Genomic DNA, 461,373 nt, shown 5'->3' on the forward strand with positions numbered 1-461,373 from the left:
CCTGTTAATTCTAGATGTGGAAATGCCTTACACAAATGGTATAGAACTATGCCAAGTCGTTAGAAATGACAGCCAATGGAGCGAATTACCCATACTGTTCCTCACAGTCCACAACGATAGAGAAATTGTTAATCAAGTATTTAGTGTGGGTGCAGACGACTTTGTAAGCAAACCCATCGTCGGCCCTGAACTAGTAACCCGAATCATCAATCGATTAGAACGGGTAAAATTGCGGCGGAAAGTAAGTGAAAGTAGGAGTACAGGGGTACAGGTGTATAAGGGTGTAGGAGAAATCACCTCTCCCCCATCTCCCCCTACCCCCTCCACTCCCTCCTTCACCGACTGGCGCACCATTTTCAATGCAGAACCAGAATGTATCAAAATTGTCGCGGCTGATGGTACTTTATTGGATATGAATCCAGCCGGGTTGGCAACTATAGAAGCCGATAGTGCTGATGCAGTGATTGGGAAGTCAGTATATTCGTTGATTGTGCCTGAATATAGACAGGCGTTTCGTCAATTCAACGAAAGTGTTTGTCAAGGACAAGCAGGAAAGCTGGAATTTGAAATTATTACTTATAAAGGTAATCGTCGTTGGATGGCGACTCATGCTGTACCAGTGTGTAACGAAACAGATGGTAACTTGGTGCAGTTGGCAATTACACGGGATATCACACAATATAAACAAACAGAAGCAGAAATTAAACGCATCAATCGCACACTGCAAACATTAAGTGATTGTAACCAGTTGCTAGTGCGTACTCAAGACGAGAGCGAATTATTACATAAGGTCTGCCAAATTCTAGTGGATGTGGGTAACTATCGCATGGCTTGGGTGGCTTTTGGTGAAAATGATGCGCAGAAAAGTATCCGTCCAGTGGCTCAAGCTGGTTATGAACAAGGATATCTGCAATCTCTAAATCTTACCTGGGCAGATACGATTCGCGGTCAAGGGCCGACGGGAACGGCAATTCGTACAGGAAAAACCGCTATTATTCAGAATATTGAGACTGATTCCAGATATGAAATTTGGCGCTGTCAAGCTAGTAAGCGAGGTTACGCATCATCAATTGCTTTACCTTTAATAGATAATGGTCAAGTTTTTGGTGCGTTGAATATCTATGCTGCTGAAGCCAATGCTTTTGATGCAGATGAGGTCAAGCTGTTGGAAGAACTAACGGCAGATGTGGCTTATGGCATAGTAGCATTACGCAATCAGCATAATGGTCAACTAGCCGAAGCAGCACTTAGAGAAAGTGAGGAACGTTTATCCCTAACTCTGGAAGCAGTTAACTTAGGCATTTGGGACTGGAATCTAGTTACTAACAAAATTATCTGGTCTGAAGGTCACGCCCGATTATTTGGTATAGAACCAGAAGAATTTGATGGCTCTTATCAAGCCTTTCAAGGTTTTACTCATCCTGAAGATCGGGGAGATTTAGAGCAAGTAATTAACTATGCGCGTCAGCACAAAACTGACTATAACCATGAGTTTCGCATCATCTGGCCAGACGGTAGTATTCACTGGATTGAGGGAACAGGCAAACTCTACTACAACGATACAGGCGAAGCGGTGCGGATGTTAGGTATAGTCAGAGATATCACTTCCCGCAAGCAAATAGAAGCTACTCTACAAAAAGTCAATAACGAACTAGAGTTGAGAGTGGCAGAACGGACGGCTGAGTTAGTCAATGTTAATCGCCAGTTGCACTCACAACTTGATCAACGCCGACAAATTGAGGAAGCACTACGCATCTCGCAAGTAAGACTGGCGCGAATTTTAGATATCGCCGATGATGCGATCATTTCTATTGATGGTACTCAACGTATCACCCTATTTAATCAAGGTGCAGAGAAAATTTTTGGTTATTCCGCCGAAGAAATTATCGGACAGCGCCTAGATACACTCATACCCCAGCGTTTTGCTCAGGCGCATCGTCAGCACGTTGGCGAATTTGGACAAGCTCCCAGCTTGGCGCGGCGGATGGGAGAACGGCGGGAAATCTTCGGTTGTCGCAAGGATGGGACGGAATTTCCGGCTGAGGCTTCTATTTCTAAATTCAAATTAGATCAAGAAATATTTTATACGGTAATCCTGCGTGATGTAACTGAGCGCAAACAAATTGAGCGAATGAAAGATGAGTTTGTCTCTGTTGTCAGCCATGAGTTGCGTACACCGTTAACCTCAATTCATGGTTCCTTGGGGATGCTCACCAGTGGATTATTACCAGCAGACTCAGAGCAGGGAAAAAGGTTGCTACAAATTGCTACTGATAGTACGGAACGCTTAGTCAGGCTGATTAACGATATTCTGGATATTGAACGCATCGAGTCTGGTAGGGTAAAAATGGAGCGGGAAACCTGCGACCTTACCGACTTAATTGAATCGGCGGTTAGTATTATGCAGCCTTTGGCGAATAAAGCAGGGGTACAGTTATCAATTTCTAGCCCATCGATTCAATTATGGGTCGATCCTGACCGAATTGTGCAGACTTTAACTAATCTGCTGAGTAATGCGATTAAATTCTCGACTCCTGAGAAAACAGTCTGGCTAGTAGCGCAACAATACGGTGATGAACTATTGCTGACGGTGAGAGATAACGGCCGGGGTATTCCCACCGACAAACTTGATAGTATTTTTGAGCGCTTTCAACAGGTGGATTCTTCCGACTCACGTAATCATGACGGTACTGGGTTGGGTTTGGCTATTTGTCAAAGTATTGTACAGCAGCACGGCGGACGCATCTGGGCGGAAAGTATCTTAGGGGAAGGTAGCACATTCTACCTCACCTTACCAATATTGCCTATACCCCAAAATCCAGAAATTCCCGAACTTACCCACTCCCCACTCCCCACTCCCCACTCCCCTTTAGTTTTAGTCTGTGATGATGATCCTGTGATCCGTATAGAACTCCAGACGCTCCTAGAGCAAGGGGGATATCGAGTAGTAACTGTAGCCACAGGACAAGAAGCGATCGCCTTAGCGTCAACTCAACAACCAGACGTAATTGTACTAGATTTGCTCATGCCAGGGCTGAATGGCTGGGAAACAATGGCAATACTCAAAGAAAGCACCCAAACCAAACATATCCCCATAGTGATTTGCAGCGTCTACAAACCCACAGACAATACTCCACCCACTAGCGATTTTGTCGATTGGGTAAGTAAACCAGTGCAAGAAAGCTATCTGTTACAATCTTTGCGACAAGCAATTGCTAAATCTTCCAGGCGAGTCCGTATAATGATTGTGGAAGACGACGCAGATTTAGCTGAACTATTCGTGACGTTATTTGAAAGACACGATATTGAAACCTTCTTAGCTAAAACCGGACGAGAAGCCATTCACCTCAGCCAAGAAGTCAATCCCGACTTACTCATTCTTGATTTAATCTTGCCAGAAACCGATGGCTTTGCAGTGGTAGATTGGTTACAAAAACACAATCGTCTATGCAAAGTTCCCGTAGTAGTTTACTCAGCGAAAGATTTGGAGGAATCAGAACGTAAGCGTTTAAAGTTAGGACACACAGAATTTTTAACCAAAGGAAGGGTGACAACCCAAGAGTTTGAGCAACGAGTTATTGAGTTACTTCAACGAATTACCCGTGTGAGGGAGTAGGGAGTAGGGAGTGGGGAGTGGGGAGTGGGGGGAGATGAGGGAGATGAGGGAGAATAGCTTTTGACTGTGGACTGTTGACTATGGACTAATGACTAATGACAACTGACAACTAACTAATAACTATGAATAAACGGATTCTAGTAGTTGATAACGAGCAGTATATCCAAGAAGTTGCGAAGATTTGCTTGGAAACTGTGGCGGGTTGGCAAGTTGTGACAGCCAGTTCAGGACAGGAAGGTATAAATAAAGCCGAGAGTGATCAACCAGATGCAATTTTATTAGATGTAATGATGCCAGATATGGATGGTATCGCTACCTTTGAGAAACTGCAAGCTAATCCTGTCACTAAAGATATACCTGTAATATTATTAACAGCTAAAATTCAAGCTTCAGACCGCCGCCGCTACTCAAAATTAGGAATGGTTACTGCGATCGCTAAACCTTTTAACCCCCTAGAACTCGCTGGACAAGTGGCTACAGCCCTCGGTTGGAGTTTGGAAAGTGGGGGGAGATGAGGAAGATGTAGCTTTAGCTTCCCGTAGGGTGGGAGTGGGGGGAGAGAAGCTTAAACAAAGATTTTCTTTTCTCCTGTAGTTCCCAGTTCCCAATCCCCAGTTCCCGCCCAAAGATAAAATAAAGTTATTGACCAGTATAAATTCCAGCATGATTAAGCTCGACCAATTTTTGAAATTAATAGGTATAGCCCCGACTGGTGGACAAGCCAAGCTGATGATTCTTGATGGTGATGTCAAAGTTAACGGTGCAGTCGAAACTCGACGCGGACGCAAATTAGTATCAACCGATCAAGTGACCATAGCAGGGCAAACTTTTGAGGTTGGGGATGTCATATCATTGACGGATGAATAATGATATGGTTGTATTTCTTTTATTACAAAATAGATGAGGACAGGAATGAATCTCAAACCCTGAATAAAATCAATTTTCAGCCTGTCACCTATCCCCCAAAAGCATTTGGGCTTTCTCTAAGCAAAGCTGAAATTTCTGAGCCAGCACCTTGACAAAAGGTTCAGAAAGTAGGGAAACGTGAGAACCTGGAATATAATCAACATCTAAATTTTCTACTAAATCACCCCAGCCAAATTGCGGATCGTATTTTATTCCCACAGCGCTCTTGCGGTTTTGATCTTCAGTCCTAAACAAAGTGACATTACCTGAATACTTTTGAAAACTGTAGTTCTTTAGGGCTTCGGCGTTAGCATCCATAATGTTTAAGTGCTTGTCGGTTTCTGGGGCATCTACAGCAGTATTTAATACTTGGCGTAAAATGTTTGAGTAATGCTTATATACTTCGTGTAATTGGTATTTATATACCTCACTTAAACCTACAGCTTTGTGCCAGATGTAATGTGGCCCCTGCTGAATTATATTCTCTAAATGTATGAGAACTCGCTGCGAAAATGATGACCTTTGGCTGTAACCAGGACGAAAGGTGTCAATCATCGCAACCAACGCTACTTTTTGCCCTTGTTTGTGGAGTTGTTGCGCCATCTCAAAAGCCACTACACCACCAAAAGAATATCCTCCTAAAAAGTACGGCCCCTGTGGTTGAACAGTCTGGATTTCTTTAATGTAATATACAGCCATATTTTCAACTCGGACAAATGGCTGTTGTTTTCCGTCTAATCCTCGCGGTTGCAAGCCATAAACAGGTTGTTCTGCGCCTAGATAATTTGCTAGGTTATGATAACAAAGAACTTCTCCTCCCAAGGAATGAATCAAAAATAAAGGTGGCTTGGAACCATGAGGTTGAATTTTGACAAGTGAAGACCAATCAGGCTTTGATTGATCTTGTTTTTCCCGGATAATTTGGGCGATCGCTTCTACAGTAGCAGATGGAAATAAAGCAGCTAATGGTAGTTGATAACCAAATTTTTGCTCTATCTGTGCAAATATCCGTACAGCTAATAGAGAATCTCCGCCTAATTCAAAGAAGTTGTCTTGCACGCCAATAGGTTGAACGCCTAAAATGGTTTCCCAAATCTCTATTAATTGACGTTCTAAATCATCACGCGCAGATACAGAATTTTCCAGCGAAAAATTAGGTGCTGGTAAAGCCAGACGGTCTACTTTACCATTAGGTGTTAATGGTAATCTGTCCAAAAATACGAATGCGCTCGGAATCATGTATTCAGGTAATGTAGCTTGCAAATAATCCCGGAGTTTTTTAGTAGTAGGTTTTATTTGCTCTTGGGAAACAATGTAAGCTACCAATTTTTTCTCATGGGGAATATCTTCACGAGCTACCACGACCACTTCTTTTAGTTTACCAGTTTTAAAAAGTGCCATTTCAATTTCCGCAACCTCAACGCGGAAGCCTCTGATTTTCACCTGGAAATCTTTTCTACCCATGTGTATAAGGCAACCATTAGGCTCAAAGCGTCCTAAATCTCCAGTACGATAAATCCTTTCTTGTGTGTTTTCAGCAGCAGATAAAAATACTGTTTTCGTTTTTTCTGGTTTGCACCAATAACCAAGAGCTAAATATTTACTTTTGACCGCAATTTCTCCAATATCACCATCATCAACTTCTGCACCAGCATCATTTAGCAGCAAAATTTCCATATCTGCAACTGGGTAGCCGATAGGTACAGCACTAGTAGTAATTTCGCTATCTTTGTCAACAATAAAATTACAAAATGTTCCTGTTTCTGTAGCTCCCAAACTGGCATATAAAACACTATTAGCAGAAAAATATTTTCTATAGTTTTCTACATCCCTTTGTAATGTGGCTTCGCCTCCTAATTTTACTAAGCGAATCTTGGGAAATTGTTCTGTACCTGTGAAACTGTCAACAAAATGCCGAAATAGTGTAGCGAAGGAATGATAAATCGTAATTTCTTCTTCAATCAGCCAAGTAACTAGATTGGTAAATCCATCTTCTTTGACATTAAATAAATATAAAGATGCTCCGTTGAGTAAGGTGTAAAAAAGACATAAAATACCACCTAATGCCCCACAAGAGTAGAGAAATATTACTCTGTCTGCTGCACTAATGAGTAAAGTATTGGTGTCATTCATGCAATAATGCAAGCTATGACGATGATTATGAATAACTCCTTTGGGTTTTCCAGTAGAACCGCTTGTGTAAATTAAATATGCTGGTGTATCAGGGTCAATTTCTCTGCCTGGATTTTGACTAGAAACCTCTGGAGATATATCATCAATATTAAATATTTGGCAGCCATTACCAGCTAACTGATTTGCTAAAGGTAAATTAAGATTATTAGTAATAATTAAATTAACTTGTGCATCCTCTAAAATATAGGCTAGTCTTTCTTGAGGAAAGCCTACATCTAGAGGAATAAATATTTTCCCTGTTTTTAATACACCAAAAATACCAACAAAAAAATTCGTTCCCTTTTCTAATAGTAACGTTACAACTTCTTTCTTCTCTCCATGCTGAGAGAGAATACTATTAGCTAAACGGTTCGCCCTGTTATTTAATTCTTCATAAGTTAGTAATTCTGTCTTGCTTTTAACAGCGATCGCCTGGGGATATTTCTTGACTATTGTCTCAAAACGGCTGCTAATAGACTGATGTATCTCTGTTTTCAGAAATTTAATAAAGCCTTGAGGTATGTTTAGCCAACGGTTACAAACAAATGCTTGATTTAAATAAATTTTGGGTAAAAATTTTGTGCTGTTAATCATGTAATTGAAAAGGAATAATTTTTGACAAAACCTAAGTAAATTGAAACTAAAGATGAATTTAAAATATCTTGCTTTGCAAATTCTTCCGGTTTAGTTTCTTGATGTTGCTAGGTGATGGAAATTTACCAAGACAGAAAAATATTCCAGTGATAATTTATATGAAGATACACCAGAGAATGGCTAAAAGCCGAAATTTATATTGTTCACCCTGTTCTCAACAATTACACCCAGATGTTTGAGACTTATAACTAATCAGGTAGAGATTAACAAACAAAGTCTATTGCTTTCACTCCAGCAATATTACTTGTATGCTTGATAAGCATAGATAGTATAACTATTTAACAAAAACTGCCAAGTCTAATGTCTCTTGTTTTACTAAATCTTTATTTATACTTTATAAACAAACTTTGAGATTACGAGGACTTATATCAAGTCTGGCTAATTTTTATCTAATTTGCCTCTATCTGTATTATGCTTAGGCGATTAGCCTAAAATTTGACACTCACAACTTTTCAAACACCCTTTTACCAGGCCACTAGATGACTATCTTTGATTGCAACTCCTGATAGGTGGGTATCTGCGGAAGTTGGCGATTGCTAAAATTACGATATTTACTATCAACCTGATGAGCTTTTTTCGCCAACTGGTCATATGAGAGATGAGCCTGCTTGAATCCCTGAAAAATTCGCTGAGGGTCAAATAGATGAGTTTGTGGTAATTTTTCCCCCATTTCTTGGAAAACTAAACCCAGAGGTACATTAATTTCGTCTTGGAGTTGGAGATAACGCGCGAAAAGGGGGCCATAAGCAGCAATTAGCGATCCTACTCCGCCTCGTGGCTGGAACCAACCGATAAAATATATCCCTTTGTAATCATCTAAAAACGAACCTCCATAACATTTGACTACTGACCCTTCGACACGCTGAAGTTCAGGGGGGAGGAAAGGATAGGACACATAATAACCAGTTCCACAAACAATGAGGTCAAAGGCTTCTCGACTCCCATCAACAAATTCTACTTCTTCACCATCTAACCGACTCACGCCAGGTTTAGGGATGATGCGTCCGTGTTTGATATAGTAGGGAACCTCACTATTGACAGTTGGGTGTTTCTCAAAAATCCGATGCTGGGGTTTAGGTAAACCATAATCTTCGTGCTTACCAAAGCTGAGACGGATCAACAGATGCGTCATTAATCTTTGATACCATATTGGCGACACTCCTGTAGTGCGATCGCTAACTGGTACTCCACCAAAAGTTTTAGGGATGAACCACACCGATTCGCGCATACTTAAAACGGATTTAGCTGCTACACGCGCTGCTTCTGCGGCTACATCACAAGCTGAGTTTCCGCCACCAATCACCAAAACTCGTTTACCACGTAATTGATCAGGGTGTTTGTAATCCTTGGTATGGATAATCTCGCCGTTAAATTGTCCCTCAAATTTAGGAAAACGTTTACACCAATGATGACCATTGCAGACTAACACGCCTTTATAGATGCGTTTTTCTCCATTGGTAAATGTGGCTTCCCAAAGATTGTTTTCGATGGGACGTAAATAACTGACTGTTTTGTTCAGTTCAATATGCGGACGCAAATCAAAATGGTCAGCGAAAGAGTTTAAGTAATCCCGCATGTTTTGAGCGCTAGGGAAGTCGGGATAACTCTCCGGCATGGGAAAATGAGTAAACTGGGTGACTTTGCGTGAGGAAATGATATGTGCGGTTTCATAAACGCCATGATACCAATTTCCACCAATATCATCACTGGCATCTACTTGGTCGTAGGGGATATCAGCCGCCTTCAGTGCTTGCGCCATTCCTAATCCCACAAAACCAGCACCGATAATTAAATGCTTTTGAGTTGTACTCAATTTGTTTTGTTCTTTACTATAGTTAATCGTTTCTATCATTTTTTATACTCCTACCCATACGACTATTGATCCAATTAACTAACGGCGGAAAATAGCGTTGGAGAAGATGCAGCCTGTTAGCAGTTGAATCGGGAAATACATGAAGTTGATTTTTAACAATTCCTTGAATTGTGGCACGCATGACATCAGCTGGCTCAGTAATCAAATGTTCTGGTAAACCTGCAAAAGTCTTAGCTAAAGTTCCAAAACGTTCCGACTGCAAAATCGGAGTCCGGCTAAAGAAAGGATAAACAGCTGTTACTTTTACATTGTAGTCTTTTACTTCATTGAACAGCCCTTCACTGAAACCACGTAAACCAAACTTACTAGCACTATAATGAGCCATGCCTGCGATCGCGCACCACCCCGCCAAGGAGGAAATATTCACAATATGTCCCTGTTGGCGCTCAATCATATCAGCTACAAATAAGGAACTTAACCGCATCGGTGTCAGGAGATTAACCTGCATTAAATATTCCCATTTTTCTGGAGGAATTTCGTCCATTCTTCCGAATAAGCCGACACCAGCATTGTTAATTAAAATATCGATAGGGGTAGCGAATGCTTTCACCTGATGATAGAGGGTGTCACATCCTTGAGCATGAGAAAGGTCGCTACCTAGACAGGCTAAGACTTCACCTGTTTTCACTTCGCTTTGAATTGCTGCAACTCGCTCACGCAAAACCGCTTCATTGATATCCGTTAAAATTAGTCGGCTACCAGCCGCTAACAATTGTCGGGTTAGTTCCTGTCCAAACCCACCAGATGCACCAGTAATTAAAACAACTGCTTTGTTTAGGTTAGTCATTAGTCATTAGTCCATAGTCAACAGTTAATAGTGAGATAGTGCGTTCCTGTCGCCTTGCGTCGGAAAGCAACTATTGAACCCGTAAGGGTCAACAGTTAACAAATTTAGATTTTTGGTGATTTTAATATAGTTAGTAACAAAATTGACCAAGGGAGTTTTAGGTCGGGTATGAGCCAAGAGTATTTTTTCAAGGCAGGTAGTGCTAATGGTAGTAGGAAACGTAGAGAGCGCAGGGATGCGGGTAAGTTACCATCTTTATCTACAAGACCATATTGTTTAGCTAGTTCCGCAACAATTTGGATACGCCCTGTACGATTGATCACATCTTTTTCGGCAGCTAGTCTAGCTATTACTCTCCCTGTGAGTAAAGGTGTTTCCCAGTTGTAACGGTCAGCAAAGAATGAGTTTTTCTGGTCGGTTGTTTCCTGACTACCTGCGTTTGAGGCTAAACGCGAAAAGAGTTCAGTCCCAACAATGCCTGGCCAAATTCCCACAGATGTAACATTATAGGGTTGTAATTCTACCGCCATATCAGCAGCTAGGCGATCGCATCCCGACTTACCTGCGCCATAAGCTGAACCAAATAAGTAAGCCATCCCACCCCAGGAGGAAATTGTACAAATTAGTCCCTGCTGGCGTTTGGTCATCATTTGTGCGGCATAGACACTGGCAATATAGTGACTACGCAAACCAACGTTGTTACAAGCATCCCAAAGACTTGGGTCATTATCCCAAAAAGGTTTTCCCTGAGCATCGGTGAGCGCTTGAACTCCGGCGTAAACATTGTTAACGAGTAAGTCAAGCTGTCCATTTTGCTCATTTTGAATGCGTTCAAAAAGTAACCGTACTTGCTCGTCGTTACTGTGGTCTACTTGCACAGGAATACAAATACCACCAGCCTCTTCCACAGCTATTTTCGTGTCATTAAGACTACCTGCAACATCATCACTAGAACCTGAGCTATTATCCAACCTACGCCCGGTAATATAGACAGTTGCACCCGCTTCACCAAGGGCGATCGCAATTCCTTTACCTAGACCTCTTGTTGCACCCGTGACTAATGCGACTTTTCCTTCAAGGATTTTAATCATTAGAAGATTTTGATTAGTAATTATTAATAGCTATATTGATAGCTCATGCTCAACATCAGATTTTATCAGCCTAAAAGCAGATGTAATATCTGCCCAACCGTAGGCTACTTCCACTAATGCTACACCGCCAAATTCCTCTAATTTTTCTCTGAGATACACACCACCCAAACGCTCATAAAATTGATAACTGGGATTCTTCGCTAAAACCCAGACCAACATAGAATTTATATTAGCTTGGCTAAGTTTTGTTGCTATCTGAGAAATTAAACATTTTCCTAAGCCTTGACCCTGATAATCTGGCAAAATATAAACGGCATACAATTCGCCTTGATAAATGCGATCACCTACGGTGGGGCGTAGCCCATCGCCTGTCCGTTCTCGACCACCACTAGCGAAACCTACTATTTTTTTGTTATAGTCTTCGACAACGTAAGTAAAATTTTCTGTTGAGGAATTTCTCAGAATATCTATCCATTGATTCTTGCGCCGTTCATAAGATATGTTTGCCAGAAAATCGGCAGGCATCAACTGTTTATAAGTTTCCTGCCAAGCTTTTATGTGTACTTCAGCAATGCTTGCTACATCAGCTAAATTGGCTTCTCTAATTAACAAGGAATAAAACTCACATAAAAATACCAATACAAAAATTTTACCTAACGGGTGCTTTTTGTGGCTCTAGTTACTGAATACGATTTAGTAACTTTTGGAAGCCTACTTTGATTACTTCCCCAAGCGATCGCCTCTCGAAATTTTTGCCAGATCATCACCCCAAAATTATTAGTGGCTGTACCAGAAGAATTTACTTTACCAGAAGGTAAGTTTGGACAGGTTTGACGATAAGGTTCTTTACCAAAAGCTTCTTGCCACTCTTTCAGAGTTAAGTTGCGTCCTGCTGTGCGACAAGCAATATTGATTAAGTCATCATTATTGAAAGACACTCGCCACAGACGAACATCACTATCAGAACCACTCACAAGCCAACGACTATCAGTGCTAAAGGCTAAAGGGCTAACAACGCTATCATGTCCACGTAGTACAACAGGTGCAGAGGTTATGTCTGTGGGATTCCACAAGCGGATGGTAAGGTCACCACTGGAACTTGCTAACCATTGGCTATCGGGGCTGAATTTTAGACCAAAAACACCCCCGCGATGTCCGGCTAGCAAATCCGGTTTTTTGGCAAGATTATTCATATTCTGTAACTGAACTTGATAATTCCAAGAACCAGCAGCCAACCAGCGACCATCTGGACTAAACGCAACTTGAGAAACGCGACTATTAAATGGAATAATCTTTGGATTCGCTGAGGGGTTACTAGCAGTAATATCCCACAGTATAGCTTTACCATCCCAACCTGCTGTTGCTACCCAACGATTATTAGGGCTGAATGCTACGTCTGCAACTACATCGCAGTGACCAAATAGAGAAATGGGTTTGCCATTGGGGTTTTGGTTGGTTAAATCCCAAACCAAGGTACTTCTGTCACTGCAACCAGTGTTACCACCAGTAACCAACCAATGCTCATCTGGGCTAAAGGCAAGCGATCGCACTCCACCATTCTGAGTATTTCTCACAAAGCTCGGCTTAGTTGGTAAACTGGCTTGTTTCATGTCCCATACCCGGATACTCCCATCGTAGCTGCCAGCAGCTAACCACCTACCACTAGAACTGAATGCCATATTCCAGAAACCCGGCCCATTGAGGACATGTGGTTTTTTAGCAGGATTGGTCATATCCCACAACCGGACAGTTCCATCGAGGCTACTTGAAGCTAACCATTTTCCATTGGGGCTGAAAGCTAGACTGTAGATAATATTTGTGTGTTCAGTTAGTAGGATCGGTGGACGCATTAGATCACTTGTGTTCCATAGTCTGATGATGTTGTCGTTACTATTAGATGCTATCCATTTGCGATCGGGACTAATTGCAACTGCCCGTACAAAATCAATACCCGACAAAACAATTAGGTCATTCAAAACGTTGGGAACTTTCCATAATCGGGCTTGATTGTCTTCACTAGCAGTTGCTAACCATTGCCCTGTTGCGTCAAAAGTCAGGGTATTGACCCATCCTTCATGTCCTTGAAGAACGATAGGTGATATTGAGAGGTCAGTGATATGCCACAACCTAGCTGTTCCATCTTGACTGGCTGTTGCTATCAGCTTTCCATCAGGGCTGAAATTTACTCCAATAATAGCAGCGCTATGTCCTCGCAAAATAAAGCGACAAACCGAATAATTTGTGTCAGTCTCACAGTTTGAGGATTTGGGTTGGGAAAAATTTAAACTCTGCATATCCCACAACTTTAAGTCATTGCTAACTGTTGCTAACCAACGACTATCAGGACTAAAGGCAATGGAGTTAATCCACCCGTCATTTTTACCTATGATCGTGGCTGGGGTAGTAGCTAAGTTTTTAGAAGTTAAATCCCAAACTTGAGCAGAGTAAGACATGGCGGCTGCTAGTCGTTTTTCATCAGGACTGAAGGCAAATCCCCGAATATGATTCTCAGTAAATTTTTGAGTCTTGAGGATTATGGGTGTAGCAGAGGAACTAATCGCTGTCATATTCCACAGCCGTACATCAATATCAACTCCTTCACCTGTAATGTCATTTGATTCACCTGTAGCTAACCATTGCCCAGAAGGACTAAAAACAACTTGGCGAACCTCTGATTTATAACCTCTCAATGGAATCATTTTCGAGCTAGGCACTTTAGCTGTCATATCCCATAGCCCGACAATGGCATCTTGCCCAGATGTTGCTAACCATTTGTTATCAGGACTAAAAGACAGGGCATTAATTGGCTTGGTATGTCCTCGAAGAATTGTTGGTGTGGTGTTGACGTTCGGTGTACTGATATTCCAGAGGCGAATGTAGTTGTCATTACCAATTGTTGCTAACCATTTGCCATCATGACTAATAGCAACAGCCTTCACTTCACCTGTATTTCCTCGTAAAACAATCGCGGGTTTATCTGGATTGAGCTTATCCCACAGCCGAACTGTGCCATCTTTACTGCCTGTAGCTAACCAGTTTCCTTTCGGACTAAAGGCCACAGTAACCACTGGTTTCTCATGTCCAATTAAGGGAATACCACCAATTTCACCTAGCAAACGCCGTAATAACGCCCCTGCTTCTGTAGGTCGTAAAATATTCGTCCCTCTGTTAAGAGATTCTACTGCAAATAAAAGGCTGCGTTGCGGAAATACGTCACGCAATGCCAAAGCTTGTCCTGCTAAGGTTTGAACTAATTTTGCTGTTTCTGCTATTTGGCGTTGCTTTGCTTCCGCTTTTTGTGCTGTTTCTGCAATTCGGCGTTGTTCGGCTTCGGCTTTTTGGGCTTTTTCTGCATCCTGCCGACGATCATCCGCAAGTTTTCTGGCTGTTTCCGCTTTATTTTTTAACTGTTCGGCAATTTGGCGTTGTTTGTTCGCTTCTTCCCGTTGTGCTTCTGCAATTTGACGTTGTTTTTCTTCAGCCTTTCGGGCTGTTTCTGCTTGTTGGCGACGTTGTTCGGCTAACTTCTGGGCTGCTTCGGCTTTTATTTTTTGCTGTTCAGCGATCGTCCTTTGTTTATCTGCAATTTGACGTTGCTGATCTGCTTCTCGTGCTTTTTGTACAGCGATCGCTTTTTGTCTATTTGCCTGTTGAGCCTGCCACAAACCAAATGCTGCTAAAGGTACTGACAAAAACAAAATCAATCCAATCAATCCCACAGCCGCACGTTGTAGCCGCTTGGCCCAGTTAACGGGTAAATGAGTGTTAATCCAGGTATTATTAAATACTTGTCTGTAGATATTATTGCGAACTTTGAGGATTTTGCCTTCGCGCTTGACTACGCCAGAAAGCTTGAGGTGTGATTTTATAAGGGATTGTTCCTCATCAATAACAGGACGGCGATGCCTGCGGCGGCCTTCGCCTACGCGCCACACTTGCTGATATACAGTTAAAACATTAATGATGTCAGGCGCACGCTTAGTAAGCATATCCCTCACGAATTGCAAGTTATTGTCTTGCTCACTGGCATTGCCAAAAAAGGTACTATCTACAACACGATCAACCTCAGCCTCAGACCAATCTGCTTGATTGCGATCAGCAAGAATGCGACAAAGACGCTGAGTTAAATTTGGGTGTCCTCCAGTCCATTTCAAAACCCACTGCAATACTTGTTGGGCATTCTCAATGGGTAGTCCTAAGCCTGCTGCTAAAGGCAATGCTTCTTCAAAGGTAAAATCTGTTAAATCTACTCGTTGTCCAATATTAAAGGGTGTACGCTTTGGGTCACGAATTAAATCGCCTGGTGTGGCAACACCAATCAAAACAAAGGAAAGGCGACGAAATTCGGGATTTGTGGCACGGGCAACGTAAAAGTAACGAACGGCTGCGTAAAAATCATCAGTGAAATCTAGGCTAAGAGTAGTATCAATTTCATCAACAAAAATTACTATGGGTGTCGCTATTTCAATCAGTAATACATTCTTAAAAAACAAAGTTAGCCGTTGAGTAATGCCTAAATTGTTATGCTCCTCCCACCACTGATTTGTATTAGTATCCAGGATAAGTTGACTGGCTATTGAATAAAGCAACCCTTTGTACCATTGTTCAGCAGTTAACAGCTTACCTAATTCACCACTGATATCAACGATCGCACATTGAATCCCTTCTTCAATCAACTGTTCTGCCGTCCGAACCATCAGGCTAGATTTTCCTACTTGGCGGGGAGCAAGGACATAAGCAAACTCAGCAGTACGGCACAGTTTGAGTAACTCTTGATCTGCTTGTCGAGAAATGTACAACTTTTGGTTATACGTTTCGATAGTACCGCTAACGGTATAAATGTTTGGATTACCCATATAGATGCTCCCGGAAATAGTCAGCGTATAGTTGACACCGCGCCACAACCATTTGACCCTCACGTCGAATCAAACCTGCTGCATTGAGTAATCGGTAAATACGCTGGTCTGGACAAGTATTGTTGCGAATTACTTGGAGTAAGCTTTGTACTAAGTCTTTCCTTTTATCAATGCGGAATAAATGATACCGCAGATGATCACCAAAGGGGCCGCGATCGCTAGTTGCTTGAGCAAACAGTTCTGTTACTGAAAACTGCTGGTTAGCAACCACATACAACGCACGTCGTACCAAATAAGGATGACCATTCAATAATGTCATCAGTTGGTTTTCTTGCAACTGCGTCAGAGGGGAACCGTGCCTTTGATTCAGATCGGCAATTTGTTCTAGTGTAAAATCCCTAAACTCAATCACTTCACCCACATTAAACGGAGATTGATTAAGGTTGGCAATAAGATAATAAGGTTCGGTAGCAGTCACTAAAGCTAAGTCGAACTGTCTCCAAATCCGCATAGTAGGTAAAGGTGAAGCACGATTATTGTGCCAACTACGCAACATCCCAAAATAGTCTGACTGAAACTCAGTATCAAAAATTCGATCTACTTCATCCATCACTAAAACAAATGAAGCACCGAGTTCTTTGAGCAGATAGGATTGCATATAGCGGGTACAACGCTGATTGTTACCTGCACCTTGCTGCCAAAATTCTTCTACTCGATTGGGCATTCCCAATTGTTCAGTTAAAATCGCGCAGAACTGTTGATAAAAAATCTCTGCATTGGTGAGGGCTTCTTGGTCAAATGAGGATTGAAAATCTATAAATGCCACCTTTTTACCGATTTTAATTGCTGCATCAATCACTCGCATCAGCAAGGAACTTTTACCAATTTGACGTGGCCCCTTAATTGTTAAAGTGGCTCCTTGGCGCTGGATTGTGGCGATCGCGATCGCATCTTGGGGACGTTCGATGTAAAATCGAGACTCTGAGTCCATTGTCCCTTCTGGCATTTCTAGGAGTATTGGTTGAGCAGAAGGAGATGGAGGCGGTAAAGGTGGTTGTGGCGAAGTTTGCAGCAAGTCGGCTTTGGACTGTTCTGTATTGATAGAAAGAGTATCGCCTGCGATCGCTTGTTGTAACTCTTGAATTAACTTGGGTGTGTCTTCATTTCCCCGCCATAACGCCCAGTTGATACCGTTGAGATAAGCACTCAGGGGGTACTGAAATGGTTCTAAATAGTTGAGACGCACTGGTAAAATTACAGGATGTCCCTGCTCTTTGGTCAGACGGTGTGCTGTTTCAATCTCAGCTTCCACCATCTCACTGTGAACAGACCGTTCCGATAGAAACACAATCAAAAATTCTGCCCGTCGCAATTCAGCTTCAATTCTTTCTGCCCAAGGCGTACCTACCAGCATCGTTTGATCAATAAACACCTGATGCTGTTCCCTGAGTACCTGAAACACCTGCATGGCAACTTTTTCATCAGTTTCTGTGTTACGTTTATAGCTGATAAAAATGCGCCTTTTGGGAGTTGGCGAGACTTTCTGCACAGATGATGGTCGTTGCTTGAGTTTTGGTGTTGCGTACTCTGGAATACCTTCTAAGTTGATCGCATTACAACCAAATTTAAAAGCTTCTTCTAGTGATTTTCCTGCACCTAGACCATCATAAAACCCAACAGCAAAATCAATAGCAGCGTGATCGCCAATTGCCTGATTCATCCCAACTACACAATCAATGTGTTGAAAAATAGCTTCTGCTTGCACCTCGCTGTAACAGGCATTCAATAACACACACTCAACATTTTCTTGACACAGTTCAAATAGCCCCGATAAAGCTTGAGAACTGACTAGCTGTATCTCACCTACGTCGTTTTCTAAAACTAATCCTTGAGTACCTGCCCCGTGTCCTGAAAAATGCACAATTTGCGGTTCGACATCCAACAACGCCCGCCGCAAATCTCTAGGGCGCAACGCCCACCGTGATATAATTTCAAAATCATCTCGTCTGCGCGATCGCATTAACCCTTCTGTGATATCTCGTACCTCTTGATCAAGACGTAAACTATTTGTGTGTTGAGGATTAGCTGTGAGAATCAGAATTTTTTTCACGGGGCTAGCTTGCGAATATAACCGTAGTTTTGAGAATATCCTGAAATTTTGTCAATATAAATAAAAATTAATAGTATTTTACAGCTTGTAGAATTAAGTATTGAAACATTTATTTTTCTCTGAAAATATTTAATATTGCAGTAGCGATCGTCATTTCTCAAATACGCTGATTACAAACTTTTAGTTGAGATTATTCATGGTGTGGCTAGGAGTCGATTAGTTAAAACGATTTTCCTAAAAATCCCTAACTCAGTTTACTCAAACAGCACCTAATCTCAATTAAAATTTTTATTATCGATTAATTACAATTAAAAAAAATAAAATATGTCAAAAAAATTGTTATTGCTGAGTAATTCCACAAATATAGGTGAAGCATATTTAGCTTACCCACAGCAAGAAGTTAATAATTTTTTAGGAATCTCTATCAAAAAAATAGTATTTATACCTTTCGCATCTGTGACAGCAACTTATGATCAGTATGCCGAAAGAGTTGATAGAGTATTTCAAAAGCTAGGTTATGTAGTTGATACTATTCATTTGGCTGAAAATCCTCATGAATTAATTAAAAATGCAGAAGCCATAGTAATTGGCGGTGGAAATACTTTTCATTTATTGCATTGCTTACAAAAGCATAATCTGATTGAAGTTATAAGAGACAAAGTTAATCAAGGAACTCCTTATATTGGCTGGAGTGCTGGTTCTAATGTTGCTTGTCCTACAATTAAAACCAGTAATGATATGCCAATAATCGAACCTATAAATTTTCAAGCATTAGATTTAGTGCCTTTTCAAATCAACCCCCACTATACAGATGCCGTAATCCCAAATCATAATGGGGAAACAAGAGAACAAAGACTCAAAGAATTTTTAGTTTTAAATCCAGATATTTACGTTGTAGGCTTGCAAGAAGGCACAATGTTAAAAATTGCAGACTCATCAATCAAATTGATTGGTGATAAGAAGATGTATGTATTCAAGTTTGGAGAAGAGAAAAAAGAATATACCAACAGTGATGATTTAAGTTTTCTTCTTTGAGGCTAGATTCTGTATAATTTGGATTCAAAGTATCTTAGTAATACATTTACAACAGTTTCGCTATTTGTGAAATACTGTAGAGACGTTGCATGTAACGTCTCTACAGGGTTTTGGGTACGGCTATAAATCTCTTAAGTAGCAGCATTCATCTAATAATTCTGTGAGGAAAGTAGCTATGATAAATCAATTCTTTACCTGAAAATTGATTCCTCTTTTTTACACTTCTTCATCTGCTGGTAAGGGAAATATCTCCCCGGCTAAGTAAGCTTGAAAGTGCTTTTGGAAGTATAGCCAAGAAGTCATATCTTCACCTTCAGAAAAGGCTTTTGGCGCTTGTTTATATAAAGGAACGCGATGATTAATTTCATCTTGCAGTAGTTGGGGTAATTCGGTTAAACCACCGACTTTACTGCCAAAAGCACTATAGATTAGATTACCTGGGCGATCGCCCATTTTCATCCAAGGCAACCACTGTCCAATTCTATCCCAGCTAAGTCTTAGTTGAGACACTGTAGGTAGGTCTGCGTTAAATAAATCTGCGGTTGGGACTGTGAGTTTAAATAATTCCGCCGCCTGATAAGTTTGATAAGGACTATATTCGGCAAATTTGGGGTCTTCGGCCAGGGGGTTGGGGTATGTCGGAAAGATATCAAAAACAAAGGTTGTTGTTTCTCCTTCCACTTGAGCCGGAAATTTGCCTTGAAAATGGCCTTGTACGGGGTCATTGGCAACATGAAGAACTGGTACAGTCTCACCAGTCCAAGGGTTTTCCCATTTACGCAAAATCTCGTCATTTTCTGGGTTCAAGTAATAGGTTAGTTCCCTAGAGGTAAAGTCCCAACTTCCTTCACCTGTGGGTAAACATCTACTAATACTGACTCCCACCATTTTAAAAAGAAGCTTTCTTTTCTCCCCTGGAATCAAAGCATAAATCTTTCCTGTCCATGTTAGGAATGTAGATTGGCTAGGGTCAAGAGAAGAGCGAGTTTTTACCCAATGCTGGGCATCTAATTCTTGGATTTGGGCAACCATTGACTTATTCAACTACTAAGTTTACTCGTCTAACAAACTCATCAATGCTTGGAATTGTTGGTCTGGTGGTTCTGACAATTGCGATCGCAACTCTAATAACTGTGCCTCCAATGCTTCAGCTACATAGAGCATATTAGATTCATGGGCGATCTTAAGTTGAGTTTCCTTAACCTTGATTTGTCGCAGCAGTTGATTTACAGCAAAAGTTGAGTCGCTATCATGAAAAATCATAACTTTGCGTCTACTAAAAATTTAAAATCAAATTTTTAGTACACAGTATAGATGGGAAATGGTCATTAGTCATTAGTCATTAGTCATTAGTCATTAGTCAGTTGTTTTTTCTCCCTCATCCTCCCCCACTCCCTCTACTCCCTCATCTCTCCCCACTCCCCACTCCCCATCCCATCAAGACGGCGGAATAAAAACAGCCAAAGTGGTAAAGAACTGTTAATGGCAATCAACCTGATTAAGTGACCTACTGTGACGACTTCTACATTGTGATGTAACGCCAGAGAAACTAAAATCATCTCTGCTGATCCTCCTGGTGCTGTGACTAACAAACAAGTCAACCAGTCCCAAGAGGTTAATTGTGTGGCAATAATAGCAGCGATCGCACCTGCAACCAAGGTCATGGCTACGGACATTAAAGCATAACCTACTGTTCTTTTACCAAAGGTGGGTTTTTCTCCCCAATATTCACCAATGGTAATACCTAACAGCATTTGACCAATAATGTTAACCAACAGTGGTGGATAGAATTGAATATCGCTGGCAAAAGGTAAATAATGTAATAGAGAATTAAATGTTGCCCCTAAGACTAATGCACCAAAAAAGTCACCAGCCGGAATATTCAGCGTTATGGCTAGATAAACTATAATCCCTGTAAATAGCAAAACTACTGCCAGTAATTCTAGTTGTAATGGTGCAAAATCGATTAGCACCCCTTGAGGTGGAACTGGTGGAGGATTCCCAGAATTACCAACAGATGTCCTAGCGATAAAGGGAATGAGTAGAACTACAGAAGTAACGCGAATCGCTTGCACTAGCGCTACTAGCGTGACATTGCGATTATAGTCGGCGGCGATAGATGACATCACACCCACACCACCGGGAACTGTAGCCAACATTGCTGTTAATATGTTGGTTTTACTTAAGCGTGAGTAAATATAGCCAATCCCCACACCACATAACAACAAAAATAAGGTAAGAAAAATAAATATAGGAAACCCAGAAGCAAGGCTCATGATGTTACTATTGGCATTTGATGCCCCAACAGTCAAGCCAACTAATCCCATACCTACTTTTCTGGCAGTGCGGTTAGGTTTGGGCGAATAGTTATAGAATACTCGACAACATTGTAAAATTGCTGTTCCTGCGACAATTCCGCCAAATATCCAAGAAATTCCCCCAAAATGCAGCTTTGTCAATGCCCAACCCACAGGCAAGGCAACTAGCATTTCTAAACAGAGGATAATAAGTTGTTTAATAATTAATTGTGATCTAGTAACTATAGGATTTGTGTTAGTTGGTGGATTTTGGGAAGAAGCAATACTTAAACTGTGATTCATTGACAAAGGTTTCTAGAATTATTTTAACTAAGTAACTAAAAATATTGCAATAGACGTATTAACACTTAGAACAAAAAGCTGTTTGTCCTAATATACATAGACAAACTCTACACACCAAAGATAAAATATGTATTTTACGACACAACAATATATTCAGAAGAGTCCGCCTTATTATTCATTAACATTAGTTTATATATCTCTAGATAAATAATCCTGTATCTGATAGGGAGTATTGATAGAAATCATGCGATTCACAAGTTAGAATTAATTTTTCCTCACATCAAACTGTTGACTATGAAACTAGGGACACAGCTATTGTGTCCCTGTGCCAGTATATATTGCTGTCACGAACTTTACTCAAAGTTTAATCTTCATCCAAAGCCGGAAAAATTTCTTCAAATTTCCATAATTGGTCTTTATGGTTGATAAACCAAGTCCGAGTTTCTGGTGTCAATTGACTCCAAATGATATCACTAGCAATACTGGGTGAGTCGTAGCGATATTTCTTGCCAAGTGATCTGAGATTTTCCGCTACATTATGAGGAATACCTAATTGTTGCCAGTCTACATTTATGTATCTTCCTGATACTCCTCCAGCCGGATCAAAAACCAATTGTGCAGTTCTAATTAAATCAGCAAAATGTGTTGGTTTAAGATTGGCTAATTGCTGAATCTGAATTAATTCGTCATGTTCTTGAGACATGGTGTCTGGAGTAAACAAAGGTTTTGAACTTTAGAACTTACTACCAGAGATTTTGATTACACTCGTCACTTGTTGGTGGTTTATAACTTTAGTTCCATTCACCCACAAGTCGATAGAGTTTTTATCCCCATATCTTTAGTTTAGCGCAGAGCCACATTTTGAAGATTGATTTTTATTAATTAAGTGAATCTTGCTATTAGTTAAGGGTAATAATTTGGATATAGTATCTTTACCAAAACAACTGACAAAAAGAAATTGTTGTTTGGAGGCGATCGCCATGTTAGGAATACTCTGGATTACAGGTTTTTGCTTTATTTGGCTGATTGGTTTTAGTCTGCTGGCGGAACTCTGGTTCTTTGAAGAAGAACAAGAATCATAAATTGGTCAATAGTTCATAGTCCATAGTCCATAGTTATTTTCCCCCAGTTCGTTTTAACGTAACTGTGCAATCATCTGTGCAGGACTCCAATAGGCGCGAGTCGTTTGAATTTTACCTTCGGCGTTAATCTCGAAAATTGTAATTCCTTCAAATTTCACGGACTTACCAGTTTTGCTAACTCCTGCCATTGTCCATTTAACGGCTGCTTCATTAGCAGCAATGAATATATGCTCACTTGTCGCTTCCAGTTTCTCAAACACCGCCTGTAACTGACCGATAAACTGACGATATCCCTCATGCACTTTCGCTGGTGGTTCCCCAACCGGATCGTGACTAACAGCATCTTCAGCAAAATTATCAATCCAGCCTTCTGGATTCATAGCGGCAATATTAGCAAAGTAAGCAGCAACAACTTGTTTAATAGCTTCTTGTGACATAGAAGTGAGCGAACAAAGGACAATAAATTTTGACTATGGACTGTTGACTATGGACTATTGACTAATCACTAGTTTCTACTAAAACAGTTACCGATGCGATCGCCACTAACATCTCGTCATTTTTATCATTGAGTTCAGCAATAGCACGCCCCTGAACTACCATACCCCCAGATTCTACCTGCAAACTCTTACGCCCAAAAGGTAAAACAGCTAACACTTCTTCCTCTCTTACTTGTTCTGGATAGGGTACTGCAATCTGGACTTCGACAACCATATCATTGGGATGACTTAAACCCGCAACTTCCCAAACACCAGGTAAAGCATTGTGTGCGATCGCATTACGTACCGCTCTTGCTGCTGCTACTGTTGGCTCCTGCCCATGTTGATCTACACCCATTCCCATCTCAATAATCAAGCGTTTTAGAGCCACAGCTATTTCCTGAAATCATTATTTTCACTGTATCGCTATCTGGATGACATAAAACCAAAATAATTGAATGATTTATTAGGCATCTTCGGGAATACGATGTAATATTTTCTTTCCCATTACAGCGTGTCTTGGGTGATCAATCAATCCCGTATCTAGCAACATTACGCCAAAAAGTATTGCCCAGCCTAGAGCGCGTTGTCGTGTTGCCTCTGAAATATTTGCATATTCTGCCAGCACTTGTTCGCGTGTATTGCGCTCAGAAAAAAGCATCCAGATAGAAGCCAAGTCTGTGGCAATATCACCTGATGTTATGTCACCCCAATCAATGATGCCTGTAATCACACCATTCTCGACCAAGATATTGCGTGGATGCAAGTCTCCATGTAGCCATTTTGGTTCAACATCAATAGGAGCATTTAAAGCTGTATTCCAGGTGTCTATCACCTTTTGCGTAATCAGATTAGTTTTTCTCTGGAGTCTTTGCATCCGTTCTTCCACAGCAGCCTGACGCTGACGAAGTGGTACACCACGGACTGTATTTAAGGGTGCATTGGCTGGTGCAGGTATATGTAATGAGCGTAGGAATGATGCAAAGATTTTGGCTTGATTTGCATGGGGTTCTGCTTGATCCGCCGCTACACCAGATATCCACGGTACTATACTCCATTGCCAAGGGTAGTCGTTTGCTGGCTTACCTATTCTGTATGGATTGGGAACTGGTAGAGTTAGTTGATTTGCCAGTAATGGCAGCCAACTTTGCTCGTTTTCGATGAGTTTTGCTGCTATTGTTCTACGTGGGAGCCTCACAGATAAGCGATCGCCCAGGCGAAACATCACATTATCCCAACCAGTATCAACCAGACGAATCGTTAAGTGTGCCAAATCTGGGTGCTGATCTGACAACAAACTATATACAAGGTTTGTATCTATTTCTATCTCTGATACTGGCGTTCCCATTGAATGCAAGTGTGCCTCTGATTCCATATTTGCCTCGCCTAATTTGTTATATCTCTAAGCAGCAAATTTTTGATATACACTACTAAATCTTTGCTATGCAGTAAAATTCTGCCAATTGCTAACTTTGTACTCGTTTTCAATCAAGTATTGCCAGCTTCTCATAAATTCATTTATATTCTAGGCGATCGCATTACTCTTTCTCAGCCCTGACTGGAGATTTGCTCAAATATATTTAACGACACTGTTTAAAAGTTGAAAAATTTCCCCTGAGAATACCAAGTGCGAAGTTGCGCTGGTTTTATCCCTAGTAAGTAAGCAATAATCACAATTTGATTAATTAGAGTAGTTTTGAAAACTCCCTTTTGTAACCATCTCCGGGCTGAAGTTACCACTGGTACAGAGAGAATAGTAATTCTTCCCAGACGCTTTAAACGGCGTATGATTTCAAAGTCTTCCATTATAGGTAATTCAGGAAAGCCACCAACTTGCTGAAATACTGCCTTCGTCATAAAAATTGCTTGATCACCATAAGGCATTTGTAAAAAGCGCGATCGCCAATATACCCCTTTTTCTACCAAACGCAAACTCGCCAAGTCTGCATTAATTCGCAAAGCAAACGCGCCAGCTACTACCCCAGGCTGTTGTAATGCTGCAATAATCATCTCATCAAACCCAACGGGTAGGAGGGTATCTGCATGGAGAAATAACAGCATATCGCCAGATGCTAACGCTGCACCCGCATTCATTTGCATTGCACGCCCTGGAGATGATGAGATAACTTTTACACCTAAAGACATGGCGATCGCCACCGTATCATCTTGTGAACCACCATCTACCACAATTACTTCTATATTTGCACTTGGTTGAGTAGTGGCGATCGTTTGTTTAATATTGCCAGCTTCATTTATCGTAGGGATAATAATAGAGATTTTTCTACGTTGAATATTTTTGCTCATTATTAGCTTTTTAAACAGTGTATTCCGGCTAATTAGCCATCAAACATTATTAACACAGATAAATAATCTTAAGGATTTTGGGTGATAAATCAGTTGAGCCAGCCGGGAACAATATTCATAAGTTAAGTTTTATCAGCACAGGCACAAGTCATGAAAATTGTAGCCACAACCGCTAGTAGGTTAGAAATGAAGCATTTTCCGATTAACAATTGGTGTTCGGGAAGCTTATTAATTATCGGTAGTCTATCTTTTTTGATTTATCTGATATTTTTTATGGCTTTTGCAGCTAGCCTCAAATGCCAGCGCATCGCCAAACTTGGAATCAATTGTGAGTTGAGCCACTATTATTTAGTCGAAAAACCCCAAAACCAAAAAATATTTGACGTTCAAGAAGCAAAAATAAAGACTATAGTTAGTAGTAAGGGTAGCAGAAGTTATCAAGTTATCATTTCTACTCCTTTTGGCAACTACGACTTATTATCAGCAAGTAGTAACTATGACGAAAATGAGCGAATTGCTACACAAATTAATGATTTCTTGTACTCAACAGAAAGCTACTTATCAGTAAGACAAAACCGATGGCACAACTATTTCTTTTATATAATTATCATAAGTGGTTTCGCAATTACTGGAGTTTTTTTATGTGCATCTCCTGTTGTGAATTGTACTTTTTATAAAAGTTTGAATAAAGTAGTTATCGAGTACAAAGGCTTAGGTGGAGTTACAATTGAAGAATATCCTTTAGAAAATATTCTCAGAATTGATAGTCAAGAACGAGAAACTCGGTCTGGTAAATCTTATCGTCTTGTATTAGTATTTCGTTCGCCCAAGGTGGGAGGTATTACATCACCCGATAGTATACCCATTCACAATGACTATACCAACGCACACAGCACTAACAATATTGTTTACAGCGTAAATAGTTTTCTCTGGTCTTAAAGAGTAAATTATCAACTTTGTTGATTACGAATCACCTGTTGAAATTCTGTCACAGCATCATATTGATCAGGCATAGCAATATACGGTAGTAGCAAAGCTGGGTCTAAATTAGGAAAAAATCCACTTCTATTTACTTCCTCATACTCACCACTATCGTTAAGACGGAATATTTTGATTGAATTAGATTTCCAAAACCAAACTTCTGGCACTTTTTTGGGCTTGTATAATTCTTTCCTATTGATAGTTCCACTAGTGACAATAACCTCAATCACAATATCGGGAACTTCTTTTTTTACACCAATGCTGTAAGATTCATCTGGTGTGCCAGAAGCATACCCAGGTTTTTCAAGAGTGAAACCACCACGGGCATAAAAGCGAATGCCTAATTCTCTCATGTAAGTTTCCAGCAACAATCCGAGAGTCCTTTTCACTTCTTCATGTTTATCGCCTACGGGTGACACAATTTCCAACACTCCTGATAAATAAGTTAGTTTAACGCTGTGGTTGTCCTGAAGATGTCCCTCAATACCCTTGAATTGCTCCCAAGATACATCCTTGAGTATTACTAACTTTTCTTCTGTGGGCTGGTCTACAAGTGGGATGCTCATAACAACGCTGCCTTAAAAAGAGTCGTGCTTACTAATTCTACTGCTAGTTTAAGAAGGGAAGTGAGGGGGATGTGGTTCTCTGCGAGACGCTCCGCGTTGGCGCAGCCTCTCGTAGAGAACGGCTACGCTCACCAACCGGGAGATGAGGAGATACAACTTTACTTAGTCCTAAGCAGTTCTGCAATTTTGAATTTTGAATTTTGAATTAGTATAAGCTGTTTTATCTAGGCAGTTTTTCAACTTCATTATGGCAACGATTAACGACAACTATCTCAAACTGAAAGCAGGCTACCTATTTCCTGAAATTGCGCGGCGGGTAAATGCTTTTGCAGAAGCTAACCCGGATGCGAAGATTATTCGCTTGGGTATTGGTGATGTGACAGAACCATTGCCAGAAGCTTGTCGCACGGCAATGATTAAAGCAGTGGAGGAAATGGGCGATCGCGCTTCTTTTAAAGGTTATGGCCCAGAACAAGGTTATGCTTGGTTAAGGGAAAAAATCGCCACTCAAGATTTCCAAGCGCGGGGTGCAGAGGTAGACGCTTCCGAAATCTTCATTTCTGACGGTTCTAAGTGCGATACAGGCAATATTCTCGATATTTTTGGCGATAACAATATTATTGCTGTCACAGACCCAGTTTATCCTGTATATGTAGACACTAATGTCATGGCAGGACACACTGGGGCTACTAACGACAAAGGCGAGTTTGAGGGTTTAGTTTATCTACCTGTCACCGCCGAGAATAACTTCACGGCGGAAATCCCTACCGAGAAAGTAGACTTAATTTATCTCTGCTTTCCTAATAACCCCACAGGTGCAACTGCTACCAAAGAACATCTCAAGGCATGGGTTGATTATGCCAAAGCTAATAATTCGATTATTTTCTTTGATGCTGCCTACGAATCATACATCACCGACCCGTCCCTACCCCATTCTATCTACGAAATTGAAGGGGCGCGAGATGTGGCGATCGAATTTCGTTCTTTCTCCAAAAATGCAGGCTTCACCGGAACTCGTTGCGCCTTAACTGTTGTTCCCAAAACCTTAACAGCCAAAGCTGCTGATGGTTCTGATGTGGAACTGTGGAAATTGTGGAACCGCCGCCAGTCTACCAAGTTTAATGGTGTATCTTACATTGTCCAACGGGGGGCGGAAGCTGTGTACTCAGAGGAGGGACAAGCACAAGTTAAAGATTTGGTGAGCTTCTACTTGGAAAACGCCAAAATCATCCGCGAGAAACTCACAGCCGCAGGTTTATCAGTATACGGTGGTGTAAATGCGCCCTATGTCTGGGTGAAAACTCCCAATGGACTTTCCAGTTGGGATTTCTTTGATAAGTTATTGCAAACCGTCAACGTAGTTGGAACTCCCGGTTCTGGCTTTGGTGCGGCTGGTGAAGGTTACTTCCGCATTTCTGCATTTAACAGCCGCGAGAATGTAGAGGAAGCAATGAAGCGAATTACCGAAAAGTTTAAAGTTTAATTATTTAGTCATTAGTCATTAGTCCATAGTCATTAGTCAACGGTCATTAGTGATTTTCCCTTGTTCCACCCTCTCCCTTGTCTTTTTTCAATCTGTCAAACTTCTAAGAAATAAACTTAATAGGGGGAGCAGAAGAGTAAAGGAGAAAAACTAATAACTGTGGACTGTGGACTATTGACATTTAATAGGGAAAAAGACTTGGTTTCTAACCAAGCCTTAAGTAGAAGTAGAATCTATCTGCATAATTTAACTCTTTTAGCTTATTAGTTCATCACTCTCTAGATAGTATTTAAGTCTGGGACGATGTGATAAAAAAATCCCTCAGTATTTCTGAGGGAAATTAGAGAAGGAATATTTGTCGATGAGAAAACTATGCAGGGTTGGGTTGAGTGCGATTTTGCAATAGCTGAATAATCGCGGCTTTCTCTAGGATTCCTACTAATACACCATTGTCACGAATTACGGGGAGGGTGGACAATTTTTGTTGTTCTAGTAGTTGCACTACTTCTAATAATGGTTGATTTGAGTTGATGGTAGTCGATTGAGTTGGACGCATGACTTGTTGAATCTGAGTTTCTGTCCACAATGCAGTGGGAATGTTTCGCAAGTCATCAAGATTGATTGCACCTACTAATTGTCCTTCGTTGTTGGTGACTAAAAATCGTCGCCAGTTCTGCCCTTGCACAATTTGTTCATCGGCGAATTGTCTTAAGCTGAGATCGGCGGAAACAACCGGACTATCGGTAGTAACTACATCTGCGGCTGTTAAGCCTGTAAGTTTTTCTTGTACTCTGGCAAATTGGGCTGTATTACCAGCATTTTGTAGTAAGAAGAAGCCGATTAATAAGTTCCAGATATTGGCGAAGCTACCAAAATATAGTATGGGAATTATACCAGAGGCGATCGCAATCCAACCAAAGATTTGTCCCACGCGGCTGGCAAAGGCTACACCTTTATATGGATTACCTGTAACCTTCCAAACGATAGCTTTGAGGATATTTCCACCATCCAAGGGTAAGCCAGGAATGAGGTTAAACAATGCCAATGCTAAGTTTACAGAAGCCAAAACTCCTAAAATCGCTGCCAATGGCCCGCTAACTGGGGTAGTGAAACCAATCACAGTGACGATACCACATAATAATAGACTGACTAAAGGCCCGGCGATCGCTACCCAAAAAGCTTCAGCCGGGGTTTTCGACTCTTGTTTTAAACTAGCCAAACCACCAAATATAAATAACGTAATCGAATCAACGTTAATTCCTTGGCGGATGGCGACAAAGCTATGTCCTAATTCATGGGCGACGACAGAAGCAAACAACAATAACGCCGTCGTCAATCCCAGTATCAAAGCCAACCCCCCAGATAGTTGGGGAAATTGGGCTGAGAGTCCACCGCTATAACTCCAGGTAATTAAACCCAGAACCAAAAACCATGACGGGTGGATATAAAAAGGAATACCGAAGAGATTCCCAACGCGAATTGTGCCATTCATGTCGTTCACCTTATTGCAACTGCGAGTGTTGTCTTTACTCGCTGTTATTAGTGTAACGAAGTGTTAAATCAATCTCATATTTCCTACAGTAGAGGTGTCCGTCCCTTTTAGGTGTGGTTTATAGGACAGGAAAGTTGCTCGATTCTCATCTTAATGATTCAATCAGATGAGAAGAAATTGCTTACTTGCTGCCGTTCGCGTAGCGTCCTGTAGGGAGGGTGGGAACGTATGTCACAGCCATTAATCGCTTCTTTGTTCGCACGTATTGCCATGTTGGAGCAAGAGAATAATGGCTTGAAGTTGCAGATTGCCCACTTGCAACAGTCTGAGGCTAACATACAGACGCATCAGTTAATCGCCCCAGTTGCCAAGATGTATGATTATGAGAAAACCGAAGACTTGGTTAGATTAATACCAAATGGGTTTCATGAGCCGATTTGGCTTGAGACGCAAGCGCCAGAACTCGAACTTACACAAGCGATCGCTCTATTACAAACCCAAGTTGCAGAACTGGCAAAAACTAATCAAACTTTGAAAAACTCGTTTGCTCGTCTGGCTGCTAACCCCAATCTCAACTCATTTTTGGGTTACGTACTACTCGAAATTACCCAACAATTAAACCTAGATTTCGCCAGCCTGAGACTGTATGACTCTACTACTCAAACTCTACCGATTGAGATAGAAATTGTCCAAGGTCAGATAAACCTGAAGCATCAAATACAAGCACCTGAAGCTTATTTGCGTCCATCTACACTCAGCACCCCCGTTTGGAACATTCTGCTGCAAACAAAACAACCCGTGGTGGTGAACCACGAAAATGCACCAGCATATTGCTTTCAAAACACCTACGAATATCAAGCTCATCAGTTAAATCTACAAATTGCTGCTAATCTTTTGCTGACACTAGGCGATGAACCCATTGGCATGTTAGCGTTAGCATCCACTCAACCCCACAACTTCACCCCGGAAAAACTCAAACTGGCCCAAGCCCTTGCTCAACATGCAACTCTAGCAATTCAACTCACCCGCTTGGCAGACGAAGCCAAACAAACTGCTCTGCTTGAAGAACGCAACCGTATGGCCAGCGAAATTCACGATACCCTGGCTCAAACCTTCATCGGCATTTCCATTCAGGTGGGTATGGCACAAAGACTCGTCACCACCAACCCCAGCGATACCCAACAGATTCTAGAGCGTGTACTCAAGCTGGCACAAACCGGACTGGCAGAGGCTCGGCGTTCTGTATGGGAACTACATCCAACTGCTGACGAATACACTGACCTTGTTCACAACCTGCAAACCTGCATAGATCACCTCACAAATGGCTTACCGATGCAGGTGGAATTGCAAATAAGCGGAACTCCCTGTTTAGTACCTGCAATCATCGGTCAAAATCTGTTGCGAATTGCTCAAGAAGCGATCAACAATACGATTTCTCACACTCAAGCTACACAACTTTGGGTCAGATTGAATTGGCAACTTAACATGCTAGAGTTAAGCATTCAAGACAATGGGGATGGTTTTGACCCTAAAAGCGAAAACGGTGGCTTTGGTTTAGTGAGCATGTCCGAACGTGCCTCCCGTCTAAATGGACATTTTACCTTATGTAGTCAACCCAGTTATGGGACGGAAATTCGTGTGAAAGTACCGATAAAATAAGATTCAGCGCTGATACCAAGTTGCAATCAAAGATAGTATCTTAGGCTGGGAGTAGGGAGTGGGGAGTAGGAATACTGTTTCTAAACGCAATTTAGTATGAGATTGTTTTTTTTGAGGGGATAAACTTACGATCTGTCATGGCTGACTCGATTAGCGTTCTTGTTGTAGATGATCATCCTGTAGTGCGAAACGGACTTACACTTATGGTGCAGCATGAACCAGGAATGACTCCAATTGCCGAAGCTGGCAATGGTCAGGAAGCGATCGCACTTTTTGGGCAACATCAACCCGATGTTACACTAATGGATTTACGCCTCCCCGACATCACCGGAGTCGAAGTGATCACCACCATTCGGCAAAGCTATCCTGAAGCCCGCATCATCATCTTAACCACTTACGACAGCGATGAAGATATCTATCGCGGCTTAAAGGCAGGCGCAAGAGGATATATGCTCAAAGATGCTCCACTCGATGAAATAGCACGGGCAATTGGCACGGTTCATATAGGGAAGAAATACATCCCGCCGGAAGTGGGAGCAAAGTTGCTAGATCGCATCAATAGATCACAGTTGAGCGATCGCGAATGTGACGTGCTACGCCTTGTCGCTAAAGGTAGAAGTAATCGTGAAATTGGCGAAATTTTGAACGTCACAGAAGCTACAGTAAAGATGCACCTAAATCATATTTTGCATAAATTGCCAGCGAGCGATCGTACTCAAGCTGTAGTCGTGGCCATCAAAAGGGGAATCATTCAGATTTAGTTACTTTTGGTCATTAGATGACCACGGCCATTATTGCTAAAGTTGCTTTTAGATGTCTGCACCCTAACTTTCGATCAGGTACAGCATTAACCAATTGTTGGGAGCTAAAATTAAGCGATCGGCTAGGTGACATAAAACCTGAGCTTATTTATAGTGTGAACAGTGACAAAAAGGGATTTCTAGTATCAGGTTCGCTAAAACACTTATCAACTAAGGCAAACATATTTACAAGTAATACTGATTCAAAAAATCTTTGCAACACTTCATTATTTGTTGGAGTGCAAGGTCTTGCACCCCCACCCAGAATATTTGTCGCATTCTTTTTCAAATTGGTATGATTAGCTGGACTTGGTATTATCTCTTGCAAGCGCATAAGTGTATATATAAGATATTCAGGCCTAAGTAGAATCTTATCGGGGTTTGTTAGTAATAGTAATTTTCCAAAATTAAGCAACAGATGTAGCACAAAAAAATCTCGCTACATCTGAGTTTTTTCATTATATGGGCGTAAGCCTAGCCGGAGGCTATGACGAATTACGAATTGGTTTGACTATGTAATTCATTGTGCTTTCTGTACAGTGACCAATTAGGTCAGCAACAAACGAGGTTTGTCAACAAAGTAAGGAATTTTGTATGGATGCGTCAAATTCTTCTCGTCCTCTACCTGATCAAGACGAGCAAAACTCTCATCATCTCTCAGGCTCACCAATTATACTGACACAAAAAGTTGCAGTAACTACCCCATCTTCCCTAGTAGACGAGCCTCCCATTGTGCCACCAGAGAAAAAACCCAGCCGTAAATCACTCCGTAAATGGCTGTTGCTAGGTTTGCTGGGTATCGCTGGCATTGCAGGTAGTATGTATGGCTACCGTTGGTGGCAATTTGCTAGTACTCATCAAGAAACTGATGATGCTTACGTTACGGCAGATATTCATCCCGTCAATGCTCGGATTAATGGAACTGTTGCTGAAGTGGCAGTTCAGGATAATCAGTCTGTCAAATTGGGGACAATCTTAGTTAAACTTGATCCCCATGATGATCAAGTAGCACTCCAACAAGCACAAGCTGCACTGGATGTTGCCAAGCAACAAGCGGCTGTGGCTCAAGCAAATATTAACGTTACTTCCACCAACGCTCAAGGACAAACTACCCAAGCACAGGGTAATATTGATGCTGCTACCGCCAGCATTTCCACAGCACAAGCATCGTTAAGCGAGGCACAAGCAGGTGTCCCGGTTGCTAAGGCACAGTTAGCGCAAGTAGAGGCTAATCTGATTAAAGCCAAACTAGATTACGATCGCTACAATCAACTAGCCGCAGAAGGCGCTGTTCCTCGCGCTCAGTTTGATGCCACTAAAGCAGCTTATGATGCGCTACTTGCACAACGCAAAGCTACACAAGAACAGATAGAACAAGCACAGGCGCGTGTGACTCAAGCACTAGAAAATCTCAACAATGCCAAAGCCAAACTTGCATCAACCAAAGGCACTTTACAACAGGCAAATTCCGTTAGTCAACAAACCATCGTAAATCGGCGGCAATATCAGGCAGCACTGGCAGCAATTGAACAGGCACAGACCCAGGTGACAAATGCCCAACTACAGTTGTCTTATACCACGATCGCAGCTGCGAATGTGGGAACAGTGGGTAATAAAACCGTAGAGGTAGGGCAGCGCGTCCAGCCAGGGCAAACGTTGATGTCGGTGGTGAGTGATAATCCTTGGGTAGTAGCAAACTTCAAAGAAACCCAGTTAGTAAAAATGCTGCCAGGTCAAAAGGTCGAGGTGAAAATTGACTCTTTCCCCGATCACATTTTCATCGGCAAAGTCGATAGTGTTTCCCCAGCATCAGGGGCGAGATTCTCACTTTTACCCCCCGATAACGCCACAGGTAACTTTACCAAAATTGTCCAACGCATTCCCATCAAGATTGTCTTTGATCCACAAAGTATCAAGGGCTATGAGACAAGAATTTCGCCAGGAATGTCTGTAGTTGCAACTGTGGAAACCCATTGAGAGTGATGTTAGCGGTAGCGGCGCGTTTAGCGCGTGCTGTTAGCGGTAGCGGGGCGTTCAGCCCGTGTTGAGTAATTTTGAATTTTGAATTGGTATCAGCACTTTCATCTCCCAGAATTAACCATTCTCAAAGGCAAGAAAAGTATGGCAATTGCGACTCATGAACCTGTGGAATCACCCAGTCCAAAGGTTTCACTAAAAAACTGGATTGGTGTATCTGCGGCGCTGTTGGGGGCGTTTATGGCAGTGTTAGATATTCAAATTACCAATGCCTCCCTCAACGATATTACCGGAGCATTGGGGGCATCGTTAGATGAAGGAGCTTGGATTTCTACTGCCTATCTAGTTGCAGAAATTGTCGTGATTCCTTTGACTGGTTGGCTTTCTCAAGTATTTTCAGTACGGCTTTATCTGCTCGTTAACACAGCACTCTTTATTGTTTTTTCTATCGCCTGTGCTTTTGCCACTAACCTACCACAGATGATTTTTTTTCGCGCAGGACAAGGCTTTACAGGCGGAGTGCTAATTCCTATGGCATTCACGATAATTTTAACAAATTTGCCTCCTGCTAAACATGCTGTGGGGTTAGCTATGTTTGGCTTATCTGCCACCTTAGCGCCTTCACTGGGGCCTACGGTGGGCGGTTGGCTGACAGATAGCTATGGTTGGCAGTACATTTTCTACCTCAACTTGATTCCTGGTTTGCTGCTGTTGGTAGGAGTTTGGTATGCTCTACCCCAGCTACCCATGCAGTTAGATTTAATTAAACACGGTGACTGGTTCGGAATTGCCACAATGGCGATTGGGTTGGCTTCGTTAGAATTTTTTCTAGAGGAAGGTAATCGCAAAGACTGGTTTGGCTCGGCAGAAATTCAACGAGCAGCACTATTAGCAGGTATTGTTTTACCTATTTTTATCATCTGGCAGTTTGTTAAAAAACAACCGTTACTAAATCTGCGATTATTGGTACGACGTAACTTTTTGATTGCCATTCTCACAACTACAGGTTTGGGTGTGGGATTGTATGGCTCAACTTTTATTCTGCCGATGTATCTGGCACAAATCCAGGGTTATAACGCCATGCAAATTGGCGAAACGATTATGTGGGCAGGGATGCCTCAGTTATTGATTACACCGTTTATACCTAAGTTGATGCAGCGTTTTGATTTGCGGCTATTAGTTGCGATTGGTTTTACGTTCTTTGGGGTGAGTTGTTTTATGAATACCACCATGAGCCATGATACGGCTATTTTGCAACTGATTCCAGCGCAAATTATCCGCGCACTTGGTCAACCTCTGGTGATGACTCCACTTTCTAGCTTTGCTACTGCGGGGATTGAACCTAAGCAAATTGGTTCAGCCTCAGCGATTTATAATATGGCACGTAACATAGGTGGCTCCTTTGGTATAGCGACTTTGGGAACTTTGCAATCAGTACGAGAGCGATTTCATTCTAATCGTCTAGTCGATGCGGTTTCCTTGTCAAATCCATTGACACGCGATCGCCTTGACCAACTTACCCAGATGTTTCTTCAGCACACATCTGACCCTACAACGGCACAAAACCAAGCTCTAGCTCTAATTGATCGAACAGTACGCCGTGAAGCCAATATAATGGCGTTTAACGATTGCTTTTACTTTATGGGCTGTGTACTGTTGTTAAGTGCCTTTTTAGTATTGTTCTTCAAAAAAATTAAACCTGTGGGGGGTGGTGCTGTACATTAATCGCAATGACACTTGCATCGAGACTGTCTATCGAACTCACGCTATATTGGAATTTGTGATTTCAGGAGTCTCAGCCTTGCCATTTGTCCGCGTCCGTCAGCACGTCAACCCACTAGCCAAAAAATATAGTCAACCAGCCAATCCTCTGGAATGGGAGAAAATTTATGGCACTCCCCACCAACCGCTACACCTGGATATTGGTTGTGCTAGAGGTAGATTTGTGTTGCAAATGGCGCAGGTAGAACCCAAGTGGAATTTTTTGGGTTTAGAAATTAGAGAACCTTTGGTAGTCGAGGCGAATCAATTACGTTCTCAGTTGGGTTTAACTAATCTCCATTATTTGTATTGCAACGCCAATAACTCACTACAACCGTTACTATCTTCTTTACCTACAGGGATTTTACAGCGTGTAAGTATTCAATTCCCCGACCCTTGGTTTAAAACTCGTCACGCCAAACGCCGTGTAGTCCAACCAGAATTAGTTGCAGATATAGCTAATTATTTGGCTGTTGGTGGTGTTGTCTTTCTGCAATCAGATATGGAATTTGTGGCTGTGGAAATGCGCGATCGCTTTGCCGCAAATCCAGCTTTTAGTAGAGTGGGAACGGGAGAATGGTTATCCGAAAACCCCCTACCCGTACCAACCGAAAGAGAAATTTCCACGCAAAGTAGAGGCGAACCAGTTTATCGTGCTTTGTTTGAGAGACTGTAAAGATTTGGCGCACTGCTAAAAAGAAATTATTTTGCGATCGCGCACAAATTTACCGCTTATGTTACGTGGAGCCTCTGTTGCTAACCAGACGGCTGTGTCTGCCCCCTTTTCGGGCGATCGCGGTGCAGATGCGCCACCCATATCTGTTCTCACCCATCCCGGACACACGGCATTAATAACAATGTTTTTTGCTGGCAAGGCTTGTGCCAACATAATTGTTGCACCATTTAAGGCTAATTTCGATAGACAGTAACTTGGCACATCAGCTGATAAGTCTTCTATTGCTCCATAGCCACTAGAAAGATTAATTACTCTAGCATCGGCAGATTTTTCTAGTAGGGGTAGAAATGCTTGCACCATCCGAATGGGGCCAAAGGTGTTGGCATTCATCGCCGAATCGAGCAGTTCACGGGAAATTGTCAGAATATTTACACCTTCGTCTGGATACACGCCAGCATTATTGATTAACACATCTAAGCGATCAATTTGTGGGCGCAAAGTTTCTACAGATTGGTTAATAGAGCGCTCATCGCTCACATCCAACTCGATGGGGATCACGTTTGATTGCAGTTTTTGGGCGGCTTTTTGGGCATTTTCAAGCGAGCGAGAAGTAATTATGACTTCATAACCTTTGCCTACTAGAGTTTGGGCGATCGCAAATCCAATTCCTCGGTTAGCACCTGTAATCAATGCTCGTCTATGTTGTGTGGAGTTCATTTTCAGTTCTACCTGGTTGAAGTAAATATTGAAGATAATTATGGTTTATTTGCCTTCATCCTCAAGATAGAAATAATAAAATTACTCTGCTCAAGTTAAATAAATAGCTGCATCTTGATATAAATATTTATTAATTTTTACAAAATATTTATGAGATTCATTTTGATCACATAATACTTCTATATTTTCGGATTCTAGTTGGCTTTTTTGATTGGGTGCATATTTAATTAAATAACCTTGAGAGTCTAATATTCTATGAATGGGGTAATTTTGGGCAGATGTCTTTTTAAGATATGTAGGAATTGCCCTCATATAGCTTTTATCTACGCCAATTACTTCTAATATATGTTTGTATGTAACTACTTTACCTGCTGGTACTTTTACTATAAAATCGAGAAACCGCTCATAAGGGTTTTCAAACAAAATTGGGAACTTCTCAGGTTGAATATTAACCTTATCACCTATACGAACTATGCCTGAATTGATAACTACACCTAACAAGCCTCTTTTATATTGAATAGTCTTTAATGAATCAACTAAATGTTCTATGCGTTTACATGGTTCACAATGAAAAGTTAAACGAATAGCAGCACCACTATCAAAACTTATCAGAGAACCAGAAGTAAAATCTTCAGATGTTATCCCGGTGATGACAAGATTTTCTCTTAATTCTCCTGGTGGAATTGCCAAATCTATACTCTCTTCATATCTGAGAACTAAAACTTGTCTAGGGCTGAAGGGATTAGCATTAACATCTCCTTCAATACCATAACCTCTTGTGAAGCTGAGTTCGTTAACTTCTTTCATTTCTGAACCATGCTGCTGTTTAATAAAAAGGTGTAAAATAGAAGCGTTATAAATACACATATGTGAATAATTAATTTACAAATGGATAGTAAACGTATATCTATAAAAAATATCAAATTACAACAAGATATTATATTACAAGAAATTTTTAAATTAGCATCTAACCTTAATGATGACTCACAGCAGATCAAACAATTACATAAAAGTTTAATTACAAAGGCGACAATCATTGAAAAAATATGTGTTGAACAGCAAATAACACCAGCAAACCTAACTGAACAATCTCGTAAAATATATTCATGGATAAAATTTCTTACAGATGAGGATTATCTAAAACTCCATATACAAAATACTGGTTATCTATGGGAAACTGCTAAAAATATTTTGAATAGGCGTGGGCAAAAACAACTACAATTAATGATTGCGATCGCTAATTTAGCTGGGTTATATAAAGGTAGAGTTTCTGCTAGTGCAGCTAGTATTATAGTTAGTGAAGGTTTTATCAATGCACCAAATACAGTGTTACAAGCTTTGGTAGAATCTGCGCTTATAGGTAAGAGTCGCACTCATACACAAATTATTAGACAATTCGCTAGTACAGAAGAATATAGTAGCGTTTTGTTAGAGCTTGATTTGATTGCTGATGTGCTAGCAGACAACACACAAGGTAAAGTTTATAATCTTGATGAGTTGTTTGATAAAGTTAATCACGAATATTTTTCTTCTAGCCTTGCTAAACCCCGTCTAACATGGAGTCGAATCAACACTTACCGAAAATTAGGACACTATGAATCAGCTAGAGATAGAGTTGTGATCAGCCTAACTCTTGATGATGCTAAAGTACCTGAGTTTGTAGTTGAATTTGTGTTATATCACGAATTATTGCATAAATATCACGGGACAAAATGGGTTCAGGGAAAAAGAATGGTGCATACTAAAGAGTTTCGTGATAGTGAAAGCAAGTTTAAGTTTTACAATGAAGCATCAAGATGGTTAAAAAAGTCAGCATCTCAATAATATTTTATTTATAAAATAAATTTTACTAGAAATGATTAATAAAAATCAATCTGAACGGATTCAAATTAATTTAGAATTGTCATCAGAATTGTATGCAGTTATAAACAATTTAAAACAAGAGATGAATGGAGATACTGCTGAAGTGTTGCTAAAGGGAATCACCCTTTTAGAAATTTCTATAGAAGCCAAAAAGCAGGGTAAGCAAGTTTGGATTACGGATGATAAGCAAAACCTGGAAACCGAAATTGTAGGAATATAATAAATGACAGATGTAATAGATATATCAGAGATAATAGCTACCAAAGGTAAAAATCATCTAATTGTTTTAACAGAAAACAAACAGTCTCCAGAAAATGTAAGGCTTGAGAGAAGACTGCAAGAACTCAAGTTTAAACAAGAACTAAGGAAAGATTGGATTTTATTTATAGTTAGAGATGTAGTGATATATTCGGCAATTATCCTTTTCATTCTGATGGCTAGTGGTTACTCCTTATTTATGCACATTTATCGATAAAACTGGTATTTACATGAGAGCGATCGCACTACAGAGAGATGGGGAGAAAGTAATTTTTCTGCATCATCAACTAAGTAAATCTTAGTAAATCCTTTGAGGCAGGAGTATTGTCATTAATGAAAGATTCTCAACACACTCAAGCGCCTCTGTGGATTGGAGTTGCGATCGCTTTTTATGCCTTTATTGCCATCGGCATTGCAGAAGCTGGGTTAGGCGTGCTTTTACCCTCGATAGTATCTACTTATGAACTGAGTTCAGCAACCGTCACCCTACTCTTTATCAGCCAAATAAGCGGCTATATTCTCGCCGCCTTTACCAGCAGTCTGGTGAGTAACCGTTTGGGACTAGGGAAAATGCTATTAATTGCGGCGGTGGCGCTGACAATGGCGCTCGTAATTTATGCTACTTCGCCCTATTGGTTGTTGATGGTTGCGGCTGGAACAGTTTTGGGATTGGGTATTGGGTTAATTGATGCAGGCATTAACACTTACATTGTGCAAGACTCGCGCAGTGCCAGTTTAATTGGTATACTACACGGCTTCTATGGTATTGGTGCATTCTGTGGCCCCACAATCGCTACTACATTGCTAGTATTGGGACTGAACTGGCGACAGGTTTATTGGGTTTTAGCCTGGATTGTTAGCTTATTAATCGTCAGTGTCTTGGGTGTGATCATGTACCGCTACACACCAATGACACAGCAGGTATCAACATCGAATGCAACGGCAGTGAAAAATTTAGGGCGATCGCTCCAATCTCCGGTAGTATTGATAACAGGACTACTACTAGCGGTTTATGTTGGCATAGAAGCTTGTATTGGTAGCTGGGCGTATACTGTACAATTCGTTGGTCGTCATACTCCCCGACTTATCGCTGGTTATAGTGTCAGTGCCTACTGGTTAGGCTTAACTGTAGGACGTTTTATTTTAGGTTATTTCCTGCAACGACTTGGCGCAGTCCGCACCATCAGTATGTCGCTGACTCTTGTGATAATTGGCTTACTTGCTTGGTGGCAACTACCACATCAATGGGTTAGCTTACCCTTAATTGGCTTTGGCTTGGCAGCAATTTTTCCCGCCACCATCTGGTTAATACCTCAAAGATTACCAGAAACCCTTGTGCCTGCGGCTGTCAGCTTCGCCACCAGCATTGCTAGTTTTGGTGCAGCACTTATACCCACTGGTGCAGGTTGGGCAGCAAGTTGGGCAAGTTTAGAAATTATTCCTATATTAATGCTACCATTGGCGCTTTTAATTGTGGGTTTACATTGTTGGTTAGTGCAGCATTCGGTGAAAGACATTAATAGTAATTCGTAATTAGTATATAATTTCTTTACTTTTACAGTGAAATTGAAGTGAAAATACAGTTTCCTCTTAGGATAATAACTTTTACATTAGTTGCGGCTCTCACACCTACTATACTAACCGCTCAAACTCCTTCGGATGAAATGCCAGGTAAACTTCACACTTGTCCATCGAGAACAGAGCCAACAACAGGAGCGCCTAGTGTTGAACAGGTCAAGACATACTTTCAATGCGATACAGAAAAAGAAGTAGACATTGGTGATGGCTATTTAAAGTGGATCACAAATCTCACCATTGAAGTTGCCCCTGTCTCTCGACCTTTTAATGAGCGAACTGACGGAAGATATTTAAGTATTGATATAAAAGAACCTGTGTATGATATTCGAGGGACTTATATTAATCATTTTTGCAACAAGCGCAACGGCTACTGTGATATCGATCAATACTACGGCAGCGCTGGAATCTGTTACCGGAATACTTTTAGGGATTGGCATTGTCATATGACAGGCCCAGCAAAAAGGATTAGAAACTAATTACCGTAGTCTTTTTTCTCTCAACTTGCGTATTTTAAAACCTTTATATAGTAAGGCTTTAAGAAGTATCAGAAAAATGTGCTTGTTTTATATTTTGCGGGAGCGTTAATCACGCCTGTGGGAGGCTCATATCTTGCACCTGAAAATCTGAATGTCAAACCCAGAACTACGTGTAAGATGAGTAAGGCGTTCAATATCAAGTAAAAAAGGTTATACAACTACATGATCAAAAATAGACTCAAGGGCGGTTTGTGCAGCCTGACCCCAATCAGGTGGTGAATATTTTTATAATCACCTATTTACTAAGCTACAAACTGAATTACTCCCCATTGACCATTTGTTAACCAATGAGGGTCTGATTTGGTTAATTCTTCAACAACTTCAGGTTTTAAACCTACTGCTACTTCTGATTTGAGGGTGCGTAAGGTTACCATTGGTGTTGGTAAATAGCAAATTATATCTGCAATGTTAGTAGTAAAATCCCAATGGCGATCGCCTAATAAGCGGCGATAATTTGCGTCGCCTTTAACTATAAGCAAACCTGTATTAGCTAACTCATCTTTGATATGTTTAGGCATTTCCCAAAATGCTAAAGGTGATGTCCAAAAATAATCTTCAGACAATACTAAACACCCTGATGAAATGTGATGTTGCCATCTTTGAGCTAGAGATATGGCTTGTTTGTTGCTAGTAGCTAATAAATAACTTATTGTACCATGTACATCCTTAATCATAGCATCAGAAACGAAAGTTGGATGCGGTTTTAAATGTAGATAAACTTGATTAACTAACTTGCTACTTAATAAAAAATCTACTAAACATAAATCACAAATAAGTTCAAAACCAGCATTATCGACTATAAAATCGACACGTTGCACTTGCGGATTAGTTAATAACTCACTAATTTTATCAGTATCATTTACTAAAATGTTAGCTAATTGGCTTTGCACATCAAATTGACTGCGATCGCCTTCAAATGCTGACCACAAACTTAGGTCAACTCTATTCCCCCATAAAGCAAAATATAAAAGTGTAGTTAAAGCCGTTTGATTTGCTTTTGCCTCATTTTGAGAATCATTCAACCATTGATTTACCTGCTCACATAAAAGGATAGTTGAATCGATTGAAGCTTCTAGACCTTGAGATTTTTGTAGTTGAAAGGGGTCAATACCTTGCCATCTACCAAGAGGAAAATATTGAGTAATTTCTAGAATTAGTCGATAGAAATAAGTTTCCACAAAAAACCAAGGAATATCTAGCCAACGCTGACCTTTGTAAGATTGGAGATATGTATCCCAAGCAGAATAATCTACGGTGGAATCATTTTCAAGCGGGAATAAACACCCTATAGGCAACTCTGTAGCTAAATTTTCTAATTTGGCATTAATTTCAGATGAAAAATTATTTTCTACCACAACTCGACGGGCGATCGCAGGCATTCTTTGAGTAACTGTATACTCGGTAAAAGAACCGACTTCCGAGCCTACAAGTGCTGGCGGTAAAGGTAATTTTGGTATTTGAGAGTAATTGTTCACAATTTTTCTTACCCTTGTTGATTGATAAACTGTAAAATATGTTGAGATGTCGTTTGTGGCTGTTCAATTTGGGGCGCGTGACCACAATTTTTGAGTTTAATTAGCGCAGAATTAGTAATATCTCGGTGAAACTTTTCAGCATCTCCAGATGGGAGCATATTATCATCTTCTCCCCATAAAATTAGTGTTTGTTTGTCAACCTGGGTAATTCTATTCGCCAAGTCTCTATAACCACCAGTTTTGACATAAGCAATCATAGCATCATGCCAACCAGACATTTCTTGATGTAGCATGGCACATTGAATAGCCGAAATGATTTTTATATCTATATTAGGTAAAATACTAGCTATATTTAACGCTATAATTTGGCGCTGGCGTAGATATTCCACAGCAACAAAGTCAAAGGGAGGAAACAAGTATTGGCTAAAAGTAGGTGCAGAAGTATAACCCAAACTATTAATCAGTACTAAGGATTTTACAGCTTTGGGATAAGTAAGAGTAAAGTCAATTGCCGTAGCACCTCCCATTGATGCACCTACCAGTACAATAGGTTGATTAATTAAATTTTTCCAAAATTCGTAAAGGTGAATTTTGATAGTATCTGGACTGTATTTTATTGCTTTTTGCCTTTGTGTAAAGCCAAAACCTAACAAATCTACTGCCCATGTTTCATTTTGAGTAGCAAGTAATGGCAATAGAAGCCGAAACTCCAAGATAGAACTGTCAAAGCCGTGTAGTAACAGAATTGGGGTTCCTCCCCTACCTTGGTGTATGTATGTTGTGAGGATTGGTTGCTGACTAAGGGACGTTGCAAGGGGAATCCTCTCTATATTTTCCACAAAAGCGATCGCCTCTGCGTCTTTGAGTTGATTAACTTGTGATGGCAAAAAACTGGGAAACATTTGATAAATGCCTCAACTCACAATTTCCCCTTACGGGGGCTAAAACTAGAATGACGGTATTTTTACTTAATTTAACCGTTTGCTAGGCATTTCTTAATCTAACTGGGATAGCGTGAAACACTGAATCAACTGTTGATATAACAGTGCCTTAGCGATCGCTCAAACTGTGGGGTATATCTTTGCAGTTGAAATTTTCATGCCAAACCGCAAGAAGATAATGCGATCGCCTATTGCTTCCAAACATACAGAGCTGAGATTTTAAGTTTAGCCGCAATTTATGGTAACTACTAATTCTGTTCGCTTTTCTCAGTTTAACGCCTCCCTCAATCGCAACGCTGAGGGTAAGTTAATCACTGATCTATCTACCCCCGATAATGCTCAAGCAAAAGCTGTAGCTGAGATTATCCAACGCAATAACCCGGATGTCTTACTAATTAACGAGTTTGACTACGTTCAGGAAAACCCACTACAAGCAGTCCAACTATTTCAGCAGAACTACCTGAAAGTCAGCCAAAATGGTGCGACTCCTGTTGAATATCCTTATATATATATAGCTCCTTCTAACACTGGTATAGCTTCTGGGTTTGATTTAGACAACAATGGGCAAATTGTTACTACCCCAGGCGCACCAGGATATGGTAATGATGCCTTCGGATTTGGAGATTTTCCTGGTCAATATGGGATGCTATTACTTTCCAAATATCCCATTGACACTGCCAACGTTCGCACCTTCCACAACTTTCTGTGGAAGGATATGCCAGATTCTTTGTTAAGTACTATTAGTAGCCCTGGCAGTAACGAATCTTGGTACTCAGAAGCAGAAAAAAATGTCCTCCGTCTCTCATCTAAAAGTCACTGGGATGTCCCCATCAAAATCAACGGTGAGACAATTCATGTTTTAGTTAGCCATCCCACACCGCCAACCTTTGATACTGCTGAAGACCGCAACGGTAAGCGCAACCATGATGAAATCCGCTTTTGGGCAGATTATATTACCCCAGGTAAAGGTAATTACATCTATGACGATGGGGGTAAAACAGGTGGTTTAGCGGCTGGGTCACGCTTTGTTATTATGGGGGATCAAAATGCTGATCCTTTAGATGGTGATAGCTTTGATAATGCTATTCGACAACTCTTGCAAAATCCCAATATCAATACGAATGTCGTTCCTACAAGCCCAGGCGGGCCGCAACAAGCTGTTTTACAAGGCGGCGCTAACAACAGCCAACAAGGCAACCCTGCCTTTGATACCGCAGATTTTGCTGACACAGCCCCAGGTAATTTACGCACAGATTACGTCTTACCTTCAGCCGATTTACAAATCATTGACTCTAAAGTATTTTGGCCTCTCAATACTAACCCACAATTTACGCCTGTAGGTACTTTCCCTTTTCCCAGTTCTGACCATCGCCTAGTTTATGCAGATGTACAAGTAGGGGCGACAGTCGCAGGTAAAACGGTGACAAATGCTGGATTTATAGGACAGCAAATTTTCCCCACAGGCTTTATTCCCAATGGCGCAGCCGGAACGGTTAATGGTAATGCAACCCCAGTTGGAGGCTTATCTGGTGTTGCTTACGATGCCGCTAACAATCGTTACTACGCCATCTCAGACGATCGCTCACAAAATGGCCCTGCTCGGTTCTATACTTTTACTGGCAATCCCTCTACAGGCATAACTTTTACCAACGTAACGCCGCTTAAAGACACTAATGGTAACTTTTTTGCACCGTTGAGTTTAGACCCTGAAGATATTGCCCTGACTAACAAAGGTACTGTTTTTATTACCTCGGAAGGCGAAGTAAATATCAATGCTGGTCGGGTAACAAATCCGTTTATCAAAGAGTTTTCCTTAACGACTGGTCAGGAATTGCGATCGCTATCCGTTCCGACAAAATTCTTGCCTGTAGTCGAAGATACAAATGGTGACGGTATTATCAACAATGGTGATACACAGAAATCTGGCGTGCGTAATAACTTAGCGTTTGAAAGTCTCACCATCACACCAGACCAAAAAACCTTATACACCGCCACCGAAAACGCCCTATTCCAAGACGGGCCGACTACTACCACTACTACAGGTACTCGTTCTCGGATTATTCAATACAACTTGGTTTCAGGACAACCTGAAAAAGAATACCTCTACATCACTGACCCAGCCGTCACACCAAACCCAGCTACAGGCTTTAGAGATAATGGTTTGGTAGATTTACTCGCCATTGATAATCGTGGCACGTTATTGGCATTAGAACGTTCTTTTGCTGAAGGTGTAGGAAACACCATCAAAATCTACGAAATCAGTCTGCAAGGGGCGACTGATATTAGTACCATCAACTCACTAGATTTGAGTCCAGAACAGTTAGCAGCAATTCAACCAGCGCAAAAACGTTTGGTATTGAATCTAAATGATTTGAATCTATCGACAGGGTTGGACAATATTGAAGGTCTAGATTTTGGCCCCAAACTACCCGATGGTCGTCAATCAATTGTGCTGGTGAGTGATAATAACTTCAGCCAGACTCAATTTACCCAAATCCTGACTTTAGGTGCAGATTTAATTCCTACAGTTGCCCCCAGAGTCGAAACCCGTCCTGATTTGTTGGATGATGATATTCAAAATGCTGATGCTGATGACCCAGCAATTTATGTCAACGCCAACAATTCAGCCGACAGCTTAGTCTTAACATCTGTCAAAAATGGTGGGTTGCGGGTTTATAACTTATCTGGCGAATTGTTGCAGACAGTTAATCCTGGAAATATCCGCTACAACAATATAGATTTGCAATACGGCTTTAAGCTGGGTAATCAAACAATCGATATTGCCGTAGCCAGCGATCGCCAAAATGATAAACTGGCAATCTTCAAGATTAACCCCAACAACCCCGGTCAATATTTAGAAGAAATCACCGACAGCAGTATCGGGGCTATCTTCCAAGCATCACCCTTTGACCCTCCCTATTCCTCCTCCTCTCGCAGTGCTTATGGTGTTACCCTATACCGTAGCCCTGTTACCAATGATTACTACGTCTTCGTTAACCGTCGGCAAACTGGCGATGTAGCGCAGTTTAAGCTAATCGACAAAAGTAACGGCAAGATTGATGCGGAGAGAGTACGGCAATTTACTATACCAACAATATCAGAGCGATCGCCCCAAACTGAGGGTATGGTAGCCGACCAAGAAACAGGCTTTTTATACATCGGTCAGGAGGATGTGGGGATTTGGAAATTCGATGCAGAACCAGACCGCAGTAGTTCAGGCACATTGATAGATAAAGTCCGGGCTTTGGGTGGTACTCGTCTTACCGATGATGTAGAAGGTTTAACTATTTACTACGGCAAAGATGGTCAAGGCTACCTATTAGCATCCAGTCAGGGAGATAACACATTTGTTGCTTACGACCGCCAAGGCAATAACAGCTATTTAGGTAGCTTTGCCGTAGGTAACAACGGGTCTATTGATAGTGTGCAAGAGTCTGATGGGGCAGATGTAGTCAACGTCTCCTTAGGCCCCAACTTCCCCAATGGATTATTCATCACTCAAGACGGTTCTAACGACCCCGCAACCATAGTTGATGGCGAAAACATCAGCAGCAACTTTAAATTTGTGCCTTGGGAAAACATCGCCAATGCCTTCCCCAACCCTTTAACCATAGACACCGCTAGTTACAATCCTCGCAATCCTCAATCTATGATTCCCCCCAAAGTCACCCTCAAAGGTTTTGCAGTCCTCCCAGCTGATAGCTTTGCTGAAGGCCCACCATCTGGTAGCGCCATTACAGGTACAAATGGCCGGAATGTACCCTTTGCTAAACAACCAATACAAGGGTTTAGTGCTGTACAAAAGGCTAGTGATAATAGCTTCTATTTCTTATCTGACAACGGTTATGGCAGCAAAGACAATAGTGCTGATTTCCTCCTGCGGATTCAGCGTCTAGACCCTAGTTTCCGTGGTTTAGAAGTTGGGGGTAATGGTAGCGTTAAGACATTGGGTTTTATCCAACTATCTGACCCTGATAAGAAAGTTCCTTTCAAGATTGTTAATGAAAATACTACTGAACGCCTCCTCACTGGTGCAGACTTCGATGTCGAATCTTTAGTCATCGCCGAAGATGGTACATTTTGGATTGGGGATGAGTTCGGCCCTTACCTACTCCACTTTGATGCTACAGGTAAGCTTTTAGATACGCCTATTCCCACACCAAATATCACCAATCTCAACACCTTAGATGGTCAACCCCCAATTGTCATTGGACACCGAGGCGCAAGTGGTGAACGGCCAGAACACACCCTTGGTTCATACATGCTGGCAATTGAACGCGGTGCAGACTTCATCGAACCCGATTTAGTCGTTACTAAAGATGGTGTACTTATAGCCCGTCACGAACCGAATCTCATCAACACCACCGATGTAGCCGACCGTCCAGAGTTTGCCAACCGCAGAACTACAAAACTTGTTGATGGCGTAGCCGAAGAAGGCTTCTTTGCTGAAGACTTTACCCTAGCGGAAATCAAAACCCTCCGGGCAAGAATCCAGCCTAGTTTCCGCCCTCAAGTGTTTAACGATTTGTATGAAATTCCTACCTTCCAAGAAATCATCGATTTGGTGAAGCAGGTAGAAAGAGATACAGGTAAAAAGATTGGCATTTATCCAGAAACCAAGCACCCAACATACTTTAGCGATCAAGGTTTCAATATTAGCCAAAAGCTAATTGATGTCTTAGTTGCTAATAATTTTACTGACCCCTCACGGGTATTTATTCAGTCTTTTGAGGTGGGGAATCTCAAGGAACTGAATAATGTGATCATGCCCGCAGCTGGTATTGATATACCATTGGTGCAATTATTAGATGCGATAGATGTCAATTTGGATGGTTCACTACAAGAGGCCAAACCTTATGATTTCGTTGTTAGTGGCGACTCCCGCACCTATGGAGATTTAAGAACCCCCGCAGGTTTACAAGAAATTGCCACCTACGCCGAAGGGATTGGGCCTTGGAAACGGATGATTGTTTCCGTCAAAGGCGTTGATAACAATGGTGATGGGCAAGCAGATGATGTCAACGGCGATGGCTTAGTTAACGATGCCGATAAAACCCTGACTACACCTACTTCCTTGGTGCAAGATGCCCACAATGCAGGGTTATTAGTCCACCCCTACACCTTCCGCAACGAAGGACGATATCTAGCCGCAGATTATAACGGTAATCCGCAAGCAGAATTTAGCCAATACATCCAGTTAGGTGTAGATGGTTACTTTACAGACTTCCCCGGTACTGGTGATTTTGTCCGTGACCAGTTAACAGGGCAGTTTGTCAGGTCGCCGCAAAACCCCGATGTGTTGAATCAGCGAGAGTTTGACACTTTAACTGGAAAAGCACCTTTGGTAATTGGTCATCGTGGCGCAAGTGGATCGCGTCCTGAACATACCTTAGAATCGTATAAATTAGCGATCGCTCAAGGTGCAGATTTTATCGAACCCGATTTAGTCGCTACTAAAGATGGCAGATTAATTGCCCGTCACGAAAATGCTTTGGCAATTCTCAATGCCGATGGTACAGTTAATTTAACAGACACCAGCACCGATATTTACCTCCGTCGTGAGTTTGCTGACCGCCTCACCACTAAAGTTATTGATGGACGCACAATTAGGGGTTGGTTTACAGAAGACCTGACCCTAGCAGAAATCAAAACCCTCAATGCCATTGAACGGCTACCCAATCTGCGGGGAACCAGATTTAATAATGATGGGCTGAAAGTGCCTACCTTAGAAGAAATTATTGATTTGGTGAAGCAGGTAGAAGCTGAAACAGGTCGGAAAATTGGTATTTATCCTGAAACTAAGCACCCCACCTATTTCGCCTCACAAGGTAGACGCATTGATGGAACACCCATCAATACCAGTCTGGGCAAATTACTCGTTGATACCCTAGTAGCGAAAAACTTTACTGACCCCTCACGGATATTTATTCAATCCTTCGAGGTAGGCAATCTCAAGGAATTAAAACAGAACTTAATGCCAGCTGCGGGTATTAACATTCCTTTGATACAACTATTTGGCGGCACTACTCAACAACCCTATGATTTCGTTGTTAGCGGTGATACTCGCACCTATGGAGATTTAACTAAACCCACAGAACTGGCAGCTATTGCCACCTATGCCGCAGGTATCGGCCCCAGCAAACGCTCAATTGTTCCCGCCACTACAGTAGACCGGAATGGCGATGGTAAACCAGATGACCTCAATGGTGATGGTCTGATTAACGATGCTGATACGGTTTTAGGTACACCCACAACGCTGGTAAAAGATGCCCACTCTGTAGGCTTACAGGTACATCCCTATACCTTCCGCAACGAAGGCATATTCTTGGCATCAGATTACAATGGCAATCCAATAAAAGAATATGAACAATTCATCAATTTAGGTGTTGATGCCTTCTTTACAGACTTCCCTGGAACTGGCGATTTAGTCCGCGACCAATTTGTAGGACAACCAGCCGTTGCTAACCTTGGTGGTTCTAAAGGTTTTGAAGGTTTAGCCATCAGTCCCGATCAAAAAACTTTGTACCCATTACTCGAAGGTACGGTGGCTGGTGATCCTCCAGGTTCACTGCGGATTTATAAATTTGATGTAGCATCCAAGCAATATCAAGGTTTAGTTGGTTATTACAAATTAGACAACCCCAGCTATGCTATTGGTGACTTCACTGTAGTTAATGACAATGAATATCTAGTAATTGAACGCGACAATAATCAAGGTAGTGCAGCCCAGTTCAAGAAAATCTTCAAAGTTGACTTCTCCAAAAAAGATGCCAATGGCTTTGTTGAGAAGGAAGAAATCGTAGACTTGTTGAATATTCAAGACCCCAACGACTTGAATAAAGATGGCAGCACTAAATTTACCTTCCCCTTTACCACCATTGAAGATGTCTTAGTCTTAGATGCCAACACAATCTTAGTTGCTAACGACAATAATTATCCTTTCTCTAGAGGTAGAGCAGGGGATATTGACAACAACGAAATCATCATTTTGGATCTAGATAAGCCCCTCAACGTTGAGCATTCCTTAGTCAAGAATGTCGAAAATGATATTTTTACGATCAAAAGCATTGGTCAAGCCAGACTGCAAGTAGACCTCACCGGACGCACAACTAACCGCACCAACGAATTAGGTGTGTTTACTGTAGACGATGCCCAAGGCAGAATCAACGGTATCGCACCAGGACAAGCAGGTTATACTCAAGCTGCTTTAGCAAGGGCGAAAACAATTTTCTCCGTACTGAATCGAGGTTTGAATAACGTCAATGTCTCTCGCAGCTTGGAATTTGATTCAGGCGATCGCCTACGCTTCTTTGTAGTAAAAGATGGTACAACTGACGGTGTACTGGCTGGAAATATCCCTCTTGCCAACGTTGTCTTTGCTAGTAACACAACCCAAAAAGTTACCGACTTGGGTAATGATAATTTTTCTCTAGCTTGGGAAATTCAACCAAATAACGGTCAGAACTTCCAAGATTTAGTAGTCAAGATTCAATCAATCAGCCAAGATTTACCCATCGGTACAGATGTGCAAGGCGAGTCCCAAGCAGAACTCATCGACTTACGCACTCTCACAGGTTCGGTTAAAGTTGATTTTGTCGTCAACAAAGATGCTTCTTATAGAAACTACGTCAGCTTCTATCGAGTTACCGATGTTAACGGTGGTATCGACATCAATAACGATGGTAATGCAGATATCTTACCCGGACAGGCTGGTTATACTGAAGCTGCTGTAAGAGCGCGTGTTGCAGGCATTAACCTCACAGCCAACCAAGGCACAGCCAATTACACTGCTAACCTCCAAGCAGGTTACATTTATGCACCATTTATCATTGCCAATGGTACACCAGAAGCAATATTGGATAGTAACCCTAACAATAATTCCCCAGTTTACTTCTCATTCTTAGGTGCTAATCCCAGAAACACAGACCAAATTACCTTGTTAGGCAATAACATCTTTGGCTTTGAAGACTTACCCAGAGGAGGAGACAGAGATTTCAACGATATGATTGTCCGCGTTAATTTATCCGTTGCTTAGTTACTGACGATATTGTTGGTTTAGGCGTTAATTGGTAATGGTTTTCTCCCATTACCAATTATCAATTAAGATTTCTTCACCCCAAACCACTTATCATAAAGCACTTGATATGTTCCATTCTCCTTTAATTCCAACAAGGCGCGATTGATAGATTTGCGGTAGGGACTGTTATTAGGTAAAACAATGCCATAGTTTTCTTCCCGAAAGACACTACCTACAACTTCTACTTTTCCTTGACCTTGATTAGCAGCATAAAATAGAAGTACAGGAGCATCAAACACCACAGCATCAGCTTTTTTCTTATCTAAAGCATCGTAAGCCTGCTCAATTTTGGCGACTTCTAAAATGGGGATTTTATTTTCCTTTAAGTATGCCGCAGCTGTGCTACCAGTTGTGGTTGCTACTAATTTACCGGGTAAATCATTCACACTTTGAATATCAGCTTGTAACTGTTGCACAGTTAATGAAGTGGTAGCCGCAGCCGTAAAGTAAGCAACAAACACAACGCCAGCAAACATCCACATCACAGCTAACACCCGACTGATGATTCCTTTGGGCATTTCATCTGCTTGGGTAGCTAAGGTAGCAGCAGCCCACCAACAGGCTTTAAAAATTCCGGGAAAGTAGGATTTGTCAACAATGCTTTCTTTGTGATGACGTTCAGATAACCAAATGATGTGAGCTGCTATCACAGTCAGTAATACAGCCAAGCCTATTACTTGCAAGAGCGTCACTGAGAACAATAATGACAAAATATCTGGTGCGCCACCACTATTAATTTTGGAGTTGCGTACCAAAATTTGTAATCCCCCACTAAACATAGGTAAGGAAAAATCAAACTTTTGCTGACGTTCAGCCGTAATAGAAATAGCGGCAATGCCTGCGTTGGCTTTACCATTCTCAACAGCTGAGAGTAGGTCAGCTACGTTGGCATACTCCTCAAATTTAAACTTTGCACCAATTTCGCTGGCAATGCTGCGCCAAAGGTCTATACTAAAGCCGGATAGTTTACCTTTGTCATCAAAAACAAAGGGGGGAATGGCTCTAGTAGCTACAACTAACGATTGTTGAGATTGTTGAGTAGTTGGTTGTTGCGATCGCGCCGGATATGCTATCAGCAAGAATACCAAAATTCCACATCCCAGTCCCAACCATATATTTTTATCTCTAGCCTTGAGAAACCGAGAAAATTTCTGTGCAAGCCCATTAAGCATAATATTTCTGAGAATAATAGGTAATATCTATCATTCCCAACGCATAACGAATATCACATACGCAGAAAAACAAAAAATCCAGGGTTTAGACAAGAAAGGATATTACGAAGTAGGTATTCAACACCCTCCTCACTAATTACCAACCACTACTATATGACACCTATGTAATAATACTGGAGGTTTTGAGTCAAAATATCTATCTAGAACAAGTGATACAAACATCGAAAAAAATAATCAAGCCCTCAGTCTCAAAGGTAATTGTGATTGGAGGCGGAATTGGTGGGTTAACTTTAGCTCGTGCCTGCTTAGATGCAAACATTGAAGTAGAAGTATACGAGAAACGTCCACTGAATACAATGCTTTCTGGGCCAGGCGGTATTTTTATTCAACGAAATGCCATACGAATTTACCAACTTCTTGACTCAGGAAAGATTTACCAACGTTTTTACTCACAGGGTGGCAAAATTCTCAAGGGTGGTTTTTCTAGTAAAGATGGCGCTCCCTTGTATATTAACTCTCCAGAATTTGCTGGTGAAAAAGACTTAGGTATATGTCTTTCTAGAGGAGAGTTGCAACAAATTTTGTATGAAGCTTTACCACCAAACACGGTACGTAATGGGATGACTTTTGAGAAATTTGCGGCAACTGAAGATGGTGTACAAGTGTACTTTCAAGATGGCAGCACCACAACAGGCGATATATTAGTAGGTGCGGATGGTCTTTATTCACGAGTACGTGCCAGCATGTCTGGACAAAAAAGATTAGAGGAGCCAATTTACAGTGGAACTTGTTGCTGGAGAGGTGTATTCAATGGCTCAAACCTTCCCTTGAATCAAGAATATAGTTGGATGGAATATTGGGGTCAAGGAAATCGCTTTGGATATTTTGATATAGGTAAAGGGCTGTTCTCATTTTATGCGTTCAGTAATACAGAAAAAGGGGGGAATGATGACTCAGTTGGCGGTTCCTTAAATGCCTTGAAGTTAACATTTTCAGATTATGCTGAACCTGTACCGTCAATCCTCAAAGTTTTAGAAGACCAAATAATTTACCGAGATGATATTTTTGATCGTCAACCTTTAGGTAATTGTTGGGGTAAGGAGAGAGTAACGTTAATCGGGGATGCAGCGCACCCTGTTCAACCAAATCTGGGTCAAGGGGGTTGTATGGCTGTAGAAGATGCCTTTGAACTAGTTAAGTTGCTGACTAGAGGCGCAAGTTCTGATCATGTTTCACTGTTGCGTCAATTTGAGTATAGCCGTAGTCAACGAGTAACTCGTGTATTTACTACTTCTCGACAAGTTGGTCAGCTTGGACAAACTAACTCTGCAATAGGCTGTCTTCTGCGTAATTGGATTTACAAACTGACTCCTACTTGGTTAGCAGACTTGCAGTTTAAATGGTTGTTTGATTACCAACCTTCCTGGGAAGATTAACTTTCGGTTTAGACAAATTTGGAGGAGTCAAAGAAAAAACTTGCACATTATGACAACTATCTGAGAAAATGAGAAGAATATGAAAACCATCTAGAAAAAAAATTACTACCTGTGAAACTTGACGCTGTACCTTTTACCAGTTCTAGCCTAACTCAGACTCTTAGCGAGTCAGCTTTACAAGAGAATACTGAATCCCATCTATCTACTGTAATTGTTGAGCAAGTTAAGGAGTGTCCAAAAAAACAAGGGTCAGCAATAGGTGTATTTGCTACCACCTTTGTAACTATATTTTTGGCGGAAATCGGTGATAAAACCCAACTATCAACCTTATTAATGAGTGCAGAGTCGCACTCACCCTGGATAGTATTTCTAGGTTCGGGAGCAGCATTAATCACTACAAGTTTAATAGGTGTACTTTTAGGTAGCTGGGTATCTAAACGCTTAAACCCCAAAACCTTGGATAGATCAACCGGATTCATGCTTCTGTTTATCTCCCTTACTCTATTTTGGGATGTATTTCACGGTTAATCACAAATCACCATTACCTTAAATATTATGGATTGGCATCTTTTAGGCATCAGTTTTATTACAGTTTTTTTATCAGAATTAGGTGATAAAAGTCAGTTAGCTGCGATCGCACTTTCTGGTCGTGGTCAGTCTGTGAAGGCTGTATTTTTTGGCTCTGCTGGCGCACTCCTATTAACTAGCTTATTAGGTGCATTGGCAGGAGGAGCAGTATCAGAATTATTACCAACACATATATTAAAAGCGATCGCGGCTGTAGGATTTGCAGTTCTCGCCGCTCGTTTATTGTTATTTAAACAAGAAGAAACAGCAGAATAACAATTCAAAATTCAAAATTCAAAATGCGCCTGTGTAGTTAGTTACTTTAACTACACAGGTATAGATATTATGATAGGAAACCCCTACCTTTACAAGAGTAGAAGCCGCCTCATTTCTACTGAAAAGACTTTAGAATAGAAGTAAGTTGATCAGAGCGATACATTAACTAAGTTTTGAAAAATTAATTGCAGACATCAGCCAGATAAATAACAAGGGAAGATGTTAGTGAATATAGTTGAAGAACGTGTGTCTACAAAAGCCGCTAGGTTGTGGATGCCTGAACGGGTAATATTTACACCTGCTGCGTTGAATGAGCCTTGGGGACAAAAGATTAAGGCGCGTGTGGAGTCCCTCGGACTACCAATAGAAGAGTTACCACGGAACAGACTGACAGGCTTACGTGGTGAAAGCGATCGCCAGACTTATGATATTTCCAAGCGGACTCTCGCAGTTGTGACTGCACCACCAAGCCAGTTTAAACTTAGTCCTATTCCCCCCTCTGCTGATTGGCAATTTCATCTAGCTGAGGGTTGTTCTGCACATTGCCAATACTGTTACTTGGCTGGGAGTTTGTCCGGGCCACCAGTGATTCGTGCCTATGCCAATCTACCGCAAATATTAGAGAATTTAGCCAATTACGAGCAACCAGGAAAGATGACGACTTATGAGGTAAGTTGTTACACTGACCCTCTAGGAATTGAGCATCTGACTGGTAGCCTAGCCGAGTGCATCCGTTATTTTGGTACTCGTAGCGATGCACATCTACGCTGGGTATCTAAGTTTGATGCCGTTGATGGTTTACTCGACCTACCCCATAATGGTCATACTCGTTGCCGTGCGAGTGTAAATGCTGCACCGATTTCTGGCAAATTTGAAGGGGGTACAGCGTCGGTAGCATCGAGACTGGCCGCATTGCGTAAGTTAGCTTTACCGCGAGATCAAGGCGGTGGTGGCTATCCTGTAGGCTTAGTGATTGCGCCAATTATGCCTATAGATGATTGGCAGATGCACTACAGCCGCTTGTTTGATATGATTAGCGCCGCACTGGATATGGACTGTGACTTGACTTTTGAGCTAATTTCCCACCGCTTTACACCAGGGTCAAAAGAAGTTTTGCAGACTTGGTATCCCCAGTCAAAACTAGACATGGATGAGGAGAAACGCACCATCAAGCGTAATAAGTTTGGTGGGGTCAAATATGTTTACGATAATGACACCATGAAGACAATGAAGCGCTTTTTTGAAAGTGAGATTCAACAGCGCTTTCCCAAGGCGAAGATTTTGTATTGGACGTAAATCAGTGAACGGTTGACAGTTTACCCTGAGCGAAGTCGTTCGCGTTAGCGTCTCCGTAGGAGAAGGGTAAACTGTCAAATTAACGAGTGGACAGCGCAAAATTCCCGGACAACTTCACTAAATTGCTGATTCTGTTCCATCAATGCCATGTGTCCGCCTGGCTTGATGGATACTCTTTGGGAGTCGGGTAATTCTGCGTTTATGCGATCGCTTGCTTGGGGTAGAGTAGCAATATCAGCTACACCAGAAACCACCAACACAGGTATATTAATCGTTTCCAGTGTTCTAGTTTCGTCGTAGTGAAACATTCCTAGTGTGCCACGAGCGAGAACGCCAGGAGAAGCAAATGCAGATAATAAGGCGGAGAAATCAAGTTGTCCTCTTGTTTCCGTACCTGTAAAACCCGATAGTTCTACACTGATGTAAAGTAAGCCGTTGAGGTAAGACAGCCAAGTCATCAACCACAAAAGCGGTGATAACACGACACTCAAGTATAGTAGAGGTTCTAGTAACGGCTTCTGCAATTTGCGTAACAAGCGGTTGAAGATGCAGGTTTTCAGAGGATTGGTATAGGTAGTATCGACAAGAATTAAACTAGCTACCCGACTTGTTAAATATTCGGGGAACAGTCGGCAAAATGTGAGGTTAATCATACCCCCCATACTGTGACCTAATAAAATTACTGGTTTATTACCCGCAATGTCAATCACAGCTTGCAAATCACGGGCATACTTTTCAATAGAATAATCATTATTTTTCGGACGCGCCGATTTTCCCAATCCTGGTAAATCCCAAACGATGACACGAAAGCGATCGCTCAACTGTTTTTTGGCATAATACCAGACTGTACTGTTAGGCCCCCAGCCATGAGATAAGATAATCGGCTGTGCATCTTCCGGGCCGTAAAACTCTACTTGCAATACACTTCCATCATCCCTTGGCAAACGTTTTACTGTTTTGCTACGCATGAGTTTAGGTTCATCAACTCCACGGCGACGTAAAAGCGGTAAGCTGATAAACCTCCCGCCAAAAGTCCACAAAACCATTACCAGTCCGCCAACTAAATAACCTATTCCGGTGAGTTCCCCTTCATACCACTCATACAGAATATAAAGTCCTCCACCTAGTACCCCTGGCGAAATCAGTTGCAATAGCCATACAAGTAGAAAACCTGGAGGCATGAAGAGCATGGCAAGAAACCTTTGAATATTTTGCTTGTTATCTTCTAGGTTCATAACATGGTAAAAAGTCATTCTCTTTCAATCCAGAGAATGATTATTGATGAACCGCAAGATATGCCTTTATTAAAGCGTCCCAGCGATATAAAAATATTGTGAAAAATTGGCATTATTTTTGAGGCGATGGTTTTCGGCTAACCAGAGGCGATCGCATCCTAAATGTGATGAACTGAAAATGTAGCTTAAATAAGCTAGCAAATTTACCTTCAAGACACTCACATGAAAAAAATTATTTTAACTACTGCCTTAACTGGCTTATTTTCCTTCTCATTTACACTTACAGCTAACCAAGGCTTAATTTTAGCTCAGTCTTCACAAGTAGCACAGGCGCAAATTACAGTCATACCTGTGGCAAAAATAGGACTAGGAAAAATTTGTCCCGGTATGTCTGAACAAGAAGTACGTAGGATTTTGGGAAAACCTACTAGTAGTAAAACCGAATATAGCCAAGGTGTTGGTGATAATATCCGCACACTTCAATATCCAAACATTTCTTTATCTCTAGTTCCCCATGTAAATAAGCCGAACAAATTTTTTGTTTACCAATTTGTTACCCGCAGTCGTCAATTTTCAACCCCAACTGGTATTAAAGTTGGCGATACACAAGCTCAGGTAATCAAGGTTTACGGAAAACCTTACATATCGCAAGAAGGCACAGTTACCTTTTTAGGATATACGGTTGGGAATAAAGATAGCGCTACAACATTTAGGTTTCGTATCGAAGCTGGCAAGGTAACAGAAATTCTGTATAGCGAACAGCTAGTCTAATTTCTGTACAGAAATTAGAAATATAAATCTGTTTTATTAGTCACTTCTTCGCTAATTCCTTAATGATAATTTGGGCTTGATGGCGAGAGCCTTCACCTAAAGCTAATATAATAAGGAACTAGCGAAAATCTTATGTGGATAAATGCCATAGTCTCGTATTTGCATTATTTAAGCTTCATGTTGTGTTTTGGCGCTCTGGTATTAGAAGCACATACCCTTAAAAAAGAATTAAGTTTAAGCGAAGCTTGGAGAATCGTAATATCTGATGCAGTCTATGGTATATCAGCCACTATTGTTTTAATCACAGGTATTTTACGTATTATCTACTTTAGTAAAGGAACAGATTACTATTTAAGTAACTGGGTTTTCTACATCAAAGTAGCAGCTTTTCTGGTTGTAGGTTTAGCATCTCTCTATCCCACTATTAGTTTCATTACTTGGTTAACTGACTTGCAACAAGGACAAACTCCAAAACTAGAATTAGCAACACTGAAGCGTCTAAAATGGTTGCTCAAAATTGAATTAGTAGGTTTAATTCTCATTCCTCTATTAGCAACAGTTATGGCAAGGGGAATAGGTGCTATCTAGGCTTAACTAATAAAACTGATTTTACAGGTCGCTTGATGAAATTACCTTGTAAATCGAACTTTCCGTAAATAGCTTTACCTTTGTAGTAAAGCGAAGATGAACTACCACCATCCAAGTTCATCGCTTCAGATGCACCAAGGGTTTTCATTAATTGGGCTAATTGTACTAGAGATATTCCAGAATTATTTGGTTGTGAAGGTTTTTGTGCAACCATTACTAAAATGACACTACCATCACGAGTAATACCTACAGCCGTTCTCGCGTTAGGTTGTTCAGTTCCTAACGCATCGCGTCCTTTAGTCTTATCCACAAAACCCTCTTGTTCTGATGTCAATTGTGGTAATAGTCGAGGGCCTGCGCCAATGGCATCAACTAGGCTACAATCTTTTGGGAGTGATTCGTTATGTAAAGCGATCGCATAAGTGGTAATCTGACCACAGAGATAGCGACGAAATTCGCTGCGATTGAAAATTTGATTTAGGTAAGGCTTTAACTGCGGGTTGTTCACTAACCGCTCATTATCTTTGGGATTAGCTATCTGCCGTCCAGCAACAACCACATAAGATGTAGATTTTTGGTTGGCTGGGTCAAAAAAGCCTGCATTGAAAATGGCAGTGGCTTGATGTTTTTGAGCAAATTCCTCTACATTATTTACTGTAGGTGATAATGCCCCTGTCACGACAAATGGACTATTGGCGGGAATTAACAAAATGTGAGCTATACCTTGAGGTAAACTACGCTCAATGTAACGGATGGTTGTTGCTGGTGATGGTTGCGCCTTTGGGACTACAGAAGATGTCGGCTGTAGTAAGAACGTACACGTAACCATAACAGTTTGGAAGATGATGCTGCTGACTTTTGCCCGCCTTGTATTTTTATATATCCATTGGTCTGGGAACAAGTTAACTTTCACTATTCAAAATAAAACTGTTGTAAAGTCAAAATGGCTATGGATAAACATTTGCGAGTTATATCGTAGTTTAGCACCTAACTGGTTTGGATTCTATCAAGCGATCGCCAAACTACTTCTCATTAGTTTACTCGCTGTTTTACTATGTTCAAAATTCTGCCTAGTTAATGGCTTGGTCGTTCTCATCTTTAAGTTTCAAGTTCTGACAAAGTTAGAGGGGTTTTGATCTAGTCGGTGTTTAGTGGGAATAGGTTCTGGCTGCCCATCACCCACAAGGGCTGCGGTTCTCTCCAAAGATTCCCTCAATCGCTTGGCTGCGTAGATGGACATATCTCGCGGTACATTAATGCGATCGCGCAGATATCTTAGGGCGACATCAGATCCCGATGGAGGTACACAGTCAACGCCTGTCATCATGTGTGTTAAAGCACAACGTAGAGCTTGATCAAACAATTTATCATCTAAGGGGTTGACGCGGATAATATTGATCCGGTGTTCAATAGTTCTTTGAAGTGCTTCCATGCGGGAGTTTTCGGGTTCTGGATAAGTCACATCTGGTAGACCGAACCAGGGGCCGTGATCTACCCGCGCTTTATTGATCAGCATCTGGGGTTCGCCATTTTCCCAACAGCCCCCCATTTGGGGCGGCAAATCATGTACGTGGGTGTGAAAGTCACTCTGTGTACCGCAGTAGGTCGGTCGGGTTTCCATTGCCGCAAACCATGCGTTTAAGCGAGGGTTTTCCTCCCGCAGTGAGTAGCCCTTGTAGTAGTAAAGACTCGCATTCATTCGTTCTACATAAGGCGTAAAAATGACATCAACGATGCCAAAGCTTTCTAGAAAATAAGGGCTTGGGGTGCGACCTAGTGCCTCCTCGACCTTAGCTACCACTGTGACAAATTGTTCTCTATTGCGTTTTTCTTGTTGAGGGGAAATTGCTGGATAGCACAGCCAAGCGCACCAAGCTCTAAATAAAAGTCGTTCTAATTGACGTAGAGGGATTACCGTGGGGTCTTCCATCCCTTGGCTCAACGCTCCAAAAACCTTTTCCAAAGCGATCAAAATGTCATCGCTTTCCTTAATAATCCGTCCATCTAGCTCAATCGCCGGGAGCATACCTGATGGAACCTTACGTTTGTACCAACTTTCTTTCTCCCCGTAGCAGAACATTGTCACTTTTTCGATGCGGTAGGGGATCTGTTTTTCCTCTAGCCATAACCAAACTTTTTGACAGTAAGGACACCAGGCATGGTTATCGCGGTACAGCGTTACCCGTACCTCAGATTCGGGCTGACCAAACAAGCGCAACCGGGCTTTAGCGTTGGTAAGACCATTAACAGTATCTATTTGATAGTTCGTGAGGGTTTCTAGTTCTTGCCAGCTTAAGGGTGCGGTAGTCATAGGGTGATTTGCATAGGACTATTCTTAGGACTTTTCTTGACTCTACAATATTTTGAACGTACCACCAATTATAGCCGCAGGCTTAGTTGGGGATTCATGTGCTAAAAAGCTATAAGACTTCTCAACCCGTCGGTCACAAGCTTTAGGGAAACCAGCTAAATGGATAATATTCAGTATGGTTTTACCTTTTTTGAATTGGAGCATTCGCGTAGCGTCTCCGTTCGCAGAGCGTCCCGTAGGGAAGGAGAAGCGACTTGACGTAAAATTGTTTTTCTCACCGATTTACTTATGATTGATTTTGAAATTTGGGATCAGCTTTTGCGTCAATATGTTGATGCACAGGGTAGAGTTAATTATCAGGCATGGAAAACAGAACAACCTCATGCACTTAATCAATGGTTACAGCATTACCAAAATCGGCAGATTGAATCTAACCTAAATAATTTAGAACAGTTAGCATTATGGATTAACCTCTACAATGCTTTTACTATTTCCACAATTTTAGAACGATATCCTCTAGATTCAATTTTACCTCGATTTCTGGGTATTCCTAATTGGCTCGGTTTCTTATGGTTCTTTCAAAGGAAGGCTTATTACATTTTTGGAGAGCATTACAGTTTAGGACAAATTGAGCATCAAATTCTTAGAGATAAATTACAGGAACCTCGAATCCATTTTGCGATTGTTTGTGCTTCTGTTGGTTGTCCTTTACTGCGTGCAGGTGCTTATTTCCCTAAGCAAGTTATCCAGCAATTAGATGAAGATGCTAGTAGATTTATCAATAATCCTGAAAAAGTGCGTTATGATTTTTCTACCCAAACACTATACTGTAATAAAATTATCAAGTGGTATCGCCAAGACTTTTTAAAGGTTGCACCTTCACTACCAGAATATATTGCTACCTACTTAAAAATAGATGTCAATTTGATCTCTACAACTCCAATATTTTATCTTAATTACGACTGGAGTTTAAATCAGGGGAAATGCACCTTATTTCCTAACAAAAACTAATAAGGATTTCAAAATCATCTATATAAGTGCAAAACTTGACAAAAATATAAACAAAATAAATCGATTTTTTTACAATCGCATAAATTAACTTATCTTTAATAAAAAACTCTTGTTTAAGGATAAATTAGCTAACTATTTAGCCATGAATAAGTAAATTTATCCTTGAAAATAAGCAACAATCTTAACTAAATTATTGACAAGTTAGTTTCCGCTAAAGCTAATACTTTTTCTAAATAGTTATTGTCCATTGCTGCCAAAAACTGTTTATTTTTGATTCCCCGTTTCACACGCTTCTCTTTACCTAAAAGATTTACTGCTATCTGCCGCATTACTGCAAAATTTTGTGGAGCATTATCTTTTCTAATGCGACAGTCATCTTCTTTGAAAGCCACATCTAATACCCAATGCAATGAATTTTCTATCCCCCAGTGACTCCGAACAGAATTAGCAAATTGTTTGGCATTATCCTCAAGGCTACTAATAAAATAACGAGTCTCCACTGTTGTTTCACCACCTACTTGCCGGACGGATTCTACCATCCCAATACTATTAAAGTTTGACCAAACTGAATCAGGGTCAAGCCGAGATTGAATTCCTGTTAACATCGCGTAGTTGCGGATTTCATGACGGCCATGCCCATGTTCTTCTGTTTTGTATGTGCTATGTTGAAAATCTTGAAAACCCTTGCCTATCTCTGCTTTAAATAGTTGCTCTACTTCATCATACAGATTACCTTGATTCTTTTTGAGGGTAATTACATAATCTGCGTTTTGTTGGCTAATTAACTTCACAATCTCCTTCTGGCAACCGATGGCATCAATTGTCACAATACAACCAGATAGTTCTAATACTTTTATTAATTCGGGAATTGCTGTAATTTCATTTGATTTCTCATCCACCTTTACCTGCCCTAACACTAACTTATTTGTAGTTGCCCACGCACTTACCATTTGTATTGCACTTTGGTTACTGCTTCTATCATGGGAGCCACATAAAGTTTTGCCGTCAATTACTACTACCTCACCATCCGTCCTGATCTGTATTGACTTTATCCAATTTAAGAAACATGACTGAAATTGCTGTGAATCCAATTGTGCAAAGACTCGTGCAAATGTATCGTGTGTTCGCGTAGCGTCTCCGTCAGGAGATGGTATTCCATTTGGTAGCTCCAAAAACGTTTTCAACCACTCATATTTTGTGCAGCCATACAATTCAATTGCCACCCAACTGTCCGCTCCACATATCACTGCACATAAAGCAATGGTGAGAATGTCAATTAACTTGTGCCGTTTTGTCCGATCTACTCTTGGATCTTCCATCTGTGCAAAGTGTTCAGTAATCGTGATTTTGGGCTTGAGCTTCATGAAGAGAGTGGTACGGTAGTTCTTCTTTTTTTCTCGCACTCTTGAATTTACTACAAAAACGAACCCACATTGCCCTGGCAGCCTACGGTTGTCACAAACCTCACCCCCCCCTCAAAACGATTATCATTATTATTTGCTTACTTCTGACAGTCAGGAAAAAGCGTCCTTCTGCGTAGGCGCAGCCCGCCACAGGCATCGCTATGCAAAAAAACTTTTTGGTTTACTCTAGATAACACAACTCTTTTCTTGGTTAGTGAGTCAGGCAAATTATGCAACTACATCGATTCGACGACATTCAGGAGTTCTGGCACTCCACTTAGGCTTACTTACTCCAGCATCAGATAGAAAACAATGTTTTGCTCAGTATTTCGCATACCTTGTTGCATAACCCAGAACGTTATCTAGGCAAGCCTTATTTAGCAATTGTCCAAACAAGTGGTGAGATTCTGGCTGTTGCCATCCGCACCCCACCCCAAAAATTGATCCTATCCAAAGCCCAAAATATGGATGCCTTGCGGTTGATTGCTCAAGATTTGCGTCAACAGCAACTGCCAGGAAGTATGGGACTGGCAACTGAAGCAGAAATATTCTCGCAGACTTGGCAAGCCCTGACAGGACAATTCTATCAACGGTCGGTGGTAATGAAAATTTACCAATTAACGGCAGTGCAAACAGTCTCAACGGCCAGAGGATATCTTAGATTGGCAACTGAAGGCGATCGCTCTATTTTGATTAAGTGGCTTTCTGCATTTTTATCTGAGATCGATGAGGCGGTGAGCGAAGATGTCGAACACCAGGTAGATAATCGGTTGAAACAGCAGAATACTTATTTTTGGGTTGATAGCACTCCAGTTTCCGTTGCGTCTAGTAAACAAGTGTTACCTACAATTGGTCGGATCAATTTAGCTTATACACCACCAGAGTATCGTCGTAAAGGATATGCCACTACCTGTGTCGCTGCATTAAGCCAAAAACTGCTAGACCAGGGATGCCGCCATTGTTTCCTCATAGCAGATTTAGCCAATTCCACAGCCAATCATATTTATCAAGCGATTGGGTATCGCCCCATTCGCGATTGGCACGAATACTCATTCACCTCCAAGCAGTAAGCATAATAAAGCAATCGCTTCCAGGCTTGGGAAATAAATCAAACCAGAAATATTAATTTTTTCATCAGTTCTTAACCTTGTTTGCCATTGAGAGTACTTTAGATGCGTTCGCCCTGGAGTTTAAATGATATTAGTCATTAGCAACTGACAATTTAACGAATATCTTGATAAAACTTTTTGAGATAATTAGCATCAACACCAATTCCCCATAAAACTCCGATGTAGAGATAGATGGCGGTTGCTTTCCAGCTACCCCAATGCGCTACACGGCGATCAGAACTTTGGACGATGCGGTTTACCAAAGCAATGCGTCCTTTATGTACCAATTTAAGACATAAATCACCGTCTTCCATAATTGGTAATTCTTCATTAAATCCGCCGCACTCTAAGAAGTCAGTGCGACGACAGAACATTACTTGATCCCCAAATAATAGGCGCAATCCTCGGAAAAATAAATGAGGTCTAAATAATAAAGGTGCATAGTAGGTTTTGAGGTAATTGTGTAGGGAAATACCCCAGCGCGTGGTTTGAGTCCCTGTCATCAGGGAAATAAATCCGCCACAAGTAACTTTTGGTTCTGCTAGAGTATTCTGGATGACAGCAACTAAGTCATCGGGAACCGAAGTATCTGCGTGAAGAAAGCACAGAATGTCTCCTGTAGCAAATGATGCTCCGTAGTTCATCTGGATAGAACGTCCACAGCGCTGAGAGAAGATAACTTGTGTATCTGTGACTGGGTGAAATAACTCAAAGTGTTGTTTGGCGATCGCTATTGTCTCATCTTCGCTACCACCATCTACTACTATTACTTCCTTTGCGGGGGGGTTAAGTAAAGTTAGTTGGCGCAGAGTCCGTCCTAAACTCACTGCTTCATTTAAGGTAGGAATGACAATCGAAACTTGAGACATACACTTCAATGAATATTATTTAATTTGTTACGGTATTGAGATTTGAGTAGATTTCCCCATATTGCGTCATAGGGGTGAACCAAGGTTGCTGGTGTTGTATCATCTTGAAAAATAGGTCGCCCTTCATTTGTCCACTGGAAAAGACCACCACTCAAATTAAAAACCTGGGGAAATCCTAGATTTTTTAATTGTTGGGCTATCTTGGCGCTACGATAACCAACTGAACAATATACAACTATTGGCCTATTGTGTGAAACTGATAATAATGCTGTGAAATCTGGTGCAATGGGATCAACACGTACTGCTGTTTTGATATGACTGACATCATATTCTACTTGACTACGTGCATCTAATATCAACGGCTGCGGTTTTATAGAATCTAATAGCCACTTAGCAAATTCTGCTGTAGTAATTTGACTTATATTTCCAAACTTACTACTAATCAAGTATTGAATTAAACTTAGCGCTATATTTCTCAATCCATCAACAGAGCGTTTAAGAAGCTTCAATTTGTTGCTTTGTATCTTGTTTTAAAGTTTTTACCTTCTTATACTACCGCGAGAGTAACTTATGTCTAGACCATTACAAGCATCCCAATTTATCATCCATACTTAGCTATAACTGGTTTATATAACTTTATATAACAGTTGAGTATAACTATCAGGTAATAAGTGCTGGTTATGTCATAGTGGTAGGTGAAAGTTAATTCGGCGACCGCGTTTGTTTTTAGTATTGACGGGCTTTTTCCTTTTGGTATTTACAGACTTTTCTCCGAAATTTAAATTTCTACAACCTTATAATTTCGGAGACAATTTATGTCAGTGTATGTAGGCAATCTTTCTTATGAAGCTACAGAAGACACTTTGAATGCAGTTTTTGCAGAATATGGCTCTGTAAAGCGTGTTCAGTTACCTACTGACCGTGAAACAGGTCGTGTACGCGGTTTTGGTTTTGTGGAAATGGGTACAGATGCAGAAGAAACAGCTGCAATCGAAGCACTAGATGGTGCTGAATGGATGGGACGTGACCTTAAAGTTAATAAGGCTAAACCTAAAGAAGATAGAAATTCATTTGGTGGTGGTCGGGGAAGCTTCGGCGGACGTAACCGTTACTAAGATTTATTGATTTAGCTCTTAAAGCTAACGCATTAACCTAGCACATTAATTGCATTCACTATAAGTTTAGGCAGAAATGCTTGAGCTTTTTTAATACAGAATCTGAACTGGACAGAGAAAGAAAACTCAACCTTTCTCTGCCAAAACCTAATATCTGGAGTTTTCTATGTCAGACTCAGGCACTACCCTAGAACCTGCTGTTTTAATCACTATCATTGGTGAAACAGTCTTAAAAGACCGTATTGTTAAACTACTAAAAAGCCATAATGTAAGCGGCTATACCATTAGTCAAGTGCAAGGTGAAGGTGGACACGGAAGACGATTGGCAGATTTAGCAGGCTACAACACTAATATTCAAATCAAGACAGTAGTGTCATTGGAAGTATCTGATGAGATCCTTTGTGCGCTAAAAGAGGATCATGGTAAGCACGCTTTAATCGCTTTTCGACACAATATAGAAGGTTTTTATTAATTAATTTTTCCTTCTACAGCAGTTTTTAACTGCTATGTAATTGAAAAATTTAATCTGACTCGCTTTAATATCAGGTAGCTAAAGTGACATAATTAGCAACATTACACGATAATGCTTGTCCTAATAACAGATTGCTAAGTGTATCAAGAATGAAAACTAGTTCAAATATAATTCCATAATTTGAAAAATTATTTAGACAAAAATTTTAACTAAATAATAGTTAGTTAAAAAAAGCGAGCGATCCGCCCCTATACTAATTCTTGGGTAAGTAGTCTCAGAATAAGAACTATGATCACTGCCCAAAAATTAGTATTTTTTATCAAATAAAATCAACCTGTAGATGTCGTCAGATATTTAAATTCACCCTTTAGAAACAAAAAATATTCTAGTTTAATTTATAAATATCATCCTTAAGTAGCATGACTTAAATCCTGAATATGCCCCAAGATAGAAGAGTAATGTATTGAGTATGATACAAAAATTGCCTTGAAGGCTCTCCAATTATCAACGAAGCTCATATTTAAAAAAGCTTTATAATGAGCTAAATCAAAGTTGAAACTACAAGTATCTAGCTAAAATTTCAATTTTTACACGCTTTTTAATTAATCCAAAATTTTAAGTCCATATTTAATTCAGGTGTTTGCCAGTAAATATATAGCTACGGTTGCTTGAGGAGGTAATTATGTTTAACATAAGTCTAAATCAACTACAAAATAACCTAAAAACTCTTAGTTATCCACTCAGCAAGAAATCATTAATTAAGTACGCTGAGGAAAAAGGTGTTGATGAGCAAGTCCTGAGATTTTTGAAATTGTTGCCTTCAAGACAGTATGAATCGTTAGGTGATGTCAGCAATTATATTGATGAACTGACTATAACTAAAGTTAATCCAGCGCAGTTACGGAAGAACTTGCAACGAGTTAATTATCCCCTGAGCAAAAAAGAATTGATTAAGTACGCTGAGGAAAAAGGTGTTGATGAGCATATTTTAAGAGCTTTAAGGTCTTTACCATCGAAAGAGTATCAAACAGTAGATGAGGTGAACGAAGCTATCAACACATGAGCCAGTTAACTATCTATTTGGATAAAAATGAATGTAGATGCACACTGTTACTGGTTCATGTTTCTTCCACTTTGCTTCTAAATAAAGTCGAGTTAACCAGGTAATCGGTACATCATAACTTTTCCTTTGGCGTTCTCTTCCACAAAGACTAAATATTCACCATTGGAACGACGAAAGGCGCGAATGCCGTAGGGTACATCTATCCAGCCGCTTTCACCTCCTACTTCTGCACCGGGTTTTAAAACTTGAACTTGCTCTCCTGTGCTGGCTTTGTAAACGTAAACCCCTGCTTTTTTACTATCAACGGCAAAAACTCTATCTCCGACAATATCCATTGATTTAATATGCAGTTTGGGGTTAGATTTAGTCTCGTAGGGAAGAGCTATTCGCCATCTAATCTTTTTGTTTTTGCTCCAATTGTCGTAGCGGATAATTTCTGTGCCAACTAACCCCCAGTCACCATCAAGATTTGGGCGATCGCTAGTATAACCCCCCAGATACATCACATCTTGTTTGGGAAAATATTTAATTCTTGTTAAAGTCTTAAAAGGCGCTGGCATGGGTATTTTTCCGCCAGTCTTTCCATAAACTGGACAGCCATGAGTATCTAATTTTTGATAGGGATAACGTTTAATATAGCCAGCTTCGGCGGCTTGCCAAATATCTCCTTTGCTGTCTATTTCCCAACCCCAAACCGAACCATCTTCTTCGCCTAAAATTTTGTATTCGTTGCTTTGAATTGCACCATCACCATTTGTATCGTGCCATAACCAACTAGCATTTTCTGGCTGGTTAGCAGGCCAACTAAGATGGTTTTTACCAAAAATACCGCAAGGAACAGCTATCTCTCCATCAAAACGATAAATTAACAATCGTTCTGACATCATTTCTGAGGATAGATATAGTAAGCGTTTTCCACCTAAGCGACGGACGAAGGCGGCTGTAGGTGTGGCGTGGAGTCGTCCATCATCTGGATAGCGGAACTTGTCTAAGGTAAATGCTTTATATGTCCATTCTTTGCCGTTGTTTTTGCTGTAGTCCATGACGAAGTGTTCATCTTTTGTGAACACATCTCTACCATCAGTGTCAGGATCAGCATCGGCGCTATCTAAGAATTGCAAACCAAGTAAACGCCACTGGAGTTTTCCTGATGACGAAAACTTTCTTAAGTCAGCACCACTGTTACTAAATCCGTTATTAGTAATGTAAATATTGCCGCTTTTATCTGTACCTACTCCGGTAATTCCATTGAGTTTCAAATCTTGGACTTCACCAGGAATACCTGCATAGATACCGCCTTTTTTCCCAAAAGTACCTACCTGTTCTGGCTTATCGGTGATTTTATAGATGAGTATCTGTTGACGCTTACCGTTGTCAGCTACTAAAAGTCTACCTTGAGAATCAAAGGCGATCGCAGTTGGGTTAGCAACATCGGTGATTTGTTGCGGTAATTGTTTACCTTGCGGCGAATAACAGGCAACTTTTTTGTTCTGCACAATCCATAGGTTATTCTGGTTATCGATAGCGATCGCACCAGGATTAGTCACCTTAAAGCTGCGTAGCTCCTGCATGGTGTCGGTATGATAAACAAGGATGCGATCGTTAGCAGGATCACTCACAAATAGTTCATTACCTCTAGTTGCTAACCCTGTAACTTCTTTTTTAGTATTGACTATTACCATACTTTTATCCCAACCACGCCCACCAGGAAAAGGTGCAGGTTTTCCAGATAAGTCATAGCGTCTGACGTTGTACCAAGTGGTTCCCTCTGGCGGGTAATCTTCGTCTGGTTTACCTTCTTTTGCTTGCTGCATAGCTATATACAGGTACTTTTGATTGCCAGTAATAGCTATTCCTCCCAGTCTTCCCCAGCCATGTAAATCGTCAAACTTACCAATTACATCACCGTCTTTATAAATACCTACTTCTCTCCCAGCTTCATCCCAATGGCTGGTAACATATGCTGTGCCATTTGGGGCAACATACATCCCCGCCATTTGGATTTGCACCCACTTTTTACCACCAAAAGTATTTCCTATCCAAGAGGTTTTATAGGCTGGTTTATTCGAGGTTTTATTTGACTCTTTAGCAGTTAGTTGTGCAGATGTATTGCGAGTAATTGTTTCCGTGGTTGTTGGTAAAATATTTGCAATCCAGGGCAGATAATGACCTATAGGATTAATAATTATTACCATCACCACAGAGAGAATTAGCAGATATATTTTCAACCCTCGGAAGTTGCGATTACGAGTTAGTTTTTTGATATACTGAATACAGTTTTGGTAAAAATTGTGCAACTGCGGAGCTAATCTTTTTTCCATAAAAATATTTTCATGATTAATTGGTATGTCAAGACGGCTATATTGCAATAGGTTGAGACAAAATTAACCGCCAATAATTGCAGATGAACACTGATAATTAATAATGTTAAATTTTAGCTATGTAGATTTCTAGTTGTGGTTAATAACCACACCCACCCCACTAGATGTTAATGAACATCTATATAAATGATTTTTACTAGCAGCTTAATGTTATATCAGTAAAATATAAATATTTTTATGGTAATTAGTAAATAATCTTTGTTTATGTATACCAATCCTTATTTCTGAGTCGTTTAACTCTATCACTGGTAAATTAGTAGATACGTAGTAACGCACCTACCACCAAGGCCTTTGGTGCGTTATGGCTTACGCCTAACACACCCTACATATACTTAGCTTTTTATGGCTACGCTCCCGTAAGGGATACAGAAATCAAATCGGATTCCTATAATCCACTACGTATATTACATAAGTTAAATTTGAATCCTATAATTTAGTTATAAAACTGTCTCTGATATGAAAATCAGCTTCTTTACCTTGATGAACTAAAGCCCAGTAAGTTATGTCACTATCTTTTTGCTTAATAACGGTAGTAATTCCTACATCAATTAGTTGTTCTGAAGAAATAATTTTTCCTAAGTCTACATTTAAAGAAATAATTAAACTATCTGAATGATGTTCGACGTAAAAAGGAAGCACATTAAAAGCTGTTTCTTCCTGCATTCCTTGGCGATAGCTATCAAATCGATAAATATTCCAATGTCCAGCCGGGGAAAGATTAAATTCCCAATAGCGTTGAGAGTTATTAATACCAAGGAAGAACTCAAAACAAGTATCTTTCCATAGTTCATCCTGGCGTTTTGGTGTATCTGCGGCAGCAATTACAATTGCTTGTAAGTTCCCGACAAGTTGATAATTAATAGTCAGTTGATTATGATCTCGGCTGATAGTTCCTGTAATTTGCACAGGTGGAATCTCAGCCGAGGGGAAAGGTTGTAAAGAGAAAGTTTGTTGACTCATATGAGGTTTGCTTAAACACTTATCATCTCTTGGTGGTTGGTAATGGGTAATTGGTAATGATAGATAAAAATTACCGATTTGCTATTGCACAAAGTCTGAGCGGAGGTTTCCTCCGCTCAGAACTTTGTAAGAGAACCTATTACCAATTAAAAGAACTATATCTTAAGTAATTAGTCAGACTTGATATCATTTCATATCTTGAATAATTTTCTGAATCTTGATAGCTTGAGACTCAATACTTTCTGTGAGTTTAAATTGCACAAGCGCCCTGACTAAATTATGTTCTGGGTATTTAATCTTAAAATAAACATTCCCGGCTAGATAGTCAGCGAAGAATCTTAATCCTAATTCAAAGGCGATGAGGCGTATAGCATCATACATATATGCGTAATCATTCTCAGTAAGAAATGCCTTTGCTACCGACAGATAACCCTGTAAGATTCCTTGACATAAATCTGTATCGAAATAAACGCTTTGCCAGTGTTCCGTTTCTTCTCCAGCCGGATTGCAACCCGATCGCAAACAATCACCAATGTCATAATGTACTAAACCGGGTTTAACTGTATCTAGGTCGATGACGCTCACAGCTTGGTGGGTTACAGTGTCAAACATGATATTGTTAATTTTTGGATCACCGTGCATTAAGCGTAACGGCAATTTACCCTCAGTTTTAGCGTCTTCTAGGATATGTGCGTAAGTTTGGCGATCGCTGACAAATTTTAAGCAATAATCTAATTCTGGGGATGGTTGCTGTGTGCTTGTAGGTAGTACTTGTTCGTAGTGGCGCAGATAAAGTGGTGTAATGTGGAAACCCGCCAGGGTATCCGCCATTGTTTCTGGTGGTAAGTCGCTGATTAAGTTGTGAAACATCCCCAAAGCATAGCCAATTTCTTGAGCTTGGGCTAAGTTCTGCATGGTGTCGAAAGATTGCGACTTGTCGATAAAACTAATCGCCCGCCAAAAATCACCGTTAACATCAGTACAATAGTCATGATGATCTTTGGTGGGGAGTACGCGCGGTACTTCCCACCGACGGTTAAGAGGTGTCTGTTGGAGACGTTTTTGAACATGATCACTGTATATCCGCATATTCTGCATGATCAGTTCAGGCTGGCGAAATACTTGGGTGTTGATACGTTGTAGTATAAAAGGCTTTTCCTCTAAAGAATCAACAGTTACCAAAAAAGTATCGTTAATATTACCACTGCCAAAGTTCTGCACATTGGTCACTTTACCCTGAAACGTAAATCTATTGGCAATATCAGCTAAATTAACTACAGACTGTGTACTTGTAACTTCTGTCATAGCTTATGTTCTACTACTCCCCACAATAACTGCACAATGGCAATAGGAGACATAGTAACTCAAGTTTTACGCCGTGTCTGTGTAAAAGTGTTGCAATACCATCAGCAACAGGCGCTTAAGTTTTTTAACGTTGCTAAATCCAAGTATGAATGATGCGATCGCTTCACACAGACGAATCTCCCACAACTGTATATTTCCAAATTCCGCAGATTTAATTAGTAAAACCATATAGTTTACTACGTCATAAATTAGTATAATCACAGACAATGATTCTTAGTTTTATACAGGATTTAGAATGAATTTTGCCCTTTAACTTCTGACTCTTCAATTCTGTTTGATAAGTAGCAAATGTGTCATTTGTCTCCAGCCAATAATTTTATAGTTAAAGCTCAAAGTTTGGAGAACATAAATGCTGCCAAAAAATCAAGGTGTAGTTGTGATTACAGGAGCATCAACAGGAATTGGTGAAGCCTGCGCTTTGCTTTTAGACAAACTAGGATTTTGTGTCTTTGCTGGAGTACGTAAAGAGGTTGATGCTCAAAAACTTCAACAGAAAGCCTCTCAAAGACTCATGCCTATTTTTTTGGATGTGACCGATGCTGATTCAATTGCATTTGCAGTTGAGACAGTAAAAAATACCGTTGGTGATGAAATTTTCGGTTTAGTAAATAATGCTGGTATTGCGATTCCTGGCCCACTAGAATTATTACCTATTGCTGAATTTCAACAACAAATACAAGTTAATCTGGTTGGACAATTAGCAGTCACACAAGCATTTCTTGGTTTATTGCGGCAAGGTCGAGGACGAATTGTCAATATGGGTTCTGTTAGTGGTAGAAGTGCTGCTCCATTTCTTGGTGCTTACAATGCTTCCAAATTTGCCCTTGAAGCGCTCACCGATGTAATGCGTATGGAATTACGACCTTGGGGGATTTCAGTTTCAATTATTGAACCAGGTGCGATTTCTACCCCTATTTGGGAAAAATCTTTTACTCAAGCCGATATAGCAAAGCAAAATTTGTCACCATCTGCCGAACATCTCTACGGTTCCGCTATGACTGCTGTACGTAAACAAACGGGAATCATAGCATCTAAAGGCATTTCACCGGATATTGTAGCTAAGGCTGTTATTCATGCACTCACGGCAAAAAAACCAAAGACACGCTATCTCATCGGTCAAGACGCAAAATTGGCAGTGATACTCAAGTATCTTTTGCCTGATAGATTGTATGATCGGGTGATTTTATATTCAATGGGTTTATAGATATTGAGCAATCTTTACTAGCAAATAAACCAAAATATTAACTAAGATAAAATTTCTGCATTTCACTTTAATGATTATTTTTCTAAGCTTTTAATGGCAAATAAATGGTGAAAGTTGCCCCTTGATTATCAACGCTACTAGCTATAATACTTCCTTGATGAGCTTCGATAATTCTTTTAGTGATTGTTACCCACAGCTACTGGTCTGGACTTTTTCATTGTTATGAAATTGAAGATTTTCCTAGAACTAATAATGACTTAGAACACGCTTTTGGTATGCTACGTCATCATCAACGTCTTTGTACTGGTCGTAAGGTTGCCCCCTCATCCCTTGTTATTCGTGGCTCTGTCAAACTTGCCTGTGCCATTGCTACTAAACTTCATTCTTTTACCGCATCTGATTTAGCACAAGTTGATATTGTTACTTGGCTCGAATTACGCTCTCAATTGCAAAAACACCACAAAGCAAGAATTGAACAATATCGATTTCGCCGAGACCCAAAGGCTTACTTAGCTAATCTAGAGAGTCGTCTTCTCTAGTGAGTTTTACCACACTAGAGATAAACTACTATGGTGTATAGGTTATAGATGTTTGCATTGGTGCGAAGTTTATCTGAAAGCTGCAATATTTTACAGATTTACCCTTACAACACTTTTACAGTTATCTCTCGAATTTCATCCTAATTTCATCTTGACGTGGAAAACTTGGAATAGAAAGCTTTTTCACTCTCACAAGCTAAATAATGACAGTATTGCATTTGTTAGCTATGGTTCCCAGACATAAGAGTGTGTGAAGCACGAAGCGCAACCCCAAACCCCAAGTATCGCCCAAATTAAGCTGAAACTTAAGGACTATTGAAGCGTGATGCAAAATTCCCATTCCCAAGCTGCAAAAACCATCCGTTGTATTTCTGGAACAATCCTCAATCTTTTATTACTGGCTTACAGTGTACCTGTTTTAGCCGGTGGCGGTCACAGCCACGGTAGCGGCTCAGAATTTGGTAGCGGTTCATCAACGACTTCGCAACAAGTCTCAGTAGATGCTAAAACTGCTCAACGGTTAGGAGTTAAAGTTGAACCAGCTAAACGTCAGCGTCTAGCAGTCGCCATTAAAACCACCGGACAAATAGAGACTCTACCTAACCAAAAAGTAGAAGTAACTACTCCCATTTCTGGGGCGAAAGTGGTTGAGTTGTTAGTAGAACCCGGTGCAAGTGTTAAAAAAGGTCAACCTGTTGCAGTTCTATCCAGTCTTGATTTAGTGACACTGCGGGTTGAATCTCAGGAAAAACTCGCTCAAGGTCAGGCAGATTTGCAGCAAGCGCAAGCTGACTTGAAACTGGCTCAACAAAACTACCAACGATATCAGCAGATAGCCGCAGCTGAAATAGCCGAAGCCCAAAGTCAAATATCTTTTGCTCAAGAAAGGTATAGCAAGGATAAAGAGTTAGCAGATGCCGGTGCTTTACCACGGCGTAATGCTTTGGAATCCCAAACCAAATTAGCAGAAGCCAAAGCCTTACTTTCTAGAGCTAATAACCGTCGGGATGTCATCGAGGCTGAAAATCAACTCAAACGCGCTCAAGCAGCAGTAAGTGTAGCAAAGTCAAGAATCAATCTCAGTAGTGATATTTACCAAACTCGGTTATCCCAACTGGGAACCCGTGCCAACGGTAAAGGATTGGTGACAGTAACAGCTCCGATTTCTGGTAAAGTTGCTGACAGGGAAGTGACGCTCGGACAATCATTCGAGGATACAGGTGGCAAGCTGATGACGATTGTTAATGACAGTCGGATTTTTGCTACAGCTAACATTTATGAAAAAGATTTAAATAGAATTCGCCAGGGTCAGCGGGTAAGTTTGAAAGTAGCTTCTGTACCTGAGCGCACTTTCACGGGACGAATTGCGGTGATTGGGTCAGCAGTATCAGGGGAGACACGGGTAGTATCTGTGCAAGCCGAAATCGACAACCCAGGAGGAGTATTAAAACCAGGGATGTTTGCTGAACTGGAAGTCTTGACTGACCAAACATCTTCTCCGATAGTGGCAATTCCCGCTTCCGCAGTGGTTGAGGCGAATGGGAAAAAACTGGTGTATGTGCAGAATGGTAATGTTTACCAAGGCATTGATGTCACCTTGGGACAAACTTCTGGGGATATGGTTGAGGTTAAAACTGGCTTATTTGAGGAAGATATAATTGTTACCCAGCTTGCACCACAGCTTTATGCTCAGTCTTTACTGGGTGGTAATCAAGCTAAGGATGATGGTCATGACGAAGCAGCACATACACAAAAGGCGACGTTGGCAAGTACAAATGGACTGAACTTACCCTGGTGGTTAATTTTAGCTGCTGGGGGTGTGATCGCCACGGGCACTTTTTGGACGGGTACTGTCTGGGCAAATCGTCGTACTCAGCCTCGCATGGCAACGGTGGGTAGTTCTGACTCGGATACTCCAATGTATCAATATGAAGTGGAAACCTATCTCGACCACAATTCTAAAAACTCATCCCTTGTTGATTCTCATCATCCTGTGAATAAACAAGAAGACAATCATTAGAAATCCCAAGCATTTGATTCATTTTTCAACGCAAAGGGGCGCGGAGCTTAACGCAAGGTGTCGCTGAGGTTTCATGCGTGCTATTTGTGTTGTTTAGAAAAAATAAATAGGGTTTTCTTGATGAGTGCCTTTTAATTTTTACATTTAGTCAAACTGTCATTAATAGAATCTAATAATGCTAACTGCCATCATTAAGTGGGCTATAGCCCGTCGTTGGTTAGTCATCCTTGGTACAATTATTGCCATGATTTGGATATTTCGTACCATTATCCAAATGCCCTTGGATGTCTTTCCCAGTTTTGCACCACCCCAAGTTGAAATTCAAACAGAAGCACCAGGGCTAGCACCAGAAGAAGTTGAATCTTTAGTATCTTTACCAATTGAAAGTGCAATCAATGGTACGCCGGGAGTCTCGGTAGTCCGTTCTTCCAGTGCATCGGGAGTCTCTGTTGTCAAAGTTGTTTTTAACTGGGGAACAGATATTTATCAAGCCAGACAGTTAATAACAGAGCGATTGCAACAAGCGCAAAGTAAACTTCCACAAGGACTGGAAACACCGCAAGTTTCTCCCAACCGTTCTGTCATCGCCATTGTCTTACAATATGCCTTCACTTCCGAAACTACTCCTTTAATGGAAGTACGTCGGATTGTAGATTGGCAAGTAACAAACCGCCTTTTAGCTGTTCCTGGGGTTTCTCAGGTAGTGGCTTATGGCGGTGATGTTCGCCAATATCAAGTATTAGTTAATCCAGATAAATTAAACGCTTTTAATCTCACCTTAGAAGATGTAGTACAAGCCACATCTGCTGCTAATCTTAACGCTCCTGGTGGTTATTTAATTACTGGCGATCGCGAAAAGCTAATTCGCGGGATTGGACGCATTGAATCTATCGAAGAATTACAACAATCTGTAATTACTTCCCGCAATGGTACACCTGTGAAAATTGCTGATGTTGCTGATGTCCAAATCGGTGCAGCTATTAAACGAGGCGATGGCAGTTTCAACGGTAAAAAGGCGATTATTGTCATGATTAATAAACAGCCTCAAGCCGATACTCCCACTGTCACCCGTGCCATTGAAGCGGCGATGGAGGAAATTAAAGTAGGCTTGCCCAAAGATATCAAAGTTACTGCTACTTTCCGTCAAGAAAACTATATAGATTCTTCAATTGAAAATGTTAGAGAAGCTTTAATTGAAGGTGGTATTATCGTTGCGCTAATCCTCATCCCATTTTTGATGAATTGGCGGAATTTAGCAATTTGTTTAACTGCCCTTCCGTTGTCTTTATTAGTAGGAGTAATGCTCCTAAATTTGTTAGGACAAGGTTTAAATACTATGACGCTGGGAGGCTTGGCAGTAGCAATTGGTTCAGCTGTTGATGATGCCATTGTTGATGCGGAAAATGTTTACCGTTGCTTGCGCGAAAATAAATATTCTCCCAATCCACGTCCGGTTTTAGATGTAGTATTTGATGGTTGTCAGGAAGTACGAGACTCTGTATTTGGAGCGACAATTATTACTATAGTTGTCTTCTCACCAATTTTTGTTTTGAGTGGCGTAGAAGGGAGTATTTTTATTCCAATGGGGTTAGGTTATATGGCAGCTGTGATTGCTTCCAGCATAACAGCTTTAACAGTAACTCCAGCGTTATGTGCTATTTTATTACCTCATGGTCACTTACCAGAAAACGAACCTTGGGTAGCAAGATTTTTTAAGCGGTTTTATTCTCCTTGGTTAAATTTTTCCTTCCGCCGTTCAGGAATTATTTTAGCTGTGGCTACTGCAAGTTTAGTAGCTGCATTTGTAATTTTAGGCTCTTTCGGGAGAATATTTTTACCTGAGTTTCAGGAACAAACTTTAGTTAATTCCTTGACGCTATATCCGGGTGTATCTTTAGAAGTAGCTAATAACGCAGGTTTAGCTATTCAAGATGCACTTAAAGACGATCCCAGATTTCCTTATGTGCAGATGCGTTCAGGACGTGCGCCTGGTGACGAGGATGCGGCGGCGGTGAACTTCGGACACTTGGATGTTGAAATTAGCGATGAGGGAATGAAAGATAGGAAAGCGACGATCGCCAAGCTAAGGGAGGAATTTAGTAAATTACCAGGGGTAGCACCGAATATTGGTGGTTTTATTTCCCACCGCATGGATGAAGTTTTATCTGGGGTGAGAAGTGCGATCGCTGTCAAAATTTTCGGCCCCGACTTAGAGCAACTCCGCACTGTTGGGAGTCAAGTAAATGAAGTGATGAAAACCGTTAATGGAATTGTAGATTTACAACTTGAACCCCAAATACCCATCGAACAAATTCAAATTAAATTTAACCGTCTTGCTGCTGCTCGCTACGGTTTGACTGTCGGAAAACTTTCTGAAATTATTGAAACTGCTCTCAATGGTAAAACTGTTTCACAAGTTTTGGAAAAGCAACAAACTTTTGATTTAGTTGTCTGGTTAAATGCCGATTATCGTCAAAACCTGGATAGAATTCGCAATTTATTAGTTGATACTCCTGATGGTCAAAAGATTCCTTTAGCACAAGTTGCCACAATTGATAATGGTACTGGCCCCAACACTATTAATAGAGAAAACGTCTCTCGTTTAATTGTGGTTTCTGCGAATGCTAGTGGTAGAGATGTCCGAGCTATTGTCAATGAAATTCAGGATAAAGTTCAGCAACAAGTACAAATACCTGCTAATTACTATATCCAATACGCAGGTCAATTTGAAGCAGAAGAAAGAGCTACTCAAAATATCTTGATTTTCAGTGTCGTAGCTGTTGTTGTTGTTACGGTAATTATGTATCTTTCAGTCAAATCTATTCCCTCTACCGTCATGATTATGATTAACTTACCATTGGCATTAGTAGGAGGAGTATTTTCAGTAGCTTTAAGTGGCGGCGTAATTTCTATCGCTTCTTTAGTAGGGTTTGTAACTTTATTTGGGGTGGCAACTCGTAACGGTTTGTTGCTAGTAGATAATTACAACACCAAATATGCTGAAGGTATGCCATTGAAAGAAGTTTTAATTAAAGGTTCAATGGAAAGACTAAACGCAATTTTGATGACGGCTTTTACCTCAGCTTTAGGATTAGCACCATTGGTGATTGAAAGCGGCCCGGGAAAGGAAATTTTACAACCGCTTTCAATAGTTGTTTTGGGTGGTCTGGTTACTTCTACGGCGTTGACTTTAGTAGTTTTACCTGCGTTATATGCTAAATTCGGTAAGTTTTTACTACCCAAAAGAAGTTTGTCAATTGTGGATAATGGCAAAGTACCTGAAGGAGTATTGGAAAATTGATGTTATCTACATGAGCATTTTGTGTAACAAATTTGTGTTGATTTTTAACTATTTTGGATGAGGAGTAAATGTATGAAATCACTACAATCAGGATTAGTTATTCTAGGAAGTGCAGGACTACTTTTTTTAGGTGCTTGTAGTAATGGAACTCAAGCAAACAATTCGACAGTTAGCACTGAAGCAGCCTCGCCTGTAGCAACTACTGCAAAAACAGATACGGCTAAATCAGAGGCTGTTAAATCGGAGGACAAAACTCACAATGAATCCCATGAAGCAGGTAAAGAACATTCTCATGGTGGTCAAGTTATTGACGTAGGCCAGTACCATTTAGAGTTATTAGCTGATAAACACGATCAAGAAATCCATTTCGATTTCTTTTTAGAAAAAGGAGAAAAACACGAGAAGATTGCCAATGCTAAAGTAACTGCTCAAGTTCAGCTACCTGATGGAACTCAGAAAACCTTAGATTTAAAACATGATGCGAAGGGTCAACGCTATACAGCTTTGCTTCCTGGAACTGCTGCGGGTCAATATCAAGTAAGAGTTACTGCGGATATAGGAGGCGAAAAAGTGAACGGTCGGTTTACCGTTAATCAATAATCTCTCTAGTTTGCATAGCTGGAAAGGCAGCCACTTCCTACAGTTACAGTAGTGGTAATTACGAATAATAGTTATCTAAGTACCGTGTCCCAATTATTATAGTATGGCTGGAACACGGTTTTTAGGCTGATGCTCAACTTCTGACCACCTCTTCGGGAAAGCAGCAGAAACTAGGGGCTAATGGTGAAAGTGCAATGTTAATAATTATACTAGATGCTTTGTGTCACCCCTAGAGGAAAGGGAAATAACCAGGGCAATGCCTATAGCGGGCTATGCCTACGTCAGAAAAAGTAAACATTGCTGTTGTTGATTTCATCCTGATTTCATTGTCTCAACTTAAAGTGATATTTGGCGGGTCTGTCTTTGACTCGATACTTAAACTGAGAAAACATTATGAATCGCTTGATTGCTGCGATCGCAGTCTTTACATAACTAAATTTCCCAAACCTGGTAAGTATAAACTTTGGGGTCAGTTCAATCGCAATGGTAAAATCGTCACTGCCGATTTTTGGGTGAACGTGCAATAGCCTTGCCGGAATTTAATTGAAAAATTTTTTGTCTCAACTAGTCAAAATTTCATCTTGATTTCATAGTGACCTGTCAAGCTAGTTAAAGAGAGATTTATTTACCAACGATGAATCTGCAATCTAGTTAAAACAGATTACTACTTCAATAGCCAAGATGAACAGAATTTTAATTTACGTTACTGCATTCGTTATGGCTAGTGCAGCTTTAATTCACACTGATAGTGTAACTGCCAAAACTGGTGATGATACAGGTAACAAAATTGATAATTCTTTGCAGTTACCTTCTATTAATTGGCGCATTGTTAAACACACTTTCCAATTGCGCGTTCCCAAAAATGGCAAGCCCCTTTCCCAACTAATTATCGATGCTCCTACCACCGTAGCAGTGAGTAATGACATTACTGTGTTTGATGACCAGGATCAAGAAATTAACATTAATGTTTCTGTAGATAATAGAAGAATCATTATAGATTTTCCTGAAGCAGTTACTTCTAACATTAATAAACTCTTGATTGCCCTAAACAAAGTGCAACAACCAATTAACGGTGCTGATTCTGTTTATAACTTTTCAGCTAAAGTTGTTGGTAGCGATACAGAAATTCCCGTCGGTCAAGCTCAATTTAACACCTTTTAATCTTTAAATTTAGATAAGAAATAAAAAACACTCAGCTTTATTTCATCAATAACTGTGAAATGGAACAACATAGCATAATTCCACAAATGAGTAAGTTAAAATTAATTAATATTTGGATTTTTTCTAATTATATAGATGATTGATAAGATGGTTAATTTAAATTTTTTCAAGTGATAAAGCATCGATATAAAAATAGATTCATTCTTTTTAATGAACCTAGAATTTTGTTGGCATACTTGATTAAGTGAGGAGTAAATATGAAAAAATCGCTGATTTATGCTGCTATATTCACTTTGACTACCGCACTGTTAATTCCTACGAACTATGCTATTGCCCATGATGATAATGCTTCTTTTCCCCATATTGATGGTAACTCTGATTTTCCTCCTACGCACTGGGAACGTGTCAGACATACTTTTCGGATACACATTCCCCAAAAAAGCAAAGCTGTTTCTCATCTAATTATTCAGCTTCCAAATGTTGTAAATGTCAGTGAAAATAATGAAATTGAGATTATAGGTAATAAGGGGCAGAAAATTAACACTAATGTTTCTGTCAATGACAAAACTATACTAATAGCATTTCCAGAAACAGTTGCTCCCAACACCAACTTGGAAATTAACATTAAAAATTTGAAACGACCTACTGGTGGTAACGGGCCTGTTTACTGGTTCTCGGTCAAATTTATTGATAGTGACACAGAAATTCCTATAGGTGCAGCTAGATTTCGTATGAATTTATAGACCTATAGCAATCCTAAATGATTTGTGATAATTACTTCTTTTGAAGTGGACATACTGCAGCTTTCTGCAAAGCATCAGATAGACACAAAAAATAGGATCTTCCTATGCGGAAGTTACTACCGGTTTGTTTTACTTCTTTAGAGAAGTAAGCTACGTGTCACATCTTCTCAAAAAAGGAAAGTGTCCGTCTCAAAGAAACGATAAATAAAAAAGTTCACAAATTATTTAGGACTGCTATATTTTTGACTACTCGATAAAGATAAAGAACTCAGTAATTAATGTTTTATGAAGTGTTAAATACTTTTTCATTGGTCACAGAATTCCGCAATTAAGTAAATATATAAAATTACTAACTTACTATTAATAATTTCATCTTATTTTTATCTTGATCTGTCATTATTAATATTAGTTTCTTATATGCTTCTTGCAAGCCAGTTATAAAAGACTGGCTTTTTTGTTAAAAAATCTTTATCTAAGTTATATAGTGCAATTTTTGTAAGTTTTAATAATAAAAAATATTAGTTTAGTCTAGTTTTTCATCCTGATTTCATTTGTATTTGGCAAGATAAGTAAAAGGACAAAAAGTTAGTTTCATTTTGAAATAGCTATTGGAGTAAAAATGTTGATTGATAATTGCAAAATAACTTGGCTGCTTTCTTTTCTGATTTCATCTATACCTGCACTCAAAAGCCAAGATACCAAATATGCCTATATTAGTCAGGGTAATGCAATTCCCAATGCAGTTTTATGTGGTGCGATCCATAGGTTTGAAATTCATGTTCAAAGTCAAGCTCTTTCTGAACTAGTGATTAAATTACCAGTTGGTGTAACATTTCGCAAAGGAATTGAGGTGAAGAATAAATTAGGTCAAAAATTTGCTGCTAAGACTTTTATTAATGATAGAAAGACAAAAATTGTTTTCTGCCAACCAGTACCTCCTCAAACCAGGTTGGAAATATCTATGAAAGACTTTGATACTATTGTTTATAGTCGGATTTGGATGTATCGGCTCTATGGCAAAATAGTCAGTATGGCAACGGAAATCCCACTTGGTTCAGTTTGGGTTCAAACTGATGATAAATAAACGCTTCTGTGTTTTGATAAAATTTTACATTTTTATTGATGAGCAAAATCTGGCTACGGCAAATCTCCTATTCTAAAATTTACTGTGAAGGTGAGGTTTTTAATCATCACAGTCAACATATCTTAAAAATACTTAGGTTCTGAAATTTCATCTCAATTTCATCAAGTTCTGTCAATCTATTCTTAGGGCGAACCCGTAACCTATGATGCTTATTTCACAACATGACAACCAAACTTTAACGACTCAAGATGATTGTATGAGATTGTTACTTGTAGAAGATGAGCCAGATTTAGGAGTTGCAATTAAACGAACTCTGAATCAGCAAAAATATTTAGTTGACTGGGTGATGGATGGTACTGACGCATGGGCTTATCTGGAAAATAGTTGGACACAATACACCTTAGCGATTGTTGATTGGATGCTGCCAGGTATTTCAGGATTAGAGTTATGTCAACGGCTACGTAAGCAGAGCAATCCTCTGCCTGTGTTGATGCTAACAGCAAAAGACCGAGTAGAAGATAGAGTTGCAGGGCTGGATGCAGGTGCGGATGACTACTTGGTGAAGCCATTTAGCATGATGGAATTACTGGCGCGGGTGCGAGCTTTACAACGTCGTCCTGCCAATTTCCAATCTCAACAATTAAGTGTAGGAAATTTTACTTTAGATTACAGTAACAGTACAGTCGTTAGTACAGATGCTGTAGGGAGAAAACAGGAGATTTCCTTAACGACCAAGGAATTTCAGCTACTAGAATACTTTATGAAGCACCCAAATCAAATTATTACTACACAACAAATTCGCAATCAGTTGTGGGAAGTAAGTATAGAATCCAGTAGTAATGTGGTGGCGGCTCAAGTGCGGCTGTTGCGACGCAAACTAGTTAACAGTGGTTGTGCCAACCCAATTGAGACTTTACATAGCATGGGATATCGTCTAAATCTCACCGATGAATCAAAATAAACTATTTAACAGTACTCGTTGGCGACTGGCTTTCTCCTATGCTGGAGTCATGGCTGTAATTCTGAGCATATCTGGAATTGCTGTGTATCGAGCAATGTCCTATTTCCATTGGAAAGCCCTAGACCGGGAATTGGAGTCTGTGGTAGGGACATTGCATGACAATCTGGAAATGAAACTACAGCAGCCTGGACGTTTAGAGCCAATTGCACAGAAGCTGTTGTCAAATTTATGTATTGTTGGGTCTAATTGTATTCAAGAGCAATCTTTGTTCAAACGCCATGTTTTGGGAAAGATTAATCAGAGCAACTACTATGTGCGTTTTTTTGATAATTCAGGACGACTGATTGGTACAACAGGTGATTATCCTGAGAAAATCTCCAAAATCTCTGAAAATGAAATCTGGCAAACCCTTAAAGACAGTAAAGGTTTCCTTTACTACCAAGTTTCCCTAGCACTGCATACCCAAGATAATCGCAATTGGGGGTATATGCACGTGGGGCGAAGTCTTGAGGATTTTGAAAGCGAACTGGCTACTCTCAGATGGATTTTGGGGTTAGGATTACCGATGGTAATGGGTTTGGTTAGCGTTGCCAGTTGGCAGTTAGCAGGGTTAGCCATGAAGCCGATTTACCAATCCTATGAACAGATACAACAGTTTACGGCGGATGCGGCACACGAGTTGCGAACTCCTTTGGCTGCGGCACAAGCAACAGTGGAATCAGCACTTTTAATGCCGCAACTGGATGAGGCTGAAACACGAAATATTCTACAAACGTTACAGCGTCAAAATCACAGACTCACGACTCTAGTTGCAGATTTGCTGTTGCTGGCTCGTATAGATAAACAATCCCAAGCAGTACAACGGGAACTTTGTTGTCTAAACGATATTATCAGTGATTTAATAGAAGAGTTTTCCGCAATGGCATTTACGTCTGGGGTGACACTGAAATATTGCGGACAAGTAGAAAATCTTATTAATGTTGTGGGTGATTCTGATAAGCTTTATCGCTTGGTTTCTAATTTAATTGTCAATGCGATTCAATATACGCCCAAGGGAGGACAGGTAACTGTTTTCTTAAACCGCAATGACAATCATGCTGTGATTCAGGTTCAAGATACGGGTATTGGCATTGCCCCAAAAGAGCAAACACGGATTTTTGACCGCTTTTATCGGGTGAGTGGCGATCGCTCTCGTAGCACTGGCGGTTCTGGATTAGGATTGGCGATCGCCTTTGCAATTGTTCAAGCACATCAAGGCAAATTGAATGTGCAAAGTGATCTAGGTAAAGGTAGCACTTTTACAGTTCAATTACCTTTGGATGTTACGCCAGTAAAAAGCGATCGCCCAACTCATAACAATATAGCTGGATTTCAAAAGAATTAATCTTAAAACACCCTTCCTCGCAAGGGTGTTTTCCTGTATTTTACTCTTTAGTTTCAACTCAAAATTTAAAATTAACAAAGCGATCGCCTTTGATATCAAGTCTGGTTAATTTGTAACAGGTTCTCTTACAAAGTCTGAGCGGAGGTTTCCTCCGCTCAGACTTTGCGCAATAGCAAATGGGTAATTGTTTTCTCCCATTACCCATTACCAGCCACCAAGACATGATAAGTGTTTCAACAAACACAATATAATTTGACGATGTACAAGAATAGACAAGACTCACCTAATAAGATGCTGTAAACTTTTGTGGGTGGTGTCGCAATTGTAAAGAAATGAGAGTGATTGGTCAATTACTTGTTATATCTGTGTGGTGTTGGTGTCTCATTTCCCATACTAGCTACGCACTGGCTCAACCCTCACCAAGTATTGATGCTGAAAGCGAAGAACTAACTTTACCCCAAATAACCCCAGTCAACCAACTACAAGATGTACAACCCCAAGATTGGGCTTTTGTAGCGCTGCAATCTTTGGCAGAGCGTTATGGCGTAAAGCTTGGTTATCCCAACGGCACTTTTCAGGGAAACCGCGCCATGAGTCGTTACGAATTTGCTGTTGGTGTAAATGCAGTCTTAGAGCAGGTTGACGAATTAATTAGTTTAGGTAAGGAAAATTTAATCACAACCCAAGACCTTGAGACATTAAAAAGACTTCAGGAAGCATTTGCTACAGAGTTGGCAGTAATACTTACAAAAGTTGATACTCTCGAAGCACAAACAGCCAGACTAGAAGCCAATCAATTTTCCACTACAACCAAGTTAATAGGTCAAGCAATATTTGCCATCAATGCTGGCAGTTTTGCTGGTGACAGAATAATTGCACCTAGAGGCAGAGTAATTACTGAAGATAATCCTAACGCTACGTTTATTTATCGAGCTAGCCTAGATTTAAACACCAGTTTTTATGGTACAGACCTACTAAAAATTCGTTTGGTAACTGGGAGCGATGGGGCCAATGATAATGCAGGCGGCTTTCTAGAACCAAATTTAGGAAGTACCTTAGATTTTTCTATTCCTGGTAGAGATGGACAATTTAGCGTAGCGCGTTTATATTACACTTTTACTCCGCTTCCAGATTTACAGGTAACAGTTGGCCCAGCAATTGTCGCTGGCGATTTTGTAGATAAAAATCGCTACGCCAACAACAGCTTTTTGGATTTTTCCACACAAGCTTTTATTAATAATTACATATTACTTCCCAGACCTGCGGGAGCGGGTGCTTTTGTTGAGTGGCAGCCAAAAGCCATTCCATTAAAGTTACGAGGATTGTATGTTTCTGGAGATGCTACCAATTCATTACCAGAAAATGAAGGGTTACTTGGTGGTGGCACACCTGAAGATATTCGTTTATTCCCAATAGCTGGAGGCGGTGCTGAAGGTGGTTTATTTGGTGATCCCTACCAAGGTTTTATCGAACTTGAATATGCTCCTAATCGTGCTTTTGCTGTGCGCCTACAATACAGTGGTGGTAGGTTATTTGGTAGCAGTTTTCAGGGTTTGGGAGTTAATTTTGACTTAGCCTTAAATAATCGTGTAGGTCTGTTTGGTCGTTATGGTTATGCCAGTTATCCAAATACTTCATTAGGTGACATTGAGCCGAATTATTGGATGGCTGGGGTAGGGTTTCGAGACTTATTTGTAAATAGAGCGATCGCCGGAATCGCAGTCGGTCAACCTTTCGTTGAAAGTTCTTTGGGTAACGCAACACAAACAAATTTTGAAGCGTTCTATAACTTTCCTGTTAATGATAATATTCGAGTTACTCCCTTACTCCAAGTAATTACTCATCCCAGTAATCAAAATAGCAATAGCACAATTATTACGGGTACATTACGCACAGTTTTTTCTTTTTAGAAATAGAGATTTTTTACTTATAAATGTACTCACATATATTAGCTATTAACTTCAAAGTGTGAGTATTGAGTGCTGAATGAGGAGTAAAAGTTACTATTCTCTTGCCTCCTACCTTCTACTATTAGGTAAAATTCAATGACCTCAACCAACGAACCGGAACAATTTGAGCGCAATAAACCAGTTTTCCAAGAGCTAAACTTTCAAATTATCTGTGCAGTTACGTTAATTGCTGTAATTGGAGTTTCTAGTGTAACTCCGGCTTTTCCTGGATTAGCTAAAGCCTTAGAGGTAGAACCTAAAAACCTGGGTTTACTTGTGACAGTGTTTACATTTCCGGCTGTAATTTTAGGCCCTATTATTGGTGTCTTAGCTGATAGATTAGGCAGGAAAAAAATTATCGTTCCTTCCCTATTCTTATTTGGCATTGCTGGTACAGCTTGCGCTTTTGCCCGTGATTTCAATTTATTGCTGTGGTTACGTTTGCTCCAAGGAATTGGTGCAGCTTCTTTACTATCTCTCAGTATTACCTTGATTGGTGATTTGTATACGGGAAATAGACGGACTGCGGCAATGGGTTTCAATGCTAGTGTTAGTAGTATTGGTACAGCGAGTTATCCTACAATTGGCGGAGCATTGGCAACACTAGGCTGGTATTATCCCTTTATGTTGCCCATAGTCGCTATACCGATTGGGTTGTTGGTAATATTTGGATTAAATAATCCAGAACCAAAAGGCGATCGCAATCTCAAAAAATATTTAACTAATGCCGGAAAAGTATTAAAAAACCGTCGATTATTTGGGCTTTTTATTGCCAGTGCCGCTAATTTTGCCCTTCTCTACGGTGCTTATATTACTTACCTACCACAGCTAATTAGTGATGTATTTAAACAACCACCTGCTACAATTGGCATACTATTATCTAGTGTTTCTGTAGCTATTACAATTACATCTTCCCAATTAGGTAGGTTAGCAAGAAAATATAACCCCACAACTTTAATTAGAGCATCTTTTCTTTTGTATGCCTTAGCTCTATTTATTGTCCCGTTTATGCCCAGTATTTGGTTTTTACTAATCCCTACTACAATTTTTGGCATTGGTTTAGGTGTTGGTTTTCCCAGTATTCAAACACTATTAGCCGATTTAGCACCAAGAGAATATTTAGCAACTATTCTCTCCGTCAACGGCACATTTCTCGGTCTAGGACAGACATTAGGTCCGCTTTTGATGGGTATAGCTTTTGGCTTGGGTGGAATTAATAGTGTGTTTTATGCAGGTGTAGGGTTTTCGATTTTTATCTTCTTCGTTTTCAGATATTGCACTTGTATATGAGTGCTGTTAGCAGTAGCGGCGCGTTTAGCGCATGATGAGTACTAAGTACTGAGTGAGTATATCAGTGAAAGGTTAGCAGTCACAAGTGAACGTCATCTGATAACTGATTGAGTCTGTCTCCTGCGTCATCTCAACTAGAGATATTAACATCTTTCTAATCAATATTTATTACGGCAGTTAACATTACCGTTATGCTGCCGTTTTTTTTGGGAAGACTAGCTTTGACAGTAAATTCCTATATTTTTAAATTTTATGGCAGTCATCAATGTGTCGATTGGCTGTATGCCAATCGACCATCACCTTTAGATGGGGTGTTTTATGTCCGTTCTGAACCTCAAAAAAATTCTTAACAAAAAAGAGTTACTGACTCTGATTGAAAATTTAGTTAACCAACTCAACATAGCTGTAAGTGTGGAACTGGTAGATGGTACGCAAATAATCAACATTGGCAAGCAAATTATCAAAAATCGCCACCCCATTGAGGTATCGGGAGAAACTATAGGCTGGGTAGTAGGCGAAGAAGGCGCAAGCGTAGTGGCTGATTTGCTCTCTGTTTTGGGAAAACAAGAAGCTGAAAAGAAAGTACTTGCGAAAGAACTACTGGAGCGATATCAGGAAATTGATTTATTTGAGGATATTTCCACACAATTGACTAGAAGTTTAAATACTAGACAGATTGCTCAACTTGTCATTGAAGAATTGCATCAACTAATTGAATCATCTGCGGGAATGATTTTACTCCTGAGTGCTGATGGAGGCGGCTTTGAGGTAATAGCGGAATTTGGCAGTTTTTTTCCATCCCATCAACCGCAACCAAATCAAGGAATTATTGGTCACATTGTGCAAACTGGTAGGGCGGAACTGATTAACAACGTACAAATTGATCAACGAATAAAGAACGAAAAAAACGTCAACGCCTTAATTTGTGTGCCATTGAGAGCAAAAGAGCGGATACTAGGAGCGATCGCTATCGGTACAACTAGAACCGAAGCCTACAAAGCCGAACACCTCAAACTTGTCAGTATCTTCGCCTCACAAACTGCGATCGCCATTGAAAAAGCCCAACTCTACGAACAAAGCATTCAAGCAGCCTCGCAAGCCAAAGCCCAAACAGAAAAATTACAAAAAGCTCTACACGAGTTGCAATTAGCTCAAACCAAATTAATCCAAAGTGAGAAAATGTCCAGTTTGGGACAGATGATGGCTGGAGTTGCCCATGAAATCAACAACCCAGTTAGCTTTATTTGCGGCAATTTAAAATATGTTGCCGACTACTCTAACGACTTGTTACATCTGCTGCACGATTATCAGCAATTACTCCCAGTGGTTCCACCGGAGTTAGAAGTCAAATTAAACACCATTGATTTGGAATTTATTCAAGAGGATTTACCCAAACTATTGGATTCAATGAAGATTGGTAGCGATCGCATTGTCGAAATCGTCAAATCCTTAAAAAACTTCTCCCGCCATGATGAAGCAGAAATGAAAACCGTCAACATTCACGACGGGATCGATGGCACACTAATGATTCTTCGCCATCGCCTCAAACCTAACCCTCATCATCCGGGAATTGAAATTATTAAAGAGTACGCAGACATTCCTTTAGTTGAATGCTACCCCGGACAGTTGAATCAGGTGTTTATGAACATCTTGGCAAATGCCATTGATGCTTTAGAAGAGGGAATAGGGAGTAGGGAATGGGGAATAGGAAAAGAGTCAGGAGTAGCACAGAGTGATAAAGTCAGTCCTTTCTCCCCCATCTCTTCATCTCCCCCCACTCCCAACTCCCAACTCCCAACTCCCCAAATCTCAATTCGTACCGAAGCCCTAAACAACCAATGGGTAGTAATTCGCATTGCTGACAACGGCCCAGGCATCAAGCCAGAGATTATTGAACACATTTATGATCCCTTCTTCACTACCAAAGAAGTAGGCAAAGGAACTGGGTTAGGTATGGCAATTAGCCACCAAATTGTCGTAGAACGACACCAGGGCATTCTCCAATGTCGTTCTCAACCAGGACAAGGCACAGAATTTTGGATTCAAATTCCTGTGCAGTGTTCAGTTATGGATGTAGCTAAAAAACCTTACTCGTTTTCTAACCTGAAGAACACAACCCCATCATATAAAGACTTAGAAGGTTTTATTCCTTCAAAAATTCCCACTCTGCAACCAAAAGAATTACTAAGCCGCCATGCCCAAGTCATCCGGCGACTTGCACAACGTAATTCCGCCTTGGACACTGCATCATCTGAGGAAATTTACCAAATTCTTCAACGTAACCCCATTTCGTTGAAGCTTTACGCCACCTTGTTGTCCTGCTTCTGCAATACTCATCCCGCTCACAGTTCTGGTTACACAGATTAGTCATTAGTCAACAATTATTTTCCCTATCCCTACCCCACCACTAAGGACACCGAAGCAATGTCTAGCCAACTTGATGAATATAATCACCTCCTCTGGGAAAAATGTCCCGTTGGGCTGGTATTGTGGAATCCACATGGTCAGCTAATTAATGTTAATCCTGCTTATGCTGCTATGTTGGGGCGTACTGTACCTGAAACCCTGAACCTCAACTATTGGCAAATTACTGCTGACACCCAGATCGCCGCCGAGCGAGTCATGCTAGAAAAGTTGGAACAAACTGGGCGTTACGGCCCCTACGAAAAGGAATACATACACCAAAATGGAAACTTGGTTCCAGTCAGAGTTTCCAGTGTGATGATTGAGCGGGGTGGGGAGCGGCTGATTTGGTCGAGTGTGGAGGATATTAGCGACCTGAAACAAGCTGAACAAGAACGCCAGCAGAAAGAAAAAATCTTAAAACAGAGCGAAGCCAGATACCGTTCTTTAGTTAAAACTAATACGCAAATTATTTGGGTTAGTACGCCGCAGGGGATTTGCTTTGAGCTAGAAGACTGGATTGGATATACAGGACAAACGTTAGCTGAAGCGGAAAACGGCGGCTGGATTGATGCCGTCCATCCCGATGATCGTGGTTACACAGGAGAAGCTTGGGGTATTGCCGTAGCCAACCTCAGTCAATATCAAATTGAGTACCGTATTCGTGGCAAGGATGGTAACTATCGTTACTTTTGGGTCTGGGGCGCTCCTGTCATTGAAGATGATGGCAGTGTGCAGGAGTGGATTGGTACTTGTACAGATATTCACGATCGCAAATTAGCAGAAGCCGAAAATCAGCGTCTCAAGGAGCGATATCGTACCTTAGTCACTGCTACTTCTCAAATTGTTTGGGGAGCTACGGCGGAAGGTTTAGGAATCAGTAGTCAAATGCTCACTTGGATAGATTATACAGGGCAGACGGAAGCAGAAGTTGAGGGTTGGGGATGGCTTGAGCCGATTCATCCTGATGACCGCGCCCGTTCCAGCAATGAGTGGAGTCAGGCTGTGGCGAACCGCAGTATTTACCAAACTGAATATCGGTTGCGTGGTAAGGATGGTATTTACCGCTACTTCTCAGTATGTGGCGCTCCTGTCTTAAAAGCAGACGGTAGCATTCAGGAATGGATTGGTACTTGCACTAATATTCATGCTCGTAAGCTAACAGAAGCGGAAAATCAACGTTTATTAGATATGCTGAATCATTCCAGTGATGCCATTATTGTCCGTGACATGAGTGACAAAACTTTGTACTGGAATCAAGGCGCAGAAAGGCTCTATCATTGGACGCGGGAGGAAGTCATAGACCAATATATTTACACGTTTCTCAAAAAAATCTTTCCTCAACCCAAAGAAGAAATTACAACCGAGTTATTACAACACGGCAACTGGGAAGGAGAGGTAGAACACCTTACCCATGATGGCAAACTGATTACCGTCCAAAGCCGATGGACTTTGCAACGAGATACCGATGGTCAGCCTTGCGCGGTGTTGGAAATTAATACTGATGTGACTGCTCGTAAACAAGCTGAAATTGCTTTGCGGCAACTCAATCAAGAATTGGAAGCCAGAGTTGCAGAACGGACTGCGGCACTACAAGATACCTTAGCGGAAGCCCAAGGCTTAAATGCTATTTTGGATAACTTAGCAGATGGTTTGTTAGTGGTTGATACCGCAGGGCAAATTACTCATTTCAATCCTGCCTTTTTAGCCATGCACGAGTTAACAGCTAATACCCTCAAAGGACATTGCCGGGATTTGCCCATATTTGGTTTAGCAGATTTGGTGGAAAGAACCCAGTCCCAACCAGGTGAAGTATTTGCGGCGGAGTTGGATCTGGCAAAAGAACGCATTGGTCAAGCTGTCGCCACTGCCATATTTAAGCGGACAGCCGACAATGAACTCACCACCTGTTTTGGTTCAGCGTTGTTGATTCGGGATGTAACGGTAGAAAAAGAAATCGACCAAATGAAAACAGATTTTATCTCTACAGTTTCCCATGAGTTGAGGACACCACTAACTTCTGTCTTAGGTTTCGCCTCCATCATTCAAGAAAAACTACAAACTGATGTCTTCCCCATGCTGTCTGCCGAAGACCGCAAGTTACAAAAAACCATCAAGCGCGTAGCTGACAACTTAAATATTATTGTGTCGGAAGCAGAACGCCTCACATCTTTAATTAATGATGTTTTAGATATTGCCAAGATGGAAGCTGGCAAGGTGGAATGGCAAATGCAGCCTATAAATCTGAGTGAATTACTCGATTGGGCAACCACAGCCACAGCCGCCCTATTTGAAACCAATGGTTTGCAACTAATTACCGAAATTGATTCCTCAGTACCGCAGATAATAGGCGATCGCAATCGTCTATTGCAAGTTCTGATTAACCTCATTTCCAATGCCGTTAAGTTTACCCAATCTGGTTCTGTTACCTGTCAGGTTAAACAGGAAAGAGATGGTGTGTGCATTAGCATTATCGATACAGGTATCGGCATTGCACCAGAAGACCAGCCGAAAGTATTTGAAAAATTCCGCCAAGTCGGCGACACCCTCACCGACAAACCCAAAGGTACGGGGTTAGGCTTACCCATATGCAAACAAATCATCGACCATCACGGCGGTAGAATCTGGGTAGAGAGTGAAATCGGTAAAGGTAGCACCTTCTCATTCCTCATCCCCGTCTATGCTAACAACCCCAAAACAAATACTAATCTGAATCTTGATGCTCTAGTTAAGCAACTCAAAGAACACGTCATTACTACAAATACCGTAGCGAACCAAAAACGCAAAACTATTTTAGTTGTTGATGATGATGCCCACATTCGAGAATTACTACATCAACAACTGGAAAATGAAGGTTATAACGTCCGGGAAGCTAAAGATGGAGTAGATGCAATTCAACAAATCAAAATCATCCGTCCCGATTTAATTATCCTGGATGTAATGATGCCGCAAATCAACGGTTTTGATGTGGCAGCCGTCCTCAAAAATGACCCCCAAACCGCAGATATTCCAATCATCATCTTGTCAATTGTTGAAAATAAAGAACGAGGCTATCACATTGGCATAGATCGTTATCTCACCAAACCCATCAATACAGAACAACTCCTCAATGAAATTGGCTCACTGCTGAATCAGGTTACATCTAGTAAAAAGGTCTTGGTTGTTGATCAAAATGAATCTACTTTAAAGACCATTTCTAATGTATTACAAGCTCAAGGTTACAGTGTCATTGAAGCCTCAGACCCTCAAGAATGTATTAATAAAGCTCTGTCAGTTAAACCTGACATGATCATCATTGATTCTATCTTCTCTCAAGAATCCGAGTTAGTAAAAACCCTGAGATTTGAAAAAGAATTAGAAAATGTCTTATTCATTTGGGGATTAGGTATGGGAGATGAAGGAGATGGGGTAAGAATAAACTAATATCTCATCGTTAAAAGTTTTTGAATTTTGAATTGATGTGTCCCAATCTGAAAATTATGAGCCAGAAAATTTTGATTGTTGACGATGAACCTAACATTGTAATTTTAATGGAACAAGCCCTAGAGTCTTTGGAAGATGAGGGCGTAGAACTTTTAACTGCTAGAAATGGCGTAGAAGCCCTCGAAACCATTAAAACCGAAAAACCAAACCTTGTATTTCTTGATGTAATGATGCCTAAAATGAGTGGTTTGGAAGTTTGTGAAGTTGTTAAACATGAACTTCAAATGACTGATGTCTACATTATTATGTTGACAGCAAAAGGACAAGAATTTGATAAACAAAAGGGAATGGATGTGGGCGCTGATTTATATTTAACTAAACCATTCCGCCCAAAAGAAGTATTAGAGAAATCTATGCAGGTATTGGGTTTTTGAGAGAATTTTTACCTTCATGAATTAGCGGCTGTAGGAGCGTACAGATGTACGTTCCTACCAATATATTTGGATTAGGTAATACCATAAAATGGTATTAATTAGGACGACCATAATGAGCTTTACCTTTACCATCAAGTGTTTCTAGTACCAAAACTTCTTGACCATAATCATTTCTTTCTATAGACCAGCTATAGGTTTCTACTTTAGCTGTATTGCGGCGTTCATAGGTGTTTGAGGCGCTACATTGTTGACCTTTGACAAAGCTATTGCTAGGCTCAAAGATAAATTTCTGACCGTCTATTTTAACTTTGCCCTTTTCTTGAATAAATAAGTAAGAAGCGCAACCATAAGTGTTAATTTGGAGTAATCTGGCACGCTCATAGTTACCGTTGGGTGTTACTTTAAAGCGATCGCTAGAACCATTAGGTTGTGCTGATGTGCCTGTATAGCGGTCTTGATATTGAATCGAAGATATCCGACCATAAGACCATTCACCCTGTATTTGACTAGGTATCCCATCTGCACGACTGATATGAGGAATGGAAACAAGGCTGGCTGCAAGGGTTAAGTTGAGAGTTCCTCTGGCAAATTTGCGAACAAGGGAAGTTGCAGAAGTTTGTGCCTGGTTGTTAAAGTGTGTACGCATAACCGTTTAGTTCTTTTGTTGAATAGCTTTGTTGGTAGAAAAATTGCTCTGTTAAGACATCAGCTATAACTTGGGAACTTATGCAGGGAAAATTAAGTTAAATGCCACACTGATGTTTTAGGCTGCTATAGCTAGATAAGCGTAGCTATACTCAGAAAAAATAGATATTGATAAGTTTTAAACAATTTTATGGGCATAACAGGCAGAATAAAGCAAATATCTTCTTTAACACTGGATTTGTTTATACAAGACCCTTTTCTTGTTGATGCTTTCTTTGATGCTCAATGGTTGCCAGAATCTCCTTATTGGCAAGGAAGGTCGAATACAAGAGAATTTGAACAAATGAAACAAGATGCTAGAAAAAGATTTGGCAAACTACCTGAAAGAAAAGGTTTAAGCAGGTTCATCTTTAAAAATCGTCAAAAGTGGAAGTATACTTACGACTGGCAAGCACTAGAAGAACAGTTTCTTGCTGAATGGGCAACCCCCGAATTAGATTTAGGTAAATCTTGGCAGGAAATAACATTTTTACTAGCTGGTTATATTGCAGCATACTATAGTATGCCTCAAGGCAAAATCCCAGAGTTGAGAGTAGAAAAAGGATATAAAAAAGATTTTTTACCGTTTATAGTAATTCAAAACTCTCAGTGGGATGGTAAGCCATTAGTTAATGCTTTTGGTGCTGGTAAAGAAATTGGTTATGAAACAGGATATGGGCCAGTTCGTTATCTTTTAGCAGGTGAAGAAGTTGGACAAATTCTCGATGGTTTGTTAGAACTTTCTAAGGAAGGTTTTAAAAACCGTTTTATATACGAATCGCAAAAACAAAATCCTATACATTGGCTTGATTGGTCGGATGAAGACCTGCTTGAGTGTATGGTCGATTACTACACCGAAATTTTTGATTATTACAAATCTGCTGTTAGCAATCAAAAGGCATTATTGCTATATTTAATATAATTTTAGGTTGATACTGAGTTTTTTACACAAAAGCAAAGCAATATATAAAGTTAAAAATTGTCGTCCATAGCTTATCAAGTTAAAGGAATTTGAACAATGGTTATAAGCCAAAACGCCTTAAAAAACTTATTAACACAACATCATATTAACGCCGATACTCTAGAATTACTTTGGCAAGTCGATGGTGAAAATATTTATGGATTAACCGTTAATGGTGCTGATGCCATACAACATTGGCAGCAACTACGACAAATTACAGATGAGACGCAACATTATCCTTTGTTATTGGGTAATGAAGCTGAAAGTCAATCTTACATCGAATCCGTTCATTCCTATAGTGACTATTTATCAGAAGAACAACCTACAACTGTTCAGGAAATTATCCAACAAGGCAATCAACTAAATGCTAATGATTGGTTAAATACCACAGCAGAACAGCAAAGACAAGAAAGAGCTAATTACATAAATATATCGACATTACAAAATGATGTTGATGAATTTACACTAGCAGAAATCGGCGAGTGGAATGATATGATTTATCCTACTAACCGCTATACAATTCCCCGTGATATTTTAACTCGTTTACCACATCCAAACGTAATAATTGCATTAGTTCCTACTACATTTAGCTGGCAAGTTCCCGCTTTCCTGAAGTTTGGCAATTGGAATGATTGTCCAGCCCCGGAAGTGCAGGTTTGCCTTATGAAATATTGGCAAGAAAAATATGGTGCAGAGGTAGTAGGTATCACCCATGATGTAGTGGAAATGGTTGTTCATAAACCACCACAAGACAAAGAAAGCGCATTTCAACTAGCTCAAGAACAGTATATTTATTGCTACGATATTGTAGACCAAGGGGTACAAACTCTTAGTAATCTAGCTGCTAACTTATTAGGAGGAAAAGTCTGGTATTTTTGGTGGGATTAATTCTTGTTAATCAAAATAATATTTTTAAGCCACTCCATATCCTGTATATGGTCGCTTATAAGGTGGGTGTAAACCTAAAATAATATCTTCCTTGGGTACACCCATATCTACTAATTCCTGAGCAATATCTACCTCAGTCATATTACGTTGAATCCATATCTTACCATCTTTAATATCTAAATGAATAAAACAATTGTAAACTCGCTTTAATTCCTCCCAGCCTACATCCAAGAGCTGATAATGGTCGTTTACTGTGTCACAAATTATCTGAGATTCAATATCTGAATTAGTATTTTCAAAATCAGCGTGAGATTTTAAAAATTTTTGAATGATTTCTCGATAATCTTCTATTCTGTCCATACAATAATCTCCTCTTTAAACGGATTATAAATTATTAGCTTAACTTGATAAAGCTTGACAGCCTCTTGAACAAAGCGTTCTTGAAAGAAAGATTCAAACGTATCAACAGGAACCGCAAGATACAAGATTCTATCTGGTTCAGTTATTTGTAATGCAAGACGGTAGTTCAAAAATTGACCTAGTGCTAAGTGAAAATCAGTGATAAGCTGACACGCATCTAAATTTGATAATTTAGTGCCTGAACCCGTTTGCTGCATTAGGTTGTCTTGTAAAACTAGATGCCGAACAGCTTAACAGAAGTACTGATAAAACTTTTAATTTCAACGGCTATTTTTTGTCCTGCTTTATCGGCTGCCAAAAACTTATCAGCTGCTAAGTCAACTTCAAACTTGACACGCTCAATTTTAATTTTAAGCGGATCTGCGGTAATTACCCATTGTTCCTTTAGAAGTGCCTGTTTGACAGCTTCATGAAATAAGTCTTTGGCTGCCATTTTTCCTCACACATCCCCTAATCTAATTTTAAATAAACTATTGCAGAATGTAATAGTTTGTTAACTAACTACTGCGACTAAAAAATACAGCCGCCGCCACAATTAAAGCCAGAAGCGCCAAAGGAACCCAAAGATTAGGTAAATCCGCTAAACTCATCACATAGCTATTTTCAGGGATAATCCTTTTATACAGCAAACAGCCGACGCGGAGAAACCAGGATGACATCTCCAGATACAGTTATATGGCTACAAGAGCGGACAACTTTAGGTATTCTCTCATCTGCGGCGCTGGATGCGATCGCCCAAGTGATAGAACCGCAAACCATACCAAAGGGAAGTACCCTAGTTGCAGAAGCCACCCCCCCAACCGCACTTTACATCATCCGAGATGGACAGTTAGAAAGCGAGACTAGTAATCAAAATAGTTCAGTTTTAGCCCGTGGTTTCTTACCCGGTGCAGTAATTAACCTGCAAGAATTACTTTTAGATCAATTAATACCCTATAAAATCGTTACTCTCACAGAATCTCATGTCTGGGCTATACCTGCGGCTAAATTTCGGGAATTAATTAATCAACACCCAGAAATTACTCAAGCTTTTTCTCGTCAGTTGGCGCAGGAACTAGCGCAGGTAACATCCGCGTTAACCTATGAACAGGAACGTTCTGTAGCGTTGCGTCCTTATTTAGTTACCAAAGCGCAACGGGGAATTGTCGGGACAAGTCGCTACGCTGTACGTCTGCGAGAACAAATTCGTGAATCGACGGCTGATAGGAAGTCTGTAGAAATATTTGGTGAACCAGGGTTAGAGAAGGATAATATTGCCGCTTTGATCCATTTTAGTTCGCCCCAGCGACGCGAACCGATTATTAAAGTCAATTGTGGCATTTTACAAACTAGCGGTGCTGATTTATTTGGTCGCGCTGGTGGGAAGCCTGGACTGTTGGAATGGTTGGGGGAAGGTAGTATTATTCTCAATAACTTGCAAGAATTACCGCCAGAGTTATTACAACCTGTAGCACAGCTATTAACCACAAATACATATACCCCCGTGACGCGACAAGGGGAACCCACGGCGGAACCACGTAATAGTAAAGCGCGAATTTTCATTGTTTCGGAAAAAACCGAGTCAAAGATAGAACGCTGTGTGGGACATATTATCAAAGTCCCGCCGTTACGAGTGCGGAAAACTGACATTAAAGCACAGGTTGAATACTACACCAGTTTGTATGTGCGATCGCGCGGAGTAAACAAACCCCACGTTACCCCAGAAGCCTTACGCCGTCTTCAGTCATACGATTTTCCTGGAAACCTCAAAGAGTTGAAAAACCTTGTAGAACGGGCTATTGTCCAAGCTGGGGAACGCCGCGAATTAACAGAGGAAATATTCTGGGCGGCGGAAACGAAGAAAAAACAATTTCGTGTCAACCTTTTAAATTTATATCCAGGGTTACGGCAATTTTTGCGGAGTTCTTGGTGGCCTGACAAAATTAATTATGGTTTTACTGTGGCGGCTTTTGCGTTTATTGTAGGTGTGTTGTTTGTGGGGCCGCAAACACGCGATCGCAATTTTGCCTTAAATTTATTTTGGGCTTGGTGGTGGCCTATCATCCTATTTATTTTCCCCTTCTTAGGGCGGGTATGGTGTGCTGTCTGTCCCTTCATGATTTACGGCGAAATCACCCAAAAATTATCTCTGTGGTTATTCCCGCGCAAACTCAAACGCTGGCCCAGAGAAAAAGCTGAAAAATGGGGCGGATGGTTTTTATTTGGTTTATTTACCTTAATTTTCCTTTGGGAAGAACTCTGGCATTTAGAAAATACCGCCTATCTTTCTGCTTGTTTACTGTTATTAATTACTGCCGGGGCAATGATATTTTCTGCCCTATTCGAGCGGCGTTTTTGGTGTCGCTATCTTTGTCCCATCGGGGGAATGAATGGTTTATTTGCTAAACTTTCTATGACAGAACTGCGGGCGCAACAAGGCATTTGTTCTGCTACTTGTACCACCTATCAATGTTATAAAGGTGGCCCCGAAAAAGGCGAAGGGATGGAAACAGATGGTTGTCCCTTATATTCTCATCCTGCACAGTTGGAAGATAACCGTGATTGTGTTTTGTGCATGACTTGTCTCAAAGCCTGTCCTCATCGTTCCGTTGAGTTTAACCTGCGTCCTCCTGGGATTGAACTGTGGACGACTCATGTAGCACGTAACTATGAAGTCGCATTATTGTTATTACTGTTTGGGGGAGTTTATCTACATCGTTTACCAGAAATAATTGCTTGGTTGGGTTTACAACTTGATTTAACGCAATTTTGGCTACATTTAGGAATCTCAATTGTAGCTTTATTAATTCCCACGGTTGTTGTCTTATTAGCCTATGGCTTGATTAAACTATTTAATACTCGCCGTAAACCTCGACGCTTTATTGAACTTGCCTATGGTTATTTACCACTAGTATTAGGGGGAAATTTAGCTCATTATCTGCGCCTGGGTTTAGGCGAAGGCGGAAAAATTCTTCCCGTAACATTTGCAACTTTTGGATTAAGTGGTGAGCAATTACCCATATTAGTAGCACACCCAGCAGTCATTGCCTTTTTACAAGGTGCAACTCTCATCTTTTCAGTGCTGTTGACAATAGTATTAACTCAAAAAATTGCTCGGCAACCATTAACTACTATGCTTTGGCAACATATAACAGCCATTGTTTTGGGTGTCAGTATGTGGGCAATTATTATCAATTGATAATTACTTAATAGTATGGTTGTTAGGGTCGGTAATGGTTAATCATAAAACATTATGACCTATGCGCCATTACCTATTACCAAGCCATTAAGCTAGATGCGGTGGAATGGTATGAGGCGATCGCACCAAAGATCATCTAAACTCAAGGTGAGAACGATTATTCACACTGCCTGTTATGTCTTCTAGTTTAGATTCTTTACCACCTGCACTAGCCAAAATTGTCCAGCGCTTTCAACGTGCTACCGACCAAAAAAGACGTACCGAACAGTTAATTGCTTACGGTAACAAGGTCAAGGATTTCCCAGAGGAGGACAAATTACCGGAAAATAAGGTTCCAGGCTGTGTTTCTCAGGTTTATATCACCGCCAAACTCGAAGATGGTAAGGTAGTATTCCGGGCTGATTCCGATGCCTTCATTAGTAAAGGCATGGTTGGTCTGCTAATTGAAGGCATGAATGGACTGACTCCCACGGAAATCTTAGAATTGACCCCAGATTTTATCCAAGCCACAGGTTTAAACGTCAGCTTGACCCCTTCCCGCGCTAACGGATTTTACAACATATTTAAAACCATGCAAAAAAAGGCGCTGGAATGTAAGTTAGAAGCATCGGGCTGATGATAAAAAATTATGTCTACCAATTTGCTATCCACCTCTAACCCTACTGGATTTGGTGGAGTAATTAAGGAATTTCTCTGGCAGTGGGAAAATCAACCAATACGAGTGGTGTATGAAACCCTTGGTCAAGGTTCACCACTTTTACTATTACCAGCTTTTAGCAGTGTATCTACCCGCTTGGAAATGGCAGAAATGGCTAGGTTATTAGCGCCCCATTTTCAGGTTGTAGCGGTAGACTGGCCGGGGTTTGGCGAATCTTCCCGTCCCAGCCTAGACTACCGACCAGAAATTTATCAACAATTTCTCGCAGATTTTGTGCAAGCGGTTTTTTCTACCCCCATTACGGTATTAGCGGCTGGCCATGCAGCTAGTTATGTGTTGCTACTGGCGCAAAAACAACCGGATACTTTTGCCAAAATTGTCTTAGTCGCACCCACTTGGCGCGGCCCCTTACCAACTATGGGGGCAAATCTACAAGTGGCTGGGATTGTGAGAGGATTAGTGCGATCGCCTATTGTGGGACAAGTCCTCTACAAACTCAATACCACACCTTCATTTTTACGTTTTATGTACCGCCGTCATGTATTCACTGATACCGACAGGCTGACACCTAATTTTATCGAGAAGAAGTGGCAAACAACCCAACAACCAGGAGCGAGATTTGCTTCGGCGGCCTTTGTCACTGGTAATATCGACGCTATACACAATCAAGCTGATTTTTTGGCGCTAGTCCAGTCATTATCTGTACCCCTGATGGTAGTCATTAGTGAATCAAGTCCACCTAAATCAAGGGAAGAAATGAATGCTGTAGCCGCTATACCCGGAGTGCAAAGTGTAATAATTCCTGGTTCTTTGGGAGTACATGAGGAATACCCAGCTGCTATTTTTAGCGCCATTGAGGATTTCTTATTCTCACCGCAAAGTTAGGTATGTGGGGGATGAAAGAGAAGATGTGATTTATCACTCAGTTTCTACTCTCTACTCCCTTCTTCACCTGAGACAACCCAAAAGTTAATCAGCCTAGTAGTTCTAAATTTATTGTGGTTGAAGGTTCTGGTATTTGTTCAACTCGGAAATCAAACCTAAATGTACCAAATTCTAGTAGAGGAGTGCGATCGGCAAATCTTATCAGGCTTATTATCATATTTTGGGATTATCCGAAAATAGGTTTATTTTACTGACATACACATAGTGCTAAAGCCAAAGCCCGATGAAATCTATCTCCAGCCATGAGTATGACATATTCCGGCGCTGTATGATTGCTGCTCGCAAGGAAGCACAACTTACTCAGGAATCTCTTGCTAAATCTCTTCAAAAACCGCAATCTTTTGTTGCTAAATATGAGAATGGGGAGCGGCGCTTAGATGTCGTTGAGTTTCTCATGGTTACTCGCATAATTGGTGTAGACCCTTGTACTATTATAAGGAAGGTTGACGAGCAATTATCTGAAGCGTCTTGTGAACAAAAACTATGAATACAGCAGATGTAATCAGACTTGCATCTGAGTATTTAGTTAATTTATCGGGGCATACGTTTGATGTTTTAGACGTGTCTAAACCTGTGACTGTGAATGCAGCAGTAAATTTAGCTAAAGTTATCTCAAAGCTTTCACCATTACTTGGAAATCTAATCGAATTTAACACTGTTGAGTTTCTAAATAAGCAAGATGATTTTGCTGAGTTTGGAACATGGCAGAGGCAAGATCCAGGATTTCCAGACGCTATTTTTGTGGGCAACGTTCAACCAACACCTGGATTAGAGATTAAAGCATGGTTTCCATTGGCGACAGAAATAACCGCGAGATTCAAAGATAGTCAAAATCACTTTCAGTTTGATCAAACTCATGTTGCAATCTTGGCATGGCTACCTGAGAAGATTATTTACGGAAAACCTCGTATTTTAGATGTGTGCGTTGTATCTGGTTTGTCAGTAGCTCTAGCTAGAGACACTCATTATCATAATCCGCCAGATTATCTTGTTTTGGAGCCAGAGGATACCACCCAAAGGACAGCAAATTTACAGCAAACGAACACTAGCGGCTATAAGTTTCAAGGTTCTGCCAGTGAGTTTTTAGAAGCCCAGAAAATAGTTGAATCATGGGGGGCTGAATCTAAAATTTACAAGCCTACTAGGGAATATCAGCACCTTTTACGGGAGTTATTAATACGATATAAATACAGATTAGACACTAACTTTGCAAAAATAGACAGAATTGTGCATCCCGGCATTGAGCAATTCAAGAAACGTGTTTACAACGTTAAAGTTTGTGGTATGTCAGTTGGACAATGGAACAAAATTCTATCAAGCCGCCGAGAAGACACCATAACAAAATCATTACAGGAGTATTTAGAGATTAGAGAAGAGAGCATTAATGAACTTCTTGATTAAATCGCTGGACTCCATAATAAAAATAATCTGGATCGATCTCACATGAGTAAGCTTTGCGTTTGAGTGTTTGGGATGCTAAAGACGCACTAAATAGTCCTCCAAAGGGTTCCCAGACTACATCATATTCATCACTTGATGTTTCAATAATCATGGTCATCAAATCAAGAGGCTTTTGGTTAAGATGCAACGCTTTGCCAGATTTTGTTTTAACTCTTTCATCACCTCGTAGCGCTTGGCGTTCCCATACATTGGTAAAACCATGAGGACATCTAAACTTTGACCGCATTTTACTCCATTCTGCCCCTGTTAAGGGTTGATTGCCATCTAGAGAAAAATAAGGTTTTCCTTCAGGACTACCATGCTCATTTGCATAATTTACTAGCCTTTCAAACATCTCTGGAGGTGGAAAGTACCATAAATGCCCTTGATCAAAATATTTCCTAGTGGCGGCATCTACCACACCACACGCATCGTTTGCTCGTCGTAATGGTAATCTAGACCGTTTCCATTCTTTCAGTAACCAGGCTTTTAAGGTAAGTTCGTTAATTCTAACTTCTCTTACATATTGGACACAAACTTCTGTAACTACTGGAAATCTGCGAATTTTTTCTGTGTTAACATTCCCTGCAATGTGACCTTTGCCTTTATTCCAAACATTGCAGTTAACATACCGCCAACCATACTTTTCTAAAATCGGATGTACCACAGCCCAGCCAATTTCTGAGTTCCAAAACCAGAGTGTTGTGGATGGCATCGCTGCTTTTGACCACTCCTCAATATGAGGCTGATACCAATTGGGTAAATCAATATGATCGGATGTGTCTCCTTCAAAACCAAGAATACCATAAGCCCCATCTGAAACGATTACAGTAGGCTGCTCCCAATTTTTATAAAATTCAAGGCTATTACCTAAAGATAAAGCAACGTATTCATCTCTCCATTCAGAAAAGTTAAGTTTGGTGTTTAGGCTAACGACTTTTCCGCGACCAACTGTGCTGGTAGCTTTACTTTTCAAGGTTACTGTAGAACTAGCTTCTGAATGAGGTCGACTCATTGATCTTTCTGGCTCTTCAAATAATGATATATGCTAATTTATCCTATTTTGGGATATCAACCTAGTGTGAGACACTAAAATAGGAATTACGCATGAAAACGAGAAATCAAGGGCTTTAGCAAGGGTATAGGGGTATAGCGTTGAAATAGACGATCGCAATATCACTCCCTAAATATTTAGTATGTATCATGTGTAACTAAACTACCTCTTAACTGTCAACAAAATTTTGCTAGTCAAGCCGATTTTAGCGATCGCTAGTTACACTGATGAGGGTGGTGTGTCGTTTCATCTTTTAGGACTGTGTTTGATAACTTAAAAATGTAAATCGTCTATGAAGCTACGTCCATATATGCTGATAGGTTTTGTCCTCAGCCTGTTGTTGAGTGTTTTGCCCATTGCTGGCAATTTTACTTATGCTGCTACACCTGCATTTAATGTTGCGCCTGTTTCTGGCTTATCCTTTACCAAAGGTGTGCAGAAAACCGTATTAGATAACGGTCTGACAGTTCTGACTAAAGAAGTGCATACTGCACCAGTGGTAAGTGTGCAGGTATGGTATAGAGTTGGTTCACGCAATGAGCAGAAGGGAGAAAATGGTATCTCCCATCAACTTGAGCATTTAATGTTCAAGGGTACTACTAGCCGTCCAGTGCAGTTCGGACGGTTATTTAGTGCTTTAGGTAGTCAATTTAATGCTTTCACCAGCTACGATGAAACGGCTTACTTCGGCACAGTGCAGAAAGACAAACTCAAAGCACTGCTGACTCTAGAAGCAGACCGCATGGAGAATGCGTTAATTGGTACAGAAGAATTGACTAGTGAAAAACGGGTAGTCATTTCGGAATTGCAAGGGTATGAAAACTCCCCTAGTTATCGCTTAAGTCGGGCAGTGATGCGGGCTGCTTTTCCTAACCGCGCTTATGGTTTGCCTGTGGGTGGAACTAAAGCCGATGTCGAACAATTTACAGTAGAACAAGTACGGAACTATTATCAAACTTATTACAGCCCAGATAACGCCACCTTGGTCATTACGGGAGACTTTGACACAGATTCTACGCTCAAAACTGTTAAGGAAACCTTTAGCAAATTACCAAAAAGAGCGCCAGGGAATAGAAAAACCACAGCAGCGAACAAGACTCCTGTTTCTACATCTGCTGCAAAAGCGCCAATTGTGCTGAAGGAACCGGGAAGTGTATCCTTTTTACAAGCTGTGTATCCTCTACCAGATGTCAAACATCCTGATGTACCAGCAATTGATGTGATGGATGCTATTCTCACGGGGGGGCGTAGTTCTAGACTATATCAAGCTTTGGTAGAATCTGGTTTAGCTAGTTCTGTCAGTGGTAGCGCAGGGGAATTAGTTGAGCCTGGTTGGTACGAGATTAATGCAACAGCCGCTCAAGGGCAAGAGTTAACCAAAATTAACCAAGTACTGCAAGCATCTTTGTTAGAAATACAACAAAAGCCTGTTTCCCCAGAAGAATTAAATCGGGCGAAGACACAGCTACAAGCCTCCTTTGTTTTAGGAAATCAGGATATTACAAGCCAAGCCACCCAATTGGCATATAACCAAACTGTAGCAGGTGATTATCACTACATTGAACAGTATTTAGCAGGGATCGCCAAGGTCACACCAGATGATATTCAACGGGTAGCCAAAACCTACCTCAACCCTCAAAAAGAAACCATCGGCTATTTTGAACCAACCCAAGTCAACGGTCAAGCAGGAAACTCTGCTGCTGGTGAAAGCCGCACTGCGGAAAACTTCAGCCCTGGTAAGCCTGTAGACCCCGCAGAATTAGCTAAATACTTACCTCCCGCCACATCAAACACAGATACAAGTAAACAATCTTTACCTCAACAATTTTCCTTAACTAACGGTTTACGTGTCCTCTTATTACCCGATCATAGTGTGCCTACCGTTAACCTCAGTGGACAAATTAACGCCGGGAATGAGTTTGATAGTAATCAAAAAGCTGGGCTGGCCAGTCTAACGGCTGCTAATTTATTGAATGGAACTAAGACGAAAAATGCTCTAGCGTTAGCACAGGTTTTAGAAGATAGAGGAGCCAGTTTAGATTTTGCTGCTGCTCGTGAAGGTGTGAGTGTTAGCGGTGAAGGCTTATCAGCCAACTTGCCTATATTAGTGCAGACATTGGCAGATGTATTACAGAATGCTTCTTTTCCCCAAGAACAGCTAGAATTGAGCCGCCAACGGGCATTAATTGGTCTTAAAGCTCAGTTAGATGACCCTGGAAGCTTAGGAAGACGGGTATTTCAACAAGCAATTTACCCAGAGAATCATCCTTTTTACACCTTCCCCACGGAAGCAAGTTTAAAGAGTATTAGCCGGGAAGATGTTGTGCGTTTCTACCGTCAATATTACCGACCAGATACGACTACCATCGCCTTAGTTGGTGATTTTGACCCAGACAAGGTTAAAAAATTACTCAATCAATCTTTTGGTAAATGGCAAGCAATTGGTCAACCGCCAACGCTGAAGGTATCTAATGTAGCATTACCCAAAACTTTAACAAGGATGAACAAAGTGATTCCTGGTAAAGCCGAGGCTGTGACATATATTGGTTACAGTGCCATCTCCCGGAAAGACCCGCGTTATTATGCCGCATTAATACTGAATCAAATTTTGGGCGGTGATACCTTATCCAGTCGATTGGGAACAGAAGTACGCGATCGCCTGGGTTTGACTTATGGTATTTATAGTGGGTTTGCGGCTGGCATAAATCCTGGCCCCTTCCTGATTTCCATGCAGACAGCCCCCACAGATGCAGATAAAGCGATCGCTAGTACAATAGCTTTACTCAAACAATTACGCGAACAGGGCGTAACTGAAGCCGAAGTCAACACAGCCAAACGCACAATTACTAATAGTTACCCTGTAGATTTGGCTAATCCAAGTAATGTATCTAGCATCATCTTGGATAATTCTGTGTATGGGTTATCAACCTCAGAACTCCGCGATTTTCCCCAACAAATCCAAGCTGTAACTATGGCTGATGTGCAACAAGCAATTCAAGATTTAATCAAGCCAGAAAATCTAGTAATTGTCACAGCCGGGCCAGGAACAATTCAAAATTCTAAATCCCCTACGGGTAGCTAAAGCCACAAAATTTACGCATTAACAAATCTGAGTTTTCTATCAAGTCCGGCTAAAGACTTAGGATATTAAACCAGTATCTTCAGCTAAAAAGTCCTGTATGAACGGACTTTTTAGCTATTTTTATGTTTTGCATAAGATAGGCACACTAAAGCTGAAACGAATCTCTTAATTACGAATTAAAAAAATCCTGCGTACCTCTTGACTCTCCAGTTCACTGGAGCATTCAAGATAAAAACAGTCGTTAGTACCTGTTGGTAATTGGAGGACTCAAATGGATAACGCCACCTTAAAATTGCGTGGTATGAGTTGTGCTTCCTGCGCCAAAAACGTTGAGGATGCTATTCTTTCCGTCCCTGGTGTGCAGGAATGTAACGTCAACTTTGGTGCAGAACAAGCAACAATTAAGTATGATTCCCGCGCCACTGATTTACAAATAATTCAAGATGCAGTGAGTGCAGCCGGTTATTCTGCAATTCCCCTCCAAGAACAGAATTTGATGCTAGGTGAAGACGATGCTGAGAAACAGTATCGTCTGCAAGAATCTCGTAATTTACAGCGAAAGGTAGCGATAGGCGGCATTATTAGCATTGTGCTATTTATCGGTTCCTTATCGATGATGAGTGGGTTACAATTGCCCTTCATTCCTACATGGCTGCATAATCCTTGGTGGCAATTATTATTAACCACTCCTATACAATTTTGGTGCGGTTATTCCTTCTATACCAATAGTTGGAAAGCCTTCAAACGCCATAGCGCCACTATGGATACTTTGATTGCTTTAGGTACAAGTGCAGCATATTTCTATTCCCTATTCGTGACAATATCCCCCGACTTTTTCATCAGTCAGGGTTTGGGTGCAGATGTGTATTATGAAACTGCGGCGATTGTTATTACCTTAATTTTATTAGGTAGATTATTTGAAAGCCGCGCCAAAGGGCAAACCTCAGACGCTATCCGTAAGCTTATTGGCTTACAAGCAAAAACTGCACGCTTAATTCGTCAAGGAAAAGAGGTAGATGTACCCATTGCAGAAGTGCAAATTGGCGATGTCGTGTTGGTACGTCCTGGGGAAAAAATACCTGTAGATGGGGAAATTATTAGCGGCACATCCACTATTGATGAGGCGATGGTGACAGGGGAAAGTGTCCCTACTAAAAAGCAGCCAGGGGATGAGGTAATTGGTGCAACTATTAATAAAACTGGCAGCTTCACATTCCAAGCGACACGGGTAGGTAAGGATACCGTACTGGCGCAGATTGTGCAATTAGTGCAGCAGGCTCAAGGTTCTAAAGCACCTATACAGAGATTAGCAGACCAAATCACAGGTTGGTTCGTGCCTGTGGTGATTGCGATCGCCATTCTCACTTTTATCATCTGGTTCAATATCATGGGTAACTTTACCCTAGCATTAATCACGACAATAGAAGTATTAATTATTGCCTGTCCTTGTGCTTTGGGTTTAGCCACACCAACATCTGTCATGGTGGGAACAGGTAAAGGCGCAGAGAACGGGATTTTGATTAAAGGAGCCGAAAGCCTAGAACTAGCGCACAAAATTCAAACCATTGTATTAGACAAAACAGGCACAATTACTGAAGGTAAACCCACAGTTACAGATTTTCTCACAGTTCACGGTACAGCCAACAGTAACGAAATCAATCTAATAAAATTAGCTGCATCTGTGGAACGTAATTCAGAACATCCTTTAGCAGAGGCATTTGTCAGATATGCTCAATCTCAAGAAGTCAAATTAGTAGATAGCCGAGATTTCGCCGCAATTCCCGGTAGTGGCGTACAAGGAATAGTTGACAACCATTTAGTAAGAATTGGCACACAACGCTGGATGACAGAATTGGCAATAGATACCACAGCCCTAGCACAAGAGAAAGAGCGCTTAGAGTATCTAGGGAAAACAGCCGTTTGGTTGGCAATTGATAACGAAATTCAAGGCTTGATAGGTATCGCCGATGCTATTAAACCAACCTCCCTACAAGCCGTGAAAGCCCTACAACAACTTGGTTTAGAAGTTGTCATGCTCACAGGCGACAACCGCCGCACCGCCGAAACCATCGCCCGTGAAGCAGGCATTGAGCGCGTCTTAGCAGAAGTCCGTCCAGAGCAGAAGGCGGAGGTGGTTAGGCAGTTGCAAGAGAGGCAGGGGGCAGGGGGCAGGAAGCAAGGGAGAATTTTATCTCCAAAATCCAAAATCCAAAATCTAAAATCTAAAATTGTGGCGATGGTTGGTGATGGCATTAATGACGCTCCAGCTTTGGCACAAGCTGATGTGGGGTTTGCTATTGGGACTGGTACAGATGTGGCGATCGCTGCTAGTGACATTACCCTAATATCTGGTGATTTGCAAGGTATTGTCACAGCAATTCAACTCAGTCGCGCCACCATGAATAATATTCGTCAAAACCTATTCTTTGCCTTCATCTACAACGTTGCAGGTATTCCCATCGCCGCCGGAGTTCTCTTTCCTATCTTTGGTTGGTTACTCAATCCTATTATCGCGGGTGCAGCAATGGCATTTAGTTCAGTTTCTGTTGTTACTAACGCTCTACGCCTACGTAAGTTTCAGCCAAAAGTAATTATCTAGGAGTGCCAATGTTCAGTAAAAAGGTAATTCTCGCAAGTATGGTTTGGGGATTGATGTTTGGTTTGGGTACGAATGCAGCCATTGCCAACGTTAACCATGATTCGTCAACAACTCAATTCCATCCTATGGAACAACCACTTGTCATAAAGGCTGCGGTTACGGCTGGAGGTTTGACATTAGTTTGTTTAGAGATATGGTGGTTTCTCCTGAGCAAACGTAAGTTGTAGGGTGGGAGTGGGGGGAGATGAGGGAGATAATAATTCACTCCTGCCTCCTGTTCCCTGACTTTTGACTTTTGACTATGGACTAATGACTAATGACTAATGACCAATATTTAGGGCTTGCTGAAAAAGTCATTTCAAAGGAAGAGAAAAATTGATTAAGTAGTCAGTCCAGAAAAAAGATAAGTTTTTGTTGTTTAAGGTTTAATGAAATATCAGTTTCGATAATAGAAGAAGTAAAAAAAGACTCAGTTTTGAAAAATAGGCAAAAAAATACACAAAAAAGCCGTAATAGCAGAGTAGAAAGATTCATAACTAAAAAAGTTATGGCAATAGCGGTGAAAGAAGTATGAGGAAGTTTAGCCATAACTCTACCAAGGCTAAATCTTCGTTTACCTTGTCCAAACTTGCCCTCAATACAATTACGAATCCTTTCGTCATAAGCGGCTTGTTTCTTCTTTTCAGGGCTGACATTTTGGGGGGGTCTACCTAGTGGTGGGCCACTAATTCTAATTCCCCTTTCTTGACACCAAGCTCGATTCTCCCTCGTCCGATAAATCTTATCAACATGAACTGATTCAGGATAATATCCGGTGTAGTTTTTGTATGCTTCTACTTGTGATTTTAAGTCTCCTGATTCGTTAAAGTTGTCCCAACTAATATGGTCTAAAAATACATAGCCATCATAGTAACTAGCTGAAAACTTAGCCCCAAACTCTACTGTTCTCCCGGCTTTACCTCGGATAATCGGACGAATGTGTGGTTGGTTTAAACTGACAATGCGGTCTTGTATACTAATTTTTTGATTTTCATATAACCATAACTGTTGACGATAAACTTCTGCTACTACTAGCAACATCTTATATTGACTGTTGCTCAGTTTTAATAGTGACGCACCTAAATTTATTAGCTGCTGAATATGAGTTAAATTTCTGTTGATATATTGCAGTTGCTTTCTGATAGCTTTCCTTCTTTCTTTAACTGTTGGTTTTCTTTTCTTGGCTACTGCTAAATAATCCTTTCTTGCTTTGTTTCTGTAGGTTCTTGGTTTGTTGATATTTCTTACTAATAAGGACTTATATAATGTATCTATGATTGTTTCTGTTTGCTTTCTGGCTTGATTTAATAATCCTAAATCTGTCGGATAACTTATGTCTGCTGGCGCACAACTAGCATCTAATATTAATTTTCCTCTATTGGCTGGCTTACTTTTTGAATCCTCGACCTCTGGCTTTTTTGCTCTTACTTCTACCTCCTGTTTATTTTCTAACATCTTCCTGACTATTTCTTGATTGATTTTATTGACTAATTCTATATCTATCCTTTCTCTAAAATGAACTAGCATTGACGGGTCAAATGCAGATTCATTACTATATGCTGACATTCCTATAAAGTATTGCAGATACGGGTTCTCCCGAATTTGTTCTACTGTCTCTCTGTCACTTATTCCTAATTTTTCTTTAATTATTAATGCTCCCAACGCCATTCTAAATGTTTTGGCTGGCGCTCCCATTCTTGCTGAAAATATTTCTGCGTACTCTGCTTCAAATTTTGACCAAGGTATCATGTTCGCCATGATTACCCATCGGTTATCTGACGCTAGTTTTCCCCCAAAGGGTAGTTCAAAGTTTTCTGCTGCTTTTTCTTGCTTTTGCGCTCTTCGATACATTTTAACGCAACTTGCTACAAGGATTTTTACTTATCTTACCCTTTTTCTTTTCACCTTATTTTTCTTTCCTGACCCTGAAACTCTTCATTCTGCTATCTTTCGCCCTTATTCAGCCAGCCCTATTTAAAAAACTGCCAAAATGGCAACTCAAATAAGTATGACTAAGTTATCTTTATCAAAGATAAATGGCTTCCAAGGTGTTGTTATCAGGGGCTACTAATAATATTCAAAATTCAAAAAATGTGACATTTGCTGCATTAGGAATCATCTATTTGTATAGGCGTTGTCGTTAACCTGCACACCAGCCCCCCCAAATAAGAGGTAACGCCTTTACATGTTCCTGAACGCTACAGTAGCAAATGTCAGAGTGGGAGATAAAAGCGCTTGGTATGCTTTCTCCCACTTTTTTTTATTAGTCATTAGTCAACAGTCATTAGTCAACAGTCCACAGTTATTCTCCCTTGTCTTCCCCCACTCCCACCCTACAGGAAGCAAGCTACATCTCCCCCCTCTTCTAACTCCGATTATCAATTTGGGCGCGTTGTAAATTACCAGAAAAGTCTACATAAACGCTTTTCCATTCTGTGAAGACATCTAAGGCTGTGGTTCCGGCTTCGCGGTGTCCGTTACCTGTCTGTTTGACACCGCCGAAAGGTAGATGTACTTCTGCGCCAATGGTGGGGCCGTTGATGTAAGTGATGCCGGCTTCGATGTCGCGCATGGCGGCAAAGGCGCGGTTGATATCGCGGGTGTAAATTGAGGAGGATAGACCGTATTTGGTATCGTTGAGGATGGCGATCGCTTCCTCGAAGGTGCTAACCTCAATCAGTGCCACTACTGGCCCAAATATCTCCTCACGGGCAACTCGCATATCGGGTGTAACGTTATCTAAAATCGTTGGCTTAAAGAAGTAACCATGTTGTAACTGCCCATCGCTGGCAATTTCCCCACCTATTAAAATCTTGGCTCCTTCCTCACGGGCAATGTTCATATATTCGCGCACCCGGTGCAATTGACGATTATTAATTATCGGCCCGATATCTGTGTTAGCTTCTGTACCAGCACCCAAGCGTAATTTTTGAGTACGTTCTAGGAGCATGGCGGTAAATTTTTCTTTAATGTCACGATGCAAAATTAGGCGGCTGGTGGCTGTACACCTTTGTCCAGTTGTGCCGAAAGCTCCCCAAAGTGCGCCATCTAAAGCTAGTTCTAAGTCTGCATCTTCCATCACCACTTGAGCATTTTTCCCACCCATTTCTAAACAGACGCGCTTGTGAGTCCTGCCGCAAGTCGCGCCGACATAAGCACCAGTTTCGGAAGAACCTGTAAATGAGACTAAATCAATATCTGGATGTTCGACTAAAGCCTTACCCGCTTCTTCCCCGACTCCATGCACTAGGTTAATTACTCCTGGTGGTAAACCTGCGGCGGCGAAAATCTCAATTAATTTCGTTGCACAGCCGGGAGTATCTTCGGCTGGTTTGAGGATAACTGTATTACCACAAACTAAAGCTGGCATGGCTTTCCAACAAGGAATAGCCACAGGAAAGTTCCAGGGAGTAATTAAAGCACAGACTCCAATGGGCATTCGCACAGTCATGGCGAATTTGTTGGGCATTTCCGAGGGTGTGGTTTGCCCAAACATCCGTCGCCCTTCACCCGCACTATAAAAAGCACAGTCAATACCTTCTTGTATATCGCCCCTAGCTTCAGTTAAAGGTTTACCCATTTCCCGGCTGATTAATTGGGCGAGTTCTTCCTTATGCTGGAGTAATAATTCCCCAACACGAAAGATGTACTCAGCTCTCGCTGGGGCTGGGACTTTGCGCCAACTCTTATAAGCTTCACGAGCGGCGGCTACAGCCCTATCAACATCATCAGCTTGGGAACGGGGGAAAGTAGCAACAACTTCACTCTTATCAGCCGGGTTGTGACTGTTGAGAACAGTTTCGGCGGCGGCGTTTATCCATTCACCGTTGATGTAATTTTGGCAGTTTAAAGGAGTCATATTAATTCAAAATAAAATAATTTCTTACTCAGCAGTCAACAGTTAACAGTCACTACTAATTTAAGGTACTAATGCTAAAACTCCCACTGGCGAACCTGAGCCACCGCGTAGTCTGAGGATGGAAATTGCTAGATTAGTACCTTTTGCTGGTAGTTGATGCAGGTTTGTCAAGTTTTCTAACACGATACCTTGTTGTGCCAATACTAAGCGGTTGGTGCTGAAGTTGGTATCTTGTCCAGAGTCTACGCCGTGTGTATCTATGCCTACGCCTGCAATTTGTCGCTCATTTAGTAAAAACTGCGTTGCTTCACTGCCAAAACCTGGAAAGTGCATGATTCCGTTGGCATCTTGGTTGAGAAAAGCGTTTTTATCAGACCATTTATTCTGCCAACCCGTATGTAATAAGACTACATGACCAATGGGAATTTCACTGTGTTGTGCTTCCCAAGTGCGGATGTCGTCAATGGTGAGTTGATAATCTGCGTTGGCTGCTGCGGCTGCTTGGATATCTATGACTACAGCCGGGACAACCAACGACTGCGCCGGGTATTGGTCAATTCCCATACCTGATTGATAAAAACTATTGGGAGCGTTGATATGAGTGGCGCTGTGTTCCCCCATTGAGAAGCGACGCAGGTAATAGCCATCATCTGGTAGTTGGGCAACGGTGGTAAATTCGACGTTCGGATCACCGGGCCATTGGGGAATATCTGGGTCAATTATATGACTAAGATGAATAACGCGGGAGTATGCGATCGTTTTTAGGTTGGACATGATAATTAGAAATTACTTATAAAGTAAAAATAAAATTACTGTAGGGTGTGTTAGGCGCACATTTCGATATGATGTCTCACGAACAAAACTTAAGTGCCTAACGCAACGCTAAATAACAAGGTGCGTTAAGCTAACGCTTTAACACACCCTACTCAAGATTTACTTATTTATTAAAATTACGAATTACGAATTACGAATTAATAATTACGAATTATTTTATAGCTAACTCTTTGGCTTTCGCCTCTGGATCAAAATTTAAACCCTTATCCCACTGCTGTGCTTGGCGGAACTTAGCCACCGCGCCCTGAATATCACCAACTCGCGCCAACTTCTCACCTTGGATGACTAACACCGTTGCCCCTGGCACTAACAGCGCTGGTGTTTGGCATGATGGTAATTCTGCTAACACCTCTGGATGGGCAATGAGGTAATTATGCAGCAGGTCGCAACCAGTGGGTACTAAATTATCTAAGTCCAAATTCCATAAAATGATGGTGTTGTCACTACTAGCAGAAGCTAAGTGTTTGCCATCGGGGCTGTAGGCGACACTATTGACTACATCGCTATGACCAAAGAGAGTTTTAACGCTTCTAGCTGTGCTGATGTCCCAGATTTTGATGGTCTTGTCCCAACTAGCGGAAGCTAAGTATTTGCCACCGAGGCTGTAGGCAACGCTATTGACATAACTGGTATGACCAGAGAGTGTTTTGACGCTTTTACCTGTGCTGATATCCCAGATTTTTATGGTTTTGTCACCACTGGCGGAAGCTAAGTATTTACCATCGGGACTGTAGACAACATTATAAACCCAACTACTATGACCAGAGAGTGTTTTGACGCTTTTACCTGTGCTGATATCCCAGATTTTTATGGTTTTGTCACTACTGGCAGAAGCTAAGTATTTACCATCAGGGCTGTAGACGACGCTATCTATTCCACTACTATGGCCGCTATTAAACAATAAGAATTTCCAACTGAGGATTTTTAACAGTTTACCTGTACTTATGTCCCAAATTCTGATAGTTTTGTCTTCACTGGCAGAAGCTAACTGTTTACTATCGGGACTATAAACAACGCCATAGATCGAATCGTTATGACCAGAGAGTGTTTTAGTAGCTCTACCTGTACTTATATCCCAAATTTTGATGGTCTTGTCTTTACTAGCGGAAGCTAAGTGTTTACCATCGAAACTATAGGCAACGCTATTGACCTCATCAGCATGACCAGAGAGTGTTTTAGTAGCTCTACCTGTACTTGTATCCCAAATTTTGATGGTCTTGTCTTTACTAGCGGAAGCTAAGTGTTTACCATCGAAGCTATAGGCAATGCTATTGACCTCATCAGCATGACCAGAGAGTGTTTTAGTGGCTCTACCTATACCTATGTCCCAAATTTCGATGGTGTTCTCCCAATTGGCGGAAGCTAAATGTTGCCCATCGGGACTGTAGATAATAGCAGAACTGCCATGACTAGAGAGGGTTTTGACGGGTTCACCTGTGCTGATATCCCAGATTTTGATGGTGCTATCACGACCGGCGGAAGCTAAATATTTGCCATCGGGGCTGTAGGTGACGCTATAAACTGAACCGAAATGACCACCAAAGAGAGTTGTGAGAGCTTTACCTGTGCTGATATCCCAGACTTTGATGGCTGCATTATCACTGGAGGAAGCTAAGTATTTGCCATCGGGACTGTAGGCAACGCTCCAGACCAGACTGTTATGACCAGAGAGTGTTTTAATAGCTCTACCTGTACTTATGTCCCAAATTTTGATAGTTTTGTCACTACTGGCAGAAGCTAAGTATTTACCATCGGGACTGTATGCGACGTTCATGACCTCATCATCATGACCAGAGAGTGTTTTAATAGCTCTACCTGTACTTATGTCCCAAATTTTGATAGTTTTGTCACTACTGGCGGAAGCTAAGTATTTACCATCGGGGCTGTAGGTGACGCTATAAACCCCATCATTATGACCAAAGAGAGTGTTAACGGCTCTACCTGTACTTATGTTCCAAATTTTGATAGTCTTGTCAAAACTAGCGGAAGCTAAGTATTTACCATCGGGGCTGTAGGCGATACTCCTGACCTCACTGTTATGACCAGAGAGAGTGTTAAGAGTTTTACCTGTGCTTATGTCCCAGATTTTGATGGTCTTGTCCCTACTAGCAGATGCTAATTGCCTACCATTGGGGCTGTAGGCAACGCTATAGACCTGATTGCTATGACCTTCTAATATGTTTACCTGAATAGCGCGATTTTCTTTTGCCTCGTATGGTTTTAAATAAACTGCTTGCTGTAATGTAGCTATAGTTTGCATCCTAATATCGTCTCTTTTCTTCTCCAAAACTATGTGTTTGAGTTTGTCAGATGCTTTTAATGCTTCTATCAAAGCATCTGGATATTGATTAGAGAGTAAAAACGCTTCTGAGGAATTATTTAAGGACTGAATTTCGTTAATTTCAGCCTGTTTTTTCTGTACTTGTGCTAATTCTTTTTGACTTTTCGCCTCATAAGCCGATCGCACTGCTAAAGTAGTCACAATCGCTAGTCCTATACCTGCGGCTACTGAACCAAACAAGGCGCTTTTCAGGAAGCGGTTGAGTTTAGCTTCACCTTGCTTTCTTTGTTCTCGCTCTTTTTCCAGTTCCGCCATTACCTGTTTTAACTTCGGTTCCTGTTGCTGGCGGATAAAGTTAGCTAAATAGTCATGTACTAGTTGATAACGGTCGGCTGGGTTTTCTGGTAGCAAAACCACTAAGCCTGATTTGACAACAATCTCTAAAACTAAATCGAGCGACGTTAAACCCAACGTCTCCATAGGCAATATCTTTACATCCAAACTCTGCAAATCTTGTTCTAATTCCAGGCGCGTTTTTAACGGGCGAGTTCCTTTTTCATCAGTCAGCAAAAACAGCACAAATTCAGCCAACTGCTGATTTTCCGCACCGCAGTCATAGACAACTTCATTGAGATAATGCTGCACCAAGTCTTGTTTAGTACCAAACTGCCGATATTTCTCTAAAGTCGTGATATTCTCAACTTGTAATTGCGCCCCCACAACTTGTAACTCAATTGGTCGCACTTCACCCAATTCTCCTGCTAAGTCGTCTACCAGTGCATCAACTAAAGCTGGTTCTAAGCGAAAGCTAGTATTTGCCGTTAAACCTTGAATAATTGATTTTGCATCGTTGGGGGAGAAGTTTCCCAATTTGTAAAGCACGCGATGACTGAGAATGTCGTTACCAATAATTCCAAAGCTGGGCAAATCATTACATTCAAGTAAGTAATGGATGTAATCAACCCGCAAGGATAAGATAACTTTCGCTGAGAGAACTTCTAAACACGACCCCAAAAACTCAAAGAACTGCTTACGTTGTGCAGGTTCAGTGTAAACAAAGAAAAATTCCTCAAATTGATCAAAAACTAGCACTGTGCGGAGGTTGCGTTGTTCGTTTTCGCGCAATGCAAGGAGGAGGGTGTGAGGGTTTAGGGATGTGGGGGTGGTGGTTCGACTAGCGGTAATCGAGCGGAGTCGAGATTCACCAACCGGGTGTAGGGGTGTAGGGGAAAGAGGGGAGTTTGAGGCAGATGATTCTGGTTTTGAACTAGAACGTTCAGGTTCTAAGTCGGAAGTTTCTGGTTTTGAACTAGAACGTTTCGGTTCTAAGTCGGAAGTTTCTGGTTTTAAACTAGAACGTTTCGGTTCTAAGTCGGAAGTTTCTGGTTTTAAACTAAAACGTTTCGGTTCTAAGTCGGAAGTTTCTGGTTTTAAACTAGAACGTTTCGGTTCTAAGTCGGAAGTTTCTAGTTTCAAACTAGAACGTTTCGGTTCTAAGTCGGAAGTTTCTGGTTTTGAACTAGAAACTTCAACATCCCCACTCCTCACTTCCCACTCCCCACTCCCCGATTTTCCTAACAACCTTCCCAACTCCTCCACCCAGTTGGTATAAACCCGCATGACGATGACTAAGTTATCTTTGGCGCGAATTGATTGTTGTTGCAAGGCGGGGACTAAACCTGCGTTAACTAGGGAACTTTTACCCACTCCCGATTGCCCATGAATAACTATCAATTTATAATCATCATTGTTGAGGCGTTCCAGTAATCTTTCTACATCTAATTGCCGACCAGAGGCGGAAATTTCTGGGGCAATGTAAGATGTGGTCTGTGTTGGGTAGGGTGTTGTGTGTATTTCTGCAAATGTTTGTCGGCTGGCTTCTATTCTCCCTGCGCCAACGAAAGCCCTTAAGCCAAATTGTTGTTCTATAGAGCGTCGTTGCTGTTTGATGTTGTAAGCTTTGAGATATTGCTTTTGGGCAGAATAAAACTGCTGTAACTGATTGAGAATATCAATATAAAGTCTGACATCTTCTTGAGGATTTGCCCCGTCTTTGGCAGTTTCTAAGTTACGTACTGCATCTCCAGTGTTACCCAAACTATATTGAGCGCGACTCAAGATAAATTTATATAGATTTAAGTCGTAAGTTTGTATAGACTTTGCCAATCTATTATCTAAATACTGGCTATTAATTGTAGGAATAATGTCTAATGCTTGTTTAATTAAATATATTGCTTGCTTCCAGTCTTTTTCGGATAAAGCCACCTCAGCTAAAAAACTATAATCTCTGGCTAACTCTCTTTGCTGGTTGTTATTGGTATGAAAAGATAAAGATTGTTGAGCAAAATTTTTTAATTGTTGCCATAATTTTAAATCTTTGAGAATATTACCTACTTTTTCCAAGGAATTAGCAATGATATCTGGACGGTTAATGTGAGTGATTAGTTGGAGATATTCTGAAATATAGTTACGAGTATTCTGCCAAGCTGGATGTTGATTATCTTGTTGTTTAATTGCTTGCAGATAAGCACAAAAAGCCATCTCATACAGAATTTTTGCCTGCCATTCTGAGTTATTGCTGTGTCGCCACAGGTTTAAAGCTGTTTGATAATGTTGAATTGCCTCTGCTTGTTTATTATTAATCTGTTTGGTTAATCCTAATAATGATTCTATAAAGGCATTAATTTCTAAATTAGGGTTTTGTTCTATATTTTGGTTGTGAGAATTATCGGTTGATTGACCTAACCCCCTAACCCCCTTCCCTATTAGGGAAGGGGGAACAGGAAAGGGGTTTTCTAAATCTGGGGGAGGGTTTAATATATCAGTTATTAACTCTTTTTCTGCGGCGGCTAATTCAGTTTCCAGTTTTAAATATTCATAAAAACTTAAATTAAGTTGATTATGTAACCATTGATTGGCAGTTGTAATAATGAAATCTGTTAATTCTTGTCTGTTAATCTCAAAACTTTTAGTAATTGCCCAACTTTCTAAATCTGGTGCAACCTGTATGAATTGTTGATAGATTTCATCATCAATCCATACTACTAAAGGAAAGTTAAAATGCTCTCGAAACTCTTCTCTTACCTGATTAGTAGCGGTTAACATCTGCGCTAAATTCTGCACAGCCTCCAAACCGACAACCATGACACAGCCAGAGATGTTTTCCCCATATGTTTCCTGAATGGCTGTGTAAAGCGTCCTGTGGGACTGCTGGACAACTAAAACTCGAATTTCAACTTGGCAGATTTCCTGCAATTTGGTGATTAAGCGATCGCGCAATTTGGCATAATTACACCGTGCTAATATCAGCTTGAACTGTCCTACGCTATTTTCAATAGCCCAAGCTAATTGTGTGATAGAGCGATCGCTATTTTCTAAGTCATTGGTCATTAGTCAACAGTCAATAGTCCATAGTCAATAGTTAACACCTTACACCCCTAACTAGCCAACTCTCTCGCTTCCGCCAAAATAGGATTAACATCAAACCACGACTCGCCGCTTTCTCGGTATTCAAAGACGAAGCGACTGCGGATTAATTTTTGATATCCGTCATCATCGTTAACTTGCTTTGTCCGCTTAACATCCTTTAATAATTGCCATTCTGACTCGGAAATGGGTAGCTTCATTTCATTCCGGCGAGAACGAATGACTTGTTCTAAGACGTTATGAGTCAGGGGGAGTGACATTTCTTCCATAATCCAGGTATTCAAGAGCCTGAGCAAGTCCCGCACATGACCACCACTAGCAATACATAAACGCTCTAGGCTGCTAACATTATCAAAAATCTCGGTAATCTTTTCTAGGCGTGCTGCTGGTTCTAAGTCAGGGAAGGCTCTAGCTAATACCATCTGCTGCATTAATGCCATGCCCTGTTGATGGATACTACCATCAGGATATTGTACAGACACCATTGGTAAGACTTTGGGGTCGTCATGAAATCTTTGGGTGAGTGTGCCGTAATCATTGGAGAATTTAAGTGATAGCGGCATGGTGTAGATGAGATGACAACTCAGCTTGGTAAGATATTCACCTTGATCTACAAATAAATATTCTTGTTGCGGTCTTCCCCACGGCTTAGGACTATTATCTATGCGGTCGAGGTTATCGACAATGACAACTAGTCCTTGTTTACCTTGCTGCTTGAGTTTAGTAATTGCCGGCTGCAATAATTCTTGATTGATGGCTTCTAATAACTGAATCTTCTGCGGTGCAAGATACTGGTTGATTTTCTCTCGCAGTCGGGGATCACTTTTAATCTTGGTAGTGATTTCACCAATACCTACCGACAGCGATAGTTTTTCTTTCTCTGCACTAAAACCAACATCACCCACCCCAGGAACTTTAGCTTTTACCCCCGTTACCTCGGAGTTGAGCAATTGCAACGCACCTTGCAGCAAAGCATTAAACTTGTTGGTATCTTCCAAGTTAATTTTATCGAGACTTTGACTGATACGCCGAGCGATCGCCAGCAACACATCGGCAATACCTACATCAGTAATTTCTAAGTCATCAGTAGACTCAAAATACACTACATGAAAACCTAAGCTTTCTAATTCTGCCTGTAGTCTAATCAGTTCCGTAGATTTACCACAGCCTATGTGTCCAGTAAATAGGGTGCAGGTAGGTTCATCTGGCTGAAAAAAGGTAATTCTTTTCTTGAGTGTTTGGATAATATCCCCACCGCGCACCGAAGAAAAATCAATATAAAACTTACTATCTAAACTATTATTAATAAACAGAGTCCTGCTAGGATCTGTTGCTTTAAAAAATCCACGTAAATCTATAGCCATAAGTCTAGTAATCTAGTTTTCCCTGCAACCCCATACAACCGTGATTACAAGGATAAGATACTTACGGACTGATATATCGCAAATTATGGTTTTTCTTTACCACATACCCAAATCCCCGGTTTCTTGAAGAAATCGGGGTTCTTCACTCAACTGAAGGTCTTGGGTAATACCAATTCTTCAAAATTTTGTAGAACTTAGCCTAGCCGTAGGCTATGAATAGATTTTGAATTGATACTATGCTACTAATCCAGAACGCAAAGCACGCACAGCAGCTTGGGTACGGTCATCAGCGCAGAGTTTATTGAGAATATTCCGAACGTGGGTTTTGACTGTACCAACGGTAATGTAGAGTTTTTCGGCAATTTGCCCGTTACTACAACCTGCAACAATCAACTCTAGGATTTCTAACTCCCGTTGGGTGAGGGGGTATGTTTCCAGAACTTGTTCGTATTCTGAAGGTAGGGCTTCAATTTTGACGGTTTTTGGTTTATCGGATGATTGATTTTCGCCGGGGATGCCTTGACGCATCTTCTGTAATACTACATTAGCGATCGCCGGATCAATCCAGGAGTTACCGCCGAAGGTGGCTTGAATTGCTTCTGTGAGTCTGCTAATGCTGGTTTCCTTCATGTAGTAGGAGTCAGCACCAGCCGCAAAAGCAGCCAGTACAGCATCTTCGGTATGATCCATTGTCAGGATGAGAATTTTGGTGTGGGTTTGCCCACTCTCTGTTTGATAGCGTCTAAACTTGCGAGTGAGTTCAATTCCATCCATATCGGGTAAGCCAATATCTACCACTGCTACGTCTGGCTTCGCCGTTTCCAAAAGTTTCAACCCTTGAGTAGCGTTAGCAGCCTCACCAATTACCTTGATCCCGGTGTTAGCCTGCAACGCAGCTCTTAGCCCCATTCTAGTCAAATCATGATCTTCAATTAAAATAATGCTTATTTCGCTCATCTTTACACTCGCTCTTCTTTAATTGCTTCTTGCCGAAATAGGATTTTTTGACTCTTCGATGATTTTCCCAAACCAAAGATAGATGATATCTTGTTGTGCCTGCATCCACCGATAGAAATAATAAATCAATATTTTTTGGGTTTAGATAGAGATGAAAATACAACTGTAGATATATCGCTATTTTAGAGGAAAATATAAAATACTGGGACAAACTCGCGTTATTGATTGTTTTGTAATTCTTACTTAGGAGGTAAATTTCTAATTTGATTCATCCGTTACTTAAGACATAGAAGTAGTTTAACATATATTAATTTTAATAAAAATTAGTATTTTAAAGGTAGATTTTTTTAATTAAACATTTTGCCCAAGCTGATGCCCAGAATCAGATAGTAACGAATGTATTTTTCAAAAATCAGATTATCAGAAAATTTATAGCCGATTTTACTGGTTATAAGCTTAATAGTAGGATTTTTAGTAGTTTCATTAGAGGTCTTGTGTGGTATCAGCAACATATGAAATACTTTCTAAAAGCGATCGCCGCTCTGCGGTACTAGCTCAAAAGGCTCCTGTGGGTATATTTCGTACGTCAGAACCATGTAACTACCTTTATGTCAACGAGCGTTGGTGTGAAATTTCTGGAATTTCTCTAAAACAGTCTTTGGGTAAAGGTTGGCGAGTCGCTGTTCATCCAGAGGATTTACCTCTCATTGAGGCACAAGTCCAAAAAACTCTATCCAATAAAAAATCATTTAAAACGGAATTTAGCTGGCAAAATCCCCAAGGGAAAATCTCAAAATCAGTAGTAGATACTAGCGATGTCTTCGACGAGCTTCGCTTACGCAAACAAGCAGAAATTACACTGCAACAACGCGCAAAAGAACTTACCCGCGTTAATAATACCATCCAGGCAAAAACTACCACCCTCTTACACCAACGTAATCAAGAATTATACCAGTTTGCTTACGTAGCCTCCCACGAGTTGAAAGCACCTTTACGAGCGATCGCGTTCCGCTCACCGTTGGCGATCGCTAATTTGTCAGAATGGTTATGGGAATATTCCCGTATTGGTCGCATCCACACAGAATTAAGCGTAGTGAATGTAGATTACTTACTCCCACAAGTTATCGACTCGCTGCAACCACCGCCAAATTTTCAGATGGAAATCCAGCCGGGGATACCTACGTTTGTCACAAAGAAAGCGGATCACAATGAGATTTTTGTGATCTTCCCAACTCTCGAAGCACGCAATCGCAAAGAAAATACTGGTATAAGACTGGCGATCGTGAAAAAGATTGTAGAAACAGAAGGAGGTGCAATTACTTTCAAGCCAGTTTCAGGGACAGGAAGTAGATTGCGCTTTACTTGGTTAAAGCGATCTCTGGAATAAATCGCCTCAAGCTTATGGTACACAATCATTTTATTCAACTCCCACCTATGGGTGAGGACTTGTGTGAAGAAGCTCTTTTACAATTGGGATGAAGCTTAATTAAGTATTTTATTTTACTTATCAAAAGCTTAGTCCGCTCAGGCAGACAGCAATTGTAGTTTACTAATTAATAATTTATGAACAACAGTTCATTGATTATCTAATATTTAGTAAAAAATGTATTTTAAATACAAAAAATGTTAGGGACAATGATTAACATACTATTAGTCGAGGGTGATGAAGTTGATATAATCAATCTCAATGATGGTAGCGCTCAATCAGTATTAAACATTATGTAAAATGCCTTAATTTAACTAATACTCAGTTTGGCACAATAAAAGTTATGTAAGTTAGGAGATTGATAAACAGGCACGATTATATTAGGTATAATCATTAATTTAACTCTTATTTAAAAACTCAAATTCTTAGTTACATAATTTGAAACCAGAAATGTTAAAAATTACCCTGCATTTTGCAGCGAAGATAAAAACCGATGGACGAGAAGCTGAAGATTTTGGTTGTAGACGATGATGAAGTAGAACGCATGGCTATACGTCGTGCCTTAGATAATTCTGGGGTACGGATGGAACTTTCAGAAGTAAATAATGGACATAGTGCTATTTCTGCTTTACGAAATAATAAATTTGATTGTGCTTTTATCGATTATCGTCTACCAGATCAAGACACTTTAACCTTAATTAAAACACTATATTCCTTAAATATTAAAATTCCTTTAGTCGTGTTAACTTCTCAAGGCGATGAACAAGTTGCTGTGGAGTTAATGAAAGTTGGTGCAGTAGATTATCTCTCTAAATCTAGAGTTTCTGCGGAAACTTTAGCTCAGGTTCTACGCCATGCAATTCGTGTTCATCGTGCGGAAATGCAGGCAGCTATTGCCTATCAACAGTTAAGAGAAAGTCACGAACAATTAATCCGCAAAAATCAGGAATTAGAAAGGCAAAGGCAACAGATACAAATTCAAAATTTGAAGTTATTAGAAGCATCACGGCTGAAATCTCAGTTTCTTGCCACCATGTCTCATGAGTTGCGAACCCCAATGAATGCGATTATTGGTTTTTCGCAAATATTACTACGTCCTAAGTTTGGTAGCCTCACAGGTCAGCAAACTGACATGGTAGAAAGAATCCTAAATAATGGCAAGCATTTATTGATGCTAGTTAATGAAGTTCTCGATTTCTCTCGATTGGAAGAGGGACAATTAGAACTCAAGCCAGAGTTAGTAGATTTAGCCAAAATAATTAATACCGTTGTTGGTGAAATGAGTTCTCTAGCAGAAGCAAAAAAGCTGTCTTTGATTATAAATTTTAACTTACAAAATCCATTGATAGTCAATGATCCCAGCAGAATTAAGCAAATTTTAATAAATTTATTATCTAATGCTATTAAGTTCACAGAATCTGGTAGTATTTGGGTTGAGGCTAAAGACTTGCCAGGTAATCGAGTGGCGATCGCAGTCAAAGATACGGGTATTGGTATAGCATCTAAAGATTTTAAACATATCTTTGAAGCTTTCCGGCAAGTTGATCAAAGCATCACTCGTAAATATCCGGGTACAGGTTTAGGGTTAGCCATCATTGAGTCACTTGTACAAATGATGAATGGCAAAATTTTTTTAGAAAGTGAATTAGGAGTAGGTTCAATATTTACAATCGAATTACCAAAACAAATATCATCATCAAACTCATCTGTACCAAAATCATCCGTACAGATGGAAAATCAGCAAATGATTAATTCGACTCAAAGATTACACCAATCTCCGCCTAAATCCAACCAATCCTCAAACAAGTATCAGAAGCTCAAACGATAATTCACTATTAATTAAATTTATTATGTCTGTTGTGGAAAACGCTAAAATTGATCGGATTCTGGCTGTAGATGATACTAGAGATAATCTCATTTTGGTGCAAACAATCTTAGAAAGCGAAGGTTATGAGATTGATTTAGTTAGTGATGGTATTTCAGCCTTACATAAAGTAGAAGAGTCTCTACCAGATTTAATTTTATTAGATGTCATGATGCCGGGAATGGACGGTTATGAAGTAACACGCCGCATCCGTAATAACCCAGCAATTAATTATATTCCTATTTTGTTAATTACAGCCTTCCACGAATCGAGTGTAGTGGAAGGTTTAGATGCAGGTGCAGACGACTTTATCCGCAAACCATTTGATACAGATGAACTACTAGCGAGAGTGCGATCGCTCCTCCGCCTCAAGCACAGCTTAGACGAACAACGCAAGATGGCCAGGCAAAGGGAAGACTTTGTTTCCCGCCTGACTCACGACTTACGCACACCCTTAGTTGCAGCCGATAGGATGTTGGACTTATTCCAACAAGAAGCCTTTTGCAAAATTTCCCCAGAAATGAAACAGGCGATTTCTGTAATGATTCGCAGCAATCAGAACTTAATGCAAATGGTTAACACCTTGCTAGAAGTTTATCGCTTTGAAGCAGGGAAGAAAACATTAAACTATGAAGCCTGTAACTTAAAGCAAATAGCTCAAGAAGTAGTGAGTGAACTCACAGCTTTAACAGATGAAAAAGGCATAACCCTTAAACTAGATACTAATAATATAGATAATTTAGGAGACAAAGCTGGTGTAGTTATGGGTGATGCCCTAGAACTACGTCGGGTGATATATAACTTAGTAGCCAATGCGATCAAATTTACCGACACTGGCGGTATTGAAATTCGCTTTTTTGAACCTAATCCCCATTGGCTCATCATAGAAATTCAAGATACAGGTTATGGTATCGCACCCGAAGACCAAGTAAGCATTTTTGAGCGCTTCCGTCAGGGGAGAAATAAACGTTCAGGTAGTGGCTTAGGACTGCATTTATCCAGCCGTATCGTTGAAGCTCACGAAGGTACAATTAGTCTAACTTCTGAAGTAGGTAAAGGTAGTATATTCACAGTTAAATTACCAAAGAATACTTAATACTGTTTGACTATTGACTGGGTGAGAGCCTTTGATGAACGCACCGTTTACCTTAACAAAACAATAGACGAAGTACAAGAACAACTGCTTGAGGAACAGCCTACAGAAGCATAAATATAATATCAATTCAAATTTTGAATTTGCTGAATAGATGTAGGAATTTTTAGACAAATTTTATTATATTTATTCAGCAATTATTTTTAGTAGGGTGGGCAATTCTCACCCTACGTATATTTTAAAAATATAGTATGAATCTTATGTTATGTAATATCAAGTATTAAGATAATTTATAGTAAGCGATCGCCTCTAATTTTCACGCATATTTCTAAATCTGGAAATCAAAAATTATTAGTAAATATTGTCAATTTTTACAAAATATCAGGAGAATAAAAAATGGCGTGGGTATACCTATTGATCGCCGGATTATTAGAAATTGCATGGGCAATTGGGCTGAAATATTCACAAGGTTTTACTAAGCTCGCTTTTGGTATTCCTACAGTTATTGGTATGATATTGAGCTTTGTCTTTTTATCAATAGCACTACGTACACTACCAATAGGTACAGCTTATGCTGTTTGGACTGGGATAGGAGCAATGGGTACGGCTTTGTTAGGAGTAATTCTATTTGGGGAGCCTGCTTCTATGAAACGTTTTATTTGTATTGGGTTGATTTTGGCTGGTGTGTTGGGACTCAGGTTGGGAGCAACCCATTAATTTTGTCAGTACGGTGAAACTAAATCACTGCCGTAAAAAGAATACAACATAATATGTAGTAAAGGCGTACAAATATACGCCCTTACGGTTAATGAATGTGTTTAATTTAAGTATCAGCAGGTTCAGCCGATTTCATCCTTTCTTCACCAACTTCAGCTTTCGCCTCAGCGATGATATCTTCCCAATTTTCTCGCAATTCTCCGATAGTTCCTTTGTTATTTTCATAAAAAGCAATTCCACTTTTAACAATTGCTTTAGCTATTGGTCTACCAACACCACTTATTACTGGCAATAAAACTGGTATCAGAATTATCCCTACAATACCTGTGACTCCTAGCCCTTCTGCTAAATCTCCCAAGTCTGGTAAAATTTTTAATGACATAGTGCTTTCTCATCCTATGTATGACTTAATCTTAATTTAACTCTTTTGTTCAACATACACATACAAACATCACGCAATATAATGTTACTTTTTTTAACGTGTGTGCTGTTAATCGATTAATTAAGTGTAAGAGGACAATACAAACCTTTTGAGTTTTTTTCAATGATGATTTTGATTTTTAACTTTTGCCTGCGGAATTTTCTGATCAGGATTCATCCAAACTTCTAAACGACTAAAAAATTGAGAGGCTAAAAGTGTCAAACATAAGTAAAGTATGGCAACAGTAGCGTAAATTTCAAAGGCACGGTAGTTTTCTGCGACAATCAATTGCCCTTTACGAAATAATTCTTCAAACCCAATAATAGCAACTAAGCTTGTATCTTTTAACAAACTAATAAACTCATTACCTAATGGTGGTAACATTCGCCGGAAGGCTTGGGGAAAAATCACCAAACGCATGGTTAGTAAAGGACTCAAACCCAGTGATTTGGCCGCTTCTGTCTGTCCTATTTCAATAGATTGAATCCCGGCGCGGACAGTTTCAGCAATGTAAGCGGCTACATTTAGACTTAGAGCAATTACTGCTGCAACAAAACGATCAAAGTTAAATGTAAAGCCGAGTTCTTGAGCCAGTGCTGGTAAGCCAAAATAAATCATAAAAATTTGCACTATCAAAGGCGTTCCCCGGAAAAAATCTACATAAGCTCTAGCTAACCAACGTCCAGGAATCAAGCGAGAAAGGCGGAGCAGGGCTGTTATAGTACCAATTATTAAACCGAACACCGCAGAGAAAATTGTTAGTTCTATAGTAACTAATACACCTTGTAATAATATTGGGAGGAATGGCAAAATGAAGTTAGTTGAATTAGATTCACTAGAATTAGTTTGATTATCGTATGGTGATTTTGCTGGTAATGAAGATGGTGGCTCTGCTTTAAACCATTTTTGATAAATTTGCGAATAGGAACCATTTGCCAAAATACGATTCAAACCATCGTTAATTAGTTGTAAATTGGGTGAATTTTTGGCTGTGGCAATACCATAATATTCTTCTGTAAGTAATTTTTCGACAACTTTAATTCCTTGTAGATTACCTGTATTAATGGCGTACAAAGTTACAGGTGCATCATTAATGACTGCATCTACATTACCGTTGGCTAGTTCTTGCAAAGCTAGGGGTGCAGAATCAAAAGAGCGAATTTGCGCTCCGGGAATAGCTTTAGCTTTTTCTGCGCCAGTTGTGCCAATTTGAACGGCGATTTTCTTATTTTTGAGGCTGTCAAAACCTATAATATTTTGGTTGTCTGAGCGAATAGCGATCGCTAATCCCGCTTTAAAATAGGGACGGGAAAAAGATACTGTTTTTGAGCGTTCGGCGGTGATGGTGATAGAACTAATCGCCGCATCTACGGTTTTGCTTTGTAAAGCTGGGATAATCCCATCAAAAGGTATACTTTGAAAATCAACTTTAAAACTAGCAGCATGAGCGATCGCATTCATTAAGTCAATAGAAAAACCCTGTAAACCACCACCCTGTCCTGTAAACTCAAAAGGTGGAAAAGCTGGTTCTGTTGCTACTCGCAGAGTTTTACTCTGATTTAAACTACCACTACAAGCTGTAAGTAACAAACAACTTAAGCCAATTACCACACACCAGCGTAGCCAACTTCCAAAAACCCATTTAGTCATCTCATCTTCCCCTTGTAATTACAATTAACTTTAAAGGTTAACTGTTGACTGCTGACAGTTGACTATCATTAGTTGAATATGTAACAGGTTATAACAATGGGAATAGTTAATTTTCTTAATGGGATATGTCAGTTAACAGACATTGGTGTTGGGAATTTGAGTCATCAGGATATGGCCCTGATTGGTTCTGTAACATAGAAATTACACCGGAAAGCGTAGCGCACCTTGAGGCTTTAATTACTCAACTATCGCTACCATTCTTTACACCTATGCCTATTTATGAAAAGTATTGCTACCGTCACCAAAAGTTATGCAGCTATCATATATTTGTTAATGAATCTAATACTGACCTTTTTAGGGCCAATTTAGCAGTCACAGACATGGTAAATATCTGGATTTACCACTTGATAGAAATTCATAATGAAACTATCACAATTGAATGTGGATATGGAGGCTATCCACAAAGCGAGTACCACACTATTGAAACATCTTTTTTACTTGATTTGTGTGACAATCCCAATATAGCGATCGCTCAATGGCATTTATACGCTGGTGGTATGGGTTACGACAGCGTTACAGTCACAGAAGGTAAAACTTCTGCGGAACTCAAACAACACATAACAGGTTAAAGATACTCGCGCAAGAAATCAAAGGGATCATCTTCCCAGCAAGGTTCGGGTATCATTAAACGTAAATTGCTGTCGATGTCCGCTTCGAGTTCATCAACATCTTCTCTGTCAAACAATTCCATTAAAGCTTTCCAGTCTCGTTCTTTGAGAGAAGTAAATACTGGCGCGTATATCTGTGGATTGATCGGATAATTCACAGGCTAATTTAAGTTAACGAATGCAGACAATGGGTTTGAGACTGGCAAACATTCCTATTTTAGCCTGAACTCAAAAATTCTCAAATGTGCAGTTGTCATTAGTCATTAGTCCATAGTCATTAGTCATTAGTCAAGCAAGGTGTACATTAGGCTAATGACAACTGACAACTGTCAACTGTCAACTGTCAACTGTCAACACGCCAAACACCTCTGCAAAGGCTTGGATGACATGAACTCGCACTTCTTGAGTGGTGATGTTTGGTATCCATTGGGCTAAACTACCTACTGGCTTATCGGCAATACCACAGGGGACAATTCGCTCGAACCCTGTCATGTCGGGACAGACATTTAAAGCGAACCCGTGCATAGTTACCCAACGGCTAACTTTAATGCCGATCGCTGCAACTTTTCGTCCTTCTAACCACACTCCAGTTAAAGGTGGTGTGCGATCGCCTTTTAACCCATAAACTGCAAGTACCCGAATTATAACTTCTTCTAATTGCCGCAAGTACCAATGTAAATCTTTGCAATGGCGATGCAGATTTAAAATCGGATACCCTACCAATTGGCCAGGACAGTGATAAGTAACTTCACCGCCGCGTTCGATTCTATGTATCTCAAATTCACTTTGGTTAGGGTCAAATTTCAGAAAGTCCAAACTGCTGCCTTGGCCTAAAGTATAGACCGGAGGATGTTCCAATAAGATAAGTACATCATTTAGATTAGGGTTATCGATGCGTTCACGCAAGAGCGATCGCTGCAATGCGTGCGCCTCTATGTATGGCATCAATCCTTTGTTATATACCAAACAACTATTCACCGGGGATTCATTACTACGGATCATGCCAAAAATCAACTGGGTTAACAACTAAAATATATTTCAACTAACAAATTTAAGAGAAAAAATTGTCAAGCTTTGCAAAGGATTTTAAAGGAACATAAAGGGAACCAGCCATAAGAAATACAAAGTGCTAGTTTGAATATATAACCACATCAGGTGTTGGGAGGACTTCTCTACAATAAGCATCACGCCAAGTTCAGGGGAACAGATACACTGGCTGATGAATCTAAAATGAGTTATTTGCATCTACGGAACTTGTGTAATTCTTTAATGATGAGCAACACCTTTTTTAACAAACGATAAGTAACTGCTAACAGTTATATAAAGTTTGCTCTGATGAAGAAGGAAGTCAAAACAGTTATTGCTCACACTACCTTAATTGAAAAAAATATGCGCTCATTCAATTGTCTAGCGAACAGTTGAGAGCAACGTAAATTAGGTAGAACTATCACAAGCAGGATGTAAAAAGCTTAAAGAAAACAAGCTAGCAGTACATAAAAAAAGTTCAAAAGATGGTGTTGGTGCAATAAATATAACTTACCGCAATCTCTTTTCATACATAAACAACATCAAATATTGTGCTATTGAGCGGGAGAGTTTACATGAAGCTTGTCATCCACGGCAAAAATATAGAAATTACCGATGCGATTCGAGAATATGTGCATCAAAAAATTGAAAAGGCAGTTAGTCACTTTCAGAACATCACAAACGAAGTGGATGTCCATTTAAGCGTAGCTCGCAATCCCCGAATTAACCCCAGACAAGCGGCGGAAGTCACCATCTTTGCAAATGGTAGCGTAATCCGCGCGGAGGAGAGCAGCGAAAATTTATACGCAAGTATTGACCTAGTAGCAGACAAGATTTCCCGACAATTACGTAAATACAAAGAAAGAAGAATAGATAAGAAAACTCAAGCCCAACCAACTACCGACGTTGTTGTACCAGAACCAGTAGTTGCAGATTTAATAGGCGATCGCACTCCCGAACTCCCTCAAGAAGTCGTCCGCACCAAATACTTTTCCATGCCCCCAATGACAGTTGCCGAAGCCCTAGAGCAATTACAATTAGTGGGGCATGATTTTTATATGTTCCACAACGCCGAAACAGGAGAGATTAACGTTATTTACGAACGCAACCACGGCGGCTACGGTGTGATTCAACCCCGCAATAACAACGGACACACCAATGGTCATACAAACGGCAAAAACGGCAAAACTCATCATGTCGTGATGCCAGAAAAATCTCATAGTAAGTAAGGAACTGGGGATGAGGAAGATGAGGAAGCAGTTATTCTTTGTCTTCCCCACTCCCTACTCCCCACTCCCCACTCCCTTAGTTAACCGTCAACTGTTGCAGAGTCTTCAACGCTTCCTCCACATGTCCTTGGAAGTTGAACATTGAATCAAAAACGTACTGCACAACTCCTTGTTGGTCAATGACGTAAGTCACCCGACCAGGAAACAAACCAAATGCGGCTGTTGCACCGTAGAGTTTGCGTACTTGGTCGCCTTTGTCGCTCAACAGTGTAAAAGGTAAATTGTATTTAGTAGCGAATCGCTGATGAGATTCGTTAGAGTCACCACTGACACCAATAATCTCAGCACCAGCCGTCTGAAAAACTTCATAGCGATCGCGGAAAGCACAAGATTCTGCTGTACATCCTGGTGTATCATCTTTGGGATAAAAGTACAGCACCACAGCTTTTTTGCCACGAAAATCACTCAGGCTCACCGATGAGCCATTTTGTGCGGGTAAGGTAAAATCAGGCGCAGTGTCTCCAACTTTTACTGGCATATAAAATTAAAAAATTATACATTTCTTTATATTCTATAGTTATTAGTCATTAGTCATTGGTCATTAGTCAAAAGCATTCTCCCTCATCTCCCGGTTGGTGAGCGTAGCCGTTCTCTACGTTCGCGGAGCGTGTCGTAGACAGAGGCTGCGCCAACGCGGAGCGTCTCGCAGAGAACCACATCTCCCCACTCCCCACTCCCTACTCCCCACTCCCCAACTTTCTCTCAACTTCTTGGTCGAGTAGGTCATTTTCAGTGGAATAGATTAAATCTTCATTGCTGATGACTTTTTCTTGAGCAAATTGGCTGGCGTAGAGGATTTTTTGATGTAATGCTGCATCGGGACTTGCAAGTATTCTGGCGCGATTTAGGCGATCGCGGTTACGTGCAGCAATTTTTCTATTGCGCCATTTAATCCAAAGGTGACGTATTAGAGGAACGCCTAAAAAACCGATTCCATAAGCCAATAATACCCAGTAAATCCCTTGCACAAAAGCGACAAAGCTACCAGCTCTTGCCACAACTGTACCATCTGCCAACAAACCACCCAATATCACAGCACCAACTAGATTTACCACACCTAAACCAGCACTGAGCATAACTTGCCCAGAACTAGCAGCACTAAAACGCCAAGGAAATTCTTCTAAATAAACTGAGGCTGGTTGCAGTTGTTTTTTGCTGGCTCTTACCTGCAACTCTGGGAAGTAATAGACAATTTGTCCTTCAGGACTAACGCTTGGTTGCCCGTTGAATCGCAACAACACAGGCAACATATAATCTTCGTATTCTTGCTGATAAACTTCACCTATATCATTCAGGTATGGGGCAATTTGTTCTGCTACCACTGCACCACGGTTACTCCGAATCACAGTAGCGATTTCCTGCCAACGGCGTTCTTCTAAATTGGCGTTAGGGTTGCCATCACCAAATAAGAAAGAAAATATAGCTTCAAAGAAATTCATCTCGCTGCTATCATGCCTACTACGGCGACGTTGTGGCGCAGAATAACCATAGTTGGGGCTGAAGTACCAAAATAAATCAGGGAAGTAGAAAAATCCCCAACTACCACTAGAATTACTGCTGCGATCGTTATTGTTATTACTTGAGTTCATCGCCGTGATGATGAGGATGATAGCAATAGTAATCAAAGCGATAGAAGCGATGAGATAAATTCCAAAGGAAATGCGAATCAGGTAAAACAGAATCCCCCATATCTTCTGCCACCGTGCTTGCAATCGCAATTTTAAGTATTTATTTCGTAAAATATCTCGAAAATTTCGTGGAAACAGATAAACTACATCACCGGTTTCTGCCACCTGCAAATGTCCACCCGCATCACTGGCTAGAGCTAACAACCCTTGCCCAGCCTCCGCTAAATTCAATCCAGACTGAGTTGCCACATCACCAACGGTAACGCGATACCCCAGTTTTTCTACAGCCTGCATAATAGTGGGGTTGGGAGTCATTGCTCTACCCTCCTGTTGAAGTTTGTCGCCTTTACTTCAGTATAAAGTTAGGAATTTGTTAGTTGTCGGTTGTCATTAGTCATTAGTCAACAGTCCATAGTCCATCATTATTTCCACATCTCCCCCCTCTCCCTCATCTCCCACATCTCCCCTCTCTTCCCAATCCCCAGCCCCTTTAATGTTAAAATATCTCCATTAGGAGTGGTTAATCAGCATATGGTTCAGTACACACTAGCTCAAAGCCCGGAGATTATTCTTACCGTTCCTGGGAAAGATTCAGCTAAAGCTCGTGATAAAGCAATGGATCAGTTGGTTGAACTGATTGATGCTGGTAAGCTACCTACAGAACTTGAAGAAGGGTTTGGCCCTCAACAATTAATTGAAGTGAAAGAGCCATCGGCTGATGCTGTTAGTGGTGAAGATGCCATCACCCAAGCTGTCCAAGTTCTCAGCAATCTTGCTACCCTCAAGTTAAAGGTACAGGAATCACGCACTGAAGCTTTAGAAATTCGTCAAGCTGTTGATATTCTGTTTTCTGATGACTCCGTAACGGAAGAAGAAATTACTCGCCTCAAGGAAGGCTTTAAAGTTCTGAAAAATTTTGCTCAAGCAAATCTCCGCTACCAAGAAGCACGGGCTAAAGCCGAACAGGCTAGGCAAGTGTTAGATCAAGCTTTAAAATCACCAGAAAAGTAATATGCTGTCGAGTAAATCGCATAAGTAAAATGCAATAGTGAGGGTGCTTTTGGTGTTGAGATAGCAACCAAACACCCATGATTGCATAATGCAATTGACATTATTTTGTAGTTCTTTGGTTATCAACTCGCTCGTTGAGTTCTCTAAGTTGTTGGTTTAATTGTCTTTGTCGATTGAGCAAAATTTCTAAATCTTCTTTGGTGGCTAAATCTGCCCTGTTAGCAGGAATAACTTGATTTACCTGATTTAAGCAGCTATTCAAACCAGCCGCAAACTCATAACGTGTAACTGGACGTGAACCCCTATATGTATCATTACCATATCCAGATAGGCAACCTACTTGGGGAACAGTGTTGTTACGCCCGTTGCTTGGTGTTTGTGACAAAGTTTTAGATGGAGAGAAAACAATTGTTGTCAGTGCCAAAGTACTCGTAACGGTGACAGACCCAGCCAATTCAGCAATTGATGACATCCTAAACATTGGTCGTAGCTACCAACTATTTACTTCTTTACCTTAACAAAGGAATCCAATTCATCACCTTGTATTATACAGACGTATCTTTTAAGTCTGTGCCAGTAACTTATCGGATTTATTCTGCACCGTAGAGACTTTGCCTGCAACGTCTCTACATCATTTAATTGGCGCAATTTTATAGAAATTAGCATAAGAAAACTTAATATTGCTGAGAAACGTAAAAGATGGCATTGCATTCTTTATCTATGAATAACTACTGCAAGCAAATTCCTTTGTTTCTTGATCATCCTTAAGTCAGATTTCTTCCAAGAATTCTTTAAGTTAACCAAAACATAACCTTTTCTAAATATTGCACAACTACTTTTGGTATCAGCATCCATCTGATCAGAATTTAAGCATTTTGTAACCTGATTTTGTCAATCCTAACCATAGTTATATATTCACTGACGCTATTGTCAATGTGTGAGCAGCGTATTCAATAAACTATGGAAATAACTTATAAAGAGCAAACTCATGCTGAGTGCAACACATTTGAAGAGGCAATTGCAAGCAACTGCCACCGCAGCAATTAGTATCGCCATGCTTGCATTTATTAGCCAAGATACGGCCCAAGCTGTTAATTTGAAGACATTTAATATTTCGGGTAATTTTGCACCTACTGCTGCTGAAGGTTCACTCGGTTTACCAGTAAGTTTAGAAAATGGTTCTTTTAATGGAACCTATACAGTAGATGTAGATCAACTACCTGCTCCTAATTCTTTTGTGAATTTGACAAGCTGGAATGTAAATTTATTCGGTAAAAATGGGCTTTTGCGCAGCTTGTCCAACAATTTAACGAGTAGTTCAGCCTACATTCAAGAGAACACGCTTGCTTTTTCAGACGCAGGTTTATTGACAGGAGAAAACCAAAATTTATACAGTTTGGAACTGTACTTTAACAATAATTTCACAGGTAGAGGCATTACTAATAACGGAATTTTTCTAGATAACAGTGACCTTAGCGGTGTCCAAAGTTTTGGTAGTAATGCTGTTACTTTTGCTAGCAGTCAGCCTATTCCCGAACCTCGAACTTTTGGCGAAATGATAGTGGCTGTCAGTATTGGTGTGTGGATCAGCAGAAGACGAAAAAAAGTCATAGCTCCATAGTTTTGTTTGTACTCAAAATTATTCCGCCTGACTAAATAAAAAAACAAGAAAGCATAGTGTAACTAAAATACTAAGTCCCTCACTAAAACGCTAATGGAAATATGAACTTTTCCGTATGGCGCATATTAACTAAGTTAGAAATCCCCAAGGAGATGTGCTTTGAGACAACCTGTTAGATTTTTTGTGGCTTTAGCACTCCTGCTGCTACCGTCTCCTATCTTCACGACCCTGTTACTCGATTTGGCGATCGCCGATCAACCAAACTCAACAGTAACAAATCAGCCAGATGCCACACCGGATGTAGCAAGCTATTTAAACAACCCTGCTCAAGAACCCAAATTACCACCAAAAATACTCACACGGTTGCTTCAGCAACGAATCAAGTATGTTTTCGTGATTTTCAACGAAAATCACTCGTTTGATAACGAATATGGCACTCTACCCGGTGTAAATGGACTTTATTCAGACGGACAAAAGCCTCGTAGTCCAGAAAATACGCCAGGTTTCATCCAAAGTTATACGGATGTTAATGGTATGACCATCCAGGTTAAGCCATTTCGGATTGGCGCACAGCAGAACGCCAGCGTTGTTGACAGTGTTGATCACTCACATACAGGATTAGCTACCAAGCTCAACGTTGTCAACGGCAAGCCACAGATGGATAAGTTTTCCTACGATGAGTACAAACGCTTTGCGTCTAAGGGCGGAGCGGGTAACATCGCTAAAGGCAAGCAGTATGCACAACTTGTCATGTCGCATATTGACTGTGACACCATTCCCTTCTTCTGGAAATGGGCTAGTCGCTTTACTGTTTTTGATAATATCTTTGCTACAGAAGATACACCATCTACGCCCAATGCTGTGGCAATGCTCGCTGGGCAGGCGGGTGAAACTCAGTGGGTGAAGAACGGTTCTAGCGGCCAGTTCTACACAGTAGGTACTCATTCGGGAACAACTCAGGGAGTACCGTTAGTAAACGACCCACAACCTTTCTATGGCTCGCAGTTCGACACAACAACACAGAACAAACAGCCAGCAGGCACAAACGAGAGTTACGCCGATAGTAATATTGCTTCTAACCTCACCTTTGCAAGCTTGCCCCTCACATTCCAAGGACGTAACATCGAGTCGGTCTTAGCGGGAAACAAAAATCCGTTATTCGATTTGCCTGATATACAGCAAGATATTCGCTATATCCAGCAACTTCGGACTGAGCCTGTTAATTGGCGTTGGTATCAAGAAGGCTACAATCTCGAACCAACAGATACCAATGGCGTAGCCTCCCACAATGCCTACGTCAGCCATCATAACGGCGCACAATATTTTGGCTACATTGCCAATACGCCAGAGGTGAGCAAAAGCCTACGGGGGCTAAATGACTTTTTCACAGACGTAGCTAATGATACCCTGCCTAAAGGTGGCGTATTTTATATTCGTGGTGGCTATACCAATCAACAAAAACTCAAACCAGTAATCACTAACCCCAACACACCTGCGGATGAAATCGCTGCAATTAATGCGGCAAAGTCAGGCGACGACGACCACCCAGGCTATACTGATCGTCAACTTAGTGAAGCAATGGCAGCTAGAGTAATTAATGCGATCGCCTCGAATCCAAAACTCTGGCAGCAGAGTGCAATCATCATCACTTACGACGAATCGGATGGTTTCTACGACCATGTGCCACCCCGCATTTTATCCTATGGCCCTGATGGACTGCCACTTGCACGGGGTATTCGCGTACCGCTTATCCTCATCTCACCCTATGCCAGAACACATGCCGTCTCCCATGTAGAGGGCGATCATAACGCAGTCATCGAGACAATTAACACTATTTTTGGATTGCCTCCACTCGCCAGCTTACCTGATGAAGCTCAGGCATTAGCAGCTGGTAATTCTGAAAAATTTAACCAGTTCGCACCACCAGGATTTCAGCAGCAATACCTCGGCCCAAGAGATATCAACTCGCCAATTACCGAAAGTCTGCTGTCTGGTTTCGATCCTAGACGTTTACTAGGCATCTCTCCCCCATTGCCAGCATCCTTTGCTAAGATTCCTGAAAGTGTTGTCAACACCTTACCCCATTACGGTGGTAATGGCTGTAGTGCGATCGGCATCACTCCAGAAGACCAGCGTCAGGGAATAGTCAACGAAGTCCCTCCAGGCTTTAACCCTCTGCCAAGCACTTATCCAGCAGCTAACCAATAAAGCTATCACAGTTATCAGAGGATGTTCACTGTTCACTGATAACTGTTCACTGACTGACCAAATTTTTATTAGATAATTTATGCGCTTGTTATTGGTATTACTAACCATTCTTGGTGTTTGTTGTTCAATTCCTGCTGCTGAGGCAGGTTCTGTGATTAAACGTGTCAAATCGCGTAATGTAGTTCGTTGCGGTAGTATTGAGCGTATGGGCTTGGCAAGTGAAGTTAAGCCGGGTGTGTGGAGTGGTCTGAATGTAGACATTTGCCGAGCGATCGCCGCAGCCGTTGTGGGTTCTCCTGACCGGATTGAATATCATCTCTACGAGACACCAAAGAATTTTGACTCTGTACGCAACCAGCAGGATGATGTCTACTTCTTGACAGGCTCAGAAATTAATACACAAAACTTAGCTGGCTCCATAGTACCAGGGCCTACTGTTTTCTTAGAATCAGATGCGGTGATGGTCGCCTCAAACTCGGCGGCGCACCATGTTAGTGACCTTACCGAAGACAGCATTTGTTTTATGATCGGCAGTTCCGTTGAGCGTAGCCTGACGGCTTACTTTGATGCAATACACAAAAATTGGCTACGTCGAGCTTTTTCTGAGGAAGGAGAAATGTCCGACACATATAATGTGCAGAATTGTCATGCGATCGCTGGTGAGATTACCACCCTTGCACAGATGCGCCTCGACTCAGGAATAAATCGCTTGTCCAGTCGGATCTTACCTGAATCTTTGACCACCTTTCCTGTAATAGCCGCAACGCCAACCGAGGATGCACAATGGTCAGCGATCGTTGCTTGGACAGTAACTACTTTAATCAACGCAGATAGACCTCAAACCCAATGGTATGCAGGTGGAGCCGAGGCAATGCCCATCTTAGCACCCCAATTGGGTCTTGATCCAAATTGGCAAAACCGTATTCTTGCATCTACAGGTAACTACAGCAAAATCTTTGAGCGTAATCTTGGTAGAGGTTCTGTTCTCAAACTCGACCATAGAATAAATGCAAATTATATTAATGGAGGGCTTTTTCTAGCCCCATTTTTAGAGTAGTTTTACGTCCAATATTGAGTTTAGTTCAAATTAACAGGCAACATGAACTGTCTGTGGTAGGGGGTTGCTTCTATTTATGAGACGCTTACACGAACGCAGAGCGTCTCGTAGAGAACGTAGAGGAGGAAGTTAAGTGTTAGTAAAGCTAAATCTCCCACTGTACAGGCGCAATTAGATTCTTTATACAAATCTATAAATCATATTCAATAAATTATACTTGATTTTAATTACTTTCCTTGCCAAGGGGAGCCACTGCGTTGCGGAGCCAGTTGCGTGGGCGGGTTTCCCGACTTGAGCAAACTGGCGTGGGGTTCCCCCCGTTGTAGCAAGTGGCGTGAGGGTGCGCGATAGCGCGGGTGGGTGGGGTGTATTTCATGTGCTTGGGAATTGCTATAGCAATAGAGTAAAGTAATCAACAAACGTCACCTTTTTTTGGAAATGCCATCTCTGGCACTCTTGTTTCAAAAATAGGACTCAACGGAGGTTCTGATGAAAGTCCTTCATGGCTCGTGGATACCAAACCAATATAGTAGTGATTTTGTGCAGTCTGGAGCATTTTATCTGTGGGTAGAAACTCCGATTAATAACAAAAAGCGTACTCATACACAAGTTCATCCAGGACATCTATCTTCTCTGGAATTGAGCAATTTTTTGATTCAGACTTTGGGGATTAAAGAAACCGAAGTGCAATTAAAACAACGCATAGTTCCTAAATATTTTGCCCTACCAACTGCTAATAATCAGCCATTACCATCACCAGAGTTAGTCAAGTATTTAGAAATAGAAGTTCCTGAAGAGTATGAAGATTTTCAATATTGGCAGATAACTTGTTATGAAACTGTTACTTGGGTGAAAGCAGCGACAGCAATTAATATTATTAAACTACTCAAAGATATTCATTTTTTAGCCCTGTACAATCCTAGTGAATTTCAATTAGGGTCAGATTTATTATTTTGGTATCATTATACGCAAGCATTTAGACAAATAATTACTAAGGATCAATATATTCCGTCTTTAAAATATAGAGCGATCGCAGCGACTACAAAGAAAAAACCTAAACAAGCACCCCCAGAATTTGAAATATATGCTGGTTGGGAAATAATTTCCGAGCAGTATGAAGCCAATATTCAAAAATATCTTGAATATATGCCATTGATTTGTGTGGCAGGCAACAGCACACAGACTGAGAAATTAGAATTTTTTGCTCCAGAAACTTTATTACGCCACTTCAGCGAATACCTTCTCAATAATTTAGTGAGTAAGACACCATTTACCGCAGCATTTGACAAACAAATTGATGATTCTTTAATTCACTATTGTCTTTATCCTCAAAAACACAACCCACTCAAAACTCATACTGCTCTCCAAGAGTATCAGCAATGGTTGGCATGGAAAAATAGAATTATCCGTACCCAAGCTGAATCACCATTTCATCTTTGCTTCCAATTACATTCACCTGATGCTGAACAAATTGACAATTGGCAGATGCAATTTTTAGTATCAAGTAAAAAAGATCCCTCTTTAAAGTTAGCTTTGGCAGATTACTGGACGATGAATCCCAAAACCAAAGCTGGGGTACATAAAGAATTTGGCAAAGATTTCGATACTAATTTACTGCTGAATTTAGGCTATGCAGCAAGAATGTATCCCAAACTTTGGCAAGGTTTGGAAACGGACTCCCCCACAGGAATGCAGCTAAGTTTAAATGAGGCGTTTGATTTTCTTAAAGATAGTGCTTGGGTGTTGGAAGACTCAGGATTTAAAGTCATTGTCCCGGCTTGGTATACCCCGGCTGGTCGTCGCCGTGCAAAAATTCGCCTCAAAGCTTCTAGTGGTCGCAAGGTAGCTGCTACGGTAGGGGAAAGCAAAAGTTATTTCGGTTTAGATTCACTGGTACAGTATCAGTATGAATTGGCAATTGGTGAGCAAACTGTCACCCCCCAAGAATGGGAACAATTGATTAATACTAAAGCGCCACTAGTGCATTTTCGCGGTCAGTGGATGGAATTAGACCGGGATAAAATGCAGCAGTTATTAGAATTTTGGCAGTCCCACGGCGATGAACAGCCCCAAATGAGCTTGTTAGATTTCATGCAGCGCAGCGCCCAAGGGGAAGATGACTGGGAAATTGAATATGATGCAGCTTTATCAGAAATTATGGCAAAGTTACAAGATAAAAGTCAGCTTGAGCCGATTTCTGAAGACTTAAATTTACAAGGCAACCTGCGAGAATATCAAAAGCGGGGTGTGGCTTGGCTGCAATATTTAGAAAAATTGGGATTAAATGGCTGTTTAGCCGATGATATGGGACTGGGTAAGTCTGTGCAGGTAATTGCGAGATTAGTACAGGAGAAAGATAACCAAAATTCCCCATTACCAACATTATTAATTGCGCCGACTTCGGTTGTTGGTAACTGGCAAAGAGAAATTGCTAAGTTTGCACCCCATTTAAAAACTATGGTGCATCATGGTAGCGATCGCCTGCAAGATGCTGCGGAGTTTAAGGCAGCCTGTCAAGAGCATGATGTGGTGATAAGTTCGTTTACTTTGGCGCGCTTAGATGAAAAACTCCTGAATAGTGTAACATGGCAACGGTTAGTTTTAGATGAAGCACAAAACATTAAAAATCCCAAAGCAGCGCAGACTAAAGCTATACTCAAACTCAGTGCTAAACACCGTCTAGCTTTAACGGGAACACCAGTTGAGAACCGCTTACTTGATTTGTGGTCAATTTTTAATTTTCTCAATCCTGGTTATTTAGGGAAAGAAGCACAGTTTCGCAAATCTTTTGAAATTCCCATTCAAAAAGATAACGACAAAGTTAAATCAACTACCTTAAAGAAACTGGTTGAACCGTTAATTTTACGGCGGGTAAAAACAGACCAGTCGATTATTAAAGACCTACCAGATAAAGTTGAACAAAAACTTTATACCAACCTCACCAAAGAACAGGCTTCGTTATATGAAGTGGTTGTGAGAGACGTGGAAGAGAAATTACAAGAACTTGAGGGAATAAAACGCAAAGGTTTAATTCTCTCAACGCTGATGAAATTGAAACAGATTTGCAATCATCCCAGACAGTTCCTCCAAGATAATAGCGGATTTTTACCAGAGCGATCGCACAAACTTTCCCGCTTAGTCGAAATGGTAGATGAAGCCATTTCGGAAGGTGAAAGTCTGCTGATTTTTAGTCAATTTACAGAAGCATGTGAACAAATAGAAAAATATCTCAAACAAAACCTTCATTGTAATACTTATTATCTACATGGGGGTACAAGTCGCCAACGTCGGGAACAAATGATTAGTGACTTTCAAAATCCTGATACAGAAGCATCTGTATTTGTTCTTTCCCTAAAAGCTGGCGGTGTGGGGATTACTTTAACTAAAGCCAATCACGTCTTTCATTTTGACCGTTGGTGGAATCCAGCCGTTGAAGACCAAGCCACAGACCGCGCTTTTCGCATAGGTCAGAAAAAGAATGTGTTTGTGTATAAATTTGTCGCCCTTGGAACTTTAGAAGAAAGAATTGATCAAATGATTGAAGATAAGAAAAAACTTTCTTCCTCTGTAGTTGGCAGTGATGAATCGTGGCTGACAGAATTAGATAACGAAGCCTTTAAGAAACTAATTGCCTTGAATAAAAGCACAATTATGGAGTAGTTCTTATGAATAAGTTTAGCAGAACATGGTGGGGCGATCGCTTTATCAAAGCACTAGAAGATTTTACCGATGATGGCCGCTTACAACGAGGACGCTCCTATGCTCGTGGTGGTAAAGTTAAAAGCTTTGATATTGATAAAAACATCATCACAGCTAAAGTTAGAGGTTCAGTGAATCCTTACTTTGGAGTTTATAAAGAACCCACATATAATATAGTCATTGAAATTACCCCTATTGCCAAAAATCTTTGGCATGAAGCGATCAAAAATATTTCTGCCAAAGCTAGTATTGTTTCAAGGTTATTATTAAACGAAGTTCCTGAAAATATTGAAGAAACTTTCTCTCAAATGGGGTTACACTTATTACCCCATAGTAGTAGAGACTTTAAGACTAAATGTTCTTGTCCAGATTATGCTAACCCTTGTAAGCACATAGCTGGAGTTTATTATTTAGTAGCTTCCCAACTTGATAGCAATCCCTTTTTGCTATTTGAATTAAGGGGGCTGACCAAAGTAGAATTGCAAGCTAAACTAGCTGATTCACCTTTAGGTAAAGCACTATCCACAGTTTTAGATGAACAAAAATTGGCTGTCGAACCGAGTCAATCTTTTTACACAAGTCCTGAAAAACAAACTGTTAGTGTCAAACCACACTTAAGAGAGTTTTGGTTAGGTGCAAAACGTTTACCATCTACTATTGAAGTCGCTAATGATAGTGGAGTTTCAGCAATTTTGGTTAAAAAGGAAGGTGACTTTCCTGCATTCTGGCACAAAGATAATTCCTTTATAGAAACAATGGAAGAACTTTATCAACGAGTTAAAACTAAAAATCAAAACCTAATATAAATCACATACACGAAACTCCGAATGTAGAAATAACAATGAGTGATTTGCTAAGTTTCTGGGCATTGTCCAATATGGCGATCGCCATCATCATGCTGCAATAGAAACAGTGAAATTGCCGCAGTTAGTAAACCTCAGTGATTAACAAGACCTAAAGCCTCGAACATAAAATCCCCAGTAATATGACAAAAGCTTGTAGCCTAGTTGGCTGTCTGTGGCAAGTAGCGAGGTAGCTGTGGAAGGGATGAGGGAAAATACAGATGATAATAAGATTTATAAAAATTAGGAGCGTGAAATGGCGCTACATCTATTCTCCTACTTAATCATTGGAAATCCGAAAGCTATCATAATGGCGAGTGCTAAGAATAATAGCTATTTGTTTGGTAGGCAATCAAAAATTATATTTGCTCATTGAGAAAATTTATATGTCAATACCTTCACCTGGACTATTCTTAAATACAGTTAACGCTTACCAACGCAGTGCAGCGATTAAAGCCGCAGTGGAGTTGAATATTTTTACGGCAATTGGTCAAGGAATTGAATCTAGTCAATCACTAGCACAAAAATGCCAAACCTCAGAGCGAGGAATGCGAATATTATGTGATTACTTGGTAATTATGGGTTTTATGACCAAGGAAGCTCAAGGTTATGGGCTTACACCAGATTCAGCGATGTTCTTAGATCGGCAGAGTAAATTTTACATGGGTGATGTGGTGGAGTTTTTACTCTCTCCAATGATCATGGATAGCTTTAGTGATCTCAACGCGGCGGTGATTAAAGGAGGAACGGCTGTATCCTCACAAGGAACTCTATCACCAGAACATCCTGTGTGGGTGCAATTTGCAAAAGCGATGTCACCGATGATGGCACACCCAGCACAATTAATTGCTCAGTTGGTAAATGAAAATCAAACACAGACACTTAAAGTATTAGATATTTCCGCAAGTCATGGGTTGTTTGGGATTGCGATCGCTCAACATAACCCTAATGCCGAAATTTATGGTCTTGATTGGGCTTCTGTTTTAGAAGTTGCTCAGGAGAACGCGAAGATAAAAGGTATAGCCTCACGCTACCATACAATTACTGGTAGCGCGTTTGAAGTAGATTACGGCAGCGATTACGATCTGGTTTTACTACCTAACTTTTTACATCATTTCGATGTGATGACATGTGAAAAATTACTGAAAAAAATTAAGACGGCGCTGGCTACTGATGGAAAAGTCATAGTTTTTGATTTTATTCCTAATGCTGACCGTATTACGCCGCCTGATGCAGCTGCTTTCAGTCTAGTAATGTTAGCAACCACGCCTAGCGGTGATGCTTATACGTTTGCAGAGTATGAGAGTATGTTTAGCAATACTGGTTTCGGTCATTGCCAACTTCATCCGCTTTTACCTACTGAGCAGAAAGTTATAGTTGCATACCAATAAATAACTAGAATCAGCGATAGGTTATTGGATAGTTTATGTAGATGGTGATTAACTAAGTTAAGTGCATAAACACCATCTTTAATAGTTCTGCACGGGTAAAAGGTTTAGTTAAATATCCAGATGCACCAACTAATCTGGCTTTGACTTTATCTACCAATCCCTTAGAACTGGTAACAAATATAATCGGAGTCTTTTTAAACATGGAATTATTGCGGATGATTTTACACAATTCATAACCGTCAATACCAGCCATGTTTAAATCCAGCAAAATTAAATCTGGTTTGTGGCGAATAATTGACATAGCTGCTTTGAGTGGATCATTGATAGCAACTACAGTAAAATTTTCACTCTCTAAAAAGCGGCTAATTTCTTTGAGAATTGTTGGACTATCATCTACAGAAACGATTTTGTAGACTGGTCGCTTAGTTCCGGTAGCGGGTGTTACTCTTTGGGGAACAGATTTTGTGGTATTTGATAATGTTAGTTCCTGATGGCTTGTATTGGCAGGAGTATAAGTTTGTGGTGATCGAACTACAAGAGCTAAATTCTCTACAGTAAGTGTTGGGGTAATAGGAGTAGCATTGCTACTGAGTTCTACTACTGTATCTACTAATTTTTTGTTGATTAATCCAATTGTAGATTTAGGAGTAAATTTTGATTCTGCCAAAATTTTTGGTAACTGGTCAAATGGGGGATCTGGTTCATGTAAAATAATCTCTCCCGTCAGGATATAAGGATACAAATGTTGTGCAAGTTGAATTTCATCTTGATTCATGATTATAGCCAGATGACGTAGGCTAAAACCCTTCATCCAATAGGTTAATTTTGGCTGTAATTCTGGAGATTTTTTATTATTAATCAGCAAGTAAGGACGCTGGTAAGGAGATGTAATTTTAGGTAGGTAAGACTGCCAAGTTTGTAACCTCATTTGGCAACGTTCGATAACTTTGGTTACATCAAGTCGGCAAATTTCTGGCGATTTCTGCTGTGAGGTGGTTAATTCGTAAGTACCTGTTTTGATTAACAAAAATGATTCTATTACATCTTTAACAAGTTCTTGAATTAATACAGTGGCTTGGGTTGTATCCAAATAGCCTTGATTCACAAGCCAGTGAATAGCTTGGTAATCAGGAGGTTGATTAATTGTGTTGCTATTGTTTTGAGCTTCTGTTTCAAATAGCAAGCGTAACTGCACGCGAATTTCGTTAGTTATTTGAGGAATTTGTTGACTGAGGCTGCGCAGATGGCGTTCTAATCTGTCAAATGGTTCTACTGAATGGGTGGCATAGGTAATTGTGCCTTCTTCTATGTAAATTGACCAAGTAACTGAGTTACTAAATGCTTGTAAATAAGTAGTGTCAAAACAGCTAGATAAATGTCTTAATAAACTGTGAGGGCGTAGTGCTGTAAATGTACCGTAATAATTCATATATTATGTCTTAAATTAATGTTAATTGTCTGAGATTTGATTGATTTATAAGCATTTGACGAACTTAATTATTGCGGAGTTTGGCATATCTTTTATAAATAAAAATTTTTCAATTACTATTGGTTGTTAATTTATAGACAATCTAGCAACAGCCAATATATCTATCTTCAGTTGTCTTAGTTACATTAGGTATTTTTTCATGGTGATTAATTCAATTTTAATTTTTCTTTTTTTATAGGAAAATAGGATTTCCACACAGAATCTTTAAAAATATCTGTAGGCAAAAGCGAATCATTTATTATATTCTGTGGTTGCTCTATATAAATTTTGATAGATGGGTTAATGTCCTCAATCAGCATTTATGATTGCTCATTTACTCTACATTTTGATTAAGTTTTTCTTAAATGTGTAGAGCTTGCGGTAAAAGTATTCTTTTGTATGAAGATTAAATCACATACCGTTAAACATCTACCTTTGGTCTTGTCGGCTTCGGCTGTGGAAACTATATACTTTGAAAAAAGGAAAATAGAGCTTTGGACTATAACATAACACAAAAAGTTATGAGTGATACATTAGTACTAGATGAAGTAGTAGAGTTTGCTGAAAACCCAGAACCGCGCTGTCCATGCGTGTTATTGCTTGATACATCCGGCTCAATGCAAGGCGCAGCGATAGAGGCTTTAAATCAAGGCTTGCTGAGTTTGAAAGATGAACTCATGAAAAATTCCATAGCAGCCAGACGGGTAGAAATTGCGATCGTTACTTTTGATAGCCATATAAATGTAGTACAAGACTTTGTAACTGCCGATCAATTTAACCCACCTATTCTGACAGCGCAAGGATTAACCAGTATGGGAGCGGGTATTCATAAAGCGTTGGATATGGTGCAAGAGCGCAAATCCTTGTACCGTGCCAATGGCATCGCTTACTATCGCCCTTGGGTCTTTATGATTACAGATGGTGAGCCGCAAGGTGAACTAGATCATTTAGTAGAACAAGCGGCGCTGCGTCTGCAAGGGGATGAGGTAAATAAGCGGGTGGCATTTTTCAGTGTGGGTGTAGAAAATGCCAATATGACGCGGTTAAACCAAATAGCTGTGCGGACACCATTAAAACTCAAGGGGCTAAATTTTATTGAGATGTTTGTTTGGTTATCGGCTAGTATGTCGGCAGTTTCCCATTCGCAAATTGACGAACAGGTAGCACTACCGCCTATTGGTTGGGGGTCTATCTAGTGGTAATTTTGGATTTTGCGGAAAGTTCTGTAGGCGGGTTTCCCGCCGTAGGAAACTTTTCAAGACGGATTTTGGATTTTGGATTGGCAAACAACTCCTGACTAAGACGCTATTTCCAGAATCTCAAACAATCTATCCTCAATTAGTAATTGTTTGCGGATTGCGGCTTGACACTTACACAGCTAGCTGACAAAACAAATATATGAAAACATCAAAACAGAACCCTCATTGGCAGGTAGTCGCCGCCTCTGTCTGTGGTACAAGCCACATTAAAAATAAGCAGCTGTGTCAGGATGCTCACCACTGGCAATTATTGCCAGGGAATGTTTTGGTGGCAGCAGCCGCAGACGGAGCGGGTTCTGCCAGTCAAGGGAAAGTCGGGGCGATGGTGGCGGTGGAGACAGCCATCGAAAATTTATCGCTGAAAGAGATTACCAAGAAATCCCTAGCTGATGATGAAACTGTGCAATTGCTGTTAACTGATGCCTTGTTAGCGGCAAAAAAAGCTGTGGAAGATGAAGCAGCAGCTTGTGATCAAAAAGCCCAGGATTTAGCAACTACTTTAATTATTGCGATCGCCACACCAGAAATGGTAGCAGCCGTACAAGTCGGCGATGGTACAGCAGTCGCCAAGGATAGCGCAGGCAACTTACTGGCACTTACTTTACCAGACAACGGCGAGTATATCAACGAAACAACTTTTTTAACTTCACCAAGTGCATTAGAAACAGCCCAGATGCGATTATGGCGCGAAGCCATAGTCAACGTTGCTCTCCTCACCGACGGGTTGCAAATGCTGGCTTTGAACATGGTTGTTGGGGAACCTCACAAACCGTTCTTTTTTCCTTTATTTGATTTTGTGAAAAAAGCGCAAGATCAAGCAGAAGCAAAAGAGCAGTTAGTAAAATTCTTAGGCTCAGAGCGCATTACACAACGTACTGATGACGATTTGACATTAGTTATTGGGTCTTTTGGTCATTAGTCATTAGTCCATAGTCAAACAATTTTAGATTTTGGATTAACGATTTTGGATTGACTGCACCCACAAGGGGATGCAGCTTGGAGATTTTGGATTAACGATTTTAGATTTGTTCCGCCCACCAGGGGCAGGGCTTGAACCAAAAATAATCCAAAATCCAAAATTTAAAATCTAAAATTAGTACGGTCAACAGTCAATAGGCAGGAGGCAGGAGTGAATTAATTATCTCCCTCATCCCCCTCATCCCCCTCATCTCCCTCATCTCCCCCATCTCCCCCATCTCCCCCATCTCCCTCATCTCCCTCATTTCCCTCATCTCCCTCATCTCCCTCATCTCCCCCATCTCCCTCATCTCCCCCACTCCCCACTCCCTACTCCCTACTCCCTAAATCGAATCATGAAGGTATTACGTTATCTTCCACAGGAAGAGATTATCAGCCTCAGCGTCAGTTTGGGGCGTGGCGGTGAAGCTTGTATTTATGCTGTGCCGTCGGCGGGTGATTCTGTGGCGAAGATTTATCACAAGCCGACTGTTGCCCATGCCAATAAGCTACGGGCAATGCTAGCTAACCCACCGGAAAATCCAACGGCTAGTTTAGGGCATATTTCCATTGCTTGGCCGCAAGAATTATTATGGTCGGCAGATGAACACGAGCGGGTTGTCGGTTTTTTGATGCCGCGCATTCGGGGAATGCGTCCCATCATCGACTTTTACAACCCCCGGACTCGTCGTCAACATTGTCCTCTGTTTAATTACCAATACCTACTGCGGACGGCACGAAATTTGGCGGCTGCTTTTGCGGCACTACACAATAGCGGTTATTGTGTGGGTGATGTGAACGAATCAAACATCTTGGTGAGTGACACTGCCTTAGTCACATTGGTAGACACCGATTCTTTTCAAGTAAACGACCCGGAAAGTGATCATGTCTATCGTTGCCCAGTGGGTAAGCCAGAGTTTACACCGCCAGAACTGCAAAATAAAATCTTTGCTCACCACGATCGCCAAATCAGTCATGATTTATTTGGTTTAGGGGTGCTAATCTTCCAACTCCTTATGGAAGGTACGCACCCCTTTTCTGGTATTTATCAAGGCATTCCCGAACCACCGCCTTACGAAGCCAGAATTGCCTCTGGACATTTCACTTACAGCAAACAGCGACAAGTACCTTATATCCCAACTCCCATCGCCCCGGCTTGGGAAATCCTACATCCCAGCTTGCAAAAATTGCTTGTGCGTTGTTTTGAAGATGGTCATTACGACCCACAAGTTCGCCCCAATGCCCAAGCTTGGTTATCAGCTATAGCGGAAGCGGAAGATTCCCTGACTACTTGCACCGTTAATACTCAACATCGCTATAGTAACCATCTACATACTTGCCCTTGGTGCGAACGGACTGTACGCTTGGGTGGGCGTGACCCGTTTCCCTCAATTGTGGCGATTGAAAATAGAGAACATCTGCGTCCCCGTATCCCCAAGAAGCGGCAATATAATTCAGGACATCAACCAGCCATTCCCCTGCCAATTTTACCCACTTACCAAACTAACTGGCACTCGCCAACTCCCAGTTTCTCACCTTATCGCAATCGCTGGAAGGGTAAATTTTATCCGGTAGTTTGTTGTTTACTTGGTCTTGGGGTGTTGGGTTATGTGGATATGGTGACAAAATTCACCCGTCCTTTAGTGTCTCAAAATAACTATGCTCAACAAGCAATCATGCCTCAGCACGCAAGCGGTGGCACTTTAAGTTTTGCCGACTATTATAAACAAGGTCATGCTGCTTACCAAGACCGCAATTATAAACAGGCAGTGGATAACTTCACCCAAGCTATTCAACAGGAACCGACAAACCCCAAAGCTTTGGTTGACCGAGGTAATGCCCGTTACAACCTCAAAGATTACGAGGGTGCTGTGGCAGACTATACTGTGGCTTTGCAAGTTAATCCAGGAGAAACCAAGGCTTTTGTAAATCGGGGTAACGCCCGTGTGATGATGGCTGAGTATAGTAATGATCCTGACCAACAATATAAGTTAGCGATCGCTGACTTTAACAATGCCCTCAAACTCAATGATAAGGAAGCTGAAGCTTATATCCGTAGAGGGATTGTGCGATCGCAAATTGCTAAGTACAGTGGCGAAACCCTCAAGGATTTTCAACAAGCGATCGCTGACTTTGACCAAGCGATAAAACTCAACCCAGATAAGACCGAAGCCTATTTCCAACGGGGTTCTGTACGCTACCTCATTGCTCAGTATAGCGGTGATTCTCTCAAGGAGTATCAGCAGGCGATCGTTGATTTTGACCAGGCATTAAAAATTAACGACAAATTAGCCAAAGCGTATCTCAAACGCGGTATGGTTCGCTATGAACTAGGGCAAATTAATAACAATATATCTGGAGCGAATCAGACTAAAGCTCTTGCAGATTTACAACTAGCCGCCAAACTAGCTTTAGAACAAGAAGACACCGAAAGTTATCAACAAGCACTCAGCAATATCTGTATCATTGAGGAAAGCAAATGTAATGCTTTATTCCAAAGTTCTACCATGTGGGGATATGCAGGTACAGATATTAATCAATAGTCATTAGTCATTGGTCATTAGTCAACAGTCCATAGTCCATAGTGAAAGACTAATATCGTGTTGGTTTAATTACTTAAAATATAGTGGTGTTGGTAATTGGTGATGTGTAACAGTGAAAACCAATTACCAATTAGCTATTACCTATTACCAATATTAAGTAATTAGCCGTACTGATATAAAGTTTTTGACTATGGACTAATGACTAATGACTAATGACTTTTTTATATTCATCAAGCTTTCATATACAAAATATCGATATTTATCTCCTCTTTATACAATAGCCAAAAATAACCGTTAAATTATGTACGAAGAAACAAACATCAGGAACTAAGTTTTCTTCCAGTGCATCCGCTTCATACTTATAAATTTACCAAATTCATCTCTCCACACCTTTGAGGTAATTATATGAAAGCAGTAATTTTGGCTGGAGGACTCGGTACACGCCTCAGTGAAGAAACCAGCATCAAACCTAAGCCGATGGTAGAAATTGGTGGAAAGCCGATTCTTTGGCACATCATGAAAACATATTCTGCCCACGGCATTAATGATTTTATTATTTGTTGTGGTTACAAAGGTTACGTCATTAAAGAGTATTTTGCCAACTACTTTTTACATATGTCTGATGTAACTTTTGATATGCGTTTTAACCAGATGAATGTGCATTCTGGTTACGCTGAACCTTGGCGAGTAACTTTGGTAAATACAGGTGATAACACTATGACTGGTGGACGCTTAAAGCGTGTCCGCGAACATATTGGTAACGATACTTTCTGTTTTACCTATGGTGACGGTGTAAGTGATGTCAATATTACTGAATTAGTAAAGTTTCATCAAGAACAAAAAACATTAGGAACACTCACCGCAGTCCAACCAGCCGGACGTTTTGGAGCCATCTCTTTGGGATATGAACAAACCAAAATTAGTAGTTTCCGGGAAAAGCCTGAAGGTGATGGTGCTTGGATTAACGGTGGTTATTTTGTCCTAGAACCAGAAGTAGTAGATTTGATTGCCGATGATGCCACCGTTTGGGAAAAGGAACCATTAGAGAAGTTAGCAGATATGGAAGAATTGTCTGCTTTTAAACATAATGGTTTCTGGCAACCTATGGATACCTTACGAGATAAAAATTACCTAGAGGATTTATGGAAAAATAACCAAGCTCCTTGGAAAGTTTGGTCATAGATTTACGGGAAAGTAAAAAATAATTTTGGCATTTTGTCCTACATTATTTTGATTTTCGTTGTAAGGTATTGTTTACTACAACCATAGTGTAATTTTAAGTGCAGTAATACCAATGTACGATTTTGCCATTATCGGTGGGGGAATAGTTGGGCTGTCTACAGGGATGGCTTTGGGTAAGCGTTATCCCCAAGCACGGATTTTAGTATTAGAGAAGGAAAGTCAGTGGGCTTTTCACCAAACAGGTAATAATAGTGGGGTAATACACTCTGGTATTTATTATAAGCCTGGGAGTTTTAAAGCGAAATTCTGCCGTGATGGTAGAGACTCAATGGTACAATTTTGCCAAGAATATGGCATAGACCATGATGTCTGCGGTAAGGTGATTGTGGCAACTGATGAGCAAGAACTACCACGCCTAGAAAACCTCTACCAACGCGGTTTAGAAAATAACATAGAAGTTAAAAGAATTAGCCCCGAAGAAGTTAAGGAAATTGAACCTCACGTTAGTTGTGTAGGTGGTATCCGGGTTTTCTCCACTGGCATTGTTAATTATAAACAAGTTTGCTTAAAATACGCCGAGTTGATTCAACAACAAGGTGGAGAGTTACGCCTAAACACCAAAGTACTGAAGATTTCCCCCAGTGGTAAACATCACGTACTAGAAACTAATAACGGTAACTTTGAAACCCGTTTTGTGATCAATTGTGCCGGATTGCATAGCGATCGCATTGCTAAATTAGGTGGAGTACAACCCCAGGCAAAAATCGTACCCTTCCGGGGAGAATATTACGAACTCACCCCCGAAAAACGCTATTTGGTCAAAACTCTCATTTATCCGGTTCCTAACCCCGAATTTCCCTTCTTAGGTGTTCATTTCACCAAGATGATTGACGGGAGTGTCCACGCTGGGCCGAATGCAGTTCTTAGCCTCAAGCGCGAAGGTTACACCAAAACCGACTTCGACCTCAAAGACTTTGCTGAGGTCATGACATACCCTGGTTTTTGGAAACTCGCCGCCAAACACGCCGACGAAGGTATCCAAGAAATCATCCGTTCCTTTAGCAAAGCAGCTTTTACCAGAAGTTTGCAAAAACTGATTCCTGAAGTCCAAGCCGAGGATTTAGTTCCCACCCATGCAGGAGTACGCGCCCAAGCTTTAATGGATGATGGCAAACTTGTAGACGACTTTTACATCGTCCCTGGTAACAACTCCATTCATGTCTGCAATGCACCCTCACCAGCCGCGACATCTTCCTTAGAAATAGGAAAAGCGATCGCTGCACAAATCGCCCAACACTCAGATATGCCAGCAGTCGTCAGTTAGTTAGTAATGAGGGTTCCAGCCCTCACTAAAACCCATACTGATGGCGTATCGGCCAATTGTTGGAAATTACCCCATCAGTTATTGGAACTGAATTTATGCCAGTTGCATTACAACAGCCACTTGTACTCGTATGTGCTGCTGATAATAACTATGCAATGCCTCTTGCTGTGACGATTCGTTCAGCCATAGCAAATTTCCGAAGCGATTGCCCTGTCGCCTTGTATATCCTAGATGGTGGTATTAGTCAGACTAACAAACGCAAGATTACGCGATCGCTTGACTCAAAACAAGTTGAGATTAATTGGACTAGGCTAGACGATACCCTATTTACCAATTTGCCATTGTATAGCCACTTAACAATCTCTAGCTACTATCGGCTTTGCATTCCTGAAGTTGTCCCAAAACACTTTGATAAAGCAATTTATCTAGATAGTGATCTGGTAGTGATCGGAGATTTAGAACAGCTATGGAACATCGATATAGGAGATAACTATGTTTTAGCAGTTCAGGATGATCACCAATTGTATATGTCCTTGGCTCATTCCTGGAAAACCTATCAAGAGTTGGGAATTTCTCCTGATGCTAAATACTTTAACTCAGGAGTGTTAGTTATAGATTTGAAAAAGTGGCGCAGTGAGAATATAGGCATAAAGGTTCTTGAATATATAAAAAGAGGCAACCTGCTTAACGATCAAGATGGACTCAACTTAGTTCTTGCAGGCAAATGGGGTGAACTTCATCCGCAATGGAATCAAATGCCCAGGATATATGACTATCCATCTTGGCAAGAAAGTCCTTTTACCGAAGAAGTCTATAACGAGCTACTCCATCAACCTTACATTGTTCACTATACAACCATTCCTAAACCCTGGTATGCAGGATTGCGGCATGAGTCTACTCACCCTAAAAAAGATTTATTCTTTCAATATCTTGACATGACAGCTTGGGCAGGCTGGCGTGATACTTTGATACGCCGAGTGAGTAGAAAATTTTTGAAATTCGCATTAGTGAATAAATCCAAACTATAAACCTCTCCCACCAGTAATTATAGGCAGCTTACGTAATTACAAATTACGAATTATTCTAGTTAGTTTCAGTCAGTTCATTTACCAAAACAATTTTTCACCACAAAGAAATTACCGAAAATGAAGATTTTAGTAACTGGAACTGAAGGTTATCTTGGTTGTTTATTACCTTCTCTATTAATCAAACGCGGACACGAAGTTATTGGCGTAGATACTGGTTTTTACAAAGTAGGTTGGCTATACAACGGTACTGAAATTACTGCCAAAACTCTTAACAAAGATATCCGCCACATCACCCCCGAAGATTTGGCAGGTGTAGAAGCAATAGTTCACATGGCGGAGCTATCCAACGATCCTACTGGACAATTATCGCCAAATATCACCTACGACATCAACCATTTAGGTTCAGTACGTCTCGCTAACCTAGCTAAAACAATGGGTGTACGGCGCTTCGTCTATATGTCTTCCTGTAGTGTTTACGGTGTAGCTACAGAAGGCGATGTGACAGAAGAATCTCCAGTTAATCCCCAAACAGCCTACGCAGAATGCAAAACCCTCGTAGAACGAGATGTCACACTCCTAGCTGATGATGACTTCTCTCCCACCTTCATGCGGAACGCCACAGCTTTTGGTGCTTCTCCTAGAATGCGCTTTGATATTGTTTTGAACAACCTATCCGGCTTGGCTTGGACTACCAAAGAAATCAAAATGACCAGCGATGGTACACCTTGGCGGCCATTAGTCCACGCTTTAGATATCTGCAAAGCCATTGTTTGTGCTTTAGAAGCACCCCGCGATATTGTACATAACCAAGTCTTTAACGTTGGTGACACAGGTAATAACTACCGCGTTAAAGAAATTGCCCAGATTATTGCTGAAAATTTCCCAGGATGTAAATTGTCTTTTGGTAATAACGGTGCGGATAACCGCAGCTATCGCGTATCTTTTGAAAAAATCAACACCATCCTACCTGGGTTTAAGTGTGATTGGGATGCACAAAAAGGTGCAAGACAATTATTTGATTTATTCAGTCAAATAGATATGACAGAAGATACCTTTTTGTTTAGAGGTTTTACACGCTTAAAACAATTAGAATACCTCATTCGTACTGAACAAATAAACCAAGATTTCTTCTGGAATATTAAGTAATTTCACATCACAGTAATGGGTAATTGGTAATCGGTAATTGTCAATACATCCCAATTAACTATTACCCATTACCAACTTGATCAATTTTATTTACTCAAAGAGACATACTCTACATACCTCATATCTATTTAATCATGAATAAATTACTAACAATTTCTCTTCCTACTTATAACCGTGCTAAATTACTTGATAAACAACTTGCATGGTTAGCTAACGCCATCAAAGGTTTTGAATCTGAATGTGAAATTATTATTTCCGATAATTGTTCAGAAGATAATACTCCTGAGATAATTAAAAAATGGCAGATGGCTTTGCCAAATACTACCTTTCATGCTAACAGACATAGTAAAAATCTAGGAGTAATGAGAAACATTGCTTATTGCTTAAATGCCGCAACAAGCAAATATGTTTGGACAATTAGTGATGATGATAGAATTGAAGACACAGCGATTCCTTATCTTATCAAGACATTAAAAGAATCAGCTAATTTAAGTCTACTAATTCTCAACTTTTCTTGCCGTCATGAAGTAACAGGCGAATTATTGTACCCAAACTGTTATCAAATCCAAGAAGAAGTAGATGAGTCTGACGGTAAAGTTGCTTTTGAGCGCTGCATTCAAGAAAATCGCTCTGGTGTACAACTAATGTCAGCCCAAGTATATAGAACAGACTTGGCAAAACTTGCCTTAAAAACCTGGGCTGATGGAGTAAATAACTTAGACTATCAAGTATATTTAACCGGCTTCTGTGCTTTTCATGGTAATGTCAGAATCAGCAAAGATACTTATCTAGAAAATGCTTTTGGTGCTAGTCATTGGATGGTTAAACCAAAAATGCTGCTGAAGATGCAGTATACATATTCACCAGAAGTAAATATCAAGCTTAGAGAAATAGGCTATTCCAGTACTTTTTGCAGAAACTTGATTTTAGAACATTTTAACCATAATAATTGGCGAGTTCTATTAGGAGCTTTAAGAAGATGGCCAATTCTCGCTTTAACTACAGCAATTCCTTACTTTGGATTAGTCAGTATATCAGTTTTAGAAACTGTTATTTCATCTAAAGAAGGAAATCCTCAAGAAATCATTAACTCTACGAGTAGCAAAAGCTAACAATCATCACATCTTTCATTCATTAAATCCAGCAGCAGCATAACACAGCTACATCCCATGTTGAACACAATTAAAGATAAAATAGAAGCAATCAATTCAGAGGTTGCTTATAGAGCCAAACTCTTGCACCACGCTCAAAAATTACCTGCAATTGAACCACGCGATCGCCACATTGTTGATGCCCTAAAAAAAGATGCAGTTTGTATTACTACACTTGAAGAATTAGGGTTCGAAACTACACCGCAACTCCTCAAAGCTTCCCATACCATATTACCCACAATGGGAACAGGTGAGTACAAAGATTCAGACGAAAATTACCCAGAAATTTATACAGTTACTCACATACCCGCTTTTCATAACTGGGGAAAAGAACAAAGATTATTGAACGTTCTTGAAAACTATATTGGTCTTCCTGTTGCCTATCACGGCGTACAAATTCGCAAAGACTTTATCAATGCCAATCAATTCAGTACAATGTTATGGCATAGAGATTCAGAAGATCGTCGCATTGTCAAAATCATTATTTACTTAAATGATGTAGAAAAAGATCAGGGGCCTTTTGAATATGTACCTGCATCTTTAACATCCATTGATAACCTGAATTTCTATCGACTTTATCCTAAAATACATAAGTCAGGGATTAATGATGAACAATTAAATAAAATCGTTCCCAAATCAGCTTGGAAGTCATGCACAGGCCCAGCCGGAACAGTCATTATTGCTGATACCCAAAGACTTTTACATCACGGTACAGTCCGTACACAAGAGCGTTCCACGCTATTTTTCGCCTACACTGCTAACCCAGCCAAACGCCCAGGACTTTGTACTCAATATTGGGATGATACTTTTCCCAAACCAAATATTGATAAACTTCCTGTTTAGCTTGTTTATCTGGGTAAATACTAAATGGTGAGTATTTATTTTCCCATAACCAATTTTTAATTGAGAAACAACATATGATTTTTACAACTACAGCACTCAAAGATGCTTATATTATTGACCTAGAAGAAAAGCCAGATCATCGTGGTTTCTTTGCCAGAACTTTTTGCGCTAATGAATTTGCTGCACATGGTTTAAAACCCGTAGTTGCTCAGTGTAACCTTTCTTATAATTTTAAAAAAGGCACACTACGAGGTATGCACTATCAACTGCAACCAGCCGCAGAAACAAAATTAATTCGCTGTATTAAAGGTGCTATCTACGACGTAATTATTGATATGCGTCCCGAATCACCAACATTTTTATCACACATCGGCGTAGAACTAACTGCCGATAACCGTCGTGCTTTATATGTACCAGAAATGTTCGCTCATGGTTATCAAGCCCTCACCGATGATGCAGAAGTAGTATATCAAGTAGGCGAATTTTATACACCAGGATACGAAAAAGGATTACGCTACAACGACCCATTTTTTAACATTGAATGGCCTCTAGAAGTAACAGTAATTTCTGAAAAAGATGCCAACTGGCCTCTGTTAGAAACGTTACCAATTGGTAGCCCAGATCCGGTAGAAGCTTTTTGTTAGAAAGTGCTGAGTCAAAAGTCCATAGTCTACAGTCCACAGTCCAGAGTTTTTTGACTAATGACAACTGATTGAGTTTGCCTCCAAAAAATATAAAGGAACTAAACAAATGATTATTATTGATAACGCTCTCAAAGCTCGTGCTGCTGCGGGTAATCCTGTGAAAGTGGGAATGATTGGTGCTGGTTTTATGGGTCGAGGTATTGCCAATCAAATCATTAATTCGGTTCCAGGGATGGAATTGGTTGCTATTTCTAACCGCAGTATTGATGGTGCGAAACGCGCTTATATAGAAGCAGGAATCGAAGATATTAACGTTGTAGACTCTGTGAGCGAATTGGAAAGTGCGATCGCTCAAGGTAAGTATGCTATCACCGAAGATGCTAAACTAATCTGCCAAGCTGATGGTATTGACGCAATTATCGAAGTTACTGGGGCTGTAGAGTTTGGCGCTCATGTGGTGATGGAAGCGATCGCCCATCGCAAGCATATCATTATGATGAATGCAGAACTCGATGGTACTATCGGCCCCATCCTCAAAGTCTATGCAGATAAAGCTGGTGTGATTCTCAGCGCGTGTGATGGCGACCAGCCAGGGGTACAGATGAATCTTTACCGCTTCGTCAAAAGCATTGGTCTGACTCCCCTATTGTGCGGTAACATCAAAGGCTTACAAGACCCCTATCGCAACCCCACCACTCAAGAAGGCTTTGCCAAACGTTGGGGACAAAAGGCCCACATGGTAACAAGCTTTGCTGATGGTAGCAAAATTTCCTTTGAGCAGGCGATCGTTGCTAACGCCACAGGTATGAAAGTCGCCAAGCGGGGGATGCTGGGCTATGACTTCACCGGACATGTGGATGAAATGACCAACATGTACGATGTGGAACAACTCAAGGAACTAGGCGGTATTGTTGATTATGTCGTCGGTGCAAAACCCGGCCCTGGCATATACGTCTTCGCCACCCACGACGACCCCAAACAATGCCACTACCTCAACCTCTACAAATTAGGTGAAGGCCCTCTCTATAGCTTCTACACACCATACCACCTCTGCCATTTTGAAGTTCCCTTATCTGTAGCCCGTGCAGTCCTGTTCCAAGATGCTGTGATGGCTCCCCTAGCAGGCCCCCTAGTAGATGTAGTGACTACAGCCAAAATTGACCTCAAAGCCGGCGAAACCCTAGATGGTATTGGCTACTATATGACCTATGGACAATGTGAAAATTCTGATATTGTCCAACAGCAAAAACTCTTACCTATGGGTCTTGCTGAAGGCTGCCGCTTGAAACGCGACATTCCTAAAGATCAAGTGCTTACCTACGATGATGTAGAACTACCCGAAGGCAGACTTTGTGACCAACTAAGAGCAGAACAAGATAAATATTTTGCTCCAGAAAGAGTGTTAGTAACTGTTAGCTAAAACCTAAATCTAATACCAGTTTGAAAAATGATTGCGACAAATGGATAACTGAAAAGTTCACTAATGAAGCATTTCAAAATCCAAAATCTAAAATCTAAAATCCAAAATGGTATAAAGTAGGGTGGGCAAGATCCACCAACAGCTACAAAAACTAAATCAATTTTCTATAAATCGCCCTCCTTGTGTTTATAAGGAGGGCTGAAACATCTGAATATAGATTAATTTCCGCTAACTTCTACATATAAACTAAATTTTAACTTCTTATTTTTTACACTGTTTTTAATAGATATAAATGTATCAAAAAATAGTAAAAAAATATCATCTAAAATACCAAAAAAATGAAGAATTTCTGCTGAAATATCTTTAAAAGAAAAATTCTAACTAATTTAGAAAAATATGAAAGTTGCTCTAGTTCATGATTACCTAACCCAACGCGGGGGAGCAGAACGAGTATTTGAACTGCTTTGCAAACGCTATCCCGATGCAGATATTTTTACATCATTATATGACCCGCAAAAAACCATCGATATGGGTGAGCGGATAGTCAACACAACATTCCTACAAAAAGTTCCTGGTGCAGCTAAATATTTTAGACTAATGGCTCCCTTTTATTTTCCTGCTTTTCGATCCTTGGATTTACAAGACTACGATTTAATTATTAGTAGCAGTACCAGCTTTGCGAAAGCAGTGCGTAAAAGACCGGGTGCTAAACACATTTGCTTCTGCCATAACGTTACCCGCTTCTTGTGGGATACAGAAACGTATTTAAGAGAATATAGCGATTATAGATATCTATCACCATTAATCGAAAAAGTATTTCAATTAATGCGTGATGTTGACATGAAATACGCTCAAGAACCTGATATTTACATCGCCAATTCTAGCATTGTTGCTCGTCGGATTGAAAAGATTTACGGCAAACAAGCAATAATGATTAATTATCCAATTGATACCAGCAACTTCGTTTTTTCGGATACTAAAGACGAATATTACTTAGCATCAGCACGGATGATTAGTTACAAACGTCTCGATATCATAGTTGAGGCTTTTAACTGGCTAGGGTGGCCGTTAATCATATCTGGTGACGGCCCAGAAAGAGAAAGATTACAATCCAAAGCCTTAGATAATATCCAGTTTGTTGGGCATGTCAGTGATAGCAGACGTAAAGAATTATTCTCCAAAGCCAAATCTATCATCGTAGCGGCTTTAGAAGACTATGGTTTAGTGCCTGTAGAGGCTAATGCCAGTGGAACGCCAGTTGTAGCTTTTGGTGCAGGCGGAGTTTTAGATACTCAAATACATGGCAAGACTGGAGTGTTTTTTAACAGACAAACCCCAGAATCTTTACAAATGGCTTTATTAGAGTCCGGAGAAATCACTTGGAATTATGAAAATATTCGTAATCATGCAGTGAATAATTTTTCCGAGCCAGTGTTTTTTAGTAAAGTTGAACGAATTATTGACCAAACTTGTAGTCTTAATTAATAAAAAGTGCTGAGTTAAAAGTTATGAGTGCTGAGTTGAAAAGATTACTTAATCTCAGCACTCAGCACGCTGCTCATCGCCCCGCTACCGCTAACAGCACTCAAAACTCTCTTATTTAATTAGCGTCTCAAACACAAGGATTATAAAAGTGGTTCAAACTAATCTAAGTACAAATATAAACACCCTTGATTCAGAACTAAGCTATGGCAAAATTTTTTCAGTTTTTCTGCGTAGGTCTCCTTGGTTCTTGATGGGATTTTTAACAACAATTGCCATAGCAGGATTGATGACGGCTAGGACAAAACCTACTTACAAAAGCACAATGCAATTGTTGGTAGAACCCAACTATCAAGGTAAGAAAGAGGGAGGAAATTCAGAAACTCAATTTCTAGAACCAGATATACAAATAGACACTGCTACTCAACTCAACTTAATGCAGAGTACAGGATTGATTCAAAAAGCAGTGTCTAAATTGCAATCGGAATATCCAGATATTACTGTAGCTGATATTAGAAATGCCTTGGCATTAAGCCAACTGAGGACAAAAGAAGATAATCTTGCTACTAAAATTTTTCAGGTAGAATATACTGCTAATGATCCTGAACGGACTCAAAAAGTCCTCAGTGCTGTTCGCCAAGTCTATGTGGAATATAACAAACAGCAACAGGATAATCGCCTCAAAAAAGGTCTACAAGTCATTAGAGAACAGTTGAGCAAAGCTAGCGAAGAAGTAAATGCAGCTGAAGCCAACTTACAACGGTTCCGCAGAAACCAGAACCTCATTGACCCAGAAGCGCAAGCAAAGGCTCTAGAAGATTCTTTGAATACTATTGAGCAGGAACGGCGTACTACTCGTTCTGCTTATGAAGAAGCTTTAGCAAAGCAAAAATCTTTAGAAGAGCAATTAAATCGTTCGCCTAAGAATGCTTTGGTAACTTCTCGCTTGAGTCAGTCAGTCCGTTATCAAAGCTTACTCAACGAGATTCAAAAAACAGAACTCTTATTAGCTCAAGAACGTTTACGTTTCACTGATGAAACGCCTAGTGTGCAGAAGCTAAAAGAACAGTTAGGAAGCCAAAAAGAATTATTGCAGCAAGAAGTCAGCAGAACTTTAGGCGTTAAATCTGCTGATGGCTTTAACGCTACCGAACCACTGTTAGAACAGGGACAGTTTGGTCAAATCGACTTGACTCTGGCTGGTCAATTAGTAGATACACAAACGACCATAGTTTCATTAACTGCTCGTGATCAAACTTTGGCACAGAAAGAAAATCAACTACGACTGGAAATTAAGCGTTTTCCGCCCTTATTGGCTTATTACAATCGTATACAACCACAATTGCAATTTAGCCGCGAAAGATTAGAGCAGCTATTACGTGCAGAACAACAACTGCGTCAAGAACTGGCTAAAGGTGGGTTTAATTGGGAAGTTGTCGAAGAACCCCAATTAGGTATGAAATTAGGCCCAAATCTCCAACAGAATTTGATGTTGGGTGCAGTTGTTGGGTTAATGTTGGGAGGCATTGCAGCCTTTATTCGTGAAGCTTCTGATGATTCTGTTCACACCACGGCTGAGTTAGAAAAACAAGCTGCTTTACCTTTGTTGGGGGCTACTCCCAAATTACCACCTGCTAAAACTAGAGATTCAGTTATTAAGTTACCTTTTGGCAAGCCGGAAGTGTTGGGGCCTTGGACAGTTGAGGTTCTCAGGTCTTCCATCCGTTGGGAATCTTTGGATTTGATTTACAAAAATATTGAGTTGTTAAATTCTGTATCTAGCTTAAAATCCTTGATGATTACCTCCCCCATGTTTGATAGAGGTAAGTCAGGTTTGGCTTTGGGTCTGGCGATGAGTGCAGCTAGGTTACATAAACGGGTGTTACTGATTGATGCTAACCTACGCGACCCCAGTTTGCATGAACATCTTAACCTTCCCAATGAGCAGGGGCTATCAACTCTATTAGCCAGCGAAGTTACTCTACCTGAGCAAATTAGTGTACATAACGTTGGTTCAGCTTACATCGATATTTTGACGGCTGGCCCATCTCCTAGTGATTCAGCCAACCTCTTAAGTTCTCCCCGCATGAAACAGTTAATGGCTGCATTTGAAGAGAACTACGATGTAGTCATCATTGATGCGCCACCAGTTATTGGTTTGGTAGATGCGTTGCTTACAGGTTCATCTTGTCGGAGTGTAGTTATGGTGGCGAGTATTGGTAAAGTAACTCGTAACCAAATCGCTCAAGCTACAGCTATGTTGAGTAAGTTGAATTTAATTGGTGTCGTGGCTAACGGCGTATCTACTTCTAATAGCACTTATGTACCTTATGCTAGAGAATACCGTTTTGCCTTAGAACAGGCTGTAGAAAAGTAATTGAGGCTAAGGGATTAATCCTCGTTTTTGATTGTGCGATCGCACTTACTAAGAAAGCGATCGCACAAATTTTTTCCTATCAAAAATTATACTTAAGCTAGTAGTAAGGACTAAAGTCCTTATTTTTTTGTCCCTACAAAACTAACTAAGACAAAAATAACTATCAAATATATGCAATAAATAGAATTAAATAAATTAAAAATACTGTTATAAATAAACCTTTTTAGTTTTATTTTTTTGAGCCAATAATATATATACTTAAGTACATTTATCGCATCTTTATAAATAACCAGTTAATATTTTGAATAATTAAAGAATAAATGAAGAATTAAATTAAGCATACATATATTCCCTTAGATTCTTATATCCTAGAGATGGAAATTGACTTCAAATGGTTCTAAGCCAAAATTTGACAGGGTTCTAAGACTGAGTGTAAAGGTAGAAGGGTATCTATAACTAAACATCATGTAAAGTTCTGGAATTAAATAGTGCGGATTGCTAGTTTGGTATTTTCAAAGATTAGTTTAATTGCTCCAAACTCCTCAACATCAATCATCACTATAAAAATCATCGGTATTTTCCCGGTAACTTTACAAGTATGTTTATTTCTACCTTTATAAATAATAGAAAAAAACTTGTACTGATTCACACTAACAGCGTCTAGTTTTTATTTGCGCTTTCTACCATGTGCCGAATTAAATTCTGCACGTAACAATTCATAACTTTTTCAAGTAGAACAAATTCACCTCAAAGTCTTTGGCATCGACAGCCTTTGAGATCATCTCAGCGATTTAATTTATCTAAATCCAAAGACATTATGACCAGCGTAATAGTTTCAACTGTTGAGAATTACGAGCTAGTAGCTTCGCAAAATCAAATTCATTCCTCATCACATTACACCCTTCAGTGGCGAAGAGGCCAGTTGTTAGTAAAATGCGCTCACAAACTTACACAGCCATATTTGCCATCTCTCAATGATGAAAAATTATTAGTTAATTGCTTAAAAAACTCTTCAGTTAATTTGGTGAGTATAGATGGCAAATTAGGTGAAAATTGGCTGAAATTTTGGGCGGAGGCTTGTGAGAAAGCTCATAAGCCAATCTTTTTGAGTAGACCTATTCACCGTAAACTACCCAAATCAAGTAATTGGTTCGGGAAATTAATTAACTGGATATTAGCTTTTGTATTGTTCCTAATAACTAGTCCAGTAATGCTAGGGCTGCTGATGTTAATGCGAATTAATTCATCAGAACCTTTATTTACTTATGAATGGCGTGTAGGAGAAAAAGGTAAACTTTTTCGTGCAATCAAGTTCTGCACTGCTAGTCAAAACAACTTCAAAGTCTTAGGAATTTGCCTAAATACATCTGCTTTAAATTATCTCTCAAAACTGTGGCATGTACTGCGGGGAGAAATGAGTTTAACTGGAGATGAATGTTGGACTTTAGAGAAAGCAGTTTTACTTAGTCTAGAAGAACAGCCACAAGCAAATAAATTCCCAATAATTACAAGTTCATGGGAAGTACAAACAGAATCTTAATGTAAACAAATTAGTAATGGGTAAGCTTTTTAATACTTACCTATTACTAAGTACTAATCCTATAGATATAGCACTACTTGAAATGTGCATGATATGACGAGTTAATAGGTTTTAATTTCCCATAAATAGATTAATTAAGTAACTTCTAAAATAAAGTTTACCTTTGTCCTGAGAGAGCAAAAAAATCTGGAAATACTAAATTGATTAGTGTTCTTATTCAGAACATTTTTCTCTCAGCGTCACTACTTAAGAACAACTAAAAGCTTACAAAAAATCGCTGGCTCAGTTCTGTAATTAATCTATTTGCTGCTTGTGAGCTAAAAATGTAGCCCTATCAACTTATCTAGAAAATACATTACATATTTAGAAATGCCAAAGACACAACGTAATTTCTTTAAATTTAACGGTTATTTGCAAAATAACTATCTAATATTGAGAGAAATTAAACATTTTCGCAAAATAGCTATTTTAGCTGTAATTTCTTCATTTTTAGCCGCCAGTTTTGAAGGGGTTAGTATAGGCTTTCTGCTATCCTTCTTACAAAATTTGACTACGCCTGACAAACCAATTCAGACAGGAATTGGTTGGGTTGATATGATTTTAGCTTCTGATACGTTGCCACTTAGCCCTTTATATAGAATATCTTTACTCATTTTGTTGAGTACCTGGATGCGAGCTACTTTCAATTATTTTAGCGGCATTTATACAGAATCAGCGCAACTCCATTTAGCAGACCGCTTACATAAGCAGATTTTCGAGCAATTACAATCTTTCAGGTTGAGTTATTTTGCTCAAACTCGTTCTGGTGAACTCATCAATACAATTACTACAGAAATTGAAAGGATAAAACAAGCCTTTAGCGGCATGGCTTTTGTATCGACTAGAGTCATGACGGTTTGTGTTTACTTTATTGTCATGTTTCTAATTTCATGGCAACTTTCAATTCTTTCTGTTTTCATATTTTTATTAATTGCTGTGGGCTTATCCACACTAAATAAACGAGTACGAGAAAGCAGTTTTGGTATTTCTCAAGCTAACTCTCAATTTACAGCTACGGCGGTAGAGTTTATTAACGGAATCCGCACTATACAAGCATTCGGTACACAAGAATTTGAACGCCAGCGTTTTTATAAAGCTAGTAATGATCAACTTAATGCGGCGATAAAAGTTGCTAAAGCATGGACAATTGTTAAACCCATTGCTGAAGGAATAGCTACTACAGTTTTAATTAGTTTAATTTTGCTTTCATTCACAAAACTTACTCTACCAGTTGCCTCATTATTAACTTTCTTCTTTGTTCTGGTTAGAGTTATTCCTAATATTCAGGATATTAATGGTACTGTTGCGTTTCTGAGTACTTTACAAGGTTCATCAGAAAATATTAAAGCTATTTTGCAGACTAATGATAAGCCTTACCTGAAAAACGGCAAATTTAAGTTTCAAGGTTTAAAACGTTCAATAGATTTAGTATCTGTAGATTTTGGCTATACTGCCGATAATTTAGTGCTGCATAATATCACAATGACTATTGAGCGTGGTAAAACAACTGCGCTTGTAGGGGCTTCTGGTGCAGGTAAGACTACGTTAGCTGATTTAATTCCTCGATTTTACGACCCCATACAGGGACAGATTTTAATTGATGGCATCGATTCGCAAAAACTGGAAATTAATTCTCTGCGCCAGAAGATGGCTATTGTTAGCCAAGATACATTTATCTTCAATACTTCGGTAAGAGAAAATATTGCTTACGGTACACAGGGAGCAAGTCAAGCTGAAATTCGGGAAGCAGCTAAACTAGCGAATGCGCTGGAATTTATCGAACAAATGCCTGAAGGATTTGAAACTAGGTTGGGCGATCGCGGTGTGCGCTTATCTGGAGGACAAAGACAACGAATTGCGATCGCCCGTGCTTTACTGCGCGATCCAGACATCCTCATCCTTGATGAAGCTACCAGCGCCTTAGATTCAGTATCAGAACGCTTGATTCAAGAGTCTATCGAAAAGCTGGCGGTGGGAAGAACTGTCATTGCGATCGCTCACAGACTTTCCACAATTGCTAAAGCCGACAAGGTTGTTGTACTCGAACAAGGACGCATTGTCGAACAAGGAAGTTATCAAGAATTACTAGAAATGAAAGGCAAGCTTTGGAAATATCACCAAATGCAGAACGAATCAGGTTCTTTAGGCTAATTATCACCCTCAACCCCTGTATTTGCCTACAATTCTTCTTTCAATTCACCATACCCCATCTCTACTTATGGCTTTAGACAACAATTCTTTGGTTGTAGTGTGTGGCGCAGATGATAATTACGCCATACCCCTAACTGTAACTCTCTATTCCGCAGTAGCTAATCTAGAAAAAGGTTGTACACTTTACCTCTACATTATTGATGGTGGTATTACTAAGCAGAGTAAGCAACGCATACAACGAGTACTTAACGTTGAACACATTAATCTACATCTTAAGTGGCTTTCTGCTAGTAGTTTCACATCACTGAGCCATATCAAAACACCTGATTGGGTATCAGTAGCTACCTATCTAAGATTACTCATCCCCGATATCTTGCCAGACCATTTTGACAAAGCTATTTACTTAGATAGTGATTTACTCGTCAAGGGAAACTTAAAAGACCTATGGAACCAGGAAATGGGTCAACATGCCTTACTAGCCTGTAGTGACCTTGTAATTCCTTATGTATCTTGCAATTTAGGGATCATGAATTACAAAGAGTTAGGACTAGCTCCTAATTCACCCTATTTCAACGCTGGAGTCTTGGTAATGAATTTACCAAGATGGAGAGAGGAACAAATTAGCCAGAAAATATTTCGTTACTTCAGCGAATATCCAGAATATGTGCGAATGGGTGATCAAGAGGGTTTAAATGCCATTCTTGCTAATAATTGGGGGAAACTAAATCCCAAGTGGAACGTTATAGCCCACATTCTGGATTACGACAACTGGATAGATTCACCCTTTAAGCAAGAGATTCGACCGATAAAAGATGATCTCCTCCACAAGCCTTATATCATTCATTTCGCTGGTGGAGAAAAACCTTGGAAGATTGGATGTGAGCATCCAGCACAGTTGGAATGGATTAGCTATCTCAAAGCTAGTAGATGGTTTCAACCCATAGAAAGTCTTGTGTGGTTTACCAAATGGTACATACGTTATACCCCTTGGCGGCTAAAAGTCTTAATTAGAACATTGATATTTAACCTGGGATTAGGGAAAGTTTGGGAATCAATGAGAACTTATGTACACCAGTCATAATTCGTTTTTACCCTACGACCTATCAAAAGTATTGTCATTTTATTTAACAGCTTCACCGCCTGGAAGAAAGAACCATGAAAGTTTCTGTTGTAATTTCTAACTATAACTATGGTCGCTATCTGACTAAAGCAATCAACTCGGTTCTATCTCAAACCCACTCCGATGTAGAAATCGTTGTAGTAGACGATGGTTCTCAAGATGATAGCCGTAGTGTCATCACCCAACTTCAACAAACAGCACCAGATAAAATTAAAGCCATCTTCCAGACAAATCAAGGACAAGGGGGCGCTTTTAATGCTGGGTTTGCCGCCGCTACCGGAGAAATTATTGCTTTTCTTGATGCTGATGATGTGTGGAAGCCTCACAAATTACAACGCATAGTTGAGGTATTTAAGCAATCAGATGTAGTTGGTGTTATGCACCATTTAGATGTGATTGATGGCAATGACAACAGCATTAATAATGCTTCTACTCAAGGGCCAAAACTGAGCGAAGATTTAGCCAAAGTTATCTTAAAGACGGGGAATGCTTGGTGTTTTCCTCCCACATCTGGGCTCGCTTATCGCCGTGAAGCCCTAGAAAAAGTTTTCCCCATTGACCCTATTAAATGGCGTATTTGGGCTGATGGTTGTATTATTTACTGCACAGCGTTTTTAGGTAAGATTAAAACATTACACGAAAACTTGGGATACTATCGCATACATGGTGCGAACAATCACATGAGCGGAGCGATCGCCACCAAGGAACAAGAAGCCAAATCCCAAACTGGGATTGAGATGACTAACCAATATATCAATGACTTTTTGGCACGTATTGGTTATTCCCAAAAAGTTGACTTATCTCGCAATCTTCAGTATCGACGTACAAAGTATTATCAACAAGCCAAGTGGGATAGCAAGGAAGTGTGGGCTATCTCTGGTTTGATACTAGGATGGCCTTTCTACTCTGGACAAGAAAAACTATATTACCTAGCTCGATTTTTATTTAAAAGCGGAAAATTTTTAGTTTCTTCTCCTGTTCATACGGAAAGTACTACCGTTTAGCAGTAAATGTGATTGTCGCAATATAAACCAAGCACATCTCGACTATCCCATTATCCAGTAATTGTGGACGAATCATAGGTCTAATTTGGTCTGTGATGATTCCTACCTAATATTAAAACTATGGCTAGAGATACTAACTCCCCAACTCCCTTAGTTAGCGTTATCACACCTACCTATAATCGTCCAGAATACTTACAAGCAGCACTAAGTAGTGCGGTGCGACAAACGTATCGCAATATTGAAATTATTGTTTGCGACAATTGTAGTCCGCAAAATCCGCAAGCAATTGTTGAGTCATTTAATGACCCACGCATTCGCTTCTCGCGCAATTCATCGAACATGGGAATGTTCGCTAATACTTTCAAAGCCTTTCAAATGGCGCAGGGAAAATATGTCGCTTGTCTACTAGACGATGATATGTGGGAAGAGGACTTTCTAGAAAAGCTCATCCCCCCTTTGGAAAGTAATTCCGATTTAGCCTTAGCCTTTTGTGATCACTACATCATCGATGCTAATGGCAAGATAGATGATGCGCTCACAGAAGAATATTCTCGGACATATAAACGAGTAGATTTGGCTGAAGGAATTTACCAACCCTTTTGTCGCATAGCCTTAGTAGATAAATCCGTATCTACAGCCACGGCTGCTGTAATTCGTCGAGATGCTATTGAATGGAATACCATTCCGGCTGATGTTGGCGGTTCATGGGATATATATTTGAACTATTTGTGTTGTCGTTCTGGTTTAGGCGCTTATTTTTATCCCGAAAAACTGACTCGTTACCGCGTCCATGAACAAACAGACACCATGCTGAGTGGTAAACGAGATGCACAGGCAAAGATCCGTAAAGCTCAAGCTGATTTGTTCTGCTATGAGCAGTTTATGGCAGACGATCGCTTATCCGAGTTTAAACCCTATTTTCAGCAGCAATGGGCGCATGTAAATACAACCGTAGGAATCGGCTTAATGCGTGGTAAACAACTCAAAGCTGCACGCTCTTATTTTTGGCGTTCCCTAAAACACAGCCGCAAAATTCGCACTATGGCTGGACTGATGCTCAGTTTTACACCACCAGCGATCGCATCTCGATTTTAGGGGGTGGGGAGTAGAGGAGATGAGGGAGATGTAGCTTCCCGCAGCGTGGGAGTGGGGGGAGCAAGGGAGAATAACTGTGGACTGTTGACTATGGACTATGGACTATTGACTGTTGACTAATGACCAATGACTAACAATAAACAAATGCGCGTAGCTGCCTGCATCACAACTAGAAATCGTCCTCATGATTTAGAGAATTGTTTGCGATCGCTGTGGGATTCTCAGATCAAACCGCATTTAGTAGTAGTATCTGATGATTCACCAGATATTGAGGTACAGCAACAAAATCAGCAGATTGTTCAACAATATCCTGAGACAATTTATATTACTGGCCCCCGTCGTGGTGTATGTGCAAATCGTAACAATGCGGTGAATGCGACACCTATATTAGAAACTGATTTAGTTGCTTTTATTGATGATGATATTTGTGTGGAACCAGAATTTATTGGCAGTGCGATCGCTCGCTACACGCAAATATCCATAGAACAAAGAAATACTACCATCCTTTCTGGTGTTAGTCACGGTAGCAATGGCTATATGATGGTTTCTGGGAAACTTTCTTTTCGTGGCTATTTTTGTGCTAGTGATGTTCCTGAAACTGTAGCGATTCACGCCTCAGTTTTCCCGCGTCAATTTTTTGATCAAGAACAGTGGGACGAAAATATCTTTTTTGGTTATGAAGATGCCGAACTTTGCCTAAGAGCTTTAAAACGGGGTTACAAAATTATTCACTGTCCAGAATTGCGAGTAAATCATGATGCTGGAGTCAAGGGTAGCTCTTTGATGGTATCTGAAATCGGCAAGCTAACTAACTACGAAATTTCTATAGAAGCTGCTAGGCTCTACGTTGGTATTAAGCGCTATAAAGATTTATTTCCCAATGTTTTAAAACTTATTAGTTTCTGTTTTATATACTTCCTACACATGACGGCCTATCTGAGCAAACGAGCCTCCTTGCAAGCATGGCCGGAAATTATTCGTCGCTCCCGTATTCAAAAGTTATGGCAGCCGTCCTAACAATTCAAAATTCAAAATTCAAAATTAAGAATAAATCAGCGCTCACTACTCATAACTCCTCACTTACAGGAGAGTTAATTGTGAAATTATGTATTGTTACACATAATGTAATTAAAGGTAATGGTCAAGGTCGGGTTAATTATGAAATTGCTCAAGAAGCAATCCGGCGTGGGCATTATGTCACTATATTAGCTAGTGAAATAGCCTTGGAATTGCAACAAAGTGAACAAGTTAATTGGGTTCCTATTTCTGTTAAGCAATGGCCGACAGAATTACTACGAAACATGGTCTTTGCTTTTATCAGCGCAAATTGGTTACAAAAACATCGTTCTGAGCTTGATTTAGTCAAAATTAATGGTGCAATTACTCATGCTTTTGGTGATGTTAATGCTGTCCATTTTGTCCATAGTTCTTGGTTAAAATTTACTTCTCTTAAGTCTCAATTAAGTTCGACTACAACTACTAAATCACGCAGATTTTTATACAGTTTTTACCAGTGGTTGTACACGTCATTAAATGCACGTTGGGAAAAACAGGCTTTTCGTCGTGCGCGAGTAGTAGTTGCTGTCTCTAGTAAGGTGGCGGAGGATTTACAAGCCATCGGTGTAGCGCCAGAGAAGATTCGGGTGATTGTTAATGGTGTGGATTTGCAAGAATTTTCACCAAGGAATACTGAGCGCACAAGTTGGAATCTACCAACAGGAGTTCCCTTAGCCCTATTTGCAGGAGATATTAGAATCTCTCGCAAGAACTTGGATACAGTTCTCAAAGCCTTGGTGCAAGTGCCAGATTTACATCTAGCAGTTGCGGGAATTACGGAAGGTAGCCCATATCTTCAATTAGCTGAAGCTTTGGGACTGAGTGAACGAGTGCATTTTTTAGGACTGCGCTATGACGTTCCCGAATTGATGAAGGCTGTGGACTTTTTGGTATTTCCTTCACGTTACGAGCCTTTTGGCTTAGTAGTGATTGAAGCGATGGCTTCTGGTTTACCTGTGATTACGGCAACTACAACGGGTGCAGCAGATTTAATTACACCGGAATCTGGGATAGTTATAGCCGACTCCGATGATGTGGAAGCTTTAGCGAAAGCCATGTTGTTGTTAACGTGCGATCGCCATCTCAGGCAAACAATGGGTCAAGTTGCTCGTACTATTGCCGAACAACACAGTTGGAAAAGTATGGCACAGCAATATGTGGATTTATTAGAGGAGTTACAGGCAGAATGAAAATCACCGTTATTGTTCCCACTTACCGCCGGATTAAAGATTTAACACGCTGTTTAGAAGCATTGCAAAAGCAATCTCGATTAGCTGATGAAGTATTGGTAGTAGTGCGTGATACCGATATTGAGACTAGGAAATTCCTAGAAGCGATCGCCCCTTCGGTATTACCATTACGTACTACCACAGTTAGCATTCCTGGGGTAGTAGCAGCGATGAATGCTGGACTAGATATTGCTCAAGGAGAGATTGTTGCTTTTACAGATGATGATGCAGCTCCTCATAGCAATTGGTTAGCACAAATTGAATCTCACTTTTTAGCTGATGCACAGATTGCTGGCGTGGGTGGACGTGATTGGGTATATCATGGCGATCGCTTAGAGGATGGTATATGTCCGGTAGTTGGACAAGTGCATTGGTTTGGACGAGTCATAGGCAATCACCATCAAGGCATGGGCAAACCCCGTGAGGTAGATGTTCTCAAGGGAGTGAATATGAGCTTTCGTCGTTCAGCCATTGATAAATTACGTTTTGACCAACGAATGCTCGGTACAGGCGCTCAAGTTCACTTCGAGGTAGCTTTTTGTCTCACCTTGAAACGGGCTGGTTGGAAGCTAATTTACGACCCCCAAATAGGAGTCAATCATTATCCAGCACAGCGATTTGATGAGGATCAACGTCAAAGTTTTAATTACACTGCTGTAGCTAATGCAGTACATAACGAAACATTAGCTCTGCTAGAACACTTATCCCCCACTCAACAGTTAGTATTTGTACTCTGGGCTTCCTGCGTAGGCACTAGAGACGCTATGGGTTTAGTTCAATTTTTACGCTTTTTGCCCAGCGAAGGCTTACTAGCAGGGCAGAAGCTACTAGCATCTTGGCATGGTCGCTGGCGGGGTTGGCGAACTTGGCAAAGTTCCAACAAAATTCTTTCACTGTGGAGATTTTGAGTGAATCATACATATACTTTCACCAATAGTTCTGCGTCACCAGGTTTAATGGTTGAGAAACCACAACCTTTGGCTTGGTTAGCGATACTGTCTCTAATTCTATTCTCAGTCGTATGTATCTTTGGGGGAGCAGCTGGCATTCTCCGCACAGGATATGTTATTCTCTCCTTTGCTGTCGGTACTTTCTTATACATAAAATATCCAGTCCTTTACACAGGCTTTACTTGGTGGCTCTGGTTTGTCACACCCTTCATAGCTCGTGTAGTTGATTATAAAAGCGGTTGGGACCCTAGCCGCTTTATGTTAGTGTCCCAATATATAGTGACATTATTAACTTTTCACACACTTTTAAAAGAACTGCCAAAATCTTTACGTCAAGGTGGTTTGCCTTTTGTGTTAGCTTTTATTGGCGTATTTTATGGCTGTCTTATAGGCATAATTAAAACATCTCCCTTCACTGCGGCACGGGGACTTCTAGATTGGTTAACACCAATTACTTTTGGTTTCTATTTATTTATCAATTGGCGAGATTATCCACTTTATCGTCGGACACTTGAGCGTACTTTTACCTGGGGTGTATTAATTACAGGAATATATGGTGTTGTACAGTTCCTCAACCCACCTGATTGGGATTTATTCTGGTTATCAAGTACAAAATTAACTAGTATGGGTGATCCTGAACCCCTGAAACTGCGTGTTTGGAGTACAATGGCATCTCCTGCACCTTATGCAGCCATGACGATGGCAGGTTTAATATTATTATTTAGTAATAAACAATTAATTAGGATTCCTGCATCAGCAGTTGGTTATTTGGCTTTCTTGCTGACAACAGTACGCACCTTGTGGGGAGGATGGTTGATAGCTTTCCTGACATTTATCACCTCATTAAAAGCCCATTTACAAATGCGTCTATTTATCACAATTTTAATTATGGCGTTTTGTATAGTACCCTTAACACAAATTGAACAATTTTCTGATACTATCACTGCTCGTTTTCAAACTTTTTCTAATTTAGAGAAAGATGATAGCGCAAGAGTCAGGCAGAAAATCTATGAACAGGGTCTTCATAGCGCTTTAACTAATGGTTTAGGTAACGGAGTAGGGAATACTTTTATTGTTAATGAGAAAGGCTTATTAGAACCCATTATCATCGATAGTGGGATTCTCGATATATTTTTCACATTAGGCTGGTTTGGGGCTATATTCTATTTACTAGGAATGTTGATGGTTTTTACTCAATCATTCCAATATTTAGAGTACAGTTTTGATTCCTTTATGGCTGCTTCTAGGGCTATTGGTTTAGGGATGGTATCAACATTACTTGGTAACAGTGGAATGTTAGGTATGTCAGGAATGATTCTTTGGGGCTTTATCGCTATAGCTATAGCAGGACACAAGTATCACGTACATCAAAGAATAAGCAAATAATTTGTAATATTCTCTTGATGAACTGTACTTAATTTTTATTAGTGAGCTTAATACCAAATAAGTGGCTAGAAACCGCTTCTATACAGAAAACCTACGTACCCAGGTTTAAAACGTTAATTTTGAGCTTACTTAGGTAGGTTGTGAAGGGGGTGAGTCCAGTGTTGTAGGTGGGTTTCCTGCCCTAGATAACTGACTTTCCCCGAAAGTTTTCTCGTACCACTCCGTGTAAGTAAGATAGTTTTAGTTTGGCTTGCTTATAAGCGCAACTGAATAAAAAGCTGAGAAAAGCTTAATAAATAAGACATTTAATCCTAATTAACGTCCAAAACATCTCTCCTTTAGCAGATTCAGCATTTTTTAATATCGGTTTCAATGACTTCTAAAACTGATTAAGCCTGTAGAGGCTTACAGACTGGACTTTATGAAAAATACCCTTAATTTAAGGAATACAATCAAAATTATTTATCTCAAAATTTCACTTGCTATTTGATAACAAATCGCATAACCTAGACATTTAGTTGTATCCTTTTAGGGAATTTATGAACAGAAAGCTCATACTTAGTTTGTTTGCTAGTTCCTCTATTTTCACCTCGTTGATGTCTACGCTAGGAATAATCAGTCCTGCCCATGCTAATGTTAACTTGACTCAGAAATTAATACACACCAATGACGGACGTACCTGTATTACTAATCCTCATGGCTTGAAGGATTTTGTGTGTATTAAAGATTCCGAGAGAAGCCCAAATGCTCGTCCTGTAACTAAACCGATGGTAGTCTCATCGGTTCCATCAAATAACACAGTTGGAGAACTTCAATTCACCGAGGCAGAGAGTGATTTATCAATTAAACTCTTTGGCTGCGACTGTCCGTATTGCCTTAATTCTACACGGCAATTAATGGGTACTGGCAACTTGGTGTACTAAGTTGGCAACTGATTATTTAATATAAGTGTTACTGCTGTTTGTCTTAGTAAAAAAGCATTTTCTGTAACCAAATATATCCAATTTTTTTGATTGATATAGGGTTCCAGTTTGATATCTGAAATTATTTGCGTATTCAGGCAATAGGCAATAGGGTTATACAAGATTAAAGGGTACGGAATTTTATTCAAGAATCAAATACGAGTCTTATAGTTACTTAGATACTTTTTCGCTTTAGCAAATAAAAATTTTACCTTGTGCTGTATGGCTAGGGCTTACACACCGAGGTTATCTATGAAAATAGGGTGTGGGGGTGTAGGTTTAAAGCTCTTACACTCCTCTCTTACAAAGTTCTGAGCGCTGACTTCCGGCGCTCAGAACTTTGCGTATACCCTTATTCTCTTGCCATTGTCTTAGTACCATTCAGCTTTAGATGTAAGTTGAGTTAAGCACAGCAAAACCCAATATAGAGATTAAAAACTCAAGTTTAGGAGATCATTTAGCTATTTAGTTATTATCTTCTCAAATCAGCTAATCACCAGAAAATCTCACAACTAAACATGAAAGTGGTTCTTTTCCACTCCCCCTCCAGGTATGCCTCCGACACGCCAAAGGCGAACGCAGTCGCCTGCGGTACTCCTACGGAGAAGCAAGCTACACGTAAGCGTCTGTCTACAACACGCTACGCGAACGTTAGAGAGGGAAACCCTCCTTTTCTCGCCCCTACTTCTTACTCCCCACTTTCAAGCTAGAATAAACTGCCAAGGTTTCTTGATTCACACGCCCAGCTGTCAGCCATTCTAAATTTTGTTGTGCTTGCTCTTGCCAATGGTTTAATAAATTAGCATTACCAAGTAAATCTGTTAAAGCATTTGCTAGAAGCTGACTATTTTTAGGTGGGACTAAAATACCTGCTTGACCATTATCTAAAGCTTCAGGAATACCGTCTACATTAGTGGCAATGATGGCGCAGCCTGCTTCTCTAGCTTCTGAAAGTACAAGACCAAAAGGTTCGTGATGTGAAGCGAGAACAAAAATATCAGATGCTAACAGGTAACGTTGTGGTTCTGGCTGAAAACCTTCAAAATGAATACGATGATTGAAGGGTGTGCTTTGTGCTTTGTCCTCAAACATTTGTCTGTCTGGGCCGTTTCCAACTATATAAAGATGCGCTTGAGGAAATTCTGCGGCAATTTGGGCGAAAGCATCAATTAACTCACTAATGCCCTTACGTTGATACATGCCAGCTACAGTTGCGATCGCAGGTCGTTGTAACTCTATAGGCATATACTCTTTAATATTGCGAGTGCGGACGCTACCTAATGTCCCATTGCTGATTACTCGTAATTTTTGCTCAGGAATGCCTCGTTTAGCCATTGATTTAGCAACAGCATGACTGACAGCAATGACTCTATCTGCTAATCCCATCAGTACTGCGCTGCGTTGAAATTCGTTATGTACTGTAGCGACTAAGGCGTAATTGGCAGAACCTTTCAAGGCTCTTCCTAGTACAACCCCTGTCATCATATGGGCATGGACAATATCTGGTTGAAATTCTTTGATAATTGCTCGGTAACGTCGAGCAGCATTAATTAAATTACCAGGGGTTCTTGTTTGGTCTAACTCAAAGTGTTTAACACCATACTTTGTTAATAATGCTTCATATTCTCCGCCAGCAGATGCGACAGCTACATCATGATTATTTTTGCCTTGCAGACAAGCTAAGTCTACAGCTACGTTCACGATACCATTGCCAATTTCGCGGACGTGATTCAAAATATGTAGTATACGCATCAGATTCAGCTAGTGTAAATTCTATTTACACAAAATAAATCTCTATTCAGGGGCAATTATCCGGAAATTTTTATTAATTGACATTACTGTACACCTAATAAAGAGATCGCTCTAGCATAGATAATTACACTAGAAAAAATTAAAAAAGTTATCTGTAGGTCAAGTGGAAATTATTTCTCTGTCTTGACCAACTTTTAAAGTATTATGCCTTGGTCATGGCTTTGGTTGCTAAAGGCGATCGCTCGTATTGTGTTAACAAGTCTGCCGGATCATCATAAATGGCGATCGCATCCTTTAATTGACTATCATCAAAACCGCCGCAACGAAAAGCAATCACCTCCACCCCGGCTTGATTTGCCGAAGCAATATCAAAGGGAGTATCACCAAGCATCACAACTTCAGATGGCTGTATATTCAACCTCCCCAAAGCCGCCTCAACAATATCAGGAGCAGGTTTAGAAGCTTCTGCATCGTTGGAGGTCGTTGCCTCATCTTGACTGAGTAGGTCTTCCACTTGTGCAGCTTTTAACAAAACTGACAATTCTTTACTTGAGGCTGAACTCGCAATGATTAGACGTAACCCTACAGACTGCATTTTTAATATTAATTGCCGCGTACCATTGGCAGCAGTCAGATTTTTGGCAAATTTGTTGATAATTAGTTGTTTGCGTTTATCTGTAATTTCCTTTCCTTGCCCTTCTTCATCAGATAACCCTGGCGCAAACTGAGGAATAATTTGGTCGCCTCCCATGCCAATCAACGGACGGACTTGTTCAAACTTGACTTCATAGCCAAATTCTGCAAATGCTTCTACCCACGCTTGAGCATGAGCATCGTTACTGAGAATAAGTGTCCCATCTACGTCCAAAATTACGGCTTGATAAGTCATTAAGAATCTCTTGATTACTTTAGTGCCTCTAGGCTAATGAAAACTCGTTACCATTACCTCTACCTCAATTGTTACTTCTATTGACAGAATCACTAACTGAATGTGAGTGTTATTGATTACGCCTGGCCGTAGATAATTACGAATTAATCCGATTGGGAAATGATATTTCTAAGACAACACAACCGATATCAGTCTTAAATGGGCCATGAATCTCTCCAGGTGGTCTGCTAGCATAATGTCCGCTCTCTAACCACATATCAAAAGCTTGGTCATAAAGACGACCACTAACTACAAATATTTCTTCAGGATAGGGATGACTTTTCGCACCAAAAGGAGTGGTATCAGCACCGGGATGAAATCGAGTTAAACGAGTGTATTCACCTGTTTCTTCATCTATGCTGAGGGTGAGTTCTTCGGCAATTTGTTCTAAGCCTGGAATTGGTTGCCATTTCCCTTGGTTGGCTGCACTCAATGGATTCCAGTAAGTTTTGGTGGACTTCGCCATACTGATCTGTATTATTTGTTGTAGCTAAATTAATTTATATTAATCAGTATTACAGGGGCAACTTGGCAATATAATCAAGCACTCTTTTACACTGGATGCTGATTAATTTCTGTGCTTTTCTTAACTTTATTTTAAACTAGTTAATATCTTCTTAACCAGACTCCACATTTACTCTGCATCCGCCATGTTGAAAAAGCATCACGTAACCTTACCTGGATTACCAGGGTTTAAACGGCTGCAATCTTACCAGCGAGAATGGTTACTCCCTGATGTACTGGCGGGTGTAACGGTAGCAGCTTACTTAATTCCTCAGTGTATGGCTTATGGGGAGTTGGCAGGAGTGCAGCCTGTAGTGGGATTGTGGGCGATTCTGCCACCAATGATTATTTATACTTTGTTGGGGTCTTCACCTCAACTATCGGTAGGACCAGAATCGACAACGGCTGTCATGACTGCGGCGGCGATCGCTCCTTTGGTGGCCTCTGACGGTAGTAACTATGCAGCTATGGCTTCTATGCTGGCTCTCACGGTCGGCATTATCTGTATAATTGGCTATATCGCTCGTTTAGGATTTCTTGCAGATTTACTTTCTAAGCCAATACTTACAGGTTATATGGCAGGGGTTGCCGTAATTATGATTACGGGGCAGCTTGGTAAAATTGGTGGCATTAAAATTGAAGCAAATACTGTTTTTGGTGAAGTGGCTGAGTTCTTCAGCAAGCTGAATCAAATTCATCAACCTACGCTGATTTTAGGCGCGATAGTTTTAGCTTTCTTATTTATCGTTCAGCGTCGCTTTCCTACTGCGCCTGGGCCTTTGTTAGCGGTGTTACTAGCAACGGCTAGTGTAGGATTATTCGCCCTCGACCGACAAGGGGTAGCTGTAGTGGGAGAGATTCCGGCTGGCTTACCGCATTTGGCTTTACCTAAATTCTCAACTCAAGATTTATCTACACTTGTAGCTTCGGCAATTGGGATTGCGATTGTCGGCTATTCAGATAATGTACTCACAGCTAGGGCATTTGCTAGCCGTCATCAATATAAAATTGATGCGAATCAAGAACTTTTGGCGCTAGGAACTGCAAATTTAGGTAACGGGTTGATGCAGGGTTTTCCGATTAGTAGTAGCGGTAGCCGGACTGCGATCGCAGATTCATTAGGCAGCAAAAGTCAGGTATTCTCTTTGGTGGGGCTAGTTGTAGTTATCTTTGTTTTACTATTCCTCAGACCCTTACTAGCATTGTTTCCCAAAGCCGCATTAGGAGCAATTGTCATCTATGCGGCTACCAAACTTATTGAAATTCCCGAATTTCTCAGATTGACTCGATTTCGCCGCAGCGAGTTATTCTTAGCTCTGGTGACAACCGTGGGAGTTCTATTGACAGATATTTTGGTTGGTGTGGGTATTGCTGTAGGTTTATCTGTAATTGATTTATTCGCCAGGATAGCCAGACCACACGATGCAGTTTTAGGAGAAGTTCCCAGTTTACCAGGATTACATGATATTTCAGATTGGGAAGGGGCTAAAACTATCCCAGGTTTGGTAATTTATCGCTATGATGCGCCTCTGTGCTTTGCTAACGTAGAAGATTTTAAGCGTAGGGCATTATTGGCAATTGAGGCGGAAACAACTCCTGTAGAATGGTTTCTGCTCAACACCGAAGCAATTATTGAAGTTGATATTACTGCTATTGACGCATTAACTCAATTGCAAAGTGAACTAGCTTCTAGAGGTATTACCTTTGCCATGACAAGAGTCAAACAGGATCTCTACAGACAATTGAAGCGATCGCAACTTTTAGACAAGATGGGATCTGAACATGTTTATCTTACCCTGCATACTGCGATCGCTGCCTTTCATAGCCGTGAGAGGTTAGAGGCTAGAGGCTAGGATGTGTCATTAATTTAGGCAAATAACAGAAGCAGCAAGATAAATTCCACGTTTCCAGTTCCCTGTCCCTTTTAAAATAAATTATTGGTAAAGTTTAAAGGTAGTTTTACGTAAAAAATACTACCTTTTTCTATTGTACTTTCAACCCAGATTTGTCCGTTGTGTTGCTCGACGATATTACGGCAAATGGCCAAACCTAAACCCGTTCCACCCTGCTTGCGGGAATCGGAAGCATCCACTTGATGAAAACGCTCAAAAATAGATTCTATTTTGTCAGCAGGAATCCCTCTACCTTGGTCTTGTACCTTAAATAACACATCTGACGTGTGACCATCTTTTGCTTTGATTTCTTCTACCATCATTGATACAGTAGATCCTTGAGGCGAAAATTTAATCGCATTACTCAGCAAATTTGTCAATACCTGAATAATCCGGTCTTTATCAACTATTAAGTCTACAGATTGAGGGTTAACTGACAAATTAATTTCCGCATTATTAGCCATTAATTGCATCAATTCCGTGGCTTCTGTTAATAAGTCAGCAGCATTAACTTGTTGTTTATTTAAAGTAATTTTTCCAGATTGTAATCTTTCTAAATCTAGAATATCATTTACCAGTCTGACTAAGCGTTCAGAGCTTTCTGAGACAATTTTTATGATGCGCTTACCCTGTTCAGAATCAAGTTTTACCAAACCAGTTTTTAATAAGTTTAAACCTCCTTGGATGGAAGTCATTGGTGTACGCAATTCGTGACTAACAACTGAGATAAACTCATTCTTGATTTTCTCTAAAGCATAGCGTTGGGTAATATCTTCACCAATGCTCATCGTGCCTACAACTGCACCTTGTGAATCTTGTAGTAGCGTATTATTCCAGGCAATGACACGTTCTTCTTGAGATTTGATAATAATTGGGTTTTGGTAGTGAGGATGTAATTCTTGCTCTAACGTTTCTACAAAAATCTTTTTTACATTATCTTTTTGATGCTGCGGGATAAAATTAGCCGTCCAATCTTTACCTAGAATTTCTTCCTGGGTATACCCACTCAATTCTAAAAAGAAAGGATTAACGTATTCAACTTTACCTGTTTTATCTAGTCCAACAACTAACAACTTCACATTTTCTAATAAACTGCGCCAACGGCGTTCTGCTTCACGCAATTGAGCTTCAATTTTTATCTGCTGGTTGATAGTAGCTGTCAGAATATTGATTAATCTATGTAAATGTGAATTTGCTTGAGATAATTCAGTAGTTCGCTCTGCAACTTTGATTTCTAATTCTGCTTTTGATTGTTGCAAAACTGCTTCCGCTTCCTTGTTTTGGGTAATATCTACACAAGTACCAAGCATTCTTACTGCTGTACCTTCATCGTTATAGATACATTCTCCTTTAGCTCCAATCCAGTGAATGCTACCATCAGGCCAAACAACTCTGTATTCCACATAATATTCAGATTTATTGTCTTTGGCACCCATTACTGCTTGGTGAACTCTTTCTCTATCCTCAGGGTGGACGTGGGTGAGAAAAGCTTCATAGCTACTTGTAAACGTACCTGGAGTTATACCAAATAATTGCTCCTGACGACTTGACCATCTCAGATGGTTAGTAAAAATATTCCAATCCCAAGTTCCTATTTGTGCTGCTTCTAAAGCTAACCTTAACCGTTCTTCACTTTCCTGTAAAGCAATCTCAGTCTGTTTTTCTCTAGTTATGTCTTGAAAAAAAATTGATACGCCTTCTAAAGAAGGATAAATACGCTTTTCAAACCAGCGTTGGCTCGATGGATAAAATTTTTCTACTTGAATAAAACTTTGCTCATTTAAAGCTTGTAAATAATCATTGTAAGAATTATGACTAAATAATTCGGGAGATTCTTCCCCAATATTTTTACCAATTAAATCCTTTGCTTTCCTCCCGATAATTTCTGCTGCTTTTTGATTAACGTATGTATAACACCAATTAGTATCGACAGCTACAAAAGCGTCATTGATACTCTCTAAGATATTAGATAAACTATTTTTGGTTGCTTCTGCTTCTGCATAAGCAGCTTGTTCACTTATTACAAGATTTGCTATTTTTTCTTCTGTTTGCTTGCGGTCTGTGATATTCGTCAGCGTCACCACGCTACCAATAACTTGGTTGTCTAAATTTAATAATGGAGCCGCACTCAAAAGTAAATTAAATTCGCTCCCATCTTCGCGCTTTAATAATACTTCTACTCCTTTAAAAGATCGACCTTGCAGCAAACTAAATAGTGAAAACCCTTCTTGTTTTTGCTGGTAATTTTCTGCTTGATTAATCAATAAACATTCTTCTAGTTGTTGATAGCTACTACAATGATTATATTGCAAGGGAAACGACAAATCAAATTTTTGAAATAATGGATTTTTACCACAAAGTTCTTGTGCAGCTTGATTGGCGCGAATAATTTGCCAACTTTGATCACAGACAATGATTGCTTCGCCTGCTTGTTCCAGAATAGAATTTGCTAGTCTTTCAGCCGCCACAATTTCTGCATTGCGTTTTTGCTCAGTTAAGTCGGTTACTACTATGCAAGTAACTGCTACTTCATCTATTTGCAATTGCTTAAAAGATAAATAAACAGGAATTTGAGTTTCATCCTCAGCAATTAAGTAAACTTCTCCTCGGCAAAATTGCTGTTTTGCTTGCTGAAATAATCCTTGAAACACCTGTTGTTCTTGCGGTGCTATGTAATCCTCCAAGTTAGAGCCGATTACTTTCTCTAGTGGCTTTTTGAGCATTACTGCTAAAGGGTTATTACAGTAAAGAATTGTTCCATGCTCATCTATAGACACAGCACCTTCGTGCATCTCTTGTAAAAAAGCACGGTAAGGATAATCAGCATTTTGCAAAGTGAAAATTCTTTCTTCTTGATTGCTAGATACAACTAAAGCATCTACCTCACCCATTTTAATGGCTCTAAAAGTCTCTTCTAAAATTTGTATTTGATTACGTAGAGCTATATTTTCAAGTTCAAGTTCTTGGCGTGTTTTCACTGTAATCACCCTAAGCCAATTCGTAATTCGTAATTAGTAATTCGTAGTGCGTAATACTCCCTTCCAGCGAGAAGCAATCTACGTAATTAATTATATAGGAATCCGATTTGATTAATGAACATATTTGCGTAGTGAGGAAACTCTTAACAGGGAACGGATAACAATGAATTTAAGCATGTGCTGAATTCTGTCAGAAATTAAATATGAGTCCTATATGATGAACTCAATTAATTATAACTCTCTTTGTCCAGTTTAACTTAACTAGTAACTGGGGTTATTTATAGAAAAAGTCTCTTGATAATAAAAACAAGTTTCCGTGGATTTTCCGTCCATAAATGTAGCTACAAGTATTAACTTGTAGCTAATTTGAAGTTATCGCTAAATATCAAGCAATATCTAAAGCAATTACTACCTTATCAACATTTGTCAAATCGCCAATTAACTTTTGCAGAGGTGGTGGAAGTTCTTTAATTAAAGTAGGCACAGCAAGTATATGGTCTTTTTCTAAAATCTCAGGCTGTTGGTATATATCAATAATTTCTATCTCATAACGTCCTTCTAAGTATTTTTTACAAATTTTATTCAGCATTTGAATAGCACGCATCGATCTGATAGTATTACCAGCTATATACAAACGTAAAACATATTTTTGTGTCTCTAGTTTTGCTAGCGCTTCTTCAAAATCTTCTGTAGATTCTACAATTAGTTCCTCAGAACTATCTTGAGGTTGGTTTGAATTATTCATGACTATTCTTCGTTGATATCTACTTGACGTAAATCCAGTCCTACTAGTACTTTTTCAGTATTGGATAAGTCTCCAATTATTTGCCTTACAGGCTCCGGTAATTTTCTTACTAAAGTGGGAATAGCTAATATTTGATCTCCCTTGGCTAATTGGGGATTTTCTATGAGGTCAATTACTTCAATAAGATATTTACCTTCTAAGTATTCTTGACAAATTTTTTTCAGATTTGCAAATGCTTTTAAAGATTTAGGGGTTTGTCCAGCTACATATAGCCGTAGCTCCCAAACTTCTTCTGTATCATTAGATTGAGACACTTCATTGATATAGTGATTCATGGTAAAAATCTCTAATTATGTATTAAATTCGCGCCAATTTAACCTTTGTTTTTGTTCATCTAATAAAACTTTTTCTTGTATTTCTTCGATAGAAATTAATCTTTCAACTTCTTTCTTCTCAATTTCAAATTGAGCTTGTATAGCTTTAACTTGTGCTTCCATTAGCAAACGTTTATGTTCAATATCGCGCTGTTTTTGCTCAATTTTTTGCTGGCGAACTACAGCAGCAGCTTTGTCTTTTGCTTCTTGGATAATTCTTGCTGTACCTGTGAGTACACCTTCTGTCCCTAAATACACATCTAATAACTGTACTCCTTCATCAGTTAAAATAAATTCTCGTACTTGATTTGAATGTGATGTACCACGAGATTTAAGTACATGAATTAAGCGGTTACGCTCGCCATTACTCTCTATAGTTCGTAGCAGTATCCAAGTATCTGCTAAGGAAGAAATACCTATCTCTGTATATTCTACAAAAGCACTATTAGCTTCGTTTAAGTTTGCAAAAATTGTTGTGATATTTTTTGTTTTCAGATAATCAATCAGGCGCATCATAAATGATTTCATCTGAATATTATTACTACCAGAAGTTAGGTTAGATATGGGGTCGAGAATGATTGCATCAGGTTGAAAGTCATTAACTATACTCAGTATATTAACCAAGTGCATTTCTAAACCGTAAAATGTCGGGCGTAAGGCTTGGAATTTGAGTAAATTTTTATTAACAGCAACTTCTAAATCGATACCAATAGAACGCATATTGCGAATGATCTGTTGCGGAGATTCCTCAAAGGCGAAATAAAGGCATTTTTCTCCTCTTTGACAAGTAGCATCAGCAAAATGAGCGCAAAATGAACTCTTACCAGTCCCCGCCGTACCAGAAATTAAGATGCTGCTACCACGAAAGAAACCTTGTCCTCCTAACATTGTATCTAAGCGTTTAATACCACTAGATATCCATTCGGTTGTGACTGGATAATTTAAGCCGACAGAGGTAATCGGGAGAACGGAAATACCATTTTCCTTAATTAAAAATGGATACTCGTTTGAGCCGTGCCTAGAACCGCGATACTTAATGATTTGTAACCACCGAGTTGAAAGTTCATTCGTGACACGCTGTTCTACGCGGATGACACAATCTGAAACATATTCTTCTAAACCATGACGAGTCAGGCTATTTTCGCCACTTTCACTAGTAATGATAGCTGTAACACCTTTAGTTTTCAGCCAAAGAAATAATCGCCGTAATTCGGCTCGGACGATCGCAGCGTTATCCAATCCGCCAAATAATACTTCTAGTGTGTCGATAACTACTCTTTTAGCTGCGATCGCATCAATTTCATAACCTAACCTAATAAATAATGCTTCTAAGTCATATTCGCCTGTTTCTTGAATTTGGCTGCGTTCAACTTGAACATGATCAATTACTAGTTTGTTTTCTTTGATTAGTTTTGCTACATCCCACCCCAAGGAAGCAACATTTTGGGTTAACTCTTCAGCCGTTTCTTCAAAGGCCATAAATACGCCTGGCTCATCAAATAGGGTAGCACCCCGCACTAAAAATTCCATTGCCATTAGCGTTTTGCCACAACCGGCTCTACCGCAAAGTAGTATTGGTCTTCCTTGTGGCAAACCTCCATAAGTAATTTCATCTAAACCTTGGATTCCTGTTGGGCATTTGGCAAGCATACTAGGTTTTAGTTGTGTATCAATTTCTTGTTTGTTCATATCTCACCTAAATGCTTACTGGGGAAGAATAACAACAGTTCGATTACTAGTGAAAACGACTTTTTGTAACAGGTAAAAAAAGAAACATTATTCGGGAAAGATTAGTTCTAAAATTTATCTTCTATGTATTGTCTTTTACGAATTTAGAGAAAGTTTGTGAGGATTTTGTGAGGAAGTACAACTTTCTATTAATATAGATCCATATGTGCAATAGCCTTAAGCAACAATTATTACTATTTTATAAACAAATTACTAATATTATGCTGCACCCTAATTCTCTAATACATAGCCAATCTTATTCCAACTGTGTTACAAAAATCAAAATTAGTTATTTTAAATCAAAAATTGCTATTTTTGATATCATTATGATGATATATACTAACAAATTAGATTTATTAGATATTCTAACGACTTAGATTGTCTTTTCTCCTGATTTTAATTCCTCACAAAATCTTCACAACTCTTGGATAATATTTTATTGTAAAAACATAAAAATAATTTTATTCATATTATTTGACATCAAAAGGTGAATCAAGTTTGCTAATAAATATTAGATTTAAGAGTTTTGATTAATAAAAATATCTCTATAAAAAATAGGAGTAACCAAAATGATAAAACGAATATTAGTAATTGATGATGAAGATAGTGTGCGGGAAATTATTCAAATCTCGTTAGAGTTAGTGGCTGGCTGGGATACACTAACAGCAGCTTCAGGTAGTGAGGGAATAGCAATTGCAGAATCGGAGCATCCTGATGTAATTTTGCTAGATGTAATGATGCCTTACATGGACGGGCCGACAACTTTTAAAAAGTTACAAGCAAGTGTTACAACTTGTGACATTCCTACGATTATGGTAACAGCTAAAGCTCAAAGTTACGAACAACAACAATTGATAGATTTAGGGGTAGCAGGAGTAATTACTAAGCCTTGTCTTCCCCAAGATTTAGTTGATGAAATCTGTAAAATTCTTAATTGGGATCAAATCACCCATCTATAAATATTAAGACGGATGACACAGTAGTAGCAGATAAATACTATCAACTTTTTGAGTGCAATTTATCTTTCTGCTTCTGTTATTTGCCTTAATTGAAGACATACCCTAGCGCTTAAGAATCTTGAGTAATGATTTTAGATTAAAATCAGCTTCACATAACTTTAAATACCCACAGCCTTATCGAACCGCAGCATTTCTAAGCTTCTGTTACCATAAACCCCCTCAATTTGTTGCTGACAGCATTCAATAGCAAACTCATTTAGTTCTTCAGCCTCAATACCATACATCTCCTCAAATACCTCTGGTTCTACACGACAAAATCGGGGACGATTGGGATAAATGCGACATTCTCTGGTAGTGTGGTCGAAGTTAATGCACCATCCACCTTCCCCTACCATGCTGAGGTAGAGTTCTAGTTCATCTGGGGTGAGATATTCTTCTATTTCTGGGCGTTCTGCTGGGTCAAGATTACAGCAAGCTCCACATTGTTTGACACATTGCCATGTTGCCATTTTATGTTGTTTCCTATACTTTTATTAAGTAAATTAAATATCACAGGCGATCGCCAGATATGATCTAATACGGGTTTTGCAAATGCAACTGAGTAATTCTAAGACAATTGGGAGGAATGGAGACAAATGTTTGAAGCTTTAGCCAACATCAATTGGGAAGTGATCTTTCAGCTAACCTTTGTTGCATTGATTATCCTTGCTGGGCCAGCTGTGATTTTTGTCCTAGCATTCCGCAATGGCAACCTGTAATAGTTTCCAGTGCTGAGTATTGAGTGTTGAGTGATGGCAATTTACACTCAGGACTCAACATTCAGCACTGATAATGCCTGCATAGCAGCTTGAATAATAGAATCATATTGGGGTAAAGACAAGTCAATTTCTAAAGCGTCCTCACGGGTAGTTCCGAGTAATCCGATTGTACTACCTGGCTGCATGACTAAAACTTTGCCATCTGCGTTTTTAATTCTCAATTCGGGAAGCGAGTTATTTTCATAGATCCCACAAGTATATTGACGTTGATTGTGCTTGAAGGTGGTTCTTAAAGGTTTAGGCGAAGGTGAATAAAATAATTGCGATTGATTGAGTTGTGCTGATTGCTTCTGTGCCAATCTGACACCTAGTAATTCCAACTCCAGGTTAGTATTACCATTAAAGTTATTCTCGCGTAATTTATAAGCAATATCTAATTTTGGCGGTAAGGGGTAATAATCACGCCAACGCCATGCGATCGCTTTAAATTGATATTGTTGACCGTTAATAGTTTGGCTGAGTGTAACCTTGATATGACCTTTGCCGACTATTTGCTGTTCTACAACTTGAACGTTGGGTGTCCAGAATATGGGGTCTGGGTTATCGATACCGCAAGGATGCAAAGTATTTAACTGTTGGTACAGTTCTTGATTGATTTGATTGAAGTTAGCTTGAGCATCAATGTTTAATAACGGCTTGAGGTGCTGGAGTTCTAAACATTGATTAGCGAACTCACATAAACGCGATCGCAACTCCTGTAAATTCTGCGCTGGTAAAGAAAATCCACCAGCAGCTTTATGACCTCCGTATTTACCCAGCAAATCGTGACAATACTCCAAAGCCTCAAACACATGAAACTCAGGAATACTCCTAGCTGAACCGCGAATATGTTCCTCATCTTCATAAGTACCGATGAAAACAGGAACACCGTAACGTTCCACCAAGCGAGAGGCAACAATACCAATAACACCATGATGCCAACCCGGTTGAACAATAACTAATACCCGGTCTTGCTGTAAAGTAGAGAGGAACTGTGATTCTACATAAGCGATCGCTTGTTGTTCGATTTCCTCACACATTTGCTGACGGCTAGTATTAGCCTGTTCGCATTGCATCGCTCGTTCTAAAGCCATTCCCTCATCATCTGTTGTTAATAATTCAATTACTGTTAAAGGATCACCTATCCTACCAACCGCATTGATACGAGGCCCCAAGCGAAAGCCGATGTCCTCTGGCTTTAAAGATTTGGGAGTGGGGAGTGGGGAGTGGGGAGTAGAGTCATCATTAATTAATTTTGAATTTTGAATTTTGAATTTTGAATTGTTTGCTTGCACTCCTGCAACTTGAATTAGCGCCTGTACTCCTGGTAATTGGGACTTTGGTAAAAGCTTCAAACCGCGTTTTACCCAACGACGATTGACACCAGTTAGGGGAGCTAAATCTGCGATCGTTCCCAAGGTAAATAGTGCTAACATCGGCTGAATTAAGCCTTTGGTTTTGTCTAGTTTTTGTGCTAGAGATACTGCCAAAATATAGGCAACACCTACACCAGCTACACCCCTATATGGTGAAGATTCAGCTATGAGTTTGGGGTTGAGAATAGCGTCGGCTGGGGGTAGTTTTTGGGGGATGTCGTGGTGGTCGGTGATGATAACTTTTAAACCAAGTTCTTTGGCTCTGGAGATGGGTTCAAAAGCGGAAATCCCATTATCAACAGTGAGAATTAATTTCACACCTTCGCTATGAAATTCTTCGACAATGCGCTTATTAATACCATAGCCTTCGTGCATCCGGCTGGGAATAGCATAATCTACCTGAGCGCCTAAACTGCGGAGACTACGCAACAATAAAGCGGTGCTAGTCATACCATCTGCATCGTAATCACCGCATATAGCTATTTTACTTTGGGATGCGATCGCCTCTTGCAATAACTCCACACTCACCGCCAAATCTGGAAACTCTGTTAATGGCGAGGGTAAATTTAAAGATTCAGGCTCTAAAAATGCTTGTGCTTGTTCTGCTGTTTCGATACCCCTGTTAATCAACAATTGGCTAACAATAGGTGAAAGATTTGTTGCGTCTGCTAGTTTTTGAGCTAGTTCTATTTTTTGTAGGTGAATTTGCCAACGTTGGTTGGGTAAACGCCTGGAAGGTTTTGATAATTGCGGTCGTTGGTCTAGCATTGAGCTATAAAATCAGGTATCAAACACAAAGGGGTGAAGCATAATATTATCCTCACCCCTAGTATTACTCACAAAATCTTACCAAACGTTTACTTTAAATCAGTTATTAGTTGTCAACTTGTGTTCACTGTCAACTGTCAACTGTCAACAAATTGATTCAAAATGTTCCACAGTGGGAAATGGTTCGTAAAAATGATGGAGGAGTTGTTTCCATTGTTGATATTCTGGAGAACTTCTAAATCCGACTGTATGCGCCTCTAGAGTTTCCCATTTCACCAGCAATAAATATTTGCCTTTCACCTCTAAACAGCGATTCAGTTCATGGGAGATATAACCATTCATTGAAGCAATAATGTTTGAGGCTTGCTGGAAAGCATCTTCAAAATCTTGCTCTGCGCCAGTTTTGACATTAAGCATTGCTGCTTCCAAAATCATACGTCGGTTTTAGAGAATGTTTATGCGTCCATCATCCAGTATATAGAGAGAGCGATCGCCTGGATAGCGCCAAGTGGGACGAAACTCTACACGCAGAGTCCCAAAGTTGGGTTTAGAGACAACAGCTTGTACTGGCGCTCCCGTTTTATCCCAAAACACCAGAGACATATTAGGTTGAGAACCGTCTTGTTGGGGGAATGAGAGTTTCTGCTTAGGTTGTATACGGATGGGGGTAGCACCTTGGATTCTTTCCATCTCTATTAAATTAGATGTATTATTTATGACTTCTAACCGAATACGCTGTCCTGGTGTAAACTGGAGCGGCTTTGCTCCACAATTAGAGGCACAAGTTCCAGCTAACGTAGGGCGAGGATGGTCTATTGATGCCACTAAAATAGTAGCTGCAATTAAGGTTAAAGGCAGTTTTTTAAACATACTATCTAGCATATATACTTATACTAAATAGTAGCCCAGCGTATAAGTCCCTTACCTCAGCAAATATCCAGAATTTAGGATCAAGTGCAGCTAATAACTAACGATATCTTGGTTGCTTTGGTAATGGGTCATAGTTAATAGGTAATTGTTTTCCACATTACCCATGACCAATTACCTATTACCAAACCCTTAATCGAGGCTCATGTCAAACTCTAACTGATGACTTTGAGAAAAATCATGGGTGAAATGATCAACCACATTAGTATCAGCTAGTTCTAGATTATAAAAATCTACAAATTCATGGTCAAAATATGGGCCAGCGTGCCAAGTACCCTCATGTAATTTAATAAAACAATTTCCTGGAATACGAAAAGCTGCAATTTCTTCTAAAACTGGTATGTCTAAATCATTGTGGGGAGGACAAACAGCCATTAACCAATCTTTACCTTCCAGAGAACCTAAACATTGAGTACATTGCATATGGCGGGTAATTTTATGAAACTTCCGCCCTCGCTTTTGCAATCGCATAATATAAAAGCGGGGTATACCATTGTGCAAATTTAATTGAGCATCTTCACTATCAAAAGCTTTACCATCTGCACTAGGGAAAATTACTTGTCCATAACGCTGAAAATTTTCTGGTGTTATCCACTGTGCTGATAATTGTTGGACTGCTTGTGATGTAGTCATATAATATTTATGGCAACTAATTATTAGATAATAGTAAAAATCTCGCACTTAATTACATATCATCCATTATCAACTAAAACAACTATATCGTAGTAACTAACCGAACTGCGTACTAATTAAGTTAGTACGCATGAAGTAAATCTTACATTTAGTTGATCCATAAGTTCACATTGGTAACTTCTATTTAAAAAATACAAACAGACTGTAGCAAGGCTGTGTTTGTTAGCCTTGTACTGTTTTTCAACAACATATACTTGAACTATTTCGTATGAGCAAATCCAATGTCATTCGCATCTTGATTGCTGACGATCATCCGATTCTAGGACAAGCTTTAACAATGTTTCTCCAATGTGAGCCAGATATGACTGTAGTTGGTCATGCTGGCGATGGTAAAGAGGCACTAGAACTTTTTCGCTACCATCAACCCGACGTAGTGCTAATGGATTTACAAATGCCCCAGATGGAAGGTGCAGATGCGATCGCAACTATTTGTGCTAATTTTAAACACGCCCGGATTATTGTCTTAACTACTTTTGAAGGTGATGAGGATATTTACCGAGGATTAAGGGCTGGTGCAAAAGGTTATATTCTTAAGGGGGCGAAACCGAACGAACTTTTAGATGCAATTCGTACAGTTCATGAAGGTTACAAGTATATTCCGCCGCGTATAGCAGCTAAGTTAGCAGAACGGATGGATAGGGAGGAATTGAGCGATCGCGCAACAATTCTTTCCTATACCTATAGATTTATATATAACAAAATAGCCCACCCACTCTCTTAAATGAGGAGTGGGCGGGCTTAATAATCAGCTTTTAACGATGGGTATCTACCTGCTAACTAAAGGTGATATTACACACCTGCACCGCTAGCTTGACCAGCTAATCTTTGTTGAATTTTGCTTTTAGCAGCTTTGAACTCGGTAGCTAGTTGCTCGGTTTGGTCGCTGCTGAGGTTGTTGCGGATAGCAGCAAACATGGTGCTTTCTTCTTGACGAACGTGATCCATCACGATATTAGCTAGGTCTTTAATTCTATCTTTGATCTCAGGATTAGAGGGGCTGATAGCCTTGATTTCCTCTAACCGACGCTTCATATCGGCTTGTTCGTCATACAGTTCTTGGGTATCACTTTGACCGTAGAAAGAACGCACTCTGGGGTATACTACTTCTTCCTCAGCTTCAGCGTGAGCGGTTAGATCCTTGTAGAGTTGACCGAAGTATTCTTGGATTTTTTGAGGGTTGTTGCTTTGTGCAATTTCTGTGAACAGGACGTTAACTTTGTTGTGATCCAGACGAATAACGTCTTGGATGTTCATGTCTTTCTTGTCAGAACCTTGAGTTACAGCGCTACCTACTACACCACTGAAGGCTGCGATCGCATCTTGAACACGTCCCCAAATACCTTGGTCTGCGTCTTGTCCAGTAAGTTCACGCACACCCAAAATTTCTAAAATACCTTTGAGTTGTTCTTGGTGAGCGCGGTTCTCAAAGTTAACAGTGTTTAAGGGGCCGATTGCTGCTAACACGTCAGCGCCAACTTTTTGTGCTGCTTTGTGAACTAGCAAACCGCTCATTACTTGTTGGTGCTTGAGCAACTCATGTTGAGATACTTTTTCAAAGAAGCTGAGTTGAGAACCTTGCATCAATTTGCGAATTTGGTCAGCCATTTCGGTGACTGTTTGTTTTGGTTGTTGCTGAACGCCATATTGAACAATAACAGTTTCTATGATGCCCAAGTTCTTACGGTCATCTTCAAGGAAATCACGAATGCGGTTAGAAATTTCTTCGTCAGTTGATTCTCTCAAAAAGCTTTCTTCGTTTTCAATAATCAACTGTTGAAGTAGTCTTACATCTGCTAATTTAACGCCGATAGCATTACGTTTTGCATCATCTAAAGTTGATACCATTCTTAAGTTCTCCTCTGGAAAGTAGTCTTATTTTTAACTAATCTCAGATTGACACAGTTCTTTGTAATCTTTCCTCTTTCTTTTGAGCTATTAGATAGGTAACTCAAGATAGAAAGTTAATATTATTTTGACAGAAAAATATACTTCTACTTTTAGATATACAAACATTTAATATCTACTCCATCTCTAGATAGATAATTTTTTTATTTTAGTTGTTTAGATTAACTCAATAAGATTAAATTTATGGGAGATTTACTAATAATGCCTGAAACCCCCGGATTAGGAGAACAGGCGCTGAATAAAGCGGCAGAGGTCGGGTTAACTAGCCAGTTAGATGAAGTAGAAAATCTCGATATAGATATCAAAACTGATCCATTGAAACTAGTCCAAGGACAAGTGGATTCAGTCAAAATTGACGGTGAAGGTATGGTAATGCAGAAAGACTTGCGTGTAGAGTCAATGCAAATGCAGGTCAACAATGTTGCTATTAATCCTTTGAGTGTAGCTTTTGGCAAAATTGAACTTACCAAACCCACAGTTGGGACTGCACGAGTTGTTTTAACAGAAGTAGATATCAACCGTGCCTTTAATTCTGAATTTGTTATTTCCAAAATTCAAAGCCAGAAAATCCATATTAACGGGCAACTAAAAACAGTTAAACCCCAACAAATAGACTTCCGTTTACCAGGTGAAGAAAAAGTCGCAATCAATGCTGATATTCTATTAGTAGAAAATAACGAAACTCAGAAAGTTGCCTTTACTGCCGTACCCCGTGTTAGTGCTAATGGTACATCTGTGGTGCTGGAAAATGTCACCTACGGCAATGAACAAGAAATTTCACCAGAATTAACACAAGCTTTAGTAGAACAAACTAGTGAAATTTTAAACTTAAGCAACTTTGATTTAGAAGGAATGAGTTTACGAGTTAAGCGACTACAAGTAGAAACAGGTAAACTCACACTGCAAGCGGAAGCTTATGTAGAAAAAATTCCCTCAGATAACAACTAGGTGACTTAATTATGGAAACTACAGATACAACTACTACAGGTTCCTCTGCTTCTTCTCCATTTCCAAATCTTCCCCCCGTTATTGAAACAGACGATCGCGAATATCGTGATACAGGTGTACCAAGTACAGTAGCGATCGCCGGACACCCCCTCCACCCCCTCAGCGTAATTTTCCCCATTGCTTTCTTAGCAGCCGCCTTGGGTAGCGATGTCGGTTACTGGCTAACCCGCGATTTCTTCTGGGCTAGGGCTTCTATTTGGTTAATTGGCTTAGGCTTAGGAGGTGGACTTATCGCCGCCGCCATAGGCTTAAGCGACTTCTTAAAAATTGAACGTGTCCGCAAACGTAACGCTGGTTGGATACACATGATTCTGAATGTATCCATCCTAGTTTTGACACTAATAAACTTCCTGATCCGCTTCGGCAACATTGACGGCAGAATATTACCTTGGGGATTGTTAATCTCTTTAGTTGTTGGTACTCTAACTAGCGCTTCTGGCTGGTTTGGTGCAGAACTTTCCTATCGCCACAAAATCGGCGTAGTAGGTGCTGGTAGTAAGAGATATCCATAAGTAATATCAAGTCCGGTTAATTGCTTAGAATATGCTTGGTTTGGTCGGTAATGGGTGATAGCGAATAGGTAATTGCTTTCTACCATTACCAATTACCAATTCCCACTCCCCCCAATATGACAAGTGTTTAGCTTCAATAAATGAATCATCCTATTGCTACCACAATGAGTAGTGATAGGTTTTTTGTTTAAGTATGACAATTGCCTCTACCTATCAATGGTTTAATAGCTATGATGAGACTTTATATTATAGCAGTAGCTACAATTGTTAGGACATTTCTCTGTTCCCTGTTCCCCGTTCCCTATTCCCTTGAGAGCAAAATATGATGTCCTAACCAATATGTCCGTTGCCATACAAGATATTTTAGTATTTATTATCCCACCGATTTTAGATAAAATATAAATCATGCAGAAAAAGGTAAAAGTTAAACCTAATTCCAAACAACAAAAAATTGCTGAACAGGATGATGGCAGTCTCACAGTACACTTAAAATCACCGCCAGTAGATGGTAAAGCTAACGAAGAATTAATCAAACTTCTAGCTGAAAAATTTGATGTGCCGAAATCTCATATCATGATTAAGTCTGGTTTAACTTCTAGACAAAAACTGATTGAGATAGACACATAAGAAAGGGCTATAAGTTAATTGTACGAAAGTAACCACCCCAGAAATTTAAGCTACATCGTACTTTCTTATTTACGAATTACGAATTAGTATTCGTAGCATAACCGTGGCTCATGAGTAATACTAATATATCCAGATTGAGATTTAACTCTTTCTATCCAGGCTTGAATAGCGGGAAAGTGTGTTAAATCAAACCCACCTTCTTCAGCTACGTGGGTGTAAGCAAATAAAGCAATATCAGCAATTGTGTAACGCTCATCCACAAAAAAGCTATGGTGTCTCAAATGATTTTCCATCACTTTTAGTGCCGCGTACCCAGGTTCACGTTTTTGTTCTAAAGCCTCACGATATTCTTCGGCTTTACCTAAAATTGATACCCAAAATCTTGAGGTGGCAATATACGGTTCATGACTGTATTGTTCAAAAAATAACCATTGTAGGACTTGGGCTTTTAAATAGCGATCGCTCGGTAAAAATTCTGTATACTCACTCAAGTAAAGCAATATAGCATTTGATTCTGATAAATATTTACCAGGAGCAATTTCTAAAACTGGTATTCTCCCGTTAGGATTTTTACTTAAAAACTCTGAAGTGCGGCTCTCTCCCTTTAAAATATTCACTTCTTCTCGTTCAAATGGTACACCCATTTGTGTTAATAAAAGTCTCACTTTATAGCCATTGCCCGAAGGTAAAAAATCGTACAAACGTAAAGTTTCCATGTAGAAATTAAGATACAGAATATGTTGCGAGGTTAAGGTCTAAAATACAATATTTTACAAAATTATTCCTGAATAACAGGATAATTATCTTATCTAATTAGCCTATTTATTGAAAATATTAATTATTTGAATAAATAAAAATAGACGTATTAATTAATTCAGATATAAATGTTTTTTTTGATGCAATAGAGTAGAATATAAATATGTGTGGAAGATTTACTTTAACCCAGTCACCAGAAGCATTAGCCGAAGTTTTTCATGTCCAGCAGCTTCTGGATTTAGAGGCGCAATATAACATTGCACCTACGCAAACTGTAGTGACAGTGTTACATAGTGCCGAGAGTGACAAACGAGAATTTCAAAAATTGAGGTGGGGTTTAATACCTTCATGGGCTAAAGATCCGTCAATATCGACCAAGCTCATCAACGCTCGATCTGAAACTCTTGCCGAAAAACCATCTTTTCGTTCAGCTTTCAAGCAACGACGCTGTTTAATAGTGGCTGATGGCTTTTATGAATGGCAAAGAAAGCAGGGAAAAAAACAACCTTTTTATTTTCGCTTGAAAGATGAGCAACCCTTTGGCTTTGCCGGATTGTGGGAAAAATGGACAAACCCTGAAGGAGAGGTAATTAACTCCTGTACAATTGTAACCACAACAGCTAACGAAGTACTCCAACCAATCCATGACAGAATGCCAGTAATCTTAGCTCCCCAAGATTATGATTTGTGGTTAGATCCCCAAGAGCAAAAGCCCCAAGCGTTACAACACTTATTATCGCCCTATCCAGCCGCAGAAATGACTTCCTACCCAGTTAGCACTGTAGTCAATAGCTCAAAACACAATAGCGCCGAGTGCATTATCCCCCAGGGCGAGCAGAATAGCTCCCTAAATCAGTTACATTAACTATTTAGGGGAGTAAGAACTTAATTAGTGAACAGTGATCAGGTATTGTTCACTATTCACTGATGACTGTTAACTGAGACACTCACTCATCTCTCAGCACCACAAGCATAGAAACGCATATGCCAAGAACACAGAAAAACGATAATTTTGTTGATAAATCCTTTACTGTAATGGCAGATATCATTCTCAAAATACTGCCAGCCAACAAAAAAGCTAAAGAAGCATTTGTTTATTATCGAGATGGCATGTCAGCGCAGGCAGAAGGTGAATATGCCGAGGCTTTGGAATACTATGAAGAAGCCCTCACTTTAGAAGAAGATGCCAACGATCGCGGATTTATTTTTTATAATATGGGGCTAATATATGCTAGTAACGGCGACCACGAAAAAGCCCTAGAACTTTATCACCAAGCCATTGAAAATAATCCCCGCCTACCCCAAGCCTTGAATAATATAGCCGTCATTTACCACTACCAAGGCGAAAAAGCCAAAGAAGCTGGTGATAATGACGGTGGTGAAGCCTTGTTTGATCAAGCCGCCGACTATTGGGTACGCGCAATTCGCATGGCTCCCAACAACTACATCGAAGCCCAAAACTGGCTAAAAACCACCGGAAGGATGCAAATTGACGTATTCTTTTAGTCATTAGTCATTAGTCCATAGTCTATAGTTTTAAACCTAAATCTTGAGGTTGCGACTGTTGACTGTTGACTATTGACCACTAACAACACTTCGACAAGCTCAGTGCAACGCTGACCACTAACAAAATTATGATTGACCGCGAACAAGTCCGTAAAGTAGCTTTGCTTGCCCGTTTAGAATTGACTCCAGAGGAGGAGGAACAATTTACTACTCAACTGGGAAGTATTTTAGATTACGTTGAGCAATTAAATGAATTAGACGTGAGTAATGTACCTCCCACAACAAGGGCAATTGATGTTAGCAACGTCACCAGAAAAGATGATTTGCAACCCTACGCTGATAGAGAAGCTATTCTTAGCAGTGCGCCTGAACAAGAAGGCGAGTTTTTCAAAGTACCAAAAATCCTTAATGCTGAATAGTCAATAGTCAACAGTCAACAGTCAACAGCTAATGACTATGGACTAATGACTAATGACTAATGACAAAGGAGTAATTTATGGGTCTGGGTGTTCTTAAAGATGGTCAGTGGATACCTGAGCGGGATCAAGAAGATTCCCAAGGTAAATTTGTTCGTCCTTCAACTACATTTCGTCACCAGATTACAGCTGATGGCTCTAGTGGGTTTAAGGCTGAATCTGGACGATATCATTTATATATTTCTTGGGCTTGTCCTTGGGCGTGTCGCACCGCAATTATGCGCCAATTGAAGGGTCTAGAAAATGTTATTGGTCTATCAGTAGTCGCGCCAGTAATTGAGCAAAATAGTTGGGAATTTAGTGATGAGCCAGGGTGTATTCCTGATACTGTTAATGGTACTCAATACCTCTGGCAAGTTTATCTCAAAGCTGATTCTAATTATACTGGGCGGGTAACAGTTCCAGTTTTATGGGATAAGCAAACCCAAACTATTGTCAATAACGAATCCCGCGAAATTATTCGGATGTTGGATACAGAATTTGAATCTTTGGCACAAAAAGATATCAATTTCTATCCACAACATTTACAAAAGGTAATTGACGAGACAATAGACGCTATTTATCAGCCTATAAATAACGGTGTTTATCGGGCTGGTTTTGCAACATCTCAGTCAGCCTACGATGAAGCAGTAACAGAATTATTTGCAGCCCTTGATTATTGGGAAAATATATTAGGAAAACAACGCTACCTGTGTGGGAATCAAATTACCGAGGCGGACTGGTGTATGTTTACTACCCTATTTCGCTTCGATGCAGTTTATTACGTGCATTTTAAATGCAACCTACACCGAATTGTAGAATATCCTAATCTTTGGAACTATCTCAAGGAACTCTATCAATTTCCAGGGGTGAGAGAAACCTGTAATCTGGATCATATTAAGCGCCATTATTACAAGAGCCATCCCAAAGTAAACCCTACTCGCATTGTTCCAAAAGGGCCTGTAATTAATTTTGATGAACCTCATAACCGGGGTGAGAAATTTGTAGCTGTTGGTGTTTGACAGTTGACAGTTGACAGTTGACAATGATTAGTAGTTTTTCTCCCTCATCTCCCCATCTCCCAATTCCCTACTCCCCAAAACAAAGCTGATACTTTTCTTTAGTGATATTGGGGTTGGTGGTGAGATAATTATTTAGGCGATCGCAAGCTCGATTTAGTAACTCATCTAAATTTAGGGTTTGTAGTTCTATCCCTTGTAGGTTCCAAAGTTTGACTTTAAAATCATGTCCACCGGATACCAAGAGTTTACCGTCAGGACTAAAACTTATACTCCTCACCCCGCCTTGATGTCCTTGAAACGTTTTTAATAAAGTGCTATTGACTACGTTCCAAAGTTTAATTGTACCATCATCACTAGCTGAGGCAATGGTTTTGCCATCAGGCGAAAAGCTGAGGTTGTAAACTACATCACTATGTCCCTGCAAGGTGGAAATCAATTCACCGTCTAAATTCCAGAGTTTGATGGTTTGATCCTGGCTAGTTGAGGCGAGAGTTTTACCATCAGGAGAAAAATGGACACTCCACACACTAGCACTATGACCTTGTAAAGTCTTGATGAGACTACCATCTAAACTCCAAATTTTCACGGTTTTATCAGCACTGGCGGAGACAATAGTTTTTCCATCAGGACTAAATTGCACATCAGTCACCCAACCAGTATGACCTGAGAGGGTTTTCAACAGACGACCATCTATAGTCCACAGTTTGATGGTTTTGTCGCCACTGCCAGAAGCTAAGATTTTACTGTCAGGACTGAAACTCATACTCGTTACCCAATGGTTATGTCCTGGAAGAATACGTAATAATCTACCTTCCCGGTTATAAAGGTGGATAGTATGGTCAGAACTAGCTAAAGCAACGATTTTACCATTGGGTGCAAAGCTGGCGCTGGTGACATCAGGAAGTGGAGAAGATAAAGTTTGCAGTAATTTACCCTGCAAACTCCAGACTTTCATAGTGTTATCAGCGCTGAGACTGGTAATAGTCCGACCATCATCACTGAATTTAACGTAACCTACACTGCCTTTATGTCCCTGAAAAGTTTTTGGTAGAGTTCTATCCACAGCCCACAATCTAACTGTATTATCATCACTACCTGAAGCTAATGTATTGCCATCAGGACTAAAACTGAGGGCGTTAACTTCATGTCCATGACCATAAAAAGTATTTAATATATTGCCGTCCTTAGACCAGAGGTGAATAGTTTTATCAGCACTGGCGGTAGCAATTAACTGACCATCTGGTGAGAAAATTACTCGCCAAACGGCTGCATTATGTCCTACTAGAGTTTTTAACAGAGTACCGCTACGACTCCAGAGTTTCACATTATGATCTGCACTAGCTGAAGCAATTATTTTTCCATCGGGACTAAAGCTGACACTTAATACTTCTTTTGTATGGGAAGGGATAGTTGTTAACAGGCGACCATCTAAACCCCACAGCCTAATTGTACCGTCATCACTACCAGAGGCAATGGTATCACCTTCTGGGGAAAAGCTGACACTATTGACACCTTGGCTATGTCCATTCAGGGTAAGGAGTAATTTGCCTTCTCGACTCCAAAGATTAATGGTATTGTCATCGCTACCAGAGGCAATAACTTTACCATTAGGTGAAAAACTGACACTGTTGACACCCTGACTATGCCCTTTGAGTGTGTTGATTAATTGACCATTACGATGCCAAAGTTTAATAGTACCATCAGCACTAGCTGAAGCTAATATTTCACCATCGGGGGAGAAACTAACACTATTAACCCCATCACTATGACCCGTGAGCGTGTTGAGTAATTTACCATCTCTGCGCCAAAGATGGATGCTGTTATCTGCGCTACCAGAAGCAATAACATCTCCATCGGGTGAGTAACTGACGCTAGTTACCCAAGCATTTTCTAGGAAACGATTTTGTTCTTGGGTGCTGTAAACTGCTTGTTGTAAAATAGTTGCAGTTTGCATCCGGGTATTTTCGGGTACTCCTAGCCGGATTTTTTGTACTTCCTTACCAGCTTGTACACTAGTTACCAGTGCTTCTAATTGCTGGTGGGAGAGAAGAAAGTTTTCTGAAAGAGAATTTAACGCTTCAATTTCCTGGAGTTGGGCTTTTTGGCTTTGTTGATAAGCAAACACAGCTAAACCAAAGGCTGTCAAACCCAAGGTACTGATAATAGCTACAGCACTTTGTGCTTGTCTAAGTCGGCTTTGTTCCTTACGCTGTTTACGTTGTCGCTCATGCAGACAAGCCTCAATAAAATGCTGCACATCCTGGGATAATTCATCAGTGTAGTTGACATAAATTTCTTCGGCTTCCGCTAAACGAATACCCTGTAACAAGAAGTCAGGCTGATAGTCATTTTGTTTCCATAAAGCCGCAGCTTGTTCAATTTGCCGATGCGATCGCATTCTACTGAGATTTTCCTCTAACCACCAGCGTAATGTAGACCAGTGGCGGATTATTACTTCGTGGGCTACTTCTATGGTTACGGAGGGAGTAGGCAGAGATGGGGGAGATGAGGGAGATAGAAACTCTTCCCCTTTCCCCTTTCCCCTTTCCCCCTTCCCCTTCTTCTGTTCCCAGTCACCATTGACTACTACTAACTTCGCCACCGTCAATACTTGCAGTGTTCTTTCTACCAACGCAACGGGATATTTTCTAACTATTAACTCTGACTTCAATACTCGTCTTCTGGTATCTTCCGTTCCTTCACCTAGCTGTGTTAGTGATAAGAAAATCCACCTTGTACATTCTTGGGCTTCTGCATCTAAGCTATCGTAAACCCCTTGGGCTTTTCGCTCCAACGCGCCTTTGATTCCACCCAAGTATTGTTGGTAAGCTTGTAAGGTAATTACTCCAATACTACGATATTCCCATAACTGTTCGAGAACAAATTCCAGTAGTGGTAAATCTCCCGGTGAGTTGTGTAACTCTTGCAATAACACCTCGACTAATTCCGGTTCTACTGTTAACCCTACTTGTTCGGCTGGGTGAGTAATAATTCGGCGGTATTCTTCTTGGGTTAAGCAAGGCGGTAGCAAAATACTTGACTGCTGTAATAGTTTCGCCAAAGCTGGGACTTCTAAACAAGAGGCAATAAAATCTGCCCTGAGAGTAATGATTAATTTAAACTTGTTTGGTTCTAACTCTAACGCCCCTAAAACAGTATCCAGAAATTTCTGTTTATCTTCACTAGAGGCTAGGGTAAATAATTCTTCAAACTGGTCTATTACCAACACTACCATTGGTTCGCTGCGGTGATGTAGCCAATGGAGGAAGCCTTGCACCCCTTGGTATAACATCCCTTCTAATTGCATTTGTTGGTAAGCTCTCTCTCGCTCTGTACCGCTATCAACTAGGCAATGTGATAAGCTGACTAGAGGATTGTCACCAGGACGGAAACTCCGCATCCACCAATCTTGACTTCCTGGTAATTGCTTACCCTGGCGTAGTTGGGCAATGACACCCGCCTGCACAACTGAAGATTTACCACTCCCAGAAGCACCAACTAAGGCAATAAATGGTTTATTTGCTAAGTCTGCTATAAGTTCTTGAGTCAGGTTTTCTCTACCGTAGAAATATTGGGTGTCTTCTTCCTTAAAAGCTTGTAACCCTCGGTAGGGACAAATCCCTAAATCAACTGTAGTAGACTGATTACGCTTATTTGCTGTACTGGCGGGGATAATTTCAATTAAGCCTTGTGTACCCGATAGCCATATATGTAAGGGTAGTGGTGAGGATAGTTGCAATTGACTAATCCAAGCTGCTGCTGATAGGCTGGATTTTTCTTGGGCTGCTTGTAAGGTAGAGTGTAGAGTTTGAATAAATTGTCCAGGATTTTCTGGTGATGGGGCAGCCGCTATAATACATTGTCCTTGCTCAAACCCCAGTTGTAAATCTTCTACCCAATCTTGTAAGGATATATGACCGTGCTGACCCAGAGGTGTATCTAAGATGATAATTTGTTGGGTGTAGAGTGATCGCCTCAGTTGTTGTCTTAACCAAGAACGACTTAAGCGAATATCATCTCCTACCACTAATACAGGTTCTTCAGTCGCACTCCCTTCAATTCTTCCCCGCAAATATAAAAGTACGGTGGCAAAACTTCCTGGCTGTTTTTCTGCCTTTGTTTGGGTACTTTGCAAGCAATTTTGAATTATAGTCTGTAAATCTTGGCTAGTGTGAGCCAATGGCCAATACTCAATCTCAAAACCACCAACACCACCTAAAAGTTTACTAAAACCTAAAGTAGTTTGATTAGTCGCTAACCCTTCCACAATTAAAGCTTTGCGTAAGTCAGGTGACGCAACTAACGCAGGCTTAACTCCCAGAATTACCTCACCTACACCTTCGACAATGCGCTTTGGTGTTTGCAGTGGATATTCAGAGTAAATCTTGTTATCCCCTCGGCTACGGTTTTGTTGATTAATTAACCTTAATTGCTGGTTGGTTTGTTCTATATATTGTCGCGTTTGGTGATAAACATAACGATAAAGTCCATCAGCATCAATCAAACCTTGTGCGTCTGCGGCTTCACCCCGTAAACCCCGCATTAAATAATAAGTAAATACTCCATGTCCCAATTCGGGAAATTCCCAAGATTGTTGATTAGTATCACAGGAAAGTAAAGCGTATAAACCTTTACTCTTTTTCGCTCGTTGGCGTAGTAACTCCACCATCTGGGGTGTAGGATTGGGTAGAGATGTTTGTGTGTGGTTACTCTTACCACTCATCAACGTGAGATTACCACTATGACAAGCATCTAGCCATACTAACTGTGTCTGTGCTTGGCTGTTCCCCAAACATTGCAAAAGTTCCTGTAACCCTAAACCCGTGTTGAGTAAGTCATCTGTTTGAGTATCCGCTAGACACAAAATTGCTTGCTGAGAATTTGGCTCTAGCATTCCATGACCAGAGAAGTAAAATAAAATCGTATCCTCTGGTTGAGCTTGGCGAATAACTTGGGATAAACTTTCGCGTACTGTAGCTAGGGTAGGCTGTTGGGCAGCAAAATCATGATGTACCCACTCTGCTTTTTGGGGAAATCTCCCAGTCGTATCAGCTAAAGCTGCTGCTAAACCTTGACAGTCAACAGCCGAGTAACGCAATGAAGGTAATTTTTCGTCTTGATATCGGTTAACCCCCAACAGCAACAGCCATAATTTCGCTTTCCCCGTCGCTAGGGTATGAGTTGAGTGACTGGTAGCAACACCGAGTGGAGACATTGTTTTTAATTCAAAATTAACTATGGTTAGACTTACGCCTCTGTCCTAAGAAAACAAGTTACAGAGGTTAAATGTGTATTTAATTACAAGTTCATAAGCATATATATTTAATTTCTAGTATTAAAAATACGTAGATTGGACAATACCCACTCAAAGGATAGGTACTTAGTAGTTTTGTATTAGTTACTCTACTGTTTTGCCATGATTTAGGCTCAATATAAAAGACTTATTTTCCGTAAATGATGTTTCTTATAGGTATTATTTTGACATATTATGAACCCTTATAAATTAAGTTCTCCTTGTAGTTGGGTTTAATGTTTGTAATTTGATACACTTCTACATCAAAGCTTTTTCCAAAAAGTTAACATTACAATACATTTGTGAATAACCAGTAGTAATCTACAATTTTTATTTCCAATAATTAATAGGATTCAAAATCAGCCAAACTGGCTACATCAACAAGCTGGTCTTTGCTAAAGTATGAAAAGTAAAGGAATTTAGGGCTTAATTGTCCTACCTTTACTAGTCTTTCAAGAGCATTCAAAGCAGACTCATCCATATTAGTCTGCTCCTTCCTCAAATGTTGTCAGATTTGTGATCATCATCGCTTTGGTTGGGCGATGTTATCACAAAACTTTCTCCTAACAAAAAACGGCAAAATTAAGATTATTACTCTTTGTTGATTTCCTCTGTTATACCTCGTACATTTTCATCTGTACGAGGTATTTTTTTGATGAATTTTATTTATCAAATATTTAGTGTTTGGTATCTCCTTTTTGAACTGTCTAACTGTGCTTAATACCTTCTCGCTCAAGTTTCCTTCTAAAGTTGTACTAAATGCGTGATACTTTTCTATATATCGTTCCAAGACAATACGCAACGTTAATACTACCAACTACTAACCATCGATTACTGACAAACTAAACAGTAATCTACATCCTTATATGGGGTTAAAAACTATAAATATTAACGTGTAACTTTAGTTTTAAATTTTCCAGAAAATTGTCATTTTTTTATCTGACTGGTGGCTGATGTAGATAAAAGTTTTAATTAGTTTCCTAGAAAAAAGAGAAGACACGAAATAATTAATTCATGTGTCTTATTTCTGTCGCTAATTAGGGTACAAAATGTTTTATCACAATAAAAGGTTGCAATATTACACACGACCAGAAAGACCAGATGCCGTCTACGCAATGAAAATTCAAGAACTCATCGGTGGTACTTTTGGCGAAATGACCGTGATGATGCAGTATCTATTTCAAGGATGGAACTGTCGCGGCCCCGCTAAATATCGGGATATGCTCCTAGATATTGGTACTGAAGAAATCGGTCACATTGAGATGTTGGCAACAATGATTGCCCATCTCTTAGATAAAGCACCCGCCATAGTGCAAGAAGAAGGCGCAAGCGATGCAATAGTGGGTGCAGTCATGGGTGGTAGTAACCCCCGTGATGTCATTATGAACGCAGCTATGAACCCCCAACATGCGATCGTTTCTGGTTTAGGCGCAACAGCAGCAGATAGTGTTGGCTATCCTTGGAATGGTCGGTTCATTGTTGCTAGTGGGAACCTCTTAGCAGACTTCCGCTCAAATCTCCATGCTGAGAGTCAAGGACGCTTGCAAGCTGTACGCTTATATGAAATGAGCGATGACCCAGGCGTAAGAGATACCTTGAGTTTTATGATTGCGCGTGATACCATGCACCAAAACCAATGGTTAGCAGCAATTGAAGATTTAGAACAATCTGGTTTGGAAACAACTCCAGTTCCTAGTTCTTTCCCATTGGAGCTAGAAAAACGTGAATTTGCTTATCAGTTCTGGAATAATTCAGAAGGTAATCAAAGTGAGCAAGGACGTTGGGCAAAAGGCCCCTCAATGGATGGTAAGGGTGAGTTCGAGTATGTAGCTAATCCCCAACCTTTAGGGCCAGAACCCCACCCACCCCAACCAGATCCAAAACTTCACGGTACAGGAGAAGTTCCCCATAGCAGCCAACAAGGTAACAGTCATAGCGCACCACCTTTAGTTGAGCGTATTATCTAATACAGGGAAGGCGTATTATTCAACTAACGCATATAAAAAGGGGAATGGGAAGAGAAGGTTTTGACTTTTCTTTATCTTCCAGCCTGCTAATACGGGAAAATCCCGCAACCAATACCAAAATCTCTCTTCCCCATCCCCAACGCCCAGCCTTTGTTTGCGGAAAAAGACTTAGTGGTCTGGAAACTAAAAACTTACCAAGACTGAAATTATCACATCAAAAATAATAGGTTACACTGTTTTGACATATTCTGCGGTGAGAGCTATCACCCCTCATCCCGGTTTTATTTGCGTAACCTAGAATAGAGAAAACGACCACAGTGATTACCGTGATCGTAGACGAATTAACTATACGATATTGATTCTACTACAAACGTCTATTACCTTAATCCCCCAAAAGGGGTTTTTTTTTGCGTAACTATGCTCAAGAGCGTTTTTATGGCTATCAAACTGTGATTGTTTGCCAGTAATGCTTAATTCTTTCCTAATTTACACCTTGCAGATATTGAGTAGTTGTGGTTTTGTGCGATCGCTACACACAAATACTATACATTAATCCTTAAAAGCGGGATTTCCTGTTTCTATGCGATTTGCATGTTACATCTACTCTAAGTTAGAGAAATTAGTATCGCTCCTACTTGATTTTTCTAGTTGTTTATGAGAAAGTCTGATTTGATATAAAATACGGTAAATCGGTAGACTTATAGGAGTTACAATTGCCCTCGGCAGAGGGAAATCACAGTTGTGCTATCCACATAGCTATCGAAAACTCATGACAAGAAGCATAGTAGTCATCTATTGGGCATTGAATAGCAGTCATCAATGCTGATGTGACTGCTAACAATAGAAGCTTCAAAATCCTAAATTTAAGCACAAATTTAGTTGAAGCACCTTTTTTTGGGCGCAGCTAGTCAATTGACCTAGACCCTATTTAGCTGTCAGCCACTGCTTGATGTGGCTATAACTTTTTATCTGTGGAGAACCGCTTAATGTCAGTAGATCCCAATTCCCAGCAAGGCTTTCCGTCGGTTGATATTAGCAAAGAACAACGGACTCAGAGCAAAAAACGTCTATTTAATCGCAGTAGTGGTAGGCGGTCTTTTCTTAAAGGTGCAGGCTTATTTACAACAGCTGGGGTAGTTGCAGGAATAGCAGGTACAATACCCCTTTCTCTTAAGGAAAGAGAAAGTCTAGTACAAGCTAAAGATGTTGTAGGTAAGTTTGACTATAAGCGATTGTATGAGAAAGCCTATAAAGTGCGGGTAGCCGCAGCAAAGGCTAACCAAGAAATTCCCATTCCTCCCCATCCCACCAACGGCGACGAGGAACGCTATCCCAACAAAATTGGCTCTGACTCCAGAGGACTACCCCACAATAAACTGGGTGAAGTTGACCTCAAAGCCTATGAATCTTTAACAAAGGCAGTCACCACTGGCAATCATGATGACTTTGAAAAAGTCGTTTTGGGCGGGACACGAAAACTTGTCAATGCTCAGGGCCCTTTAGCCATCAGTTTGGAAGGTTGTAATGCCGTACAAGTAGCCGTCCCGCCACCAGTCGCTCTAGCCAGTGCAGAACGAGCTGCTGAGGCTATTGAGCTTTATTGGCAAGCCTTATTGCGAGATGTACCTTTTCATAAACTACAAAACAACACCGATGATCCTTTGGTATTAGCGGCTGTTGCAGAACTAAATCAGCTTTCCACATTCAAAGGGCCTAGACAGAATGGGCGTGTTACTCCCCAAACCCTATTTCGTGGTAGCGTCACTTACGTTGATAAGACTGACAAATCAGGGAAAACAGCAAAACACGTAACTCCATCCGGGGTATTAGTAGGGCCGCACATTTCCCAGTTCGTCTTATTAAATATTCCTTGGGGAGTTCAATATGTTCCACCTGTGATTCGGACTGCTCTGCCTGGTAATGACTTCCTCACTGATTACGAAGAATGGCTCAACGTCCAAAATGGTGGGACTCCTAAATCGATTAAGTATGACCCAGTACGCCGTTACATATCTACAATTCGTGACTTATCTGAATATTCTCACGCTCCTGGAGCATCATTTTTTGGCGCTTCTCTAATTCTGGGTACAGCTCGCAATGCTAATGATCCTTTTAGTGGTGGTATTGGCGCACCTCTAAATTCTGGTAATCCCTTTGTCAAATCAAAAACTCAACAGGGGGGCAATGGGTCTTTTGCTGTAGGACACTTACAAGCTTTGTTGAATCTGGGTGTATCCCGTGCCATTAGAGCCGCCTATTGGCAGAAGTTTTATGTACACCGCACTTTACGACCAGAAGCTTATGGGGGGCTGGTTCATAACAATATTGTGAATAAAACACAATATCCAGTTCACAAGGATATTTTAAACTCTAAGGCTCTAGCTCAAAGCTTTAGCAAATTTGGCTCTTATTTATTACCACATGGATTTCCAGAAGGCGCACCAATTCACTCTTCTTACGTTGGTGGTGCAGCATCGATCGCCGGTGTAAGTGCCACACTATTAAAAGCATACTTTGACGAAGATTTCGTAATTCCCAATCCTGTAGTTCCTGACCCCAATGACCCGACTAAGGTAATTCCCTATACAGGAGAGCCGCTAACTGTGGGTGGTGAATTGAATAAACTCGCAACTAATTATACCCTTGGTCGTGGTCACGGCGGTATCCATTGGCGTACAGATGGTTCTGCTGGCTTGGCTTTGGGTGAAGAGATTGCCATCAGTATCCTCAAAGATGAAAGACTAGGGTACAACGAGAAATTCGATGGTTTTACCTTTACCAAGTTTGACGGTACAAAAATTACTGTTTAGTTGAGACTGAGTTGCAGTCAAAAATAGTAATTTGGGCTGGGAGTAGGGAATAGGGAGTAGGAAGATTATCAAGACTTGCGCACCAAGGCTTTTTGTTGAGACTGGGTGTAGGGGGGTAAGGGTAGAACTCCTAAACCCCTATACCCTTGCCAAAACCTTTGATTTTCCGTTTTCATGCGCGAGTTCTAATTAATGCTCACTCGAAACTGTTCTATTTCATTCAATCCTCAAATAGAAGTGAACAAAATTAGGGTAAATATCCATAAAATAGTGATGCTCGACATATACCCCACCACCGCGTTCTAAAAAGCTGATGAATGGTTCGTAAGGGTGAGGAAGATTATTTTGTGGGATGGCGTTGAGTTCTCTTAATCGACACCAACATAAGTAATTATGTAGCCCTATTATCACATAAGTTCTGCCACGGAAAGGTAGTATGCGATCGCTATTGCTTAACTCTTCCAAGCATTGCATGATGGAAACTGGAAGTTCAATATCAGGAAGTATTTGAGTTGCCAAATTCTCAAAAATGTGCTTCTGGTCACTCTGCAAAAACTTAACCCATTGTTTCACCCGCAATAGGAATTGTGACATTAGTTCTGTGAGAGTTTCGTCTTTTTTTCCCTCTCCTAACTGTTCCCACTCAATAGTTTGAAGACGGGCAAAACCAAGGTCTAAGTTATAGAATGAGTAGGAATCAGTGTCCATATAAAGTGGATTGATGCTGAAAAATCCAAATTGCCTTTAGCATACTACGGCAACCAAAAATTGGGCAGGATGGATTTACTTAATCCCCGCACTGTCTGGTTGAGCGATCGCGCCACTTGGATATGTGCTTCATCTTCCTCTACTGGTAAAATCTCAGCAGGTGTACCCCCACCCAAATGAGAAATAACTAAATTAGCCGCCTCTAAACCTGTAACATAGGCTTTTTCCTGCGACCATGAACCGTGACGGTTAACAATCCAATCACCACTCATAAATACATTAGAAAAACTTGTCTTTGCTGGCAACATATAAGGATAGCTACCAGGAGCAAAATGAGTTACCGCTTGTGGTAAACGAATCACACTACTATCAATTACTTTTGCTTCTCTAAATTCTGGGATGCAGGTTGTTAAATAACGCTGAACGTTAGAGATAATTTCTGTATCACTCCAATTTAAAAACTGATTTGCATGATAAAAATCAGCTTCTATTACTGTCCCTGGCTCATCTTTATATTCATCATGTAAAGCATTCAAATCAAAGAAAGTCCATCCTGTAGTAGTATCAAAACCAAAACAAGCATTAGAAGGGCGGGGAATATCAATTTTGCGGTCAAACCAAATTCGCGTTGCTAAAACATCAATTGCCCCTAAATTATACAAATTCCGAAATTCAGCACGGCTTTGTAAACTAGGGCTATTAGAAACAATTTTCTTCATCCCAGTGATACCAACTGCAAAAATCACAGCGTCAGCATCAAACACCTCATTACCACAAACTACACTTTTTGCTTGATTATTACTATCAATAATTAAATCAGTAACACGGTGTTTTGGTAATATCTTTGCCCCGGCTTTTTCAATTTGTTCCACCCAAGGACGGAAGATTTTTTCGCCTACAGTGCCTCGACACCAAACTACATCAAAATCTGCTTGGTGCGCCAAAATGAAAAAGTAAAGCATCCCTAATGTAGCGGCGGCGGAACATTGTTCACCAGGGGCAAATAAGCCTACTAATAACATTGGTTCAAAAGCATCTTTATAAAGACGCGCCGATACACCAAAATCTTTAAATAATTCCCGTGCAGTTACACTATCATAACGCCGCCAAGCTGCATCAGAATTATCAAAATCTACCACGGCATAAAGTAAAGGTAAGGCGCTGAGGCGGTCAATTAAGGGTAGACGTTGGAATTGAGTGTAAATAAAAGTGCCTAAAGGCGTGGGGAGTCTGGGTAAGTCTTGAAAAATGGGTGATTCTACTTCCAACCCCGCAGGGGAATATTGGGCGGAACGAGTCCAGCTAGTGAAGGGATTAATATTTAACTCGTTAATCAGAGCGAATATATTTCTGTAAGGATACCAAAAGCCATGAATCCCAGCTTCTACAGATTTTCCCCCTGGTGTTTGCCAACCAGCCACCAGTCCGCCAGGATAGGGGCCTGCTTCTAGAAGTGTCACATCATAACCTTGCTTTGCTAGATGGTAGGTTGCACCCAAACCCGCCCAACCAGCACCTACAACTACCACTCGTTTCTTTTGTGACCCTTCTGTCATTTTCCCCTCCGTGTTCCTCTCTTAACTAATTTAACAGTCTTGAGGGTGGGGAGTGGGGAGAGATGAGGGAGTAACTCGCCCCTATCCCTAACCCCTCCCAGGAGGGGAACAGCAGAGGAGAAAAACAACTGTCAACTGTCAACTGCCTCCTGCCTCATTTCACAAATTCAGTTAAGAACTTGAAGGCTTTGAGGATATAAGTAGCGCATTCTTTCGGGGAGGTATTGTAAAACGATCGCCATGCACTAGCTTTGTCTTCATCATAGCGATCACCGCGTTCGGGATGGTTTTCTAGCCATGCCAAGCGTACAGCATGACCGATTAGTACATCCAATACTATATATTCTTCGATTTGCAATTTGGGGTTTCTAGAGGCGATCGCGGCTACTTCCATTAATGCTTCGATGTTGACTTGGCGATACTCTGGCGCTTCGATTTTATTTAATAGATGATCAATCCGTAGGGCAAAATTCTTTTCGCCAGGTGTCATTTCTGATAGCATCACTTCACTATCTAAACGATTGCGTCGTTCTAATTTGTCACCAATAACTAACCCTTTGCAATGTTGCATGATTAGCCAAACTTGCTGGAAGAAGTTTTTGGGAACGCGGTTTAGTGCGCCTTCGGCTTGGCGGAAGCGTCGCCAACCACCAAGGGGAATTTCCATCTCTTCGTTGATTTCAGGTAATACCACCCAGTCAATATCGCTTTCTTTTTGCTTAACGTGGAGTGATTCTTGCTGAAGTAATAGCTTACTCACTCCTGGGTAAGCCGTTAATACCCGATGTAATCGCGTTTTCACTTCAAAAGGTGCAAGTTCCATCAAGCGTTCGTAGCCTTCATCTTGAGTAACTTGCAATTCTTGGGCAAGTTCGCTGGTAATTAAAAGGATAAGATAGCCTACTCTTAAGGTGAGTAGTCCTTGAAACAATTCTGGTTCTGATCTAATGAGATTACCAAGATAGATGAGGACTTCTTGAGTGAGGACGCGATCACGGATATCTTCACGACAGAAGTTATTAATCTTCTCGGCAATTTCATTATGGGGCATCGGCACAGAAATCAGCGATGCTTCACTATACGCCCTACCTACAGCAATTTGCTTACCCCTAATCAAAATACTTGTAACAGCATCAGATAAACCAATATCCACCATTTGCCGTAAACCAGCCGCCCGGCGTACCACTGCCCACAAACCCAACTCCCCGGCTTTGGTGTATATCTCATCAAGTAAATCGGCTACAGTTACAGGTTGTCCTGACTCACCAAAACCTGTATCAAATTCCAATCCTTGCAATCGAGTCAAAGTCTGCAATAACTCAATTTGCTCATATAAATTTTCTGATGCACGCAAAGATGACAGCAACAAACCCAAGTTAGTTTCGTATTCGACTTGAAATTCTTGGGTATGTCCTAAACGCCAACTTTTCCCCGGATGATATGCCAAGTAATAACAACGTTTGCTAGCATCTTGTACTGCTGATTGGTGAAATTCTACATCAGACAGAAAATCAATTCTTTGAATCGCTCCTGTTAACATTAATTGATTCAATCTGCCTAATTTTACTGCTACCCCATTGCAGACACCATCTTTCAATTCCTGCATCAGTTCTAGTAATGCCTCAGACCCGGTTTCTAACATGGTATGGGTTAACATTAAAGTCAGAATTGGACGACCCAAATCATTCCAATACTGTTGAATATATGCCAGTTCGCTTTTAAGTTGGTCTACTAAAAAATGGTAATCAAGGGTTAAGTAAAACTGCTCTGCATCTAAAAATGAAGGTAAGAATACAATTGTTTCACCCCGGAGGCGGAAGGTTCTAGATGTAGTCAAACTCCGCAAGCGGCGCACCGGACGACCTGTTAAACCTAATTTATCGTTGCGTCCAATTTGCGTATAGATAGATGAAAGTTCACTAGCTTGTCTTACTTGAATTGGTGCGACTTGCTTTGGTGTTTGGGTTTCAATGCCATGAACTGCTAATTCTGCTTGTAAATCTTCATCTTCTGCTAACAGGGCAATTTGTACTAAAGCATCTCGTTTTTTTCCTACACATAAATATCTACCCAAGGGGTCAATATCGCCAACTGCGATTAACCCCTCACTCAACATTTGCCCCAAATAATATAAACTTTGCGCCCATACTAAGGGAACGTTTTCATTAGGTAAACGCGGCTGGCTTTGGGGTTCTAACTTTTCTGCTTCGACATTTTCGGCGGGAACATAATACAGTTCTGGTAAGAAGTATAAACCTTCCCGTTCTACTAGTAAGGATTCTAAACGTTCTTGGTAAAATTGGGCTTGTTTTTCATCACCACGAAACAACCCATCTAAAAGTAAATAAGTGAAAAATAACGGCCATTCACATTCGATATGTTCAAACTGTTTGAGTTCCCAAGGTTCGTAATGCAGACGTTGAGTATCTTCTAAAACGGTTTGGTGTCCATCACGCAAGAAGCGTTTGCAGCCGTATTTGCCTTGGAGTTTGTTGATGATATCGTTGAGTGTGCGATCGCGCAACTGCACATCTTCCACAGCAAACGCCGGATAACTAATAATACTTAACAATGCCGCATCAATTTCCTTAGATGCAGATTCTCTTGGTAATAACGATTCTAAGGTACTACGAGCGCGGGCAATTTCATCTGGGAGAACGTGAATTACAGATGCTTGACTACCCCAAACTCCAAACAAATCGAGTTCGTTCATTGCTTCTAAAGCAGCCTTAGCCATCCCCACAGAACTGGCGTTTAACTCTACATTACCATGATTGATTTTATTCCCCCGTTCCCAAATCCCATAATCAGGGGTACGATAAGCCCGACCAATGTAATAAACCAAATTTTGGACAAAGTTTACTTCATCAATGGTGTAGATAATCTGCAATCCTGAAGCTGTCATTTGTGCCAGTATCAATAAAAATATAGATGTGGCATCTAATTGCAAATGTCCCCATTCATCATCACCAACAACGATATCACCAGTAGCAGTGTTGTATTTGGCGTGTAACCCATCCAAAGGTGACTGAGTTTCCTTAAACTGTTCCACCTTATGCGCCTGACGCATCATCGCAAACAGCAACCCGCGCATCAGCTTAATAACGCTGTGTTTTAACTCGTAGGTGCGTCCTTTATCTTCATCAACCTTACGGTACGCCAGCGCTAAACCCCACACAGCCAAAATGCTGTAAACATTATCTCTCACCCAAGCATCTGTATAATCACCGTGGGCAGTGATGGCGGTACTCGCAGGTAGCAAACCAGTGATAGGACTTTGACGAGTCAAAATCACCGTTTTGATTTGCTGATAGTAGTATTCCAGTCGAGTATGTAGTTCGGTGGCTGTTTTCATCATCTTCTTAAACGCAGCTTGCAGACTTACCCTGTGGCTGTGGTATCAATTGTATAAGCCAAGCCAAAGTTTAGGCGATGGTATTACAGCTGAGGGTGGTGAGGATTTTCTATTATCTCGTATTCGTGAGTATTTGATTACAGGATTGTTAACGAATAATTACGAATGTAGAAATTCAATTGGGGAGTCGTTGTTGTCTCTAAAAACGTGGAATTGAAGATGGCAAACCAACTCGCATAAATAATCTTGCGAATGCTTGAGAAAAGTGTTCTAAGTAAGGAGACTTTAACCGCCACCTAAAGCCAAGCTCTGTGGCGTGTTTCAAAACATATTCGTAAGGTAGACTATATATCTCTCTAAAATCTACAACCAGGGCTTCCTTGTTATTCTCAGGGTTCGTTGGTGATGCAAGTAGATGTAAACCTTCAATTCTACCTGTTAAAACCTCGTTCCATTTGCCCTTGGTAGCAAATTTTGGGTTAGTTTCTTCAAATTCTGAAATTAGGTTAATTGTACAAACGACTACTTGATTAACCTTTTTGTTGTCTAGATCACAGCTTTGAGTTAAAACAATTAAATCTAATTCGTTTACTTCTACCTCTACTTCTTGAGTTTCGTTATCTTTTGTTCCAAAGGTGGTAGGGTCAAATAGTGGTACTGGTACTAGACACCCAGGCAGGTAATCACCTTGCCTGAGAGTCGGCTCATTAACCTGCACCCAGAAAGGGTCTATCGTCATTCTTCATCTAAAAGATACAGCAGAGGTTTTTTACGCCCTTTAAACTGGGCAATCATACGTACACGCTCTGAGCGTTTTGGTGGGACTGGATTGTAATCTATTTCATCAATATTATTGAAATATTCTAAGTATTGCTTAATTTCTTTCAATACCTGCAAAGCATTTTCTGTTACTTCAGCAATTTTTCGCCCTTCTGGGCTTTGCAACTGAGATGTAACAGTTGGTTCAGTTACTATCAATCTAAGCGGGGGTGATATACCGTTAGGACGTTGGCGTGTAATTGTAGCCATTAGTTGATCAACTCCCTTGTTCGTTCCGTAATACAAGCTTCAAAAACTTCATCAGCCAGCTTGTGCAGTTGTTCCAAAAAACCCCAAATTTCTACTTCATTATTTGGTGTATTTCGTTCTTTAAATATGTCAATATCCAAAAGTACAGAGACTATATCTGGCACTGGAGGAGGAACTATTGTTTCATTAAGAACGATAATTGCACCCAAATTATCTTGAGGAATCTGTAATTGCATGAAGTAACCACTTAGTCCTTGCGGCAAATCAGCAGATACTTCAGGAAATGTCCGTAAATAATCTTTTAAGTCACCTACAGGCAGAGGGATATCCAGACGATTAATGTAACGGACTGCTAGACGGACGATGGTTTTTGGATTAGTTAGTGATTCATAGATACTCCACAGCCGTTTTGCTTCATCCCGGAATTTCTCCCAACATTCGTAAGGAGCTAGTCTACTAAAGGTAAAGCCATCCAGACGTGTCTGAAGAATCTGTTTCTGGTCACTACTGACAAATCTATAGCCTATTTGGCTTTGATTTGCCCTAGCACCAACACTATCACCAACCATCATCAATCCCTCTAAAATAAACATATTCTCAAGTTCTGGGTACTCAGCTTGAATGCTAGATTGTACCTGCACCAGAACATCAGGTTGAACTTCTGGCAAAAGTTCAACTCGTATGTCTATCACCGCTTCGGTGATGGGGGTACGTGAGTAGTATTTTCGGGCTTGCATACCCATTATATTAAACTGCCTAAGTCTTAAAGGCAATCCAAATTACCACACTTGAAAATTTCCTCGGCTTTATTGACTCAACTTTTACTTAATATGAGTTGAAGTTGTAACTTGGTTTGGATATATGCAAGGGTGTGGGATAGCTTGAGGTTTTTTCTCTAACCGAAGCTTATCTCATGATGATCTTGAAAATCGGTCACAATAGATTTGGCTAAAACAGGACATATATGAAAGTTTACGAAATTGAAAGTGGTACAGGGATTGATGCACTGAAGTTAAGCGATCGCCCCCAACCGCAACTAGGTGCAGGACAAGTTTTGGTACAGGTACGTGCAACTTCTCTCAATTACAGGGATTTATTGGTGGTTGAAGGTGCTTACGGTTCTGCACAGAAGTATCCTCTAATACCTATGTCTGATGGTGCTGGGGATGTGGTGGCGGTGGGTGAGGGTGTGACGCGGGTGAAGGTAGGCGATCGCGTTGCTGCTATTTTCTTTCAAAACTGGATTTCTGAAACTTTAACTAGAGAGAAAATGAAATCCGATCTCGGTGGTGGGATTGATGGAATGCTGGCGGAGTATGTAGTCCTCAATCAAGAAGGTTTGGTAATATTACCGGATCACCTATCCTATGCAGATGGTGCAACTTTACCCTGTGCAGCAGTCACAGCTTGGCATAGTTTAGTAACCAAGGGTAATGTCAGTGTAGATGATACCGTGTTGTTACTGGGTACTGGTGGCGTTTCCATATTTGCGCTGCAATTTGCCAAAATTTATGGCGCGAGAGTAATTATCACTTCTGGTAGTGATGAGAAATTAGCGCAAGCAAGACAACTAGGTGCAGACGAGACAATTAACTACAAAACTACACCAGATTGGGAAAAGAAAGTGTATGAATTAACTGGACGCATTGGTGTAGATCATGTAATAGAAGTAGGCGGTGCAGGGACTTTACCAAAATCACTACAAGCCGTCCGTGTTAGTGGACGTGTAAGTTTAATTGGTGTCCTATCTGGCAGAGGTAACACCATTGATCCCATGCCGATACTATTTAAAAGTTTAACAGTACAAGGAATTTATGTTGGCAGTCGAGAAATGTTTGAGGCGATGAATCAAACCATATCTCAACACAAACTCCAGCCTATAATTGATCGAGTTTTCCCTTTCACCGAAGCCCTAGCCGCCTATCACTACCTTAAAAGTGGCACTCACTTTGGTAAGGTAGTCATTAGTCATTAGTCCATAGTCCATAGTCAAAAAGCAGAAGAGGTTAGGGAGAGGATTTTTCCCCCTACATCTTTCTCTCCCTCATCTCCCCTACTCCCTACTCACCGCTTCCAAGACTTTCTAATTCTCTCCAGTACCATCAATTTCTAAAGCTTTTAAGATTTTCAAATATAAATCTTCTACTTTCTGGGCTTGAGCATCACCAAGAGAAGCATAATAATCTAGTCCAGGGGCGCTATTGATTTCAATAATTACATAATCTGTCATTGGTCTGGTGATATCTGGAGTAATAATATCCAACCCTATTAGCCTTAATCCCATATCTTTGGCAATATTGAAAGCCAATTTCTTAAAGTCAGGATGGATACTCTCCGTAAAATCTATACCTTCGCCACCATTGGACAAATTAGCATTATCTAAAAGATAAATAATCTTCCCATTCGGGACAACACTTTCCCAAGTTAGTTTTTGTTTTTTTAATTTTTGTTTGATTCGCCAATCATCTAAATCTATTACTTTTTTACCAAAATTGTCAAAAAATACTCTCTGCTTATATTGTAATAACTCTAAAATAGTAGATTTTCCATCACCTATTATCGCTAGAGGAAGCCTCTGATACACTGCTATAATTTCATCATCTATAACGACTATTCTATAATCTTTCCCTGGATAAAACCTTTCAATAATTAAACCAGGACTAATTTTAAATATCTTTTTAGCTATTTGATAATACTCGGTTTTATTATGAATTTTGGCAACTAGCTTACCTTGACTAAGATTAATTGGTTTGATAAATGCAGGAAAGCCTAGACTCTTTGCATACTCAAACCCAGCATCAATATTTCTAGAATCACCTACTTTTTGACATATCTTATCATTAAAAAATGTTTCTCCTTCCGTAACACGATAGCCAAAATGCTTGAGGAAAAATTTGGAATAACCTTTATCTTTTGCTATCTCTGAAGAACCTAAACCATTGATATTAAATTTTGACCTAGTAAAAAAAACTTTCTTGCCATTTTTAAACGTAATATGTCCAACTAGCTCATATTCTGGTTCTATGATGACAACTGCACCAATTTGAGGTGCTATTTTTTTGATTATTGATGTTACTAATGGCATTTGATGAGAAAAAAATTATATTTTGATGCGGAAATTTTAACTAACTAGCAAAAATAGGTCAAGAAAAAAATAATTCTACTGTTAAGTAAAATTCTTTTAGAAACGCACTTAAAGCTTTATTTGAAATTATCTATACCTCTTAAGTAAATTGAAGTATTGTTAACTACTTAATTAGTATAGAAATACTGCAATAGAAAACATCATGGTTATTTCTAATACAATTCTTATTTAAAATATACTCATACTAAGTTGATTGATAAATTTTATACTAAACAATTATATTTTATTAACTAAACTTAAATTTTCTATGTAACGGCTCCTTTCAAAAGTCAAGTTTGCTTTCAACTTACCAGAGTAAAATTGATACATCCCAATCTGTAAATGATGTGATAAATCATACTTAAAGGGAGTTTATAACTTTAGTTCAGTCTAAAATATATCACTCGGTGTTGACAATTTTTAAATAATCGAATACCAAGGTGGCAGATCATAAAAAAAGCGCTAGTAAATTTCTGCTCAGAGATTTACTAACACCTTTACTGAAACTTTATACGGTTAAGACAATCATGCCACAAAATACAGAAATCGCAGCAAGCAATTCCGAAACTCAGCCAATTGCTTATAAACAACGTTTAAATTCTTGGGCGATCGCACGTTTACTTCCTGATACACAACGTGAGATTGTGGCTCGTTTTCGCAGCCGTTCTGATGCCGATGGTTATATGCAGCATCTACGTCAAGTAATCCCCAATGCTTCTTTTCTAGTTGTTTTTGACTGTCAACGCGAAGAAGCTGCTATTTAAGTTTTGAGTTATGGCTGAGGGTTAAGGGGACTAAGGGTGTAGGGGAAAGCAGTGAATTTAATTTAATTACGTATTATGAATTTCACCTCTAACCCTCAAGCTATAGATTTACATTAATTTAAAATCACGAATATTTGGCATTTTCTACATTTCTCCAGGGTGAGGTCGCCAGCGTAAAATATAACTTTCCAAAACGCGGACACCCCAATCGAGTAACACGCTAATGACTGCCAACACTACCAGTATTGCCCAGGCTTTATCAACATTTAAAGTTCCCTGCGCCGCTCTTGAGTGTAGGATTTGCGTTACTCAAGGTATATCTCCTTAATAGCAGGATGTGAATGATATAAGCAATGCTTATTCTTTTATATATACACGTAATTAGTCAAGATTAAATATATTTATTCATTTAAGTTGTAAATTTTGTTGTGTCAACCGTTAACTGGAATCATCATTGAATTGAGTAACGCCAAAATTCTTCCTCAAGGTTGCTTTATAAGTACCCCAAGAAAGATGCCATGACTAGATAAATCAGTATCAAATATATCAGGTGAAAAAGCGGCATCTTCTGAGAAGGGAAACTAAGGAAATGAACTTAAAAGCGATTTGGCAACTTTTGCAAGAGGCGTTTCAAGAATGGAATGATGATAAAGCCTCACGTTTGGCGGCGGCGTTAGCTTACTATACTGTGTTTTCAATCGCACCACTACTGATTATTGTGATTGCGATCGCAGGCGCAGTATTTGGACAAGATGCCGCTAGGGGTGAAATTGTTCAGCAAATTCAAGGTTTAGTAGGTAGAGAAGGAGCAGAATTTATTCAAACTGCCATCCAAAATGCCAATAAACCCAAGACAGGTACTATAGCTTCTATTGTAAGTATTGCTCTATTACTATTAGGTGCAACTGGCGTTTTTACAGAATTACAAGACTCCCTCAATACGATTTGGGAAGTACAACCAAAACCAGGACGCGGTGTAAAAAATATTTTTCGCCAGCGTATCTTGTCTTTTGGAATGATATTAGGTATTGGTTTTTTACTTTTAGTTTCTTTAGTAATTAGTACAGCATTATCAGCAATAGTAGGTTATTTCGGTAATTTATTACCCGGTGTGGGCTTCCTCTGGCAAATTTTTAATTTTGTTATTTCCTTCGTTGTCACTACATTATTGTTTGGTTTAATTTTCAAAGTTTTACCCGATGTCAGAATTACTTGGAATGATGTTTTAGTCGGAGCCGTTATTACTTCAATATTATTTTCTATCGGCAGATTTTTATTAGGTCAATATTTAGGTAATAGTGGCTTTAGCTCAACCTACGGTGCGGCTGGTTCAGTTGTAGTTATTCTCGCGTGGGTTTACTATACTGCCCAAATTCTCTTTTTCGGTGCTGAGTTCACCCAAGTTTACGCCAGAAGATACGGCAGACGCATAGTACCAGATAGTCACGCCATGCCATTGAATAATACAAACTCTAGGAGAAAGTAAAAATTGTTGACTGTTGACTAATGACTAATGACTAATGACTAATAACTAATGACCAATGACCCAAAGCGGGTTAAAATATGACAGTTGTATTCTGCCGCGAACGTTGATAGAGCGTTATACTCTGCCCGAAATGGGCAATCTGTGGACTGAATTTTATAAACTAAAAACCTGGCTTCAGGTGGAAATTGCAGTCTGTGAAGCCCAAGCGGAATTGGGTTACATTCCATCTGCTGCTGTTGAGGAAATCAAAGCTAAGGCAAATTTTGATCCGAAACGGGTACTGGAAATCGAGGCGGAAGTCCGTCATGATGTCATCGCTTTTTTGACGAATGTCAATGAGTATGTAGGTGATGCTGGACGTTACATCCACCTGGGCTTAACTAGTTCAGATGTATTAGATACGGCTTTAGCGTTGCAGTTGGTGGCTAGCTTGGATGTGTTGGCACAACGTCTGGAAGATTTGATTGGGGTGATTCGCCTAAAAGCGCATGAACACCGTTACACGGTAATGATTGGCCGATCGCACGGTATCCACGCTGAACCGATCACCTTTGGGTTTAAGCTGGCTGGTTGGTTGGCTGAAGCGTTACGCCACCAACAACGGCTAAAAACTCTCCGCGAAACGATCGCAGTAGGTAAAATTTCTGGTGCGGTGGGAACCTACGCCAACATCGAACCCCGTGTAGAAGCGATCGCTTGTCAAAAACTTGGACTCAAGCCAGATACAGCCTCTACCCAAGTTATTTCCCGCGATATTCATGCTGATTTTGTACAGCAACTAGCCTTACTCGCTGCCTCTATTGAACGCTTTGCTGTAGAAATTCGCAATCTGCAAAAAACAGACGTTCTCGAAGTTGAGGAATTTTTCTCCAAGGGGCAAAAAGGCTCTAGCGCTATGCCACACAAGCGCAACCCCATCCGTTCTGAACGGTTGACAGGGATGGCGCGACTAGTTAGAAGTCATGCGGGTGCAGCTTTAGAAGATGTCGCCCTGTGGCACGAACGGGATATTTCCCACAGTTCTGTGGAACGGGTAGTTTTACCAGATGCTTGCATTTTGACCCACTTTATGCTGGTAGAAATAACCGAGTTGGTGAAAAACCTGCTAGTCTATCCAGAAAATATGGCACGCAACCTCAACTGCTATGGCGGCGTTGTGTTCAGCCAAAAAGTGCTGCTGGCATTGGTAGATAAGGGACTCAGCCGAGAAGAAGCGTATGCGATCGTGCAACAAAACGCTCATGCTGCCTGGAACAAGCCAGAAGGCAACTTCCACGATTTGATTACTAAAGACCCGCGTGTGGCTAAAATCTTATCGCCAGAAGAAATCGCTGTGTGTTTTGACCCACAGCAACATCTCAAACATTTGGATCAGATTTTCCAAAGATTGGGTATTTAGAAATGGGGAGTGGGGAGTAGGGAGTAGGGAGTGGTGAGACAGCGCTGCGGGAGGGTTTCCCTCTCTGACGAGACGCTGACGCGAACCGCAGGCGACTGCGAACCCGAAGGGGGGCAGATAAGAGAGTAAAGATATAATCTTTTATTATGATTCCCCCTCATCCCTCTACTCTAACTATGCTGCTACAGCCTCTTTCTTCACTTTTGCAGGTGTCTTTTGAGTTAATAACTGAGTATATAACTTACTCAATTGAGAGGCTACACCGTCCCAGCTAAAGGTGGTTTCGACTCTCTTACGAGCTGCTGCACCTAGCTCATTCCGCCATGTTGGGTTGGAAATGATGCGGTCTATAGCTTTGGCAAAAGCTGCTTCATCTTGTGGGGGTGCAAGTAAACCAGTTACTTCTGGTACCACTGTAAACTGCAATCCGCCTACGTTACTGGCAACTACAGGGGTGTTGCTGGCCATCGCTTCAATTGCAACTAGACCGAAGGGTTCGTAGTGGCTGGGGACGACGCAAACATCAGCCGCCGCGTAATAGTAGGGGAGAATTTCATGGTCTAAGCGACCAGCAAAGGTGGTGCAATCAGTTAATCCTAATTCAGCAACAATATTAGCAATGCGATCGCGCTCAATCCCATCGCTTTGACCAGGACGGCTACCGCCACCAATTACTAGCTGTAGGTTAGCTTCACCTCTCAAGCTAGATTGAGCAACAGCCCTAACTAAAGTTTCAATACCTTTACGGGGATCAAAGCGACCTACATAAAATACCATCTTGGCATCAGGTGCAATTCCCAATTTTTCCCGTGCGACAGACTGTTCAATGTCGCCAAAATTATCAATATCTGTACCGCAGGGGATCATATCAATCCGCCCTTTCTTAGAAACTAGGGTTTCCATGTGTTCCTGTTCTTGAGGACTAGTAGCAACTACACGGTCTACAGTTTCTAAACAAGTTTTTTCTATAGCTAATCTCTGACTAGCAATGGCGGGGATATCTGCGATAGTGTTATATTTAATTGCCCCTAGAGAGTGGTATGTATGCACCTGCACTAAAGGTTGGCGCTTTTTCAACTCCATACCCACCCAGGATGACAACCAGTAATTTGTGTGGATGAGTTCGTAAGTATAACCTTGACGCTCTTGGAAGCGTTGTAATTCATCAACAAATTCTGTCAAGTATTCAAATACGTGATCTCGTCCAATGAACTCAACTGGCCCGGCTGTTAATCGAATTGTCCGGCAATTAGTGCTATGTTGAACGATCGCCGCTTGGTCAGGACTAATACGGCGGGTGAACATATCAACTTGCCAACCCATTTCGGCTAGTGCATAACCTACTTGCCGAACATATACATTCTGACCACCAGCCTCTTCTTGACCTATTTCTACAGCTGGGTCTCCAGAAACGGAAATCAGCGCAATCCGATGTGTGTTAGTTTGGAACATAGTGAGCTTCACCTCAAGGCAACTACTCCTGCCTCATATATAAGATTTGAGGACAGGCTAAACGAAGCGGAAAGCTACCAGCCAAGGACACTGACGACAGACATTATGGTTAAAAAATGCTGTTCGTTCAATCTCCTCTCAATGCCGACGAAGTTAGCTGACGGGCTAGAACTGAGAGATGTTCTTTTTGGATAATCCAAAATACGCCCCGAATTTGGTTCCTCCGCTCCTGATTTTGCTTAATTTATAAGGCAAATATCAGGATTAGGCTGACTGATTGACATTTGCTTATACTATACTTGCGATCGCAATTATAGTCAATGAATCACAGAACAAACGTGTCTTAAATTGCCTCTAAACTATTTGCTAATACCTTAAGGAAAGTATCATAAATTAGATTAGAGTAAGCAATCTTTGGCTAGAAAATTTATTTTCTATAGTCATGATATTAACCGGATGGCACTAGGTTGTTCAACTTTCTCAAGATATATTTCCATCATAGTACTTAATTTTATACTAGTTTAGTTAGCATCTGTCTTTCAATAGGGAATAGGTAGTAGAAAAGGTTGCAGGCAGTAGGAATTTGTGGATATTGTCAGGCAATGGCAACAATTCAGGCAATACTTATAGTATTCGCTTAAAAACACACAAACTTATCCGCTTGACATTTTAATAGTCTACGGCGATGAATAAAAACAAAATTTTTGAGATTTTATATCTGTAAATATTAAAAAAATATTAAAATGAAAAATTTAGTTAATGAGGATGAAGCTATAAATATATTTAATTTTATCTAAAATATACATCTTCTGGATATTGACAGATGTTACCATCTATAAATAGTTGAAAATATATAACAATCTATATATCAAAAGACATAATTACTGGAATTATGTCTAAATAGTTATGTTCTAATGCTTGATTTTTAAGAACAAGCTGCTAAAAATAGAGAAGGGATTTTAAAATCTCATAGTCAATTTCGATCATTTGACCCTTCTACGCTAGTCCGCTTGAGCGGACTTTTTTGTTATCTTCATCAGTTGCAAAACCCGTACATGCAAGAGCTTAAGCTTATTGTTCATTCGCTTGTGTACAGGAAAAATGCCATAATAATTTAGAATATCTAGGCTTGAACTAAATAAAGAGCAATAGTATAGTATTTTATTCTATGGATAATGACTTATTAGCTTTTTTTGCAGGTGTAGCGTTACTTATTATCTATCTCTGTTTCTCTGCATTGACTGAAATGGGAACTAAATGGCCTGGGAAAAAGTAATACCAGTCAACAAATCTCAAGGGTTTCCTAAATTCAGAAGCATCTGTTTCAAAAATAGTGTATTTCGCTCACAACAAGGATACTTACTAGAATTGAAGTAAGTACTGTAACCTAGAAATAAAATACCAGCCAGTAGTAGTGCTAAACCTGTTATCTTGACTAAAAGTCTTATGATCGAGAAGGAATAGAGTTTGTAAGGCTATATAGTGCAGATACAGGAAAATGATTCCTCAAGTAATGCCAGTAAATCTTACTCATGATTTATACTAGCTTTACTCTAACTACACTACCTAATCATTAACGTACAGATTCCACAATTACCATGATGGTAATTAAACACAATAAGATAACTGCAAGAGGCCCGAACACAGCTTGTAAGATGGCAACTAGCATACTGTTGATGTATACAGTACCTAAAACTTTAGAAATAACGTAGGCAATAGCAAAACCAAAAAGCATCAACAAAAAGTATTTGATTGACTTAGCAACTAAACGAAATAACAGGGTGTCTTTATTTGTGGTCATGACTCTATCTCAATAAATGGTGGATATATTTCGGGACAAATCAGCTATTTATCTCAACGGATAAACCGAGGTTATGCTTGTGGTTTATCGTTTTGTTTCTCCCAATTAATTAACACTGGGTGGGGATGTAACAAACTCAACAGCACCACATTTAAGGCAGACATGTGTATCAACATTTTTGCTATCTTGGACAAATGCTCAATAATTATGATTACACTCCTGTAGGGTGGAAAAACATATCAATATTTGCACGCTCTACAGAATCTAGTCAGTTAATACCTACCGCTTTTTTAGTCTAATTAAGTGATGACTAATGAATTTATTTATAATTTTTGATTTGGATTAAAAAACTAAAATTTAAAATCGCAAATCATTAATTATTTAGTCATCAGACCCTTCTTTATGAGTAAGCCAAAAGTATTAGCTTTACTCTTTTAATCTCTCCTCAACCGTATCTCCATTGGCAATTAACTTAACTTTGCCTGTATTGATTACAAGCATAATACAATGTTAGGAAATTTGCAGTCGGATAAAGTAAGAGATTTACTCCCCTACTGGGTAGGAAAAAGTAGTTTGGGGTATGACTGCCGAAAGAGAAATTCTAAAAATATAGTTATAATTAAGCACAAGTGATACAGTCAGGCGATCAATGGGTGCAGAAGAAGCTTTAGAGCTTTTGGATACTTTGGTTTTTCAGACAACAGGGGAACATCTAGATACAGCGCAGAGAACATTACTACGTAATTTATGGGAGGATGAAAGGCGGACTTATCAAAATATTGCTGACATTTGTGGTTACACAGAAGCACATTTGAAAGCAGTTGGTGCGGAACTTTGGCAAATATTAACAGATGTGTTGGGGGAAAAAGTCTCGAAATCTAACTTTTTTTCAGTAGTTCAGAGATTTGGGCGATCGCATATTGCAGGGCGTAGCCCATCGCAAACACTGCCGAAGATGTCGCCTATTTTAAGTCCAGTCGTTAATAATGGCAAGCCACCAGAACTAGATTACAACTTTGTGGGGCGTGATCGCGAAATAGTCGAGCTGAATAACTACGTAATCCGAGGCGCAAAGATTATTCTCATCCAAGGCGAAGGCGGCGTTGGTAAGACTACCCTGGCGCGTAGATATTTGAAAACGCAAGGTTATTATTTACTAGAGTTGTGGATGGCTAAGGAAAGCCAAAATATTGTGTCTGTGGAGAGTGTGGTTGAGGAATGGCTGAGGGTTGATTTTAACGAAGAACCTGGTAAAGAGTTCGGTATTAATTTAGAAAGGTTGCGGCGCAAACTAAGGGATGCAGCCTGCAAGATAGGGGTTCTAATTGATAATTTAGAGTCTGCTTTAGATAGAAATGGACGTATTATTACTTCTCGTCGTCCTTATGTAGAGCTTTTACGAGTTTTAGCAGACCCTAGCATTCAATCTATCACTTTGATAACCAGTCGTGAACGTCTGTATGAATCTGGGGTAGATGTGGCTTTCTATTCTCTGGGGGGTTTAGATGAGTCAAGTTGGCTCAAGTTTTGTGCTAGTTGTCAAATTAAATCTGACTCTACAGCATTGAGTGAAATGTGCAAAGCTTATGGTGGCAACGCTAAAGCTATGCAGATTATTAGTGGTACAATCACCACAGATTTTGAAGGCGATGCAGATATTTACTGGCGAGAGAATAAAAATGATTTATTAATTGAACCAGAACTAAAAAACTTGGTTGCTAGTCAATTTGACCGTTTAGAACAGATGGATAGTGAAGCATATCGTTTACTTTGCCGTTTGGGATGCTATCGCTATCAAGATGTGAGCCATGTAAATATTCAAGGGTTACAATGTTTACTTTGGGATGTCCCTGAAGAACAAGCTAGACGAGTAATTAAATATTTGACAGACCGTTTATTGATAGAATTTCGTAAAGGGAAATATTGGTTACATCCAGTCATAGCTACAGAAGCGATCGCCAGATTAAGACAAAGTGGAGAATGGCGCATAACTCACCAAAAAGCTGCCGAATTTTGGCATAATAGCGTTACTCAAGTCGAAAATCCCCAAGATGCTTTGATGGCATTAGAGGCTTATCATCACTACATGGAAATTGGTGATTTTGAGCAAGCTGCTAATGTAATTATTCGTGGTAGACCAAATAAATGGGATAATAGAATATCTTTGGGGGTTTTATTTAACCGATTGGGTTTATTAGAAACGTTGATTGCTGTAATTAATCGCTTAATTGAAAAACTAGATTCTGATTACCATTTAAATATACTATATAACTTACTGGGTAGAGCTTATCACCAAGTAGGTAATATTAAAGCAGCATTGGACTGCCATTATAAATCCAATGAAATTGCAGAAAAACATGGCTTTCTGCAAGAGAGAATATCTAGTAGTTTTAATTTAGGACTATGTTATACAGATTTATGGGAAATTGATAAGGCAATCCAGATTTTTCACTATGTAAAGAATTTAGCAGCAACAGACAAAAACTATTACCAATATGTGGTTTATTCTTTGTGTTGTTTGGCTTATTTAGATTCTTCTGTAGGACAGAATGAAAATGTAGAGTCTATGTTAAAAGAGGCCAAAACTGGGTTAGTAAATGAGAGATTAACTTCTTGGGGAATAGGCACAAGTTTACTATTTCTGAGTTTGACTTATAAAAATTTAGGCTTGATAGAAACGGCTTGGGAAATGTGCCATCAAGCTATTAACCATTGTCAGCAAAATCAGTTTAGCTTTTTAGAAGCCAGGGCTAAATCGTGTTTAGCCTCATTATATCGAGAAAAGGGAGAATTTACAGGAGCGATCGCTAAACATTTAGAAGCCATCAGCCATATGAATACGGTATCTGATAAATGTAACTTAGCTAAAGCATATTATCAGTTAGGTTTAACTTATCAAAAGATGGGGGATGTTAACCAGAGTAGAAAGACATTTCAGGCTGCGATCGCTATTTTTAATGATATGCCTGCACCTAAGCAAGTAGAGAAAGTAAAAATAGCAATGGCGCGTTTAGAAAACAGTTAAATTTTGTTAGACTGAAATTATTAACTCAATGGAGATAAAAGCAATGCCTAAACCAGAGAAAAACCTTATTAAAATTGACCCAGGAACCGCAGTTTTAATTGCTGGGGCATTAATACTTCTACCTCTACTATTCGCCGGATTTTGGCAATAATTGTACATACCAATTATTTTAGTAGCTTTTGTACCAAGCGTAGTGAAGACATCACTAGCTTAATACGCTGTTGAGTTTTAGATGCAGTTTTTACTTCATCTAATATCTTCTGCAACTCAATTAGATTTTCTTGATTAATGCCAATAATAGTAGATTTAAAAATAGCAGTTCTGACACTATCAAGGGCATTTTCGCATTCTTGATACACTTGTCTATACTCATTAGCATCATCCCATTTACTATCGATTCTCGCGGTTGTCAATTCAAACTGAATTTGTGGCAAAAGACTAGCTAATTCTGTTTCTATTTGATTTAGTTGCTCAATCTTTATTTGGTTGTTAGGTAGATTTTTTAATTTGGTAAGTATGGTTTGTAATTTATTAATTAATTCATTATTACTCTGCATAGAATTATATATAAATTAAGTTCATTGACATAGCTGCGGTTTAGATGTTTGCAGTTGTGTTCTTCTCAAAGATAGATCACTCACAAATTCTCTTAATGTTCGGTCTTCATTAATCACCCTTTCTACAGTTCTCATTCTAGTTCTAAGGCTACTATAGTTTTTACCAGTAAGATTGCTTGTTATCCCCATAATCTGCGTGACTCTTGTAGCAATGACATCAAAACTTAGATTTGAATAATCATCAATCAATTTTGATAGCTGTCGTCCAGTATCCGCCGCTATTAAGAGTTTAGTCATAGTCTCATCAAGTGCCGCTTTCTCATCAGCATTTACTCTCAACCATTCATCTATTTGTTCTGCAACTTGGCGTTTAATTTCTTCTGCTGAGGTTGATGAAGATGAATTACGAATATTGTATAGCCGACGAAGCTGCTGTAACCTAACGCTAATTAAAACCCGTTGCGAATTGTTTGGTTGAGGCGGTCTTTCTTGAATTTGCTTGGCTAAGAGTAACATTTTTACTGTTAAACATCTTGCAGGTTGAGCCGATTGAGCAACTATTCTAGAACTGCCATAATCAATGTTTTCCAAATTTTGAAATACTTCTAAAGCCGTGTCATATTCGGCAGTTAAAGCATCTAACTCTCGGTCAAGATTTGATGGTTGTTTGTTTGTCTCATTGTCTTGGGTAATAATTTTATTTATTTCGATAATATCTCTAAAGTTGACACTAGGGTCAGTAAGTAATTGCTGCGTGATCAACTCACGGGATAATTTGGGGTCTAGTGGTACATTTCTTAATGTATAGACATCTTTAACTGAGGTAATAGCTTCAACTACTTGGTCGTGAAATCTTTCGGTAGTTATCCGTAACATGGTTCTTCTCTCAGGTGTGCAACTACTGAGAGTTAAACTCATTGCCACAGTGAATATATAAAATTTGAATCTAGTCAATTTTGGTGTAATAAATTACTAAGATTAGAATTTTCTAGTTATATATTTTAATCCCAGTTATTTTGTAAAAACTACTTAATTCTTAATATCGATTCTCAACAACGGCGATAGATGAATGAATTGGTATGGTGAGTCTTGTTTATTTTGAATTTATGTATTTCTAGTCTTGAGAGTGCCAAGCTACCTGGTAGTATCTTAAATAGTCTAGATCCCCCTTAAAAAAGGGAACTTTGATTTCAGTTCGTAGGGGGATCAAGAAGTGCCTAAAATCGCAACAAAATACTTTTAAAACAACCTCTAACTTAAAACTTGCTGTAAAGCTGGAATCAACTGGTCTACACTTTCTTTACGACTGTTATAACCCATTAGTCCCACACGCCAGACTTTACCAGCTAGTTCACCCAAGCCGCCACCAATTTCAATGTTATGTTCATTGAGTAACTGACGGGCAGCAGCTTTACCATCAACGCCGTCGGGAATGCAGACTGTGGTTAAGGTGGGTAGTCTGTACTCTTTTTCAACGTGCAGACTTAAGCCTATATCTTCTAATCTTTCCCACAGATATTCTACGTTCTTTTGGTGACGTTGCCAGCAGTTGGCTAGTCCTTCCTGGGCAATTAAACGTAATGCTTCCCGCAAAGCATAGTATAAGTTGATTGGGGCTGTGTGATGATAAACTCTTTCGCTACCCCAATATTTACCCAGCAAGTTCATATCTAAATACCAGTTTGCTACCTTAGTGCGTCGGCGTTGTAATTTCTCCATAGCACGAGGACTCATGGTAAAGGGTGAAGCGCCAGGAGGACAACCCAAACCTTTTTGACTGCAACTGTAAGCTAAATCAACTCCCCACGCATCCAAAAAGATGGGAACACCACCCAAACTGGTAACTGTATCTATGAGTAGCAAAGTGTCAAATTCTCGACACAACTCACCTACACCTTCCAATGGTTGACGCGCACCTGTGGAGGTTTCCGCATGAACTAAAGCCAGAATTGCCGGACGATGGGTTTCCAAGGCAGTGCGGAGTTCTTCCAGGGAAAATACTTGCCCCCAAGGTTTGCTGATAGTACGGACATCTGCGCCATAGCGTCCTGCCATATCCACCAGACGATTACCAAAATAACCAGTAACACCAATCAAAACTACATCACCTGGTTCTACAGCATTGGCGATGGTGGCTTCCATTGCGGCTGTGCCTGTACCACTCACAGCAATGGTAAGTTGATTTTCTGTTTGCCACATGTAGCGCAACAAAGACTGAATTTCGTCCATTAGGGCAAGGAAGGCTGGATCTAAATGTCCCACAGGTGATACATTCATTGCTTGCAGGACTGCTGGATGGGCATTTGATGGCCCAGGCCCCAATAGCAGACGGGAGGGAACTTCTAAAGGTTCTAGTTGTAAGCGTTGATTGTCATTGATTGAGATTATTTGCGTCATAGCGATCGCTCATATAATACTTACCGCATCATAAAGCGATCGCATCACCGATGCTTTATCTAATCTAGATAATTATTTCTATTTTCCATCGACGTTGTTGCATTAATAGAGAAAATACTTAAGTTAACGCTAGGAAGAAGGCTATTATTTTGACCTTCCTCCAGTCCCTGTCTCTTGAAAAGTTCTGGGCTTTTGAAGTTAATGAGCATTATCAGTGAGGCAGTTAACATGCTCTTGTACTTTCACATGCTTTTCAAGGATCGATTAGCTTTCAGATACATTCCTATAAAAATGTTAAAGCTTGGCAACTAAGTTTTAAAAATTTAGTTTTGGAGTTTTTGGGTAATTCTATTAAAATAACAATGAAGTAATTTTAATTATTTTTTTGCAATGAGAACAATTGTAATTAGTGCCTTAACAGTTATAGCGAGTCTAGGGTTAAGTTACTCCGCTCAAGCTGCGACAATATTCAGATCCCAACTTAATGGCAATAAAATTATCGATTCTAATGGAAATCCTGCTCCTACTGGCTCATCAGCAATAGGTTTTGCTACTTTAGAGTTAAATGATGCACAGACACAATTAGCATACTCAATTACGCTCAATAATTTGGCTTTAGACACTGCTGGCGGAACTGTGTCCAAAATTCATTTTCATAGAGGTTTCGCTAATCAAAGGAGTCCGTTTCATGTTTTTAATATTTATGGGCCGAAAGATGATGCTGATGCAGTCTTTGGAAAGAAGGATAATCCAATAACAGTAAGCGGCATCTGGAGTGATACAGATTATTGTTTTACTCCCGCTAAAACAGGATTTACTTGTGATACTGACCCAGATACAACTAAGAAACTTTCTGATTACGTTGATGAGTTGTTAGCTGGTGGAATTTATATTAATGTTCACACCACTGCATTTGCTAGTGGGGAGATTCGCGGGCAAATTGAAGCAGTACCAGTCCCAGAACCTTCAACTATTTTAAGTTTAGGTACAGTTTTAACCTTGAGTTTTTTCTCGAAAAAAAAGCCATCTCAAAGGAGAAATAAACAAAAAATTTACAGCATCACCTAAAAAATACAAGCGGTTTGTCAAAGCAGCCCACTTTTATATTTGAGAAAATCATGAACGAGCTATCCCAAGTACAAATACTAAATGTACATTCAACATTGTAGTAATGCCATTGATTGAGTAAATAGAAATTTAGCCAAGTTATTGCCTACTTAGATTTGAAAGCAATTAAGGATGTTTTTACTCAACCCTAATAACTGGATTGCTCAAAGTTGTTTCCAAACCTTACCTCTGACAACACCTTTAGGAATTATGTATCCTTGCATAGGAGTATATACTGTCAATGACAATTAAAAATTACTAAATTTAAAAGAAGGTAATTTAGTGTTGTTAATACCTAAAACCCAGAGGCTGTGAGCATTTAAGAAATATGGCTCTTCAGTTCCTTTTATGGAGTCGAATAATAAATAAAATCTAGTCAGAGCTTATATTCCTTGCTATGACTGGATTTTAGATTTTTGAGCCTTTCTATAAAACGGCTATTTTAATGCCTTACCATAAAACCAACGCAAGAGCCGGTTTTTTAAGTCGCTCTACTTAAATGTCACCATCTGCTTGTTATGCCTCAATAGTGTCCGTATCTAAAAATTTCTTGATTTTTATCATTTTTCCTTGGCTAATACGAGTCAATGATGCTAAATTTTCCTTATTTAATTGCTTTAAGTAAATTTATGAACAAAGGCGAATTAATAGATACTATAGCAGCCAAGGCAAACATTACAAAAAAGCAAGCTGATGAAGTGATATCAGCTTTTTTAGAAGTTGTGACTGAAGCTGTAGCCAATGTGGAGAAGGTTACACTCGTGGGATTTGGCTCATTCGAGCGAAAGGTGAACCGGGAGTAATAATTTGAACTATAGCAATTCTGAAACTATTGTTAAAGGCAATAATCCTGAACCTATCCCACTAATACCAGCAATATGATAATCTGCTGTTGAAAACGGTAAGTTGTATCAGGGTATGGCGGGGAAATTTGAAGGGTTAAGTGATATGGAGTGGAAGTTGTTTGAAGATATATTCCCCAAGGAACCAGAAAACAGAGGAAGGGGAATGCCTCATGCACCATTTCGTCATGTACTGAACACGTTATTGTATATATTGATAACAGGATGCCGTTGGTGTGATGCTCCCACAGGAGAAATCTGGGCATCAAAAAGTGCAGCGCACAGATGGTTGCAACGTTGGGAAACGGACGGAACTTTGGAAAGTTTACAAGCAAGGATACTAGGAATTGCAGAGGAAAGAAGCCTAATCAACTGGAATTACGGTGCTGTTGATGGGTCTTTTTCCCCCTGGCAAAGGTGGCGGTGAAGGCGTTAAGTACGGTCATAAAGGTAAGGGAATTTTAATACACACCTTAACTGATGGTAATGGTATGCCCTTGGCTAATCGCACAACTCCAGCCAACGGTAGTGAAACAGATCAAGTGATACCACTGTTAGATAGTGTCAAAGTTAAAACGAATAGACCCGGTAGACCTCGTAAACGTGTTAAAGTTCTGGCTGCTGACAAAGGCTATGATTCCAAGGACAAACGGGCTGCATTGCGTAAACGTGGAATCAGACCTCAATTGCCGCGCGCGTGTTTGGAAGAATCGAAAAAATCGGGGTAGACCAATTAAAATTTCTGTTCCGCGTTTTCAACAAGAGCGCTGTTTTGCTTGGTTTCAAAGAAAATATCGCCGACTCGTTGTTCGGTGGGAAAGAATTTCTGCCTGCTTCAACGGTTTTCTTTCTCTTGCGACAATTCACATCTGGATTAACAGAATTTTATTCGTGGGATAGGTTCCTCTAAAGTTAGCTCGTTCTGATACTGCATGGTTGGTATTATCAGGAACAATGGCTTTGTTTGCTGTTCCGACTGCAAACGGTATAGAGCAAGGAGCGCGTCGTTACTTATTCGATATCAATCCAGGGGATGTTATATTCGGAATTCCTATAAATCTAGAAGGGAATTCTTACTCGCTGATTGCTATTGGTTACGAAGAAACTTACTTGCAAACAGTATATCTAACAAACTGGGGACAATACAGCCTAGAGGGGAATGAAAGTTTATCTCTAATTGCTGATCGCCTGCATCAATGGAGCGATCTCTTAGTTGCAGTTTTTGACGATACTGATATTGTTTTAGCTGGAATTAAGCCAGAAGAAATTAGTGGCACAACTGCAATCTTAGAACGCTTGCAGCAATTTCATAGTGATTTTTTACGCTGTTTGCACGAACTAGAACAGCAGGAAGATAAAACCCGTTTTCAGCAGTTTAACGCGCGTTTGCAACTTAATCAACAAGCTAGCGAACGGGCATTAGGAGAATTGACGAGTATTTTTCGCCCTCAAGAAGCAGAATTTCTGCAAGAAGGAACGGAATTATTAATTGCTGTAGGTGCGGTTGGTCGAGCGTTGGGAATTGAAATTCGTCCGCCCGCTAGATCGGAAGATCCCAAGCGGGTCAAAGATCCCCTAGAAGCGATCGCTCGCGCCTCGCGGATTCGCACAAGGCGGGTTATTTTAAGCGGTAAGTGGTAGGAGTCTAATAGCGGCCCGTTGTTAGCATACACCGTAGAAGGCGAGCGCCCAGTGGCTTTATTACCTGTAGGTAGCGATCGCTATGAAGTTTTTAGTCCTCACGAACGCCGTCGCATCCCTGTCAATATTGACACAGCAAGATTAATTTCTCCAATTGCTTATATGCTTTATCGCCCGTTTCCCGAACGGGTACTAAAAACAGTAGATGTTATCAAGTTTGCTTTGCGCGGACGCGATCGAGATATTTTGACCGTGCTAGTGTTAGGGGTTATTTCTACTTTGCTAGGAATGCTTACCCCCCAAGCAACAGGGATTTTGATTGATAAAGCAATTCCGGATGCCAATCGGGGAATTTTATTACAAATTGGTTTGGGTTTATTAGCAGTTACTTTTGGGAATGCAGTTTTTAATTTAGTTCAAAATATTGCGATCGCTCGAATTGAAACTGTACTAGAGGTGCAAAACCAAGCCGCAGTTTGGGATCGGTTATTAAAGTTACGAGTATCTTTTTTTCGTAAATATTCGACTGGCGACTTGCAATCTCGCGTTTCGGCGATCGCCCAAATTCACAAACTTCTCAGCAGTAACATTATCGGCACAATATTTTCTAGCTTTTTTGCGCCTCGTAGATGAATATTGTGCAGAGTACAAAGACCTGTTCAAAGAAGTAAGAAATTATGAATGTTTCAAATATTTACACTTAGGCATAATTTCACCAATCAAAAGAAAATCATTACCAGAGATAGCAAAAGTAGTCAGTATAAACTCAGCCCAATCATTACATCATTTTATAGCCAATTCATACTGGTCAGTAAATGAGTTGAAGAGCCGAAGATTAAAGAAAATAAAAAGAGCATTAAATGGTCAGACAATTACGGTAGTAATAGATGAAACCGGAGACAGAAAAAAAGGTAAAAAGACAGATTATGTAGCTAGACAATATTTAGGAAGTGTGGGAAAAGTAGATAAAGGGATAGTTTCAGTTAACGCTTATGGAGTTTATGCCAACATAACTTTCCCATTAATTTTCAAAGTATTTAAACCAAAAGGAACACTAAAGGATTCAGATAAATATAAAACTAAAATAGAGTTAGCATCAGAAATAATTACAGAGTTAATGGAATTAGATTTCAATATTGAATTAGTATTGGCTGATAGTTTGTATGGTGAAAGTAGCCAATTTATTAGAAAACTGGCTGAATATGGCTTAGGTTATGTGGTATCAATCAGAAGTAATCATGGAGTCTGGCTGCCAGCAGGGCAGAGCGTTAGGGCGAATAAGTGGTGCAAATTTGAAAGAACATTTAGTAACCAAAAATCAGAAACTAGATATATTAGAGAAATAGTTTATGGTAAAAAAGGAGCCATAACTTACTGGGAAATAACAACTGATCCAGAAACTATGCCAGAAAATTCTACTTCATTTGTCATGACTAATCTTTCAGGGAACCTCAAGAAAATTTTAGGCGACTTATATGGGTTAAGAACTTGGGTAGAATATGGTTTTTGGCAGTGTAAACAGGAACTGGGCTGGACAGACTACAGATTTACAAATTTTCAACATATTGAGAAATGGTGGGAGATTATTTTTTGTGTCTACACAATGATTAGTTTAAGTTCTCCACCTTTCTTATCCTTAAATCAAGCTCCTTCTGAAACAGAAATACATGACAGTGCTTGTATTAGTTGTGTAGATTTCTCTAACCATAAACAATGGAATCATGATTCTGGATGGAAGAATACTTTAAATAATCTTCGTTTAATTGTTCAACCTCTTTTATTATTTTGGTTGATTTATCCCTGGCTAAATGTTTTTCCCAATTCCGATTTATTGCTTGGATTTAATCACCTAATTTTTACAATGAACCAATTTAAACCTTTTTTCTCTTCTGGATAATTTCAGTTATTTACTACTTGCTTATTTCGGAAAGTGACAGAAGAGGGATATTTACCAATACAGTTGCCAAAATAAGAGCATGAAGAGGTAGGGCGTTTCGTAGTAGAGTTATTGTCTCTCACAACGACAACTCAAAAGCTACAAGCAGCCCATGTCCGATATCTTATCATTGTTACAATGCCTGCTACCGCAGATAAACGCGACAACGATGCGGCAATTGAACCAAATTATCCTGGCGATGTTAGCTATGAGTGGTCGAGTCACGATGAGGGGAATTGCCCGTTGGACAGAGGAACGCGGTAGCTATCGGACAATGGGGAGATTTTTCTCTACAGTAATACCTTGGGCAACATTGTTTTGGCTGTTTTTTCGTAAACATTTGTGGCGAGAAAATGATGTGTACTTGCTTGCAGGAGATGAAGTTGTAATCAGTAAATCGGGTAAGCAAACTTACGGGGTAGATAGATTTTTTTCTAGCCTAGCCAGTAAACCAATTAATGGTTTATCTTTCTTCGTATTGTCAACTCCAGTAAACGCTCTCGTCGTAAATACGGCGACAAGCTAGACTATCGTAATCTACCTGACAAATACTTGTGTAAAAGTGATATTGAGGACGAAATTCAATCTGATATTTATCAGGCGACTCTTCTTCACAAAGAATTTGCCCAGGCTTTAAATGTAGTTATTTTGGTCAGAACTCATCTTAAAACTCAGGCTCGTAGCCATGTAATTTTATTTTCCAGTGACCTAGATTTAAAGGCTGATAAGATTATTGACTACTACAAGTTACGTTTTCAAATCGAGTTTAATTTTCGTGATGCCAAGCAGTTTTGGGGTTTAGAGGACTTTATGAATTCTTCCCAAACTGCTGTGACTAATGCGGCTAATCTTGCCTTCTTCATGGTTAATTTATCCCATCATCTTCTGGCTGATTTCCGTAAACATAATCCTGGTTCTGGCATTATTGACCTGAAAGCTTATTACCGTGGTTTTCAATATGTCCGTGAAATGCTAAAAATACTTCCTCAAAAGCCTGAGCCTATTTTATTAGCGCAAATTTTTGCCAAGCTTACTTCTCTGGGACGTATTCATCCCGTTTCCACAGGGGTTGAACCCTCGTAGTTTGGCTAAGGTATTGTTTGACATTCATATTTCCAGGTGCAAGATTGAGTAGAGCAAATTCTAAATCTTCCGGAAATGCAAGTATTAGATTTTCAAGAACTAGAAAGGGAAGAAATAATTATAACGATAGAAAAAAGAGTGGATTATTCAACCTGTCCTGACTGCGGAAAAATTTGGTGAAGGGGCAAGGAAATTACTTGGCAGTATTAGTAGATTTAGATAGTCATAAACCCATTGAAATAATTCAGTCAAGAAGAATAGAAGATATCCGTGAAATACTTGTCAGTTGGCATTGTTGAATTTGTCCATAGCTAGTAAACCCAGATGGCTCCTGTAACCGCTTTTTTAAGTATGAGCCAAGAGGTGGAGTGATTGCCCCAGTCAGTGCAGATAGATAAACGATCGCGCTCACCGATGTATACCAGTGATCTAGAGGAGTTGGTGCAGAAGTTTTTGGATTCGCTGGGCAAGCTAAAGTGACACAACATTTCTTAAACTTCAGATTTTTTCGATAAAAATCCTAGATTTAAGTATATGCACTGCCTTTACATAATCTTTATTAAAAATTTATTCCTAAAGAGAGGTGCATAAGTGTATTCTCGTATCAGTGTCCATAAAATCACATTAGATATTATTTTTACACATATTAAAGAAATCGATATGATTCAAAATTTTCAAGTTCAAGAACTGTTGATCGCGATCGCCGTTCGGCAGCAAAACCCAAGCATTTTGACCGCAGATTTTCTCAAGTACACAGGGATTGTCCCCAGCAATTGGGAATTGGCTAGACCACCAGTTCTGACGAATACGGCGGCGCAGGTTGTTTACCAGAATGGCGTGAGCATTGTTGCAGAAGTCAATAGGGTTATTTTTGCGGAGGCGATCGCCAATAAAGAAGCAAGCGATGTGCAAATTGCGGCGATCGCACAAAAGTATATTGAGACAGTCAAACAGGTGAACTATCAGGGCGTGGGAATTAACTTACGTGGGATTGCACCTTACGAGTCGGAAAACTTGAGCGCACGTAATTACACGTTTAGTAAATTCCTCCAACCAGGAGCGTGGCAGGATTTTGGTTCTACGCCTGTAGAAGCGTCAATGAGGCTCGTTTATACGCTGAACGAGACACAGCTATATCTGGATATTAATGAAGCTCAATTACAGTATCCAGACCAAACAATAAAGCCAGCAGTTTTGTTTTCGGCTAACTTTAGTCGTGAGATTACTCAAGAAGAACCAACAGCACGTTTGGCAGCTATAAGTGCAGTGATTGACAAATGGCAAACTGATGTAGAAACACTCAAAGAGCTTGTCAATAGTAAGTTTCTCAATAATGAAACTTATATCAAAGTAGCGACAACAGAACCACTTCAGTTTCCATCTGCTGTAATGCAGTAACAACTAGAGAAAATAAGCGATGTCAGCAAATATATATTAGGGTGAGAATCCCAATGGATACCGGAATTAGCATTTTTGTCCACGATCAAATTTCATTGCATAACCATCCCTTATTGCCAGATACATTTGCTTGCTGGCAGCCAATGGGGTTAACTCAACTTGGTTCTAGCTCTCTCAATTTAGAATGCCAAATTCCGGTATCTTTTGCAAAATATGAATTATCACCTAAGTTTGTTGAATCGAATTATCCCGCAAGATTAGACCCTTTACTTGGAGACTCACTATTAGTTAGCGAAGAAGCTGTTAGTATATCGCTATTGCAAGTAACAGATTCGCTCAAGAGTTTTCTTGGACAACCTAATTATATTGATAGCTTAAAGCTTAGTTTTGGCTCAGGATGGCAAACGACAAAAGCAACAGCCATCTTGACAGATTTATCACAAGCTAAAAACTTGCCCCAGCTAAAAATTGTTTCAGGGCAAGAATTACAATCTCAAGGCGCATTCAGTCAGCAGACAAATACGATTTACCTAGCACAAAAATTTATAGAACAGAATCCTATAAATGCTATTGCCCAAGTTTTAACTGAAGAACTGGGCCATTACATAGATTCACAATTAAATACAGTTGATACTCCAGGAGATGAAGGAGAGTTATTTGCTGCTATCGTTGATGGCGTTGAATTAACATCAGCACAAATACAAGCAATCACACTAGAAGATGACCATAAGATAGTCACAATCAATGGTCAGACTTTGCTGGTAGAACAATCGGTTAACGAAATTGTTGGCACCGGTGGACGTGATATTTTAACGGGTACACCATTGAGCGATCGCATCATTGGTGGTTTTGGTGCAGACGTAATTACAGGTGGTAGTGGTGCGGATACATTCGTTTACCAAAACATTAGGGATGCAGGCGATATTATCAAAGACTTTGAACTACGTCAGGATGTGATTGACGTAAGCCAAGTACTGAGCAGTTTTGGCTACGGTGGGTTTAATCCGATAGCAGATGGTTATATTCAATTCGGCACTTATGCAGATGGAACAGTCATTCTCCTAGACAGTGATGGTAAAGGACCGTTATCAGCTAGACCATATATCTATGTAGAGAAAGTCACACCGAATGACCTCAGTAGCTACACTAAACACTTCATTCCCAACCCAGGAGAACCACCACAAATTCAAGCAGGTTTAGTTAATGATACAGGGGCATCAGCCAGTGATCGCCTCACCTTTGACCCAACAATTAGCGCTAAAGTTACTGCAACTAGCAATCTTATCAGTCTCAAAGCTGGATTAAATAATCAAGCAGTTACAGTAAATATTTTCGATACGCTACAACCAGATGGTAGTTTTAATTTGACTACTGCACGGTTAAAACAAATTAACGGTGGTAGCCTCAATGATGGTGCTTACACATTAAAACTGCAAGCTACGGATAATAAGGGTAATATCTCCAGTGTCTACAGTTTCAATTTTGTTTTAGACACAACCGCACCTATTTTAAACCTCCAACTTGACCCGAACTTTGATTCTGCACCAGTGGGAGATTTGCAAACTAGCTTTGAGAAAGTCAACTTAGTAGGCGCAACAGAAGCTAATTTAACTGTAAGTTTGCAACAAACTGGGGTTAGCAGCACTAGCAATAATTTAGGACAGTTTACTTTTACTAATATCTCGCTGACTCAAGGAAGTAATCTGTTTACTGTAGTTGCAAAAGATTTAGCTGGGAATCAAGGGTATTTTAGCCAAACATTTCAACGCTTGGTTCAACCAATCAACACAGCACCGACAAATCTGAGCCTGAATCCTGCTAGTAGTGCAGAGAATGTGCCAGATAATAACATTATTGGTACATTCACCACAACTGACATTGATGTTGCTGATACCCATACTTATAGTTTAGTTAATGGTGAAGGCGATACAGATAATACAGCATTTGTTATTGTTGATAGTCAACTTAAAATAAAAAAATCCCCGGATTTTGAAACTAAGTCTGCATATAGTATTCGAGTAAGAACTACTGATGCAGGTGGGTTATTCTTTGATAAAGCTTTTAATATTACTATTACCAATGTTAACGAAGCACCTACAGCTTTAAATTTAAGTAATGAGGCGATCGCAGAAAATGTTGTAGCTAACAGTATCATTGGCACATTCACCACAACTGAACCTGATGTTGGCGATACACACACTTATAGTTTTGTCAGTGGTGAAGGCGATACAGATAATACTGCGTTCACTATCTTGGGCAATGAACTGAGAATTAAACAATCGCCTAATTTTGAAGTTAAATCTAACTACAGCATCCGAGTAAGAACTACTGATGCAGGTGGGTTATTCTTTGATAAAGCTTTTAATATTACTATTACCAATGTTAACGAAGCACCTATAATAGAGGCGATCGCTAACCAAAATATCAACGAACAAACTCCGTTTGCCTTCACAATTAAAGCCACAGATCCCGAATCAGATCCCCTCACCTACACCTTAGATTCCAGCGTCCCTTCAGGAGTTAACCTCGATTCAACCACAGGTTTATTAACTTGGACTCCTCTAGAAACCCAAGGCCCAGGAAGTTATCCTATTACCATCCGTGTCACTGATGGTAAACTAGCAGACTTCCGTACCTTTACTATCAATGTAGCAGAGGTTAATACAGCACCTGTTTTAGCAAATATTGGCAACAAAACCATTACACTAGGCGAAACCCTCAGCTTTATCGTTACAGCCAATGATAGCGATAGTCCCGCCAATAGTTTAAGCTTCTTCATCGATGATGGTGCGCCGACAACAACCAAGCTTGACACTATCAAGGGAACATTTGCTTGGACTCCCACAACTGTAGGCATTTACCCCATCACAATTAGAGTCAAAGATAACGGTAATCCGGTATTAGAAGATTTTGAAACGATTCAAATCCAAGTTATTGCTCCTAATTTACCACCTACAGATATTACCTTAAATCCAGCAACTATCTCAGAAAATGTTACTTCTGGTAGTGTTGTCGGGACACTAAACACAGTTGACCCCAATGGAAATGATAACTTTACTTATGCTTTAGTCAGTGGCATTGGAGACAGTAATAATAATCAATTTATTATTGATGGCAACCAAGTAAAACTGAAGTTTTCTCCTGACTTTGAAACTAAATCAACCTACACAATCCGAGTAAAAACGACAGATAGTACCGGGTTAAGCTTGGAGAAAGCGTTAACTATAAATATTGCAGATGTTAATGAATCCCCCACTAACATCATTCTTAGTAACGCAGCAATCGCTGAGAACTCAGCTAATAATACATTAATTGGCACATTTAGTAGTATTGATCCGGATGTTGCGGATAGCTTTACTTATAGTTTAGTAAATGATGCAGGTGGAAGATTTGCGATCGCCTCTGGAACAAATCAGATAATCGTCGCTAACAGTAGCTTACTTAATTTTGAGCAGGCGAACAGTCACACAATCAGAGTTAAAACCACAGACAAGGGGGGATTGAGTTTTGAGAAAAACTTGACTATCTCCATTACCAACATCAACGAAGCACCTTTCTTTACTAGTACACCGATTAATAATGGAGAAGTTGGTAGCCCATACCAATATCTCATCACCACAGGCGACCCAGAAAACGATAGTCGGATTTTGAGTGCTACTAACCTACCTAGTTGGTTAACCTTAAGCAATAATCAAAATGGTACTGCTGTTCTTTCTGGTAATCCCGGAATTGGTAACGCCGGAATTTACACCATTCCTCTGGTTGTCACTGACGCAGGTGGACTAAGCAACACGCAAACATTCTTGCTTTCTGTCGGTGCAGTTCTGCGAGAAAGGACGAATTTTAGTCCTGAACTCACGACTAACCTGCTGATTTCTCAGCAACCGCAAATCCTCAGCTTTAAAGTAGTTCCTAGCTTTGATCTGGGTGATACCGATAGTATTAAAGATGCGTTTGAAGTCGCCTTGGTTGATAGTCAAGGTAATTCTTTAGTTCATACCATTACATCAAACCGGGATAGCTTCTTTAATATCACCGAAGGGTTGAATCCTGCCACTGCTGCTGGTACAAATTATGACCCAATCACCCAGACAGTCAAGGTTAACCTCACAGGAATTACACCTAATACCAACGGGCGTTTAGTCTTCCGGTTAGTTAATAATGACAGTGATATCGCTTCCTACGTTAGTATCAAAGAAATCAATCTCAACGATGCACCACCGGGAACTCTAGCACCTCTATCCTCGGTCGGGGATACACCTTTCTTAAGCAGCAGCCTCAATATCAACAAGGTTGAAGATGTCACTCCATCAATTCAACTCCAGTATCAGCGTACCTCCTTTAACGAGGAGACAAAACTGTTGTATGCAGATGTCGAAGTTAAAAATATTGGTAGCTATGGGATTAATGCACCATTAGTTGTAGTTGTCAAGAATATTAGCGATCCCAGTGTGCAGTTGCGGAATATTGACGGCTACACCCCAGATGGATTACCTTACTACAACTTTAGCGAACTCATTCCTGGCGGTAAACTTAATCCTCAGCAGGTCAGCAGCGATCGCTCTTTTGCTTTCTTTAACCCCTCACAGGTACAGTTTACCTATGATGTTGCTGTGTTATCAGTCTTGAATCAAAATCCCGTGATTCAGACACAACCAGTGTTAGAAGTAATTGGTGGACAACCTTACAAATATGATGTCAACGCCACAGACCCAGACCAAGACCCACTAACTTATCAATTATTAGTTGCACCCCAAGGTTTAGGAATTAATGCAGACACAGGTTTGATTGAGTGGAATACGAATGTAGCTAACATTGGTAATCACAACATCAGCATCCGAGTTAGTGATGGGCTGGGCGGAGTGACTCAGCAAACCTATACCTTGGCTGTCATCGACCGTCCTCCCAACAGACCACCCATATTTACATCTACACCAGTTGTTGATGCGGCTATTAATCAACCATACAAATATGATGCCGATGCCATTGACCCAGATCAAGACCCACTCACTTACAGCTTAGTTCTTGGCCCGGATGGAATGAAAGTCAATCCCACAACTGGGGTAGTAGAGTGGACACCGCCACCGGTCTTAACTTTGGGAGATACGGTTATTGGTCGGATTAGTATTCCCGGCGATGTAGATGAATTTACAATCACTGGTGTAGCTGGACAGCGACTGTATATTGATCCTTTACAGTCCAGTGGTGATTATTACCGTTGGCAGTTTAAAGTTTACAGCCCTAGTGGTTTGTTAGTGAATGATAGCCGCTTAGATGATAACAAACTGCTGAATTTGGCTGAGAATGGCAACTATCGGATTGTCCTGCGAACCGATGGTGACATGGTAGGAACTTACGGGTTCAGGGTGATAGACCAGAACTTAGTGCCGATAGTACCATTAGATACAGTCATTCAAGATAAACTTAGTCCTGGTTCTCAAGATCAGCTTTATCGCTTTACAGGTAGCCAAGGACAAAAACTCTTCTTTGATAAACTGAGCGACGATGGTAACTTAGATTGGGTTCTCTACAATGCCAGCAACCAAGTTGTTACTTACAATGGAAATTTTGATGATATTGAAATAGATTTACCTGTAGCTGGGGAATACACCCTAGCTGTGCGCGGAAGAGAAGCATTTACCAGTAGCGTTAACTACTCATTCTCGATTATCACCCCAGAGATTGTGACAACACCTCTGAATCTTGGTAGTGTGATTACGGGTGCGATCGCGGAAAAAGGAGAACAAGACCACTATACATTTATCGCTAAAGCCGGACAACAACTTTGGTACGATGCTTTAGATGGTGATCGTTTAACAGTTAACATTTACGACCCCCAAGGTCGGAACATAGGACTTTACAACCGCGATAGCCGTTCTGACACTGGCGTTGATTATCTAGCCTTAACAGTCGATGGAACTTATAAACTCGTCATTGATGGAGATGGAGAAACCACAGGAAACTATAAGTTCCGCTTATTAGACCGGGACGCTGCCTCCACAGTAGACTTAGACAAAGATATTATTGGGACAATTGACCAAAACGGTCTAGGGTCTACCCTGTATCGCTTCAACATTACAGGCGGTAGCAAATATCTCTACTTCGATACTCAAGCCGGCAGTTCTCCCAACCAATGGTTAGTTTACAAACCCAACGGTCAGTACATCACTGGCACATCTATTAATAATGACCAAGAATTTTTCTTAGATATAGGGGAATACCTGCTGGTGATGCAAGGCAACGGTGCAGCTGACACCAACTACAAAGTCCGCATCATTACCCCGGAACTGACAACAGCAGCCCTGACAATTGGTAATACAGTTAGTAGCAATATTAGCGAAAAAGGCGAACAAGATACTTACACCTTCACAGGCACAGCCGGACAGCAACTGTTCTATGATGCCTTAGCTAGTGATTACTTACAGGTGCGATTGTATGACCCCACAGGTAGGGAAATTTTCAATCGAGATAGCCGCTATGATGTGGGAACTGATGGCGGACTAGTCCTGTCCGTGAACGGCACTTACAAAGTAGTAGTTGATGGTAACGGCGAAGGCACAGGCAATTACAGTTTTCGCTTCCTCGACAGAGCCACCGCCCCGTTAGTCAATTTAGACACAGACATCACAGGCACACTCGATAACAGCATCGGCAGTAAACTGTATCGCTTCAACATCACAGGTGGTAGTAAGTACCTGTACATTGACGGTCAAACAGGTAGTTCTGCTAACCAGTGGTTAGTTTACAAACCCAACGGTGAGTACGTTACTAGCACATCTATTAATAATGACCGAGAATTTTCCCTAGATACAGGGGAATACTTACTAGTCATGCAAGGTAATGGTGGTAGTGACCTCAACTACAAAGTCCGCATCATTACCCCGGAACTGACAACAGCAGCCCTGACAATTGGTAATACAGTTAGTGGCAATATTAGCGAAAAAGGCGAACAAGACACATACACCTTCACAGGCACAGCCGGACAGCAACTGTTCTATGATGCCTTGGCTAGTGATTACTTACAGGTGCGATTGTATGACCCCACAGGTAGGGAAATTTTCAATCGAGATAGCCGCTATGATGTGGGAACTGATGGCGGACTAGTCCTGTCCGTGAACGGCACTTACAAAGTAGTAGTTGATGGTAACGGCGAAGGCACAGGCAATTACAGTTTTCGCTTCCTCGACAGAGCCACCGCCCCGTTAGTCAATTTAGACACAGACATCACAGGCACACTCGATAACAGCATCGGCAGTAAACTGTATCGCTTCAACATTACAGGTGGTAGTAAACGCCTCAATTTTGACAGTCAAGCAGGTGTTTATCTTAATAGCTGGATTCTGTATGCACAAAATGGGCAATATGTCAATAGTAATTCCCTGAGTGGCGATCGCGAATTAACCTTAGCATCAGGGGAATACCTGCTAGTTATACAAGGAAATGGGGCAAGCGATCGCAATTATAATCTTCAAATCAAAACCCTCCAAACTTTTACACCAACCCCACTGAATGATGCAACTCTAACCTTGGGTAACACAGTTAGTGGAACGATTAGTCAAGCTGGTGGACAAAAGAGTTATTCATTTACAGGCACAGCCGGACAACAACTGTTCTACGATGCCTTGGCTAGTGATTACTTGCAGGTGCGATTGTATGACCCCACCGGTAGGGAAATCTTCAATCGAGATAGCCGCTATGATTTGGGAACTGATAGTGGATTAGTCTTGTCAACAAACGGTACTTATCGAGTTGTTGTAGATAGTTATGGAACAGCCACAGGTAATTACAACTTCCGCTTCCTCGACAAAGCCGCAGCCCCAGTAGTCAACCTAGACACAGACATCACAGGCACACTCGACAACAGCATCGGCAGTAGACTATATCGCTTCAACATCACAGATGGTAGTAAATACCTGTACATCGACGGTCAAGCCGGAACATACTACAACAACTGGATCATTTACGCGCCCAACGGGCAGTACATCACCAGCACCTACATCTACGACGACAGAGAATTTAGTGCAGGTGTAGGTGAATACCTGTTGGTCATGCAAGGTAACGGTGCAACTGACCTCAACTACAAACTGCGTATCGTTACCCCAGAGTTCACCACCGCAGCGTTGACACTGGGTAATACCGTCACTGGCAGCATTTCTGAGAAAGGCGAACAAGACACCTACACCTTCACAGGTACAGCCGGACAGCAACTTTTCTATGATGCCTTGGCTAGTGAATCTTTCCGTGTGCGGATGTATGATCCCACAGGTAGGGAAATCTTCAACGCTGATAGCCGCAATGACGTAGGTACTAATGGTGGACTAGTCTTGTCGATGAACGGGACTTATAAAGTCGTTATTGGTAGTGACGGTGAAGGCACAGGTAATTACAGCTTCCGCTTCCTCGACAAAGCCGCAGCCCCAGTAGTCAACCTAGACACAGACATCACAGGCACACTCGACAACAGCATCGGCAGTAGACTATATCGCTTCAACATCACAGGTGGTAGTAAATACCTGTACATCGACGGTCAAGCTGGAACATACTACAACAACTGGATCATTTACGCGCCCAACGGGCAGTACATCACCAGCACCTACATCTACGACGACAGAGAATTTAGTGCAGGTGTAGGTGAATACCTGTTGGTCATGCAAGGTAACGGTGCAACTGACCTCAACTACAAACTGCGTATCGTTACCCCAGAGTTCACCACCGCAGCGTTGACACTGGGTAATACCGTCACTGGCAGCATTTCTGAGAAAGGCGAACAAGACACCTACACCTTCACAGGTACAGCCGGACAGCAACTTTTCTATGATGCCTTGGCTAGTGAATCTTTCCGTGTGCGGATGTATGATCCCACAGGTAGGGAAATCTTCAACGCTGATAGCCGCAATGACGTAGGTACTAATGGTGGACTAGTCTTGTCGATGAACGGGACTTATAAAGTCGTTATTGGTAGTGACGGTGAAGGCACAGGTAATTACAGCTTCCGCTTCCTCGACAAAGCCGCAGCCCCAGTAGTCAACCTAGACACAGACATCACAGGCACACTCGACAACAGCATCGGCAGTAGACTATATCGCTTCAACATCACAGGTGGTAGTAAATACCTGTACATCGACGGTCAAGCTGGAACATACTACAACAACTGGATCATTTACGCGCCCAACGGGCAGTACATCACCAGCACCTACATCTACGACGACAGAGAATTTAGTGCAGGTGTAGGTGAATACCTGTTGGTCATGCAAGGTAACGGTGCAACTGACCTCAACTACAAACTGCGTATCGTTACCCCAGAGTTCACCACCGCAGCGTTGACACTGGGTAATACCGTCACTGGCAGCATTTCTGAGAAAGGCGAACAAGACACCTACACCTTCACAGGTACAGCCGGACAACAACTATTCTACGATGCTTTGGGTGGGGATTACTTCCGTTTGCAATTGTTTGACCCTACAGGACGGGAAATTTACAACGCTGATAGCCGCAATGACAGAGGGACAAATGATGGATTAGTGCTGTCGATGAACGGGACTTATAAACTTGTCGTCGATGGTAACGTTAGTTATGGTAATGGTGAAGCTACAGGTAATTACAACTTCCGCTTGTTAGATAAAGCTGTAGCTACTCCCGTCATCTTCAACACTGATACCAGTGGCACTTTTGATAGTGCTGGCATTGGTTCTAAGCTCTACCGTTTCAATGCCCAAGCTGGACAACATTTCTATTTAGATACTGCAATAGGTCAGTATCCCAACTCTTGGATTATTTACGGAACTGGTGGACAGTACATTGGCAGTGGTTATCTCCAAGAAGGATACTCCAATAATGATTATGAATTTGATGTTCCCACAACAGGTGAATATCTGTTGGTCATGCAGGGGAATGGTGCTGCTAATACTAATTACAAGTTCTATTTAACATCGCCACAGTTTGACTACGCTAATTTACCATTAGGTAGTTTAGTAAGCGGTAATATTGCTACTAGAGGCGAACAAGATATTTACACCTTTGCTGGGACAGTTGGACAGCAAATCTTCCTAGATGCGATCGCCACTAATCCTAACCTCAAAGCTAAATTATACAGTCCTACCAATGTTTTAGTTGCTGACCGCGATATCAATAGTGATTGGTCGCCTGTTAACTTAGGCGAAGACGGAACTTACCGCTTAATCATTGACGGAGTAGGCACAACTACAGGCAACTATAGCTTTATTGTTAGCGATCGCACAGCTGCACCTACCCTGACTCTTAGTAATACTATTACTGGCAGTCTTACGCCAGGCAATCAAACTGACCTATATCAATTTAACGGCAAACAAGGACAAATTCTCAACTTTGACTTGAATGCAGTCACCTGGGTAGGCGCTAACTGGACTTTTTATGACCCATCTGGTAAAGCCATCAAAACACCTGTAGCTAATAGTCCTGACTTTAAAGCCACTTTAGCAGCAGATGGGATTTATACGCTAGCGATCGCAGGTAATAGCACTACTTCAGTTAATTACAGTTTCATCGTCACTGATAATTCCACAACTCCTGTCACCAATTCAGGATTAGGAACTCTACAAACAGGAACACTCAACACCGGACAGGTAATTGATTATAACTTCACTGCCACAGCAGGGACGAAGATTCTGTTTGATAGTTTAGATAATAATTATAATAACTGGCAGATTCGTGCTAGGTTAATTAAACCAGACGGCACGTATGTTTTTAGTGATTATGATACTCACTATGATAGTGACCCTATTTTATTAGAACAAACTGGCGACTATAAACTACAGATTTTTGGTTACTACAACACAACTATAGGTAGTTATAAATTCAAATTACTAGAACTGGCAAATGGACTCAAACCAGGAGTTAATTATTTAGAATTAGGTGGAGTTGTTGCCGGAAGTCTCAACAATTTAGAAGAAAAAATATATACTTTCAACGGCACAAATGGCTTACGTCTAATGTTTAACAGCATGACAGGCGATAATAATGTTAATGCTGTTGTCTATGATCCTAATGGCAATATTGTTTCATCCGTTAGTAGTCTATATTGGAATGCTGATTCTAATCCCTACACACTAACTCAACCAGGTTGGTATAGTCTAGTTCTGAGGAATCAACAAAATACAGCTAGCAATTTCTCCTTCCAACTCTTAGAACTGGATGCTGCACCGGAAATAAGCTTCAATTTACCCAATACATTCTCCTTGCCTTCGGGACAACAAAGCCAAGTCTACAAAGTTAAAGCCAAAGCCGGAGAAAGACTCTATTTTGATGTGATTTCTACCAACGGCATTGATGGTAATTCTCTCTGGAAACTCTATGGTGTTGGTAATAATTTACTTTTCGATCAATATCAAGGATCTAACGCAGAAGTAGTTATTCCCTACACAGGAGAATACAACCTATTAATCCAAGGAAGTTACAACACAAATAAAATTGATAGTAGTTTCCAAGTCACTCGACACAGTACTACAACCAGAGATATTATTATTCCCAGTAATGGGAAATCTTCCGGTGGCGGTGAAGGAACTTTAGGACTATTTAATGTTAAATTAGCAGCTAAAGATCCAGCAGGTGCAACGGCAATTCAAGACTATCAAATTCGTGTTGTTCCCGACCCCGAAAATGGCAACCCTGTAATTATTAGTACACCTCAAACTAAATATGGTTTAGATCAAGAAGCTTACCGTTACCAACTCAAGAGTGTTGACCCCGATAACGATGCCCTGTTCTATCGCTTAGTTGACGCACCTCTGGGGGCGAGTATTAACGGTGATACTGGAGAACTTCTCTGGTTTCCCACCTCTGGCGTGAAAAATGGAGATAAAGCAACTTTCAAAGTCGAAGTTTCTGACCGCAGAGGTGGCTATGATCGACAAAACTTTGAAGTCCAAGTTTATGGTGCTTTAGGCAAAATTCAAGGTGCAGTCTTTGATGATCTCAACAGCAATGGTATCCGCGATACTAAGCTGTTCAGTGGTGATAATCCCATTGTCGTCTTTGCCGTTGATACCTCCGGTAGTACCGCCGCACCTTTCTACGGCAAGGGTCAGTATAAAAATGTTAAAACAGTCCTGGATGCCCAAGTCCAGGCGGTGCTGACATTTATGGATGCTGTCGTGGCGCAAGGGTTAGGCGACAAGCTGAAAATTGGCTTGTTACCTTTCACTAATACTGCTGTCATTCAAGATATGGATTTGGTCACACCTGGAACTCAGCCCTACACGACAGCTTTGGCAGATAAAAATAATAATGGCATTGCAGACATCAAAGAAATTCTCAAAACTTACACCTCTAATGGCAGCAGTAGATTTACACCTGTATTAGAAACTATCGATACCTTACTGGGTACTGTTTCTGGCAATCCTAACTTAATCTTCATGTCCGATGGTTATGGGGCATTAGATGCAGTCAAGGCTGCTCAAGTAGCCGCAGATATCAAAGCTAGAGGAGGTAGTGTTACAGCTTTTGCGATCGGTCAGTATGCGACTGTAGAAACTTTAGATAAAGTTGATCCTAATGCCCTGCAAGTTCTAGAATTCGACGAACTTTTTGATATCTTCTCTGGCTTTGATCCTCGCTATGCCACAGAACCCCTCAAAGAAAATGTCTCAGTCTACTTAGACTTGAACAATAATGGTGTACTTGATAGCGGTGAACCTGTCCAAATTACCCAAAAAGATACCAGCGAATCGACGTTAGGCACAACCAAATATCAATTTACCTTTGATGGCTTAGAACCTGAAACATACACTGTCCGAGAAGTTGTGCCTAGTGGTTATGTGCAGACTTTACCCAGTAGCAATAAAGGCTGGACTGATACTGTCACTACTGTTGGGGAAAAATTCATTCATCTATTTGGTGTGGGTAAAGTCAGAGAACCTGCTAATGAAGACCCGTTCTTTATCACCAACCCAGCCGATTTAACTCAACTCAAGGCAGGACAAACTCTGCTGTACCGCGCCAATGCAGTAGATCCCAATGCCGATCCCGTTACTTACAGTCTGGTGTTGGCACCCAAAGGCGCAACCGTCGATGCTAAGACAGGAACAGTAGTTTGGACACCAACCAAAGCACAAGTTGACCAATTTTACAAGGAATTAAAAGAAAATAAAGCCAGGCTAGATGCCATTGGTCGGGGTTATGCAGCAGAGACAACAGCCAAGTTTAATATTCTGCTGACAGCTAACGATGGTCGAGGCGGTAAAGCACTGCAATATGTGAATGTAGAAGTATTAGCCGATAATAATGCTCCGATCTTTACTTCTACTCTGCCCGCAGACACGCAACCACAAGTAGGCAAAGTATTCCAATATCAAGCGACAGCAACTGACCCCGATGGCGATGCTATTAGTTTTGCATTAGTCAACGCACCAACAGGAGTGACAATTACCAATGATGGACTCCTGAAGTGGACACCAGTAGCCAGTCAGTTAGGCGATCGCACCTTCCAAATTCAAGTCAAAGATAACAAAGGTGGAGAAGCTTTACAAACCATCAAAGCCACCGTTGTTAATCCCCAACCCAACAGACTCCCAACAATCACCTCCGTACCCCGTACCTCCGCCAGACCAAGTACACCATACTTCTATGAAATCATTGCCAGTGACCCCGATGGCGACTCCTTGACCTATACCCTGACCACCAAGCCAGAGGGACTGACAATTAAAGATAATGTCATCACCTGGAATCCCCAACCACAACAGTCAGGTGCGAACAATGTGAAGTTGCGTGTCAGTGATAGCCAAGGCGGATTCATTGAGCAATCCTTTAGTATTAACGTTACTAACCAAATCACCAATCGCCCACCAGCCATTACTTCTGCCCCGAATTTAGTCACTAACCTCCAAAAACAATACCAATACAACCTCACAGGTAATGACCCCGACAATGACCAACTGTTCTGGAGTTTAGATCAAGCGCCTGATGGGATGGTAATAGATACCAACACCGGAGCATTGCGTTGGCAGCCAAAAGCCACTCAAATTGGTGATTTTGCTGTGGCAATTCGCTTAACTGATAATTATGGAGCTTATACAGTTCAGGAATACTCACTAAAAGCAACTGGTGTCAATACCCCACCCCAAATTCTTTCCACACCCATAACCAAAGCGGCTCAAAATCAGGCTTACACTTATCAAGTCGTTGCCAATGACCCAGAAAATGAACCCTTAACTTACAGTTTGGGGGCAAAACCGACGGGGATGGTAATTGATGGCAAAACAGGCTTAATTCAATGGACTGCGACATCTAATCAAACAGGTTCACAGCAAATTGAGGTGATAGTCCGTGATGCCCAAGGGGCAGCTAGCCAGCAAACCTACACCCTGCAAGTAGTCACTACCGCCATCAACCATGCACCAACTATTACCTCTACTCCCAGTTTCTTTGCGACTGTCGGTGGTGCTGAACCGTACAAATATCAAGTCCAGGCAACTGACACCGATGCAGGCGATATCATCACCTATAAATTGTTAGAAGCCCCGACAGGCATGATTATTAATGCCAGCAGTGGATTGTTGAATTGGGCAAATCCTGTTGCGGGTAACTACCAAGTGGTCGTGGCTGCCTTTGACAATCAAGGGTTAGGTGTAACTCAAGGTTATACCCTAGCCGCTAAAGTCAACAGTTTGCCTATTATTCGTTCCACTGCACCACGTACAGATGCTACCCCTGGTGTTACCTACCGCTACGATATTCAAGCTAACGATCCTGATGGCGGCACGCTCACCTATACTTTAGACACAGAATCACAAAAACGCGGTATTACCGTCGATTCACTGGGCAGACTGAGTTGGACACCAACAGCCAATCAAGTCGGGACTTATCCCGTTATTGTCACGATTTCCGACAATGCAGGTGGCAAAGTCACGCAAAACTTTAACTTAACCGTTGCCGCAGATACAACTGCCCCGCAAATCAACTTAATTCGTAGCACTAATATTGCTAACAAAGGCGACGAAATTTTCTTCCAAGTCAAAGCTACCGATAATATTGGCATCGCAAATCTGCAATTACTGATTGACAATAAGCCTGTTTTAGTCGATGCCAATGGTATAGCGAGATTAACTACTACTAGTTTAGGGACGATCTCTGCCAAGGCGATCGCTACTGACTTGGCTGGCAACAATGCCCAAGCAACTACTATCGTCCTTATCCTCGACCCCACAGATACGGAAGCACCAACTGTCAAGCTAGATTTATCAACAATTCCTGATACTATCACTGCCCCTATAGATATTCGTGGCCAGGTGAGTGACTCCAACCTGCTGTACTACACGCTGGAAGTTGCGCCTGTAGATGGCAGTGCGCCATTTAAGGAGGTATTTCGAGGTACACAAGCAGTTATAGATGGAGTCTTAGGTAAGTTTGACCCTTCAGTACTGCCCAATGATACTTACGTTTTACGTTTAACTGCTTATGATGCTGGTAATCATCAGAGTAGTGTGCAAACAACTAGCAGCATCACAGGGAATTTCAAGTTGGGTAACTTCCAAGTCTCGTTTACAGATTTAGAAATTCCTGTCAACGGCATTCCCATTATTCTGACTCGAACTTACGATACCTTCAACAGCAACACCAAAGATGACTTTGGTTATGGCTGGCGTATGGAGTTCCGCGATACCGACTTGCGGACGAACTTACCAAAAGATGAACTTTATGAAGAGATAGGCATTCGTACAATTGGTTTTGATGCAGGTACTCAAGTCTACATCACACTGCCAGGAAGAAAACGCGAACGTTTTACCTTTCAGCCCCGAGGCTACTTGTTACCCGGATTGTACCAACCAGGATTTGTTGCTGATAAAGGTGTTGCTAGCACCTTAACAGTAGCCTCTTCTGTGCTAATTAAAGGCACAAATGACCAGTTTTATGGGTTCAATGGGGGTGCTTACAATCCTGCTGATACAGATTACGGTTTTGGTGGTTACTATATCCTCACTACTAAAGAGGGAATCGTCTATCAAATTAATGCCCAGACTGGTGATATTGATAAAATTACCGACACCAATGGCAATCAGCTAACTTTCACTGATGGAGGAATTAGTAGCAGTACAGGACAAAAGATCACCTTTGAACGCAATAATTATGGGCAAATTGCCACAGTTACTGACCCATTGGGTAAGGTTATTCGTTATGAATACGATACTCAGGGAAATTTAGTCACGGTTACAGATCGAGAAAACAACAAAACTCAGTTTGAGTACAAAAATGAGCAACCACACTATTTAGATAAGATTATCGATCCTTTGAAACGTGTGGGGGTCAAAAATGAATATGACGAGCAAGGACGGTTAGTTAAGTTAATAGATGCAGCAGGAAACCCTGTACAGTTTGTTTATGACCCCGAAAACTCTCTTCAAACAATCAAAGATGGACTAGGTAACCCCACTACTTATGAATATGACAGTCGGGGAAATATTGTTAGAGAAGTTGATGCTTTAGGTGGGTTAACACAGAGAACTTTTGATGAAAGAAATAACTTACTAACTGAAACAGATTCTGAAGGTCATAAAACGACTTATACTTATGACATCAGTGGCAATGTTCTTACGAAAGTTGATGCACTAGGAAATATTAGTCGTTATACCTACAATAGCTTTAACAAACCCCTCACAGAAACAGACCCTCTAGGTAATACCTCAACCTACACCTATGACAGTCGAGGTAACTTGTTATCTAAAACTGATGCAGCAGGTCATCTTACGCAACTTAAGTATGACCAAGGAGGACAGCTGCTCTCTGTTACGGATGCAGGGGGAAATCTCATTAGCTTTGAATATGATCGCTTTGGTCATGTAACTCGTCAAGTTGATACTTTAGGTAATGCTACTACTTATACATATGACAGCAACGGTAATGAACTGACAGAAACAAGCCTAGTAAGCACTAGCTCAGGTCTACGCACCTTGGTGACAACTAAGACTTACAATGCTAATGGTCTAATCACATCTATTACAGATCCAGAAGGTCACAAGACTCAAACTGAATACGATGCGTTAAGTCATAAGACTGTTAAAATTGATGCCTTGAACCGTCGGACTGAGTATAAGTATGATGATAAAGGTCAATTGATTGAGGTGATTTACGCTGATAAAACTTCTGAAAAGATTACCTATGATGCGGCTGGACACCAAATTGCGAAAACCGACCGGGGCGATCGCACGACTCGCTTCACCTACGATGCTTTAGGTCGGCTGATTGCAACTATTTATCCAGATGCAACGCCTGATGACCTGACAGATAACCCCAGAACTCGTCTGGAATACAATAAAATCGGTAAAGTCGTTGCTCAGATTGATGAACGAAACAATCGCACTCAATATACATACGATGCCGCAGGACAAATAATTAGCATTCGTGATGCTTTAGGAAACGAAACTCGTTATACTTATGATGCTGTTGGGCATCAAATTAGTCAGACGGACGCGCTCAATCATACGACTAAATACAGTTATGATGCGATCAATAATTTAGTGCAGACTAGCTTTGCTGATGGTACAAGCATAGTTGATACTTACGATATCTTAGGACATAAAACAGCTACGACTGATCAAGCTGGATTTACAACCCGTTATGAATATGATGTATTAGGTCGCCTCACAGCAGTTGTTGATCCTCTAAAAGGGCGTACTGTTTATGGTTATGATGAACCTGTATATGCCTACGATGAAGAAGGTGCAGGGAACTTAATTCGCCAAACTGATGCTAATGGACACACAACCACTTACGAATATGATGCGCTAGGTCATCGTCTGGCTACTGTAAAACCTTTAGGTCAGCGAGCAAGTTTTACTTATGATCCAGTTGGCAATCTTTTAAGTAACACTGACTTCAATGGTAAGACCATTACTTATCAGTATGACAGTAATAACCGACTGATTAAAGAACAATTTTCTGACAATACTAATGTTAGCTACACTTATACACCTACTGGAAAGATTGCCTCGATTACAGATAGTAATGGTGTAACGAAATATATATATGATGCACGAGACCATTTACTAACTGTATCTGAATCTGATGGGCAACAGATCCAATATACCTATGACCTAGCTGGCAATCGGACTGCTGTTATTACTTCCTCAAATACAACCAGTTACACTTATGATGCTCTTAATCGTTTGTCAACAGTAATATCTCCTGATTTTAAAACTACTAAATATACTTATGATGCTGTAAGTAATTTGATTAAGACTGAACTTCCTAACAATATTGTAGAAACTCGTGCTTATGACAGTTTGAATCGATTGATATCACTGGAAAATGTGGGAGCATCTGGATTGATTTCTAGCTATCATTACACTCTAGATGCCGTTGGCGATCGCACTCTCGTTGAAGAAAGTGGAGGTCGTAAAGTTCATTATATTTATGATGCCTCACATCGACTCACTCAAGAAGAAATTACTAATCCTAGTAGCAGCACACGGACTATTAAATACACTTATGATCCAGTAGGAAATCGCCTTTCTCGAAATGACTCAGTTGCCGGACTAAGCATCTACACTTATGACCACAACGACCAATTATTGACTGAAGTTGTAGGCAATCAAACAACTCAATATACTTATGACAATAACGGTAATACACTCTCTAGGATTAAGAACGCTACTGACAAAGCAACGTATCACTGGGATGACCAAAATCGTCTGATAAGTGCTGATGTCATCACAACTACGGGAACCCATCATTCAGAGTATCGCTACAACTCAAGTGGCATTCGTATTGGCTCTGTAGTAGATGGTAAAGAAACCCGCTATTTAGTGGATACTAACCGTCCCTATGCTGAGGTTATAGAAGAATACACACCAGACAAAACTACCATAGCATCTTACGTTTATGGACATGATCTAATCTCTCAAACTGGAAACAATCAGCAGTCTTTTTACCTTTATGATGGACACAGTGGAGTAAGGTTGCTGACAAATACCACAGGCGTTGTTACTGACACATACACATACGATGCTTATGGCAATTTATTGCAATCTACTGGCACAACTCAAAATAGCTACCTTTACCAAGGAGAGCAAAACGATTCTAACCTTAATTGGCAGTATCTGCGGGCACGATATTACAATCCGAATCTAGGGCGCTTCACCAGCGTAGATCCTTTTGAGGGCTTACTGGTAAGTCCCATTAGCCTTAACAAATATTTGTATGCTCATGCGAATCCCTTAACTTTTGTCGATCCTTCAGGACAAACACCTCTAACAGATTTCTTGAGATTGGCTTTAAGATTTGGTCTTCTGAGTCCATTTCAGGCATTACCTTGGATCTTCGGCAGTATTGCTCATCGTGCAATCCAAGCAGATATCTTATTGCAGTTTCCACCTCCTCAAGGATTAGTAGAAGTGCCAATCCCAGGGGGAAGAATAGATGTTTTCATCCTACCAAATAACGTTTATGAAATTAAACCTCTTGGTGGTGTAGTAGATCCTAATGAACAACTGGATAGATATACAAGCGGAGTAATTACAGGTGGAGCACTTGCAGGTTTATTGCTAGTTAGAGGAAGCTATCCATTCAACAGCACAATTAATATTCCTCTAATCGTTGGTATTTCACTGCATTACTATTTAGAGGAACCGGGCATTATTTTATATGATCCATTCATTAATTCAACTGGAATTGCTATTTTTGTGGCTACTGTAGCAACAATAGCAATATCTTCAATCGAGCTTGATTTTAGTATTGCAGGTTTAACAGCATCCTTAGGTTTTGCTTTTTAAGAAATAAAATCGATATACAGCAGATTCGAGGTTGATGAGGTACAGTAACCGATTGAACTTCAAGTTTGAAAACTACCTTCTGAAATTGGTGTACCTCATTTGTATCAAATCCGTTTGCATTGGAATTATATCATCAAGTCCGGGTAATCACTTAGGATATAAGTTTTTGGTGAATAATTGCCTTTTCCCAATTACCAATTACCAGCCCCAACAGATATGATAAGTATTCCACCGGATATGATATCACACCACTCTGCACAAATCGGGAAACCTGCCCATGCAAGTTGCGTAGATTAAAGGAGAGCAAATGATTTATGTACACCGTGGGCTTTTTAACTAGGAAAACTTCAGGTAAATTTTAATTCTAAATTTAGAAAACATTAAAGTCACAAAAATTTATGACTAATTATTTAATAGATCATGTTCTCACAATTGCCAAGAAAAATTATTTTACTGAATTGTCATCATTGAACGCACATCCCAATGTTCGATATGTATTAGAACTTCCTTACGATTACATATTATTTGAATTTTATGATGAGCTTTATAAAGTTATTTATAATACTGATACAGAAATTAACTATGAAGTTGCTAGGAATCCTGAAATGAATCAAAAAGTTCGCCAATTAGGTCAAGAAAAAGAAAGTTTATTACAGCCATTATATTCTCATCCATCTGCCTATGATCGGTTTGGTTATCGTCATAGTTGTATAGTTTATTTTCTAAGAATAAAAAAGCGTGAGTATTGGGTGATGGAACCAGGAAAACCTAAACCAATTGATATTGATATCATAGGATTAATGACTAATTTTTCTAACCAAGTAGAATGTAGTGTTAAATTTAAACAAAATTTAGAAAAAAATGTCAATGCTTATAAAAAAGTTTTAAATGACTGGCGTACTTGGGCCGATAAAAATATGAAAATTAATGCTTTAAGTGAAATTGTATTCCAAGAAGATACAGTAAAAATTAATATTACATTTGAAAATGATTTTGAAGATTTCTTAGTCGTACTTATTGTTATGCTATATGAGACGCGAAAGAAAACATCTATTAATTTGATTCGCTTTGCTTAAAGTTAATAGATTGAGTGACAACGATATCTGGACTTGAATCTGAACTGAAGTGTTCGTGTGTTTAAAGTCTTTCTAGTCACATACTCAGTTTTTGTCAAAATATAAATATTTGGCATAAGTTAGATCGCGTATTTAACGAATAAAATACAGCACTTAATTATTAAGCCGAGTTAATTAAATTAAATTATTTCTTTTGATGTCTTGGATATTTCTTAGACAAAGCACTTAACCCAAGAGCTACCATAGTCCCAATAATAGTACTGGGTTCGGGTACGGGTTGACTAATTGGATTACTCTCTAAAGACACATTCCTAACAGAAAGAGCAGATGAAACAGTGTAATCATCTAAATCGACTACACCAAATGCTATAGTATATGTCCCAGCATTGTTAAAAGTGTATTTGAAAGTTTCAATTCCACTTTCTTTATCAAACGCTACAGAAAAATTAGGATTAGATTGTGTTGCATCATTAATATCTGCTAGCTTCTTAATTTGGTCGTTCACCAATAAAAAACTATAATCATTCAATGACCCACGAAAACTTCCGCTCACCAAAGAAGAATTTTCGTTAGTTAAAAAATTCCTTTGAAAATTTAAAGAGTCCCCAGCGTTGACATTCAACGTCCGCTTAATAGCAGAGCCTTCATAAGCAACACCATTAATATCTAGCGCATCTGCATTCAATCCTAGAAATTCAGTTAAGTTGGGACTAACGAAACCTACCTCACCCGCAGGCTGACCAGAAAAATTAAAATCTCCACTGCTTGCGCCTAACTGAATATCATCATCTAGATTAGCGTCAGTGGACAAAAGTGCTTCTTTGGAGTTTGAGAAGTATACATCCCCAAAACTAGACCAAGGAGAAGGGTTAGTATTAAAATCTAAATCGGCTGCTTTTACTGGGTTAGAAATTAGTAAACTGCCCCAAGCTATAAGACCAAAAAGTTTTAGTGTATTTCTCATATTTTTCTTTGATTATAGAAATATATTAAGCTTTCGTGTTTATTGTTATTGTCTCAACAGTAGTAATTTTTAAATTTATTGATAAATACAAAATATCATAGTAAATGTATTAATTATTTTAAAGTTTAAATGAAGAAGACTTTAAATATTCTTAATATATCCAACCCTTTAAATAGATAAGCTGTTGTGCAGCTAAATCGAATAAACAGCATTACCTTTATTTTTAACTTTGCGTTCCCATTTAATAATAAGACCTCCTTCGTTTAGCAATTTAGTTAATAGTTCTTCTAACTGTTATACCGACTCAAATAATCTGTGAGCTATATATTCTTTGGCTGAATGCCATACCAGTTCAATTAAATTGAAATCTGGACTATAAGGTCGTAAAAACTCCAAAATAATATTTGGCATTTCCGCCCCAATACGAACTAAAATATCACGAATAATTGGTATCCATTCATGAAAAGTGTCGTTAGCTTCCGTCTTAGAAATACCAAATAACATTCCTAATACTTGAAATGTTGGCATCTGTCGTAAGTAAAATAAGCATAAACATACTTGCTCACTTATTAATAATGGCTCTCCCAGACTTGGGTTGATAAATTAACACTAAAAAATGGTTCAAACTGTTGATATAACAAGGTTTCGCTAAAATAAAATCAAGGATTTAATAAAAATTTACTTTATTACTCTTGAATCCTAGACTATGTAAGGATTTAACCTGATATTAAGTATTAATTTGTTGTAGCTAGTCTAGGAGAGCATTAATAATTTTTCTGGGCGACCCCCACCAGCCGCATTAATTCTGATTTTTTGGCTTGACTGTTTGGCTTTAATTTCGTTGTGGCGATTTATAGCACAATTTAATAGCGATTGTAATTGTTCGTAACTAATCACTAAAATTTGTTTTGTGCGTCGTGGATATTTTTGGATATAATCAAAAACCATAACTAATTTTGAAAAATGGTAAATGCTCAATTTAACGTTTTACCATTTTTCTTTCCCTAAGTTAATATTTCGGACAAGTCTAATAGAAACCAAAGCTGGAGTAAACCCTGCTAAACCTACTACTAAATAGATAATACAGATGGTCAAAGCGCAGTAACGCTCTACCATATTTCCTGTTTTGATATTGTCCCTATTTATTTTCAGCCTCATCAATGAAAACTTTCTGCCCACTATTTATTTACTGATTTAGATAAAAGAATCTCATAATTAAAAATCAGTTGAATAGTGAGAGATAACCCTGGCAATTCAACTGATTTTTTGTATGTTTTACTCTATCAAAAGGTAGGAGGAGAGAAAGTCTTAAGGGACATTATAAATATCCCAATATTCAATGCCATCTTCACATAAAATTGCTTCTGCCCGATGAATTTCTTCTTCTGAGCCATCGACTATCAATAGGTAATTGCTTTGCTGTAGGCGATCGCTATATACTCTAGCTCGTTCTTCTGGTATACCTAATTTACCCATTGCATTGACTAGATTCTGTGTAGCGGCTGCACTCACAGCCACACCACCAATACTAGATACCAAAGCTACGCCCACAGAACCAGCTGCCAATACAGTACCTAAACCTGGAAGTGCTAGGCTGGTCAAACCAATCAATAATGTACCCCAACTAGTAGCAGATAAAGTATCACCGATCGCACCTGTTGTATCTGCGTTTTCCTTACCGATGCGATCGCTTGTTTGTACTTGTTGTTTTAAATTTTCAGTTCTTTCCGCATCCTTAGCAATCACTGAGATTTTTTATGTAGGAAAATTCGCAGCTTTTAAGTCACTAATTGCTTGCTCAATCGCTTGAGCTTTGGCAAATACACCTATACCATGTTTTAAAATTGCGGTTTCCATAATTTATACTTTCCCAGTAACAACTAAATTCAAATAAATTACTTGAAAATACTCAAATTTGAGCAATAATTTATCAAGATAATTACAGCAATTTAATCTAATTTTAGTCGTCTAGCTAAAGATATTTTTTTACTAATACCACACCGTATTTATTTATAACTTTAGGTATATGGAAAGGACACAGAACACCGCAAAAACATTTATATAAACTCTGTGCCTCTGTGGTCAAAAAATAATTGATTCAACCGCAGAGAACACAGAGAACAAACTATTAACTATCTACTACTCAGACTCAAACCAGCTTTGCTGCGGTAATGTCCGTTTTTAGCAAAGCGCTGTTGCAGAATTTGCCGATAAACTTCTTCGTAGCCATCAGTCATAGCTTCCTTGCTAAAACGATGCTGCACATACTCGCGGCAAGCATAACGGTCTAAATCTGGTACATTAGCGATCGCATTCACGCACTCTTCTACATTAGTACACAAGAAGCCCGTTTTCCCGTGGGCGATAACTTCTGTAGTCGATCCCAACTTCATGGCAATTACTGGTGTACCTGATGCCATTGACTCTATCATGACTAACCCAAATGGTTCTCTCCAAGTGATGGGGAATAAAGTGGCAACAGCGCCACCCATCAGGACATTTTTTTGTTGATGGTTTGCTTCACCTAAATACTCAACTTGCTTTCCATCAATATGAGGTTCAACTTCTTTGGCAAAATATTCTTTGTCAACAAGGTCTATCTTACCTGCCATTTTCAAGCGCCAGCCGGCTTTTTTCGCAATTTCTATAGCTAGGTGTGGGCCTTTTTCTGCTGACATTCTCCCCAAAAATGCTAAATATGGCGGTTCATCTGGTTGGGGATAAAACTTATAGCTACTAACATCAATGCCGTTGTAAACTGTGCTGATATAATTCATCCCTAATCTAGCTTCCCGTTGTGCATCGGAAATACTCACATAAGGCTGAGATTTGGCATATTGAAACATTTTTTCGTTATCAGGAGTAAAAATACCATGTAAGGTATGAATTGTGGGAATTTTTACTAGCTTTGCATAGGGTAATGAAGCACAACCCATATGTGAATGAATAATATCAAACTCGTCTGCGCGTTCATATACTGCACTCACTTGCAGCATTTCATAAATGTTGTATTCCTTCACACTGGAATCAAGTCTTAGCGCACGGGGATGTACTGACACTAACTTTGCTAAACTGATAGAGTCACCTGTAGCAAACAATGTCACTTCATGTCCGCGTCGGACTAACTCATCTGTTAATAACCCCACCACTAACTCTATACCGCCATAAGCTGGCGGGGGTACTCTTTCCCATAATGGAGCTACTTGAGCAATTCTCATCACAAACCTCCTACAAACTAAGTTTTGAATTAGATGTGTTTGTTTTTGGTTTCAATAGTGCTTCTAAACTCTTATATCTGCACAAGAAACTAGTTTTTAACACCAATTTTTAAATTAATTACATTAGAATTTTAGGCTTTATTTTCGTGATTACCTGTCTACCTTAGTAGGGAACTTTCCTATTCCTAAGAGAGAAATTTATTTTATAATTCATATTTTATGTACATTTAATAAGCAGCTAAGATGCTTTTATTACTTTGAAGGGGAAGGCTTTTAAGTGTGGCGTTTTTTTAGTTAAGGAAAATAAAGTATAAATTCCGCTCAAATATAGAAATAAAGTAAGTAAATTCAGTAACTAAATTAAATCTTATATTTGAAAACAAATTCTAAATTCTGCCCCTTGTTGAGAGTTAATAGCTATACTACCTCTTAACTGCTGCACTAAACCCCGAACTAAATTAATACCCAATTTTTTAGACTTATTACTATTAAAATTCTCAGGTAATCCAATTCCATTATCTTGGATGAGTAATATTAATTCCTGCCCATCTTGATATAACTTAACCCAAATTTCCCCATCATTTTTATCAGGGAAGGCATATTTTAAAGCATTAGAAACTAATTCATTAATAATTAGTCCACAAGGTATAGCCATTTCAATATCTAAGCTTACCTGCTCAATTTGCGTAGTAATCTTAATTTGCTGAGACTGAACGTTATAGGAATCAAGTAAATGATTGATTAACTGTGCAATGTATTGCGGAAAATCAATATTGGCTAGGTTTTCGGAAGAATATAGGGTTTCATGTATTAGGGCAATAGAGGCGATGCGGTTATGACTATCACGTAAAATTTCATGAGCTTGGGTATCTTGAGTACGTCGAGACTGCATTTGTAACAAACTACTGACAATGGCTAAGTTGTTTTTGACGCGATGGTGAATTTCTTTAAGCAATACTTCTTTTTCTCGCAGAGATGCTTCGATATGTTCCTTTGCTCGTTTGCTTTCGGTAATGTCTTCGACAATGTAAGAAAATCTGGGATAACCGTTACCACTGACCGCAATTAGGCATACACTCGCTGAAAGCCATTTTGAATAATTCTCAGTTTCATGGAAATATTCAAACCGAAGTGGAGCCTGAGTTTGTTGAGCTTGACGATAATAACTCACCCATTGTTGAATAACGCTTTGGGGCATACCTAAATCGCTGACAAAGCAATTCTGCATTGCTTCTGGAGTTGTGCCGAAAAACTGCGCGGCTGCGCGGTTATCCGAAATATGCAGGATATTGTTTTCATGTAGCTCCACAATACCCATTAACATGACGCTGCTGTCGAAGAAACTACGCAAAATTGACTCACTATGTTGTAAATCAGTATTGATTTGCGTTAACTGAGCAGTACGTTGGGCAACGCGAATTTCTAACTCTTCCTTGGCTTGTTTTAATTCTTCCTCAGCTTGTTTGCGTTGAGTGATATTTTGGAAAACTATAGCAAGTTTTCGACTTGATTCATCTCCAATCCTGAGCGCATAAACGTCGAACCAACGCTTCATCACCAGGGAATATTGCTCAAAACGAATGGGTTCGCCTGTCAGAGCCACTCTGCCGAAAATTTCAAACCAACAAGCTTCTAAATTAGGTACTAGCTGACGCATAGTTTTACCCACTACGTCTTGGAGTCCCGTTTGTCTGTCAAACTGCGGATTAACTTCTAATAAGCGGTAATCTAATACTGTCTGATTTTCATCAAACAGCATTTCCAAAATGCAAAAGGCTTCATCAATAGAATTAAATAAAGTCCGGTAGCGTTCTTCAGATTGTCGTAAGGCTTCTTGGGCTTGTTTGCGTTCGGTAATTTCTTCGCAAACTACACTGATACCAATAACACAATCGCCATCTTTTAAGGGCAGAAAACTTTCCAACCAAGTTCTGCGTACACCAGGTTGAGCGGGAGTTTCCCCGCTAATTTCTACGTTAAGAAATGGTTCGCCTGTCTCTAGAATGGGGCGTAGTAGTTGTTCGGCTGTGTCTGCCAAATCTGGTATAATTTCCCGTAATGTACGTCCAATATGCTCTTCAACACATACACCATTAATTTGAGCAAGGCGCTGATTAATCCTGACAAAGCGCAAATTGGTATCTAAAACGCTTAAACCTATCGGTGCTGATTGGTAGATGGTTTCAATTTCCGCTAATTGGCGCTGAAGTTGGATTTGATTTTCTTGCAGAGCTGCTTCTGCTTGTTTCTGCTTGGTAATATCTATACAAATACCAATCCATTCGCTAATTGTGTCGTCAGCATCTAGAATTGGTACACCCCTAACAGAAAAATCGCGGTAATTGCCATCTTTCATCCGCAACCGATATTCAGTTTCGTACAAGGTGCGATTTTGATAAGCAGCCTGCCAAGTAGCAGCAACGCGATCGCGCTCATCAGGGTGAACACATTTCAACCAACCGCAACCTAAATGCTCTATTGCTGTTTGTCCAGTTATTTCTTCCCAATTGTCCGGGGCAATTATCGCCATGCCATCGCCATCGGTGCGCCAGACAATCTGAGATGTAGCATGGACTAATGAACGATATCGCTGTTCGCTTTGTCGCAAAGCAACTTCAATTTGTTTGCGTTCTGTTAATTCAGTTTGTAACTGTTCAAATATAATCGATTGTTGAATCGCAATACTAACTTTATTAGCCAACTGTTGCAACAGGGCAATTTCTGAGGATTGCCACTCACGCGACTCTGCGCAATGATGGGCAATTAGTAGCCCCCACAATTGTTCCTTGTTAGCAATAGGAACAACGAGATTAGCTCTAACTTGTAAGTTTTTGAGCATTTCTAAATGACAAGGACTAATTGCAGCTCGATTAATATCAGCTTTTGCTATCACCAAGCCCTCTTGCAAGAGTTTGCGATACTTTTGGCTAAAGCAAGTATCGTAAATATTCTCAGCTAAGACAGATTTCCAGCCAGCAGCTACAGATTCAACAACCGCAGTTCCTCCATTATTAGGAAAAAACTGAAAGATGATGACGCGATCGCACCCCAAAAACTGCCGCACTTCATCGACTGTAGTTTGTAAAGTCTCTTGTAAATTGAGCGATCGCCTGATTCGCTGCGTAATATCCATTACTAAGCGTTGTTGCTCAAATTGCTGTTGTAGTAATATTTGCGATCGCTTACGCTCATCAATAGCCATGACAGTTCCCGTCATCCTGACTGGTTGACCAGTTTCGTCATAAAATGCTTGTCCCAGTCCTTCCATCCAATGAATGCTACCGTCTAACCAAATAATCCGAAATTCACACCGATAGTTACTATGAGTTTGTATTGCCTTTTGTAGTGTTTCTTTAAGTAAAGAGCGGTCTTCAGGATGCAGATGAGCATCAAAAGTCTCATACCTACCATCGAAGCTACCAACAGCCAAGCCAAATAATTTTTCGTGTTCTGGCGACCACTTAATTTCTCCTGTGAGCAAATTCCAATCCCACATCCCCATCTGTGCAGCAGACAAAGCCATTCGCAATTGCTCGGCATTTTCTTGAGCTAATTTTTGGCTAAGTTGTTGAATTTTCTGGTTACTTTTGCGGAAATTCCTGACTAAGAGATTAATTATCAATCCAACTAATAGGAAAATACTTAGATGAAATATATCTTTTGGTTGGTAAAGCCAAAATTGATATCGAGGTTCAACAAATGTATAGTTGATTGCGAGTACTGAAAGAATAACTGTGACTAACCCTGACCACCCGCCCCCATACCAAGTACTAGCGATAATTGCTATATAAAAAATACTAACAATTGCTTCTGATACCAGTGCTTCTAGGCAAAGTGTTAGCAGTAGGGCAATTATAGTAAAACTAACGGCAGTAAAGAAGGGCAATAAGAGCAAGTAAAGTTTCATTATTCTTTCATACCCCTGGTTCATCGCTGACATTAGGTTTAGTTTACGATTTTTTATACACAAAATTTTTGTATCTTAACTTAATATTTAAATGTACTTTCTTCAGCCAAAGGCAATATTTGCTATATGGGTAATCAGCAATCACAGAAATATTCTTTAATTCCATTCTTTTAAATATCAAATAGTAAGCACAAAGATTTTAAAGCATTTAAAAAATGATGGTAATCTTACTGTCAATTTTATGAAATAACTGTAACAGTTGTTTTATGTAAAGTATTGAGAAAATATAATTATGTAATAATATTTTGTAGTTAGTAAGTAGGTGGACACAATTATTTATAAGACGCATTTCGACTACGCTCAATGCTAGTTAACCTTATTAGAAGAGGGTTGAGTTTCGACTACGCGGTAATCGAGCGTAGTCGAGATTCAACTCCCGTGCAGTCGAAACCCGGCGCTATCAAGTTAAGTTTAATTTAGTCCTTCTACTTATTAAGTATTGCAAAGTTAGCGACAATATTGACGTTTGTTATCTTGTCGAATATATTTTAGACTTGACAATACTTTAATTATCAAAACATGAATATTTCTCCTCCGCAAAATAAACCGCGTGTCTCATGGCAGGCGGTTTTCTCCATACTCATCTTCTTATTCATGTACTTACCTATTTTGGTACTGGGATTTTATAGCTTCAATCAATCACCATACAGTGCAACTTGGCAAGCCTTCACCCTTGATTGGTATTACAAGTTGTTAAGTGACGATCGCATCTTATCAGCTTTGAAAAATAGTTTGCTCGTTGCCTTTTGTGCTGTCAGCATCTCCGCCGTGTTGGGAACCCTGATGGCGGTAGGTTTGGCACGTTATCAATTTCCAGGTAAGAAGCTGTACCAAGGTGTAGCTTACCTACCGTTAATTATTCCTGATATTGCGATCGCAGTTGCCACCCTCGTTTTCTTAGCCGCCTTTGCCATTCCCCTCAGCTTGTGGACAATTGTGTCTGCTCATGTGGTATTTTGTTTAGCCTATATTGCTTTAGTTGTTTCATCACGGCTCACAAATTTAGACCCCCACTTAGAAGAAGCTGCACTCGATTTAGGTGCGACACCAGTACAAGCATTTCTTCAAGTATTACTACCCCAATTAATGCCAGGAATTATCTCTGGTTGCCTACTAGCTTTCGTCCTAAGCTTGGATGATTTCTTAATAGCTAGTTTTACTTCTGGTAGTGGTTACAACACCTTACCAATGGAAATATTTAGTCGGATTAGAAGTGGTGTAAAACCTGATATTAATGCTCTCAGTGTCTTGTTAATTTTATCATCAGCAATTATTGCTATCATCGCCGAGTCAGTTCGTTCATTAGGGGAAAGAAAATAAACAAACTTGACAAACTAACACTTTTAAAGATATTATTCTCTTTGTAAGAAATATTAGCTAAATCTTACATACCCAATATACTAATAAATTTCATCTGTATCAGTCCTTTGAATATTCATACAGATGATAATTATTAATTCGTATTGTCAACTCCTCAACTGCAAAGTTATTAAAGATTTGAATTTTGAATTGTGATTTGTCTAGATATTGCTTTTCAATTAGCTAATATTGGGGCTAAGTTTGGACAAGATGCTATTATCCCTTCGTTATGCAAATCTGCCAACATCCCAATTGCTCAAACCCATTCAATCCTGATGGCAATAGATTTTGCATGAGTTGCGGACAAAGCAACTTCGGCAAACTCCTCAGAAATCGCTACCGCGTACTCGGACTATTAGGTGAAGGTGGGTTCAGCAAAACCTACGTAGCCGAAGACGCTGATAGATTAGATGCGCCTTGTGTCATCAAACAGTTCTTCCCACAAGTTCAAGGAACCGGAGAACGCTCTAAAGCAGCAGAGTTCTTTAAAGAAGAAGCATTCCGTCTATATGAACTGGGAGAAAATCACAGTCAAATACCGCGATTATTAGCTTACTTTGAACAAGGTTCTAGCTTATACCTTGTACAAGAGTTTATTCAAGGATTAACTCTTTTACAAGAAGTTAAACAAGAACCATTCACAGAAGAAAAAGTCCGGCAACTGTTAATTGATATATTACCAGTTCTCGATTTCATTCATCTACACAACGTTATTCACCGCGACATCAAACCAGAAAATATTATCCGACGTGATAGTGATGATAAATTAGTATTAATAGATTTTGGGGGAGCAAAACAAGTCACCCAAACGAGTATCGCTAGACAAGCAACAGCTATCTATACCCTTGGTTATGCACCAACAGAACAAATGGCAGGGTTTGCTTGCCATGCTAGTGATTTATATGCCTTGGGTGTAACTTGTGTCAGGTTGTTGACGCAATGTCTACCACAACATAATAGTTATGGGAATTTTGAGGATCATATTTATGATCCCATGAATGGCAAATGGCTATGGCAAGAACATTTACAGCAACAAGGTATCACCGTCAGCGATAATTTAAGCCAAATTTTAGATAAGTTGCTGAAACATTTACCTAACGAAAGATATCAATCAGCCGCAGAAGTTCTTCATGATTTAAAAGTATATACAAACATTGTTGTAGAAACCCAAATACCAACTACTCAACCGACATTAGTACCACAACCTCCAGCTATCCAAAAAACGAAACTACCATTACCCCCCTTACAAACCTTTGAGTTTGAACTGGTGACAGTAGATACAGCCGGGAGAGTAGTAAACCGCGATCGCCATAATGCCCAATATCTGGTAGAACAATTAAATAAAGATATCACCCTAGAAATGGTGTCAATTCCTGGTGGTGCATACCTGATGGGTTCGCCCAACTTTGAAGGAGATGCTGATGAACGCCCCCAACACCAAGTGGCGATCGCACCCTTTTTCATGGGAAAATATCCTGTAACTCAGGCACAATGGCGTGCTGTCGCAGGCTTACCCAAAATCAAGCAAGCCTTAAACCCCTACCCCTCAAAATATAAAGGACAAAATCGACCAGTAGAAAACGTTTCTTGGCATGAAGTTTTAGAGTTTTGTGCCAGACTATCCCAGAAAACTGGACGAGAATATCGCCTCCCCAGCGAAGCCGAATGGGAATATGCTTGTCGCGCCGGAACTACCACCTCATTTCATTTTGGCGAAACCCTCACCTCTGACTTAGCCAACTTTAGCGACGCTGAGAGTCAAAATATCGAAGCCAAAACCAGATACCGCAAAGAAACCACTGATGTTGGTAGTTTCTGTGTAGCCAACGCCTTTGGATTATATGATATGCACGGACTGGTGTGGGAGTGGTGCGCCGACCCTTGGCATATTAACTATAATGGCGCACCAAACAATGGTAGTGTGTGGGAAGAAGGCGGTGATATATATCGCCGGGTGTTGCGCGGTGGTTCTTGGAACTTTGGCGCAGAATTATGTCGCAGCGCCAGTCGCACTTGGAACGAGTCGGATGGCGGTTTGAGGATATGCGGCTTTCGCGTTGTTTTTTCCGTAGGTATGTAGGGACGTACAGATGTACGCCCTCAAAGATAATGGATGTGTTGCAAATATTCTTTGTAATATAAAACTATTAAAATTTCTAGTATTTGTATGAAAACTATTGGTATCCACCACATAGCAATTATTTGTTCTGACTACGAACGTTCAAAAAAATTTTATGTAGATGTTCTAGGCTTTAAAATCATTAAAGAAACATTCCGAGCCGAGCGAGATTCTTATAAATTAGATTTACTTATTAATGATAATACTCAGATTGAGTTATTTTCTTTTCCCAATACTCCCCTACGAGTAAGTAATCCAGAAGCTTGTGGGTTAAGACATTTAGCCTTCTCTGTTGAAAATATAGAAGAGACTGTTACTGATCTAAAATTGAATGATATAGACACAGAGAATATTAGAATTGATGAGATTACAGGCAAAAGATTTACTTTTTTTAAAGACCCAGATAACTTGCCTCTAGAGATTTATGAGGTTTAAAAAATATAGTAGAGACGTTACATGTAACGTCTCTACATGGTTTTGGGTTTTACGCTTGTACCTCATCTACGCAAAATTTGCTGTATTTTTCTAATTTCTCTCTTTTTCAATCAGCAAAACAAGAATAAAATAACGTGAGTTCGATGAGAGAAGAAAGCCAGAAAGCTAGTATAAAAAGGAATTGGCGAACAAGGAAATCAAAGAACAGTAAAATTTATGGCAAGAGGGTGAAAAAAACATAAAAAAGACCGAGACTAAAAAATATCATTACAAAATCAGGGTCTCGGCTATGTCTACTATTGTATCTCGCCTCGATATTACACAAGTATTCTGTGATGTAGATGATTTCTGTAAACAGTGGGAACAGTTATGGCAAGTGATCCCACAGCTACCATCGATAACAGGAGAACGTCGTAGTCGCTCAAGGATGAGCATATCGGAAGTGATGACAATAGTCATTGCCTTTCATGGTAGTGGATATCGAACATTTAAGGAATTTTATACATTGCACGTACTACCTGGTTGGCGTGGGGCATTTCCCAACTTGGTGAGCTACAACAGATTTGTAGAATTGATGCCGTGGTGCTTAATGCTGTTGTGCTGCTTTTTGCATACAAGGACAGGAGAAATTACGGGAATTAGTTTTATTGATTCAACGCCTATTAATGTGTGCCATAATTGCCGCGCCCATGCACATAAAGTATTTAAAGGATTAGTAAATTGGGGCAAAAACTCGGTCGGTTGGCACTTCGGATTCAAACTTCATTTGATAATTAATGACCAAGGTGAATTGTTGGCATTTAAATTAACTTCTGCCAACGTAGATGACCGCAAGCCAGTGCCAGAAATGACTGAGGATTTGATTGGCAAACTGTTTGGTGACCGAGGATATGTTTCACAAAAATTATTTGAAGAGTTATACGAACGAGGTTTAGAGCTAATTACTAAATCCAAGAAAAACATGAAAAATCGCTTGGTCAAGTTGCTTGATAAAATTTTGTTACGTAAACGAGCAGTCATTGAATCAGTGAATGACCATCTCAAAAATATTTGTCAAATAGAACACTCTCGACATCGTAGTCCACTTAACTTTTTGGTTAATTTAATGGCAGGCTTGGCAGCTTATACTTATTTGCCTAAAAAACCATCTATTGATATTTATCCAAAAGACTTGCCTGCTCTACCTCCTGCCATTTTTTAGCTCCGTCGAACTCACGTTAAAATATCATCACTCAAATTAATAAAGGCGCAATCTCTTGCGCCTCTACTTGGTTATCTATTTAATGAGTCTTGAAAATGGTTATAAATTTACACCAACTTCAAATCAGGATACTCAGCAAATAAATCATCAGAAGTGAGAGTATCACCTTCAGCTTGGGGAGTCCACAACACCTCAATTGCTAGAAGTTGTTCAGCTGGAAGACTACCAATTTGCCGTAAAGCTTGGCGCAAGTCATCAGCGCTGTTAACGGCTGGGAGTTCAAATTTACCTAAAGTCGCCGCCAAGAGGGTGACAATAATATATTCGCCAGGGCCTTCAGTTATTAGGCGGGTTGGGTTATCTATTTCATCAGCCGCAGGTAAAGCATCTTTAGCACGCGCTGCTTTTAGCTGGTTGTTGACGTTAGATAGAGTTTCTTCAGTAAACTTACTGCGTTCTGCTAACGCTAGGCGATTAAATTGAGATTCTGCTGCATTTAACTTCGCTTGTTGTGTACCAGCACCCGCATATACCCAATATTCAGGGTGACGTAGTAAAGCTAGGCTGGCTTCTTGCAGCACTTCAGCTCGTCCTTGGGGGGAATTGGTATCAGCCGTTTCCGCCATGTGGTTGAGTTCTGGCTGCAAATCTCGCGCTTGTGCTAATAAGCCAACTTGCAAGCGACATACTGTAACTGTGGGGTTTTCGCTGTAACCAACATCTTCGCCTACTTCTCCACTGGTGGCGCGACGGAAGGCTTGTAATAGGAAATTAGCGATCGCAAAAAATATTAAGATGCCAAATAAACCGCCAAATCCTCCCCCAATACCCCAGAAAGGCAGTAAAAAGGGGAAACCAAAGCCACCACCAGGGTAGGGAGCATAACCATATCCTCCACCGCCATATCCACCACCATATCCACCACCGGGAGGTGAATAAGTGCGGCTAGAAGGCGCTCTAAAGGAACCACCACCAATTCGTCCACCACTGCGAGCTGCTAATGCGCCATCGGCGTGTCCCAACGCCAAAGCTAACACCAGTCCCAGTGTAACGACAGTTTTTAACAGAGGTTTGATAGTTTGTAGTAGTTTTTTAGGCATATTCACATTCGCTCGAAAAACAGTATCACTTATTTAATTCTTATCTTTTGGCAGAAGCATTGCAGTGCTTATGTGATGCCAGTCAGTAGTTAAGTTAGGGAGTTTTAGGATTGGCAGTAGCTCGGTGTATGTAGCTACATATTCAATCTACCGCGTCTTGCCTTGGCTAGACAGCAAACCAAGGGGGGATTTCTATTGCAGATAACCGTACCTCAAAAGTTATCCTCTATGAGAGAACTTTGGGATGAATTAATAATTACAGAGGTAAGGAGTTAGAAAATAATTTTTTGATTTGTTACGTATTTTCCTTTAAATTACTGAAATCCTCGGTTTATACTAATTCTCCCAAATTCAGCCACAGTCAAAGCCCAGCAAAGTCTGTTTACATCTAATCTTTGCTTAATTATAAATTATGTTTTGGTATTTTTTGATACTAAATATGGCAATTACTTATACTCTAATTTTCGTCAGAAATTTTTGTCTTTGTTTATCCTATAGGGCATTTTGGCATGATATTTTGATGTAAATAAGATATGCTTTTGCCCAGAAATCTTTTTAGTATTTTTTGTTTCAGTTCTCGATTGAAAAATACTAATATAATTCTTAACTTACGTTTTTTAATGTATTTGTTATTAAAATAACAGTTCGCAACAAAATATTTAATTAACAAATACTTCACTAAATTAATAAATTAATCTCTATATTTTCTCCTCTAAAATAGAGTTAACGCCAACTAATTTTTTTCGTTCATTAATAACAGTAACTATAAAGTTCAGGGCTACCAGCGTAATTTGGCTGGACAGGAATTTGTAAATTTTTATAAAGAAAAGCCAAAAATACTGAGATTTTTGCGGCGAATTATTGGCTAAACTAAAAAAAAAGGAGAAAATTAGATACAAGATCATTGTTTTATTCAGTAAATTTACTAGAAAAATATTAACTTTCTGAAAAGAGGTGTAAATAACGACAATTAATTTTTTGCTTACAAGTAAGTAATGAATTAATTTAGTACAAAAGTATTAGTTTGCCCTTTGATGAGACAAACAGACTCACACTAGTTACTTCGCTTTAGTTGCAGTTTGAATTATCACGACTTATCGAGTTAACTGTATTTGACTTAACATGGAAAACATCTCGCAACTGGCAACAACAATCCAAGACACGACAGCCTCCCCAGAAATTTTAGTAATATCGCGTCTTTTTTTGCCTAAAGAAGCTGTAATTGGGGAGTATCTTTACAATCGCTGTCTTCAAGATCCAGAACAAGTAGTTGTTTTGGCGGCTAGTTGTAGAGGGGATAAAGCATTTGATCAAGCACAACAGTTTCCTGTATATCGTTGGCCAGATGCTAAACATTGGCTAGGTAATTTTTTAGGAAGTTATTTACAACCCTTGTTTAATTTGGTGGCAACATTTGTTTTCGCAATCAAATTATATTTTCGTTATCACTATCGTTATATTGAATGGGGACACGGCTACGAGTTTCCCTCACTCTTATTATTGAGCTATATCCTACCCATACGTTTCTTTATTTACTTACACGGCAATGATATTGCTGGTATTTTATCTAATCCTTTATGGCGATCGCTTTTTAAATTAACCCTCAAACGTGCCGAAGGGATTGTGTGTAATAGTTCTTCAACACAAAATTATTTAAGAAATACCTTCCGCTTGCAAACCCCCACCCACGTTATCAATCCCGTAGTTAGACCAGAAAAATTTGGTTTGGGAAGCAATGGTAAAAGCTTAGAAGAACTAAGGGATGGTGAACGCCTACGTCAAATTTACAATATTCCCCAAACTGCTGTAGTCATTCTTTCTGTAGGACGCTTAGTCAAACAAAAAAGCTTTGATCGGGTTATTGAAAACCTACCATTACTCTTAACTATCGGTGTAGATGTTCACTACATTATCTGCGGTCAAGGCCCTTGTGAACCTGAATTAAAATCCTTAGCAGAGCGTTTGCGCGTAGATAAGCGGGTACACTTTGCTGGATATGTCAAAAACCAGGAATTACCAAGTTATTATGCTGCTTGCGATATATTCGCCATGCTGACTGCAACAAACACTAAAGCCAGCAACTTAGAAGGGTTTGGCATCGTTTACTTAGAAGCCAGTTACTTTGGTAAACCTGTAATTGCTTCACGCCACCCTTCTTTAATTGATGTGGTACGCCACGAAGAAAACGGCTTATTGGTAAATCCCAAATCTGGTTACGAAGTTTTTCAAGCGTTCAAACAACTGTGCCAAAATCAGCAATTGCGTGAACAACTTGGCCGCCGGGGTAAAGAATTAGCCAAACGCAAAACCCTCCATCGTTCCTTATACATGGGACAGAGTTTAGAGGTTAGAGCTTAAATCAACCACCGCCAACAATTGTCACTACCTCTAAGCGATCGCCTGATTGTACTTGAGTATGTTCCCAGAACTGGCGGTGTAAAATTTCCCCGTTATACTCTACCGCCACTAATCGGGGATTAAACCCCAATTGCTGAAGTAAAACGGGTAAAGAAGTTTGGGACACACAATTTTGTGTTTCCCCATTTACTTGTAAGGTAATTGAATTAGTCATTGGTCATTAGTCAACAGTCAACAGTCAACAGTCAAAAGGCTGAGGTTTTTTCCCTTTCGCCTTTCCCCTTTCACCTTTTCCCCTCTTCCCACTCAACCCCCTGGCTTAATCCGATTGAGTTGTGAGAGAAAATATTGTGTAACTAGGGTTGGTTGTTCAGCCTGCATGAGCGATCGCACTACTGCCACCCTCTCTGCTCCAGCATCAATCACATCATTGATATTATTGGCATCTATGCCGCCAATAGCAAACCAGGGAACTGAACTATTTTGAGCAGCATACTTCACATATTCTAAGCCAGCCGCCGCCTTACCTACTTTTGTTGGCGTTTCATATACAGGCCCCACGCCTATATAATCCGCACCTTCTACAATTGCCCTTCGCATTTCCTCTGCGTTAGTTGTAGAACGACCGATGACGCGCTGGGGGCCGAGTAATTGTCTAGCAGTGGCGATCGGCATATCCTGTTGTCCTAGATGCACACCATCAGCATCTACAGCTAAAGCCAAATCCACCCTATCATTGATGATAAATAAAGCACTGTAGCTGTGGCAAAGTTGGCGGAGTTTCGCCGCTAGTTCTAAACGTACAGTATCGTCTGTCTCTTTATCACGATACTGCACTACTGTCAAGCCACCTTTAAGAGCAGCTTCCACAGTTGGTAATAAATTTTCTGATGGGGAGGTAACAAGATATAAACGCGATCGCCGCAGCAGTTGATGGCGCTGATAACCCATCAAATCAGTTTCTAGGCTGTAAACCCGATACCGCATCTGCTTACAAGCCTGCCCCATTTCAGGGTGATAAAGCTTACCATACTCCTCCAGCACCCGCAAAGCTTCCTCCACACGACAGAAGTTAGCTTGTAACAACGCCTTAATACTTGAACGTTGTTCCTCCTGGGGATGGCTTAAATCAGTACCGGGATCGCCAGGGGTATCTCGTGCTGCCCGTAATTCTTCAGTGTGCCAACTAGCAACCTCTTGACGCAAATGCTTAAATTCCCCTGCTAAGTGGGCGCTATTTAAGCCAAAGCGACACCATTCTTCAATGATCCGTAACCCTTCACGCGCACGGTCTAAATTAGCATCTAATATACGGTACACAACTTGCTGGATTTGCTGATGTTGGCTGTATGGCTCCACCATTACAACTACCCCATTAGTAATGCTTCCATCGTAATATCCAGCCTCTTTCATATTTGCAATGTTTCTCGCATCATAGATTTGCATAAAGATTAGGTATTGGGTATTGGGATTGGGTACTGGGTATTAGATATTTAATATTAGGTGTTGGAATTGGGAAACTAGAAACATTTTTTGTAGTTCCCAGTCCCTAATCCTTAGTCCCTTTAACTACTTTGTATTCAAAATAGCCAATCGGTCAATATAGCGGATAACATAATCGACATACTGAAGTTTTTGAGTATGAAACTTTATTATTACTTATAAGGAGTGGTGTGAATTGATTTGCCCCATTTTGTTTAAATATCATTTTTTAAATACCTTGCGAGTTAAGCAAACTTCCCTGGAATTAGCAAGGTATGCAGTTTCTAGCTTGTCCATACTATCTACTCTGGGAGTATGTAGTATAACAGTCTTGGGTACTATTGGGGGCAGTGTTCTTGCTCAGATACCACCTGTAGCAGAGCAGATGCCTGTAAGTGAAACAACAATCTCTCAGGTTAATGTACTGTTTGTCAACCCAAGTGCTGGAGATGACACAGCAGGTAAAGGTAGTGAAAGCGCACCTCTGAAGACGATTACCCATGCTTTAAAGCTGGCTAACCCTGGCACAGTAATTAAATTAACTCCCGGTAATTACAGTGAACAAACCGGGGAGATGTTTCCGTTGATGCTCAAACCCGGTGTTTCGATTCAAGGAGATACCACGAGTAAAGGGCAGGGAATCATCATTCAAGGTGGCGGACAGTTTCTCAGCCGCAGTTTTGGGGGACAGAACGTCACCATCGTTGGTGCTAATCAAGCAGGCTTAACAGGAGTAACCGTAAGTAATCCTAACCCCCGTGGTTATGGTTTGTGGATTGAATCAAGTAATCCAGTTATTAGTGAAAATACTTTTACAGGCAGTACTCAGGATGGGATTTCTGTCACTGGTAATAGTGCTGCCACAATCACCAAAAACTATTTTTATCGTAATGGAGCCAATGGCATCACCATCGGCGGTACTTCCCCTGCTCAGGTAAGAGAAAATGTATTTGCAGAAACCGGGTTTGGCATCAACGTTGCTCAAAATGCCGTGCCAACTTTGGTAAGCAATCAAATTCAAAATAATCGCTCAGGGGTGATTGTCCAGGCCAACGCTCGTCCCATTTTGCGGAATAATTTAATTCAAGGTAGTAAAGAAGATGGCTTAGTAGCGATCGCTCAAGCAATGCCAGATTTAGGTAATGCTACTGAAGCAGGCGGTAATCAATTCAGCAACAACGCTAGATATGACATCAATGCTAACGCCGCCAAACAGTTAATTGTGGCAGTTGGTAACACAATAGATAATAAACGGATTGCTGGTAAGGTATCCCTCAACGCTCAGGATGCAGCTGTAGCTACTACATCTAGTAATGTGTTATCCCCTATCCCCAGTAACCAAGAAATTACTTTTACTGCCCCTACCGCATCTAATAATACTAATCGACCTAACCAGCGCGTAGTGCGTACTCAAGGTAACAGCCAGCTACCTGCGCTAGTATCAGCCGATTCACCATTAACTGTACCCAGATACAATCAACAACCACCAGTCCCCATTCCCAATGAAGCGACAAACAGAGAAATACCAGCAAACATTCCCACAGCAACCTCCAGAACCAAACTAACTCCAGTACCAACAGTTAGGACAGAGACAGCACAATTAAATTATGTGCAGGTTGATCCGCACACAATTGAGTTTGTTGCTCCTCAAGCCCCACAATCAGAACAAATCGTTAAAACTCAAACAGCGCCACCATCAACATCTGAAGATACTAATATTTTGCCAGTACCCACTAGTAATATTCCCTTGGGTAACACCCGCAATATGCAAAGGGTATCAGCACCGCAAACCACTACAACAGCTTATGGTGGCAATTACCTATCAACCAACACTGCTGCATCTGTACGCTACCGCGTCGTCGTAGAAGCCACCAACGACAGAGAGCAAGAAATAGTCAAATCCCTTGCTCCTGAAGCATTTTCTACCATCTGGCAAGGTCGTAGAGTCATGCAGGTGGGAGTTTTTAGCGATCGCTCTAACGCCGACGAAATGCAAAGAATCCTCAGCAGCAGTGGCTTAAGAACCATCGTTGAGCCTTTGAATTAAGTTAGCATCAGTATGGTGGGCATTGCCCACCCTCTCTTAATTACGAATTACGAATTACGAACTTGTACTGAGCGTAGCCGTACCACTTTCCTTCGGAACGCTCCGCGAACGTGGAAGCAAGCTACGCGGACGTAGAGAAGTATTACGAACTAGTTTTTGCCCAATACCCTCTAGGCGGCTTGTCTATCCCATAAGCTTTACACCATTTCTCTACAGCCTTATCAGATACACCCAACTCCTTACCGATTTGCGCTGTAGGTTTTTCCCAAACCAGTTTTTCTAACTCTTCCTTAGACGGTCTAACTACTTTTCTTGTCAAAACCCTGGCTTCCAAATTCACTTTCCTAGTTGTTAAATCAACACCAAACTCCTTATAAGTTCGCTTAGGTGCTTCTTCCGTAAACTCTGTAAAATCTTCCCACCAGTAAAAGGGATTAGGAGATTTAGGTGGTTTTGTTCTAATACCGCAACCACCAAACTTTATAGATGGATATACAACTTTGTTAATATCTGGCAAATAAACTCCATAAAAATCAAAGTCATCCGAGTTATATTTCCTCTCATGACAACCATTTTTATCTGCCCAATTAGTCTTATTTTTGAGAACACCAGTGCTGCTGTATTTTGCTTGAATCCTATAAGATTTCCCATCTTTATAGGCTATTAAATCAAAAGGTGCGTGTTCAGTTACCACTGGAACAAAAACTGAATACTCTTTCTCAACTAAATCAGCTATCACTTTAGCTGCTGCTAAATCACCCTTATCTTTTGTATGGTGCATTTAGTGATACTCAATATTCTATCAATATTGAGTAATATATCATACAAAAGCTTACTGAGATTAGATGTTTAGACCTAACGAGCGCGGCAGGGTTCGAACCTGCGACCAACGGATTAGAAATCCGTGGCTCTATCCACTGAGCTACGCGCCCAAGTTAAAACTAGGCTCCTATTAGGAGTCAACCAGGAAATTATATCGTTTTTTTTACTAATAAGCAAACAAAAAATTGCAGATTTCCCAAAAGCAAGGCTAAGATGCTAGTCGCCAGTTAATTGATTTAGATTAAAAATGCGGCAAATTGGCTATTGATTAGCTATATTGTGTGGTCGATGGATGGTTATCTGCGTCTTGAGTTTAAACCTCACTGGATAAATTACCTTTGGTAAATTATGCGACAAATACCAGCCAAACTGAGCATACATCAGGTAAGTAATCGCACTCTTGGCGATGCTGCCAAATCAGACTATAAATCGCTTATCTACAAAGCCCCTGTGAGGAGTTAGTTGCTAGTGCCATGTTTATTTTAAAACGGCAGGATGTTGAAATATCAAGCATTCAGCACCCAAAAAAGGATCAGCAAGTGCCGATCCTCCATTATCAGGGGCAGACTTTTCGCTTGATTAGTGTGTTTAAAGCTGGACAAGAAGAAGAGGCTAGAGCCTTATGGAGAGATTTAACTGATAACCGAGGTAAAGCTTGTGTCTTGCTGGAAGAACCAGATCGCTTTAGCGTTTGGGGTAAGGTACGCTTAGACCAGTTAGGTAATGATACTGGTGGTCACAATAAAAGCGGGGTGTTTGTCCAAGCTAGTATTTTGCTTTTGCAATCTGTCTACATGGATATTGAAGATTTCCTGGGAACCAAGCAAGCTGCACTCTTTGAAAAAGAGATTGCTGAAGTCATGCGAAAGCAACAGTTCCCTGAAACTTCTTCCATTGAAGCAGTGAAATATTGGGTAGCAACTAATCCCTTAGAAGCCGCTAAACTCCCAGCTTGGAAAGAAAATCATGTTTCCAGTTTTTTACAAGAATTATATAAATTAGGAAAAACCTACTTTGGTAACGCCAACTTCGCCCATCAAATAGCTGATAAATTACAAGATATGCCAGAAGGTGAGCGATCGCTCTTTATCTCTTGGCTAAATCAATCTTCACTGAGTAAACTGTGGCAATAGCATAAAACTTGTAGAAAGAAAAGTACCTAGCGGTAGGTGCTAAATCAGTGCTGAGTACCCCTTGAATTTTGGATTTGCGATTTTAAATTTTAGATTGTTCAATCCAAAATCCGTCTTGAAAAGTTTCCTACGGCGGGAAACCCGCCTACAGAACTTTCCGCAAAATCAGAAATCTAAAATTACTACCTCCTGCCTCCTCTACAAGTTCTTGCACAACACAATCTTGCCAGAGTGCATTTAGTCAAACCCTATGAATAGTTCTTACAAAAATTCGGCTCAAGTTAGTAAATCAATTTTCAACACCCAGAGCATTGTTTTAGCTGGCATTGGTTGGGGTGTACTGGCACTGTTATACTTTTTGTTATTCAGTGCCAAAGTCCCTGGGCCAAATGGTACGGAAAGTCGGGCTGAATGGTATGTGCTGGGTACAAATATTTTTGAAGCCTTAGCCTACCTAAGTGCCGGAATATTGTGCTTACGGAATTGGCGCAGTCCACAAATTATGAGCAGTCGTAATGTGTGGCTGGCGATGGCCATAGGTATGATTTCTTATTTCTTGGGGGGGATATTTTTTGGCTATACAGAAATAGTTTTAAAAGAAGAACCGGATGCGTCGATCGGTGACGTGTTTTTTGTATTAAGTTATGTATCTCTAGGCGTAGGCATGATTTTAGCGGTAGCTGCTAGGCGAATTAATCTAGAAAAATGGCAATGGCTTATTGTTCTGGCAATTGGAGTGTTCGGCAGCTTGTTGGCATGGTGGATTTCTATGCAGCAAGGAACAGCCCCAGAAAACACAATAGTCACAATTTTGAACTGGTTTTACATAGTCAGCGACGTATTGTTATTAATCATCGCCACCACTCTGTTATTAGCTTTTTGGGGCGGGCGTGTTTCTCAATCCTGGAGAATGATTGCGGCTGCCGCCTTTTCGCTCTACATTGCAGATATGTGGTTTAAATACGCATCTCAAAATCCCAATTATCAAAGTGGAGAAATATTAGAAGTGTTTTGGGTGTTTAGTGGAGTGTTATTTGGTATGGGCGCAGCCCTAGAATATGACGCATCATTAAGCCGGACTCGGCGGGAGCGAGGAAGAAAACGAGCATAGAAAAGATTGGTATCTACCGTGAGAAAACTAACGAACTCTGACAAACAAGAAATTCTCAAGCTATATCGAGAAACTGCTGAAACGACCTCAACCTTAGCAGAACGCTATGACGTGAGTAATTCCACAATTAGCCGCCTGCTTAAAAGCACGTTACCAGAAGATGAGTATGAATATCTTGTTTCCTTAAAACGTGCTGCTAGGACTCCTGAAGGCAGAGCGCAGGTAAGTTATGACCAAGTTCCTTTCTTGACTCAAACAGAGCCAGAAGCACCTGCTATCAGTGAGAAGGTTGAGCCACCCCAACCAGCAATACCGGAAGTTGAACCGGAAGAAGACAAGCCAGCCCCAGTCATTAGAAGGACAAGGCAAGCCGCTAAAGCCGAACCTTCACCTGTAGAGGAAGAAAAGCCAACCCCGGTAATTAGAAGGACAAGGCAAGCCGCTAAAGCCGAACCTTCACCTGTAGAGGAAGAAAAGCCAACCCCGGTAATTAGAAGGACAAGGCAAGCTGCCAAAGCGGAACCTTTACCCGTAGAGGAAGAAAAGCCAGCCCCAGTCATTAGAAGGACACGGCAAACACAACCAGAGTCCTTTGCTGAGGATGAGGAAAAGCCAACCCCAACTATTAGAAGGGTAAAACGACGTTCAGCATCGGAGGAAGAAGAGAGGGAACCAGTAGCACGGCAATTGGAAATCCCAATCGTAAAATCCCAGGAAATCCCCAATATTTCCCATCCTTTGCTAGAAGACGAAACTGGTGAAGTCACAGCACTGGCCCAAATGCTAGGTGAAGACTTACTAGACGAATCAGAAGACTTGGATGATTTAGATGAAGACTTAGATGATGATTTAGATGAGGAGGACTACGAAGACGAGGAAGACGACTTAGAGGAATCAAGACCTCTAGTTACCAGAAGAAGATTTGGGGAGGCTCCAGTCCAAGTTTTACCCCTATCTGTGGCATCTTTACCCAAGACTTGCTATCTGGTAATTGACCGCTCCTCAGAATTAATTACGCGACCCCTCAAAGACTTTGGTGATTTAGGGCAAATTCCTAACTTGGAAACCCAGCAAAGAACACTGCCAATCTTTGATAATCACCGTGTTGCTAAACGCTTTTCTACCAAGCGCGATCGCGTAATTAAAATTCCCGACAGCAAAATGCTACACAAAGCCCGTACCCACCTGCAAGCTAAGGGTATCACCCGCCTGTTAATTGATGGTCAGGTTTACTCTTTGTCTCTGGTATAACGCAAAGGACACGGTTATGCCGTGTCTTTTGTTTGGGGAAAGGGGAAAGGGGTAAAATAACTACTGTCAACTGTCAACTGTCAACTGCCAACTGCCTCAGCAAAACGATTAGCTAAGTTAACAATGTCTTGTTTCCGGGCAATTTGCTTTACCCACTGTTGAGGGATACATTCTATTCCGTAGTAAATTCCTGCTAACCCACCTGTTACCGCCGCCGTTGTATCTGTGTGTCCTCCCAAGTTGACGGCTTTCAATACAGCCTCAGAGTACGAAGAACTGTTTAATAAACACCATAGCGATGCTTCTAGGGTGTCTATTACATAACCACCAGAATTTATCTGTGCTTCTAATAACTGGGCGATTTCTCTACTGAAGACTCGATGAAAGTGCGGCTGTTCTCGAAGGTATTCTTCAGCCGAATAGATTTTTTGAATATTTTCTAGCCCTTGTACATAGGCTGTTGGCAGATCAGCGCCTTTGAGAATCTCAACTGCAATACTAATGTAAATGCCGCAGGCCATTTTGGCACGGCGATGAGCGTGAGTGATGGCTGACACTTCATGAACACGCCAAATTAACTCAGCAAAAGTTAAATCTTTATAACAAAAAGCCATTGGCAAAATTCTCATTAGAGAACCATTACCATTACTCATTTCACTAATTCCCCCAGCATGTAACGGGGAGATTCCTTGCTTAAGACGCATAATTACGGCATGAGTGCTTTCACCAAGACCGAATAGTTCTCCACGGGGTGTCCAGTAAGCGTGCTTGTACCAACGCCGAAAAGAATGTGCGATCGCATCTAATGAATAACCCCTACATAGACTTTCTGCTAAACAAAATGTCAAGGAACTATCATCAGACCAAGTTCCAGGGGGTTGATTCCATCTACCGTAGCCTAGCATCTTTGTCACCGGAGATTTTGCTAGTTCGGCGCGGCTAGTAGACTCTACTGGCACACCCAAAGCATCACCGACACATAAACCTATCAAACCAGATAAAGTTTTTGGAGCGGTTAGCATTATCTAATCTCCATGTAGACTATCAAAAATTTACTTTATATATTTTCTGGAAATCTTGTTGCCATAGTTGTTACATCTCAATTAGTCATTGGTCATTAGTCCATAGTCCATAGTCAACAGTTAGGGGAAAGGGTAAGGGGTAAAGGATTGAATTTTTCCCTTTCTTACTCATCTCCCCCCACTCCCTATCCCTACTCCCTGACAGGTGTAGGTTTTTTACAAGAGTGTGAGCATTCATTCACGCTTGACAGAAAATAAAAGCAGACTGACAAAGTGAAACAGAGGCTCAAATGCTGAAAAATGAGTACCTCAAACAATGGACAAATATAGTGTCACAGAAAATGCCACATCTGACGTTACCACAAGTGGTAGGGCTGGCAACATGGAGTTTTGGCATAGTGATGACAAGATCAAGTAGCTTGAGCAAAGTGTCAAAATTCATAGCTCAAGTCAACTCAGAAAAGGCAAATACAGTACGTCAAAGATTAAAAGAATGGTATGAGGAAGCCTCTGCCAAAAAAGGGCTTCATCGTCGGACTCTAGATGTAAGTAGTTGTTTTGCGCCATTGCTGTTATGGGTGATCAGTTTGCTACCTACCAATATCAAGCGTATTGCGCTAGCACTAGACGCAACCAGTATCGGCAATAAGTTTGTAGTCTTATCAGTAAACATACTCTTGGCGGGTTGTGGAATCCCGATAGCATGGTGTGTGGTCAAAGCACATGAGCCAGGAAGTTGGAAAGGGCATTGGCACAATCTGCTCACAGCAATCAAAGATGCCATCCCAACTGAGTTTGATGTCATAGTCACTGCTGACAGAGGACTGTATGCTTGTTGGTTGTATGAATTGATTGTGGCTGCTGGCTGGCATCCGTTTTTACGTATTAACCATCAAGGAACTTATCGCCTGCCATCTGGGAATACATGGCATCCACTAAAAGATGTGGTTTGTACCCCTGGAACATCTTGGTCAGGTCGAATTATTTGCTTTGTCACCAATCCCGTTGAATGTACATTGCTTGCCCGTTGGGATTTTGGTTACAAAGACCCTTGGTTGATTTTGACTGACCTTGAACCCATGAGCGCCTCTGCACTCTGGTACGGTTTACGTCCTTCTACAGAATGTGTTTATCGGGATGTCAAAGGAGATGGTTGGGATTGGCATCATACTCGTTTGCTCTCACCACAACGTGCTGAACGTTTGTGGTTAGCCATCGCTGTTGCCACTCTTTGGATGGTGATGCTGGGGGGCGAAGCGGAAAATCAATCTTCTCCCCCAACTCTCGAACAACTTCCACCTCGACATGTTGTCTTTTCTCAGCCTTTCCACCTTCATCCTCAGCGTCAGATTTCTTGTTTTTTGTTAGGCCTGTTGACCCTGATTGCTGATTTACTCAACCATCTTCCTATTCATCTTCCCAGTTGGAGTGCTTTTCCTCATACTCCTGTTGACGATTTCTTTTGCTTCAATTCCTCCTAATTGTAAAAAACCTACACCTGTCAGATCCCTACTCCCCACTCCCTTTTTTCTAAATATTTATGGAACCTTTCCGTATATTTTTCGACTAATAAGATAACAGCAAAAAAACAAAAATTTTCCAAATTATGAAGAATATACTCAAGTCTTTGGTGACAATCTCTGCATTGTCTTCAATAATAATTGCGCCTATTTTAGTTAATGCTGGTCAAGCATCTGCGGAAACTAAAAAGGGTACTGATGCTAGTTATGTTGGTGCTGGTGTGGCTGTCGGTGTAAGTAATGGTGGAAATGATTCTGGTAACTTTGGCGGTAATCTTACAGGCCGTCTCAAACTAGGAAATACACCATTTTCTGCACGCGGTAATGTTATTTGGAATGATCAGACAAGTGCTATCATCCCAGAAGTTTCTGTAGATGTACCAATTGCTAATCGCACAAATGCGTTTGTTACTGGTGGTTATTCCTTTGTAGAAAAAAATGGTGCTAATACTCCCATTGGTAACAGAGATGCTGTAGTCGTAGGTGCTGGAGTTGAATCAGAAGTTGCTAAAAACTTCTTGATTTACACCAACGCTAAAGTAGGACTTCGTTCTTACCAAAATGATGATGCTTCTGCTGTCAGCATCAATGGTGGTATCGGTTATCGGTTTAAGTAAGGGTGAAGGGGGTAGTTCGGCTACGCTCACTTACTAGGGGATGAGGGAGATGAGGAAAAAATAATTTATTACTCAGGACTCATAACTCATCACTCTCTACTCCTACTCCCTACTCACAAATACAAAAAGCTGGTTTAATTAAGTGTAGAATCACTGACTAAGCCGGCTTTTTGCTGTGTTAAAATTGAGGTATTCTTCATATTTCCGACCGGATTACCGGGAAAGTGTCAGCCAAAAAACTTTGCTGATTTGCTAGTTCGGCGCTAGCCGATGCCTTATTGAGAATCCTATACAAATCTGATGGTTAAATCTGCTCCTCCTCCTACCACAAGCCGTAAGCCTTCCAAAGTCGAAGGACTGAAAGAAAAGAGTAATTTTTTACGTGAACCTGTAGCAACGCAAATCCTTGAGGATACGACTCATTTTACGGAAGATGCAGTACAAATCCTGAAGTTTCACGGTTCTTATCAACAGGATAACCGGGATAATCGTGTCAAAGGTCAGGAGAAAGATTACCAGTTTATGCTGCGGACAAAAAATCCAGGTGGACTTGTCCCGCCGCAGCTTTACTTGGCTTTAGACAAGCTTGCTGATGAATATGGAAACCACACCCTACGAGTTACAACTCGTCAAGGGTTCCAAATGCACGGGATTTTAAAGAAAAATCTTAAAGCAGCGATCGCTACAATTATTAAAAACTTAGGTTCAACTTTGGGTGCTTGCGGCGATATTAACCGCAATGTTATGGCTCCCCCTGCGCCTTTCAAAAATCGTGCTGAATATCAGTACGCTTGGGAATATGCCCAAAATATCGCTGACTTACTGTCACCCCTAACCGGCGCTTATTATGAAATCTGGCTTGATGGCGAAAAAGCCATCAGCGCCCAAGAAAGTCCAGAGGTAAAAGCCGCCAGAGAACGTAATGGTAATGGGACAATCATCCATGATACTGAAGAACCTCTGTATGGCACTTACTACATGCCACGTAAGTTTAAGGTAAGTGTGACTGTACCAGGGGATAATTCTATTGATTTATATTCCCAAGACTTAACTTTAGTCGTTATTACCGATGCACAAGGCAACCTGGAAGGATTCAATATCTTTGCTGGTGGCGGTTTAGGACGGACACACAACAAAGAAGAAACCTTTGCACGACTAGCTGATCCTATTGGCTACGTAGCTAAGGAAGATGTGTATGATGCAGTCAAGGCCATTGTTGCCACGCAACGAGATTATGGCGATCGCACTGACCGCCGTCACGCAAGGTTAAAATACTTAATCAACGATTGGGGTGTTGATAAGTTCTGCGCCAAGGTAGAAGAATATTTTGGCAAACCTCTAGAACCTTTCAAACCATTACCAGAGTTTAAATATGACGATTTTCTGGGGTGGCATGAACAAGGCGATGGTAAGTTATTCTTGGGTATTTCCATCGAAAATGGTCGGGTAAAAGATGAAGGTTCATTCCAACTGAGAACCGCCTTACGGGAAATCGTCGAGCAATTTAACTTACCCATCCGCCTGACACCTCATCAAAACCTGATTATTTACGAAATTGACCCAGAGAACAAGCAAGCCATTCAAGAAATTCTTAATCGTTGTGGTGTCGTCTCTGACCCCACCACCATCGACCCGTTAATCCGTTATGCAATGGCTTGTCCAGCTTTGCCTACCTGCGGTCTAGCCATTACCGAATCGGAAAGAGCCATCCCTGGTATTTTAGAAAGAATCCGCGTTCTTTTAGATAAAGTGGGTTTACAAGATGAACATTTTGTAGTAAGGATGACAGGTTGTCCTAACGGTTGCGCCCGTCCTTACATGGCAGAACTAGGTTTTGTTGGTAGCGCCCCAGAAACTTATCAAGTATGGTTGGGTGGTTCACCTAATCAGACACGCTTGGCACAACCCTATGTAGAGCGGTTGCACCACAACGACATCGAAAGCTTACTAGAGCCGATTTTGGTTTATTTTCAGAAATCGCGGCAACCTGGAGAAAGCTTTGGTGATTTTTGCGATCGCGTCAGTTTTGGTGCTATCCGCGAATTTGCCGCCCAGTACCAACCCCAAACCACACCAGTCACCATAGAAGCAGAAACAGAAACGTCCCAGGCTGCTTCTAGACCCCGTAAAGCCAGATATCGGGTCAGCCTACATGATGATTTGTACGCCAAGCTCAAATCCACAGCTACAAGTCAAGGTAGATCAATGACTGACTTGGTAAGAGATGCGTTAGAGGCTTACTTCCAAAATCAGCCGTAACTTGTGAAATTCACTCCTGGTATAGTTATTGAGCTATATCAGGAGATTTTCATAACTTTTATATCAATTTTTCTGAGTGCAGAATGTGAGGTTAAGCAATATTTAACCAACAGTCCGCATTTTGGCTCCATACTTAACTAATGCTGAAGTTTTGCGGTTAAATCTGGCTTGACAACAACAGTGACATCAGAAAGAATGTCTCCAATCGAAGCAACCTGCACCTGACCTATACCCAATGTACTACTAACAATATTGGCGGCATCTGGATTGCCATGTTGGGCAATAATTTGAGTTTTTTGTGCAGAATCTTCACTTGTCTCAATCTCACGGTTTGCAATGTAAACATTCCTGAATCCATGTTTTTGGAGATAGGAAACAACACTTACTGCATCTGCTTGATTACCTGTGCCATTGACTACAGCAATTTTTAAACTTGGCGATTTAGTTAAATTAATATCTTGATCTGGAACTTTTGCATTAGCAATATCAAAATAGTTAGCTAAAATCTTCGCTGTAGCTTGGGGAGAAGAAATCCAGTAACTAGCATGATATTCCTCCTTACGGCTGAAGCGTCCAGGTAACATCATTAAGTGTAGCTGGTGGCGATCGCTAGCTAAAATAGTTTGAGCAACAGCCAGCATCTCTTCTACAGATAAATCAGTATCTACGTTGTATTTTACTACCTCTAAAATTTTGGGAAGCTTTGCCAAACTTTCTGGTTTGAGTAATGTCAGTAAAATATCTTTGAGAACTTCCTGCTGTCTCTGTACGCGACCAATATCTCCCAAAGCATCATGGCGGAAGCGAACGTATTCTTGTAGATGCTGCCCATTTAGTTTTTGTTTGCCTGGAGAAAAGTGAATGCTGAGGTGTTGAGTATTATCTGTATAGTCCATCTGTTTGGGAACATTTACCTCCACACCCTCTAAGGCATCTACCAAGTGAATAAAGCCTTCAGTATCAACTCGGACATAGCGATCAATAGGAATGCCTGCTAACAAATTACTAACAGTATTAGCTGCTAGTTTTGGCCCACCTCTAACATTCGCATCATTGATTTTATCAATTCCTCCCCCATTTAAATGCACCAGTGTATCCCGTGGAATTGATAAAACATTTATTTGATGAGTATTTGGCACTAACCGAATTAACAGCATTGTGTCACTGTTTCCAGATAAAGCCTCAACAGGGGTAAATTTGTTTTGATGTGGATGCCCAGAATTGTCAATGCCAAGAATTAGGATATTAATAGGGTGTTCTAAAGTAGCGGGAATAATTCCTGTTAGCCTTGTAGGATTCTCTGACAGTTGTGAAGAAGCAGCATGATTTTTTAGTGGAGTTAGACTCATTAGACAAGTAAAAACTCCTCCAGCAGCGACAAATAGTATTGTAAAAATTCCCCATAAATAGGGTTGCCGCCATAATAATTTAGATTTCGGTATACTATCTTTTTTCTTCACCACTCACCTTTACATAAGTCTCAATAATCAACTATGAGAAATATCTGCCAACGCTGTTATACTCAATAAAAGTTATGTTAAGTGGCTGTTTCACTAACTAAATAATTAAATACTTAATTGTATTTTAAGCTACTTGACGAAATAGAATAGCAGGTATTGCCGCAGACTTCCCTATTTAGTGAAATGCCCATCACAATATAAGCATGATTAGCAAAAAACTAGCTAATTTTTATATAAAACTTGTAGAATTTAATATTTTATTACACTTCATATAAATGACATACATTAGTTACAGCAAAGTCATAGCTATTAGTTAATTTACCGATATTTTATTAAAAGTAAATTCTCTAAGCCTGACAAATTATGCTGTTTTTGGCAATAGCAAATGCAAACTGTGGCAGTGGTAGCGAAGTAAATCTAGACTTTGTTAACCTCGGCTGGATACAAGTTATCTTTTTGGGTATTGTTCAAGGCATTACAGAACTGTTGCCAATTAGTAGTACTGCTCATTTGCGGATAGTACCGACTTTATTGAGAATGCAAGATCCTGGCTCTGCTTTTTCAGCAGCTATGCAGTTAGCTAGCTTAACTGCTGTTTTGGTTTATTTTTGGCAAGACTTAAAGAAGTTAACAGGCGAAACATTTAGAGCTATTACTGGACAAGACTATCAATCTAGTTCTTTAAGGCTGATGTTGGGCTTATTGCTAGGAACTCTACCAATAATTATCGCAGGCGTAATACTCAAGCCGATTCTCAATGCCTGCAATTCCCCAATGCGAGGATTAATTGTTATTGGTGCAGCCTCTATTATTATGTCTGGATTGTTAGCGATCGCAGAAAAGTGGAGAAGAGGTAATCGTACATTTGACCAATTAAGCCTTTGGGATGGCATTTGGGTAGGAATTGCTCAAGCCTTTGCTTTGATTCCCGGTGTTTCTCGTTCTGGTTCCACTCTAACCGCAGGGCTGTTTTTAGGCATGGAACGAGAAACATCAGCGCGATTTTCTTTCCTGTTGGGCTTACCAGCAGTAATTTTAGCTGGTTCTGTAGAAGTCCACACCCTGTTTAAAGCTGGGCTAAGTGCATCTGGCTGGTTGATTTTATTAGTAGGTTTAATCTCTGCTAGTATTTCTGCCTTTCTAGCAATTTGGGGACTTTTAAGCTATTTGGAAAAACACAGTACTTGGATTTTCGTTTTGTACCGTTTTGTCATGGGTATATTTTTAATAGTTGGTGTAATGCTTGGTTGGTTCCAGAATTGATTAAGATTATCTACAGATGGTTTTAACTATCGTTATGACAAAGCTCCTCTTATCCTGAAATGGCTCAGAATTTAACGCTTATGTGATTTCAAATTGTCAGCAAAACAGATAGATTTCATTGCCGATTTACAGGCAAACTGTGACGTTGAAAAAAGTCCCAAATAGTTTGACTGGCATTCAAGCCAAGCTTCGCATTAAATTTATTGAGATTATCATCAGTTGAAGCACCACCAGGCCAGAAATGACCACCGTTAATTACTGCTACCTGCCAGACTTCAGAATTGTTAGTACAACCTGTGTAGATAGAATCTTCAACTTGATCTGAAGAAAACTCTGAAGAGCGAAGCGAGGAAGTACATTGATCGTGGGAGCGCCAAAAATCTACCATGTCTGAAATAGACATTAATGCTCCTCGTTGAGTATGGTCATCCCCTTCATAAAGTACATCATGATCATTTGTACCGTTAATCATCAACATTGATATAGAAGTTTGGGGTTGACAATTAGGCTTAAGTCGAACAGGAAGCGAACCAGCTACTGATGCGAAACCAGCAATTTGATTGGATAACTTACAAGCTAGTGCTTGAGTAAGTATTGCGCCTCTAGAAAAACCAGTGGCATAAATTTTGTGGCTATCAATATTAAGTTCCTGTTGAAGATGCTGAATCAAACTGCTGATAAATAAAACATCATCTACCTTTTCTGTAGAGTTAGCTCTTAAACTCCATGTTTGGTTGAGTGCATCTGGATAAACAACAATAAAACCTTCTTGCTCCGCTAATTGATTGAAACGAGTAACCTGACTGATGGACTTACCATTACTATCATCCCCATGAAATACTAAGACCAGTGGCATTGAACGTTGTGAATTATATGATTTGGGAATATAAAGATAGTAGGTACGTAACTTTCCCTGGTTATACAATTTTCCGTAATTATTACCCTTAAAAATTATTTCTCTAGCTGCTTTTGGTTGTTGGGAACTAACCAAACTGCTGCCTATAAATAAAGTTATTAAGATTATAGATATCAAAAAGCTTTTGGGGAATTTGAAAATTTGAGAAAATGTATTCATTTTAACTTAATACATTTATGTATTTAGACAGCTTAAATAACTTATTAAAGTTTGAGATTAGCTAAGTTGTTGCTAGTGTAAAATACATACAAAAAAATATCTAGTAGCATAAAGTCATATTTCTAGTATGACTAAAGTTATATGAGGCTATCTTACTAATAAAATTATGTAAATCCAAATATAAACTACTTAAACGCTCATGATATTGTTCACTTGGCAATCATGATGAGTCCTATAGCAGGTTTCCATAGCATAGAAAAATTGATGTCTCAACTGCAACGGATTACGATCGCACCTTCCCAACTCCAGCAAGACCTAATTGTACTCACTCCCCAGCAAGAACATTATTTAAAACGGGTGTTACGCTTGCGTGAGGGCGATCGCTTTATAGTTATGGATGGACTGGGTAAATGGTGGTTAGCCAGTCTCAGCAAAGAACAAGCCCAAGTCTCAGAAGAATTAACTGTAAAGACAGAATTACCTGTAGAAATCACACTGCTAGTTGCTTTACCTAAAGGTAGTGGATTTGATGAGGTTGTCCGCAGTTGTACGGAGTTAGGAGTAAGTTGTATTGCTCCTGTGTTGAGCGATCGCACTTTACTAAATCCCAGCCCTCAAAAACTAGAACGTTGGCGACGCATAGCCGCAGAAGCCGCAGAACAATCAGAGCGTGCGTTTGTACCAACGATTTTAGAACCAATGGCTTATAGTGATGCCATAAGTAATACTACAGCAACTCATCGTTATATCTGTGAAGCGCGTGGAGAGCATCTCTATCTAAAAAATTTATTGACACAAACTTCTGAGGAAATTGTAATTGCGATCGGCCCGGAGGGAGGATGGACAGACAAAGAATTACAGCTTGCTGTAAGCTTTAACTTTCAACCAGTATCTTTAGGACAACGAATCTTGCGTGCAGTCACAGCCCCATTAGTAGCCTTATCCTTAATTAGCGCAGCTTGTGAAGCATAGGTAATACCAATTCAAAATTCAAAATTCAAAATTAGAAATCCAGACAGAACAAGGCTTTGAGACTGTGTATTTGTCGCATTCTTCTTTCAAATTGGTATAAGGAGTGCTGAGTGCTGTTAGCGGTAGCAGCGCGTTTAGCGCGTGCTGATACTAAGTTGCGTTCAGACATAGTATTCCTACTCCCCACTCCCTACTCCCAGCCCAAGATACTATCTTTGATTGCAACTTGGTATGAGTTATGAGTATGGAGTAATTATTTTCTCCTCATCTCCCTCATCTCCCCCACTCCCTTGCTTCCCCATGCTCTTTTTTGGGAACCATATCATTAGTTTGCATTGAATGGCTCCCATGATTGAACAAGTTGCGATCGCCTTTGAACGTAAAGACTATCCCACAGCCGCTAAACTACTTAAACAGCTGCTAAAAGAATCGCCAGATAATCCTTGGGTGCAGTTTTATCAAGGTAGATTGTATGAGGTAGCCAACAAGCGCAAAGAAGCGGAGAAAATCTATCGGCAATTATTAAAGAGTACAGCTAATAGCAAGATAGTATTACAAACACGACAAGGTTTGCAGCGAATACGCGAAACTGAGCAGGAAGAAAAACAAAGAGCGATCGCGCAAGCAACAGCCGAACCCTGCAATACTGAACAAGGTGTACTCATTTTAGAGCCTTGCAGCAACGAAATCAGAGCCACAGCCGCCGCCAGATTTGCCGAAATTATGCAGCTTGACCTCTACAATGCTAAGTTATTCCTTCCTAGCCGTAGCTGGAGATTTTACCGCACTGGGCGCGTGGGAGAACTTAAATTTTATGGTATACAACTACAACAAGCTGGTATTCCTTGCTTTTGGACAGCTATTAGCGCCATTACTCAAATACAAGTATTTCAAGTCAATTATTTTTCAGAATCTCAACCAAAAGCTACTGTTATTTGTTCCAATCATACAAACCAAGTTGGTTCGCTCACATTTGACTGGTCAGAAGTTTCCGCGCGAGTGATGGGGCTTTTGCCTATTTTTGAGGAAGTTGTGGACGTTGGTGCTTGGCTAAAAACAGAACGTAAGACTCAAACTCAAGACTATGTGCAGTTTTGTGATTTACATTTACCCAGCAGACGTTGTATTCTCAGACTTTACGATCAAGGCTATGAATTTCAACAAGGTGTACAAATTGCCCCTGTATCCAGCCAAAATACCATCAGAATTAATTGGAATAACTTACTAAACTGGATTAACTTACACTTGCTACAAGCAAAAGTTTGGTCAGATTTTACACCTTTTGCCGAGACAGTACTAGAACAAAAAGAAATGCTGGGACATATTCAGTCTCACATTAACTTACATCGTAAGGAAAAGAGTGACTGGGACTCAGCATTTCATTTATATAGTGGATTGATATTTATGAGGCCGGATGCTAGGGACTGAGAAATCTTGGATCTGCAATTTTAAATTTTGGATTGTTCAATCTAAAATCCAAAATCTAAAGTCCAAAATTCAAAGGAGACTCATCACTTCCTAGCCAGGAGTTTTTACTTGGCTGGCCATGTCTAAGTAAGAACTCATATTCGCACCTGGACGACGACGACCATTAGAACCGGAGGCTGAAGGCGCTAAGTATTTAGGTGCAAATGTAGTTTCAGTTGGTGTGGCTATTTTCGCAACTGGCGCTTTTTCTGGTTCAGCTGGCTTAGGCGCAGCTTTGCCGTTTTTACCGTTTTTCGATGCTTCTACCTTAGCTGGTTTAGATGCCTCTACCTTAGCTGGCTTAGATGCTTCTACCTTAACTGGGGTAGGTGCAGGGCTGTTTTCTGTAGGTGCGGATGCTTCAGCTTTGGCGGCTGCTTTTGTACCGTTGGATGCTGCGGGTTCTGCTTTTGGCGCTGCTTTTGGTGCTGGGGTTGGGGCTTTTTCTTCAGTGGTGTCTTCTTTTAGCTCTAAGTAGTAGCCACCGCCTTTCTTACCACCGATTAATCCGGTAAGAAAACTGAGAATCCCAGCAAATAAATTTTTGATAAAACCGAACATGAGAATGGCTCCCGAAGTTTTATATCTGTAAATAGACCGTAATATTAAAAATTACGTCGTAATACTACATTTTTTGACTATCAGCTATTGAGTAACAAACCTTTCTAGTTTGTGCTTGATCAAGCTTAAGAATACAAGCTGAGGTTTTCAGCCTTTGTTGGCAAATACTTACAAGCTGTAGATATCGAGAATTAATTATTCAATTTTACCGCTACACAGAGCAAGATTCTGAAAGGTTGCTTAATAAAATTTAACATAATTTTATTTGATAGGTATACATTGACACAAATAATGATTGTAACCTCAACCAGTGGGAAGAGTGTCATAATCTTTTTACTGATGATAATCAGACTCAGTTAAATTTTCTACAGAATCGAACGCAAGCAATTTTGTCGATGAATACTCAAAATCAGCAGCGCGACCCTGTAGTCTTAGTACATGGTATTACTGATACGGAAATTGTCTTTAATCAAATGGCAGTTTACTTAAGACAATTAGGTTGGACTGTATACACACTCAATTTAGTACCTAATAACGGTGAAGCTCCACTGAATGTATTAGCACAACAGGTTGTTGATTATGTGGATGCAACTATTGGTGCAGAAAAACCCTTTGATTTAGTGGGTTTCAGCATGGGGGGAATTGTCAGCCGTTACTATGTGCAGAGATTGGGAGGTATAAATCGTGTACAACGCTTTGTGACAATTTCCTCACCTCATCATGGCACAGTAGTAGCTTATGCTTCTAGGCTGCCTGGATGCGTACAGATGCGTCCCAACAGTCTATTTTTGCAAGATTTGAATCGTGATGTGCAAATGTTGGAACAGTTAAACTTTACTTCTATTTGGACACCTTATGATTTGATGATTATCCCTACCAACAGTTCAAAAATGCCCGTAGGTAAAGAATTAATCGTCCCAGTAGCACTACATTCGTGGATGCTTACAGATTACAGAAGCTTATCAGCAGTAGCCGCAGTTTTAGCAGAACCGATTAATGGCGATCGCCAATTTGAGTATATTCGTAACTCCCAAAAATTGCCTCTGGGTGGCGATAATACTTAAATTCCATCAAATTATAAAATGGGTCTTCCAAAAAGAAAGTCCGATGTTCCAAGGGAGAACCCACAAAGCGATCTTTAGGTTTGTCACGGAAAAGTAGTTGTTTTTTTTCCGCCCTTTCTACTAACTCTTGCCAATCTTGTTCTTGAGTAAAAATTAGTCCAAAGTGTCGGGGATAAATAGTACGCTGGCGCATTAATGGTTCTTTGGTAATATGAGCCACTAATTGATGTCCATAAAGATTCAGAATTATGGCTTGAGGATTTTCACGACCAGGGATGCAGCCTAAGCCATCAATATAATAAGCTTTTGTTTGAGTAATATCGCTGACCGGGAAGGCGAGGTGAAATATAGCTTGACTCATAAGATAGTGATGAGTTGTGTTAGCGGTAGCGGCGCGTTTAGCGCGTGTTGAGTAGGTATTTTGTTAATTAGATTACTTTTTTAAATTGATTAGTAGTTAGTTAAAGTACAGTTTTTTACGAGTTTAGCTTATATCTTAATTTGGTCATTAGTCATTGGTCATTAGTCCATAGTCCACAGTTAATAATTATTCCCCTCGTGTCTTCTTTGTCTCTCTTACTTCCTTAATTAAAAATTAATTTGCCATTTTGCCTGTTAACGGTTAGCTTTACCCGTAGAGGGAATATAAACTATGCGCTCTCTAGATGGGGATCAAGGAAATTAACCACAGAAGTTCTAAAATTAGTTATTCTTTTCATATCTTGACAAAACTACTCGTGGTTGTTAGCTGATGCTTTCATTTATTAGCTCTGCGAATCCTTGGTTGGTGGGAGTTGGACTAAATACTGTTCTACTGAGTTTAGTCTGGTTCGCTCCTAAAAAATTGCTGACTCCAGCTGGTGTGTTTCATGCTTGGTTATTGGGCATACTGATTTGGGGTACTTTAGGCTGGCAAGGATATTTAGTAGTTGCGTTCTACTTTATTGTGGGTTCCGGTGTGACACGTATTGGAATGGCACAAAAAGAAGCTCTAGGTATCGCTGAAAAGCGTTCGGGCGCAAGAGGCCCGGAAAATGTCTGGGGTTCTGCTTTAACTGCGGCGCTTTGTGCTTTAGGTATAGGCGTTCTTAACGCTAAACTTTTCCCTCTTACTCAGTCCCTAGTTCCTAGTCCTCAATCTCTATTGTTATTAGGTTACGTCGCCAGCTTTAGTACAAAACTTTCTGACACCTGTGCCAGTGAAGTGGGTAAAGCTTACGGTAAAAGCACTTTCTTGATTACGACATTGCAACCAGTACCCAAAGGTACGGAGGGGGCTGTGAGTTTAGAAGGTACTTTTGCTGGTGTGGTGGGTTCAGCTGCGATCGCTATTGTCGGTTGGGGTGTCGGTTTAATCAGCCCACTCGGAATTGTTTGGTGCTTGCTGGCTGCTTTGATTGCCACAAATATAGAAAGTGTAATTGGTGCAACACTGCAATCAAAATATACATGGTTAACTAATGAAATTGTTAATATTCTTAACACTTTAATTGGTGCGATCGCTGCCATATTATTTGCCCTAATTTGGGCAAACTCTTTTGGTTAGAGGCAAAGACTGATAACTATTGACTGTTGACTAGATTCTCTCTTAGTTTAATGACTGGAGTAGAAAGATATACCTATGGAAATAAATGCTCATCGAAACAGTAAATCAATTAAATTTGACTTATTTTTATTTTTTAAGTTGCCATTAATTATTTATAGTTTATAAAATCTTATCTTTAGCCGTTTTTCACCAGGTGTTCTTATGGAAACTTTGTCTTTCTTAAGTATTGATGACCAACCTATCTCACTTGAACAAACAGTAAAATACCTCCAATCATCAGGAAAGTTAGGTCAATTCATTGGTGATGTGCTGCGTCAATATGTCATCGAACAGGAAATCCAAGGGCGAGACGATGTAGATATTAATCCAGCTTTAACCGAACAAACAGTGATTGATTTTCGCCTTAAAAATCAACTAGCTGACCCCCAAGCTTTCCAAGAATGGTTAACCAAGAATGGCACAGACTACCAAAGGTTCCACGCTTCAATTACTTTTAACTTCAAATTAGAAAAGTTAAAAACTGTGGTGACACAGGCAAAACTACCAGAATATTTTATTGAGCAGAAGATTTTTTTAGATCGGGTGGTATTATCCCGGATTATGGTGGATAGTCGAGAATTAGCAGAAGAATTGCAATTGCAAATTGCAGAAGGAGGCAGTTTTGAGCAATTAGCTAAAGAGTATTCTGTATTGGACGATCGCCTCGTTAATGGCATGATGGGGCCTATTAGTCGTGGTACTATGCCAGACAAGTTACGCTCTGCTATTGATGTAGCTAGTCCTGGGCAATTAGTTGGGCCTATAGAAATTGATGGACGCTATGGTTTGTTTCGAGTGGAACAATTTCTCCCAGCGTCTTTAGATGATATTCAACTCAAGCAAGCATTACAAAACGAATTATTTGAAAAATGGTTAGCAGAGAAAATTCAAAAGCTGACGGTGAAATTACAAGTGAGTTAAAACTTCTAGATAATGAATCGCTAAGAATCAAAGTGCTAACTTCCATACCTTGGACTCAACCGCCCCTAAGTTGGCTCACTCCTGAGCAGAAAAACCGTTTAGAAGAACGTTTAGAAATCCGGCGTTATCGACTGGGTGAAAAAATCTGGTCGAGTGAAACTGGCGGTTATCATTTTTTCATTGTGGCGGGGAAGGTGCGCTTACGGGAGGAAGGAAGCGGCCAATCTTTAGCAGCCTTACAGGTAGGAGATTGGTTTGGTGACTTACAAAAGCTACCGGGAGAATACAAAGCTGTAGCCGCTAGTAAAGATGTGATTCTGGCTTGCTGGGATACACATCTTTGGGCAGAAATATCTACTCCAGCAATGGAAGATTTCTGGTTGGGGTTAGTGGAACAGGATAATACAGTAGTTGAAAATGAAGTAAAACCTTTTCAACACACTGTTATTCAAGCACCCGTAACTCCTCCAGAACAGACGCTAAGTCAGCCAGTCTCTACACCTGTATTCAGCTATCCTTTTGTGAGTAGTTGGAATACGGGTGCTGCTTGTTTAACAATGGCAGCACAACAACTCGAAAATCCGGTGAACTTGGAATGGGTTCAACGCCAACTGCGGGGGCAAAATCCCAAACAAGTTGTAGAAGCAGGGGAAAAGCTAGGTTTAGTCTTACGACGACTGCAACTAAGTTGGGGAGAGTTGCGCCAGCTAACGTTCCCAGCTTTGCTACAGTTACAAGTTGAATCTGTTCCTCAGCCTACATGGGTAATAGCTTATGGGATAAAAGGCGATCGCTTAATTATTGCTAATCCCTTAAATCCTGATAACCTGTGTGAGAATCTCCCACAAACAGTATTAGAACAATGCTGGGATGGTCAGTTATGGCAAGTAGAACTGATATCTAAACAAGAGAAATTTAACTTAAATTGGTTCACACCAGCCGTTTGGAAATACCGCAAGCTACTCGCAGAAGTATTATTAGCATCTTTAACATTGCAGCTATTGGGGTTAGGAACACCACTAATTACCCAGGTTGTGATTGATAAAGTCATGGTACAAGAGAGTTTACCCACTCTTGATGTCATGGCGATCGCGCTTTTGTTAATAGCTGTCTTTGAGTCTGTACTGGGGATTTTGCGCTTATTTATCTTTACCCATACAGCCAGACGTTTAGATTTAAGCTTATCAGGTCAATTATTCCGTCATTTGCTACGGCTACCCTTGGCTTATTTTGAGTCACGGCGCGTAGGTGACACAGTAGCCAGAGTCCAGGAACTCGAACAAATTCGCCAGTTTCTTACAGGTACAGCCTTAACAGTAATTTTGGATAGCATCTTTGCCGTTGTTTACTTGGCATTGATGTTTTATTACAATATTCCCCTCACCTTTGTAGCGTTAGCTGTGCTGCCCTTGTTTGCCACACTGACCATAGTTGCTACACCAATTTTACGTAACTGGCTCAACGAAACCTTTAACCGTAGTGCAGACAGCCAATCATTCTTAGTAGAAACAATTACAGGTATTCATTCTGTTAAAGCTCATGCGGCTGAATCAGTAGCACGCGATCGCTGGGAAGGCTTATTTGCTCGTTTCGTGCGTACTGGTTTCAAAGCTTCCACAACTTCTAATATTAGCAGTAATATTGGCGACTTTCTCACTAATTTTTCTTCCTTACTAATACTGTGGTTTGGTGCAAAGTTAGTCATTGACCATAAACTAACAATTGGTCAGTTGGTAGCCTTTCAGATGCTTTCTGGCAGAGTCACCGGGCCACTGTTACGCCTAGTACAACTATGGCAAAATCTGCAACAAGTTCTACTTTCCGTAGACCGGATTGGTGATATTCTCAACGTCGCCCCAGAAGCAGAGATGGGAACTGGTTTAGTTTTACCACCCTTGAAAGGTCAGGTTAACTTTGAGCAAGTCTTTTTCCGGTACAAAGCCAATACCGAACCAGTGTTGCGCGGAATTTCATTCAATGTAGAACCAGGACAATTTGTCGGAATTGTGGGACGTAGTGGTTCTGGTAAAAGTACCCTTTCTAAGTTACTGCAAAGACTTTATCAAATTGAATCAGGACGCATCCTCATTGATGGTTTTGACATCAAAAGTGCAGATTTAGCGTCTTTACGGCAACAAACTAGCGTAGTTCTCCAAGAAGACTTTTTATTTAACGGTTCCATCCTGGAAAACATCACCCTTGGCAATCCTAATATTACCGCCGAGCAAGTAGTCGAAGCCGCCAGACTAGCCGTAGCCCACGACTTTATCAGTCAATTACCTTACGGTTACGAAACTAACGTAGGAGAAAGAGGCACAGCTTTATCTGGAGGACAAAGACAACGCATTGCCTTAGCAAGACTGTTCCTTTCTGACGCACCAATTTTAGTGTTAGATGAAGCTACCAGCGCGTTAGATAGTGAAACCGAACAACAAGTCCTGCAAAATCTAAAAAAAATATCTGCTAACCGTACGGTCTTTCTCATCGCTCACCGCTTTGCACCCTTAAAACGAGCAGATTTAATTCTCGTCTTAGAAAAAGGCGTAATTGCAGAACGAGGAACCCATACAGAACTATTGCAGCAAAAAGGCTTGTACTGGTCACTATATCAACGTCAACAAGCCAACGTATGAGTATTGTAGTAAGGGCTAAAGTCCTTACTACATACAATTGTATTACATAGCAGGAATAAGCTAATTTTATATTAAGAAATATAAGTGTAGATACGTTAAGCATTGCTTGACGTATTATTTTTTGCTTTTATACTCTTGCGTACGTAATAAATCAAAGATTGACTATTAACAAAAAGCATTATTCATAACGATTTTGGCATAAAAATATAATTTTGATATTTAAAAATTTGTAAATTTATATACTTTGAAATATTCTCTTTATAAAAAGAATACTTTAGCCCTACATAATTCAACGGTTAAAGTGTGCATTTTTCTGCATATCTTTTCCATCAAAAAATTATTACAATTCTCGCTGTATCTAAGTCTTTAGTTAGAAGATAGCTAGTTTTAACATTTATTGCTGTATAAATTTAGTTTTGAGGTCAATAATTCATGAATACTAGCCGTGAATACAACTTTAATAGAAAAAATAATACTTCGTTAGAAGCTGGAAATATTGGTATTTTAAATCGCCCTGAAGATTCACCTTTCCCAAGCTCAAATAGTATAAATGGCTTAACGGCCAAGCTTGTGAGTAGTTCTTCAGCGACAAATGAGAGTAATGGCGATCGAGATAATATTTTTACAACTGCTGCTGTACTACCAGACCTAACAGGGCCAAACGCCTCAATGCCCTCTTCCGTTGTGGTGGGTAGCAGCTTTCAGTTAAGTTATCAAGTCCAAAATATAGGAAATGCTAGTGCTGGTAGTAGCTATACTGACTTCTATTTATCACCAGATTTGAATATTGATAGTACTGATACGTATCTGGGCTACGACTATGTGAGTGGTATTGCTGCTGGTAGTTATAGCCAAGAATCCGCCACACTCACTATCGGTAGCAACATCAAACCGGGTAATTATTATTTGATTTACTACATGGATGCTGATGGAAACGTTAGTGAAAGTAATGAAAATAACAATGCTTTTGGTATAACATTTAGCGTTACTCAGCCGGATTTAACAGCACAAAACGCCATAGTTCCCTCTTCTGCAACTGTTGGTAATAGTGTTCAAATCAGTTATCAAGTCAAGAATCAAGGTACTGCTACTGCTGGAGCTAGCAACACTAAGTTCTACTTGTCTCAAGACTTGAATATAAGTAGTAATGATTTCTATTTAGGCTTTGACCCTGTTAGTAGTATTCTTGCAGGTAATAAGTAAGTCGTGGAGAAAATTTATAAGTATGTAACAAAGAATTAAGCAGAAGAATAAGAGTTAAATTTTACACGTTGCGTACTGTAGTTTCCCTTTTCTCCTCTATTTTGAACTCCATCAATGACAGCATAGGCAAGGTCTAATTCATCCTCAAAACTTTGAGAAGCTAGTTCATTTTTTTTCAGGTGTTGCCACTCCAATTCAATTGGATTCATCTCTGAGCAATATTTAGGTAAAAAGAAGATGTACAAACCCATCTCTTCCCACTTTGTCCATAATTGCTGAACTTCTTTGCACCGATGTATCGGGCCGTTGTCCTGAACGATGACTCTGATACGACCTGCTTTTTGGGCTTCAAGTGCTTCAAGCTCCATCATTTGAATATAGGATTTGCGTGAAACGCCACCAATCACTAGACCGTACACAAAACTAATTAGGGGTTGAAGAAACCCAATAATACTTAACCTTCGACCCCGACGCTTACTCTGCTCCAGGCGTTTTTGCTGACCTCGGAAGTAGTAACTGTAACTGGGTTCACTCCAGGCACAAAACCCTGATTCATCCATATACTTTAAATCGATTTCTCCAGCAGCAGCAGATAATTCCAACATCTCTAAGTCTGCCTGTTTGATTTGCTGCAATACTTTGTCTTGCTTTCCTTTGTGGCTTTTTCTAGTTCGCTTCCAAATGACCCCCTTTTTTTGAGTACCTGCCTTAACCAGTCAGGACTCAATTTCACGGAGCGTTCTTGCTCTAATTTTTGGGCTAATTGAACACTATTATATGTACGTGGTTCTTGCTCCAAGCATTTTTCTAAGAACGCCATGTCAGCTTCTGCCCACCTTGATTTTCCTCCCCGCCCTGCTTTCTCCCACAGTCCTTCTAGACCTTGTTTTTCCCATCTATGCAAAACTTCTCTTACTGTTTGGGCAGTCCAGTCAAAGTGATCTGCTATCTTCTCTACGTACCAACCATGTGCGCTTAATCTGATCACTTCGGCTCGGTCTTTCACTTTCTGGGGTACATCTGCCGTTCTCAGGTTGAACAAAATTTTATCTTGCTTAGGAGTCAGAAATACCCTTAAACGGCTGCCCATATCCCTGTTACCTTGGTAGACACATTTATGTATTTACTTATCTTTACACACTTTGGTTTTTTCACCTTGTTCTACTTACTACTCAAGAGTCGTTGACGTTCACTGTTGGTAGTAACGTCACTCCTGGCAATTATTATTTGATCTACTATGTGGATGGTGATGGAAGCGTTAGTGAAAGCAATGAAAATAACAATGCTTTTGGCAACCTCATCACCATTAATTCCGCAGGAAATCCAGACCTGCTCATCCAAAACCCCTTATCACCAACATCTGGATCATTAGGTAGCACTATTCAACTGAGTTATGGAGTAAAAAATCAAGGTGTTGGTAGTGCAGCAGCTAGTAATACTAAGTTCTACCTCTCCAAAGACGGGACTTTCAGTTCCGATGATATATTGCTTGGCTCAGATGCTGTTAATAGTCTTGCCGCAGGTGCTTCTAGTTCAGAGACAGCATCTATCTTGATTGCTAATAATGTCGCCCCAGGTAACTACCAGTTATTATTTAGAGCCGATGCTGATAATAATTTAGCTGAAAGTAATGAAACTAATAACATTGTTGCCAAAGCCATCACCATTAACCAAGCTGACCTCATCATCCAAAACGCCATATCACCCGGCTCTGCATCAGTGGGTAATACTATTCAACTGAGTTATGAAGTGAAAAACCAAGGCGTTGGTAGTGCAGCCGCCAGTAATACTAAGTTCTACCTCTCCAAAGATACAAATTACAGTTCAGATGATGTGTTGCTTGGCTCGGATGCTGTTAGTAGTATTGCCGCAGGTACTTATAATTCCAGAACATCTTCCATTTTGGTCAAAAATACCATTGTTGGGGGGAACTATTATCTATTATTTAGAGCCGATGCTGATAGTAACTTAGCTGAAAGTAATGAAACTAATAATGTACTTGCTAAAGCTATTACTATCAATGGCCCTAAACCCGACCTCATCATCCAAAATGTTTCTGCTCCTAATGTTGTTGACCCTGGTAGCCTAATCACAGTCAACTACCAATTAGCGAATCAAGGTGCAGCTAGTGCAAGTACAAGTACAACTAAGTTTTATTTGTCTAAAGACATCACTTTGAGTAGTGATGATACGTTGTTAGCCTCTGACCAAAACTACTTCTTATCTGGACTGAGTGCTGGTACTTATAGCTCTGAATCTTACTATTTAACTATTAGCAGTAACACCAATTTTGGTAACTACTATCTGCTATTGCAAGCTGATGCGAATAACGACTTAGCTGAAAGCAATGAAAGTAATAATGTTACGGCTAAGGCGATTACAATTGCTGCACCAGATTTGTTAATCCAGAATCCTTTGGCCCCCACCAGCGCTAACATTGGGACAACAATTTCACTCAGCTATCAATTAAAAAACCAAGGTAATGGCAATGCTGGTTATCATTACACGAATTTTTATATTTCCCAAGACCAAACTCTCAGTAATGATGATGTCTATTTAGGCTTTGATAGTATCTATAGTCTTGCACCCTCTGCTGTAGCTTCACGTTCCATATCTTTAACAGTTAAGAGCAACCTTATTCCTGGTAATTACTATCTGCTTTATAAAGCTGATGGTACTGAAATACTAAGAGAAAGCAATGAAAATAATAATGTTGCTGCAAGAGCGATTACGATTACTGCGCCAGATTTGGTTATCCAAGATGCGACTGCGCCTAGCAGTGCCATCATTGGTACGACTGTCCAAGTCAACTATCAACTAAAAAACCAAGGTAACGGAACTGCTGGGGCGAGTAAGTCAAGTTTTTATCTATCACGAGATACAACATTTGGTAATGACGACGATATCTTTTTAGGTACGGAAATTGAGGCAAATTCTACTATTGCACCTTCTGCCGTTATTTCCCGCTCTACTGCTGTTGAGCTTAACTCTATTATTAATGCTGGCAAATACTACCTCATCGTGAAAGCTGACGGCTCTGGATCTGTTGTTGAGAGTAATGAAAGTAACAATGCTGTTTACATCACAACACCAATTACCTTTAATCCAGTTAATGGTGGTGGGTTTAATTCCACTACAGGTTTTGGCTTAGTGAACGCCGCCGCCGCAGTAGCTAAAGCCCTTGGTCAACCTACTTTTGCTGATGTTCCTGACTTGGGTGGTGATAATTGGGGTGCGGATGCAATTAAAGCACCAGAAGTTTGGGCGAAGGGATACACTGGTCAGGGCGTAATTGTTGCTGTGGTTGATACTGGTGTAGACTATACACACCCTGACTTAAGCCCTAATATCTGGAAGAATACCAAGGAAATTGCTGGCAACGGCATAGATGATGATGGTAATGGCTATATTGATGATGTCTACGGTTGGAACTTTTTTGATAACAACAACAACTCACTAGATGACGAGGGTCATGGTAGTAGCTGGTACTATTGCTGCGGCAAGAAATAGCTTTGGTGTTACTGGTATTGCTTATAATGCCAAGATTATGCCAGTGAAAGTGTTGGGGCCAAATGGAGGATCAGATAATATGATCGCCAATGGTATTCGTTACGCAGTAAATAATGGAGCGCGTGTAATTAATCTCAGCTTAGGCGGGCCGTCTCCTCAAAGTGAGCTATTATCAGCGATGCAATATGCCGTAAGTAAAGGAGCAATTATTGTTTCCGCAGCCGGCAACGAAGGTGTATCAGCCCCAGGCTATCCAGCTCGCTACGCAGATCAGTATGGACTTGCTGTAGGAGCCGTCAATTATGATAGAACCCTGACCGATTTCTCAAACCGTGCTGGAACAACTCCACTGGCATACATTACAGCCCCTGGCGCATACGATGACTACTTTGGTATTGGTATATATTCCACATATCCAGGGAATCAATATAAAGACCTTTCAGGCACTTCTATGGCAGCTCCCCATATTGCGGGTGTAGTGGCGTTAATGTTGAGTGCAAAAAGTAGCTTAACCGATGCACAAGTACGGCAAATACTTACTTCTACAGCAGCAAATGGTGGTACACTTCCTAGTGTGAATGCCACATCTACTACAAGTAGCAATACAGCATTATCAAGTTCATCCAGCTACACACAAGCTTCAATAAGTTTATCTAGCGATACGACTGCTTCTAATTGGAACAATAATCTTTATAACAATTTTGATCAGCCAAGTTCGGTTAAGAAGGATGTATTTGTCAATAAATCCCTCTGGCAACAGTTTATTAAATATCAAGTTACCAATGAGAATAATAAATTTGCTCGCTTGGATGAAGAGAATGACAGCAAAACTGTAGGTAAAAAACGCAAGAAAATTTTGGAAGATTACAATAACTGGTTACTAAACCTGGGTAATCAGGTAGTTTAATCAGATTGTAGAATTAAAAAGATGTGCATCAAATATATAACTGTTTGATGCACTCTAAAGTTTATAACTATTTGCTTTCACCTCAAAACCTGTAGCGTTATACTTCATGCAAAAGAAAACTACTGTAATGGTAATGTAAACCAAAAGGTTAATCCTTGCTGGGGATGATGGGTAGCGCCAATTTGTCCACCGTGTGCTTGAATGATTTGCTTACACAGATACATTTTTAAGCAAATTGCGGTTGAACAAGGAGCTTGAGGATCGCGGATCTGTAAATCAAAAAGGCGATCGCACTCTGCTTTACTCATTGTTACACCGTTATCTTGAATATATGTCCGAATCATCCCATCTTCTACTATGGCATTGATGGTAAAATTTAACCCTGGAGGATTGTGCTGTAAACTATAAGTTAATAAATTAAGCAATACTTTCTCTAATCGCGTCTTATCAGCCATTACTAGAGGTAAATCTGGTGGTAGCAAGTTTGTGATAGTGGACTGATTTTCGCTTAAAATTGGTTGTAATTTTGTGATAATCTGCTCTAAGAATTCACCAAAAGGAACTAGTTCTTGATTTAGGTTTAATCTTTGTTCCTGACATGAATGAATATCCAACAAGGAATCTAGCATCGCTAATTGCCGATTGTTAGCTTGAATCATGCGATCAAGAATTGAGCGAGGAACAGAAATTAGAGATTGGGTATTGGGTGCTAGAGAAGATTTTTCTCCCATATTTTCTAACACCATCAAATTACCAATTACAAAAGTCCGTAAATCATGGGCGACAGTGTGCAGTACAACGTCCTTTACCCGTTGCATTTGTGCTAGTTCCGCAATTTTCTGTTGTAATTGAGCAGTGCGTTCTTCTACCTGATGTTCTAGATTTGCGTTTAAATCAGCCAGTTTTTCGTAAAGTTGGGCTTGCTTCTGTGCTGTCTGAAGTAATTTAATTTCTGTCTGTTTGTGTTCGGTAACATCGTGAGTGATAACCAAAAGGTGAGGAATACCATCTAATTCAATCACTTCGGCGGAAACCTGCACCGTGAGTATCTTACCTGACTTGCAACGAAATAATGTTTCTGTATTGCGAACTACACCTTGTGTCTGTAATTCGTGCAATAATTTAGTGCGATCGCTCTTATTAACCCAAATATTTAATTCAAAAGCAGTACGCTCAATCACTTCATCCCGTGCATACCCAGAGAGTTTAACGAAACTATCATTAACTTCGATGTAGCGTCCCTCTTTGAGTGTACTGATGCTGATGGGATCGGGACTGCAATTAAAAGCTGTGGAAAACTTTTGTGCTAGGTTATGCAAAGTAATTTCAGTTTGTTTCCGTTCTGTAATGTCTCGGACAATAGCTACAACTTCATCCACACCACTAACTACCAAACGCGCTTCATAATCGCGCATTCCTAATGGTGTTGACAACTGATATTCGCAAACTTGTAAATTTCCTGTATCCAATGTTTTGAGAACGATTCCAGCAATCATCGTGGCGACATCTGTTGGTAATACATTGCGTAGATTTTTACCAATTAATGTTTCCTCAGAACCAACCATATCTGCGGCTTCTCTGTTCAAGGAAAGAAAATTCCCGTCACGAGTGAGGCGAAATATAGAGTCAGGAATAGCATTCAAAACAGCTTGATACTGTGATTCAGTAGCTTGTAGGCGATTTATAACTTGTTGCTCTTGTACTTTGACGATTTCATCCACTCTATGTCCTTTGGATCTCCCAGCGAATAAATTATCTTGATAAATAATCATAGCTATTTTCACAGTCTTTATATAGCTTCAATCCTATTGATATGTTTGGAAATAGCATCTTGACGGCTTCTTACTTTAGGTTAATTCGTTATTAGGCGATCGCATTCACCCATTCGGGTGAACAATTGATTAATAGATCACTCCTTCTATGGGTAATGTAGTATTCATAAAACATTGTCTTACAAGGTAAAAATATTTAACTTGAGAAATACTTCCAGAAAATTCATTTATATGGATTACATTAAATACTATCAAAATTATCTGCGAATAGAAATATTTTAGCTTTTTACTTAGTAACGGAAGATGAGATAATATTTACCTGCACAAATTTAATTTATTAGACAAACTTCACGATAATAATGGCTCAAAATTTACCTAGCAGTTCCAGCTTTCAATCTTCAAAGAAAAATTTAGATATTTATATAGCCAATGCTATTCCTGAGTTCTACACTGTTTTCTCGAAAGTAGAAATTTTAGATATAATTCACGCCATAGAAGCTCAACGAGAAATTCCCCTAAAATACTCTTATAAAGGTGGTGGTGCTAGTATTTGGGATAAGTTTTATCTTAAATATATTGTTCCTACATGGTATCGAACTTCAAACATAGAGATTGAGTTATTAAAAGATAATTTTGTCTATCTTAATGGCAGTCATAAAAAAAGCGAACGACTTAATATTATAGATGTAGGATGTGGTAATTCCTATCCGGCAAAAGCATTTCTTGCCAACTTAATCAAATTGGGCAGACTTAATAAATATATTGCCACAGATATTAGTGAAGAGTTACTCAATGTATCTAGTAAAAATATGGAAAAATGGTTTCCTCAACTTGCTTTTGCTAGTTACAGATTAGATATAGAGAATTGCAGCATACCTAAAAGTATTTTAAAAGATAAATCGGAAAATACAGCCAATATATTTTTACACTTAGGTGTAACGATCGCTAATCACTCAAACAGAAGTAAAGCGTTCAAAAACTTGAGAGACAGCATGGAGGAAAATGACTTACTAGTCTTCACCAATGAGATTGGTTCTAATTCTCAATGGGATGGTATAGCCAGAGGTGGTTGTAAGTATCATGTAGACCAAATTTATAAATGGCTGAAAATTAATCTTGGTTTAAAGCAAGAAGATTGTGAACTGATCAGAAAGTATGATTCAGTAACGGATAGTATAGTCGCCAATATAAAATTTCTTCTTCCATGCAATATAAACTTCAGTTATTTAGAAATAAATAAAAGTATTGCAATCACTGCGGGAGAGGAAATTACTATTTGGAGACATCATAAATTTACAATTCCCGAACTCATTCAAGAAATAGAACAAGCTGGACTAAAGCTTGTACATTACAGCACTAATAAATATTCATCTCATCTTATGGTAATTTGTGAAGTTGGGAGCCATTAGTCATTTGTAAGAGCGGGTTGACAAATATATATTATGACTCACGATGATTTTGGTGAACCGCCCCACCTACACCCCTGCTTCTTTCTCTCCCCAACTTGCATAAGTCAATACACAATATAGAACGTTGGTATAGAGTTACATCAATGCTTTCCCATTGAAAATAAGATGAAACTCATCATACTAAAGATACATAAATAAGCGAAAATACTCATTCATAGGTCTTTTATTTCAGATTCATAGTTAGTTGAATAGCTAACCTCTACCAACAGGCAATTCCCGTGTTAGAAGCGTGCATATTAGCGACAATATTGTGCGGATTTTTTGGCATCATCTTGAAAAAGAACCTCGTCATGAAAATCGTCTCTATGGATGTGATGAGTACGGGGGTTATAGCTTATTACGTAATGATTGCATCACGTAATGGCTTGGTCACACCAATTAGTTCCCAGGTCAAAAATGCCGCTTACGCTGATCCGGTTCCCCAAGCGGTGATATTAACGGCAATTGTCATCGGATTTTCGATTCAGGCTTTAATGCTGGTCGGTGTGATGAAACTATCACGAGATAATCCGACCTTGGAAAGTAGCGAAATCGAGAAGAATAATACGCCATGAATAATATTACGATCGCCTGGATTGCACTACCGTTTTTTTTAGGGTTCGTCATCTATTTACTGCCCAGAATTGACAAATACATAGCTTTGTGCGTGAGTTTGGCTTCGGTTGGCTATGCGGCACTGTTATTTCCATACCAATCACCACTGACACTAAAGTTACTGGATAATTTCGGCGTTGTCCTTACACTCGACCAGTTGAGCAGTTACTTTATCTTGACTAATGGATTAGTCACTGCGGCAGTTATCCTCTACTGTTGGTATAGCGATAAATCAGCTTTTTTTTACGGTCAGACGATTATTTTGCATGGCAGTATTAATGCCGCCTTTGCTAGTTCGGACTTAATTAGTTTATATGTAGCCTTAGAAGTAAGTGGAATAGCTGCGTTTCTCCTAATTGCCTATCCTCGGACTGACAGCTCGATTTGGGTAGCCTTACGCTATTTGTTTATTAGCAACGTGGCAATGCTGTTTTATCTGGTGGGTGCAGCATTAGTTTATCAAGCCCATCATTCCTTTAGTTTTGAAGGTTTGCGCGTTGCACCGCCAGAAGCCCTCGCCTTGATTTTTGTCGGACTATTGACAAAAGGCGGAATTTTTGTATCAGGTTTATGGTTGCCCTTGACCCACTCCGAATCAGAAACACCAGTGTCGGCTATGCTGTCGGGAGTCGTGGTGAAGGCTGGTGTTTATCCCTTAGTACGGTGTGCGCTAATGGTTCCAGAAATTGACCCGATAGTGAGAACCTTCGGCGTTGGCACAGCGCTTTTAGGAGTGTTTTATGCAGTCTTTGAAAAAGATACTAAGCGGATGCTGGCGTTTCACACAGTTTCCCAGTTAGGGTTTATCCTTGCTGCACCAGTGGTTGGTGGTTTTTATGCCCTAACTCACGGATTAGTCAAATCCGCATTGTTTCTAATAGCAGGTACTTTACCCAGTCGCAACTTCAAAGAACTGCAAAACCAACCAATTGGCACATCAGTTTGGATTGCCTTAGTGATAGCCAGCTTCTCAATTTCCGGCTTCCCCTTATTGTCCGGCTTTGGGGCGAAAGTGTTAACAACAAAGAACCTGCTACCTTGGCAAGCGATCGCTATGAATATTGCCGCCTTGGGAACAGCAATATCCTTTGCCAAATTCATCTTCCTACCCCGTGGAGGAGAAACAAAAGTCAAGCCTGGATTTTGGGCGGCAGTAAGTGTGTTAATTGCTGGGTTGTTTATCGCCAATGTGGTGTATTACGAAGCTTACACCAACGAAAACATTATCAAACCCTTGATAACCATTGCTCTAGGATGGGTAGCATACTTGCTAATTTTTAAACGCACAATTATTAAGCTACCCCGTGTCCTTGAGCAATTTGACCATTTAATTGGTGTGATGAGTTTGATTTTAGTCCTACTGTTCTGGAAGGGGTTAGCATGGTTGGGCATCTAAATTTAATTTTACGGCTGAGTATTTGGTTTTTGCTTACTGCCGATTTCAGTCCGGCAAACATCATCATTGGGATTGCGATCGCCCTCCTCTTACCCGGTCGTCCCAGAACACCAGAATCATTAAAAGACTGGCTCCGTGTACTGTGGGAGACGATAGTAGCAATTCCCCAAGCATATATAGAAGCATTTGAAATCATCTTCCGCCCACATCAGCACGAAGAAATAACCTTAGAACAAGTCAAACCCGGACGTACACCCGGTTTGATATTTCTAGACATATTCGTCATTACCTTTACACCAAAAACAGTTGTCGTCAGATACCGCGATGATGGTGTGTATGAAGTACACCGAGTGCGACGCACAAGACCAGAGCGACGTAACCTGACAGAATAAGACCTTTTAAACAAGAGAAAGTAAACAAGGGAGAAAATACTCCCTCATCTTCCTCATCTTCCTCATCTTCCTCATCTCCCTCATCCCCCTCATCTCCCTCACTCACCCCGTTAACACATCAATGAACCTAAATCTAGTAATAATAGCAATGATTTTAGCTCTGCTCATACCCATCTACGAGGCATGGCAGGACGAAAACATCTGGCAGAAAATGTTGGCCTTTGCCAGTATCAGCACAAAGGCATCAATCATGATTCTAGTCGTATCAGTTTTGCGTGATGACTGGATGATTGGTGTAGTTGGAGTAATTATCTTAAGCGTAGGAAACGCTGCATTGATGTTAATAGCCCATCTACTTAAACGGATGAGCGATGTATTGCATTAATTAAATACCCATAGTTTTCTTAATTTTGAATTTTGAATTTTGAATTTTGAATTTTGAATTGGTATCAAACCCTATTCCCTTAAATTATGATCGACCTTTTAAGCTATACCTGTATCTGCGTAGGCATCTTCTTCTGGTTTTGGGGAACCTTTCCCTTACTTGGACAGCGATCGCTATTATTCAAACTTCATACTCTCACAGTTGCCGATACTCTTGGCTCAATGAGTATTATGTTCGGGTTACTCCTGAAAATACCCAGCAAATGGCCGCTCCTCACCCTCGCTATCATCTGTTTAGCGATGTGGAACACGATGTTGGGGTATGTGTTGGCTTACTGTTCCAGTCGTGAGGGTAGTTATGAACGCGAATGACACTTATATCTATGCCATCACAGCTTTGCTACCCCTAACTGCTTGTATGGTCGTTACTCAAGTAAATCCCTACAATGCCTTAGTCATCCGTGGCATATTGGGCGCAATGGCGGCAATGCTATATGCCATTTTAGGAGCGCCAGATGTTGCTTTGACCGAGGCCTTAGTTGGTACAATGCTAGCAATTACCCTTTATGCAGTTGCAGTGCGCTCATCTTTGGTGATGCGTCTTGGTGTCCTGAAAGATGAGTTACCCCAAGCAGATGACAACTCACCGCAGATCAGCCCTTTTCAGCAATTGCTCAATGACATAGGTCAAATTTTTCGTAAACGTCAAATGCGTCTGGAAGTTGTTCCATATCCAGATACTGAAGCTTTGCACCAAGCATTGATTGATAAAGAAGTTCATGCAACTTGTGTCTCACCAGAACAGGTTGATCCAGACAAAGCCACAACTGAGGATGAAAAGTCCTATCACACCGCCATCAGGGTGAAACGTATTTACGAAATTATGCAAACCGAACTGGCATCACCATCAACAACCCTTACCTATGTAAGTACACCAGATTCAGGGGAAAAGCAGACATGAAATGGGTCTATATTGTTGCTGGCATAGCACTGTTCTTCAAAATGCTGGCTTTGCCGAATTTCGTACAAGACTCACATGAGTTCTCTATCGTAGAAACCCTTGTGAAAGAGGGTGGTATACCCAATGCAGTAACAGTGGTCATCCTCAGAAATCGCCTGTATGACACTATTTACGAAGTTGTAGTATTTACGATCGCCATCATGGGAGCTTACTTTCTCCTGGCGAATGAAAAACCCTCCAGCACAATTTATCGTTTTACAGATCAAACATCGATTGTGCTGGCGCGATTGGGTGCGACTATTGCCGCAATGGTAGGTATTGAACTAGCTATTCGTGGACATCTCAGCCCTGGTGGTGGTTTTGCCGCCGGGGTGGCTGGTGGAACTGCGATCGGATTGATTGCAATTACCTCATCACCAGAATGGATGCAAGGTATCTACCAACGTTGGCAGGCTGCTACATGGGAGAAAGTTTCGGTTCTAGTTTTCATTGTCCTGGCTGCCATCACCCTGGCAGGAATAGAATTACCGCATGGAGAAATGGGCGCACTGATTAGTGGGGGAGTTATTCCCTTGCTCAATATCCTAGTTGCAGTCAAAGTTGCTTTGGGATCTTGGGCAGTAATTTTGATTTTTATTCGTTATCGCGGATTGTTGTAAGAAGTAGAGACTCAGTTACATTTATGTGGCTGTTTTTTTGTAGTATCTTCCAGGTAAATTAACTACACTAATCCAGCCTCTAACTCCTATTTAATTATCTTCTCAAAATAGAGAAAAATTGTATGGCAAATCATATTCTATTCTCCTAACTATCTCTACATCTCCTTTTTATGTTGTCTCAACCGCTAGAGAGCGAATTAACTCTCGAATTACATCGGTGGCTGGTCTTCCCGTTAGTTCACAATATTTTTCCAGCCTTTCTGCCTCCCCTGATGTGAGGTTGATAGTCATCCGTTTGACAGCCCATTTTTTATTCACAGCTTAAACAATTCATCTAAACTACATTTCTAATATCAATCATCTAAGCTGTTACTACAATGTGATAAATAATGATCTTGAAATTAAGTAGCAATAAAGAAAAAGCAATAGCTTTTTAAGCTGTAGTGAAGCTGTAACTTATTTGCCAAAATATTAAGCTTAGGTGATTTAATACTAGGATTTGTAAGTATAGCGTAAAATAAAAAAAACCCATACCTTTAACATTCGGTAGAAATACATGGTAGCGTAGAAAGTAATTTTCTCAAAAGAGAAAATTTTCTAGCATCCATCAGCTATTTCGATTTTCGTGGCGATTTGGGTGGAGTTCGATGTGCGCCAAAGTATTTTTCACTACGATAACGCAGCCACACCCGCAACACGTCGGGAATCTGTTGTTTTTGCTCTTTTGTTAGCGTATTGTAAAGAGCTAATGCCCTTTCACGTTCACCCCTACAGGCAGCATTATTATGAGCATCCCAATAACTACGGGCTACTCTGATTCGGCGGCATACCTCTTTGATTAAATCATCTCCACTAAGTGGATTGTCTTGCTTTTTCATAGCAAAGGGCAGGGATATAGAAGATTTACTCTTTACTATTATGGTCAAAATCAAAGTCAGTTAATTTTAGATTTTGGATTTTAGATTGACTATACCCATAAAGAGATATAGAAGCGCGGATTTTAGACTCATTGCGCCACGCCACTTCTCTCAAGTTGGGAAACCCTGCCCTTTGTGGCCAGCTTAGTTTAACTATTTCCCGTTCCCTTTTATTAAGTCATCAACCCAAAGACCAGTATTGAATGTGTCAGAATTTCCCCACTAATGGCAGACGAATCGAAGCCAGCCGTCTTGTTAGGCTCGACATGATGCTAGGTAAAACTATTCATGCACATTCATCATCTTAACTGCGGCTGTATGTGTCCCATTGGTGGAGCGTTATTTGATGGCTTCAGCCGTAGCCTAGCAGCGCATCTTGTGTGTCACTGTCTACTCATTGAGACAAACCAGGGGCTAGTTTTGATTGATACTGGTTTTGGTCAGCGTGATATTCAAGCACCCTCATCACGACTCAGCCAGTTTTTTATCAATTTGAATCGCATTCAGTTTGAGCATAAATACACAGCGTTGGCTCAACATGCTGGGGGTTTAGAGGATTTCCCAGAAGCAACGGTGCATGTGATGCAGACTGAGATGGACGCGGCGCAAGAACGGGGTGGTTTTATTCAAAGCCAACGCTATCGTCCTGGTCAGTGGGATGAGGTGAAAAACTGGAAGTTTTACGCGGCTGGAGGTGAACCTTGGTTTGGCTTTGAAGCAGTACGCGACCTTGAAGGTTCACCACCAGAAATTCTCCTCATACCACTAGCTGGTCACACCAAGTAAGTCGGTGGGAAAAAACAAAACTAAGTTAAGAAAGGTAAACAAAGCTATAACCCTCTTCCCTTCTGCCTCCTGCCTTGCCATAGCGATAATTTTTAACACTGAGCTACTTAGAGGTCATGCGGGTATTGCTGTTCAAACATCGGACGGCTGGCTTCTACATGCTGGTGATGCTTACTTTTACCGTGACGAAATCGGCTTTTCTAAAAGACGTTGTACACCCGGTTTACGTGCCTATCAGTGGATGATGGAGGTAGACCGCAAGGCTCGATTATATAATCAAGAAAAGTTGCGTGCTTTATCGTGCGATGGGCTACGCCCCGCCTGCGGCGATCGCAGTAGCAATGTTAGGCTATTTTGTAGTCATGATGCGATTGAATTGAAATCTTTCACAGAGCAGAATAATCCGCAATTCGTAAGCTAGTTACATATAGTTTCATCAACTGCTGCATCAAAATTTTGTTAGTTAAGTATTAAAGTCTGGAAGAACTATTCAGTTTTGTCAGTAAATTTACCCTTGACTTTAGATAACTTTCTTGGGTTCTGTCCGGGATTACGTGGATTTTCTCATATCTTTTGTTATTTTCTTATGTTACATAATATTGAAGATATTTTGCATGAAATTTGGCAAAATTTTTGCTAAACAATAAAATAAATTTTAGAAGATACAATCACATTTATAAAATTTATTAATTTATTTAATTTCTAATTCAATGTTTATTTATGCAAGCAACCCTTTCTTCGCTAGCTTTTAATTACCAGATATGGTAAATCCAAAAACAGAGCCAGATGTTTATATTGGAAAAGTTTTAAACAACCGCTACTTAATAATAGATTTGATTGGCAAAGGCGGTATGGGGCGAGTTTACCTAGCAGAAGATGCGGCTAAAGGTCGTAAGGTAGCCTTAAAAATTCTCATGTTGAATTTGGCTAATCAACAACTATCTCAACGCTTTGGTAGAGAAATTTTTATTGGCGCACAGTTAGGACGTAAAAGTAAAAATATTGTGCGCGTTTTAAGTTACGGTGTTACTGATGAAAAGACTCCTTTTTATGTAATGGAGTATCTCCAAGGAAAAAATTTAAAACAAATATTAAGAAATAACCCATTAACAATAGAAAAATTTTTAGAGATTTGTTACCAGATTTGCTTGGGTTTGGAATGCGCTCACCAAGGCATTATTCTCAAAGGCGAAATATTTCCCGTAGTCCACAGGGATATTAAGCCAGAAAACATATTTATTCTTGAAAATGCTAAACAAGGTGAGAATGTCAAAATTCTCGATTTTGGTATTGCTAAATTTTTAACAGAACGCAGTGGGATGACACTAACTGATTCTTTTATCGGCAGTTTACCTTATTGTTCACCAGAACATATGGAAGGGCGTAAACTACTTGATGTTCGTTCTGATATTTACAGTTTAGGTGTATTAATGTTTGAAATGTTAACAACTAAACATCCATTTCAGACACAGAGTAATTCCTTTGGTAACTGGTATCAAGCCCATCGCTTTCAAGTACCGCCTACATTTGCAGAGGTGAATAGTGAATTAAAAATACCAGAGGAACTGCAAAATTTAATCATGAGTTGCTTGGCAAAAGAAGTAGGCGATCGCCCTCAAAATATCCCAGAAATAATTCAAGTCTTGGAACAAGTTAAATACGATATAGAAAATCGTCATTCTAGCAGTAATGATATTTGGGAAACTTTACCTACAGTTCAATTAGTACCTGTAACCTCTATTACAGAAAAAGAATGTTTACAAAAAACTTGGCCGAAAAATAAACCAGTAAGTCTGATCGGATTTCCCCACCTTTTACCTACTACCCAAGGTATCATTCCAACTTTTTGGGCAATGTTGCCAAAACAAGAAATATCTCAATTATTGTCTAAAAATAATAGAATTGAATTTATTAATAAGCTAGATGTTTATCCCATGATTTTATGGGTAACAGTGTTGCACGACTTCCAACTATCTATTATCAGATGGCTATCTTATTTTATTGATTTACAGGAAGTTAGGGGTCAAAAGATTGTCAAAGCGTTAGCAGAAACCGGGTATTATCATCTACTTTTTTTTGCTATAGAAGAACCACATAATTGCGCTCAGGTCATTACCTTAACTCTTAGTGCCAAACAACGTCAACAACTTATAGATTGGTTAACAGCCCAACAAAATATTAATACGAATGAAATTACCACTACACAAGCTAAAAATTTACTAAAAACGGAATATGAAAAAATTAAACTAGAAATTATGCGTAATTTGGCAGCAAACAAACCTCAAGATCAGGTGGAAATAAAAAATTGGTTTGCTAAACTAATTGATAGAGTTTTACAAATTTTTAAACAACATCAATAATCTTAATGTTTGAGCTTTTTTATGCCAAAAATGGCTATAGACGAGGTTCTCAAAGTGAATCAAAGTACATTTGCATCTCCACATAGTACAGGATTACTTGCCAATCGTTACCAACTGCAAAAGTTGATTGGTACGGGTGGTATGGGTGAAGTTTTTTTAGCAACTGATATCCTCTTAGGAGGAACACCAGTAGCTATCAAATTTTTGACTCAAACTTTATGCGACCCCAAAATTCAACAAGATTTTGCTCGTGAAGCACTGATGAGTGCAGCTTTAAGTCAAAAAAGTTTGCATATTGTCCGGGCTTATGATTATGGTGTTAGTGACACAGGCAAACCTTTTTATGTGATGGAGTACCTCAACGGTAAAAGTTTAAAGGAATTAATTCCCTTACCTTTATCTAAGTTTATCCATCTTACCCGTCAGATTTGTTTGGGCTTACAGTGCGCCCATCAAGGTATTCAAATTGATGGTAAGGTTTATGCTTTAGTACATCGAGATATTAAACCAGCAAATATATTAGTTATTCCCGATCCCATATTAGGACAGTTAGTTAAAATCCTTGATTTTGGTATTGCTAAGTTTATTAATTATGCAGTTACAGTTAGTACAAATAGAGGATTTCACGGTACTTTACCTTACTGTTCACCTGAGCAATTAGAAGGAGAAAACTTAGATAGTCGTTCTGATATCTACAGCTTAGGTGTGATCATGTTTGAAATGCTCACTGGCGCTAAACCTTGGCAACCGGAAACAGATTTATTTGGCGCTTGGTATAAAGCACATCACTTTGAAAAACCAAAAGCGATCGCAGATGTTAAACCAGACCTAAAAATCTCGCCACATCTGAACAATTTAATCATGGCTTGCCTAGAGAAAAAAGCCAGCGATCGCCCACAAACTGTAGGGGAAATATTACAAATAATTGATGGAATAGAACCATCCCATTGTGCCAAGTTTATTACTAAATTCTCTTCACCATTAACACCTAAATTAACTTTGACCTCTGAACTAATAGTATCTTTAGAGAAGCAAGCTAAACAACTCACTTGGCCTCAAGATAAACCCATCAAAGAAATCGTTTTTCCTCAACAGCTAGACATAAACCAGCAAAATTTAGCTACAGTCTGGTTGATGTTACCAAAAAGAGAAATTCAACTACGGGTAAATTGTAAAGTTTATAATCGTTTTATTTTTGTTACATCACCTCATCCGATGCTGTTGTGGGTAACACTGCTTTACAACCAAAAGTTAGAGCCAAAATGGTTACCTTGCTATCTAGATATGCAGAATCCTGCTAATCGTCAACTAATAATATCTCTAATTAATAATGCAAACTACGCTCTAATTTGTTTTACATTAGAACTACCTAATAGCTGTATTCAAATCCTCAGTAGCGAGATTGAACCTAGCCAAAGACAAAAGCTGCAAATTTGGGTAGAACAAAGTCAAAAACTACCGCCAGCTTCTCAACCTCATGCAAGTAAAAATCTGCTCAAACAGCAGTACAAACACATTCAATCTCAGATGCTTCAGCATTTATCATCTACACACCAAATGGAACAATTAGCCAAAAAATTAAGTTAAAATTGAGCTTAATTGATTAAATTTGGAATATGCTTTTACCAGCAAAACTTCATTATTTATTATCAGTATTTTTTATATCATTAACGCTTGGTTCGTCATCTCCAGCGCAAGAACTCAATAAAAATCAAGGAGGAGTGATTACTGTAGACAGTATATCAACAGAAGCAGAAATCGCTTTAGCTCAACATCTGCAAAAGATAAAAGCTAAATTGTACGGTGCTTATTGGTGCAGCCACTGCTACGAGCAAGTATATCTGTTTGGTCAGCAAGCCTTTAAGTTAATTAACCGTATAGAATGCTCACCAGAAGGTAGAAACGCCCAGCCAAATGTTTGCAAAGCAGCCAAAATTAAAGGTTATCCCACTTGGGAAATCAACGGTAAGTTTTATTCTGGAGTTCAGTCCTTGACGGAGTTAGCGAGAATATCAGGTTATTTAGGGAATACAAATTTTAAAAATGCTAGACCTGTAAACATCCCCAGCCAGTATAGGGAATTTGCTCCCTCTGGGCTACCGCTTAACCTTCCTAATCAGGATAGTAAGTCTACTCCCTTTCAACTACCGCTTCATTTACCACTTGAGACACAAACACAATAAAAAATTCTAAAAATTTTCCCCAACGAGGTTGACAACCCTTAGAAGGTGCGTCATAATAGGGAAGTTGCCAATTAAGGGACTGTAGTTCAATTGGTTAGAGCACCGCCCTGTCACGGCGGAAGTTGCGGGTTCGAGCCCCGTCAGTCCCGTAGAAAGTGTTGAGTAATGATTGCTGAGTCCTGATTAGCATAGGGAGAGGACACAGATAACTAGTAATGGTTTGAAGTCCGTATTTCCTAGCAATACCTGATGACTCAGAGGCTTAGGTATTAAGCTAAATTTATTCATGCTTTGCGAGAGAGAGAAATACTGTGACTGTTAGAGTCAGAATTGCTCCTAGTCCAACTGGGAATTTACACATTGGTACAGCTAGGACAGCCGTATTTAACTGGCTGTTTGCCCGTCACCACGGCGGCACATTTATTTTGCGAATTGAAGACACAGATTTAGAGCGATCGCGTCCCGAATACACAGAAAATATTATGACGGGGCTGCGTTGGTTAGGGCTGAATTGGGATGAAGGGCCATTTTACCAATCTCAACGCCTCGACCTTTATCAAAAAGCGGTCAAACAACTTTTAGATCAAGGTTTAGCTTATCGCTGCTACACCACATCAGAAGAATTAGAAGCCTTAAGAGAAGCGCAAAAAGCCAGAGGTGAAGCCCCCCGTTACGATAACCGCCACCGTAACCTCACCCCAGAACAAGAAGCTGAATTTAAAGCCCAAGGGCGCAGTTTCGTCATCCGGTTTAAAATTGACGATGGCCGCGAAATCGTCTGGAATGACTTAGTACGGGGTAAAGTAGCTTGGAAAGGCAGTGATTTAGGCGGTGATATGGTCATCGCTCGTGCTTCTGAAGATGGTATTGGTCAACCCTTGTATAACTTTGTGGTCGTAGTTGATGACATTGATATGCAAATTAGTCATGTCATCCGGGGAGAAGACCACATCGCCAACACCGCCAAGCAAATTCTTTTATACGAAGCTCTTGGGGCAAAAATTCCAGAATTTGCTCATGCTCCCTTAATTCTCAACATGGAAGGGCGTAAACTTTCCAAACGGGATGGAGTCACATCGATTTCCGACTTTCAACGCATGGGTTTCACGGCTGAAGCCTTAGTTAACTACATGACCTTGCTTGGTTGGTCGCCACCAGATTCTACCCAAGAAATCTTTACCTTAGAAGGAGCCGCTAAGGAATTTGGTTTTGAACGGGTGAACAAAGCCGGGGCAAAATTCGACTGGGCAAAATTAGATTGGTTGAACAGCCAATATATCCACAACACCCCAGTTGATAAGTTGACTGATTTACTGATTCCTTATTGGGAAGAAGCAGGATATTCCTTTGCTGGGGGACGCGATCGCTCTTGGTTGGAAAAGTTGGTTAATCTAATCAGCGCCAGCTTGACACGTTTAACCGATGCTGTAGAGATGACCAAACTGTTTTTTACGCAAACAGTCGAATTGAGCGAAGAAGGCAGTAAACAATTGCAGCAAGAGGGTTCTAAAGCTGCACTTGAGGCGATTATTGCTGGCTTGGAAGCTCAACCCCAACTTACAGAAGCAGCTGCCCAAGACATAATTAAACAAGTGGTGAAAGCCCAAAGTGTGAAGAAAGGGTTAGTAATGCGATCGCTCAGAGTTGCCCTTACTGGTGATGTGCATGGTCCTGACTTAATCCAATCCTGGTTACTCCTAAATCAGATTGGTTTAGATAAACTACGCTTGAGTCAAGCAGTAGCGGCTAGTTAATCTCTCATAAACCAGTCTTCTAGTTCTTGTGGTGTGGGCATCCAGCCCGCACCAGACGGGAATTTTCACGCAACAAAATAAAGATTTACTTTATAAAAAGTCTGCGACCCTACCTAATTTTTCACCTAAAATTTAGGTAGTCAATTTCTCCCAAATTGGGAACTTACTCTGTAAAATTAGTGTCTTAACAAACACTGAGAAGCTTATGTAATTACAATGTTGAAAACATCGCTAAATAGAGGCATCCGGGTATCTTTAATGATAGTTACACTTGGCGTTATCTCGGCACTTCATACCGGAAGCAACGCCCAAGAAACGCCACCGATATTTGGAGATGTCGCCATCAGTCAGAAATTTTCTCCAGACCCCTTGGTAGTCCGGGGTATGAGTGGCGGTTCAGTAGCGGCAAACCAGGTAGCAGGCAGAATCGAAACGCCTACAGGCCCCTGTAACGGGTTTGTGGATGAAACACCAGACCACACCATCAAACTCAACAGTAATTTTGGTTACTTAAAGCTACAAGTCCAATCTCCTCAAGACACCACCATTGTAGTTAAAGGCCCTGGCGGTACTTGGTGTAACGATGACGTAAACGGCAAAAATCCAGGTATCAGTGGGGAATGGTTGCCAGGAAATTATCAGGTTTGGGTCGGCTCCTACGACAAAGATAAGTATTTTCCCTACACGTTACAAATTACGGAAGTCAAGTAGATTAGGGAAAGGGGACTGGAAAGATGAGGCAGTAACCCACCCCTAGCCCCTCCCAGAAAGGGAACAGGGGAGAGTAACAACTGTCAACTGATAACTGCCTCTTGCAATCTTGTATTAGAATTAAGTTAAATTTAATTAAGATTCTTATCGGCATCTTAGATTTAACATAATGGCCTTATAGCTTTATGGCGGTGCATGATTTAGATATCAGATTAAAGAAAATGGATTTATAAACATCCGTTGTAAAACAGTCTAGTAACACCAGTTGCTAGAGATGACAAATCGTAATTGGCATCTAGAGGCAAATTAAAAATGAAATTCTCTTGGAGAGTCCTACTACTCTGGACATTGCCAGCTTTGGTAATTGGCTTTTTCTTTTGGCAAGGAACGTTTGCTAACGCTCCTGCGGACATGACTAGGAATGCGGCTAACACTCGCATGACTTATGGCCGCTTTCTGGAATACGTGGACGCTGGGCGTGTTACCAATGTTGACCTGTATGAAGGCGGCAGAACAGCCATCGTGGAAGCCCAAGATCAAGATATCGAAGGCCGCATCCAACGTTGGCGGGTAGACTTGCCAGTTAGCGCTCCTGAGTTAATCAGCAAGCTTAAAGAAAAGAAAGTTAGTTTTGATGCTCATCCAGCACGCAATGATGGCGCTATCTGGGGACTTTTAGGTAATCTAGTATTCCCGATCTTATTGATTACTGGCTTGTTCTTTTTGTTCCGTCGTTCTAACAACCTCCCTGGCGGCCCTGGTCAAGCCATGAATTTTGGTAAGTCCAGAGCGCGTTTCCAAATGGAAGCGAAAACAGGGGTGAAGTTTGACGATGTAGCTGGTATCGAAGAAGCTAAGGAAGAATTACAAGAAGTCGTTACATTCCTTAAGCAGCCAGAAAGATTCACGGCTGTAGGTGCGCGTATTCCTAAAGGTGTGCTGTTGGTAGGGCCTCCAGGAACTGGTAAAACTTTACTCGCAAAAGCGATCGCCGGGGAAGCTGGCGTACCATTCTTCAGTATTTCCGGTTCTGAGTTCGTGGAAATGTTCGTTGGTGTGGGTGCTTCCCGCGTCCGCGACTTGTTTAAGAAAGCTAAAGATAACGCTCCCTGTATCATCTTCATCGATGAAATTGACGCAGTAGGTAGACAACGGGGTGCAGGTATTGGTGGCGGTAACGATGAGAGAGAACAAACCCTCAACCAGTTACTCACCGAAATGGATGGTTTTGAAGGTAACACCGGCATCATTATTATTGCCGCTACCAACCGTCCCGACGTATTAGATGCAGCCTTGTTGCGTCCTGGTCGTTTCGACAGACAGGTCACGGTCGATGCACCAGACATTAAAGGACGCTTAGAAATTCTCCATGTCCACTCCCGGAATAAGAAGTTAGATCCTAGCGTATCATTGGAAGCGATCGCTCGTCGTACCCCTGGGTTCACAGGTGCAGACTTAGCCAACCTCCTCAACGAAGCCGCTATCCTCACAGCCCGGAGACGCAAAGAAGCCATCACCCTCACCGAAATTGATGATGCGGTAGATAGAGTAGTTGCGGGGATGGAAGGTACACCTTTAGTAGATAGCAAGAGCAAACGCTTAATTGCTTATCACGAAATCGGACACGCCTTGGTCGGTACTTTATTAAAAGACCACGACCCAGTGCAGAAAGTTACCCTCATCCCTAGAGGACAAGCCCAAGGTTTGACTTGGTTTACCCCCAACGAAGAACAAGGTTTAATTTCTCGCTCCCAACTTAAAGCCAGAATTGCTGGTGCTTTGGGTGGTCGTGCGGCAGAGGAAATTATCTTTGGTTCTGCTGAAGTTACCACTGGTGCAGGTGGAGACTTACAACAAGTGTCGGGAATGGCACGGCAAATGGTAACAAGGTTTGGGATGTCTGATTTAGGCCCCTTGTCCTTGGAAAGTCAGCAAGGTGAAGTCTTCTTGGGTCGTGACTGGATGACCAGATCCGATTATTCCGAATCAATTGCATCACGAATTGACTCTCAAGTGCGGCTGATTGTAGAAGACTGCTACGAAACAGCTAAGAAGATTATCCGCGAAAATCGCACCGTCACCGATCGCATCGTTGACTTGCTCATCGAGAAAGAAACCATCGACGGTGAAGAATTCCGTCAAATCGTAGCTGAGTACACTGATGTACCAGAAAAGCAACAGTTTGTACCCCAAATATAAGCTGTTAGCCTTGTAATTAATTAGGGATGATTTTTATCATCCCTTTTTTTGTGTATTTACCAATTCACTAAAATTAAGCAATAGATGCGAACCATTACACCCGGATGGCATCTGTCTTGCTTAATTTTGAATTTTGTAGGCTTGCCTTTGCTACGCAACGCTATGCGAACCCGTAGGGTATTTTGAATTTTGAATTGGTATTACTGCTTACAAGCGGCAGTAGAGTCAGGAGTCGCATCGGGATAGAAGGTACGGATACCACCTCCTCTTACGACAAATACAGCTTTAAAGGTTCTACCCTCATCTGTAACGTTGACAAGACAAGCTTGGTTAGTGCTGCCAATGTTGGGGTTGTTCTTGTAAGCTAAAGATGCCTTTGACAAAATTTCTTCAGCATCGAGGCTGTAAGGATAACCTTTAACTCTAGACTGAGCCGTTCCATTACCTACCTTCATGATTACTCCCATAGTGTAGATAGTGTTGGGAACAACTTCTTCTCTAGACGTATTATTGGCAAGTCGTCCAGCTAAACCTTTATTTTGCAGCTCTACATAACGCCCAACAAAATGCAGTCCGCCAATAGAGCCTCCTTGAACTGGTTCTCCACAGAACACATGATCAAACGCTTTGACATTAAACCAAATATCGGTTAAATCGTTCAAGAAATCAGCATCAGCAGTACGCCCTGGTTTGAGAAAACCTCCCACATATGTCTTAATATTTGCCAAGACAGTGGGGTTTTTCTGCATCATAGACTGGAAGCCAGCGCGACTTACAACAGTACCAGGAGCGCCACAAAGCTCAACAACTGCTGTATCAAAGCTGTTAAGAACTGGGGCGGGAGGTGTGACATCACCAGGGCTACCAAGGGCTAACCCAGTTACAGGGTTGTTGATGTTGTCAAAGAAAGGTAAAGAACCAGGTGGTAAAGTTGCTGAGGTAGAACCCGTAGAACCCGTAGAACCCGTAGAACCTGTAGAGCCTGTAGAACCCGTAGAACCGTAATCACTAATTACGATGTCATCAATATTGGTTCGGTTTGCAGTCCCATCAGTCTTGCGAACTTCACAGCGAACTTTACCAGAGATATTAGGTGTAAAAGTTGCTGTTTGTAAGCTTGTAGAAGTGGTATTAACAGTAGAGCCAATTTGTGACCATGAAGTTCCACTGTTAGTTGAACACCAAACACCCCAACTGGTATTAGCATCATTACCAAACTTAGCGTATTTGATAGTAATAGAGCCTGCACCTGTATTGCGATCAAATCGCATTGATACTTTGCCATTATTACGAAGGCGTGCAGACTTTGCACCACTTTTTCTATCATTGCTGAGATCACCAATCACAGCATTATTGAAATTCCATGAGCCTGTGCTGAGATTAACATTACCATTTGTATAAGTTGTTTTTGCACCACTCTCAAATCCTTCAGAAATTGTGGCACTATTTGCACTAGTTATACAAAAGGCAAGCAGTATAATTGCTCCTGCTGATATTTTTACAGGTAAAGCTAATTGAGACATACTTTAACAGATGGGTTACTTGAAGGTAATTAGTAGTCTAGGTTGAACTTAAATAGTAGATGAACTAAACAAATTGCTTCGTTACCAACGAAGCTTTTAAGAAATTATACATGATTATAAATACTATAAATTCAGTAACAAACAAATGATTTAATATTAAGAATCTTATATTACATTCAGTAATATAATTATTGTTAATTACACTTTTTTATTAAACTTTTATTAAAATAAACTTAATAAATTGCCTATTAACTTAATTTATATTTAACCCATTAATCTTCATCTTTAACCCACAGTATACCAATCATTTTTGTACTGACAATAATTACACCTGTATCAAATGTTGATTCTGTAAGTGAATCCCAAGCACTCATTGCTGAGTAGTTGTCAGTAAATACTGCGTTAGTAAAAAACTTACAGGGGTTTTGAAAGAAATTAAGCATTTTTGTAGATATTTCTTCCGCTTTTCCTGTTGACATAATTTTTGCAGAATAAGCCAAATCTTTTGTTAATATACGTTCTAGAATTTTTTCGGCTGCATTTTGATTAATTTCTTTCCAATGAACACCAAGCCCTACATACCCCAGTTGAGTAACAAATAAATCCAGAATTGCTTGTAAATCTTCACTTTTATCGATATTTATCTCAGGGCTAATTTGTTTAAGCTCAAACACAATATTTCCTATACTGCGTTTTGATATTATTTCGTTTCTAAATTTCTGAATTGCTGGGTTATTTAGGGTGTCTAATATTTCGATACTCATTTTATTTTGATAAGTAATTTTAGCTTGTAGGAAACTTGATCTAAAATATCACTACCAAATTATATATCTCGCAATACGTCAGGAATTTCTTCTATCTATAGGATAAATTTCAATAATAACAATCGCCTCATGCTCATAGCGTGGGGCGAATTTATCTTATTTATCGTAAATCCGAGAGTTTAAGAAACTTACGTCTATAAGTAGTATATTTTCAGTCGAGGCTTAAATCCTCGACTGTTCGCACAACGTGCCGTAGGCAAAATGTCTTTAATTTTGAATTTTGAATTGTTAACCCGCACGCAGTTTCACTATCTCCTGGCGCTTTTCTTAGCTGAAAGTTTTGCCAGTGTTCCTCTTAAAACAACTAAAACAGGAACTCCAGAGATAATTAATGATGGAATTAAAGCAAAAGATAAGGATGATATGGCAACACCGAGTAACATGAAAAATAACCCGCCAAACAATACCCAGCCAGCAAACAGCACCCACCAAGGCATTGTTCCAGAAGACATACTTCTCATTGCTCTTCCTTCCACGTAAATATTACCCATTGGATCAAATGCTGACGGAATCCTCTGGTGATACATTGGTTCTTGGTCGGCTGGAATCTCTACCCTAATTTTATCTGAACTGAAATTGCTGTACTGTTCAAAGTAATTTTCAGGTTCGTCGTTATTGCTCATGATTTGTAGCAGTTCGTTTTGACTGCTCTTTACAAGATATAACTAGACTCTACAAGTGCTAATTGCAGCATTTCGCATTTGCTTTACGAATGAACACATTAGGACAGGTTTTTATGAAAGGCAGAGGATATGAGGTTATAGAGAATTTTTCCTGTGCCAAGGGATTTTAAGTAAGGACTAAAGTCCTTACTACCAACTAACCCAGACATACCGCTAAATCTTGTTCTGGTGTGGTGATGAGTTGGAGATTATATTTCTCAGAAAGCAATTTCACAACATTGGGAGTTAGGAAAGCTGGGAGGGTGGGGCCGATGCGGATGTTTTGGATACCCAGGTATAAGAGAGTTAGAAGAACTGCGATCGCCTTTTGTTCATACCAAGACAGTATCATTGATAGTGGTAGCTGATTGACGTTGACTTTAAAAGCACCCGCCAAAGCTACAGCTATTTGGATGGCTGAGTAAGCATCGTTACATGAACCTATCCCACGAATAAAATTCTGTTAATCCAGATGTGAATTGTCGCAAGAGAAAGAAAACCGTTGAAGCAGGCAGAAATTCTTTCCCACCGAACAACGAGTCGGCGATATTTTCTTTGAAACCAAGCAAAACAGCGCTCTTGTTGAAAACGCGGAACAGAAATTTTAATTGGTCTACCCCGATTTTTTCGATTCTTCCAAACACGCGCGCGGCAATTGAGGTCTGATTCCACGTTTACGCAATGCAGCCCGTTTGTCCTTGGAATCATAGCCTTTGTCAGCAGCCAGAACTTTAACACGTTTACGAGGTCTACCGGGTCTATTCGTTTTAACTTTGACACTATCTAACAGTGGTATCACTTGATCTGTTTCACTACCGTTGGCTGGAGTTGTGCGATTAGCCAAGGGCATACCATTACCATCAGTTAAGGTGTGTATTAAAATTCCCTTACCTTTATGACCGTACTTAACGCCTTCACCGCCACCTTTGCCAGGGGGAAAAAGACCCATCAACAGCACCGTAATTCCAGTTGATTAGGCTTCTTTCCTCTGCAATTCCTAGTATCCTTGCTTGTAAACTTTCCAAAGTTCCGTCCGTTTCCCAACGTTGCAACCATCTGTGCGCTGCACTTTTTGATGCCCAGATTTCTCCTGTGGGAGCATCACACCAACGGCATCCTGTTATCAATATATACAATAACGTGTTCAGTACATGACGAAATGGTGCATGAGGCATTCCCCTTCCTCTGTTTTCTGGTTCCTTGGGGAATATATCTTCAAACAACTTCCACTCCATATCACTTAACCCTTCAAATTTCCCCGCCATACCCTGATACAACTTACCGTTTTCAACAGCAGATTATCATATTGCTGGTATTAGTGGGATAGGTTCATTGTCCAATATCAATTAAGCGAGGAATACCACCGATATCGCCTAAATTCTGATCAAAGAAGCGGAATTTGCCACAGCCTAAAGTTAAGACTACACAATCATTAGGCATTTGTTCTACTAAATCGCTGTAGTAATTGCGTCCTGGTTTCGCGCCATCACAACCACCAACTAGAAAGAAGTGGCGAATATCACCTTGTTTGACAGTATTAATTACAGTGTCAGCTACACCTAGAACGGCATTTCTGGCGAAGCCTGTAGTTACTGTTTTTTGTTCACTTTCTTCTGTAAAACCAGGGAGTTCTAATGCTTTCTGGATAATTGGGGAAATGTCGCGGATGCTGATATGTTGCAAACCAGGATAACCCACAGGCCCTAAAGTAAATACCTTGTCTTTGTAAGTTTCATGGGGCGGCATGAGACAATTAGTAGTCATGACGATCGCACCTGGAAAGCGTTCAAATTCATGGGTTTGATTTTGCCATGCTGTACCGTAGTGTCCGTAAAGGTGTGTGTAAGTCTGTTTCAGCTTGGGATAGCCATGTGCGGGGAGGAGTTCGCCGTGGGTGTATACTTTGATTCCGGTTCCGACTGTTTGTTCGAGGACGGCTTTTAAGGCGAGTAAATCATGTCCTGAAACGAGGATGGCTTTACCTACTATATGACCAAGGAGAACAGTTGTTGGGGTAGGATGTCCAAAGGTTTCGGTATTACCTGCATCAAGTAATTCCATCGCTTTGAGGTTCATTTGCCCAACTTTTAAAGTTAAATCGAGCCAGTCTTGTAAACTCTTGTCTTGGGCATCGAGATTTGCTAAGACTTCATGGAAAAATACATACAAGCCTTCATTATGCTGGTCGAGTTCTAAGGCATGGAAAGCGTAAGCAGCTACGCCTTTAAGTCCATATAATACGGTGAGCTTGAGTGAGAAAATATCAACATTTTTAGCAGATTGGCTGATAAATTCAAATTCTAGGTCTTTTCCTTGCTGTATTTGTTGTTGTGTATTACTTGCAGGTTGAAAAGAGTTAATCTCTGACTGGATGACGGCGTTACCTGTAGCTTGAATTTGTAACTTGAGACTTTCGCGTAAGGCGATCGCACGATTGACAAAGCTAATAAAATCAGATGTGGAAAAGTTGACGTTTGTGAGTGTGGAGAATAGCATCTCACAGGTGAACTCATCTGTCTGGCGAGTATCAAGTCTTAGAGATTTTGCTTGTAGCGCTACTTGGGAGAGTCCGCGTAAACAATGTACTAGTAAATCTTGCAAAGCATCAACTTCTGGACTTTTACCGCAGGCTCCCCATAGATGACAGACATCGCCACGGGTGGTTTGTTCACACTGGTTACAGAACATATGTCTTCTCTCAAATCTTCATGCTTACAGAGTATTCCTTTGGATAGAGTAATTCCTTGATCTAAGTCAAGAGTATTTGTAAAGTTCGGTGAAGGAGGGAGGAGAGAGGAGAAGAAATTTTTAACGCGGAGGAACGCAGAGGTTAACGCAGAGGAACGCGGAGGTTTCTTGAGGATGATTTGTTATGTCTTCAGATAATTGGTGTCAGGTGTATCTTGATGGAGAATTGGGATAATGTGGACTGCTTTTGTTCATTTTTTTACATAAATCAAAGAGAAAGTTTTTCTATGACTGTTACGGAACGTATTTTAGAGGTTAAACAATTTTTACAGAAAACGCCGATTTTTCAGGATTTATCAGATGAACAATTGCAAGCACTAGCTAATATTGCTATTGTCCAAAGTTATAAAAAAGGGGAAATTATATTCTGGGAGGGTGATCAGGGTACGGGGTTATTTATTGTTAAGTCTGGTAGGGTGAAGATTTTTAAGGTAGCAAACGGCGGGAAAGAACAAATTTTCCACATATTCGGTGCTGAAGAATATTTTGCAGAAGTACCAGCTTTTGATGGGGGAAACTATCCTGCTTCAGCCGCAACGTTAGAAAATTCCCAGGTAGTGTTTATTCCCAGATCATCTTTTTTGACTGTGTTGCAACAACATCCTACATTGGCGTTGGCAATTTTAGGAACTCTGGCGCGACACTTACGCAAATTAACACACTTGGTTGATACACTTTCATTTCAGGAAGTACCGCAAAGATTAGCCCACTACTTGTTAAATTTAAGTAAACGCTTGGGTAATGTGGATGTCTTCGAGCTAGATTTACCCAAAGGACAACTTGCAGCTTTATTAGGAACCATTCCCGAAACACTTTCCCGCGCTTTGTATAAACTCGCTCAAGAAAAAATTATTGAGATGGAAGGGACAACTGTGAGATTATGCGATCGCGATCGGTTGGTTAATTTACAAGATAAAAAATTGTAGGAGACAACTTCTATCTTATATTAATCTTCTCGTTCCCAATCTTCCATCTATAAACCATTTACCCGACTAAATTCTCTAACATTATGCGTCACTAATATCAAATTATTCGCTATTGCAATAGCAGCAATTTGTAAATCATAAGGGCCAATTGGTGTACCACTAGCAGCTAACTCAGCCCTAATTCTTCCCGCTATCCTTGCCGCTTCCCCTTCTAACGGTAAAATAGTGAACTGACTAAAAAAACGTTGCAATATTTCTAAATTTCTTTCTTGTTGAAGACTACGGTAAGCACCATAATACAATTCTAATTGAGTAATAGAAGAAATTAAAATATCCTCTGGTTGCTGGAAGGATAATCGATTTGTTACCGCAGCACTACTATTATTGATCAAACGAATACAGACATTTGAATCAAGCAAATAACTCAAAATAACGTCTCTCTCGATTCATATTCTCCCTGTTCTGGTCTTTCTAACGGTTCTCCTACCCAACCACCAATTACTTCTTCAAAAAAACCAGGATTCCAGCCTTTAAATTGAGGTGTACTTTGTTGAATTTTATCGTTTGTTTGTAACTTGAGCCTAAAGAGAAGAAATTCAACAAAATTCAAAACTTCCTCTTGTTTATCTTGAGGAAGAGAACGCCATTTAGTTAATAAATCTTGTTCTGTACTCATTTGTATTCACCATTACTAAGTAAAAAAAACATAAATAAATTAATCAAGATATGGAGGGTGAGCATTACCTAATGTATCTTGGTCTTTTTCTGCCTCTTTAATACTAGTATCAGCCTTAAACGAAATACTATGACACCCCTACAACCACAAATCAATCCAGATTTTGCAAGCCGATCGCAATCTTACTATGTTTTTCTATTTGCCCCATGACTTGTTTCGCCCGTTGAATTACCACGGCTGGTAAACCCGCCAACCTTCCCGCCTCAATACCATAAGATTTATCAGCGCCTCCCGGTTGGACTTGGTGCAAGAAAATAATTTGGTCTGGTAATTCCTTCACTGTCACCTGATAATTAGCTACATTAGGTAACATTGCCGCCAGTTCATTTAATTCGTGGTAGTGAGTGGCGAAAATTGTGCGGGAACGAATTTCCATTGCGAGATATTCTGCAACCGCCCAAGCAATAGAAAGACCGTCAAAAGTTGCGGTTCCTCTGCCAATTTCATCTAACAAAACTAGGGATCTAGATGTGGCATGATTGAGAATATTTGCTGTTTCATTCATCTCTACCATGAATGTAGATTGACCCGTGGCTAAATCATCCACTGCACCGACGCGGGTAAAAATGCGATCGCACACTCCCAACCGCGCAGACTTAGCTGGAACAAAACTGCCAATTTGCGCCATTAATTGAATTAATCCTACTTGACGCAGGTAACAACTTTTACCACTAGCGTTAGGCCCAGTGAGAATAACTAAGTCGGGAAGTGAGGGAGTTTCTTCACTATTCCCCAATTCCGTAGAATTAGGGACAAAGAAACCCGCAGGTAAAGACTGTTCTACTACTGGATGGCGACCATCAACGATTTTTAACTCTCGTCCATTCACCATTTCCGGGCGACAATAGCCTTGATGCACCGCCAACTCAGCTAAACCACATAATACATCGGCGGCAGCTACAGCGCGGGACAGGTTGCGAATGGCTTCCGCCTGTTCTCCGACTTCTTCCCGTAAATTGACAAAAATCTCATATTCCAACTTATGTAAATCATCCCGCGCCGTGAGAATCCTGGCTTCCCGTTCCTTCAGTTCTGGGGTGATGTAACGTTCCTCATTTTTCAGGGTTTGCTTGCGGATGTAATTGGCAGGTACTTGGTCGGCTTTGGCGCGGGAAATACTAATGTAGTAACCAAAGGTTTCGTTAAATCCTACCTTGAGTAAGGGGATTCCTGTCCTCGCCCTTTCATCTACTTCTAAATTAGCTATCCATTGGTGGTCTGCTTCTACCGTCGCCTTTCTCTCATCTAATAGAGGGTTTACACCAGCACGAATTAAGCCCCCTTCTTTGATGTGTAACGGTGGTGATTCTACTAAGTGCGCGTGTATTTTTTGTGCTAATTCTTCCAAAATTGGTGGCACTTTCTGCAAAGCCTTGAGGAAGGGTGAACTGGCTTCAGTCACTAGGTTAGCTAATTCTGGTAAGCGGGAGAGGGAATCAGCTAATGCTACTAAATCCCTGGCGTTGGCAGTTCCCGAACTGGCGCGGCCTGTAAGCCTTTCTAAATCGTAAATTTGCCGTAATAAATGCCGTAAATCTTGGCGTAGGGAGGTATTTTGCACCAATTCTTCTATGGTGTCTTGGCGTGAGCGAATCCCTTTAGTATCAAGTAGCGGTTGTAACAGCCAGCGCCGTAAAGCCCGACTGCCCATAGCCGTGCTAGTTTTATCTAAAGCCCACAATAAGGAACCATGAAAAGTGCCATCGCGGACTGTTTGGGTAATTTCCAAGTTACGCCGGGTTTGGTTGTCAACTATCAGGTAGTCGGTGATAGTATAGGTGCGGAGTCTTTGTAAGCATACTTGTCCGGCTTTTTGCGTATCTTCCACATATTCCAACAACCCACCAGCCGCGCGGACAGCCAAGGGGAGATGGTCACAACCCAAACCTTCGAGCGATCGCACCTTGAATTTCTGCAATAATGTACTTCTAGCTTCGGCTTGGGTGAAGGGGAGTTGCGATCGCAAACTATAACAGAATGATGGTGGTAAACAGTCTGGCAAGCTTGGCGAAGTTTCCCCAGGACGTAGTAAACTTCCTAAATCTGGTGCATTGGTAGGAACCAGTACCTCAGAAGGCTGCAACCGCATCAATTCCTGGGTTAACCGTTCCAAATCACTATCTTGAGTTGTCAGAAATTCCCCAGTAGAGATATCTGCATAAGCTAGACCCCAATGATTCCCCGCAATTACCACAGCCGCTAAGTAATTATTGCGACTGGATTTTAACATTCCTTCTTCCAATAAAGTGCCAGGGGTGAGGATGCGCGTCACCTCCCGCCGCACCAAACCCACAGCCTCAGAAGCATCTTCTACTTGGTCGCAAATTACTACAGCGTAGCCTTTTTCCACTAGTTGGGTAGTGTAGCGTTCCCAAGCATGATGAGGAACACCAGTCATAGCCACCCGTCCGACTTCGCCGCCGTGTTTACTCGTCAGGACTAATTCTAATTCTCTAGCTACTGTTACCGCATCTTGAAAAAACGTTTCAAAGAAATCACCCACGCGATATAGCAACAGCGCATGAGGGTGTTTATCTTTAACCTCGACATAGTGCTGATACATCTTACTCAGCTTAGTCCGGTCTACTAGGCGAGTGTCGGCGTGAGGGGTTGGGGGAGTATTGGGTTGAGTTGGCTGGATGTCAGAAGCGGTCATAGATAGATGCTAGGAGTTACGCGCAGAAGTAGCCACAATACTCGATGATAACGTGATGTCTGAAATTGAGGGGCGATCGCTCAAAATTTTTTTATGGTTCCATTTTCTCTTGTAATGTGGTGAATAGGCGATCGCAATATGGGGAAGCTTGGCGGACTTTGGTTACATCCAGCAATTCCAGCAGCTTAGAAGCGTGCTTAATTTTCTGATACTCTCCCTTAGTCGTGTTAGCAGTAGCAGCTTTTAAACTAGGTTCCAGCCTGTCTTTCTCAACAGTCTCCACATTATAGTTTTTGGAAATAGCATTTTCCTTAAAACCTTGGCCATAAAATTCTTTCAGCGTTTTCACATCGGCAATAAACCAAGCCTCCATAGCTTGAACCATCAAATGACACTGACTGTCATCAACCCCTGACGGTTTATCCCAATTATCCCTATATTTTAAATGCTGCCAAGGTGAATCTACTTTTACAGGCGCTTCTGCATCAACCAGCAACACATTAAAAGCTTCTGGATGAGATTTTAAAGCATTTTGAAAATCTCTAAACGCATTATTGCGAGAACCACAGATAATAATATCCCATTTAATTTTTTTACTTTTGGCTATTTCCACCAATGGTTTTAAAAATTGACTAAACCCTTGTCGAATTAATGCTTTTTGGTTTTTACCATCTCCACCACCTTCTACATAAATTCGCACCTCCTTTACCATCTATTTCCCCCAATTTCACCCATCCGCCACAAGTCGCCGAGAGTATAATTTTCTAGCCAATGCTTCAGTTTTTCAGGTTCAAGCCGACGCAGATGAGAACCTTTTTCGTCTCGTTCGCATATTAATATTGATTCAGGATACTCATTTAAGGCAGAAACCAAAGCATCAGAGTGAGTGGTGACAATTAATTGTGTTCGAGTAGATGCTTCAATTAGCATTTCTGCAATAGTTGGTAAGATATCTGGATGTAAACCAATTTCTGGTTCTTCAAGACAAATTAGTGGCGGTGGAGCTGGGTCAAGCAGCAAAGCTATTAAAAATAAATAACGGAGTGTACCATCAGATAGACGAGTTGCAGGAATTGGTTGAGTAAGTCCCTCTTCTCGAATGAATATTTGTACTGTACCCCCATATATTCTTACACTGATGTCTTCTGCCAATTCGTAAAATTTTTTCAGTTTTTCAATAATTTTTCGATTACCTATTTGAAGTTGTAGGTTATTTAAAACCAAACCAATATTACTTCCATCCTCCATTAAAGGATATACAGGAAAATCTGCTTGTTGAGGTCTACGGGGCTGGCTATTACGACCAAATGGCAAATCCCTATATAAACAAATCGTAGATAATGTAGAACCCAGATATGTTATTTCTGGGTACTTTCTTATATCTTTTAGTTGCGATAAAATAGATTTATTAAACTGAAGCATTTGCTCATCCCATGCTTCTTCGTGGAATTTATATTCTCCTGATCCATCTTGATACCTAAATCTAGAGATTGTCCGACCATTATGATTCAATCTGTAGTAGAAAAATACATCTTCTCGATTTAAAGATAGTGGCTCATTTTCTATAGCTTCATCTAACAGTTGGAAATTCAATCCATATAGTGCAGTGAATTTCAGCCTATAACTTAAAGGTTGTAAGTTTAGCGGATGATTTAAAGTCACCTGAATTTCTGCTACTGGTATTTCCTTTCCGCCTTTCCACAAAAAATCAAGAGTTCCTCCTCCGTAACGTATAGCGGCTTCTACATCTCTTGGAACTTCACGTAAAATTCCTATTGCTTCTATTAAGTTTGATTTACCAGATGCGTTAGGGCCTATTAATACATTCAGTGGCTGTAATTCAATTTCTTCGCCTTCGCTTCCATAGGAGAGGAAATTTTCTAACCTAATTTTATGGATAAATCTTTTACCTTCCATTTACTTATCCTATTCGACTCATTGTTTCTTTCAGCTTACAACGGGAATTGTTTATTCTAAACGTAAACTTAAAGCTTATCTTAATTCTCACCTTGTTACACGTCGTGTTACTGCCACTTTTGCATAATCTCCCAACCATTCAGATTTAGGATTAATTTCAAACAACGTCGCTTCTAACATTGTCAATAATAATTTTTTGCGGCGTATGATTGTTTTACGAGAAATTGTTGCTTGTTGTCCTAAGCTTCTGTATCCTGACCAGGAAATGTCTGTTACTACACTAATACCTAAATCATTCAGCATTTGTCTTCTCAAACTTAAATGCTGTTCTAAAAGTTCATCAAAATAAACTTCAGGATGATACTTTCTTACTGCTTTTGGCTGTTGTCCAATGTAAGCAATTGCATCCAAACGATGAACTTTTCTATTAATTGTGGTTAAATCCCAATCTTGCGTTAATGAACTGTACATATAAGAGTATTTTTCTGGTTTGTTTTTGGTATCTGTAAAAAGTTGCCCAATTTCCACGAAACAATGATGTTGGGGATGAGCAAAAGTCCGAGCAAAGCCATTACTTGGTTCAACTTTATAGTCCATTAAATGCACAAAACCAAGAGATTCTAAATCTTTTGTTTCCTCTTGTAACCAAAATAAATCTAGTTGGGGATAATCTGTAATTACTGCTGTTTTAAAGTGGCATTCATTTGGCAGTGCTTGCAGCATTTGAGTTTTGATATTTCCTAAAAACCAGAGTAAAGGAAATAACACTAAAGCTACAACAATTGTCAAACCCATCAAATCCGGCAAACTCAAAAGATTCGCCAATTTCCAACCATTAGCAGCCAGTAGGTATAAAAACAACATCAAACCCAAAACTAGATAGTTAGCCAGTGCTATCCAAAATTTCTGTATTTCTGTACTCAGTTGCATTGCTGGGGTTGTTGAGATAGATGTACCTGGTTAGATTACCCAGCAATAGACTATGAGTAACTAAAGATGATAATTTTAAGTAAAGGGTGTATGGATGTACGACTATGCCCAGACTAAATCGGCACAGGTAGCTTTTACTAAGTCACCGACAAAGCGACTTGCTAAAAAGGGTATTGCCGTGAATGCGTTAGCGAAGCTTACCGAAGATATCGCACCCAGCTTATACTTGACACCGCTTCAGGTCAGTGGCAGTCAATCCCATAGTACAATTGTGAAGTTTGGCGGTAATACACCAATAGGTTGTCAAAGACAACCTGCAAAGCTTGCTCATTACCCATCCCAAAATATTATCAGTCCCATCACGGATGAACCCTTTATCAATTGATAATTGACAATTGTTTCATTCAAGGTTTAAGACCTCTCCTTTTCAGGAGAAAAAATCAAAAAATAAATCCTTGTCTCCAATCCTCTCACTTAAGCGCGAGAGGGAAAAAGTCAATTGTTAATTGTCCATTGTCCATTGTTGAATAACCTAATTTGTCCACCTATCGCTGTTTGTTGCGATAATTTTTAAGGGGAACACCTCTCCACTGGTTTGTCAAAGGGGGATAGATGAGTATTAAGCGGTTGATTTTATTTTTTGTCCTAACGCCGATAGCAGCTTTTTTAGCGATTTCGTCTTTATTTGGTAGTTTGCAAGAACCACAGTTCCAAAGCCGCTTGGAACTGTACCAAACTAATATCTCATTACTAGCTCAAGCTTGGCAGCCAGAGGATAGTGAAGATAATAGCCCAAAAGTTATTCAAGAAGCAATTTTGGGGCAACAACCTTTAGAAAATGCTATTAAGCAGTATGAAGAAACTCGTCAATCAGTGCAAACTAATTTGACGAAAATTCAGAACCAACTTGCACAACTGCACTCTCCATCTCAAAACGCTACACCGCCTAAACCATTACCAGATGAGCCTCACACTACTACTATCTCTCGTAATGATAAAGAAAAACAGTTGCAGCAATCTCAAAAGCAACTACAAAAATTCTTGGCAGAATTAGACTTAAATTTAGGCATTTTACAAGCAAAACAAGGACAAACATCAACAATTGATGTTTGGAGTGATTTACAAAAACCTCTAGACAATTCACAAGTCAGTACAAATATTGAACAAACTGCGGCTGTGCTGAGTGGACTGTGGAGTGACCCCCCAAGGCTTTTCCCAGATGCTCAACAATTAATCCAAAATAATTTAGAAGGCTGGTTTCGTTCTACAGCTTTGATTCAACTCTACCAACTCCAGCAACGACAAGACGCTTTAAAAGAGGTTCAATCAGCACAACAACAAGCTGCGGCTCAAGCTTTGTTTAAATTAGCTATAATCGCTACCGTCCCTAGCTTGACAGCGTTAGTAGGGTTGATACTGTTAATTTTCTTAATTGCTCAATACTTGCTCAAAGGTAAAGAATCTTTACTAGGACAAAATTCTGATTTAGCTTGGACAACACCTTGGGACGCAGAAACAATTCTCGCAGTTTTTGTCGTAGGCTTTTTCTTCATGGGGCAGATTTTCGTCCCTTCCTTGTTAATACTACTCCCTATACCCCGTCCCATAGTTGATGTCAGGCTGCAAGCTGTTTCTGTTTTGGTAAGCTACGTATTAGTAGCAGTCGGTGCGCTATCAGTTCTGTATATCTCAATTAAACGCTTTTTCCCCTTACCCCAGAATTGGTTTCGCTTCCGCTTCCAAGACAACTGGTTTTTGTGGGGACTGGGTGGTTATTGCGTCGCTTTACCTATAGTTGTGATTGTGTCCTTAATTAATCAACAGTTATGGCAAGGACAGGGTGGTAGTAACCCTCTACTGCAATTAGCGCTCGAAAGCCAAAACTTCACAGCATTGGGGATATTTTACGTGACAGCTGCGATCGCCGCTCCTTTATTTGAGGAAGTTCTATTTCGTGGCTTTTTATTACCCTCCCTAACTCGTTACTTACCCGTATGGGGAGCAATTCTCGCCAGCGCCACATTATTTGCGGCTGCTCACCTCAGCTTATCAGAAATCCTTCCCCTGACTGCTTTAGGCATAGTCTTAGGTGTAGTATACACGCGATCGCGTAATCTCCTAGCCCCCATCCTCCTCCACAGTCTTTGGAATAGTGGTACATTGTTAAGTTTGTTTATCTTAGGTAGTAATTAAGGGAGTAGGGGGAATGATGGAAAAATCCACCCCCCTATAATCCCCCCAAGGGGATAACCCTCCCAAGAGGGGAGAAGAATGAATAACTATGGACTAATGACTAATTACCAAATCTTAATTCATAAGTGAAAAACTTTTACTATCTTTTTACTAATGAATTAAGATTTATATTTGCCTATTGATTGACAACTACGAATGCTTGCCTTTTAGCGTGAATGTTTTTCATGTGTTTCTTAACGGTATTGATAGTAATGTAAAGTTGAGTAGCAATTTCTTTATAGCTGTTGTTAGCGCGGTACAGTCGCCAGATTTCTGCTTCTCTGGGTGTGAGAGAGTATTTTTTAATTTCGGCGATCGCTGTATTTGTTATAGATTCATATTGATTCTCAATTGTTACTAATAAGCAAGGTGTAATAAATCTTTCTAAATTAATTAATCTGACGCGAATCCTAAATGTTATTGACTTATTGAGCTTAATTTCATCAGATAAGATAATGTTTGTTTCTGGATAGGAATTATAGCTATTTATCAAAACTTGGCAAAATTCCCAAATAATCGGAGGAACAAAATTTACATCTAAATCGCCTTGGTTTAACTGACAAGATAAATCATACGCAGCAGTATTAGCATGAATTAATTTTCCATCATTACTGATAATCAAAATCCCATCATCTAGCCTTTCCATCACTTCTAGTAATAAGCTGGCTTGTTGCCAGTCATTAGTTAACGTAATCCTTGTTTGGTTTGATTGACTTTCTATTTGCTCCAAGGTTTTTGTTAATGTGATCATATATTGTTCCAACTTTCACCAAAAAGATGTTCTTATTTAATATGTTTAGCAAAGACAAGATATGCAGTTAAGCTCAATCAAAACTCATATAAAAATTCTCCATTCAAAACATTTTATCTACGCACGCAATTGAACACTTAGAGATTTAAAATCCAAATGTTTAGGCACAATACCAAAACTTAAATAAATTACTCAGAGTATGCTAACTTGCAGGCTTTACAGCTTGTTTTATGTATCATAACTTTGTGAAAATATGCTTTCAAACCCTTCAATGTACACTCATTAAAATATATTTCTACTTGAAAATAATACCCATGCTCAACCATTATTAACTACCATTAACGTTGATATATGAATATAATTTGATTGCTGAACTTAGTTGCACAAACAGCGAATATATCACACAAAACAGCAAAGAAATAGAGATAGAGGTACTAGATTCTTCTGTACCAGCGTAGGCTACGCCAACAAAAATCAAAGATGAATCTGATGGTGTTGTTAGCAATACAGATAACATACAACCTTGAAATTATTCATTTCGGATAAAGCTGCACTAAACTTTGAATCACAAGGCCAATAGCCTGGGATTTATGCTGAAAGTTGACTGCAAGCATAAGATACATTACAAATTCGTGATCATTCTCAACAAGCATTTTGAGCGATCGCCAGCTTCTTCGTTATTTAATGTATCTATAGTTGCACAGTAATTTGAGTAACCTATATTTTATATACGGTATCAATTGATGCCTAGTAAAGCCCCACCGTTGTAGCGTCAGAGCGATCGCTATATTTGCATCCAATCTGCATTTAATGACAACCAAAAAATTGACAGACCATTAAAACGTACCTATAAGCATACCCTGACACCCCTCGGAAGTTAAAGGTTAGTGTTCAATATTTATACCCAAAGAAGAATGAACATCAACGATTAATCTAGCTAACTTAGAGGCATCAATGGTTCTAAATACCAATCGTTTTTAAGCTCTTACTGCTCACACAGGAAAACAGCTTTAATTAAGTACAAGGAGTCATATTATGTCAGATACTAGCAACCGTGGTTTCGCCTCTATGGATGAGGACAAGCAACGCGAAATTGCCAGCCAAGGCGGTAAAGCTGCTCATGAAAAAGGCACTGCCCATGAGTTCAGTTCTGAAGAAGCTCGTGAAGCTGGACAGAAGGGTGGAAAAGCCGCTCATGAAAAAGGTACTGCTCATGAGTTCAGTTCCGAAGAAGCTCGTGAAGCTGGTCGCAAAGGCGGTAAATCTCAAGGTTAGGTTAGATTTTAACAATAGCAACTTTAGTAGTTTTCATGCTTTATAATCTACATTTGATTGCTTGAAAAGTACTAAAAAGATTTTCTAAGATTTAGATTCTAAAAAAGAGAACCTAAATCTTGTAATTAGACAATTAAAACTGCTTTGAGTTAACTTGAAGCAGTTTTATCATAAGCGCGAATTTATAACAGTTTGCGAGTAGGGAGTTTATAAATCCTGCCTCCTACCTCCTGTTGTATCTACTGTTTATAAGCAACTATGTTGAAGATGTGCCAGTGTTTTTGTTCGCCTAAAGCAGTTGTACCTGGGTGATCTTCTTCTTGAAAAAATTCAACTGTAAATGGTTCCAGCAATTTTTCTACCTGTATGCGAGTGTGATGGCTCATGTTAGGATAAATTGCCCAAGAGTCGCGATCGCCAAATAGTTGACCGCAGAAACGTCCTCCAACTGGCAAAGCTGCGACAATTTTGTGCCATAAACTAGGAAAATGCTCTGGCGGACAGAAGGGCAAACAAAAGCTGGCATTAATTAAATCGACTGATTCAGGCAGCGCTAAGTCTTCAAAGCGCGTCACGAGAGTTTCTAGACGATTGTAATCAATATCAGGACGGTTTTTCAGAAGGGCGATCGCTTCTTCTGTACCATCGATTCCTAATACCCGCCAACCCCGTCTGAGAATTTCTACTGTATCCCGTCCATCCCCACAGCCCAAATCTACAGCAAATCGAGGGGTATCTGTAGGCAAATTGTCAAATCTTGCCAAGGCTTCCAGTAAGGTTTCTCGCGGCGGACGACCTTCCACAGCTTGATAGTAAGCAGACCAATTGCGTTCAAAAGCTTGGCTGTCTTGTTGGTTGTTCATGTGTAGTTGCAATTGAATTTTTGAATAAAACTTTTGCGATCGCCTGATTTTAGTTTAGTAGACTATGGCTTTTGGCATTGATGCTGTTTCTAACCGCTCATTGGGCTTTAATTTGATAGCTCTATCCTATATGCCTTTTCTACGAAACCACCTAAAGACGGATTTTTTTAAGTTTGTTCCGAAAAATCAAGAAAACGAAGTGTAGACAATATGTGTAAATCACTGAATCATCTTCCTATGTTTAACAGATTAGCCATACCTGCACTAATTACAACTCTCGCTGTAGCACCCGTAGTTGTTAGTTGTAGTAGTAATAAAGTTCCTTTGAGTACACAACAACAAATGTATGCTGGTAAGTGGGTAGCTAGTGATGGCACATTTGTAAATATTTATTTGGATGGTGGTGGAGACTTTAAGACCTCAAACTCTGAAGTTACAGGTGGTACTGCAACCATTACAGATAAAACTCTCAAAATTGGTTTAGGCCCTATTAAAAAGGAGTTTAAAATTACTCAACCACCTCAAGAACAGAACGGTAAATTTACTATGCAGCTTGACGGTATTACTTATACCAACAACCAATCAAGTGCCACGAATCCTGTATCATCTTCTTCTGTATCAGAGGTTAAATCTACTACCACCGAAGAAAAAAGTCAGGCAGCTAAAGAAATAGAAAGCAAAATTATTCAAAGTTGGGGGCAGAATTTTGGAGGACAACTCGATTCTTTGAACTGTCCTAGCGAATTTGAGATTAAAGCCGATAATTCTATAAACTGTCAAGCATCAGTAGAAAATATCCCCTTTCAGATGAAGGTAAATTTCCAAGATAATGAGGGTAGTTTCAATTGGGAAGCTAAAGGACTTTTAGTCTTAGCAAAAGTAGAGGATAAAGTGGTAGAGGTATTTAGACAATCCTATGGTGCTAAGACTCAGGCTGATTGTAGTACTTCTAGGAATCAAAAATATCGTCCTTCTATTGCTCAGGATACATTTGAGTGTAAAGCCTCCGATGGTGGTCAAAATACCACGACGGTAAAAATTACAGTTCAGGATGACGAAGGTTCATTCCAATTATCTCCAATCAGTTGATCTAACATACATCACTGCCAGTCATCGATTGAGGTGTTTATATAGGGCTATTATTTGATTTTTGGAAAAATTGCACGCATCTGAAGAAGCAGAAAATCAAACTTATTGTTTCGGATAAACCACAAAATCTTGTAGTTTTGTATTAGTATTTACCGAAAGTAGTTTATTCTTGTTCACTGTTATGAAGATGTATTTTTCCTAATATCTAAAAGCTTTTGTAAGTTTCTTGAGATGGGGTATAGTGGAAGTCTTATGAAAAGTATTTGTGTCTACTGCGGCTCTAATTTTGGCGATCGCCCAACTTATCTTGAGGCTGCACAAAATCTAGGTAAAGAAATGGCAGAGCGGGGAATTACCCTTGTTTATGGTGGCGCAAATGTAGGATTAATGGGGGCTGTAGCCGATTCTGTTTTGGCGGCTGGTGGAAAAGTGATTGGAGTAATACCACAAGCTTTAGTTGATAAGGAGATTGCACACACTGGATTAAGCGATTTGCAAATTGTAGGCTCAATGCACGAGCGTAAATCACTCATGGCTGATCTGGCTGATGCGTTTATTGCCCTACCAGGTGGATTAGGAACATTAGAGGAATTTTGCGAAGTTGCAACTTGGACTCAGCTTGGATTTCACAAGAAAGCTTGTGGACTATTGAACATTGAAGGATTTTATGATGGATTACTTTCTTTTCTTAACCATGCGACTCAAGAAAAGTTTATCCGCCCTGAACACAGAAGTATTGTTTTAGCAGAAAAAACCCCCGTAGAATTAATTGAGAAGTTAAGTCAGTTTCAAGTTCCCAATGTACATAAATGGATTGACCGCGATCAACAATAAAAAACGGTGACTTTGCTCGTAAAATTGAGGTGGTTTTACTATTAATTACGAATTATTCAGCAAAAGCTTTTCATAATCCTCCAGGGTATCTATATCAATAACTCCCTCAGAAAAAGGAATGCTTAAACAACTAGCTTCATGCTGACGAATGATTTTTCTTGCACCCATGTCACCCTGAAGTAGAGCTAGTTCTGAAAATAAAGTTTTGTGGAATAAGGCAGGAACACCAAGAATACCACTGTATTCTGAGGCAACTATGGGGCAGTTTGTAGTTTGATACGCTGCAATCAGTTGATTAATTAAGGTGAGTGAGACAAAGGGTTGATCTGATAGCATGAGTACAAGTGCTTCAATATCAGGTGCGATCGCCTCAATAGCATTTAATCCACAGCCAATGGAACTAGCCATACCGCTTGACCATTGTTGGTTGTCAACGATGTGAATATCTAAATTGAGCAGATAAGGCTCAATTTTTTCGGCGTAAGCACCTAACACTACAACAATTGGCCGACACTGGGAATTAATCGCCACCTCTGTAATGTATTGAATCAGTGGTTTACCTTGGTAAGTTAAAAGTTGTTTGGGTTGACCAAGGCGTTTAGAAGCGCCTGCTGCTAAGATGATGATGCCAATTTTAGTCATTATTGCAGCAAAATCCAAAATTAACAAAAGAAAAAAGGGTGCAGATGAGAAAATATGTTTTTGTCTCCCTGCTCCCGCTTTTTCTGTATCTGGCAAATTGATGAGCGAAGATACCCGTTCATTTAGATGAGATAACCAAAGTTATACCAATTTGAAAAATGATTGCGACAAATGGATTACTGAAAAGTTCACTAATGAAGCATTTCAAAATCCAAAATCCGTCTTGAAAAGTTTCTTACGGCGGGAAACCCGCCTACAGAACTTTCCGCAAAATCTAAAATCCAAAATGGTATTAGAGCAACTTGTCAGGGGTAATAGGTAAATCACGGATGCGTTTACCTGTAGCATGATAAACTGCGTTAGCGATCGCAGCTGAAACTCCTGTAATCCCAATTTCACCTACACCACGCGCCCCGCCTGGGTTGAATTTGGTATCGGGTTCGCCTACGAATGCTACTTGAATCCTGGGGATATCTGCATGGGCTGGATAGTGATAGGTAGCTAAGTCGTAAACCACAGGATAACCAATATTAGGATCAAAGTGGCATTCTTCCATCAGGGCTTGACCGATACCCATAATCACGCCACCGCGTACTTGAGAGGCTGCTGTTTTAGCGTTGATGACTTTGCCAATGTCCATCACTGATACCCAGCGTGTTACCTGTAATCGTCCAATTTCTTCATCAATACTGACTTCACAAAAATGTGCGCCCCAAGATTGAAACGCCCACTTCTTAGTTTCATCACCAGGTGCAGAGGAGGCTGTGGCTTCAAATGCTGCCCTGCCAGACTGACGCAGATTAGCTAACGCTTCTTGTGCAGTTTTAGCCTTAGCTGTTTTGAGGACTTCCTTGCAGGCTGACATCACGGCTGGGACTAGCGATGCTGTCATCTGGGAACCACCAGCCAAGCCACCATCAGGTAATAGGGAGTCACCCATTTCGACTTTTACCTGCTCAACGGGTAAACCAAGCACCTCAGCAGCCGTCGCCGCCACAACAGTATAAGCACCAGTACCCATATCATTACCGGCTGTGAGGATGTGGGCAGTACCATTTGGTAATAAGCGGGCTTTGACTGTGGCTTTACCTCTCATTCCAGGGAAAGTGGCAGCAGCCATGCCCCAACCAATCAGTTTACCGTCACGGGTGAGCGATCGCACTTGCTTTGGTCTATCTTTCCAACCAAATTGTTCAGCACCTACTTGCAAACAGTCTGCAAAATGCTTGGCTGAAAATGGTAAACCTTTGCGCTGATGTTCCTTAGCTTCATTCTTGAGCCGCAATTCCACAGGATCGAGCTTCAGTTGCCAAGCTAATTCATCCATTGCTGACTCTAACGCCCACATACCTGGGTTTTCTCCAGGAGCGCGCATAAATGTGGGTGTGCCGACATTCATTACTGCCAGTTCTTGCTTGAGCCGCAGATTTGGTGCTGCATACATGGCTGGCGTAACACTAGTACAAGGTTCAGTAAAGACATCTACCGGAGAAGTAGAGGATTTTACTTCATGGTCAATTACAGTCAGTTTGCCATCTGTTGTTGCACCTAAACGGATAATTTGCTCAGTTTCGGAGCGATGTCCGGCGTTGGCTGTCATTTGTCGCCGACTGAGAACAACTCTTAGTGGACGTTTGATTTGCCGCGCGGTTGCTGCTGCTAAAACACCGTGTGGCCAGGGGAAAGCTTTGGAACCAAAGGCTCCACCGAGGAAAGGTGTAACAATCCGCACTCGCTCTGAGGGTAGACCAAACAGTTCTGCATAGGTGCGCTGAGTACCCATTACCCATTGGCTAGGCTCATAAATTGTCAGCGAGTTGCTATCTTGCCAATGGGCAATAATAGCGTGGGGTTCCATCGGCGCGTGCAGTTCTGTAGAAGTCTTGTAGGTAGCTTCGATTTTGGCTGTGGCACTAGCCAAGCTTGCGGTATTCCCTTTCTCAAACTTTAGCTCTTCGCCAAATGCCGGGGGCGCATCTTTATAGTTGGCTTTTTGGGCTTCTACCAATGGCTTTTGGGTGGTGTATTCCACCTTTACCAAATGGGCTGCATCACGCGCCTGCTCAAAAGTATCCGCTACTACTAAGCCAATAATTTGGCCGCCATAGTGAACTTTGTTATCTGACAACGGCAACCGCGCCTCGTAGATTTTCGAGGTCATAAAGTCGTTGCTTGGCTTAAATATTTTGGGCGGGTTTTTGTGAGTAAAAACACCAATTACTCCTGGTGTTTTTTCTGCCACACTGGTATCTATACTTTTAATTTCGCCATTGGCAATAGTGGCGGTAATGAGATAACCATGAACTAAACCGGGAATTTGATGTTCTGCGGCGTAGGTGGCTGTGCCTGTCACCTTGGCTAGACCATCTTTGCGATTAACACCCGTTCCAATGACTTTATTCATACTACCCCGCCTCCTTTGCTAGAAACCGTAAGTGCGCGACGAATTGCCCGCTTTGCTAATTCCACTTTGTAAGCGTTATGGCTCAGAGGTTTAGCTTGCTGTAAAGCAATTTCTGCTGCCTGTTGAAAAGTGCTAGAGTCTGCTGGCTTACCAATCAAAAATTTTTCTGCTTCTGTTGGTCGCCAAGGCTTGTGAGCCAAGCCACCCATTGCTAAACGCACATTTTTAATGCGATCGCCTGCCAACTCAACAGCCGCCGCAACAGAAACTAAGGCAAAAGCGTAGGAAGTGCGATCGCGTAACTTCAAATACACTCCCGATTTGGCAAAGGATACTGGCGGTAAAATCACAGAGGTAATTAATTCCCCTGGTTCTAGATTGGTATCTCGTTGGGGTGTGTTTCCTGGTAGCCGATGAAACTCAATGAAGGGAATTTGTCTCTGCCCTTTGGGGCCTGCTACTTCCACCACCGCATCTAAGGCAGCAAGGGCAACATTCATATCAGAAGGGTTAACTGCTACACACTGGTCGCTAGCTCCCAAGATAGCGTGCATCCGATTGATGCCAGTGGCGGCTGGACAACCTTGCCCTGGTTGTCGTTTGTTACAAGGAAAAGCTGTGTCGTAGTAGTAGGGGCAACGGGTACGTTGTAATAAGTTACCGCCGACAGTGGCAACGTTACGAATTTGTTGTGATGCACCAGAAAGAATGGCACGAACTAAGATTGGGTAATCTCGGCGCACATCGGCATTATCTGCAACTGCCGTATTACTAACTAAAGCTCCTATACGTAAACCTCCATTAGACAGCCGCTCAATGCGCTTCATTTCCAGGCGGGAAATATCAATCAGTTGCGATGGCTCATCTAAAAAAACCTTCAGGCGATCAATTAGATTTGTACCACCCGCGATAAATATTGCCTGGTTATCTGCTGTAGCTTTCTGCACTGCTTCTTTGACAGAGGTAGCGCGGGTGTAGGTAAAGTTTTTCATGTCAATGTCTCCTCTGGTTCACTCAGCATCAAATCAGCAAGCGGGGAAGGTGCTTTTTGTCCTGCGGCCTGCTGCACGGCAGCAACAATACCGTTGTATGCACTGCATCGGCAAAGATTCCCACTCAGCCGTTCTTTGATTTCCGCTTCTGAAAGTTCAGCCAGTTGTGGCGGACGAGTTAAATCTGGGGTGACAACGCTGGCGCAGCCGCGTTTAATTTCATCAAGTAAGGCAACTGAGGCGCAAATTTGTCCTGGTGTACAATAACCGCACTGAAAACCATCGTTTTCGATAAAAGCCGTCTGTAATGGATGCAGAGTATCACCCTTTGCTAACCCTTCAATGGTGACAATTTCTTTGTCTTCCTGCATCACAGCCAAAGCTAGGCAAGAATAAACACGCTCACCATCAACCAAGACAGTACAAGCACCACACTGCCCATGATCGCAGCCTTTTTTGCTTCCCACTAGCCCCAGGCGATCGCGCAACGCATCTAGAAGGGTCACACGCGGTTCAATTGTCAGGCTTTGCTGTTTACCATTGACATTTAATGTAACTTTCATATTGCCTTCGGCAGTTTCAAGGTTATCTTTTGCATTGCTGCTCTGATTGAGTAATGACGGAGCTGCTATGGCTGTCCCTGCTACAGTTAATGCTTGTCCTAAAAACCCACGTCTGGATGTTTTTCCCCTACCTTTTTTACCATGTTCCATCTTTTATACCTCTGGAGTCATAAGGATTTCACCGTAGAAATGCAAAGATAGGAATTATCTTTTTGATTATCAACTTGCTCACTTTATTAGTTAACCAGGAAAGTCCTAGTTTTCACTAACAATATAATTTTTGCTTTTGGGTAGTATTAAAAACTTAACGTATTTGAGTCTTTTTTATCTCGTTGTTCAGCTTACAAAATAAATTTTAACTAAACTTATTTTCTTTACTGATAAAAATTTAATCTTTTAATTTTGGTACTCACATAAAAATTTTAGATAAATATTTTTACTTACTCCTGATGCAGCTTGTTATTTTCTTACTAATGTGCTTATCATAATCTTTAGCTTTGAGGGCTTATATTGATTATCAACAAATAAAATAAGCATTGTTTTAGCTTGAAAAAATACTTTTAATTGAAACTTTAATTAGAAACACAAAGCCTAGTTAAAAGCTCCTGAATTTAGAAATCTTTCTATTACTTATTTCTATAAGTGACTAATCAAATATTATGAATGAGTTACAACATATCCTACAAGCATTTGCACATAGTCAAAAGTCTGGGCAGCGAACTGTTTTAGCAACTGTAGTCCAAACAAGTGGCTCAGTTTACCGCCGACCAGGGGCGCGGATGCTACTACTAGAAGATGGACAGATGATTAGTGCCATTAGCGGCGGCTGTTTGGAAGGCGATGTGTTTGAACGGGCGCAATCACTCATGTTTTATGGTGGTGAGCCGATGGTAGTCAGATATGATACAACATCGGGTGAAGATATTGTATTTGGCTTTGGTTTGGGTTGTAACGGTGTTGTGGATGTTCTGATTGAATCGCTGGATGGTGAAGTTGCTGCCAGTCAGATGTCCTTTATTCAGGATTGTTTACAGTCTGGGCAAGTAGGGGCGATCGCAACTGTCTTTCAAGTAGAGGGAGTCTCAGATATTACCGTTGGTTCTCGATTGATGTTGAAAGCGGATGGCACGGTAATTAATAGTATTAGCAACGCCGTCATTGCTCAAAAGATAGAAAAAAATACTTGTGATGTACTAGAAGCAAAACAAACTTGTGTACAATCATATACCTTAACTCCAGGACGAGTTGATGTATTGATTGAGGTAATTCACCCCTTAGTTCCACTGCTTGTATTTGGCTCTGGGTATGATGCAATTCCTGTGGTGCAGTTGGCAAAAAATCTAGGTTGGCAAGTTACAGTCATTGATGATCGACCAGGATATCTCAGGAGCGATCGCTTTCCCCAAGCTGACCAAATTCTCTGGTGTGAAGCCGATCATCTCGACTCATACAAATATTTGCTCACACCGCAAACTGTAGCAGTTGTCATGACACACCGCTATCTAAGCGATTTAGCATTTCTTAAAACCCTAATTACTTCACCAGTGCGTTATTTGGGGGTGTTAGGACCAAAACGCCGGATGCAGCAAATGTGGGATGATTTAGCCAAGGAAAATATCTTAGTTACAGATGCACAAAAACAACGCATTTATAACCCTGTAGGACTAGATATTGCAGCCGAAACACCCGAAGAAATTGCCCTATCCATCGTCGCAGAAATTCAAGCTGTGATTGGTGGAAGGAGGGGTGGTTTTTTGCGCGATCGCCCAGGCTCAATCCATTCTCTCTTGCAGGAACCATGTCTAACATTGGCATGATCACTGGTAATGTTAAGCCTCACCCATGACAAGCCCTTCGATTGTATGCGCTTGTACAATAGGTTCTAGCTCATCGACGATTCGGCAAGTCAAATGCTTTCGGTGTTGTGCAGGAATAGTCTCGTAATAAGCACGAGTAAATTGGAGGTCGTGTCGCTCCCAGTTTTTAGCATCAGGAGCATCTACGCCGAGTACCAACACTGGGCGGGATTTTTGCGATTGGTTGGCAGTCCCGCGATGAATTGTCAATGCTGACCGGACAGATATATCTCCACGCTTGGGCATTTTTCTCACGGCGCGTTGTTGGTATCGGTCGTAGAGAGATTTAGGCGGGAACATCTCATGTGTAAATCCAATGGGTCGATCCCACTGAGTACCAAGTGCTATCTCGAAAGGCCCCATGTCTTCTTCAACGTCCACAGTGGTCAAGTTGAAGGCGAGCGAGTTGAGTCTGCGTCCTTTCAGGGTGGCTTCAGGTGTAGAAAAGTCACGATGCCAAGGCTGATTCATAGAGCCAGCGAGAGGAACATCGAACCCAATCTCCACGATTTTATAGTCCTCTCCCAAAATCGCTTTTGATACTGCCACAACCCAAGGATGCGTCACAAGGTCGAGAAATCCCCTGATTCTCTCTGGGTGAATCTCTACATAGTATCGATTAGGCCCTCGCCCTACCGCTCCACCGGGGCGTGCAAGCGCTTCTGAGAAAAGAACCTCAATATCCTCACCCAGTTGATCTGCCCATGTTGGTGCGAACGCGCTTTTCAACCCAATAATACCATCGCCGTAAAGTCCGCCCATGATGGAGGCAGTATCGTACTGCTCGTCAAGTGCATCTGAGGGTATATCTTCTGTTTTCTGGGCTTGGACTATGTTCATGTAAACTTCATGTGCAAGGGTATTCATCCCCAGCTCCTTATTAGGACTATGTTAAAAAAGGTTGTAATAGGGGTTAACGTGAGGAAGTAGCAGAACTATATCTCTATCATCTTGCCGACAATGACCCCAAGAACTAATAATAATTTGGGGTATAAGACGTGCAATTAGGCTATAAAATTGCAAATAAAAGCTTTCATACGCGAAAATCCAGAATATGCTCCAGTTTTTAATCTGAGAAATTGTAAATAAAGTTAATAAATACTACTGTTGTGCTTGCCCTGGTAAGTCAAAATAAATGGCGATCGCCCCAGTAATATCATGAAACCAAATATCATTATCAAAAATGGGGATAAAGCCTAAAGTGGACTGGGGTAAGAGGAAAAAAGCCTTATAAAGACAGTTGTTTATTTTTGCTACAGTTTCATATCAATTCTCTATGAAATTGGCATAAATACATGATGTAGAGACGTTGCATATAACGTCTCTACGGTGCAGAATAAATTACATCTATGGCTACATCAAGAAAGGGTGTCAACCTTTTTTCGTGCTATTTTCAACCAGCCGAACTCACGTTACTTAGGGCATTCTGGTAAATTTCTTTCAGCGTAATTACAATCAAAATAAACTAGAGCTTCCCTACTAGAGTCAAAGCTTATGCTTGTAGTATAAGAATCACTGTCTGAAATAGCTTGACGTAACCAAATTTTCAAATAGTAACTCTGGTTATCATCACTAGACCATAATTCATAACGATAATCACCTCCTACCCCCTGGCTTGTTGGGTAGTCGGCTAATGTTATACTATTCTCAAAAATGTTTGTCACCGATGAATTGGTATAGGGGCGCAAGACCTTGCACCCCTAATATTTATTGAGTGAAATTAAATAACTGATGCGTAAGCCAAATCCAGTTCTTTATATTTTCTTTGCCAATTTAATCTAAAGGTTTTGAACACCTAATACCCCTGTACCTTTTCTTGTTTCCCTGTATCCTTGTTTAGACATAACTGGAAATGATTGAGGTTCACCTAGCAAGACAATGGAACATTTTAAATTTTTCATAACTTGCGTTGTCACCTCACTGACAGCTAACCCACCACTGGTACGATAGCGAACAAAACGTAACATAACTAAGTCAAAGTTACGGCTTTGCTCAATAATCACTTTGGCAATATCATCTCCAACAATAGTTTCAACAGTTGTATTTGCCTGTAACTGACCTTGAGCAACAATATTAGATAACTCAGATGTGAATGAATTAACTTGTTGCGCAGGTGTGTAACGATTGCAAACATGTAGAAGAACGACTTCAGCCTGATTAGCATTAGCTAAAATCTGAGCAAAACGTATAGTTCCAATAGTTAAGCGCGTTAAACTATCAACAGGTACGAGGATACGTTTAATTTGTGAAGGGCTATTTAGTAAATTAGCAACTGCCACTGGACAGTGAGCAGACCAAAAAACACTATCAATCAAACTACCAAATAAACGGGCGCGAAATCCAGTATTACGCCCCCAACCCATCACTATTAAATTAGCATTTTGTTCTCGACTGGTGCGAGTAATTCCTAAAGCTATGTTGTCATCAATACGAATAACTGGAGAAACCTCTACAGCAAATTCTCGGCTAATTTCTAAAGCCATGCTTAATCTCTGTTGACTTTGCTCAATAGATGAAATTAATTGTGGATCATCCATATGAATGTGAGCTTTAGTAATAGCTAAAGGCATAATTCGCCCAGATTCATGACTAGTTAGCATAGCTGCCATTTCTATCAAGTAGCGTTGCGTCTGTGGGTTGTAAATGGGAACAACTACAGTAAATGACTTGGATGAGCTTTCCCCTTCTTTTGGTATTGATAAACTTTCCAGTAAATTTTCAGCATCGTTTGGTTCTCTTGTGGAGGAAGTTGGCTCACCATAAGATTGCCACCACAGTGCCAAACTATCTGTTTCCCAGTTCTTAGCCGGAAGTGGTTGTAAAGCGCTAGCAACCCTAGCTGTAATTACTGGGCCTAAAGTAGCAGTAACCAACATGAGAACGATCACACTGTTGAGAACATTCTCATTGATGAGGCGCTGTCCAGCCGGGTTGAGTGCTTCATAGGCCACCAGCGTCGCCGCCAATGTAGCCGCCACTTGGGGTAGAGATAATGACCACATGGTCAACATCTGAGGCAAATTGTAACGGTACAATACTTTAGCTAAGAATGCGGCGATAAGTTTACTGCCAATCAATGCTACGACAATTGCCGCAGTCAACCCAATTGAACTGAGGGTTTTTAGGAAAGCTGGGATATTAATTAATAATCCCATGTCTACAAAGAAACAAGGGATAAATAAAACGCTACCAACAAACTCAACTTTTTCTTTAACAGGGCTATTTCCTAACACCCCATTAACTGCTAAACCTGCAAGAAATGCACCAACAATTTTTTCAACGCCAATAACTTGTGCGCCGACAGAAGCTAAAAATAGCGCCAATAAGACAAATAAGAATTGATTACCTTCTTCATCTCCAGTGCGGCGAAAAAATTCTTTCCCGGCTTTATTAAAACCAAATAAGATGACAACAGAGTAAATTGCTAAACCAGCTAATAAACTGATTAATTTGAAAACTGTAAAATCGCCTGCATGAATACCAACACAGATAGCCAAAACTAACAAAGCACCAGTGTCAGTGAAAATGGTTGCACCGATAGTAACAGTGACAGCCTCATCAGCCACAACTCCTAAACGGCTAACAATTGGATAAGCTAAGAGAGTATGAGAAGCCAGCAAAGACCCAATCAAAAAAGAAGCATTCCAACTGAAGTTAAATAAACGTCCTACAACGATGCCAGCAATTAAAGGTACTAAAAATGTCAGAGTACCAAAGCCAATCGAGCGATTTTTAGTTTGTCGAAACTGATCTATATCAATTTCCAATCCGGCGACAAACATTAGATATACTTTACCAATATCGGAAAGCAGTTTAATTGTTTCAGAATCAGAATTTAAAAGCTTGAATCCATTTTGCCCAAATATCACACCCGCTACTAACAAACCTACCAATCCTGGTAGTTTTAATCGCTCGAATAACGGCGGGACAATAAAGATAATCGCTAGTAGAATTGTAAATGAAATAATAGGTTCTGTTAGCAAGTCAATATCCCTGTAAACTAAAATTATGTGTTCTTAATAAAATCAATTTATATAGTATGATAAATAATATTTAATCTAACTTTGAGCTTCAGCAACATCTTTAATTCCTAATACCTACGATTTTCTCATTTAACTTCAGCACAATAATAAGACATAAAAAGGTAAAATGTATTTATGTCTTTAGGTAGGATTTTCTGTAGAGAGAAATCTAAATATTAGGCTTTAGGTAGAAGAGATTTTGTTTATATTTTGATAAAAAAAATAATATATTGACAAAATGCTAAAATGGTGAACTAAAAAATAAAAATAGCCGACAAACGGTAAGTCGGCAGAAATAATACAAGATAAGGTTGTCAAAATTTAGTTCGTAATTGGGAAAAGTAACTTAATAGCTAATTACTGCTTAATATTCGTTCTTTTCAAACAATCCCTCAATTTCTCGCCCAGAAACTTAACGTTGGCTCTAAGTATATTATTGTGGTTGCCGGGAATATCGTGAACTTCAACTTCTGCTAGTCCTTGCCAACCTAATTTGCGATCGCCTGCCAGCCACAAAGGCTGCTCACTACTCCGAAACAGGGTGATTTTACCTGAATATACCTGTGGGCAGTAGTTTTTAACAGCTTGTCTTTGAGTTGCAAACAAACTCATCTCCATAGGGCTGAGGTTGTATTGCACAGATACATCCTTAGCATTATTTATACCTGAATCTTTCTGAATCTTGAGGATAAATTTCTGGATTTCTATAAGTAAATACTCCAATTTCTGCTGTAATTTAAGTCCTAAAAAGTTCCGCCAGTGACGAGAAATCCATTGAGGCAACGACTCATGGAAATAAGCTGAACTATAAGTATCAAACAACCCTAACAGCTCCACCTTTTCTCCTTGGTCTATCAGTTGTTGCGCCATCTCAAAAGCAATGACACCACCAGCAGAATAACCTGCTAGTAAGTAAGGCCCCTGTGGTTGGATAGTACGAATTTCTCTAACATAGTCAGATGCCATATCCTCAATTTTGGTATGGAAAGGTTTTTTCCCATCCAATCCGTGTGGTTGCAGGGCATAAACTGGTTGGTCGGCATCCAAATAACTCACTAAGTTATGGAAGGCGATAACATTACCATCCGCAGCGTGTATGCAGAATAGCGGTGGTTTCTTACCATTGGGTTGAATGGAAATAAGCGGTTCCCACAGTGTAGGCGATTCTTCCTGCTGGAGAATCTTGGCTATTTGTTCCACTGTTGGGGCTTGCAAGAAAGTTGATAGGGGAAGGCTTTTACCAAATCTCTGCTCTAGTAGTGATAGTAAGCGCAAAGCAACGAGGGAATGTCCACCTAAATCAAAGAAATTGTCTTTAACACCAATGAAATTAATACCTAAAGCCTCTTGCCAAATCTGTGTTAACTTGAGTTCTACCTCGTTTGTTGGTGCGATAAAGTCTATTGCTAGTTCGGGGCGATTTTGTTCTGGTGCGGGTAAAGCACGGCGATCAACTTTACCGTTAGCTGTTAGAGGTAGAGATTCCAGCATGACAAAAGCTGACGGTATCATATAATCTGCCAATCTCTGCTTAAGAAAGCCTCGGAGTTCGGTAGTTGTGAGCGTTTGTCCTGCTTTTGGAACTATATAGGCGACTAACCGCTTATTATCTAGCTTATCTTCATGGGCTATAACTATGGTTGTCTGCACACCTGGGTGTAGCAATAGCTTCGCCTCGATTTCTTCTAACTCAATGCGGAAGCCACGAATCTTCACTTGCTGATCAAGGCGGCCGAGGAACTCAATGTTACCATCGCTCAAGTAACGGGCTAAATCTCCAGTTTTATAAAGGCGTTCTGAGGAATTAAAAGGGTGAGGAATGAACTTCTGTGCTGTTAATTCGGGACGATTGAGATAACCTCGTGCCAAACCAATACCACCAATGTGTAATTCTCCAGGTTCACCCACAGGTACAGGTTGTAAATCAGAGTCTAGGATATAAATTTCCGCATTAGCAATGGGGCGACCAATGGGAGCGGTGACATAATTTGTCTGGCGCTGGCACGTCCAAAAGGTGGCATCAATAGAGGCTTCTGTGGGGCCATAGCAATTATGCAGAACATTATCTAAGTTCAGACGAGCAAAAAAGCGATCTATGAGTTCGACTGTTAAAGCTTCACCACCACAGGTAATATGCTTGAGGCCTTGGCAGTTCTCAATCCCTTTCTCCTCCAGCAAAACACGCAGCATAGAAGGAACCATTGCCAAAACAGTAATTTGCTGTTCAATAATTGTCTTCACAAGATAGGCGCTGTCTTGATGTCCACCTGAACGGGGCAATATTAACTGTGCGCCGAAGCATAACGGCCAAAATATCTGCCAGACAGAGGGGTCAAAGCTAAAAGATATAGTTTGCAGGACTTTATCTGTATCAGTTAAACCAAAAGTTGTTTGCCGCCAGTGTAGTTGATTGCAAATACCACAATGGGGAATCATCACACCCTTTGGCTGTCCTGTAGAGCCAGAAGTGTAAATGACGTAGATCAGATTCTCTGGTGTTGTCCAATTTACAGGATTCTCCTGGCTATTGTGAGCGATTACTTCCCACTCTGAGTCCACACAAACTACCTGCGTTTCATGAGTTGGTAGTTTACCCAGCAGTTTTTCCTGGGTGAGCATAACTGGTGTTTTTGTATCCTCTAAAATGAAGGCTAACCGTTCTGGAGGATAAGCCGGATCTAAAGGTACATAAGCGCCACCAGCTTTGAGAACTCCTAGTATTGCTACTATCATCTCTAAGGAACGATTCATGTAAATACCAACCAATATCTCAGACCCAACTCCCAATGTACGCAAGTGGTGTGCTAGCTGGTTTGCTTTTTGATTTAACTGTTGGTAAGTTAGTTCACTAGGTTTGTGGGGAACGGCGATGTGCGTAGCACGTTCTGTAAATTCGTTCTCGTCTAGATATACCACTGCAACTGCACCAGGAGATTTTTCTACCTGTGCCTCAAACATTTGATGAACACATAATTGAGTGTTATTAGTTTGCTGTAAAAGTAGTGTATGTTTAATAACATTGTTAGCGCTATCTACATTATTTTTGGACTGAGAGTATGATTGCTTGGTGTTAATTTGCATCTGTATAAAATAAAAGAATTACTGTTTGTTGGAATTGGGTATTTAAAATTAAAAATTAATACTGTGTATATTTAAAAATTACTAGTATCTATAACTAAAAGTCAGAGATTAGCCTTAGTGTAGAAAGGGGCATGATAGATTTCTCTTAGAAAGTCTTTCATAGTCTAAATCTATACAACTTTCTTTTGTTATTTTCTCTCTAGCTAAAACCAACTCTTGATAAGCAGTTTTTAATCTTGTTTCATCTTTCGCTTCTTGCTGAAAATGCTGTAAATAAGCTTCTAGATATTGAATACGTAAATGTAGATTGTCTGTATTCAGAAGAAAAGGTAGATCAGCTTCAACCATGAAACGTATAGCTAACAGGGGAATAGGGCTACGTAGAGGATAGAAATTTGGATTATGCAGTCCCCTAGTTGCTGTACGTTTGTGAAATTCTCCAATCATTAAACCTTTTTCCACAAAAAAGGGTTTGAGTTTTTGTTGAATATCATCAATGAGAGTGGCAGCATCATCCATATCAATATCAGGAAAGATGAGTAAAAAAGCTTTATTGATACAGGCTTTTTTATCGCGTGTTTCTATGTCTAGAAAGATATCTCTATGTTTGAATACAATATCCTCTACTTGTTTAGGTGCTAAATTTTTCACACGAATTACCGCCATATGAATGCTATCTGACTTGACTGAGTAAGGGATAAAAGGGCATACAGAGCCACTTCTGCCTAAATCAGCATGAGGTTTTGCCAAAAAATTCTTTACCCATTCCATCACTTCAACTAGATAAAGAATGTCTTGCTGAATCCGCTCAATCTCAAACAATGTATAAAGCTGCATACTATTGTTGTAAAATGTATGTCTAAATTCATATGAGACATTTTTACTAAAGAATTTGTAATCATCCGGAATTACTTGAAATAAAATACTCAGCAGTTAACTATTTTTTGGCGATCGCGTCATTAAATCCTAAACATTCCCAGTCATCCTCAAGAGCGAATTGCCAAAGTGAGTGATGCTGATGCTGTAAGTGCTGCTGCTGCTCGAATATGGTTCCAGAAAGTCCAATTATTTAGGTAGGTAGTCCATAACTGCACCCCATCAGCACTATCTGGTTTAATCAAGGCTAATGCTTCATTAAGTGGAACATTAAAGAAAATTGTTACACTTAATGTACCTATGAGGTAGAGTAAACTACCTGTAATTAAATAGACAGCATTCGTTCGTTGCCACCTCAATAATGAGGAAATTAAAAGGAAAATACAAATTCCACCTGTTCCCAAAAATACCGTCATAAAAAGTGGATTAATCACTGTAATATTAATCGACTGCATAGCCGCTATCCCCTGTGTCGGTTGAAGTCGAGCAAGAGCATTCATGACGAATGCAGAGAATGCGAAGAAAACGCCTGCCATTAGTCCACAACCTAATACTGCAAATAATTTCAAGATGAAAAATGAGTGGTCAAAGATTGCCATAAAACTATCTGTAAACAGCTTTTAAATAGTATTGTCAGCAATACAAAAATATTTATGCAAGAGGTCTATTTTGTAATCTATTTCTTGAGATTGCTCGTTTAAACAATCTCAAGGGTAGTTAAAAATATTACACAATAAAAATCAATAAACCCCATAAAAGAACGGTCATCTAGGTAGTACTTATAACTGAACCCATAGACTTTATCCTGGTAAATGAGCTATTACTAATTTAGCTTTTTTTGATAGATACTAAGCACCTATGCCTAGATCACTGTAAGCTCCAATTTGTCTACTATCTGTAGTAATAATTTGGTAACAGAGGTATAATCCTCAACTAATACTCGTAGAATAAGAGCGATCGCTCCTACCATATTTTCAAATATCGTTAAGTCGGTTTTCGTGCAAGTATAAAAATTTTTATTCGAGAGATGTGAGTAAAAAGCTTTAAGAAAAGCAAATAGTGCAAGATGGGTCGTATCATACGAATATGAGTGTACGTATTGAGCTTCTTCAGAGTTTGTTTGTTTCTGTCTCCAAGCTAACTCGCGCGTTCAAGGTAGCTGGAACGCGGACAAGTCATGCTGATGACTTAACGGGACTGGGTATTTCGGACACCGAGGCCCTAATTTTTATTGGCAGTCAGGAGAATTGCATTAATAGTGATATAGCGACTTATCTTGGCGTAGCTCCAACCACAGCTACTAGTATCATTGATCGATTGGTTCGTAAAGGTCTTGTCGAACGCAAACGTACAGAAGATAATCGTCGAGTCGTTAGGCTTGTCCTGACACCGAACGGAAGTACAATGCGACAGGTCTTTATTGAGAAGCATTTAACAGACTGCCGACGGATGCTAGAGATGCTAACGGATGAAGAACAGCTTGTATTTGTGCAGTTATTTGCAAAGGTTGCTGAGGCTGTCGAGCAGAATCGAGCCTCAGACAGCTAGTACCTAGTGTCTTGACAGATATTACTAATTTCGTATAATACGATTTTAGTAATATTATGTATGCAATAGCACGGGAGGCCATGATGTCCAACATTGGTCTTATCGTTAGCACCTCATCTAGAATTGGTGCAGCGATCGCACAGCGTTTCTTGGCACAAAGCTTTGTTATATGTAGTACATCACAACTACGTATATCATCGCCAAGTAATGAGGGTGGTATTTAATGGAAATCAAGCAACTACAAAGGTACTTCAATAGCGCTTGGCTGAAGTTTAGTTTTGATACATTGTTTCGACTAGCTCGTGATCCTTGGCAGTACGTCAGTGCTTATGAGCAATGGAAGTATGAGCAAGAACTACAACTTCTACCATCCACATCTATTTTTCAAGCACTTGAATTAGGGTGTGCAGAAGGTATATTTACAGTTCAATTAGCTGCGCGTGTACAAAAATTGGTAGCGGCAGACATTTCACCGATTGCATTAATGCGGGCAAATCAGCGATGTGTTTTGCACCAATGTGAAAACGTCAAACTGATTCAGTTTGATATTACTCAGGATGAACTTCCATCGGAACGGTTTGACTTGATCATCTGTAGTGAAATCTTATACTATGTCGGCAATCAAACTATCCTACAAGAAGTTGCACAAAAGCTAGCTCAAGCACTCAAGCCCAACGGCTATCTATTGACTAGCAACGACTATCGAGTCAAAACGTCCCCACACAAAAGCGAAAACTTCAGTAACTCGCGCGTGTTTGGTGCGGAAGCCATCGGTGCAACCTTGTCTCAAACAAAATTACAACTAGTAAAAGTAATACGGACTCCGTTTCATTGCACTCACTTATTTCAGCGTTCTTTATCGAGTAGCGAGTCTGTTGTGTTGCCAGAAATTGTCAGTTTTTCCCAGGCGGAAATTCCACAGCCGCAAAAGGGTTTATTTGACTGGTTTTCGATTGCGGCGATCGCTAATGGGTGGCGAAGATAATCCAAGTTTGATTGTTCGTTTAAATACTTTGTTATGTCTTTTATGGTTTCATCTCCATCCACTGGGCAGCGTAAACCAAATCCCGCATAAAAGCGGTGAGGTCTAGCACAAATGATGCTGCACACAAAAACAGAACGGCACTACAGATTCCCAACACCACCGGACGACGATATGTAAGCATTGCCGCCAGAGCTATTGAGCTAATAACAGCCCAAATTATTGCCAGCATTCGGAAATGTGCAACTGCCGGTTCAGATCCATATCGATAAATCACCGTCTGACGAGCCAAGTCAAGATTGGTCTGTGCTGCTACTAAGTCAGCATTTAACTTTGCAGGAATGCCTACTCGATAACTGTAAGCTGCGGTGATCAGAGCGCCTCCCACAATCGTTAATACTAATGCACCTGCTAACCAGCCATGCCTATTTTTAATCCGCACACGATACCAAACAGACCAAGTGATAAAAGCCGCAACAGCGATAGTGATGATGTAAATGAGTAGATCACGACTCAATTCACTGTAGTAAGTACGAATGAGTAAATCAACATTCATAGGTTTCAATCAGTATTTCTGGAAACAGATTTTGTAGCGATGCGATCGCCATTTAATCAACCGCATCGCTGATACTTTGGCTTACCTAAAATTAAGTAACCTATAAAGCAAATCAAACTCAGCCCCAATTAATTCATTGCTTTAAAATCCTCGAATGGTGAAGCTTTTCGGCGACTCTTTGCAGCCGCTACATCACCCATTGGAAACATGCGAGACATCAAGGCATCCCAAGCACGGTCGGGTAAAAGGCGGCGAACCAAGGAGAAGATTTTTCCACTCAATCCCACTTGGTAACGAGTACGAGGACGACGAACAATAGCAGCTTCGACAATTACCTTAGCCACATCTGTTGGAGTTAGAATGCCCCAAGCATTACCAGCAAACATTTGTGCAATCTGCGCCTCAATGTTCTGCTTGAGTACTGCATACGGGCTATCACTTCCCCTTCGTGGCATAGAGACATAGAGTTTTTCTACAAATGGGGTACGGACTCCTGTTGGTTGAATTAAGACCACATCCACTCCAAAAGGTTTAACCTCATAACGTAGGGCATCCGTGAAGGATTCAACCGCATACTTGCTGGCATGATAAGCGCCATTACCAGGGGTTGTGAATGTACCCCCTATGGAGCCAACATTGATAATCCGTCCATATCCTTGCTCTCGCATTTCCGGCAGTACGAGTTGACACATCCGCAGTAAGCCAAACACGTTGGTTTCAAACTGGCGGCGCACATCTTCCATTGTCAACTCCTCTAAGGGGCCAATCTGGTTATAGCCAGCATTGTTAATCAAAACAGAAATAGCACCGTGCTTGGCTTCTATGGTTTGCACAGTAGCCAGCATGGATGCTTCATCTGTGATATCCAATGGAAGAATGTAGCAACCTTTTGCAGCCAAATCGCCCAATGCTAGAAGATTTCGGGCTGTGGCATAAGTCGTAAATCCGGCTGATGCCAATGCAGTGGCTGTCACTTTACCAATTCCAGAGGAGGCTCCTGTAACCAATGCAACTCTATATGGTGCTGCAATCATTGCTGTAACCCTCTTTTGTAGTTTAATAACTAGATCAAGTATTTACTTAAAATTAAGTAAGTAAATAGACAAAAAAATTAACGACGGCGCATTCCATCCAGCAGTATGTCAATCACATCCTGAGCTAAAACTTGCTTAGGGATGTTCTTGTATCGGTGCATATCATGCACTGTATCAATTAGGGATAGAAAAACGGTAGCCATAAGTTTGGCATCAACCAAGCGAATCTCTCCTCGCTCGTAAGCTTGTGTCAGAACTTGCCCTATTGGCTCTACCAGAGATGAATTTCCCAACTCATGAAGAGCGTGAGCATGTTCTGGAGACAGAGCAGGTAGATCCGATCGCGCCAGTCGAGTCATGTCGAGTGGAGGTTGTGAAAGTAGCCACTCTGCCATTTTGTTCAGTTGGCTAGATAAGTGGGGTTCGGCTTGTAAAATGGCACGATTCAGTCCTTGACCGTGACGCAGAAAACTGCGCTTAATCACCTCAAAGAATAACTGCTCTTTACCTTCGGGAAAATGATAGTAAAGTGCAGCCTGACGCACTTCAAACGCTTCTGCAATATCTCTCAAGGTGACTGCTGTGTAGCCTCGCTCACTAAATAAAGCTTCAGCCAGTTGCAGTACTTGCTCTCTAGATTTTCCAGTATTTGCTTTAGCGTTCACACATTCTCCACTTCAAACAATTAACTTACTTAACTTATAGTAAGTAATATAGCCAAAGCTTCAACAGCCGTCAAGAGAAAGTGCTAAGTTAATCTAGCAATCAGTGCAAATATACTATATTGTTCCCTGGCCCCTACCATATTACCAAGTGAGATTTGTGGCTTTAGTTCGCAACTCAAAAACCAAAGGTTCTTGGCTAACAGAAGAAATGATCACTCCATCTTTACTTTGTGGTATTGATGCTATTTGCTTTTTTATGAGGACAATATCTTGACCAGCAACAGTTATCCAAGCGCAACCTGATAAAACTTCTAATTCATCTACTGATTGCGGTATACGAAAAGATTGATTATAAGTTAAAGTAATTAATCTCGGCCATTCTGCATTTTGCTTTGATTTAAGCAAGTTAGAGATTTTCATTGAATTAACCAAGTGTGGAGGAGTAGTTTAAAGTTACAAGATGAAAGATGTATCAAACTTCCTCCATTTGATTCACCCAATTGGGTGAAGTATAAATGTAATTTCTGGACTGCTATGATTGAGTAATTCTGAAATCTTCAAACACCACCGAGAAACCATCACCCTGTGGTGAAGCACACATTAGTCCTACTTGCACTATTTCTGCAAGGGTGAGATATGCTAGGCGCAACATTTGATAATTCTTTCCATCTAGAGAATACTGTACTTCTACTGTTTCGACACGACGTTCTAGGCGTAACCATAAGGCATTTGATGGTTGTAATAAAGGCACTACTGACCAATCTGAATAATCTCGTGTCACTACAACACTGACATTCTGCACTTCCTCAACATATTCAATGCCACATTTGAGCCAGATATTTTCGTTCTCACGAATCATCAGTCCAGCTTGGTCATATAAAGCCTGATAATTTCCTATAACTTTAACTTCAACTGTGAAATTACCCTTTACCTCCTGATAGTAGAAGTTGCCGTTATCACGGATGAAATTATAGTGAGTCTTTTGCCAAAAATCAGTTTTTGCAGATGCGTTAACACAAATAACTCCTGCCTGTTCATTCCAGGTAGCAGGTTCGTTGTACCATTTCATTTCAGTCATCATTTTTATACTACTTATAACAATAAAATAGCAATTTAATATTTTTTAAAGCTATTCTTGATCATTGTTGTGACGCTCTGCAAAGGCGTTGATTTCGTTGACTAACCATGCTTTTTCGCTGTTGTTCAAGAATAGTCCGAAGTTGATTTTGAGTGGGGCGATCGCTAAAGTACAATACGAGTTAAGATTTTTGATCACAGCAACCTCTTGCTGCATAGGTGTCACACTCGCCTGGAGTTTGGCGTTTTTCTTTGTACGTATTGATGGTAGTTGCAAAGTGAACAGTCCAAAACAGTATGTTAATTGAATCTTCCAAAATGGCTCAATCTCATAACGACTACCGAAGGCGCTACTAAAGAACAAACTTTGAGCAGCATATAGGCAAATAACACAAGCCGAGGGAACAAAGGTAGTCATCAAAATGGCAAGGCGAAATATCCACTCTCTTCCAATGTCAATCTCAGCTTTCGGTTCTAATATCTCAATAATCCAAGCATAAGTAATCCAAAAGATGGGGATACATACAAATATTGGCAATAACCCCAACCACAAACTCTGAGGACTATTGAGGAGTAAGGGAGGTATATCAATAGTCATTTTGTTAGTTGTGGTGGTTAATTTAATTTTGCTTTGTTTGGGTCGTTTATAAGTGCTTGCACGGGGTGGGAGTGGTTGCTTTCCTTGTAAAACAACTAAGGCTTCTACAGCCGAGGGGAATCTGACTGTACTAATTGGTTCAATCATCCGCTCTAACCAAGCTGCAAAGCGTTTGGGTAATTGCACAACACTACGAAAGTCGATAGTAAGTTGACGATGTGGTAAGTCTGCGGGGGATTTACCTGTGAGCAAAAATAATAAAGTGGTTCCCAGTCCATACAAGTCTGTAGATAATACAGCCTGTCCGCGAAATTGTTCGGGAGCCATATAACCAAAGGTTCCGACAACGGTACTACCACCTGTTACAGTATTGTGATAGGTATCTTGAACTGCACCAAAATCTACCAGAAAAATTTGACCGTTTTCCTGACGGATAATATTTTGCGGCTTAATATCTCGATGAATTACAGGCGGGGTCAACTGTTGCAAATATACCAGAATTTCTAGCACTTGAGATGCGATCGCCTGGACTTCTTCAACGCTTGGTTTCCAACCTTGATTAACTAGCTCAAATAGAGATTGTCCTGGAGCTAGTTCTTGTACCAGATAAAAAGCATGGTTTTCATCTGTTTCTATTTCAAAATAATTCAAATATTGGGGAATCCCTGGATAGCTGAGGTTAGCCAAAATTTTTGCTTCGCGTGCAAATAATTCCAGCGCTTTCCAATCTTTGACGCGATGCAGAGAAAGTACCTTCAACGCTACAGGTTGATGAATTTGCAAATCCTCTGCCGCATAAGTAATACCCATTCCCCCATGTCCTAAAACACGCTGAATCTGATAGCGTCCAGCAATCACATCACCATAGTTATGTAAGGTGTTCATTCTCGCTTCCTATTGACTTTTTCGCTTTTCTAGTTCTTGCTGCCACTCACGCAGAAGTTGAGGATTAGATTCTTTATTTAGGGTTGCACCTTTTTCTAATAGCATCAGACCTATCTTGACCATACGAAACTTGATTGCCAAATCTAAAGGTGTGTAACCATAACTATCTTGCTCGTTGACATTAATGCCATTACTGTTGATTAAAAGTTCAGCAAATTCCGGTTGATTTCTATAAATCATGTAATGAAGTATCGGTGCTTCTTCGTGCGATCGCCCCCGATTGCTTTCACTGTAAACTCTAATATTGGGACTTGCACCGTATTTCAACAGCAATTTCATGAAATCCAAGCTATTATCAAGTACTGTTTTAAACAAGATTGGTTCATAGGACTCTCTAATGTTGGGATCAGCACCGTGTTTAAGTAGTAGTTCTGCATTGGCAAGGGAAGAAACACAAAATAACAAAGGCCATTGACTACCCCCACGCCAACTTAAAAATCGATAATGTTTGACGCGGAGGTTAGGGTTTCCGCCTTGCTGGAGGTAGTTTTGCAAAACATTTACATCGTCACATACACCCCTTGGTGACAAGCCAAAGGAACTCAATACTTTCCATTTAAAAGAGTTACCTAGCCAAACTGCCGCCAGTGTACCGATAACTAAGGCGATGAGAGCATTACGGGGGGAGAGTTGAGTTGTTTGTAAGGGTTTTGCTGGTTGTCTTAAGGCTAACAAAGCTGCTTCGGCGGTAGGAAAGCGATCCTTCACATCAGGTTCTAAAAGTTTTTCTAACCACTCCCCAAAAGCATCAGAAACTTGAATATGCTCCCGAAAATCTACAGACAAAGCATTCTGAGGTAACTCTGCTGGCGATTTGTGAGTCAATAAATATAATAATGTAGCTCCCAATCCATACAAGTCTGTTGCTGGGACAGCTTGTCCAAGAAACTGTTCGGGAGCCATATAACCATAAGTTCCCACAACAGTACTACCCCGCATTAAGGTACTGTAGTAAGTATCTCGCACTGCACCAAAGTCAACTAAATACAGTGAGCCATCCTCATGACGAATAATATTGTGTGGTTTAATATCACGATGAATGACTGGCGGGTATAAGCGTTGCAAATAAACTAGAATCGCTAATATCTGCCGCGCTATTTGTTTGAGCGTTGCTTCATCGCCGCGCCATCCCTGTTCTACCCATGCAGCCAAAGATTTTCCTGGCGCTAATTCTTGCACAATGTAAAAACGGCGATCGCTTGCGGTATCGAGGTGAAAATAATTAAGATAACGCGGTATTCCCCGATGCTGGAGTTTTGCTAGTACTTGCGCCTCCCGCTCAAACAACTCCACAACTTTCCAGTCTTGTGCTTGCTGGAGAGAAATGACTTTAATTGCCACGGTGACACCAGACTGTGTTATGTCTTCCGCCGCATAAGTAATACTGCTATTGCCTTCGCCTAAGATTATGACAATCCGATAGCGATCGCTCACAGGTTGTTTGGTAGGATCAACGATTACATCACCTGGTTGATGCAATGACCGAGCCATGATGGTTACTGTATTAACTCTAATTACAGTATTCCCATAGTTAGCTCGATTACTCTACATTCACTAAATCTACTGAGTGTTTAACTGGTAACAACATTCGTATCAACTGACCTAATGAGATGGAACGTTGTTCTTGGACAAAAATTAGGGGTACAAGCGCCACCATTCGTAGTAAGCCTGAGAGAGCAAATAGCCCTAGTAAACCACCAATAGCCGGAAAAGTTGCTAAGAAACTACCGAATGTAATACCAATTGCTCCAGTTATACCAGCAACCGCGCCGACGATCGCAAAATAACCAGACTGATAACGTAGAGGTGCGATACCCATCATCATATTGTTGGTACATAAATCGATTGCTGCCCATGTACCACCTGCTAATATGTGCAGTAACGGTAAGTAAACCCAGAAAGAAAGTTGATTACTTCCCACCGCCAACCACAACAAAGGAGTTATCGCTACCAAAACACCTACCAATACTAATAGCGGACGATTACCGATGCGATCGGCCAATTTACCCCATAAAAGCAGCATTAACATATTTGCAGCCGTACCCAAACCGTGATAAATCGTCACTACACTAATATCTATATTTAGGTTATCTAGCAAATATAGGTTAAAGAAGGGAGCGCTAACATTAACCGCAAAACACCAAATGCTTAAATAAAGCACGAACTTCAAAAAATTAGTATCCTTGAGCAAGCTAAAATCTATTCCTTGAAACTGTGATTTCTTAGCATCATCATCTTTCAACATCTGAGGATTGACATCAGTCATCCACATTTGGCAACCTACACTGATTATTCCCAGTATGATTCCTATAAGCAGAATTGCGCTGTAACCTTGAAGTGTTCCCCCAGGCCAAACCGATACTACTAGACCTAAAAGTGGCACACCAACAAAATTTGTTAAACCAAGAATGCTACTGCGAAAGCCGAAATATCTTCCTCTCAATTTTTGCGGTACTAACACAGCCGACCAACCAAGCCAAGGCGCACGACCGAAAGCTTCAATAATATTACCAACTAAAAGAATTATTAAAGTTAACTGTACTACTTGCTGCCCAGCTATATAAGATGACTTGGTTAACCAAATGGCTGGTACAAGAATTAACCATAACAACCGAGGCGGTAGAAAAATAGATATACTGTACTTGCGAAAGCTCAAGCTGCGGTTTACTAAATATGCTCCCAAAGGCTGAAGTAGATTCACTACTTGGGGGATAGCAGCCAGTAAACCAATTTCTACAGGCCCGGCCCCTAACTCTAACAAGAAATTACTCAACAATGCGCCACCAATAATACTATAAAAAATCGTGGCGAAAACACTCTCAAAAGTTAATGCCTTGAGACTATTGCGAATTTCTGATTTAGAAATGATTTTGAGAAATCTTTTTGGCGTTGCAGAAATTACCGTTTCTGTTAAAGTCCTATCTTCAGAAATCTCTTGAATAGGGATAGGTGGAAGCGAATTTGTTTCTAATTCAGTAATATCTTCTTGATTTATAGACATACAATTTGCTCAATATTTGAATGGTTGATTTCCATAACAATATGTTCTTCATTAATACAAATAATTGTTAATGAAGCAGTTCATATATAAAAACTAACAGAATACATTTACGTCACTAAACAATTCATGGCAAATAATCACTATACATTAGTGTTTAGAGAAAAATGTTATGTAGACAAACTTGTTATATAGCAATTTGATCTAATTGTTGAAAAAATTTATATATCGGTAGTTTAAGTGTAGAGTGAATATTACCCACCTTATCTTGCGGCCGATTTCAAAAATCAAATAGAAAATTAATTTAAGCTAAAACTGTTTTTCAATTGACATTTATGCTTGCTTATAAAACTTATTAGTAACTTTATTATGATAGAGATTATCGCCAGAAAAAATCAGGTTTTAAGTAAAAATCTGACATATTTCTCCTAATTCTCTCTGAGGTATTAAAAATCTTAAATTTTTAGCTACACAATTAACACTAACAAGATAGCCATTACGCGGGATAGGCGTTAAATCTACCTTCTGAATACTTGATTTTTGAAATATACGTAGGGGAGCCACTGCGTTGGGCGGGTTTCCCGACATAAAGCAAGTGGCGTTGGGCAGTGCAGCGTCAAAGATATGATACGGTGGGCAATGCCTACAAATACTGAGATTTTTATGGCTACGCTCCCGTAAGGGATACAGAAATCAAATCGGATTCCTATATTTCTATATAATCAGTATTAAATGTAATAAAAAGTACTAATTATTGTCAGTAGCGATTAAGTGTTGATGATTATAATCTCACAATTTATACAGTGTTTTTAGACAAGAATACATAAAGCATCTGTAATATCTTTACTTTTCCTCAGCTAATACCTATTAACAAGCTGTTATGTAGTGGTATCAATAGTCAACTGATTCATGTATTGCATAAATTCAATAAATAGTAATCTCTCTCTGGGAGGAATTGTAATCCTAGCGCAAGATTAAATTACAACGAGTTTATTAGGTGCATCCCTCGAAAGTTTAATATTTACAGGGACTTAACATGGTTTCAGTCAATTCAAAATTAGCAAAAAACATTGGGCGAACCAAGAAAAATCAAAAATTATCCACGGTAAACAATCTGCTATGCACGGGATTATCCATAACTGCAATAGCTTGTACCTACGCCACAATTAGAGCTATTAGCCCTTTCATTGTATCTTCTGTCTCTGCTGCTAGTGGTAGTTCGTTTCAGCCTACATCAATTATGTGGTTGACTAATCAATCTGAATGTGAACGTAGTGGTCGCTATTGGTATGACAAGCAATGTTGGGACGCAGAACATCAGCCCATGTTTTGATGGCAACAGATATTATTAGTCTAATTTAGCTGGAGGTGGCAAAGGCTGGACGATGCTGAATCCAAGGGTTAGCGGCTTCTATTTGTGCTGCCAGACTAATTAAAGTGGCTTCATCCGCAGGTTTGCCGACTAGCTGCACACTTATAGGTAAACCATGATTATCAAAACCTACAGGTAGAGCGATCGCAGGTTGTCCAGTAGCATTGGCAACAGGACAAGGCGCTACCCAATTCACAATCTGTTGGAATGTGTCTTCTGGACTCAAATCTGCCCATTCCCCAACACGAATAGGTGAGCGCAAATACACTGGCAAGACTAAAACATCTACATCATCAAAAAATGCTACGATTTGCCGCGCTACTATCTGCATTTTATAGACTGCTTGAATGTAATCAGCTACACTACCAGTCCGTGCCAATAGCCAACGATTTACAGGCTGTAATATCTCTGGTGGTAAACCCGATGCGGCTACACCAGATTGCCAAACAACTTGGAAGGGTTCCACCAACCCATTAAAATCTGGCGATTTTTCTACAACTTGATGCCCAAGTTGTTCTAATAGTTTCACTGTTTGCAATACACCTTGCTGACAGTTAGCATCTGCCATTCCCAAAGGCGGGATACCAGTCCCAAAGGCAATGCGTAACTTAGGAGGTTGTGTTTGTGCGGCTGCTAAAAATGACGGTTCGGGATCAGGTAGCCAGTAAGGATCGCCTGTAACATAACCTGACATAGCATCTAACAGAGCAGCCGCATCCGCAACGGTACGCGCAATAGGCCCATTAGCCGCAATCCCCGCCAAGCGATCACCTACTGGTGCTTTACTTACTCTACCCCGTGCTGGTTTAATTCCCACCAAACCACAACAAGCCGCAGGCCCCCGAATCGAACCGCCTCCATCGGAACCTTGAGCGATCGCACATAGTCCGGCGGCGACTGCGGCCGCCGCCCCACCACTAGAACCGCCAGGGGTGTAATCTAAATTCCAAGGGTTTCTAGCTGGGGGAAAACCCGTAGGTTCTGTATAAGGAAATGAACCTAGTTCAGAAGTAGCTGTTTTACCAAGAATAATAAATCCTGCTTGCTTGATGCGGGTTACTACCCCATCATCAAATTCGGGAATGTTATTTAATAATGCTGGACTACCGTAGGTACAAGGTACACCAGCCACAGCGTTTAGGTCTTTGATAGAAATTGGCACACCAAAAAATGGTGGTAGTTCAGAGGTTGTGCTGAGTGATTCTGTCTTGGCTTTAGCATCTGCGATCGCCAATTCGGCTGTCACTGTAAAGTAACTTCCCAACTGGGGATTTAACCTTTGAATCCTTTCTATATAGGTTTCTACCAACTCCAACGGCGACACTTCCCGCCGACGAATTAATTGCGCTAACTCTAGTGCTGGGGTAAAAGCTAAATCGGTTTCATTCATAAGGTTAGGGGAGATGAGGAGGAGCAGGTAAGCAGAGGAGAAAAACTGTTGACTAATGGCTAAAACTGGACTCGTTACTTTAGCAGAGTTTGTGGGAAAGATAAATCTATCGTTTCTATGATTTAACAATCAAACAGTTTGATTAGTCCTAACTAGACGAAAATTTAAGCACTTAATATCACTGAACCGAAGACAAAAAGGTTTTTTTTGCCAGTTACTACTCCTCATTTTCCACCCCCTATTTTTATCGCTATGACTGATTTGCCAACACTAATTAATAACTTGCCAAAAATTGTTTATGGTTTGAGACTTACTTTAGGTAATTCTCAGGAGATCATACAACAAGTTGCCTTGATTAACCATGCTCAGGAACAACTACGCCACATTCAACAAGAAATATCTACAGAGGCGATCGCCCAAAACCAACAATTAACTTCTTTCACTCATAAGGGTACTGCTACCCTAACCCAAATTCCCACTACAAAACGTTGGGTATTACCTAGTGTTTTGCAGATGGAACCAAATATTAGTGGTAACACAAGATTAATTATCGAAAAATTTGGTAGTCCTGAAGTAGAGGTATGTTTAGATACTTTAAAATCTAAAATCAATTACTGGATTGAATGGGGTGATTTATTACAGGCGATCGCCGCAGATATTTTAAGCGATGTTAATCTCATCAATCAAGTTAATTTAGATATTAACTATCCTAGTTTAACCAATCAAATTGAACATTTAAAAAAGTGCTTAGATATAAAACTAGCTTTGAATGATTTCAGAAATTTAGACAAACAACTTCAGCAAATACTTAATATTGAAGAAAATATATCAAAAGCCCAACACAGATTATCTTATACCGTCAACACTATTAAATCTAGCCAAGGATTATTAACAATTTTTATGGCTATTTCATCATTTTATGGCAAATCAGGCTTTGCTATAGAATGGTTGGATGATGCTCATGAATTAATTATTTCTAGTGAAGGTAAGTTTCAAGAGTTGACAGACATACTCAATGATTGTCAAATTTATCAAGATAGAATTAATATATACTTAAGCCAATGTCAACAATTAAAAGAACAAGCACAAAAAAATTTAAATCAAAGAAAATATAAAAGTCGAACTACGAAAAAAATCACTGAGAGTTTTTCTGCGTCACAAATAAAACGCATAATGATATATGCCGTCTCTGGTTTATTTATTGTTGGTCTTGGTGGTTTGATTCTTAAAGATAAAATTAATCAATATCAGCAAGCTAATCAAAATATTGACCCAGAAACCCAAGCTTTAAGTAACTTCAAATCAGCTTTAAAACTAGGGATGGAAGCCTCTTCACTTGCTCAAAATCCGCCCCATCCTTTAGCAAGATGGCAACAAGCTGCAACAAAATGGCAGCAAGCAATAGTTTTCTTAAATCGAATTCCTCACGGAACATCAGTTTCTGCCAAAGCAGAAGAAAGACTAATTCGCTATCAACGAAACTATAAATCTATCAATGAAAAAGCCGCAGTTGAAAAGCAAGCCATAAATAACTTAGAAACTGCTCAAAAATTAGCAACAGAAGCTGCATTTTTTATGAGAAATGCACCAAATTCTTTGTCAGCGTGGGAACAAGCAAAAGATAAATGGCAGCAAGCAATTCAATTATTAGAAAATATTCCCAAAAATAGCTATGCTTATCAAGAAGCTCAGACTAACCTATCATATTACAAAACACATTATGCAGCTATCAATGCCATAATTCAGAATAGATTTCAGGTTGTAAACTAAATACATATTTTGTATGTAGCTTTAGGAGGCGTATACACGGTAGTCTACAATGAGATACGCTTAAACCCTCTAGCTTTACGTTAGTTTTTAGATATATCTAAGCCTGTTTTTTGTTCTTTCTACATGGCTTGTAACAACCAAAAGCCAGTGTAAGTTATGCCTGAATCATCAGGCTGTACTAATAAAAAATGTAATCCTTTACTTTGCTGTTTACGTTGTTCGTAAACCTTCGCCGCCGCACTCACTTCTGCATCTTCAAAAGTGACTAAAATCCACCTATCCACCAAACTAGCTTCTAACACCAACCCATCGGGCGCACCAGCAATATAATTCAACTCTACAGGGCGTGCTTGAGCAATCCACCTAGCTAAATTTAGCGATCGCTTACCACCATAAATTACCACACCAGGAATCGCAATAGTTGATGCTAAACCTAAATTCAGGGGTTCGAGGGCTTCTGGTAAAGATAAAATGGGAATTGGGCGATCGCTAAACATCTCGACAATATCCCCAGCTTGGATGCTGGCAAAGCGCCACTCATCACCCCACAAATTATCCGGTAATGGTGTTGGTGGTGGCTTATCAACTGAGATAGGATATTGCTTTTCACTTAACCATTGCTTTAAAGCGAGGGTTTGCCGTTGCGGTTCCACTTTAATTCCTAAATTTCGTCCAGCCGCTTCTATTAAACTTAGAGACTGAGGACGAAAAACCTGTATTACATCTGGTAGTTGTTCACCTGCGGCTAATTGAAATTGTTCCGTTAACCAACTAGAGTTAGCCGCAGACTGAGGACAAGTTGCCGTATACGCAAAACTGCGAGTTGCATTACAAATTAATAACTCCCACAAAACTTTTCCATCTGCATCTTGCAGGGGACTACGATAAAAATCCGCTTGCCAAACCAGACTCATGTTTTGCTCTCTTACTCAACGGCTGCATCATGCCTGCTTTCCAGTAGTACCATAAAATTTTGACCAATTACTAACAAATTTGACAGATACTTATAGGTTAATTTTGCCTAAAACTGCTGTTAGCGGTAGTAAAAATAAAATTGTTGTAGGGTGTGTTAGGCGCAGACTTTGACTATAGGTTCTCATGAAAAATCTGATATAAGCGCCTAACGCACCATCTTGATCTTAGAGGATGTTTGAAAAGTTTTAGGAAGTCAAAAATTAAGCCAGTCGCTTCAGCATAATACGGATCATTGCAAGGTAGATAAAAGTTTCTGATGTTTCGGGCAATAATTCATAGTCTCTGACCAATCGGCGACATCCCATAAACCAACCAAAAGTGCGTTCCACCACCCAACGTTTTTTGAGCAAAACAAAGCCCTTAGTTTGCTCTGGTCGCAGCACAACCTGGACAATCCAGCGACAAAAATTCATAACCCATTGCATGAAAGGTTCTCCATCAAACCCACCATCAACCCAGATGGTTGTTAAGCGAGACTGTGGCTGAGATTGTTTGACTCGTTTGAGAACTTGTTGACCGCCAGCGCGCTCACCCACATTGGCAGCTAGCTGTGACCAAGACTCGTAGCACTAATCCCAAGGTATCAACTGTGATAAATCGCTTACGCCCTTTAATTTTCTTACCTGAATCAAAACCTACGTCTTGACTCACCATTGCCGCACTTTTAACACTTTGACTATCGATAATGGCTTCCGATGGATTCTTGTGTCGTTCCTGGTCTATTCGCACCCACTCCCTGAGACTGTCATGGATTAACAGCCACGTCCCATCTTTGCGCCAATTACGGAAATATGTGTACACTGTCTGCCAGGGCGGAAAGTCTCCTGGTAGCCCTCGCCATCTCACTCCTTCTACCAAAATATAGAAAATTGCATTGAGAACTTCCCACGTATCGACTTCACGCTTGCGTCCTCCTGGTTTTGCCTCTGGAATCAGCTCACTGAGAAATTCATATTGGTCACGGGTCAGATTGCTGGGGTATGCTTTACTCATGTCGCTCTCTCGGTGCTGTTTACTATTCATTTACAGCTTATACTGAGAGAGCTTTTTTACTACTTTCCCGACTTTTCAAACATCCTCTTAGGGTGCTACTTAAGATGTACTTTATAAATAGTCTCTAAAACTGCTGTTAGCGGTAGCGAGGCTTTCAGCCCGTAGTGAGTGCTGAGTACCCCTTGAATTTTGGATTTGCGATTTTAAATTTTAGATTGTTCAATCCAAAATTATTCCCTCCCGCCTCCTGTATTCTGCTTCCTGCTTAAATCTAATGACAATTACTGATATCCCCCCAATTAACAAACATCAACTTTGGGGTTAGGCGATGTAAGATGGTTTATGCCTGCAATCGCTGTTTGAGATGAAAATCTCCCAAATCTAGGCAGTCAACTTACCTTTAGGCAAGCGGGTTTGGGTAATATATCAAACTTGATATGGAGCGTAAAATCCCTGAATAAAAAGTTAGTTTTTAAAGGTTATGGATTTAATAGTTGAAGATTTAGCTGCCATTGATGATAAACTTTCTCAGCGTCATATTGACCTTGACCCTAATGGATATTTCATTATTTACATTGATAGGGCAGCAAGCTTAATTTATGCCAAGCATTTTACAAATGTTATTGACGAACGTGGTTTAGCTGTAGATCCAGAAACAGGAAAAGTAATTCCTGCTAGGGGAAAAGTAGAAAGAACTCACACAACAGTTTTCAGTGGCAGAACAGCAAAGGAACTATCTGTAAAAATTTTTGAAGAAACTCAACACTGTCCTGTAACTTTGTTAGATCACGCTGCATATTTAGGTCGTGAATTTGTTCGTGCTGAAGTGGCTTTGGTTACAGGGCAAGAGTACGTACAGGATTAGTTGGGGAGTAGTTAGAGATGGAGACTTGGGGGAAGTAGGGGGAGATGAAAAAGAATCTTTAATTATTTTTTCTCCCTCATCTCCCTCATCTCCCCCTTATCCCTCTCATCCCTCTCTAACCTTCAGATGATGGTTGAACGGCTAAGTAAATGTAGTAAGTTGCCATTGGGATGATAGTAGCAGCAATTAAAAGCCCTACTACCCAAGCTGTGGCGTTACCCTTGTCGGTTTCTTCTGCTTTCTTGAATGTGCCTTCTACTTGCACTTTATCAACAATTTGTGGGGGGCCAGGATCGGGTTGCCCAGAGATAACAGTAACTAGGCGATCGCTTGCATCTAAGAATGCTTGGTTATATTTATTACCATCCCGTAATGGTGCTGCAAGTGTTTCCTCTACTACGCTTTTGGCGATGGCATCTGTGAGGGTAGACTTGACATCTTGCCCAGTAATAATTGCTGTCCCATTAGTAACAGTAACTAGCACTAACAGAGTTTGATTTGCTTGGGCTTCTGCGGTGGGAAACCATTTTTTAAATAAAGCTTGAGCAAAACTCTCTGGTGTTTCACCATAGTCAAGCCGGTGGACAGTCACAAATCTGACTTCCTTACCTGTTTGTTTTGCTAACTCGTCAAACTTGCTGCTAATCGTACCTTCATTAATCCGGCTAATTACGTCACCTTCATCTAGCACCCATGTAGAATCACCAGCCGTTAAATTGGGGATTTGATACACTCCTGTAGCTAGTGCCGGGGCAGTAAATAGCGAAGAAGCTAAGACTACAGCTAATAAAGGTAAAATCATCTGGATGAAAAGTTTTTTCATTCCAGAAACTTGGTTGAGGATATGTGTCATTGGATAATTTTATAAGACCATCTAGCACCAAAAATACTACACAACCAATGTCAAAATCACTATCTTTAAAGATTTATTCTCATAGACGGGAGTTACACATGAGAGAGAATAACTGTTGACAGTTGACTGTTGACTAATGACCAATGACTAATGACCAATGACTAATAACTATGACCATAATCCTCACCAACGACGATGGTATTGATGCACCGGGAATTAAAGCATTAGCACAAGCTGTCCAAAGCAAAGACTTTATCGTTGCTGCACCTAAAGATCATCAATCAGGTTGTGGTCATCAAGTTACTACCACTCGCCCGATTAATCTACAAAAACGTTCTGAAACTGAATATGCGATCGCAGGTACTCCCGCCGATTGTGTCAGAATTGCACTAACACAAATTACTCCAGAGATTAAGTTTGTCTTATCAGGCATTAACGCTGGCGGTAACTTGGGAGTTGATGCTTATATTTCTGGAACCGTTGCGGCTGTACGTGAAGCAGCGATGCACGGTATTGCCGGGATTGCTATTTCTCACTATCGTAAAGCCAAACACAATTTCGATTGGGAACTAGCAACTTCGTTAACTGCTGAAGTTCTCACTGAATTATTGCACCGTCCTCTAGAACCGGGATGCTTTTGGAATGTCAATTTACCCCATCTACTACCAGGAGAACCCAAACCGGAGTTAGTGTTTTGTCAGCCTTGCACTAAACCTCTGCCAGTCAACTATCGCATTGATGGCGACGATTTTTTCTACGTAGGTGAATATAGTAAGCGTGAACGTACACCAGGAAGCGATGTTGAAGTTTGTTTTGGTGGCAATATTGCTATTACACAATTAAGAGTTTAAACAAGCGTTGCTGCATGAATAAGAAAACTCGACAATACAAGATACCTCATCACCTCGCAAAGGGAATGAAACTTGCCAATGCTGTATATTTCCGCATAAGCGCAATTAGTTTCCCAACCTTATTGCCCAGTAAGAGGTTATTTATAAAGTAAAAATAAAATTACTGTAGGGTGTGTTAGGCGCACATTTGGAAATGATGTTTCACGAAATGAATAACAGAAGCGCCTAACGCACCGCTAAATAGACTTGGTACTATAAAGCTCAGATAAAATCTCAGATGCTAGAGGTAAAACAGGTTGATAATCTTGGCTAACAAGGAAATCTGGGCGTGGTTGTGCAACTGGAGAGGGAATATTTTTAACACTATTATAAGTGATAATAGCTGTGGAACGACCGAATGGCGAAATATTATTTGCTGAAGCATGGACAAGATTGCTATTAAAAAAGACTACTGAACCTGCCACAGCTTTTACAGAATAAATACCATACTTAGATACTAAATCAGTTACTACTTCCTGGGTAATAGAATACTTCAAATTAGAAGTAAAACTCGATATCCATGCTGGACTTTCACCAGACTTCTGAGAATTATGAGCAGCAACATCAATCATTTCTTCTTTATGAGAACCGGGAATCACAAATAGAGGGCCATTAAATTCGTTCATATCTTCTAATATAAACATGGCATTAACTATTTGAGGTCTTTGCAATCCATCTTCTTTGCGCCAATAAATGTAGTCTTGATGCCACTGCCAAATATCACCGCTAAATGGGGCTTTAAGGTTAATTTTGAATTGATATACATATACCTGACTGCCAACTATTTGCATAGCAGGTTCAAGAATAGATGGATGACGTGTTAGGCGATTGAAAACATCATTCGTTTTATGTGTACCATGTAGAGAACGTACAGTTTTACCGTCTTTCTCAAGAACCCTTTTAGGTGATTCTTCTGCGGATATAGCAGATAATTCTGCTTTCATAGTTTCGATTTCCCCGCGAGGAAAACATTCTGGCAGAATAAAGAAACCTTGATTTTTGTATAGTAACAATTGCTCTTCTGTAAGGTACATACTAAATTTTGAATTTATGTACTATTAAAATTTAACTGTTTTAAATTTTATATACATTGCAAAAAATACTTAAATTTGAATAATTATTACAATTTAAAAAATCATGCTAACACATCAATTTTTTGTAAGGACGCAATGCTTTGCATCCCTACTTGGATATCTGTTTTTTATTTTAGCGAATTGATATGACTTGAAAAATAAAAAATATCCACGACTTTGGTAATAAAGTCGTGGATATGAAACCTATATATTTAAAAACCCGCTACGTTGAAAATAAGCTAAATAATTATTCATTAGCTTAGTATTCATTGAGGAAAATTTTATAGGCTGATCAGCGATCGCCTCAAGTGTATTACGACAATCGAAATCAGGAGTATTTTGATATAGTTGCCATGCAGTTAATCCCTCATGCACTTGTTCAGTTAGCATGGGTAGAAGAGGAAATAAAGGATTTTCCTGAGAGTATCGAGCTTGATTGATTAACGCATCTGTCCATTGAGCGTAAGGTACTTTTTTCACTGGGTAGCCACAAGCTGATACTAATTCAAATAATTTATCTAAATCAATATTTTCTGATGGTACAGGTGTTAAGTGAAAAGCTTTACCTAAAGATTCTGGCTTTTTAGATATTTGCATAATGGTTTTACTGGCATAATCTACAGTAATTAATTCTTGTTTTTGATTGACTAAATCTGGATAAGTACCTATCTGAATACAACCGTTAATCAATCTAGATATGTAGTCTTCTGTATTAGTTACACCAGTTTGGGGATGACCCATTAAAAACCCTGACCTAATTACTGTAACAGGAATACCTCTAGATTTAGCAATCCAAACAAGTTTTTCGGCTACCCATTTACTTTGGGTATAACCAATATCCTCATAGAGATAAGGTTCACTAGGGTCAATATCATTATCTTCAGAAATTACACTTAAGCCAGTTAAACAAGCAATTGTACCGAAAACTGCAATTGTGGAAATGTAATGTACTGGTTTGAGTTGATGCAGACAGGCTAACCTTAGAACTTCTTGTGTACCAAGAACATTTGCTGCTTTAATTACAGAATATGGTTTAGCAAAGTTAACCTGTGCGCCACTATGGTAAATTACATCAATTTGCTTTGCTAATTTTTCAAATTCTTCTAGAGAAAGTCCAAAACTAGGTAAAGCTAAATCTCCTGGTACGGGAATAATTCTAGAGCTTTGGTCTGCATCCCAAATTAAATATTTCTCTAGGGTTTTTTGTAGCCTTTGGAAACCTGCGATTTCGTTATTAGCTCGCACAAGGCAATATATGTTTGCCTCGGTTTGCTGTAACAATTCATGGACTAAGAAAGCACCTAAAAAGCCTGTTGCTCCTGTGACAAAAATATGCTTTGGTTGCGTTATATTCTGAGTAATTGGTGCTTGGGGATAGATACTTGGATCGAGTACGGCTTCAGCTTTCAAATTAACAGTTTGATTTAAAACAGCAGTGTCTTCTTGATGCAGTTTTTCAATAATTTGGCTGAGTCCTGCTATAGTTTGCTGTTCAAAGATAAATCTTACTGGCAATTCTACTTGAAAAGTTTCTCGCAGATACATCATTAACTGAGTGGCTAATAAAGAGTTACCACCTAATTCAAAGAAATTATCTTGAATCCCTATACGATCACTACCTAATACTTTAGTCCAAATAGCCACCATTTTTTCCTCAGTCGGAGTACGAGGTGCAATTAATCCTGCTTCCAAGCTGGTTCTAGATTGATCTGGTGCAGGTAGTGCTTTACGATCTAACTTACCATTAGGTGTAAGCGGCAATTTCTCTAAGCAGACAAAAGCTGTAGGAACCATATATTCTGGTAGCTTTTGTTCGAGAAAGCGGCGGAGTTCTACTGCTAGTTTGCGAGTGAATTTACTCTGTAGAGGTTGATTGGCGTAGTAACTCCAAGGTTTCAGGGTAACTATATCTTGATTAGCGATCGCTTTTCTTACCCCTTCTTTTTGGCGATGTCTAAAAACTACGTTGTAACAGTCAACTAGGCTAGATTTTGACCAAGTGATATCGAGTAGATAATCTTCGTGCAAATTCCATAGTTCTTCAGGATCGATGCCAATTTGTGGTAGTTGTTGTAGATGCGATCGCACCTCGCCTACTGTCTTCGGCTTATCTGGGCTGTTGAGCAATTCTATAGTCTTGACTTCCTCAATTACTCTGGCATTAGGTACATTTTTGATTGCTAAAATCTCTGGCTGCGTTGTTAATAGCAACTGACGCACAGATGACAGGGTTAATTGTTGTTGTTGCCAATCTAACCAAGGAATATCGACAGTATGATTAAGATTAGTTCCGATATGTAAAATCACATCGTAGCGGAACTTGGTCATTTCATTGTGATGCTGACCTCGTTTAACTTGAATTTGCACTTGGCCTATCTTCGGCAAATGCTGTTGTAAGGCTCTAAAAAAGTCTGGGTCTATTACCAATTCTTCCTCTTGGTTGAGGCGTTGGCGAATGCGCTCTTTTAGCTTTTCTGTAGAAAGTGTAGATGATGCTTGATACAATGCTACAGAAGTATGATAAGCCTCTAGTAAAGGTAGACTGCGTACATCTCCCATAAATATATAACCACCAGACTCCACAGCATTGACTGCTCCCATCAAAACTTGCACCAGATAATCAATGCTAGGGAAATACTGAACTACCGAATTGATAATTACCGTATTAAAAGCATCTTGTTCAATGCCGTCAAAATTATCAGCAGGTCTTTGTAATAATGTCAGTTGCGGCCAATCTTGACTAGACTGCAATAGTTGAATTTGTCGCAAGGCTTCTGGTGCAAAGTCAGTACCCCAATACTTACTACAATGAGAAATAATCCTACTTAACAACAACCCAGTTCCGCAACCAATCTCTAATACTTGTCTAGGTTGCAAAGAAAGAATGCGTTCCACAGTGCAAGTTACCCAGTCGGCCATTTCGTCGGCGGGGATAGGCATACCCGTGTAACTACTATTCCAGCCTAGAGTATTGAATACTCGGTTTTGTTTGTCAGTGGTTTGCTTATAGGTTTGATCGTAGATTGTTTGCCACTGGGAAAGATGTTCAGTTTGCCAATCTTCTAATAACTCTGGCGTACTGTCCTGTTGCTGATTCTGTACTACATAGGCTACTAAACGCTTTTGTCCGGGTACATCTTCTCTATCTATGACTACACCCTTACTAACTGCGGGATGTTGCGTTAACACAGTTTCAATCTCGCCTAATTCAATGCGGAAACCACGAATTTTAACTTGGTGGTCGATGCGGCTGAGGTATTCAATATTGCCATCGGGGAGATAACGAACTAAATCTCCTGTTTTGTAAAGGCGATCGCTTGTGTTTGTATAATTGAAAGGATTAGGAATAAACCGCGCCTCTGTCAAATCAGAACGATGGAGATAACCACGCGCTAAACCAGCACCACCAATGTAAAGTTCTCCAGGGACACCTACAGGCACAGGTTGTAATTGAGAGTCAAGTATATAAAACTGAGTATTGGCCATTGGACGACCAATCAAAACCTGTCCATCGTCAGATGTAACCTTATATGTTGCTGACCAAATGGTAGTTTCCGTAGGGCCGTAAACGTTCCATAAAGTAGTGCATCGCTGTTGCAACTGTTGGGCTAATTTTTTCGGCAAAGCTTCCCCACCACACAGGATTTTGATATTACTACCTTGCCAACCTGCCTCTATCAGCAGTTGCCAAGTGGCTGGGGTAGCCTGCATGACAGTAACGCCTTTGGTTAATGCCATTAACGCTGTGCCATCCATCGCCTCATCCCGACTAGCCAGGAAAACCCGCGCACCGAGAGTAATAGGTAAGAAAATTTCCAGTACAGCAATGTCAAACGATATAGTCGTGACGGAAAGCATGATATCTTGCTCTGTTAGTTGCAAATGCTGACCCATGAAGTGAAGGAAATTAACTACAGAGCTATGTATAATTTGTACGCCTTTAGGTTTGCCTGTGGAACCGGAGGTGTAGATTACATAAGCTAAGTTGTCAGGCTTAACATTTGTATCTAGGTTATCTGGACTTTGTGTCGCAATTTCCTGCCAGTCTTTATCCAAACAGACAACATGGGCTTGATGTTGTGGCAGTTTATCTAATAAATGCTGCTGGGTTAAGAGAACTGATAACTGCGAGTCCGACACCTTAAACGATAAACGCTGCTGGGGATAAGCTGGATCTAGAGGTACATAAGCCCCACCTGCTTTGAGAACTGCTAATAGAGCGACAATCTTTTCTAAGGAACGCTCTACACAAATCCCTACCAATACATCTGACCCTACACCTAACGTTTGTAAATGACGGGCTAACTGATTAGCTTTAGCATTCAACTCGCGGTAAGTTATTTCTTGGTCTGCAAATGTCGCTGCTATAGAGTCAGGTACACGCTCAACTTGAGCTTCAAATAGTTGATGGATGCTCTGTTGTGGGTAGTCTGTTTGTGTTTGGTTCCATTCGACTAATAATTTTTGAGTTTCCGCCTCTGTCAATAGGGGTAAATTTGTTACTTTCTCGTCTGGGTTAGCAATTATACCCGCAATTAAAGTCTGGAAGTTTTCGCCAATGCGAGAGATAGTAGCAGCGTCAAATAAGTCGGTGCTGTACTCAAACCAGCCACTAATACCATCCAGCGTTTCAAATAATTCTAGGAACAAATCAAACTTGGCTGTACCATTGTGTTCTAAATGATGGTTGATAGTTAAGCCAGAAAGTTCCAGACCTTGCATCGGTACGTTTTGCAGCGCAAAACAGATTTGGAACAAGGGATGACGGCTTAAATCTCGTTCTGGTTCTAGTTCTTCTACCAGTTTGTCAAAGGGGATGTCTTGATGAGCATAAGCTTCTAAGGTAATTTCTCGCACTTGCTTAAGCAGTTGGCGGAAAGTGGGAGAATTAGAGAAGTTGCTGCGTAATATTAAAGTGTTAACAAAGAATCCGATTAAATTCTCAATTTCTTGATGATGACGATTGGCAATTAACGAACCGACAAAGATGTCTTCGCTATTTGTATAGCGGAATAACACTGTTTGAAAAGCAGCCAAGAGGGTCATATATAAAGTTACACCCTCTTCTTGACTGAAGCGAGTGACTGCTTCGCTGAGAGACTTGGAAAATGATATAGGTTGACGCGCACCGCGATAACTTTGGACGGCTGGACGGGGGCGATCGCTAGGTAATTGTAAAATGGGTAAATCTGCTAACTGTTGCTGCCAGTAAGCTAATTGCTCTGATATGGCTGTTGTTTGTAACCATTGTCTTTGCCACACAGCAAAGTCTGCATACTGAATGGTCAGTTCCGCTAAGGGAGAAGGTAAACCATTGGCAAAAGCTTGATAAAGCAATGTCAATTCTTGGAATAGTACACCCACAGACCAACCATCAAAAACAATGTGGTGGATACTCAACAACAGTAAATATTCTTCTGTATCTAACTGCAATAAAGTCGCTCGTAATAATGGCCCCTGGTTGATATTTAAGGGTTGCTGAAACTCCTCAATCATCAACCGTTGAATTTCTACATCTTTTGCTGATGCAGCTAGGGAACGCAAATCTATTAGATGTAGCGGTACACTCAAAACGGGCGCAATGATTTGTACAGGCTGCCCATCTAATGCAGTAAAGGTAGTGCGTAAAACTTCATGTCGCCGGACAATTTCGTTAATGCTTTGCTCTAAAGCTTGGAGATTGAGGCTACCAAACAGGCGAAAACTTTGGGGGAAATTGTAAAACTGACTGTCAGGTAATAACTGTTCTAAAAACCATAATCGCTGTTGAGCAAAGGAAACAGGTAAGTTTTGATGGCGCGTTACAGGTGTAATTGCTGGAGTGTGCCATTTTTGATTTTGCTTGAGTTGTGCTTCGATACTTTCAGCCAAGCTAGCAACAGTAGGCGCATCAAATAAACTTCGTAATGGTATATCTAGCTGATAGTTGCCTCGAATGCGAGAAATTACCTGTGTTGCTAGCAGTGAGTGTCCGCCAATCTCGAAAAAGTTATCGTGAACACTAATCTGCGGTAATTTCAAAACTTCCTGCCAAATTTCTGTGACTACTTGCTCAACGGTAGTCCGAGGCGAAACAAAATCTTGCTCTTGATTGTATCGATTGCGATCGGGTGCTGGTAGAGAACGACGATCTATTTTGCCATTAGGTGTGAGTGGTAGAGCATCTAAAAACACAAAACTGGAGGGAATCATGTAATCTGGCAACTTTTGTCTGAGAAATTGCCGCAGATTATTACTGAGCGTGCGTGCTGACTCTGAACTCATTCCACAGACAACGTAACTGACTAAATATTTATTTCCAGGTACATCTTCACGAGCTATAACTGCGGCTTCGCGCACATCAGGATGTTGTAACAGCGTTGTTTCAATTTCCCCTAGCTCAATACGCAAACCGCGAATCTTAACTTGTAGGTCTATCCGACCCAGGTATTCAATGTTTCCATCTGGTAAATAGCAAGCTAAGTCACCTGTTTTATACAAACGCTGCGATTGTGGGTAAGGATTGGGAATAAAGCGTTCACTCGTCAAATCAGGTCGATTGAGATAGCCTCTAGCTAAACTATCGCCGCCAATATATAGTTCTCCGGGAACGCCTATAGGAACTGGCTTTAGCTCTGTATCGAGTATATAGATTTGCGTGTTTGCGATCGCACGACCGATAGAGGGATAAGTAGGCCATGAGTCAGGATTTTGATCTAATGCCAAAGCTGTAACTACATGGGTTTCTGATGGCCCGTAGTGATTGTGAAATGTGCAGTGTGGCAGCGATTTGAATAATTTGACAATGGCTGGGGTGATTTGTAGTTGTTCACCTGTGGTAGTAACTTCTTTGAGGCTAGTAAACAATTCCTGCCCAGATGCGGCGAGTTCTGCCATTTGCTGTAGGATGACCACAGGCAAAATCGCTTTTTCAATTTTTTGGTTATGAATAAACTGCGCTAAAGCTGTAGTATCGCGGCGTAAGTTTTCAGAGATGAGAAACAAACTACCTCCTGAACACCAAGCCGTAAACATCTCATAAAAGCTCGCATCAAAGCTCAAAGAAGCAAATTGCAGAGTCCGAACGCCTGTTAATAGTGAGTTTAAATGCCATTGCAGCAAATTCACTAAAGGACGGTGAGCTAAACAAATACCTTTTGGTTTGCCTGTTGAGCCAGAAGTGTAGATGATATAGGCTAAATTCTCGGCTGTAACTTCAGTGGAGAGATTTTGCTGACTGTATTGGCTGATTTTGTTCCAGTCGGTGTCTAAACAAATAACTTGTGCTTGATGTCGAGGAAGTTCTGCTGGCAAATTTTGTTGAGTCAGCAATACAGATATCTGCGTATCCTCAATCATGAAAGCTAAACGCTCTTGGGGATATGCCGGATCTAATGGTAAGTAAGTACCACCAGATTTGAGAACTGCCAAAACTGCGATCGCCATTTCTAATGTTCTCTCAACACATATCCCCACAGGCATATCTGGTTTTACGCCAAGGGAATGCAAATAATGTGCTAACTGATTGGCACGCTGATTTAGTTGTTGGTATGTGAGTGCAGCTTCTTTAAATACTACAGCTACAGCATCAGGCGATCGTTCTACCTGCGCCTCAAATAGTTGATGAACACATTTATCTCTTGGGTAATCTTTACTAGTTGCATTCCAGCTTTCTAATAATTGTTGACACTCAATTTCTGGTAATATATTTAGCTGATGGAAATACTCACATCCTTGAGCAATTTGATTTGCTAAAAGTAGAAACCTTTCTAAGGTATTGAAGTAAACAAAACATTCTTCATTGTAAAATAGTTCTAATTCTAGAGAAGTATTGTAATCGTTGACAATTAAATGAATCTCATTTTTTGCGAAAGAATTATGAACTGTTAATTTAGAGCCAAATTCAGCGATAGCAGGATTAACAAAGCTGAAATTATAAAAGTTATAGAAGAACTTTATTTTCTCATCCTTCAAATATTGATTCTGTAGAAGAATTGAGATATTTTGTAAGCTACCTAAGTTTTTGCGGTAAGTCTTGATAAATGAAATGTAATCAGTTACTTTTGATTCTCGTGCAGTAGTTGCTTGAGGTACAACCACAGGAACTACTTGATACAGACAACCTAAAATATCAAGCTCTCTCTCATTTCTTTTGCCGATAATATCGTAAAATACAAAATCTCCTGGTGCTTGAAAATACTTACTCAAGTAGATACCATAAACAGACTTAAAGAATGCTGGTAGATGACAGTTATTAAGTAGACAATATTCTCTAATCTGCGCTAATTCAGTTCCAGTGATTTGTACTTTTCTCGATTGAATTTTATTTTCCTTCTGAGGTTTTATATAAGAAGTAACAGGAATAACCTTACTTAAGGATTGCTGCCAATACTGCTGATTTTCTTGAGTATCAAATCCCAGACGATGCTCATCAATACAATCATAAAAAGAATATTCCTCAACGTTTTGAGGATTTTTGTTGGCTTTTAAAGCCAAGTAAACTTTGCTAACTTTTTCAAAAAAGATTTTACCAGAATATCCATCAAATAGAATATGAGGCGCACCTAATATTGCAGTATAACTACCCTGCTGCTCTTTGACTAAAATATTCTTAAACAAATATTCTTCGTTTAAATCTAACTTGACTTTAACTTTTTCTTGGACGACTTGATCTAAACTATTAAAGTCATTACTAGTTTCAATATCAATATATTCAAAATGAATATTAGCTTTTTTATCTACAAATTGAAAAGGTTCATCCTGATAAAAGACAAACCTAGTTTTAATAGTGTCATTTTCTTGACATACTATTTTTACTGCTTGTTCCCAAATAAATCTATCTAAAGTTTGTGGTAACTTTACTGATAGTCCTAAACTAAAAATACTACTATCTGAATGAAGTATATTATCTAGATATAAATCTATTTGTGTAGCTGTTAGTCGGGCAATTTTTCCAATTCTTGAGGGTTCATAAGGGTCATCTATGATACTTCCTGTGACTAAAGCCTGAAACACTTCTGAAGTTGAGATAGTTGCCATGTTGCTACCTTAAGAATTGTTAGTTATAGCCAGTTTTAGGTGGAAAAACTTTATTTGGTTAATTTAGGATTATGCTGATGCACTGGAAGCTGAATTAAAAATTCAGTTCCTTGTCCTGGAACTGACGAGCAGCTTATTTTTCCTGTATGTTTTTCTACAATAATTTTGTAGCTAATAGATAATCCTAAACCAGTCCCTTTGCCGATGGATTTGGTAGTAAAGAAAGGATTAAATATCTGAGAAATTGTATCTGTCGTTATACCAATTCCATTATCAGCAATACGAATCGCCAGCAAATTTTGCTCTAATACCTCAGTGGTGATTTTGATATAACTTGGATTTATTGCGGATTCTTCCACTGAACGCATAGAGTTATATTCTTCTAAAGCATCGATAGCATTAGTTAACAAATTCATAAATACTTGGTTGAGTTGACTAGGATAACAGTCAATTAATGGTAAATCGCCATAGTTTTTAATAATTTTAATTTGAGGATGTACTGAATCAGTTTTGAGTCGATGCTGCAAGATTAGTAGAGTGTTGTCAATACCCTCATGAATATCTACTTGCTTTATTTCTGCTTCATCTAGGCGGGAGAAGTTCCGTAAACTCAGAACTATCTGACGGATGCGATCGGCTCCTATTTTCATAGAAGATATCAACTTTGGTAAGTCGTTGAGCAAAAATTCCAGGTCAATATCCTCTTTTTCTGCCAGCATTTGCGGAGTTAAATCAGGCGACTCTTCCTCATAAATTTTGATGAGCCTTAGTAAGTCTTCAATGTATTCACTTGCATGGGCAATATTTCCATAGATAAAGTTAATTGGATTATTAATTTCATGAGCTACACCAGCAACTAGTTGACCTAGACTCGACATTTTTTCCTTTTGAATCATCTGTAACTGTGTAGCTTGCAGTTGTTGTAGCGTAAACTCTAATTCTTTTGCTTGTTCTTTTAAACATATATTCTTTTCATTTAATTCTTGGGTTCTTTCTTCGACTTTTAACTCCAGATTTTTGCTATAGTTTTCCAATTCCTGATTAGCTTGTTGCAAATTATCATTCAGTTGAGATAAGTTGCTATAAAGCTTGGCATTTTCGATGGAAATAGCTGCTTGAGATGCCAGAATTTTTAAAACCTCTAAACGTTCAGTTGTAAACGCATTTGTTGTTAAATTATTTTCTAAGAAAAGGATGCCAATGAGTTTATTTTGATGAATTATTGGCGTACATAAAATAGATTTACACTGCTTGCTAATAATATAAGGATCGCTAATAAATATGCCTTCACAACTAGCATCACCAAGAACAACGCTTTCTTTAGTTCTCACTACATAGTTAATGATTGACATTGGTAAGTATTGGTCAGTATCTAAAGGTACAGATGTCTTGGAAATTAGCTCATTATTATGGAAACCAACTACTGCCTCTATTACCATTTGACCATTTTTTTCTAAAAGGAAGCAACTGCTTTGTGCGCCAGCATTTTCCATAACAATTGTCATTAATTTCGCAAGTAAATTATCTAGCATAATTTCGCTAGAAATAGCTTGTGAGGCTTTAAAAACTGTATTTAAATCAAAAGATGCTAAATTGCTTACTTTGCTAGAAGTAGTTATTGAACCAGACTTTAAACTGGAGGAGTCATGACTTATTTTTAATGAAAAATACTCAGGATATTTTAATTCTAATTCCTTAACTTTTGTAATAGCTCCCCAACGTATGTATGTATTATAAGACTCTTTCAGATAAAAAAGAGCTTGCTTATCTCTACCACGAGAAAAGTAAAATTCTGCTGCTAATTCATTGGCTAATGCTTCTTCTTGAAGATATGCTTGCTCTTTTGCTCCTTGAATAGCTAGCTCATAATACTCCATTGCTACAAAAGTTTGTCCTAAAATTCGTGCCTTTTCTGCCTCTACAAGATTATATTTATGCTGATAGTTAGCAGGAGCCTGACTAGCCCATAACTGCATTTTCTCTTGATTTGCATTAATAATATTTAGATATTCTTGTTGAATATGAGGTTCAACATTGGGATATAAAGCAATCAAGGCTAAAGAATAATATAAGTTATGGATGCCAACTGACATCATGCCCATGACACTGCTGATATACTCTGAAGCCAAGTTAGCATTATCAACTGCTTGAGTATAATCTTTCAATAAATAATTGAGAATCATTTTGGCAACATAAACAACAAACAATGAAGTAGCATTATTAGTAGCTTCTAAATATGTCACCATCTTTGATTCATCAAAACTATCACCAATTAAAAGATGTTTATTTTCTGATAAATCTTGTAAATTTAATATTAATTGATGCCAAATTTTAATGTAAATTATAGGAAAATCTAGTTGGAATTTTTGTAGCAAATCAATATAGTAAACTTGCTGTTGGGCTACTAATTCAAGCTGTTCGCCACTAAAGAATAGATGACCACAATAGTGAACAGAGCAATACCCAACATACTCTAAATCTCCAATTTCTAAAGCATTTTGGATACCATCATGAAGGGGAGTAATTGTTTCTCTAATATGCTCTTTCCAATGAATTGTAAAACCATAAAATGGTGCATATACTTTACTTTTAATACCAATAGCTGGGAATTGCTCTAATAGCTGCCAAGCTATTTGACCAGAGTGATATCCTGCATCAATATTTTCTAGATAGCCACACAAAAGCATACCATAGTAAGCATATCCGTGAGCAGCTAAAGGTGAATGTCCGTGTTTTATGCAGAGATTGACAACAGTTAAAATTAGCTGGGGAAAAGTTGTTTTTGTTGGATTAGTAATAAAAGCAGCACCAGCAATAGTAACTAGGATTTTTAAAGCTGCTAATATGCAAGGATCTGTAAGAACTGGAAAATCTTTTAAATCCTCAAGTTTAGGTAAATTAGCGATGGTAGTTTGTTTATTTGGTGTCTCAGATAAAGATATTCCTAGCTGTGCGATCGCCTCTAGTCCAGCATCAATGGCTTGAAGCATTTGATTTTGAGCCATGTAAAACTGGATCTGTAATTGATACGCTTTAACTCGATCTAGCAAACTAGTAGCTTTTTCTAAGATAGTTTCGGTGAGGATGGCGGCACGATTAAAGTTAGCATTTAAGTATTCTATTTCTACGCTTTCTAAATGCAGTGCTAGCATCAGTTCGTAATGGCTTTCCCAAGCTGATGCTTGAAGCAATCCTAGCCCGATTTTGGAATAACTCAGCGCAGCTTCGTATGCTGATGCTGCTTTGGCTTTCTGGCTAGCTATCAAATTTAATTGAGCTAGTTCATCCTTTTGATGCTGTTCATGAATAAATTCAGCCCCAAAATTTAGATGATTGACAATATCAAAAATATTTTCTTCAATCTCTTGTGTTTGGTAAGACTGAAGTAATAATTGCCCAATTTTTAGATGAGTCTGCTTTCTTTGTGATTCTGGAATGAGAGAATAAGCTGCTTGCTGAACGCGATCGTGGAAAAACTTATATGAAATTTTTAATGTTTGAGAAGCTATTGAGTTAGATGTATCTTGATCTAATAGCAACGGAGCCTTATAGTTTTCGCTTAGTGGCGAAATTAAACTTGCTTGGAGTGCTTCCCATAAATCTGTTGCCGTTTCTGACTGAGACTTTTCATTGACAATTGCCAAAATATCTATACTGAAGCGATTTCCCACACAAGCAGCTAATTTTAATACCTGTTGTGTCTGCTTGGGCAATTTTTTTATGTTTCTCGTAATTAATTCGATGGCATCGTAATCTGTGATGCCAATGGTCTGGATTTGTTCAATTTCACATTGCCATACTCCACTATTAAAGTCAAACTTTAATAGCTTTTCCTGATACATCGTTTGAAGTAGCTGGTTGATGAAAAAAGGATTTCCTTGGGTTTTCTGAAAAATTAGGTTCGCTAATGTTATCGTATTGTCTGCTGTACTATGTAAAGTATCTGTTATTATTTGATGTACATTTTTAATTTTTAAGGGTTCTAGGATAATATTATTTACAACTGTTCCTGATTTTTGAATTTCATTCAATGCTTGCAGCAAATAATGAGTTGATATAATTTCATTATCCCGATATGCTCCAATTATTAATAAATATTGATTATCAGGTTCAAGCATTAGCATCTTAATCAATTTTAAAGATGCTAAATCTGCCCATTGTAAATCATCTAAGAATAAGACGAGTGGGTGTTCTTGCTGAGTAAATACCTTAATAAAATTTTGGAAGACTCGATTAAAGCGATTTTGTGATTCAGTCGCTCCTAGCTGTGGAACAGATGGCTGTTGACCAACAATTTTTTCAATTTCGGGAATAACATCAATAATAACTTGGCCAATGTCACCAAATGCTTCTAAAAGTTGTTGTTTCCAAACAACTATTCTTTCATGACTCTCTGTTAATAGCTGTTGAGTTAGTTCTTGAAATGATTGAATTAAGGCCGCATAAGGAATATTCCGCTTAAATTGCTCAAATTTACCAGATATAAAATATCCCCGTTGCCGAATAATAGGTTTATGAATTTCATTAACTAAGCAAGATTTACCAATTCCTGCATAGCCAGAAACTAACATCATCTCAGTCTTGCCAGCACTTACTCTGTCAAAAGCTGATATGAGATATGCTACTTCTTCTTCACGCCCATAAAGCTTTTGAGGAATGGTAAACTGGCTAGATTTATCTAATTTCCCAGGAATAAAATTTTCAATTTTGCCATTATTTAATAGTTGTTTAAGACAAATCTCTAAATCTGCTTTTAAACCTAAGCCACTTTGATATCTTTCTTCAGCCGTTTTAGATAACAATTTCATAATAATCTTAGATAACCCTTCTGGAACTTTAGGGTTAACTTGATCAGGCGCTATGGGTTGTTTGGCAATATGAAAGTGAACTATCTCTAAGGGATCAATGCTATTAAAAGGTAACTTAGAGGTCAGCAGTTCATATAAAGTTATGCCTAAAGAGTAAAAGTCTGTACGGTAGTCAATTGACCTATTCATCCGCCCTGTTTGCTCTGGAGACATATAAGCAAGTGTCCCTTTTAGCAAATTGGGGTTACTGATAATTGCATTTTCTTTTGATAGACGTGATGCAATACTAAAATCAGTAATTTTAACTTGCATCGATTTAGGATTAATAATTATATTTTGTGGCTTAATATCTTTATGAATAATATTTTCTTTATGTAAACTTGTAATAATTTCTGTAAGTTGGATAGATATTTTTAAACAATCTATTACATTAGGTTTAATATTGTCTATGTACTGTTTTAGGTTTATCCCTGCAATATCCTCTAGAACTAAAGTAATGCAATTTTGAAAGTTTTCTAAACCATATACTTTAATAATGCCTGGTAAGTTTAGAGATTTAGAAATCTCATACTCATGTTTAAATCCTGTAACGTATTCAAGATTGGAATACTCACTTTTAAGACTTTTTAAAACGACATTTTTCTGATTTTCAATATGTTGCGCTCTATAAACAATAGTCTCTAAACCTTCAGAGATTATTTCTAGTACTTTATATTGAGAATTTGTAGACATTGGGGTTCTAATTTTTAATTAAATAGCTGTTTTTGCGGTAACTCATTTGAAAACAGCTCTAAAAATAAGTTTGCTGTTTCAACTCGCTTAAATAACAATAAAAGCGGTTAATAAGTATTTTTACTTAAACAGAATATAATGTAGTAAACACTATATATTTTGTTGATTGTAGTGGGGCTAAAGCTTAATTGTAATCAGCTAATATACTGTTATTACGTAGTCTTAGATTTACAATCTTCTACGCAATTGCCGATGTCAGTCCACCAAACTTTGGTTGCAATTTTTAAAAGGCGGCGCATATTTAATTGGTATTAGGACGCTGCAAAAAAATAGCGAAAAGAATGATCACAGATTTCAAAACTAATGACCAAGTAAAAGGAATTAGCAGCATATTGAAACTGGTGGAGATGACCTGCATGAGTAATGCGCCTACAACCGTGCCGAGGACATTTGCACGACCACCAGAGAAAGGCGTACCACCAACAACAACAGCTGCGATCGCATCAAATTCTGCATTTACACCCACCTTACTAGGATCACCCATACCCAGCCTTGCAGTTTCGATAAGTCCAGCAAACCCAGCCAGCAAAGCACTAATTAAATAGACTACATATTTCACACGCTCCGCCCGAATACCCGCCAGCCGTGCCGCTTCCTCGTTACCCCCAACGGCAACGATGTGATGTCCGAAAAGTGTAGAGCGGATACAGAAGAAAGCACCAATAATCACAACTGCGGCAATTACTACCTGAGTTGGGATAGAAGCGACATAGCCCTTGCCGAGTGCTTCAAAGGTTGGGTTGGTAAAAGGAACAAGCTTACCGTCCCCAATAACCTGAGCAATACCACGCCATAAAATAAGAGATGCTAAGGTAGTAATTAAGGCATCTAGTTTCAAACGTGAAATCAGAAAACCGTTGAGAAGACCAACCAACAAAGCAGCACTCAAAGCAAACAAGACAGCAACAACTATCCCATATTTAATCAGCAAAGCCGCAACAACTGATACTAATGCCATAGTAGAGCCGACCGTCAGGTCAATGCCACGGGAAGCAATGACAAAGGTCATACCAATGGCAACTAACATGGTTGTGGATACTTGCAACAACATATTCAAAGTGTTGCTAACTGTGGCGAAACGCGGAGTAAAGACGGCGTTGGCAATATAGAAAATTAAGAGTGCCGCAGGTGCGCCAAAGTTTGGGTTCCACAGGGTTTGCCAACCTAGCTTATGCTTTTTTCTCTTCATCTCTTACCTCGCTGGGAGACTCCAAACTCTGCAAAACAGATATGGATAGGGAATAAGGGGGAATTTTAGGAGGGGGAACCCAGCAAAATTCCAGAAGTGATTGGCTTTGGCTGAGGAAGGCGGGATATTGGGCAATTTCTTCACTAGAAGAAAATAGCCAAGTCAATCATTTGAGAGATTAAAGAAGAATTATGCTCTTGTGAGCAACCCTGTGTATAGTGTCGTTGGGAAGATTCACATAGATGTTTTTCTAGTTAGGGTCTTCCAGATAAAAAATATTTAAACTGACGCACCCATTGAGCCAAATCCACCACCACCGGGAGTTTCTATGACAAAAACATCCCCAGGTTGCATTTCGACTGTTGCAGTACTATCTAAATATTCCTGTCTGCCATCTTGTCTTTCTATCCAGTTAAACCCAACTTTTCCCGCTTCTCCACCATCTAAACCAAAAGGCGGGACATGACGATGACCAGAAAGAATATTCGCGGTCATTGGTTCAAGAAACTTAATGCGGCGAATCACACCGTTACCACCTGAATATTTTCCTTGACCACCGCTATCAGGACGTAGAGAAAAGCTTTCTACTTGCACAGGATAGCGAGTTTCTAAAACTTCTGGGTCAGTCAAACGGGAGTTGGTCATGTGGGTTTGCACTGCATCTGTACCATGAAAATTCGCCCCTGCGCCAGAACCACCACAGATAGTTTCATAGTATTGATAGCGCTCATTACCAAAAGTAAAATTATTCATTGTGCCTTGAGAAGCAGCACCTACACCCAAAGCACCATATAAAGCATCAACAATAGTTTGCGATGTCTCCACATTCCCTGCAACTACTGCGGCTGGATAGGTGGGATTAAGCATACAACCTTCAGGAATGATAATTTCTAATGGTTTAAGACATCCGGCGTTGAGAGGAATATTGTCATCAACTAAAGTACGGAAAACGTATAAAACTGCTGCTTGAGTGACAGCTTTAGGCGCATTAAAGTTACTATTTAGTTGCTCAGATGTGCCAGTAAAATCAATAATTGCACTACGCTGTTCTCGGTTAATTGTCACTTTAACTTGAATTATAGCGCCACTATCCATTTCATAAGTAAAAGAGCCATCTTTAAGAACATCTATTGCTCGTCTTACTGACTCCTCAGCATTATTTTGCACAAATTTCATATATGCTTGTACTGTTTGAAGTCCATACTGAGCAACCATTTTTTGTAGTTCTTGCGCTCCTCTTTCATTAGCGGCAATTTGTGCATTAAAATCTGCAATATTTTGGTCAGGGTTACGAGCAGGATAGGGATGATTTAAAAGTAACTCCCTGACTGCTGTTTCTTGAAAAATTCCGGCTTCAACTAAGAGAAAGTTATCAAATATAATTCCTTCTTCTTCTACCGTAGAACTATGGGGAGGCATTGAGCCAGGAGTAATACCACCTATATCCGCTTGATGTCCACGCGCAGCAACATAGAATAGGGGAATAGAAGATACAGTATTTTCCTGATTGAGAAACACAGGCGTAATGGCTGTGACATCGGGAAGATGTGTGCCGCCGTTATAAGGATTATTAGATAAATAGACATTTCCTGGTTTTATAGTGTTACCTTTACTATTAATTAAACTACGCACACTCTCACTCATGGAACCTAAATGTACAGGAATATGAGGAGCATTAGCAACTAATAATCCAGATGAGTCAAAAATAGCGCATGAGAAATCTAAACGTTCTTTAATATTGACTGATGCTGCCGTGTTTTGCAAAACAATTCCCATTTGTTCGGCAATAAATTGATAGAGGTTCTTAAATATTTCTAAACGAACGGGGTCTGGTTGTGATGTAGTGTACATTTTTGGCTCCTAATTATAAGATTTATCTTACAAATAATTTCTAATTACTTACTCATTGATGGAAATGAGTAAGCAAACCGCAGTTTGTTTTCTCATTTAGCTAAAATGTTTTCTCATTTCGGTGTTTTCCGCAAGTAAACCGCAGTTTGTTTACTTATTTAGCTAAAATACTTTCTCATTTCGGTGTTTTCCACAAGTAAACCGCAGTTTGTTTACTCATTTGGCTAAAACGTTTTCTCGTTTTAGTAATTCGCGCATTTGTAACAAATATTGCTTATAGCAATAGTGATTGCAGATTTTTCAAAAGGTTTATTGTACTGACGTATCTTACATTTTGGATATTTTTTATCTGAAAGTCTCATAGTTTTAAAACGTTAAAGACTCATCTTGCAAATCACTAATAAACATATGCCCAGGAGAATGAGTAATCGCAAGTTCTGGTTTGGCTTGTAGAATTGCTGTTTGAGTAGTTACACCACAAGCCCAAAAAACAGGAACTTCATGATCCCGAATAGTAACAGCATCACCATAATCAGGCTTTTCTAAATTTTTAATTCCTATGACATCTGGACTACCAATATGTACAGGAGAGCCATGTGCTTTGTAATAACGGCTAGTTACCTCTACAGCACGCACAATTTTATTTGTAGGCAGAGGACGCATGGAAACTACTAAAGGGCTGGAAAATATGGGAGTAGAAATACATTGAATATTAGTCTTATACATTGGTACATTTTTCTCCTCTTCTATATGCCTGACTGGTAGTTCAGAATTGAGCATGGCATTTTCAAAAGAGAAAGAACAACCAATCAGAAAAGCTACCAAATCATCTCGCCAAAATGCTTTTATGTCAGTTGTTTCTTCAACGAACTCCCCTTGACAAAAAATTTTGTATCGAGGAAGGTCAGTTCTAATATCAGCACCAGGAGCAATGATTTTCGGTTCAGGGTTTCCTACTTCTGTTACATCAAGTATGGGACAAGATTTAGGATTACGTTGACAAAACAGCAAAAATTCAAATGCTAAAGAATAGGGTAATACAACTAAGTTAGCTTGCACAGATCCTAGTGCTAGTCCGGGGGTAGGAGTAGTTAATTTGCCTTCTCGACAAAGTTGACGAATTTTAGCTGGTAAGGAATCAGTATTTAACATGACTTTTGTAGAATCAAATGGTTACGTTCATTTAATCTTGCTTGCCAGTTTGGTTCAACTACAATTGTGCTAACTTTTTCGACAACGATAGCTGCACCATTAATCTCATCACCCGGCTGTAAATCTTCCCGGCGATAAACTGGTGTATCATGCCATTTATCAGCAGTAAACATCTTGACTATTTCTACAGGTTCGGGAAGTGATTCTAGAGGACGAGTACGAGAAATCAAGGGTTCTTCTAAAGTATCCATTTGCTGAATTACTTCTACAAAAATAGATTCTACAATTAAAGCTTTCTCTGGTTGAATGAAACCATAACGAGATTTATGTCCATCTATAAATGTGGTTTGCATTACCATGAAGTTTGTATCAAAATCAACGCTTAAGGTTGAATTAGTACCTTCATACTTCAAATTTACTTTTTGAATCACTTCTGCTTTTAGGCTACTATTATTTTGACTAATTTCTTTTCTTGCTTGGGCTTTTAATTCCTCAATTACTTTGACTAATCGAGGAATTAAATCTTGATTTAAAGCCTGTTCTACTCCCCCTACTCTAGTACTTCTCACATCAGCTAATCCCATTCCATAGGCGGAAAGAACCCCAGCATAAGGATGTAGAAATATCTGTTTCATCCCTAAAGTATTAGCAATTAAACAAGCAACTTGTGCGCCAGCACCACCAAAACAAGTAAGAACATATTTGGTGACATCATAACCACGTTGTAGGCTAATTTTTTTAATTGCATTTGCCATATTTTCTACGGCAATATCAATAAATCCTGCTGCTACTTGTTCAGGTGTTCTATAATTTCCGGTGACAGTGCTGATTTCCTGAGCTAATTGATGAAACTTTTCTAAAACAATATTTTTATCTAACGGTAAATTGCCTTTACTACCAAAGACATTAGGAAAATATTGGGGATGAATTTTACCTAACATCACATTAGCATCTGTTACCGTTAAAGGGCCACCCCGGCGATAACAAGCAGGGCCAGGATTTGAACCAGCCGATTTTGGCCCGACACGATAGCTAGATTTATCGAAACTCAAAATTGAACCGCCGCCAGACGCAATTGTATTAATTGATAATACAGGAACTCGCATCCGCGCCCCAGCAATTTCTGAATCTAATTGACGTTCGTACTCTCCTTTAAAATGGGCAACATCGGTGCTTGTTCCTCCCATATCGAAGGTAATGACTAAATCAAATCCTGCTCTTTTACTAGTTTGCACTGCACCAACAATACCACCAGCCGGGCCACTTAAAATACTATCTTTGCCTTGAAATTTTGCCGCATCAGTTAAGCCACCATCAGACTTCATAAACATGAGTCTAACGTTGGGTAATTGACTAGTTACTTGATTAACATAGCGGCGTAAAATTGGAGTTAAATAAGCATCTACAACAGTTGTATCACCACGGCTAACTAATTTCATTAGTGGACTAACTTGATGAGATACAGAAATTTGAGTAAAGCCAATTTCTTGAGCAATTTGGGCTACTTGTTGCTCATGTTGAGGATAGCGATCGCTGTGCATAAATATAATTGCACAACTACGCACGCCTGTCTGATAAACTGCTTGTAAATCTTGTTTTACTTGGGCAACATTTACAGGTATTAATTCATGACCATGAGCATCATACCGTTCCTCTACTTCAATTACTTGCTCATATAACATCGTTGGTAAAATGATATGACGCGCAAAGATATCTGGACGGTTTTGATAGCCAATTCGTAACGCATCTTTAAAACCTTTTGTAATAACTAAAACTACTCTATCTCCTTGCCTTTCTAACAGTGCATTAGTAGCAACTGTTGTTCCCATTTTGACTACTTCTATGGCTGTGTTTGGTATAGGCTCATTATTGATCAGTCCGAGAATATCCCTAATACCTTGAATAACAGCATCTGGATATTGTTCTGGATTTTCCGACAGTAATTTGTAAACAATCACCCATTCTTGATTAGCAAGAGGAACAATTAAGAAACGTTCTTTATATTTTGATAATCTGTCTACAATTGCCTGATTATTAGTGACTGCAACAATATCTGTGAATGTACCACCACGATCAGCGAATACTTTTAACATTATTATTTCCTCAATGTTATAGAAGTAGAGTAACAATAGAAGCAAAAGTATTTCTACTTCATGTGTAGAATATTTTTACAATAGATGTAGCTAAATTAATTCAGCAGATTTCCCATCGCCATTTTTGTTGCTTTGTATCCCATTTAATGCCTACTATCTCGGCTGGAGGATGAAGGCGATCGCCATTTTTCTCAAATTGAATAATTCCTGTTACTCCCTTTACCTGTTTTTTCTTTTTCTTAAAATATTGATCCATATGTATAAGTAAATCTTTGCTAGATTGACTGCGGTATTCTTCTATAACTTTTAAGATAATTAATACTGAATCAAAAGCTGTGGCACTACGCCATGTTAAATTTTCTATACCCCACAATTGGTTGCCTAATTTACAAAAATTATCGGCTAGAGAATTAGAACTTTCCCAACCATTTTCTCGACTCTGCCAATGCCAAGGAACACAAGCTATAATTTGTCGGGTAATTTCATTTGTATGCTTAATTGGTGTTTGTTCATGGAGCCAATTTAAAACATTATCATGATAAAAAGTTGCCGAGCCAGCTATTAAACAGTTGTTGATATTTAAGCGACTAATTAGCCCAGCATTTTCAAAGGAGTTGGGTTCAATTCCTCCATCGGGAATAATGATAATAATATCAACGTTATTTTCTTTAAGGTATTCTATATACCCTTGAACTTTAAGATAATTTTCACTAAGATAGTTACATTCTTTTAAAAACACAAATTTATCTTTATATTGTTCTAGATATTGTCTAATACTGTTTCTATAGGAAATACTATAACTGCTATTTTGATTGTAGATAATAGCTACTTTATTTAAAGATTGTTCAGGAAATTTTGGTATCAAATAATTAGCCATTTTTTCAGCATTAACAGCATCAGGTGTAGTTAATCTAAAAAAACATACACTCTCATCTATAAATAATTGAGAAAGTTCATTTGAGGTACTACTAGCATTTACTAACGCCAACCCTTTTTGCGTATAAAAATGTAGTGCATTTTTAGTCATTTCGCTGGAATAATGACCAATAATAGCATCAACATTTAGTTGTGGTGCTAACTCTGCTAATTTTTCTGCTGTTTGATTATATGGATTGTATAAATTATTGGGATCATTAACAACAAGAATTTGCAAGATTATTTGGCTATATGTCAAAGTTGATAATATTTGAGGTTTAAGATTGTCTAAATTTATCTCTTTATCTAAGGAAATTTTGTCAAAGCTTGGTAGATTAACTTGTAATTGTATTTGAGCAATTCCTCTCAAAATTTCCGCAGCAACAGAACCTTGATTATGATAGAATGGAGCGACCACAGCTAAAGTATAAATCTTAATATTGTTTTTTTGTAAATCAGACTTTGTATGTTCAATTAAGCAGTTACTAATATAAATTAATATTTCTGGATTCCCAATCCCATAATCTTTAATTTCTAGATTCCAAGCTTCTAGGAAACATTGCAAAGCCTGATAATAAAGCCCTTGCTGATAAAAGTTTGCTCCCTTCATCTGACATTGCACAATTTTCTGGTTAGCAGGATAAAGAAAAATCTGCCTGCCGAAACTGCCCTGAAAGTTATCACTATTTAATTGTGGTGGAGGATTGAGTTTATACCCGTTATGAATGTTGAGCAAAAAATTAATAATAATTACCCAGTTGCCTGCTATTTCTTCTTGGTCTACGCCCATTAAATATGCTATTTTAGGATAAATATACCTACTTAATCTGTCGGCAATTTTAATACTAGGCAGACTAACTATTTCAGCTATTTGTTGTCTAGATAATCCTAATAAAGAATTACAAATAATTTTTTTATCGAGTTGGGTCAGTTTTTTGGTATCAATAGGAATATCATCTAATTTTTGTAAAAAGACTTCAATATTAATAGCTAGATTTTCTCTAACTTGGCGACAGTTTTCACACATATTGTTTCAACCGTTATCATCTTTTGCCAAAATGATACTCTGAGTCTCATGTCAAGTTCTTCTATTGGTGTGGAAATAATTTCTACAGATGTCGCTTTTAACTCAACCAACAGCCATTGCGTGTAGAATCGCTTTGATGTTCTTCTGCTCACCAGTTAACTCTGCAATTGAGCGCCCATCACGCAGAACAACTACACGTTGCGAACCTTCAACTACTTCTTCTAGTTCGGAAGAAATCATTAAAACTCCTAATCCTTGGGTTGCCAGTTCGGTAATTAGGCTCTGAATCTCACGCTTTGCACCTACATCAATACCACGAGTTGGCTCATCGAGGAGTAAAAGTTTTGTATTCTTGCACAGCCACCGAGCCAAAAGCACCTTCTGCTGGTTGCCTCCTGATAGTTCATGTATTTTCTGTTCGGCGCTGGCTGCTTTGATGTTTAAGCGCTGCATAAAACGGTTGACAAGCTCAATCTGACGTTTGCGGGAAACAATGCCCCATTGCGTTAGGTTTGGTAGGGCAGCGAGGGTGAGGTTTTCGCGTACTGAAAGCTCAGGGATAATGCCGTCCGCCTTGCGATCCTCAGAAAGAAAAGCTATACCAGCCGCGATCGCATCATGAGGATCATCCAGAGATAAAAGCTTACCTTCAAGTTTAATACTTCCACCCTCAAGTGGTTCAGCCCCAAACAACGCACGCGCCGTTTCACTACGCCCAGAACCAAGCAAACCCGCCATGCCCACAATTTCCCCATGCCGCAGTTCTATAGAAACACCGTTGAGGCGGTTTTGATATTTTAGAGCTTCCGCCTGGAGTAGCACTGGCTGATTGCTTGAATTTTGTGGTTGCTGAGTGAATGCTGTTACCCCTTGGCTCACTTCGCCGGGTTGGCGGCCTAGCATTTGACAAACGAGTTCCAGACGACTGAGAGATGAGAGCGATCGCGTGATAATATTACGCCCATCACGCAGTACTGTCACGCGATCGCAAACCGCGTAAAGTTCTTCAAAACGATGACTAACGTAAACTATGGACGTTCCTTGCGATTTCAACCGCCGCATCACATCAAAAAGCACCGACACTTCAGTTTCCGTCAGCGAACTGGTGGGTTCATCAAGGATAAGTACACGCGCCCCAAAGGATACAGCACGGGCGATCGCTACCATCTGACGGTGGGCAATGTTGAGGGAATCAACAGGCGATCGCGGGTCAATATGCAGCCCCAGCCGGGCTAAAATATCAGCCGCCCCAGCATTCATCGCCCGTTTAGCAATAAAGCCAAAGCGCTGCGGTTCCCTACCCAGAAAAATATTCTCCGCAACGGTTCGCATCCCCACTAGCTGAATCTCTTGGTAAACAGCCACAATACCCGCCGCCTGAGCTTCCGTCGGATTTTGAAAAGCAACATTTTTCTCGTCGTACTCAACCACACCTGAATCTCGTCGATAAGCCCCCGTCATAATCTTGATCAGCGTCGATTTCCCAGCCCCGTTTTCTCCCACCAGTGCATGAATTTCGCCTGCTTCCAGTTCAAAATCCACCCCCCATAGGGCAGGCACACCAGAAAAGCTCTTCTTAATACTCTTCATGCACAAGACAGTTCGATTCATAAGCTTGACCCAATTAAGTGCTGAGTAATTATTTTCTCCCTTGCCCCTCTGCTCCCTAGCTTAATACGCCTCCTCTACAAAATTTCTGGCGTTACTTATGTCGAAAAGCCTATCTTTGAGAATGATTCGTGGAGGAATTTTCTCGCCTGCAAAATACTTCTCCATTGTGGCGAAAACAAGGGGGCCAAAACGCGGATTTGATTCTACACTTACGCCAAGTTCACCTTTCATAATGGCTTCCAGTGCCGTTCTTTGACCATCGATTGAACCGACGATCGCATCCTTACCGGGTTTTATCCCTGCGGATTTAAGAGCCTGAATTGCCCCTAATGCCATTTCATCATTGTGAGTATACACTGCGTTAATATCTGTACCCTTGGACTGGATAATATTTTCCATTACACGCTGGGCTGCTGCTCGTGAAAAATCTGCCGTCTGGGTAGCGATAATTTTCATGTTAGGATAACGGGCGATCGCATCACGAAATCCCTTTGCCCGATCAATTGCTACTGATGACCCGGCTGTTCCTGTGAGTTCTACAACAGAAGCTTTTTCACCTGTCGCCTTGGCCAGCCATTCACCCACACGGCGGCCTTGGGCAATAAAATCTGAACCCAGAAAACTAACAAAATCTTCCCCTGGTTTTCCCGCCGCTTCCCGGTCGATGAGGAAAACTGGTATTTTTGCCGCTCTGGCTGCTTCTAGGGCTGGTGTAAGTCCTTCATACTCCCGTGGTGCGAGAAATATGGCATCAACTTGTCTAGCAATTAAATCCTCAATATCAGAGAATTGTTTTGATGTCTGCCCCTGAGCATCGGTCATTAAAAAATCATAAATCTCTTTCCGCTTGGCGGCTTCTTCCTTAATACTGTTGGTTTCGGCAATACGCCACGGGCCGATGTTTTCCGTCTGCGAAAAGCCGACTATTTTCTTGGTTTTCTGGCGTACACAGCTAGAGACAGAGAATGCCGCAGCACCTATCACAAAGTGAGTGCTAAATATGAGGAATTTTCGCCTATGAGTCAGGAGTCCTGAGCATCCAAAACAGGTTTGTTTTTTCATAACCCCATCATGTTTGAACGCTATGTAAAGCTTATCTTGAATTGATACCCAAATATAAGTAGGGTGTGTTACGGCTTTAGCTGAATGCAACGCATAACACACCCTACAGTAATTTTATTTTTACTTTATATATAACTGCTAAATTAATTAACTTAAGTTAGTCATTAATTCATCTAACCTAAGTTTAATTTAGCGAGATACTAGTAAATCTTCTGTAACTAAACTTGATCTGCGGAAATAGGAAGCAGAATTAAGTCCCATAGCGTTGCAATGTTCAGCGCATTTACGACAAATTGCAGCACAGCGCATCATTGTGGCATCGTCGCTCATTTGTTCACAAGCCATTGCAGTGCGATCGCAAATTTGCGCACACAAACTACAGGTATTACCCATAAACTCAGAGCCATCATTAATCATGTTGACGCACATCATGCACATTTCCGCACAATCGCGCATCATGGACATCATCGCCATATCCATGTATTGACTGCCTTGGTTTTTGCAGTATTGGAGAGTTTCAATACAAGTTGTTTGGCACTCAAGACTGATTTCTTTACAAGCTTCCATTTGAGCGAGGATATTTTCAGTAGTCATCATAATTAATAGTCTCCCTTTCTTTTGCAGTTAACGCTTGGTAATGTGTCTGTCTTAATTAGCAAGGTAAAACTTTATTTTAGGGAAATCAATAGTTTTTAGATTGCTTGCAATTTCAAGGCCGCTATACCTATCTACTTGATGTAAATTGAATAGCTTTTAAGGATGTGATAAATAGTTAATAGGCGGAAATGATTGCTAAATAAGGATTACACGCTTTGGTTCGGTATCAAAAATGAGTGTATGTTAAGTTAGCTATTTTTTCGTACCCAAAATGTAGAGGCTGATTTACAGATTTATCTAGCTCTCAAATACAAAAAATATTGATGAGTAATAATACTTTCATAACATTATGTACCTATCATCAAAGCCTGGTTATACAAGCATTTTAGCTATATCTTCCATTAAGCGAACTCATGATTTGAAAAAAGTTATGAGTATATTTTCTTAGTGTTTAATTAATATCAAAATTTCCTGACATTGTTGAGATTTGTTTCACTATTCAATTAATATGACTTAGTGGTGTGAGGATACCTGTAAGGTTTGCAATCTTCTTATACCATTTCAGGCAATGCCTAACATAGATATATGGGTAGGGGCGTACAGATGTACGCTCTTAATTTTGGAAATGTATTAATTTAATGAAAAAGCAGCCGATTTGATGAAAGGTGCAGGAAAGCTATTCAATCTAATCAGTCTTAAAATATTATGAAAGAAATCTGGAAAAAATCCACGTTAATCTTTGTTTTGGCAACCAGTGTTTGGGCTAATTTTTCCTTAAAAGCCCCTGCTGATTCTACGGCTGGCTTAATCCTCAGCATGAAATGCCAAGGTGGATACAATATCAATGTTTGGAAAAAACGTGCTTCGGGTGAACTTCTCTATCGTTCAACCAGTTCCAACGGTAAATTGAGTTTAGGCAGAGGAACTAGTCAAGCGACGGAAGGGGTTCGAGTTTATAAATTTCGGAATCGCAATTATCAATACTGGGTGTGGGATGGGACGTTAGATAGTCAGCAATCTGGAACTTTAGAGGTGTATAAAAACAACCGTATCCTCATGCGGCAAGCTTGTACAAAAAGTTGATAGCCGAACAAATTTTGAGTCAGCTAGTTGAAATGGTTCTAGTTTAGAGAAGACAGATAAGCGATCGCCATCTGTGTTGACATTCCTAATATTGCTACTACTTGCGCCCCTACCTTTTATTTATACTAAAGTTGACACACCCAAAGGCCCACGAGTGACACCTAACTGATTTTGCAGCTTTAACTCGCGCCACAATTGAGAACCTGTAATTTCACCATTTAGTAACTGACGATAACGCTGTACAGTTTTATTTACCTGCTCAGGTGTCTCATTCACAAATTCGATGCGGAAATGACGCAAGCCTAAATCTATCAAACGCTGTACGTATTCGGCTCCAGTTTGTGCAGTGCCATTAAATACAGTATTGCGACAACCTGCATCAGCTTGAAGAACGTGTTCACTACCAACGCGATCGCGCAATTTTACCTCATGCTTTTCGCAAGGTCTGCCACAGTTAGTATAGTCTGTACCTTCAGAAAGAAAAGCACAAAATACACAATGCTCCATATGGAACATCGGGATATGTTGATGGATTGTTACCTCAAACCATCGAGCGGGGGAAGTAGTGAGTAAGTCTTGCAATTGGTTGATGTTTAAGTCGTAGGATGCTGTCAACCTTTCTAAACCAAACTTTTGCTTAAAGTAGTCGGCAGTTAAGGGGTTGGCAACGTTTAAAGAAAAATCACCAATGCAACAGTCAGCCGCAAAGAAATCTAACTGGTCATAGTTGCGGATCAGATAACCATCTGCGTTAGCAGCGCGGACTTGTTCCAGAATCCAGTTTTCCCCAGGTTTGGTAATTCGGGGAGGAGCGAGGAAGATTTGGGGAGATGGGGGAGTGGTTTGTTGTGCTTGGCGTACTAGGTTTACGGCTTGTTTGTAGGCGCGGGGGTCTTCAAATTCGCAGTAAAGGGTTTCGACTCCGGTTTGTAGAGCGGCTTGGAGTTGCTTGAGGTTGCGGACTAGGACGATAAGAGAGGGGGATAGGGGAGATGGGGGAGATGTGCGGGGGAGGAGGTCTTGGTAGGAAACATTTTTGCTTAATTGCCAGCGTTTGGGTTGGCTACGTAACTCTTCTAATTGGGTAACGACTTCTCGTCGCATCCGATTTAACTCGCTGACAGGAACCATCAAATTACCCTTGAGGTGATTGGTCAGAGTACCTAAGCGGAATGGTGTGTTACCTAGACGACCGAATTGTTCTTGTAGCCGGGCTGTATCTAGGGGTTTGGTGTGGGCTTCTACTAGTGATATTGCGGATTCTGCTTGTGTAATATTACCAAGTTCATCACGAGCGATCGCAATCAATGGCTGTCCTACTTCACCATAAATTTCCCAATCTATCGGACGTTGGAATTGAGGATTTTCACCCGCAAAGCTTTGTCTGAGTTGCTTATCAAGTTCTGGGTCGCTAGTTTTCCAAAGTTTATCGCCTACATGAATGCGGCGGAAGTTCAAGTTACCTCGACCAAAAGTTAATACTGCTTCCTTACCCTTCTGTGACACCCCATATACTCGTCCGCCTTCTTCCTTCGCCTCTGGATGACCGCAATCAAATACCACACCGTCACCAGGCTTCACAGGCGCTTCTAATTTAATTATTACTTCTTCGTTGCGAATGCGGCTAACTTCGCCCAGGTAAACCCCTCGCTTTTTGCCAAATCGGGCGTGTACTAGTTCTTGGTTGTTGATACCTTGAAACCACCCTGTGTAGAGTCCACGGGAAAATGCCATTTCTAAATCGTAGCGTTCTTGATTTGATACCTTAGTCTTGTCCAACTCCTCCATCACCCGGTCTAAAGCTTGGCGATAAACACGGGTAACATTGGCAACATATTCCGGGGCTTTTAACCGTCCTTCAATCTTGAGACTAGTTACACCTGATTGCACCAAATCTGGTAAGATTTCTAACCCTGCTAAATCTTGAGGACTGAGTAAATATTTGCGATCGCTCAAATCTACTATCTCCCCATCAGCGATTAAGTCATAAGGCATTCGGCAAGCTTGGGCGCATTCACCACGGTTAGCAGAACGACCCCCCAAAGCTTCACTAGTCAAACACTGACCAGAATAAGCTACACACAAAGCCCCGTGAACAAAAACTTCTAGTGGTAGGGACGCAGCCTTTTGGGAAATCTGCTGTTGAATTTTATTAATTTCCGCCAGAGAACATTCACGGGCAAGCACTACCAATTCACAACCGAGAGATTTAGCAAACTCCACACCAGCCGCGCTAGTGATAGTCATTTGCGTTGAAGCGTGAATGGGAAAATCAGGCGACAGATGACGGATAAGCCGACAAATCCCCACATCTTGCACAATCACAGCATCCACCCCAGCCGCAATAATTGTGCGCAGATACTGCTGGGCTTCAGCTAATTCTTGAGGAAAAATCAGTGTATTAACAGTGACATAACCTTTCACACCCCGCAGATGCAGAAATGACATTAATGCGGGTAAATCTGCTTCAGTAAAATTTTGCGCCCGCATTCTGGCGTTAAACCTATCCAAACCGAAGTAAATCGCATCAGCCCCATTTTCTACAGCAGCTTTAGCACATTCCCAGTTACCAGCAGGTGCGAGAATTTCTGGACGTTGAAAGGAGGATTGGGGATTTTGTAAGTCAGCGTTCATCAAGTTTGGGGATTGGGTACTGGGGTTTGATGATTAGTCTCTGTGCTAATCGATTTGGCAATTCTCATATCACCATAGTAATTTTATCTAGCTACTCAGTGAGTTGACATAAGTTGAACGATGTGAAAAAACCGAACTATGTAAAAAAAGTAAAATAGGCTGAAACATTCTTCCCTCCTGCCTCCTGCCTTCTCCCTCATCCCCCCTAATCCCACAATTTACCCAAAGCTATCAACTGTTCTTTGTATTCAATACGTATTACCCAATCTTCCGGCCAAGCATCCATCCCCAAGTAAGCGCCAGCAAAAGCACCCGCAAGGCAAGCTATCGAATCAGAATCACCTGCTGTCAGTGCAGCACGACGTATCGCGGCTAATGGTTCTTCTGGAAATAGCAAAAAACATAATAGTCCTGTTGCTAAAGCCTCCTCAGCTATCCAACCCTCACCTGTGGCTAGGCATGGGTCAGCGTCGCGGTTGGGGTTAGCTAACGCAACGTTAAGACGGTCAAGTACGGCTAAACATTCATCCCATCCACGGCTGATAAATTCTTCTGGTGTATTGACATAAGGCTGTTGCCAGAGAGAACCCAACCAATCACTATGATAAATTGAGCGTTGGCTGAGAGCGTATTCGTAGAGCCGAGAGGGTAAAGTTTGTACCTTAGCTCCTTGGGTAAGTTCAGCAATAGCAAAGGCTGTTAAATCTGAGGCAGCAAGCGCTGTAGGATGACCGTGAGTTAATGCAGCTTGGAATTGGGCGATCGCCGCACGCTGTGTTTGGTCTAATCGTAATAATCCTACGGGTGCAACACGCATGTTTGCACCACAACCTTTAGAACTTACCCTAGTTGCTTGCAGCCAAGGCTTACCCCTTTCTAAATCTTCACAAGCCCGTAAGCAAGTCATACCAGGGGCGCGATTATTGTCGGGACTGTTTAACCACTCGACAAAAGCCCGCCTTAAAGATGCTTCTAAATTAGCTACAGTCAAGTTGTTAGGTAGTGTTTCTACTAGCGCCTGCCCCACAGAGAGAGTCATCTGTGTATCATCAGTTACCTGTGCCGGATTACCAATAATTTCTTGCGGCCCATTGGGTGGAAAGCAACGGCGAATTTCTTCAACTGTTAAAAATTCTGTAGTAGCGCCCAAGGCATCGCCAAAGGCAAGTCCGAATAAACAACCAGAAGCACGACGCATAAAAGAGAGTAGGGGGCAGAGGAGCAAGGAGAGAATTACTAGGGACTGTTGACTGTTGACTAATGACCAATAACCAATGACTAATGACCAAAAGACGGCAAACACCACAATAGCGTTACGGTTGACCCTAATTACTCTTGGTATTAATTCTCATAAATTAGACACAGTGAAAGTAATTTAATCCATGAGCCAACTAAAACCAAATTTAAAAATTAACCGTCCTGCCCAAGGTTCGGTAAACCACCCTTCATGGACTGGCGATTACTAAGCTTCAGTATATATATCAGCATAACTTGGCGTTTCCACCCAGGAAGACCAAAAAAAAGGTTATGGATGCTGAACTGACTGCTTTTTTGACTAGTTGGTTCAGAAAATGAGCAATTTATATTCCCATTCATTTGTAGTTATACGGAGCCAGCACCTAAAATGGCAAAAGTAGTTGGAATTGACTTAGGTACAACAAACTCCTGCGTCGCAGTAATGGAAGGTGGTAAACCCACAGTTATTGCTAACGCAGAAGGTTTTCGTACCACACCATCAGTAGTAGCATTTGCGAAAAACGGCGACACCTTGGTAGGGCAAATTGCCAAGCGCCAAGCGGTGATGAACCCCGAAAATACTTTCTATTCTGTTAAGCGCTTTATTGGTCGCCGCTTTGACGAAGTAACCAACGAAGCTACAGAAGTTTCCTACAAAGTTCTCAGCAGTGGCGGTAACGTCAAATTAGACTCTCCTGGCGCTGGCAAACAATTTGCGCCAGAAGAAATTTCTGCTAAAGTTCTCCGCAAACTAGTTGAAGATGCTAGTAAATATTTGGGTGAAACTGTTACCCAAGCTGTAATCACCGTTCCTGCTTACTTCAACGACTCCCAACGCCAAGCTACCAAAGACGCTGGTAAAATCGCTGGGATTGAAGTATTACGGATTATCAACGAGCCTACAGCCGCTTCCTTGGCTTACGGTTTTGATAAGAAGAGTAACGAAACAATTCTGGTATTTGACCTTGGTGGTGGTACATTCGACGTATCAGTCCTCGAAGTAGGCGACGGTGTATTTGAAGTGTTGGCTACTTCCGGTGATACCCACCTTGGTGGTGACGACTTCGATAAGAAAATTGTTGATTTCTTAGCAGAACAGTTCCGCAAAGATGAAGGTATCGACCTCCGCAAAGACAGACAAGCACTGCAACGTTTAACAGAAGCCGCAGAAAAAGCCAAGATTGAGCTTTCCAGTGTTACCCAAGCGGAAATTAACCTACCATTTATTACCGCTACCCAGGACGGCCCCAAGCACCTGGATACAACATTAACTCGCGCTAAGTTTGAAGAACTCTGCTCAGACTTGATTGACCGTTGTCGCATTCCCGTAGAAAGTGCGCTCCGCGATGCCAAGTTAAGCAAGAATGATATCGATGAAGTTGTTTTAGTTGGTGGTTCTACCCGTATCCCCGCCGTACAACAACTAGTTAAGAATCTCTTGGGTAAAGACCCCAACCAAACCGTTAACCCTGATGAAGTGGTAGCAGTTGGTGCAGCCATCCAAGCTGGTGTGTTGGCTGGTGACGTTACAGGTATCTTGTTGTTAGACGTAACACCGTTGTCCTTGGGTGTAGAAACCTTGGGTGGTGTCATGACCAAGATTATTCCTCGTAACACCACAATTCCTACCAAGAAATCCGAAGTATTCTCTACAGCTGTGGATGGTCAAACCAACGTGGAAATTCACGTCCTCCAAGGTGAACGGGAATTTGCTAACGATAACAAGAGCTTGGGAACCTTCCGCCTCGATGGTATTCCCCCAGCACCACGCGGTGTACCTCAAATCGAAGTTGTATTCGATATTGACGCTAATGGTATCCTCAACGTTACTGCTAAGGACAAGGGTACAGGTAAGGAACAGTCCATCAGTATTACTGGTGCTTCCACCCTGGATAAAACCGACGTTGACCGCATGGTGCGCGAAGCAGAACAAAACGCTTCATCCGACAAAGAACGCCGCGAGAAAATTGAGCGTAAGAACCAAGCCGACTCTTTGGCATACCAAGCTGAGAAGCAAATTCAAGAATTGGGTGATAAAGTTCCCGAAGCTGACAAGACCAAAGTTGAAGGTTTAGTCAAAGACTTGCGCGAAGCGGTTGCTAAGGAAGACGACGAGCAAATCAAGAAGCTAACTCCAGAATTGCAACAAGCACTATTCGCCGTTGGTAGCAACATCTATCAACAAGCTGGCGGCGGTGCAGCACCTGGCGCTAGTGAACCACAAGATGGTGGTTCTACTTCCTCTGGTGGTGGTGATGATGTGATTGACGCTGATTTCACCGAAAGCAAGTAATCTAGGTAATAATTTAAGGTACATTAATTTGTACCTACTCAATATTGCCCACTCAGGCGAATGCTTGGGTGGGGATTTTTTTTGGCTGGGAGATGATGGAGATGTGGTTCTCCTGCGGAGACGCTAACGCGAACGGCTACGCTCACCAACCGAGAGTGGGGGAGCAGAGAAGAACAACTGATAACTGATAACTGTCAACTGATAACTATGCCATATTTAACTGATACCAGGGAAATCAGCGCTAGAGTTTTTGAATATACCAAGGCTACTACTTTATGGATTGATACGGAAGTTGCTGAATTTAACAGCCGTAATGCTAGATTATCTCTGATTCAGGTATTAGATGATCCTGATGATATGAGTGGCGATCGCGTTTATCTTTTAGATGTACTTGATAAGCCGAGTTTAGTGGCTGACTTTGTTGAACAAATTATGGTCAATCCTCATATTGAAAAGGTTTTTCACAATGCCAGCTTTGATGTCAAGTACCTGGGCAGTAAGCAAGCAAAAAATATTACCTGTACTTTAGAAATTGCTAAAAAAATTCCTTACTATCTCTTACCTGTACCTAATTATCAACTACAAACTTTAGCTACTCTATTATGTAATTTCAATAACATTGATAAACAAGAACAAGGTAGTAATTGGGCGCAACGACCCCTAACTGAAGAACAAATAGAATACGCTTATTTAGATTGTATTTATCTCGCACAAATCCATCGGCGTTTATTAGAATTACAGGCAGAAAGTAACCCTGACCCAGCCACGGATGATATAACAGTTCTCAACGCCCGATTTAGCCAAATTGAAGCGCAGTGGAAGCTGTTAAATTCTGAATATGAGCATTTACAAGAGCGCTTAAAAAAAGCTATGCAGGCTCAGGAGATTTCGGAAACTACTTTGTATAAGTTGACGAGTTACGATCGCAAAGTTGTCAAGGTGCAATTTTCCCAACTGGCAGATTTAATACAAACACAAGGTATCGATTTGGATTTTCCGGTTACGCTGACTCAGAAGTTGCAAAAGGATTTAGGGGAAAATCTTGAACAATTGTCGGTAGATATTGAACAAAGTACTTCTTCTCGATTGACTCCGAAAAAACAGGAGAATGATTTATAATTCGTAATTTGTAATTAAAAATTTTATACAACGTGAGTTCGACAGATACAAAAACCCCTTCCGCATCTAAGAGGGATTCATCGAAGTGATTGTCAAACAGCCCTAATAAGTGATAAACATTTATTGGTGAATTTTATACTTAAATAATTTATTTACTAAGTTTCCCGATGGATGTAGTGATTAAGTGTTAATTAAACCGAGGGTAAAAGTTATCAGCACTTCAATGAACAGTGCTGATTTTAGGTTTTAGATTAACAAATTTTTTTAATCTAAAATCGGCTATCTAAACTACCAAATTGATTAACTGAGGATATCTGTATACAGTCTGAGTCAATTTTAAGTTGGATAATTGACTTAGTTTGGTACGAGTTTTATCCAGTTATCATGGCGGTTTAAGGCAACTTATGAAACGGTGGTTATTGGAGCAAGGGCGGGTGAAGTTAAAAAAAATATTAACTATAGGTGTGCTTACCGCACTGAGCGCAATTACCAGCGTTTCCTGTAGTAATAACAAAGAGGTGTTGGTGACGGAAATAGGAGTAAATCCTCCCAGCCGTCGCACAGGTAACAATTCCCAAGCTGGGCAATTCTACATCCAAGGGCAAAGACAGCACTCCCAAGGTGATTCACAAGCAGCGATCGCATCCTATGATAAGGCAATTAGTCTAGATCCTGACTATGGTGCAGCCTACAGAGGACGAGGATTAGCTTACTTTGATTTGGGAGACAAGCAAAAAGCGATCGCCGACTATAACGAAGCAATTCGTCTTTCTCCCAACGATGCCGAAGCCTTTAACAGCCGGGGAAATGCCCGTGCTTCTTTGGGTGATAACGCTGGAGCCATTAACGACTACAATGAAGCGATTCGCCTTTCCCCCAACTACGCCGAAGCCTACAACAACCGGGGAAATGCCCGTTCTGTACAAGGTGACAAGAGCGGCTCTATAGAAGATTTTAACCAAGCCATTCGCCTCAACCCCAGATATGCGATCGCCTACAATAACCGGGGTAACGCCCGCGCCGCCCAAGGTGATAGCCAAGGGGCAATATCAGACTACAATCAAGCCATCCGCCTCAATTCTAACTTCGGCCCCGCCTACAACAACCGAGGCAATGCCCGTGCCGCCCAAGGTGATAAAGAAGGGGCGTTACAAGACTTACAGCGAGCAGCAGATATCTTTCAAAAGCAAAATAATAACGATTTATATCAGCAAGCGATGAATAATATCAAGGAGTTGGGGCAGTAGTAATTAGTTTTGAATGCTGAAGCGCGGAAGCGGGACGTTCAGCCCGTTACAGACTAAGTATGTCTTACTTAGTTTGTAACGGGCAAATTTGATATTACTTACCATTCACGATATAGCTTTTGGGCATGAAACATAATTTCTTCATTCGGTAGGCGAATCTTAGCTGGTTGGCGAGAGTAGGATGCTTCAATAGCGCGTGTATCTTGTTCTACTACTGTTGTCACTGCACTTAATACAAATTGCCCCAGCAGTGGTTTTAAAATGGGGTGTTTGGGTTTACTGTAGACTAAAACAAAGGTTTTCGTTTGGGTGGGAGTTTCTGGATACAAGACATGAACTTGCAAAACTTCGCCAAAGGGAAAAGTGGCACGAAAAGTTGTCAATGCGGGGAAGGCATATTCTAATGTGCCTGTGTAAGTTTTGGGTGCAGTCAAAGTCAGAGGATTTCGGAGAATATCATTCCAGGTAGTATCTTCCCGGTCTAGTTCTTGCACAACTTTTGCCCAGTATCCATCATGCTCAAATACGGGGATGCGATTGGCTTTAATGCCAAATAAATCTCGGTGTGTGCCGCTTTGATGGTTGTAGTCATAATTGATAGATATACTGTCCAAAAAAGTACCGCGCATACTTTTTTCTCCCGCAACTCCCAAAAAACTCATACCTGCGCTGACATTGGCAATAAGAACCGGGATGGGAATTTTGGGAGTATGACCGCCGTATGTCCAAATACAATCGTCTTTAATAATGATGTCTAGAGGAGTTAGCAGAGGTTGACTGCTCACTTTCTCGGAATTATGTAGTTTTCCCTCTCTATCAAACTTTAGCGCGTGAAAAGGACAGGTTATTGTATTTGTATCTTGACAAATCCAGCCGTCTGATAACGGCGCTTGCATATGCGGACAGATGTTATCAAGGGCAAACACTTCACCTTGCTGATTTTGCCACAGCACATAGTCATGTTCATTGAGCGTAACTTTATAAGGTTTATTAATGCCCAACATGGAACGATGAGCAATTAACCAAGGTGCGCCCGGCAGAATTGGTTCCATAGGAATCTCCCAAGGATGAGTTTTTAGTTATATGAATGCAATGACTCACGACCGAGCGATCGCCAACGGTGGGCGAAACGCGATCGCTCGACCATCATTAGAGTAAAATTGTGACAAAAGTTTCATCTTTGATTTTTAAAATACGACACATTATTCACATTTGTCAACTCAAAACGTGAGCCAACCAGAATCTACACCTATGCGTCGCCAACCCAAGCAAAAGCGCAGTCAACAAAGAGTAGAAAAAATTCTCCAAGCAGCAGCAGAAGTTTTTGTAGAAGTGGGATATGAAGCGGCGACTACCCACATGATAGCGGCGAAAGCCCAAACGGCGATCGGTTCTCTGTATCAGTTTTTTCCTGATAAATTGGCGATTTTTCACGCTTTAGAAGCGCGTCACATGGAACGATTGACAGCTATTCATTCCCAATTGATGCAGTCAGCCGATAAGGAAAAGCCATTATCAGAGTTTATTGAGCGTGTAGTGAGTACCTATGCTGAATATTTTACAGACCCTATACCGCGTATTGTCTACATTCAGTATTTCGTTGCACCAGAGATGTTTAAGCTATTTAACGAAAGCTTTAATCAGTGGTTAATCAAAGAGTTTGCTACCATGTTTCGCACTTGGAATCCAGACTTAACTGTCGAAAAAAGCGAACTCTTAGCAGAAACAGTTCACCTATCTTACAACGCTTTATTACTCAATGCTTTACGCCAGGATCAGCACCAAAGACAAGCTCGTTATGCAGAAATTAAGGCTTTATTACTGGCATACTTGACACCCTACGCACAGCAAGAACAGAAAAAAGTGATGAAAGTAATGATATGCCCCCATTGTCATTCATCTCGTTTATCTAAAAATGGGCATCGTCATGGGAAGCAACGTTATCTCTGCAAAGACTGTGGGAGACAGTTTTTACAAAGGTAAGAGGGGTTGTCTCCTGCCCCCTCAGATGAATTGTTGCAATTTTTGTTGTACATTCAAAGAAAATACTTAAGATAAATTACTATCTTCTCAAATTGCGGAGAGATACATCAGTGAAGAAAACGCTATTTCTCAGTCCTCCTTCCTTCGATGGGTTTGATGGTGGTGCGGGTTCCCGATACCAAGCCAAGCGCGAAATCACATCGTTCTGGTATCCTACATGGTTAGCTCAACCTGCGGCACTTGTACCCGGTAGCAAGTTGGTAGATGCACCACCACATGGTCAGACTGTGGAGGATGTGCTGCAAATAGCACAAGATTATGAGTTAGTTGTTATGCACACTAGTACGCCATCATTGGCTAATGATGTGAAGTGTGCTGAAGCTATTAAGGCGAAAAATCCCAATGTAGAGATTGGTTTTGTCGGCGCTCATGTGGCGGTTTTACCAGAGGAGACTTTACGGGATAATCCTGTGATTGACTTTGTGTGCCGCAATGAGTTCGACTATACCTGTAAAGAACTGGCTGAGGGTAAGCCTTGGGATGAAATTAAAGGATTGAGTTACCGAGACAGATTTTCCCAGATCCATCACAATGAGGAGCGTCCCTTGATTCATGATTGGGATGCTATGCCTAGCGTATTGCCAGTTTACGCTCGTGATTTAGATATTACTAAGTATTTTATCGGTTATCTCCAACATCCTTACATTTCCTTTTATACTGGGCGCGGTTGTCCAGCAAAATGTACCTTTTGCCTTTGGCCGCAAACCATCGGCGGTCATCTCTACAGACACAAAAGCCCGGAGGCTGTGGGACGGGAGATGGCGGAAGCCAAAGCCATATTTGGTGATAAGGTGCGGGAGTATATGTTTGATGATGATACTTTTACTATCGATAAACATCGTGCGATCGCCATCAGCGAACACATGAAAAAACTCAAGCTGACTTGGAGTTGCAACGCCCGTGCTAATCTCGACTATGACACCCTCAAGCAGCTACGAGATAATGGTTTACGCTTGCTGTTAGTTGGGTTTGAATCGGGAAATCAAGATATCCTCAACCGGATTAAAAAAGGCATTAAGTTAGAAGTGGCAAGAGAATTTATGAACAATTGCCACAAACTGGGGATTACCGTCCACGGAACATTTATTATTGGTTTACCGATTGAAACCCCGGAAACTGTAGAAGAAACAATCCGATTTGCTTGTGAACTCAGTCCGCATACAATTCAAGTTTCCATTGCTGCACCCTATCCAGGAACAGAACTGTATGAACAAGCCAAAGCTAACAACTGGTTTACAGACCACGCTCTTGTAGCTGATTCTGGCATTCAAACCTCTACACTGCAATATTCCACCCTTTCTAGTGCAGAAATTGAAGATGCAGTTGAACGGATGTACCGCAAATTTTACTTCCGTCCCAAAGCTATCATCCCCATTGTGCGGGAAATGTTAAGCGATCGCCAAATGTTGGTGCGTCGCTTACGTGAAGGTGGCGAGTTCTTTTCTTACTTGCGGGAACGACGGTTAACGGCGCAAAGTTCGCATTAGGCGTTGTTTGGTAATGGGTAATCGGTAATTGTTAATTGTTTTTTCTATTATCAATGACCAATTACCGATTACCAACCACCACAAATATCATAAATATTCCAACGAACATGATACTACAACAAAATTAAACCTAACCGCACACCAACGGTAACGGCTTCAGTACGGGTGGAAACGGCGAGTTTTTGGAAAATTGATGAGACATGAAATTTGACTGTGTGGTCTGAAATATGGAGATTTTTAGCGATCGCTTTATTTCCTAACCCAGAACCCAGCATTTGTAAAACTTCAATTTCTCGCGGTGTTAAGGATTGTACGGGATTAGGTGCGACCTTTTCCCGTATAGAGAAAGATTCTAGGATATCGGGATGGAGGACGACTAGACCAAGGGCGATCGCTTCAATTGCTGTTAAAATCTCTAATTCTGTACTAATGTCGAGTAATATACCCCGCACTCCAGAACGTAGTGCCGCTTCTGTGTCGATGTCGGTCAATTCTTCTACAATCACCATTACCCTTAACGGGTCTTGTTCCTCTTGGATGAGAAGTAATTTATCCCACACGACTGGAGAATCGTTACCTAAATCTAGCAGCACTACATCCGGTTGTAATTGCTTAACTTCCCTTGCCAATATATCTAAATCAGACACACTCCCCACAACCGTCATCTGAGGATTACTTGCCACCATAGCCGATAATCCTGCTCGTACTACAGGGGAAGCAGCAACTACCATTACCCCAATCATTTCGCCTCCACCGTAGTTTTCCCAAATACATAAACTACGAGTTGCTGTCCACCACGCCAAATTTGTAAGGGTATTGATTGGTTAGTTTGGTTTTGTTGCAAATATGTCCTTAAATCATCCGGTCGAGTAAATGACCTACCAGCAACACCAATCAATACATCACCAATTTGTAAACCAGCAGTTTCCGCCTCGCTACCAGGAAGGATGGATAAAACTAGTAAACCTAAAGCTTGTCTACTCAAGAGTACAGGTTGTAGCGTCACTCCCAATTGCGGACGGCTTTGACCTTGCAAAAAGCGGTTGACTGCGTTACTAGGAACAGCCACAGCCAAACCGTAAGCAATCATTGTATTGATACCTATAACTCGACCGAGACAGTCAGCTAACGGCCCGCCAGAATTACCAGGGTATAGGCGTAAATCAGCCATGATTGCCTGTTGATAATTGGTGTGAATAATCCCTGTAGTCACCGCACCACTATCAGCAAAAGGATTACCTACAGCCAAGACTAACTCACCCACACGCAAGCCATCAGAATCAGCGATAGTTGCATTGTTCAAGTCAGTGGCGGAAATTTTGAGGGCAGCTAAATCTTGTTGTGGGTCAAATTGAGTCCGCACAGCCTCAAATACTCTTCCGTCAGCCAATTCAACAGTTACCTGTGGGCTAGTAGCCACATGGGCATTCGTGATAATTAAACCGTCAGCTTGCCAGATGACACCAGAACCCACTCCTGTAGAACCGCTTTTAACTTTGACAGTGCTATTGCTTAAGTTGGTGGCGATTAATGAAAGTTCGTGAGTTATTTCCGTCAAGGATGTGTTGGTCATGTTGCTTTGTTCCCAATTGAAAATTCAAAATATTTTTGCCTTATCTTCTATGCCGTCTCCCACCTCTTTCATGCCTTCTCGTTTCTGCCTCACGCCTCCTGCCTTCTTCCACCACCAGGCTTTCACCGACAACAACATCTAACTCCAGCAAAGCCCCACCCCGGATAACTTGTAATGTGACAGGTTTACCGATGCGATCGCTATTATTAAGTAATGCCAAGACATCACCTGTATCAGTCACCGCAACACCGTCAAATTTCACCAACACATCCCCTAATAGCAAACCTGCATTATCAGCAGGGCTTCCAACTTCGATATTGACAACAATTACCCCAGTAGTTGCAGTTAAATTCAGGTCATTTTGGAAATTATTCGGCAACCTCACAGGCTGCATTCCCACACCCAAGTAACCACGAGAAATTCTCCCTTTAGCCAGCAATTGATCAATTACGCGATTAACTGTAGTTGCTGGAATAGTCAAAGCTGTACCCCGTCGTCCTGACGTATTCATCCCTACTACATAACCCGCCGCATCAACCAGCGCCCCACCAGCAAAACCAGGGTAAAGTGTAATATCGGGGCGGATAAATTGGTCGATATTCCCACCATTCATACTCCGCCAAGCCCCACTGACAACACTCACAGCCCCCATCGCCGCCCGTAAATCGCCTTCGCTACTTCTAGCCAAACCCAATACTAAATGACCAACTTTCAGCGTATTTGCATCACCAATATTGGCTATAGGAATTTGGGCATTTTCTAATTGGAAGACAGCTATATCTGTACTAGCATCGTGACCAAGGAAGGTAACAGGAAAGCTTTGCCCTGGTGATACGGTAATGGTAATTTCCTCGTAACGTGGTAGTGACTCATCAGAGGTAACAATAATTCCATCGCGCCAATGAATCCCACTAGGGGAAACCCTTGTACCAGCATTCACAGCAACCACAGAACCACCACCTTGTTCTACCGTTTCCGCTAGACTATTGGATAACGCTAATAATGAAGACATAAATTTTCTCCACAAGTTTTCTTTGATGTTCATATCTTGCCGTTTTCATAGCAGAAATAGCATCAGAAAAATGGGGAGAATCTCACCTAGAAAAATGGCTAGGGATAATTCGTAATTGGTAATTTTTCGTAATTTTTAGTATAAGATTTCGGCATTGCATAATATAGGGATGAATTGAGGCGTGAGTCACCAACTGGGCTTCTATATGGTGGCTCACTTTAATTTATTTCTGTCACGCACGCCTATTAATTCCAAATTATCCCTTTTTTGCTACGTTAGGGTAAAACTGGCAGGATAAGCATACTTTATCAGCAGTAATAACAGAGGAATAAGTGATCATCACCTCTAACTTCTAGCCTCCAATCTCTCCTCTAATAATTCACTAACTTGCTCTAATGAATCTAATACTTGGTAAGTCAAACATCTGATTTCTGGGGATGGTTGTTCTATATCGGGAACCATAATCGGATACATCCCGGCGCTAAAAGCGGCTTCTATACCCACACATGAGTCTTCAAAAACTACACACTGCATAGGTGCAACATGGATTCGGCGACTCACTTCTAAATATATATCTGGTGCAGGTTTACCTTGTAGTACATCTTCGCTGGTGACAATGGTTGTAAAGTAATGCAAAATGCCTGCGTTGCTTAAGCGGCGGATAGTGCGGCTACGGGATGTACCAGTTGCTAAAGCAACGACTATTCCTAAACTGCTGAGTTTGGCAAGTAAATTTAACGCCCCTGGCTTGATGGGCAAACCTTCTTGTAATTCTCGGCGATCGCCTATTTCAATTCGCTGTCTTTTTACCGCCTCAAAAGGAAAGTTATTGCCATATCTTTGTTTGAGGATTCTTTCTCGCCATGACAAATCACGCCCAACAAATTCATTGTAGAAATTGTCATTCATTATATATCCATGACTTGCTAACGCTTGCTGCCATGCCCAACGAGCGATACTTTCTGTATCAAACAGCAAACCATCCATATCAAAGATTGCGGCGCGGATATCTCGTAACACACTTAATCCTCTGTTTTTAGCTTGTCTACTTACTAACGGGAGCAATGCGATTGTGTGAGGCAAAAGAACGAGCGATGGGCTGCGCCCCACCGTAGGTGATCGCTATCGTATATCAGTCATAGTCCATTCGCAATTATTTTACCCATCCTCTTGACATTCTCTGAAACACATACTACATTTGTAGCATAAAGAAACTAATGATTAATTAATCAAACTTGGGTCTGTAGCTCTAATGGTAGAGTTCCCGGATAACCCTTGTGTCCTAACTCAAAAAGCTTACATACTTGCTCAAAAGTAGAGCAATCGCTTGATAAACGATAGGTGCAGGTGCGATTCCTGCGTATGAATCAACAGCTTTTTCAACTTACATGAGGTGTGAGTGTAACTCTCACAGGGAGGGTATCGGTTCAATTCCGATCAGATCCGCTTAGTAATTCATAGTTAAAAAAAGAGGTGATGAAGATGGTACATATTCGATTTGAAGGACGTTCTGTTGATGTGGGAGAAACCCAACTAGGAATTACAGCGAGTATGAATGATGTGGCAATTAAGGAACGTGTAGCTAGACATTTAGATGTAAATAGCGATCGCCTTGGTGCTTATGTAGTAGATCGCCGTCCTAGCGGAGATTTAATTGTCCGTCCTGAAGCGGTTTATGGCTGAAGACTCTAGTTTTCCGTGTCCCGACAGAAGAAGCATACATACACATTGATAACGGCCCTAAGGTAGTAAAATTCGAGCTATCGAACAAGCGAAGCATAGTTGCTAAGTCTCACGCAGATTTAGCGTGCGGGCCCACTGCCAATATTTGGTAAGAGCGGCCGTAGTTGTAAAAAGCGTCTTCGACTTGCACGGAAGTATTTAATATTCTTAATTATGAATTACGAATTATGAATTACGAATTAATATGATTCCGCGCCCCGACTTGTAAAGCTTACACACTGTCCGGCAACGGATTTACAGGTTCAATTCCTGTCGCTTCCATTAGAGGGAGCGTAGCCTAATTGGTAAAGGCAATTGTGAAAAACTCTTTACTAACTTGTGCAGAATCACTATTAATTAAATTGTATTTACTCATAACATTAATTCAAATTATTAACATATGGAGGTGAGTTCAATGATGTCCGTTCACTCATGTTTAAAAACAACCCAATCGATACGGCAATATTTAGATAAATTGAGGTATGAGCGAACATCGTTTGAGCGAAATCGTTATTGAACGCCCTCGTCATGGCATGAGAATTAGTCTCAAAAAGCTGAAGGGATTTAAAAAGCAGTTACACAAGCTTACTGAAGAAGCAAGTCAAGATGGATTGTTAAGTCCTTATTTGATTAAACCGAGAAATAAATCAAAATATCTTGCAGATCATCTTGGCCCCCTGCGTCGGTTTTTGCGTTCAAAAGTTGGGCAGTCCTGGAATGATGTTTACAGTGAACTGTGCCAAAGATTAAAAACCAACACAATGGCAGGACAGCACGTTATCGGTCATTTGTGGGATTTTGTGGAAAAAGATGTAGAAATTATTGATGGTCAGGTTTATCATAAAACTCGCCACAATTATAGAAATCGGTTAGTTGTAAGTTGCCGCGATCGCTTTTATATTCATCCTGAAACTGGAATCTTGTGTGCAGTCGAGAAAGTACCAAGAAAATCCAAGCGAAAGCAAGAGCAAACTGATATTCTCATCATTGATGATACTCATCAATACCACAAAATGAACGAGATTTGGTACTTAGTTACCTTTGAAGATTTCCCACCAACCGATTATGTAACTGATGTTCTCAGAGGTTATATTCATCGTTCCGTTGCCACTTATAGAGGTCGCAAGATTTATGCTGCTAGTAAACAGCAGTGTAACAAGAAAGAGATTCGGTTTATTTTAAATCAACTCTCTAAAAAATAAAGTTTCCACCTCGTGTCCTAACCGAAAAAGCTTACATACTAGCCGAATTGGAACAGGCACTTGACTTGAGATCAAGCGATTACGGGTTCAACTCCCGTGTGTGAATCAACAGCTTTTTCAACTCACACGAGGTGACTTATTGCAATTCACAGTTAAGTAATAGAAAAGACCCCTATCCATAGCGCTTAGCGCTTCTCGTAGAGTACCTCTCCCCTAAAAGAGAGAGGCTTAAAAAGCCCATAAATACTTTGACTTAATCGCAACTCATTGGAGGTTGCTATGTCTTTAAAAACTTTAGAAATTTTAGAACAAATTAAGTCTTTAACAACTGATGAAACTGTCACTTTAGTAAAACAGATTGAAGCAACCTTCGATGTTGATAGTTCAACACCTAAATTTACTCGGATTGAGAAGTTAAATTTAGATGATAATCAACCCCAAATTCAAACAGAGTTTGATGTGTTATTAGTGTCAGTTCCAGCAGACAAAAAGATTGCTTTACTCAAAGTGATTCGGACAATCACAGGGCTGGGGTTGAAAGAAGCAAAAGATTTTGTAGACTCCCTACCTCAAGTAGTCCAGGCGCAACTAAATCAAGAAGCAGCCCAAACACTCAAGCAGCAATTAGAAGAAGTAGGAGCTGTCGTTACTCTTGAGTAACAAAGGAAATGGGGTAGGGAGTGGAGAATAGAGGTATAGAACATAGCAAAGCATTTATTTCCCCCTCATCTCCCTCATCTCCCTCATCCCCCTCATCTCCCCCTACTCCTTCATCCACATGGCAGTTGTTGCCGCGCCCTAATCATAGAAGCTTACATAACTCTGCCCAAGTTAAACCAATGCTTCTAAAACTTGCGCGGTGACGATATCACCCCGCGTGCAACATCTGCCTCCTTCAGTTTTGGATTTTTGGTTTTGGATTTTAGATGGCAATCCAAAATCGTAAATCCGCAATCCAAAATTTTTTGAGGAGGTTCCAATGAACACCGCAGAACGTGACTTACGCTTGGAAATGCTTAATAGTTTGCTGACAACTCCTCACCGCAAACTAGAGCAAGTTGCAGAAATCCACAAATTAATTATTGAACTAGACCCGCTTTTCTACGGACATCTAGCCGTTTGGTATCAAAATCATGGCGATGTGCGTGACCACAAGGAAGTATTTGTAGCACATTTGCTCACTAGCAATTTGACTGAACACAGAGATGCTGGCTTTGTGATGCTGCAAGAGTTTCCACCTTATCAGGTGGCTCGGATAGTGGATTTTATGAAGCAGCAGCAAAATAAAATGCCTCGTTCTGCCAGAACTGCGGTACGCCGTTACCTCAAGACAAGGGAAAGTAATCATAATCTATTTGACCGTGCCGCGCTACGGGGTCGTAATGCCATGAAACACTTGTATGCTTCACTGCATATCAAGCCAAATGAACGGGCGAATGCAATTCTATTCCGTGATACTCCTCCAGAGGGTTCCCTAGCTTATGTGTTGAAGCAACTCGCCAAGGCAGAAAGTGCTGTGAAACAAGCAAGGTTAATTGTAGAGTACAAAATTCCTTATACGATCGCTATTGGTGTAATCAAGCAACTTACACCAGTTGTATTAGTGGCGTTAATTAACAGCATGACTCCCCAGGAAGTTATCAATAACCTCAAGTCTTTACAAACTAGAGGTGCAATGGATAACCCAGAAGTCAAAAAGCTGATTGATGCCAAGCTGGAAGAAGCCTCTAAGAGTGGGCGTGTTGCTGCATTCAAAGCACAAATTGCCGCAGATAACGCAGATTTCGACGCAGACACCGTTGCTCGACTGGAAAAAGTTACCAACGAGCAGGTAAAGCGACGGGGTACAATTTCTCGCCCAACTGCTTTATTAGTGGATAAGTCCGGCTCAATGGAAAGTGCGATCGAGATTGGTAAGCGCCTAGCTGCGTTAATTTCTGGTATTACTCAGGCAGAACTGTATGTCTACGCCTTCGATACCATTCCTTACCCTGTTACAGCCAACGGCAGAGAGTTAACCGACTGGCAGCGTGCTTTCCAGCACATTAAGGCGGGTAGTAGTACCAGTATCGGCTGTGCATTGGAAGCAATGCGACGGAAGAAGCAGGTAGTTGACCAAATTATTCTGGTGACTGATGAAGGTGAAAATGCTACACCTTATTTCAGTGAAGTTTACAAGAACTATTGCCGAGAATTGGGAGTAATGCCTAATGTAGTAATTGTTCGTGTAGGCACTTATTACAACTGGGTAGAAAGTCAACTCAAGCAGCAACAAGCGCCTGTAGAAACTTTTACCTTCGCTGGTGACTACTACAGCCTACCGAACCTAGTACCACTTCTAACTCGTCCCTCTCGACTGGATTTGCTGATGGAAATCATGGAATTGCCATTGCCTGTGCGAGATGATAAGTAAGATGATGTGGCACTACTCATAAAATCAATTTGTGACTAGTGCCATTTTTTCATTACTAAGAAATCCCTATCTGCTAAGAGGTTGGGATTATTCAGTAATTAACTAAAAATTCGATTGAGCTAATTAATTATAATAGCCACTGACATATCTAATTACGGGTTCTGATTGTATAACTTTGCCATTTCTGACAATATCTAGACTAGCTCCAGTAACAATATATTCATATTTTCCATTCTTAACGACATATCCTGTGCCTTCTTCTGTATAAGCTGGTAGAGAATAAATTCCTTTACCATCACGTTTAGAAATACCTGTATAATACAACTTACCCTGGCGATCGCAAAAATGAATAAGGAAATTACGAGTTTCTATTTGAGCGGCTAACCTTCCTCCACCTGCGTATTTAGGACAACTTCTTGCTTGGGCTATAGTTGTACTATTTACTGCTGAATTTCTACTAGGCATCAATTCTGAAGCAATAGCAGAATTAAATGTAGTAGTAAATGATAAAGCTGTTCCACAAACTGTAGCTAAGGTTAATAATAAAGATTTCATTTGTTTGCAAGAGTAAGTATTCATATTCATTCCATCCATTTGCGAAATTTGTACTTGTAGGCGATTTATCTTAACTAAAACAAATAGGTATAATCTAGATATATCTACTGGTCGATGATGTAATTTTCCCGATTCTTTCTAATTCCTTTTTAAATACCTTTGTGCGATTAATCTTTTTCATATTTAATCTCCTGTACGGAAGTAACAATCAACCTAGTTCTCTGTGTATTGAAGTCTGGCATTAGTCTTTGAACCTCTTGCTGAGTTACACGTTGAGGTTTTAGTTTTTATGCAGCAGTCTGGAAAATTTATAAATAAAAAACTTGCTGATTCTATGAAAAGCCAGTCTCAGCAGTGTCTTGGAGATAATTTTGTTAGAAAACTGGAAAATTTCTGTAATATATTGTAGTATACAAGTATCCTGCGTGTCCCAACTCGTGAGAGCCTACATACTAGTACGAGAGGAAAGGTAACACTGTTAATACAGTGGGCTTGTGTGAGCGGAGAGTGCGAAGAACCTGGAAAGTAATTTTCTTAAATATTGTAAAAGTTGAAAATTTGCTTAAATGTCTTAAATGTCCTTGCATTTTCGCTTTGATGCTGAGAATATTTAAAAATATCTATACCAATAGCAATACATCAGTAATTTTGCAAGTCTTTAATTGACTAATAGTAATTAAAAACTTACAAAATAAGTTCTGCAAACAAATAATATTAATCCTCTCAAATGCAGCACATAGATGTAAGCCTGCAAAAACTAGCTGCGTCTAGCTTTCTTAATTGCATTGGAATAGATATCCCAAAGGCAAACTTTCGTCAACAAAAAATTATCTTCCTGAAAACGCATGACTAACAAATTTACAACAGAGCAATATAATCCAGCCTTATTTGACATTACCCAAGATATTATCGGTAGCTTACCACTCACACTAATTCAAAAGTGGCTACTGAGTGAGCAAACCCAACAAGCAACATTAGAATTATTAGAACCTTATAAAGTTAGAGGTTACAGCATATCTTCCGATTCTGCTGGTCTAACTAAGCTAACTAAACAAAAAGGCTTATTAGAAATTTTGGCAATTATCAATCAACCAAAAGAAATTGTATATAGTGTTGGTACTGCGATTGGTGGAGAAGGTGTTGGTATCTGGGCTGCTGACAATACTCAAATGTTTTACCCAGCATCAGTGAAGCCTGAGACTGTTCTGTCTGCGCTATTAACAATCCAACGCGAAATCAGCCAACGTTGTCAAATAAAAATCGGTATTGGCGCGCATTATGGAGAATTTTACTATATTAATGGTGGTTTGTATGGTTTAGAAGCTGACGCGATCGAAGAAATTGCTGAGAACGACACTGAAGGTGGTGAGATAGCAATTAGTCAAGGCTTCTATGAACTCTTACCAACTAACCACAATTTTAGTATTACTCAAAAAGGCGAGGCTGTAACCGAAATAGGTAAGCTTTTCCGAGTTGTAGACGGGCCAAGTCTAGCAGAAAAACCACCTTTAAACACCCAATATCCAATTCCTTATTCTAAAGAGTTTTATGCAGACTTATTAGCATACGGAAATCGCCTGAGTGATGCCGAGTTTGGCAAGCAGTTAGGTGATAAATATTTGCAGAACAAAATAGTTGTCCTCATTGAGAGACAAACTGAAGAAGCCGAATCTCATGAAATTGGGATGTTTACTAACCTGGCTCTTTCAGCCGAACTCAAAGATACCGGATTACAACTTTTGCAAAAATATAGTGGTGTGGAAGTTAAGGTTGTTGGTTCTATCGGTATTTATGTTTTTGATGAAGCTGATACTGCACTCCAATTTGCTCAAGCATTCCGTCAGGAACTAACTGCACAAAATATCGCTTCTCGTACAGGTATTGACACTGGTTCCATCTTACTTTTTGACTTAGCTGCGGGTGGTAAAGACATTGCTGGTAATCCAGTTAATGTTGCGTCTAAAATGGCTCAAGATAAAGGTGAGCTTGGCAAATTATATTTGAGTTCCACGATGAAAACATTGGTAGATGTAAGCCAATTCAAAGAGATTACCTATACAGTTTCTGGAGTAGAAATTACTATTTATGAAGCGTAATATTGTAGAGCTTACGCAACCATAATCTCTTTGTTGAGAACAGTTGAACTGCGTTGTACTTTTTAGGTACAGCGCAAGTTCTCATCTTGATAAATTTGTTTTTATATTACCGATGTATTTACTTTTTGTGACTGGAGTTGCGCATAACTTCTATCCCTAAAATTTTTATAGTTCCATTATTATGACGGATGCTAAGTGAAGTCAACTCTTGACTTAACAAATAAAAACTACCTATAATACTGATAGAATTATACAGACCATCTTTTGATTTACTCAGGGTTATTGTAGCATTTCTTTGATTATTTACTCCTTTAAGTAATAGAACACCAGCGAAATTAAAGCTACCTGACGTAGTTAATTTGTTGCTATTAATGCTAGCGCTCATATTGGCAAAGGTATAACCCAAAAACTTAAGGTTCCCGGCAATACTGGCAGAATTATTTATATTTCCATTAGTTCCTTTGCCTAGAGCTACTGTAGCGCCGTTAAAAGCCAAAATACCAAAATTGAAATTACTGCTGGCTTGAAAACCATTAGCATTAAGACTAATACCTAATGCAGTGAATTGTTTACCCAGGAGAGTAATATTTCCGATACCGATGAGCTTTTTATTAGTTAAATCAAGTTGGAAATTAGGAACAGTTAACTTAATAATATTTGCCAAATTGAAAACTACATTATTAATTACAATATTCTGATTATTCAGAACCAGTGTACCGCTACCCAAAGATTGATTGAAAGCAGTAATATTTGCTGTACCTACTGCAATTTTATTTGCTAAGTTAACTGTAAGATTAGGAATATTAAAGGTTAAGAAACCTGCTAAACCTAACTGAACATCCTTCAGATTAATACTGTTTTGGGTAACGTCAAATGTGATATCTGCTAAGGTATTCCCTAGAATTGAAATTGTTCCTGAACCACTACCACTACCAGATTTAATATTTATATCTAGAGCATCAACATCAATGCTTAACAGATTGGCTAAACTGAGGTCGAAATTCTTAAATACAGCAGTATCACGAGTAATCTTAAATTCAACATTAGCAATTTCGTTATCGAGAATTTCTACATAACCGTCCCCTTGTAGATACTGCTCACTAGGCGTTACCTTTAGGGCTAAATCTAAACTATCATCATCAGTTCCCTTAATTTTCAAAAATCCTAAATCTATTTCCTCAACTTTTAACGCTCCCTGAACATTATTGAAAGTTTTGTCACTTTGCAGAGTTAAGGTTGCTTTATGCCCCCAAGCATTTATTTTGCCATTAATTTCTAACCCTTCAGATATTTGTTGACCTGCAATTGTCGTCGGGAAAGGAACATATTTAATTAAAGAATTAAGCTTTCCATCTCCATCGCCATCAATTGGTTCAATGTTTAAGTTCACCAAGTTTTGTAAAAATCCTAATGCTTGGTTGACTAAATCCACTGAATAGCCTACTTGCTTGGCAAGGAAGCCATTAACTGGCCCCCGCCATAAATCTACTAGGCAAACAGCTTGTCTAGGATTTAAAACCAAAGCCAATCTTTCAGGGTCATTAGTATCCATGAGAAATGCTACCTCAAGGTCGGCTTTTTCCCATTTCAAATCACCAACGAAGCCAAAGTTATCGAAGTAGGGTGGTAAATATGTTCCACCTCCTTGAAATCTCACATTACGTAGTTCAGTTCCTACCAAACCGTAAGGGTTACTCCAGGATTTTTCACTTTGTTGGCTGAAGAATGCTGTTAAAGATTCGGGTTCGAGACAGACACTACCACTCAGAGATAGTTTAGGTTCGTTTTCTTGGGTAGGGTCGTAGCCTTGAAGAATCAAATTTCCTGTTAATCCCAAGTTTGGTTCTAAATCAGACCCAATATTTAACCCTATGAGTAAATTATTAAAAATCGCTTTAAATTGTTGCTGGGAAAATAACTGAATATCGCCTGCAATATTACCTGTTAAGCTAACCTGTCCCTCTGGATTAAAGCTAATTACGCTACTTAAGCAAGTAATTCCTAAGCTTTTTTGAATAAAACTACTAAAGTTTGTCTGGAGATGGCTAAAATCAATATCTCCAATAAAGTTACATCCTTTGCTTAAGTTAATACTGCCTAATTTTGTGTGAGTAAAACTATAGCTGATGTTAGTTAACATTAGCTCTGCACTAGTTAGTTTTAAATCACTGATCAGAGGGACTGTATTTGTTAACTTGTCAAAACTAAAATTTTTAGGTAATTTATATTTTAAGGTAACTTGTTTGCCAAAATTTATCTCAATACTTCTGTTTTTGAGTAATCCTTTAAAACTGAGTTCGATGTCTTGATTATTTTGGTAAATTTTATATTTAGGTGCTGATATTTTGATTTCATGACTGCCAAATATTTCAACAATAATCCTATCAAGTGCCGCATCTATATAGGGAACTGGGCTATGTAGGTGAAAAACTTTGTCTAAATTTAACTGCAAATCATGGTCATAATCTAAATAAGTGGCTGAACTTGCAGTTGTTAGATTGATATCATTTAAATACTCAAGTTTTAATTTAATATCATCAGCTAATGTAATTCCTAATACATCAAAGTTTTTATTCATACATAAGTAGTGTAAATGTTTTAACAGATTATATCAATTGAAAAAATAATGCGACAGTGACAACCTTACACAAAAGGAGTGGGTAGAACCAGCATTACATGTAGTGATTAATTTTTTGATACTTAAGCTAGGTAAAAAGAGCTTAATTTTGTTTATTATCGCTATTGCACAGTTTTTCAGGCTAAATGCTTATTATCGACTGTAATCTTGATCTATCAAGCAAATTGATGTACTGTGTAATGTGTTTATTAAAAAATTCATAGCCAAAAAATTATACGACACTGTTTAAGTGTAGGCTTCACTCTTCCAAGAGTAAGCAGTAATGGCTATCCCAGATCATGTTAATTCTCAGTAAGTGTATAGTAAAAATTGTGAAAATTTTACTGGTAGAAGACGATGTATCAACGGCGACTATACTAAGTGAGGTTCTCACGGCAGAGTATTATACAGTTGAACTGGCAACAGATGGTCAAAATGGGCTAACACTGGCGACCTTATCAGACTTTGACTTGATACTTTTGGATCTGCTAATTCCTAAAGTTGATGGAATTAACCTTTGTCGCCAACTCCGCGCTCAAGGTATTCAAAAGCCGATTCTTTTACTGACTGCTAAAGACCAGAGTGCTGATATAGTCAGAGGATTAGATGCTGGTGCAGATGATTATGTTACCAAGCCTTATGATATCTCAGAACTGCTAGCCAGGATACGAGCATTACTACGTCGAGGTACAAGCCAGCTAGCACCTAGCTTGTTAAGTTGGGGGAATTTGTGTGTTAATACAGTGTCCGCAGAAGTTACTTATGAAAGACAACCGATATCCTTAAGCCCTAAAGAGTATAGCTTACTAGGGCTGTTTTTACGTAATCCCCAACGTGTTTTTAGTCGGAGTGATATTATCGATCGCCTATGGTCACTTGATGCTACACCAACAGAAGGAGCAGTGACCAATTTAATTAAAGATTTGCGCCACAAGCTCAAGACTGTAGGGATGTCTGCTGAATTACTAGAAACAGTTTATGGCTTGGGCTATCGCTTAAAAACTCCACCCCAGACTCAGGATAGTAAACAAACTCAAGCAAAACGACAAACAGCAATTGCCGGTATCAATAAAACTATAGAACGTTACAAAGATACCTTTGCTCAACGTTTAACTTTATTAGAACAAGCCGAACAAAGCTTACGTGCAGGAAAATTACCACCCAAACTACAGCAGCAAGCGGAGAAAGAATCACACAAACTAGCAGGAACGCTAGGGTCATTTGGCTACGAAACAGGCTCAAAATTAGCTCGAAAAATTGAGCATTTACTCATTGGGGATAGAAACTTAACATCAAAAGATGCTGTGCAACTATCGCTGCTACTTAGTCAACTAAAAGAAGCTATCAGCCAACCGCCAGCACCCTTAACTTTGCAAAGCTTTGAGCCAATGCAACTGCCTTTGGTGCTAGCTATCAATGATGAATCCTTTAGTAACCAACTGAAAACCCAAGCTGCAAATTGGGGAATAAGGCTGGAAGTAGTCACCAATTGGGAAAGTGTCCCACAAAATCAGACTCCCCAAGTGATTTTATTCAACCTAAGTGGTCAATCTAGCCAAAAAACCTTAAAATATTTGGATACACTGAAAAAGCAGTTTCCTAATACGCCACTCATCGTCATAGCAGACGAGGACAATCTCACACAACGAGTGGCTGTTGCTCGTTTGGGTATCCAGGCATTTCTGAGCAAGCCTACTACTAGTGAAGTATTTAGGGCAATTACTCAAGCCTTACCTCAATCCTTGGTTAGTCAAGCCAAGGTGATGATTATAGATGATGATCCCCTGATGCTAGAGATATTGAGTAATCTGCTGCAACCTTGGGGAATGATGGTTAAGACCTTGCAAAACCCTCAAAAATTTTGGGAGACACTGCTTACTACCAATCCTGACCTGTTAATAATTGATTTAGAACTGCCTACATATAGCGGTATTGACTTATGCCGTGTAGTCAGACAAGATCCTCGTTGGGGTAATTTACCAATTTTGGTGGTTACTGCCCATACAGATATAAAATTTATACAACAGGTCTTTGCCGCAGGGGCCGATGATTTTATTGGCAAGCCTATAGTTGAGCCTGAGTTAATAACTCGTGTGATCAGCCGCATTAATCGTTCTCTTTTACAGCACTCAGTGTTGGGCGTTCAGTGTTGAATAAGTAAATTCAATGGTGATTTACTTGGTAAAAACCCCGCATTTTGTGGGTGGTCAACTCACTACTCAAAATTTAGAAGCGGAGGATGCGCAGGTGTGGCTCTCCAATATAGTTAGGGTAAGGCCAGCTAACAATAAAAAGTTGAGAGTTTCCTTAAGAATTGTTCTCACTGTTCCCTTTGTGTTGTTAATCGGGGGAACAACTGGTTTAGTCAGCTATGTATCATGGCAAAATTCTCAACGTTCAGTTAATAGCTTGGCTTATCAGTTAATGAGCGAAATGAGCGATCGCATTCATTTATATTTAAGTAACTATTTAAAGACTCCACATTTAATTAATCGTCTCAATGTTCAAGCCAGCCGACTTAAACAGATAGATATTACCAATCCTCAAAGTCTAGAACCTTACTTTTTTGAGCAAATTCAACAATTTGGTTCCAAGAGAATCCATTTTATCAATCCCCAAGGTGGACTTGTGGGAGCCGGCAATGATGAACGGGGTTTGACGGTTTCTTTTACCAAAAATTTTGTTAAAGGCGAGCTTTATATATATAGAGTAGATAGTCAAAGGAAACGGCAACAGTTATTAGTTAATGAGCCTAACTATGATGGCACTCAAAGACCTTTTTATCAAAAGGCAGTCTCTACAGGTAAACCAACCTGGACACCAATTTATTTATATGTGCCAGCTTCTAGAGGTTTAGGAATTGCCGCCGCCTACCCTGTTTATAATCAGAAAAAACAACTTCTAGGGGTTTTCGCCAGCGATATAGACCTTTTTACTATTAGTAGATTTCTGAGGAAATTGCAGATAGGCACTCACGGAAAAGTATTTATTATGGAGCGTTCAGGATTAATGGTTGCTGCTTCCACCCCTGAACCACCTTTTATGAAGGATGCTCAAGGGATACTGAACCAACGCCTCATGGTGAGAGAAATTAAAGAACCCTTGATTCGTCATGCTGGCGAGTATCTACTTACGCGGGGAAACTTAAATCAAATTCAGACTATACAAAAGCTGAAGTTTGAGATAGACGGTAAAAAACAATACTTACTCGTCATTCCCTACAGTGATAAATTGGGGCTGGACTGGTTGGTTGTGACAGTTGTCCCAAAATCAGATTTTACCGCAGAAATCGTAGCTAATACACACCTGACCTTGATTTGTAGTCTTGCAGCTTTAACTGTGGCGATCGCTTTAGGGTTATTCCTCACCGAATTTATTGCCAGACCTATACAGAAATTAGGTCAAACTAGCTTGGCATTAGCTGAGGGAGAATGGCATCAGCCGATTGAACAAGATAGCCCCATTGCTGAGTTTCAAGTCCTGGGACACTCGTTAAATTGGATGTCCCAGCAATTGAGACAGTCTTACGAGTCTGTGAAAGTTGCTCTGCAACAGTCAGAAGAACGCTTTACAAAAGTATTCCGTACCTGTCCCGAAGCAATGGGTATTTTCACCCTCAATGGGCAATGTATAGATGTCAATGAAGCTTTTATTAATTTGTATGGTTGTTCTAGGGAAGAAGTCATTGGTCAAACAGTGACACAGTTTCAATATTGGCTCAATTTAGATAATAGGCAAAGTTACCTTCAAGATTTACTCTCCGGTAAACAAGTTCGTAACCAAGAATTTGCTGTCCGTGATAAGGCTGGTAAAACTCTCACAGTCCTAATTTCCGCCGATATTATCGAACTACAGGGACAACCACACATCATTGCAGTTACGAAAAATATTAGTAATCGCAAATTGGCAGAATTAGAACTGCGCCAACAAAAAGACTTGCGGGAAAGTATTTATAATGAATCTGCCGATGCTTTATTCTTGGTAGATACCCAAACACTGTTAATTACTGACTGTAATCTTCGAGCAGTAGAACTCTTTGAGGCAGACAGTAAATGTGAACTAATTGGTATTGCCGGACACACGCTACAACTACGGCAATTTATACCAGAAGAACTAGCAGACATTAGGGAGCAAATAGAGCAGAAAGGGGTCTGGAACGCCGAAATTCAGTATCTCACACGTAAAGGAAATTTATTTTGGGGCAACCTCGCTGCCAAAGAAGTAGCGATCGCCAACCAAGCCATTCATTTAGTACGGGTGACAGATATTACCGAACGTAAGCGCACCGAAGCCGCCTTACGACATAGCGAAGCCCGCTTTCAAACAATAGCAGCCGCTTCACCCGCACAAATTTACATCCTCACCTATTATCCTGATACCTATGAAATGCGTTATGAATATATCAGTTCAGGTGTGCGAGAAATTCAGGAATTAGAACCTCAACAAGTGATCGCAAATCCCCTACTCACCTATGAGCAAGTCCATCCTGATGATCTTGATCTTTATAATCAACTAACTACGCAAAGTCTCAAAGCCTTAGAACCCTTTGCTCACGAATGGCGAATTATTACTCCCTCTGGCAAAACGAAGTGGGTACGCGCCAACTCCCGCCCAGAACCCCGTCCTAATGGAGAAATTGCGTGGTATGGAGTACTACTAGATATTACTGACCTTAAACAAGCCGAAGCCGCATTGCGTGAGAGTGAAGAGCGGTTTCGTCATGCGTTCTATGATGCTCCCATTGGTATGGCGCTGTTGGGATTGAATCAACAATGGTTACAAATCAATCCCATGCTGCGGGAATTGCTGGGCTACTCTAGGTTAGAAATTTTTCACCTCCAGATATTTGAAATTATTCACCCAGAAGACCTGACTCAATTGGAGGAAAGTATTAGGCAGGTATTGAACAATGAGAATACCCGTGCGCAAGTGCAGTTGCGTTATGTGTGTAATGGCGGACGTATTGCTTGGGGATTAACCAGCCTATCGCTAGTAAGAGATTTGCACAATCAACCCCTCTACTATGTCCTTCAGATTCAAGATATTACCGAACAGCAAGCTATCGAGCAGATGAAAAACGAGTTCATTTCCATTGTCAGCCATGAGCTGCGTACCCCACTCACAGCCATTCAAGGATTCTTAACCCTGCTGAATACTGGAATTTACAACAACAGACCAGAAAAAGCTAAATGGATGATAGAGCAAGCCTTAACAAATAGCGATCGCCTCGTGCGGTTGGTAAATGATATTTTAGACTTGGAGCGCCTATCTTCTGGGCGAGTTGAGCTTGTCAAGGAAGTCTGCAAGGCCACAGATTTAATCCAAAAATCCGTAGAGGGAGTACAATCAATCGCCCTAGCAGCCGCCATCACAATTTCTATCACACCTACCAAAGCTTGCGTCTGGGCATCCCCTGACTTAATTATCCAAACCCTCACCAACTTATTGAGCAACGCCATCAAATTTTCCCCCCGTGACTCAGTGATTACTGTCTCAGCTCAACCCCAGTCAGGTTCAGTACTTTTTGCCGTCAAAGACCAAGGTAGAGGTATTCCCGCCGACAAACTAGAAACAATCTTTGAACGTTTTGGGCAAGTAGACATCTCAGATGCCCGTGCTAAAGGCGGAACCGGGCTAGGCTTGGCAATTTGTCAAAACATTATTCAACAGCATGATGGTAGTATTTGGGCAGAAAGCACCCTTGGTAAAGGCAGTACATTTTACTTCACCTTGCCAATAGTCATTAGTCATTAGTCATTAGTCAACAGTCAACAGTCCATATTTTCTTCCTTATCTTCCCCCACTCCCACCCTGCGGGTTCGCGGTAGCGTCTCTGTTCGCGCAGCGTCCCGAAGGGAAAGAGAAGCTAAAGCTACATCTCCCTCATCTTCCCCCACTCCCCTCACTTCCCACGCACATGAACAAACGCATCCTTGTAATTGATGATGAAGAATCACTCCGAGACCTTGCCAGCACTTGTTTAGAAGATTTGGGAGGCTGGGAGGCAATTATCGTCCAATCTGGTCAGGAAGGACTTTTGAAAGCCCAAGAGTATTTTATCGATGTAATTCTCCTTGATGTCTCAATGCCTGACATGGATGGCTTTCAAGTTTACGAAAAAATCAAAGCTAACCCCAAAACTCAAGCCATCCCAATAATTTTGCTTACGGCTAAAGTATTACCAGACGATTACAAACGCTTTGCACAGTTAGATATAGCCGGCATCATCACTAAACCATTCAACCCACTATTGATCTGCGAACAAATAGCCCAGATGGTTGGGTGGAGTTAGTGAGATGGGGGAGTGGGGGGAGATGAGGAGAATAACTATGGACTGTTGACTATTGACTATGGACGAATGACAACATCTTATCAGTTTCTTATTTTCTTGATTTAAGCTGAGGCTATACCAATTTTCTCAACCCCGGTAACGGATAGACCAGGAAAGCCTGATGTCATTAGACTTTCCTAATTACGAATTACGTAGGCGCAAGCCTTTGCTACGCAACGCTACCGCGTTGGCGTTAGCCTCTCGTAGAGATGCCGCAGGCTATTACGAATTACGAATTACGAATTGGTATTATCAGTCCCCTTCAACTTTTCACGCCTTTTGATCATGGCAATCAAGACTATATTATTGATTGATGATGAACCGACTATTCGAGAACTTGTACAAATTTGTCTATATGATTTGGTCGGCTGGAATATTGTCACTGCTCCTTCTGCCCAAGCTGGGCTGAAAAAGTTAGAGATAGTACATCCTGACTTAATATTGTTAGATGTTCTTATGCCTGGTATGGATATTACCTCATTTCTGTACAGGCTGCATGACAATCATTCTTTGAGAACTATCCCTGTTATTCTGTTAAGTGTGATAGCAGATTGCTTTACCTCACAACAACTTCAACATTTAGGAGTGGTTGGGGCAATTGCTAAACCCTTTAATCCCTTAACCTTAGCTGATCAGATCAATCACGTTGTAGGGTGGACTTTACAGCCTGAGTATCAGCTTAGTTCTTGAATAATACCTAAATTAAAAAAGCGATCGCTTCCTTATAAGTTTCTTATTTTTGGCTGGTATCTTAATGAGGATGAATTAGGCGTAACTATTGAAAATATAATATTTTCTTAAGGTTGTACTGATAGATGATTAATTTATATTCAACATTGAACATTGAAAGTTTTATTTTTATTTATGAGCAAAATTTATGTATGAGGAAATTAAAATTATAGCAATCACAATTTAGTAAATATTTGCGGCTAAACAAAGATGAAAATGACTGAATAATAATTAAAAATTATTTTTGGCATAATTAAGTTAATTTTTGATTATATCTAGATAGAATATTTTATCTTGTTTGGTAACAAATCTTTTTAAACCTACTAATTAGTAAATAATAAATGCTAAATTACTGAGCAAGTAGGTTCATATTTCATACATTGTTTCCCTTATCTCGGCAAACCGAATTACGAAAGCTTGGTTAATCTTGCATCTGCCAAAAGATACTGTTACAACATCTATGAAACTACAGCAAAATAAAACGAAAAGAAGACGAGGAGTAGTACTAACTCCTGTAGGGCTACAAAGATTACAAGAAGCAATTGTATCTTGGGAAATTTTATATAATAGAGGCGCTCGCTTAACTCTAGAACAACTTAGTCGACAAATAAATGTCTCTACTAAAACGTTGAGCCGATTGTGGTCTTTAAATGCCAGCGTAGACCACAAAACTTTAAAGTTGTGCTTTGCTGCTTTTAACTTAGAAGTGTATGAAGATGATTACACAGTTTTGACTGAAGAACATGAAACAGAACTACTTGATTTTCCCTTAGAGGACTTATCAAGTCAAACAAATAATCTAAATAGATTATTTACTCAAGCAGTAGAACATCATTATTCATATCCAGATGGGGCTGTACCTTTGGATTCACCTTTTTATATTGAGCGTCCACCAATAGAAGAATTAGTATATCGAGAAGTCACTCAACCTGGCTGTGTCATTAGGATTCGCGCCCCCAGGCAAATGGGTAAATCATCTTTGGTATTGCGTTTATTAGCCTTTGCCAATTCCCAAAATTATCGCACAGTTAATATCAAGTGTAATCAGGTTGATGACCAATGTTTGACTAACTTAAATAAGCTATTACGTTGTATTTGTTGGCAAATTGCTACACAGTTAAATATTGAACCTAGTCTTGATGATAATTGGGATGAGGAAATTGGTTGTAAATTGAGTTGTAGTTTGTATCTACAAAACTATATTCTCAAACAATGTGAAAATCCTATACTTTTAGTTTTGAGCGATGTTGATCGCTTTTTTGAGTATCCTCACATTGCTAATGATTTTTTTGCTCTATTACGTTCTTGGTGCGAGGAAGCAAGACAAAATTACACTTGGCAAAAACTCAGACTAGTCCTAGCTTATTCTACGGAGCAGTATATTCCTTTAGATATTAACCACTCACCATTTAATATTGGATTACCTATCCGCCTGCATGAGTTTACCCAGAAACAGGTAGAAGATTTAGCTAGGCGATATCAGCTTAAGTGGATACCTGGTAAAGAATCAACTCGGTTAATGTCTGTAGTTGGTGGTCATCCAGGACTTATACAACTGGCTTTATATTATCTCAGTTACGGCACTATAACTTTAGCAGAATTGACTCAAGACGCGATCGCCAATGGAGGCATCTATCGCCATCACCTACAACAGCATTGGCTCAAGTTACAAGCTAATCCTCATTTAGTCAGAGTGTATAGTAAGCTTGTGACTAACTCAAGCAGTGCTACTCTTAACCCTATGGATACGTATAAGCTGGAAAGTATAGGGTTAATTGGTTTTGAAGGCGATCGCATTGTACCCCGTTGTGAACTCTACCGCGCTTATTTTGCCAAACAATTATCTACAATTACGTTACAACATTCATCAATCCAAGAGATTTAAGGATGTTGGAAATATATAGGAACCTGGTTTGACTTGCGAAATTACCCGTGACGGGAGGGAACAGGGAACAAAAATTTTACTGAGACTGTTTCAGAAATCAAATATGAATCCTATATGTAGGTACAGTTGCTACCTACAGCAGTTAATCAACGGAATTGTTTTGCCATGTTCAATTCCCTTGATTATTTTTTGCTTGCAAATAGACCTAAATTTTTCCACATAGCACTTGCTCAAGAAAGGGTAACGCAAACCAATGATCAACTTGTGCAATTAACTATTATCAAGTTACTAGCTGTTTGGCTTTCTTTGTCTACACGAAGTAAATTAAGTCATCAAAACCGATTTTTTAGGATATAACTACAGATACTGAGAATTTTATGGCTACGCTCCCGTAGGGGATACAGAAATCAAATCAGATTTCTATATTACTAAACTATTTTGCAAATAACCTCGTAAGTATTGCTAATGACACTATAAAATTAACTAACAATATAGTCTAACTTTTTAAGTAAAAAAGCAAGGACAGATAAGACATTTAAAAAATTTTAAAAAACTTGTCAGACATTTAAGACATTTAAGACATTTAATATAAAAAATAGTCAACTGATGTGCTAAAGAAACCATATTTTTATAGTAATATGCTGATGCGATTATTGTATTTTTTATTCTTAAATGTAAGCAGAAATTCTCAAAGTAGAGAATTTTTCTGCTTTTGAAGATCCCTAAAGTAACATGAAATATCAGGTTGGTGGTAGTCTCCCTAGTGATGATCCTAATTATGTTATGCGTCAGGCGGACGAACAACTTTACACTAGCTTGAAAGCTGGTAATTTTTGTTACGTTTTCAATTCTCGTCAGATGGGGAAGTCGTCTTTACTACATCGTACAAGTCATCATCTGACTCAAGAGGGTTATACATGTATATATATAGATGTGACACGCTTGGGTAGCGAAGATACAACCTCTGAACAATGGTACAAAGGGATCATTATTAGCCTTTTTTATAGTTTAAATTTGGCTGTAAAAGTCAATTTTAAACAATGGTGGGAAATGCAGGCTGGTCTTTCTCCTGTACAAAAGTTAAATCAGTTCGTAGAAGAATTGCTACTATCGCATCAGCAAAGTGAACGTATATTTATATTTATTGATGAAATTGATAGCTTATTGAGTTTGAGTTTTTCGGTCAGTGACTTCTTTGCTTGGATTCGTTATTGTTATAACCAAAGAGCGCACGACCCAAGATTCCTAAGTTTAGGATTTGCCGTGTTTGGGGTGGTTACTCCATCTGATTTAATCACTGATAAGCGCCGTACACCCTTTAATATTGGTACAGCAATTCAGTTGTATGGTTTTACACTCATTGAAGCTACGCCATTACTTAAAGGGTTAGAAGAAGTAGTTAGTCAACCACAAGCAGTATTAGAGAAAATTATTGACTGGACAGGTGGACAACCATTCCTCACACAAAAACTTTGTCAGTTAGTTGTCAAAGCTGCATGGGAAACACCAAACGGGAAAATTGATTTACCTCCAGCTATAGCTGGCTATTGGGTAGAACAACTGGTACAAAGGCAGATTATTCAATATTGGGAAAGCAAAGATGAACCAGAACACCTGCGAACAATTCGCGATCGCCTTTTATTCAATGAACAACGCGCCAGCAGGTTATTAGGCATTTATCAACAGGTACTGCAAGCAGAAGCGACTAATCTACCCATAGAGATTGATGATAGTCAAGAACAAAAAGAATTATTACTATCTGGTGTAGTTGAGAAACACAATGGTTATCTGAAAATTAAAAATTCTATATATCGTCATGTTTTTAATCATCAATGGGTAATTAGGCACTTAGACAATCTCCGTCCTTATTCTCAAGTCTTCAATGCTTGGATAGCATCGAATTATCAAGATGAGTCACGGTTATTGCGAGGACAAGCGCTCAAAGATGCTCAAAGTTGGTCGCAGGGTAAAAGTTTGAGCGATTTGGATTATCGTTTCCTTGCAGCTAGTCAAGAATACGAACAGCGCGAAATTCAAAACGGATTAGAAGCAGCACGACTACAAGAAGTAGAAACGCGGCTAGCACAAGAGAAAAAAACAGCTAGAGTGCAAAGATTGCTGCTGACGGGAATGTGTATTAAGTTCTTTATTTCCACCGCTTTGGCTATAGGCATTTACATGATGTACTGCCAAGCCAAAACCAGCGAAATTCAAGCTAAAACCAGCGAAATTCAAGCACTTATATCAAGTTCCGAGGGAAGATTCGCCTCAAATCGTAAGTTAGATGCCATCTTAGAAGCAATTAAAGCCAAATATCGACTACAACAACTAGAAAAACCTAACCCAGAGGTAAACAAGCAGGCAGAGAAGGTACTGCGACAAGCTGTTTATAGTGCAGATGAATATAACCGTTTTTCAGGTCATACCGCAGCTGTGATGGGAGTAGATATTAGTCCTGATAGTTCTCTGATTGCTTCAGCCAGTCTAGATAGAACTATCAAACTTTGGCAGCGTGATGGTAAAGAAGTCGCCACCCTCGCAGGTCATCAGGGGGGAGTGAGAGCCGTTAAATTTAGTCCTGATGGTCAAATGCTGGCCTCAGCCAGCGAGGATGGTACTATTAGACTTTGGAAACGAGACGGGACTTTACTCAAGACTTTTCAAGGTCATACCGCTTCAGTCTGGGGAGTCGCCTTTAGCCAGGATGGTCACTTTTTAGTTTCTACTGGTTGGGATAAAACAGTAAGGCTTTGGAAATTGGACGGGACTTTACTCAAAACTTTTGCTGGTTACAAAGCTGGATTTTGGGGTGTGGCATTTAGTCCCGATGCTCAAACCGTCGCCGCCACGAATCTAGATGGTACAGTGAGACTTTGGCAAAGAGATGGTTCCGGTTGGCAAAACGCCAAAACCTTACAGCCGCTTACAGGTCACGCAGCTTGGGTGGTAGGAGTAGCCTTCAGTCCTGATGGACAAACGCTTGCTTCGGCTAGTGAAGACAAAACCGTCAAACTATGGCGGCGAGATTCCACAGGCAATTACCGCCTAGATAAGACACTTACAGGTCATAGTGCGGGAGTTACGGGAGTTGCTTTTAGTCCAGATGGGCAAACAATAGCTTCTGCTAGTCTCGACAAAACAATTAAACTGTGGAACATTGATGGTACACAACTAAGAACACTCCAAGGTCATAGTGCGTCTATTTGGGGAACCACTTATAGTCCTGATGGCAGCTTCATTGCCTCGGCGGGTGCAGAAAACCTTGTCCGACTCTGGCAAAGCCAAAATCCATTTTCCCAAAATGCGATCGCCCATAGTGGGGGTATTTGGTCAATAGCAATTAGCCGCGATAGTTCCACCATCGCCACAGCCAGCCACGAAAACAAAATTAAATTTTGGAGTCGCCAAGGCAAATTGCTCAAGACTTTCACACAAAACAAAGTGGTTTTCGAGGTTTCATTCAGTGATGATGGCAAGTTAATCGCTTTTCCCGCTTACGATGATACAGTCACAGTCAAGCGATCAGACAATACTACTGTAGCTACCTATAAAGATACTCAAGGTAAAATTACAGGAGCAGTATTAAGTCCTGATGGAAAAGCGATCGCTGTTGCTAATGTTGATAAGATAGCTCAAATATGGAAGCTTAATCAGCCTACACGGCAAATTCTCAGAGGGCATCAGGCGGAAGTTTGGCAAGTTACCTTTAGTCCCGATAGTAAAATGGTGGCTACTGCTAGTGCTGATGGAACTGCAAAAGTTTGGACATTAGATGGGAAATTAGTGACAACACTGGTTGGACACAAAGCAGGTGTATGGAGAGTTACCTTCAGTCCTGACAGTAAAATGGTAGCTACTGCCAGTGGCGATAATACTATGAAGTTGTGGACAATTGAGGGTAAACTGCTGAGAACCTTTAAAGGTCATACAGCAGCCGTATGGGGAGTAGCATTTAGTCCCGTTGGCGATAGCCTGCCGTCAGGCACTGGTAAAATACTGGCTTCTGGTAGTGTAGATGCTACCGTCAAGCTTTGGAAACTGGATGGTACAGAAATTACAACTCTCACCGGACATAGCGCCGCTATTAGAAAGATCGCTATCAGCCGCGATGGTACAATCCTCGCTTCTGGCGGTGATGACAATACCCTGATTTTGTGGAATATACCACGAATCGCCAACTTGAATGCCATAAAATATGCCTGCAATCTAGTCAAAGATTATTTGCAAAATAATACAGCTTTGACTGAGAGCGATCGGCGCATTTGCGAGAAGTTTTTATAGGTAATACCAATTCAAAATTCGCTCATTAAGAAAGCCAAACTTTGCTACGCTTTGAAAGCTTGTATCTGTTTCTCAATTTTGACTACTTGCTATTAACCGTAAATATACAAGACAAATCAACCCGTTTAATGCTTGTTGATGTACTGGCTCATTTTTGTCTTTATATTGACTTTATATATCTATTTTCATTGAACATTTGTTATGGTACGTCCGTCATCTGTTATTTGTATAGGATCTTGACATTGCTGTTAATAGCATTTCATTCTAAAAAAATATTTGGCTCATTTTCAATATCAAAAAAAATTAAAGTTATAGTTAATATTTTTCAGTGAATTAACTGTTGAAGTTGAAATATAAAAATTAATAGAATAACTATGTTTGCAAGAATCTACTTTATTTATATGAAATCTTTCTCCCAATCTTTAGCAATTCTAGCTTCATCTTTGGGGTTGTTATCTATCAATGCTATTATTGCTCTACCTGCTCATGCCTCAATTGTATGTGGCTCAGGGACAATTAGTAATTATCAGAACGGTTCCTTAGCAAGTTGTATACTTGATCAAGATACAACTGTGCAGGTTTCTCATTCTAATACAGGAACAGCTAATTTTTATTGCCAAGCTAAAAAGTTAATATCTTTTGATGATAAAGGTCAGTTTCAAAGTTGCTATCTTTATCAGGAAATACAAATTAGAAAAGATAACTTAGTTGAAACTTGTCCAACACAATATAGAGTCTCTATCTTAGCTTCAACTAAGGGTATTGAATCTATTAGTTGTAGTCCTTATTAGAGATTTTATGAAAATTAATTACATTGGCAGCGCATAACTCACCTGTACAGGCGTAGATTTTTACGAATATACGCCTGTACTATTCTATTGATCTAAAATTGTGCCTTCTACATTAGCTCCTTCTAAATTTGCGCCGTTGAGATTAGCTTGACTCAAATCAGCTTGGTTGAGATTTGCCTGTTCCAAGTCAGCCACAGTTAAATCTGCACCACTGAGATCGGCCCTATCCAAGTTTGCTGCTTGCAAGTTAGCTTCTTGCAACTCTGCTTCACTGAGATTGGCTTGAATTAGTTTGGCAACAGTCAAATTAGCTTTGCTTAAATTAGCACCATCTAAAATCGCACCATCTAGAATTGCACCATCTAGAATTGCACCGCCTAAATTACTACCTGAGAGGTTAGCATTTCTTAAATCTGCGCCATTCAAATCTGCTTCTACTAAACTACTACCCGCTAAATTAGCATCTCTAAGATCCGCTCCATCTAAAACAGCTTGATCGAAAATTACACCACTTAACTCTGCTCCCCTTAAGTCTGCCTCACTTAAGTGGATAGCAGTGAAATTTCTCTCACCCGCAGCGTAGTTTTTTAGGAGTTCGTTTGCTTTCATACTGATACTTCACCTATGCTAAATAGCCGATTAAAAAATTCCCAATACTCGCTATTGGGAATTTTGTCATCATTATGGAAACACACTCTAAATTAAGTTAACAAATATTAACTAGATACATAACTACCTTTAGGCATGGGTTAAATTCATTCCTTAGATAGATGTTTGAGCAATATCACTCAATTCAATAACGAAGATACAAGTGGGGACAATACGGTTCGGTTAAAGGGGAAAGGCGAAGGGGAAAAGGGAAGAAAAAACCTTTAACCCTTACCCTTTAACCTTTTCCCTAAACCAATTATTAGTTCAAAATGCTTATCCGAACCGTATTGCAAGTGGGGAGTAGGAGAGATGGGAGAGACAAGGGAGTGGCGAAAGAAACCCACCCCTAACCCCTCCCAGGATGGGAATAGGGGAAAACAACTATGGACTAATGGCTAAATTTGCAATTCTTATCAACTTTATTCGGGAAAACCAAATTAATAACTTGTATCCAGAAGCAATTATTTCTAAGCCGTCTGTGATTTGTGATCCCTACTGAAAATTACACGCAAAATACATAGGCTTAGTATCCTTCAGAGTAGGAGATTAGGTATGGTTCAAGTTCGCTACAGTGAACAGAATGGTGAACGGTATGAACTAGAGATTAGTGACAATCATATTGTAGTACGTACCGAAAGCCGCAGTGCGCTTGTGGGTAATAGACCGTTTGAAGTCGCCACTGTTTTGCCTCAATCCTATAATATTCTCAATAGATTTGATAACTCAAATCTATTTGCACAGGTGGGTGTAGAAGTGTTCCAAGCTAAAGAACCAAGTCAGGATAGTGCTTTGTGATTTCTTTGTGCGATCGCACCACATTTTAGGGAATCATAAATTTAATACCAATTTGCAACAACAAAGCAGCAGATACAAACGTAGAAACCTAAATAAAACCGCAACGTCTTAATTACAAATTACATCGTATTCGCTGAAAAACTTATCATATCTTGGTAGCTGGTAATGGGTAATTGTCGAAGCAATCACCCACTACTAATTAAACCAACAATATTGTAAGTAACTGACCGGATTTGATATTACGAATTAAAACTTGGTAGGAGGAGTAAGGCTGTGAAGCTGTTTTGGAATATTTGTTTTTATGGTATATTCTGGCTGTGGAATCTGACGTTCTTATCTTTTGTTTATTTACTGATATTACCGCTAGTAGGTGTACCTTTATTTTTAGCAACTTTAAGAGGAGATATCCCTGCTGAATTTTCCTTAACGCTTGTAGCCTTAATTGCCATTCCTACCATCGCTAGTATTATCGGTGGCTGGCGATTTCTCAAACAGCCATTACAACTTATTCGGCTATTTTATGGTGTTGAAGCTCCGCTATTTACCTTATGTTTATTACGGTTATTTCTGATTCGGGAACTGACACCAGCCAGCAGTCAAATTATGCTGACAACGGGTGTTTGTATAGCGGCTTTTGCGGGAGAACTATTTTGGGGTTATGCTTCTCGACGTAAGAACGGATTGCAGTGGGTGCAAATGTTAGCCCATACTTTGATGCTGATATTTGGCATTTATGCAGGTGCAGTATTATTATTCTATGCCTTACCTCTAGCCGTATTCTTAATAAAAGAGTTTTGCAAGTTTGAATGGGTAATGCCATTATGGTATATGTTATACCATTCAGCTTTTATTGGTGGTTTATTATTTATTTTACTGTGGTTAATTCTTACTGGCTTTAGTGCAACATTGTTTATTGCTATGCCATCGGCATTATCAGCAATGTATGTACATTCTGGAGCTAAAATTTTACGGTCATTTGCTTCAGAACATGGAAGAAACAAGACATTTGTTGGTGCTAGTGCAGTTATTGTGGCATTTGCAGTTACTTTTATATCGTTACAACAGCAGCCCCAAGTATTAGCTTTTTCTTTGTTAGCTAATGCGCCTAAAAATGATAGCGATCGCCAAACCTTAATAGCCAATTCAGAACAAATCCGTACAGGCTTAGTTAACGCTTATTTATCATCCTATCGCTATCTCAGCAGCAAGCAAGATAATAATCACATTACAGTGATGTATCGTGATATTTTAGGCTTAAATAAGTCGGCTGCTGATGGTGTGCAAGGAATTTATAATTTCCTTATGTCGCCATTTTTATATAATGGTTCTGAAAAAGATGCGGCTAAGGCAGAAAACATTTACGCAGAATTTTTTGATACGCCTTTACAAAAAGCTGAAAAAGCAGCAGTTAGTCACGCAGTACAATCTACTTTTAACGAACAAGAAGTTAAGGCAGGTTTATTAAATATCAACGAGAAAAAGGTTTGGTTAGCATCACAACAAGTCACAGTTAAAGAACATGGTGATTGGGCTGATGTAGAATTGTACGAAGTTTACAAAAACCAAACACCCGAAGTTCAAGAAGTTTTTTATTCCTTTTCTCTGCCGGAAAGCGCCGTCATTACGGGCTTATGGTTGGGTGATACTAATAACTTAAACCAACGCTTTAACTTTGTTGTTTCTCCGCGCGGTGCTGCCCAAAAAGTTTATAATTCTCAAGTGCGACGAGAACGCCCTGTAGATCCAGCCTTACTAGAACAAGTAGGGCCAAGACATTATCGTTTACGGGCTTTTCCCATTCCTCCCAACAATGTACAACAAATAGAAGGACAACCACCACGCCCCACCGAAATGCACCTATGGTTGACTTATAAGGTGATGGGAGAAGATAAAGGTTGGGCGATGCCTGATTTGGGGGAAAGACGTAATATCTTTTGGACAGATAAAACTAAGCGTATTCGTAACGGTAAGGAAGTAGGTTTGAAAGAAAATGCTTGGTTAGAAACATACATTCCCGCCAGTGGTAAAGTTCAACCTGTATTGCATGAGGTGAATTTAGCTGAAGGCTATAAATTATTAGCCAAACCTTTATCTAAAGGTGATTACACTTTACCTAAAAATCAGCGTATCGCCTTAGTTCTCGACACCTCCCGTAGCATGGGTGAACATACCAAGGAATTGGCACAAACATTATCTTGGTTGAAACAACACGGCTTTGCTGATAATGATTTAACCAACAATGATGCGGATTTATATCTTACTACTTCCCCTGGTACTACACCCAAACGATTAGATGATATCCAGCAATTCCTACCGGAAAAAATCACTTTCTACGGTACAATTCAACCCCAAGAAATGCTGGCACAATTTAATAGTTTGCGTGGGAATACAAGTTATGATGCTGTTTTATTGGTAAGTGATGAAGGCAGTTATGAACTGTCGAAAAACAATAAGACTGCGCCTACAATTTCTGCACCTTTGTGGATGGTACATTTAGGAAGATTGCCTGGGGCTTATAACGATGGCATCATCAAATCATTACAAGATAGTGGCGGTGGTGTTGGTGTTGATATTGCCGAGGTGTTGCAAAGAATAGCTACAAAATCAGTCTTAGGTGATACGGTTGTAAGTGTTGTTAATGGTTATGCTTGGTATCGGCAAACATTAGAAGCAAGAACCACCAATCAACAAGATGATTTACTTCCCTTAGCCGCTAGACAATTAATTTTAGGCTTGAGTAAACAAATTAAGCTAGACAATCTCAAAGGTTTGGACGCAATTCACGCGATCGCTAAAAAGTATCAGATTGTCAGTCCCTATTCCTCTATGCTGGTATTAGTCAATGACGAACAAAGACGCTTACTCAAAGAGGCAGAAGCCCAAAGCGATCGCTTTGACCGTAAAGTAGAGAATGGTAAGGAAAATCTCTCTAAACCCAATAATCCCTTAAAAGTTAGTGTACCTGAACCCTCTGGTGGATGGCTATTAGGTGTGAGTGCGATCGCATTATTTGTACTGGTGAAGCGTCGGCGCTAAATTATCCATCTGAAACTGATAGGTAATTATAGTTTGTAATTACCTATCATTCATAATCATTACCACAGATATTATTCTTTATTTGTCAATCATATTTACAAAAATATAAAAACATAGGTTACTATATTTATGCGTCAAAAACCACCTTGCATTCTTAACAACATATGATTATATGGAAGTCATAGACTTAACACTATCGAGCTACCGTTGGTATCGTCGCTTACGTGGTGGAACGTGGTGGGAAGTAGAAATTCCCTTATTTGATGGTTCTCAAATCCTTTGGGTACATAATTTGCCAGAATGTGAATGCTATGTTTTGCAAATAGAAAAATATTAGTTATTTATTGTCTAAGTCTTGGTAAATTGATAGTAAAAACTGCTTTACACTTAGGGCTACAAAAGCTTGTGTCCTACTAAAATAAAATATGCAAATAATTAGAAAAAAGATAAATTGGCGAATATTGATTTCATTTACTATTGGAGTTTTAGCCGCTAGCTTCTTATTCAGTAATGTGGCGATAGGTGCAGTAGAAATTAGCAGCATTCAATTTATCGGACAAGCTACATTACCGAAGGGGTTGTCATTTCAAAAGACTGAAGTAGGGGGATTATCTGGAATTACCTATGATGCTAGTAATGACCTCTATTATGCCATTTCTGATGATAGAGGACAAAAAGCACCTGCGCGTTTCTACACCTTCAAAATAGATTTAAGGCAAGGTAAGCTACAAGATAAAGGTGTGATGCCTGTAGGTGTCACTACATTATTAAACGAAAATGGTCAAACTTTTTCCCCTGGAGAAACCGATACAGAAGGAATTGCTGTTACTCAAGCGGAAACTGTCTTCATTTCCTCTGAAGGAGATGTAAATAAATTAATTCCCCCTTTTATTAAAGAATTTCCTTTATCTTCAGGTAAAGTTAGTAAAACATTACCGATACCAGAAAAGTTCTTACCAGATAAAGATAGTAAGCAAGGTATCCGCAATAACTTGGCTTTTGAAAGTCTGACTATTACACCTAATAATCAATATTTATTTACAGCTACAGAAAATGCTTTAATTCAAGACGGCCCAGCCGCACAACCTAATGTTGGCAGTCCTTGCCGAATTTTGCAATATAATTTAAAAACCAATCAACCAGAAAAAGAGTTTTTCTACCAAACAGAACCCGTATCAACATTGTTTAATTTAACAGGTAAATTTGCCAGTGGCTTATCTGATTTACTCGCGTTAGATAATCAAGGTCACTTCTTGAGCCTAGAACGAAGTTTCACAGGTTTGGGTTTTGATATCGCGTTATTTCAAGTTTTTCTGGAAGGCGCTGATGATATCCAACATATAGATAGTTTGTTAGCAGTTAACTCTCAAAACATCAAACCAGTCCAGAAAAAATTACTTTTAGATTTACGTACTTTAGATGTGGCACTAGATAATATAGAAGGTTTAACCCTTGGCCCTACACTACCTAATGGACAAAAAGCCTTAATTCTTATTAGTGATAATAATTTTAATTCTATACAACGTAATCAAATTCTCGCCTTTCAACTGAAAATAGAATCTCCTTTAATGAGGTTGTTACGGCGAATATTACCAAATTTTAACCGCTAATATTAAATTGCTATATTGCGATCGCCTGACAAAGATCCTTCATGCACATCTTGGCTTGGTGCATCTACCATCGTTTAACCCAGGTGATGATGGTTAGCACTAACAATAACATCTCGCAAAGCTATGTTAATCCCTTGAGCGCGAATTAAGGCGTAAGTTCTTACAGAATGTGGGTCTAATACCTAAAGTATCCCCTTCCAAACTCGGAAAGTGATTTTCCGCAGATGTAGATGTATAACAGGTATATTTATTTTAACTTATAGGTATGGAAGAAACCAAACAAACTACAACTTTTAGCCAATCGGAATGACATCTAATGGGTCAAATCCCACATTCTGTTATTCAAAAACCTTAAATTATGAATATATGCACAGTTAAATCTGATACAGATTTGTATAAACTCACCTTAGTAGAGTTTATAGAAATACTGGCAATGCAATTTGACTTATATCAAAATATTCCTAACATTGAGGCACATTAAATTACATTAAGTAATAGTCAAGAATTTTAGAGAATAATAATATTTTGCAAACTAGCCTTTCAAGACGTTGCTTGAGAGTGTTATTGATTTTTTTAAGATAGCTAGTTTATCACTATTTTTGCCTAATACTTTATGTCTTTTACTAGGTAAAATCTGTTATTTTTAAATTGAATCTCGATTTTTTTAAATTTACTATATACAAGGAGTTTATGTGAATAATTCATTACCAAATGATCCAGTAAATTTATCTATTGCTGATAACTTGGCAGTGGCTAGGCAACAATATCAATATAACTACACTCATATTCCATCAATTGCAATGGTGGATGAGCTGCCTGCTACAGAACAATTCTCTACTAATTGGCTTTTTTTACTAGCACAGCAATTACGTGTACTATTTATTAATACCTTAATTACAAATAGAGGTAATCGTGGTTCTCAGTCAGTTCGTGATGATGTCAAAAGATTTATTCTTGAAGCCATAATCAAGGGAGCTATACCTTTTCGACTTAGTGT

The 461,373-nt window shown here is 40.1% G+C and carries 351 protein-coding genes, 3 tRNA genes, 9 pseudogenes and 1 riboswitch (2 of these 364 cut by a window edge); of the genes and pseudogenes, 199 read left to right on the forward strand and 164 right to left on the reverse strand.

The genetic code is table 11. From position 1 onward, the window contains the following. From NSMS1_RS22310 to NSMS1_RS22320, 3 genes are all read left to right on the forward strand, one after another. Window positions 1-3,616, forward strand: the 3' portion of a protein-coding gene (locus tag NSMS1_RS22310; protein WP_224086914.1) for a response regulator. It extends 1,229 nt beyond the left edge of the window; 3,616 of the gene's 4,845 nt are visible here — the last part of the coding sequence; its start codon lies off the left edge, out of view; it ends in the stop codon at window positions 3,614-3,616. A 122-nt stretch (window positions 3,617-3,738) separates the two neighbouring features. After that, window positions 3,739-4,131, forward strand: a complete 393-nt coding sequence (locus NSMS1_RS22315; protein ID WP_224086915.1) for a response regulator — start codon at window positions 3,739-3,741, stop codon at window positions 4,129-4,131. Window positions 4,132-4,267: 136 nt separating this feature from the next. After that, entirely contained in the window at window positions 4,268-4,483 is a 216-nt protein-coding gene (locus NSMS1_RS22320; protein ID WP_263432588.1) for an RNA-binding S4 domain-containing protein, read from the forward strand. Window positions 4,484-4,567: 84 nt separating this feature from the next. Here the strand turns inward: NSMS1_RS22320 and NSMS1_RS22325 are convergent, their stop codons facing one another. The 7 genes from NSMS1_RS22325 to NSMS1_RS22355 form a co-directional block, all read right to left on the reverse strand. Further along, entirely contained in the window at window positions 4,568-7,288 is a 2,721-nt protein-coding gene (locus tag NSMS1_RS22325) for an AMP-binding protein (RefSeq protein ID WP_224086917.1), read from the reverse strand. A 535-nt stretch (window positions 7,289-7,823) separates the two neighbouring features. Then, a complete protein-coding gene (locus tag NSMS1_RS22330; protein WP_224086918.1) occupies window positions 7,824-9,200 on the reverse strand; it encodes a flavin-containing monooxygenase in 1,377 nt (458 codons plus the stop codon). Continuing rightward, window positions 9,184-10,008 (reverse strand): SDR family NAD(P)-dependent oxidoreductase, encoded by an 825-nt coding sequence (locus NSMS1_RS22335; RefSeq protein ID WP_224086919.1) that lies wholly within the window; start codon window positions 10,006-10,008, stop codon window positions 9,184-9,186. Before NSMS1_RS22335 ends, NSMS1_RS22330 begins: the two co-directional genes overlap by 17 nt. Before the next feature lie 104 nt (window positions 10,009-10,112). Then, the gene (locus NSMS1_RS22340) at window positions 10,113-11,096 is read right to left on the reverse strand and encodes an SDR family NAD(P)-dependent oxidoreductase (RefSeq protein WP_224095314.1); all 984 of its coding nucleotides are present in this window, start codon (window positions 11,094-11,096) and stop codon (window positions 10,113-10,115) included. 33 nt (window positions 11,097-11,129) lie between these two features. Continuing rightward, window positions 11,130-11,711 (reverse strand): GNAT family N-acetyltransferase, encoded by a 582-nt coding sequence (locus NSMS1_RS22345; RefSeq protein WP_224086920.1) that lies wholly within the window; start codon window positions 11,709-11,711, stop codon window positions 11,130-11,132. Between the two features lie 41 nt (window positions 11,712-11,752). Then, on the reverse strand, window positions 11,753-15,955 hold the full coding sequence (locus NSMS1_RS22350) for an AAA-like domain-containing protein (protein WP_224086921.1): 4,203 nt from the start codon (window positions 15,953-15,955) through the stop codon (window positions 11,753-11,755). Then, the gene (locus NSMS1_RS22355) at window positions 15,948-18,104 is read right to left on the reverse strand and encodes an AAA-like domain-containing protein (RefSeq protein ID WP_411908695.1); all 2,157 of its coding nucleotides are present in this window, start codon (window positions 18,102-18,104) and stop codon (window positions 15,948-15,950) included. Before NSMS1_RS22355 ends, NSMS1_RS22350 begins: the two co-directional genes overlap by 8 nt. Before the next feature lie 285 nt (window positions 18,105-18,389). On the opposite strand from NSMS1_RS22355, the gene pepE reads away from it, so the two are divergent. Beyond that, window positions 18,390-19,100, forward strand: coding sequence for a dipeptidase PepE (gene pepE, locus NSMS1_RS22360; protein WP_224086923.1), 711 nt, complete (start codon window positions 18,390-18,392; stop codon window positions 19,098-19,100). Window positions 19,101-19,316: 216 nt separating this feature from the next. Here pepE and NSMS1_RS22365 read toward each other — a convergent pair whose 3' ends face one another. The 4 genes from NSMS1_RS22365 to NSMS1_RS22380 all read right to left on the reverse strand — a co-directional run bounded on the left by NSMS1_RS22365 (window position 19,317) and on the right by NSMS1_RS22380 (window position 22,403). Then, on the reverse strand, window positions 19,317-20,132 hold the full coding sequence (locus tag NSMS1_RS22365) for a DUF1838 domain-containing protein (protein ID WP_224086924.1): 816 nt from the start codon (window positions 20,130-20,132) through the stop codon (window positions 19,317-19,319). 21 nt (window positions 20,133-20,153) lie between these two features. Further along, window positions 20,154-20,363, reverse strand: coding sequence for a hypothetical protein (locus tag NSMS1_RS22370; RefSeq protein WP_224086925.1), 210 nt, complete (start codon window positions 20,361-20,363; stop codon window positions 20,154-20,156). A gap of 134 nt (window positions 20,364-20,497) precedes the next feature. Beyond that, on the reverse strand, window positions 20,498-21,700 hold the full coding sequence (locus NSMS1_RS22375) for an AbrB family transcriptional regulator (RefSeq protein WP_224086926.1): 1,203 nt from the start codon (window positions 21,698-21,700) through the stop codon (window positions 20,498-20,500). A 364-nt stretch (window positions 21,701-22,064) separates the two neighbouring features. Continuing rightward, the gene (locus NSMS1_RS22380; RefSeq protein WP_224086927.1) at window positions 22,065-22,403 is read right to left on the reverse strand and encodes a hypothetical protein; all 339 of its coding nucleotides are present in this window, start codon (window positions 22,401-22,403) and stop codon (window positions 22,065-22,067) included. 214 nt (window positions 22,404-22,617) lie between these two features. On the opposite strand from NSMS1_RS22380, the gene NSMS1_RS22385 reads away from it, so the two are divergent. Then, window positions 22,618-22,782 (forward strand): hypothetical protein, encoded by a 165-nt coding sequence (locus NSMS1_RS22385; RefSeq protein ID WP_224086928.1) that lies wholly within the window; start codon window positions 22,618-22,620, stop codon window positions 22,780-22,782. Window positions 22,783-22,835: 53 nt separating this feature from the next. Here NSMS1_RS22385 and NSMS1_RS22390 read toward each other — a convergent pair whose 3' ends face one another. The 4 genes from NSMS1_RS22390 to NSMS1_RS22405 all read right to left on the reverse strand — a co-directional run bounded on the left by NSMS1_RS22390 (window position 22,836) and on the right by NSMS1_RS22405 (window position 25,562). Further along, on the reverse strand, window positions 22,836-23,219 hold the full coding sequence (locus NSMS1_RS22390) for a nuclear transport factor 2 family protein (protein ID WP_224086929.1): 384 nt from the start codon (window positions 23,217-23,219) through the stop codon (window positions 22,836-22,838). Window positions 23,220-23,280: 61 nt separating this feature from the next. After that, the gene (locus NSMS1_RS22395) at window positions 23,281-23,649 is read right to left on the reverse strand and encodes a Lin0512 family protein (protein ID WP_224086930.1); all 369 of its coding nucleotides are present in this window, start codon (window positions 23,647-23,649) and stop codon (window positions 23,281-23,283) included. Between the two features lie 75 nt (window positions 23,650-23,724). Then, window positions 23,725-24,633 (reverse strand): aminoglycoside phosphotransferase family protein, encoded by a 909-nt coding sequence (locus NSMS1_RS22400; RefSeq protein WP_224086931.1) that lies wholly within the window; start codon window positions 24,631-24,633, stop codon window positions 23,725-23,727. Window positions 24,634-24,851: 218 nt separating this feature from the next. After that, window positions 24,852-25,562: a TIGR04283 family arsenosugar biosynthesis glycosyltransferase gene (locus NSMS1_RS22405; protein ID WP_224086932.1), complete on the reverse strand. Its 711-nt coding sequence runs from the start codon at window positions 25,560-25,562 to the stop codon at window positions 24,852-24,854. A gap of 150 nt (window positions 25,563-25,712) precedes the next feature. Between NSMS1_RS22405 and NSMS1_RS22410 the strand changes: the two genes are divergently transcribed. Then, window positions 25,713-26,501 carry a hypothetical protein gene (locus NSMS1_RS22410; protein WP_224086933.1) on the forward strand — a complete coding sequence of 263 codons (789 nt, stop codon included), beginning with the start codon at window positions 25,713-25,715 and terminating at the stop codon, window positions 26,499-26,501. Window positions 26,502-26,512: 11 nt separating this feature from the next. On the opposite strand, the gene NSMS1_RS22415 is transcribed toward NSMS1_RS22410, so the two are convergent. Next, a complete protein-coding gene (locus NSMS1_RS22415; protein WP_224086934.1) occupies window positions 26,513-27,109 on the reverse strand; it encodes a Uma2 family endonuclease in 597 nt (198 codons plus the stop codon). Window positions 27,110-27,356: 247 nt separating this feature from the next. Here NSMS1_RS22415 and NSMS1_RS22420 point away from each other — a divergent pair, with 247 nt between their 5' ends. Further along, the gene (locus NSMS1_RS22420) at window positions 27,357-28,592 is read left to right on the forward strand and encodes an LL-diaminopimelate aminotransferase (RefSeq protein WP_224086935.1); all 1,236 of its coding nucleotides are present in this window, start codon (window positions 27,357-27,359) and stop codon (window positions 28,590-28,592) included. A 370-nt stretch (window positions 28,593-28,962) separates the two neighbouring features. Here NSMS1_RS22420 and NSMS1_RS22425 read toward each other — a convergent pair whose 3' ends face one another. Beyond that, entirely contained in the window at window positions 28,963-30,084 is a 1,122-nt protein-coding gene (locus NSMS1_RS22425) for a site-2 protease family protein (protein WP_224086936.1), read from the reverse strand. Window positions 30,085-30,312: 228 nt separating this feature from the next. Here NSMS1_RS22425 and NSMS1_RS22430 point away from each other — a divergent pair, with 228 nt between their 5' ends. The 5 genes from NSMS1_RS22430 to trmB all read left to right on the forward strand — a co-directional run bounded on the left by NSMS1_RS22430 (window position 30,313) and on the right by trmB (window position 36,957). Further along, window positions 30,313-31,743: a GAF domain-containing sensor histidine kinase gene (locus NSMS1_RS22430; protein WP_224086937.1), complete on the forward strand. Its 1,431-nt coding sequence runs from the start codon at window positions 30,313-30,315 to the stop codon at window positions 31,741-31,743. A 137-nt stretch (window positions 31,744-31,880) separates the two neighbouring features. Beyond that, window positions 31,881-32,504, forward strand: a complete 624-nt coding sequence (locus tag NSMS1_RS22435) for a response regulator (RefSeq protein ID WP_224086938.1) — start codon at window positions 31,881-31,883, stop codon at window positions 32,502-32,504. 633 nt (window positions 32,505-33,137) lie between these two features. After that, on the forward strand, window positions 33,138-34,520 hold the full coding sequence (locus NSMS1_RS22440; RefSeq protein WP_224086939.1) for an HlyD family secretion protein: 1,383 nt from the start codon (window positions 33,138-33,140) through the stop codon (window positions 34,518-34,520). 84 nt (window positions 34,521-34,604) lie between these two features. Beyond that, window positions 34,605-36,245, forward strand: a complete 1,641-nt coding sequence (locus NSMS1_RS22445; RefSeq protein ID WP_224086940.1) for an MDR family MFS transporter — start codon at window positions 34,605-34,607, stop codon at window positions 36,243-36,245. Window positions 36,246-36,321: 76 nt separating this feature from the next. Further along, window positions 36,322-36,957 carry a tRNA (guanosine(46)-N7)-methyltransferase TrmB gene (trmB, locus tag NSMS1_RS22450; RefSeq protein ID WP_224095315.1) on the forward strand — a complete coding sequence of 212 codons (636 nt, stop codon included), beginning with the start codon at window positions 36,322-36,324 and terminating at the stop codon, window positions 36,955-36,957. 15 nt (window positions 36,958-36,972) lie between these two features. On the opposite strand, the gene NSMS1_RS22455 is transcribed toward trmB, so the two are convergent. Both NSMS1_RS22455 and NSMS1_RS22460 read right to left on the reverse strand, forming a co-directional pair. Continuing rightward, window positions 36,973-37,674, reverse strand: a complete 702-nt coding sequence (locus NSMS1_RS22455; RefSeq protein ID WP_224086941.1) for an SDR family NAD(P)-dependent oxidoreductase — start codon at window positions 37,672-37,674, stop codon at window positions 36,973-36,975. A gap of 90 nt (window positions 37,675-37,764) precedes the next feature. Then, complete coding sequence (locus NSMS1_RS22460) at window positions 37,765-38,481, reverse strand: MGMT family protein (protein WP_224086942.1); 717 nt, start codon at window positions 38,479-38,481, stop codon at window positions 37,765-37,767. Window positions 38,482-38,562: 81 nt separating this feature from the next. Between NSMS1_RS22460 and NSMS1_RS22465 the strand changes: the two genes are divergently transcribed. The 5 genes from NSMS1_RS22465 to NSMS1_RS22485 all read left to right on the forward strand — a co-directional run bounded on the left by NSMS1_RS22465 (window position 38,563) and on the right by NSMS1_RS22485 (window position 41,849). Continuing rightward, on the forward strand, window positions 38,563-39,498 hold the full coding sequence (locus NSMS1_RS22465) for a SprT-like domain-containing protein (RefSeq protein WP_224086943.1): 936 nt from the start codon (window positions 38,563-38,565) through the stop codon (window positions 39,496-39,498). 31 nt (window positions 39,499-39,529) lie between these two features. Continuing rightward, complete coding sequence (locus NSMS1_RS22470) at window positions 39,530-39,757, forward strand: DNA-binding protein (RefSeq protein WP_224086944.1); 228 nt, start codon at window positions 39,530-39,532, stop codon at window positions 39,755-39,757. A gap of 3 nt (window positions 39,758-39,760) precedes the next feature. Beyond that, window positions 39,761-40,012 (forward strand): hypothetical protein, encoded by a 252-nt coding sequence (locus NSMS1_RS22475; RefSeq protein ID WP_224086945.1) that lies wholly within the window; start codon window positions 39,761-39,763, stop codon window positions 40,010-40,012. 116 nt (window positions 40,013-40,128) lie between these two features. Then, window positions 40,129-41,328, forward strand: coding sequence for an MFS transporter (locus tag NSMS1_RS22480; RefSeq protein ID WP_224086946.1), 1,200 nt, complete (start codon window positions 40,129-40,131; stop codon window positions 41,326-41,328). Window positions 41,329-41,366: 38 nt separating this feature from the next. Continuing rightward, window positions 41,367-41,849, forward strand: a complete 483-nt coding sequence (locus tag NSMS1_RS22485) for a hypothetical protein (protein ID WP_224086947.1) — start codon at window positions 41,367-41,369, stop codon at window positions 41,847-41,849. Between the two features lie 302 nt (window positions 41,850-42,151). On the opposite strand, the gene NSMS1_RS22490 is transcribed toward NSMS1_RS22485, so the two are convergent. Together NSMS1_RS22490 and NSMS1_RS22495 are read right to left on the reverse strand one after the other, a co-directional pair. Beyond that, entirely contained in the window at window positions 42,152-43,387 is a 1,236-nt protein-coding gene (locus NSMS1_RS22490; RefSeq protein ID WP_224095316.1) for a damage-control phosphatase ARMT1 family protein, read from the reverse strand. A 5-nt stretch (window positions 43,388-43,392) separates the two neighbouring features. Then, complete coding sequence (locus tag NSMS1_RS22495; RefSeq protein ID WP_224086948.1) at window positions 43,393-44,286, reverse strand: alpha/beta fold hydrolase; 894 nt, start codon at window positions 44,284-44,286, stop codon at window positions 43,393-43,395. Between the two features lie 277 nt (window positions 44,287-44,563). Between NSMS1_RS22495 and NSMS1_RS22500 the strand changes: the two genes are divergently transcribed. Then, window positions 44,564-52,360, forward strand: a complete 7,797-nt coding sequence (locus NSMS1_RS22500) for a phytase (protein ID WP_224086949.1) — start codon at window positions 44,564-44,566, stop codon at window positions 52,358-52,360. Between the two features lie 65 nt (window positions 52,361-52,425). Here the strand turns inward: NSMS1_RS22500 and NSMS1_RS22505 are convergent, their stop codons facing one another. Beyond that, entirely contained in the window at window positions 52,426-53,574 is a 1,149-nt protein-coding gene (locus tag NSMS1_RS22505; protein WP_224086950.1) for a transporter substrate-binding domain-containing protein, read from the reverse strand. A 182-nt stretch (window positions 53,575-53,756) separates the two neighbouring features. On the opposite strand from NSMS1_RS22505, the gene NSMS1_RS22510 reads away from it, so the two are divergent. The 4 genes from NSMS1_RS22510 (at window position 53,757) to NSMS1_RS22525 (ending at window position 57,149) form a co-directional block, all read left to right on the forward strand. Then, a complete protein-coding gene (locus NSMS1_RS22510) occupies window positions 53,757-55,010 on the forward strand; it encodes an FAD-dependent monooxygenase (RefSeq protein ID WP_224086951.1) in 1,254 nt (417 codons plus the stop codon). A 111-nt stretch (window positions 55,011-55,121) separates the two neighbouring features. Continuing rightward, window positions 55,122-55,538, forward strand: a complete 417-nt coding sequence (locus NSMS1_RS22515; protein WP_224086952.1) for a TMEM165/GDT1 family protein — start codon at window positions 55,122-55,124, stop codon at window positions 55,536-55,538. A 27-nt stretch (window positions 55,539-55,565) separates the two neighbouring features. Beyond that, entirely contained in the window at window positions 55,566-55,853 is a 288-nt protein-coding gene (locus NSMS1_RS22520) for a TMEM165/GDT1 family protein (RefSeq protein WP_224086953.1), read from the forward strand. A gap of 273 nt (window positions 55,854-56,126) precedes the next feature. After that, the gene (locus NSMS1_RS22525; RefSeq protein WP_224095317.1) at window positions 56,127-57,149 is read left to right on the forward strand and encodes a spore photoproduct lyase family protein; all 1,023 of its coding nucleotides are present in this window, start codon (window positions 56,127-56,129) and stop codon (window positions 57,147-57,149) included. A gap of 74 nt (window positions 57,150-57,223) precedes the next feature. Here NSMS1_RS22525 and NSMS1_RS22530 read toward each other — a convergent pair whose 3' ends face one another. Both NSMS1_RS22530 and NSMS1_RS35160 read right to left on the reverse strand, forming a co-directional pair. Then, window positions 57,224-58,402, reverse strand: a complete 1,179-nt coding sequence (locus tag NSMS1_RS22530) for an alpha/beta fold hydrolase (protein ID WP_224086954.1) — start codon at window positions 58,400-58,402, stop codon at window positions 57,224-57,226. A gap of 51 nt (window positions 58,403-58,453) precedes the next feature. Further along, a complete protein-coding gene (locus tag NSMS1_RS35160) occupies window positions 58,454-58,585 on the reverse strand; it encodes a hypothetical protein (protein ID WP_263432531.1) in 132 nt (43 codons plus the stop codon). 21 nt (window positions 58,586-58,606) lie between these two features. On the opposite strand from NSMS1_RS35160, the gene NSMS1_RS22535 reads away from it, so the two are divergent. Then, window positions 58,607-59,155: a hypothetical protein gene (locus NSMS1_RS22535; protein WP_224086955.1), complete on the forward strand. Its 549-nt coding sequence runs from the start codon at window positions 58,607-58,609 to the stop codon at window positions 59,153-59,155. Between the two features lie 132 nt (window positions 59,156-59,287). Then, entirely contained in the window at window positions 59,288-59,743 is a 456-nt protein-coding gene (locus NSMS1_RS22540; RefSeq protein WP_224086956.1) for a DUF2214 family protein, read from the forward strand. Here NSMS1_RS22540 and NSMS1_RS22545 read toward each other — a convergent pair. From NSMS1_RS22545 to NSMS1_RS22555, 3 genes are all read right to left on the reverse strand, one after another. Continuing rightward, entirely contained in the window at window positions 59,736-60,572 is an 837-nt protein-coding gene (locus NSMS1_RS22545) for a phosphodiester glycosidase family protein (RefSeq protein ID WP_224086957.1), read from the reverse strand. The two genes, NSMS1_RS22540 and NSMS1_RS22545, sit on opposite strands and share 8 nt — an antisense overlap. A gap of 276 nt (window positions 60,573-60,848) precedes the next feature. After that, window positions 60,849-62,054, reverse strand: a complete 1,206-nt coding sequence (locus tag NSMS1_RS22550) for a glutathione S-transferase family protein (protein ID WP_224086958.1) — start codon at window positions 62,052-62,054, stop codon at window positions 60,849-60,851. Window positions 62,055-62,096: 42 nt separating this feature from the next. Next, window positions 62,097-62,258 (reverse strand): hypothetical protein, encoded by a 162-nt coding sequence (locus tag NSMS1_RS22555; protein WP_224086959.1) that lies wholly within the window; start codon window positions 62,256-62,258, stop codon window positions 62,097-62,099. A gap of 84 nt (window positions 62,259-62,342) precedes the next feature. Here NSMS1_RS22555 and NSMS1_RS22560 point away from each other — a divergent pair, with 84 nt between their 5' ends. After that, window positions 62,343-63,065, forward strand: a complete 723-nt coding sequence (locus tag NSMS1_RS22560; RefSeq protein ID WP_224086960.1) for a DUF547 domain-containing protein — start codon at window positions 62,343-62,345, stop codon at window positions 63,063-63,065. A 185-nt stretch (window positions 63,066-63,250) separates the two neighbouring features. Here NSMS1_RS22560 and NSMS1_RS22565 read toward each other — a convergent pair whose 3' ends face one another. Beyond that, a complete protein-coding gene (locus NSMS1_RS22565; RefSeq protein WP_224086961.1) occupies window positions 63,251-64,429 on the reverse strand; it encodes an ISAs1 family transposase in 1,179 nt (392 codons plus the stop codon). 356 nt (window positions 64,430-64,785) lie between these two features. Between NSMS1_RS22565 and NSMS1_RS22570 the strand changes: the two genes are divergently transcribed. Next, complete coding sequence (locus NSMS1_RS22570; RefSeq protein WP_224086962.1) at window positions 64,786-65,538, forward strand: GNAT family N-acetyltransferase; 753 nt, start codon at window positions 64,786-64,788, stop codon at window positions 65,536-65,538. Window positions 65,539-65,690: 152 nt separating this feature from the next. Here the strand turns inward: NSMS1_RS22570 and NSMS1_RS22575 are convergent, their stop codons facing one another. After that, on the reverse strand, window positions 65,691-66,446 hold the full coding sequence (locus tag NSMS1_RS22575; RefSeq protein ID WP_224086963.1) for a TIGR04283 family arsenosugar biosynthesis glycosyltransferase: 756 nt from the start codon (window positions 66,444-66,446) through the stop codon (window positions 65,691-65,693). A gap of 5 nt (window positions 66,447-66,451) precedes the next feature. After that, entirely contained in the window at window positions 66,452-66,955 is a 504-nt protein-coding gene (locus NSMS1_RS22580) for a rhodanese-like domain-containing protein (protein ID WP_224086964.1), read from the reverse strand. 306 nt (window positions 66,956-67,261) lie between these two features. Here NSMS1_RS22580 and NSMS1_RS22585 point away from each other — a divergent pair, with 306 nt between their 5' ends. The 3 genes from NSMS1_RS22585 (at window position 67,262) to NSMS1_RS22595 (ending at window position 69,096) form a co-directional block, all read left to right on the forward strand. Further along, a complete protein-coding gene (locus tag NSMS1_RS22585) occupies window positions 67,262-67,561 on the forward strand; it encodes an RNA recognition motif domain-containing protein (protein WP_224086965.1) in 300 nt (99 codons plus the stop codon). Between the two features lie 166 nt (window positions 67,562-67,727). Continuing rightward, entirely contained in the window at window positions 67,728-68,033 is a 306-nt protein-coding gene (locus tag NSMS1_RS22590) for a P-II family nitrogen regulator (protein ID WP_224086966.1), read from the forward strand. A 682-nt stretch (window positions 68,034-68,715) separates the two neighbouring features. After that, window positions 68,716-69,096, forward strand: a complete 381-nt coding sequence (locus tag NSMS1_RS22595; protein WP_224086967.1) for a DUF2795 domain-containing protein — start codon at window positions 68,716-68,718, stop codon at window positions 69,094-69,096. Window positions 69,097-69,188: 92 nt separating this feature from the next. Here the strand turns inward: NSMS1_RS22595 and NSMS1_RS22600 are convergent, their stop codons facing one another. The 4 genes from NSMS1_RS22600 to NSMS1_RS22615 form a co-directional block, all read right to left on the reverse strand. Next, window positions 69,189-71,417 (reverse strand): hypothetical protein, encoded by a 2,229-nt coding sequence (locus NSMS1_RS22600; protein ID WP_224086968.1) that lies wholly within the window; start codon window positions 71,415-71,417, stop codon window positions 69,189-69,191. A gap of 486 nt (window positions 71,418-71,903) precedes the next feature. After that, window positions 71,904-72,437, reverse strand: coding sequence for a DOMON-like domain-containing protein (locus NSMS1_RS22605; RefSeq protein ID WP_224086969.1), 534 nt, complete (start codon window positions 72,435-72,437; stop codon window positions 71,904-71,906). Between the two features lie 186 nt (window positions 72,438-72,623). Then, window positions 72,624-73,742, reverse strand: a complete 1,119-nt coding sequence (locus tag NSMS1_RS22610) for a phosphotransferase enzyme family protein (RefSeq protein ID WP_224086970.1) — start codon at window positions 73,740-73,742, stop codon at window positions 72,624-72,626. A gap of 66 nt (window positions 73,743-73,808) precedes the next feature. Then, complete coding sequence (locus NSMS1_RS22615; RefSeq protein WP_224086971.1) at window positions 73,809-73,970, reverse strand: hypothetical protein; 162 nt, start codon at window positions 73,968-73,970, stop codon at window positions 73,809-73,811. Between the two features lie 181 nt (window positions 73,971-74,151). Here NSMS1_RS22615 and NSMS1_RS22620 point away from each other — a divergent pair, with 181 nt between their 5' ends. The 16 genes from NSMS1_RS22620 (at window position 74,152) to NSMS1_RS22695 (ending at window position 96,298) form a co-directional block, all read left to right on the forward strand. Beyond that, window positions 74,152-75,006, forward strand: coding sequence for an SDR family NAD(P)-dependent oxidoreductase (locus NSMS1_RS22620; RefSeq protein WP_224086972.1), 855 nt, complete (start codon window positions 74,152-74,154; stop codon window positions 75,004-75,006). A 179-nt stretch (window positions 75,007-75,185) separates the two neighbouring features. Next, complete coding sequence (locus NSMS1_RS22625; protein ID WP_224086973.1) at window positions 75,186-75,545, forward strand: hypothetical protein; 360 nt, start codon at window positions 75,186-75,188, stop codon at window positions 75,543-75,545. A 325-nt stretch (window positions 75,546-75,870) separates the two neighbouring features. After that, a complete protein-coding gene (locus NSMS1_RS22630; protein WP_224095318.1) occupies window positions 75,871-77,565 on the forward strand; it encodes an efflux RND transporter periplasmic adaptor subunit in 1,695 nt (564 codons plus the stop codon). Between the two features lie 175 nt (window positions 77,566-77,740). After that, entirely contained in the window at window positions 77,741-80,866 is a 3,126-nt protein-coding gene (locus tag NSMS1_RS22635; RefSeq protein WP_224086974.1) for an efflux RND transporter permease subunit, read from the forward strand. Between the two features lie 72 nt (window positions 80,867-80,938). After that, a complete protein-coding gene (locus tag NSMS1_RS22640; RefSeq protein WP_224086975.1) occupies window positions 80,939-81,466 on the forward strand; it encodes a hypothetical protein in 528 nt (175 codons plus the stop codon). A gap of 272 nt (window positions 81,467-81,738) precedes the next feature. Continuing rightward, on the forward strand, window positions 81,739-81,993 hold the full coding sequence (locus NSMS1_RS22645; protein WP_224095437.1) for a hypothetical protein: 255 nt from the start codon (window positions 81,739-81,741) through the stop codon (window positions 81,991-81,993). A gap of 154 nt (window positions 81,994-82,147) precedes the next feature. After that, window positions 82,148-82,627, forward strand: a complete 480-nt coding sequence (locus NSMS1_RS22650) for a DUF2808 domain-containing protein (RefSeq protein WP_224086976.1) — start codon at window positions 82,148-82,150, stop codon at window positions 82,625-82,627. Window positions 82,628-82,884: 257 nt separating this feature from the next. Next, the gene (locus NSMS1_RS22655; protein WP_224086977.1) at window positions 82,885-83,370 is read left to right on the forward strand and encodes a DUF2808 domain-containing protein; all 486 of its coding nucleotides are present in this window, start codon (window positions 82,885-82,887) and stop codon (window positions 83,368-83,370) included. A gap of 619 nt (window positions 83,371-83,989) precedes the next feature. Further along, window positions 83,990-84,454, forward strand: coding sequence for a DUF2808 domain-containing protein (locus NSMS1_RS22660; protein ID WP_224086978.1), 465 nt, complete (start codon window positions 83,990-83,992; stop codon window positions 84,452-84,454). A 256-nt stretch (window positions 84,455-84,710) separates the two neighbouring features. Then, window positions 84,711-85,415, forward strand: coding sequence for a two-component system response regulator RppA (rppA, locus tag NSMS1_RS22665; RefSeq protein ID WP_411908696.1), 705 nt, complete (start codon window positions 84,711-84,713; stop codon window positions 85,413-85,415). Then, window positions 85,402-86,799 carry a two-component system sensor histidine kinase RppB gene (rppB, locus tag NSMS1_RS22670; protein WP_224086979.1) on the forward strand — a complete coding sequence of 466 codons (1,398 nt, stop codon included), beginning with the start codon at window positions 85,402-85,404 and terminating at the stop codon, window positions 86,797-86,799. Before rppA ends, rppB begins: the two co-directional genes overlap by 14 nt. A gap of 332 nt (window positions 86,800-87,131) precedes the next feature. Continuing rightward, window positions 87,132-88,709, forward strand: coding sequence for an iron uptake porin (locus NSMS1_RS22675; protein WP_224086980.1), 1,578 nt, complete (start codon window positions 87,132-87,134; stop codon window positions 88,707-88,709). Window positions 88,710-88,844: 135 nt separating this feature from the next. Next, on the forward strand, window positions 88,845-90,038 hold the full coding sequence (locus NSMS1_RS22680) for an MFS transporter (RefSeq protein ID WP_224086981.1): 1,194 nt from the start codon (window positions 88,845-88,847) through the stop codon (window positions 90,036-90,038). Window positions 90,039-90,356: 318 nt separating this feature from the next. After that, window positions 90,357-92,405 carry an ATP-binding protein gene (locus tag NSMS1_RS22685; RefSeq protein ID WP_224086982.1) on the forward strand — a complete coding sequence of 683 codons (2,049 nt, stop codon included), beginning with the start codon at window positions 90,357-90,359 and terminating at the stop codon, window positions 92,403-92,405. Window positions 92,406-92,462: 57 nt separating this feature from the next. Continuing rightward, on the forward strand, window positions 92,463-95,864 hold the full coding sequence (locus NSMS1_RS22690) for a PAS domain S-box protein (protein WP_224086983.1): 3,402 nt from the start codon (window positions 92,463-92,465) through the stop codon (window positions 95,862-95,864). A gap of 56 nt (window positions 95,865-95,920) precedes the next feature. Continuing rightward, window positions 95,921-96,298: a response regulator transcription factor gene (locus NSMS1_RS22695; protein WP_224086984.1), complete on the forward strand. Its 378-nt coding sequence runs from the start codon at window positions 95,921-95,923 to the stop codon at window positions 96,296-96,298. 94 nt (window positions 96,299-96,392) lie between these two features. Here the strand turns inward: NSMS1_RS22695 and NSMS1_RS22700 are convergent, their stop codons facing one another. Beyond that, complete coding sequence (locus NSMS1_RS22700) at window positions 96,393-96,944, reverse strand: hypothetical protein (protein WP_224086985.1); 552 nt, start codon at window positions 96,942-96,944, stop codon at window positions 96,393-96,395. A 189-nt stretch (window positions 96,945-97,133) separates the two neighbouring features. On the opposite strand from NSMS1_RS22700, the gene NSMS1_RS22705 reads away from it, so the two are divergent. Both NSMS1_RS22705 and NSMS1_RS22710 read left to right on the forward strand, forming a co-directional pair. After that, window positions 97,134-97,904, forward strand: a complete 771-nt coding sequence (locus NSMS1_RS22705; RefSeq protein WP_224086986.1) for a DUF1877 family protein — start codon at window positions 97,134-97,136, stop codon at window positions 97,902-97,904. Window positions 97,905-98,000: 96 nt separating this feature from the next. Further along, window positions 98,001-98,831, forward strand: a complete 831-nt coding sequence (locus tag NSMS1_RS22710; protein ID WP_224086987.1) for a DUF4253 domain-containing protein — start codon at window positions 98,001-98,003, stop codon at window positions 98,829-98,831. Between the two features lie 24 nt (window positions 98,832-98,855). Here NSMS1_RS22710 and NSMS1_RS22715 read toward each other — a convergent pair whose 3' ends face one another. From NSMS1_RS22715 to NSMS1_RS22725, 3 genes and pseudogenes are all read right to left on the reverse strand, one after another. Further along, a complete protein-coding gene (locus tag NSMS1_RS22715) occupies window positions 98,856-99,191 on the reverse strand; it encodes a XisI protein (RefSeq protein ID WP_224086988.1) in 336 nt (111 codons plus the stop codon). After that, window positions 99,179-99,684: pseudogene (locus NSMS1_RS22720) on the reverse strand (XisH family protein). The gene NSMS1_RS22715 and the pseudogene NSMS1_RS22720 overlap by 13 nt, the downstream one beginning before the upstream one ends. 64 nt (window positions 99,685-99,748) lie before the next feature. Further along, the gene (locus NSMS1_RS22725; protein ID WP_224086989.1) at window positions 99,749-99,910 is read right to left on the reverse strand and encodes a hypothetical protein; all 162 of its coding nucleotides are present in this window, start codon (window positions 99,908-99,910) and stop codon (window positions 99,749-99,751) included. Between NSMS1_RS22725 and NSMS1_RS22730 the strand changes: the two genes are divergently transcribed. From NSMS1_RS22730 to NSMS1_RS22740, 3 genes are all read left to right on the forward strand, one after another. After that, window positions 99,904-102,429 (forward strand): cyclic nucleotide-binding domain-containing protein, encoded by a 2,526-nt coding sequence (locus NSMS1_RS22730; protein WP_224086990.1) that lies wholly within the window; start codon window positions 99,904-99,906, stop codon window positions 102,427-102,429. The genes NSMS1_RS22725 and NSMS1_RS22730 overlap by 7 nt on opposite strands. A 175-nt stretch (window positions 102,430-102,604) precedes the next feature. After that, the gene (locus NSMS1_RS22735; RefSeq protein ID WP_224086991.1) at window positions 102,605-103,045 is read left to right on the forward strand and encodes a SufE family protein; all 441 of its coding nucleotides are present in this window, start codon (window positions 102,605-102,607) and stop codon (window positions 103,043-103,045) included. Between the two features lie 12 nt (window positions 103,046-103,057). Beyond that, a complete protein-coding gene (locus NSMS1_RS22740; protein WP_224086992.1) occupies window positions 103,058-103,972 on the forward strand; it encodes an alpha/beta fold hydrolase in 915 nt (304 codons plus the stop codon). An 88-nt stretch (window positions 103,973-104,060) separates the two neighbouring features. Here the strand turns inward: NSMS1_RS22740 and NSMS1_RS35165 are convergent, their stop codons facing one another. Beyond that, complete coding sequence (locus NSMS1_RS35165) at window positions 104,061-104,189, reverse strand: hypothetical protein (protein WP_263432532.1); 129 nt, start codon at window positions 104,187-104,189, stop codon at window positions 104,061-104,063. Window positions 104,190-104,255: 66 nt separating this feature from the next. On the opposite strand from NSMS1_RS35165, the gene NSMS1_RS22745 reads away from it, so the two are divergent. Continuing rightward, on the forward strand, window positions 104,256-104,519 hold the full coding sequence (locus tag NSMS1_RS22745) for a helix-turn-helix domain-containing protein (RefSeq protein ID WP_224086993.1): 264 nt from the start codon (window positions 104,256-104,258) through the stop codon (window positions 104,517-104,519). After that, window positions 104,516-105,433 carry a hypothetical protein gene (locus tag NSMS1_RS22750; protein WP_224086994.1) on the forward strand — a complete coding sequence of 306 codons (918 nt, stop codon included), beginning with the start codon at window positions 104,516-104,518 and terminating at the stop codon, window positions 105,431-105,433. Before NSMS1_RS22745 ends, NSMS1_RS22750 begins: the two co-directional genes overlap by 4 nt. Here NSMS1_RS22750 and NSMS1_RS22755 read toward each other — a convergent pair. After that, window positions 105,414-106,487, reverse strand: coding sequence for a DNA methyltransferase (locus tag NSMS1_RS22755; RefSeq protein ID WP_224086995.1), 1,074 nt, complete (start codon window positions 106,485-106,487; stop codon window positions 105,414-105,416). The genes NSMS1_RS22750 and NSMS1_RS22755 overlap by 20 nt on opposite strands. 331 nt (window positions 106,488-106,818) lie before the next feature. Between NSMS1_RS22755 and NSMS1_RS22760 the strand changes: the two genes are divergently transcribed. From NSMS1_RS22760 to NSMS1_RS22770, 3 genes are all read left to right on the forward strand, one after another. Then, a complete protein-coding gene (locus tag NSMS1_RS22760; protein WP_224086996.1) occupies window positions 106,819-109,608 on the forward strand; it encodes a M16 family metallopeptidase in 2,790 nt (929 codons plus the stop codon). A gap of 271 nt (window positions 109,609-109,879) precedes the next feature. Continuing rightward, entirely contained in the window at window positions 109,880-112,207 is a 2,328-nt protein-coding gene (locus NSMS1_RS22765; protein WP_224086997.1) for a heavy metal translocating P-type ATPase, read from the forward strand. Between the two features lie 8 nt (window positions 112,208-112,215). Further along, on the forward strand, window positions 112,216-112,434 hold the full coding sequence (locus NSMS1_RS22770) for a hypothetical protein (protein WP_224086998.1): 219 nt from the start codon (window positions 112,216-112,218) through the stop codon (window positions 112,432-112,434). Window positions 112,435-112,594: 160 nt separating this feature from the next. Here the strand turns inward: NSMS1_RS22770 and NSMS1_RS22775 are convergent, their stop codons facing one another. From NSMS1_RS22775 to NSMS1_RS22800, 6 genes are all read right to left on the reverse strand, one after another. Next, window positions 112,595-114,097: an IS5 family transposase gene (locus NSMS1_RS22775; RefSeq protein ID WP_224085439.1), complete on the reverse strand. Its 1,503-nt coding sequence runs from the start codon at window positions 114,095-114,097 to the stop codon at window positions 112,595-112,597. Between the two features lie 514 nt (window positions 114,098-114,611). Then, the gene (locus NSMS1_RS22780) at window positions 114,612-116,105 is read right to left on the reverse strand and encodes an aldehyde dehydrogenase family protein (protein WP_224086999.1); all 1,494 of its coding nucleotides are present in this window, start codon (window positions 116,103-116,105) and stop codon (window positions 114,612-114,614) included. A gap of 60 nt (window positions 116,106-116,165) precedes the next feature. Further along, complete coding sequence (locus NSMS1_RS22785) at window positions 116,166-116,879, reverse strand: cyclase family protein (RefSeq protein WP_224087000.1); 714 nt, start codon at window positions 116,877-116,879, stop codon at window positions 116,166-116,168. 211 nt (window positions 116,880-117,090) lie between these two features. Continuing rightward, a complete protein-coding gene (locus tag NSMS1_RS22790; protein ID WP_224087001.1) occupies window positions 117,091-122,610 on the reverse strand; it encodes an eIF2A-related protein in 5,520 nt (1,839 codons plus the stop codon). Between the two features lie 47 nt (window positions 122,611-122,657). Beyond that, window positions 122,658-124,010, reverse strand: coding sequence for a P-loop NTPase fold protein (locus NSMS1_RS22795; RefSeq protein WP_224087002.1), 1,353 nt, complete (start codon window positions 124,008-124,010; stop codon window positions 122,658-122,660). Between the two features lie 234 nt (window positions 124,011-124,244). Continuing rightward, the gene (locus NSMS1_RS22800; RefSeq protein ID WP_067771044.1) at window positions 124,245-124,967 is read right to left on the reverse strand and encodes a response regulator transcription factor; all 723 of its coding nucleotides are present in this window, start codon (window positions 124,965-124,967) and stop codon (window positions 124,245-124,247) included. A 496-nt stretch (window positions 124,968-125,463) separates the two neighbouring features. On the opposite strand from NSMS1_RS22800, the gene NSMS1_RS22805 reads away from it, so the two are divergent. From NSMS1_RS22805 to sugE, 4 genes are all read left to right on the forward strand, one after another. Further along, window positions 125,464-126,354 carry a PAS domain-containing sensor histidine kinase gene (locus tag NSMS1_RS22805; RefSeq protein WP_224087003.1) on the forward strand — a complete coding sequence of 297 codons (891 nt, stop codon included), beginning with the start codon at window positions 125,464-125,466 and terminating at the stop codon, window positions 126,352-126,354. Window positions 126,355-126,886: 532 nt separating this feature from the next. Further along, on the forward strand, window positions 126,887-128,221 hold the full coding sequence (locus NSMS1_RS22810; protein ID WP_224087004.1) for a hybrid sensor histidine kinase/response regulator: 1,335 nt from the start codon (window positions 126,887-126,889) through the stop codon (window positions 128,219-128,221). Window positions 128,222-128,243: 22 nt separating this feature from the next. Continuing rightward, a complete protein-coding gene (locus NSMS1_RS22815) occupies window positions 128,244-129,353 on the forward strand; it encodes a hybrid sensor histidine kinase/response regulator (RefSeq protein WP_224087005.1) in 1,110 nt (369 codons plus the stop codon). Between the two features lie 393 nt (window positions 129,354-129,746). Beyond that, window positions 129,747-130,067 carry a quaternary ammonium compound efflux SMR transporter SugE gene (gene sugE / locus NSMS1_RS22820; RefSeq protein WP_224087006.1) on the forward strand — a complete coding sequence of 107 codons (321 nt, stop codon included), beginning with the start codon at window positions 129,747-129,749 and terminating at the stop codon, window positions 130,065-130,067. A gap of 106 nt (window positions 130,068-130,173) precedes the next feature. Here sugE and NSMS1_RS22825 read toward each other — a convergent pair whose 3' ends face one another. Together NSMS1_RS22825 and NSMS1_RS22830 are read right to left on the reverse strand one after the other, a co-directional pair. After that, complete coding sequence (locus NSMS1_RS22825; protein ID WP_224087007.1) at window positions 130,174-130,449, reverse strand: DUF5132 domain-containing protein; 276 nt, start codon at window positions 130,447-130,449, stop codon at window positions 130,174-130,176. A gap of 159 nt (window positions 130,450-130,608) precedes the next feature. Further along, complete coding sequence (locus NSMS1_RS22830) at window positions 130,609-132,138, reverse strand: ABC transporter permease subunit (RefSeq protein WP_224087008.1); 1,530 nt, start codon at window positions 132,136-132,138, stop codon at window positions 130,609-130,611. Between the two features lie 125 nt (window positions 132,139-132,263). On the opposite strand from NSMS1_RS22830, the gene NSMS1_RS22835 reads away from it, so the two are divergent. Next, window positions 132,264-132,767 carry a hypothetical protein gene (locus NSMS1_RS22835; RefSeq protein WP_224087009.1) on the forward strand — a complete coding sequence of 168 codons (504 nt, stop codon included), beginning with the start codon at window positions 132,264-132,266 and terminating at the stop codon, window positions 132,765-132,767. Here the strand turns inward: NSMS1_RS22835 and NSMS1_RS22840 are convergent. Beyond that, complete coding sequence (locus tag NSMS1_RS22840) at window positions 132,764-132,964, reverse strand: hypothetical protein (RefSeq protein ID WP_224087010.1); 201 nt, start codon at window positions 132,962-132,964, stop codon at window positions 132,764-132,766. The two genes, NSMS1_RS22835 and NSMS1_RS22840, sit on opposite strands and share 4 nt — an antisense overlap. 178 nt (window positions 132,965-133,142) lie before the next feature. Then, the gene (lipB, locus tag NSMS1_RS22845; RefSeq protein ID WP_224087011.1) at window positions 133,143-133,808 is read right to left on the reverse strand and encodes a lipoyl(octanoyl) transferase LipB; all 666 of its coding nucleotides are present in this window, start codon (window positions 133,806-133,808) and stop codon (window positions 133,143-133,145) included. Window positions 133,809-134,407: 599 nt separating this feature from the next. Here lipB and hpf point away from each other — a divergent pair. Next, window positions 134,408-135,061 carry a ribosome hibernation-promoting factor, HPF/YfiA family gene (hpf, locus tag NSMS1_RS22850; protein WP_224087012.1) on the forward strand — a complete coding sequence of 218 codons (654 nt, stop codon included), beginning with the start codon at window positions 134,408-134,410 and terminating at the stop codon, window positions 135,059-135,061. Between the two features lie 76 nt (window positions 135,062-135,137). Here hpf and NSMS1_RS22855 read toward each other — a convergent pair whose 3' ends face one another. Continuing rightward, window positions 135,138-135,599, reverse strand: coding sequence for a peroxiredoxin (locus NSMS1_RS22855; protein ID WP_224087013.1), 462 nt, complete (start codon window positions 135,597-135,599; stop codon window positions 135,138-135,140). A 199-nt stretch (window positions 135,600-135,798) separates the two neighbouring features. Next, complete coding sequence (locus NSMS1_RS22860) at window positions 135,799-137,064, reverse strand: hypothetical protein (protein ID WP_224087014.1); 1,266 nt, start codon at window positions 137,062-137,064, stop codon at window positions 135,799-135,801. A 216-nt stretch (window positions 137,065-137,280) separates the two neighbouring features. Here NSMS1_RS22860 and NSMS1_RS22865 point away from each other — a divergent pair, with 216 nt between their 5' ends. After that, window positions 137,281-137,760, forward strand: coding sequence for a hypothetical protein (locus NSMS1_RS22865; protein ID WP_224087016.1), 480 nt, complete (start codon window positions 137,281-137,283; stop codon window positions 137,758-137,760). A 100-nt stretch (window positions 137,761-137,860) separates the two neighbouring features. On the opposite strand, the gene NSMS1_RS22870 is transcribed toward NSMS1_RS22865, so the two are convergent. Beyond that, window positions 137,861-138,241, reverse strand: a complete 381-nt coding sequence (locus tag NSMS1_RS22870) for an S-layer homology domain-containing protein (protein ID WP_224087017.1) — start codon at window positions 138,239-138,241, stop codon at window positions 137,861-137,863. Between the two features lie 507 nt (window positions 138,242-138,748). Between NSMS1_RS22870 and NSMS1_RS22875 the strand changes: the two genes are divergently transcribed. The 3 genes from NSMS1_RS22875 (at window position 138,749) to NSMS1_RS22885 (ending at window position 142,646) form a co-directional block, all read left to right on the forward strand. Beyond that, window positions 138,749-139,381 carry a PEP-CTERM sorting domain-containing protein gene (locus NSMS1_RS22875; protein ID WP_224087018.1) on the forward strand — a complete coding sequence of 211 codons (633 nt, stop codon included), beginning with the start codon at window positions 138,749-138,751 and terminating at the stop codon, window positions 139,379-139,381. Between the two features lie 159 nt (window positions 139,382-139,540). Next, the gene (locus tag NSMS1_RS22880) at window positions 139,541-141,589 is read left to right on the forward strand and encodes a phospholipase C (protein WP_224087019.1); all 2,049 of its coding nucleotides are present in this window, start codon (window positions 139,541-139,543) and stop codon (window positions 141,587-141,589) included. A gap of 79 nt (window positions 141,590-141,668) precedes the next feature. Continuing rightward, window positions 141,669-142,646, forward strand: a complete 978-nt coding sequence (locus NSMS1_RS22885; RefSeq protein ID WP_224087020.1) for a hypothetical protein — start codon at window positions 141,669-141,671, stop codon at window positions 142,644-142,646. 227 nt (window positions 142,647-142,873) lie between these two features. Here NSMS1_RS22885 and NSMS1_RS22890 read toward each other — a convergent pair whose 3' ends face one another. Further along, complete coding sequence (locus NSMS1_RS22890; protein ID WP_224087021.1) at window positions 142,874-143,065, reverse strand: hypothetical protein; 192 nt, start codon at window positions 143,063-143,065, stop codon at window positions 142,874-142,876. A gap of 70 nt (window positions 143,066-143,135) precedes the next feature. Between NSMS1_RS22890 and NSMS1_RS22895 the strand changes: the two genes are divergently transcribed. The 3 genes from NSMS1_RS22895 to NSMS1_RS22905 all read left to right on the forward strand — a co-directional run bounded on the left by NSMS1_RS22895 (window position 143,136) and on the right by NSMS1_RS22905 (window position 148,578). Continuing rightward, entirely contained in the window at window positions 143,136-146,306 is a 3,171-nt protein-coding gene (locus tag NSMS1_RS22895) for a DEAD/DEAH box helicase (protein ID WP_224087022.1), read from the forward strand. Between the two features lie 5 nt (window positions 146,307-146,311). Then, window positions 146,312-147,151 carry an SWIM zinc finger family protein gene (locus NSMS1_RS22900; RefSeq protein WP_224087023.1) on the forward strand — a complete coding sequence of 280 codons (840 nt, stop codon included), beginning with the start codon at window positions 146,312-146,314 and terminating at the stop codon, window positions 147,149-147,151. A gap of 422 nt (window positions 147,152-147,573) precedes the next feature. Further along, on the forward strand, window positions 147,574-148,578 hold the full coding sequence (locus tag NSMS1_RS22905) for a methyltransferase (protein ID WP_224087024.1): 1,005 nt from the start codon (window positions 147,574-147,576) through the stop codon (window positions 148,576-148,578). Between the two features lie 52 nt (window positions 148,579-148,630). On the opposite strand, the gene NSMS1_RS22910 is transcribed toward NSMS1_RS22905, so the two are convergent. Further along, complete coding sequence (locus NSMS1_RS22910) at window positions 148,631-150,007, reverse strand: response regulator (RefSeq protein ID WP_224087025.1); 1,377 nt, start codon at window positions 150,005-150,007, stop codon at window positions 148,631-148,633. Window positions 150,008-150,567: 560 nt separating this feature from the next. On the opposite strand from NSMS1_RS22910, the gene NSMS1_RS22915 reads away from it, so the two are divergent. Together NSMS1_RS22915 and NSMS1_RS22920 are read left to right on the forward strand one after the other, a co-directional pair. Then, window positions 150,568-151,242, forward strand: coding sequence for a vWA domain-containing protein (locus NSMS1_RS22915; protein WP_224087026.1), 675 nt, complete (start codon window positions 150,568-150,570; stop codon window positions 151,240-151,242). Between the two features lie 202 nt (window positions 151,243-151,444). Then, on the forward strand, window positions 151,445-152,224 hold the full coding sequence (locus NSMS1_RS22920; RefSeq protein WP_224087027.1) for a PP2C family serine/threonine-protein phosphatase: 780 nt from the start codon (window positions 151,445-151,447) through the stop codon (window positions 152,222-152,224). A gap of 215 nt (window positions 152,225-152,439) precedes the next feature. Here the strand turns inward: NSMS1_RS22920 and NSMS1_RS22925 are convergent, their stop codons facing one another. Beyond that, window positions 152,440-152,589, reverse strand: coding sequence for a hypothetical protein (locus tag NSMS1_RS22925; protein ID WP_224087028.1), 150 nt, complete (start codon window positions 152,587-152,589; stop codon window positions 152,440-152,442). Between the two features lie 29 nt (window positions 152,590-152,618). Between NSMS1_RS22925 and NSMS1_RS22930 the strand changes: the two genes are divergently transcribed. The 21 genes from NSMS1_RS22930 (at window position 152,619) to NSMS1_RS23030 (ending at window position 179,895) form a co-directional block, all read left to right on the forward strand. Continuing rightward, on the forward strand, window positions 152,619-154,805 hold the full coding sequence (locus NSMS1_RS22930) for a tetratricopeptide repeat protein (protein WP_224087029.1): 2,187 nt from the start codon (window positions 152,619-152,621) through the stop codon (window positions 154,803-154,805). A 405-nt stretch (window positions 154,806-155,210) separates the two neighbouring features. Continuing rightward, window positions 155,211-155,987 (forward strand): glucose-1-phosphate cytidylyltransferase, encoded by a 777-nt coding sequence (gene rfbF, locus NSMS1_RS22935; RefSeq protein WP_224087030.1) that lies wholly within the window; start codon window positions 155,211-155,213, stop codon window positions 155,985-155,987. Between the two features lie 112 nt (window positions 155,988-156,099). Next, window positions 156,100-157,311: an L-2-hydroxyglutarate oxidase gene (gene lhgO / locus NSMS1_RS22940; protein WP_224087031.1), complete on the forward strand. Its 1,212-nt coding sequence runs from the start codon at window positions 156,100-156,102 to the stop codon at window positions 157,309-157,311. A 95-nt stretch (window positions 157,312-157,406) separates the two neighbouring features. Further along, window positions 157,407-158,339 (forward strand): glycosyltransferase family 8 protein, encoded by a 933-nt coding sequence (locus NSMS1_RS22945; RefSeq protein ID WP_224087032.1) that lies wholly within the window; start codon window positions 157,407-157,409, stop codon window positions 158,337-158,339. A 117-nt stretch (window positions 158,340-158,456) separates the two neighbouring features. Further along, on the forward strand, window positions 158,457-159,485 hold the full coding sequence (locus NSMS1_RS22950) for an NAD-dependent epimerase/dehydratase family protein (RefSeq protein WP_224087033.1): 1,029 nt from the start codon (window positions 158,457-158,459) through the stop codon (window positions 159,483-159,485). 134 nt (window positions 159,486-159,619) lie between these two features. Beyond that, window positions 159,620-160,597, forward strand: a complete 978-nt coding sequence (locus tag NSMS1_RS22955) for a glycosyltransferase family 2 protein (RefSeq protein WP_224087034.1) — start codon at window positions 159,620-159,622, stop codon at window positions 160,595-160,597. A 57-nt stretch (window positions 160,598-160,654) separates the two neighbouring features. Further along, the gene (locus NSMS1_RS22960) at window positions 160,655-161,479 is read left to right on the forward strand and encodes a phytanoyl-CoA dioxygenase (RefSeq protein ID WP_224087035.1); all 825 of its coding nucleotides are present in this window, start codon (window positions 160,655-160,657) and stop codon (window positions 161,477-161,479) included. A gap of 74 nt (window positions 161,480-161,553) precedes the next feature. Further along, the gene (rfbC, locus tag NSMS1_RS22965; RefSeq protein WP_224087036.1) at window positions 161,554-162,123 is read left to right on the forward strand and encodes a dTDP-4-dehydrorhamnose 3,5-epimerase; all 570 of its coding nucleotides are present in this window, start codon (window positions 161,554-161,556) and stop codon (window positions 162,121-162,123) included. Window positions 162,124-162,229: 106 nt separating this feature from the next. Further along, window positions 162,230-163,543 carry an NAD(P)H-dependent oxidoreductase gene (locus NSMS1_RS22970; RefSeq protein ID WP_224087037.1) on the forward strand — a complete coding sequence of 438 codons (1,314 nt, stop codon included), beginning with the start codon at window positions 162,230-162,232 and terminating at the stop codon, window positions 163,541-163,543. 396 nt (window positions 163,544-163,939) lie between these two features. After that, window positions 163,940-165,028: a glycosyltransferase gene (locus tag NSMS1_RS22975; RefSeq protein WP_224087038.1), complete on the forward strand. Its 1,089-nt coding sequence runs from the start codon at window positions 163,940-163,942 to the stop codon at window positions 165,026-165,028. Between the two features lie 148 nt (window positions 165,029-165,176). Then, the gene (locus tag NSMS1_RS22980) at window positions 165,177-167,402 is read left to right on the forward strand and encodes a GumC family protein (protein WP_224087039.1); all 2,226 of its coding nucleotides are present in this window, start codon (window positions 165,177-165,179) and stop codon (window positions 167,400-167,402) included. A gap of 817 nt (window positions 167,403-168,219) precedes the next feature. Continuing rightward, window positions 168,220-168,942, forward strand: coding sequence for a heterocyst development glycosyltransferase HepC (hepC, locus tag NSMS1_RS22985; protein ID WP_224087040.1), 723 nt, complete (start codon window positions 168,220-168,222; stop codon window positions 168,940-168,942). A gap of 369 nt (window positions 168,943-169,311) precedes the next feature. Next, a complete protein-coding gene (gene hepA, locus NSMS1_RS22990; protein WP_224087041.1) occupies window positions 169,312-171,132 on the forward strand; it encodes a heterocyst formation ABC transporter subunit HepA in 1,821 nt (606 codons plus the stop codon). 67 nt (window positions 171,133-171,199) lie between these two features. Continuing rightward, window positions 171,200-172,213: a glycosyltransferase family 8 protein gene (locus NSMS1_RS22995; RefSeq protein ID WP_224087042.1), complete on the forward strand. Its 1,014-nt coding sequence runs from the start codon at window positions 171,200-171,202 to the stop codon at window positions 172,211-172,213. A gap of 74 nt (window positions 172,214-172,287) precedes the next feature. Continuing rightward, window positions 172,288-173,256, forward strand: coding sequence for a glycosyltransferase (locus NSMS1_RS23000; protein WP_224087043.1), 969 nt, complete (start codon window positions 172,288-172,290; stop codon window positions 173,254-173,256). Window positions 173,257-173,376: 120 nt separating this feature from the next. After that, window positions 173,377-174,351, forward strand: coding sequence for a glycosyltransferase family 2 protein (locus NSMS1_RS23005; protein ID WP_224087044.1), 975 nt, complete (start codon window positions 173,377-173,379; stop codon window positions 174,349-174,351). 144 nt (window positions 174,352-174,495) lie between these two features. Then, window positions 174,496-175,368, forward strand: coding sequence for a glycosyltransferase family 2 protein (locus tag NSMS1_RS23010; protein WP_224095320.1), 873 nt, complete (start codon window positions 174,496-174,498; stop codon window positions 175,366-175,368). An 80-nt stretch (window positions 175,369-175,448) separates the two neighbouring features. Next, window positions 175,449-176,597 carry a glycosyltransferase family 4 protein gene (locus NSMS1_RS23015; protein WP_224087045.1) on the forward strand — a complete coding sequence of 383 codons (1,149 nt, stop codon included), beginning with the start codon at window positions 175,449-175,451 and terminating at the stop codon, window positions 176,595-176,597. Next, entirely contained in the window at window positions 176,594-177,544 is a 951-nt protein-coding gene (locus NSMS1_RS23020; RefSeq protein WP_224087046.1) for a glycosyltransferase family 2 protein, read from the forward strand. The genes NSMS1_RS23015 and NSMS1_RS23020 overlap by 4 nt, the downstream gene beginning before the upstream one ends. Continuing rightward, on the forward strand, window positions 177,545-178,972 hold the full coding sequence (locus NSMS1_RS23025; RefSeq protein ID WP_411908644.1) for an O-antigen ligase family protein: 1,428 nt from the start codon (window positions 177,545-177,547) through the stop codon (window positions 178,970-178,972). A 539-nt stretch (window positions 178,973-179,511) separates the two neighbouring features. Further along, entirely contained in the window at window positions 179,512-179,895 is a 384-nt protein-coding gene (locus NSMS1_RS23030; RefSeq protein WP_224087047.1) for a hypothetical protein, read from the forward strand. Window positions 179,896-180,615: 720 nt separating this feature from the next. On the opposite strand, the gene NSMS1_RS23035 is transcribed toward NSMS1_RS23030, so the two are convergent. From NSMS1_RS23035 to NSMS1_RS23045, 3 genes are all read right to left on the reverse strand, one after another. Continuing rightward, on the reverse strand, window positions 180,616-181,686 hold the full coding sequence (locus NSMS1_RS23035; RefSeq protein ID WP_224087048.1) for a glycosyltransferase family 4 protein: 1,071 nt from the start codon (window positions 181,684-181,686) through the stop codon (window positions 180,616-180,618). 202 nt (window positions 181,687-181,888) lie between these two features. Next, window positions 181,889-182,575 carry an HAD family hydrolase gene (locus tag NSMS1_RS23040; protein ID WP_224087049.1) on the reverse strand — a complete coding sequence of 229 codons (687 nt, stop codon included), beginning with the start codon at window positions 182,573-182,575 and terminating at the stop codon, window positions 181,889-181,891. A 136-nt stretch (window positions 182,576-182,711) separates the two neighbouring features. Beyond that, complete coding sequence (locus NSMS1_RS23045; RefSeq protein WP_224087050.1) at window positions 182,712-183,080, reverse strand: cupin domain-containing protein; 369 nt, start codon at window positions 183,078-183,080, stop codon at window positions 182,712-182,714. Window positions 183,081-183,264: 184 nt separating this feature from the next. On the opposite strand from NSMS1_RS23045, the gene NSMS1_RS23050 reads away from it, so the two are divergent. Continuing rightward, window positions 183,265-184,971, forward strand: a complete 1,707-nt coding sequence (locus tag NSMS1_RS23050; protein ID WP_224087051.1) for a solute carrier family 26 protein — start codon at window positions 183,265-183,267, stop codon at window positions 184,969-184,971. Between the two features lie 71 nt (window positions 184,972-185,042). Here NSMS1_RS23050 and NSMS1_RS23055 read toward each other — a convergent pair whose 3' ends face one another. From NSMS1_RS23055 to kaiC, 4 genes are all read right to left on the reverse strand, one after another. Beyond that, window positions 185,043-187,988, reverse strand: a complete 2,946-nt coding sequence (locus NSMS1_RS23055; RefSeq protein WP_224087052.1) for a PAS domain S-box protein — start codon at window positions 187,986-187,988, stop codon at window positions 185,043-185,045. A gap of 385 nt (window positions 187,989-188,373) precedes the next feature. Next, window positions 188,374-188,733, reverse strand: a complete 360-nt coding sequence (locus NSMS1_RS23060) for a circadian clock KaiB family protein (protein WP_224087053.1) — start codon at window positions 188,731-188,733, stop codon at window positions 188,374-188,376. Window positions 188,734-188,735: 2 nt separating this feature from the next. Beyond that, entirely contained in the window at window positions 188,736-189,068 is a 333-nt protein-coding gene (locus tag NSMS1_RS23065) for a circadian clock KaiB family protein (RefSeq protein WP_224087054.1), read from the reverse strand. Window positions 189,069-189,083: 15 nt separating this feature from the next. Then, a complete protein-coding gene (kaiC, locus tag NSMS1_RS23070) occupies window positions 189,084-190,796 on the reverse strand; it encodes a circadian clock protein KaiC (RefSeq protein WP_224087055.1) in 1,713 nt (570 codons plus the stop codon). A gap of 608 nt (window positions 190,797-191,404) precedes the next feature. Between kaiC and NSMS1_RS23075 the strand changes: the two genes are divergently transcribed. Continuing rightward, on the forward strand, window positions 191,405-191,794 hold the full coding sequence (locus NSMS1_RS23075) for a response regulator (RefSeq protein WP_224087056.1): 390 nt from the start codon (window positions 191,405-191,407) through the stop codon (window positions 191,792-191,794). Between the two features lie 158 nt (window positions 191,795-191,952). Here the strand turns inward: NSMS1_RS23075 and NSMS1_RS23080 are convergent, their stop codons facing one another. Next, window positions 191,953-192,303 (reverse strand): YkgJ family cysteine cluster protein, encoded by a 351-nt coding sequence (locus tag NSMS1_RS23080; RefSeq protein ID WP_224087057.1) that lies wholly within the window; start codon window positions 192,301-192,303, stop codon window positions 191,953-191,955. Window positions 192,304-192,429: 126 nt separating this feature from the next. Between NSMS1_RS23080 and psb30 the strand changes: the two genes are divergently transcribed. Then, window positions 192,430-192,552, forward strand: a complete 123-nt coding sequence (gene psb30 / locus NSMS1_RS23085) for a photosystem II reaction center protein Ycf12/Psb30 (protein WP_067771257.1) — start codon at window positions 192,430-192,432, stop codon at window positions 192,550-192,552. 47 nt (window positions 192,553-192,599) lie between these two features. Here psb30 and NSMS1_RS23090 read toward each other — a convergent pair whose 3' ends face one another. The 4 genes from NSMS1_RS23090 to NSMS1_RS23105 all read right to left on the reverse strand — a co-directional run bounded on the left by NSMS1_RS23090 (window position 192,600) and on the right by NSMS1_RS23105 (window position 196,295). Then, entirely contained in the window at window positions 192,600-194,735 is a 2,136-nt protein-coding gene (locus NSMS1_RS23090; protein WP_224087058.1) for a single-stranded-DNA-specific exonuclease RecJ, read from the reverse strand. A 144-nt stretch (window positions 194,736-194,879) separates the two neighbouring features. Continuing rightward, complete coding sequence (locus NSMS1_RS23095) at window positions 194,880-195,170, reverse strand: antibiotic biosynthesis monooxygenase family protein (RefSeq protein WP_224087059.1); 291 nt, start codon at window positions 195,168-195,170, stop codon at window positions 194,880-194,882. A gap of 9 nt (window positions 195,171-195,179) precedes the next feature. Next, window positions 195,180-195,605, reverse strand: coding sequence for a hypothetical protein (locus tag NSMS1_RS23100; RefSeq protein WP_224087060.1), 426 nt, complete (start codon window positions 195,603-195,605; stop codon window positions 195,180-195,182). Between the two features lie 189 nt (window positions 195,606-195,794). Beyond that, complete coding sequence (locus NSMS1_RS23105) at window positions 195,795-196,295, reverse strand: ureidoglycolate lyase (protein ID WP_224087061.1); 501 nt, start codon at window positions 196,293-196,295, stop codon at window positions 195,795-195,797. A 268-nt stretch (window positions 196,296-196,563) separates the two neighbouring features. Here NSMS1_RS23105 and NSMS1_RS23110 point away from each other — a divergent pair, with 268 nt between their 5' ends. Beyond that, window positions 196,564-197,076 carry a response regulator transcription factor gene (locus NSMS1_RS23110; RefSeq protein ID WP_317986525.1) on the forward strand — a complete coding sequence of 171 codons (513 nt, stop codon included), beginning with the start codon at window positions 196,564-196,566 and terminating at the stop codon, window positions 197,074-197,076. Between the two features lie 68 nt (window positions 197,077-197,144). On the opposite strand, the gene NSMS1_RS23115 is transcribed toward NSMS1_RS23110, so the two are convergent. Continuing rightward, window positions 197,145-198,200, reverse strand: coding sequence for a hemerythrin domain-containing protein (locus NSMS1_RS23115; protein WP_224087062.1), 1,056 nt, complete (start codon window positions 198,198-198,200; stop codon window positions 197,145-197,147). 261 nt (window positions 198,201-198,461) lie between these two features. On the opposite strand from NSMS1_RS23115, the gene NSMS1_RS23120 reads away from it, so the two are divergent. The 3 genes from NSMS1_RS23120 to NSMS1_RS23130 all read left to right on the forward strand — a co-directional run bounded on the left by NSMS1_RS23120 (window position 198,462) and on the right by NSMS1_RS23130 (window position 200,407). Beyond that, window positions 198,462-199,208 carry a DUF2993 domain-containing protein gene (locus NSMS1_RS23120; protein ID WP_224087063.1) on the forward strand — a complete coding sequence of 249 codons (747 nt, stop codon included), beginning with the start codon at window positions 198,462-198,464 and terminating at the stop codon, window positions 199,206-199,208. 11 nt (window positions 199,209-199,219) lie between these two features. Further along, the gene (locus NSMS1_RS23125; RefSeq protein WP_224087064.1) at window positions 199,220-199,780 is read left to right on the forward strand and encodes a DUF2231 domain-containing protein; all 561 of its coding nucleotides are present in this window, start codon (window positions 199,220-199,222) and stop codon (window positions 199,778-199,780) included. A gap of 405 nt (window positions 199,781-200,185) precedes the next feature. Continuing rightward, window positions 200,186-200,407, forward strand: coding sequence for a DUF167 domain-containing protein (locus tag NSMS1_RS23130; RefSeq protein WP_224087065.1), 222 nt, complete (start codon window positions 200,186-200,188; stop codon window positions 200,405-200,407). Window positions 200,408-200,490: 83 nt separating this feature from the next. On the opposite strand, the gene NSMS1_RS23135 is transcribed toward NSMS1_RS23130, so the two are convergent. Beyond that, complete coding sequence (locus NSMS1_RS23135) at window positions 200,491-201,123, reverse strand: glutathione S-transferase family protein (RefSeq protein WP_224087066.1); 633 nt, start codon at window positions 201,121-201,123, stop codon at window positions 200,491-200,493. A 203-nt stretch (window positions 201,124-201,326) separates the two neighbouring features. Here NSMS1_RS23135 and NSMS1_RS23140 point away from each other — a divergent pair, with 203 nt between their 5' ends. The 4 genes from NSMS1_RS23140 to NSMS1_RS23155 all read left to right on the forward strand — a co-directional run bounded on the left by NSMS1_RS23140 (window position 201,327) and on the right by NSMS1_RS23155 (window position 204,146). Next, window positions 201,327-202,028 carry an SOS response-associated peptidase gene (locus NSMS1_RS23140; RefSeq protein WP_224087067.1) on the forward strand — a complete coding sequence of 234 codons (702 nt, stop codon included), beginning with the start codon at window positions 201,327-201,329 and terminating at the stop codon, window positions 202,026-202,028. Window positions 202,029-202,147: 119 nt separating this feature from the next. Further along, window positions 202,148-202,669, forward strand: coding sequence for a photosystem I assembly protein Ycf3 (locus NSMS1_RS23145; RefSeq protein ID WP_224087068.1), 522 nt, complete (start codon window positions 202,148-202,150; stop codon window positions 202,667-202,669). A 128-nt stretch (window positions 202,670-202,797) separates the two neighbouring features. After that, window positions 202,798-203,088, forward strand: coding sequence for an Asp-tRNA(Asn)/Glu-tRNA(Gln) amidotransferase subunit GatC (gene gatC, locus NSMS1_RS23150; protein ID WP_224087069.1), 291 nt, complete (start codon window positions 202,798-202,800; stop codon window positions 203,086-203,088). 77 nt (window positions 203,089-203,165) lie between these two features. Further along, complete coding sequence (locus NSMS1_RS23155) at window positions 203,166-204,146, forward strand: glutathione S-transferase family protein (protein WP_224087070.1); 981 nt, start codon at window positions 203,166-203,168, stop codon at window positions 204,144-204,146. Between the two features lie 67 nt (window positions 204,147-204,213). Here NSMS1_RS23155 and NSMS1_RS23160 read toward each other — a convergent pair whose 3' ends face one another. After that, entirely contained in the window at window positions 204,214-209,361 is a 5,148-nt protein-coding gene (locus NSMS1_RS23160; RefSeq protein ID WP_224087071.1) for a caspase family protein, read from the reverse strand. Between the two features lie 1,127 nt (window positions 209,362-210,488). On the opposite strand from NSMS1_RS23160, the gene NSMS1_RS23165 reads away from it, so the two are divergent. After that, the gene (locus NSMS1_RS23165; RefSeq protein WP_224087072.1) at window positions 210,489-211,406 is read left to right on the forward strand and encodes a manganese catalase family protein; all 918 of its coding nucleotides are present in this window, start codon (window positions 210,489-210,491) and stop codon (window positions 211,404-211,406) included. Between the two features lie 986 nt (window positions 211,407-212,392). Next, window positions 212,393-214,216, forward strand: a complete 1,824-nt coding sequence (locus tag NSMS1_RS23170) for a vanadium-dependent haloperoxidase (protein WP_224087073.1) — start codon at window positions 212,393-212,395, stop codon at window positions 214,214-214,216. Window positions 214,217-214,432: 216 nt separating this feature from the next. Here NSMS1_RS23170 and NSMS1_RS23175 read toward each other — a convergent pair whose 3' ends face one another. From NSMS1_RS23175 to NSMS1_RS23200, 6 genes are all read right to left on the reverse strand, one after another. Then, window positions 214,433-214,924 carry a hypothetical protein gene (locus NSMS1_RS23175; RefSeq protein ID WP_224087074.1) on the reverse strand — a complete coding sequence of 164 codons (492 nt, stop codon included), beginning with the start codon at window positions 214,922-214,924 and terminating at the stop codon, window positions 214,433-214,435. 44 nt (window positions 214,925-214,968) lie between these two features. Further along, entirely contained in the window at window positions 214,969-216,480 is a 1,512-nt protein-coding gene (locus NSMS1_RS23180) for an FAD-dependent oxidoreductase (protein ID WP_224087075.1), read from the reverse strand. 154 nt (window positions 216,481-216,634) lie between these two features. Beyond that, window positions 216,635-219,835 (reverse strand): glycoside hydrolase family 15 protein, encoded by a 3,201-nt coding sequence (locus NSMS1_RS23185; RefSeq protein ID WP_224095322.1) that lies wholly within the window; start codon window positions 219,833-219,835, stop codon window positions 216,635-216,637. Window positions 219,836-220,034: 199 nt separating this feature from the next. Continuing rightward, a complete protein-coding gene (locus NSMS1_RS23190; protein ID WP_224087076.1) occupies window positions 220,035-220,574 on the reverse strand; it encodes a hypothetical protein in 540 nt (179 codons plus the stop codon). Then, the gene (locus tag NSMS1_RS23195; RefSeq protein WP_224087077.1) at window positions 220,571-220,864 is read right to left on the reverse strand and encodes a hypothetical protein; all 294 of its coding nucleotides are present in this window, start codon (window positions 220,862-220,864) and stop codon (window positions 220,571-220,573) included. The genes NSMS1_RS23190 and NSMS1_RS23195 overlap by 4 nt, the downstream gene beginning before the upstream one ends. Further along, entirely contained in the window at window positions 220,864-221,601 is a 738-nt protein-coding gene (locus NSMS1_RS23200; RefSeq protein ID WP_224087078.1) for a TIGR04255 family protein, read from the reverse strand. Before NSMS1_RS23200 ends, NSMS1_RS23195 begins: the two co-directional genes overlap by 1 nt. Window positions 221,602-221,828: 227 nt before the next feature. Here NSMS1_RS23200 and NSMS1_RS23205 point away from each other — a divergent pair, with 227 nt between their 5' ends. Next, a complete protein-coding gene (locus NSMS1_RS23205; protein ID WP_224087079.1) occupies window positions 221,829-222,839 on the forward strand; it encodes a zinc-dependent alcohol dehydrogenase family protein in 1,011 nt (336 codons plus the stop codon). 108 nt (window positions 222,840-222,947) lie between these two features. Here the strand turns inward: NSMS1_RS23205 and NSMS1_RS23210 are convergent, their stop codons facing one another. Then, complete coding sequence (locus tag NSMS1_RS23210) at window positions 222,948-223,949, reverse strand: cyanophycin synthetase (protein ID WP_224087080.1); 1,002 nt, start codon at window positions 223,947-223,949, stop codon at window positions 222,948-222,950. A gap of 566 nt (window positions 223,950-224,515) precedes the next feature. Between NSMS1_RS23210 and NSMS1_RS23215 the strand changes: the two genes are divergently transcribed. The 3 genes from NSMS1_RS23215 to purB all read left to right on the forward strand — a co-directional run bounded on the left by NSMS1_RS23215 (window position 224,516) and on the right by purB (window position 227,637). Next, entirely contained in the window at window positions 224,516-224,752 is a 237-nt protein-coding gene (locus NSMS1_RS23215) for a hypothetical protein (protein WP_224087081.1), read from the forward strand. Window positions 224,753-225,341: 589 nt separating this feature from the next. Next, window positions 225,342-226,238 (forward strand): YihY/virulence factor BrkB family protein, encoded by an 897-nt coding sequence (locus tag NSMS1_RS23220; RefSeq protein ID WP_224087082.1) that lies wholly within the window; start codon window positions 225,342-225,344, stop codon window positions 226,236-226,238. Between the two features lie 103 nt (window positions 226,239-226,341). Further along, entirely contained in the window at window positions 226,342-227,637 is a 1,296-nt protein-coding gene (gene purB, locus NSMS1_RS23225; RefSeq protein ID WP_224095323.1) for an adenylosuccinate lyase, read from the forward strand. 174 nt (window positions 227,638-227,811) lie between these two features. Here the strand turns inward: purB and NSMS1_RS23230 are convergent, their stop codons facing one another. Continuing rightward, window positions 227,812-229,089 carry a glycosyltransferase family 4 protein gene (locus NSMS1_RS23230; RefSeq protein WP_224087083.1) on the reverse strand — a complete coding sequence of 426 codons (1,278 nt, stop codon included), beginning with the start codon at window positions 229,087-229,089 and terminating at the stop codon, window positions 227,812-227,814. A gap of 127 nt (window positions 229,090-229,216) precedes the next feature. Beyond that, a riboswitch (cyclic di-AMP (ydaO/yuaA leader) is annotated at window positions 229,217-229,370 on the reverse strand. Between the two features lie 1,292 nt (window positions 229,371-230,662). After that, entirely contained in the window at window positions 230,663-230,890 is a 228-nt protein-coding gene (locus tag NSMS1_RS23235) for a hypothetical protein (protein WP_224087084.1), read from the reverse strand. Between the two features lie 649 nt (window positions 230,891-231,539). Here NSMS1_RS23235 and NSMS1_RS23240 point away from each other — a divergent pair. Next, window positions 231,540-233,915: a tetratricopeptide repeat protein gene (locus NSMS1_RS23240; protein ID WP_224087085.1), complete on the forward strand. Its 2,376-nt coding sequence runs from the start codon at window positions 231,540-231,542 to the stop codon at window positions 233,913-233,915. A gap of 164 nt (window positions 233,916-234,079) precedes the next feature. On the opposite strand, the gene NSMS1_RS23245 is transcribed toward NSMS1_RS23240, so the two are convergent. From NSMS1_RS23245 to NSMS1_RS23255, 3 genes are all read right to left on the reverse strand, one after another. Continuing rightward, window positions 234,080-234,472, reverse strand: coding sequence for a hypothetical protein (locus NSMS1_RS23245; RefSeq protein ID WP_224087086.1), 393 nt, complete (start codon window positions 234,470-234,472; stop codon window positions 234,080-234,082). Window positions 234,473-234,493: 21 nt separating this feature from the next. Continuing rightward, window positions 234,494-235,348 (reverse strand): hypothetical protein, encoded by an 855-nt coding sequence (locus tag NSMS1_RS23250; protein WP_224087087.1) that lies wholly within the window; start codon window positions 235,346-235,348, stop codon window positions 234,494-234,496. A 375-nt stretch (window positions 235,349-235,723) separates the two neighbouring features. Beyond that, window positions 235,724-236,869, reverse strand: a complete 1,146-nt coding sequence (locus tag NSMS1_RS23255) for an alanine--glyoxylate aminotransferase family protein (protein ID WP_224087088.1) — start codon at window positions 236,867-236,869, stop codon at window positions 235,724-235,726. Between the two features lie 390 nt (window positions 236,870-237,259). On the opposite strand from NSMS1_RS23255, the gene NSMS1_RS23260 reads away from it, so the two are divergent. The 12 genes and pseudogenes from NSMS1_RS23260 (at window position 237,260) to NSMS1_RS23315 (ending at window position 265,691) form a co-directional block, all read left to right on the forward strand. Then, window positions 237,260-237,937 (forward strand): CHRD domain-containing protein, encoded by a 678-nt coding sequence (locus tag NSMS1_RS23260; RefSeq protein ID WP_224087089.1) that lies wholly within the window; start codon window positions 237,260-237,262, stop codon window positions 237,935-237,937. Between the two features lie 668 nt (window positions 237,938-238,605). After that, window positions 238,606-238,764: pseudogene (locus tag NSMS1_RS23265) on the forward strand (HU family DNA-binding protein); the annotation flags it as partial. A gap of 130 nt (window positions 238,765-238,894) precedes the next feature. Then, complete coding sequence (locus tag NSMS1_RS23270) at window positions 238,895-239,245, forward strand: transposase (RefSeq protein ID WP_224085447.1); 351 nt, start codon at window positions 238,895-238,897, stop codon at window positions 239,243-239,245. After that, the gene (locus NSMS1_RS23275) at window positions 239,211-239,546 is read left to right on the forward strand and encodes a transposase (protein ID WP_224085446.1); all 336 of its coding nucleotides are present in this window, start codon (window positions 239,211-239,213) and stop codon (window positions 239,544-239,546) included. The genes NSMS1_RS23270 and NSMS1_RS23275 overlap by 35 nt, the downstream gene beginning before the upstream one ends. A 226-nt stretch (window positions 239,547-239,772) precedes the next feature. After that, a complete protein-coding gene (locus tag NSMS1_RS23280) occupies window positions 239,773-240,459 on the forward strand; it encodes a hypothetical protein (protein WP_224087090.1) in 687 nt (228 codons plus the stop codon). Window positions 240,460-240,477: 18 nt separating this feature from the next. Further along, a complete protein-coding gene (locus NSMS1_RS23285) occupies window positions 240,478-241,092 on the forward strand; it encodes an ABC transporter transmembrane domain-containing protein (protein WP_224087091.1) in 615 nt (204 codons plus the stop codon). Continuing rightward, on the forward strand, window positions 241,076-242,356 hold the full coding sequence (locus NSMS1_RS23290) for an IS701 family transposase (protein ID WP_224087092.1): 1,281 nt from the start codon (window positions 241,076-241,078) through the stop codon (window positions 242,354-242,356). Before NSMS1_RS23285 ends, NSMS1_RS23290 begins: the two co-directional genes overlap by 17 nt. A gap of 151 nt (window positions 242,357-242,507) precedes the next feature. Next, window positions 242,508-243,478 (forward strand): annotated as a pseudogene (locus tag NSMS1_RS23295) (transposase). 75 nt (window positions 243,479-243,553) lie between these two features. After that, window positions 243,554-243,762, forward strand: a pseudogene (locus tag NSMS1_RS23300) (hypothetical protein); the annotation flags it as partial. A 376-nt stretch (window positions 243,763-244,138) separates the two neighbouring features. Continuing rightward, on the forward strand, window positions 244,139-244,876 hold the full coding sequence (locus tag NSMS1_RS23305) for a hypothetical protein (protein ID WP_224087093.1): 738 nt from the start codon (window positions 244,139-244,141) through the stop codon (window positions 244,874-244,876). Between the two features lie 53 nt (window positions 244,877-244,929). After that, a complete protein-coding gene (locus NSMS1_RS23310) occupies window positions 244,930-264,615 on the forward strand; it encodes a putative Ig domain-containing protein (protein WP_224087094.1) in 19,686 nt (6,561 codons plus the stop codon). Between the two features lie 398 nt (window positions 264,616-265,013). After that, the gene (locus NSMS1_RS23315; protein WP_224087095.1) at window positions 265,014-265,691 is read left to right on the forward strand and encodes a hypothetical protein; all 678 of its coding nucleotides are present in this window, start codon (window positions 265,014-265,016) and stop codon (window positions 265,689-265,691) included. Between the two features lie 184 nt (window positions 265,692-265,875). On the opposite strand, the gene NSMS1_RS23320 is transcribed toward NSMS1_RS23315, so the two are convergent. From NSMS1_RS23320 to NSMS1_RS23350, 6 genes and pseudogenes are all read right to left on the reverse strand, one after another. Next, on the reverse strand, window positions 265,876-266,655 hold the full coding sequence (locus NSMS1_RS23320; protein WP_224087096.1) for a PEP-CTERM sorting domain-containing protein: 780 nt from the start codon (window positions 266,653-266,655) through the stop codon (window positions 265,876-265,878). A 192-nt stretch (window positions 266,656-266,847) separates the two neighbouring features. Next, window positions 266,848-267,255, reverse strand: a pseudogene (locus NSMS1_RS35490) (transposase family protein). A gap of 153 nt (window positions 267,256-267,408) precedes the next feature. Beyond that, window positions 267,409-267,603 carry a hypothetical protein gene (locus NSMS1_RS23330; RefSeq protein WP_224087097.1) on the reverse strand — a complete coding sequence of 65 codons (195 nt, stop codon included), beginning with the start codon at window positions 267,601-267,603 and terminating at the stop codon, window positions 267,409-267,411. A gap of 360 nt (window positions 267,604-267,963) precedes the next feature. Beyond that, a complete protein-coding gene (locus tag NSMS1_RS23340) occupies window positions 267,964-268,401 on the reverse strand; it encodes a hypothetical protein (protein WP_317986526.1) in 438 nt (145 codons plus the stop codon). A 386-nt stretch (window positions 268,402-268,787) separates the two neighbouring features. Then, complete coding sequence (locus NSMS1_RS23345) at window positions 268,788-269,873, reverse strand: glycosyltransferase family 4 protein (RefSeq protein ID WP_224087098.1); 1,086 nt, start codon at window positions 269,871-269,873, stop codon at window positions 268,788-268,790. 367 nt (window positions 269,874-270,240) lie between these two features. Beyond that, window positions 270,241-273,780: a PAS domain S-box protein gene (locus tag NSMS1_RS23350; protein WP_224087099.1), complete on the reverse strand. Its 3,540-nt coding sequence runs from the start codon at window positions 273,778-273,780 to the stop codon at window positions 270,241-270,243. A gap of 579 nt (window positions 273,781-274,359) precedes the next feature. Here NSMS1_RS23350 and NSMS1_RS23355 point away from each other — a divergent pair. From NSMS1_RS23355 to NSMS1_RS23370, 4 genes are all read left to right on the forward strand, one after another. Further along, on the forward strand, window positions 274,360-275,160 hold the full coding sequence (locus NSMS1_RS23355; protein WP_224087100.1) for an ABC transporter permease: 801 nt from the start codon (window positions 274,360-274,362) through the stop codon (window positions 275,158-275,160). Window positions 275,161-275,428: 268 nt separating this feature from the next. Beyond that, the gene (locus NSMS1_RS23360) at window positions 275,429-277,279 is read left to right on the forward strand and encodes a bifunctional serine/threonine-protein kinase/formylglycine-generating enzyme family protein (protein WP_224087101.1); all 1,851 of its coding nucleotides are present in this window, start codon (window positions 275,429-275,431) and stop codon (window positions 277,277-277,279) included. 87 nt (window positions 277,280-277,366) lie between these two features. Continuing rightward, on the forward strand, window positions 277,367-277,753 hold the full coding sequence (locus NSMS1_RS23365) for a VOC family protein (protein ID WP_224087102.1): 387 nt from the start codon (window positions 277,367-277,369) through the stop codon (window positions 277,751-277,753). 289 nt (window positions 277,754-278,042) lie between these two features. After that, complete coding sequence (locus NSMS1_RS23370) at window positions 278,043-278,954, forward strand: IS982 family transposase (protein WP_224085629.1); 912 nt, start codon at window positions 278,043-278,045, stop codon at window positions 278,952-278,954. 107 nt (window positions 278,955-279,061) lie between these two features. On the opposite strand, the gene NSMS1_RS23375 is transcribed toward NSMS1_RS23370, so the two are convergent. Continuing rightward, on the reverse strand, window positions 279,062-280,054 hold the full coding sequence (locus NSMS1_RS23375) for a DUF1517 domain-containing protein (protein WP_224087103.1): 993 nt from the start codon (window positions 280,052-280,054) through the stop codon (window positions 279,062-279,064). 1,122 nt (window positions 280,055-281,176) lie between these two features. Between NSMS1_RS23375 and NSMS1_RS23380 the strand changes: the two genes are divergently transcribed. After that, window positions 281,177-282,412 carry a glycosyltransferase family 4 protein gene (locus NSMS1_RS23380; protein ID WP_224087104.1) on the forward strand — a complete coding sequence of 412 codons (1,236 nt, stop codon included), beginning with the start codon at window positions 281,177-281,179 and terminating at the stop codon, window positions 282,410-282,412. Window position 282,413: 1 nt separating this feature from the next. Here the strand turns inward: NSMS1_RS23380 and thiS are convergent, their stop codons facing one another. Together thiS and NSMS1_RS23390 are read right to left on the reverse strand one after the other, a co-directional pair. After that, window positions 282,414-282,626, reverse strand: a complete 213-nt coding sequence (gene thiS, locus NSMS1_RS23385) for a sulfur carrier protein ThiS (protein WP_224087105.1) — start codon at window positions 282,624-282,626, stop codon at window positions 282,414-282,416. Window positions 282,627-282,718: 92 nt separating this feature from the next. Continuing rightward, window positions 282,719-283,825, reverse strand: a complete 1,107-nt coding sequence (locus tag NSMS1_RS23390; RefSeq protein ID WP_224095325.1) for a thiamine phosphate synthase — start codon at window positions 283,823-283,825, stop codon at window positions 282,719-282,721. Between the two features lie 454 nt (window positions 283,826-284,279). Here NSMS1_RS23390 and NSMS1_RS23395 point away from each other — a divergent pair, with 454 nt between their 5' ends. Beyond that, window positions 284,280-285,941 (forward strand): DUF1565 domain-containing protein, encoded by a 1,662-nt coding sequence (locus NSMS1_RS23395; protein WP_224095326.1) that lies wholly within the window; start codon window positions 284,280-284,282, stop codon window positions 285,939-285,941. Between the two features lie 142 nt (window positions 285,942-286,083). Here NSMS1_RS23395 and NSMS1_RS23400 read toward each other — a convergent pair whose 3' ends face one another. After that, window positions 286,084-286,722 carry a group I intron-associated PD-(D/E)XK endonuclease gene (locus tag NSMS1_RS23400; protein WP_224087106.1) on the reverse strand — a complete coding sequence of 213 codons (639 nt, stop codon included), beginning with the start codon at window positions 286,720-286,722 and terminating at the stop codon, window positions 286,084-286,086. Between the two features lie 78 nt (window positions 286,723-286,800). Then, window positions 286,801-286,873, reverse strand: a tRNA-Arg gene (locus NSMS1_RS23405). A 363-nt stretch (window positions 286,874-287,236) separates the two neighbouring features. Between NSMS1_RS23405 and NSMS1_RS23410 the strand changes: the two genes are divergently transcribed. From NSMS1_RS23410 to NSMS1_RS23420, 3 genes are all read left to right on the forward strand, one after another. Further along, window positions 287,237-287,896, forward strand: a complete 660-nt coding sequence (locus tag NSMS1_RS23410; protein WP_224087107.1) for an Npun_F0813 family protein — start codon at window positions 287,237-287,239, stop codon at window positions 287,894-287,896. Window positions 287,897-288,146: 250 nt separating this feature from the next. Then, the gene (locus NSMS1_RS23415) at window positions 288,147-289,007 is read left to right on the forward strand and encodes a hypothetical protein (RefSeq protein ID WP_224087108.1); all 861 of its coding nucleotides are present in this window, start codon (window positions 288,147-288,149) and stop codon (window positions 289,005-289,007) included. An 18-nt stretch (window positions 289,008-289,025) separates the two neighbouring features. Next, complete coding sequence (locus NSMS1_RS23420) at window positions 289,026-290,258, forward strand: hypothetical protein (protein ID WP_224087109.1); 1,233 nt, start codon at window positions 289,026-289,028, stop codon at window positions 290,256-290,258. An 80-nt stretch (window positions 290,259-290,338) separates the two neighbouring features. Here the strand turns inward: NSMS1_RS23420 and NSMS1_RS23425 are convergent, their stop codons facing one another. Beyond that, window positions 290,339-291,280 carry an ADP-ribosylglycohydrolase family protein gene (locus tag NSMS1_RS23425; protein WP_224087110.1) on the reverse strand — a complete coding sequence of 314 codons (942 nt, stop codon included), beginning with the start codon at window positions 291,278-291,280 and terminating at the stop codon, window positions 290,339-290,341. A gap of 290 nt (window positions 291,281-291,570) precedes the next feature. Here NSMS1_RS23425 and NSMS1_RS23430 point away from each other — a divergent pair, with 290 nt between their 5' ends. The 3 genes from NSMS1_RS23430 (at window position 291,571) to sir (ending at window position 295,676) form a co-directional block, all read left to right on the forward strand. Beyond that, on the forward strand, window positions 291,571-292,761 hold the full coding sequence (locus NSMS1_RS23430; protein WP_224087111.1) for a transposase: 1,191 nt from the start codon (window positions 291,571-291,573) through the stop codon (window positions 292,759-292,761). Between the two features lie 125 nt (window positions 292,762-292,886). Then, window positions 292,887-293,417 (forward strand): porin family protein, encoded by a 531-nt coding sequence (locus NSMS1_RS23435; RefSeq protein ID WP_224087112.1) that lies wholly within the window; start codon window positions 292,887-292,889, stop codon window positions 293,415-293,417. Between the two features lie 300 nt (window positions 293,418-293,717). Beyond that, window positions 293,718-295,676, forward strand: a complete 1,959-nt coding sequence (gene sir / locus NSMS1_RS23440; RefSeq protein ID WP_224087113.1) for a sulfite reductase, ferredoxin dependent — start codon at window positions 293,718-293,720, stop codon at window positions 295,674-295,676. A 137-nt stretch (window positions 295,677-295,813) separates the two neighbouring features. On the opposite strand, the gene NSMS1_RS23445 is transcribed toward sir, so the two are convergent. Continuing rightward, window positions 295,814-297,025 carry an LCP family protein gene (locus tag NSMS1_RS23445; RefSeq protein ID WP_224087114.1) on the reverse strand — a complete coding sequence of 404 codons (1,212 nt, stop codon included), beginning with the start codon at window positions 297,023-297,025 and terminating at the stop codon, window positions 295,814-295,816. Window positions 297,026-297,499: 474 nt separating this feature from the next. Between NSMS1_RS23445 and NSMS1_RS23450 the strand changes: the two genes are divergently transcribed. Then, window positions 297,500-298,399 carry an undecaprenyl-diphosphate phosphatase gene (locus NSMS1_RS23450; RefSeq protein ID WP_224087115.1) on the forward strand — a complete coding sequence of 300 codons (900 nt, stop codon included), beginning with the start codon at window positions 297,500-297,502 and terminating at the stop codon, window positions 298,397-298,399. 115 nt (window positions 298,400-298,514) lie between these two features. On the opposite strand, the gene NSMS1_RS23455 is transcribed toward NSMS1_RS23450, so the two are convergent. Beyond that, the gene (locus NSMS1_RS23455) at window positions 298,515-299,474 is read right to left on the reverse strand and encodes an alpha/beta hydrolase family esterase (protein WP_224087116.1); all 960 of its coding nucleotides are present in this window, start codon (window positions 299,472-299,474) and stop codon (window positions 298,515-298,517) included. Window positions 299,475-299,738: 264 nt separating this feature from the next. On the opposite strand from NSMS1_RS23455, the gene NSMS1_RS23460 reads away from it, so the two are divergent. Further along, window positions 299,739-300,446 (forward strand): 16S rRNA (uracil(1498)-N(3))-methyltransferase, encoded by a 708-nt coding sequence (locus NSMS1_RS23460; RefSeq protein WP_224095327.1) that lies wholly within the window; start codon window positions 299,739-299,741, stop codon window positions 300,444-300,446. Between the two features lie 31 nt (window positions 300,447-300,477). On the opposite strand, the gene NSMS1_RS23465 is transcribed toward NSMS1_RS23460, so the two are convergent. After that, window positions 300,478-300,615 (reverse strand): hypothetical protein, encoded by a 138-nt coding sequence (locus tag NSMS1_RS23465; protein ID WP_224087117.1) that lies wholly within the window; start codon window positions 300,613-300,615, stop codon window positions 300,478-300,480. A 179-nt stretch (window positions 300,616-300,794) separates the two neighbouring features. Here NSMS1_RS23465 and NSMS1_RS23470 point away from each other — a divergent pair, with 179 nt between their 5' ends. Further along, window positions 300,795-301,874 carry a tetratricopeptide repeat protein gene (locus NSMS1_RS23470; protein ID WP_224087118.1) on the forward strand — a complete coding sequence of 360 codons (1,080 nt, stop codon included), beginning with the start codon at window positions 300,795-300,797 and terminating at the stop codon, window positions 301,872-301,874. Between the two features lie 90 nt (window positions 301,875-301,964). Here NSMS1_RS23470 and NSMS1_RS23475 read toward each other — a convergent pair whose 3' ends face one another. Then, window positions 301,965-302,474: a hypothetical protein gene (locus NSMS1_RS23475; protein WP_224087119.1), complete on the reverse strand. Its 510-nt coding sequence runs from the start codon at window positions 302,472-302,474 to the stop codon at window positions 301,965-301,967. A 395-nt stretch (window positions 302,475-302,869) separates the two neighbouring features. Between NSMS1_RS23475 and NSMS1_RS23480 the strand changes: the two genes are divergently transcribed. Further along, entirely contained in the window at window positions 302,870-303,538 is a 669-nt protein-coding gene (locus tag NSMS1_RS23480) for an esterase/lipase family protein (RefSeq protein ID WP_224087120.1), read from the forward strand. On the opposite strand, the gene NSMS1_RS23485 is transcribed toward NSMS1_RS23480, so the two are convergent. Further along, a complete protein-coding gene (locus NSMS1_RS23485; RefSeq protein WP_224087121.1) occupies window positions 303,468-303,899 on the reverse strand; it encodes a VOC family protein in 432 nt (143 codons plus the stop codon). The genes NSMS1_RS23480 and NSMS1_RS23485 overlap by 71 nt on opposite strands. Before the next feature lie 390 nt (window positions 303,900-304,289). Here NSMS1_RS23485 and NSMS1_RS23490 point away from each other — a divergent pair, with 390 nt between their 5' ends. From NSMS1_RS23490 to NSMS1_RS23505, 4 genes are all read left to right on the forward strand, one after another. Continuing rightward, window positions 304,290-305,084: a TIGR00297 family protein gene (locus tag NSMS1_RS23490; RefSeq protein WP_224087122.1), complete on the forward strand. Its 795-nt coding sequence runs from the start codon at window positions 304,290-304,292 to the stop codon at window positions 305,082-305,084. A gap of 201 nt (window positions 305,085-305,285) precedes the next feature. Further along, window positions 305,286-306,044 (forward strand): peptidylprolyl isomerase, encoded by a 759-nt coding sequence (locus NSMS1_RS23495; RefSeq protein ID WP_224087123.1) that lies wholly within the window; start codon window positions 305,286-305,288, stop codon window positions 306,042-306,044. Next, complete coding sequence (locus NSMS1_RS23500; RefSeq protein WP_224087124.1) at window positions 305,993-308,677, forward strand: peptidase domain-containing ABC transporter; 2,685 nt, start codon at window positions 305,993-305,995, stop codon at window positions 308,675-308,677. The genes NSMS1_RS23495 and NSMS1_RS23500 overlap by 52 nt, the downstream gene beginning before the upstream one ends. A 432-nt stretch (window positions 308,678-309,109) precedes the next feature. Continuing rightward, window positions 309,110-309,880 (forward strand): CARDB domain-containing protein, encoded by a 771-nt coding sequence (locus NSMS1_RS23505; protein ID WP_224087125.1) that lies wholly within the window; start codon window positions 309,110-309,112, stop codon window positions 309,878-309,880. A gap of 35 nt (window positions 309,881-309,915) precedes the next feature. Here the strand turns inward: NSMS1_RS23505 and NSMS1_RS23510 are convergent. After that, window positions 309,916-310,970 (reverse strand): IS630 family transposase gene (locus NSMS1_RS23510; protein ID WP_224085966.1). Its coding sequence is split into 2 segments (ribosomal slippage): window positions 309,916-310,575 and window positions 310,578-310,970, totalling 1,053 coding nucleotides; the frame shifts between segments, so codons are not numbered across the junction. 137 nt (window positions 310,971-311,107) lie between these two features. Here NSMS1_RS23510 and NSMS1_RS35355 point away from each other — a divergent pair. Then, window positions 311,108-314,297, forward strand: a pseudogene (locus NSMS1_RS35355) (CARDB domain-containing protein). A gap of 119 nt (window positions 314,298-314,416) precedes the next feature. Here NSMS1_RS35355 and NSMS1_RS23525 read toward each other — a convergent pair. Then, the gene (locus NSMS1_RS23525) at window positions 314,417-316,069 is read right to left on the reverse strand and encodes a PAS domain-containing sensor histidine kinase (protein ID WP_224087126.1); all 1,653 of its coding nucleotides are present in this window, start codon (window positions 316,067-316,069) and stop codon (window positions 314,417-314,419) included. 359 nt (window positions 316,070-316,428) lie between these two features. Between NSMS1_RS23525 and NSMS1_RS23530 the strand changes: the two genes are divergently transcribed. From NSMS1_RS23530 to NSMS1_RS23565, 8 genes are all read left to right on the forward strand, one after another. Next, complete coding sequence (locus NSMS1_RS23530) at window positions 316,429-317,478, forward strand: L-histidine N(alpha)-methyltransferase (protein ID WP_224087127.1); 1,050 nt, start codon at window positions 316,429-316,431, stop codon at window positions 317,476-317,478. A gap of 278 nt (window positions 317,479-317,756) precedes the next feature. Continuing rightward, complete coding sequence (locus NSMS1_RS23535) at window positions 317,757-318,092, forward strand: cation:proton antiporter subunit C (RefSeq protein WP_224087128.1); 336 nt, start codon at window positions 317,757-317,759, stop codon at window positions 318,090-318,092. Beyond that, a complete protein-coding gene (locus NSMS1_RS23540) occupies window positions 318,089-319,528 on the forward strand; it encodes a cation:proton antiporter (protein ID WP_224087129.1) in 1,440 nt (479 codons plus the stop codon). Before NSMS1_RS23535 ends, NSMS1_RS23540 begins: the two co-directional genes overlap by 4 nt. After that, window positions 319,513-319,920: a Na+/H+ antiporter subunit E gene (locus NSMS1_RS23545; RefSeq protein WP_224087130.1), complete on the forward strand. Its 408-nt coding sequence runs from the start codon at window positions 319,513-319,515 to the stop codon at window positions 319,918-319,920. Before NSMS1_RS23540 ends, NSMS1_RS23545 begins: the two co-directional genes overlap by 16 nt. Window positions 319,921-320,041: 121 nt before the next feature. Continuing rightward, the gene (locus NSMS1_RS23550; protein WP_224087131.1) at window positions 320,042-320,305 is read left to right on the forward strand and encodes a hypothetical protein; all 264 of its coding nucleotides are present in this window, start codon (window positions 320,042-320,044) and stop codon (window positions 320,303-320,305) included. Window positions 320,306-320,391: 86 nt separating this feature from the next. Next, window positions 320,392-320,676 (forward strand): monovalent cation/H(+) antiporter subunit G, encoded by a 285-nt coding sequence (locus NSMS1_RS23555; protein WP_224087132.1) that lies wholly within the window; start codon window positions 320,392-320,394, stop codon window positions 320,674-320,676. Then, window positions 320,663-321,265, forward strand: coding sequence for a DUF4040 domain-containing protein (locus tag NSMS1_RS23560; RefSeq protein WP_224087133.1), 603 nt, complete (start codon window positions 320,663-320,665; stop codon window positions 321,263-321,265). Before NSMS1_RS23555 ends, NSMS1_RS23560 begins: the two co-directional genes overlap by 14 nt. After that, entirely contained in the window at window positions 321,262-321,924 is a 663-nt protein-coding gene (locus tag NSMS1_RS23565) for a Na(+)/H(+) antiporter subunit B (protein WP_224087134.1), read from the forward strand. The genes NSMS1_RS23560 and NSMS1_RS23565 overlap by 4 nt, the downstream gene beginning before the upstream one ends. Window positions 321,925-322,092: 168 nt before the next feature. Here the strand turns inward: NSMS1_RS23565 and NSMS1_RS23570 are convergent, their stop codons facing one another. Then, on the reverse strand, window positions 322,093-322,242 hold the full coding sequence (locus NSMS1_RS23570; RefSeq protein ID WP_224095438.1) for a CopG family transcriptional regulator: 150 nt from the start codon (window positions 322,240-322,242) through the stop codon (window positions 322,093-322,095). Window positions 322,243-322,535: 293 nt separating this feature from the next. Beyond that, the gene (locus NSMS1_RS23575; RefSeq protein WP_224087135.1) at window positions 322,536-322,802 is read right to left on the reverse strand and encodes a Precorrin-3B methylase; all 267 of its coding nucleotides are present in this window, start codon (window positions 322,800-322,802) and stop codon (window positions 322,536-322,538) included. Between the two features lie 327 nt (window positions 322,803-323,129). Between NSMS1_RS23575 and NSMS1_RS23580 the strand changes: the two genes are divergently transcribed. The 9 genes from NSMS1_RS23580 (at window position 323,130) to ftsH2 (ending at window position 332,834) form a co-directional block, all read left to right on the forward strand. Then, window positions 323,130-323,627: a hypothetical protein gene (locus NSMS1_RS23580; RefSeq protein ID WP_224087136.1), complete on the forward strand. Its 498-nt coding sequence runs from the start codon at window positions 323,130-323,132 to the stop codon at window positions 323,625-323,627. Between the two features lie 4 nt (window positions 323,628-323,631). Then, the gene (locus tag NSMS1_RS23585; RefSeq protein ID WP_224087137.1) at window positions 323,632-324,048 is read left to right on the forward strand and encodes a hypothetical protein; all 417 of its coding nucleotides are present in this window, start codon (window positions 323,632-323,634) and stop codon (window positions 324,046-324,048) included. A gap of 340 nt (window positions 324,049-324,388) precedes the next feature. Next, entirely contained in the window at window positions 324,389-325,987 is a 1,599-nt protein-coding gene (locus tag NSMS1_RS23590) for a serine/threonine protein kinase (RefSeq protein WP_224087138.1), read from the forward strand. A 54-nt stretch (window positions 325,988-326,041) separates the two neighbouring features. Next, on the forward strand, window positions 326,042-327,574 hold the full coding sequence (locus tag NSMS1_RS23595; RefSeq protein ID WP_224095328.1) for a serine/threonine protein kinase: 1,533 nt from the start codon (window positions 326,042-326,044) through the stop codon (window positions 327,572-327,574). A gap of 29 nt (window positions 327,575-327,603) precedes the next feature. Continuing rightward, the gene (locus tag NSMS1_RS23600) at window positions 327,604-328,170 is read left to right on the forward strand and encodes a hypothetical protein (protein WP_224087139.1); all 567 of its coding nucleotides are present in this window, start codon (window positions 327,604-327,606) and stop codon (window positions 328,168-328,170) included. A gap of 75 nt (window positions 328,171-328,245) precedes the next feature. Beyond that, a tRNA-Asp gene (locus tag NSMS1_RS23605) sits at window positions 328,246-328,319 on the forward strand. 162 nt (window positions 328,320-328,481) lie between these two features. Further along, window positions 328,482-329,924 carry a glutamate--tRNA ligase gene (gltX, locus tag NSMS1_RS23610; protein ID WP_224087140.1) on the forward strand — a complete coding sequence of 481 codons (1,443 nt, stop codon included), beginning with the start codon at window positions 328,482-328,484 and terminating at the stop codon, window positions 329,922-329,924. Between the two features lie 216 nt (window positions 329,925-330,140). After that, window positions 330,141-330,635: a hypothetical protein gene (locus tag NSMS1_RS23615; RefSeq protein WP_224087141.1), complete on the forward strand. Its 495-nt coding sequence runs from the start codon at window positions 330,141-330,143 to the stop codon at window positions 330,633-330,635. Between the two features lie 312 nt (window positions 330,636-330,947). Further along, complete coding sequence (gene ftsH2, locus NSMS1_RS23620; RefSeq protein ID WP_224087142.1) at window positions 330,948-332,834, forward strand: ATP-dependent zinc metalloprotease FtsH2; 1,887 nt, start codon at window positions 330,948-330,950, stop codon at window positions 332,832-332,834. 200 nt (window positions 332,835-333,034) lie between these two features. Here the strand turns inward: ftsH2 and NSMS1_RS23625 are convergent, their stop codons facing one another. The 7 genes from NSMS1_RS23625 to hcp form a co-directional block, all read right to left on the reverse strand. Further along, a complete protein-coding gene (locus NSMS1_RS23625) occupies window positions 333,035-334,357 on the reverse strand; it encodes an EndoU domain-containing protein (protein ID WP_224087143.1) in 1,323 nt (440 codons plus the stop codon). 272 nt (window positions 334,358-334,629) lie between these two features. After that, on the reverse strand, window positions 334,630-335,121 hold the full coding sequence (locus tag NSMS1_RS23630; RefSeq protein WP_224087144.1) for a hypothetical protein: 492 nt from the start codon (window positions 335,119-335,121) through the stop codon (window positions 334,630-334,632). A gap of 308 nt (window positions 335,122-335,429) precedes the next feature. Further along, window positions 335,430-335,804 (reverse strand): hypothetical protein, encoded by a 375-nt coding sequence (locus NSMS1_RS23635; protein ID WP_224087145.1) that lies wholly within the window; start codon window positions 335,802-335,804, stop codon window positions 335,430-335,432. Window positions 335,805-336,000: 196 nt separating this feature from the next. After that, window positions 336,001-336,240, reverse strand: coding sequence for a hypothetical protein (locus NSMS1_RS23640; protein ID WP_263432533.1), 240 nt, complete (start codon window positions 336,238-336,240; stop codon window positions 336,001-336,003). Window positions 336,241-336,456: 216 nt separating this feature from the next. Continuing rightward, the gene (locus tag NSMS1_RS23645; protein ID WP_224085446.1) at window positions 336,457-336,792 is read right to left on the reverse strand and encodes a transposase; all 336 of its coding nucleotides are present in this window, start codon (window positions 336,790-336,792) and stop codon (window positions 336,457-336,459) included. Next, on the reverse strand, window positions 336,758-337,108 hold the full coding sequence (locus tag NSMS1_RS23650) for a transposase (protein ID WP_224085447.1): 351 nt from the start codon (window positions 337,106-337,108) through the stop codon (window positions 336,758-336,760). The genes NSMS1_RS23645 and NSMS1_RS23650 overlap by 35 nt, the downstream gene beginning before the upstream one ends. A 64-nt stretch (window positions 337,109-337,172) precedes the next feature. Next, a complete protein-coding gene (gene hcp, locus NSMS1_RS23655) occupies window positions 337,173-338,531 on the reverse strand; it encodes a hydroxylamine reductase (protein WP_224087146.1) in 1,359 nt (452 codons plus the stop codon). Between the two features lie 287 nt (window positions 338,532-338,818). On the opposite strand from hcp, the gene NSMS1_RS23660 reads away from it, so the two are divergent. Further along, window positions 338,819-339,517, forward strand: coding sequence for a Crp/Fnr family transcriptional regulator (locus NSMS1_RS23660; RefSeq protein WP_224087147.1), 699 nt, complete (start codon window positions 338,819-338,821; stop codon window positions 339,515-339,517). Between the two features lie 47 nt (window positions 339,518-339,564). On the opposite strand, the gene vapC is transcribed toward NSMS1_RS23660, so the two are convergent. From vapC to NSMS1_RS23690, 6 genes are all read right to left on the reverse strand, one after another. Further along, window positions 339,565-339,945, reverse strand: a complete 381-nt coding sequence (gene vapC / locus NSMS1_RS23665; protein ID WP_224087148.1) for a type II toxin-antitoxin system tRNA(fMet)-specific endonuclease VapC — start codon at window positions 339,943-339,945, stop codon at window positions 339,565-339,567. Further along, entirely contained in the window at window positions 339,942-340,193 is a 252-nt protein-coding gene (locus NSMS1_RS23670) for a hypothetical protein (RefSeq protein ID WP_224087149.1), read from the reverse strand. The genes vapC and NSMS1_RS23670 overlap by 4 nt, the downstream gene beginning before the upstream one ends. 151 nt (window positions 340,194-340,344) lie before the next feature. Then, window positions 340,345-342,909, reverse strand: a complete 2,565-nt coding sequence (gene mutS, locus NSMS1_RS23675; protein WP_224087150.1) for a DNA mismatch repair protein MutS — start codon at window positions 342,907-342,909, stop codon at window positions 340,345-340,347. A 91-nt stretch (window positions 342,910-343,000) separates the two neighbouring features. Next, entirely contained in the window at window positions 343,001-343,621 is a 621-nt protein-coding gene (locus NSMS1_RS23680; RefSeq protein ID WP_224087151.1) for a DUF4276 family protein, read from the reverse strand. Next, the gene (locus tag NSMS1_RS23685) at window positions 343,615-344,826 is read right to left on the reverse strand and encodes an AAA family ATPase (RefSeq protein ID WP_224087152.1); all 1,212 of its coding nucleotides are present in this window, start codon (window positions 344,824-344,826) and stop codon (window positions 343,615-343,617) included. Before NSMS1_RS23685 ends, NSMS1_RS23680 begins: the two co-directional genes overlap by 7 nt. A gap of 87 nt (window positions 344,827-344,913) precedes the next feature. Next, on the reverse strand, window positions 344,914-345,756 hold the full coding sequence (locus NSMS1_RS23690; protein ID WP_224087153.1) for a hypothetical protein: 843 nt from the start codon (window positions 345,754-345,756) through the stop codon (window positions 344,914-344,916). A 94-nt stretch (window positions 345,757-345,850) separates the two neighbouring features. On the opposite strand from NSMS1_RS23690, the gene NSMS1_RS23695 reads away from it, so the two are divergent. After that, window positions 345,851-346,141, forward strand: a complete 291-nt coding sequence (locus tag NSMS1_RS23695) for a hypothetical protein (protein WP_224087154.1) — start codon at window positions 345,851-345,853, stop codon at window positions 346,139-346,141. Window positions 346,142-346,368: 227 nt separating this feature from the next. Further along, the gene (locus tag NSMS1_RS23700; RefSeq protein WP_224087155.1) at window positions 346,369-347,949 is read left to right on the forward strand and encodes a CPBP family intramembrane glutamic endopeptidase; all 1,581 of its coding nucleotides are present in this window, start codon (window positions 346,369-346,371) and stop codon (window positions 347,947-347,949) included. 175 nt (window positions 347,950-348,124) lie between these two features. Here the strand turns inward: NSMS1_RS23700 and NSMS1_RS23705 are convergent, their stop codons facing one another. Next, window positions 348,125-348,739 carry a helix-turn-helix transcriptional regulator gene (locus NSMS1_RS23705; protein WP_224087156.1) on the reverse strand — a complete coding sequence of 205 codons (615 nt, stop codon included), beginning with the start codon at window positions 348,737-348,739 and terminating at the stop codon, window positions 348,125-348,127. 328 nt (window positions 348,740-349,067) lie between these two features. Further along, window positions 349,068-349,256 carry a hypothetical protein gene (locus NSMS1_RS23710; protein WP_224087157.1) on the reverse strand — a complete coding sequence of 63 codons (189 nt, stop codon included), beginning with the start codon at window positions 349,254-349,256 and terminating at the stop codon, window positions 349,068-349,070. 518 nt (window positions 349,257-349,774) lie between these two features. On the opposite strand from NSMS1_RS23710, the pseudogene NSMS1_RS23715 reads away from it, so the two are divergent. Beyond that, window positions 349,775-350,005: pseudogene (locus tag NSMS1_RS23715) on the forward strand (KGG domain-containing protein); the annotation flags it as partial. 248 nt (window positions 350,006-350,253) lie between these two features. Here NSMS1_RS23715 and NSMS1_RS23720 read toward each other — a convergent pair. Beyond that, a complete protein-coding gene (locus tag NSMS1_RS23720) occupies window positions 350,254-350,877 on the reverse strand; it encodes a class I SAM-dependent methyltransferase (protein WP_224087159.1) in 624 nt (207 codons plus the stop codon). Between the two features lie 237 nt (window positions 350,878-351,114). On the opposite strand from NSMS1_RS23720, the gene NSMS1_RS23725 reads away from it, so the two are divergent. Continuing rightward, window positions 351,115-351,966 carry a DUF4333 domain-containing protein gene (locus tag NSMS1_RS23725; protein ID WP_224087160.1) on the forward strand — a complete coding sequence of 284 codons (852 nt, stop codon included), beginning with the start codon at window positions 351,115-351,117 and terminating at the stop codon, window positions 351,964-351,966. A 252-nt stretch (window positions 351,967-352,218) separates the two neighbouring features. Beyond that, on the forward strand, window positions 352,219-352,800 hold the full coding sequence (locus tag NSMS1_RS23730) for a TIGR00730 family Rossman fold protein (RefSeq protein WP_224087161.1): 582 nt from the start codon (window positions 352,219-352,221) through the stop codon (window positions 352,798-352,800). 45 nt (window positions 352,801-352,845) lie between these two features. On the opposite strand, the gene NSMS1_RS23735 is transcribed toward NSMS1_RS23730, so the two are convergent. From NSMS1_RS23735 to NSMS1_RS23750, 4 genes are all read right to left on the reverse strand, one after another. Further along, window positions 352,846-353,442 (reverse strand): NTP transferase domain-containing protein, encoded by a 597-nt coding sequence (locus NSMS1_RS23735; RefSeq protein WP_224087162.1) that lies wholly within the window; start codon window positions 353,440-353,442, stop codon window positions 352,846-352,848. A gap of 292 nt (window positions 353,443-353,734) precedes the next feature. Further along, the gene (locus NSMS1_RS23740) at window positions 353,735-355,846 is read right to left on the reverse strand and encodes a xanthine dehydrogenase family protein molybdopterin-binding subunit (protein WP_224087163.1); all 2,112 of its coding nucleotides are present in this window, start codon (window positions 355,844-355,846) and stop codon (window positions 353,735-353,737) included. Beyond that, window positions 355,843-356,838 (reverse strand): FAD binding domain-containing protein, encoded by a 996-nt coding sequence (locus NSMS1_RS23745; protein ID WP_224087164.1) that lies wholly within the window; start codon window positions 356,836-356,838, stop codon window positions 355,843-355,845. Before NSMS1_RS23745 ends, NSMS1_RS23740 begins: the two co-directional genes overlap by 4 nt. Next, window positions 356,835-357,551: a 2Fe-2S iron-sulfur cluster-binding protein gene (locus NSMS1_RS23750; RefSeq protein ID WP_224087165.1), complete on the reverse strand. Its 717-nt coding sequence runs from the start codon at window positions 357,549-357,551 to the stop codon at window positions 356,835-356,837. The genes NSMS1_RS23745 and NSMS1_RS23750 overlap by 4 nt, the downstream gene beginning before the upstream one ends. A gap of 509 nt (window positions 357,552-358,060) precedes the next feature. Between NSMS1_RS23750 and NSMS1_RS23755 the strand changes: the two genes are divergently transcribed. Continuing rightward, complete coding sequence (locus tag NSMS1_RS23755) at window positions 358,061-359,218, forward strand: XdhC family protein (RefSeq protein ID WP_224087166.1); 1,158 nt, start codon at window positions 358,061-358,063, stop codon at window positions 359,216-359,218. 12 nt (window positions 359,219-359,230) lie between these two features. Here NSMS1_RS23755 and NSMS1_RS23760 read toward each other — a convergent pair whose 3' ends face one another. From NSMS1_RS23760 to NSMS1_RS23780, 5 genes are all read right to left on the reverse strand, one after another. Next, window positions 359,231-360,124 carry a phytanoyl-CoA dioxygenase family protein gene (locus NSMS1_RS23760; RefSeq protein ID WP_317986528.1) on the reverse strand — a complete coding sequence of 298 codons (894 nt, stop codon included), beginning with the start codon at window positions 360,122-360,124 and terminating at the stop codon, window positions 359,231-359,233. A 911-nt stretch (window positions 360,125-361,035) separates the two neighbouring features. Beyond that, window positions 361,036-363,246, reverse strand: coding sequence for a cation:proton antiporter (locus NSMS1_RS23765; RefSeq protein WP_224095331.1), 2,211 nt, complete (start codon window positions 363,244-363,246; stop codon window positions 361,036-361,038). Between the two features lie 390 nt (window positions 363,247-363,636). Then, a complete protein-coding gene (locus tag NSMS1_RS23770) occupies window positions 363,637-366,360 on the reverse strand; it encodes a non-ribosomal peptide synthetase (RefSeq protein ID WP_317986529.1) in 2,724 nt (907 codons plus the stop codon). A gap of 114 nt (window positions 366,361-366,474) precedes the next feature. After that, the gene (locus NSMS1_RS23775) at window positions 366,475-367,197 is read right to left on the reverse strand and encodes a DUF6875 domain-containing protein (RefSeq protein WP_224087167.1); all 723 of its coding nucleotides are present in this window, start codon (window positions 367,195-367,197) and stop codon (window positions 366,475-366,477) included. A gap of 149 nt (window positions 367,198-367,346) precedes the next feature. After that, on the reverse strand, window positions 367,347-367,805 hold the full coding sequence (locus tag NSMS1_RS23780; RefSeq protein ID WP_224087168.1) for a DUF1772 domain-containing protein: 459 nt from the start codon (window positions 367,803-367,805) through the stop codon (window positions 367,347-367,349). Window positions 367,806-368,322: 517 nt separating this feature from the next. Here NSMS1_RS23780 and NSMS1_RS23785 point away from each other — a divergent pair. From NSMS1_RS23785 to NSMS1_RS23795, 3 genes are all read left to right on the forward strand, one after another. Then, on the forward strand, window positions 368,323-368,784 hold the full coding sequence (locus tag NSMS1_RS23785; protein WP_224087169.1) for a MarR family winged helix-turn-helix transcriptional regulator: 462 nt from the start codon (window positions 368,323-368,325) through the stop codon (window positions 368,782-368,784). 80 nt (window positions 368,785-368,864) lie between these two features. Then, window positions 368,865-369,008, forward strand: a complete 144-nt coding sequence (locus tag NSMS1_RS23790; RefSeq protein WP_224087170.1) for a hypothetical protein — start codon at window positions 368,865-368,867, stop codon at window positions 369,006-369,008. Beyond that, window positions 369,008-369,769 carry a class I SAM-dependent DNA methyltransferase gene (locus NSMS1_RS23795; protein ID WP_224087171.1) on the forward strand — a complete coding sequence of 254 codons (762 nt, stop codon included), beginning with the start codon at window positions 369,008-369,010 and terminating at the stop codon, window positions 369,767-369,769. The genes NSMS1_RS23790 and NSMS1_RS23795 overlap by 1 nt, the downstream gene beginning before the upstream one ends. 40 nt (window positions 369,770-369,809) lie before the next feature. Here the strand turns inward: NSMS1_RS23795 and NSMS1_RS23800 are convergent, their stop codons facing one another. The 8 genes from NSMS1_RS23800 to NSMS1_RS23835 form a co-directional block, all read right to left on the reverse strand. Next, complete coding sequence (locus NSMS1_RS23800) at window positions 369,810-370,322, reverse strand: hypothetical protein (RefSeq protein ID WP_224087172.1); 513 nt, start codon at window positions 370,320-370,322, stop codon at window positions 369,810-369,812. A gap of 128 nt (window positions 370,323-370,450) precedes the next feature. Next, window positions 370,451-371,356 (reverse strand): SDR family NAD(P)-dependent oxidoreductase, encoded by a 906-nt coding sequence (locus NSMS1_RS23805; RefSeq protein WP_224087173.1) that lies wholly within the window; start codon window positions 371,354-371,356, stop codon window positions 370,451-370,453. Between the two features lie 77 nt (window positions 371,357-371,433). Continuing rightward, window positions 371,434-372,021: a TetR/AcrR family transcriptional regulator gene (locus NSMS1_RS23810; RefSeq protein WP_224087174.1), complete on the reverse strand. Its 588-nt coding sequence runs from the start codon at window positions 372,019-372,021 to the stop codon at window positions 371,434-371,436. A 141-nt stretch (window positions 372,022-372,162) separates the two neighbouring features. Then, window positions 372,163-372,441, reverse strand: coding sequence for a hypothetical protein (locus tag NSMS1_RS23815; protein ID WP_224087175.1), 279 nt, complete (start codon window positions 372,439-372,441; stop codon window positions 372,163-372,165). A 112-nt stretch (window positions 372,442-372,553) separates the two neighbouring features. Next, complete coding sequence (locus tag NSMS1_RS23820) at window positions 372,554-373,099, reverse strand: DUF1349 domain-containing protein (protein ID WP_224095333.1); 546 nt, start codon at window positions 373,097-373,099, stop codon at window positions 372,554-372,556. A gap of 51 nt (window positions 373,100-373,150) precedes the next feature. Beyond that, a complete protein-coding gene (locus NSMS1_RS23825; protein ID WP_224087176.1) occupies window positions 373,151-374,581 on the reverse strand; it encodes a serine/threonine protein kinase in 1,431 nt (476 codons plus the stop codon). A 9-nt stretch (window positions 374,582-374,590) separates the two neighbouring features. Further along, window positions 374,591-376,132, reverse strand: a complete 1,542-nt coding sequence (locus tag NSMS1_RS23830) for a serine/threonine-protein kinase (RefSeq protein ID WP_224087177.1) — start codon at window positions 376,130-376,132, stop codon at window positions 374,591-374,593. A gap of 49 nt (window positions 376,133-376,181) precedes the next feature. Next, window positions 376,182-377,642 (reverse strand): MFS transporter, encoded by a 1,461-nt coding sequence (locus NSMS1_RS23835; protein WP_224087178.1) that lies wholly within the window; start codon window positions 377,640-377,642, stop codon window positions 376,182-376,184. A gap of 1,033 nt (window positions 377,643-378,675) precedes the next feature. Here NSMS1_RS23835 and NSMS1_RS23840 point away from each other — a divergent pair. Further along, complete coding sequence (locus NSMS1_RS23840; protein WP_224087179.1) at window positions 378,676-378,972, forward strand: hypothetical protein; 297 nt, start codon at window positions 378,676-378,678, stop codon at window positions 378,970-378,972. A 25-nt stretch (window positions 378,973-378,997) separates the two neighbouring features. Here NSMS1_RS23840 and NSMS1_RS23845 read toward each other — a convergent pair whose 3' ends face one another. Beyond that, entirely contained in the window at window positions 378,998-380,401 is a 1,404-nt protein-coding gene (locus NSMS1_RS23845) for an amidase (RefSeq protein WP_224087180.1), read from the reverse strand. Window positions 380,402-380,653: 252 nt separating this feature from the next. Here NSMS1_RS23845 and NSMS1_RS23850 point away from each other — a divergent pair, with 252 nt between their 5' ends. Then, window positions 380,654-382,171 carry a hypothetical protein gene (locus NSMS1_RS23850; protein WP_224087181.1) on the forward strand — a complete coding sequence of 506 codons (1,518 nt, stop codon included), beginning with the start codon at window positions 380,654-380,656 and terminating at the stop codon, window positions 382,169-382,171. Window positions 382,172-382,290: 119 nt separating this feature from the next. Here NSMS1_RS23850 and NSMS1_RS23855 read toward each other — a convergent pair whose 3' ends face one another. Both NSMS1_RS23855 and NSMS1_RS23860 read right to left on the reverse strand, forming a co-directional pair. Next, window positions 382,291-383,085 (reverse strand): Tab2/Atab2 family RNA-binding protein, encoded by a 795-nt coding sequence (locus tag NSMS1_RS23855; RefSeq protein WP_224087182.1) that lies wholly within the window; start codon window positions 383,083-383,085, stop codon window positions 382,291-382,293. A gap of 261 nt (window positions 383,086-383,346) precedes the next feature. Then, window positions 383,347-384,139 (reverse strand): annotated as a pseudogene (locus tag NSMS1_RS23860) (IS5 family transposase). 481 nt (window positions 384,140-384,620) lie between these two features. Here NSMS1_RS23860 and NSMS1_RS23865 point away from each other — a divergent pair. Beyond that, on the forward strand, window positions 384,621-385,004 hold the full coding sequence (locus tag NSMS1_RS23865) for a DUF4346 domain-containing protein (RefSeq protein WP_224087183.1): 384 nt from the start codon (window positions 384,621-384,623) through the stop codon (window positions 385,002-385,004). Window positions 385,005-385,119: 115 nt separating this feature from the next. On the opposite strand, the gene psb32 is transcribed toward NSMS1_RS23865, so the two are convergent. Further along, window positions 385,120-385,857, reverse strand: coding sequence for a photosystem II repair protein Psb32 (psb32, locus tag NSMS1_RS23870; protein ID WP_224087184.1), 738 nt, complete (start codon window positions 385,855-385,857; stop codon window positions 385,120-385,122). A 170-nt stretch (window positions 385,858-386,027) separates the two neighbouring features. Here psb32 and surE point away from each other — a divergent pair, with 170 nt between their 5' ends. Further along, window positions 386,028-386,708, forward strand: coding sequence for a 5'/3'-nucleotidase SurE (surE, locus tag NSMS1_RS23875; protein ID WP_224087185.1), 681 nt, complete (start codon window positions 386,028-386,030; stop codon window positions 386,706-386,708). A gap of 236 nt (window positions 386,709-386,944) precedes the next feature. On the opposite strand, the gene NSMS1_RS23880 is transcribed toward surE, so the two are convergent. The 12 genes from NSMS1_RS23880 to NSMS1_RS23935 all read right to left on the reverse strand — a co-directional run bounded on the left by NSMS1_RS23880 (window position 386,945) and on the right by NSMS1_RS23935 (window position 413,932). Beyond that, the gene (locus NSMS1_RS23880; RefSeq protein ID WP_224087186.1) at window positions 386,945-387,781 is read right to left on the reverse strand and encodes a phytanoyl-CoA dioxygenase family protein; all 837 of its coding nucleotides are present in this window, start codon (window positions 387,779-387,781) and stop codon (window positions 386,945-386,947) included. A 243-nt stretch (window positions 387,782-388,024) separates the two neighbouring features. Then, the gene (locus NSMS1_RS23885; RefSeq protein ID WP_224087187.1) at window positions 388,025-396,838 is read right to left on the reverse strand and encodes a non-ribosomal peptide synthetase; all 8,814 of its coding nucleotides are present in this window, start codon (window positions 396,836-396,838) and stop codon (window positions 388,025-388,027) included. Window positions 396,839-396,888: 50 nt separating this feature from the next. Further along, a complete protein-coding gene (locus NSMS1_RS23890; protein WP_224087188.1) occupies window positions 396,889-402,378 on the reverse strand; it encodes an ATP-binding sensor histidine kinase in 5,490 nt (1,829 codons plus the stop codon). Window positions 402,379-402,679: 301 nt separating this feature from the next. Continuing rightward, window positions 402,680-403,627 (reverse strand): ABC transporter permease, encoded by a 948-nt coding sequence (locus NSMS1_RS23895; protein ID WP_224087189.1) that lies wholly within the window; start codon window positions 403,625-403,627, stop codon window positions 402,680-402,682. Beyond that, entirely contained in the window at window positions 403,608-403,793 is a 186-nt protein-coding gene (locus NSMS1_RS23900; protein WP_224087190.1) for a hypothetical protein, read from the reverse strand. Before NSMS1_RS23900 ends, NSMS1_RS23895 begins: the two co-directional genes overlap by 20 nt. Window positions 403,794-403,906: 113 nt before the next feature. Then, the gene (locus NSMS1_RS23905; RefSeq protein ID WP_224087191.1) at window positions 403,907-405,478 is read right to left on the reverse strand and encodes a hydantoinase B/oxoprolinase family protein; all 1,572 of its coding nucleotides are present in this window, start codon (window positions 405,476-405,478) and stop codon (window positions 403,907-403,909) included. A 366-nt stretch (window positions 405,479-405,844) separates the two neighbouring features. Further along, entirely contained in the window at window positions 405,845-406,630 is a 786-nt protein-coding gene (locus NSMS1_RS23910; RefSeq protein ID WP_224087192.1) for a putative hydro-lyase, read from the reverse strand. Further along, window positions 406,624-408,723 carry a hydantoinase/oxoprolinase family protein gene (locus NSMS1_RS23915; protein WP_224087193.1) on the reverse strand — a complete coding sequence of 700 codons (2,100 nt, stop codon included), beginning with the start codon at window positions 408,721-408,723 and terminating at the stop codon, window positions 406,624-406,626. Before NSMS1_RS23915 ends, NSMS1_RS23910 begins: the two co-directional genes overlap by 7 nt. 100 nt (window positions 408,724-408,823) lie before the next feature. Continuing rightward, window positions 408,824-410,665 (reverse strand): ABC transporter substrate-binding protein, encoded by a 1,842-nt coding sequence (locus NSMS1_RS23920; protein WP_224087194.1) that lies wholly within the window; start codon window positions 410,663-410,665, stop codon window positions 408,824-408,826. A 102-nt stretch (window positions 410,666-410,767) separates the two neighbouring features. Next, entirely contained in the window at window positions 410,768-412,276 is a 1,509-nt protein-coding gene (locus NSMS1_RS23925; protein WP_224087195.1) for a sugar ABC transporter ATP-binding protein, read from the reverse strand. A gap of 60 nt (window positions 412,277-412,336) precedes the next feature. Further along, on the reverse strand, window positions 412,337-413,338 hold the full coding sequence (locus NSMS1_RS23930) for an ABC transporter substrate-binding protein (RefSeq protein ID WP_224087196.1): 1,002 nt from the start codon (window positions 413,336-413,338) through the stop codon (window positions 412,337-412,339). 189 nt (window positions 413,339-413,527) lie between these two features. Then, on the reverse strand, window positions 413,528-413,932 hold the full coding sequence (locus NSMS1_RS23935; protein WP_224095334.1) for a four-helix bundle copper-binding protein: 405 nt from the start codon (window positions 413,930-413,932) through the stop codon (window positions 413,528-413,530). Window positions 413,933-414,640: 708 nt separating this feature from the next. On the opposite strand from NSMS1_RS23935, the gene NSMS1_RS23940 reads away from it, so the two are divergent. Next, window positions 414,641-415,018, forward strand: coding sequence for a hypothetical protein (locus tag NSMS1_RS23940; RefSeq protein WP_224087197.1), 378 nt, complete (start codon window positions 414,641-414,643; stop codon window positions 415,016-415,018). A gap of 120 nt (window positions 415,019-415,138) precedes the next feature. Here NSMS1_RS23940 and NSMS1_RS23945 read toward each other — a convergent pair whose 3' ends face one another. Together NSMS1_RS23945 and NSMS1_RS23950 are read right to left on the reverse strand one after the other, a co-directional pair. Further along, on the reverse strand, window positions 415,139-417,652 hold the full coding sequence (locus NSMS1_RS23945) for a U32 family peptidase (RefSeq protein ID WP_224087198.1): 2,514 nt from the start codon (window positions 417,650-417,652) through the stop codon (window positions 415,139-415,141). Window positions 417,653-417,857: 205 nt separating this feature from the next. Then, on the reverse strand, window positions 417,858-418,850 hold the full coding sequence (locus NSMS1_RS23950) for an ADP-ribosylglycohydrolase family protein (protein WP_224087199.1): 993 nt from the start codon (window positions 418,848-418,850) through the stop codon (window positions 417,858-417,860). A 426-nt stretch (window positions 418,851-419,276) separates the two neighbouring features. Between NSMS1_RS23950 and dnaK the strand changes: the two genes are divergently transcribed. From dnaK to NSMS1_RS23965, 3 genes are all read left to right on the forward strand, one after another. Beyond that, window positions 419,277-421,181, forward strand: a complete 1,905-nt coding sequence (gene dnaK, locus NSMS1_RS23955; protein WP_067770963.1) for a molecular chaperone DnaK — start codon at window positions 419,277-419,279, stop codon at window positions 421,179-421,181. Window positions 421,182-421,388: 207 nt separating this feature from the next. After that, window positions 421,389-422,300, forward strand: coding sequence for a ribonuclease D (locus tag NSMS1_RS23960; protein ID WP_224087200.1), 912 nt, complete (start codon window positions 421,389-421,391; stop codon window positions 422,298-422,300). A gap of 404 nt (window positions 422,301-422,704) precedes the next feature. Further along, entirely contained in the window at window positions 422,705-423,547 is an 843-nt protein-coding gene (locus NSMS1_RS23965; RefSeq protein WP_224087201.1) for a tetratricopeptide repeat protein, read from the forward strand. A gap of 98 nt (window positions 423,548-423,645) precedes the next feature. On the opposite strand, the gene NSMS1_RS23970 is transcribed toward NSMS1_RS23965, so the two are convergent. Further along, a complete protein-coding gene (locus NSMS1_RS23970; protein ID WP_224087202.1) occupies window positions 423,646-424,599 on the reverse strand; it encodes a Rieske 2Fe-2S domain-containing protein in 954 nt (317 codons plus the stop codon). A 175-nt stretch (window positions 424,600-424,774) separates the two neighbouring features. Between NSMS1_RS23970 and NSMS1_RS23975 the strand changes: the two genes are divergently transcribed. Beyond that, the gene (locus tag NSMS1_RS23975; protein ID WP_411908645.1) at window positions 424,775-425,530 is read left to right on the forward strand and encodes a TetR family transcriptional regulator; all 756 of its coding nucleotides are present in this window, start codon (window positions 424,775-424,777) and stop codon (window positions 425,528-425,530) included. A 110-nt stretch (window positions 425,531-425,640) separates the two neighbouring features. Next, window positions 425,641-427,077, forward strand: a complete 1,437-nt coding sequence (hpnJ, locus tag NSMS1_RS23985; protein WP_224087203.1) for a hopanoid biosynthesis associated radical SAM protein HpnJ — start codon at window positions 425,641-425,643, stop codon at window positions 427,075-427,077. 113 nt (window positions 427,078-427,190) lie between these two features. Here hpnJ and NSMS1_RS23990 read toward each other — a convergent pair whose 3' ends face one another. The 4 genes from NSMS1_RS23990 to NSMS1_RS24005 all read right to left on the reverse strand — a co-directional run bounded on the left by NSMS1_RS23990 (window position 427,191) and on the right by NSMS1_RS24005 (window position 430,745). Further along, the gene (locus tag NSMS1_RS23990; protein ID WP_224095335.1) at window positions 427,191-427,820 is read right to left on the reverse strand and encodes a response regulator transcription factor; all 630 of its coding nucleotides are present in this window, start codon (window positions 427,818-427,820) and stop codon (window positions 427,191-427,193) included. Beyond that, entirely contained in the window at window positions 427,817-428,650 is an 834-nt protein-coding gene (locus NSMS1_RS23995) for a S1C family serine protease (protein ID WP_224087204.1), read from the reverse strand. The genes NSMS1_RS23990 and NSMS1_RS23995 overlap by 4 nt, the downstream gene beginning before the upstream one ends. A gap of 40 nt (window positions 428,651-428,690) precedes the next feature. Continuing rightward, window positions 428,691-429,662 (reverse strand): S1C family serine protease, encoded by a 972-nt coding sequence (locus NSMS1_RS24000; protein WP_224087205.1) that lies wholly within the window; start codon window positions 429,660-429,662, stop codon window positions 428,691-428,693. A 345-nt stretch (window positions 429,663-430,007) separates the two neighbouring features. Continuing rightward, on the reverse strand, window positions 430,008-430,745 hold the full coding sequence (locus tag NSMS1_RS24005) for an HAD family hydrolase (protein WP_224087206.1): 738 nt from the start codon (window positions 430,743-430,745) through the stop codon (window positions 430,008-430,010). A gap of 399 nt (window positions 430,746-431,144) precedes the next feature. Here NSMS1_RS24005 and NSMS1_RS24010 point away from each other — a divergent pair, with 399 nt between their 5' ends. From NSMS1_RS24010 to rplL, 4 genes are all read left to right on the forward strand, one after another. Beyond that, a complete protein-coding gene (locus NSMS1_RS24010; RefSeq protein WP_224087207.1) occupies window positions 431,145-431,345 on the forward strand; it encodes a hypothetical protein in 201 nt (66 codons plus the stop codon). 521 nt (window positions 431,346-431,866) lie between these two features. Beyond that, a complete protein-coding gene (locus NSMS1_RS24015; protein WP_224087208.1) occupies window positions 431,867-432,586 on the forward strand; it encodes a hypothetical protein in 720 nt (239 codons plus the stop codon). A gap of 32 nt (window positions 432,587-432,618) precedes the next feature. Next, window positions 432,619-432,689: transfer RNA gene (locus NSMS1_RS24020), tRNA-Ser, on the forward strand. A 176-nt stretch (window positions 432,690-432,865) separates the two neighbouring features. Next, on the forward strand, window positions 432,866-433,246 hold the full coding sequence (rplL, locus tag NSMS1_RS24025; RefSeq protein WP_224087209.1) for a 50S ribosomal protein L7/L12: 381 nt from the start codon (window positions 432,866-432,868) through the stop codon (window positions 433,244-433,246). Here the strand turns inward: rplL and NSMS1_RS35170 are convergent. Next, the gene (locus NSMS1_RS35170) at window positions 433,233-433,364 is read right to left on the reverse strand and encodes a hypothetical protein (protein ID WP_263432534.1); all 132 of its coding nucleotides are present in this window, start codon (window positions 433,362-433,364) and stop codon (window positions 433,233-433,235) included. The two genes, rplL and NSMS1_RS35170, sit on opposite strands and share 14 nt — an antisense overlap. A 201-nt stretch (window positions 433,365-433,565) precedes the next feature. Between NSMS1_RS35170 and NSMS1_RS24030 the strand changes: the two genes are divergently transcribed. Further along, window positions 433,566-434,999, forward strand: a complete 1,434-nt coding sequence (locus NSMS1_RS24030; RefSeq protein ID WP_224087210.1) for a vWA domain-containing protein — start codon at window positions 433,566-433,568, stop codon at window positions 434,997-434,999. Between the two features lie 123 nt (window positions 435,000-435,122). Here NSMS1_RS24030 and NSMS1_RS24035 read toward each other — a convergent pair whose 3' ends face one another. Beyond that, window positions 435,123-435,554, reverse strand: coding sequence for a hypothetical protein (locus NSMS1_RS24035; protein ID WP_224087211.1), 432 nt, complete (start codon window positions 435,552-435,554; stop codon window positions 435,123-435,125). An 845-nt stretch (window positions 435,555-436,399) separates the two neighbouring features. On the opposite strand from NSMS1_RS24035, the gene NSMS1_RS24040 reads away from it, so the two are divergent. Further along, on the forward strand, window positions 436,400-437,650 hold the full coding sequence (locus tag NSMS1_RS24040; protein ID WP_224087212.1) for a family 3 adenylate cyclase: 1,251 nt from the start codon (window positions 436,400-436,402) through the stop codon (window positions 437,648-437,650). Window positions 437,651-437,768: 118 nt separating this feature from the next. Here NSMS1_RS24040 and NSMS1_RS24045 read toward each other — a convergent pair whose 3' ends face one another. Continuing rightward, window positions 437,769-440,228 (reverse strand): hypothetical protein, encoded by a 2,460-nt coding sequence (locus NSMS1_RS24045; RefSeq protein WP_224087213.1) that lies wholly within the window; start codon window positions 440,226-440,228, stop codon window positions 437,769-437,771. Window positions 440,229-440,599: 371 nt separating this feature from the next. Between NSMS1_RS24045 and NSMS1_RS24050 the strand changes: the two genes are divergently transcribed. The 8 genes from NSMS1_RS24050 (at window position 440,600) to NSMS1_RS24085 (ending at window position 454,284) form a co-directional block, all read left to right on the forward strand. Beyond that, window positions 440,600-442,420 carry a response regulator gene (locus tag NSMS1_RS24050; RefSeq protein ID WP_224087214.1) on the forward strand — a complete coding sequence of 607 codons (1,821 nt, stop codon included), beginning with the start codon at window positions 440,600-440,602 and terminating at the stop codon, window positions 442,418-442,420. 13 nt (window positions 442,421-442,433) lie between these two features. Beyond that, window positions 442,434-446,021, forward strand: coding sequence for a PAS domain S-box protein (locus NSMS1_RS24055; protein WP_224087215.1), 3,588 nt, complete (start codon window positions 442,434-442,436; stop codon window positions 446,019-446,021). A 163-nt stretch (window positions 446,022-446,184) separates the two neighbouring features. Beyond that, the gene (locus NSMS1_RS24060; RefSeq protein WP_224087216.1) at window positions 446,185-446,559 is read left to right on the forward strand and encodes a response regulator; all 375 of its coding nucleotides are present in this window, start codon (window positions 446,185-446,187) and stop codon (window positions 446,557-446,559) included. A gap of 160 nt (window positions 446,560-446,719) precedes the next feature. Beyond that, entirely contained in the window at window positions 446,720-446,881 is a 162-nt protein-coding gene (locus tag NSMS1_RS24065; protein ID WP_224087217.1) for a hypothetical protein, read from the forward strand. 2 nt (window positions 446,882-446,883) lie between these two features. Beyond that, window positions 446,884-447,288 (forward strand): response regulator, encoded by a 405-nt coding sequence (locus NSMS1_RS24070; RefSeq protein WP_224087218.1) that lies wholly within the window; start codon window positions 446,884-446,886, stop codon window positions 447,286-447,288. A 499-nt stretch (window positions 447,289-447,787) separates the two neighbouring features. Then, the gene (locus NSMS1_RS24075) at window positions 447,788-449,212 is read left to right on the forward strand and encodes an AAA-like domain-containing protein (protein ID WP_224087219.1); all 1,425 of its coding nucleotides are present in this window, start codon (window positions 447,788-447,790) and stop codon (window positions 449,210-449,212) included. A gap of 732 nt (window positions 449,213-449,944) precedes the next feature. After that, the gene (locus NSMS1_RS24080; RefSeq protein ID WP_224087220.1) at window positions 449,945-453,493 is read left to right on the forward strand and encodes an AAA-like domain-containing protein; all 3,549 of its coding nucleotides are present in this window, start codon (window positions 449,945-449,947) and stop codon (window positions 453,491-453,493) included. Between the two features lie 374 nt (window positions 453,494-453,867). Continuing rightward, window positions 453,868-454,284 carry a hypothetical protein gene (locus NSMS1_RS24085; protein WP_224087221.1) on the forward strand — a complete coding sequence of 139 codons (417 nt, stop codon included), beginning with the start codon at window positions 453,868-453,870 and terminating at the stop codon, window positions 454,282-454,284. Window positions 454,285-454,368: 84 nt separating this feature from the next. Here the strand turns inward: NSMS1_RS24085 and NSMS1_RS24090 are convergent, their stop codons facing one another. Continuing rightward, window positions 454,369-454,893 carry a pentapeptide repeat-containing protein gene (locus NSMS1_RS24090; RefSeq protein ID WP_224087222.1) on the reverse strand — a complete coding sequence of 175 codons (525 nt, stop codon included), beginning with the start codon at window positions 454,891-454,893 and terminating at the stop codon, window positions 454,369-454,371. Between the two features lie 594 nt (window positions 454,894-455,487). Between NSMS1_RS24090 and NSMS1_RS24095 the strand changes: the two are divergent. From NSMS1_RS24095 to NSMS1_RS24115, 6 genes and pseudogenes are all read left to right on the forward strand, one after another. After that, a pseudogene (locus tag NSMS1_RS24095) lies at window positions 455,488-455,727 on the forward strand (peptidase S8); the annotation flags it as partial. Window positions 455,728-456,003: 276 nt separating this feature from the next. Beyond that, entirely contained in the window at window positions 456,004-458,766 is a 2,763-nt protein-coding gene (locus tag NSMS1_RS24100; protein WP_224087223.1) for a TIGR02921 family PEP-CTERM protein, read from the forward strand. A gap of 172 nt (window positions 458,767-458,938) precedes the next feature. Then, the gene (locus tag NSMS1_RS24105) at window positions 458,939-459,103 is read left to right on the forward strand and encodes a hypothetical protein (protein WP_224087224.1); all 165 of its coding nucleotides are present in this window, start codon (window positions 458,939-458,941) and stop codon (window positions 459,101-459,103) included. Window positions 459,104-459,191: 88 nt separating this feature from the next. After that, window positions 459,192-460,376, forward strand: a complete 1,185-nt coding sequence (locus NSMS1_RS24110; RefSeq protein ID WP_224087225.1) for an esterase-like activity of phytase family protein — start codon at window positions 459,192-459,194, stop codon at window positions 460,374-460,376. 358 nt (window positions 460,377-460,734) lie between these two features. Next, complete coding sequence (locus NSMS1_RS35175) at window positions 460,735-460,857, forward strand: hypothetical protein (RefSeq protein ID WP_263432536.1); 123 nt, start codon at window positions 460,735-460,737, stop codon at window positions 460,855-460,857. Between the two features lie 211 nt (window positions 460,858-461,068). After that, window positions 461,069-461,373: the 5' end (the start) of a lipoxygenase family protein gene (locus tag NSMS1_RS24115; RefSeq protein WP_224087226.1), read on the forward strand. 1,612 nt of this gene lie beyond the right edge of the window; the window shows 305 of its 1,917 coding nt (coding positions 1-305); its start codon is at window positions 461,069-461,071; the stop codon falls past the right edge of the window.

This window comes from Nostoc sp. MS1 (assembly GCF_019976755.1).
Classification (GTDB): Bacteria; Cyanobacteriota; Cyanobacteriia; order Cyanobacteriales; family Nostocaceae; genus Trichormus.

Coding starts and splice junctions, on each gene's coding strand:
- NSMS1_RS22420 (WP_224086935.1), top strand. CDS start 27,357: ATGGCAACGATTAACGACAACTATCTCAAACTGAAAGCAGGCTACCTA.
- NSMS1_RS23250 (WP_224087087.1), bottom strand. CDS start 235,348: ATGTTACGGATAACTACCGAAAGATTTCACGACCAAGTAGTTGAAGCT.
- NSMS1_RS23785 (WP_224087169.1), top strand. CDS start 368,323: ATGAGTGTACGTATTGAGCTTCTTCAGAGTTTGTTTGTTTCTGTCTCC.
- NSMS1_RS22815 (WP_224087005.1), top strand. CDS start 128,244: ATGTCTGTTGTGGAAAACGCTAAAATTGATCGGATTCTGGCTGTAGAT.
- NSMS1_RS22920 (WP_224087027.1), top strand. CDS start 151,445: ATGAAAACATCAAAACAGAACCCTCATTGGCAGGTAGTCGCCGCCTCT.
- NSMS1_RS22590 (WP_224086966.1), top strand. CDS start 67,728: ATGTCAGACTCAGGCACTACCCTAGAACCTGCTGTTTTAATCACTATC.
- NSMS1_RS23400 (WP_224087106.1), bottom strand. CDS start 286,722: ATGCACCATACAAAAGATAAGGGTGATTTAGCAGCAGCTAAAGTGATA.
- NSMS1_RS23435 (WP_224087112.1), top strand. CDS start 292,887: ATGAAGAATATACTCAAGTCTTTGGTGACAATCTCTGCATTGTCTTCA.
- NSMS1_RS22390 (WP_224086929.1), bottom strand. CDS start 23,219: ATGTCACAAGAAGCTATTAAACAAGTTGTTGCTGCTTACTTTGCTAAT.
- NSMS1_RS22780 (WP_224086999.1), bottom strand. CDS start 116,105: ATGACTCCTTTAAACTGCCAAAATTACATCAACGGTGAATGGATAAAC.
- NSMS1_RS22595 (WP_224086967.1), top strand. CDS start 68,716: ATGTTTAACATAAGTCTAAATCAACTACAAAATAACCTAAAAACTCTT.
- NSMS1_RS24070 (WP_224087218.1), top strand. CDS start 446,884: ATGGCAATCAAGACTATATTATTGATTGATGATGAACCGACTATTCGA.
- NSMS1_RS22530 (WP_224086954.1), bottom strand. CDS start 58,402: ATGACTTTTTACCATGTTATGAACCTAGAAGATAACAAGCAAAATATT.
- NSMS1_RS23060 (WP_224087053.1), bottom strand. CDS start 188,733: ATGAATAATTCAAACCAACCTCAAGATAGTTCTGAGGAACTAATTGTA.
- NSMS1_RS23660 (WP_224087147.1), top strand. CDS start 338,819: ATGACTGTTACGGAACGTATTTTAGAGGTTAAACAATTTTTACAGAAA.
- NSMS1_RS23545 (WP_224087130.1), top strand. CDS start 319,513: ATGGTTGGGCATCTAAATTTAATTTTACGGCTGAGTATTTGGTTTTTG.
- NSMS1_RS24055 (WP_224087215.1), top strand. CDS start 442,434: ATGGTGATTTACTTGGTAAAAACCCCGCATTTTGTGGGTGGTCAACTC.
- NSMS1_RS24015 (WP_224087208.1), top strand. CDS start 431,867: ATGAGCGAACATCGTTTGAGCGAAATCGTTATTGAACGCCCTCGTCAT.
- NSMS1_RS24060 (WP_224087216.1), top strand. CDS start 446,185: ATGAACAAACGCATCCTTGTAATTGATGATGAAGAATCACTCCGAGAC.
- NSMS1_RS23690 (WP_224087153.1), bottom strand. CDS start 345,756: ATGCAACTGAGTACAGAAATACAGAAATTTTGGATAGCACTGGCTAAC.
- NSMS1_RS22860 (WP_224087014.1), bottom strand. CDS start 137,064: ATGACTCCCAACCCCACTATTATGCAGGCTGTAGAAAAACTGGGGTAT.
- NSMS1_RS22735 (WP_224086991.1), top strand. CDS start 102,605: ATGTCTTCTAGTTTAGATTCTTTACCACCTGCACTAGCCAAAATTGTC.
- NSMS1_RS23625 (WP_224087143.1), bottom strand. CDS start 334,357: ATGTCTCAATTAGCTTTACCTGTAAAAATATCAGCAGGAGCAATTATA.
- NSMS1_RS22430 (WP_224086937.1), top strand. CDS start 30,313: ATGTCACAGCCATTAATCGCTTCTTTGTTCGCACGTATTGCCATGTTG.
- NSMS1_RS23040 (WP_224087049.1), bottom strand. CDS start 182,575: ATGACTTATCAAGCCGTAATTTTGGACGTAGATGGGACACTTATTCTC.
- NSMS1_RS23370 (WP_224085629.1), top strand. CDS start 278,043: ATGTCTACTATTGTATCTCGCCTCGATATTACACAAGTATTCTGTGAT.
- NSMS1_RS22415 (WP_224086934.1), bottom strand. CDS start 27,109: ATGAGCATCCCACTTGTAGACCAGCCCACAGAAGAAAAGTTAGTAATA.
- NSMS1_RS23820 (WP_224095333.1), bottom strand. CDS start 373,099: ATGACTGAAATGAAATGGTACAACGAACCTGCTACCTGGAATGAACAG.
- NSMS1_RS23725 (WP_224087160.1), top strand. CDS start 351,115: ATGTTTAACAGATTAGCCATACCTGCACTAATTACAACTCTCGCTGTA.
- NSMS1_RS23380 (WP_224087104.1), top strand. CDS start 281,177: ATGGAAAACATCTCGCAACTGGCAACAACAATCCAAGACACGACAGCC.
- NSMS1_RS22740 (WP_224086992.1), top strand. CDS start 103,058: ATGTCTACCAATTTGCTATCCACCTCTAACCCTACTGGATTTGGTGGA.
- NSMS1_RS23830 (WP_224087177.1), bottom strand. CDS start 376,132: ATGGCTCGGTCATTGCATCAACCAGGTGATGTAATCGTTGATCCTACC.
- pepE (WP_224086923.1), top strand. CDS start 18,390: ATGTCAAAAAAATTGTTATTGCTGAGTAATTCCACAAATATAGGTGAA.
- NSMS1_RS23700 (WP_224087155.1), top strand. CDS start 346,369: ATGAGTATTAAGCGGTTGATTTTATTTTTTGTCCTAACGCCGATAGCA.
- NSMS1_RS22655 (WP_224086977.1), top strand. CDS start 82,885: ATGAAAAAATCGCTGATTTATGCTGCTATATTCACTTTGACTACCGCA.
- NSMS1_RS23590 (WP_224087138.1), top strand. CDS start 324,389: ATGGTAAATCCAAAAACAGAGCCAGATGTTTATATTGGAAAAGTTTTA.
- NSMS1_RS23460 (WP_224095327.1), top strand. CDS start 299,739: ATGTCTCAACTGCAACGGATTACGATCGCACCTTCCCAACTCCAGCAA.
- NSMS1_RS23865 (WP_224087183.1), top strand. CDS start 384,621: ATGGATTTAATAGTTGAAGATTTAGCTGCCATTGATGATAAACTTTCT.
- NSMS1_RS22765 (WP_224086997.1), top strand. CDS start 109,880: ATGGATAACGCCACCTTAAAATTGCGTGGTATGAGTTGTGCTTCCTGC.
- NSMS1_RS23430 (WP_224087111.1), top strand. CDS start 291,571: ATGCTGAAAAATGAGTACCTCAAACAATGGACAAATATAGTGTCACAG.
- NSMS1_RS22455 (WP_224086941.1), bottom strand. CDS start 37,674: ATGAACTCCACACAACATAGACGAGCATTGATTACAGGTGCTAACCGA.
- NSMS1_RS23185 (WP_224095322.1), bottom strand. CDS start 219,835: ATGAAAACAGCCACCGAACTACATACTCGACTGGAATACTACTATCAG.
- NSMS1_RS23330 (WP_224087097.1), bottom strand. CDS start 267,603: ATGGTTTTTGATTATATCCAAAAATATCCACGACGCACAAAACAAATT.
- NSMS1_RS22660 (WP_224086978.1), top strand. CDS start 83,990: ATGTTGATTGATAATTGCAAAATAACTTGGCTGCTTTCTTTTCTGATT.
- NSMS1_RS24080 (WP_224087220.1), top strand. CDS start 449,945: ATGAAATATCAGGTTGGTGGTAGTCTCCCTAGTGATGATCCTAATTAT.
- NSMS1_RS22560 (WP_224086960.1), top strand. CDS start 62,343: ATGATTGATTTTGAAATTTGGGATCAGCTTTTGCGTCAATATGTTGAT.
- NSMS1_RS23095 (WP_224087059.1), bottom strand. CDS start 195,170: ATGATTTTGGAAGCAGCAATGCTTAATGTCAAAACTGGCGCAGAGCAA.
- NSMS1_RS23575 (WP_224087135.1), bottom strand. CDS start 322,802: ATGAAAAAGCAAGACAATCCACTTAGTGGAGATGATTTAATCAAAGAG.
- hpf (WP_224087012.1), top strand. CDS start 134,408: ATGAAGCTTGTCATCCACGGCAAAAATATAGAAATTACCGATGCGATT.
- NSMS1_RS22715 (WP_224086988.1), bottom strand. CDS start 99,191: ATGGACAGAATAGAAGATTATCGAGAAATCATTCAAAAATTTTTAAAA.
- NSMS1_RS23455 (WP_224087116.1), bottom strand. CDS start 299,474: ATGAATACATTTTCTCAAATTTTCAAATTCCCCAAAAGCTTTTTGATA.
- NSMS1_RS23230 (WP_224087083.1), bottom strand. CDS start 229,089: ATGTTCCAAACTAACACACATCGGATTGCGCTGATTTCCGTTTCTGGA.
- NSMS1_RS23775 (WP_224087167.1), bottom strand. CDS start 367,197: ATGCAGCTTTATACATTGTTTGAGATTGAGCGGATTCAGCAAGACATT.
- NSMS1_RS23255 (WP_224087088.1), bottom strand. CDS start 236,869: ATGACGCAAATAATCTCAATCAATGACAATCAACGCTTACAACTAGAA.
- NSMS1_RS22380 (WP_224086927.1), bottom strand. CDS start 22,403: ATGTCTCAAGAACATGACGAATTAATTCAGATTCAGCAATTAGCCAAT.
- NSMS1_RS23800 (WP_224087172.1), bottom strand. CDS start 370,322: ATGAATGTTGATTTACTCATTCGTACTTACTACAGTGAATTGAGTCGT.
- NSMS1_RS22775 (WP_224085439.1), bottom strand. CDS start 114,097: ATGTATCGAAGAGCGCAAAAGCAAGAAAAAGCAGCAGAAAACTTTGAA.
- NSMS1_RS23555 (WP_224087132.1), top strand. CDS start 320,392: ATGATCGACCTTTTAAGCTATACCTGTATCTGCGTAGGCATCTTCTTC.
- NSMS1_RS22325 (WP_224086917.1), bottom strand. CDS start 7,288: ATGATTAACAGCACAAAATTTTTACCCAAAATTTATTTAAATCAAGCA.
- NSMS1_RS23910 (WP_224087192.1), bottom strand. CDS start 406,630: ATGTTAAATACTGATTCCTTACCAGCTAAAATTCGTCAACTTTGTCGA.
- NSMS1_RS22975 (WP_224087038.1), top strand. CDS start 163,940: ATGAAAGTTGCTCTAGTTCATGATTACCTAACCCAACGCGGGGGAGCA.
- NSMS1_RS23260 (WP_224087089.1), top strand. CDS start 237,260: ATGAGAACAATTGTAATTAGTGCCTTAACAGTTATAGCGAGTCTAGGG.
- NSMS1_RS24105 (WP_224087224.1), top strand. CDS start 458,939: ATGGAAGTCATAGACTTAACACTATCGAGCTACCGTTGGTATCGTCGC.
- NSMS1_RS35175 (WP_263432536.1), top strand. CDS start 460,735: ATGAATATATGCACAGTTAAATCTGATACAGATTTGTATAAACTCACC.
- NSMS1_RS22795 (WP_224087002.1), bottom strand. CDS start 124,010: ATGGCTATAGATTTACGTGGATTTTTTAAAGCAACAGATCCTAGCAGG.
- NSMS1_RS22640 (WP_224086975.1), top strand. CDS start 80,939: ATGAAATCACTACAATCAGGATTAGTTATTCTAGGAAGTGCAGGACTA.
- rppB (WP_224086979.1), top strand. CDS start 85,402: ATGAATCAAAATAAACTATTTAACAGTACTCGTTGGCGACTGGCTTTC.
- NSMS1_RS23835 (WP_224087178.1), bottom strand. CDS start 377,642: ATGTCTATAAATCAAGAAGATATTACTGAATTAGAAACAAATTCGCTT.
- NSMS1_RS22645 (WP_224095437.1), top strand. CDS start 81,739: ATGCCTACGTCAGAAAAAGTAAACATTGCTGTTGTTGATTTCATCCTG.
- NSMS1_RS22785 (WP_224087000.1), bottom strand. CDS start 116,879: ATGTCCAACCTAAAAACGATCGCATACTCCCGCGTTATTCATCTTAGT.
- NSMS1_RS22910 (WP_224087025.1), bottom strand. CDS start 150,007: ATGAATTATTACGGTACATTTACAGCACTACGCCCTCACAGTTTATTA.
- NSMS1_RS22500 (WP_224086949.1), top strand. CDS start 44,564: ATGGTAACTACTAATTCTGTTCGCTTTTCTCAGTTTAACGCCTCCCTC.
- NSMS1_RS23755 (WP_224087166.1), top strand. CDS start 358,061: ATGAATGAGTTACAACATATCCTACAAGCATTTGCACATAGTCAAAAG.
- NSMS1_RS23090 (WP_224087058.1), bottom strand. CDS start 194,735: ATGCTAGACCAACGACCGCAATTATCAAAACCTTCCAGGCGTTTACCC.
- NSMS1_RS23485 (WP_224087121.1), bottom strand. CDS start 303,899: ATGAGTCAAGCTATATTTCACCTCGCCTTCCCGGTCAGCGATATTACT.
- NSMS1_RS23935 (WP_224095334.1), bottom strand. CDS start 413,932: ATGACTACTGAAAATATCCTCGCTCAAATGGAAGCTTGTAAAGAAATC.
- NSMS1_RS23170 (WP_224087073.1), top strand. CDS start 212,393: ATGTCAGTAGATCCCAATTCCCAGCAAGGCTTTCCGTCGGTTGATATT.
- rfbC (WP_224087036.1), top strand. CDS start 161,554: ATGATTTTTACAACTACAGCACTCAAAGATGCTTATATTATTGACCTA.
- NSMS1_RS22370 (WP_224086925.1), bottom strand. CDS start 20,363: ATGATTTTTCATGATAGCGACTCAACTTTTGCTGTAAATCAACTGCTG.
- rppA (WP_411908696.1), top strand. CDS start 84,711: ATGAGATTGTTACTTGTAGAAGATGAGCCAGATTTAGGAGTTGCAATT.
- NSMS1_RS23530 (WP_224087127.1), top strand. CDS start 316,429: ATGGCTCAAAATTTACCTAGCAGTTCCAGCTTTCAATCTTCAAAGAAA.
- NSMS1_RS23850 (WP_224087181.1), top strand. CDS start 380,654: ATGACTGATTTGCCAACACTAATTAATAACTTGCCAAAAATTGTTTAT.
- NSMS1_RS22535 (WP_224086955.1), top strand. CDS start 58,607: ATGAAAAAAATTATTTTAACTACTGCCTTAACTGGCTTATTTTCCTTC.
- NSMS1_RS23635 (WP_224087145.1), bottom strand. CDS start 335,804: ATGAGCAATAACGACGAACCTGAAAATTACTTTGAACAGTACAGCAAT.
- NSMS1_RS23970 (WP_224087202.1), bottom strand. CDS start 424,599: ATGGAACCAATTCTGCCGGGCGCACCTTGGTTAATTGCTCATCGTTCC.
- NSMS1_RS22540 (WP_224086956.1), top strand. CDS start 59,288: ATGTGGATAAATGCCATAGTCTCGTATTTGCATTATTTAAGCTTCATG.
- NSMS1_RS23350 (WP_224087099.1), bottom strand. CDS start 273,780: ATGAAACTTTACTTGCTCTTATTGCCCTTCTTTACTGCCGTTAGTTTT.
- NSMS1_RS22695 (WP_224086984.1), top strand. CDS start 95,921: ATGAGCCAGAAAATTTTGATTGTTGACGATGAACCTAACATTGTAATT.
- NSMS1_RS23415 (WP_224087108.1), top strand. CDS start 288,147: ATGAATAGTTCTTACAAAAATTCGGCTCAAGTTAGTAAATCAATTTTC.
- sugE (WP_224087006.1), top strand. CDS start 129,747: ATGGCGTGGGTATACCTATTGATCGCCGGATTATTAGAAATTGCATGG.
- NSMS1_RS23110 (WP_317986525.1), top strand. CDS start 196,564: ATGAGCAAATCCAATGTCATTCGCATCTTGATTGCTGACGATCATCCG.
- NSMS1_RS22375 (WP_224086926.1), bottom strand. CDS start 21,700: ATGAATCACAGTTTAAGTATTGCTTCTTCCCAAAATCCACCAACTAAC.
- NSMS1_RS23745 (WP_224087164.1), bottom strand. CDS start 356,838: ATGAAAAACTTTACCTACACCCGCGCTACCTCTGTCAAAGAAGCAGTG.
- NSMS1_RS22760 (WP_224086996.1), top strand. CDS start 106,819: ATGAAGCTACGTCCATATATGCTGATAGGTTTTGTCCTCAGCCTGTTG.
- NSMS1_RS23845 (WP_224087180.1), bottom strand. CDS start 380,401: ATGAATGAAACCGATTTAGCTTTTACCCCAGCACTAGAGTTAGCGCAA.
- gatC (WP_224087069.1), top strand. CDS start 202,798: ATGATTGACCGCGAACAAGTCCGTAAAGTAGCTTTGCTTGCCCGTTTA.
- NSMS1_RS23045 (WP_224087050.1), bottom strand. CDS start 183,080: ATGGCGAAGTCCACCAAAACTTACTGGAATCCATTGAGTGCAGCCAAC.
- NSMS1_RS22505 (WP_224086950.1), bottom strand. CDS start 53,574: ATGCTTAATGGGCTTGCACAGAAATTTTCTCGGTTTCTCAAGGCTAGA.
- NSMS1_RS23080 (WP_224087057.1), bottom strand. CDS start 192,303: ATGGCAACATGGCAATGTGTCAAACAATGTGGAGCTTGCTGTAATCTT.
- NSMS1_RS23705 (WP_224087156.1), bottom strand. CDS start 348,739: ATGATCACATTAACAAAAACCTTGGAGCAAATAGAAAGTCAATCAAAC.
- NSMS1_RS22830 (WP_224087008.1), bottom strand. CDS start 132,138: ATGACTAAATGGGTTTTTGGAAGTTGGCTACGCTGGTGTGTGGTAATT.
- lipB (WP_224087011.1), bottom strand. CDS start 133,808: ATGATCCGTAGTAATGAATCCCCGGTGAATAGTTGTTTGGTATATAAC.
- NSMS1_RS22465 (WP_224086943.1), top strand. CDS start 38,563: ATGGATAGTAAACGTATATCTATAAAAAATATCAAATTACAACAAGAT.
- NSMS1_RS22335 (WP_224086919.1), bottom strand. CDS start 10,008: ATGACTAACCTAAACAAAGCAGTTGTTTTAATTACTGGTGCATCTGGT.
- NSMS1_RS23905 (WP_224087191.1), bottom strand. CDS start 405,478: ATGTACACTACATCACAACCAGACCCCGTTCGTTTAGAAATATTTAAG.
- NSMS1_RS22480 (WP_224086946.1), top strand. CDS start 40,129: ATGAAAGATTCTCAACACACTCAAGCGCCTCTGTGGATTGGAGTTGCG.
- NSMS1_RS22685 (WP_224086982.1), top strand. CDS start 90,357: ATGTCCGTTCTGAACCTCAAAAAAATTCTTAACAAAAAAGAGTTACTG.
- NSMS1_RS23390 (WP_224095325.1), bottom strand. CDS start 283,825: ATGAAAGAGGCTGGATATTACGATGGAAGCATTACTAATGGGGTAGTT.
- NSMS1_RS24065 (WP_224087217.1), top strand. CDS start 446,720: ATGTCATTAGACTTTCCTAATTACGAATTACGTAGGCGCAAGCCTTTG.
- NSMS1_RS22400 (WP_224086931.1), bottom strand. CDS start 24,633: ATGGAATCAGAGGCACACTTGCATTCAATGGGAACGCCAGTATCAGAG.
- NSMS1_RS22955 (WP_224087034.1), top strand. CDS start 159,620: ATGAATAAATTACTAACAATTTCTCTTCCTACTTATAACCGTGCTAAA.
- NSMS1_RS23945 (WP_224087198.1), bottom strand. CDS start 417,652: ATGAACGCTGACTTACAAAATCCCCAATCCTCCTTTCAACGTCCAGAA.
- NSMS1_RS23670 (WP_224087149.1), bottom strand. CDS start 340,193: ATGAGTACAGAACAAGATTTATTAACTAAATGGCGTTCTCTTCCTCAA.
- hcp (WP_224087146.1), bottom strand. CDS start 338,531: ATGTTCTGTAACCAGTGTGAACAAACCACCCGTGGCGATGTCTGTCAT.
- NSMS1_RS23760 (WP_317986528.1), bottom strand. CDS start 360,124: ATGAATACCCTTGCACATGAAGTTTACATGAACATAGTCCAAGCCCAG.
- NSMS1_RS24010 (WP_224087207.1), top strand. CDS start 431,145: ATGGTACATATTCGATTTGAAGGACGTTCTGTTGATGTGGGAGAAACC.
- NSMS1_RS22705 (WP_224086986.1), top strand. CDS start 97,134: ATGGGCATAACAGGCAGAATAAAGCAAATATCTTCTTTAACACTGGAT.
- NSMS1_RS22650 (WP_224086976.1), top strand. CDS start 82,148: ATGAACAGAATTTTAATTTACGTTACTGCATTCGTTATGGCTAGTGCA.
- NSMS1_RS22680 (WP_224086981.1), top strand. CDS start 88,845: ATGACCTCAACCAACGAACCGGAACAATTTGAGCGCAATAAACCAGTT.
- NSMS1_RS23740 (WP_224087163.1), bottom strand. CDS start 355,846: ATGAATAAAGTCATTGGAACGGGTGTTAATCGCAAAGATGGTCTAGCC.
- NSMS1_RS23120 (WP_224087063.1), top strand. CDS start 198,462: ATGCCTGAAACCCCCGGATTAGGAGAACAGGCGCTGAATAAAGCGGCA.
- NSMS1_RS23840 (WP_224087179.1), top strand. CDS start 378,676: ATGGTTTCAGTCAATTCAAAATTAGCAAAAAACATTGGGCGAACCAAG.
- NSMS1_RS23410 (WP_224087107.1), top strand. CDS start 287,237: ATGTTTATTTTAAAACGGCAGGATGTTGAAATATCAAGCATTCAGCAC.
- NSMS1_RS24085 (WP_224087221.1), top strand. CDS start 453,868: ATGTTTGCAAGAATCTACTTTATTTATATGAAATCTTTCTCCCAATCT.
- NSMS1_RS23630 (WP_224087144.1), bottom strand. CDS start 335,121: ATGAGTATCGAAATATTAGACACCCTAAATAACCCAGCAATTCAGAAA.
- rplL (WP_224087209.1), top strand. CDS start 432,866: ATGTCTTTAAAAACTTTAGAAATTTTAGAACAAATTAAGTCTTTAACA.
- ftsH2 (WP_224087142.1), top strand. CDS start 330,948: ATGAAATTCTCTTGGAGAGTCCTACTACTCTGGACATTGCCAGCTTTG.
- NSMS1_RS23145 (WP_224087068.1), top strand. CDS start 202,148: ATGCCAAGAACACAGAAAAACGATAATTTTGTTGATAAATCCTTTACT.
- NSMS1_RS23050 (WP_224087051.1), top strand. CDS start 183,265: ATGTTGAAAAAGCATCACGTAACCTTACCTGGATTACCAGGGTTTAAA.
- NSMS1_RS22605 (WP_224086969.1), bottom strand. CDS start 72,437: ATGAGTCAACAAACTTTCTCTTTACAACCTTTCCCCTCGGCTGAGATT.
- NSMS1_RS22425 (WP_224086936.1), bottom strand. CDS start 30,084: ATGAATGGCACAATTCGCGTTGGGAATCTCTTCGGTATTCCTTTTTAT.
- NSMS1_RS23000 (WP_224087043.1), top strand. CDS start 172,288: ATGAAAGTTTCTGTTGTAATTTCTAACTATAACTATGGTCGCTATCTG.
- dnaK (WP_067770963.1), top strand. CDS start 419,277: ATGGCAAAAGTAGTTGGAATTGACTTAGGTACAACAAACTCCTGCGTC.
- NSMS1_RS22350 (WP_224086921.1), bottom strand. CDS start 15,955: ATGGGTAATCCAAACATTTATACCGTTAGCGGTACTATCGAAACGTAT.
- NSMS1_RS22475 (WP_224086945.1), top strand. CDS start 39,761: ATGACAGATGTAATAGATATATCAGAGATAATAGCTACCAAAGGTAAA.
- NSMS1_RS23445 (WP_224087114.1), bottom strand. CDS start 297,025: ATGAGTCTAACTCCACTAAAAAATCATGCTGCTTCTTCACAACTGTCA.
- NSMS1_RS22995 (WP_224087042.1), top strand. CDS start 171,200: ATGGCTTTAGACAACAATTCTTTGGTTGTAGTGTGTGGCGCAGATGAT.
- NSMS1_RS23495 (WP_224087123.1), top strand. CDS start 305,286: ATGGAAACTTTGTCTTTCTTAAGTATTGATGACCAACCTATCTCACTT.
- NSMS1_RS22520 (WP_224086953.1), top strand. CDS start 55,566: ATGGATTGGCATCTTTTAGGCATCAGTTTTATTACAGTTTTTTTATCA.
- NSMS1_RS23315 (WP_224087095.1), top strand. CDS start 265,014: ATGACTAATTATTTAATAGATCATGTTCTCACAATTGCCAAGAAAAAT.
- NSMS1_RS23035 (WP_224087048.1), bottom strand. CDS start 181,686: ATGCGTATACTACATATTTTGAATCACGTCCGCGAAATTGGCAATGGT.
- NSMS1_RS23320 (WP_224087096.1), bottom strand. CDS start 266,655: ATGAGAAATACACTAAAACTTTTTGGTCTTATAGCTTGGGGCAGTTTA.
- NSMS1_RS23270 (WP_224085447.1), top strand. CDS start 238,895: ATGGCGGGGAAATTTGAAGGGTTAAGTGATATGGAGTGGAAGTTGTTT.
- NSMS1_RS23020 (WP_224087046.1), top strand. CDS start 176,594: ATGAAAATCACCGTTATTGTTCCCACTTACCGCCGGATTAAAGATTTA.
- NSMS1_RS22620 (WP_224086972.1), top strand. CDS start 74,152: ATGCTGCCAAAAAATCAAGGTGTAGTTGTGATTACAGGAGCATCAACA.
- NSMS1_RS22885 (WP_224087020.1), top strand. CDS start 141,669: ATGCGCTTGTTATTGGTATTACTAACCATTCTTGGTGTTTGTTGTTCA.
- NSMS1_RS22615 (WP_224086971.1), bottom strand. CDS start 73,970: ATGGTTTTACTAATTAAATCTGCGGAATTTGGAAATATACAGTTGTGG.
- NSMS1_RS23925 (WP_224087195.1), bottom strand. CDS start 412,276: ATGAATCGAACTGTCTTGTGCATGAAGAGTATTAAGAAGAGCTTTTCT.
- NSMS1_RS22770 (WP_224086998.1), top strand. CDS start 112,216: ATGTTCAGTAAAAAGGTAATTCTCGCAAGTATGGTTTGGGGATTGATG.
- NSMS1_RS22435 (WP_224086938.1), top strand. CDS start 31,881: ATGGCTGACTCGATTAGCGTTCTTGTTGTAGATGATCATCCTGTAGTG.
- NSMS1_RS23075 (WP_224087056.1), top strand. CDS start 191,405: ATGATAAAACGAATATTAGTAATTGATGATGAAGATAGTGTGCGGGAA.
- mutS (WP_224087150.1), bottom strand. CDS start 342,909: ATGACCGCTTCTGACATCCAGCCAACTCAACCCAATACTCCCCCAACC.
- NSMS1_RS22675 (WP_224086980.1), top strand. CDS start 87,132: ATGAGAGTGATTGGTCAATTACTTGTTATATCTGTGTGGTGTTGGTGT.
- NSMS1_RS23855 (WP_224087182.1), bottom strand. CDS start 383,085: ATGAGTCTGGTTTGGCAAGCGGATTTTTATCGTAGTCCCCTGCAAGAT.
- NSMS1_RS23450 (WP_224087115.1), top strand. CDS start 297,500: ATGCTGTTTTTGGCAATAGCAAATGCAAACTGTGGCAGTGGTAGCGAA.
- NSMS1_RS23465 (WP_224087117.1), bottom strand. CDS start 300,615: ATGTCTGAACGCAACTTAGTATCAGCACGCGCTAAACGCGCTGCTACC.
- NSMS1_RS22555 (WP_224086959.1), bottom strand. CDS start 62,258: ATGCTCCAATTCAAAAAAGGTAAAACCATACTGAATATTATCCATTTA.
- NSMS1_RS22315 (WP_224086915.1), top strand. CDS start 3,739: ATGAATAAACGGATTCTAGTAGTTGATAACGAGCAGTATATCCAAGAA.
- NSMS1_RS22905 (WP_224087024.1), top strand. CDS start 147,574: ATGTCAATACCTTCACCTGGACTATTCTTAAATACAGTTAACGCTTAC.
- NSMS1_RS22635 (WP_224086974.1), top strand. CDS start 77,741: ATGCTAACTGCCATCATTAAGTGGGCTATAGCCCGTCGTTGGTTAGTC.
- NSMS1_RS23425 (WP_224087110.1), bottom strand. CDS start 291,280: ATGCTAACCGCTCCAAAAACTTTATCTGGTTTGATAGGTTTATGTGTC.
- rfbF (WP_224087030.1), top strand. CDS start 155,211: ATGAAAGCAGTAATTTTGGCTGGAGGACTCGGTACACGCCTCAGTGAA.
- NSMS1_RS23920 (WP_224087194.1), bottom strand. CDS start 410,665: ATGTGTGAAAACTGTCGCCAAGTTAGAGAAAATCTAGCTATTAATATT.
- NSMS1_RS22875 (WP_224087018.1), top strand. CDS start 138,749: ATGCTGAGTGCAACACATTTGAAGAGGCAATTGCAAGCAACTGCCACC.
- NSMS1_RS23915 (WP_224087193.1), bottom strand. CDS start 408,723: ATGTTAAAAGTATTCGCTGATCGTGGTGGTACATTCACAGATATTGTT.
- NSMS1_RS23030 (WP_224087047.1), top strand. CDS start 179,512: ATGAACAGAAAGCTCATACTTAGTTTGTTTGCTAGTTCCTCTATTTTC.
- NSMS1_RS23790 (WP_224087170.1), top strand. CDS start 368,865: ATGATGTCCAACATTGGTCTTATCGTTAGCACCTCATCTAGAATTGGT.
- NSMS1_RS23995 (WP_224087204.1), bottom strand. CDS start 428,650: ATGACCAACACATCCTTGACGGAAATAACTCACGAACTTTCATTAATC.
- NSMS1_RS23200 (WP_224087078.1), bottom strand. CDS start 221,601: ATGCAAGCCCGAAAATACTACTCACGTACCCCCATCACCGAAGCGGTG.
- NSMS1_RS23130 (WP_224087065.1), top strand. CDS start 200,186: ATGCAGAAAAAGGTAAAAGTTAAACCTAATTCCAAACAACAAAAAATT.
- NSMS1_RS35165 (WP_263432532.1), bottom strand. CDS start 104,189: ATGATAATAAGCCTGATAAGATTTGCCGATCGCACTCCTCTACTAGAA.
- NSMS1_RS23215 (WP_224087081.1), top strand. CDS start 224,516: ATGCCACAAAATACAGAAATCGCAGCAAGCAATTCCGAAACTCAGCCA.
- NSMS1_RS23310 (WP_224087094.1), top strand. CDS start 244,930: ATGGATACCGGAATTAGCATTTTTGTCCACGATCAAATTTCATTGCAT.
- NSMS1_RS22810 (WP_224087004.1), top strand. CDS start 126,887: ATGGACGAGAAGCTGAAGATTTTGGTTGTAGACGATGATGAAGTAGAA.
- NSMS1_RS22930 (WP_224087029.1), top strand. CDS start 152,619: ATGAAGGTATTACGTTATCTTCCACAGGAAGAGATTATCAGCCTCAGC.
- NSMS1_RS22330 (WP_224086918.1), bottom strand. CDS start 9,200: ATGATAGAAACGATTAACTATAGTAAAGAACAAAACAAATTGAGTACA.
- NSMS1_RS22750 (WP_224086994.1), top strand. CDS start 104,516: ATGAATACAGCAGATGTAATCAGACTTGCATCTGAGTATTTAGTTAAT.
- kaiC (WP_224087055.1), bottom strand. CDS start 190,796: ATGAACAAACAAGAAATTGATACACAACTAAAACCTAGTATGCTTGCC.
- NSMS1_RS23360 (WP_224087101.1), top strand. CDS start 275,429: ATGCAAATCTGCCAACATCCCAATTGCTCAAACCCATTCAATCCTGAT.
- NSMS1_RS23365 (WP_224087102.1), top strand. CDS start 277,367: ATGAAAACTATTGGTATCCACCACATAGCAATTATTTGTTCTGACTAC.
- NSMS1_RS22960 (WP_224087035.1), top strand. CDS start 160,655: ATGTTGAACACAATTAAAGATAAAATAGAAGCAATCAATTCAGAGGTT.
- NSMS1_RS22950 (WP_224087033.1), top strand. CDS start 158,457: ATGAAGATTTTAGTAACTGGAACTGAAGGTTATCTTGGTTGTTTATTA.
- NSMS1_RS23220 (WP_224087082.1), top strand. CDS start 225,342: ATGAACTTAAAAGCGATTTGGCAACTTTTGCAAGAGGCGTTTCAAGAA.
- NSMS1_RS23550 (WP_224087131.1), top strand. CDS start 320,042: ATGAACCTAAATCTAGTAATAATAGCAATGATTTTAGCTCTGCTCATA.
- NSMS1_RS22550 (WP_224086958.1), bottom strand. CDS start 62,054: ATGACTACCGCACCCTTAAGCTGGCAAGAACTAGAAACCCTCACGAAC.
- NSMS1_RS23720 (WP_224087159.1), bottom strand. CDS start 350,877: ATGAACAACCAACAAGACAGCCAAGCTTTTGAACGCAATTGGTCTGCT.
- psb30 (WP_067771257.1), top strand. CDS start 192,430: ATGTTTGAAGCTTTAGCCAACATCAATTGGGAAGTGATCTTTCAGCTA.
- NSMS1_RS22730 (WP_224086990.1), top strand. CDS start 99,904: ATGACATCTCCAGATACAGTTATATGGCTACAAGAGCGGACAACTTTA.
- NSMS1_RS23490 (WP_224087122.1), top strand. CDS start 304,290: ATGCTTTCATTTATTAGCTCTGCGAATCCTTGGTTGGTGGGAGTTGGA.
- NSMS1_RS22945 (WP_224087032.1), top strand. CDS start 157,407: ATGCCAGTTGCATTACAACAGCCACTTGTACTCGTATGTGCTGCTGAT.
- NSMS1_RS22835 (WP_224087009.1), top strand. CDS start 132,264: ATGTCAGTTAACAGACATTGGTGTTGGGAATTTGAGTCATCAGGATAT.
- NSMS1_RS23890 (WP_224087188.1), bottom strand. CDS start 402,378: ATGTCTACAAATTCTCAATATAAAGTACTAGAAATAATCTCTGAAGGT.
- NSMS1_RS22545 (WP_224086957.1), bottom strand. CDS start 60,572: ATGGTTACGTGTACGTTCTTACTACAGCCGACATCTTCTGTAGTCCCA.
- NSMS1_RS23770 (WP_317986529.1), bottom strand. CDS start 366,360: ATGCAAATTAACACCAAGCAATCATACTCTCAGTCCAAAAATAATGTA.
- NSMS1_RS22855 (WP_224087013.1), bottom strand. CDS start 135,599: ATGCCAGTAAAAGTTGGAGACACTGCGCCTGATTTTACCTTACCCGCA.
- NSMS1_RS22405 (WP_224086932.1), bottom strand. CDS start 25,562: ATGAGCAAAAATATTCAACGTAGAAAAATCTCTATTATTATCCCTACG.
- NSMS1_RS23395 (WP_224095326.1), top strand. CDS start 284,280: ATGCCTGTAAGTGAAACAACAATCTCTCAGGTTAATGTACTGTTTGTC.
- NSMS1_RS23695 (WP_224087154.1), top strand. CDS start 345,851: ATGTACGACTATGCCCAGACTAAATCGGCACAGGTAGCTTTTACTAAG.
- NSMS1_RS23305 (WP_224087093.1), top strand. CDS start 244,139: ATGATTCAAAATTTTCAAGTTCAAGAACTGTTGATCGCGATCGCCGTT.
- NSMS1_RS22915 (WP_224087026.1), top strand. CDS start 150,568: ATGAGTGATACATTAGTACTAGATGAAGTAGTAGAGTTTGCTGAAAAC.
- NSMS1_RS22460 (WP_224086942.1), bottom strand. CDS start 38,481: ATGAAAGAAGTTAACGAACTCAGCTTCACAAGAGGTTATGGTATTGAA.
- NSMS1_RS23500 (WP_224087124.1), top strand. CDS start 305,993: ATGGTTAGCAGAGAAAATTCAAAAGCTGACGGTGAAATTACAAGTGAG.
- surE (WP_224087185.1), top strand. CDS start 386,028: ATGACCATAATCCTCACCAACGACGATGGTATTGATGCACCGGGAATT.
- NSMS1_RS23210 (WP_224087080.1), bottom strand. CDS start 223,949: ATGCCATTAGTAACATCAATAATCAAAAAAATAGCACCTCAAATTGGT.
- NSMS1_RS23730 (WP_224087161.1), top strand. CDS start 352,219: ATGAAAAGTATTTGTGTCTACTGCGGCTCTAATTTTGGCGATCGCCCA.
- NSMS1_RS23895 (WP_224087189.1), bottom strand. CDS start 403,627: ATGAAGAGAAAAAAGCATAAGCTAGGTTGGCAAACCCTGTGGAACCCA.
- NSMS1_RS22700 (WP_224086985.1), bottom strand. CDS start 96,944: ATGCGTACACACTTTAACAACCAGGCACAAACTTCTGCAACTTCCCTT.
- NSMS1_RS23480 (WP_224087120.1), top strand. CDS start 302,870: ATGAATACTCAAAATCAGCAGCGCGACCCTGTAGTCTTAGTACATGGT.
- NSMS1_RS23010 (WP_224095320.1), top strand. CDS start 174,496: ATGCGCGTAGCTGCCTGCATCACAACTAGAAATCGTCCTCATGATTTA.
- NSMS1_RS23805 (WP_224087173.1), bottom strand. CDS start 371,356: ATGATTGCAGCACCATATAGAGTTGCATTGGTTACAGGAGCCTCCTCT.
- NSMS1_RS22525 (WP_224095317.1), top strand. CDS start 56,127: ATGCCTGAACGGGTAATATTTACACCTGCTGCGTTGAATGAGCCTTGG.
- NSMS1_RS23100 (WP_224087060.1), bottom strand. CDS start 195,605: ATGTTTAAAAAACTGCCTTTAACCTTAATTGCAGCTACTATTTTAGTG.
- NSMS1_RS22790 (WP_224087001.1), bottom strand. CDS start 122,610: ATGACCAATGACTTAGAAAATAGCGATCGCTCTATCACACAATTAGCT.
- NSMS1_RS23280 (WP_224087090.1), top strand. CDS start 239,773: ATGGCTTTGTTTGCTGTTCCGACTGCAAACGGTATAGAGCAAGGAGCG.
- NSMS1_RS22895 (WP_224087022.1), top strand. CDS start 143,136: ATGAAAGTCCTTCATGGCTCGTGGATACCAAACCAATATAGTAGTGAT.
- NSMS1_RS22825 (WP_224087007.1), bottom strand. CDS start 130,449: ATGTCATTAAAAATTTTACCAGACTTGGGAGATTTAGCAGAAGGGCTA.
- NSMS1_RS22585 (WP_224086965.1), top strand. CDS start 67,262: ATGTCAGTGTATGTAGGCAATCTTTCTTATGAAGCTACAGAAGACACT.
- NSMS1_RS23245 (WP_224087086.1), bottom strand. CDS start 234,472: ATGCAGAGTAATAATGAATTAATTAATAAATTACAAACCATACTTACC.
- NSMS1_RS23560 (WP_224087133.1), top strand. CDS start 320,663: ATGAACGCGAATGACACTTATATCTATGCCATCACAGCTTTGCTACCC.
- NSMS1_RS23180 (WP_224087075.1), bottom strand. CDS start 216,480: ATGACAGAAGGGTCACAAAAGAAACGAGTGGTAGTTGTAGGTGCTGGT.
- NSMS1_RS23580 (WP_224087136.1), top strand. CDS start 323,130: ATGCACATTCATCATCTTAACTGCGGCTGTATGTGTCCCATTGGTGGA.
- NSMS1_RS22900 (WP_224087023.1), top strand. CDS start 146,312: ATGAATAAGTTTAGCAGAACATGGTGGGGCGATCGCTTTATCAAAGCA.
- NSMS1_RS22495 (WP_224086948.1), bottom strand. CDS start 44,286: ATGTTTCCCAGTTTTTTGCCATCACAAGTTAATCAACTCAAAGACGCA.
- NSMS1_RS22610 (WP_224086970.1), bottom strand. CDS start 73,742: ATGACAGAAGTTACAAGTACACAGTCTGTAGTTAATTTAGCTGATATT.
- NSMS1_RS23615 (WP_224087141.1), top strand. CDS start 330,141: ATGTTGAAAACATCGCTAAATAGAGGCATCCGGGTATCTTTAATGATA.
- NSMS1_RS24045 (WP_224087213.1), bottom strand. CDS start 440,228: ATGAATAAAAACTTTGATGTATTAGGAATTACATTAGCTGATGATATT.
- NSMS1_RS22565 (WP_224086961.1), bottom strand. CDS start 64,429: ATGAAGCTCAAGCCCAAAATCACGATTACTGAACACTTTGCACAGATG.
- NSMS1_RS24090 (WP_224087222.1), bottom strand. CDS start 454,893: ATGAAAGCAAACGAACTCCTAAAAAACTACGCTGCGGGTGAGAGAAAT.
- thiS (WP_224087105.1), bottom strand. CDS start 282,626: ATGACTAATTCAATTACCTTACAAGTAAATGGGGAAACACAAAATTGT.
- NSMS1_RS23735 (WP_224087162.1), bottom strand. CDS start 353,442: ATGACTAAAATTGGCATCATCATCTTAGCAGCAGGCGCTTCTAAACGC.
- NSMS1_RS23195 (WP_224087077.1), bottom strand. CDS start 220,864: ATGGCTACAATTACACGCCAACGTCCTAACGGTATATCACCCCCGCTT.
- NSMS1_RS23885 (WP_224087187.1), bottom strand. CDS start 396,838: ATGGCAACTATCTCAACTTCAGAAGTGTTTCAGGCTTTAGTCACAGGA.
- NSMS1_RS23750 (WP_224087165.1), bottom strand. CDS start 357,551: ATGGAACATGGTAAAAAAGGTAGGGGAAAAACATCCAGACGTGGGTTT.
- NSMS1_RS24110 (WP_224087225.1), top strand. CDS start 459,192: ATGCAAATAATTAGAAAAAAGATAAATTGGCGAATATTGATTTCATTT.
- NSMS1_RS23375 (WP_224087103.1), bottom strand. CDS start 280,054: ATGCCTAAAAAACTACTACAAACTATCAAACCTCTGTTAAAAACTGTC.
- NSMS1_RS22600 (WP_224086968.1), bottom strand. CDS start 71,417: ATGGAAAAAAGATTAGCTCCGCAGTTGCACAATTTTTACCAAAACTGT.
- NSMS1_RS23275 (WP_224085446.1), top strand. CDS start 239,211: ATGGGTCTTTTTCCCCCTGGCAAAGGTGGCGGTGAAGGCGTTAAGTAC.
- NSMS1_RS23105 (WP_224087061.1), bottom strand. CDS start 196,295: ATGACTACATCACAAGCAGTCCAACAATTATCAGCACAGTGGATAACA.
- NSMS1_RS23710 (WP_224087157.1), bottom strand. CDS start 349,256: ATGTTATCTGTATTGCTAACAACACCATCAGATTCATCTTTGATTTTT.
- NSMS1_RS23355 (WP_224087100.1), top strand. CDS start 274,360: ATGAATATTTCTCCTCCGCAAAATAAACCGCGTGTCTCATGGCAGGCG.
- NSMS1_RS22800 (WP_067771044.1), bottom strand. CDS start 124,967: ATGAGCGAAATAAGCATTATTTTAATTGAAGATCATGATTTGACTAGA.
- NSMS1_RS23525 (WP_224087126.1), bottom strand. CDS start 316,069: ATGATTATTTATCAAGATAATTTATTCGCTGGGAGATCCAAAGGACAT.
- NSMS1_RS23190 (WP_224087076.1), bottom strand. CDS start 220,574: ATGACGATAGACCCTTTCTGGGTGCAGGTTAATGAGCCGACTCTCAGG.
- NSMS1_RS23470 (WP_224087118.1), top strand. CDS start 300,795: ATGATTGAACAAGTTGCGATCGCCTTTGAACGTAAAGACTATCCCACA.
- NSMS1_RS22410 (WP_224086933.1), top strand. CDS start 25,713: ATGAAAATTGTAGCCACAACCGCTAGTAGGTTAGAAATGAAGCATTTT.
- NSMS1_RS22470 (WP_224086944.1), top strand. CDS start 39,530: ATGATTAATAAAAATCAATCTGAACGGATTCAAATTAATTTAGAATTG.
- NSMS1_RS22575 (WP_224086963.1), bottom strand. CDS start 66,446: ATGTCTCAAGTTTCGATTGTCATTCCTACCTTAAATGAAGCAGTGAGT.
- NSMS1_RS23950 (WP_224087199.1), bottom strand. CDS start 418,850: ATGCGTCGTGCTTCTGGTTGTTTATTCGGACTTGCCTTTGGCGATGCC.
- NSMS1_RS23680 (WP_224087151.1), bottom strand. CDS start 343,621: ATGGTAAAGGAGGTGCGAATTTATGTAGAAGGTGGTGGAGATGGTAAA.
- NSMS1_RS23940 (WP_224087197.1), top strand. CDS start 414,641: ATGAAAGAAATCTGGAAAAAATCCACGTTAATCTTTGTTTTGGCAACC.
- NSMS1_RS23930 (WP_224087196.1), bottom strand. CDS start 413,338: ATGAAAAAACAAACCTGTTTTGGATGCTCAGGACTCCTGACTCATAGG.
- NSMS1_RS23205 (WP_224087079.1), top strand. CDS start 221,829: ATGAAAGTTTACGAAATTGAAAGTGGTACAGGGATTGATGCACTGAAG.
- hepC (WP_224087040.1), top strand. CDS start 168,220: ATGACCAGCGTAATAGTTTCAACTGTTGAGAATTACGAGCTAGTAGCT.
- hepA (WP_224087041.1), top strand. CDS start 169,312: ATGCCAAAGACACAACGTAATTTCTTTAAATTTAACGGTTATTTGCAA.
- NSMS1_RS22630 (WP_224095318.1), top strand. CDS start 75,871: ATGCAAAATTCCCATTCCCAAGCTGCAAAAACCATCCGTTGTATTTCT.
- NSMS1_RS24000 (WP_224087205.1), bottom strand. CDS start 429,662: ATGTCTTCATTATTAGCGTTATCCAATAGTCTAGCGGAAACGGTAGAA.
- NSMS1_RS23685 (WP_224087152.1), bottom strand. CDS start 344,826: ATGGAAGGTAAAAGATTTATCCATAAAATTAGGTTAGAAAATTTCCTC.
- NSMS1_RS24040 (WP_224087212.1), top strand. CDS start 436,400: ATGACTAACAAATTTACAACAGAGCAATATAATCCAGCCTTATTTGAC.
- NSMS1_RS22690 (WP_224086983.1), top strand. CDS start 92,463: ATGTCTAGCCAACTTGATGAATATAATCACCTCCTCTGGGAAAAATGT.
- NSMS1_RS23880 (WP_224087186.1), bottom strand. CDS start 387,781: ATGTACCTTACAGAAGAGCAATTGTTACTATACAAAAATCAAGGTTTC.
- NSMS1_RS23795 (WP_224087171.1), top strand. CDS start 369,008: ATGGAAATCAAGCAACTACAAAGGTACTTCAATAGCGCTTGGCTGAAG.
- NSMS1_RS24075 (WP_224087219.1), top strand. CDS start 447,788: ATGAAACTACAGCAAAATAAAACGAAAAGAAGACGAGGAGTAGTACTA.
- NSMS1_RS23065 (WP_224087054.1), bottom strand. CDS start 189,068: ATGAATCACTATATCAATGAAGTGTCTCAATCTAATGATACAGAAGAA.
- NSMS1_RS23160 (WP_224087071.1), bottom strand. CDS start 209,361: ATGTCTCCACTCGGTGTTGCTACCAGTCACTCAACTCATACCCTAGCG.
- NSMS1_RS22755 (WP_224086995.1), bottom strand. CDS start 106,487: ATGAGTCGACCTCATTCAGAAGCTAGTTCTACAGTAACCTTGAAAAGT.
- NSMS1_RS22710 (WP_224086987.1), top strand. CDS start 98,001: ATGGTTATAAGCCAAAACGCCTTAAAAAACTTATTAACACAACATCAT.
- NSMS1_RS23505 (WP_224087125.1), top strand. CDS start 309,110: ATGAATACTAGCCGTGAATACAACTTTAATAGAAAAAATAATACTTCG.
- NSMS1_RS23965 (WP_224087201.1), top strand. CDS start 422,705: ATGAAACGGTGGTTATTGGAGCAAGGGCGGGTGAAGTTAAAAAAAATA.
- NSMS1_RS23135 (WP_224087066.1), bottom strand. CDS start 201,123: ATGGAAACTTTACGTTTGTACGATTTTTTACCTTCGGGCAATGGCTAT.
- NSMS1_RS23825 (WP_224087176.1), bottom strand. CDS start 374,581: ATGAACACCTTACATAACTATGGTGATGTGATTGCTGGACGCTATCAG.
- NSMS1_RS23155 (WP_224087070.1), top strand. CDS start 203,166: ATGGGTCTGGGTGTTCTTAAAGATGGTCAGTGGATACCTGAGCGGGAT.
- NSMS1_RS23600 (WP_224087139.1), top strand. CDS start 327,604: ATGCTTTTACCAGCAAAACTTCATTATTTATTATCAGTATTTTTTATA.
- lhgO (WP_224087031.1), top strand. CDS start 156,100: ATGTACGATTTTGCCATTATCGGTGGGGGAATAGTTGGGCTGTCTACA.
- sir (WP_224087113.1), top strand. CDS start 293,718: ATGGTTAAATCTGCTCCTCCTCCTACCACAAGCCGTAAGCCTTCCAAA.
- NSMS1_RS23125 (WP_224087064.1), top strand. CDS start 199,220: ATGGAAACTACAGATACAACTACTACAGGTTCCTCTGCTTCTTCTCCA.
- NSMS1_RS23115 (WP_224087062.1), bottom strand. CDS start 198,200: ATGGTATCAACTTTAGATGATGCAAAACGTAATGCTATCGGCGTTAAA.
- NSMS1_RS23240 (WP_224087085.1), top strand. CDS start 231,540: ATGGGTGCAGAAGAAGCTTTAGAGCTTTTGGATACTTTGGTTTTTCAG.
- NSMS1_RS23140 (WP_224087067.1), top strand. CDS start 201,327: ATGTGTGGAAGATTTACTTTAACCCAGTCACCAGAAGCATTAGCCGAA.
- NSMS1_RS23645 (WP_224085446.1), bottom strand. CDS start 336,792: ATGGGTCTTTTTCCCCCTGGCAAAGGTGGCGGTGAAGGCGTTAAGTAC.
- NSMS1_RS23165 (WP_224087072.1), top strand. CDS start 210,489: ATGTTTTATCACAATAAAAGGTTGCAATATTACACACGACCAGAAAGA.
- NSMS1_RS22865 (WP_224087016.1), top strand. CDS start 137,281: ATGGTTCAGTACACACTAGCTCAAAGCCCGGAGATTATTCTTACCGTT.
- NSMS1_RS23235 (WP_224087084.1), bottom strand. CDS start 230,890: ATGACCACAAATAAAGACACCCTGTTATTTCGTTTAGTTGCTAAGTCA.
- NSMS1_RS23565 (WP_224087134.1), top strand. CDS start 321,262: ATGAAATGGGTCTATATTGTTGCTGGCATAGCACTGTTCTTCAAAATG.
- NSMS1_RS23345 (WP_224087098.1), bottom strand. CDS start 269,873: ATGAGAATTGCTCAAGTAGCTCCATTATGGGAAAGAGTACCCCCGCCA.
- psb32 (WP_224087184.1), bottom strand. CDS start 385,857: ATGACACATATCCTCAACCAAGTTTCTGGAATGAAAAAACTTTTCATC.
- NSMS1_RS23475 (WP_224087119.1), bottom strand. CDS start 302,474: ATGTTCGGTTTTATCAAAAATTTATTTGCTGGGATTCTCAGTTTTCTT.
- NSMS1_RS22745 (WP_224086993.1), top strand. CDS start 104,256: ATGAAATCTATCTCCAGCCATGAGTATGACATATTCCGGCGCTGTATG.
- NSMS1_RS23650 (WP_224085447.1), bottom strand. CDS start 337,108: ATGGCGGGGAAATTTGAAGGGTTAAGTGATATGGAGTGGAAGTTGTTT.
- NSMS1_RS23175 (WP_224087074.1), bottom strand. CDS start 214,924: ATGGACACTGATTCCTACTCATTCTATAACTTAGACCTTGGTTTTGCC.
- NSMS1_RS22440 (WP_224086939.1), top strand. CDS start 33,138: ATGGATGCGTCAAATTCTTCTCGTCCTCTACCTGATCAAGACGAGCAA.
- NSMS1_RS24035 (WP_224087211.1), bottom strand. CDS start 435,554: ATGAAATCTTTATTATTAACCTTAGCTACAGTTTGTGGAACAGCTTTA.
- NSMS1_RS23960 (WP_224087200.1), top strand. CDS start 421,389: ATGCCATATTTAACTGATACCAGGGAAATCAGCGCTAGAGTTTTTGAA.
- NSMS1_RS24030 (WP_224087210.1), top strand. CDS start 433,566: ATGAACACCGCAGAACGTGACTTACGCTTGGAAATGCTTAATAGTTTG.
- NSMS1_RS23005 (WP_224087044.1), top strand. CDS start 173,377: ATGGCTAGAGATACTAACTCCCCAACTCCCTTAGTTAGCGTTATCACA.
- NSMS1_RS22970 (WP_224087037.1), top strand. CDS start 162,230: ATGATTATTATTGATAACGCTCTCAAAGCTCGTGCTGCTGCGGGTAAT.
- NSMS1_RS22365 (WP_224086924.1), bottom strand. CDS start 20,132: ATGGTTGCCCAAATCCAAGAATTAGATGCCCAGCATTGGGTAAAAACT.
- NSMS1_RS23540 (WP_224087129.1), top strand. CDS start 318,089: ATGAATAATATTACGATCGCCTGGATTGCACTACCGTTTTTTTTAGGG.
- NSMS1_RS22870 (WP_224087017.1), bottom strand. CDS start 138,241: ATGTTTAGGATGTCATCAATTGCTGAATTGGCTGGGTCTGTCACCGTT.
- NSMS1_RS23815 (WP_224087175.1), bottom strand. CDS start 372,441: ATGAAAATCTCTAACTTGCTTAAATCAAAGCAAAATGCAGAATGGCCG.
- NSMS1_RS22725 (WP_224086989.1), bottom strand. CDS start 99,910: ATGTCATCCTGGTTTCTCCGCGTCGGCTGTTTGCTGTATAAAAGGATT.
- NSMS1_RS23990 (WP_224095335.1), bottom strand. CDS start 427,820: ATGATTGGGGTAATGGTAGTTGCTGCTTCCCCTGTAGTACGAGCAGGA.